The sequence below is a fragment of the Pseudomonas sp. SGAir0191 genome, from assembly GCF_002812565.2.
GTDB lineage: Bacteria > Pseudomonadota > Gammaproteobacteria > Pseudomonadales > Pseudomonadaceae > Aquipseudomonas > Aquipseudomonas parafulva_B.
On record NZ_CP025035.2, the window covers coordinates 3,512,618 to 3,973,990 of the forward strand.

Below are 461,373 nucleotides of genomic sequence, written 5' to 3' on the forward strand. Positions count from 1 at the left end.
GAGCATAAACGCACTGGACAACGCCTTTGCCGACTATGACCCTGGCCAGGGTGACCCAACGATTCGCAACGGCAAACGCGGTGCACGTGCACTCAACTGCCGCATCGGCTACAACCCACTGGCTCAGCGCCCTGACACGCCTTCACTGGTCATGCTCTATCACGAGCTATGTCATGTCTGGAATTTCGTCACCGGCAGCGTTACGGACGAGCCGGAACGGCAGGCCGTTGGTCTAGAGGCGGGGCCACAAGGCTTCGACTACGACGACGATCCGGCCACCCCGCCAGACACCAGCAACCCCTTCCCCTTCAATGAAAATGCGCTGCGCTTCGAGCTTGGCTTGCCAGCCCGGCAGACCTATCCGTAGGCAGGATTGGTCACAGACTCCACTGGTTCGCCGGCCCGTTTGATACAGCTTCGGCTAGGCCTAAATAACTACCCCACCCAGCAAGGCCAGCAGGCTTAGCCTGAATGCTCTTGAACAGGAGATCATGCCCATGACTGCAGTAACCCAAACCTTTAATGTCGACGGCGGTGACAAAAGCGAGCCCTTGAGCGCCGGGGAAATGGACGAAGCGGTAGCCTATGATGCTACAGGCGGCGAAGAACGTCTGGGGTCTCGTGCCTATTATGAATACGAGGTGTATAAGCTCTATTCGGCTGACCAGTTCAACATCCAACGTAGGCTGATCGAGGCTTTTGACGACGACGTGAAGGTTGGTACCGTCGATGAGATCCAGGTCTGGCTCGATACGGCGAACGTTAGCCTGAGCCAAGAGTGCGGTCTGGATCTGGAAGTGGAAGGGGTGTTGCTGAGACTGAACAAGGCCACGCCCGATCAGCGTGTACACCTGCTGTTCATCGGCGAGGCGATTCCAGCGGGATTGGCCGATAACGCCGACGGCACACTGCGCGTGGATGCCAATGCCAGCGCTGATGCGCGGTTCGAAACCACTGCTATCGACCACCTGTATATTTACGGCACACCGCAGTTTCAGAATCGGGTGTATGAGCAGCTCGCACTGCTGTCGGGTTATCCTGAATTGAAGAAAACATTGGACGCTGCCCGCCAGGGCTATGCCAATGTGCCCGACATCGTGCTCATGCAATGCCACGCAGGCCCGGCGCAGCAGGGACCAGGCTTCGACCTGAGTCGAGTCATCCCGGCCAAATACGCCCATTTGCTGCCCGGTGATTACACCGCTGTCCTGTACGATCCCTACCAAGCCAAAGGCCTGGACAGCCTGACTGCACTTGCCAGGCTGCTGCAGGACGCATACGAAGCCTTTGCTCCGGATGTACTGGTACCGGCTCCAGGTACCGACATCTAGGGTTCAGGCCAAGTTTTCACCGCCATCAGGCACCACGATGATTCCCGCCCTGAGGCCATTACGCACCTTGGGGTTGGGGAAGATGATCCGTGCGCCCTCTTCTTCGATTACCCAGCGCACGCCGGCTAGGTCATCGGCCAGCAGGTAGCCTTTGTCCAGCGGGGAGAAATTCTGGATGTCGGCTGGCAGGTGCAAGCGGAAACCGTCGCTGTGCTTGATGACCTCACGCGCCACGCGAAACAACTGCACCCCCTCCAACGACCCGCCGTCATCGGGCTCGGTGGCCTGAAGGATGTGCACTAGCCGTGCTTCGAGCTTGTCCAGATTCACCGCGTCGTTCTGGCCAAAAGGGCGGGCCTTGCCCAGCTCAAGGGTAAAGGCCTCGGCATCGAGCTGCTCGTAGGTAAAGGCACTGAACGTGATCGAAGGCTTGCACTGCAACAGCACCGCCTCCATGCCCGCCGCAGCCAGGCGGGCCAGTTCACGCCGAGAATGGGTGCGCCCTTGCTTGAAGGGATACAGCGCGAACTGCTCGATCCTGGAGCCTCGAATGGCCGTGTGCAGGTCGTAGTGCAAGCGACTACGCCCAGGCTTGCTGAAAAAGACCCGCGCGAACTGTTCGAGCTCGGCAGCGCGCAACGCCTCCGGCCCGCTGGATTGCTCGTGGCGGCCATTGAACAGGCGGTTGATGTCCTGTTCGACGAACCGCTCACCTTTGACGATGGCCGCCGGGTTGCCGAACAGGAACAGCACCCGCGCCCGAGGCACGATGTCTCCACGTGCAACACCATGCAGCAGACGTTCGAGCAACTCGATCGGGGCGGTCTCGTTGCCGTGAATACCTGCAGACAGCAACAGGTCCAGGCCGCAGTCGTCAACGGCGCTGGGGCTCACTTCCAGGGCTCCCTGCCCCAGCCAGCGAAGGCGCACGCCCCTAGGCGTCACTTGGGTCTTCTCGGCCGGTTCATGGCCGGTGAGGGTCAGCTCAAGCAATTTGCCAAGGGCGAGCATGGCGGGCGTCCTCAGTGATGGTGGCCGCAGTCCGGACCGTGAACGTGATCGTCGTCTTCGCCCACGTCGGCCGGCTCCATTTCCAGCTGCAGGCTGACCAGGTTGGTCGCCAGGGGGCGCAGCAGCAGGTTGGCATATTCGGCGTCGCCCTCCTCCACATCCACCCCGATCAGCAGTTGGCCGCGGCCGTCCTGCTGGATCCATACTTCCTTGCCTTGCCACATCACGGCAAAGCGCGTGCACGAAGTTTCCAGCTGAGTGCCGTCTTCATCTTCCAGGATCAGGCGCAGGGCGTCGGTCATTGCAATTCTCTCTTCAAGGTTGGCGTTGGAACGGGTATACCGAGCCCAACTTGAGTATCTGGGTCAATTCGTCCAGTGCCGTACGGCACTCCTGCAGCAACAGAGGATCGGCCAGGTCAGCGTCGACCAGACGGTCACGGTAGTGCCGATCAACCCACTGCAGCAGTGTCTCGTACAACGGGGCGCTCATGATAACGCCTTGGTTCACCGCCGCCAGTTCCGTTTCGTTCAGGGCCACACGCAGGCGCAGACAAGCCGGCCCACCACCGTTTTGCATGCTCTGCTTGAGGTCGAACACCTGCACCTCCCGCACCGCCGTGCCCAGGCTGGTAAGCTGCTGCAGATACGTCCAGACCCGCTCGTTGTTGCGGCACTCTTCCGGCACCACCAGCAGCATCGACCCATCATCGCGGCTGAGCAGCTGGCTGTTGAACAGGTAGGAGCGCACGGCATCCTCTACCGAAACGGTGGCACGCGGCACGCAAATGGCCTGCAACTCACCGCCCTTGGCCGCCAGCTTGGCACGAAGCTCGGTGAGCACGGCCTCGATATCGAGAAACGCATCCTCATGGTAGAACAGCACCTCCCCATTGCCGACCGCGATGACATCGTTGTGAAACACACCCTGGTCGATCACCGCGGGGTTTTGCTGAGCATAGACCACCGCGTCGGCGCTGAGCCCGTGCAGGCGGGCCACGGCCTGGGACGCTTCGAGGGTTTGCCGGGCCGGGTATTTCTGAGGTGCCGGGTAGCGGCTGTCGAAAGCACTGCGGCCATAGACGAAGAACTCGACCCCAGCCTGCCCATAATCGCGGCAGAACCGCGTATGGTTCGCGGCGCCCTCATCGCCGAATTGGGCGACGCTCGGCAAGGCGGGATGGTGACTGAAATGGGCCTCGTCACCGAACATGGCTGCGAGCACGCGACTGGTAGTGGGGTGTTCGATACTGCGGTGGTATTTGCAGTTGAGGTTGGCAGCAGTGAAGTGCACTCGCCCATCGGCCGTATCGGCGCTGGGGCTGACCGTCGCGGCGTTGGCCACCCACATGCTCGACGCCGAGCAACTGGCAACCAGCAGCGGCATGGCCTCCCGTGCGGCGCGCTGGATCACCTGGGCATCGGTGCCGGCGAAGCCAAGCTGGCGCAGCGCGGCCACATCGGGGCGCTCCTGGGGCGCCAGTACTCCCTGCTTGAAGCCAAGGTCGGCCAGCGCCTTCATTTTCGCCAGCCCCTGGCGCGCCGCTTCGCGCGGGTTGGACCCTTGGTGGCTGTTGCTCTGGGAGGCCACGTTGCCGTAGGACAAACCACCGTAATTGTGGGTAGGCCCTACCAGGCCGTCAAAATTCACTTCGTATGCTTTCATCGGCAAGGCTCCGACCATCGTTATAGTGTGACGCCCGGCGCCAGGGTGGCCGGCAAGGTCAGGCTGGTGGCCTCCAGCGACGCGACGGGGTAGGCGCAGTAGTCGGCTGCGTAGTAGGCGCTTGCCCGGTGATTGCCACTGGCGCCCACCCCACCGAACGGCGCGCTGCTGGCTGCACCGGTGAGCTGGCGGTTCCAGTTGACGATGCCTGCGCGGCTGTGTAGCCAGAAATGCTCATAGCGGGCCTGGGAATCGCTGAGCAACCCGGCAGCCAGGCCATAACGGGTGTTGTTGGCTTCGGCGATGGCCGCCTCGAAATCGGGGTAGCGCAGCACCTGCAGCAGCGGCCCGAAAAACTCCTCGTCCTTACGCAGCGTCACGCCCGTGACATCGACGATACCCGGGGTCAGCAAGGCGGCATCATGCTGCGGCTGCGTCATCTCCAGCAGGCTGACGCCGCCCTTTGCAATCAGCTCAGCCTGGGCGGTCAGCAACGCCTGCGCCGCCTGCAGGGAAATCACCGACCCCATGAACGGGGCCGGTTGCTGATCGAAAGCGCCCACAGCCAGGGTACGGCTCACCTGGACCAGCCGTTCGAGCAACTGATCGCCCCATGGGCCCTGCGGCACCAGCAGACGGCGCGCGCAGGTGCAGCGCTGGCCCGCCGAAATGAAGGCCGACTGAACGATGGTATAGACCGCAGCGTCAAGGTCCTGGACTTCGTCCACTACCAACGCGTTGTTCCCGCCCATCTCCAAGGCCAGAATCTTGTCGGGGCGGCCGGCGAACTGCTGGTGCAGAAGGTGACCGGTACTACTGGAGCCAGTGAAGAACAATCCATCGATACCGGGGTCGGCGGCCAAGGCCACGCCCGTTTCACGGCCACCTTGCACCAAGTTCAACACCCCGGCGGGCAGGCCCGCGGCAATCCAGCAATTGACGGTCAGCTCGGCCACCTTGGGCGTCAGCTCACTGGGTTTGAACACCACGCAGTTTCCAGCCAGCAGCGCCGGGACGATATGCCCGTTCGGCAAATGACCGGGAAAGTTGTAAGGCCCGAATACCGCCACCACGCCGTGGGGCTTGTGGCGCAGCACCGCAGTCGCGTCAGCCAGGGGGCCGCTCTTCTCGCCGGTGCGCTCACGGTAGCTCTGCACCGAGATTGCCACCTTGTTGATCATGCTGGTCACTTCGGTAGCCGATTCCCACAAGGGCTTGCCGGTTTCCTCGCCAATGCAATAGGCCAGCGCGTCGGCATGCTGTTTTAGCTGCGCCGCAAACTGTTCCAGCACCTCGATGCGCGCCTGCAGGCTCAAGTGCGCCCAGGCAGGAAAAGCCTGGCGCGCAGCCTGTACGGCAGCCTGTACCTGGCCTGCATCAGCCCCCTGCCCTTGCCAGACGGTCGCCTGGCTCACCGGGTTGAGCGATGCCAGGGGCTCGCCGCGCCCTGCTACCCAGTTACCGCCGATGTAATGCGTGGTCATTTACTGGCCCTCCCGGGCGGCCGACAGGGGCACGGCCCGCACGTTGTCGCCTGCACCCATGCGCAGGCGCTTGGCCGTCAGCGGGTCGACCACCAACGTACCCGCCGCCAGCCGAGCCGGGGCGGCCGTGATGCGGCAGTCGTCGCGCTTACGGTTGTGGATGATGAATGGCGTGGCATCCTCACCAGGCGTACCGATGGCCAGTACCAATGTCTGGCTGTCGCGTACCGCGCGGATGCGGGCCGTATCGCATTCGATGGCAGGCCCGGCGTCGAAGATGTCCACGTACCCCTGATAAGTGAAGCCTTCCTGTTTGAGCATGGCCAATGCCGGCTCGGTGTCGGCATGCACCCGGCCGATCACGCTGCGCGCCGCTTCGGACAGGAAGCAGGTGTAAAGCGGGAACCTGGGCATCAGCTCGGCGATGAACGACTTGTTGCCCACCCCCGTCAAGTAGTCGGCCTGGCTGAATTCCATCTTGAAGAAATGGCGGCCCAGGCTCTCCCAGAACGGCGAGCGCCCTTGGGCATCGGACATGCCACGCATCTCCGCCATGATCTTCTGGCCGAACAGCTCGGGAAACTCGGCGATGAACAGCATGCGCGCCCGGGACAGCAGCCGACCATTGAGCCCTGAGCGGTAGTCATGGCGCAGGAACAGCGAGCACAGCTCGGAATTGCCGGTCAGGTCGTTGGCCAGGAACAGCGTGGGGATCTCGCGGTAGATCTTCAATTCCTGGGACGCACTGACGGTAAGCCCGACGCGGTAGTTGTACCAGGGCTCGCGCAGGCCTACGGCGCCAGCGATGGCACTGATGCCCACGACCAGCCCTTCGTCGTTTTCCAGCACGAAGAGGTAGTCGGTATCACCGCGCTCGGCTTCACCGCGAAAGCTCTTTTCCGCCCACCCGACGCGATGCTCCAGGCGTTCCTCGTTGGCAGGCAGCGTGGTCAGCCCCGTGGTGCCGGTGCTGCGTGCCAATTCGATCAACGCAGGCAGGTCGCTACTGCGTACAGGACGAACGATCATGCTATCTCCTTGTGCGGCGGCATCAACCGGCGCGAAACTCTGCTAATCCTGCAAGATGGCGGGCGGCGCTCAGGCCGCGACCAGCCGCACACTGGCACCCTCGCCCACCCCCAGGGCGTCGGCCACCTCCTGGCTCAGGCTGACGGGCTTGCCAGGTACCCAGTCCAGTTCCACCAGCACGGCACGGTAATCTTGCAGCTGGCCGTTGCAGACCAGGTACGGCCGTGTGCCGCGGGCCGCAACCGGCTCGATCTTCACGGGCGCCACGCGGCTTTGCGCAATCGAACGAATACCCGAGGTACGGGCATGCAGGGTCGGACCGCCATCGAAGATGTCGATGTAGTGCTCGGTTTCGAAGCCTTCGCGCATGAGGATGTCGAAGGTGATCTGTGCCCGCGGATGCACCTGGCCCATGGCTTCCTGCGCAGCGTCTGGCAGCAAGGGCACATAGATGGGGTAATGGGGCATCAGCTCGGCCAGGAACGTGCGGCTCTTGAGGCCGCACAGGCGCTCGGCATCGGCATAGCTCAAGTCGAAGAAGTTGCGCCCGATGGCGTCCCAGAAGGGCGACTCGCCCTGCTCGTCGCTAAAACCGACGATTTCCGTCACAACCGACTCGGCAAAACGCTCGGGATGCGATGCCATGAACAACAGGCGACCCCGTGAATTGAGCTCGGCCCACCCACTGCCCACAAGCTCGGGCAGCACGTAGAAACTGGTCAGCAAGCTGTTGCCGGTCAGGTCGTGACACAGCGACAGGACGTGAATCTTGTTGTGGATCTTCAGTTCCCGCGAGGCGTGGACGAACGTTTCGTTGCGAAAACTGTAGAAAGGCTCGGAATACCCTGCCGAGGCGACTATGGCCGAGCAGCCAGCCAGCTTGCCGGTCTCGCTGTCTTCGAGCACGAAGAAGTAGCGCTCCTCGCCATTGAAGCTGACCTCGGCGGCGAAGGAGGTCTCGGAGGCGGCGATCTTGTCGCCCAGCCGAGCGCTGTCGTCCGGCAACGAGGTGACACCAATGGGGCTGTCCGCAGCCATTCGCTGCACTTCGTTCAGATCAGCCATTTGCGCCGGGCGCATCACCAGCATGGTGTCACTCCTTGGAAAACGCGCTGCCAATGGCGGCGCGTGAAAAAGGCAGGCGCCAGGCGCCTGCGTTGGAATCCGGGCTCACCGGCCGGTGTTGCACCGGCGCGGCGCCAACCCTGCGAGCCGGCTCAGCCTTGGGTCAAGGTGATCACGGCACGTTCGAAGCGCTGCAGGCCTTCGTCGATGTCGGCATCCTCGACCACCAGGCTAGGTGCGAAACGCACCACGTCAGGCCCTGCCTGCAACACCATGACGCCTTCCTTCTCAGCGGCGTTGAGCACGTCCTTGGCCTTGCCCTGCCAGGCCTCGGAAAGCACACAACCGATCAGCAGGCCCACGCCGCGCACATGGCTGAACAGCCCATTGTCGCGGCCGATCTGCTCCAGACGAGACTTGAAACGCTCATGCTTGGCCTTGATGCCTGCCAGGGTCTGCGGGGTGTTGATCACGTCCAGCACGGCGCAGGCCACCGCGCAGCCCAGGGGGTTGCCGCCATAGGTCGTACCGTGGGTGCCGACAGCCAGGTGCTTGGCCAAGTCATGGGTGGTGAGCATGGCGCCGATGGGGAAGCCGCCGCCCAGGCTCTTGGCGCTGGTCAGGATGTCGGGCGTCACGCCATAGTGCTGGTAGGCATACAGCGACCCGGTACGACCGACACCGGTCTGCACCTCGTCGAATATCAGCAGGGCATTGTGCTGGTCGCACAAGGCGCGCGCGCCTTCCAGGTAGGCCTTGTCAGCCGGCACCACACCACTTTCGCCCTGGATCGGCTCGATCACCACAGCGCAGGTCTTGTCGGAGATATGCGCTTTCAACGCTTCCAGGTCGTTGTAGGGCACGTGGCTGATACCCGTGATTTTCGGCCCGAAACCATCGGAATACTTTGGCTGGCCGCCCACACTCACGGTAAACAACGTGCGGCCGTGGAAGCTGTTGAGCGTTGCGATGATCTCGTGCTTTTCAGGGCCGAAGCGGTCGTGGGCTACACGGCGGGCCAACTTGAACGCCGCCTCGTTGGACTCGGCGCCAGAGTTGCAGAAGAACGCTCGATCAGCAAACGTGGCCTCAACCAGCTTGTGAGCCAGGCGCAGGGCCGGCTCGTTGGTGAAGACGTTGGATACATGCCACAGGGTATTGGCCTGATCGGTCAGTGCCTTGACCAAGGCCGGATGGCAGTGGCCCAAGGCATTGACGGCGATGCCACCGGCAAAGTCGATCAATTCACGGCCAGTCTGGTCCCAGACACGGGAGCCCTCGCCTCGCACAGGAATGAAGGCCGCCGGGGAGTAATTGGGGACCATGACCTGATCGAAATCGGCACGTAGCACCGGGGCTTGCTCAACGGACATCTGAGTCTCCTGAAGAGGATCGCTGACCTGGAAGTGGCGAGCGATGGGGGGATTGTAAGGAACGATCAGCGCGTGGCCTTGCGGCCAAGCGACAACTTGTTACAGCGCAAAACCGGCATTCGGGCGTGCTTTCGGCAATGCGACAAACACTGTCGCAATCGCGCAGTGTACGGCAGAGACGCAGCTGGGTGAACGGGCGTTCACCAGGTTATGCAGCACGAGCGTGCTGGCACGTCGACTAACCTTTTTCAGCCGGCGCGGAGCTCAGTTCGAACGGGCTGCTGCTGCGTCGCTGATTGCGGTCTTCACGGGGGGTGGCGCCAAAGAAGTTGCGGTAGGCACTGGAGAAATGCGGGCCGGAGGAGAAGCCGCACGACAGGCCTATCTGGATGATGGACTTGCTGGTCTGCATCAGCATCTGCCGTGCCTTGTTCAAGCGCAGCTCCAGGTAATACTGGCTCGGCACTCGGCTCAGGTACTGCTTGAAGATGCGCTCGAGCTGTCGCCGTGACACGCAGACATGTTGGGCAATTTCATCGGTGGTCAGCGGCTCCTCGATGTTGGCCTCCATCAACAGCACCGCCTGGGTGAGCTTGGGGTGGCTCGAGCCCAGCCGGTTCTGCAGCGGGATGCGCTGGCGCTCACCGCCCTCGCGAATACGCTCGACCACCAGTTCCTCGGACACCGCGCCTGCCAGCTCCGCGCCATGGTCACGGGCCAGCACTGCCAGCAACAGGTCGGTGACCGCCATACCGCCGCAGGCCGTCAGGCGATCACGGTCCCAGTCGAATAGATGACTAGTGGCGATGACCTTGGGGAAGCGCTCGGCAAAATCGTCCTGCCAGCGCCAATGCACGGCTGCGCGGTAGCCGTCGAGCAGGCCAAGCATGGCCAGTGGGTAGACCCCGGCAGACAGCCCGCCAATCATGCAGCCGCTGCGGGCCAATTGCTTGAGCGCCGTCGACAGGGCGGCCCCGATGTTGCCCGGCGCCTCATCGGCCATCAAAAACAGCTTGTGGCACCCTTCCAGGCGCCCGTTCCAAGGTTCGCCGGGCATACGCCAGCTGCCTTCGACCGGGGCTTCGGCCTGCAGGAACAGGGTTTCGTAAACCACGTCGGGATGGACCCGCTGCGCCACCTGCAGGACTTCTTCGGCCAGCGCCAGGGTCAGTGGCCGGGTGCTGGGCCAGATGAGAAAACCAATTCGCTGGGTGGTCATAGGGTAAGGTCCGAAACCTGAGATCGTTCGATTCGATGCGCCGGGTCAGGCTGCGCGTGACACGCAGCATGCCCTATCGTGGTGCAAAAAAGCAGCTTTTACTTCAGGCTGCCGGACAGGAACTGCTTCAGGCGTTCCGAACGCGGGTTGGCCAGCACCTCACGGGGACAGCCAGTCTCTTCGACCAGGCCCTTGTGCAGGAACACCAACTGGTTGGACACCTCGCGGGCAAAACCCATTTCGTGGGTCACCACCACCATGGTCCGGCCTTCCTGGGCCAGTGCCTGCATCACCTTGAGCACATCGCCGACCAGTTCAGGGTCCAGGGCCGAGGTCGGTTCGTCGAACAGCATGACCTCAGGCTCAACGGCCAGGGCCCGTGCGATGGCCACACGCTGCTGCTCGCCGCCGGACATGTGCCCCGGGAAAGCATCCTTGCGGTGGGCGACCCCGACCTTCTCAAGGTAATGCTCGGCCTTCTCCAGGGCCTCCTTGCGATTGACCCCCAACACATGCACCGGCGCCTCGATGATGTTCTCCAGCGCCGTCATGTGCGACCACAGGTTGAAATGCTGGAACACCATCGCCAGGCGCGAGCGCATGCGTTGCAGCTGGCGCGCATCGGCTGCCTTGAGTGCGCCATCCTTGCCGGGGGTCAGTTTTAGCTCTTCGTTATTGAGCAATATCTTGCCTGCATGGGGCTGCTCCAGCAGGTTGATGCAGCGCAGGAAGGTGGACTTGCCCGACCCACTGGAGCCGATGATGCTGATGACGTCGCCTGCCTTGGCCGCCAGGGAAACGCCCTTGAGGACCTCATGGCTGCCGTAGCGCTTGTGCAGGTCTTGGACTTGGAGTTTGTACATGCTGTCGATTCTCACAGAGCGGTCAGTGCTTGCGCGGCGCCAGGTAGCCGAGCCAGCGGCGTTCGGCCATCTTGAACAGGCGCACCAGGATGAAGGTCAGGCACAGGTAGAACACGCCCGCCGTGATGTAGGCCTCGAAAGGCAGGTAGTACTGGGCATTGACCGTGCGCGCGGCACCGGTGATGTCGATCAGGGTCACGATCGACGCCAGGCTGGTGGTTTGCAGCATCATGATCACTTCATTGCTGTATTGCGGCAGCGCACGGCGCAGCGCAGACGGCAGCAGGATGCGTCGGTACATCTTCATGCGCGACATGCCCATGGCCTTGGCCGCCTCGATCTCGCCATGGGGCGTGGCTTTGAGGCTGCCGGCAACGATCTCGGCGGTATAGGCGCTGGTGTTGATGGCAAAGGCCAGGCACGCGCAGAAGGTTGCGCTGGACAACAAGGGCCAGAACACGCTGGCCCTGACGGCCTCGAACTGCGCCAGACCGTAGTAGATCAGGAACAACTGCACCAGCATGGGCGTGCCACGAATGACGTAGGTGTAAAGCCAGGCCGGCAGGTTGACCCACGGGCGCTTTGACACGCGCATCAAGCCCAGCGGAATGGCCGCCAGCAAGCCGAAGAACAACGAGACTGCCAGCAGCTTGAGGGTGGTGAGCAGGCCGTCGAAATACATCGGCAACGCTTCCCAGACCACGTTGTAGTCGAAGATCATAATTCGGTCACCTTGACACCCACCGAGTAGCGGCGCTCCAGATACTTCAGCGCCAGCAACGAGACGCTGGTCAGCACCAGGTACAAGGCGGCCACTGCCAGGAAGAAGGTGAAGGGTTCACGGGTGGCATCGGCCGCCTGCTTGGCCTTGAACATCATGTCCTGCAGGCCGACCACCGAAATCAACGCCGTGGCCTTGGTCAGCACCAGCCAATTGTTGGTAAAGCCTGGAATCGCCAGGCGAATCATTTGCGGCACCTGGATGCGGAAGAACACCTGCCGGGCATTCATGCCATAGGCGACCCCCGCCTCGGCCTGGCCCTTTGGAATGCCCAGGAATGCACCCCGGAACGTTTCCGAAAGGTAGGCGCCGAAAATGAAGCCCAGCGTACCGATACCTGCCAGCAGCGGGTTCAGGTCGATATAGTCTTCGTAGCCCACCAGCGGCGCCACGCGGTTGATGATGTCCTGCCCGCCATAGAAGATCAGCAGGATCAGTACCAGATCCGGTATGCCGCGAATGACCGTGGAATACAGGTCGCCCAGCCAGGCCAGCCAGCGCACGGGCGACAAGCGCAGCGCCACGCCGATCAGGCCGAGCACGATGGCCAGGGCCATCGACGAAAGGGCAAGCTGTAGCGTCAGCCACGCCCCATCGAGGATGACTGCCCCGTAGCCTTTCAACATGTTGAGGTCCTCGACCTAGAGAATGAAAAATGGTGCAAACCTCAGCGCTTCTGCTGTTTGCACCATTGCACAGCGATTGACGGCTGACTCAGTTCGCGTCTGGGCCGTAGATGTCGAAGTTGAAGTATTTCTTCTCGATCTCTTTGTACTTGCCATTGGCACGGATGGCATCGATGGCCGCATTGATGCGATCGACGTTGGCCTTGTCACCCTTGCGCACGGCAATGCCGACACCGTCACCGAAGTACTTCACGTCGGTGAAAGCAGGGCCTACGAACGCGAAGCCCTTGCCGGCATCGGTCTTGAGGAAGCCATCTTCCAACAGCGTGGCGTCGGCCACGGTGCCGTCCAGGCGACCAGCCGCCACGTCCAGGTAGATTTCGTTCTGCGTGCCGTATGGCACCACGGTGGCGCCTTTGGGCGCGAGCACTTCCTTGGCGAAGCGATCGTGGATCGAGCCACGCTGCACGCCAATCTTCTTGCCCTTGAGCTCATCGAGGCTGTCGGTGACCGCGGTACCTTCCTTCATCACCAGACGCGCCGGGGTGAGGTAGTAACGCTTGGTGAAGTCCACCGACTTCTTGCGGTCCTCGGTGATGGACATCGAAGACAGGATGGCGTCGATCTTGCGCACTTTCAGCGCAGGAATCAGGCCGTCGAACTCCTGCTCGACCCAGGTGCACTTGGCCTTCATCTCTTCGCACAGGGCGTTGCCGATGTCGTAGTCGAAGCCGGCGATGCTGCCATCGGGCTGCTTGAAGGCAAAAGGAGGGTAAGCCGCTTCGATACCGATTTTCAGCGGTTTTTCATCGGCCTGCGATACCAGGGAAAACACGGACAGCGCCAGGGCGCCAAGCAGTGCGAGCTTCTTCATCAGGTAACTCCATCGGTACGGGGCAATACAAGGCAGGTAACAGCTGCCCGATATGCGAATGGTTACAACGCGAGCCGCGCAGGGTTCGACCAAGGTCGCAGACCACGAGCGAGTGAATGGCATTTTAACGACAGCCCGGTAGTCGAAATTTCTTCAAAGCGACAACTACTTACAGAAGCGCCTGAAACCGCTGCGGGCGATGTTGACAGCCAATGCAGAATATGCAAAAGCGCAAGAAATTGAACCCATGAATCTAGCAAATCCTGGGCCTATTATTGGCAAACCCTTGTGGGACGGCAAGTGTAGCGTGATGGAGCGTTCTACAAGACAGCCAAAATGCCCCTAAACAGCGCCAAGTGTTTCCAGGCGCCCCGCCATAGCGCATTGCTGGTGACAAAAAGTAACCGATCACTGCCGGGTAACAGGCCCAGCGGTCTATAAAGCAAAAACCCCGCCGGTTAACCCGGCGGGGCCTGTGCTGGACGCTGGCGCACTGTCGGCGCGCCCAAAATCAGCTTGCCATCAAGCTTGAATCTCGGACCGCGCGCAGTGCCGTCAGGCCGTGGCCAGGCTCATGGCCTTGTGCGTGTCGATCAGGTGCTGCACGACACCTGGGTCTGCCAAGGTCGAGATGTCCCCCAGCGCGTCGTACTCGGCGGTTGCAATCTTGCGCAGGATGCGGCGCATGATCTTGCCCGAACGGGTCTTTGGCAATCCCGGTGCCCACTGAATCACATCCGGCGAGGCGATCGGGCCGATTTCCTTGCGCACCCAGTTCTTCAGTTCAAGGCGCAGTTGCTCGCTTGGCTCGACGCCAGCATTGAGGGTGACGTAGACATAGATACCCTGGCCCTTGATGTCGTGCGGCACGCCCACCACCGCGGCCTCGGCCACCTTGGCGTGCGCCACCATGGCACTTTCGATCTCGGCGGTGCCCATGCGGTGGCCCGAGACGTTCAGCACGTCATCCACGCGGCCGGTGATCCAGTAGTAGCCATCCTCGTCGCGGCGGGCGCCGTCACCGGTGAAGTACATGCCCCGGAAAGTCTTGAAGTAGGTATCGACAAACCGGTCATGGTCACCGTACAACGAGCGCGACTGGCCTGGCCATGAATCGAGGATCACCAGGTTGCCCTCGGTCGCGCCTTCGATCAGGTTGCCCAGGTTGTCCACCAGAGCCGGTACCACGCCAAAGAACGGGCGCGTGGCCGAGCCTGGCTTGAGCGCCGTCGCACCTGGCAATGGGCTGATGAGGATGCCGCCGGTTTCGGTCTGCCACCAGGTATCGACGATCGGGCAACGCTCCTTGCCCACAGTCTTGTAGTACCAGTTCCAGGCTTCGGGGTTGATCGGCTCGCCCACAGAGCCCAGCAGGCGCAGGCTGGAACCGTCGGCGCCGTCTACCGCCGCCTGCCCTTCGGCCATCATGGCGCGGATGGCGGTGGGTGCGGTGTAGAGGATGTTGACTTTGTGCTTGTCGACGATCTTGGACACGCGGGTGATATCCGGGTAGTTCGGCACACCTTCGAACAATACGGTGGTGGCGCCGTTGGCGAGCGGGCCGTAGACGATGTAGCTGTGGCCCGTAACCCAGCCGACGTCGGCGGTGCACCAGTACACCTCGCCCGGGCGGTAGTCGAACACGCGCTCATGGGTCAGCGCCGCGTATACCAGGTAGCCACCGGTGGTGTGCAGCACGCCCTTGGGCTTGCCGGTCGAGCCGGAGGTGTAGAGGATGAACAGGGCTTCCTCAGCCCCCATTTCCTTCGGCGCGCAGTGGCTGGAAGCCACTTTCATCAGGTCTTCGTACCAGATGTCGCGGTGCTGGTGCCAGGCAATGTCGCCGCCGGTGCGCTTGCAGACGATGATCTTCTGCACGCTGCTGGTTTCAGGGTTGGTCAGTGCCAGGTCGACATTGGCCTTGAGCGGTGTACGGCGACCGCCGCGCACGCCTTCGTCAGCAGTGATCACCACCTTGGACTTGCAATCGATGATGCGCCCTGCCAGGGCCTCGGGCGAGAACCCACCGAATACGACCGAATGGATTGCACCGATACGGGCGCATGCCAGCATGGCGACCACAGCCTCGGGAATCATCGGCATGTAGATGGTGACCACATCGCCGCGGTGCACGTCTTGCCCGCGCAAGGCGTTGGCGAACTTGCACACTTGCTCGTGCAGTTCGCGGTAGGTGATGTTGCGGTGCTCGGAGGGGTCGTCGCCTTCCCAGATAATGGCCAGTTGATCGCCACGCTCTTCCAGGTGACGGTCCAGGCAGTTGGAGGAAACGTTCAGAGTGCCATCGGCAAACCATTTGATGTCCACGTGGTGGTCATCGAAGGAAGTCTGCTTGACCTTGGTGAAGGGCTTGATCCAGTCGATGCGCTGGGCCTGCTCACGCCAGAAGCCGTCCGGGTTGATCACCGACTGCTGGTACATGGCCTTGTAGGTGGCCTCGTCTGTCAGGGTAGTGGCCGCGATCTCGGGACGAACGGGATACAGTGGAGCCGCACTCATCGTGTTTACCTCGGTGTAATAGTTGTTTTTGTATGGGACCGATGTAACTGTACCAGAGCGATAACCGCCATTCGACGTTGGTAGTAATTTGCCAGTCGATCGGGTCGTAACCGCTCAGGCGCGGGCATTGTGCTGCCCTGCAAGGTGCAGGCCTGGTGGATTATTACCAATTTCACCAATAGACTTTATCAAAAGCCCCACTGTTTCAGCCTGGGTCACAGTTCTAGAATTGATCTCGCCAGCAACGGCAAGAAGATTGACAACCTGTAACCGCCCCCACGAAGGCAACTGTCAATTCTCTGCAAACTTGATCAATACCTTAACGGTTGTCGTAGTGCTTCATGCACGGCGCGCACCGTCACGACCTTAAATAGGCAGATAAAACATGAAAGCTTTAATGGTAGTACTGCTGGGCAGTCTGTGCGGGACGGCCATGGCCGACGAAGCCCAGGCCGCCGAACAGGCACCGGTTGAACAGTACAGTTACTCGCAACACCTGGACATCGACCACGTCATTTCCATGAGTGAAATCCCCAATGTCTGCGGCGTAGTGCCCGCTCGCATGACCTACGCCGACTCGCAGGGCCACACCCACGTGCTGGAATACCGCGTGATGGGCAATGGCTGCTCCAACGGGTGACAGCGCGGCGACCAAGGGGGCCGAATGACCCCCTTCGCAGCCATCTGCACACAACTAACAGCAGCAAGTTAAAGCGACAGGAGTCTACGCTGAGCACTGTCCAATCAGTGCCCCGACGATTTGCCCAGTGAATAGTCTTTTAACTTATTGGCAATGGTCGTATGCGATACACCCAAGCGTTTGCCCAATGCACGGCTACTTGGAAACTCTTTAAGCAAACTTTCCAATACGGCTTTTTCAAAACGCCCGACAATATCGGACAATGCACCGTCCAGTGAAAAATCCCCCAAGGGCTGTCGCACGCCATAATCGGGTAACCGCACATGCTCAGTCTTGACCACACCGTTTTCACATAACGACACCGCCTGGAATACCACGTTTTCCAACTGCCGAACGTTACCGGGCCAATCATAGCTGGCCAACTTTTGCATCGCCCCTTGCGCCAGGCGAGGCATGGCGCATCCGATCTGCCGACTGGCCTGATCGAGAAAATACTGCACCAGCCCATCGAGCCCATCCATGCATTCGCGCAAGGGCGGAATGTGCAACGACAGCACGTTGAGCCGGTGGTACAAGTCCTGGCGGAATTCGCCCCGGGCGCAGAGCTCGGACAGGTCCACCTGCGTGGCGCAGATCACCCGTACATCCAGATAGACCTCTTCGTCACTGCCAACACGGCGAAAACATCCGTCCTGCAAGAACCGCAACAACTTCACCTGAAGCCGCGGGCTCATTTCAGCCACGCCATCGAGAAACAGCGTGCCGCCGGCCGTCAGCTCCAGCAGACCCAGCTTGCCTTCGGCGCGGGCGCCCTCGAAGGCGCCCGGCCCGTAGCCGAACAGCTCGGTCTCGGCCATCGACTCAGGCAGGCCGGCACAGTTGAGCGCCATCAGCGGCGATTGCCCACGCGGGCTCGCCAGGTGGCACGCCCTGGCCAGAAGCTCCTTGCCGGTGCCGGTCTCCCCTTCGATCAACAGCGGCGCATCCAGCGGCGCCATTCGCCTTGCTTCACGGACAACGGCAGCCATCAGGCGTGAGCTCTGGAAAATGCTGTCGAACCCCCGCAACTCCTGCTTGCGCACATTGTAGATACGTTCACCGATGCGATCGGCGCGGTGCAGGGTGAGCACGGCGCCAGCCAACGCTTCGCTGTCATCGTGCTCGGACTGCAACGGCGCGATGTCGGCCAGGAACACATGGCCCTTAACCTGTACCCGCAGACCGTTGATACGCGACTTGTTGCTGCGCACCAGTTCCGGCAAGTCGAAGTCGTCCACGTAGCGAGCCAGTGGCAGGCCGGGCACTTCGTCGACCCGCACCCCCAGCAATTGGGCCGCCGACCGGTTTGCCGCCACGATGCTGCCACCCATGTCGATCGAGAGCACGGGAAACTCCAGCGCCCCAAGCAGCGCATTGAGCTCCATGTGCCGGCGCTCGCTGGGCATCAGCCCCACGCGCTTGACGCCGAACACGCCCGTGATGGCCTCGAACTTGGGGCGCAGGGCCTGGAACTGGAGGTTGATGAGGTTCGGGCAGTGCAGGTAGATGGCGTTGCCATGGTCACCCCCTACTTCGCCCCGCAAGACGTTGATGCCGTAGTCGACCAACAGGTTGAGGATGTCGCGCAGAATCCCGATACGGTTCTGGCAGTGCACTTTGATACGCATAAGGGATACGCCTGGCAAAAACTTCCCGCCTGAGCGGAAAACTTGTAAAGAAATTCTTACGAAATGACCGCTGATGATCATTGCAGGAACTTGATGTTGGGGCAATCCAGGGGTTTTGTAAAATTATCCTTACAAAATAGCGTGCCCGCCTGGGCCCCATCCCTCCATGAGTAGATGTGCACTGTGCAATAACGGGTTATTTCTGATGCCTACCTGTACATAACGACAAGAGCTGACCAGGAGACCTCCATGAAGCACACCCACTATGTGGCACGCGAGCCTGATGCGCAGGGGTTCATCGATTACCCGCAGCAGGAGCATGGCGTGTGGAACACGTTGATCACCCGCCAACTGAAGGTGATCGAAGGGCGTGCCTGTCAGGAATACCTCGACGGTATCGAGCAGTTGAAGCTGCCTCATGACCGCATTCCGCAGCTAGGTGAGATCAACAAGGTGCTGGGGGCAACCACCGGCTGGCAGGTCGCACGGGTTCCGGCATTGATTCCGTTCCAGACCTTCTTCGAGCTGCTTGCCAGCAAGCGCTTCCCGGTGGCAACGTTCATTCGCACGCCCGAAGAACTGGACTACCTCCAGGAACCGGACATCTTTCACGAAATCTTCGGCCACTGCCCGCTGCTGACCAACCCCTGGTTTGCCGAATTCACCCATACCTACGGCAAGCTGGGCCTGGCCGCCACCAAGGAACAGCGCGTCTATCTGGCGCGCCTGTACTGGATGACCATCGAATTCGGCCTGATGGACACACCCAACGGCCGCAAGATCTACGGCGGTGGCATTCTGTCCTCGCCCAAGGAGACGGTCTACAGCCTGTCAGGCGAACCCGAGCATCAGGCCTTCGACCCCATCGAGGCCATGCGCACCCCTTATCGAATCGACATCCTGCAGCCGGTGTACTTCGTGCTGCCAGAGCTCAAGCGCCTGTTCGACCTTGCTCACGAAGACATCATGGGCATGGTCGCGCAAGCCCAGCAGCTAGGCTTGCACGCGCCGAAGTTTCCACCCAAGGTTGCCGCTTGAACGCTGCTTGCCACTCACAACGCCACATGGATAAGAACGTATGAATGCCTTGAACCAAGCCCACTGCGAAGCCTGCCGCGCCGATGCACCAAAAGTCAGCGAGCAGGAGCTGGCCGAGCTGATTCGCGAAATTCCGGACTGGAACATCGAAGTGCGTGACGGCCACATGGAGCTTGAGCGCGTATTTTTGTTCAAGAATTTCAAGCATGCCCTGGCGTTTACCAACGCCGTCGGGGAAATTGCCGAGGCCGAAGGGCATCACCCGGGGTTGCTGACCGAGTGGGGCAAGGTGACCGTCACCTGGTGGAGCCACTCGATCAAAGGCCTGCACCGTAACGACTTCATCATGTGCGCACGCACCGACAAAGTGGCCGAGACGGCCGAAGGGCGCAAGTAAACTGCCCAAGGCTTCAGTCGCGGGGCTCACACGGGCGTGGCCGTCGGTCACGCCTTTTTATGCAGCCAGAATAGCCTTGAGCCTGCGGCATGACCTGAGTTGATCGATCCGCTGGGCTAACCGGGCGTAGGAAAAAAGCCAAACTGTCATCCAGACTTGTGTATCCTGCCCCAGCTTCTTGAAGCTTCACACGCGCCTGGCGCAGCCTTTTCACTCACACTTGCGAGGAACGACGAGATGCATGAGATCCCGAATCTTCCCTTCCCAAGCCTGAACCCAGAAGAGCCCACCGTTACCGCCCATGCCGACTCGGCACCTGCCCGCGAGCAGGAAGGTGACGATCAGACCAGCGCTGATCAGGACTAGACCGCGCACACTGGCTGTGTGAAAACGGCTGATCTGACGCCTTGCGCTTCAGCACGTTTTCACACCGCACGGTCGAGCAAGTCTCCCTTCAGCCCCTGGCGAATTGCAACACCACTTCCAATGGATGACGCATCGGCCGCCCGGCCATGCGCTTGACCTGGCTGCGGCAGGAATAACCGGTCGCCAATGGCTCCCCCTCCTTATCCAGTTTCAGCGCCCAGGACTGTTCGAAGATGTTCTTTGAGGTCTGCTGATTGCGCGCCTCGTGCCCATAGGTACCTGACATGCCGCAGCAGCCGGTGGGCTCGGTGATCAGCTTGAGCCCCATGCGTTCGAACACCTGCTCCCACTGCCGGGTACTGGCAGGGGCGTTGGTCTTCTCGGTGCAATGGGCCATCAGCCGGAAGGTGGACGTGCACCCTGCCGCTTGCTCGGGCAGTGCGCCCAGCAGCCATTCCTGAGGCAACAGCACAGTGGGGCACCCCTCGAGCCCAGGCACTTTCAGGTATTCCTGGCGATAGACGAGGGTCATGGCCGGATCCAGCCCGACCAACGGTACGCCGCAGTCAGCCAACGCCTTGAGCTGGGCGGCATTGCGCACGGCGGCCTTGGCGAAGGCACCCAGAAAGCCCTGAACATGCAGTGGCTTGCCATTGGCACTGTACGGTGCCAAGTAAACCTTGTGGCCCAGGCGATGCGCCAGATCGATGAATGCCGACAGCAACGGCGTCTCGAAGTAACGGGTGAAGGCATCTTGCACCAGCACGATGCTGCGCTCGCGTTGGGCAGGCGTCAGTTCGCGCAGCGCCGGCACCGTGGCCATGCTCACGCCACAGCGGGTCAGGGTCGCCTGGAAGTTGAAACGGCTGATCAACGGGCTATCGACCATGCCTACCTGCTCGGCCAGCAGGCGGCTGACCCATTTCGAGCCCATCACCGCGTTGTACAGACCAGGCGCATGGGCCAGATAGGGGATGGTGAACTCCAGCGAGCCGATCAAGTAGTCACGCAGAGGGCGCTGGTACCGGGTGTGGTACAGCTCGAGAAAACGCGAGCGAAAATCAGGTACGTTGACCTTGATCGGGCACTGCCCTGCGCAGGACTTGCAGGCCAGGCAGCCAGCCATTGCGTCATAAACTTCATGGGAAAAGTCAGCCTGCCCCTGGCGCCGCGCCCGCTCGTTGCGCAACCGCGCAGGCAGCCCTTTGATCCATGAAACCGGCTTGCGCGCCACCTCCAATACATCCACACCCGCATCACCCTGCAGGCGCAACCACTCGCGCATGAGCGAAGCCCGCCCTTTGGGCGAGTGCCGACGTTCACGAGTCGCCTTCCACGACGGGCACATGGCGTCGTTCGGGTCGTAGTTGTAGCAGGCACCGTTGCCGTTGCAATGCACGGCGCTGCCATAGGCCTGCCAGACCCGCTCATCGATGGTGCGGTCCAACTCGCCGCGCAAGGTCACGCCATCGACCTTGGTCAGGCCCTCGCTGGCACCGGGCGGTGTGCAGATCTTGCCGGGGTTGAGCTGGTTGTGCGGGTCGAACGCGCCTTTGAGGCGCTGCAGTGCCGGGTACAGCTCGCCAAAGTACTCGGGCACGTACTCAGATCGCAGGCCCTTGCCATGCTCGCCCCACAACAAACCGCCGTAGCGACGGGTCAACGCAGCCACCGCATCGGAGACAGGCTTGACCAAGGCCGCCTGGGCCGGGTCCTTCATGTCCAGCGCGGGGCGCACATGCAGCACGCCAGCATCGACGTGGCCGAACATGCCGTACGCCAACCCGTAGCCGTCGAGCAAGGCACGGAACTCGGCGATGTAGTCGGCGAGTTTTTCCGGTGGCACCGCCGTATCCTCGACGAAGGGCTGCGGCCGCACCTCGCCTTCGACATTGCCCAGCAAGCCGACCGAGCGCTTGCGCATGGCGTAGACGCGGGACACCGCCTCAGCGCCCTCGGCCAGCGTATGGCCGAGACGCTCGACGCTGGTGTCGGCGCGCAAGTGATCGATGAAGGCCTGAACCTTGGCGTTGACCTCGATGGGGTCATCACCGCAGAACTCGACCAGGTTGATGCCCAGCGTGGGGCGCTCGGGGTCGGCCGGGAAATACTCGGCGACGCTGTGCCAGACGATGTCCTTCATCGCCAGCCCGAGCACTTTGGAATCGACGGTCTCGATGGACAGCGGCCGCTGCGCCATCAAGGCATTGGCATCGCGCAGCGCGTCCATGAAGCTTGCGTACCGTACGTTCACCAGGACGGCGTACTTGGGAATCGGCAGCACGTTGAGCTTGGCCTCGACCACATACCCCAGCGACCCCTCGGCGCCGCACAGCACACTGTTGAGGTTGAAGCGGCCCTGCTCGTCGCGCAGGTGCGCCAGGTCGTAGCCGGTCAGGCAGCGATTGAGCGGGGGAAAGGTGGTGCGGATGAGTTCAGCCTGGGTATCGCAGATATCCAGGGCCGTGCGGTACACCTGACCCACGCGACCGGGCGCCGTACACGCAGCCTGCAGCGCCTCTTCGTCGAGCGGCAGGCTGTGCAGGCGTTCCCCCCCGAGCAGGATGCTGTGCAGCTCAAGCACATGGTCGCGCGTTTTGCCATAGGTGCAACTGCCCTGCCCGCTGGCGTCGGTGTTGATCATGCCACCCACGGTCGCCCGGTTCGACGTGGACAGTTCAGGCGCGAAGAACAAGCCATGGGGTTTGAGGGCGGCGTTGAGCTGGTCCTTGACCACACCCGCCTGCACCCGCACCCAACGCTGCTCGGCATTGATTTCAAGAATGCCGTTCATGTGCCGCGACAGGTCCACGACCACGCCATCGGTCAACGACTGGCCATTGGTGCCCGTGCCGCCGCCGCGCGGGGTCAGTTTGATCGACTGGAAACGCGGCTCGCCCATCAGCGTGGCGACCCGCGCCACGTCATCGGCGTCCAGGGGGAACACCGCGGCCTGCGGCAGACGCTGGTAGATGGAGTTGTCGGTGGCCAGGACCGTTCGGGTACCGTAGTCGGCGCTGATCTGGCCACGGAAACCACTGTCACGCAGGGATTGGAGAAATGCCGGGTAGTCGGCGTCAGGTGCAACGGTAGGCAGCTGGGCGATCATCGATGGACGGCCTCGGAATAGGGCTGATTCACGGGAAAGATGTCGTGGCGGCATGGGTGGCGCCGGCAACAGTGACGTATGTGGCAATGTTCCTGTAGTTTTGCGCCAGGGGCAAACGGATAATCCTGCCGCTATCGATGACTTTAATGAATGAATTACCGCCACCTGACCCCGTCCATGTCCCTGCTGCTGGCCTTCGAGGCGGCCGCCAGGCACCAGAGCTACACCCGCGCCGCCACTGAACTGTCGCTGACCCAGAGCGCGGTCAGCCGGCAGGTTCAGGCGCTGGAACAGCAACTGGGCCTTACCCTGTTTCGCCGCGAGGGTCGCCAGGTACGGTTGACGGACGTCGGCCGGCTGTACCAGCGCGAGCTCAGCGAAGCACTGGGCCGCATTCGGGGCGCGACCCTCCAGGCGCTGGCCTACCAGTCCGGGGTCGGCACACTGCGCCTGGCCACCCTGCCCACCTTTGGCTCCAAATGGCTGTTGCCGCGCCTGAACGACTTCTACAAGGCGCACCCTGGCATGCTCGTGCACTTGCATTCAAGGATCGAAGCCATCGACTTCGATACCAGCGAGATCGACGCCGCCATTGGCGTGGCCAGCCGTGACCTGCCGGGGCTGATCAGCCATCGCCTGCATGCCGAGGAGCTGCTGGTGATTCTCCCGGCGCAGGCCGCCAACGAACAACCGCACTGGAGCCCCACTCGCATCAGCGAGCAGTTGCTGTTGAACGTGGCCAACAACCCCCATGCCTGGGGTGAATGGTTCTCGCACCACGGCCTGCCCCACCGAAGCATGCGCCTGGGCCCCAGCTTCGAGTTGACCTCGCATCTGATTCAGGCCGTGCAGGCGGGGATTGGGGTGGGCCTGGTGCCCCGCGTGCTCGTGGAAGACGAGCTGGCCAAAGGAGCGCTGTACAGCCCAGGCCTGGCATTCGCCAGTCAGCGCAGTTATTACCTGATCTATCCACCGCGTAACGAGGCGCTACCTTCGCTGCGGGCGTTCAGGGCGTGGCTGCTGGAACAGATCTGACACGCAGAAAAGAAACAACCCGAAGCGGTCAACGCTTCGGGTTTTGGATGCGGCTGTACGAGGCTTATTTGGCGGTGCTGCCAATGGCCTCAGGGACAACGCCCTTGCGTCGTGACTTGATGACATAAGCGACGAACATGCAGAGCAACCAGACCGGAATGGCGTAGACGGAAACCTGGATACCCGGAATCTGCAGCATGATGCCCAGGATCAGGACCACGAACGCCAGCACCACATAGTTGCCATAGGGGTACCACAGCGCCTTGAACAGGGGTTTCTGGCCCGTGCGGTTGAGGTGCTGGCGGAACTTGAGGTGCGAGTAGCTGATCATGGCCCAGTTGATCACCAGGGTGGCCACGACCAGCGACATCAGCAGCTCCAGCGCGCTGGAAGGCATCAGGTAGTTGAGCAGCACGGCGATCAGGGTCACGGCCGCCGACACCAGAATCGAACGCACCGGTACGCCACGCTTGTCGACCTTGGCCAGGGCAGCCGGCGCATCGCCCTGCTCGGCCATGCCCAGCAACATGCGGGCATTGCAGTAGGTGCCGCTGTTGTACACCGACAAGGCCGCGGTCAGGACCACGAAGTTCAGCAGGTTGGCGGCCACATCGCTGCCCAGCAACGAGAAGACCTGCACGAACGGGCTGCTGCCGTAGCTGCCGCCGGAGGCATCGATGCTGGCGACCAAGGTGTCCCATGGCGTGAGCGACAACAGGATCACCAACGCGCCGACGTAGAAGATCAGGATACGGTAGATGACCTGGTTGATGGCCTTGGGGATCACGGTCTTGGGCTTGTCAGCTTCTGCGGCCGTGAAGCCGAGCATCTCCAGCCCCCCGAACGAGAACATGATGAACGCCAAGGCCATCACCAAGCCACTGACCCCATGGGGGAAGAAGCCACCGTGCGACCACAGGTTGGCCACGGTCGCGTCAGGCCCGCCGCTGCCGCTGGTCAGCAGGTAGGCACCCAGGCCGATCATGCTGACAATGGCCACCACCTTGATGATGGCAAACCAGAACTCGGCCTCGCCGAAGAACTTCACGTTCATCAGGTTGATGGCGTTGATCAGCACGAAGAAGGCAGCGGCTGTCACCCAGGTAGGGATTTCCGGCCACCAGTAGTGCACGTACTTGCCCACGGCAGACAGTTCGGACATGCCCACCAGGATGTACAGCACCCAGCAGTTCCAGCCCGACAGGAAGCCGGCAAAGCCCCCCCAGTAGGTATGGGCGAAATGGCTGAACGATCCGGCCACGGGCTCCTCGACGATCATTTCGCCCAACTGGCGCATGATCATGAAAGCGATGAAGCCACAGATCGCGTAGCCCAGGATCATCGAGGGCCCGGCGGATTTCATCACGCCAGCCGAACCCAGGAACAGGCCGGTACCGATGGCGCCACCCAGGGCGATCAACTGAATATGGCGGTTCTTCAGGCCCCGCTTGAGCTCGCCTGAATGCTTGTCGTGTCCACTCATGAACGAAGTCACCTGCATTGTTTTTATCTGTGACGGAATCGGACCCACCGCGCTCGTGGCGCAGCGGAATGGGCAAGGTGGTCACCTTGTTTCCTGAGGGTGAAACTGCGCGGTCGAGTCAACCGGGCGGGGTCAGGAGTGCGCGGTACGCAAGGGGGTCACAGGTAAAACGCGGCGCACTGTATAACCCTGCGAGCGCGCAGGCGTCAACGCGTTGCGTGGTTTCCGGCGGAAAAAACGCAGCGTTCCTGGGGTAATGGCCTTTGTGGGCGAGGTGATCGGCGTACATGGCGCCTCCAATTGTTGTTTTATCAACCGGCTCTGCGGCGGGCTGTTGCACGGGGCAATGAGGGCTATAACACCCTGGGGCGGGGGTTTAGGCAAGACAGGGATGTGACCGACGGCGCAACCGAGCACCCATGCTCCGGCAAGCTTTCTTTACGCCCGGGGAAGTTTTCCGATTTGCTGCGAGAATTGGCCGATGCTTGTAAAAAAATCCTTACAACCTGGAAACCTAAATTGCCAAACTAACGAAATCGCTTTTCGCACAATGGGTTACGGTCGCTCCATGAACTGCGTAAGCAGCCAAACTGCGCCGTATGGCTGTTTGCATCTCGGCACGCACGCAGTTCAGGCAGCTGGATACACATAAGGGCCGCTTCGCACCCATCGTCGGCCAACTGACTTCTGCTCAGCGCGTGTCACTCGCCTACTGCAGAAGCCGGCTGGCAATGAGCTGCGCAGCAGCCCCAATGTGTTCAGCGTCGGTACACAGGCAAGGGCCGACAAGTGGCCCCGAATGCCTCAGCCGCGCGGCTTGCCGCGACCACGGCCAGCTGGCTTGTCACCCTCGGGCTTGGCCGGGCGCTTGCGCATTTCGCTCGGGCGCTCGGCCACTGCGCTGCCACGGTTGCCTTTGCGCGGCGACTCTTCGCGCGCCGGGCGTGCTGGCCGCTCGCCGGCCGCTGCGCCGTCCTGGGCTGGGCGCAGGCTACGCACGCGCTCACCACGGCCCAGGGGGCGGGACGATTTGCGCTGCAGGCGCTCCATCTTGTCCTTGGCCTTGAGCTTCATGGCCGGCAACGCCACGGGCTGCAAGCCCACCTCGGCCGCCAGGATGTCAATTTCACCCTGGGTCATTTCACGCCAGCGGCCCATGGGCAAGTCCGAGTTGAGGAACACCGGGCCAAAGCGCACACGCTTCAGGCGGCTGACCACCATGCCCTGCGACTCCCACAGGCGACGCACCTCACGGTTACGGCCTTCCATCACCACGCAGTGGTACCAGTGGTTGAAGCCTTCGCCGCCTGGTGCCTTCTGGATGTCGGTGAACTTGGCCGGGCCGTCCTCGAGCATGACACCCGCCTTCAGGCGCTCGAGCATCTCGTCGTCCACTTCCCCACGTACGCGCACGGCGTATTCGCGGTCCATTTCGTACGACGGGTGCATCAGGCGGTTGGCCAGTTCACCGTCGGTGGTGAACAGCAGCAGACCGGTGGTGTTGATGTCCAGACGGCCGATGTTGATCCAGCGACCTTCCTTGGGGCGTGGCAGGCGATCGAACACGGTCGGGCGACCTTCCGGGTCGTCGCGGGTGCAGATCTCGCCATCGGGCTTGTTGTACATGATCACCCGGCGCGTCGCCTCGGCCGCCTCTTCACGCTTGATCAGCTTGCCGTCCACAGCAATGGCGTCATGCAGGTCGACGCGCTGGCCAAGGGTGGCTGCAACGCCGTTGACCTTGATGCGGCCCTGGCTGATCCAGGCCTCGACGTCACGGCGCGAGCCCACGCCAATGCGCGCGAGGACTTTCTGCAGCTTCTCGCCAACAGGTGGGGTGATCTGGGTATCTTGCAGGTCTTGCTCACTCATCTGGGCACCTCCCGGTGTAGGAATGAAAACAGGTTTCTGGCAACGAACGCGCCAAAAGGCCGCGCATCATACGTGGTTCGCCGCATGAATGCATGGCAGGGTAGAAGCTTTTACACCCCTTGCCACGACTTTCTGCCAGGCGGGCCCTGGCCACAGCAGATGGCGTTGAGGCGTTCAGGCCTGCTCGTTCCGCTCCCCCTCCAGCGAAGCTTCGGCACCAGGGTCGTGCTGGAGCACGTCGTCGAAGTCGGTCTTGAGGCCCTGCTCCATGGCGTCGAGCTCCACGAGCAGGCTGCGAAAGCTGGTCTCGTTCTTAACCGGCTCAGCCTCTTCGTCCTCGCCCAGGCTGGCGTCGGCCAGGGCCTGCAGGTGCGCCGGTACCGGGGCGTCGTCCGGGTCGAGCAAGGGCTCGGGCTCCATTTCGCGCAATTGCGCCAACGCGGGAAGCTCATCCAGGCTGCGCAGGTTGAAATGATCCAGAAACGCCTTGGTCGTGGCGAACAGGGCCGGCCGACCGGGCACTTCCCGGTGGCCCACCACCCGTATCCACTCGCGCTCGATCAACGTCTTGACGATGTTACTGTTGACCGCCACGCCACGCACGTCCTCGATTTCGCCACGGGTGATGGGCTGGCGATAGGCGATCAGCGCCAGGGTCTCGAGCAGCGCCCGGGAGTAGCGCTGCGGGCGCTCTTCCCACAGCCGGCCAACCCAAGGCGCGTAATCCTCGCGAATCTGAAGTCGATAGCCATTGGCCACCTCTTTGAGCTCGAACGCACGACCGGCGCACGACTTGCCCAGCACCTCGAGTGCGCGCTTGAATGTCTTCGGCTCGGGCCGCTCGGGCTCCTCGAACAGCTCGTACAAGCGTTCAAGCGTCTGCGGCTTGCCAGAGGCAAGCAGGAAGGCTTCGATCAGCGGAGCCAGGTCGCGGGGGTCATTCAGGTTCATGGGCGTCTTCAGCAGGAGCAGGGCGTAACCGCACATGGATGGCGGCAAAGGCTTCATTTTGCACCAGTTCGACGAGGCTTTCCTTTACCAGTTCCAACACAGCCATGAACGTGACCACCACCCCCAGCTTGCCTTCATCGGGGGCGAACAGATCGATGAAGGCCACGAAACCTCCGTCCTTCAAGCGCTCCAGCACCTGCCCCATGCGCTCTCGGGTCGAAAGGGTTTCTCGGCTGATCTGGTGGCTTTCGAACAGGTCGTTGCGGCGCATCACTTCGGCCATGGATGCCAGCAGCTCCGGCAGGCTGACCTGCGGCAACAGTTTACGTACCTTTGCCTGGGGCGCTTCCAGGCACGGCACGACCAGGTCACGGCCGACCCTGGGCAACCCGTCCAGGCCCTCGGCGGCGGCCTTGAAGCGTTCATACTCCTGCAGGCGTCGGATCAGCTCGGCGCGCGGGTCGCCCTCCTCCTCCTCGACCGTGACGCTGCGCGGCAGCAGCATGCGCGACTTGATTTCAGCCAGCATGGCGGCCATCACCAAGTATTCGGCAGCCAGCTCAAGGCGCACGGTTTTCATCAACTCGACGTAGCCCATGTACTGGCGCGTGATTTCTGCCACCGGGATATCGAGGATGTCGATGTTCTGCTTGCGAATCAGGTACAGCAGCAGGTCCAGCGGCCCTTCGAACGCTTCGAGAATGACCTCCAGGGCATCGGGAGGTATGTACAAGTCCAGCGGCAGCTCGGTCACGGCCTCGCCGTAGACCAACGCCAGCTGCAGCTGGCCTGGCAGCTCGGCCGCTGCCTGAGCTAACGGCTCGGAGGTCACGCGCTGACCAAGAACGGAGTAGGGTCGCCGCAGCCCTCTCGAATCAGCTCGGGCTCCTCGCCTGACAGGTCGATGATGGTCGACGCCTTGAGGTCACCGTAGCCGCCATCGATCACCAGATCGACATGGTGTTCCAGGCGCTGGCGGATTTCGTAGGGATCGGTCATGGGTTCGGCGTCGCCAGGCAGGATCAGGCTCACGCTCATCAAGGGTTCACCCAGCTCGGCAAGCAGTGCAAGGGTGATGGCATGGTCCGGCACGCGCAAGCCGATGGTGCGGCGTTTTTCATGCAACAACAGGCGCGGCACTTCGCGGGTGCCGTTGAGAATGAAGGTGTACGGCCCCGGCACATGGGCCTTGAGCAGCCGGAAGGTGCCGGTATCGACCTTGGCATACAAGCCCAGCTGCGACATGTCGCAGCACATGAGGGTGAAGTTGTGGGTCTTGTCCAACCCACGCAAACGGCGCACCCGTTCGATGGCTGACTTGTCACCGATCTGGCAACCCAGTGCATAGGCCGAGTCGGTCGGGTAGACCACTACCCCACCCTTGCGAATGATCTCAACCGCCTGGCGTATCAGCCGCGGCTGTGGGTTTTCCGGGTGAATCTGGAAAAATTGGCTCACATCGTCGTCCTGTTCAAACCGGCAATGGCTGTTCATGGCTGAAACGGTGCCACACAGGTGGCAGGTCCTCGGGCAAAGGCCGATAGGCACCGATTTCGCCCCAGGTGCCGGGGCCATGGAAGTCACTGCCAGCACTTGCCAGCAGCCCGAACTCACGGGTGAGGATGGACAAGGTGCCCACCTGCTCGGCCGGCATCATCCCATTGACCACTTCAAGCGCCTGCCCGCCTGCCTGAATATAGTCGGCAATCAGGCGCCTGCGCTTGCTGCGCGTCAGCTCGTAATGCATGGGATGCGCCAGGCTCACCCATGCATTGGACTGGCGCAGGGTGGCAACGGTTTCCTCCAGTGATGGCCAATGTTGCTTGACGTCACCGAGCTTGCCGGCACCGAGCCACTTGCGAAAGGCCTCGCCCCGGTCTTTGACGTGGCCGGCACGCACCAGATAATCGGCAAAGTGTGGCCGGGCCGGGGCATTGCCACTGTCACCGAGCGCCTGCTGGATTTGCCGGGCACCTTCCAGCGCCCCGGGCATGCCCTTGGCCGCCAGGCGCCTGTCGATTTCCTCGGCACGCAACCAGCGGCCGCGGTGCAGGGCCCCGATCGCTGCCAGCAAGGGCGGAGCGTCCACGGGAAAGTTGTAACCGAGTATATGAATGGTTGCGCCGCCCCAGGTGCAGGACAGCTCGACGCCGCTGACCCATTGCATGCCGTGCTCGCGGCAGGCTTGGCGGGCCTCGGCCAGGCCTTCGAGGGTATCGTGGTCGGTGAGCGCCAGCGTACGCACCCCGTGCTCGAAGGCCCGGGCGACCAAGGCCGAAGGCGACAAGGCGCCATCGGAGGCCGTGCTGTGACAGTGCAGATCAACATTCATGGAGTAGCGCTTTCGCTGGATTCGATGTTTGTTATTATGCCGTCACATCCCGGTTCTGGCTGCCATTGTGAAACAATTCATCGATTTCATCCCGCTGCTGCTGTTCTTCATCGTCTACAAACTGGATCCACGGCCTGTCGAGCTGGCCGGACACAGCTTCGAATTCGGTGGTATCTACAGTGCCACTGCCATGCTGATAATCAGCTCGCTGGTGGTATACGGCGCGTTGTTCCTGCGCCAGCGCAAGCTTGAGAAAGGCCAGTGGCTGACGCTGGTCGCCTGCCTGGTGTTTGGCGGCCTGACCCTGGCCTTTCACAGCGAAACCTTCCTCAAATGGAAGGCGCCCGTGGTGAACTGGCTGTTCGCCCTGGCCTTCGCCGGTAGCCACTTCATAGGCGACCGGGTACTGATCAAGCGCATCATGGGCCACGCGCTGACCTTGCCCGATGCCATCTGGGCCCGCTTGAACCTCGCCTGGATCGCATTCTTCCTGTTCTGCGGCGCCGCCAACCTGTTCGTCGCCTTCACCTTCCCGGCGTTCTGGGTCGACTTCAAGGTGTTCGGCAGCCTGGGCATGACCGTGCTGTTCCTGGTGGCCCAAGGGCTGTACCTGTCGCGCCATCTGCAAGATACCTCCTCTGCCTCCAAACCCAAGGACTGACATGCTCTACGCCATCATTGCCAGCGACGTCGCCAACTCCCTGGAAAAACGCCTGGCTGCACGCCCGGCCCACATCGAGCGCCTCCAGCAGCTCAAGGCGCAAGGCCGCGTGGTACTGGCCGGGCCACACCCGGCCATCGACAGCAACGACCCAGGCCAGGCCGGCTTCAGCGGCAGCCTGATCGTGGCCGAGTTCGATTCCCTGAGCGCCGCCCAAGCCTGGGCCGATGCCGATCCGTACATCGCCGCAGGCGTCTACGACCAGGTCGTGGTCAAGCCCTTCAAGCAAGTGCTGCCTTGAAACACCTCGCCTAGAAGGCGTGCTCGGCATCGCCAGTTGGCAGCAGACCTCAAGACTGGGGTATCTTTGCGGCTGGCGGACCAACGCGTCGCCGCCAATGGTTGAATTGAGTGAGTCATGAGCGAGCTGTTACTGATTGATGACGACCAGGAGCTGTGCGAGCTGCTCAGCAGCTGGCTGACCCAGGAAGGGTTCACCGTGCGGGCCTGCCACGATGGCCAGGCTGCACGCCAGGCCTTGGCCGACCGTGCGCCATCGGCCGTGGTACTGGATGTGATGCTGCCCGACGGTAGCGGGCTTGAGCTGCTCAAGCGCCTGCGCAGTGAGCATGCCGACCTGCCCGTGGTGATGCTGTCGGCCCGCGGCGAGCCGCTGGACCGTATCCTGGGCCTTGAACTGGGCGCCGACGACTACCTGGCAAAGCCGTGCGACCCGCGCGAGCTGACCGCGCGCCTGCGCGCCGTGTTGCGCCGCAGCCATCCAGCCCCTGCCACCAGCCAACTGGAACTGGGCGACCTGGTCTATAGCCCTGCCCGCGGGGTGGCCAGCATCGACGGTCGCGAACTGACCCTGACCCTCTCTGAAAGCCGTATTCTCGAAGCATTGCTGCGCCAACCGGGCGAGCCTCTGGACAAACAGGAGCTGGCGCAGATCGGTCTTGGCCGGCGGTTGACGCTCTACGACCGCAGCCTGGATATGCACGTGAGCAATCTGCGCAAGAAGATCGGCCCGCACGCCGACGGTCGCCCCCGCATCATCGCCCTGCGCAGCCGCGGCTACTACTACTGTCTGTAGTCGCTTGCGCCAGGCTGATTCCAGGAAAGGGAGTTGGCCTTTACGTTCCCTTTACCGTGCCCTGACCGCGCTTGACGATCATCTCCCTAGACTGTGCTCATCCGGTGATCACCGGCCCTTGACAGGAGAGACACCATGCGCAAGACCCTTACCGCCCTGCTGTTCGCCGCCGCACTGCCTACCGTCGCCATGGCCATGCCTGACGGCGGCCCGCGCCATGACGGCCCGCACCATCGCGGTGGCCCAGCCTTCCACGAGCTGGACCTGAGCCGCGAACAGCGCGATCAGATCGGCAAGCTGATGGGCGATCAGATGAAGCAGCGCCACGACATCACCGAGCGTTACCTTGGCAAGCTGCCAGCGGCCGATCAGAAAGCCATGAAGCAAGAGATGCAGGCCAGCCGAGATAAGACCGACGCAGCGGTACGCAACCTGCTCAAGCCAGAGCAGCAGAAGAAGTTCGACGAACTGCAAAAGGAACGCGCCGCCAAGAAGGCGGAGTGGCAGGAGTTCCAGGCCTGGAAAGCTGAAAAAGCCGGCAAGTCCCAGTAAGCTCCAGTGTCAGCGCCCGCCGTGCCCCAGGTTCGCCTGGTGCACGGCGGGCTTTCATCGTTTGGGGAGGTCTACGTGCGTTCACTGTTCTGGCGCATCCTGGCCAGCTTCTGGCTGGCCATCGCCCTGGTGGCAGGGCTATCGATACTGCTGGCGCACACGCTCAACCAGGACGCCTGGATTCTAAGCCGTCATCCGGGGCTGAACACGCTAGCCAGCCAATGGGCCAGGCACTACGAGCAGGAAGGCCCCGGCGCAGCGCAGCATTTTCTCGAAAGACGCAAGGCGCGCTACAAGATCGACGTGCAGGTACTGGACGACAGTGGCGACGCGGTGGTGCCAGGCACTTTCCCCCGGCGCGCGGCTGCACTCGAAGCCAGGCAGCACAACGATGACCGGCGCCTGCCATGGCGCCGTCTGACCGAGGAGTACACCAGCCCCAAGAGCAATGCGTCCTACCTGCTGATCTATCGCATCCCCCACCCCGCCCTCGATGCCTGGCATCGCGAGAGCCTGCTCTGGCCGCTGAGTGCACTGGGCATCGCCCTGGTGGTGCTGACCCTGTTCAGCCTGTTCGTGACACTGTCCATCACCCGCCCCCTGAGCCGCTTGCGTGGCGCGGTGCATGACCTGGGGCAGAGTACCTACCAGCAGAACAGCCTGGCGCAACTGGCCGGCCGACGCGACGAATTCGGGGTCCTGGCCAAAGATTTCAACAAGATGGGCGCTCGCTTGCAGAGCACCATCGCCAGCCAACGCCAGTTGCTGCGCGATGTGTCCCACGAGCTGCGTTCTCCACTGGCCCGGCTGCGCATCGCCTTGGCCCTGGCTGAACGTGCCGAGCCGCAGCAGCGTCAGGCCCTGTGGCCGCGCCTGACCCGCGAATGCGACCGCCTGGAAGACCTGATCAGTGAGATCTTGACCTTGGCGCGCGTGGACGCCGACCAGGCCCATGCCGAAACGGTCGATCTCAACGCGCTGCTGGGCAGCGTGCGCAAGGACGCGCAACTGACGGCCCCTGAGCATGATGTACGCCTTGAAGCGCAACCCGGGCTGACCCTGCAGGGTTGGCCAACCCTGATCGAGCGTGCGGTGGACAACCTGCTGCGCAATGCCCTGCGCTTTACCCCGGCGGGTCAACCTGTGGAGCTGAGCGCGTGGCGCGAGGGCGACGTGCTCCGGGTGTGCGTACGTGACCGGGGCCCCGGCGTGGCAGCTGCGCACCTGGCTCAACTGGGCGAGCCGTTTTTCCGGGCGCCGGGACAACACGCTCCGGGACACGGCCTTGGGCTGGCGATTGCACGCAAGGCGGCAGAGCGCCATGGCGGCCGACTGATACTGGCCAACCATCCACAAGGCGGTTTCGTCGCGACGCTGGAGCTGCCGGTGGCGGAAGCGCCTGGCAGCTAACGCCACTGCGCAGGTCTGCGCAATGGCCAACGGCTTGGGTCAAACGCGGCGGGGGTCAGTCGCCCCAGGCGCTGACGAAGTCGGCAGTGGCGAGCACAGGCGCCGTGCGAGGCTCGGTCAAGGGCGTACCCACATACAGGAAGCCAAGCAGCTCCTCGTTGTCTGCCAAGCCCAGGCCTGCATGGACATGGGCATCGAAGGCCAGGTCCCCGGTGCGCCATACGGCACCCACGCCCTGGGCGTGCGCGGCAATCAGTATGCCGTGGGCCGCGCACCCTGCCGCCAGTTGCTGCTCAAGCACCGGGACCTTGGGGTGCTGCTTGTGCAACCGGGCAATGACCACGATCAGCAAGGGCGCGCGTAGCGGCATGGCGCGGGCCTTGCTCAACGCAGCCTCACTGGCATCGCCGCGCTTTTGGACTGCGCTGGCGAACAGCTCACCCAACCGCTCGCGTGCCGGTCCTTCGATAGTCAGAAAGCGCCAAGGGCGTAGTTGACCGTGGTCCGGGGCGCGCAGCGCAGCCTGGAACAAGGCCTCACGCTGGGCATCGTTGGGCGCAGGGTCGGTCAGGCGCGGGACCGAAACCCGGTTGAGCAATGCGTCGAGAGCCTCCATCGGCTACCCTCCTGGAACATGAATGTGCGGCCATTCTCAAGGGGCCGACGCCAGGCTGCAAGCACGACCTCATCCAGGGCCTGCAGCATGAAGATGCAGCTTGACCTTGAGCCTTTGCGCCCCACAGGTAGAATGGCGCCCTTCCGTTTCGAGCCCGAGCAGAACACATGGCGTTGCCGACCCTAAGGATCATTGGTTTCATCATCGGCATCTTCCTCATCACGCTCGCCGTGGGCATGGCTGTCCCCATGGCCACCCTGGTGATCTTCGAACACACCCGCGACCTGCCGTCCTTTCTCTGGTCGAGCCTGATCACCTTCGTGGCGGGCCTGCTGCTGGTGGTGCCCGGCAGGCCGGAACACGTGCACCTGCGTCCACGCGACATGTACCTGCTGACGGTGTGCTCCTGGGTGGTGGTGTGCGTGTTCGCTGCCCTGCCCTTTCTGCTTACGCAGCACATCAGCTACACCGATGCGTTTTTCGAAAGCATGTCGGGCATTACCGCCACCGGCGCTACCGTACTCAGCGGCCTGGACAGCATGTCGCCCGGCATCCTGATGTGGCGCTCGATGCTGCACTGGCTGGGCGGTATTGGCTTCATCGCCATGGCGGTGGCCATTCTTCCCCTGCTGCGCATCGGTGGCATGAGGCTGTTCCAGACCGAATCCTCGGACCGCTCCGAGAAAGTGATGCCGCGCTCGCACATGGTCGCCAAGTCTATCGTCGGGGTCTATGTTGGCTTTTCCATCTTCGGTGCCCTGGCGTTCTGGTGGGCCGGCATGAGCCCGTTCGATGCGATCAACCATGCCATGTCGGCGATTTCCACCGGCGGTTTTTCAACCTCCGACCAGTCCCTGGCCAAGTGGGACATGCCCGCCGTGCACTGGGTGGCCGTGGTTGTGATGATCCTCGGCAGCCTGCCGTTCACCCTGTACGTGGCCACGTTGCGCGGCAACCGCGGGGCCCTGATCCGCGATCAACAGGTGCAGGGCTTGCTGGGCATGCTGGTGGCGACCTGGGTGATCCTGGGCACCTGGTACTGGTACACCACCAACCTGCACTGGCTCGATGCCTTGCGGCACGTCGCGCTGAACGTGACCTCGGTCGTGACCACCACAGGCTTTGCGTTGGGTGACTACAGTCTGTGGGGCAACTTTTCGTTGATGCTGTTCTTCTACCTGGGGTTCGTGGGCGGGTGTTCCGGTTCGACGGCCGGCGGTATCAAGATCTTCCGCTTCCAGGTGGCCTATATCCTGCTCAAGGCCAACCTCAACCAATTGATCCACCCCCGGGCGGTGATCAAGCAGAAGTACAACGGGCACCGCCTCGACGAAGAAATCGTACGCTCGATCCTCACGTTTTCCTTCTTCTTCGCCATCACCATCTGCGTGATGGCGTTGCTGCTGTCACTGCTGGGGGTCGACTGGATGACCGCCCTGACCGGCGCGGCCGGGACGGTGTCCGGCGTGGGCCCGGGCCTTGGCGAAGTGATCGGGCCGTCGGGTAACTACGCCAAGCTGCCCGACGCCGCCAAGTGGATCCTGGCCGGCGGCATGCTGCTGGGCCGGCTGGAAATCATCACCGTGCTGGTGTTGTGCATGCCGGCTTTCTGGCGTCACTGACTCCGTCGATATCGGTGCCCAGGCGAGCCCGGTACTCGCTGGGCGTGACGCCAAACCAACGGCGAAAGGCCCGGTAGAAGTTGCTAGGGTCGGCAAAGCCAAGCAGGTAGGCGGTTTCCAGCAGGGTCATGTTGGGCTGGGCCAAGTACTGTTCGGCCAGTTCGCGCCGGGTATCGTCGAGCAACGCCTGGAAGCTGGTGCCCTCATCCTGCAACCGGCGCTGCAAGGTGCGCTGGGACAGGTGCAGCGCCTGTGCCAGGGTTTCACGCTTGGGCTCGCCCTGGGGCAGGATGCGGCACAGCACCTGGCGCACCCGGTGGGTCACGCGGGTCTCCGAGAAGCGTGCCAGGTATTCACCGGCGAACCGGTCGTGCAATACGGCCATGGCTTCGTTGGCTGTGGGCAGTGGCGCCTCCATGTCAGCCCGCTCGAACACCAGGGCATCATGGGGCGCATTGAAGATCAGTGGGGAATGAAAGGCCACTTTGTAGGGTTCCAGGTGCTTGGGCGGCGGCCCCTGTATCAGCACCCGTCGCGGCTGGACCGGCCGGCCGCTGAGCCATTTGCACAGCGACAGGGCGCAGGCCAGCGACGCCTCGGCACTGTGCCGGGTGGGCGGCAGGTGATCGCCATGCACGGTCAGGATCAGCGAATAGCCTTCGGGGGTGAGGATAAAGCTCAAGTCAGAGCTCTCGGCGATGATGCGCTGGTAACGCACCAGCCGTGCGAAGCCTTCGGCCAGCGTGCGGCTGGACATCAGCGCGTAGCCCACCACATGAAAGGATGCCGGCCTGACCACGCGCGCCATGTTCAGGCCGATTGCTTCATTGCCCGACAGCTCAACTGCCAGTTGCCAAAGTCGGGTCATGGCGTCCTGCGGGAAGCGCGCATCGGGATCGTCCAGAGCAGCGAAATCCAGCCCCAGCTGCTTGAACATGGCCTGGCAATCGAGCCCTTCGAGCTCCAGCGCCTTGACGATCCCAGATGCCCAGCTGGCGGAGGTGGTTCTTTCGCTCATGGCACGCTTCTTATGCTGACCGCTCCTGCGGTGAACCCCAAGGATACTCAATTGGCGCCTATTGTCACTGGTACGCCTCGTCTGTGACTCTAGACTCGAATCAGGCTCCACGCCGTGTCGATCATTTCCAGTCAATCTTCCGGGGCAGTGTCATGGACCGAACAGCGCAATTCCGAACCTTCGCCGAGTTCTATCCCTACTACCTCGGTGAGCACAGCAACCCCACGTGCCGCCGCCTGCACTTCGTGGGCACCAGCCTGGTCATTGCCCTGCTGGCCTACGCCATCGGCAGCGGCAAGTGGATGCTGCTGCTGGCGGTGCCCGTGGTCGGCTACGGCCTGGCCTGGGTAGGGCATTACTTTTTCGAGAAGAATCGGCCTGCGACCTTCACCTATCCCTTCTATAGCCTGCTGGGCGACTTCGCGATGTTCAGGGACGTGCTGCTGGGCAAGGTGCGCCTCTGACGCCAAGGCGCCGGCCTGCAGTATCGACACGGCCGGGGCGGTTAGCGATCGTTGTGACCCAGGTCGCGCTGTGGATCGATCTGATCGCGTACGCGTTGCTTGAGCACTTTTGCTTCAGGGAAGCCGCCATCGGCTTTGCGCTCCCACACCTGCACGCCATCGCAGGTGATGCGAAAGACGCCACCGGTGCCCGGCTGCAAGGCCACCTGCCCCAGGTCCTGGCCAAACGTACTGAGTAGCTCCTGGGCCAGCCAGCCGGCACGCAGCAGCCACTGGCACTGGGTGCAATAGGTAATGACGATGTCAGGCTTTGGTTCGGTCATGGTGATGCGCCTCGCAAACGGTGGATCAGGGCTTTTCCAGGTTGCTCAGAATCTTGGCATGGACCCGCATGCAGACCTCAAGGTCCGCTTCATCGACGCCTGTAAAAAGCTCGATGCGTAGCTGATTGGCAATGGTCTCGATCTGCTCGATCAGGGGCTTGGCTGGGGGGCACAGCAGGATCTTCTTGGCCCGCCGGTCTTCGACAACGGCCTGGCGACGCACCAGCCCCTGCCCTTCGAGACTATCGAGCAAACGCGCCAGGGTCGGGCCCTCCACGCCGACGCTCTGCGCCAGTTCGCGTTGGGTGGGCGCTTCCTCGAACCGTGCCAGGTGCAGCAGCACCAGCCATCGCGCCTGTGACAGATTGAGGCCGGCCAGACGGCGATCAAGCTCGGCGCGCCAACCACGGGACATCTGGGCAAGCTGCATGCCGAAGCGGTGTTGATTGTCAGTCAGGGGCATAAAGCGACTCGTCGAAAAGTTCTAATTGTTAGGCAGCTAATCATGCGCGGCCCGACGAGGCAAGCCGTCGGGATGCGCTGCTGCAGGGTAAATGTGCGCTGGCGTGACACGGATCAGCAAACCGCTCGGGCCGAGCCGGTAGCGCGCACTGTCACAGCTCGAACTCAGCCGCCAAGACGGCACGCACGCAGTGCAGGACGCCGTCTGGCACACGCGATCCGAACAACGGCGCAATGGTGGAAACGGGTGGCAATTCGCCTTCGCCGTCGAGGAAGGCATCCTGGATCTCCGACAGAAGATCTTCCGGCAGGTCCAGCGCCTGTTCGAGGTTGAGCTCCTGACGCCCCAAGGCCTCAGCCAGCAGGCTGTAGACGTTCTTTTCAGTGCAGTCGAGCTGACCGGCGATCTGCGCCGGCGTCATGCCGGCGCGGGCCAGGCTGACCAGTTCATGGCGCAAGTCCAGTACCACCTTCGGCGCCTCGGGGGTGCCGCCGCTGCCATTGAGCACTTCCAGGAATGCCTGCCCGTAGCGTTCCAGCTTGCGGGCGCCGACACCGCTGACCTGCGCCATGTCGCTCAGGGTCACCGGCTGGCTGCGCAACATCTCGAGCAGGGTGGAGTCCGGGAAGATGACGTAAGGCGGGACGCGATGCTCTTCGGCAAGCTTGCGGCGCAAGGTGCGCAGCGCTTCCCACAATTCGCGTTCTTCTGCACGCACCAACTGGCTCGCCGGGCTGCCGCCGCCAGAAGACGAGGCCTTGGCTACGGTTTGCGGTTTCAGGTCACGGCGCAGTTGCAACGTGACTTCGCCGCGCAGCAGCGGGCGGCAGCTGTCCGACAGGCGCAGGCCGCCGTAGCCTTCCAGGTCGATGTCGACCAGACCACGGGCTACCAGTTGGCGGAACAGCGAGCGCCAGTCGGCCTCAGCCAGCGCCTTTCCGACGCCGAACACCGACAGCTTGTCATGACCGAAATTGGTCACTTTCTCGGTGCTTTTGCCCAGCAGCACGTCCACCAGATGCCCCACGCCATAACGCTGGCCGGTGCGAAACACCGCTGACAATGCCTGGCGGGCGGGCTCGGTGGCATCCCACGTCTGCACGTTGTCGACACAGTTGTCGCAGTGCCCGCAGGGTTGCTCCAGCGTCTCATCGAAGTACGCCAGCAAGGTCTGGCGTCGGCAGCGTGTCTCCTCGCACAAGGCAAGCATTGCGTCGAGCTTGTGCTGCTCGATGCGCTTGTGGCGCTCGTCACCCTCGGAGTTCTGCAGCATCTGCTTGAGCATGACCATGTCCTGCAAGCCGTACGCCATCCAGGCGTCCGAAGGCAGGCCGTCACGACCGGCACGACCGGTTTCCTGATAGTAGGCTTCCAGCGACTTTGGCAGGTCCAGGTGCGCGACGAAACGCACGTTGGGCTTGTCGATGCCCATGCCAAAGGCGATGGTCGCGACCATGATCAGCCCTTCTTCGTTGAGGAACCGATGCTGGTTGGCCGAGCGCGTCTCAGCCGGCAGGCCGGCGTGGTAAGGCAGCGCGGGGAAGCCCTGGTCGCAGAGAAACGCAGCGGTTTCGTCGACTTTCTTGCGCGACAGGCAATAGACGATGCCTGCGTTCCCACGGCGTTCGCCCAGGAACGCCATGAGCTGCTTGCGGGGCGCTTCCTTGGGGACGATGCGGTAGAAGATGTTCGGCCGGTCGAAGCTCGAGAGGAAGCGCTCGGCCCCTTGCAGGTGCAGGCGCTGGACGATTTCTTCCCGGGTGCGCATGTCTGCGGTCGCGGTGAGCGCAATGCGTGGCACATGCGGGAACAGCTCGGCCAGTTGGCCCAGTTGCAAGTATTCGGGGCGAAAATCGTGGCCCCACTGGGACACGCAGTGGGCTTCGTCGATGGCGAACAGCGAAATGTCCAGGTCGCGCAGAAAATCGAGCATGCGCGGTTGCACCAGGCGCTCTGGCGCCAGGTAGAGCATCTTCACCTCGCCGCGGCGCAGGCGCCCAGCCAGTTCCCGTTGTTGCTCGGCATTGAGCGTGGAGTTCAGGGCAGCGGCCGACACCCCCAGTTCATCGAGCGTGGCGACCTGGTCGTCCATCAGTGCGATCAACGGCGACACCACCACGGTCAGGCCTGGGCGCAGCAACCCTGGTACCTGGAAACACAGCGACTTACCGCCACCTGTGGGCATCAGCACCAGGGCATCGCCACCATTGGCTACGCATTCGATGATCGCTGCCTGGCGCCCTCGGAAGCTGTCGTAGCCGAAGATGTCCTTGAGAACGCGCTGAGCCTGTTCGAGCATGTGCAACTCCAAAAACGCCGTACCACCCCGCTACAGGCTGGACGAAAAACCCGCGCCGCACACGCCGAATGCGTAAGCGGTTTTTGCCAAGGGCCCGACAACGGTGGGCCCTTGGCTGGAAACCGCCAAGTATACCGCACCCGCTCCCTGCACTGGCACCGTTGCGATGGGCGTGTCTTTGCCCCGCTGACGCTGCAAGGTGCTAGAATTCGATATCGTTTATTCCCAAGGTAGCCCCGTAATGTCCTTCGCCGAGCAACTGACCCGCCTGCAAGCCTTCCTCGACGCCGACGAGCTGCACGAAGAAGCGCTGGACTATGTCGCCGCCCACGGCTACCTCACTGCCTTGTCGATCAACGCCGAAGAGGTGCCCGAGCGCGAATGGATCGACGCCTTGTTCGCCGAAGAACCGCACTACGCCAGCGAGGCCCAGCGCGTCGAGATCGAGGCCACGCTGGTTGCCCTCAAAGGCCATATCGCGCGCCAGTTGGCAAGTGATGACGAGTTCGAGCTGCCCTGCGACCTGGATCTGGGCGATGACCCTGACGACTCCGACCTGCGCGGCTGGTGCATCGGCTTCATGGAAGGGGTCTTCCTGCGCGAGGAAGCCTGGTTCGAGAATGCCGAAGAGGAAGTGAGCGAAATGCTGCTGCCGATCATGGTCGGTTCGGGCCTGTTCGACGAGCAGCCTGAATTTGCCGACATCGCCAGCAATGCCAGCCTTCAGGACGACATGATCGTGCAGATTCCCGAGGCCCTGACCGCGCTGTTCCTGTTGTTGCATGCCCCAGAAGAGAAACCGGCCCTGCTCAAGCCCCGTCACCACTAAGCCGGGCATGCGCTACCTGCTGCTGGCCATCGGCTGGGTGAGCGTGGCACTGGGCGTGGTTGGCATCTTCCTGCCGGTGCTGCCGACCACGCCGTTTCTCCTGCTGGCAGCGGCGTGTTTTGCCCGCAGCTCGCCACGCTTTCACGACTGGTTGGTCAACCACCCTCGCCTAGGGCCCTGGATCCGGGGCTACCTAGGCGGCGAGGGTATGCCCCTCAAAGCCAAGGCCTATGCCATAGGCCTGATGTGGTTGAGCATCGCCGTTTCCTGCTATCTGGTTCCGTTTCCCTGGGCACGGCTGTTCATGTTGGCCAGTGCGGTAGGTGTAACGTTCTACATTCTTCGGCAAAAAACCTACACACCGCCTAAGTGACAATAATTTGTCGCCAAATATCAATTTGGCCTGCCCCACCAGGTTTTTATTTAGATACGTTCTGGAACCGCCTACAGCCGCCACTTGGCGCCCCCTGGACAGCGCGGTTTGGTATCTGATTCAGCAGCTCCCCTTTCCAGCGTTAGACAATTAATGTCGAACATGGAGCGTTGATATGAACAAATCTTCTTACTGATTCCAGTGAATGTACTTAGCTGTGGGCTTAAAAACCTGCAACACTATACGGCATCGGAATATAGTCATTTTTTTGGCGATTTGTAGGAAAACCCAGGATCAGGGAGAGGTACCCATGCGTCTTTTGAACCCCATCACCAGTGCGTTGCTGTTGGCTCTGGCAAGTGCTCACGTGCAGGCGATGTCGATCACCGAAGCTGTCCAAAGCGCTGTGGACTACCACCCCCAGGTCAGCTCGAACCGCAACAGCAAGTTGTCTGCCGATGAAGATGTGAAGTTCGCCCGCGGCGGCTACTACCCATCCGTCGACCTGGTAGCGGGCTACGGTCGCCAGCGCTCGGACAACGCCAACACGCGTGCCGAAGGCCGTCATAACAAGGAAACCCTCAACTATTCCCAGGCCGACCTGCGTCTGCGGCAGATGATCTTCGATGGGTTCAACACCTCCAGCGAAGTGGGCCGCACCCAAGCGGTCTCCACCTCCCGTGCGTACTACACCCAGGCGGTGGCTCAGGACGTTGCCTTGCGCGCCATCGAGGTGTACCTGGAAGTGCTCAAGCGCCGCGAACTGGTAAGCCTGGCCAAGAACAACCTGCAAGCCCACCTGCGGGTGAACGACCAGATCGGCCTGCGCAACGAACGGGGTGTCGGCAGTACAGCTGACCTGGACCAGTCCCGTGCTCGTCGCGCCCTGGCGGAGAACAACCTCGATACCGCCGAGGTGGACCTGGCCGATGCCGAAGCCAACTTCTTCAGCGTCGTGGGCCGTGTGCCGGATGAGCTGGAAGATCCGCAAGCGGTCGCCGTGCAAATGCCAGCAACGCTGGAAGAAGCACGCGAAGGCATGCGCCAGAACAACCCTTACATCAAGTCGGCCCAGGCGGACGTGAACGCTGCCGAAGAGCAGTACAAGGTTGCCAAGTCCACCTTCTACCCGCGCTTTGATGCCATTCTGGCTACCGGTGCCAACAACAACACCGGCGGTGAAAAAGGCCACAGCAACAACGACTGGCAGGCAGGCGTGGAGATGAACTACAACCTGTTCCGCGGTGGCAGCGACAAGGCCCGCCTGAACTCCGACGCGCACAAGATCAACCAGGCCATGGACATTCGCAACAATGCACTGCGCGAGCTGACCGAAAACCTGAGTCTGGCCTGGAACGCCCTGAACAACGCCAGCAAGCAGCTGCCTACCGCGCGCGAGTACGCCGACACCACCAAACGGGTGCGCGCCGCCTACCAGGACCAGTTCGGTCTGGGCCAACGTACCCTGCTGGACGTGCTCGACAGTGAAAACGAGCTGTACAACGCGGACCGTCGCTACACCGAGGTGCGCTACACCGAAGCCTATTCCCGCTACCGGGTACTGGCCACCATGGGCGAGCTGTTGAGCAAGCAGCGCATCTCGCTACCGCCTGACGCCTACGCAGCCACCGAAGTGCGCACCGAAGCCCATCTGCCCGAGATGCGCTGACCAGACCGGGGCGTCGCTCAGGGCGCCCCTGTATCCTTGTGATGATTGCGCTGGTAGGTGTCTGCACCCATGGCTTGGATCTGCCTTTCGATCAGGGCCTCGAACGGCGCCAGCATAGCGTCGAAGCTGGCCGGTTGTTCCAGCACGTTCAAGGCCTGCACCACCGCCTCGATGGTCGATAGCGCGCCCGCCTCGGGCGCCTTGCGCAGTCGATAGCGTGATGGCGTCACATTCCCCAAGGTGACCTTCGGCAGAACCGCCAACAGTGGGTTGAGGTACATCAGCTTGCGCGCCTTGCGCCAGGTACCGTCCGGCACGACCAGCAACAACGGTGTGTCGTCGGTCTGCGTGTAAGGCCCGAGCGCTTGCGCCCCCTCGCCCGGAAACAACACCACTGGCCGGTAACCCGGCATTGCCAGCCATTGGTCCAGGTCGTTGAATACTTCACCCACGTGCAGCTGGGCATTGATCAAGCCTAGCGCTGCCAGGCGAGCCGTGTTCAGCGCGTGGGACGCTTCGCTTGGGTGCTGCAACAGCAACACGCGGGTCCTGCTGCCGATCGCAGGTATCAAGGCGCAGAGGCAATGGTCGAGGGGGCGCAGGCAGCGCTCGCAGCGGGGTCTGGACATGAGGTCTCCTTGGCCGCGCAGTGTGCCACAGAACCGCAGATCAAAACCGGCACGCCTTCAGCCCAAAGCGAGCCCAGCGCAGGTGTGGGCGATCAGCGATTGAAGCGCTCGGCCAGGCCATAGAGGTAGTCGGCCATGCGTTCGAGGTCTTGGCTGATCTGCGCGCCTTGCCGTGCCTGCCCGGCGCTTTGATCGCACAACTGGGCGATGCGCGTGATCTGCTGGTTGATGTCTTCAGCCACATGGCTTTGCTGTTCGGAAGCAGCAGCCATCTGTTGGCTCATGCCTGTGATCCTGCTGACCGCCTGGGCGATGCCGACCAGCGCGTTCTGCACGGCCTCAACGCTTTGCCTGCTGTCGCGCGCGATGCGCTCGCCGTGGCCGGCGGAACTCACTGCCCGCTCGGTGCCCGCGCGCAGGGTGGCGATGATCTGATGAATTTCCTCGGTCGAAGTGCGGGTGCGCTGTGCCAGCGAACGGACCTCGTCGGCCACCACGGCAAACCCCCGCCCCTGCTCCCCCGCACGGGCCGCTTCGATGGCAGCGTTAAGTGCCAGTAGGTTGGTCTGCTCGGCAATGGCTGTGATCACATCGACCACGCTGCCGATGGACTGGGTCTGCTGGGCGAGTGCGTTGACGGCCTGGCCAATATCACTGACCGCATCGCTCATGCTGTCCATCGCATGCAGGCTCTGCTGGGCCAGCTCACTGCCGCGCTGAGCCAATTGATCGGCGTCGCCGGCGGCATGGGCTGTGCTCTGGACGTTCTGCGTGACCTGCTGGATGGTTGCCGCCATCTCGGCGATGGCAGTGGCGGACTGATCCGTTTCACTGCGTTGACGGTCAAGCATCGAGGCCTGTGTGTCTGACAGTTTGGAGGATTGTGAAGCCCGGTCCTTTACCCCCACGCCTGCATCCTCAAGCCGGGTCAAGGCGGTTTGCAAGCGGGCTTCTTCACTCAGAATGGCCAGATCCATTTGCCCATGCAGCCCGGGGCTGGCGCTATAGGTCAGCGCCACCAGCGGGCTGGTGAAGGCCTTGGGGTGTGCAGCCAACGTGCGCTGTATGGCTTGGCTGTGCTGGCGCTCGATGGCGTACCAGGCCAGCAGCAGGCTGGTCATCAATACCGCCAGTGCAGCGTAGGCCGGCAGGCTGGCGTAGGCGAACGCCGATAGCGCTCCGGCGGCGGCAAGCGGCCAGCCAGTCCCCAGGCGTTGGCCCACACGTGCTACCCACGGCAACGGCGCACGGTCACTGCGCAGGCGGGCATACAGGCGCTCGGCACGGGCGATCTGCGCGCGGCTGGGCACTGAACGCACTGACTCGTAACCACTGACGCGGCCTTGTTCGTAGATGGGCGTGACGTAGGCACTGACCCAGTAATAGTCACCGTTCTTTGCTCGGTTTTTGACGATACCCATCCAGGGCTTGCCCTGCTTGATGGTGTCCCACATATGGCCAAACACCGCGGCGGGCATGTCCGGATGACGTACCAAATTGTGGGGCTGACCTACCAGTTCGTCATAAGTGAAGCCACTGATGGCCACGAACGCTTCGTTGCAGTAGGTGATTCGGCTATCGAGATCGGTGGTCGAGATCAGGCGCTGGTCACCGGGGAAGGTTCTTTCATGCTCGGTGACGGGCAAGTTCGTGCGCATCTTCGGCGATCCTTGCAGGATGAAAATGGGAGAAAAGTAGGCGCAAGGTTGATATGTAGCAGAGCGCTTTCAAATAGGAGGCCGTAGCCGCAGGAAATTATTGCATCCTGACGAAATACATCAACGCAATGTTTACGCCAGTGTCGCAGCAGGCTGAAACAGGTCGCAAAGCGCGGGGATGAGTGGGCGAAAAGGGGATATTACTGAGGGAGAAGCAGGGCTCGATCAGTACTGCCGAAGGCTGCTATGAACAGCCAGAGCCCTAGAGCGGGTGCGCCAAGGAACAAGAACGCCTAATTAGAACAAAGAAGCCGCTCTGCCCCGAAAGGTAGAGCGGCCTTCGCTCGTTCAGCGGCGGCGTGGCTGACGGGGGCGCTGCTTTTCATCAGTCGGGATGGGCACCGGCTGCAATGGCGGCGGAATCAAACCCAAGGCAACCCCGAGGTCGTGGAGCCAGTTGTACAGTGCTTTATTCATAATGCCCCCTTTACGGGTAAGCCTAACGGCGAATCAGTTTGGCGCTGCCTTATACAGATCATAGCCGCATGTATGGGCTGACGCCTACGTCTGATCTTACAGATGGGGGTGATTGTGACGCCGATCAAGCCGCTTGGGGGATTTCCTGGCACCGTCAATCGTTTCCCTATGTTACTGCTAGGTTCTGGCCTTACCCTACCCATTTGCGCAGTTGCTGCCGTACCCAGGGTTCGGCACTTACCAGAACCACGCCCACGAGCACCAGCATAGCGCCAAGCACGAAGTTCACGGTCAGCGGTTCGCCCAGGATCAACACCCCGAAGGTGACGCCGAACAGGGGCGTGATGAATGAAAACACAGCCAGGTTCGATGCCAGGTACTTGCGCAGCAGCCAGAACCAGGTCAGGTAACTGATGAACGAGACGATTACGCCCTGGAACAACACGCTCCCAATCGCCAGCGGCGTCATGACCACATCGCCGGCCTGCCCCGTGATCAGCCCAATGAGCAGTAAGCCGACAAAACCTACGGCTAGCTGATAGAACAGGGTAAGGGTTGCCGGTGCCTCGGAAAGCCGCGACCCTCTGACCACGACCGTGGTCGCGCCCCATGCCAAGCCGGCGAGTACCCCGAAGGCATCCCCCAGCAAGGTGCGCCCGTCCATGTCGGCCCATGAGGTCCCACCCACAAAGGCCAGCGCAATGCCCGCGAACGCCAGCAGTATGCCTAGCCATTGCAACAGTCTCAGCCGTTCGCTGGGCAGCATGAAATGAAGGCCAAGGGCGGTGAAGATGGGCGCTGTGTACAGGAACACCGACATGTGAGCGGCCGTGGTCAGCTTGAGTCCTTCGGCGATGAACAGAAACTCGAGTCCGAACAATCCGCCCGCCAACACACCTGCTCGCCAAGTCCCCCCCACCTGTTTCCAGTCGCCGCGCCACAGTACCATCAGCCCGACCAGCACCGCAGCGATGCAGTTGCGCAGGGTTGCCTGCATCACTGGGGCAATGTCCACGGCGGCCGTTTTGATCAGCACCTGCTGGCTGCCCCAGATCAGGCAAAGCACCACCATGACCTGAAACGCAAAGGCATCGGGGTTCTTGCGGGCCACGCTCATCGGCGGACCTCGAGACGGTGCAAAGGCATGCGCAGTGATTCACCTGAAAAAAGGGACACGGGATTATCAATTCACGCATGCCTCGCTGGCCAGCTTTAAATGGCACCACCGGCAATCTGCGCCTTGGACGAGACGTGTTCAAAGGTGCTTTCATCCAGCGCATCGTCCTGATCATCCAGCACTTGCCGCGGGTGTTCGAAGCCTGGAATGCTGCTGTCGATCAGGCTCATCAGGCGCAACCCTCGCTCGGTCAGCACGAAGTTCTCGCCGTTACCACCCTCCTCTTCCGGGCGGCTTTGAATATAGCCTCGCTCCAGAAGCAGCTTCTCGTATTCGCAGGCCTGGCTTTTGAGGCGATCCAGGTCAGCGACGGGTTCACCCTTGGCCGCCAGGTCAGCGGCGTGCGCTTCGGCATAAGGGCGGGGTTTGAAGTTCTGCCCACTGCCGTTCTGCACTTCATGCAACAAGCGTTCGATCAGGTCCCAGTTGTAGATGGTACGCATGCGATTACCTCTTGGTGTGCGTCGAGGATGTACACAGGCTTGGGACCTTCCAAGTCCGCGCACGTTCCGCGCAAATGGCCTGGAGGTCACGTGCTTTAGCTGCAATAAGCCACACCGACCCCTGGCCACTTGTCCCTGATCGTGAACCAATCGGCTCGCCGCGCCTCAACCGTCCATCAACCATGCCGGAGGAGCAAAGGATGAAACCACTGCTGCGTATCACTTGCCTGGTCACACTGTGCAGCGCGTTGCCCGCCTGGGCATGCACGCCCGAAGAAGCGACGCAAAAACGCGAGGAACTGGCTGGGCTGGTGGCTCAACTGACCGAACAGAACCCGGCGAAGGCCAAGGAAATAAACGAGGAACTGCAAGGCATGCAATTGGGCACCGCCAGCAAGGACTTGCCGGACAAGTGTCAGTTGATCGACACGCGTATCAAGGAATTGAAAGCGGCCGAAAAAAAGGCAGGATGACGCCAGGACGGTAGCTGCCAGGGCGGCGCTGAGCGCTGCCCTGGCACAGGCACCCGGCATTACTCGGCCGACGGCTTGCGCTTCTTCAACGGTGCGAGTCCATCGGAGCTGGTCAACGGTGCGTTGGCCCTTGGCTTGGCCGTAGGCTTGCGCTTGGCACTGGCCTTCTTGTCGCCACCTTTCTTGTCCGTCTTCTTCTTTTTGGTGCTGGCAGCTTTGCCAGACGCCTTGACTTTCTTGGGCCCGCTGTAGGTGCCTTTGACTTCCTTGATGACCCGGCGCTCGAACTGCTGCTTGAGGTAGCGCTCGATGCTGGACATCAGGTTCCAGTCGTTATGGGTGATCAGCGAGATCGCCAGGCCTTCGCCCCCGGCGCGCCCGGTACGACCCACACGGTGCACGTATTCATCGCCGCTGCGTGGCATGTCGAAGTTGATGACCAGGTCCAGGCCGTCGATGTCCAGGCCGCGCGCGGCCACGTCGGTGGCGACCAGCACCTTGGAGCTGCCCTGCTTGAAGCGCTCGATGGCCAGCTTGCGGTCTTTCTGGTCCTTCTCGCCATGCAGCACGAATGCCTTGACGTCCTTGGCGACCAGGTGGCCATAGATACGGTCAGCCATGGCGCGGGTATTGGAGAAGATGATCGCCTTGTCGAAGGTTTCGTTGGCCAGCAGCCATTGCACGATCTGCTCTTTGTGCTGGTCATGGTCGGCCGTGATGATCTGCTGGCGGGTGCCCTCGGCCAGCTGCGATACGCTGTTGAGCATCAGGTGCTCAGGGTTTTTCAGGACCTTGCCGATCATGTCGCGCAACGCCGCGCCGCCGGTAGTGGCCGAGAACAACAGGGTCTGCTCGCGGTTTTCGCATTCCTTGCACAGGCGTTCCATGTCCTCGGCAAAGCCCATGTCGAGCATGCGGTCGGCTTCGTCCAGAATCAGCACCTGGACGTGGGACAGGTCGAGGTTGCCGGCGTTGAGCTGCTCGAGCAAACGGCCCGGCGTGCCGATCAGCACGTCCGGCACCTTGCGCAGCATGGCGGCCTGTTCCTTGAAGTCTTCGCCGCCGGTCACAAGGCCCGACTTGATGTAAGTGAACTGCGAGAACAGCTGCACCTGCTTGAGGGTCTGCTGTGCCAGCTCACGGGTGGGCAGCAGGATCAGCGCGCGAATCTCCACACGGCGCTCGCGCAGATCGACCAGACGATTGAGCAGCGGCAGAACGAACGCCGCCGTCTTGCCACTGCCGGTCTGCGCGGTGACACGCAGGTCCCGCCCTTGCAGCGCCAGGGGAATGGCGGCGGCCTGCACCGGGGTAGGCTCGACGAAGTTAAGCTCGGCCACGGCTTTGAGCAGGCGTTCGTGCAAGGCGAATTGGGAGAACACGGAGGTAACCTCAGGCAAGTACGGAAATCAGCTGCATAGGGTAACGTTTTCTAGCGATTTAGCCGAATTTCTTTTGGCATGGGCCTGCCCATCCGCGTTCTAATAACGCCTCGTTTGGCAACAAGACTGTAAGCAAGCCCATGGACATCCAACGCTTCTGGCGCGACTCCCTCGACCTGTGGGGTACCCTCGACCAGCACCCCATGCTGCACGCCGCTATCGGCCTGGCCGTACTGCTGGTGATATCGCTGATTCTAGGGCGCCTGGCGCGCTTTCTGGTGCTGCACGGCGCTCGCCTGCTGGCACGCCAGCCTGCCCTGAAATGGCTCGACGACCTGCGGCACAACAAGGTTTTCCACCGCCTGGCGCAGACCACGCCGTCGCTGGTCCTGCAGTTCGGGCTCAAGCTGGTGCCAGAGCTGTCCGACACCGCGCAGCACTTTCTGGGCAACCTGGCGTTGGCTTTCACGCTGCTGTTCATGACCATGGCCCTGTCGTGCCTGCTCGATGCCCTGCTCGACATCTATGCCCGTACCGAGCACGCCCGCACACGCTCCATCAAGGGCTATGTGCAACTGGCCAAGATGATGCTGTGGATCTTCGCGGCCATCGTCATCGTCGCCACCCTTATCGACCGTTCACCGTTGCTACTGCTGTCAGGCCTGGGCGCGATGTCAGCCGTGCTGCTGTTGGTGTACAAGGACACGCTCTTGTCATTCGTGGCCAGCGTGCAGCTGACCAGCAACGACATGCTGCACGTCGGCGACTGGATCGAAATGCCCCAGGTCGGCGCCGATGGCGATGTGGTGGACATTACCCTGCACACGGTCAAGGTGCAGAACTTCGACAAGACCATCGTCTCCATCCCCACTTGGCGACTGATGAGCGAATCGTTCCGCAACTACCGGGGCATGCAGCAGTCGGGCGGCCGACGCATCAAGCGCAGCCTGTTCATCGACGCGGCCGGAGTCCGTTTCCTGACCCGTGAAGAGGAGCAGCGTCTGAGTCAGGTACGCTTGCTGGGTGACTACTTGGCCGGCAAACGTCAGGAACTGCAAAGCTGGAACGAAGCCTTGGGGCCGGTGGCGGAACTCTCGGCCAACCGGCGCAAGCTGACCAACATCGGCACCTTCCGCGCCTTCGCATTGGCCTACCTGAGAAACCACCCGGACGTACACGCGAACATGACCTGCATGGTCCGCCAGATGCAGACCACGGCAGAAGGCGTGCCGCTGGAGATCTACTGCTTCACCACCACCACGGTGTGGGCCGAGTACGAGCGCATTCAGGGGGATATCTTCGATTACCTGCTGGCGGTGCTGCCGGAGTTTGGGTTGAGCTTGTATCAGCAGCCCAGTGGCAACGATATGCGCGTTGGCCTGGCCGGGCATGTTGCGCCCGTACAGGCGCCGATGTCGCGGCGGGTTGAGGAAATGAGCGAGGCTTGAGGAGGGAGGCTGAGCTCAAGGCTCGCAAGCCCCTCGAACCAGCCCCGTGCTCTTCGGTCTGATGACCTTGATACCCTACGTCATCAACACGCACTCACACGGATGTACCCTATGACCGAGCAAATCATCTACCCGGCCGACGACAACAGCCCTGCCCTTCAAACCGCCATCGCCAATGCGCAGGCCACGTTCAAGTTCTTCTGGCGCGAGCTCTCCTGGGAGGCGCGCCGGATTATCAAGGGCCTGGACATGGCCGCCGTGAAGATGGCCTTTCCGGTCCACGGTGATGACCCAGAACTGCCAACCGTGGAGAACATGTGGCTCAGCGAGGTGGCGTTCGACGGCGTCTCGATCAGCGGCGTGCTGCTCAACGAACCGGAATGGGCCACGGGCTTCGATGCATCGCAGCGGGTGACGCTGCCGTTTTCGGCGCTCACCGACTGGATGTACGTGTCTGCCGGCGAGGTCTATGGAGGCTTCACCATCGATGCAATGCGCAGCGAGATGCCCGCAGCCGAACGTGCTGAACACGATGCGGCCTGGGGCCTGGAATTTGGTGAGCCCGGCTTCGTGGCGCTCGTACCGGCGCCCAAAGGGCAATCCCAGGTGTTGCTCTCGCGGGCTCTGGATACGCCGGCTGACGCACAAGCGCTCAAGCAGCTGGAAGAGGCTGACCATCCCATGGCCGTGAACATGGTGGCGCAGGTGCACGATGCACTGGTGCAACACCCTGCCATGGTCACCGATCCCGATGAGGGCGGTTGGTTGCTGCTGCACCGCGAGACGTTGGCGGGCAACTACCCGGTGGTGAGTGCTCTGCTTGAGCACGGGGCCGACACCTCGGCGCTCAACCCGTTGGGGCAAACGCCGTTGCAATTGGCCGAGCAGGCAGGATGGCCGCGACTGGTGCGACTGTTGCGCGGGGAAGAGGCACCGCTGGCAGCGCCGCAAGCCCCTGCCCAGCAGGCGCGATTCGCCGAACCTGACGAGGCGCAGACGCACACCCGGCCACACGCCCAGGCGCAGCCACGGGAACACAGCCGGTCCCGCTGGATGATCGTGGCTGGCGTGGTAATCGTGGTGGTCGTGATCTGGCTGCTGGTGCGCTAGCGACCTGCCCGACGGTCTAGCAGCGGTGTCGTTGAGGCGTTCTGGGCCAGCGCTTCACCTCGCGTTCTGGGCCCGGCCAGCGTCTTGCTGAACGCGACCCGAATCTGTAAACGTTTGAACCGCTCATTCATTGCGCATACCCCAATGCGTACAGCAGCGCCGTCAAGGTGAGCAGCGAGACTACCGTTGACCAGAGAATGGTCCTGGATATCAACCCCGCATCCCGGTTGTAGTACTCCGCCAGCATGAACGGCCCAGTGCCGGTGGGCAGCGCGGCCAGCAGCACGGCCGAGGCGGCCCACATCTCGGGCAGGTGAAACACCTTGTAGGCCAGGACCCAAGTCAGCGCCGGCTGGCCGACCAATTTCAACACTACCAGCGGCCAGGGGCTGGCCTGTGCGCGCGGCTGTTTCTCTGCCAGAAATGCTCCGAGCGACACCAATGCACAGGGCGTGGTGGCCAATGCGAGCATGTCGAGCAAGTGCATCACCGGTTCGGCCAGCCCCAGCCCGGTCATGGCCCACGCTGCACCTGCCAGCGGCGCGACGACCAGCGGGTTCTTGGCCAGCGCCCTGAGCACCAGACCCACGGCGCGGCCCACCTCGGGCTCATCCTGCAAGCCGATCTCGATCAGCATCAGCGACAGGGCAAATACCAGGCAGACCACGATCAACGACGAAATCAGCGCTGGCTGCAAGCCAGGCTGACCGAACAGCAGCAGGCACAAGGGAATGCCGATGTAGCCGGTATTGGCGTAGCCGGCACTCAGCCCATCGATGCTCGACGCCACTAATCCATGGCCGCCACGCAGCCGCCACAGCAGGGTAATCGCAAACATCGCCAGCGCCCCGGCGCCAAATGCGGCGATGAACCCAGGGTGCCAGATTTCGGCCCAGGTGGCCGTGGCGGTGACCTTGAACAGCAAGGCCGGCAGGCACAACCAGACCACCATCTTGTTGATTTCGGCCGCCGCCTTGTCGCCCAATTTGTTGGTGCGGCGGCACAGGTAGCCGACGATGATCAAGGCGAAGATCGGTGCAACAATCACGAAAACGGTATGCATGTCAGGCTTTGCCGGGCATCGGGGCCTGTGCCCGTCCACTGAAACGACTCAACCATACCGACCCCAGAATAATGGCACCGCCTGCCAGCAGCCGTCCAAGCGGTTCATGCTGGTTCCAGATCAGCAGGTTGAGCAGCAGCCCCACTGGTACGTGCAGGTTGTTCATGACGGCAAGTGTGCCACCCGATACCAGGCAAGCTCCCTTGTTCCACCAGTACAGGCCCAGCGCCGTGGGGCACAGCCCCAGAAACACCAAGACGCCCCATTGCACCGAGGTGCTGGGCAGGTGTGCGCTGTTGCCGAACAACACAAACGCAGGTAGGACCACCAACAACGCCCCCAGGTAGAAATAGCCGAACCGCGCATAGTGCGGCAGGTCGCTGGGGAACCGGGCAACCAGATGCCGATACAACACCTGGCCCGCGGCATACGTGAAGTTGGCCAACTGCAGCAACAGGAAGCCCATGAAAAATTCGCCACTGATGCTGTCGAAGCGAATCACTGCCGCTCCGGCCACAGCCACCAGCGCTGCCACCAGCGCCCATGGGTTGAACCGCCGATTCATGGCGTCTTCGATCAGAGTCACGTGCAGCGGTGTAAGAATGGTGAACAGCAACACCTCAGGTACGCTGAGCACACGAAAGCTCAAGTAAAGGCACACGTAGGTGATGCCGTACTGCAAGGCGCCTATCAGCAGCATCGAGCGTACAAAGCGCGGTTCTACTTGCCGCCAACGGGTCAACGGCAGAAAGACCAAGCCCGCCAGCACCACGCGGGCAAGCACGGCAAAATAACTGTCGACGTGACCGGCCAGATACTCGCCTATCAAGCTGAAAGAGAACGCCTGGATAAGCGCGACGATGATCAGATAGCCCATGGTTGTCTCTCGAAAATCAAGGTCGGGACCTTAGCGGGTTGAGGCAAGCGAGTTCAACCACGAAAAACGTAGGGTCACACCCCAAGCAGGCGTAGATAACGCCCATAAAAAAGGGCGACCCGAGGGTCGCCCTTTCTACCGATCAAACAGAACTCAGTTCTGCTTGGCCATTGCTTCGCGCAGCAGCGCAGCCATGGTGGTATCGGCAGCCGCTTCCGGAGCGTTTTTCAGGCTCTGGATGGCTTCACGCTCTTCAGCGTCGTCCTTGGACTTGATCGACAGGCTGATGACACGCGATTTGCGGTCAACGCTGATGATCTTGGCTTCGATCTCTTCGCCTTCCTTCAGAACGTTACGCGCGTCTTCAACGCGGTCACGGCTGATTTCGGAAGCTTTCAGAGTGGCTTCGATGTCGTCGGCCAGGGTGACGATGGCACCTTTGGCGTCAACTTCTTTCACGATGCCCTTGACGATAGCGCCCTTGTCATTGACAGCAACGAAGTTGGAGAACGGATCGTCTTCCAGCTGCTTGATGCCCAGGGAGATGCGCTCGCGCTCTGGATCAACCGACAGGATGACGGTTTCCAGCTCGTCGCCCTTCTTGAAACGACGTACGGCTTCTTCGCCGGTTTCGTTCCAGGAGATGTCGGACAGGTGAACCAGACCGTCGATGCCGCCGTCCAGACCGATGAAGATACCGAAGTCGGTGATCGACTTGATGGTACCGGTGATCTTGTCACCCTTGTTGAACTGGCCGGAGAAGTCTTCCCATGGGTTGGACTTGCACTGCTTGATGCCCAGGGAGATACGACGACGCTCTTCGTCGATGTCCAGAACCATGACTTCCACTTCGTCGCCAACCTGAACGACTTTCGACGGGTGGATGTTCTTGTTGGTCCAGTCCATTTCAGAAACGTGTACCAGACCTTCAACGCCTTCTTCCAGCTCAGCGAAGCAGCCGTAGTCGGTCAGGTTGGTTACGCGAGCCTGTACGCGAGTACCTTCTGGGTAACGGGCAGTGATAGCTACCCACGGATCTTCGCCCATCTGCTTCAGACCCAGCGAAACGCGGTTGCGCTCGCGGTCGAACTTCAGAACGCGTACGTCGACTTCGTCGCCAACGTTAACGATTTCCGATGGGTGCTTGATACGCTTCCAAGCCATGTCGGTGATGTGCAGCAGGCCGTCGATACCGCCCAGGTCCACGAATGCGCCGTAGTCGGTGAGGTTCTTGACGATACCTTTGACTTGCTGGCCTTCCTGCAGGGTTTCCAGCAGGGCTTCGCGCTCGGCGGAGTTCTCGGCTTCCAGCACGCTGCGACGGGAAACGACAACGTTGTTGCGCTTCTGGTCGAGCTTGATGACCTTGAATTCCAGCTCTTTGCCTTCCAGGTGGGTGGTGTCGCGCACTGGGCGGACATCAACCAGGGAGCCCGGCAGGAACGCACGGATGCCGTTAACGTCGACAGTGAAGCCGCCCTTAACCTTACCGTTGATAACGCCCTTGACCACTTCTTCGGCGGCGAAAGCTGCTTCCAGAACAATCCAGCACTCGGCGCGCTTGGCTTTTTCACGGGACAGCTTGGTTTCGCCAAAGCCGTCTTCGACCGCGTCCAGCGCAACGTGCACTTCGTCACCGACCTTGATGGTCAGCTCGCCAGCTTCGTTGTAGAACTGCTCGAGCGGGATGACGCCCTCGGACTTCAGGCCAGCGTGTACGGTAACCCAGTCGCCGTCGATGTCGACAACGATACCGGTGATGATCGCACCCGGCTGAAGATTGAGGGTTTTCAGGCTTTCTTCAAAGAGTTCTGCAAAGCTTTCGCTCATTTTAATTCCTGTAGATTCGGGCGAAACAGACGCCCATCGCCACATTCCAGACAATGTGGGTTTCGTTTAGATAAAGGAAGGCGGGCAGGACGTTGACTGGTGCCCCTGCCTGCCTTCCTGGTTATCAGAGGAGATCGCGCAAGGCGAGCTCGCTCCTGATACGTTGCAACACCTGCTCGATGGACAACTCGGTTGAGTCCAACTGAATGGCGTCGGCCGCAGGTTTTAGCGGGGCCACTGCACGTTGGGTGTCGCGCTCGTCACGCGCACGAATCTCATCCAGCAGACTCGACAGACTAACATCTTCACCCTTGCCCTTCAACTGAAGGTAACGGCGGCGGGCACGTTCCTCGGCACTGGCGGTCAGAAACACTTTCAGCGGCGCGTCCGGAAACACCACCGTGCCCATGTCACGACCGTCGGCGATCAGGCCTGGCGCCTCGCGAAAGGCGCGCTGGCGCACCAGCAGTGCATCACGCACCGCAGGCAGCGAAGCGACCATCGAAGCGCCGGCACCGACGGTTTCGGTGCGGATCACGTTGCTGACATCCTCACCCTCGAGAATGATCTGCTGCAGTTTACCGGGCTCGGCGGCAATGAATTGCACATCCAGATGGGCGGCAAGTTGGGTCAGCAGTTCCTCATTGGTCAGGTCCACGCCGTGGTTGCTGGCATTGAAGGCCAGCAGACGGTACAGCGCGCCCGAATCCAGCAGCCGCCAACCCAGCTCGCGTGCCATCAGACCGGCCACGGTCCCCTTGCCGGAACCACTGGGTCCATCAATGGTGATGACCGGCGTCAAGGTGCTCACGACTTGCCCTCTTCGGCCACGCGGATGCCAACCTCAGCGCACAGCGACAGGAAGTTGGGGAACGAGGTGGCGACGTTGGCGCAGTCATGGATACGAATCGGCGCGCTGGCGCGCAGCGATGCCACGCTGAAGGCCATGGCAATGCGGTGGTCACCGTGCCCATGCACCTCACCACCACCCAGTTGCCCGCCGTCGATGATGATGCCATCGGGAGTGGGCTCACACTGGATGCCCAGGGTCATCAAGCCGTCGGCCATCACCTGGATGCGATCGGACTCTTTCACCCGCAATTCTTCGGCACCGCGCAACACGGTACGCCCTTCAGCGCAGGCAGCGGCAACGAACAGCACGGGGAACTCATCGATGGCCAGCGGCACCAGCTCTTCAGGGATATCGATGCCCTTGAGCTTGGCACCGCGCACGCGCAGGTCGGCCACCGGCTCACCACCGACTTCACGCTGGTTTTCCAGGGTGATATCGCCACCCATCAGGCGCAGGATGTCGATGACGCCAGTACGGGTCGGGTTGATGCCGACATGTTCGAGCACCAGCTCCGAACCCTCGGCAATGGACGCCGCCACCAGGAAGAACGCTGCCGACGAAATGTCCGCAGGCACTTCGATGCGAGTCGCGGTCAGCTTGCCGCCAGCTTGCAGCGAAGCGACCGGGCCGTTTGTTTCGACCGAATAACCGAAGCCGCGCAGCATGCGCTCGGTGTGGTCACGGGTCGGCGCAGGCTCGGTGACGGTGGTCTTGCCTTCGGCGTACAGGCCAGCCAGCAGCAGGCAGGATTTGACCTGGGCACTGGCCATCGGCAGGGTGTAGGTCAGCGCCTTGAGTTTGCTGCCGCCACGAATGGTCAGCGGCGGACGGCCGTCCGGACCGGTCTCGACCACAGCCCCCATTTCGCGCAGCGGGTTGGCCACCCGGTTCATCGGGCGCTTGGAAAGCGAGGCGTCGCCGGTCATGGTGACGTCGAACGACTGGCCGGCCAGCAGGCCCGACAGCAGGCGCATCGAGGTACCGGAGTTGCCCACGTACAGCGGGCCAGGCGGTGGCTTAAGGCCGTGCAGGCCGACGCCATGGATGGTCACGCGGCCCTGATGAGGGCCTTCGATGACCACGCCCATGTCGCGAAAAGCCTGCAAGGTCGCCAGGGCATCCTCACCTTCGAGGAAACCCTCGACCTCGGTGGTGCCTTCGGCCAGCGAGCCGAGCATGATCGAGCGATGGGAAATCGACTTGTCGCCCGGTACGCGGATTCGCCCATTCAGGCGGCCACCGGGTTGGGCCAGGAAAATCAGATCGTTGGCGTTCATAGCGTCCACATAGGCCCGGCGGGCCAGGATTTTACTGAAATGCTCGCGGGCAAACCGAGCGCGGGTGAAAACACCCAGCAGCTGGTGCCCGTCCCCTTCAGCGATCGCGTCGCGCAGGGCGTCGAGATCACTGCGATATGTATCGAGTGTGCGCAGGACAGCGTCGCGGTTGGCGAGAAAAATGTCATGCCACATGGTCGGGTCGCTACCGGCGATTCTCGTGAAATCGCGAAAACCTCCCGCAGCGTACCGGAAGATGTCCAGGTTTTCATTGCGCTTGGCCAGCGAATCGACCAGCCCGAAGGCCAGCAGATGTGGCAAGTGGCTGGTCGCGGCCAGCACTTCGTCATGGCGCTCGACCGGCATGTGCTCAACGTCAGCCTCCAGCGTACGCCACAGGCGATCGACCAGGGCCAGCGCTGCAGGGTCGGTTTCGGCCAGCGGCGTGAGGATGACCTTGTGCCGACGGAACAGGCTGGCGTTGGACGCCTCCACCCCGCTCTGCTCGGAGCCAGCGATGGGGTGGCCAGGCACGAAGCGCGACAAGCGCTCGCCAAGCACCGAACGCGCTTCGCGCACGACGTTGCCCTTGGCACTGCCAACGTCCGTGATCACGGCCTCACCCAGATCGAGCCGGGCCAGGCGCGCCAGAACTTTCTCCATGGCCAGAATTGGCACGGCCAGTTGGATCACATCGGCGCCAAGGCAGGCCGTGGCCAGGTCCTCTTCGCAGCGGTCGACCACGCCCAGGGCAACGGCCTGCTTGCGCGACGGCGCATCGAGGTCGACGCCGACCACTTCGCGGCACAGGCCGCTTTCACGCAGGCCTTTGGCGAACGAGCCACCGATCAGACCGAGGCCGACCACCACCAGGCGGTCGATGATCGGGGCGGGTTTGGTGTTTGCTGCTTTTACCACTGGTATGAACCCTGTACGAAAATCGAGGCAGTCCATGAGGACTTACGGGGCCGTGCACCGACCCGGAAGGTTGCGCGTCAAAGCACCGCCTTCGGATAAGACCCCAGCACTTTCAGCGCCACCGCCTCCTGGCTGATCTGCTCTAGCACCGCCTTGATCAGCGGATCGCGATGATGGCCGACGAAGTCGATGAAGAACACATAGGTCCACTTGCCACTGCGCGAAGGCCGGGTCTCGATGCGGGTCAGGTCGATACCGTTCTGGTGGAACGGCACCAACAGCTCGTGCAGCGCACCGGGCTTGTTGCTCATCGAGACGATGATCGACGTCTTGTCGTCCCCGGTGGGCGGCACTTCCTGGTTGCCGATCATCAGGAACCGCGTGGCGTTGTCCGGACGGTCCTCGATTTTCTCGGCAAGACGGGTCAGGCCGTACAGGTTGGCCGCCATGTCGCCGGCGATGGCCGCCGAGTTCCACTCACCCTTGACGCGCTTGGCAGCCTCGGCATTGCTCGACACCGCCACACGCTCGACGTTGGGGTAATGGGCATCGAGCCACTTGCGGCACTGGGCCAGGGACTGGGCATGAGAGTAGATGCGGCTGATGCTGTCGGTCTTGGTGTTCTCACCCACCAGCAGATGGTGGTGAATACGCAGCTCCACTTCGCCACATATCACCATGTCGTGCTCGAGGAAGCTGTCCAGGGTGTGGCTGACTGCGCCTTCGGTGGAGTTTTCCACCGGCACCACGCCAAAGTTCACAGCCCCGGCCGCCACTTCACGGAACACCTCGTCGATGGCCGCCATCGGGCGACTGACCACGGCATGACCGAAATGCTTCATGGCGGCGGCCTGGGTGAAGGTACCTTCAGGGCCCAGGTAAGCGATCTTGAGCGGTTCTTCCAGTGCCAGGCACGAGGACATGATTTCGCGGAACAGCCGCGCCATTTCCTCGTTGTCCAGCGGACCCTTGTTGCGCTCCATCACGCGCTTGAGCACGGCTGCCTCGCGCTCGGGACGATAGAACACCGGCGCCTCGCCCTCGGCCAGCGACGCGGTCTTGACCTTGGCCACTTCCTGGGCGCAGCGAGCACGCTCGCTGATCAGCTCAAGAATCCTTTCGTCGAGGCTGTCGATGCGCACACGCAGCGCCTGCAGTTCATGCTCGGACATCAACCGTGCTCCTTCTCGAATTCAGCCATGTAGGCGACCAGGGCTTCGACCGCATCCAGACCCAGGGCGTTGTAGATGGATGCACGCATGCCTCCAACCGACCGGTGCCCCTTGAGGTTGAGCAAGCCACGGGCCTCGGCACCGGCCAGGAAGGCCTTGTCCAGGCGTTCGTCGGCCAGGCGGAACGGCACGTTCATCCACGACCGGGCATTGACGCTGATCGGGTTGCTGTAGAACGCGCTGGCATTGATGAACCCGTACAGCAGGTCTTTCTTGGCACGGTTGCGCTGTTCCATGGCGTCCACACCGCCCTGCTCCTTCAACCACTCGAAGACCAGGCCCGAGAGGTACCAGGCGTAAGTCGCAGGCGTGTTGTACATCGAGCCATTGTCTGCCGAGACCTTGTAATCGAGCATGGTCGGGCAACTGCTGCGGGCATGGCCCAGCAGGTCTTCCCGCACGATCACCACCACCAGCCCGCTGGGGCCGATGTTCTTCTGGGCACCTGCGTAGATCAGGCCGAACTGCGACACGTCGATGGGGCGCGAGAGAATGTCGGAGGACATGTCCACCACCAGCGGCACATCGCCGGTCTGTGGCACCCAGTCGAACTGCAGGCCACCGATGGTCTCGTTGGACGCATAGTGCACGTAGGCTGCGTTGGCGGTCAGGTTCCACTCGTTCTGGCCGGGGATGGCCAGGTAGTCGTAGGGCTTGGCGCTGGCAGCGACGTTGACGTTGCCGAAGCGGCGCGCTTCCTCGATGGCCTTTTTCGACCAGATCCCGGTCTCGATGTAGTCAGCGGTGCCGCCTTCTGGCAACAGGTTGAGCGGGATTTCGGCAAATTGCTGGCTGGCGCCGCCCTGCAGGAACAGCACCTTGTAATTGGAGGGGATGGACAGCAGGTCACGCAGGTCTTGCTCGGCCTTCTCGGCGATGGCCACGTAGTCGTCGCTGCGGTGGCTCATTTCCATGACCGACAGGCCCTTGCCGTGCCAGTCCAGCATCTCGGCCTGGGCGCGCTGCAGCACGGCATCAGGAAGCGCGGCAGGGCCTGCGCAGAAGTTAAAGGCTCGTTTGCTCACATCCACTCTCGCTCTGCCAAATAGAACAACATCGTAATTCGGTGGCCCAGGCCCGCTTGGGGCCTTTGCAGGCCAAATGCCTGGCTTGATCAGTCAAACGGGGCGACCTTGGTCGCCCCGTTCGGGTTCAGCGCACTTACTCTTGCGGGGCCTCTTCGGCGCCCGCCGCATCTTGCTCGTCAGGGGCCTGGGCCTCCACGCCCTCCTCGTCCAGCTCGATAAGCGCATCGAGCTCTTCCTCGGACGGCTCCTGGATACGCTCAAGGCCCACCAGCGTCTCGTCGGAGGCCAGCTTGATCAGCGTCACGCCCTGGGTGTTACGGCTCAGGCTGGACACCTCGCCGACCCGGGTACGCACCAATGTGCCTTGATCGGAAATCAGCATGATTTCCTCACCTTCCTGCACCTGGATGGCGCCGATCAGCAAACCGTTGCGCCCCTTGGTACCCATGGCGATCACGCCCTGGCCGCCACGGCCGCGACGGGGGAACTTGGACAGCGGGGTACGCTTGCCATAGCCACGCTCGGACGCGGTGAGGATCTGCGCGCCGGACTCCGGGATCAGCATCGAAATGATCTGCTGGCCCTTGCCCAGCTTCATGCCGCGCACGCCACGGGCGGTACGGCCCATTTCGCGCACCACGCTCTCGGCAAAGCGGATGACCTTGCCGGCGTCGGAGAACATCATGACTTCCTTGGCGCCATCGGTGATGGCCGCCGCGATCAGGGTGTCGCCTTCCTTGAGCTTCAGGGCGATCAGGCCGTTGGAGCGAGGACGGGCGAACTGGACCAGCGGCGTCTTCTTGACGGTGCCGGAGGCGGTGGCCATGAAGATGTAAGCGCCGGTAGGCTCTGCCGCCCACTCGGGGGTGTCGCCTTCTTCCTCGTCCACTTCCTCCACTTCGACCAGCTCGCCTTCGAGCACGGTGTCATCGGCGTCTTCGAGTTCTTCTTCGAGGTCGGCGTTCTGCTGCAAGGCTTCAAGATCGACCTGCAACATGGCGGTGATGCGCTCACCCTCTTCCAGCGGCAGCAGGTTGACCAGCGGGCGACCACGGGCAGCGCGGGACGCCTCGGGGATTTCGTAGGTCTTCTTCCAGTACACCTTGCCCTTGCTGGAGAACAGCAGCAGGGTAGCGTGGCTGTTGGCGACCAACAGGTGCTCGATGTAGTCCTCGTCCTTCACGCCGGTGGCCGACTTGCCCTTGCCGCCACGGCGCTGGGCCTGGTAGGCGGACAATGGCTGGGTCTTGGCATACCCGCCATGGGAAATGGTCACCACACGCTCTTCTTCCGGGATCATGTCGCCGTAGTTGAGGTCGTGGCTGGCATTGAGGATTTCGGTGCGACGGGCATCGCCGTACTCGGCGCGAATCGCTTCGAGCTCTTCGCGGATGACTTCCATCAGGCGCTCGGCGCTGTTGAGAATGCGGATCAGCTCACCGATCTGTTCCAGGATTTCCTGGTACTCGGCCAGCAGCTTCTCGTGCTCCAGGCCAGTCAGGCGGTGCAGCCGCAGGTCAAGGATGGCCTGGGCCTGTTCCGGCGAGAGGTAGTACTTGCCGTCGCGCAGGCCATACTGTTCAGGCAGGTCGGCCGGGCGGCACGACTCGGCGCCGGCACGTTCGACCATGACCTGCACGGCACTCGATTCCCAGGCGGTGGACACCAGGGCTTCCTTGGCCTCGGACGGCGTGGGCGAGGCCTTGATCATCGCGATGACCGGGTCGATGTTGGACAGCGCAACCGCCTGGCCTTCAAGGATGTGGCCGCGCTCACGCGCCTTGCGCAGTTCGAACACGGTGCGCCGGGTGACCACTTCGCGGCGGTGGCGCACGAAGGCTTCGAGCAGGTCCTTGAGGTTGAGCAGCCGCGGACGGCCATCGACCAGGGCGACGACGTTGATGCCGAACACGCTCTGCAGCTGGGTCTGCGAGTACAGGTTGTTGAGCACCACCTCCGGCACCTCGCCGCGACGCAGCTCGATGACGATGCGCATGCCGTCCTTGTCGGACTCGTCGCGCAGCTCGGTGATGCCCTCGATCTTCTTCTCTTTGACCAGTTCGGCGATCTTCTCGATCAGACGCGCCTTGTTCAACTGGTACGGCAGCTCGGTCACGACGATCTGCTGGCGACCGCCCACCTTGTCGATGTCTTCGACCTGGGAGCGGGCACGCATGTAGATGCGGCCACGGCCGGTGCGGTAGGCCTCGATAATGCCCTGGCGGCCGTTGATCAGGCCGGCGGTAGGGAAGTCAGGACCGGGGATGTGCTGCATCAGCTCATCGATGGTGACGTCCGGGTTATCGATCAGCGCCAGGCAGCCATCGATGACTTCGCCCAGGTTGTGCGGCGGAATGTTGGTGGCCATGCCCACGGCGATGCCGCTGGAACCGTTGACCAGCAGGTTGGGAATACGCGTCGGCATGACCGCCGGGATCTGCTCGGTGCCGTCGTAGTTGGGCACCCAGTCGACGGTTTCCTTGTGCAGGTCGGCCAGCAGCTCATGCGCCAGCTTGGCCATGCGCACTTCGGTGTATCGCATGGCCGCGGCGTTGTCGCCGTCCACCGAACCGAAGTTGCCCTGGCCGTCGACCAGCAGGTAGCGCAGCGAGAAGGGCTGGGCCATACGCACGATGGTGTCGTAGACCGCAGTGTCGCCGTGCGGGTGGTACTTACCGATCACGTCACCGACCACACGGGCGGATTTCTTGTACGGCTTGTTCCAGTCGTTGCCCAGTTCGCTCATCGCAAAGAGAACGCGGCGATGCACGGGCTTCAAGCCGTCACGCGCATCGGGCAGCGCTCGCCCGACAATCACGCTCATCGCGTAGTCGAGGTAAGACTGTCTCAGTTCGTCTTCGATATTGACCGGGAGGATTTCTTTGGCCAGTTCGCCCATGAGAAGCCTGATTCCTTTTTCTGGTGAAACTTCGCAGCGCCATCAAGGGCCGAACGAAGCTCGCCGCCGCAGTGCACTCGCCCGCGACGACTTACGACAAATCAATGAGTTGTGCCATGGATCTGCGCAATGAAGACCGCCGCACAGCGGGGTCTTGGAAACTGCCGGATATTACCACAACGGCAGGGGTAGTGGGAGATGCGGCAAGCGGCCAGCCGGGCCGCGAATTCATGCCCAGGCCGAGGGGCCCGCGCCGTGGTGCAAGGTAGCCGCGAGCACCACCAGGCCCGCTTTCGACAGCGTGCCCGGCAGGGGCGCCCAGGCATGGAAAAACGCCTGCCGAGGGCCACGTCCGGCAGTCGAGCGCAACGCAACTGCTGTGTCGCCCTTCAGTGCAAACGCTTGCGGCACATCATCTGCGCCAGCTTGGCCGTATCCGGGCGTTCGATGATGCCGCGCTCGGTCACGATCACATCGATCAGGTCCGCCGGGGTCACGTCGAAGACCGGGTTGAACACCTCCACCTGCGGCGCCACCCGAGTGCCGGCATAGTCGAGCAGTTCATCCGGTTCGCGCTCTTCAAGCGGGATGTCGTCGCCCGTTTCCAGGTTCAGGTCGATACTGCTGCTCGGGGCCACGACCATGAAGCGCACCCCATGGTGCATGGCGCTGACCGCCAGTTGGTAGGTACCGATCTTGCTGGCCACATCTCCATTGGCAGCGATGCAATCAGCGCCGACGACGACCCAAGTGATGCCCTTGGTCTTCATCAGGTGCGCCAGGGCCGAATCGGCGCACAGGGTGACCGGCAGGCCTTCGTTGGCCAGCTCCCAGGCCGTGAGCCGCGAACCCTGCAGCCACGGGCGAGTTTCCCCGGCGTAGACCCGCTCCACCATCCCTTCCAGAAAGCCTGCGCGAATCACACCCAGCGCCGTTCCGAAACCGCCGCTGGCCAAGGCCCCGGCATTGCCATAGGTCAGCAGCGTCTGGGCATTGCCCTGGTGCCGACGGATCAGCTCGGTGCCGTGTTGGGCCATGGTCAGATTGGCCTCGCGATCGCTTTCGTGAATGGCCAGCGCCTCGGCTTCCAGCGCACCCAGCACATCTTCGCCGGGACGCAGGCGTTGCAGGCGCTCGCGCATGCGGTTCAGGGCCCAGAACAGGTTGGCTGCGGTAGGGCGCGCCTCGGCCAGGAGCATGAAATCCTCTTCAAGGTCCATCTCCCAGTCGCCCCCTTCGGCCAGGCGCTCCTCGGCGGCCAGTACCAGCCCATACGCCGCCACAATGCCGATGGCCGATGCGCCACGCACGGCCATGTCGCGAATGGCGGTGGCCACCTGCGCGACAGTGTCGCAGGCCAGCCAGTGCTCCTGGGATGGCAGCAGGCGCTGGTCGAGCAGATGCAGAACGCCGCCCTGCCAGCGGATTCCGGTCACCTTCTCGGCCGCCAAAAGTTGCTCGCGCATCACCTCTCCCCGTCGTTCGCGTATCAAAAGCCGGCGATTATAGCGACCCGGCGCCCTGAGCGCTCGGGTATACTTCGGCCTTTTCGAGCGCAAGCTGCGCGCCGCAGACACCCGGCAGCACAAGCAAGGTTGGGCACAGAGCCGCTGGCCGAAGCACCACCAACGCCCGCTCTCTGGCGTGGGCCTGCCAGGCCACGCACAGAAAGCTGCCGCAAGCTCTGCGGGCAAAAGGCTCATGGCGTCTGACAAGACAAGCCTGACGCCGTGCGAACGCTTGGGCCAACGCTACCGTCTGTATGTCATGCACCTTGCAGCTTGCCACGTGAAGCTGATTCCCACGTTTCTGAGGACTGTTCAATGAGCAACGTCGACCGCGCTGAAATCGCCAAATTCGAAGCGCTGGCCCACCGCTGGTGGGACCGCGAGAGCGAGTTCAAGCCGCTGCACGATATCAACCCGCTGCGCGTCAACTGGATCGACGAGCGCGCCCACCTTGCTGGCAAGAACGTGCTGGACGTGGGTTGCGGCGGCGGCATCCTCAGCGAAGCCATGGCCCTGCGCGGCGCTTCGGTGACCGGCATCGACATGGGCGAGGCGCCCCTGGCCGTTGCCCGCCTGCATCAGCTGGAATCGGGTGTGGAGGTCGAATACCGTCAGGTCACGGCCGAGGCCCTGGCCGAAGAAATGCCCGGTGCCTTCGACGTGGTCACCTGTCTTGAGATGCTCGAGCACGTGCCTGACCCCTCATCGGTGATCCGCGCCTGCTACCGCATGGTCAAGCCAGGCGGCCAGGTGTTCTTCTCCACCATCAACCGCAACCCCAAGGCCTACCTGCTGGCCATCGTCGGCGCCGAGTACATCCTCAAGATGCTCCCGCGCGGCACCCACGACTTCAAGAAATTCATCCGCCCCTCCGAGCTGGGTGCCTGGAGCCGCGTCGCCGGCCTTGAGGTCAAGGACATCATCGGCCTGACCTACAACCCGCTGACCAAGCACTACAAGCTCAGCAGCGATGTGGACGTCAACTACATGATCCAGACCCTGCGCGAGGAATAAGCATGCGCCTGCGAGCGGTACTCTTCGACATGGACGGCACCTTGCTGGACACGGCGCCCGACTTCATCGCCATCTGCCAGGCCATGCTCACCGATCGAGGCCTGCCGGCCGTCGACGACGCGCTGATTCGGGGCGTGATCTCCGGGGGTGCGCGCGCCATGGTGGCCGCCACCTTCGCCATGGACCCGCAGGCCGAAGGTTTCGAAGCCTTGCGCCTGGAGTTCCTGGAGCGCTACCAGCGCGACTGCGCCGTGCATACCTGCCTGTTCGACGGCATGGCCGAGCTGCTGGAGGACATCGAGCGAGGCAAGCTGTTGTGGGGCGTGGTCACCAACAAGCCTGTGCGCTTCGCCGAGCCGATCATGCAGCGCCTGGGGCTGGCTGAACGCTCGGCCTTGCTGATCTGCCCGGATCATGTAAAGAACAGCAAGCCCGACCCCGAGCCGCTCATCCTGGCCTGCAAAACCTTGGCGCTGGACCCTGCCAGCGTGCTGTTCGTCGGTGACGATCTGCGCGATATCGAATCCGGCCGCGATGCCGGCACCCGCACCGCAGCGGTACGCTTCGGCTACATCCATCCCGAGGACAACCCCAACAACTGGGGTGCCGATGTGGTGGTGGACAGCCCGCAGGACCTGCGTAAAGTCATCGACAGCGCCCTCTGTGGTTGCTGATCACCGCTAACGCCTAAGGATCTGACATGTTCGAATACACTGCCCGCCCCGACCTGCTCAAAGGCCGGGTCATCCTGGTCACCGGTGCCGGGCGCGGCATCGGCGCCGCCGCGGCCAAGGCCTACGCTGCCCTGGGCGCCACGGTGCTGTTGCTCGGCAAGACCGAAGCGAACCTGAATGCGCTCTATGACGAGATCGAAGCGGCCGGGCACCCCCAGCCTGTGGTGATCCCGTTCAACCTGGAAACCGCCCTCGCCCATCAGTACGACGAGCTGGCGGTCATGATCGAGGAACAGTTCGGGCGCCTGGACGGGTTGCTCAACAACGCCTCGATCATCGGCCCACGCACGCCCATGGAGCAGTTGTCGGGCGACAACTTCATGCGCGTCATGCACATCAACGTCAATGCCACCTTCATGCTCACCAGCACCCTGCTGCCGCTGCTCAAGCAGTCCGAAGATGCTTCGGTGGTGTTTACCAGCAGCAGTGTCGGGCGCAAGGGCCGCGCTTATTGGGGCGCCTACGGCATCTCCAAGTTCGCCACCGAAGGCATGATGCAGACCCTGGCAGACGAGCTCGAAGGGGTGGCGCCGGTGCGCTCCAACAGCATCAACCCGGGCGCGACGCGTACGGCCATGCGCGCGCAGGCCTACCCGAGCGAGAACCCTCAGGACAACCCGCTGCCCGAGCAAATCATGCCGGTCTACCTCTACTTGATGGGGCCTGACAGCAAGGATGTGAACGGGCAGGCATTCAACGCCCAATGATGGGGTCGCCTACCTGACACAGCGTTGTGCATGTGCACTCGTCTCCCCGCCCATCGCCGAGGTGCCAGCGATGGGCGGGGCCTGCATCACGACAGCCGCGCAATCACCCCGCCGCCAACGCCGGGCTCGCCCGCTCGTGCTGGGTGGCTTCAAGCTGCATACACCGCTCCAGGAACAGGTACATGCAGTCATAGCTCTTGCAGATGGCTCGGCGCAACTCAGTGCGCAAGGCCATGCTCGGGTTCTCGCCTACCAGCGTACAGATGATCTCAAGCGCCTCCCACGGGTGGGTGTCGTCATACTGCGCGTGCATCTTCAGCCACTTCATGGCCCGCTTGCGCTGCTCTTCCGGGAAGCCCATCGCGTAGGTGTCGGTGGAACACACCACCGCCGACCACTCCCCGGTGGCCCCTTCGATGGCGTAGTTGGTGGCGGCCATGGCAATGGCCAGGTTTTCCGTGGCACACACACGCCAGCACCAATCGTTGAGGCCATTGAGCTCGGGCGGCACATCCTGGGCCTGCAGGTCGTGCAGGTGAATGCCGTGGGCGTGGGCCCAGTTCACCCAGTAGTCGGCATGGTTGAGCTCCACGCGGATATTGCGCATCAACCAGCGCCGCGCCATGTCCTCGCCTGGGTGCCGGCCATACCGGGTTTTGGTGAGGTTATGGGCCATGTACAACGAGAACTGCTCCACCACCGGCCAGCCACCGATCAGGTACTGGCGAATGGTCGCTTGCTTCAACTTGCCGTCACGCAGACGTCGATACACCTCATGGTCAACCACCCGCTGCTTGCTCTCATGGCAATCGGCAAGCAGTTGCTGGGCCCACTTGGGGTAACTGGCCGGGTCCATCAATGGCCCGATACGAACGAATGCATCAATCACTGTCTACTCCTTGTTCCTTGTGATTTCCAGCTAACTAACGAAACGTGCCAGGTGCCCGCTGCAACAGAGGCCGGGCGGCAATCCGTTGGCGATGCAGACTGTCACAGGTAAATACCTGGGGCCGCTCGATCAGATAGCCCTGGGCATAATCGACACCAATTTCCTGTAACGCTTGCTCGATCATGGGTGTTTCCACGAATTCTGCAATCGTGCGCTTGCCCATGACATGGCCGATATGGTTGATGACTTCGACCATGGCCCGATTGACCGGGTCGTCCAGCATGTCCTTGACGAAGCTGCCGTCGATCTTGAGAAAGTCGACGGGCAGATGCTTGAGGTAGGCGAACGATGACATGCCAGCACAGAAATCATCCAGTGAAAAACGACAACCCAGGCCTTTTAGCTCATTGATGAAGCGGATGGCGCTGCCCAGGTTGGCAATGGCGCTGGTTTCGGTGATCTCGAAGCAGATCATGCGCGGAGGAATAGCATATTCGGCGAACAGGCGCTGCAGGTACTCGAGGAACTTGTCATCGCCGATGCTGGCACCGGACAAGTTGATGGCGCAGGTCGATAGCGGCCCCTGGTGGCCTGCATCCAGGCATTGGCGGATGATGATGAAGACGTTGCGCACCACCCAGCGATCGAGCGCGGTAATCAACCCATAGCGTTCGGCGGCCGGGATGAAGCTATTGGGCAGTATGGTGCGCCCGCTTTCATCGTGCAGGCGCAACAGGATTTCGATGTGGCCAGGCCCCTCGAAGGCCTTCAACGGCGCGATTTCCTGGGCGTACAGACAGAACCGGTTCTCTTCCAGGGCCACGTGCAAGCGCTGAATCCAGGCCATCTCGCCAAAACGAATGGACAGCTCGCTGTCATCGGCGTGGTACACCTGCACCCGGTTGCGCCCCTTTTCCTTGGCCATGTAGCAGGCCATGTCAGCTGCCCGCAGCGACGCCTCGAGGGTGCCGGGAGCCTGGGCGATATGCACCAGGCCGATGCTGACGGTGGTCACGAACGGCCGCCCTTTCCACACGAAATGCAGGCTTTGGACCGTCTGGCGTAGCTGCTCGGCAATCCGCTCGGCCTGCTCGGACGGGCAGTTCTCAAGCAGCACGCCAAACTCATCGCCCCCTAGCCGCGCCAGGGTGTCGCCTTCACGCAGGCCCGATTGCAGCACGGCGCAGATGTGCCGAAGCAGCTCGTCTCCGGCGGCATGCCCACAGGTATCGTTGACCAGCTTGAACTGGTCCAGGTCCAGGAACATCAGCGAATGCCGCCCAGGCTGGCGCGCCAGCGCATTGAGCGCCTGCTCCAGTCGGTATTCGAACTCGCGACGGTTGGCCAGGCCGGTCAGTGCATCGTGCGTGGCCTGCCAGGAGAGGTTGGCGATGTACTGGCGCTCCTGGGTCATGTCGTGCAGCACCAGCACGATGCCATTGACCTGCCCGTCGTTGACAATGGACGAGCCCACCAGATTGATCGACACCGTACTGCCGTCCAGGCGCTGAATCAGCCGCGCATGTTCGGCGCCGCCTTTCAAACTGCCACTGAGCACCTGTTCCACCAGGCTGCGGCCCTCGTCCACATCGTGCTCGTCCACCAGGGTAAACAGTGCAGACAACGGCAGGCCCAGCGCCTGGCCGGCCTGCCAGTGGGTCAGTTGCTCGGCCGCCGGGTTCATGTAGCCGATCAAGCCCTCCACATCCGTGGTGATCACCGCATCACCAATAGCCTGCAGGGTGATCTGTGCCCGCTCTTTTTCCTCCTGCAGCGCGTTGGCAAACGCCTGGCGCTGGGCCAGCAGTTTGCTGGAGCGCCGCCAGGCGATGGTGATCAGGATCATCGCGGTCAGCAGGTTGGTGATCAGCAGTACCCGCAGCAAGACACGCGACCCCTCGCCCAGGGCATCGCTGAAGGCCTTGGCAGCCGGCGTCACCCCCTCGTTGATGGTGGCAATGCGGCTTTTCCAGGCACGGATCACCTGCTCATCGACCGGCCCGCTGGCGAAGCGCTGGTGCATCTCCCCGGCCAGCACGTTCAGCTTGGCCAGGTAATCGTCGCCGATGTCCCAGTAATTGATGGCTGTCTGCAGGTAGCTGACGGTGCGAAAGTGACGGTAGAACCAGATGATACGTTCCACGTCGTCAGGGTGGTTGCCACCTTGCAGGACGGCCTGACGGACCGCCTCCAGGTCCAGACTCGACTGATCCATGAGCTTGCGCGCGCGGTGATCGCCCTGGGGCACCACGATGGCCTGCTGATAGCGGCCATAGGTGGCTTCGTCGCGGGTGGTGGCGTACAGGTTGAGGTAGTAGATGGCGTCTTTTTGCGCTTTGGACCACAAGCTTTCGCCCGCCACGTAGGCACGCACGGCAGAAAGCGTGTAGAGGCTGAGACTACCAAGGGCGACTTGGAAAACCACCACGGCGATGAATGGCCAGGTGAGCCCGAGTAGCTTGGGCGCTTCTTGAGTGCGATGTCCCTTCATGGAGTCCCTGTCACAGAGCAGATAAGGCGCGAATCAACCCAGACAAAGCACAGCGTAGGCCATCTGCCATTAACGCGATGAAAATTTAGGGGCGTGATTTCAGTCAATGATAGCCGCCACGCCGGCTGCCTGCAGGGCGCCGTGTCTGGCTCGCCAGTTTGAGCGTGGCGCGGTGCTGGACACATTGTCGCAGACACCGCATGGAAACCGTCAATCAAGTCGTGACAGCTTAGCTTTTGATCCACTCAAGGTAAGTAACGCGGGGGCCGAGTTTGACCACCGCGCACGCCGCTGGCCACCCCCTCGTCAGAGTTCGAGGTCCAGCAGTGCCGCCCCCAGCGCCTTGCCATGGGCATCCAACGCCAGCGATCGGGTCACACCACCGCGCAGGATACCGGGCAGCACGAAGTTCAACGCCCCGAGCTGCGCCAACTCGTACCGGCGAACGGCGGGCCCTGCCGGGTCCAGAAGTTCGGCAAAGTGGGCCGTGACGCGCTCTACCGTGAGCCACTGGGACAGGCGCGGGTAGTCAGCCGAGTCGAAGACGATGACCGAGATGTTCGACGTGTCGCCCTTGTCGCCGGTACGGCTGTGGGCTATGTCCCGCAGTTTTGTCGGGGTACTCATGCCATCTCCTCCAGATGCACCTGCAAGGTCACCGCGTCCCTGGGCAGCAACAGCGAAGCCACCGCCACCACCTGACGCACCGACTTGCTCGCCCCACCGCCGCCATAGGGACCGTTGGTATAAAGGGTTTCCACCTCGTTGCCGATGCGCACCGCATCGCTTTTGGAGGCGCAGCGCGCCGCCACACGCAGCCGCACCTCCCAGGGTTCGCCCTGGGCGCGCTGGCCCAGGTCATCACCGTGCAGGGCACTGACGCCAATCAGCTCGCTGCGGATGTCGTCGCAGGCCACACCGGTCAGTTGCAGTCGCTTGCGTACGATGGCTTCGGCCAGGCGCCCGCGGGCTACTGCACCAGGGCCGCCATAGGACATCTGCCCTTCGCCGATCCAACCGTCGAGAAAACCCACCGACACCTTCAACGCCTCTGGGCGCGCGCGCCCATCGGCGCCCTGCACCAGGACCTCATCCTGGGCCAGGGCCTGAAACGCCACCTGGCTGAAATCAGCGGTCACATCGGGCGTAAGGTAAGCGGCCGGGTCATGCACTTCGTACAGCAGTTGCTCGGTGCAGGTAGCGGTATCGATGCGCCCGCCGGAACCGGCCACCTTGCTGATCACCGCATGGCCCGTTGCATCGATTTCGGCCAGTGGGAAGCCAAGGCGGTCGAGGTCGGGCACCTCCTTCACACCGGGATCGGCGAAGTAGCCGCCACTGATCTGACCTGCGCATTCGAGCAGGTGCCCAACCAGGGTGCCGCGCCCGAGCAACGTCCAGTCGTCCTCGCGCCAGCCGAACTCGAACAGCTGCGGCGCGAGAAACAGCGACGGATCGGCCACCCGGCCGGTAACCACAACGTCGGCATCGGCCTGCAAGGCCTGCACAATGCCTGCTGCGCCCACATAAGCGTTGGCTGAAATCAACCGGTCGCCGAGCTCAGCCAGGGTGGCGCCGTTGTCGAGGGTCTGTTCGGGCCGTTGCTGCAAGGTGGCGAGCACATCGTCGCCGGTCAGCGCCGCTACCTTGATACCAGGCATACCGAGTTCAGCCGCAATGCGGCGGATTTCACTGGCCGCGCCCAGTGGGTTGGCCGCCCCCATGTTGGTGATGATGCGCAGGCGCCGCCGCGTGCCGTCGGCCCCTGTGCCTACATAGGGCAGCACGCGGCGCATGCGCTCGCCGAGCAGGGGGTCGAAACCACCGTGCGGGTCGAGCAGCCGCGCTTGCTGCGCCAGGGCGATGGTGCGCTCGGCCAGGCACTCGAACACCAGGTAATCCAGTTCGCCCTGTTGCGCCAACTCGATGGCCGGCTCGATGCGGTCGCCCGAGTAGCCGGCGCCAGCGCCGATGCGTATGGTTTTCATCTAGAAAACTCCAATGACCAGGGCGGTCAAGGTCATCAGGACCGAGGCCGCGAACAGGAAAGGGATGGTAAAGCGTTGGTGATCGGCCAGTTCGATCTTGCACAGGCCGACCAGCAGGAAGGTCGCGGGGGTCAGTGGGCTGACCGGAAAGCCCGTGGTGTGCACACCCAGAAGCGAAGCCTGGGCCACTTGCATCGGGTCCACGCCCAAGGCCCTGCCCACCTCGGCGACCACCGGCATGATGCCGAAATAGAACGAATCCGGGTCGAAAAGCAGGCTCAAGGGCATGGACAGAAAGCCGACCACCGCAGGAATCAGTTGGCCGTGCCCTGCGGGAATCTGCCCCACCGCCACCTCGGCCATGGCCTTGAGCATGCCGGTGCCTTGCATGATGCCGGTGAAGACCCCAGCGGCCAGAAGAATGCTGGCCATGGTCAGGGCGGTCTTGGCATGGGCGTCGATGCGCGCCCGCTGCGCGTCCACGTTGGGGTAGTTCAGGCACAAGGCAAGCACGGTGCCGACCATGAACATCACCACCGGGTCCACCACCCCTGCGATCATGATCCCCATCACCACCAGGGTCAGCAGCAGGTTGGGCCAGAACAGGCGGGGCTTGCGCAGCTCGCGCTCGGCGTCAGTGAGCGTACGCTGATGCGGCGTGACGTCGAGTTGGTCGCGGCCCAGACCCAGGCGCCGTTCTTCGCGGCGCCCAAGCCAGTAGGCACAGGCGAAGACAAAGATCAGCCCGACGATCTGCACCGGAATCAGCGGCTGGAACAGGTCGGCCACCGGCACGTGCAGCGCTGCCGATGAGCGCAGCACCGGGCCGGTCCAGGGCAGGAAGTTGACCCCGGCCGCCATGGCCGTGACGCAGGCCAGAATGCGCTTGTCCATGCCAAGGCGCGTGTACAGCGGCAGCATCGCCGGAATGGTCACCAGGAAGGTCACTGCGCCCGAACCGTCCAGATGCACCAGCAAGGCCAGCAAGGCCGTGCCCATGACGATGCGCGTCGGGCGTGTGCCGACGCGCTTGAGGATGCGATCGATGATCGGGTCGAGCATGCCGGCGTCGGTCATGATGCCGAAGAACAAGATGGCAAAGACGAACATGCCCACGACCGGGGCGACGTTCTTGATGCCGGTGATGATGAAGGCGCTGGTTTGCAGGCCGAAGCCGCCGAGCAGCGCCGCGATGATGGGCAGGGCAATCAGGGCGACCAAGGGGGAGATGCGCTTGCTCATGATGCTCACGAGCATGCACAGGATAGTGGCGACACCGAGGGTGGCGAGCATGGGGTTTCCTCTTCGGCCTCTGGTTCGCAATTGCGAGAGAAGGCCCTGTTGTTGTTTTGCAAAAGTAATAACAACGGCGTTAGGCTCTGTGAATTGAAATATTCGGCAGGCCACGTTCGGAAAAACAAAATGAAAAATGCGGTCCAGCTCATCCGCGCGTTCCTGGCCGTGGCACAAACCGGCAACTTTTCCAAAGCGGCCGTGGCCTTGAACCTGTCGCCTTCGGCGCTCACCGTGCAGATTCGCCAACTCGAAGACTGGCTCGGGGTGACTTTGCTCGAACGCAGCCCGCGCCACGTTGGCCTGACCGCTGCCGGTCAGCATGCATTGCTGCCGATGGAAAAGTTGCTGCTCGACCTGGACAACATCGTCGAAGCGGCCCGCGACCATGCCACCTCCCGTCGGGGCGTACTGACCATCGCGGCCCTGCCCTCACTATGCTCGGGGCTGCTGCCAGGCGTGGTGCAGCGCTTTCGCGAACGCTTCCCCGGCATCGAGGTCCGGTTGCGCGACGTGGTAGCCCAGCGCATCGATACGCTGGTGCTGGAGCAAGAAGTGGATTTCGGCCTGGGTGTACAGGCGCGGCCTACCCAGGGGCTGGCGTTCAAGGCCCTGCTCGAAGATCGCCTGTGCCTGTACGTGCCGCACGACCACCCCTTGGCCAGGCGGACAGCGGTGACCCTGGCCGAAGCGGCGGCATACCCCATGCTGCTGACCGGACGGGACAGCAGCGTGCGCAACCTGGTCGAGCGGCTGTTCGCCGACGCGCGCCTGCCCCTGGCGGCAGGGCTTGAAGCCAATTACATGTCGACTGTGCTGGCCCTGGTGCGCCAGGGCCAGGGTGTTGCGTTGTTGCCCGAGTCGGCCGACGAGGGCCGTGACGAAGTGAGCAAGGTGGTGGTGGATCATCCGGGCGTGATACGAGAGATCGGCGTCATCACGCGGGCCGAACAGGTGATGGCGCCGGCCGGTGTGGAATTCCTGCGATTGCTCAAGCCTTAGTCTGGGTGTGAAAAGCTCGAGAACTCGGTTTGATGTTGTTCGTTTAGGGCCGCTACGCGGCCCATCGCGGCACAAGGGCCGCTCCTACACCCAATTCGGTAGCTTTCAAGTACGGTGCAAAGACAGTGGCTGCGCAGGTAGGGCTACACGATCTCGAGTGACACGGGACCCCTGCAGGAGCGGCCTCGCCGGGGCGCCGGACCGGCCGCGATGGGCCGCGCAGCGGCCCTAACGATCTTAAGTGAACCGCATTACGATACTCGGTGAGGTGGTGTTACAAGCAGCCCCGCCTGCCCGTCGTCTCCAGCCATTTCACACAGCCCTTAGATCTGCTGCAGGTGCCCATACAGTTTGGCGTACAACCCACCCTCGGCAATCAGCTGCTGATGGTCACCGTCCTCTGCCACATGACCGCCGTCGAACACCAGCACCCGGTCCGCCTGCTTCACCGCCGACAAGCGGTGGGCAATGATCAGTGTGGTGCGACCTTTGAGAAAACGCGCCAGCGCCTGGTGCAGGTTGTACTCGGTGGCAGCGTCCAGCGCAGAGGTGGCTTCGTCCAGGATGACCACCTTGGGCTCGGCCAGCACCATGCGTGCAATGGCCAGCCGTTGACGCTGGCCGCCGGACAGGTGTACACCCGAGCGCCCGACCACGCTGTCCAGCCCGTGAGGGAGCGCGGCGATGGTGGCGTCGAGCTGGGCGATCCGTAATGCCTGCCAACAGGCATCGTCGGTGCAGTCCCGGCCCATGGTCAGGTTGGCCCGCACGCTGTCGTTGAACAGCGACGGATGCTGCAACACCACCGCCACCTGCTCACGCAGGGTTTCCAGGCCGATTTCCTGCAGGGTGGCGCCACCGAAGCGAATGGTGCCTGCATCTGCGCTGTACAGCCCGAGCAGCAGCTGCACGAGCGTGCTCTTGCCGCCCCCGCTGGCGCCGACAATGGCCACCTTCTCACCGGGTGCGATGGCCAGGTTCAGGTTGTCCAGCACCGGTTCGTCGGCGTAGGCAAAGGACAGGTCCCGGACCTCGATGCCCACCGTGGCGTGCCCGGCGAAGGGGTCACTGGCCGCCGGGTACTGGGGCTCGTCGGCGCGTGCCAGCAGCTCATTGAGGCGATTGAGCGCACCGCCCGCGGCATAGTAGGCATATTGCAGGTTCAGCAACTGCTCGACCGGGCCGATCATGAACCAGAGGTAGCTGAAGACGGCAAGCATCTGACCGATCGACAGGTCCGAGAACAACACCGTCAACATGGCCGCTGCGCGGAAGATGTCGATGCCGAACTGGAACAGCAGCCCGCTGGCACGGCCGCTGGCGTCACTCTTCCACTGCGACTCCACGGCGTAGTCGCGCACCTCGCGGGCCTTGACGCCCAATCGACCGAGGAAATAGCCCTGGCGGTTGCTGGCGCGGACCTCCTGGATGGCATCGAGCGTTTCGGCCAGCGCCTGGGTGAAGCGTGCCGTGCTGTCGTTCTCGAGCTTCTTCAGGTGCTTGACCCGCTTGCCCAACTGCACCGTGAAGTAGATGACCAGCGGGTTGAACAACAGGATCAGCAGCGCCAGTTGCCAGTGCATCCACAGCAGGATGGCGGCCGTGCCGGTGAGGGTGAGCATGGCCACCAGAAAGCGACTTAGGGTCTCACCCACGAACTTGTCCAAGGTGTCCAGGTCGGTGACCAGATGCGTGGTGACCGTGCCGCTGCCCAGGTTCTCGTACTCTTTCAGGGAAATACGCTTGAGCCGTTCGATCAGGCGAATGCGTAGCCGGTAGACGATGTCCTTGGCCAAGCCGGCGAACAGCCTGGCCTGGATGACGTTGAACGCCAGTGCCGCCAGGCGCAGGCATAAGGTCAGGCATAACATCAGGCCGATATAGCCCGCTGCGACCTGCCAGCCAGACGGCAACAGCTGGTTCATCCACTTGAGCGCGGCATCGCCATGCCCAAGCAGCACTTCATCCACCAGCAGCGGCAGCAACAATGGAATCGGGACACTGCAACACGCTGCCAGCACGGCAATCAGGTTCGCCGTCCACAGCTGCTTTTTATGGTGCAGGGCAAGGCGACGGATTTCCGACCAGCTCAACCGGTCGGCCGAGCCCACCGGCTTAGACGGCGCCGGGTCGGGCGACCCGGGCACATCAAGCACTGGCGGCCTGCTGCAGCCAGCGGCCAAGCAACGGTTGCAGACGCTCAAGCGGCTGATAACCGTTGGTCAGCAAGGCCAGCTGACCATTGCGCTCAGCCAGCAAGGTCGGGAACCCTGCGATGCCCAAGCCCTGCGCCCAGGCGAAATCCGCCGCGGTCGCAGCGCGGGTTTCGACGCGGGTGAATACCTCGGCAAACAGCCCGCGCTCGAAACCCGCCTGCTCGGCCAGTTCCACCAGATGCGGGGCGGTGGTCACGTCATGAGCCCCTTCATAGAACGCAGACTGTATGGCTGCCAGCAGGGGCCAGAGGCGCTCGCCGTCCAGCTCGCGGGCCGCTACCAGTGCCCGGCAGGCCGGTTCAGTGTCGTAGACAAAGCCGTCGGGCATGGCGCCCTCGAACGTGAAAGGCTGCCCCGTTGTTTCGGCCACGGCCTGCCAATGCTCGAGAATGTACTTGCGGGTGGCGCCGTCCAGCGCGGCACTGCCACTGCGCAGCCCGCCGACTACCAGATGGGTCGGCACGCCCGCCTGATTTGCCTGATCGATCAGCTCACTGGCCACCGGGGCGAAGCCCCAGCACCATGAACACATCGGGTCCATCACGTAGATCAGGCGCGCAGACATGGATCAAGCCTCGGCTTTGTAGTTGTGGCCAATCGGGTGCGGCAGGTTGCGGGCCTTGGCCAGCTCGATCTGCTTCTGCCGGTCGATGGCGCTGCGGCGGGTCTTCTCGCTCAGCGAATCCCAGCAGTGCGGGCAGCTTACACCTGGCGAATAGTGCTCCGAGGTACGCTCCTGGGCATTGATCGGATGACGGCAGGCGTGGCACTGGTCGTATTCACCCTCGCTCAGGTCATGGCGAACCGTGACGCGGTTATCGAACACGAAGCAGTCGCCCTCCCACAGGCTTTGTTCCTCAGGTACCTCCTCGAAGTACTTCAGGATGCCACCCTTGAGATGATAGACCTCCTCGAACCCTTCACCGAGCATATAGCTGGACGCTTTTTCGCAACGAATGCCGCCGGTGCAGAACATGGCGACCTTCTTGTGGCGGGCTGGGTCGAAGTTGGCCTTGATGTAGTCGGGAAATTCGCGGAACGTCTCGGTCTTGGGGTCGATGGCCCCCTTGAACGTGCCGATGGCCACTTCGTAGTCGTTGCGCGTATCGACCAGCAGTACCTCGGGGTCGCTGATCAGCGCGTTCCAGTCCTTGGGCTCGACGTAGGTGCCCACCGCCTGGTTGGGATCGACCCCAGGCACGCCCAGGGTGACGATCTCTTTCTTGAGCTTGACCTTGGTACGGTAGAAGGGCTGCTCGTCGCAGTACGACTCCTTGTGGTCGATGTCCACCAGGCGCGGGTCGCTGCGCAGCCAGGCCAGCAGGCCGTCGATGCCTTCGCGGGTGGCTGACACGGTGCCGTTGATGCCTTCATGGGCCAAGAGCAAGGTACCTTTGACGTGGTTGTCGAGCATGGCCTTGAGCAGCGGCTCGCGCAGTTCGACGTAGTCTTGCAAGGTGACGAACTTGTACAGCGCCGCGACGACGATAGGGTGTGACATGAATCAGGTTCTCCAGGTGGTTGCCCTCGTAAGGGGCGGACCGGGCTACACAATGAACAAAGGGCCGCTGCACGCCCACCGCAGGCACGCCTGCCGCTTCAGGTGCCCGGTGCGTCAACGCAGTGGGTTTACCTGAAGCAGCTGGCGGACCTGCGATGGGCTGTGCAGCAGCCCCTTTTTGGGATGAAGCGGATTCTACCAGAACAACAGCAAGGTTTCAGTGCCCGCCGCCGGCGCATACAGGCGATGCCGGCGCACTGCCGACCTGCGCCCACTCATCGCCGGTATAGGTGTGAATGGCCAGCGCATGAATCTGGCTCATCAGCTCACCCATGGTCGCGTACACCTTCTGGTGCCGCTTGACGCTGTTCAGGCCTGCGAACACATCGCTCACGATCACCGCCTTGTAGTGGGTCTGCTGACCACGGCTGTGCATGTGGCTTTCATCGAGCACCTGCAGGTGCTGAGGCGTCAGGCTTGCCAGTTGCTGTTCGATACGCTGTTGCATGTTCATGGCCGTGCTCACTTCTTGGCTGGCGCGGCTGCCTTGCCATAGTTGGGGTCCAGCTGCTTGGTCATGTCTTCAAGCAGCTTGTTGACCACCGGCACCGCAGGTTCGAGGGTCTGCTGGGTCAGCTGAGCCGATTGCTGGGTGACCTTGGGCATCTCGCGCAGCACCTTGCGGCCAAGGGGCGACTCGTAGAACTTGACCAGGTCCTTGAGTTCTTGCTCGGTAAAGGTCTGGGTGTACAGGTCGACCATCTTGGGCTTGAGCTTGTTCCAGCCGATGGCGTTGTCCAGCGCGGCGTTGGCCTTGGCCTGGTAGCTTTCCAGTACGGGCTGCTTGGAGGCAGGCGCCTTGGTCTGGGCGAAGCGCTGGGCAAACATCTGCTGCACTTGCATGTACACCGGCGTGCCCAGTTTGTCGGCATTGGCCAGGGTCAGGAATTTCTCGGCAGCGGCGTTGTGGCTGGCGGTGGCGGCCAGGACCTGGCCACTGGCGCAAGCCAGGGCGACTGCAGCACAGAGGACGCGAAGACGGGTCATTGCATTTCCTTCAGGAGGGGGGAGGCGGTACCTCAGAGCGAGCATTCTGCGCCCGCCAGGGCGAGCTGCTCAAGTAGCACGACAGGCGATTGAACCGCCAGGTCGCATGAGGGCCTAAACTGCTGATTCTGACTGACAAGGGAGTGAATGCAGCATGAGCCGTATCGAAACAGACAGCCTTGGGCCGGTCGAAGTTCCTGAGCACGCCTACTGGGGCGCCCAGACCCAGCGCTCGTTGATCAACTTCGCCATCGGCCAGCAACGCATGCCGCTCGCCGTGCTGCATGCCCTGGCCCTGATCAAGAAAGCCGCTGCCCGCGTCAACGACCGCAACGGCGCCCTGCCCGCCGACATTGCCCGGCTGATCGAGCAGGCCGCCGACGAGGTCCTCGACGGCAAGCATGACGATCAATTCCCACTGGTAGTCTGGCAGACCGGCAGTGGCACGCAGAGCAACATGAACGTCAACGAGGTGATCGCAGGTCGCGCCAACGAACTGGCCGGCCAGGTGCGCGGCGGCAAGTCGCCGGTGCACCCCAACGATCACGTCAACCGCTCCCAGAGTTCCAACGACTGCTTCCCCACCGCCATGCACATCGCAGCCGCCCAGGCCGTGCACGAGCAACTGCTGCCGGCCATCGCCGAGCTGTCCTCGGGCCTGGCCGAGCTGTCGGCCCGGCACCATCGCCTGGTCAAGACCGGGCGTACGCACATGATGGATGCCACGCCGATCACCTTCGGCCAGGAAGTTTCGGCATTCGTGGCGCAGCTCGATTATGCCCAGCGCGCCATCCGCGCCAGCCTGCCGGCGGTGTATGAGCTGGCCCAGGGCGGCACGGCGGTGGGCACGGGCCTCAATGCGCCCCAGGGCTTCGCCGAAGCCATCGCTGCCGAGCTGGCTGCCCTGTCCGGGCTACCCTTCGTGACCGCGCCCAACAAGTTTGCAGCGCTGGCCGGGCACGAGCCGCTGACCAGCCTGGCTGGGGGGCTGAAAACCCTGGCGGTGGCCTTGATGAAGATCGCCAATGACCTGCGCCTGCTCGGGTCAGGCCCCCGTGCGGGATTGGCCGAGGTGCGCTTGCCCGCCAACGAGCCCGGCAGCTCGATCATGCCCGGCAAGGTCAACCCAACCCAGTGCGAGGCGCTGTCGATGCTGGCCTGCCAGGTGCTGGGCAACGACACCACCATCGGCTTTGCCGCCAGCCAGGGGCATCTGCAGCTGAACGTGTTCAAGCCGGTGATCATCCACAACCTGCTGCAGTCCATCGAATTGTTGGCAGACGGTTGCCGCAACTTCCAGGAGCATTGCGTGGCGGGCATCGAGCCAGATGCCGAGCAGATGGCCGCACACCTGGAGCGGGGGCTGATGCTGGTGACGGCACTGAACCCGCATATCGGGTACGACAAGGCTGCCGAGATTGCCAAGAAAGCCTATGGTGAGGGCAAGACCCTGCGTGAGGCAGCGCTTGAGCTGGACTACCTGACCAACGAGCAGTTCGATGAGTGGGTAAAGCCTGAAAACATGCTGGCGCCGGGTGGCAAGGGTTGAGGTGTTGGGGGGCTGCCTGCGTGGCCCCTTTTTTTGGCAACGCCAAGAAGGCTTGCGCATTTGATGTGCAAGCAACTGCGTTGCACCGCATCTGGGCCAGCTAAGTGTTACCCGCCCCCAACACCTAGGACACCTAGGACACTTGCGCCAGCCGGGCACGACGTGCCCGCCATCCCGCCACCAGCGAAGGCCCGAGCGCTACCAGCGCAGAGCCTGCCACCACGACCACGGCCCCTACATACCCCAACAGGTTGATCTGCTCGGCCTGCACATAATCAGGCCACGCCAGCGCAGCCAGTGCCACCGCCACGAACGTCACCAATGGCGTCAATGCCAGCGTCGCACTGACCCGGGAAGCCTCCCAATGCCCCAGGGCTTCGGCAAAGGCGCCATAGGCCACCAGCGTATTCAGGCAGCACGCCAGCAGCAGCCAGCCCTGTACGGGGCTCAGTTGCAAGACCTCCAGCGGCTGCACCCAAGGCGTCAGCAGCGCTGCGCAGCACAGGTAGATCACCATCATCACCTGCTGCGAATTCCACACCGTCAGCAACTGCTTCTGGCTCAAGGCGTAGAACACCCAGATACTGGTGGCCAGCACAATGGTGAGCACACCGGTGGTGTAGGCGCCAAGGGAGGTCAACAGCTCCTCCAGGCGCTGGTTGAAGAACAGCCCGAAGCCTGCCAGCAGGATCAACAGCCCCACCCCCTGCCCTACGCTGAATCGCTCGCGAAACACGAACACGCTGGCCACCAGCAGCAGCACCGGCCCCAGTTGCACCACCAGCTGCGCGGTACCAGGGCTGAGCAACTTCAAGCCGATCAGGTACAGCACGTAATTGCCCATCAAGCCCAACACCGCCACCCCAACCAGGCCCCTGCCCTTGGGCGTGAGCCGGCCGAACGACGGCAGGCGGCGGTTGGCCGTCAGCCAGGCGCACAGCAACCCACCGGACACCAGCAGGCGATACCAGGTCACCGTCAACGGGTCCATCACCTGCAACACCTGCTTGAGCTTGATCGGCAGGATGCCCCACAGCAATGCCGTCAGCAGGGCAAGCAGCAGGCCGTGAACCCAACGGCCGGAGGTGGTGTGCATGGTGTCCTCGATCAGATCCGTGGTGGGGGTGGCTGAATTCTACGGGGTTGCGCAGGTAAGCTGAGCAGCCCTGCCGGGAAAAGAATTCATCACGTCATTCTGTGGGGGCATGATGCGGGCAACACACCGGATCGCGGCTGTGCTGCCCAAGCCCACATTCATGTCAGGTGTACGAGCCCGGCCTACTTCTTGTGCTTGGCGAACGCCGCTTCCAGTGCTTCGTTGATGGTGCGCAGAACCTTGACCCGTGCCCAGCGCTTGTCGTTGGCTTCAACCAGCGTCCAGGGCGCGATCTCGCTGCTGGTGCGGTCGACCATATCGCCCACGGCCTGGCTGTAGTCGTCCCATTTGTCGCGGTTGCGCCAGTCGTCCTCGGTGATCTTGTAGCGCTTGAACGGGGTTTGCTCACGCTCCTCGAAGCGCTCGAGCTGGGTCTGCTGGTCGATGGCCAGCCAGAACTTGACCACCACTACGCCCGCATTCACCAGTTGCTCTTCGAAGTCGTTGATTTCGCCATAGGCGCGCATCCAGTCGACAGGGCTGCAGAACCCTTCGACCCGTTCCACCAGCACCCGGCCATACCAGGAACGGTCGAAGATGGTGAACTTGCCACGCGCGGGAATGTGCCGCCAGAAACGCCATAAGTAAGGCTGCCCGCGTTCTTCTTCGGTAGGCGCGGCAATGGGCACGATCCGGTACTGACGCGGATCCAGGGCAGCGGCCACGCGCCGGATCGCACCGCCCTTGCCGGCCGCATCATTACCTTCGAAGGCCGCTACCAAGGCATGACGGCGCATGTGCTTGTGACGCAGCAAACCGGCCAGGCGCGCCTGCTCGGTGACCAGTTGCTCCTGATAGTCCGCCTTGTCCAGACGCAAGCTCAGATCCAAGGCACCCAGCAGGCTACGCTGGTCGATGCTGCGTCCAAGCGGCGCGACATTGCCCACGTGCTTGCCCTTGGGGTTATTGGCCAGGGCCGCCTGCAAGCTGTCGAGCAGGATGCGCCCGACGGCCAGGCTGCGGTAATTGGGGTCAACTCCCTCGACGATGTGCCAAGGTGCGTAATCGCGGCTGGTGCGGCGCAACACACGTTCCCCGAAGCGCACGAAGCGGTCGTAGGTGTGTGACTGCTGCCAATCCAGCGGGCTGATCTTCCAGCTGTGCAAGGGGTCGTCCTTGAGGGATTTGAGCCGCGCCTTCATCTGCTTCTTGGAAAGGTGAAACCAGAACTTGATGATCAACGCGCCTTCATCGCACAGCATCTGTTCCAGGCGTTCGGCACCGTTGATGGCCTGGTCCAGGACCGCGTCCTTCAACACCCCATGCACGCGCCCCTGCAGCATCTGGCTGTACCAGTTGCCGAAAAACACCCCCATGCGCCCTTTGGGCGGCAAGGCGCGCCAGTAACGCCAGGCCGGTGGACGCGCCAGTTCCTCGTCGGTCTGCTGATCGAAGGTGAGCACATCGATCATGCGCGGGTCCATCCACTCGTTGAGCAGCTTGACCGTCTCTCCCTTGCCGGCCCCCTCCACGCCGTTGATCAGCACAATGACCGGAAAACGCGCTTGCTGCTTGAGCTCATACTGGGCCTCGAGCAGTGCCTGACGCAGGGCGGGTACCTCGGCGTCGTAGGTTTGCTTGTCGATGCTGTGACCAATTTCGGCAGATTCGAACATGCACGGGCTCCTTCAATGGATAGACAAGACTAGCGCAAAAGCCCACCTGGGTTGGGAGCTCGGGCTGCAAGAAAGCCCCAGTCATGCGACTATCGCCACTTCTTCAGTCGCTTGTCGCTGTGCACCTGCCATGACCGTAACTCCCCCGCTCCAGCACGCCCAGATCGACTGGGACGAACAGGGCCGCCCTCATTCGCGGCATTACGATGACGTGTACTTCGCCGTCAATGAAGGCATCGATGAAACCCGCCATGTGTTTCTCGGACAAACCCGCCTGGCTGAACGTTTCACTGCAATGGCGCCTGAGGCCTGCATGGTCATCGGCGAGACGGGCTTTGGCACCGGCATGAATTTCTACTGCGCCTGGCAACTGTTCGCGCAACACGCCCACGCAGATGCCCGGCTTCACTTCGTCAGCGTCGAGAAATTCCCCCTGGCCCGCGATGACCTGGCCCGTGCCATCAGTCTGTGGCCGGAGCTGGCCGCCTACAGCCAGCCTTTGCTGGCCCAATACGTGGCGGTGCATCCGGGGTATCAGCAATTCACCTTCGAAGGTGGACGCGTCACCCTCACCATGCTGATCGGTGATGTGCTCGAGCAATTGCCGGAGCTCGACGCCCAGGTCGACGTCTGGTTCCTCGATGGCTTTGCCCCTGCCAAGAACCCCGACATGTGGACCCCGGCACTGTTCGCGCAACTGGCGCGGCTGTCCCACCCCGGTACCGTGCTGGGTACGTTCACCACCACCGGCTGGGTACGCCGCAGCCTCGTGGAGGCGGGTTTTGCCATGAAGAAGGTGCCTGGCATCGGCAAGAAGTGGGAAGTGATGAGCGGGGTGTATGTGGGCCCGACCCCTGCCCCTACAGCGCCCTGGTATGCCCGCCCGCCGGCAGGTGATGGGCCGCGACAGGCCGTGGTGGTGGGTGCCGGGCTGGCCGGCAGCTGCACGGCGGCAAGCCTGGCCCGACGCGGCTGGCAGGTCACGGTACTGGAGCGGCATGGGTCAGCGGCGCAGGAAGCGTCCGGCAACCCGCAGGGGGTGCTGTACCTCAAGCTATCGGCGCACGGCACGGCGTTGTCCCGGATGATTCTCGCCGGTTTCGGTTACACCCGCCGTCAGCTTGAGCACCTTCAGCGCGGCGAGGACTGGGACGCCTGCGGCGTCCTGCAACTGGCCTTCGACGACAAGGAAGCGGCGCGCCAGGGCAAGCTGGTGCAGGCCTTCGGCCCCGGTCTTGTGCACGCATTGACCCAGGAGCAGGCCCAGGCCACCGCCGGCATCACCCTACCGGCAGGCGGGCTGTTCTATCCCGAAGGCGGTTGGGTGCATCCGCCCGCCCTGTGCCGCCAGCAGCTTGAGCATCCCAACATCCGCCTGGTCACGCACCAGGAGGTGCTGTCGCTGCACAAAGTCGCGGGGCGGTGGCAGGCCTGGGCCGGTGACCAGTTGCAGGCCGACGCGCCGGTGATGATCCTGGCCAGTGCTGCCGAGGTCAAACGGTTCGAACCGTGCGCCGGCTTGCCGCTCAAGCGTATTCGTGGCCAGGTCACCCGACTGCCCGCAACACCCCAAAGCCGGGCGCTGGGCACCGTGGTGTGCGCGCAAGGCTATGTGGCGCCCGCGCGATGCGGCGAGCACACCCTGGGCGCCAGCTTCGATTTCCACAGCACTGACCTGACCCCCACGGCGGCCGAACACGAGGGCAACCTGGCGCTGCTGGACGAAATTTCCCCTGACCTGTCCCACCGTCTTGGCGCGGCGGGGTTCGATGCGCAGGCGCTCGAAGGCCGCGCCGCTTTCCGCTGCACCAGCCCGGACTACCTGCCTATTGTCGGGCCTTTGGCCGACGACCACGCTTTTGCCCAGGCCTATGCAGCGCTTGCCCGGGACGCGCGACAAGTACCGCAGGTGGCGTGCCCTTGGCTTGAGGGCCTGTACGTCAATAGCGGCCACGGCTCGCGAGGCCTGATCACGGCGCCGCTCAGCGCAGAACTGGTGGCGGCCTGGGTCTGCGGCGAACCGCTGCCGGTACCGCGAACGGTCGCCGAAGCCTGCCACCCCAACCGCTTTGCACTGCGGCGCCTGATTCGCGGCAAATAACAGGTGCCTCGCCCAGGCGGGCGCCCTGCGACAATAGGGCGCAGCAGCGACATTTCATACCTGATCGCGAATGAGGCTTAATACGGGCCTTGATCGCCTGGGGGTCAGATGACCGTACGTGCACGCTCACTTGTGTGTTTGCTTGCAGGCATTGCCGTGCTGTTCAACCTGCTGGCGATGCCGCTCGATCGTGCCTTGCAATCCCCCAGCATCGACAGCCAATCGCTGATTCTGGGAAGCTTTTGCAGCCTGCACGGTGCGCAGAGCTTGCCCAAGTCACTGCTGGCCCAGCTCAAGGCCGACCTGCCGCAACTGGACGATCAGCCGCCAATCAAGCATCAGGCGGGTGACTGCTGCTGTGGCCATGCCGGGCATGCCTTGCTGGCCAGCGACTACTGTCGCCACCTGTTCCCCCGCTACTGGCCCGACGCACTGCTGCTCGGTGACAGCCACAAGCTGCCGTTGCCGCGTGAACAGTGGCCCAAGCTCAACCCCCGCGCCTCTCCCCTGGCCTGACCCGTCGTTGCTTACCCATTGCTGCCCCGCGACATGCGGTGCGCAGCGCTGCTCGACTGTCTTCAGGAAACACTTCATGTCTGCGTTTCGTCATACCGCACGCGCCGTCCTGCCCGTGCTCGCTGTTTACAGCCTCAGCCCTTTGTCATCGGCAGTTGCCGAAACACGCTCTGCCGAGAACTCGACGCTAACCCTCGGTGCGGTCAGCGTGACCAGCACCGAAAGCGGCCCGCTGGCCACCAGCAGCGTGCTCAGTTCGGTGGATATTCTAGGCGGTGATATCCTCGAAAAATTGCCAGTCGCCTACAGCTGGGAGCTGTTGCGCCGGGCACCGGGGGTGATGCTCACCGAGTTCAACCAAGGCACCACCTCGGGCAAACTGTCGTTTCGCGGCTTCAATGGCGAAGGCGAAGTGAATGCTGTCAAGTTGCTGATCGATGGCATCCCCAGCAACACCAATGACGGCAACATGCCCTTCATCGACGCGGTGTTCCCCCTGGACATCGACAGCATCGAAGTGGTGCGCGGCACCAGCGACCCGCGCTATGGGCTAAACAACATTGCCGGCAACGTCAACATCAACACCCGCACCGGCGGCAACTACAACAAAGCGCGCCTGCGCTACGGCAGCTTCAACACCCGCGAAGTGCAACTGGCCAAGGGCATCGAGACCGGCAATTGGACGCAGAATTACTTCTTCGCCCGTCAGCAGGTCGACGGTTACCGCGACCATGCCGACACCGAACGGTACAGTTTCGGCGGCAAGTGGTTCTATACCCATGACGATGGCAGCTACCGCCTTGGTCTGATCGCGCGTCACTACGAGTCCGAAGCCCAGGAAGCGGGATACTTGACCAAGGACGACGCCCGCCATCATCCGCGCATGACCAATGACTACAACGCCACGGACAAAGGCACGCGGCGAATGAACCAGGTCAGCGTGCACTTGGACACTGACCTGGCCGAGACCCTGTCCTGGTCGGCCAAGACCTACCTCAACACCTATGACGACCGTCGCTGGACCCAGTACTGGCGCAGCAGCTCACAGCAGGAGCGCGATACCTTTGAGGATCAGTACGGTGCCCTTACTTCGCTGACCTGGCGACCACACGTGCACTGGCTGAACGCCTTTGCGCTGGAAGGTGGCAGCGATGTGCAAAAGCAGCAGAACCGCAGCGAGCGCTATCGCACGGTGGGACGGGTGCGTCAGGCCCAGACCCGTGACCAGGACTTCGACTTCAACACAGTCGGTGCCTACGTACAGGCAGAGATCGAGCCATTGGAGTCGCTCAAGATCGTGCCGGCCTACCGGGTGGACAAGATCAGTGGTGACTTCACCAACAAGATGACCGGACAGGGCTACGACATCAACGACTACGGGCTGATCAAGCAGCCCAAGCTCAGCATTGTCTATTCGCCATGGAAGCTTGCCAGCGTTTACGCCAACTGGGGTCGCACCTTCCAGGTCGGTACCGGTGCGGCCGCGTACAAGGTGCCGCCGCGCAACGAGGACCTGTCCCCTTCGATCAATCAAGGCTGGGAAACCGGCGTCAAGTTCACCCCGGCCAGCTGGGTCGATGGCCGTGTGGCCTATTGGCGCCAGGACGCCTCTGGCGAAGTGAGCCGGCGCCTGAACGACCCGAGTGGGGAGTCGGACAATGTCGGTGAGACACGGCGCTGGGGCTACGACCTGCAGGTCAACCTGCACCCGGATGAACGCACCGAGGTATGGATGTCGTACTCCTGGCAGTACTCCAAGATCCTTGAGCCCAGCAGCGCATTACCAGGTAGCAAGGGCCAGGAAATCGATCACGTGCCACATCACCTGTGGAATACCGGCATCAGCTACCAGGCTACTCCAAAGCTGCAGCTCACTGCCTGGGCGAACGGGCAGAGCAACTACTACCTGGAGCGGGAGAACACCCAAGGTACCTATGGCGGCTACGTGCTGATGAACCTCGGGGCGACGTACAAACTCAGCGAAACCATAAGCGCGGACCTGCAGTTGAAGAACCTGACCAACCGTTACTACGAGTACGTCTGGTACGACCCAGATGGAGCAGATGCGTCACTGCACTCACCCGGCGACGGCCGTGCGCTGTATGCAGGGCTCACCCTGGACTTCTGATGCCGGGCACGGCAAGCACCCCAGGGTGGCTTGCCGTGTCGTCACCGCTTGAGCAACAGCATGAAGAACACCCCGCCCAGCGCTGCGGTAGCAATGCCGATCGGCAGGTCTTGCGGCGCGATGAGGGTGCGGGCGGCCACATCCACCCAAACCAGAAACACCCCACCCAGCAGCGCACTGACCGGCAACAACCGCCGATTGTCCGCCCCTACCAGCAGGCGCGCTACATGGGGCACCATAAGGCCCACGAAACCGATGGCGCCCGACAGCGAAACCAGCACCCCGGTCAACAAAGAGGTGCAGATGAACACCTCAAGCCGCAGGCGCCGGCCACAGAAGCCCAAGCTGATCGCGGTCTGCTCGCCACTCATCAATGCATTCAGGCCGCGCCCCATCACCTGTAGCGCACACAGCCCAAGCAGCACGCACAGTGCCGGCAACCAGATGACCTCCCAGCGGGCAGCCCCCAGCCCACCCAGCATCCAGAACACCACCGAAGCCGCCGCGTGCTGGTCACCGGTATAGAGCAGCAGGTTGACCACGGCCATCAGCACGAAGGACACCGCCACCCCCGCCAACAGCAAGCGATCGCTTTCCAGGCGCCCGCCGCGGCGCGCCACGCCGATCACCAGCAGCATGCTCCCTGTCGCCCCCACGAACGCAGCCAGCGGCAGGCTGAGTACACCGACAAAGTCCCCGACATACAGCATCACCAGCACCGCACCTAGCGCAGCGCCGGCGCTGACACCCAGCAGATGCGGGTCTGCCAATGGGTTTCGGGTCACGGACTGCAGGGCCGTACCCACCAGGGCAAGCCCTGCCCCAACCAGTGCGCCCAACAGTACACGCGGGGCACGGATGAGCCAGACGATGTGCGTCTGGCTCTTGCTGAGCGCAGGCCCCCAGTCGATGCCTATCTGTTGCGCGACGATCCCGATGACGTGGGTCAAGGGCACCGATGCCGGGCCAAATGCCAGCGACACGACCAAAGACGCCACCAACAGGATGACCAGCACCACGGTCAGCCAGCCATAACACGCCGGGCTGCGCGCCAAGGTCATGGTGCCCCCGCTGCGAACAGCTCGGGATGCAAGGCGCGGGCGATTTTCTCCACGGCTTCGACGTTCTCCACCGAGGGGGTGACCTGCAGGTAGGTCAGTGGCACGAAGCGCTGCTCGCGGATGGCCCGCAAGTCTTTCAACGCAGGCTGGTGCAACAGAAAATCACGTTTCTGCTGCCAGGTCCTGGGTCCGTAGTCGACGATCAGGATCACGTCAGGGTCGCGCTCTACCACGCTTTCCCAATTCACCTGGGTCCAGCTGGCGGCCACGTCGTCCATCACGTTCACACCACCGGCTGCGTCGATCAGTGCCTGCGGCATGCCCAGGCGCCCCGATGTCAGCGGGCGATCTTCGCCGCTGTCGTACAAGAAGACCCGTGGTCGGTGTTGCGCCTGCCCTGCCCACGCTTGCACCCCGGCGATCCGCTGGCGCATCTGCCCGATCAGCGCTTGGGCCTGGCGCTGGTGATCGAACATGCGCCCCAGGTTATCCAGGTCGCGATAGACATCATCGAAGCTCGCACGTTGGCCGGACATGACCCAAGCGCAGGACTCGCTCAACTCGTAGACCGGCACTCCAAAGGGCGCAAGCGTCGCGGGGGTGACCGCCCCTCCCACGTGCATGCCATAGTTCCAGCCGGCGAAGAACAGGTCGGCATCGACCGCCAGCAGCGTTTCAATGGAAGGATAACGGCTTGCCAGCTGTGGCACGCCCTCCAGTGCAGCGTCGATCCATGGGTCACGGTGTTTACTGCGGGTGAACCCTGTGTAGCCGATGATGCTGTCTCGCAGCCCCAGGTGCAGCAGCATGGCGGTCATGTTCACATCGTGCACCACCACCCGTTGGGGGGCCTTGCTGAACGTCACCAGGCGCTCGCAACTGCGCACGTTCAGCGGGTACTCGCTGGCCGTGGCAGGCAGCGCCAGCAGCAGCGTTATCAGGGCGATCAGAAAGCGAGCGTTCATGGTCGGGTTATCCAGGTAATGCGTGGGTAAGGGTGCAGCGGATGAAGGTCGACCAGCGCCTGGACACCAAACACCTCCTGGATCAGTTCGCAGGTCAGCACCTGCTGGGGCGTGCCGCTGACAAGGATGCGGCCAGCGTCGATGACGTACAGCCGGTCACAGAATGCCGCAGCCAGGTTGAGGTCGTGGAAGCTGGCCAGGGTGCTCAGCCCCAGGCTGCGCAAATGCTGCAGAAGCCCAAGTTGGTAACGCGGGTCGAGGTGGTTGGTCGGCTCGTCGAGAATCAGCAGCTCAGGGGCTTGCACCAGTGCCCGGGCCAGCAGCACGCGCTGCTTCTCGCCTCCGGATAGCGAAGCGAACGTACGCTCGGCATGACCTGCCAGCCCAACCAGCACAAGCGTATGAGCGACCCTTTGCCGGTCCTCGGGCGTGTCGCCATCAAACAGGGCCTTGTGCGGCGTGCGCCCCATGCTCACCACCTCGGCAACGCTCAATCCGAATTCGCCAGGAAACTCCTGGAGCACCACCGCGATACGCTGCGCACACCAGCGCGGGCTGCGTTGCCAGATATCGACACCGCTCACGCTGACCCTGCCTGCAGTGGGTTGCGTGGCGCGATAGGCGCAACGTAGCAGGCTGGTCTTGCCACTGCCGTTGGGGCCGACAAGCCCTACGCACTCACCGTCGTCCACATGCAGGTCCACGCCTTGCAGGATCTGGCGCACCCTGCGCCCCGCCTCGGGCACTGCCCAGTGCAGGCCTTCGATACTCAGTCGAGTCATCGGATTCACTCCAGCAAGCACCGGCCCGCAGGCCGGTGGGACGGATCAGAAACGGTAATCGGCCGTGACGAAGAAAGACCGTGGTTCACCCAGGTACCACTGCCGGCCGTTATTTTCGGTGGTGGTGGCGTACTGACGATCGAACAGGTTGTTGAGCTGCAGGCCCAAGGTCAGGTCCGGCTGCACGTGCCAGTCAACGTTGGCGTCGACCACGGTGTAGCTCGGTACCTGCACGGTATTGGCATTGTCCCCATAGCGGCTGTCGACATACCGCGCTCCAGCCCCGGCACTGAACAACCGACCAAAGTCTTTGCTCAACCACAGGTTGGCCGACCGCCGTGGCACATCGATCGGCCGGTTGCCGCTGTAGTCGCTGTTGCCACTGGCAAATTCGTCGTACTCGGCGCGGACCCAGGCGGCGTTGGCCGAAAGCTGCACACCGTAGGGCAGGCGCAACGCCAGGGTGGCCTCGATGCCGTCCGAAGATTGCTGGCCGACCTGTTGCTGGACGGTGGGGTTGAGTGGATCGGTACTCAGGAGTTTCTTCTTGACGATGTGGTACGCCGCCAGTGTCCACTCGCCACGGCCTTCAGGCAGCATCTGCTTTACACCGACCTCGGTCTGTTTGGCGGTACTCAGGTCCCAGCTTTGTTGCGCTGCACTGAGCGTCAGCAAGTTGCTCACACCTTCGGTGCTGGTGGCGTACTGACCATAGAGCGAGAGGTCCTCGGTCAGCGCGAACACCAGGCCCGCCCGCCAGTTGTCGCCACTCAGACTGCGATCGGTGCGGGTATCGGTGTCCAGATCGTCACGGTTCAGGTGCACCTGGTCATGCCGCACACCGGTGATCAACGACAGGCGCTGGGTCAGTTGCGTGCGGTTTTCGGTGAACAGGGAGAATTGCCGGGCCTGGTTCGCTTCGCGCGAGCGGTAGGGGTCGGTGCTGATGTAATCGCCGCCGCCCGAGCCCCATAGCGGCACGGTATCTGTGTAGGTGTTGCCAAAATCATGCTTGCGCACGAAGCGGATCGCGTTGTAGTCCGCGCCAACCACGGTCTGGCTGTCCAGGCCGAACAGGGTGTGCTGCAGGGTGAACGATTGGCGATCCCCAATCTGTTCCTGGGTCTGCTTGATGCTGATGAAATTGCTGCGCTGCACCTGGTCGCCCGGCAGCCAAGTGTAGCTTTCGGCATTTCGCCACCGGCGCTGGGCCTTGAGGAAATACAGCTGGTTATTGACGGTGAGGTTGTCGGTGATCACCCAGTCCGTGACCAATCGAGTGGACTGATCGTTGTAATGCACCTCGGCGTCGGCCACGTTGTAGTTGTGGTCACGAAGCGATTCACGGTAATGCCCATTGACCAGCGGCGTACCGAAATACTGTTGCGGGTCCTGGTCACCGTAGTCATGGCTGAGGGTGACGCTGAACTCGTCGCTCGGCTGCCAGCGCAATGAACCGCTGACAGCAACGCTGGCTGACTCACCACGGTCGACCCAGCCATTGCTGTCCAACTTGTTGAGGTTCAGGCGATAACTCAGGGTATCGGTCAGCGAACCGCCGCTGTCCAATGCCAACTGCCGACGATCATTGGAACCGTAGCCCAGGCGAACCTGGTTGCGAACCTCGCCGTCGAAGGGCTTTTTCGGCACCACGTTGATCACCGCACCGGTGGCGCCCTCTCCGTACAACACCGAAGCCGGGCCGCGCAGCACGTCGATGCGTTCTACTGACCAGGTGTTTACGGGAAACGTGACAGTGCCGGCGCCCACGTACAGGCGGGTGCCGTCATACAGTTGCATGGTCGAACTGTGCCCGGTGAAGCCACGGGCCGAAAGCGCAGTGCCGCCGTTGCCAGGCGTGCCGACGAAAGTGATGCCGGGGGTGCGGGTCACCGCGTCCTGCACCGTGGCGTTGTTGCGCCCGAGAATTTGCTCGGCGCTGATGCTGGTGACGCTGGCTGGCGTTTCCAAGGGCGTGAGGTTCAGGCGCGAACCGCTGGTACCAGGGGTGAGCAGGTCCACGGGAGGGTTCTGCTCGGCAGTGCCGGTGATGGCTGTGGCGGGCAATGCCAGCGCATGGACATCTTCGGCTGCCTGAATCGGGACGGCCATGCACACACAGGGCACCAGGCTCGCACCTAGCAACGCCCCTTGAGGGGTAAGAAAAACACAATAGCGGGACATATCTTTCCACTTGCAGGAGGAATGAAAGAATCCCGGAGGGAACAACGCATGGGGAACACGCAGGCGCACGCGCCCACGGAAACCGGCCTGCGCCCGCCCACCGCGGGTTTGCCAAACAAGGCTTCAGGCCGGTCTCCGGGCTCGCGAGGGTCATGATGCCGTCACCTTCCCATGCCGGTGGCACAGTGGTCTGTCGAAAGCATCGCTCGCATACCGTTGCGGGGGCAGCGCCGGACTGATCACCCTGGGGTGACGAACCGGCTTCCCGTTTCACCCCATGCACGGCGGCAGGGGGCACCTGAAACAGGCGCGCAGATGACCATCAAAATCGTTCCGGGTCAACATCTCGTGCCAATGGCCGTCATGGATTAATCGCCACCCAGCATCGACGAACGGCATTTCGATGATTCATACCGCCTGCTTGGCGAACTTCATCCGAGCCTGCGAAAGCGTGTTCAGGTGGGCGCAGCGCTGGGTTGGAGGGCAATTGATCGGTGCCAGAAATAGGGCCGGTGCTGGAGGACTTGGGCTACTAGAAACCCTCGAAAATCGCACCAAAACCAAGCGCACACGCAAAGTTTTATTGAACGATCGGGCCTTGTACGCCCTCGAAAAACCCAGACCGCTCACCGAGGCGCGTTCAGATGATGTGTTCGCGCCCAGTGGGACAGACGACCGTTCGGCGCTGTTCAGACGCCCCGAAGCGAGTCAAAAACGTTACTGGCTGGCAGCTTCGCGGATGCTTGGTATCAGGCACCGCAGGATGCACGACACGCGCCACACGTACGCAACCATGTGCCTGGTCGCCGGCATGAACCCGGCATTCATCGCCGCGCAACTCGGGCACAGCGTGCAGGTGCTGCTCTCCATGCGCCAGGTGGATCAACGCCCCAACGACTGGGCGCAGTTTGATCAGCCTAAGCCTGCGGGAAGCAGTACAAATGCGGTACGCGCGAAAAGCCAGTGACGCCATGAGTGCCGAAACTCAAAGGGTTTACGTTACATGTGCGGACTAGCTGGAGAATTGCGTTTCACCCCCCTCGGTCAAGCCCCTCGCCCAGCCGACCTGGCTGCCGTTGAGCGAATTACTCATCACCTGGCGCCACGTGGCCCGGATGCGTGGGGCTTTTACAGCCAGGGGCCAATTGCCCTCGGCCACCGTCGCCTGAAAATCATGGACCTGTCCGACGGCTCGGCCCAGCCCATGCAGGACAGCACCCTGGGCCTGTCACTGGCCTTCAACGGCGCCATCTACAACTTCCCCGAATTGCGCCAGGAGCTGCTGGACCTGGGCTATAGCTTCTGGTCCGACGGCGACACGGAAGTGCTGCTCAAGGGGTACCACGCCTGGGGCGAGGCCCTGCTGCCAAAGCTCAACGGCATGTTCGCCCTGGCTATCTGGGAGCGCGACAGCCAGCGCCTGTTCCTGGCCCGCGACCGCCTGGGCGTAAAGCCCCTGTACCTCTCGCGCAACGGCGAGCGCCTGCGCTTTGCATCGACCTTGCCGGCGCTGCTCAAAGGGGGCGACATCGACCCGATGCTCGACCCGGTGGCACTGAACCACTACCTGAATTTCCATGCCGTGGTCCCGGCGCCGCGCACGCTGCTGGCCAACGTGCAAAAGCTCGAACCCGGCACCTGGATGCGCATCGACCGCCACGGCGAAGTCGAGCGCAGCACCTGGTGGCAACTCCAGTACGGCCCTAACCCGGATGAGCGTGACCTGACCCTGGAGGATTGGACCACACGGGTCCTTGACGCCACCCGCGATGCGGTTGCCATTCGCCAGCGCGCTGCCGTCGACGTGGGCGTGCTGCTCTCCGGCGGTGTCGATTCCAGCCTGCTGGTTGGCCTGCTGCGCGAAGTGGGGGTGGACGACCTGTCGACCTTCTCCATCGGTTTCGAGGACGCAGGCGGCGAGCGCGGCGATGAATTCCAGTACTCGGACCTGATCGCCAAGCACTACGGTACCCGCCACCATCAACTGCGCATTGCCGAGCACGAGATCATCGATCAGTTGCCTGCGGCGTTCCGCGCCATGAGCGAGCCGATGGTCAGCCATGACTGCATCGCCTTCTACCTGCTATCGCGCGAAGTGGCCAAGCACTGCAAGGGCGTGCAGAGCGGCCAGGGGGCCGACGAGCTGTTTGCCGGCTACCACTGGTACCCGCAGGTCGATGGCGCCAACGATGCTTTCGCGGCGTACCGCGAAGCGTTCTTCGACCGCAGCCATGCCGAATACCGTGACACCGTGCAGCCGGCCTGGCAGCTGGAGAACGATGCGGCTGGCGACTTCGTCCGTGAACACTTCGCCCGCCCTGGCGCCGACGCGGCCGTAGACAAGGCTCTGCGTCTGGACAGCACGGTGATGCTGGTGGACGACCCGGTCAAGCGTGTGGACAACATGACCATGGCCTGGGGCCTGGAGGCCCGTACGCCGTTTCTGGACTACCGCCTGGCAGAACTGTCGGCTCGCATTCCGGCACGCTTCAAGCTGCCCGACGGCGGCAAGCAGGTGCTCAAGGAGGCGGCGCGCCGGGTGATTCCGCATGAAGTCATCGACCGCAAGAAGGGTTACTTCCCGGTGCCTGGCCTCAAGCACCTCGAAGGCGCCACCCTGGGTTGGGTACGCGACCTGCTGACCGACCCGAGCCAGGACCGCGGCCTGTTCAATCCGGCCATGATCGACCGTCTGCTGAGCAACCCGCACGGCCAGCTCACCCCCCTGCGCGGTTCCAAACTGTGGCAGTTGGCGGCGCTGAACCTGTGGCTGACCGAACAAGGACTCTGAACCCATGAAAGCCCACGAAACGGCCTATGGCCAGCGCCTGCTGCGCGGCCAGGCGCCCTCTTACGAGCGCCTGCAGGCACGCCTTGCGGGCGATGGCAGCGAGCCCCACGACCAGCCACGTGCCCTGCACTGTGGCTGGGGACGGCTACTGATCGGGCATACCTATGCCGACCCGGCCAAACTGGCCGAAGACCTGTTGGGCGAATGCCGCGGCGAACGCGACATTGCCCTTTACGTGGCGGCGCCCCAGCAGGTGCTGGCCCACGCGCCGCAGCAACTGTTCCTGGACCCCTCGGACACCCTGCGCCTGTGGTTTACCGACTATCGCCCGGCACAACGGGTATTTCGCGGCTTTCGCGTGCGTCGGGCGCAAAACCCCAGTGACTGGCAAGCCATCAACACGCTCTACCAGGCACGCGGCATGCTGCCCGTGGACCCTGAGCTGCTCACCCCGCGGCACCTGGGCGGACCGGTGTACTGGCTGGCCGAGGACGAAGACAGTGGCGCGATCATCGGCAGTGTCATGGGCTTGAACCATGCCAAGGCCTTCGACGACCCGGAACACGGCAGCAGCCTGTGGTGCCTGGCCGTAGACCCGCACTGCACCCGTCCTGGGGTGGGTGAAGTGCTGGTGCGCCACCTGATCGAGCACTTCATGAGCCGCGGCCTGGCCTACCTGGACCTGTCGGTGTTGCACGACAACCGCCAGGCCAAGCGCCTGTACGAAAAACTGGGCTTTCGCAACCTGCCCACGTTCGCCGTCAAGCGCAAGAACGTCATCAACGAGCGCCTGTTCCTGGGCCCTGGCCCACAGGCTGACCTCAACCCCTATGCGCGCATCATTGTCGATGAGGCCCTGCGCCGGGGTATCGAGGTGCAGGTGTGCGACGCCGCTGCCGGTCTGTTCACCCTGAGCCTGGGCGGTCGCCGCGTACGCTGCCGGGAGTCGCTCAGCGACCTGACCAGCGCCGTGACCATGACCTTGTGCCAGGACAAGCGCCTGACCCAACACGCCCTGCACAATGCAGGTCTGCTGGTGCCGGCGCAGCAACTGGCCGGTAACGCCGATGACAACCTGGCGTTCCTCGAGGACCACGGCGCGGTCGTGGTCAAACCCGTGGATGGCGAACAGGGCCAAGGCGTAGCGGTCAACCTCACGACCATCGAAGACGTCACGCGTGCGGTCGAACACGCTCGACAGTTCGACAGCCGCGTGCTGTTGGAAAGCTTCCATGCCGGGCATGACTTGCGCATCGTGGTCATCGGCTATGAAGTAGTCGCGGCCGCGATTCGCCACCCGGCGCAGGTGATGGGCGATGGTACGCACAGCATCCGCGCGCTGATCGATGCACAAAGCCGGCGGCGCCAGGCGGCCACTGGCGGCGAAAGCAAGATCCCAGTGGACGATGAGACCGAGCGCACGTTGGCCGCGGCCGGCTTTGGGTATGAGGATGTGTTGCCCGCGGGCCGCCAGCTGGCCGTGCGGCGCACCGCCAATCTGCACACCGGCGGCACGCTCGAAGATGTCACGGCACGCCTTCACCCTACCCTCGCCGATGCGGCCATCCGTGCAGCGCGGGCACTGGAGATACCCGTGGTGGGCCTCGATTTCATGGTCAAGGATGCCAGCGAACCCGACTACGTCATCATCGAGGCCAACGAGCGTGCAGGCCTGGCCAACCACGAGCCGCAACCGACGGCAGAACGCTTCATCGACCTGCTGTTCCCCCATAGCAGGCCGCTGGCCTGATGCACCCCTGCTTCGCTCGGACGGGAGCCCGGCGCCGGCGCCGCTCCCGCTCGACCGTGACGACCGGATCATCCAACGCTTTTTCAACCGACCGGAGGCCTGGACATGTCTGAACGACATCCCGAACCCGATCTCGAGTACCTCAAGCGCGTCTTGCTGGAAATGCTCGCCATCCCCAGCCCTACAGGCTTCACCGACACCATCGTGCGCTACGTGGCCGAGCGCCTGGACGAGCTGGGCATTCCCTACGAACTGACCCGACGCGGCACCATTCGCGCCACCCTCAAAGGGCGTCAAAGCTCCCCGGACCGCGCCGTCTCCGCGCACCTGGACACCATCGGCGCCAGCGTGCGCCAGGTGCAGGACAACGGTCGCCTGGCCCTGGCGCCGGTGGGCTGCTGGTCCAGCCGCTTCGCCGAAGGCAGCCGCGTCAGCGTGTTCACCGATGCAGGCGTATTTCGTGGCAGCGTGCTGCCACTGATGGCCAGCGGGCATGCCTTCAATACCGCCATCGACCAGATGCCCATCAGTTGGGATCATGTGGAAGTGCGCCTGGACGCCTACTGCGCCACCCGTGCCGATTGCGAGGCGCTGGGCATAGGGATCGGCGACTTCGTGGCCTTCGACCCGCTGCCCGAGTTCACCGACAGCGGTCATATCAGCGCGCGCCACCTGGACGACAAGGCCGGGGTCGCTGCCTTGCTGGCCGCCTTGAAAGCCGTGGTGGAAAGTGGCCGCCAGCCACTGATCGATTGCCACCCGCTGTTCACCATCACCGAAGAAACCGGCTCGGGAGCCGCCGGCGCCCTGCCCTGGGATGTCAGCGAGTTCGTCGGGATCGATATCGCCCCGGTCGCGCCCGGCCAGGCCTCCAGTGAGCACGCCGTCAGCGTGGCCATGCAGGATTCGTCCGGGCCGTACGACTACCACTTGTCCCGACACCTGCTCAAGCTCGCAGGCGAACAGGAATTGCCGGTACGCCGCGACCTGTTCCGCTACTACTTCAGTGATGCCCATTCGGCGGTGACTGCGGGCCATGACATCCGCACGGCGCTGGTCGCCTTCGGCTGCGATGCCACCCACGGTTATGAGCGCACGCACATCGACAGCCTGGCCGCGTTGAGCCAACTGTTGTCGGCCTACCTGTTGAGCCCGCCCGTATTTGCCAGCGACTCGCAGCCAGCCAATGCGTCACTTGAGCGCTTCAGTCATCAGCTCGAACACGATGCGCAGATGGAGAGCGACACGCGCGTGCCGGCGGTGGACAGCCTGGTCGGTCAGAAGACCTGACAGCAAGTGTGGGACCGCCTGGCGGGCGGTCCCTGCGCCATCGAAATCGCGTAGGATGCCTACAACTCATTCAGACACGTTACCCATGCTGATTCCCTACGAACACTTGCAAGCCGACACCCTCACCCGCCTGATCGAGGACTTCGTGACCCGCGACGGCACCGACAATGGTGATGACACGCCGTTGGAAACCCGTGTGCTGAGGGTCCGCCAGGCGCTGGCCAAGGGGCAGGCGTTCATCCTGTTCGACCCTGAAAGCCAGCAGTGCCAGCTGCTGGCCAAGCACGACGTGCCTCGCGAACTGCTGGAGTAAGGCACATGCGGGGCGACTCCAGGCGGCCTATGAAGCCTTGTGCGCCCGGCGCGCCCTGGCACATTGCGTTTCCTTGATGCGCCTGTAGACCTCGGCGCGGTGCACCGGCACCTCCCGGGGTGCATCGACACCGAAGCGCACCATCCCGTCCCGGGTCTCTACCACCATGATTCGGATGTCATCGCCGATCATGATGACCTCACCCACTTCGCGTCCTATTACCAACATGTTCCGGTTCTCCAGCGAAAGGGAAAACCGGAGCGTGCAGCTTAGCCATTTGGCTACTCAATACTTCCACCCTCATTCAGAAAGACCTGACACGGCTAGGTAACCGTTCTTACAGAGCCGCCCTACTCCTTAACGGGTTCGGGCCTTCGCACGCATCTTCACTGCCATGTCGGCCATTTCATCGTACAGCCGTTCAGGTGCCTGGCATTTCAACGCCCAGGCCTGGCGCCCCGCTTCGTGGGGCAGGATCAGAAACTGCCCGTCAGCCACCTGGTGGTAGATGCACTCGGCGATATCGCTGGCACTGATGGGCGAGCCTTCCAGCAACTTGCCGACCTGCGCTTTCATGGCCGGATCCGGCCCACGGAACGAGTCCAGCAGGTTGGTCTGGAAAAATGACGGGCAGACCACGTGCACACCCACCTCTAGTTGGCGCAGCTCCACCAGCAGGCTTTCCGAGAGCGCCAGCACTCCCGCCTTGGCGACGTTGTAATTGCTCATGCCTGGGCCCTGCATGAGCGCTGCCATGGAGGCGATGTTGACGATGCGCCCTTTGCTGCGCTCAAGCAGCGGCAGAAAAGCCTTGCAGCCCTTGACCACGCCCATGAGGTTTACCGAGATCTGCCAGTCCCAGTCTTCGAGCGACAACTCGGCGAAGAACCCGCCTGATGCCACCCCGGCGTTATTGACGATCACATCGATGCCGTCGAAGTGCTCCTCGCACGCCTGTGCCAGCGCGGTGAGCTGGCTGTAGTCGCGTACATCGCACCGTTGCACGAACCCGTCCCCGCCCGCGGCACGCACCATTTCAAGCGTCTGGCGCAGGCCAGCCTCGCTGATATCGGCCAACGCCAGGCGCCAGCCTTCGCGCGCCCAACGCAGGGCAATTTCGCGGCCCAGCCCGGAGCCTGCGCCAGTGATCATGATGCGCTTGTGCATGGCGACTGCCTTTTTTCAGAGGGTGTGGCCCCAGTCTAATCAAGCCGATGCCCAGGGCGGGTGCTTATCAGGCAAGTGAATGAGCGGCCATGAACCGCCCGCTGCGCACAAAGACGGGGCGATGGCCAACACGCCGATGGAATCTTTCACAAGCAGCGTCGGTCATTAATTACAAGAGGCCGGCAACCTGGGCCCTTGACCCTCAACCACGCAAGGACTCCTCCATGACCACGATTCTCATCATCATCCTGATCCTCCTGTTGATTGGCGGCTTGCCGGTGTTCCCGCACTCGCGCAGCTGGGGTTATGGCCCGTCCGGCATCGTCGGTGTGGTGCTGGTGATCTTGTTGGTGTTGTTGTTACTCGGCATGATCTAGTGAAGCAAAAAAAAACCGCGCCCAGGCGCGGTTTTTTCATGCCTGCGAATCAGTGCGATACCGCCCCTGAAGCGCCCAGGCCAGTCTGCGAGCGCACGAACTGCGGGAAGAACAGCGCCCGCTCGTTTTCGGCAGCGGTGGACTTGTCGGTGATCGAGAAAAACCAGATACCCACAAAGGCGATCAGCATCGAGAACAAGGCCGGGTACTCGTAAGGATAGATGGCTTTCTCGTGGCCAAGGATCTGCACCCAGATGGTCGGGCCGAGCACCATCAGCGTCACCGCGCTGATCAGGCCAAGCCAGCCGCCAATCATGGCACCACGGGTGGTCAGTTTCTTCCAGTACATCGAGAGCAGCAGTACGGGGAAGTTGCAGCTGGCCGCAATGGAGAAGGCCAGACCCACCATGAAGGCGATGTTCTGCTTCTCGAACAGGATGCCCAGGCCGATGGCCAGGACGCCCAGCGCAACAGTGGTGATCTTCGAGACGCGGATTTCGTCCTTGTCGTTGGCCTTGCCCTTGCGCCACACGCTGGCGTACAGGTCATGGGACACGGCCGAAGCGCCCGCCAGGGTCAGGCCCGCCACGACCGCCAGGATGGTGGCGAAGGCCACGGCGGAGATGAAGCCCAGGAACACACTCCCGCCAACGGCATTGGCCAAGTGCACGGCGGCCATGTTGTTACCGCCCAGCAAGGCGCCGGCTGCGTCCTTGAAGTCCGGGTTGGTGCTGACCAACAGGATCGCGCCGAAGCCGATGATGAAGGTCAGGATGTAGAAGTAGCCGATGAAACCGGTGGCGTAGAGCACGCTCTTGCGGGCTTCCTTGGCATCGCTGACGGTGAAGAAGCGCATCAGGATGTGTGGCAGGCCAGCCGTACCGAACATCAGGGCCAGGCCCAGCGAGAAGGCCGAGATGGGGTCCTTGACCAGACCGCCGGGGCTCATGATGGCCTCGCCCTTGGCATGCACCTTGATGGCTTCGGAGAACAGGGTGTTGAAGTCAAAGCCTACGTGCTTCATCACCATCAGCGCCATGAAGCTTGCACCCGACAGCAACAGCACCGCCTTGATGATCTGTACCCAGGTAGTGGCCAGCATGCCGCCGAACAGCACGTACAGGCACATCAGGATACCGACCAGGATCACGGCCACGTGGTAGTCCAGGCCGAACAGCAGTTCGATCAACTTGCCTGCACCTACCATCTGTGCGATCAGGTAGAAGGCCACCACCACCAGCGACCCTGAGGCGGACAGGGTGCGGATCTGCTTTTGCCCCAGGCGATAGGAGGCGACGTCGGCAAAGGTGTATTTGCCTAGGTTACGCAGGCGCTCGGCGATCAGGAAAAGGATGATCGGCCAACCTACCAGGAAGCCAATGGAGTAGATCAGGCCATCGTAGCCGGAGGTGAACACCAAGGCGGAAATACCCAGGAACGAGGCTGCCGACATGTAGTCGCCGGCAATGGCCAGGCCGTTCTGGAACCCGGTGATGCGACCACCGGCAGCGTAGTAGTCCGAGGCGGACTTGTTGCGCTTGGAAGCCCAGTAGGTGATGCCCAGGGTGAAGGCCACGAAGGCCACGAACATGGCGATGGCAGAAACGTTCAGCGGTTGTTTCTGCACCTCGCCGGTCAGGGCATCGGCAGCCCACACGGCGGGTGCAAAGACGCCGCAGGCCAGAACGGCCAGTGTCTTGGCATGACGAATCATTGTTGCGCCTCCTTCAGGATGGCCTTGTTCAGCTCATCGAATTCGCCGTTGGCACGGCGCACATAGATGGCGGTCAGGACAAATGCCGAGATGATCAGCCCGACGCCCAGGGGAATGCCCCAGGTGATCGATGAATCAGGGCTGATCTTGGCGCCCAGTATCTGGGGGCCATAGGCGATCAGAAGGATGAAAGCGCAATAGAGCCCGAGCATGATCGCCGAGAGTATCCAGGCGAACCGTTCGCGCTTGCTGACCAGCTCCTTGAAACGGGGGCTGTTTTGTATCGAGAGGTAAATGCTGTCGTTCATTGTTTTTGTCCTAGCAGCACAGAGAGGGAATGTAACCCACACCCTTACTTTATGCGGCTGTTGGACGGCAACCAGACGACCTTAGTCTTAGATGCAACGGTGTTTTACCGATTGCGTAACAACGCGGGCGACCAAGGCGGGTTTGGCAGGGTCTGCCAGTGAGCGCCATGGTGCTTGTAGGGAGTCACTAAAGCGTTGGGTTCCAGCTCCCCCGCAGGCAGGATCTGTGCCTAACCTCGTGCATAGAGAGCCTCCGGATCATTGCCCAGCACAGAGCGTACAGAGATGTCGATAAATCGGACTTCGCACTACGTTTGCTCCAAGGTTGTATGCGGCGAGGGGTGTGGTGGTCGGTGGGTTATTAGTAATCTGCTACGTGGCTTATACTGTGCCCATCGTTTGAATCCAACCACCTTGAACTTTCCATAACTGCAACTAAGCAATCTAGCAACTCCGAAGATCTTGCTAAGGCACTCTATGCCTCTGCTGTTGCTGTTGCTGTTGCTGTTGCTGTTGCTGTTGCTGTTGCTGTTGCTGTTGCTGTTGCTGTTGCTGTTGCTGTTGCTGTTGATCTTGATCTTGATCTTGATCTTGATCTTGATCTTGATCTTGATCTTGATCTTGATCTTCGCGACTTCAGAAGGCCGAACGCAGGGCTTGCGGAGGGAGGTGACAGGCATGGATGCCTGTCAAGCGCTGGGCCCCAGGATGGGGCCTACAGCGCGGTCCTCCCGGGAGCAAGACCGGAGTGAGGGAACCCCGAAGCGCAGCGTAGGGGCCGTATGAATGGAGCGCAGCGTTTTTTGGTTACTTTTTGTCGCGTTTGACAAAAAGTGACTCGCCGTAATGGCGAAAAGGTGATTAAGCGTCGCCATCGCAAATGGACTATGCTCTGTTTCAACACCCACACCAACGCAATCAAACTTAAAACTTAAAACTTAAGAGCGTGGGCGCACATAGCAAGTTGGTATTCATTGGCGCGGGTGGCGCGCAGTCACCTTTCCGCCCTTACGGCGGCTCACTTTTTGTCTTGTCAAAAAGTAAGCAAAAACCGCCTGCTCCTATCATCCGGCCCCTACGCTACGCTCCGGGGTTCCCTCGCTCCGGGCTTGCTCCCGGGAGGACCGCGCTGCAGGCCCCATCCTGGGGCCCAGCGCTTGACGGGCATCCATGCCCGTCACCTCCCTCCGCAAGCCCTGCGCTCGGCCTCCTGAAGTCGCGATCTACGGCGCCTGAAATACCGCGCGCTTAGAAGCAAAAGTCAAAGCAACGGCAACGGCAACGGCAACGGCAACGGCACGGCAATTATCATGAGTGCACAGCTATGAAGTTGACCAACGAACCCTCGACCCTAATTATTTGCAAGCCAATCAAATGTTTAGCCAGCCCCAATGTAAAGGTTGCCATTCACTACTTTAATCTCCCTCAAGCGGCATGTGAGTATCGAACGCATGACTCCCGCCCAGCCCAGCTCACCATCGTCCAACCGCCCTTCACCGTCGAAGCCCAGGACGCTGTGCGGCGAAAATCCGTTGGTGCATGTCATCCTCGCCTTTTGGGCATTGTGGCACTGCCGTCACGCGCGACCGCCCGACACCTCGCTTACGCCTGCATGACCTCACCCGGCCTGCATAGGGCCGTTTGACCCAGCCGGGCCGCCTGCACAGGCAGGGGCCTGAGCGTTCGCGAGCGAATGATTATGCACTTTGCACCTGTGGAGCAGGCCAGCCAGTTTCTGGCCGCCAACCCCGATATCGATCTGTTCGAACTGTTCATCCTCGACGCCAACGGCGTGCCCCGCGGCAAGCTGCTGCACCGTGATGAACTGCTGGCCGTGTACCAGACCGGCCGGCCATTACCCAGCACCATTCTCGGCCTGACCGTAAACGGCGACGACGTGGAAAACTCGGGCCTGGTCTGGGATGTCGGCGACATCGATTGCCGTGCCTACCCACTCGATGGCAGCCTGGTACGCCTGCACTGGCGCCGGGTGCCGACCGCAGCGCTGCAAGTGAGCATGCACCCACACCAAGGCCTGCCGGCCAGCGTGGCCGACCCGCGTCATGTATTGTTGCGCACCGTCGAAGCCCTGAAGGCCGACGGGTACCACCCCGTGATGGCCTGCGAGCTGGAGTTCTACCTGCTCGACCAGCAGCGCGATGCCCATGGCCATCCGCAACCGGCGCTCGACCAGGACGGCGGACGCCCTCGCAGCACTCAGGTGTACGGGCTGCGAGAGCTGGAGCAGATCGAGCCGTTCCTGGCAGACCTGTATGCGGCCTGCAAGGCACAGGGCATACCGGCGCGTACGGCCATTTCGGAATACGCCCCAGGCCAAGTGGAGATTACCCTCGAACACGGTGATGCCGTGCAAGCGATGGACCAGGCAGTACGCTACAAGCGCCTGGTCAAAGGCATCGCCCACGCCCATGGCATGCAGGCCTGCTTCATGGCCAAGCCCTTCGGCCACTTGGCCGGTACCGGTATGCACATGCACCTGAGCCTGGCCGACAGCGCCGGCCGTAACCTGTTCGCCAGCGAAGATCCGGCCGGCACACCGCTGCTGCGTTACGCAGTGGCCGGCATGTTGCAGCACCTGCACGCGTCGCTGCTGCTGTTTTGCCCCAACGCCAACTCCTTCCGCCGCTTCCAGGCCAATAGCTACGCGCCCCTGTCGCCCACCTGGGGCGTGGACAACCGCACGGTCAGCCTGCGGGTGCCGGGCGGGCCGGCCAATAGCCGGCATGTTGAGCACCGTATCTGCGGGGCCGACGCCAATCCGTACCTGGCTGCCGCCGCCATGTTGGCCGCCAGTCACAGCGGCATACGTGATCAGCTCGCCCCTGGCGCGCCGATTCAGGGCAATGGCTATGCCCAGGCGACCGAACACCTGCCAACTGACTGGCTCACCGCGCTGCAAGCCCTGGAGCAGTCGACCTGGGCCCGCGAAGCACTGGGCGATGCGTTTCTTGGCGTGTACCTGAAGGTCAAGCGCGCCGAATACCGGCAATTCATGGCCGAAGTCAGCGAACAGGACTGGCGTTGGTACCTGCACCAGGCCTGAGCCCCTCACAGAACAAGGATTACCCATGAACGCAGCAGTGAACAAAGGCCCGGCGCAACGTGCGCCGTCCTACTACACCGCCACCCTCAACGACCCCACCACTTACCCCCAGCTCAAGGGCACCGTGCAGGTGGACGTGGCAATCATCGGCGCGGGCTTCACCGGCTTGGCAACGGCCGTGGAACTGGCCGAACGCGGCCTGAAAGTCGCAGTGCTCGAAGCCAACCGGGTGGGCTGGGGCGCCAGCGGGCGCAATGGTGGTCAAGTGACCGGCAGCCTGTCGGGTGACGAAGCCATGCGCGCACAGATGCGCAAGCGGCTGGGCAGCGACGTGGATGATTTCATCTGGCACCTGCGCTGGCGGGGCCACCAGATCATCGAGCAACGGGTGGCCCGCTATGGCATCGACTGCGACCTCAAGCACGGTCACCTGCACGCGGCCATGAAACCCTCGCACCTGGACGAGCTACGGGCTTTCGAGGCCCAGGCACAGCGCCATGGCATGGGTGATCAGGTCGAGCTGCTCGACCGCCAGGCGATGGCCGAACACCTGCAAAGCCCCCTGTACTTGGGCGCCCTGAAGAACCGGCGCAACCTGCACCTGCACCCGCTGAACCTGTGCCTGGGCGAAGCCCGCGCCGCCCACAGCCTGGGCGCGCTGATCTTCGAGCAGACCGAAGTGCTGGAAATCGTGCACGGCCCTCGCCCTGCCGTGGTGACGGCCCATGGGCGTGTGGACGCGCGCCAGGTGATGCTGGCAGGCGATGTCTATCACAAGCTGGAAAAGCGCCAGCTCAAGGGCAAGATATTCCCGGCCATGGGCGGCATCGTCACCACGGCGCCATTGGGCGAGCTGGCAGCGCAAATCAACCCGCAGGACCTTGCCGTCTACGATTGCCGATTCGTGCTGGACTACTACCGCCCGACGGCCGACAAGCGGCTGCTGTTCGGCGGCGGCGCCAACTACTCAGGGCGCGACTCGCGGGACATCGAAGCCGAATTGCGCCCGTGCATCGAGCGTACCTTCCCTGCCTTGAAGGGCGTGCCCATCGCGTTCCAATGGAGCTGCGCCATGGGCATCGTGGTCAATCGCATACCCCAAGTGGGCAAGCTTTCGGACCATGTCTGGTACTGCCAGGGCTACTCCGGGCACGGCATCGCCACCAGCCACATCATGGGCGAAATCATGGCTCAAGCCATGACCGGCACCCTGGAGAAATTCGACACCTTCGCGCAGTGCAAGCATGTGCGTGTGCCGATGGGAGACGTGTTGGGCAACCCGCTCCTGGCAGCGGGCATGTGGTACTACCAGATGCTGGAAAAACTGCGCTGAAGCAAGGACCGCCCGCCCTGCGAGGCCTCGTCAAAAGGGGATGCAGGGCGGTGGCAGGCGGTGCGCGCCAGGTCAGGCGCTTTTCTTGAGGTTGAGCTTCTTGAGCTCTTCGTCGCGCAGTTCGCGACGCAGGATCTTGCCGACGTTGGTGGTCGGCAAGGTGTCGCGGAACTCGACCTGACGTGGCACCTTGTAACCGGTGAGGTTGGCGCGCATGTGCTCCATCACCTGCTCTTTGGTCACCGTCATGCCAGGTTTGACCACGACAAAGACCTTGATCAGCTCCCCGGATTTTTCATCCGGAATGCCGATGGCCGCACACTGCGATACGCCGGGCACCGCCGCCAGCACGTCTTCGAGTTCATTGGGGTAGACATTGAAGCCGGACACCAGAATCATGTCCTTCTTGCGGTCGACGATACGCATGTAGCCGTCAGGCTGAATCAGGGCGATGTCGCCAGTCTTGAGCCAGCCTTCGCTGTCGAGAATTTCGGCGGTGGCCTCCTCGCGCTGCCAGTAGCCCTTCATCACCTGAGGGCCCTTGACGCACAGTTCGCCCACTTCGCCCAAGGGCAACTCGTTGCCGGCGTCGTCGACAATCTTGCACAGCGTGGACGGCACCGGAATACCAATGGTGCCTACCTGGTTGGCCTGCGCGGGGTTCACGGCGGCCACCGGGCTGGTTTCGGTCATGCCATAGCCTTCGCAGATGGCGCAGCCCGTCACCGCACGCCAGCGCTCGGCAACGCTCAGTTGCAGCGCCATGCCGCCGGACAGGGTGATCTTCAAGGCCGAGAAGTCCAGAGCGCGGAACGCATCGCTGTTGCACAGCGCCACGAACAGTGTATTGAGGCCCACAAAGCCTGTGAACTTCCACTTGCCCAGTTCCTTGACCATGGCGGACAGGTCGCGGGGGTTGCTGATCAGCACGTTGTGGTTGCCGATCAGCATCATGGCCATGCAATGGAAGGTGAAGGCGTAGATGTGGTACAGCGGCAGCGGGGTGATGAGGATCTCGCACCCTTCCTGCAGGTTCGAACCCATCAGCGCCCGGCACTGCAGCATGTTGGCCACCAGGTTGCGGTGGGTCAGCATGGCGCCCTTGGCCACACCGGTGGTGCCGCCTGTGTATTGCAACACGGCCACATCATTGGCTTGCGGGTTGGCCTCGGTTACCGGCTGGCCCTTGCCCAGGGCCAGGGCATCGTTGAAGCGCACGGCGCTGGGCAGGTGATAGGCCGGCACCATCTTCTTGACGTACTTGACCACGCTGTTGATCAGCAGCCGCTTGAGCGCAGGCTGCAGGTCTGCCACTTCGGTGACGATGACGTGCTTGACCTGGGTCTTGGGCACTACCTTCTCGGCCAGGTGCGCCATGTTCGCCAGGCACACCAGCGCTTTGGCGCCGGAGTCCTTGAACTGGTGCTCCATTTCCCGGGCGGTGTACAGCGGGTTGGTGTTGACCACGATCAGGCCGGCGCGCATGGCGCCAAATACCGCCACCGGGTACTGCAGCACGTTGGGCAGTTGCACCGCGATGCGATCACCGGGCTTTAGGTCGGTATGCTGTTGCAACCAGGCGGCAAAGGCACCGGAAAGGGTATACAACTCACCGTAGGTCAGGGTCTTGCCCAGGTTGCTGAAGGCCGGTTTGTCGGCAAAGCGCTGGCAGGATTGCTTGAGTACCGCCTGGATGTTGGGGAATTCGTCGGGATCGATCTGCGCCGCGATACCGGCCGGATACTTGTCCTTCCAAAAATGGTCGATCATGCAAGCCCACTCCTTCAGCAACAGCGAAGTTCGTTTCACGCGTCGAGGCGTTTATTATTGATATGAGATGACGGCCTGATGCAAACCAGATCATCTGAAAGCGGGCCGAGAGTAGCAGCTTTGCCGAGGGTCTACTAGAGCCCAAAGCGGGCTTGACAGTCACAAAGGTGACTCAATGAATGCTTCGGGTCACGTTTAGAGTATTTGACTTAATGAGCCAGTTAGGCCACCGGGATGTGCCGTGCGCCAGGCCCTGGCGCACGGCACATCTTCCTTGTCGCGGGCTATCGATTTAGCTGGCGTCACGCAGTTCGCGCCGCAGGATCTTGCCCACCGGCGTCATCGGCAGCGCCTCGCGTAGCACGATCTGCTTGGGCACTTTGTAGCCGGTAAGGTTGGCCTTGCAATAGGCCTTGAGCTCCTCGACATCCACCCCCCCTTCGCGCGGCACCACGAACAACTTCACCGCTTCGCCGGAACGCTCGTCTGGCACGCCGATAGCGGCACAGTTGGCGACCTTGGGATGGCCCATGACCACCTCTTCGACTTCGTTGGGGTACACATTGAAGCCCGACACGATGATCATGTCCTTCTTGCGGTCGACGATACGGGTGAAACCGTCGGGGTCGATCACGGCAATGTCACCGGTTTTGAACCAGCCTTCGGCGTCCAGTGCCTCGGCCGTGGCCTCGGGTTGCTGCCAGTAGCCCTTCATGACCTGCGGGCCCTTGATGCACAGCTCGCCGGGTTCCCCCAGGGCCAGCTCGTTGCCGTCGGCATCGATCACCTTGAAGGCCGTGCCAACCACCGGGATGCCCACCGTGCCCAGCCGCGCCAGCGTGCCGTAGGGGTTGGTGCTGGCCACGGGGGACGTTTCGGTCAGGCCGTACCCTTCGACGATGCGGCAACCCGTCAGCTGTTCCCAGCGCTCGGCCGTGGCCTTGACCAGGGCAGTGCCGCCGGAGTTGGTGACCTTCAATGCAGCGAAATCGAGCTGGCGGAACCCGGGGTGGTCCATCAGCGCGACGAACAGGGTGTTGAGGCCCAGCAACGCAGAAAACCGCCACTTGCCCAGCTCCTTGATGAAGCCTGGTATGTCCCGCGGGTTGGTGATCAGCACGTTGTGGTTGCCGGTGACCATCATGCACATGCAGTTCGCGGTGAATGCATAGATGTGGTAGAGGGGCAACGGCGCGATCATCACCTCTTCGCCGTCCTTGAGCAGCTTCTGCCCGTCCGGCCCATGCTGGGAGAAACAGGCCAGCACCTGCAGCATGTTTGCCACCAGGTTACCGTGGGTGAGCATCGCGCCCTTGGCCAGCCCCGTCGTGCCGCCGGTGTACTGCAGCACGGCGATGTCACCCAGGCTCAAGGGCACAGGCGTGGGCACGCCATCACGGCCCTGGCGCAGTACCTGCTTGAACGACACGGCCTGGGGCAGCGCATAGGCTGGCACCATCTTCTTGAGCTTGTCGACCACGGTGTTGACCAGCCAGCCTTTGAGCGTAGGCAGCATGTCGCCCATCTTCGCCTCGATCAGGTACTCGATACCGGTATCGGGCAGGACCGTCTGCACACGCTTGCCGAACAGGTTCATGTACACCAGGGCCCGGGCGCCGCTGTCCTTGAACTGGTGGCGCATTTCGCGCTCGGTGTAAAGCGGGTTGGTGTTGACCACGATCAGCCCGGCGCGCATGGCGCCGAACACGGCGATGGGGTACTGGAGCACGTTGGGCATTTGCACCGCGATGCGGTCGCCCGGCTTGAGGTCGGTCTGTTGCTGCAGCCAGCAGGCGAAGGCGGCCGACAGACGATCAAGGTCGGCGTAGGTCAAGGTCACGCCCAAATTGCTGAAGGCCGGGCGATCGGCAAAGCGCTTGCAGGAGCGTTCGAACACCTCGACCACTGACGCGTAGGCCTGCATGTCCAGGGTGGAGGGCACGCCCGCCGGGCGCTTGTCATTCCAGAAGTCGGCTTGCATTTATTGTTGTTCCTCTGCCGGGACCTGCACTGCGTCCTGTAGTCCAAGTGCCTGCGCGCTGACTATGCACAGGCGTTGGTTCGACGTTAGCAGGTAAGCCAGGCACGGCCCAGTCGTCAGCGCCTGCCATTAACATTGTGAATCTTATTTGTGCCCTTCCTGCAATTTGCTCGACTGTGGGTACACTGACGTGGGCGCAAAATGTGATCCGGCCCCCCCCGGCAAGCGTCTCACCCGTCTGGCCGACGCCCTGCGCGCGACCGGCATCCGACCTGTACTGCTTAAGGAAGCCCTGATGTCCCAGCTCAGCAACACGCCCTACGAAGCCCTAGAAGTCGGCCAGAAAGCCGAATACACGAAGTTGGTCGAGGAGCGCGACATCCAGCTGTTCGCCGCCATGTCCGGCGATCACAACCCGGTGCACCTGGACGCCGAGTTCGCGGCCAAGAGCATGTTCCGCGAGCGCATTGCCCATGGCATGTTCAGCGGCGCGTTGATCAGTGCGGCGGTGGCCTGCACGCTCCCAGGCCCTGGCACCATCTACCTGGGCCAGCAGATGAGCTTCCAGAAGCCGGTCAAGATCGGCGACACCCTGACGGTGCGCTTGGAAATCCTGGAAAAATTGCCCAAGTTCAAAGTGCGTATCGCCACCAACGTGTACAACCAGAACGACGAACTGGTCGTGGCAGGTGAAGCCGAGATCCTGGCACCACGCAAGCAGCAGACCGTGGAACTGGTTTCCCCGCCGAACTTCGTGGCCAACTGAGCACCGTCGTGCCCTCACGGCCGCCTGTGCACTGCACCCGGCTTTCAGCCCCGGAACAGCGGTTGCTCGACCACTTCTATCGCCAACAGGGTTCACGCATGCGCGCCCCTGCGCAGGGCAAGCTCTGGGTGGCCAGGTCGCCAGGCATCATTGCTGGTTTGTCTCTGAGCGAGGTGGAGAGTGGTCAGTGGCTGACGGGGCTGTTCGTGGCGCCTGATCGGCGCTCGGAAGGCGTGGGTATGCAGTTGGTCGCAAAGGCTCTGGAGAACGCCTGTGGCAGTACGTGGTTGTTCTGCCATCCAACGCTTGCCAACTACTATGCACGCCAGGGGTTTGCGCCGGCTGGTGAGCTACCCCAGTCGCTGCGTGACAAGCTCCAGCGCTATCAGCGCAGCAAGGCCCTGATAGCGCTGGAGCGCACTGCTTATTCGGAGCAGTTTAGCGCGAGGTAGGTTCAATCCCCGCCGCGTCGTCAGCGCTGGGGCGCTCCTGGCCCAGCACCTTGGGCTTTTCGTCGTCGCGGGTGCCATCGAAGTCTTTTTCGCCTGGGTCCTTGCCCTCGGCCGACATGTGTTCAATCACCGCATTCATCTCCGCGCCCAGCAACAGCACGGCAGCCGAGATGTAGAAGTACAGCAGCAGCACGATGATTGCCCCGATGCTGCCATACATGGCGTTGTAGTCTGCAAACGTCTTCACGTAATAGGCAAAGCCCAGCGACGCGATGATCCACACTACGACCGCCAGCACCGAGCCCGGGGTAATGAAGCGGAATTTCTGCTCCACATCAGGCATGACGTAGTAGATAACCGCGACCGCGACCATCAGCAGAATCACGATCACCGGCCAGCGAAGGATGGTCCACAGGGTGACGATGAACTCTTCCATGCCGATTTGCGCCGCGATCCACTCCATGACCTGCGGGCCCAGCACCATCAGCGCCGCAGCCGCCAACAGCATGCCTGCCAACCCAATGGTGTACAGCACCGACAGCGGGATGCGCTTCCAGACCGGGCGACCTTCCGGTACGTCGTAGGCCGCGTTCATGGCGCTCATCATCAACCGCACGCCGGCTGAGGCCGTCCACAGGGCAATGACGATACCCACCGACAGCAAGCCACCCTTGGACTGCTGCAGTTGGTCGATAACGGGGTTGACCTGCTCAAGGGCCTGGGGTGGCAAGACCAGCTCCGACTGCAAGCGCAGCCAGGAGAAGAAGTCCGGCAGGTGCAGGAAACCGATCAGGGCAATGAGAAACAACAGGAAGGGGAACAACGAGAAAAGGGCCTGGTAGGCCAATGCCGAAGCATAGGTGGACATTTCGTCATCGAGGAATTCGTTGACGGTGCGCACCAGTACGCGGTGCAAGGGTAAGCCCTGCAAGGCGGAAAAAATCATAGCGTCTCCTTTCGCCGCTTGATCGATCTGACGTTCAGTCTAATGGACCCTGCGCTTGGGGTGCTGCTCCCGGTAATCATGCAACGGCTTTAAATAATTCTGCCTGTTACCGCCCCCTGCTTCGAAGCGCAGAGGACGGCTCGGCAGGCGTGAATCATTACTTGGTCAGGTCGTCGACCTTGTTTTTCACGTCGCCTTTGACCTGTTGGCCTTCGCCCTTGATTTCCTGGGCCTTGCCTTCGCCTTTGAGTTTTTCGTTATCAGTGAGGTTGCCAACACCTTGCTTGATGTTGCCCATTGCCTCGTTGGCCATACCTTTAATTTTGTCTCCAGTACCGCTCATGGCAAAACTCCTGTGATGTAGCACGCGTATCGTGCCGACAGAAGGTTGACCCAGCCGCTTGCACAGGAGTTTCAAGAAATTTGCGTCAACAAGCCAAACGGTTACAAACGGTCGAAATGCAGTCCCGTAAGGCTCCGTTGCGAGCCTCAAACCTTGCCCGGCAAGGTGCCACCCCTCACAATGCGGCGTTTGAAGGCTTCGACCCGCAGGAACCTGCATGAAACTCGACAAACCCGCTGCCATCGCCCGCCGCAACAGCACGTTGGCGCGCCCGGTACTGACCAGTGCCAACACGCTGTTCGCCATACTCGACCCCAAGCGCAACCTGTGGTGGTTCGAGGTCCCGGTGGCCTTGCTCCGCAAGGGCCAGCCCGATTGGGTCAACCTGCTGTTGCACACCCCGCTGACCGATGAACTCCAGCACCTGAAGGTGCCGGTCAACTTCCTGCGGGCTCACCAAGAACAGATGGAAGTGCGCAACCCCGGCAAGCGTCGCTCCACCATCAGCCTGGCCCTTAGCGCTGACCGCGACTCACTGTTGCGCGACACTCGCCCCGGAGGCGATCAGCTGGACTTCAACACCTTCGTGCAGGGCTGATCAGGCTTTCTCGATCCGGTCGTCATGGATGACGATGCGGCCTTGCTTGAACAGCCCGCCGATGGCCTTCTTGAAATTGCCCTTGCTGACATTGAACAGCTTGCTGATCAATGCAGGGTCGCTCTTGTCGGAAACCGGCAGCACCCCACCCTCGGCGTCCAGGCGCGTCATGATCTGCTCCTGCAAGCTGTCGGACAGCGCAGCGCCTACTGGCTGCAGGCTGAGCGACACTTTGCCGTCAGCCCGCACTTCCTTGATGTAACCCTGCTCGTGCATGCCTGAGCGCAGGAACTTGAACACCTCGTTCTTGTGGATCAAGCCCCAGTGACGGTTGTTGATGATGGCCTTGAAACCCATCGGCGTTTCGCCGGCCACCAGCAGTTCCACCGGCTGCCCAGGCTTGTAGTCGGCAGGCGTGGTGTCGAGGTAGCGGTCCAGGCGCGAGGTGGCGGTGATGCGGCGGGTGCGCTTGTCCAGGTACACGTGCACCACGCAGTAGTCACCGATCTTCAGCGGCCGTGCCTCTTCGGAATACGGCATCAGCAGGTCCTTGGGCAGACCCCAGTCCAGGAAGATACCCGCACCATTGATGTCCTTGACCTTGAGGCTGGCGAACTCGCCCACCTGCACCTTGGGCTTCTCGGTGGTGGCGATCAGCTGGTCTTCGCTGTCGAGGTAGATGAACACGTTCAGCCAGTCATCGACTTCAGTCTCGGCACCCTTGGGAATGTAACGGGACGGCAGCAGGATTTCCCCGTCGGCACCGCCGTCCAGGTACAGGCCGAAGTCCACGTGCTTAACAATTTGCAAACTGTTGTAACGCCCAAGCAGAGCCATTTTCGAACATCCTCAAGTCAAGGCGGCTATTTTCCGGATAGACCTGCCCTGGTGTCAAAGCCTGCGGTCGGTTCATCGCCATCCAGGCCTCCACGCGCCATCCGGTGGAACCGCAGGTGTTGTGCTGCGTCTACCCATTGGCTGCCACTGCAAGGACCCGCACATGCCTGCACGCCTGCTCAAAGTCCTGTCGATCTGCCTGGGTTTCGCCCTGCTGCTGGGTGCTTGCAGCCGCATCGACCTGGCCTATCGCAACCTCGATCGCCTGGTGCCCTGGTCGCTTGGCGACTACCTGGACATGAACCGTGAGCAGAAAACCCTGCTCGATGATCGCCTCCGGCAGCACCTGGCATGGCATTGCCAGACGCAACTGCCCGGCTACCTCGACTGGCTGGACCGCCTGCGCACCATGGTGGCCGATAACCAGGTCACCGACCAGGCGCTGCAGCAGCGCACCGAGGAGGCCCGCGAGGCAATTGGCCGGGTCGCGGCCGAAATCACGCCGTCGGCCACCGAGTTGCTGCAAGGCATGAGCGATGCGCAGGTGGCCGAGATGCGCGATGCATTTCGTGACGATATTGCCCAGCGGCGCAAGGAATATGTCGACACCCCCCTGCCCCGCCAGATCAGCGAGCGCGCCGAGCGCATGGAAAAGCGCCTCAAGCCCTGGTTCGGCGAGCTGACCGAGGTCCAGAAGCAACGGGTCGGCGCCTGGTCCCGCGCCTTGGGTGACCAGAACAGCGAATGGATACGCAATAGGGCCCATTGGCAGCAACAACTGCTGGTGGCGGTGGAACAACGCCACGAGCCAGGCTTCCCGGAACGGGTCGCGACCTTGCTGCAGAACAAGGAAAGCCTGTGGACAGCCGACTATCGCCAAGCCTTCCAGAACACCGAACGGCAAGCCCGCAGTCTGGTGGTGGACCTGGTGCAGCAGAGCACCCCCGCTCAACGCCAGGTGCTGCTGGAGCGGCTGACCAAGGTGCGCAGCGACTTCAGCGCCTTGAAGTGCCTGCGCGGGGCTTGAACAGACCACGCCAGGGCACTGGCTGAACTTCATTGGGCAAGAAAGCGCAAGAATCCACCGGCCTGCTGACGTACACTCGCGCCCCTGCCAAGCCCCTGGAGACTTTCGTGAGCCCCACCGCCCTAGCCCGCCTGCTAACCCTTGCTGCCGTATGGGGCGCGAGCTTTCTGTTCATGCGCATCATTGCCCCTGTACTGGGCACCGTGCCGACGGCCTTCTTGCGTGTCTCCATCGCCTGCCTGGGCTTGATCGCACTGCTCGGCGCTGCGCGCATACGCTGGGATTTCCAAGGGAAACTAGGCGCCTGCCTGGTGCTGGGCATGATCAACTCGGGCATTCCGGCCACCTTTTATTCTGTGGCAGCCCAGGTGCTGCCAGCCGGTTATTCGGCCATCTTCAATGCCACGACGCCCTTGATGGGCGTGCTGATCGGCATGTTGTTCTTCAAGGAACCCATGACGTTGGCCAAGTTGTGCGGCATTTTCCTGGGCCTGTTCGGCGTGGGCATCCTGAGCGGTGCGGGGCCTGTAGCCCTTGATGCAGCCCTGCTGCAAGGTGCCCTGGCGTGCCTGGCGGCCACGACCTGCTATGGCTTTGCCGGTTACCTGGCCCGCCGCTGGGTGAGCGGCCTGGACAGCCGCCTGTCGGCCCTGGGCAGCATGCTCGGCGCGACCCTGCTGCTTACCCCGTTGTTCGCTTGGAGCGCCCTAACCCAGCCACCTGCCAGCTGGGGCGGCTGGCAGGTCTGGGGCTCACTGGTGGGGCTTGGCCTGTTGTGCACGGCGTTCGCCTACATCCTGTACTTCCGCCTGCTGGCCGAAATCGGCCCGGTCAAGGCCAGTACGGTGACCTTCATGATCCCCGTGTTCGGGGTGCTGTGGGGGGCCTGGCTGCTGAATGAGCCGTTGTCGATGGCCCACCTGTACGGCGGCCTGCTGATCGGCGTGGCCCTGTGGCTGGTGCTGCGCCCCGCACGGCGCCGAGGCGCTGCATGAACGGCGTGTACAGGAAAGTGCTGTTCCCGCTGCAGCAGGACGCCAATGGCTATCCGCCTGCATCGGTGGAAGGGCTATGGGCCAGGGCCGTCGAAGATGGTTACGTGATCGACAACATCCCGTTCCATGTCTACGGCATCGCCCCAGGTGACGTGATCTGCACCCATGAAGACGCTGGCCAACACTGGTTTGCCCAGTTGCTGCGCAGCAGTGGCAGCTCGGTGTTCCGGGTTCGGGTCAAGCCGCCCGAGACACTGGAGCAGGTAAGCGAAGCCCTGGTCGAGTTCGGGTGCACCTGTGAAAGCGAACCTGCGGTGAAGATGCTGGCGGTCGCCGTCCCACCAGCACGAACGCTCGACACCCTGCTGTATTACCTGATCACCCAGCGTGAAGCGGGTTTCCTGGACTTCGAGGAAGGGGTGCTGCGCCACTGCGTCGCCCAAGAATTTCGCCAGGGGTAAAGGGCAACTGCCTTGCAGGCGCCCCACCCTGTCGAGGGCGCCGTCAGAACAACCAGCGGTACAGCAGATAGGCTACGACGACGGCCAGTATCGGTCGCAACACGCGGTAAGCCTTGGGGTTGGCACGCTTGAACTGCTTGACGCGCGTGCTCAGCTTGTTGCTGAACCGCTTGCTCCAGGCGTAGGCCTGGTTGATCCCGCCCACGCGTTCATCGTCTGTATTCTGCGGTGCAGTGGCGCGGCCCAGAAATGCGCTGACCTTGCGGTTGACGCGGGTCATGAACGGGCTGTTCAGGGGACGCTCCACGTCGCAGAACAGAATCACCCGGGTCACGTCGGTCTCGTTCTTGACCCAGTGCACGTAGGTCTCGTCGAACATCACGTCCTGGCCGTCACGCCAGGCATAGGGTTGGCCGTCCACATAAATGCGGCAGGCATCGGAGTTGGGCGTGGAGAGACCCAGGTGATAGCGCAGGGAACCTGCAAACGGATCACGGTGCGGGTTCAGGTGGCTGCCGCCGGGCAGCAGGGCGAACATCGCCCCTTTGACGTTGGGGATGCTGCTGACCAGCTCGACGGTTCGCGGGCACAGGGCTTCGGCAGACGGCAGGGGTTTGTCGTACCACTTCAGGTAGAAGCGCTTCCAGCCTTTCTTGAAGAACGAACCGAAACCGGCGTCGTTGTCCTTTTCGGCTGCGCGGATATAACCCTCGTCGAACAGGCGCATGGCCTCCTCGCGGATTTCCTGCCAGTTGTCCTTGAGCACGTCCAGCTCCGGGAAGCGTTGCCGGTCCAGGTACGGCTTGGACGGCACGCCCGAAAACAGGTACATCAACGCATTGTAGGGGGCGAACAGCGCCGAATGGTTGACGAACTGGCGCAACACCGGCAGGCGGGCCTTGCCGCGCAGGTGGACAAACAGCACGCTGCCGAAGAACACCAGCAGCACACCTGCCTTGGCGAGGAAGGAAACGGTCATGCAACACTCCTAGGGCGGGACACAGGCCAGCGCTGCCTGTTCCGGGGGAAAATCATCCGGGCATCATAAACCTATCGCGCCCAGGCACAAACCACCTGGGCGCAACGATACGGATGAAGATTGTGCAATCAAGCCCGTTACCAGGTATTGCTTCGGATCACCGCCTAGGCAGGTTACTGCTGGGTTTCCTGCTCGCTGAACAGGTCGCTGAACAGCATGCTGGACAAGTAACGCTCGCCTGAGTCAGGCAGAATCACCACGAGGGTCTTGCCCTGCATTTCCGGCTTTTCTGCAAGGCGCACGGCAGCGGCCATCGCGGCACCGCAGGAAATACCACACAGGATGCCTTCTTCCTGCATCAGACGGATAGCCATGGCCTTGGCTTCGTCGTCGCCCACCGTCATGACCTGGTCGACGATCGACAGGTCGAGGTTCTTCGGCACGAAGCCCGCGCCGATGCCTTGGATCTTGTGCGGCGTGGGCGTCAGCGCCTCGCCTGCCAGGGTCTGGGTGATCAGCGGCGAGGAAATGGGCTCGACCGCCACCGAGGTGATCGCCTTGCCCTGGGTGTGCTTGATATAGCGCGAGATACCGGTGATGGTGCCGCCAGTGCCGACACCGGCAACCACCACATCCACGGCGCCATCGGTATCGTTCCAGATCTCCGGGCCTGTGGTCTTTTCGTGGATGGCCGGGTTGGCAGGGTTTTCGAACTGCCCGGGCATGAAGTACTGCTCGGGGTTGGAGGCGACGATTTCGTTGGCTTTCTCGATGGCGCCCTTCATGCCCTTGGCAGGTTCGGTGAGCACCAGTTCGGCGCCAAGGGCCTTGAGCACCTTGCGCCGCTCCAGGCTCATGGAGGCCGGCATGGTCAGCATGAGCTTGTAGCCCCGGGCGGCAGCGACGAAGGCAAGGCCAATACCGGTGTTGCCCGAGGTGGGTTCGACGATGGTCATGCCGGGCTTGAGCTTGCCGCTGCTCTCGGCGTCCCAGACCATGTTCGCGCCGATGCGGCATTTGACCGAATACCCTGGGTTGCGCCCTTCGATCTTGGCCAGGATGGTCACACCGCGTGGCGCGAGGCGGTTGATCTGCACCAGGGGCGTGTTGCCGATGGAGTGGGCGTTGTCTGCGTATATACGGCTCATGGCAGGGTCCTTGGCATGATGAAGACACGGAAAGACCCCAAGGGTAAGCCCCGGCCCCAAGGCCCGTAAAGCCTGTTCGAACTCCGGCGCAGACCCTGCGGTCAACCACACACCTTGCCCTGGAGAACTGCCATGAGAGCCCGCTATCGCTGGCCGCTGATCGCCCTTGGCAGCCTCATCGTGCTGCTGGTGGCCTTGCAGCTCGCCCTGCCCTATCTGGTGCGCGACTACCTCAATGAAAAACTGGCCGACATGGGCGACTACCGGGGGCAGGTCAGCGATGTGGATCTGGCTTGGTGGCGCGGCGCCTATACCGTCAACGGGCTGAAGATCGTCAAGACCACGGGCAAGGTGCCGGTGCCTTTTCTCAACGCCCCCGTGATCGACATCTCGGTCAGCTGGCATTCGCTGTGGTACGACCGCGCCGTGGTGGCCGAAGTGGCTTTCCTGCGCCCGGAGCTGAATTTTGTCGATGGCGGCGACAAGCAAAATTCCCAAACCGGTCAGGGCACTGACTGGCGTCAGCAACTGGACAAGCTGCTGCCCATCACGCTCAACGAGGTGGTGATCGATGACGGGGTGTTGACCTTCCGCAACTTCAGCTCCAAGCCCCCGGTCACGCTCAAGGCGACGCAGTTGCAGGCCAGCATTCGCAACCTCACCAACATCCGTGACGAAGCCGGCCGGCGCGACGCCAGCTTCGAAGCCCGTGCCCTGGTCGCAGGCGATGCCAAGGTCGAGAGCCGTGCCACCTTCGACCCGTTCAGCGATTTCGACGACTTTGAGTTCCGCCTGCGTGCCACCGGCATCGAGCTGCGCAGACTCAACGACTTTGCCAGTGCTTATGGCAAGTTCGACTTCAAAGCTGGCCATGGCGATGTGGTCATCGAGGCCGAGGCCACCAATGGCCGCCTAAACGGCTACATCAAGCCCCTGCTGCGCGACGTCGAAGTATTCGATTGGCAACAGGACGTGGAGGACAAGGACAAGGGCCTGTTCCGCTCGGTCTGGGAGGCGCTGGTGGGGGCCACCGAAACCGTGCTCAAGAACCAGCCGAAAAACCAGTTCGCCACGCGCGTTGAGCTCAGTGGCAGCGTGCGCAGGCAGAACATCAGTGCGTTCGAGGCCTTCCTGCAGATCCTGCGCAATGGATTCGTGCAGGCGTTCAGTGCGCGCTATGAACGCAGCGCGCCGGATTCCGACTAAGGCGCAGTGACGAGACATTCGGGGACTGAATACGCGGTCTGCGTTTTCAGTCGTCGTACCCCCGCGTTATAGTCGGGCCCACCATCACACCCTGTGTTGGCCACCTGAGCGCCAGCCTGCCGCCCACACCAAGGGCGGCTGACAGGCTGGCTGCACATCGGCCCGCAAGCCCAAGCAGAGGAAAGACCCCATGAAGTTCGAAGGTACGGGTGACTATGTCGCCACGGACGACCTGAAACTGGCCGTCAATGCGGCCATCACCCTCGAGCGCCCGCTGTTGGTCAAGGGTGAGCCTGGTACCGGCAAGACCATGCTGGCTGAGCAGTTGGCAGCTTCGTTCGGGGCGCGCCTGATTACCTGGCACATCAAGTCCACAACCAAGGCTCACCAGGGCTTGTACGAATACGATGCCGTCAGCCGCCTGCGCGACTCCCAGCTGGGTGTGGACAAGGTCCACGACGTACGCAACTACCTGAAGAAAGGCAAGCTGTGGGAGGCCTTCGAGGCCCAGGAGCGGGTGATCCTGCTGATCGACGAGATCGACAAGGCCGATATCGAATTCCCCAACGACCTGTTGCAGGAACTCGACAAGATGGAGTTCTACGTCTATGAAATCGACGAGACCATCAAGGCCAGGCAGCGCCCGATCATCATCATCACGTCCAATAACGAAAAGGAGCTGCCGGACGCTTTCCTGCGCCGCTGCTTCTTCCACTACATCGCCTTCCCCGACCGGGCCACGCTGCAACGCATCGTGGATGTGCACTACCCCAACATCAGCCAGTCGCTGGTCAGCGAGGCGCTGGACGTGTTCTTCGACGTGCGCAAGGTACCGGGCCTGAAGAAAAAGCCTTCAACGTCCGAACTGGTCGACTGGCTGAAGCTGCTGATGGCCGACAATATTGGCGAAGCGGTACTGCGCGAGCGCGACCCGACCAAGGCCATCCCTCCGCTGGCCGGGGCGCTGGTGAAAAATGAGCAGGATGTGCAGCTGCTCGAGCGCCTGGCCTTCATGAGCCGGCGCGGCAACCGCTGAGGGAGCCGGGGCCATGTTGCTCAACCTGTTCAACGAAATGCGCGCGGCGAAGGTGCCGGTGTCGGTGCGCGAACTGCTCGACCTGCACCATGCCTTGCAACGGAACGTGGTGTTCGCCGACATGGACGAATTCTACTACCTGGCCCGCGCCATCCTGGTGAAGGACGAACGCCATTTCGACAAGTTCGACCGGGCCTTCGCCGCTTACTTCAAGGGCCTGGAGAACCTGGATCGACACATCGAGGCGTTGATCCCCGAGGACTGGCTGCGCAAGGAATTCGAGCGCTCGTTGACCTCTGAGGAGCGCGCGCAGATCCAGTCACTGGGTGGGCTGGACAAGCTGATCGAGGCGTTCAAGCAGCGCCTGCAGGAGCAAAAGGAGCGCCACGCAGGCGGCAACAAGTGGATTGGCACCGGTGGCACCAGCCCGTTCGGCTCGGGTGGGTACAACCCCGAAGGTATCCGCGTGGGCGATGCTGGCGAGCGCCAGGGCAAGGCGGTGAAGGTCTGGGACCAGCGCGAGTACAAGAACCTGGACGATCAGGTGGAGCTGGGTACGCGCAACATCAAGCTGGCCCTGCGGCGCCTGCGCAAGTTCGCCCGCCAAGGCGCTGCCGAAGAGCTGGACATCGATGGCACTATCGACCATACCGCACGCGATGCGGGGCTGCTGAACATCCAGATGCGCCCGGAGCGGCGCAACACGGTGAAATTGCTGCTGCTGTTCGACATCGGTGGCTCGATGGATGCCCATGTCAGGGTCTGCGAGGAGCTGTTCTCGGCCTGCAAGACCGAGTTCAAGCACATGGAGTACTACTACTTTCACAACTGCGTGTATGAGACGGTCTGGAAGAACAACCTGCGGCGCACGTCGGAGCGCTATTCCACGTTCGACCTGCTGCACAAGTACGGCGAGGACTACAAGGTCGTGTTCGTCGGAGACGCGGCCATGGCCCCTTACGAAATCACCCAGCCGGGCGGCAGCGTGGAGCATTGGAACGAGGAAGCCGGGTATGTCTGGATGCAGCGCATCATGGCCAAGTTCCGCAAGGTCATCTGGATCAACCCATACCCCCGCCAGGCCTGGGGCTACACCGCTTCTACCCAGCTGGTGCGTGAACTGATCGAGGACCGGATGTATCCACTGACCTTGCAGGGGTTGGAGGATGGGATGCGGTATCTGTCGAAGTAAAGCCGCAAAGTCATGCCCCTTGTAAGAGCGGCCTCGCCGGGGCGCCGGACCGGCCGCGATGGGCTACGCAGCAGCCCCAAGATTTCAGCTTCGCAGCGCATATTGTCAGGGCCGCGCTGCGGCCCATCGCGGCACGAGGCCGCTCCTACACTGACCGCGTAACGTCTGAGTCAGTGGCTTCACAGGGCTTTGCAGGAGCAACTGTCTGACACCGCCCCTGAAGGCTAGCCGATTTCCGGGTAGGAGCGGCCTGGTGCCGCGATGGGCCGCAGCGCGGCCCCGGCAATATGCGCTGCGAAGCTGAAATCCTGGGCTGCTGCGCAGCCCATCGCGGCCGGTCCGGCGCCCCGGCGAGGCCGCTCCCACCTTGACCCTGTATCGACTGGGATAGCGGGGCTTGGACTTTCGCAAAAGCAACTGCTTAGTATTGCCCCCGAAGGCTAGCCGATTTCCGGGATCGGCCTCGCCGGGGCGCCGGACCGGCCGCGATGGGCCGCGCAGCGGCCCCAGGATTTCAGCTTCGCAGTCCAGATCGCTGAGGCCGGTCCGGCGCCCCGGCAAGGCCGCTCAACAACACTTGCCAGCGTTCCAGATACGCCTGCTGCTCCCGCCATGCCTGCTCCTGCATTACCGGCCGCAATCGCACCGTCGCCCCTGGCATGCACTGTGCCAGTTGTGCCAGTGCCAGGGGCGTCAGCGCCCCCAGGCGGGGATAACCGCCGATGGTCTGGCGATCATTGAGCAACACGATCGGCTGCCCATCGGGCGGGACCTGGACGGCGCCAAGGGGAATGCCTTCGGAGATCATGGCCGGGCCTTGATAAACCAGAGGCGGGCCAAGCAGGCGGATGCCCATGCGGTCGGCACGGGTGTCCAGCGTCCAGTCGCAGTTGAAGGCATCGAACAGACTAAGGCCAGCAAAGTCGCCGATCTGCGCGCCAATCACCAGGTCCAAGGTGGGCTTGGCCACATACTCAGGACGCAGGTGACCAGGCACTTCGCGGATCGGTGTGGCTGTACCGGCAAAACTCAAGCATTGGCCTTCACGCAACACGCCGCCCTGGCCATCGACCCCGCCCAGCCCCTCGCGCACGACCGTGGCACAACTGCCCATCACAGGCTCGGCATCGAAACCGCCCGGTGCGGCCAGATAAGCGCGAGCGCCCTGCCGAGGTTGCCTGAGGGTAAGGCGCTGCCCCTTCGTCAGGGTGAAACTGCGCCAAGGGGCCAAGTAGTGCTCGTCGATGTGCGCGTCCAGGTCGGCCCCGGCCAGCGCCAGTACGCAATCATGCTGCGCCACCACGCTGAATCCACCCAAGGCAACCTCTACGACGGGAGCCTGCAGAGCGTTGCCCAGCAACCCGTTGGCCCAGTGCATCGCGACCCAATCCAAAGCGCCGCCCTGGGTGACCCCAAGGTGCCGCACGCCAAATCGGCCTGCATCCTGTAGCGCACACAGCGGTGTGCTGGCCTCGACTCGCAAATGCTTCATGCCTGTGCCTCCTCATCACCGCCCAACGCCAGAAACGCCTGCCGCGTCACCGAAACGAAGCGGACGCGGTCGCCCGGTTGCAGCAGGCTGTAGCCGTGCCGCTCACGGTCGAACAACCGCACCGGCGTACGCCCGATCAGGTTCCAACCACCGGGGGAAGCGGCCGGGTACGCAGCGGTCTGGCGCTCGGCAATGCCGACACTGCCCGCTGCCACCTGCTTGCGCGGGGTGCTTAGCCTCGGGGTGGCCAGCCGTTCGTCCACCAGCCCCATGAACGCGAAACCCGGCGCGAATCCCAGGGCGAACACCGGGTAGTCACGTTCACTGTGCAAGCGCACGACCTCAGCCTCGCTCAGGCCTGCCCGGCGGGCCAGCACGGGCAACTCAGGGCCGACGCTGGCGTGGTACCACACCGGTATTTCGTGCAGGTAGCCGGTGTTCTCAGTGCCAGGTTGCAGCCCTTCAAGGGCTTGCACGATCAGGCAGCGTGCATCGGCCGGCGGCAGGTCGAAATGCACCATGAGGGTGGTGTAGGACGGCACCAGGTCGCGCAAGTGCGCACCAAAAGCCGCTTGCAAGCGCTGACTGGCGGCAAGCACCCAGGGCATGTTGGCTTCCTCGATACGCTCGAACAGGCGCACCATCAGGCAATCGATGCCGACCACTTCGATGCGTGGGGTCATGCTGATCTGATCCCATCGAGTGCCTGGCGGATCTGCCGAACTGCCGTCACAGAGCTGTCGTTGTCCCCATGCACGCAGAGCGTTTGGGCTTTGAGCAGCAGTCCAGTGCCATCACTGGCCAGCAGTGCTTTGCCGCGGGCCAGCTTTACGGCTTGCTCGACCACTTGCGCCGGGTCGTGGTGCACGGCGCCCGGCAGGCGTCGCGACACCAGGTGGCCGCTGGCGGTGTAGGCCCGATCGGCAAACGCCTCGAACCAGAGCGGTACGCCGATTTCAGTACCCAGCGCCTGGGCCGCCCCATTGTCGGCCGTGGCCATGAGCATCAGCGGCAGGCCACTGTCATAGGCCGCCACGGCCTCCAGCACCGTGCGCAGGATCAATGGGTCGGCCATCATGTCGTTGTACAACGCACCGTGGGGTTTTACATAGGCGACGCGTGTGCCCTGCGCCTTGCAGATGCCATCGAGCGCGCCGATCTGGTAGTGCAGCAGGTCACGGATTTCTTCGGCACTGCACGCCAGGCTGCGCCGGCCGAAGCCGACCAGGTCCGGGTAGGCCGGGTGTGCGCCAATGGTTACCCCGTGTTCCAGCGCCAGCGCCACGGTGCGGCGCATGATGCCGGGGTCACCGGCGTGGTAGCCGCAGGCAATGTTGGCACAGTCGATGTAGGGCATGACCTCGGCATCCAGGCCCATGCGCCAGCTGCCGAAGCTTTCGCCCATGTCGCAGTTGAGTAACAGGCGTTGCACCACGGTGTACCCCTTGTCGTTATTCATGTTCCTACCTTAGCGCGCCTGCAATTGTTTGCCGCGTGTTTCTGGCAGGCTTAGCGCTGCCACGATCACCACGCCATAGGACACGGCCGAGAACAAGCCGATACCCAGGCCCAGCGGCACCTGCTGCCCCAGCATACCAATCAGCAGCGGGAACAGCGCCGCGACGATCTTGCCGACGTTGTAGCAAAAGCCCTGCCCCGAGCCGCGCACCCGCGTGGGAAACAGCTCGGTCAGAAAGGCCCCCATGCCGCTGAAGATGCCCGAGGCGAAAAAGCCCAGCGGGAAGCCCAACCACAGCATCACCCCATCACTGACGGGCATTTGCGTGTACAGCAGCACGATGACGAACGAGCCTACGGCGAACAGGATGAAATTCTTTTTGCGCCCTAGCAGGTCGGACAGGTAGGCGCTGATCACGTAACCCACGTAGGAGCCTACGATCACCATCGCCAGGTAGCCGCCGGTACCCAGCACGCTCAGCCCGCGTTCGTTCTTCAGAAACGTGGGCAGCCAGGCGGTGATTGCGTAGTAGCCGCCCAGTGCGCCAGTGGTCAGCAGCGAGGCGCGCACGGTGGTCCAGACCAGACCGGGGGCGAAGATTTCGTAGAAGTGCGATGGCGCCTCGATGTCTTCGGCTGCCTTGGCCTGGCGGTAGACCTCCGGGTCTTTCACCAGCCGCCGAACGAAGATCACGAACACGGCCGGCACCAGCCCCAGTAAAAATAGCGCTCGCCAGGCCTGCTCCTGCGGCAACCAAGTGAAGAGCAGCGCGTATAGGATGGCCGTCAGCCCCCAACCAATGGCCCAGCCTGACTGCACCATGCCCACTGCCTTGCCGCGGTCTTGGGCACGGATAACCTCGCCGATGAGCACCGCGCCTGCCGTCCACTCACCGCCGAAGCCAAAGCCCATGAGGGTCCTGGCGATCAGCAGTTGCTCGTAGTTCTGGGCAAAGCCGCAGAGGAAGGTGAAGAAGGCGAACCACAGCACCGTCAGTTGCAGGGTGCGGACCCGGCCGATGCGGTCGGAGAGAATGCCGGCCACCCAGCCACCGATGGCCGAAGCGACCAGGGTACTGGTGTGGATCAGCCCGGCCTCGGTGGTGGTGATGCCCCATAGCATGATCAGCGTGGGGATGACGAAGCTCAGCATCTGCGTGTCCATGCCGTCCAGGCCATAGCCGATCTTGCAGCTCCAGAAGGTGCGCCGTTGTTGCTGATCGATGTCGCGGTACCAGGCAAAAGGCCCGGAGGAGGATGGGGAACTGACCTGCTGCTGCGTGCCGGTGGGGTTCATGGATGCCTCGGCTTGTTGGTATTGTTTTATGGGGCGACAGCAAAGGTCGCGGCCTGGGCTTCATGTTCAGAGCACGCGGCGCTGACGTCCAACGAGAAAAACCCTGGGTCTGGAACAAGAAAAACTGATCATGAACCTTCGCTTTCTCGAAACGTTCGTCTGGGTCGCTCGTCTCAAGAGCTTCCGCCTGACCGCGCAGAAGCTGTTCACCACCCAGGCGTCGGTGTCCAGCCGTATCGCGGCGCTCGAGGCCGACCTTGGCGTCAAGCTGCTGTTGCGCGACTCGCGCGGGGTCAGCCTGACTCCGGAAGGCAGCAAGGTGCTGGAACATGCCGAGCGCATGCTGGAAACCGCCAAGGCGCTCAAACAGTCGCTGGACAGCGACCGGGCCAAGGTCGGGCGTATTCGTCTCGGGGTGATGGACACGGTCATTCATACCTGGATGAGCGCGCTGGTGGCCGAATTGACCGAGCGCTATCCGCAGGTGGAAATCGAACTCATCGCCGACACGGCGCTGAACCTGCGCGAACAACTGCACAAGGGTTTTTTGGACGTTATCGTGCAAACAGACTTACTGCGCGAGCCCTCGATCCGCAGCCTGGATCTGGCGCGCTACCCGATGGGCTGGATAGTCGCGGCAGGCTCGCACCTGCACAGGGACTACACGTCACTGATCGAGTTGGGGCGCGAGCGCATCGTGACCTTCTCGAAGAATTCACGGCCGCATCAGGAAGTGCTGGCCTTGTTGCAAGGTGCCGGGGCGCAAACGCCGCGGCTGAACTGCGTCAATTCGGTAGCGGCTATTACCCGCTTGTTGCGCGACGGTTTTGGCATTGGGGCCTTGCCGCCTGCCCTGGTAGAGGCCGAACTGAACCAGGGTGACCTGGTGCTGCTGGCTGGGCTTGAGCCCCCGCCGAGCCTGGAGCTGGTGGTGGCCTGGCAGACCGGGGTGGCGTTGGTGGAGGAAGTGGTTGGGGTTTGTCGGCAGGTACTGGAGCGCTATGCACAGGATGTGGGCGGGCAACGGATCGTGCTGGTGCCGGGGACTATGGGCTGAGGGTTTGTAGCCCGATCTGGAATGGGACCAGCCCAGGACCGGATGGGAGCGTAGCGCACTCCCGCTCAAGCAGGGTGTCAGGACTTCATCTAACGCCAACTCTCTTTCACCGCCCCACGTCGCCCACCCAGTATCAGCCGACCTATCCCCAACAACAGGCTTTCAACCACGAACGCCAGCACGAACCCGGCACCGACGCCCCAGCCGATGGCCTCAGGCGCCAGCAGAATCTGATAGCCGTAGCCGTTGAGCGTTTCTTCTCGCAGCCGCGGGTCGGCTTGCACCAGGACGTGCCAGGTACGCTGCGCCCATGAACCTTGCAGCGCTTGCCATTCGTCTTCAAGCAGCTGGTTGCGAATCATCAGGCTTTCGATGCTGTTGGCGTCACTGAGAAAGACCGGGTCGTCACTGCTGCGGTAGTGTCGCAACAAGGCTTGCAGATCGCCGTTGAAAAAGCGCTCGGCTGTCTGGCGGAAGCCGTCCAGCGCCTCGCGTGATTCAAACAGGTGCGCCTCCACGCGCTGGCTGTAATCCTTGACCAGCCCCGGGACCTGGATGCCGGCCAATAGCCCGAAGGTGAACAGCAGCAACCGCAGGTAACTTCTGAACATGCAGCATCCTTAGCTTTGTCCGTGCGCGGTGCACTCGCCGTGCCGCCACAGGGCCCACTGACCTGGCGCGTAGCGGTTCCAGGTTTCGTTCTCGGTCAAGGCCTCGGTGGCGATCACCGTGACTACGTCGTTGGGGGTGGTTTGGGTATGGAAATCGACGATCAGGTCGACATCCTTCAGCCGTGCCGCGCCAAACGGCGCGCGACGGGTAATGTGGACCAGCTTCGTCGAACAGAAGCAGAACAGCCAGTCACCATCGCTGAGCATGCAGTTGAACACGCCGCGGGCGCGATAACCGGCACAGGCTTCGACCAGCACCGGCAGTAACTGTTCCACTGGCACCGGCTCCGGGAAGGCGCCGCGGATGCGATTGAGCAGGTCACAGAAGGCCGCCTCGCTGTCGGTATCGCCAATAGGCTGGTAAAAGCTCGTGGAGCCGGTGAAATCACCCAGCTGGCCGTTGTGGGCAAAGCACCAGTTGCGCCCCCACATCTCGCGCATGAAGGGGTGGGTGTTGGCCAGGCAGACCTTGCCCACATTGGCCTGGCGGATGTGGCCGATCACTACTTCGCTCTTGATCGGGTAGCGCCTTACCAGGTTGGCCACCTCGGACTCGCTGCTGGCGGCGGGGTCCTGGAACAGGCGCAGGCCGCGCCCTTCGTAGAAGCCGATGCCCCAGCCGTCACGGTGCGGGCCAGTGCGACCGCCGCGCTGTATCAGGCCGGTGAAGCTGAAGACGATGTCGGTGGGGACGTTGGCACTCATGCCCAGCAGTTCGCACATGGCGGTGTCTCCGTTTACAGGCGGGGCTCGACCCGGCCGGCGCCAGCAGGCAGCACAGGCGGGTCGTCACGGTAACGATCGCTACGCTCGGCGGCCAAGGGCTCCCCCGGCGCCAGCGCCTGCGCTTCGGCGGCCTCGCGCTGGGCGGCGGCTTCGGCCCGCAGGCGGCGCTCGCGGGCGCGTTTCTCCAGCGGCCAACGCACTAGCACGAACAGGAAATACAGCACGAAGGCGATCATGCCGTACATGGCGAAGTCCGACACTGCGCGCCAGGCGTTGTTACCCACCTTGAAGGCGACATCCAGCACCGTGATGGCAATGGCCGGGGCGAAGCTGTCCTTGACCGGGTCGACCACGGTCGGCGTAAACAGCAGCACCGCCAGCACGACGCGCAGCGGTTCGCGCAGCCAGCGCCACATCCAGCCGGTGAGCTTGAAGCCCACCAGAAGGCAGCCCAGGGCGGCCACGGCGTAGAGGCCCCAGGCCAGGGTGTAGTCGTTCTCGATCATGGTAATCGTGCAAGCCAGGCAAAGAGGTGCCTATGATAAACACATTTCCTGGCGCACACAGTGTTTGCCTGTACCGGTGCGCCGCCGAAGCTGCCGGTAACGCCCCTCAAGAACCGAGAGAAATTCCGATGCCAAGCACCCACTTGCCGCCCCTGGCCAGAGCCGACGATGCGACCGACCCCTACGCGTGGTTGCAACAGCGTGACGATCCCCAGGTACTGGCTTACCTCGAAGCGGAAAACACCTATCAGCAAGCCTGTCTGGCCGATCAGGCCCCCTTGCGCGAACAGTTGTTCGAGGAGATTAAAGGCCGCATCCAGGAAACCGATCTGTCCCTGCCATCGCCGTGGGGGCCCTACCTGTACTACACCCGCACCACCGCAGGCGACGAATACCCCCGCCATTATCGCTGCCCACGCCCTGCCGATGATTCCAACACGGTCGATGAAGGCCAGGAGCAACTGTTGCTCGACCCAAACGCCCTGGCAGGCGGCGGCTTTCTTTCGCTGGGGGCGTTCAACGTCAGTCCCGACCATCGCCTGTTGGCCTATAGCCTGGACACCAGCGGCGACGAAATCTACACCTTGTACGTCAAGGATCTGGCCACGGGCGATGTGACGACCCTGCCCTTCGACGACTGCGATGGCAGCCTGACCTGGGCCAATGACAGCCGTACGCTGTTCTTCGCCGAACTCGACGATACCCACCGCCCTTGGCGGCTGTACCGGCATACGTTGGGTCAGGACGCTGCCCAGCGGGTATTCGAGGAGCCCGATGGCCGGTTCTTCCTGCACTGTTACCGCACCAGCTCCGAACGCCAGTTGGTGCTGCTGCTCAACAGCAAGACCACCAGCGAAGCCTGGGTGCTGGACGCGGCCACGCCGCAAGCGCCGTTCACCTGCCTGGCACCGCGCGTGGAAGGCCATGAGTACTTCCCTGATCACGGCCTGCTCGATGGGCAGTGGCGATGGTTCATTCGCACCAACCAGGACGGTATCAACTTCGCCCTGTATCACGCCCCGGTCGAGCCCGTGCCAAGCCGTGCCCAGTGGCAACGGCTGGTCGCCCATCGCGATGACATCATGCTCGAAGGGCTGAGCCTCAATGCCAGCGCATTGACCCTGAGCCTGCGTGATGGCGGGTTGCCGATCATCGAAGTGCGCCCACAGGGTCTGTCGCCCTACCGGGTGGATTTACCCGACGCGGCCTACAGCCTGTACGTGCAGGACAGCCTGGAATTCGACAGCCCTCGGGTACGCTTGCGCTACGAAGCGCTGAACCGGCCGGCCCAGGTACGTCAGCTGGCGCTGGCCACTGGCGCGCAGGAGGTGCTCAAGCAGACGCCGGTGCTGGGGCCCTTTGATGCCGACGCCTATGTCAGCGAGCGCCTGTGGGCCACCGCGGCAGACGGTACCCAAGTGCCGATCAGCCTGGTGCGACGGCGCCAGGATGTGGGTCGCACCACACCGCTCTACCTATACGGGTACGGCGCCTATGGCGAGAGCCTGGACCCATGGTTCTCCCATGCGCGGCTGAGCCTGCTGGAACGTGGTGTAGCGTTTGCCATCGCCCATGTGCGCGGCGGCGGCGAGCTGGGCGAGGCCTGGTACCGTGCCGGCAAGCAGGAACACAAGCACAATTCCTTCAGCGATTTCATCGCGTGCGCCGAACACCTGATCAACGCAGGCGTGACATCCTCTGCAACCCTGGCCATCAGTGGGGGCAGTGCCGGCGGGCTGCTGATCGGCGCCGTGTTGAACCTGCGTCCCGAGCTGTTTCGCTGCGCCATCGCCGAGGTGCCCTTCGTGGATGTGCTCAACACCATGCTCGACCCTGAGCTGCCGTTGACGGTGACCGAGTATGACGAATGGGGCAATCCCGCGGAGCCTGAGGTGTACGAGCGCATCAAGGCCTATGCGCCGTATGAGAACGTGAAAGCCCAGCCCTACCCGGCCATGCTGGTGGTGGCAGGCTACAACGACAGCCGGGTGCAGTACTGGGAAGCGGCCAAGTGGGTCGCCCGCCTGCGTACGCGCAAGACCGATGACAACCTGCTGCTGCTCAAGACCGAGATGGGTGCCGGGCATGGGGGTATGAGCGGGCGCTACCAGGGGTTGAAGGACGTGGCCTTGGAGTATGGGTTTGTGCTGGGTGAGCTGGGGGTTGTCTGAGGCGCCGGGCTGTTTTGTGCGCGCAGCGGCCCCAGCGATCTGAGTTCATGCATGACGGCAAGCCGCAAAGCGAGGTGTGGACAGCCGCCTTCGATCACTCCTGATCCCGCCCCGGCTTCTCTAGATCCTGCCGCAACCCTGGCAGTGGCTGGTCCTTGGGCGGGCCGGGCACTGGCATTGGCGGTAGCAAGGGTGCCCCTTGGGAAGTGCCGGTGGCTTTGGGCGGGCTGCTTGGGGTGATCTGCGGATACGGCGTGGGGGTGGGTGTACCCGGCGCACCGGGTACAGGCGTGGTCAACCGCGGCGGCGTGCTGGCAGCGTGAGCCGCAGGCACGCCCGCCACCAAGACCACGGCGAGAATCGCAGCAAGCATCGGCAACCTCCTGTTCAGAATCTTCCTACAGGCTACGCCCATATGACATTTTTCGCCTGTGCGCCGATCATGCAGCCGCGCTAGACTCGACGGCATAACCGTCATTTGCCTGATCAGAACGAAGGAAACACCATGACCTCCTCTACTTCCGCCGCCACTGCGCGCCTGGACCGCATCCTCGCCGATGCCAAGCGCGACAAGGAAATGGGCTACCGCGACAAGGCCCTGAGGATGTACCCGCACGTGTGCGGGCGTTGTGCACGCGAGTTCGCCGGCAAGCGCCTGAGTGAGCTTACCGTGCACCACCGTGACCACAACCACGACAACAACCCCCAGGACGGCTCCAACTGGGAGCTGCTGTGCTTGTACTGCCATGACAACGAACACTCGCGCTACACCGATCAGCAATACTTCAGCGAAGGCTCCACCAGCACCCCGAGCATTGCCAAGGCTACCCACAACCCGTTCGCGGCACTGGCAGGCATGCTGAAGAAGGACTGACCAGCAGCCCCCCACCATGACCGGGCAACCCGTATAATCGCGTCTTTTTTGCGAAGGGCCCCGGTTCGTGGCTAACAAACGATACAGTTGCATCGGCCTGTTCAACCCCAAGTCGGCCGAAAACGTAGGCTCGGTAATGCGTGCGGCTGGCTGCTACGGGGTCAACTCGGTGTTCTATACCGGCAAGCGCTACGAGCGCGCGCGGGACTTCGTGACCGACACCAAGCGCGTGCACTACGACATTCCACTGATCGGCATCGATGACCTGCAACGCATCATCCCGCTGGGCTGTACCCCGGTGGCCGTGGAACTGGTCGAAGGCGCCCGCCCCCTGCCCGACTACACCCACCCGGACCGCGCCATCTACATCTTCGGCCCCGAAGACGGCAGCCTCAGCCCTGAGGTAAGGGCCTGGTGCGAGGAAACCATCTACATTCCCACCACCGGCTGCATGAACCTGGCGGCCACGGTGAACGTGGTGCTGTACGACCGTCTGGCCAAGGGCCTGAACACCCGCTCGGGCCCAAAATTCAAGTGATGGGTGCGCTGTCATGACCGCCAGGAGGTTCGCTTGGCACATTGACTGAACGCCGCCCGCCGCAGGCAGGTCAGCTGCTTACACATCACCAAGAGGGCTTACCAATGCTTGATAATCACTCTGATGCACCGTTGCAGGAAAAGAACGTCCATGGCATCGAACGCGCCACGTCCTTGGCCGGGGGTGCCTTGCTGGTAGGCAAAGGGCTGAGCCAGGGCGGTATCGTAGGGCTGTTCAAGGTGGCCGTAGGGGGCCTGGCGCTGGTGCGCGGCTTCACTGGGCATTGCGCCACCAAGGCATGGTTGCAGCATCATCGCGATCAGTACAACCAGCTGAAATCGGACCTCAAGCGTACTGGGGACGAGCTGACTGCACTGAAGGACAGTGCCAAAGCGGCGACCGAAGGGGTGACGGTGACCGGCAAGGATCCTGTCGCTGGGGTGTGATGCCCTGGACAGTGTTATGGCCTTGCCGTGGCGGCGCTGCGGCAAGGCTATACATGACGGCTGCGGTTTGGTTGACGTAGTAGTAACACGTTCGATTTGGGAGCGCCCGGGGCGACGGGTCTTCGGCCAGGGCCTGCGCCAGAGGCTCACGCATTCAGCTTCGCAGCACATATTGCCGGGGCCGCTTCGCGCCCCATCGCGGCACGAGGACCGCTCCTACAGGTTTATTACGCGGTAATACTGTAGGAGCGGTCCTCGTGCCGCGACGGGCTGCGCAGCAGCCCCAAAATCTGAGATTCCATACTGCTGAAACCGCTTTACGGATCCGATGACCTTCAAAAACTGCGCAAAACGCGGTTCCCACCGGGCATTGTGTAGCGCATCAATGCAGTACCTTGCTCTGCAACGCCTCCGACCGACGTCCGAGTACGTTTTCGCTGATCTGCACGAAGTCCTCGAGGCTGACGCTGGGCAGTCGCATCAGCCCGCGCGCCACGTCGTCGAGCGATTGCCGGGCCTGGGTATGAATACGGATCTCCTTGTCCAGTGCCTGCAACAGCATCACCCCTCGCGCCACCTGGGCAGGCGTCGCCTGGTGCCCCTTGAGGTGCTTGACGCTTGCGCCCTGTTTGCTCAAGCGCGCCTGCCAGGCCTGATAACGATCATCACTCATGCCGCCCGATCGGCGCAGCAGCTCGGTGGCGTAGTAGTCGGTCAAGCTCTCGATCAACCAGTCATTGCCGTCACGCCCACGCAGCTGAGTGAACAACTGGACCACTTCGCGCAGCAGCGGGCTGCTGCCGCTCTCGCTGACCATGGCCTGGCCACTGTGCAGGTAGAGCGAGCCGTGGGCTGCCATCGCCCCGCGCCACATGTGATCGCGTGCGCCCACCACCAGCAGTTTGGGCGGGTTTCTCGGGAAGGTGGCCTGCAGTTGCGGCCAGATGTAGGTCAGCAAGGTCAGGTTGTCCAACCGGCGCATCCCTTCCCCAACCGGCGCCGCCACCGTCACGTCGGTTTCGCCCAGGCGCGCACGGCGGCTCCCCAGGTTGCCAGCCAGTATCCAGCCCGTGGGGCGGTCGAACAGGCGTGAGACGTTGTCGATGCGGAACTTGTCCTTGCCAATACGTGGCCAGGCGGTCTCGACGCTTTTCCAGCCTTCGGGCAGGTCGAATGCCAGGCGGGCGACCAACTCGGTGCCGTCCTGCTGGTCCAGCCGTCCGGGTGGGACCAGTTGGTCGCCCATGAACAGTGCCCAGTGCGCTGTCATGCGGGTGTTGTACACCCCAGGCCCGTGGAGCTGGTTCAACTGCACGCGGTAGCTCAGGCTGGTCTTGCCGGGCGCTGGCTGCCATACCCCGCGCTGGCCGCGAAGCTGCCAGTGGCCATCTGCCTGGAAGCCGCTGTAGGCCCCCGCCTTGCCCAGGTCGAAGTCCAAACTGCGCACAGCACTGCCATCGGCCAGCGTAAGGCGCACTTCGGCCTGCCCGGTCGCAGGCAACAGCCGAACCTGATAGTCAAGATCGACTTTCTTCGCCCAGGCCGGTGCCCCCGCCATCAACCCCAACACGGCCACCAGCACACTCAAACGGCTACGCATACCGACACTCCTTGTTCACCAGCGGGTAAAGCGCCTGGTTAGCTGGCGCGAAAGATCAGGTGGTCTTCCCAGTCGTCCTCGTGCACGTCACGCTCGCTGAGCATGCGCCCTGCCTGGGAGATGCGCTGCTCATGCACTTGCTGACGGTCACCGCATACCAGGTGGTGCCAGACCGGCAAGTCCTTGCCTTCGCTGACCAGGCGGTAACCGCAAGTCGCTGGCAACCAACGAAACTGGTCAGCCTTGCCCGGGGTGAGCTGAATGCAGTCGGGCACCTGGGCGAAGCGATTGGGATAGTCGCTGCACTGGCAAGTGTCGAGGTCCAGCAACTTGCAGGCGATGCGGGTGTAGTAGACGCTGTTGTCGTCCTCGTCCTCGAGCTTTTGCAAGCAGCACAGCCCGCAGCCGTCGCACAGCGACTCCCATTCCTGCGGGTTGAGTTGCTCTAGGGTCTTGTGCCGCCAGAACGGGGCGTTATCAGCGATCATGACGCGATTTCCTGCAAGGGATCAGCAGCGCGTGTCCGACATCGGGCCCGAGGCAGACAGCGCCTGAAACGGTTCGTTAAGGCGTGCAGCATGGAGCTGGCAGCCGTGGCGGCGCCAGTCTAGGGCCTGGCATGCAGCAATACCAGACCGCTTGTCAGCCGTGCTCGAACTCAGGCCCATAGCAGGGTGATACGCCTGAAGGGCACCCCGAGGGCGCCACCTGCGGGCAGCGCGCTCTGATACAGGCCGGTCGATCAATACCCGCGATCGAAGTTCACCTCGCCACGCAGCGCCTGGTCGGCTTCGAACGCCTGCAGGTTGTCGAGGAACAACCGCACCATGGCCGCAGGCGTGGTGGGCGCTGCGCTGTGTCCGGTCAGCAACAGGCCCCAGGCGGTCCAGAATGGATGCTGCCTGGGCAGAGGTTCCTGGCGGCATACGTCGATCACCGCCCCGGCCAGGTGCCCCTCCTTCAGCGCCTCCACCAGGTCGGCGTCGACGACGGCCACACCGCGCCCGGCATTGATGAACAACGCAGTGGGCTGGAAACGCCGGAACATCGCTGCGTCAAAGATATCGTGCGTGGCCGGCGTGTCGGGCAGCAGGTTCAGCACATAGTCGACCTCGCCCACCAGGCGCGCGAGATCGTCCAGGGCTGCTACCTCGGCGAATGGCGGCTGTTCACGGGCCTGGCTGGCCACACCGTACAGCACCACCCCGAACGGGCGCAGGAACTCGGCCACGGCCTGGCCGATATCGCCGGTGCCGACGATCAATACCTTGCGGCCCTGCAGCGAGCAACCAGGGCGCTCATCCCAGCGCCGCTCCACCTGGCTGACCAGGCGCGACAGGACGTGCCGTTCATGGCCCAGCATGTAGGTGAGCATGTATTCGGCCATGACCTGGCCGAAAATGCCCACAGCGCGGGTCAGGCGATACGCGCGGGGCAGCCCCGTGGCCAGCAGGGGCGTGATGCCGGCCCAGGTCGACTGCATCCAGTGGGGGCGATGCCCCTGGCGCAACAAGCTGGCCAGCAGGTCGGGCTGGCCGAGCCAGACTGGGCACTGCGGCGCCAGCCGGGCCAGTTGCGCGGAGTCGTCGCTGGTCAGGACTTCAAGGTGCGGTGCCGCCTGGTGCAACAGGTCGGCGTAGCGGGCGTGGTCATGCTCGGCAATCAGTACGCGCATGATCAGGCGGGATCGTTTCGGTGCAGCAACTCGTCGGGCAGGTGCTCGATGTACTCGTCATCCGGCGGCGGCATCTGCAGGTGATAACCCTGATTGTCGAGGTTCTCCAGCACCTTGGTGATGTCTTCGCGGGCCAGCTTGCGTTCGGGGCTGAGCACTAGGTCGAAGGCGTGCTGGGGCGTGCCGAAGAACGGCAGCAAGCCTTCGGGTACGCGTTGCAAGCCATCGGCCTTGAGCACGTACAGGTACATTTCGTTCTTGCGGGGGCTCTTGTAGATCGAGCAGATGCGTTTCATTGAGGGTCTCCGGCACCGGCCAGGCTGTCCAGCAGTGCCTGGCCCATCCGCTCACGGCGCCAGCCGCGCAGCGAATCGGGCAAGGTGTAGGGGCCGTTGGGGTAACCGCTTTTAAGCAGGGCCTCGAGGGTTTTCTTGCGCAGCATCAGCTCGGGCGCGATGCCCAGCCGTTGCCCTTCGGCCTGACCGACGGCGCGCAGTTGCTTGAGAATGCCCGAGGCTTCGATCGGCAGCGGCTCAGGCAATGGCTCGGGCCATTGTTCGGCCGGAAGGCTAGCGGCGTGCTTGATCAGTTGCAGCAAGGTTTCGCCATCCTGGCGCAAGGTGCGCGGGTGCATGTCGTCGATGCGGGCCAAGGCCGCCAGGTTGGTCGGCTGGCTCTTGGCGATGGGCCACAGCGCATGCTCCTTGAGGATGCGGTTGCGCGGAACGTCACGCAGGCGGGCCTCCCGCTCGCGCCAGGCGCACAGGGCGCGCAGCACCGCCAACTGCTGGGGCGACAGCTTCCACGCCAGCTTGACCTCACGGTACAGGCTGTCGGGCTGCACCTCGCGGCGCAACTGGGCCACCAGTTCAGCACCGTCTTCCAACACCCAGGCGTACTTGTCGTCGGACAGGCGCGCACGCAAGGCGCTGAACAGCTCGGCCAGGTGCACGGCGTCCTCGGCGGCATAGCTGACCTGGGTCTCGGAAAGTGGGCGTTGCAACCAGTCGGAGCGGGTCTCGCCTTTGGGCAGATCGATGCCCAGCACCTCCTGTACCAGCCGCGAATAGCCCATGGAGAAGCCAAGGTTGAGGTAGCCGGCGGCCAGCTGGGTGTCAAACAGCGGCTGAGGCAGCTTGCCGGTCAGGCGCAGCAGCACCTCCAGGTCCTCGCTGCAGGCATGCAGCACCTTGACCACGTTACGGTCTTCGATCAGCTCGGCCAGCGGCTGCCAGTTGGCGATCAACAGCGGGTCGATCAGGAACGCGCACTTGCCATCGCCAATCTGGATCAGCCCTGCCTTGGGGTAGAAGGTATCGACGCGCATGAATTCGGTATCGACCGCGACAAACGGCAATTGGCGCCAGTCGCGGCAGTGTTCGGCCAGGCTCAGGTCGTCACGGATCCAGTGAATTTCGATGGCCACAAGGCTCTCCCACTAACATTGGCGCGCAGTATATACGGCGCGGGCACTGCTGGTGAAACCCGGGCCATCCTTGATGTCGATCAATGGTGCAATTTCACGGACTGTGCAACCAGGCCGGCGCCCTGCTCCAGGGATTGTCCACCCGACTGCGCGTTGACGGCGTTCGCCAGGCAGCCCACCCTCGCCTGCTCAGCGCCTGGCGGTGAGCCAGGGCCGGCAGCTGGCGAACAGGTCCAGGGATCGCTCGTACACCTGGGTATGAACCTGCAACAACCCCAGCATCGAGTGGAACAGGTTGTCCTGGGACAAGGGCGCATCGTTCAACTTGGCCAGGCAACCGGTATCGACACCGAAGTCCTGCTGATAGCTGTCGGAAAACCAGGCCAGCAGCGGTACATGCTTTTGCTGTTCCGGGGCGATGGCGTACGGCGTCCCGTGCAGGAACAGGTTGTACTCGCCCAGCGATTCGCCATGGTCGGACAGGTAGATCATGGCCGTATCGACCTTGTCCTGCCGGCTGCGCAGGGTGTCGATCAGGCTGGCCAGGACCCGGTCGGTGTAGGCCAGGGTATTGTCGTAGCCATTGATGATCTGCGCCTGGCTGCACTGGTCCAGGGCATTGCTCTGGCACACCGGGGCAAAGCGCTGCTCGGCCTTGGGGTAGCGTTTGAAGTAGTCGGGGCCGTGGCTGCCCATCTGGTGCAGCACCAGCACGGTGTCCTTGTCCAAGTGGTCGATCAGCTCGCCCAGCCCCTGCAGCAGGATTTCGTCGTGGCACTCGCCTTCGCCGCAGAACTGCGGGTCCTTGAGCTTGCTCACGTTGATGAACTGCACGCGGTCGCAGGTGCCCTTGCACCCGGACTGATTGTCGCGCCACTGCACGTCCAGGCCCGCCCGCTTGAGAATATCGAGCAGCCCTTCGCGATTCTTGGCGATGCGCGCATCGTAGGCTTTGCGGGGCATGCCGGAAAACATGCAGGGTACCGACACAGCCGTTTCAGTGCCGCAGGAATGAACGTCCGAGAACGCCAGCAACCCTTGCTCGGCGGCAAGCCTGGGGGTGGTATCGCGGTTGTAGCCCAGCACGCCGAAGTGATCGGCGCGCGCGCTTTCACCCACCACCAGCACCGTCAGGGACTTGCGCTGATGGTGCTGCCAGTCCGGGGTGCGGGCGGCATCTTCGCCATAGTGGGCAAAGGGGCGTGCACTGGTGACCACGCGCTCGCTCACGTACGCCATGGAGGCACCGACGATATTGCTGGGGGTCAGCATCAGGCGCAGTTCGTGGTGATTGCGAAACAGCGACGACAGGCCCTGATAATTGGCCAACCCTACCGAGCCCAGGCCCACCACGCAGGCCGCCGTGACCACCAGCTTGCCGAACAGCTCACGCTGCCACGGCCGATACACCACCGGCGCTCGCCACAGCAGCACCGAGGGCAATACCCCGAGGCCAAGCATGTACAAGCCGAACTTCAGCGACAGCAGGTCGCGCACTTCTGCCACGTTGGTTTCGGCGATGTTGGCGAACATGCCCGCATCGATCAGCACCCCATAGCGGTTCATGAAATACGCCACCGCCGCACCACTGACGAACAGCAGCACCAGCAAAGGCTTGAGTACATAGCGGAAAGCAATGAGGGTCAGGATGAGGTTGAAGGCGAACAACATCAGCACCGCAAATGCCAGGGTCAACCACAGGCCGGGCAAACCGGGGGGCACTACCTGTTCCAGGTGCTCCCAAAGGAAGACATTCAAGCCGATCAACAGGTACAGGCTGGCCAGCAGCGTGACCCATTCGGTGCGCAGGGGTTTGATGTTGAGCATTCAGGTTCGCAACCAAGAGAAGTGACCACCAGCGCCGGATGGCACTGGGAGCAAGCTGGGCGAACTCTAGAAACCGAGCCATCAATTTTCTGTGAAAAATAACGTAACAATTTAGTTAAAGCGCTGATTTCGACGCGTACCCGTCAGTCGTTCAGCAGGGGTTCAGGTTTAGCAGCCTCCCTCGCCGGGACAAACGCGGCTATCCTCAGAGGTCAGGACCTTAACCAATCCCCTGACAGAGGTGAAGAAATGCCTGTTCCGCACGATCTGCTCGCTGACTTGCACGTTACCGCTGACGCATTCCAGGCACTCATTGACAAGGACCAGACGCTGCATGGCTTGCACAAGGAGTACAACGCCAAGGACAAGGAAGTGGTCGCCGCCGAGAAGAACGGCACCAACGACGAGGCCGTTACGCGCTTGCGCCGCGAGCGGCTGCTGATCAAGGACAAGATCGAGCGCATCATCCACCCGCCCAAATAATCACCGGCCTCTTTGCAAGCGCCAGCCCGTCATCGCCTCGCATGACGGGCTGGCGCTGAACCGCACGCCACTACAGCCCTGCCATCACTGTCCGGCCAAAGCGCCCAGCGCCGTTTCCAGGTCATCGATCAAATCGGCGACCGCCTCGATGCCCACCGACAGGCGCAACAGGTTCTCACTGATGCCCATTGCCCCTTTCTGCTCGGGGCTCATCGAGCAGTGGGACATGGTCCAGGAATGGTTGATCATGCTTTCGACCCCACCCAGCGAGTCGGCCAGCACGAAAATCTGCAGCGCTTCGACCAGCCGATTGAGCGCCGCCCGATCACCCTTGACCTTCATGGCAACCACCGCCCCGCCGCTGCGCATCTGACGCTTGCACAGTTCATGCTGCGGGTGGCTTTGCAACCCTGGGTAGTACACCTGCTCGACCTGCGGGTGGCCTTCGAGCCTGCGGGCCACTTCCAGCGCGTTGGCACACTGGCGCTCCATGCGCACGTCCAGGGTCTTGAGGCCGCGCAACGCCAGGTAGCAATCGAACGGCCCTTGCACCGCGCCGATGGCCATGCTGATGCGGCGCAGCTGTCGGTGCAGGTCTTCGCTGGCCGCCACCACCACCCCACCGGTGAGATCGGAATGGCCACCGATGTACTTGCTGGCCGAGTGCATGACCAGGTCCACGCCCAGGGTGATCGGGCGCTGGTTCCACGGTGAGCAGAAGGTATTGTCGATGCAGGTCAGGATGCCCCGGGTGCGGGCAAGGTCGCAGACGGCCTTGATGTCGACCAGGTGCAGCAACGGGTTGGTCGGTGATTCGATCCAGATCAGCCGGGTTTCGGGCTTGATGGCAGCAGCCACGGCATCGAGGTCGTTGAGGTCGACGTACGTGGTGGTCAGGCCGGACGTGCGGCTGCGGTAGTCCTCCAGAATTCGGAAGGTGCCGCCGTATACACCGTTCATCACCACCACATGGGCGTCCTTGGGCAGCAGTTCGAGCACGGTGGCCGTGGCATTCACCCCTGACGCACAGGCCACCGCCCCTACGCCTTCCTCCAGGGCTGCAACACAGGTCTCGTAGGCGTGGCGGGTGGGGTTGCCTACGCGGCTGTAGGAGTAGTCCGGCGTGTCGTCCAGGCCGCGCTTGATGAACGAACTGGCCGTGACGATGGCTGGAAAAATGGCATTGTCGGCGACTTCGAACTGCTCGCCGGCATGAATGGTTCGGGTGGCGAAATGGCGCGGCTTGTCGGACATGGTCGGGCTCGTTGGCAGAGGTAAGGTTGCCACTATCGCACAACGCAAAAGCCCTGACCTTGGGGTACCCTGTGAAAACTTCTTCGCCACGGCCCATGCATTCTATGGACAGCTTCGACCGACACATTCTGACCCTCTTGCAGCGCGATGCCGCGCTCTCGCTCAAGGCCTTGGCCGAGGCCGTCAACCTGTCCACCACCCCTTGCTGGAAGCGGGTCAAGCGCCTGGAAGACGAAGGCTATATCGTCGGTCGTGTGGCCCTGCTGGATCCTGGCCTGCTAGGGCTGGGCCTGACCGTGTTCGTGCAGGTCAAGACCCAGCGCCATGACAGTGCATGGCTGGAGCAGTTCGCCGCCACGGTCACGGCGTTCGAGGAGGTGATGGAGTGCTACCGCATGTCCGGCGACTGGGACTACATGCTGCGGGTGGTGGTGGGCGATATCGCGGCGTATGACCGGTTCTACAAGAAGCTGATTACCAGCACCGATGGGTTGTCCAACATTACCTCGAGCTTTGCCATGGAGCAGATGAAGTACACCACGGCCTTTCCAGTGAACCGCGGTTGACGCGGGTTTGCACGGGCAGCCCTGTTGCACACTGAGGCTCAGTCGGTCGCCAGGGCCGCTGCAATGCGATTATCCGCCCTGGCCTTCTCGACCTTGATCGCCACGAACTTGGAGGTCGGGGTGTAGGTCCCTTCACCATAACTTTCCAGCGGCACCAGGGGGTTGGTTTCCGGGTAATAGGCGGCAGCCTGCCCCTGCGGCACGTCATAGGCCACCAGACGAAAACCCGACACCCGTCGCTCGACGCCGTCGTCCCAGAGCGACACCAGGTCGACGTGTTCACCGGGCTCGAAGCCCATGCGCCGAATGTCGGCCTCGTTGACGAACACCACTTCGCGTAGCCCGAACACACCGCGGTAACGGTCATCCAGGCCATAGAGGGTGGTGTTGTACTGGTCATGGGAGCGCAGGGTTTGCAGGATCAGGTCCGGTTTGTCGCCACGGGCCAGCACCTGGGCGTTGACCAGTTCAGCGGGTAGCACATTGGGGCTGAATTGCGCCTTGCCGGTGGCCGTGCGCCAGGTGCGGTCGGCAGCGTGGTTACCCAGGTGGAAGCCCCCGGGTTGCTGCAGGCGTTCGTTGAAATGTTCGAAGCCTGGAATCACGTCGGCAATCAGGCTGCGGATATGGGCGTAATCGGCCACGGCGTGCTCCCAATCGATGGGGTGCTTGCCCAGGGTGGCCTGGGCCATGCCGGCAATGATCCAGGGTTCGGAGCGCATGTGGGGCGAACGTGGCCGTAGCTGGCCGTGGGAGATGTGCACCATGCTGAAGGTGTCTTCGACTGTTACACCTTGCGGCCCGCTGGCCTGCAGGTCGATTTCGGTGCGGCCCAGGCAGGGCAGGATCAAGGCATCGCCACCGGTCACCAGGTGCGAGCGGTTGAGTTTGGTGGAAATCTGCACGGTCAGTGCGCAGTTGCGCAGGGCGGCATGGGTGCGTGCGGTGTCTGGGGTGGCCTGGGCAAAATTGCCCCCAAGGCCGATGAACACCTTCGCCCGACCTTCTTCCATGGCCTTGATCGCCAGTACGGCGTTGTGCCCGTGGGTGCGCGGCACCTGGAACTCAAAGCGAGCTTGCAAGGCATCGAGCAAGGCGGTCTTGGGCTTCTCGTCGATGCCCATGGTCCGGTCACCCTGCACGTTGCTGTGCCCGCGCACCGGCGAGAGCCCCGCGCCGGGTTTGCCGACATTGCCACGCAGCAATTGCAGGTTGACGATTTCCTGGACGATGGCCACCGAATGGCGATGCTGGGTAACGCCCATGGCCCAGCACATGATCACGCGCTCGGCCTTGCGGTACATGCGCGCGGCCTGTTCGATCTCGGCCTGGGTCAGCCCGGACTGCGCCACGAGGGCCGGCCAGGGTGTGGCATCCAAGGTCTGCAGGTAGGCCTCGATGCCGCTGGTGTGCTCGGCGATGAACGCATGATCGAACACCGCAGGTTCGCCCTTGGCCTTGGCTTCACGCTCCCACTGCAGCAGGTACTTGGCGATGCCGCGCATGACCGCCATGTCCCCGCCCAGTGCCGGGCGGAAGTAGGCGGTATTGGTGGGCTCGGAGCCGTTGCTGAGCATCTCCAGGGGGTGCTGAGGGTGCTGGAAGCGCTCAAGGCCCCGCTCCTTGAGGGGGTTGAAACATACCACCTGGGCACCGCGCTTCACGGCTTCGCGCAGCGGTTCGAGCATGCGCGGGTGGTTGGTGCCAGGGTTCTGGCCAATGACGAAGATGGCGTCGGCCAGCTCCAGGTCGTGAAAGACCACGGTGCCTTTGCCTACGCCCAGGGTCTGCGCCATCCCGACGCCGCTGGCCTCGTGGCACATGTTCGAGCAGTCCGGGAAGTTGTTGGTGCCGTAGGCGCGCACGAACAACTGATAAAGGAAGGCCGCTTCGTTGCTGGCCCGGCCCGAGGTATAGAACTCGGCCTGATCGGGAGATTCCAGGGCGTGCAGGTGCTTGGCGATCAGCGCAAAGGCCTCTGCCCAGCTCGTCTCGACATAGTGGTCGGTGGTCGCGTCATAGCGCATGGGATGAGTCAGGCGGCCCTGGAACTCGAGCCAGTAATCGGTCTGATCGGCCAGGGCACTGACGCTGTAGCGGGCAAAGAAGGCCGGATCGACCGAGCGCCCGGTGGCCTCCCAATTGACGGCCTTGGCGCCGTTCTCGCAAAACTTGACCGTGTCGTTTTCCGGCGACTCGCCCCAGGCGCAACCGGGGCAGTCGAAGCCGCCATTCTGGTTGGTCTTGAGCATGGCGCGCAAATTCTTGAAGGCGTTGTCACTGCCCAGCCAGCTCTTGGTCACGCTCTTGAGCGCGCCCCAGCCGGCAGCGGCGCCTTTGTAGTCGCGGATATGTGGGTTCTGGCTCATGGGTGAAATCCTCGCCCTGCTATGGCTTTTGTCCAGCCTATGAAGCCTTGTGCAGAGCCGTCCAATCGAAAGATCCTACGAGGTGATAAGCGCCTTCGATGACCCCCGTAAACGCGAGGGCTGAGCAGTGATAGAGAGCATTTATCGGTCAGTCGGCCAAAGCCATTTGACGGCTCGGCCCGCCAGGCGCTAGCTTGGAGGCCATTCCCCCTGATTCGAGCGCGTACGTGGAACAGAGCAGCCGGGCACTGATCGACGGCTTCAACCGGAAAATCGACTACCTGCGGATGTCGGTCACAGACCGCTGCGACTTCCGTTGCGTGTACTGCATGGCCGAGGACATGCAGTTTCTGCCCCGTCAGCAGATCCTGAGCCTTGAAGAGCTGTTCCAGGTGGCCGAGCGTTTCGTGGCGCTGGGCACCCGCAAGATTCGCCTGACCGGGGGCGAGCCGCTGGTACGCCAGGGCATCGTCGACCTGTGCGGGCGCATCGCTGCCCTGCCAGGGCTGCGCGAGTTGTGCCTGACCAGCAACGGCTCGCAGTTGGGGCGCCTGGCGCAACCGCTCTTCGATGCGGGGGTGACGCGGCTGAACATCAGCCTCGACAGCCTGGATGCCGACCGTTTCAAGCAACTGACCCGTACCGGCGACCTGCACCAGGTAATCGCCGGCATCGACGCGGCACGTAAAGCCGGTTTTCGCCGCACCAAGCTCAACTGCGTGGTACTGAAGGGCCGCAATGACCATGAGCTGGTCGACCTGGTGCACTTTGCGATCGATCGCGAACTGGACATCACCTTCATCGAGGAAATGCCGCTGGGGGAGATCAGCGAGCACGCCCGTGGAGAGTCGTTTTTCTCCAGCGACGAGGTACTCGCAAGGCTGGCCGAGCAGTTCAGCCTGATCGAGTCGACCGAGTCTTCCCAGGGCCCTGCGCGGTACTGGCGCCTGGCCGATGCCCCGCACACCCGGGTGGGGTTCATTTCGCCCCACAGCCACAATTTCTGCGCCACCTGCAACCGCGTACGCCTCACCGTAGAAGGTCGCTTGTTGCTGTGCCTGGGCAATGAGCACTCGGTCGACCTCAAGCATGTGCTGCGGGCCCATCCCGGCAACGCTGAACGGCTGGAAAAAGCCATTCGCGACTCGTTGCACCTCAAGCCGTACCGCCATCACTTCGAGGTGGGCGGCGACGTTCAAATCCTGCGCTTCATGAACATGACCGGCGGCTGATCAGCCGTCTCTGGATTGCCATGATCGTTAATCCCACCCAGGGTGTGCTGCGAGTGCTGTTCACCCTCAAAGGGTCGATCATCAAGCAGATCGCCCTGCGCTGCCTGATGGTCACCTTGCTTGCGGCGGTCATCGTCCTGGTGGAACGGCATTACCCGGCATTCTTCTATCCGGTCAGCGCTACACCGTTCACACTGCTCGGCTTGTCGCTGTCGATCTTCATGAGCTTTCGCAACAACGCGTGTTATGACCGTTGGTGGGAGGGGCGCAAGGCCTGGGGCAGGTTGATCGTCGAGATTCGGTCGTTCACTCGCGAAAGCGTGGTGATCGCCGATGCCGCGCTGCGCGCCGACATGCTGCGCAGCCTGTGCGGGTTCGCCCATGGGCTCAATGCCAGGCTGCGAGACGAGGACGACCTGGCCGCCGCGCGGCCCTGGCTGGGGAACGCCGAGGCGATCAGCCCCCACAACGTGTGTAACGGCATCCTCCTGCACCTGGGCGAACAGTGTTCGCGGTTGACCGAGCAGCAGGGCCTGTCCGAGTGGCGCTACAACCTCTTGGCGCAGCGGTTGGCGGGGCTTGGGGAGGTTCAGGCCACCTGCGAGCGGATCAAGGGGACACCGTTGCCCTTCCCCTATACCTTGCTGCTGCATCGCACCATCTACATCTTCTGCCTGTTGCTGCCTTTCGCCCTGGCCGAACCGCTAGGCTGGCTGGCGCCGCTGTTCACGACCATCGTTGGGTATACCTTCTTTGGGCTCGACGCCATTGGCAACGAGTTGGAAGACCCGTTCGGCCGCGACGAGAACGACCTGCCTACCGATGCCATGGTGCGAACGGTAGAGCGTGATGTGTTGGCCGCCCTGGGGCAGACGCCGCTACCGCCAGCGCTGTTGCCGGTGGGGTATGTGTTGAGTTGAAGGCGCTGCGAAGCTCAAAGGAAGCGGTCACCCACAATCGCTGAGACAGGTGCACGTGTTGAGATTCGCGGCAGTCAGGCTACCGAAGCCAGGCTTGCCTTGGCCTGGTTCAGGCCCTTTTCATGGAAATCTCCGCTCATGTTCAGGCCTTCGGCATGAATGAACGTCACGTCGTGAATGCCAATGAAGCCCAGCACCTGCCGCAGGTAGGGTTCCTGATGGTCGCTTCCAGCCCCTGCATGGATGCCGCCGCGTGCGGTCAGTACAATGGCACGCTTGCCGTTCAACAGGCCCTGGGGGCCGGTGGGCGTGTATTTGAAGGTGATGCCGGCGCGCAGTACATGGTCCAGCCAGGCCTTGAGGGTACTTGGGATGGTGAAGTTGTACATGGGCGCTGCCAACACCAGCACATCGGCTGCCAGCAACTCGTCGGTCAGCACGTTGGAGCGGGCCAGGGCTTGGTGCTGGGCAGCACTGCGCTGGTCTTCAGGGTTCATCCAGCCGCCGAGCAGGTCGGCGTCCAGGTGCGGCACCGGGTTGGCCGCCACGTCACGCACCGTAATCTGGTCGGACGGGTGGGCGGCGCGCCACTGCGCAGTGAAGTCCTGGGTCAGTTGGCGGGAAATCGAATCCTGCTGGCGTGCACTGCTTTCGACGATCAGAACATGGGACATGACGGCCTCCATCGGGCTGGGGTAGATGCGATGGAGGAAGGTTAACGCTTGACCTATCGATGAAAAAGCGTAAATAGTCGGTACGATTTATCGATTAATTAGTTTATTCAACTGCGCATTTTACGCTGATGCGCAACTTGATGATCTGCCGGTTGAACTTGGCGGTAACATCGGCGCGCTTGCCGGCCGGTACATTTACCCGGCGCACCCGCGGGGCTTCAGGGCCGTTGCGAAAGGTCACCTTGCAGGCGGCGGGCACCTGGCCGTAGTTCTCAAGGGTAATCGCCCCTAGGTCATAGGCCGTGTCATAGGCCGTGGCGTCCACCTTCACCCCGTCCATGTGTTTCTCCATGTCGATGGGATAGGCAAAAGCGGTCACCGGCAGGCATAGCAGCAATGCCGCACAATATTTCTTCATGGGGCGTTCTCCTTGTGTAGAGCGCAGCTTAGGCCAATAGGAGCAGGACATGAAAGCGCCACGCGTGACGCTGGATCAATGGCGGACCTTGCAAGCTGTAGTCGATCATGGCGGGTTTGCCCAAGCTGCCGAGGTGCTGCACCGCTCGCAATCGTCGGTCAGTTACACCGTGGCGCGCATGCAGGAACAGCTGGGTGTACCGTTGCTACGCATCGACGGCCGCAAGGCGGTGCTGACCGAGGCAGGCAGTGTGCTGCTGCGCCGCTCGCGGCACCTGGTCAAGCAGGCCAGTCAACTCGAGGACCTGGCGCACCACATGGAACAGGGGTGGGAAGCCGAGGTGCGCCTTGTGGTCGATGCGGCCTACCCCAGCGCGCGCCTGGTGCGTGCCCTGGCCGCCTTCATGCCGCAAAGCCGCGGCTGCCGCGTGCGCCTGCGCGAGGAAGTGCTGTCCGGGGTCGAGGAAGTGATGCTCGACGGCATCGCCGACCTTGCCATCAGCAGCTACAACATTGGCGGCTACCTGGGCGCGGAGTTGAGCGCCGTGGAATTCGTGGCCGTGGCCCACCCTGATCACAGCCTGCACCGGCTGGGACGCGAACTGACTTTCCAGGACCTTGAAAGCCAGTTGCAGGTGGTGATTCGAGATTCAGGCCGCTCTCAGCCACGCGATGTGGGCTGGCTTGGCGCCGAACAGCGCTGGACGGTCGGCAGCCTGGGCACGGCTGCCACCTTCGTCAGCAGCGGGCTGGGCTTTGCGTGGTTGCCGCGGCACATGATCGAGCGCGAGCTGCGTGACGGTGTGCTCAAACCCCTGCCGCTGGACCAGGGCGGTAGCCGCCATCCACTGTTCTATCTTTACGCGAGCAAGGAGAAGTCCCTGGGCCCGGCCACGCAGATCCTCATCGACCTGCTGCGCAACTTCGACACGGCACCGTTGGATGTGCCCTTCGCAGCCCCGGCCCAAGTGCAAGTGTGATAGTCAGGGCTGGCTGCGAACGCGGGCCCCGGCTGGCTGTCCGAGCTGGGTGTCAAACCTCGCGATCAGGCCCTGACACAATTTCAAACGCTGCACCTGTGCCCGGCCTACTACCTGTACTGGCAGCCGTCGAAAAATCACGGCACGCTATTACTCCTTGTACATTGCGATGTATCCACCGTACCGGCGGCCCTCGAATGCAGCCGCCTCCACTTTGAAGGACCTTTGCGCCCATGCTGAAAAAATTGCTGCTTACCGCCTGTTCCGTCGCGTTCGCCACCAGCGTCATGGCATCCGACAAGACGCCGCACGTTGTGCTGGACACCAGCTTCGGCCAGGTGGAAATCGAGCTCAATGCCGAGAAGGCACCCGTCAGCACCAAGAACTTCCTGCAGTACGTGGACAGCGGCTTCTACAACAACACCATCTTCCATCGAGTGATCCCGGGCTTCATGGTGCAAGGCGGCGGCTTCACCGAGCAGATGGTACAGAAGGACACCAAGGATCCGATCCGCAACGAAGCCAGCAATGGCTTGCAAAACACCCGCGGCACCCTGGCCATGGCCCGCACCTCGAACCCGAATTCGGCCACCAGCCAGTTCTTCATCAACGTGGCCGACAACGATTTCCTCAACCCAGGCCGTGACGCGGGTTATGCCGTGTTCGGCAAGGTGACCAAAGGCATGGAAGTGGTCGACCAGATCGTCAATTCGCCCACCACCGTCAAGAAAGGCATGCGTGACGTGCCCGCCGACCCTGTGTTCATCAAATCGGCTAAACGCATCGATTGATCGCGGGTCTCACAGGGACGTGACCCGATTACCGGTCGGTTGAACAGGAGTTTCAACGCTGATGCTGTACCGTCGTTTCGAGCAACTGATCGACATCTTCCGTGACGCCCCCAGCGAAGCGCCGCCCAGCGGCGTGTGGGCGTTCTATTTCTATTATCTGCGCCAGGTCTGGCCAAGCTTTCTGGCTTTGCTGGTGGTTGGCCTGATCGCTTCGTTGATCGAAGTGGCCATGTTCAGCTTCCTGAGCCGCATCATCGACCTGGCCCAAGGCACGCCCAGCGCCAGTATTTTCAGCGAGCACAGCGGCGAGTTGATCTGGATGCTGGTGGTGGTGCTGTTGCTGCGTCCGTTGTTCTTCGGGCTGCATGACCTGCTGGTGCATCAGGCCATCAACCCAGGCATGACCAGCATGATCCGCTGGCAGAACCACAGCTATGTGCTCAAGCAAAGCCTGAACTTCTTCCAAAGCGACTTCGCCGGGCGCATCGCCCAGCGCATCATGCAGACCGGCAACTCGCTGCGCGACTCGGCGGTGCAGGCGGTGGATGCGTTATGGCATGTGCTGATCTACGCCATCACGTCGCTGGTGTTGTTTGCCGAGGCTGATTGGCGGTTGATGTTGCCCCTGGTGATCTGGATCGTGTGCTTCATTGCCGCCTTGGCGTATTTCGTGCCACGTGTAAAAGCGCGCTCGGTGGTGTCGTCCGATGCCCGCTCCAAGCTGATGGGCCGCATCGTCGATGGCTATACCAACATTGCCACGCTCAAGCTGTTTGCCCACACCGATCACGAACAGCAGTATGCCCGCGAGGCTATCAGCGAGCAGACCGAGAAAACCCAGCTGGCTTCGCGGGTGATCACCAGCATGGACGTGGTCATCACCACGTTGAACGGCTTGCTGGTGGTCGGCACCACCGGGCTTGCCCTGTGGCTGTGGAGCCAGTCGCTGATCACGGTGGGGGCCATTGCCTTGGCGACTGGTTTGGTCATCCGCATCGTGAACATGTCGGGGTGGATCATGTGGGTGGTCAACGGCATTTTCGAGAACATTGGCATGGTGCAGGATGGCCTGCAGACCATAGCCCAGCCCGTCACCGTCACCGACCGCCCTGCTGCCCCGGCCTTGAAGGTTACCCAGGGCGCCGTGCGGTTCGAGAGCGTGCGCTTTCACTATGGTGAAGCGAGGAATGTGATCGAGGGGCTGAACCTGGCGATTCGGCCCGGGGAAAAGATCGGCCTGATCGGACCGTCTGGTGCCGGGAAGTCGACCTTGGTGAATTTGCTGTTGCGTCTGTACGACGTGCAAGGTGGGCAGATTCTGATCGATGACCAAGACATTGCGCAGGTGAGCCAGGCAAGCCTGCGTGCGCAGATCGGCATGATCACCCAGGACACCTCGTTGCTGCACCGCTCGATCCGCGAGAACCTGCTGTACGGCCGCCCGGATGCGACTGACGCCCAGTTGCAGGAAGCAGTGCGCCGCGCCCGGGCTGATGAGTTCATCCCGCACCTGTCGGACGCCCAGGGCCGTACCGGTCTAGATGCGCATGTAGGTGAGCGTGGAGTAAAGCTGTCCGGCGGCCAGCGCCAGCGCATCGCGATTGCCCGGGTGCTGCTGAAGAATGCGCCGATTCTGATCATGGACGAGGCCACGTCCGCGCTGGATTCGGAGGTGGAGGCGGCGATCCAGGAGAGCCTGGAAACGCTGATGCAGGGCAAGACCGTGATCGCCATCGCCCACCGGCTGTCCACCATTGCCCGCATGGACCGGCTGGTGGTGCTGGACAAGGGCCGGGTCGTGGAGGTGGGTAGCCATACTGAGTTGCTGGAGCAGCGGGGGCTGTATGCGCGGCTTTGGCAGCATCAGACAGGTGGGTTTGTGGGGGTTGATTAGGTGAGGTCCAGGCTTTGAGGGTTCAGGCTTTATGAAGGGGATCAAATCCAGGCGTCTGGTCAAAAGCCGGGGCCGCAAAGCGGCCCCAACGATACCAAGGCAATTCCGAAAGCCAGCCTCTCTGGAATGACTCTGCGTCACACCCCGTAAAACTGTCCCGCCACTCCCCGCACCTCGCCCAGCTACCCTTGCAGTCTTCATCCACCAAGGAGCTACCCATGGAAGGCCGCGGCACTCACCGTTTACGTCTAGGCAGGTTCTCCGAGCCCGGGCGGTTATACCTACTAACCACCGCCACCCGAAACCGTACCCCACTTTTCACACACCTGCACTACGCCAGGGCCGTGATCCAGCAGCTGCAACTCACTGCTGCGCAACGACAGTGCCAGAGCCTCGCCTGGGTACTGATGCCCAATCACTTGCACTGGCTTATCACGCTAGGCCCCTGCAGCCTCGACGAGCTGATGCGTGAATTCAAATCACGCAGCAGTTGCGCGCTTTACATACGAGGCGCCGAGCACCAGCGAATCTGGCAACCTGGCTTCCATGACCGCGCCCTTCGCCGTGACGAACAGGTGCGCAGCGTCGCTCGCTACATCATCGCCAATCCAATCCGCGCCGGCCTGGTAACGCGAGCGAGCGATTACCCGTATTGGGACTGTGTCTGGCTCAATGGCCCTCTTCCCGGCGATAAGGCAACATCTCCCGTGCCTGGGCGGCATACGCCATTACCCCTTCACGCTCCTGAAGCAGAAAATCGGCCACCGCCGTGCGTAACCCGGGATGCAGCAGGTAATGCCACGAGCGCGTGATTACCGGCTCGAACCCGCGAATCAACTTGTGCTCACCCTGGGCGCCAGCATCGAAACGTTGCAGCCCTTGGGCTATGGCGAAGTCCATGCCTTGATAGAAACACGTCTCGAAATGCAGGCGATCGAACTCGGCCAGGCAGCCCCAGTAACGGCCAAACAGACTGTCCCCACCTACCAGGCTCAGCGCCATTGCCACGTCCCGCCCGGCCTGGCGCGCCATTACCACGCGCAGGGCGTGGGGCATGCGCTCGGCCAGCAAGCTGAAGAACTCCCGCGTCAGGTAAGGCGCCCGGCCGCGCACGGCGTAGGTGTTGGCGTAACACAGGTAGACGAAATCCCACTGGGCTTGGTCCAGCTCGTCACCCCGGTACCAGCGAAAATCAATCCCCTGCCCCGCTACCTGCTCACGCTCCTTGCGCATCTGCTTGCGCTTGCGGGAGCTGAGGGTGTCGAGAAAATCCTGGAAATCGCGGTAGCCGCGGTTCTGCCAGTGAAACTGGCAACCCAGGCGCTCCATCCAACCCGGCAGGCGCGCCAACTGTTCGTCCAGCGCAGGCTCGGTGAAGTTGATGTGGGCGCCAGACAGGCCGGCTTTGCTCAGGTACTCGGGCAAGGCCTGCAGTAACAAGTGCCCGGCTACCGCATCGGCCGTCAGCAAGCGCGGACCACTGACCGGGCTGAACGGCACGGCCCCCAGCAGCTTGGGATAGTAGGCGATGCCAGCCCGTTCACAGGCGTGCGCCCAACCATGGTCGAAGACGTACTCACCGTACGAATGCCACTTGCGGTAACCCGGCAGCAGCGCTTGCACCTTGCCCTCGTGCTCGATCACCAGATGTTCGGCCGCCCACCCGTTGTTGCGCGCGACACTGCCGCTGTCTTCCATCGCACTGAGAAAGGCATGGCTGAGAAACGGCTGGCCTTCGGGCACCAGGGCGTCCCAGGTGGCGGCTGGCATATCACGCAAATGAGCAAGGCTATACAGACTGGTCACAGGGTCGGCTCGCGGCATCAAGGCCCCCAGTATCACCAAGCTGGGCGCCGGACTCAAATGACGATCGCCCCGCAGCCTTCACTTCACAGCAGTGACATCATTGCGACATTAATCTGTCACTCGCCCCCGCAATACTTGCGCCTGTTTTCCGGAACCACAGAACCTGTCTATTCAGGCCCTTCCGGAGACATGCCAACACAGGGGCGGGCGCTCGGCGTCCCCCATCTTATTCAGTAGGGAGAACCGTATGCGTCTTGTTTCTACACTTACCGGAGCAAGCCTGACCGGCATGGTGCTGGCCATGAGCACCACTCCGGCCAGTGCGGCCGTCGACGCCAAGCTGCTCGAAATGCTCCGCGCCAATGGCTCGATCAACCAGGCGCAATACAGCGAGCTGCAGGCTGACCTGGCCCAGGAAAACAAGGAAAAGGCCGCTCAGAAGGCCCAGTCCGAGCGCATGAGTTCGTTCGAGCAAAAAGTGGCCTGGGCGGCCAAGACTCAGATCAAAGGCGACGTGCGCCTGCGTTATGAAGACGTCAACGTGGACAACCCGATTTCCCGCAGCGGCAACCAGGACCGGGAGCGTGTGCGTGCCCGTGTCGGTTTCTACAGCGAGATCAACCCGCAAGTGGACGCCGGGGTGCGGGTCGCCACCGGCAGCAGCGCCGATGCGCGCTCGACCAACCAGAGCCTGGACAACTACTTCGAGAAGAAATCGTTGTGGGTGGACCTGGCCTACCTCGACTGGCACCCCACCGCCGTGCCGAACCTGCACCTGATCGGCGGCAAGATGATGCAGCCCTGGGTGAGCATGGGCGACATCATCTGGGACAGCGACATCAACCCCGAAGGCGTAGCCGCCACCTACAAGACCAACCTGGGCCCTGCCGAGGTGTTCGGCAGCATCGGCCACTACAACCTCAAGGACAACGTCGACGGCGACGGCGTGCAGTTCAAGCACGATGCACAGCTCTACGCGGCGCAGTTGGGGACCAAGTTCAACGCAGCCGACACCGTCAAGGTCACGGTGGGCGGCAGCGTGTACGGCTACGATAACGACAAGTCGTCTGCCGCGCTGCGCTCGCTGGGCAACACCACCAACGAATTCAACCTGGTCGAAGGCTTTGGCCAGGTGGACTTCACCGGCTTTGCCATCCCGCTGTCGGCCTATGGCCAATTCGTGAAGAACACCGAGAGCACCGATGGGCAGGACAAGGCCTGGCTGGCGGGTCTGAAGAGCAAGATCGGGGCCTGGAGCCTGGACTACAACTACCGCGACGTGCAGCGTAATGGCGTCGTGAGCCTGTTCACCGACTCGGACTTCGGCAACGGTTTCACTGGCTCGCGCGGTCACAAGTTCAAAGTTGGCTACGAGATCGACAAGAACTTCGCACTCGGTGCGGCCTATATGATGGCCAAGACCGACTACTCCAACCTGCCCAACAGCAACGCCGATGTGGATACGCTGCAGGTAGACCTGGAAGCCAAGTTCTAAGCAACGCCACCGCGCAAACGGCCGTCCCCATCCGGCCGTTTGCGCTTTTAGGCGGGCATCGCCAGTCTTGCCGGCTTAGCGTTTGCGCAAAATCACGCTGCCGATCGAATACCCCGCGCCAAACGAGCTGAGCACACCCAGCGCCCCTTGTGGCAGGTCATCCTGATACAGGTGCAAGGCAATGACCGAGCCTGCCGAGCTGGTGTTGGCGTAGCGGTCCAGGATCACCGGCGCTTCCTGTTCACTCACTTCACGCCCCAGCAGCTTCTTGACGATCAGGTGGTTCATGCTGAGGTTGGCCTGGTGCAGCCAGAAGCGCGCCACATCGCTGGGTTGAAGGCCGTTTTCCTGCAAGTGCTCGCCCACCAGCTCCGCCACTTTCGGGCACACCTCGCGGAACACCTTGCGGCCTTCCTGGATGAACAGCTTGTCTGCGGCGCCTTCGCCCTCCTCCGCCGCGCGGTTGAGGAAACCGAAGTTGTTGCGAATGTTGTTGGAGAACTCGGTCCACAGCTTGCTGCTGACCACGTCGAACTGGTGCGCCGATGTGGCGTGATCGGCGCGTTCGAGCAGTACCGCGGTCGCCGCATCGCCAAAGATGAAGTGGCTGTCACGGTCGCGGAAGTTCAGGTGGCCGGTGCACACTTCAGGGTTGACCATGAGCACGGCCCGCGCCTGCCCCAGCGCCACGCTGTTGGCGGCGGTCTGAATGCCGAAGGTAGCGGACGAACACGCCACGTTCATGTCGAAGGCAAACCCCTGGATGCCCAGCGCCTGCTGCACTTCGATGGCAATGGCCGGGTAAGGGCGCTGCAAGTTGGAACAGGCGACGATGACCCCGTCCACGTCGGCAGCGCTGCGGCCAGCGCGCTCCAGCGCCTGGCGCGCCGCCGCCACGGCCATTTCGCACAGCACCGACGGCTCGTCGTTGGAGCGCTCTGGCAGGCGCGGTTTCATGCGCTGCGGGTCGAGGATGCCGGCCTTGTCCATGACGAAGCGGCTCTTGATACCCGAGGCCTTTTCGATGAACGCCGCATCGGACAGCGGTGCGGCTTCGACCTCGCCACGCTCGATGGCCTGGGCGTTGTCCTGGTTGAACTGCTGCGACCAGGTGTTGAAGGAGGCTACGAGTTCTTCGTTGGAGATGCTCTGGGCCGGGGTGTACAGGCCGGTGCCGCTGATCACGACATTATGCACGGTCGTTCCTCTGTTCTTGGGCCATCGCCACCCGGCGCTGGCTGGAAATACACTGATTTAGTGGCACTTTAGTACTAACTTTGCGACGAGGGCAGAGCCCACGCTTGACGGTAGCCCACCTCATGAATGCCATCACCCTGTAGGCGGTGAGTATGCAGGCGAAGCAGGGCTATGCGCAGTGGGCCGCCAAGCGGCCCGAAATTGTCTCAATAGTGCCACAACTGTGTGAGTTTAGCCTTCCACCTGGCTCCACTGCTTGCTCAATCGCTTATCGGAAATCGGCACCTTGGTGCCCAGCTGCTGGGCGAACAGCGACACGCGGTATTCCTCCAGCCACCAGCGGTACAGGGCCAGCTGCTCGTCGCGCTTGCCTTCCTGGGCATGCTTGTCGGCACGGGCCTTGTACTGCGCCCACAAGTTGGCCAGTTCGCCACTCCATACCCGGTCCTTCTGCACCTGCGAACCCAGCTTCTCCAGGCGCAGCTCGATGGCCTTGAGGTAGCGTGGCAGCTCCTTGAACCACAGCGCCGGCGTTTCACGCACAAAGCCCGGGTACACCAGGTTGCCCAACTGCTGCTTGATATCGTTCAGGGCCACGGCCTGGCTCAGGTCGATCTTGCCCTTGAAGCGTTTCTGCAACCCGTGCCACAGCTTCAGCACCTCGAGGGTCTGCCGCGCCAGGCGCTCGGCATGCTCGGCCCAGCTGCCCCGCTTGCGTTCGGCCAGCGCCGCCAGGGCCGCGCCTTCACGGGGCAGCACCGGCTCACCGTCCAGAATGCAACTGTCCAGGCTGGCCAGCAGAATGTCTTCGACCAGCGCGTCGACCCGGCCCATGTCGCGGTACAGCAGCCCCAGTTCGGTCAGCCCAGGCAGCTTGCCACGCAGGAACTTGGCGGGCTCGGCCAGCTGTTGCAGCAGCAGGCGCTGCAAGGCGCGGCGGTGCTGGAAGTCGGCTTCGGCCTGGGTCGAGAAGCGGCCTTCACGCACCGTGCCATTGTCCTCGACCAGTGCCGGGTAAACCGTCATCGACAGCCCCGCGATCTTTTGCTGTGCCGTGGGTTTCACTTCGCTGAAGGCCTTGGCCTGCACCGGCTGCTCGCTTTTGGCATCGCGTGGCACTGCCAGCGCTGCCTGGCTGGCGGCGGCGAACCGCGCGGTCAGCTCAGCCAGGTCACGCCCTTCGCCCAGGAATTTGCCTTGCCCGTCGACCACTTCGATGTTCATGCGCAGGTGGCCTTCGACCAGGCTGACCGATTCGTCCCAGGCCTCGTCGGGCACCCGCGCACCGGTCATGCGCAGCAGTTCATGGCCCAGGGCCTGGGGCAACGCGCCTTGGCCGAAGGTCATGCGGGCCAAGGCAGCCTTGACGAAGTCCGGCACCGGCACGAAGTTCTTGCGCAGGGCCTTGGGCAAGTTGCGAACCAGCGCCACGCACTTGGCTTCGAGCAAGCCGGGCACCAGCCACTCCAGGCGCTCGCCTGGCAGGCTCGGCAACAGGGGTGCCGGCACCCGAACGGTCACACCGTCACGGGGGTGATTGGGCTCGAAGTGGTAGGTCAAGGGCAGGCGCAGTTCGCCCACCTGCAAGCTGTCGGGGTACTGCGCGGCAGTCACCTCGCTGGCCTCGCGTGCCAGCACGTCTTCCTCGCGCATGATCAGCAGGTTGGGGTCTTTCTGGCTGCCCATGCGGTACCAGCTGTCGAAAGTGGCCGTCTGGTGGATCTCGGCCGGCAGGCGCGCTTCGTAGAACGCATAGAGCGTTTCTTCGTCGGCCAGGATGTCGCGACGGCGGGCCTTGGCCTCGAGGGCGTCGAGCGCTTCGAGCAGGCGCTTGTTGGCCGTCAGGCACTTGGCCCGCGACTGGATCTCACCACCCACCAGGGCCTCACGAATAAACAGCTCGCGGGAGGTGGCCGGGTCGATGGGGCCAAAATGCACCGGCCTGCGGCCGACCAGGATCAACCCATACAGGGTGATCTGCTCATAGGCCACGACCTGCCCGCGCTTCTTCTCCCAATGGGGCTCGAAGTGGTTCTTCTTGATCAGGTGGCCGGCCAGCGGCTCGATCCAGTCCGGCTCGATACGCGCGACCACGCGGGCATAGAGCTTGGTGGTTTCCACCAGCTCGGCTGCCATGACCCACTGCGGGCGCTTGCGCCCGATACCCGATGACGGATGCACCCAGAACCTGCGCTGCCGTGCGCCCTGGTAATCGCCGTCTTCGGTCTTGTGGCCGATCTGGCTGAGCAGGCCGCTGAGCACGGCTTTGTGCAGCTTGGGGTAGTCGCACGGTTCCTTGTTGACCGTCAGTTGCAGCTCGCGGCAGATCAGCGCCAACTGGCGATGGGCGTCGCGCCACTCACGCAGGCGCAGGTAATTGAGGAACTGCTTGCGGCACCAGTTGCGCAAGGGGTTGGCCGTCAACGCCTGGCGCTGCTCCTCGAAACCTCGCCACAGGTTGACCAGTGCGGCGAAGTCCGAATCCACGTCCTTCCACTGCGCGTGGGCCTGGTCGGCGGCCTGCTGGCGCTCAGGGGGGCGTTCGCGTGGGTCCTGCACCGATAGGGCGCTGGTGACGATCAGCACTTCCTGCAGGCTGCCCAGGCGCGCGCCTTCGAGCAGCATGCGGCCCAGGCGCGGGTCGATGGGCAGCCGAGCCAGCTGACGCCCGACCGGGGTCAGCTGATTTTCACGGTTGACCGCCGAGAGCTCTTGCAGCAGGTTGAAGCCGTCGCTGATCGCCTTGCCGTCTGGCGGCTCGATGAACGGGAACGCGTCGATGGCGCCCAGGCGCAGGTGCAGCATTTGCAGGATGACGGCCGCCAGGTTGGTGCGCAGGATCTCGGGGTCGGTGAAAGCCGGTCGGCTGTTGAAGTCTTCTTCGCTGTACAGACGCACGCAGATGCCCGGCTCCACCCGTCCACAGCGGCCCTTGCGCTGGTTGGCGCTGGCCTGGGACACGGCTTCGATGGGCAGGCGCTGCACCTTGGCGCGGTAGCTGTAGCGGCTGATGCGCGCCGTGCCGGTATCGATCACATAGCGGATGCCGGGGACCGTCAGCGATGTTTCGGCCACGTTGGTGGCCAGCACCACGCGCCGCCCGGCATGGGGCTGGAAGATCCGCTGCTGCTCGGCCGGCGACAGGCGCGCGTACAAGGGCAAGATTTCGGTATGGCGCAACTGCGCCTTGCGCAGAATCTCGGCGGCGTCGCGAATTTCGCGCTCACCGGGCAGGAAGATCAGCACATCGCCCGGGCCCTTGCCCTGGCCGCGCTCGTGCTGGGCCAATTCGTCGAGGGTGGCAAGGATAGCCTGATCGACGGTGAGGTCGTCCTCGATCGGGTTGCCTTCCTCGTCCTGTTCGCTGGTCAGCGGGCGATACCAGGTTTCCACGGGGAAGGTACGGCCGGACACCTCGATGATGGGCGCATTGTCGAAATGCTTGGAAAACCGCTCCAGGTCGATGGTGGCCGAGGTGATGATGAGCTTGAGGTCGGGCCGCCGGTGCAACAGGGTCTTGAGGTAGCCGAGCAGGAAGTCGATGTTCAGGCTGCGTTCGTGGGCTTCGTCGACGATGATGGTGTCGTAGCGTTCCAGGAAGCGGTCGTGCTGGGTTTCGGCCAGCAGGATGCCGTCGGTCATGAGTTTGACCAGTGTGTTGGCATCGCTCTGGTCTTCGAAGCGCACTTGATAACCCACCAGGCCGCCCAGCGGAGTGCCCAGTTCCTCAGCCACCCGGGCGGCGACACTGCGCGCGGCGATCCGGCGTGGCTGGGTGTGGGCGATCAGGCCATGGCTGCCGCGGCCCAGTTCCAGGCAGATCTTGGGTAACTGGGTGGTCTTGCCCGAGCCGGTTTCGCCAGCGATGACCAGCACCTGGTGTTCGGCCAGGGCTTTTTTGATCTCGTCGCGCTTGGCGGCGATGGGCAGGCTGTCGTCGTAGCGCACCAATGGCACGCTCTGCTGGCGGGCGGTGACCTGGGCGCAGGACGCCTGCACCCGCTCTGCCCACTGCGCCAGCTTTGCCTCGTCGGGGCGCTTGCGCAGTTCATGCAACTGGCGCCGCAGACGGTGGCGGTCGGCGATCATGGCGTGGTCGAGGTTTCGCAGCAGTTTGTCGATGGCGTGGTCAGTCATTGGGCTTTTCGGTGATGCAGGTGGGCCTGCGGTGTAATCGGCATTCGAAAGAGGTGTGATTGTCGCAGATTTGGTTATTGCTTGCTGGGGGTGCTTGAAAGGTTGGGCTGGCGGGTCGGTTTGAGGGTTCAGTTTCTCTCGGCGGGGCTGGAGCTGGCGGGTGCGCAGGTGATGGGCGGCGACTTGGGTGGGGGCAGGGATTTGCGAACTGGCTGAGGTCGCCTGAACCGCTTTGCGCCCGTCGCGGCGAGGGTGTCAGTGTTTTTGTGTGCGGGCCGGTAGCGGCCTGTCGTCAGGCAGGCCCTCATTTTCATCACGTTGGCCGGGTGAGCCGACCCCCGAACAAAACCGCTCGAACGCTTAAGGCTCGAACGGCTTTATTTCAGGGATCACCGCACAGGCAATTTACTTGCCCGTCCACTCCTTCACTCGCTCTGGGTGCTTGGCCACCCAGTCCTTGGCGGCCGCTTCGGGCTTGGCGCCTTCCTGGATAGCCAGCATCACCTCGCCGATCTCATCCTTGGACTGCCAGCTGAACTTCTTCAGGAACTCGGCCACTTCCGGGGCCTTGGTGGCCAGCTCCTTGCTGCCGATGCTGTTGACGGTCTCAGCAGCGCCATACACGCCTTTGGGGTCTTCGAGGAACTTGAGTTTCCATTTGGCGAACATCCAGTGCGGGACCCAGCCAGTCACGGCGATGGACTGCTGCTTGGCGTAGGCACGGCCCAGCTCGGCGGTCATCGCAGCACCGGAACTTGCCTGCAGCTTGTAGCCGGTCAGGTCGTAGTCCTTGATCGCCTGATCGGTCTTGATCATGACACCGGAACCCGCATCGATGCCGACGATTTTCTGCTTGAACGAGGAATCGGTCTTCAGGTCAGCGATGCTCACCGCCTTGACGTACTCAGGCACGATCAGGCCAATCTTGGCATCCTTGAAGTTCGCGCCGTAGTCGACCACGTTGTCCTTGTTCTTGGCCCAGTACTCACCATGGGTCACCGGCAGCCATGCCGACAGCATGGCATCGAGCTTACCGGTGGCCACGCCCTGCCACATGATGCCCGTGGCCACGGCTTGCAGCTTCACATCGTAGCCAAGCTTCTGCTTGATCACCTCGGCGGCCACGTTGGTGGTAGCCACACTGTCTGCCCACCCATCCACGTAACCAATGCTGACTTCTTTGGCCATGGCCTGTGCGCCGCTCAAGGCCAGTGCCAGGGCGGTACCCACGCCCAGGAAACGACGCATTTTTGTTGAAGTAGCCATCAAAGCATTCCCTCGTCAGGTCTCGGAGATTCCATCATCTGCCTGCAACCAAGCCAGACCTGATCCAAGTACGACGCCCAGGCGCTCATACGCGACAGCACTGTGCCATTAGCGGCAGCGGCATGGACCTGCCTGCGCGATCCTTGCATGCCAAAGGTTTGGCGCCGGGCTACTATTGGCCCTTTTGCCCCCGACGATGGACCGCCCGATGCCCAGTTCCCCCCGCCTGCTGACATGTCTATATACCCTTGCCTGCCTGATCGGTCTGCTCGGGCTCGGTGGGCTCTGGTACGGGCTGGGCAGACCGGTGAACCTGCCCGACGCCGCCAATGCCACGCACAAGCTGCAGTGCGCATCCTATACCCCGTTCGACAAGGACCAGTCGCCCTACGACCAACCCATGCAACTACGCCCGGCGCGCATGGACGCCGACCTGGCCCTGCTCGCTGAGCGATTCCAGTGCATCCGCACCTATTCCATGAGCGGTCTTGAGGCTATCCCGGCGTTGGCGCGCAAGCATGGCCTGAAGGTGATGCTCGGGGCCTGGGTCAATGCCCACCCGGCCGATACCGACCGGGAAGTCGCGCTGCTGGTCGCCGCCGCCAACGCCAACCCCGATGTGGTCAGCGCCGTCATCGTGGGCAACGAGACCTTGCTGCGCAAGGAAGTCACCGGCAAACGACTGGCCGAGTTGATTGCGCGGGTCAAGCGTCAGGTAAGCGTGCCGGTTACCTATGCCGATGTGTGGGAGTTCTGGCTGCAGCACCCTGAGATCGCGCCTGAAGTGGACTTTCTCACCATTCACTTGCTGCCGTATTGGGAAGACGAGCCACGGGGCATCGACGATGCGCTGGCCCATGTCGCCGACATACGCCGGCAGTTCGGCGAGCGCTTCGCGCCCAAGGACATCCTGATCGGTGAAACCGGCTGGCCCAGCGAAGGCCGACAGCGTGAAACCGCCCTGCCCAGCCGGGTCAACGAGGCGCGCTTCATTCGCGGCTTCGTCGCCATGGCCGAGCACAATGGCTGGCGCTATAACCTGATCGAAGCTTTCGACCAGCCCTGGAAGCGCGCCAACGAAGGTGCCGTGGGGGGGTATTGGGGCCTATACGATGCCGATCGGCAGGACAAGGGCATCCTCGAAGGGCCCGTCAGCAACTTGCCCGACTGGCCCACTTGGTGGCTGGGGTGTGCGGCGCTGGCAGCGCTGATGCTGTGCATGGCCGGGCGACCCCGCACACGCACAGGCGCGTGGGCCATGCCGCTGCTGGCCATGTTCGGTGCAGCGTGCCTGGGCCTGTGGGGCGAGTTGATGCGCAGCCACGCCCGTTTCGCCCCGGAGTGGGTGTGGGCAGGGCTGTTGGCGGGGTTGAACGTGCTGGTACTGGCCCGGGCACTGCTGCATCTGGCCCAGCCGCCAGGCATGCGTGGGCGCTGGTCTGACTGGCTGCAAAAGCGGGCCGGCGGGTTGCTGCTGCTGGCCGGCTTTGCAGGCGCCGTGAGCACATTGGCAATGGTGTTCGACCCCCGCTACCGCAGTTTTCCCAGCGCAGCGTTGGCCTTGCCAGCCCTAGTGTTCGTGCTGTGGCCCGTGCTGACACGGCGACGGGAGGCTACCTTGCTGGCAGGTATCATCGGCCTTGGCATACTGCCGCAGCTATTCATCGAAGGGCTGAACAGCGGACAGGCCTGGCGCTGGGCAGCCGTGAGCGCGCTGATGACTGCTGCCCTGTGGCGCAGCCTGAGGCTCGGCCGCGCCTGATACCTCTTTCCGTCAGCGTCACGGAGCGCCCCCTGGCGGGCGCTCATTTACCTGACCAGACGCAGCCCCGCCAGCACCAATGCGAATACAGCGATGCTCGCGGTGTACAGCACCAATGCTGGCACTGCGAATAACAGGGCAATGCCGGCCAGCCATTTACCAGTCCGTCCCTTTAGCAGCCAGCCAAGCACTGCCAGGGCCAGCCCGGCCCAGGCCAGGACCTGGTGGTGAATACCCAACCCCAGCAATGCCCGAACCTCGCACTGCCAATAGGCTGCTGACTGAGTGCACAACCCTACCCACTGCCCGTCCTCCATCAGCCCGTAGCGCACGCCATAGCTGGCAGCGAGCCAGAGCCCGACGAACATCAGCAGTAATGCGCCAGGTAACGTGCGACCCATTCATTTCTCCACGGTGATTGATCGAAAAAATCCATGATCGTCTACGCCACGGTCTAAGGCAAAATACCTCGCCTGCCTCGACGTTCAGATAACAGGCACACCAAAGGCCATCACGCCCGGCAACTTTGCCACGGCCATCGTGGTCTTAGCTTGCACACGCGCCACCTTGCGTTCTTTTGGGGGATTACATGCTTCGTTCTTTGCGCCTCGCTGCCGTTCTTGGCAGCCTGCTCATGGCTGTGGCCGCTTCTGCGCGGGATATCGACGCCGCGAGCTATGGCTACCCCCTGACCAACCCGTTCGAGGCGACCATCGCCACGACGCCGCCGGACCAGCGCCCGATGCTGCCCAGCGATGACGAGATCGACCAGTCCGACTACAGCCTCACCTTGCGCCCCGAGCGTGAATTCACGCTGCCGGACAACTTCTGGGCGGTCAAGAAACTCAAGTACCGCATGGCCCAACAGGACCACGCCGCCCCGTTGATCTTCATCATTGCCGGCACCGGTGCGTCCTACAGCAGCAGCATCAACGAATACCTTAAAAAGCTGTACTACAAGGCCGGCTTCCACGTGGTGCAGCTGTCCTCGCCCACCAGCTACGATTTCATCAGCGCAGCGTCGCGCTTCGCCACACCCGGCATCAGCCAGGATGACGCCGAAGACATGTACCGGGTGATGCAATCGGTCCGCGCCCAGCACCCTCGCCTGCCCGTGACCGAGTTCTACCTGACCGGCTATAGCCTGGGCGCCCTCGATGCGGCCTTCGTCAGCCACCTGGATGAAACCAGGCGCAGCTTCAACTTCAAGCGTGTGCTGCTGCTCAACCCACCCGTGAACCTCTACACCTCGATCAACAACCTGGACAAGCTGGTGCAGACCCAGGTCAAGGGGATCGACCGGAGCACCACGTTCTATGAGCTGATGCTGGAAAAACTCACGCGCTACTTCCAGGAAAAGGGCTTCATCGACCTCAACGAAGCGCTCTTGTACGATTTCCAGCAGTCGCGCCAGCACTTGTCCAACGAACAGATGGCCATGCTCATCGGCACCTCGTTCCGTTTCTCGGCCGCCGATATCGCCTTCACTTCCGACCTGATCAACCGTCGCGGCCTGATCATCCCACCGAAGGTGAAGATCACCGAAGGCACGAGCCTGACGCCCTACTTCAAGCGTGCCTTGCAGTGCGATTTCGATTGCTACATGACCGAACAGGTCATCCCGATGTGGCGTGCCCGCACCGGTGGGGGCACCATCCTGGAGCTGACCAATCAGGTGAGCCTGTACGCGCTGGCCGACTACTTGCAAAACAGCCCCAAAATCGCGGTGATGCACAATGCCGACGACGTCATTCTCGGCCCAGGCGATATCGGGTTCCTGCGCAAGGTGTTCGGTGATCGCCTGACCCTTTATCCCCATGGTGGCCATTGCGGCAACATCAACTACCGCGTCAACAGTGACGCCATGCTGGAGTTCTTCCGTGGTTAACAAACTGCTCTTTGCCACGGCCCTGCTTGCCGCAGGCCATACCCTGGCCGCCGAGACCGCACCCAGAGCCAGCGTCGTCGAGGCTGATCCGCAGGTGATCGGCACCGCCCCGCTGGCCCCGGAAGCCGACGGCTTCCTCGACCCGTTGCGCGAGTTGAAATTCAACCCGGGCCTGGACCAACGTGAATTCGAGCGCTCTACCCTCGAAGCGCTAAACGTCTACGACCCGCTCGAGTCGATGAATCGCCGCATCTATCATTTCAACTACCGCCTGGACCAATGGGTGCTGCTACCGCTGGTCAATGGCTACCAGTACGTCACCCCGCGTTTTCTGCGCAGTGGGGTGACCAACTTCTTCAACAACCTGGGGGACGTGCCCAACCTGTTCAACAGCGTCCTGCAGCTCAAGGCCAAACGCTCGGCCGAGATCACGGCACGGCTGATGTTCAACACGATCATCGGGGTAGGCGGTTTGTGGGACCCGGCGACCAAGATGGGCCTGCCGCGCCAGAGCGAGGATTTCGGCCAGACCCTGGGCTTCTATGGCGTGCCGGCAGGCCCTTACCTGATGCTGCCGCTGTTGGGCCCTTCGAACCTGCGCGACACCGCTGGGCTGGTGGTGGATTATTCCGGCGAGCAGGCGATCAATTACCTGGACATGGCCAAGGTCAGCCGCGAGCATCCAGAATTCTTCGGCCTGCGGGTCATCGACAAGCGCTACACCACCAACTTCCGCTACGGGCAGATGAACTCACCGTTCGAGTATGAAAAGGTGCGCTACGTCTATACCCAGTCGCGCAAGCTGCAGATCGCCGAGTAATCTGGCAGCGCCACTGCCGTCACGGCAGCGGCGCGGCCGCTTTCAACGCCTTTTCTTTTCGTACAGCCTTGGGGCCCCGTCCGGTCGGGACTTGAACCGGCGGTGGGCCCACAGGTACTGCTCGGGGCATTCGCGCAGCACCTGCTCTACCCACTGGTTGATCCGCAGGCAGTCAGCCTCTTCGCTCTCACCGGGGAAATCGCTCAACGGGGGATGAATCACCAACCGATAGCCGCTGCCATCTTCGAGTCGCTTCTGCGTGAACGGAATGACCTGGGCGCGGCCCAAGCGCGCAAACTTGGTGGTGGCCGTGACCGTGGCTGCCGGGATCCCGAACAAGGGCACGAACAGGCTTTGCTTGGCGCCGTAGTCCTGGTCGGGCGCGTACCAGATCGCGCGGCCGGCGCGCAGCAGCTTGAGCATGCCCCTGACATCCTCGCGCTCCACGGCCAGTGAGTCCAGGTTGTGCCGTTCGCGTCCGCTGCGCTGGATGAAATCGAACAGGGCATTGCCATGCTCGCGGTACATGCCGTCGATGGTGTGACGCTGGCCGAGCAAGGCCGCGCCGATTTCCAGGGTAGTGAAGTGCACCGCCATCAGGATCGCCCCCTGCCCCGCCTGCTGGGCGGCCTGCAAGTGCTCGAGCCCCTCGACATGCGCCAGGCGCGCCAACCGCGCCTTGGGCCACCACCAGCTCATGGCCATTTCGAAGAAGGCGATGCCGGTCGAGGCGAAGTTGGCCTTGAGCAGGCGCTGCCGTTCGTCCGCCGACCGTTCGGGGAAGCACAGTTCCAGGTTGCGCGCGGCGATACGCCTGCGCTCACCGGCAAAGCGGTACATGATCGCGCCTAACGCCGCACCCAGTTTGAGCAGTACACGGTAGGGCAACTGCACCACCAGCCACAGCAGCCCCAGACCCAGCCACAGGCCCCAGAACTTGGGATGAAGGAAATAGGGACGAAAACGCGGGCGATCCATTGAAGCTTCCAGCAAGACATGGGCCGCGCATTCTACAACGGATCGGCTCATGTTGCGGGCAACCGGTCTTATCGTTATAAGTCAGGGCACTTTTTCCGCAACAAGCCGTCTATGCAGACCATGAGCCCAAACCACACCTCCGACACCCCCTCCGTGTTCCAGCTCAAGGGCAGCATGCTTGCCATTACCGTTCTGGAACTGGCGCGCAATGACCTTGAAGCCCTTGATCGCCAGTTGGCGGCCAAAGTGGCCCAGGCGCCGAACTTCTTCAGCAATACGCCGTTGGTGCTGGCGCTGGACAAGCTGCCGGCCGGCGAAGGTGCGATCGACCTGCCTGGCTTGATGCGCATTTGCCGCCACCATGGCCTGCGGACCCTGGCCATCCGCGCCAACCGCATCGAAGACATAGCCGCGGCCATCGCCATCGATCTGCCGGTGCTGCCCCCGTCCGGCGCCCGCGAGCGGCCACTGGAACCCGAGCCCGAGGCCAAGAAGCCCGAGCCGGCCCCTGCCCCGCCACCGGTGCTCGAACCCGAGGTACGCGCCACGCGCATCATCACCGCCCCGGTACGTGGTGGCCAGCAGATCTACGCCCAAGGGGGGGACCTTGTGGTCACCGCTTCGGTCAGCCCGGGTGCGGAACTTCTTGCCGATGGCAACATCCATGTGTACGGCGCCATGCGCGGCCGTGCCCTGGCAGGTATCAAGGGTAATACCAAGGCGCGTATCTTCTGCCAGCAGATGACCGCTGAAATGGTCTCCATTGCCGGCCAGTACAAAGTGTGCGAGGACTTGCGCCGCGATCCGTTATGGGGCGCTGGCGTACAAGTCAGCCTGTCTGGCGACGTGTTGAACATCACCCGTCTTTAACGGATACTTGCCAGCATTTTTAGAGCAACTTTTTTATCGTTGCCGTTATTTCAGTTATTTGCAGGGACTTGCGTCCCGATCATTTTAGGGGTGAAACACCTTGGCCAAGATTCTCGTGGTTACTTCCGGCAAAGGGGGTGTGGGCAAGACCACCACCAGCGCCGCCATCGGTACCGGCCTCGCACTGCGTGGCCACAAGACGGTCATCGTCGACTTCGACGTGGGCCTGCGTAACCTCGACCTGATCATGGGCTGCGAACGCCGTGTGGTTTATGACTTCGTCAACGTGGTCAATGGCGAAGCCAACCTGCAACAAGCCTTGATCAAGGACAAGCGCCTGGAAAACCTGTACGTGCTGGCGGCCAGCCAGACCCGTGACAAGGACGCCCTCACCCAGCAAGGCGTCGAGAAGGTCCTGATGGACCTGAAGGAGCAGTTCGAATACGTGATCTGCGACTCGCCGGCCGGTATCGAGAAAGGTGCCCACCTGGCCATGTACTTCGCCGACGAGGCCATCGTGGTCACCAACCCCGAAGTGTCTTCGGTTCGTGACTCCGACCGCATGCTCGGCATTCTGTCGAGCAAGTCGCGCCGCTCGGAAAACGGCGAAGAGCCGATCAAGGAGCACCTGTTGATCACCCGCTACCATCCCGAGCGCGTCGTCAAGGGCGAAATGCTGAGCGTGGCCGACGTGGAAGAGATTCTCTCGATCAAGCTCAAGGGCGTGATTCCCGAATCGCAGGCGGTGCTCAAGGCATCCAACCAGGGTATCCCGGTCATTCTCGATGACCAGAGCGATGCCGGCCAGGCGTACAGTGACGCAGTCGACCGCCTGCTGGGCAAAGAGAAGCCGATGCGCTTCATCGATGTACAGAAGAAGGGATTCTTCGAGCGCATTTTCGGGAGCAAATAAACCATGAACCTTTTTGACTTCTTTCGTGGCAGACAGAAACAGACCAGCGCGTCGGTGGCGAAAGAGCGTCTACAGATCATCGTGGCGCACGAGCGCGGACAACGCAGCGAACCGGACTATCTGCCCGAGTTGCAGAAGGAACTGCTGGAAGTGATTCGCAAGTATGTGAACATCGGCAATGACGATGTGCACATCGAGCTGGAAAACCAGGGCAGCTGCTCCATTCTTGAGCTGAACATCACCCTGCCGGATCGCTGATCCGGCAGAGAGCCGGGGCTGCGCTGCAGCCATTCGCGGCACGAGGCCGCTCCGACAAGGGATCGCACTCCCCTGTCGGAGCGGCCTTGCCGCATATGGGGTGCAGCACCGCCCCGCTTTTTCTCCTGATTCAACAGAGACCACGCAATGCCGCTGTCGACCATTCAGATCCTTCACGAAGACGCCGCCATCCTGGTGATCAACAAGCCGACGCTGCTGCTGTCGGTCCCTGGCCGGGCTGAAGACAACAAGGATTGCCTGATCACCCGTCTCCAGGAAAACGGCTATCCCGACGCGCTGATCGTGCATCGTCTGGACTGGGAGACGTCGGGCATCATCCTGCTGGCCCGTGATGCCGACAGCCACCGCGAGCTGTCGCGCCAGTTCCATGACCGGGAAACCGAGAAGGCCTACACCGCCCTGTGCTGGGGGCAGCCGGCACTGGACAGCGGCAGCATCGACCTGCCACTGCGGTATGACCCACCCACCAAGCCACGCCACGTTGTGGACCATGAACAAGGTAAGCATGCGCTGACGTTCTGGCGGGTGGTGGAACGTTGCGGCGAGTACTGCCGTGTGGAGCTGACACCGATCACAGGGCGCTCGCATCAACTGCGTGTGCACATGTTATCGATCGGCCACCCACTGCTGGGTGATCGGCTGTATGCCAACCCTCAGGCCTTGGCCGCCCACGAGCGGCTGTGCCTGCATGCATCGATGCTCAGCTTCACCCACCCGGTGTCCGGTGAGCGCCTCAAATTCGAGTGCCCGGCGCCGTTTTGATCGGGCATGGCTGTGTCTTCGCAGTCCATCAGAGCTGCCGGCGCTGCCCTGACCAGCTGTGTTGCGGGCTGAGGCGTGTGGCCGGTGTGCGGCCTGTAGCCATCCAGCCAAGTGCGCAACCCACAGCCCGACACCGCTCGGCGACTCAATACGCTAAACTCGCGCCACTGCTGTCTGGAGTGAACTATGCGCGATGTACTCAATGCAGGCCTGATCGATTTTCTCAAGGCCTCCCCTACTCCCTTCCACGCCACCGCCAGCCTGGCCCTGCGCCTGGAGGCCGCTGGTTACCAGCGCCTGGACGAGCGCGAGAGCTGGTCCGTCGTGTCAGGCGGGCGCTATTACGTCACCCGTAACGATTCCTCGATCATCGCGATCAAGATGGGCAGGCAGGCACCGCTGCTCAACGGCATCCGCATGGTCGGCGCCCACACCGACAGCCCCTGCCTGCGGGTCAAGCCGCAACCGGAACTGCAGCGCCAGGGCTTCTTGCAGCTGGGCGTGGAGGTGTATGGCGGGGCCCTGCTCGCGCCGTGGTTCGACCGCGACCTGTCGCTGGCGGGCCGGGTCACCTACCGCCGTGACGGCAAGGTGGAAAGCCAGCTTGTCGACTTCAAGCTGCCGATCGCGGTCATCCCCAACCTGGCCATCCACCTCAACCGTACCGCCAACGATGGCTGGCATATCAACCCGCAGACCGAACTGCCACCGATCCTGGCGCAAGTGGCCGGTGACGAGCGCATCGACTTTCGCGCCCTGCTGACCGAACAACTGGCGCGCGAGCACCAACTCAACGCCGACGTGGTGCTGGACTACGAGCTGAGCTTCTACGATACCCAGGACGCCGCGCAGATCGGGCTCAATGGCGACTTCATTGCCGGTGCCCGCCTGGACAACCTGCTGTCGTGCTACGCCGGGCTGCAAGCCCTGCTGGCCGCCGACAGCGATGAAACCTGCATCCTGGTGTGCAACGACCACGAGGAAGTCGGCAGCAGCTCGGCCTGCGGCGCAGACGGGCCGATGCTCGAGCAGACCTTGCAGCGCCTGTTGCCCGACGGCGACGCCTACGTGCGCACCATCCAGCGCTCGTTGATGGTTTCGGCCGACAATGCCCATGGCGTGCACCCGAACTATGCCGACAAGCACGACGGCAACCATGGCCCGAAACTCAACGCAGGGCCGGTGATCAAGGTGAACAACAACCAGCGCTACGCCACCAACAGCGAAACCGCCGGCTTCTTCCGCCACTTGTGCATGGCCGAGGAAGTACCGGTGCAGAGCTTCGTGGTACGCAGCGACATGGGTTGCGGCTCGACCATCGGGCCCATTGCGGCCAGCCACCTTGGCGTGCGGACGGTCGACATCGGGCTGCCGACCTTTGCCATGCACTCCATTCGCGAGCTGTGCGGTAGCCATGACCTGGCGCACCTGGTGAAGGTCCTGACAGCGTTCTACCGCAGTCACGACCTGCCTTGAGCCACGCAGAGCGCCGGGGTGCTACACACCCGGCGCCAACAGACCGCACTGCTGCACATGGCCGACACGTTCGCCTCAGGCAGGCCGGGCCGGGGGTTAGCGACTATGCTAATGGCATGTCTCACTGCAAAGGACTGTCGCCATGTCACCCTTCCTGGCCCTGCTGATTCCCGTCTGCGCATCCCTGCTGCTGCTCACCCTCGGGTTCGGCCTGCGCGAGCGCGATGTTGGCGTGCTGATGATGTGGGCAGGCACCCTGGGCATCTTCGGCCTGACCTGCTGGAAGATCCTGGAGAAACTGCCGTCATAAACCTCTACACTCGGGCAATCGTTTGACCTGAGGTAGATCTGCCCGTGCCTGCCCTTCTGCGTTACCTGCTAGTCCTGCTGTTGCTGTCCACCGGCCCTGTACACGCAGCAGGCCTGCCCGGCCTTCTAGGTTCCAGTGCCCCCGCCCAGCCCGAGGCTTCCGAGCCGCTGGGCAAATCCCTGGACGAGGTGATCAAGAGCCTTGAGAACGACCAGCAGCGTGCCAAGCTCCTGGCCGACTTGAAAAAGCTGCGCGACGCCACGCAGAAGTCACAACCGAGCGTTGAGCAAGGCGTGCTCGGCTTGATCGGTGGCGCCCTGCACGATTTCGAAAAGCAGTTCACCGGCGAGGCCAACCCGTTCCAGCGCTGGGGCATGGAAATCGACCAGGCCCAGGAAGAACTGGCGGCCTTGATGGTGCCGGTTCACCAATGGCCCGCGATCCTGTTCGGCTTTGCAGCAGTGATTGCGGTGTGGAGCGTGCTGGCATTCGCCTTCAACTGGGTGGGCCATCGGGTTCGCCTGCGGTTCGGCCTGAGCGAAGAACTGCCCCAACATCCCCGCACCTGGGACCTGGTCCGCTTCGCCCTGCGCAAGCTGGGCCCGTGGTTGGTTGCGCTGGTGTTCACGGTGTACCTGAGCTTCGTACTGCCCCCGTCGCTGGGTAAATCGCTGGCCATGGTGCTGGCGTATGCCCTGGTGGTGGGCACCTGCTTCTCGGCCATCTGCGTGATCGCGTTTTCCCTGCTGGACGGCCCACACCGCCACCGGGCATTGCACATCCTGCGCCACCGTGCATTCCGGCCCCTGTGGCTGATCGGCAGCTTTGCCGCCTTCGGCGAGGCCATGAGCGACCCGCGCCTCACCGCTGCGCTGGGCATACACTTGGCTCATGGGGTGGCCACCTTGGCCAACGTCGTCGCCGCGGTGTGCACTGGCCTGTTCATCCTGCGTTTTCGCCGGCCCATCGCCCACCTGATCCGCAACCAACCCTTGTCGCGCCGCCTGACGCGACGAACCCTGAGCGACACCATCGAGATCCTGGGCAGTTTCTGGTTCATTCCGGCGCTGATTCTGGTGGCCATCTCCCTGTTCGCCACTTTCGTCTCGGCCGGTGACACCAGCACGGCACTTCGCCAGTCACTGATGTGCACGGTGCTGGTCGTGGTGTGCATGGTGCTCAATGGCCTGGTGCGCCGCCACGCAGCCAACCCCAAGCGCGCCGGCAAACGCCATGCGGTGTATGCCGAGCGGCTGCGCAATTTTGGCTACTTGCTGGTGCACCTGTTCATCTGGCTGGTGTTCATCGAACTGGGTCTTCGGGTATGGGGGCTGTCGATGATCAGCTTCGCCGAAGGCGACGGGCATGACATCAGCCTGCGCCTGATGGGCCTGGCAGGCACGCTGATCGTCGCCTGGCTGGTGTGGATCCTGGCCGACACGGCGGTACACCATGCGCTGGTCCGCTCGCGCCGCGGCATGGCCAACGCCCGGGCGCAGACCATGATGCCGTTGATCCGCAACGTGATGTTCGTGTTCATCTTCATCATCGCGGTGATCGTGGCCCTGGCCAACATGGGCATGAACGTGACGCCGCTGCTGGCCGGTGCCGGTGTCATCGGCCTGGCGATCGGCTTTGGTGCCCAGTCACTGGTGGCCGACCTGATCACCGGGCTGTTCATCATCATCGAGGACTCCCTGGCCATCGACGACTACGTGGATGTCGGCGGCCACCTGGGCACTGTAGAAGGCCTGACCATCCGCACCGTGCGCCTGCGGGACATCGATGGCATCGTGCATACCATTCCATTCAGCGAAATCAAGAGCATCAAGAACTACTCCCGCGAATTCGGCTACGCGATCTTCCGCGTGGCGATCCCCTACAACATGAACATCGACCAGGCGATCACGCTGGTGCGCGAGGTCGGTCAGAAGCTGCGCAGCGATCCGCTGATGCGGCGCAACATCTGGTCGCCACTGGAGCTGCAAGGGGTGGAGAGCTTCGAGTCGGGGTCAGCAGTGTTGCGCGCCCGCTTCAAGACGGCGCCGATCAAGCAGTGGGAAGTGTCGCGGGCCTTCAACCTGGCACTCAAGCGCCAGCTCGACGAAGCCGGCCTGGACCTGGCAACGCCCAGGCTTTCGGTGCAAGTCGTAACGGCCGGCGCAGGCGCCCTGACACAAGCCGAGGCGTCCAGTTGAAATCGATTGGCCACGGATCGTATCCGCGTCGGCGCCTCCGAGAGGCCGCCCGGCTAGCCTGCCTGTGCCCTGATGCAGATGGCGTCATGGCGCCAGTATTCCAGGTCGCAGTCGATCAGTTGCCCATGCTGGTTGCTGTTGACCCGGGTGATCTGCAGCCCCGGGCTGCCCGCTGACACCCTCAACGCTCCGGCCGCCTGCACGGGCAATGCGGTGGGCAGGATCTCGAAGCACACCTGCCCGTAGTGCAGACCGTACTGCCGCTCATAGATTTCGGTCAATGACTGCGCCAGGTCGTGTTCGAGGATGGCCGGGAAGTAACGCGGGTTGAGGTAGTGCTCGGCGTACAGCACCGCCCTGCCGTCGATACGCCTGAGCCTGCAGATCCGCACCACACTGGACAACGCCGGCAGTTGCAGCCGCGCGCAGATGGCCGCCGAAGCCGGCTGCAGCCGAGCCGAGAGCAGCTCGGTACTGGCGGCTCGCCCCTGCTCACGCACCATTGCATGGAAGTGGCTGCGCGCGATGAGGTCATAGCTCAAGCGCTCGGGGGCCACGAACCAGCCCCGCCGCTCTTCGCGATAGATCAAGCCCCTTGCCTCCAACTGCACCAACGCCTCGCGCAGGGTGATGCGCGTGGTGGCGAAGAGTTCGCTGAGCCGGCGCTCGGCGGGCAGCTTGCCGCCCGGCGCCAACAGGCCGTGCTCGATCTGCTCCTCAAGAGCGTTACAGATGGCTGTTACCGCGCGCGGTGGCATTGGCTGCATCAAAGGTTACCTATCTGGACTAGGCCAGCCCCATGACAGGGCACCGGGCACTGGGTGCAAGCCTAAGCAGGGCTGATGAACATCCCGTGACAAGCCTGCCCGGCTAGCGCTGCCAGAAACGGGCCAGACCTTGTGAGGCCCGGCTCCCAGGTGGTCTACGCTGTACTGCCAGAAGCCGCGATCAGGCAGCAGGACCTGGGGCTACATCAAATTGTCACGCTACCGGCCTACCTTGGCTCAAGGTTTGCTGACCTAGACCAAGGCTGCAGACAACGGCTTCATACATAACAGCGTTCGGTCGATGCACCCACCCAAGGAGCTACGGATGAAAAAGTTGTTCATGGCGTCACTGCTCGGTTCGGCAATCGCGTTCTGCACGTCGGCCATGGCCGCCGATGACCTCAAGGCACTGGAGGATGCCGCCCGCAAGGAAGGCACGGTCAATAGCGTGGGCATGCCCGATGCCTGGGCCAACTGGAAGGACACCTGGCAGGACCTGGCCAGCAAGTACGGGCTCAAGCACAGCGACACCGACATGACTTCGGCCCAGGAAATCGCCAAGTTCGAGGCGGAAAAAGACAATGCCAGTGCCGACATCGGCGACGTGGGCGCAGCGTTTGGGCCCATTGCCATTGCCAAGGGCGTAAGCCAGCCGTACAAGCCAAGCACCTGGGACCAGGTGCCAGCGTGGGCCAAGGACAAGGATGGCCATTGGGCGCTGGCCTACACCGGCACCATCGCGTTCATCATCAACAAGGACCTGGTCAAAGAATCAGAGCGGCCCAAGACCTGGCACGACCTGGAACGCGGCAAGTACAAGGTGGCCATCGGTGATGTCGGCACCGCCGCCCAGGCCGCCAACGGCGTGCTGGCCGCCGCCATCGCCTACAAGGGCGATGAGAGCAACGTGGCCCCAGGCCTGCAACTGTTCACCAAGCTGGCCCAGCAAAAACGCCTGTCCCTGGCCAACCCGACCATCCAGACCCTGGAAAAGGGCGAGGTGGAAGTGGGCGTGGTCTGGGACTTCAATGGCTTGAGCTACCGCGATCAGATCGACCCCAAGCGCTTTGAAGTGCTGATCCCATCGGACGGCTCGATCACCTCGGGCTACACCACCATCATCAACAAGTACGCCAAGCACCCCAATGCAGCGAAACTGACGCGTGAATACATCTTCAGCGATGCCGGGCAGATCAACCTGGCCAAGGGGCACGCACGCCCGATTCGCGCCGAGCACCTGAAGTTGCCGGAGGATGTGCAGGCCAAATTGCTGCCCAACGAGCAATACGCGCCTGCGCAGCCGATCAAGAACGCCGAAGCGTGGGAAGCGACCTCCAAGAAGCTGCCGCAGATGTGGCAAGAGCAGGTAATCATCGAAATGGAATGAAGCAGGCAGACTGGCCTGCCAACTGCCACGCGGGTCGTCCTGCCTGCGTGGCAGCCCTAGCGAGCCGGCGTCGCGCCAGCAGTAACCCCCTGGCGCGGCGCGGCGCACTGCAAGCGCCCTCTCCCCGATGTTTTTGCGGAGTCATCAATGAGCCACAACGTCATCCTGGTGCTGTTGGACGGGCTGAACTATCAGGTTGCCCACCACGCCATGGGCCATTTGCACGCCTATGTCGAGGCCGACCGCGCCGCGCTTTACCGCATGGAGTGCGAACTGCCGTCGCTGTCCCGCCCGCTGTACGAGTGCATTCTCACAGGTGTTCCCCCTATCGACAGCGGCATCGTGCATAACAACGTCAACCGGCTTTCCAACCAGCGCAGCGTGTTCCACTACGCCCGCGAGGCCAACCTGGGCACGGCAGCCGCGGCCTATCACTGGATGAGCGAGCTGTACAACCGCTCGCCTTTCGACCCCCAGCGTGACCGGCACACCCACGCCCCCAAGTTGCCCATCCAGCATGGGCTGTTCTACTGGGACGATCGCTACCCCGATTCACACCTGCTGGCCGACGGCGAATACCTGCGCCGGCGTCATGCGCCCAATTTTCTGCTGGTGCACCCGATGAGCATCGACGATGTGGGCCACCACCATGGGCTGGACAGCAGCCAATACCGCAACGCTGCCCGCAGCGCAGACATCCTGCTGGCCGACTACCTGCCCAAGTGGCTCGACGAGGGCTACCAGGTGCTGGTGACCGCCGACCATGGCATGAACAACGACCGCTCGCACAACGGCCTGCTGGCCGAAGAGCGCGAAGTGCCCTTGTTCGTGTTCGGCGCAGCCTTCAGCCTCGACCCTTCGGCCAAGCCGCTGCAGACCGACCTGTGCGGGACCATCTGCGAGTTGCTCGGCGCCGCTCACGACAAATCGGTCTGCCGGGAGTTGCTCAAATGAGCCAGTCGCCCCGTGGTCGGTACCTGGCATTGTTGTGCCTGGTGCCCTTCGCTGTCGTTTTCGTGGTCTTCCAGATTGCCCCGCTGGCCTGGGTGGCGCTGAGCAGCCTGCAGTCGGAGGCAGGTTGGGGCATGGACAATTTCAGCAAGGTGTTCGCCTCCAAGTTCTACCTGCAAGCCCTGCAACGCAGCCTGGAGATCAGCTTCTGGTCCAGCCTGTTCGGCATCATCATCGCGACCCTGGGCGCCTATTCGCTACGTCAGGTGGACTCACGGCTGCGCGACTTCGTCAGCGCCTTTGCCAACATGACCAGCAATTTTGCCGGCGTGCCGCTGGCGTTCGCGTTCATCATCCTGCTCGGTTTCAACGGCGCATTGACCCTGTTGCTCAAGCAGATGGGCCTGCTGGAAGACTTCAGCATCTACTCCAAGAGCGGGCTGATCCTGGTTTACACCTATTTCCAGATCCCACTGGGTGTCCTGCTGCTGTACCCGGCCTTCGACGCGCTGCGCGAAGACTGGCGCGAGTCGGCTGCGCTGCTGGGCGCCAACCACTGGCAGTTCTGGCGGCACATCGGGCTGCCGGTGCTAGCCCCGGCGCTGCTGGGCACCTTCGTCATCCTGCTGGCCAACGCCCTGGGCGCCTATGCCACGGTCTATGCCCTGACCACCGGCAACTTCAACGTACTGCCCATTCGCATCGCGGGCCTGGTGGCCGGCGACATCAGCCTCGATCCGAACCTTGCCAGTGCCCTGGCGATGGTGCTGGTCGGGCTGATGACAGTGGTCACCGTGGTGCATCAATGGTTGTTGAAAAGGAGCTACCATGCGCGCTGATTCCCGTAGCGGCGGCTGGTACCACCGCGCCGTGGTCTACCTGCTGTTTCTCATTCTGCTGATGCCACTGGCCGGCACCCTGCTCTACTCCCTGGCCACCAGTTGGTCGGCCACTCTACTACCTAGCGGCCTGACCCTGAAGTGGTACGTGGCGTTGTGGAGCGAGCCGCGCTTTCTGGCAGCGTTCGGCCAGTCGTTGCTGGTGTGCGTTGGTGCATTGCTGCTATCGGTGGTGCTGATCCTGCCGCTGCTGTTCGTGGTGCATTATCACTTCCCCCGGCTCGACGCGTTGATGAATGTCCTGATCCTGCTGCCGTTTGCCGTGCCACCTGTGGTGTCGTCGGTGGGGTTGCTGCAACTGTATGGCAGTGGGCCGATGGCCATGGTGGGGACACCGTGGATCCTGATCGGCTGCTACTTCACCATTGCCCTGCCCTTCATGTACCGGGCCATCACCAACAACCTGCAGGCCATCAACCTGCGCGACCTGATGGACGCGGCGCAATTGCTGGGCGCCAGCACCTGGCAGGCGGCTTTGCTGGTGGTACTTCCCAACCTGCGCAAAGGCCTGATGGTGGCCCTGTTGCTGTCGTTCTCGTTCCTGTTCGGGGAGTTCGTGTTCGCCAACCTGCTGGTGGGCACGCGCTACGAAACCCTGCAGGTCTACCTCAACAACATGCGCAACAGCAGCGGCCACTTCAACAGTGCGCTGGTGATTTCCTATTTCGCCTTCGTGCTGATTTTGACGTGGGTCGCCAACCGCCTGAACAAGGACAAGACCTGAGATGAGCTACGTCAGCGTACGCAACCTGCAGAAAAGCTACGCCGGTAACCCGGTATTCAGCCAGATCGATTGCCAGATCGAACGGGGCGAGTTCATCACCCTGCTCGGCCCTTCAGGGTGCGGCAAGTCCACGCTGCTGCGCTGTATCGCCGGGCTCACGCCGGTCGACAGCGGGCAGATCCTGCTCGACGGCATTGACATCGTGCCGCAGAGCCCGCAAAAGCGCGGCATCGGTATGGTGTTCCAGAGTTATGCGCTGTTTCCCAACATGACGGTGGAGCAGAACGTTGCCTTCGGGCTGCGCATGCAGAAGGTCAGAGGTGATGAGAGCCAAACAAGGGTGCGCGAGGCATTGCAGCTGGTGGAATTGAATGACTTCGCCGCACGTTACCCTCATCAATTGTCTGGCGGGCAATGCCAGCGCGTCGCCCTGGCCCGCTCCCTGGTCACCCGGCCCCGACTGCTGTTGCTCGACGAGCCGCTTTCGGCACTCGATGCGCGCATTCGCAAACACCTGCGTGAGCAGATTCGCGCCATCCAGAGGGAACTGGGCTTGACCACGATCTTCGTTACCCATGACCAGGAAGAAGCCTTGACGCTGTCGGACCGCATCTTCCTGATGAATCAGGGCCGTATCGTGCAAAGCGGCGATGCAGAGACCCTCTACACGGCCCCGGTGGACCTGTTTGCCGCCGGCTTCATCGGCAATTACAACCTGCTCGATGCCGACAGTGCCAGCCGCCTGTTGCAGCGCCCTGTCTCCGGGCGCCTGGCCATACGCCCCGAATCCATCACGCTGGGCCTGCACGGCGAACTCGACGCCCAGGTGCGCAGTCACAGCCTGCTGGGCAACGTGATACGTTATCGGGTGCAGGTGCGTGAGGTAGAGCTGGTGGTGGATGTGCTCAACCGCTCGCCGGCCGACCTGCATGCCGATGGGCAGCGGGTCAGCGTATCGATAGACCCCAGTGCGCTACGGGAAGTGGCTTAAGGAGATGCATGTATGGCGCTAGCCATTTTCGATCTGGACGAAACCCTGATCCACGGCGACTGCGCGTCACTGTGGAGCGAACACATGGCACGGCTGGGATGGGTGGATGGCGAGACGTTCTTGCGCCGTGACCACGCGCTGATGGAGGCCTACGGCAAAGGCGAACTGGCGATGGAAGACTACATGGCGTTCAGCCTGGAGCCGATTGCCGGGCGGACCCTGGAAGAAGTCGCACACCTGGTCGAGCCGTGGGTGGAAGAGGTCATCGAACCGATCATTTTCGGCGATGCCTGCCGCTGCATTGCCGAGCATCGCAAGCGCGGGGACCGGGTGCTGATCATCTCGGCGTCAGGCGTACACCTGGTTGGGCCGATTGCTGCGCGCCTGGGCGTGGACGAATACCTGGCCATCGATCTGGACGCCCACAACGGCGTCTATACCGGCCGGACCCACGGCGTACTCACTTACCGGGAAGGCAAGATCACCCGCTTGCTGGCCTGGCTGGACCAGGAGCAGGAGAACCTGGAGGGCGCGAGCTTCTATTCGGACTCGCGCAATGACCTGCCCCTGTTGCTGAAGGTGGATCACCCTTGTGCCGTGAACCCGGACCCGGTGTTGCGCGAGCATGCGCAAGCTCACGGTTGGCCCATCTTGAGCTGGCACTGAACCCGCGCTCGCTGTTCAGTGCCAAACACTTGCCCTGCCTCCCCTCAAGCCTGCGCTCAGGCAGGCCCAAGGGCCCATCAGGGCGCCATGACGCCAGTGCGCGAGTAGGCAACGGGTCCGGCACTAGGCCAGGCTTGGGTCGATGATCATGACCAGCTTGCCGGACACCTGGTTGGTCTCGAGTTCGGCGTAGGCTGCCTGGGCGAACTCCACCGGATAGGTATCGACCAACTGCGGTGACAACCGGCCTTCGGCGAACAGCGGCCAGACTTGCTGGCGCAAGTCACTCAACAGTTCGGCCTTGAACGCATCGTCACGGTTGCGCAAGGTCGAACCTGTAATCTGCGCCCGCTTGGCCATGACCTGGGCAAGATCCAGTTCGAACTTGCGTCCACCCATCACGCCAATGATCACCCAGCGCCCGTCGCGGGCCAGCAGCTTGAGGTTGAGCTCGCCATAGCTGGCGCCGACCGGGTCGAGAATCACATTGAATGGGCCGATGGCTTCCAGGTCATCGAGGTTCTGGTTGCGCACAACGCCCCCTGCCGCGCCCAAGGCCTGGCAATACGCCAGTCGCTCGGCTGAACCGACGCTGACCCACACGCTGTTGCCGAACGCTTTGCACAGCTGAATGGCAGCCGACCCCACGCCGCTGGCACCGGCGTGCACCAGCACCTTCTCGCCGGCCTTGACGCCGCCCAACTGGAAGATGTTCAGCCACGCCGTGGCGTAGACTTCCGGCAGGGCCGCCGCTTCATGCAGGCTGAGCCCTTCGGGCACGGGCAGCACGTGCCGCGCATCAACGATCACTTCCTCGGCCATGGCACCGCTGGCCAGCAGTGCGCACACCCTGTCGCCTACCTGCCAGGCTGTCCCGGCCCCCACTTCTGCGATCACGCCGGCACATTCCAGGCCCATGTAGGGGCTGGCGCCGGGCGGCGGCGGATAGAGCCCTTTCATCTGCAGCAAATCGGCACGGTTCAACCCCGCAGCCGCGACCCGGATGCGTACTTGTCCTGCATCACACGCAGGACGTTCGGCTTCGACCCAGGTGACATGTCCGTCAACGCCTTGCAATGCCTTCACAGTGCCTCCATAGTTGAATCATATGACCGAGCCTGGGCACCCGTGCCCAGGCTTTTTGCAGTATGCGCCCGGTTTTATGGAACCGGCGAACGGAAAAGACGGCCTACTATGCGTGATCAATTGCCCCCACGTCGAATCAGCATGAAGCATTTCCTACCTAGCACCGCCCTGGCACTGATGATCGGCCTTGGCAGCCTTACGCTCGGCGGCAATGCGGCGGCCGCCAACAAATGGGATAGCCTGCAACCGGACCGCGACGAAATCGTCGCCAGCCTCAACGTGGTGGAGCTGCTCAAGCGCCATCACTACAGCAAGCCGCCGTTGGATGACGCCCGTTCGGTCATCATCTACGACAGCTACATCAAGCTGTTGGACCCGGCACGCAGCTATTTCACCGCCGCCGACATCGCCGAGTTCGACAAGTGGAAGACGCAATTCGACGACTTCCTCAAAAGCGGCAACCTCGACCCTGGCTTCACCATCTACAAGCGCTACCTGGACCGGGTCAAGCAGCGCCTGGACTTCGCCTTGGCCGAGCTCAACAAGGGCGTGGACAAGATCGACTTCACCGTCAATGAGACCTTGCTGATCGACCGCAAGGACGCGCCTTGGCTCAAGGACCAGGCTGCCCTGGACGAGTTGTGGCGTAAACGCGTCAAGGACGAGGTGCTGCGCCAGAAGATCGCTGGCAAAGAGCCCAAGCAGATTCAGGAAACCCTGATCAAGCGCTACAAGAATCAGCTGGCACGTCTGGATCAGACCCGGGCTGAAGACATCTTCCAGGCGTACATCAATACCTTTGCCCAGTCGTACGATCCGCACACCAACTACCTGTCGCCTGACAACGCCGAAAACTTCGACATCAACATGAGCCTGTCGCTTGAAGGGATCGGCGCGGTACTGCAAAGCGACAACGATCAGGTCAAAATCGTGCGCCTGGTGCCCGCCGGTCCTGCGGCCAAGACCAAGCAGGTCGCGCCGGCTGACAAGATTATCGGCGTGGCCCAGGGCAACAAGGAAATGGTCGACGTCGTCGGCTGGCGCCTGGACGAAGTGGTCAAACTGATTCGCGGCCCCAAGGGCTCGGTGGTACGCCTGGAAATCATCCCGGCGAGCAACGCCCCCAGCGACCAGACCAGCAAGATCGTGTCGATCACGCGTGAAGCGGTCAAGCTTGAAGAGCAGGCGGCCAAGAAGTCCGTGCTCAAGCTCAAGCAGGACGGGCGTGACTACAAACTCGGCATCATCGAGATCCCGGCGTTCTACCTGGACTTCAAGGCCTACCGCGCAGGTGACCCGGAGTACAAGAGCACCACGCGCGACGTGAAGAAGCTGCTGACCGAGCTGCAAAAAGAGAAAGTCGACGGCGTGGTCATCGATTTGCGCAACAACGGCGGTGGCTCGCTGCAGGAAGCGACCGAGCTCACCAGCCTGTTCATCGAAAAAGGCCCCACTGTACTGGTACGCAACAGCGATGGCCGTGTCGATGTGCTTGAAGATGAAAACCCTGGTGCCTTCTACAAGGGGCCGCTGGCGTTGCTGGTCAACCGCTTGTCCGCCTCGGCATCGGAGATTTTCGCCGGCGCCATGCAGGATTATCACCGCGCGTTGATCATTGGCGGCCAGACCTTCGGCAAGGGCACCGTGCAGACCATCCAGCCACTCAACCATGGCGAGCTCAAGCTGACCCTGGCCAAGTTCTACCGCGTTTCCGGGCAGAGCACCCAGCACCAGGGTGTATTGCCGGACATCGACTACCCGTCGATCATCGACACCAAGGAAATCGGCGAAAGCGCCCTGCCCGAAGCGATGCCGTGGGACACCATCCGTCCGGTCGTCAAGCCTGCGGTCGACCCCTTCAAGCCTTACCTGGCCCAGCTCAAGGCTCAACACCAGGCGCGCAGCGACAAGGATGCCGAGTTCATCTACATCCGCGACCGTCTGGCATTGACCCAGAAACTGATGACCGAGAAGACCGTCAGCCTCAACGAGCAGGCACGCCGGGCGCGCCACGATGAAGTCGAGGCCAAGCAGCTGGCCCTGGAAAACATCCGCCGCAAGGCCAAGGGTGAAGAACCGCTCAAGGAGCTGAAAAAAGAAGACGAGGATGCACTGCCGGCCGAGGATGAAAACACCAAGCCGGAAGACGACGCCTACCTGTCGGAAACCGGGCGCATCCTGATCGATTACCTCAGCGCCAGCACCAAGGTGGCTAAAAAGTAGCGCCAGACCCTGGGGAGGGACGAATCATTCGCCACCCTCCCTGATGTGTAATCAAAAGCCGGGCTCATTGATGCCCGGCTTTTCTTTTGGGTCATTGATAGGAGCGGCTGGCCAATGACTGGATGGCACAGCGCCGATGAACGCGCGCTGTGCCTGGTCAGGCGGGGTCGGGGTACGTGTATTCGAATACGCGCGCGACCTCAGAGGCATGCCAGGACGCGGCCTCCATGCCATCGACAGGCCCTGTGAAGCGCCCCAGCCGCTCCACGCACTCAAAGAAGCCCGTGCGCGGCAAACGGCTGGCACCCTGGCTGATCACCAGTGAACTGCGCAGGGGTTGTTCGGCACGCGCATCCAGCACCGCCAGGTACTCAAGCGCCGCGGTCAGGGTCTGCATGGCAGGGCTTGGCAGTTGCAGGCGTTCGATGAGCGCTCGGTAGGTCAGCAAATGACGTTGGCGTCGGGCCAGATCCAGCTCGCCCAGCAGGTTGTCCCAATGCTGGCGGCTGATCCTGACCTGACTCATGAAGCCTCGCTCCAGCCAGGCACACCCAGGTGCCAAGCCAGCGCACGGCGAATGGCGGCGTCGGGCTGCCGCTCACCCGATTCGATCATCGCCAGGTAGGCCGGGCTGACGCCCACATTGCGGGCCAGGTGCTCGGCGGCGATACCCTTGTCCCGGCGTATGGCCCCAACCTCGGCAAAGGCAGGCAGGGCGGCGTGCGAGTCGTTTTCTTGCACAGGTGCAGATGCCGGAGTATTCGCTGGGGCCTGCCCTGCCGCTTTGAGCAGCGCCTGGTAGTCTTCCCACGCTACGACGGCATACTCGGGTTGACCGTCCCGGCTGATGACCTGAATATCCATTGCAAAACCCCTTCGAGAGGATTACTGGAGGTAATCCATTGGCGTGTTTCATGTGCCAATTATATGACCAAGTTCAGGATCTTTGCAGTCGAGCCCTTCCAGGGGACCCCTGTGTCACTCACGCCTCAAGGGATTTCACGCTCCAGACGCAGGTCTTCGGGGGTAGCTGGAAGACGCTCTACCACCTGCAGCCGCTCTGGGGACTGGCTGTCTCGCCAGGCCTTGAAGCGCTCCAGTTCATCGGAAACGGTCTTGAGCACCCACCCCAGCACGGCGATGTCATCCAGAAAGCCTACGCCCAGCAACCAGTCAGGGATGGCATCGATGGGGCTTACGAAATAAAGCAGGCCGGCAACGATCGTAATCAATGCCTTGCGGTTGATCGCCCGGTATTCGCCACGCCACCAGGCCAGACACAGGGCCTGCATCAACTTCACGTCTTCGCGCAGCTTGCCCAAGCGTGGCCCTTTACGGGCCACGGCGAACAGCAGCGCTGGCAAGCGCCCACGACTGAGCAGGCGCTCGGCCAGGGGCAGGAAGCGCGCGAAATTCCAAGGTGCATTCATGGTGCCTCCAGACGGAAAAGGTTATCCACATTTATTGTGGATAACCTTGTGAACAGGGGGACGTTTCCGAGCCCGTTGGCCCATAAACAAGGCGCCGGACAAGATCGGGCATTTTTTACACAGCAGTTACAGATCACTGCGCAGGTCCGCCCCAGGACCGTGATTTCAGACGCAGCTTACAATGGGTGCCTGTCCTTGTTCGGACAGTGTGTGCCGGGGCAGGTTCGAATGGGGTATGCCTGAACACGTAGGTACTGCAAGGCAGCCTCGCCACCGGTTCAGTACGGCTCTGAGTGTCATCAGGTACCCGTGCAGGAGGATTACGCTGTACCCGTGTAGGATCGGCCCTGCCGGGACGCCGAATCGGTGGCGCAGGATCTCTAGGATCTGGCTTCGCCACACAAACCATTGGGGCCGCAAAGCGGCCCCAATGGTTTTGAGTGAGCCGAACTCTCCGTGAGGACGGCGCGCTCGTTTCAACCGAAATACCGCTTACTTAGCAGGTGCTTCAGCCGGTGCCTCGGCCTCAGGCTCACCGCCTTGCAGCTGCGCGGGGTCCTTGATCGCGATCAGTTCCAGGTCGAACACCAGAACCGAATTGGCCGGAATCAATGGGCTCGGGCTCTGGGCGCCGTACGCCAGGTCAGCAGGGATGAACAACTTGTACTTCTCGCCAACGTGCATCAATTGCAAGGCTTCGACCCAACCTGGGATCACGCCACTGACCGGCAGGTCGATCGGGCTGCCACGCTCGACGGAGCTGTCGAAGACCTTGCCGTCGATCAACTTACCTTCATAGTGAACGGTCACTACGTCGGTTGGCTTGGGCTGCGGGCCATCGGCCTTCTTGATCACCTCGTATTGCAGGCCCGAGGCGGTGGTCACCACGCCTTGCTTCTTGCCGTTTTCCTCGAGGAATTTCTTGCCCGCAGTGGCCGCCTCTTCGCTGGCCTTGGCCAGGCGCTCTTCGGCACGCTTTTGCAAGGCAGTGAAGGCTTCTACCAGCTCTTCGTCCTTCAGGCGCTGCTCTTTCTTGCCAACGGCATCCTCGATACCCAGCGCTACCGCCTTGGAATCAAGGTCATCCATGCCTTCTTGTGCCAGGCTCTTGCCCATGTTCAGGCCAATGCCGTAGGAAGCTTTCTGCGCAGGCGTTTTCAGTTCGGGGCTGCTGGCCTGCTGATCACAACCAGCCAGTACCAGGCCTACCAGGGCAACCGCAGCCGCCAAACGATGCTGTTTCATGCTAATTCCTTGTTCATGCGCCATAAGGGCAATCAGGGTAGAGGCCGCGAGCTTAGCAGGCGGCCCTCACCAATGGCTACCGGCATAGGAGCGGGTTTGAGTAAGTAAGTTCAGCAAGTGAATCGTTATTCATCAACCAGGCAACGGCCATGTGCCATGACCTGGAAGATCCCCCTTTCGTGCGCCTCATGTCGTGCCGAAAACAGCAGGTGGCGACAGGGAAATCATCCACGCCCAAGTGTCGCACTCGTGCTCGAGGCTGGCATGTGGGTATGCCGTGGGTCTATGCTCTGAGGCATTCTAGCTGGAGTGATTGCTCGCGTTTATGTCCAAGGTCATCATCAAATCCCCCGCCGAGCTCGACCTGATGCGCCGCGCGGGTCAACTGCTTGCACAGGTGTTCGCCGAACTCGACAGGTTCATACGTCCAGGCGTCACCACCCTGCAGATCAATGACCACGCCGAAGACTTCATCGTCCAGACCTTGAGGGCCAGGCCGGCAAGCAAAGGCCAGTACGGCTTCCCCTTTGCGCTCAACACCTCGGTCGATCATGTCGTGTGCCATGGCATGCCTGACGCCCATGAAGTCCTTGAAGAAGGTTCGATCGTCAACGTCGACATCACGCTGGAGCAAGGCGGTTACATCGCTGACTCTTCGAAGATGTATGCCATTGGGCAGATCGATGATGAAGCCCGGCGCCTGGTCGACACCACCTACGCGGCGCTGTGGAAAGGCATCGAGCAAGTGCGACCCGGCGCGACCCTGGGTGACATTGGCCACGCCGTACAGGCTCATGCCGAGGCCGCAGGTTACAGCGTGGTCCGTGAGTATTGTGGCCATGGGATTGGCCAGCAGATGCATGAAGCGCCGGAGGTGCTGCATGTGGGTCAGCGCGGCATGGGCATGAGGCTCAAGCCAGGCATGGTGTTCACCATCGAGCCCATGATCAACCAGGGCGGGCGTGGCACCCGCACGCTCAAGGATGGCTGGAGCGTGGTGACCCGTGACGGCAGCCTGTCAGCACAATGGGAGCACACGGTGGCCGTGACGGACGAAGGTTTCGAGGTACTGACCCTGCGGGCCGAAGAGCGCCAAGGCCTGAATGGCCAGGCTGCGCGAGCCTGAACAGCGTCTACAGAGACTGAACTGCAGGCATAAAAAAAGCGACCCTAAGGTCGCTTTTCTCGTTGCTTCAGGGTGTTCAGTGGGCCCTTGAAGCTGAATATGGCGCAGCGGACGGGACTCGAACCCGCGACCCCCGGCGTGACAGGCCGGTATTCTAACCGACTGAACTACCGCTGCGCTATACATCGAGTGGTGGGTGATGACGGGATCGAACCGCCGACCCTCTGCTTGTAAGGCAGATGCTCTCCCGGCTGAGCTAATCACCCATGTCTCTCGGTGTGGCGCGCATTCTACGGACAACTTTCAATGCTGGCAAGCACTTATCGCTTTTTTTATGCCCTGCAGTTCGCGCCGAATTCAAGGCATAAAAAAAGCGACCCTAAGGTCGCTTTCTCGTTGCTTCAGGGTGTTCAGTGGGCCCTTGAAGCTGAATATGGCGCAGCGGACGGGACTCGAACCCGCGACCCCCGGCGTGACAGGCCGGTATTCTAACCGACTGAACTACCGCTGCGCTATACATCGAGTGGTGGGTGATGACGGGATCGAACCGCCGACCCTCTGCTTGTAAGGCAGATGCTCTCCCGGCTGAGCTAATCACCCTTCGTCTCGGTGTGGGGCGCATTCTACGGACGGTCCTGCCCCCTGGCAAGCACTTTCTTTCACTTTATTTCGAAAAAAGTACAGATCTTTCAACAACCTAGCGCAGCGGCCCGATTTCGTTCGGTTTGTGCACTGCTAGCCCTCTGACAGGGTTGGCCTTCCGGGGCTGGTAGGAGAATAATGCCCGCCTTATGCATTAATGAGAGACTCCCCCGATGTGGTTCAAGAACCTGCTGACCTACCGCCTGACCCAGGACGTCCCCTTCGAGCCTGAAGCCCTGGAGGCTGCCCTGGCCAGCAAGCCAGCCCGTCCGTGCGCCAGCCAGGAGCTGACCACCTACGGTTTCGTCGCCCCGTTCGGCAAGGGCGAAGATGCGCCGCTGGTCCATGTCAGCGGTGATTACCTGCTGATCGCCGCCCGCAAGGAAGAACGTATTCTGCCCAGCAGCGTGGTCAATGACGCGGTCAAGGAAAAGGTCGAGGAGATCGAGACCGAACAGATGCGCAAGGTCTACAAGAAGGAGCGTGACCAGATCAAGGACGAGATCATTCAGGCCTTCCTGCCCCGCGCCTTCATTCGCCGCTCCATGATCTTTGCTGCCATTGCCCCGCGCCTTGGGGTGATTCTGGTCAACTCGGCCAGCGCCAAGCGCGCCGAAGACCTGCTGTCCACCCTGCGTGAAGTGATGGGCTCGCTGCCCGTGCGGCCGGCCACCGTCAAGATCGCCCCGGTGGCCACCATGACCGACTGGGTCAAGTCCCAGAAGGCCGCCGAAGGCTTCTACGTGCTGGACGAATGCGAGCTGCGCGACACGGCCGAAGATGGCGGCATCGTGCGCTGCAAGCGCCAGGACCTGACCGGCGAGGAAATCCAGCTGCACCTGAGCACCGGCAAGGTGGTGACCCAGCTCGCCCTGGCCTGGCAGGACAAGCTGTCGTTCGTACTGGACGACAAGATGGTCATCAAGCGCCTGAAATTCGAGGAACTGCTGCAGGAGCAGGCCGAGCAGGATGGCGGTGACGAGGCCGCGCAGCAGTTCGACGCCAGCTTCCAGCTGATGATGATGACATTTGCAGAGTTCCTGCCCGTGCTCTTCGAAGCCCTGGGCGGCGAAGAGATCCCGCAAGGGGTGTGAGCCCGCTGAGGGTTGGCAGTACCCATGATGCGTGAGGGCGGCACCGTTGCCGCACCTCATCCCCTGCCTGCAGCGCAAATGCCCGGGCATGCAGTCGAACTGGAGATCACCCCATGCGCGCCCTCGCCACCTTGAGTCGATTCGTCGGCAACACCTTTGCATTGTGGGTATTGGTGTTCGCCGTGCTGGCCTTCCTGCAACCGCAATGGTTCATTGGGTTGAAGGTGGCCATCGTGCCCTTGCTGGGGCTGGTGATGTTCGGGATGGGCCTTACGCTCAAGCTCGACGACTTCGCCGCCCTCGCCCGCCAACCCTGGCGGGTCATGCTGGGGGTGGTCGCGCATTTCGTGATCATGCCGGGCATGGCCTGGCTGCTGTGCCAGTTGTTCCAGCTACCGCCGCAAATTGCCGTGGGCGTGATCCTGGTCGGCTGCTGCCCGAGCGGCACGGCTTCGAACGTGATGGTGTGGCTGTCGCGCGGCGACCTGGCGCTGGCCGTGGCCATCGCTGGCGTCACCACGCTGCTGGCGCCACTGCTGACGCCTGCGCTGATCTGGTTCCTGGCCTCGGCCTGGCTTCCGGTGTCCTTCATGGACATGTTCTGGTCGATCCTGCAACTGGTCATGCTCCCGATCGTGCTCGGCGTGCTGGCCCAGCGCCTGCTGGGTGAGCGTGTGCAGGCTGCGGTTCAGATCCTGCCACTGGTGTCGGTGGTGAGCATCGTGCTGATCGTGTGCGCCGTGGTGGCCGCCAGCCAGGCGAAGATCGCCGAGTCGGGGCTCCTGATCATGGCGGTTGTCATCTTGCACAACAGCTTCGGTTATTTGCTGGGGTACATCACCGGCAAGCTGTGCAAACTGCCCTTGGCCCAGCGCAAGTCGCTGGCGCTGGAGGTGGGCATGCAAAACTCCGGGTTGGGGGCAGCCCTTGCCGCTGCGCACTTTTCGCCCCTGGCCGCCGTGCCCAGCGCATTGTTCAGCGTTTGGCACAATATTTCCGGGGCGCTGCTTTCCACCTGGTTCCGACGTCTGGAGGACACCCCTTCCGACGGCGAGGACGCAAAACGCGTCAGACACTGACAGGCGATTGGCCTGCAGGCTTGCCCGCAAGACCCTAGATGTGCACCATGGGCTTACGGTGAGGACGACCTCACGACGCCCAGCGTGATCACCCAGGGGACGGCCCCATCACTTGCAACGATGGAGACGCATCATGTCCTGGATCATCCTGTTCTTCGCCGGCCTGTTCGAGGTCGGCTGGGCCGTTGGCCTCAAATATACTGACGGCTTCAGCAAGCCACTGCCCACCGCGCTCACGGTTGCCGCCATGGCCGTCAGCCTCGGTCTGTTGGGCCTGGCGATGAAAGAGCTGCCGCTGGGCACGGCCTATGCCATCTGGACCGGCGTCGGCGCCGTGGGCACCGTGATCGCCGGCATCATCCTGTTCGGTGAGTCCATGGCGCTGGTTCGACTGGTCAGCGTGGCGCTGATCGTGTGCGGCCTGGTTGGCCTCAAGGTCAGCGCCAGCTGATACCGGTCAGCTGGCCAGGCGCGCTCAGCGGTTGCCTGCGCGCAGGCCAATGACCTGCTCGCGCAGCCGCTCCGGCAGCGCCTCCTGTGCAGGGATGGCGCTGCCTGCCACGACAGTCACCCGGGACCACATTCTTCTGAAAAACCCTTTGGCCGGGTCGCGACTGAAGAAACTGCCCCATAGCCCTTGCAGCGCCAGGGGAATCACTGGCACGGGCGTCTGTTCAAGAATATGGCTCAGGCCGCCCTTGAACACGTCGATCTCACCGTCCCCTGTCAATTTGCCCTCGGGAAAGATGCACACAAGCTCGCCGTCAGCCAGGTAACGGGCAATGCGAGCGAAGGCGCGCTCGTACGTCGCCAGGTCCTCGCTACGCCCGGCAATGGGTATGGCGCCCGCGGTGCGAAACACGAAGTTCAGCACGGGCAGGTTGTAGATCTTGTAGTACATGACGAAACGAATAGGACGGCGTATCGCGCCAGCGAGCAACAGGGCATCGACGAACGACACGTGGTTGCACACCAGCAATGCCGCGCCTTCATCGGGAATGTGCTGCAACCCTTGGTGCTTGACGCGGTACATCGAGTGACTGAGCAGCCAGATGAGAAACCGCATGGTGAATTCGGGCACGATGCTGAATATGTAGGCGTTGACGGCGATGTTCAGCAGCGAGACGACCAAAAACAGCTGGGGAATGTCCAGCCCAGCCACGCCCAGCAAAACCATGGTCAACAGGGCCGACACCACCATGAACAATGCATTGAGGATGTTGTTGGCAGCGATCACCCGCGCGCGCTCGTCCACGGCCGTGCGTGACTGAATCAACGCGTACAGCGGCACGATATAGAACCCGCCGAACACCCCGAGCCCGACGATGGACAGCAGAATCCACCACGCTTGGTGCAGGCCCAGCAGGTCGAGCCAGTCATGGGCGCTGGCGGCGCTCGGCACATCCCCGGAATGCCACCACCACAGCAGGCCGAACACGGTCAGGCCGAAGGAGCCGAACGGCACCAGGCCGATTTCCACCTTGCGCCCGCTCAGGCGCTCACACAACAAGGAACCCAGGGCGATGCCCACCGAGAACAGCGTCAGCACCAAGGTGACCACGGTGCCATCGCCGTGCAGCCAGTCTTTGGCGTAGGCCGGGATCTGGGTCAGGTAAATAGCACCGACGAACCAGAACCAGGAGTTGCCGACGATCGAGCGCGATACCGCAGGCGGCTGGGCAAGACCCATGCGCAGGATGGTCCACGACTGCCTGAAGATGTTCCAGTCCAGCTTCATGTGCGGTGAGGCAGCAGCGGCGCGGGGAATCCAGCGGCTGGCCAGGTAGCCCAGTACAGCAGTGCCCACTACGCCCCCGGCTACCACCGTGGCGTAGTTTTCGGCTGACATCATTACCCCGGCGCCGATGGTGCCGGCGAGGATGGCCAGGAAGGTGCCCGTCTCTACCAGCCCATTGCCGCCGACCAGCTCTTGCTCGCGCAGCGCCTGGGGCAGGATCGAGTACTTCACCGGCCCGAACAGCGCCGAATGGGTACCCATGCCGAACAAGGCCACCAGCATGAGGGCCAGGTGATTGGTCGCAAACCCCAGCGCGCCGACCGACATGATGCCGATCTCCGCCAGCTTGATCACCCGAATGAGCGCGTCCTTGGGAAACTTCTCCCCGAACTGCCCACCCAGCGCCGAGAAAAGAAAGAACGGCAGGATGAACAGCAAGGCACACAGATTGACCCAGATGGACCGGTCACCGTCCCCTAGGCTCAGCTTGAACAGGATGGCCAGGATCAGCGACTGCTTGAACAGGTTGTCGTTGAACGCACCGAGCGACTGGGTAATGAAAAAAGGCAGGAAGCGCCGTTTGCCGAGCAAGGTGAATTGCGAGGAATGACTCATCGTCCTTGGTCCTGGATTGAGGTTCAGCCGTGATGGCAGTCAGCGGATGACCAGGGTTAGGCCCGCGCCGACAGCGGTAGCCTGCCTCGGTACACGCAGGCAAGCAAGGACTGTGACGAGCAGGCCAGCCGCCCTTGGAGCGGCAGCGCCTCAACGCCCCGTCGCCGGGCTGTTTGCCAAGGGCGCTGGTCGATGATGCCTTGCTTGGCTCAAGCGAAGCCAAACAGCGTTCTGGCCGTATCGACCAGCAGTGCCTGACGCAACTGAGCCGAGCACCCCAGTGCCTCGAATTGCTCAAGGGCCTGGCCAAAACTCATCGCTCTTTCATGCTGCGTATGCGGCCAGTCGCTGCCCCACATCAGGCGCTCGGCCCCATAATGCGCTTCCAGCGCGCCCAGCGCCTGGCGGGCGAACAGCACGTTCTGCTCGGGCGAGCCTTCCAGACGGTAGATACCGGAAACCTTCACCCAGACATTACCCTGCCCGCCCAGGGTCAGCAGCTCGGCGAAACCCGCTTGCCCCAGCCCGTTGCGCGCATCGGGCCTTCCCAGGTGGTCGATGACGATATCCAGCCCATACGGTTGCAGCGCCCGCACCAGGGTGGGAATGTCCTCCAGGTGTCGATGCAGCTCGACGTGCCAGCCCAGCTCGGCCATGCATTCGAAGCGATGGCGCCACTGCGGGGCCGCAAGGTCCGGCAGCGGTTGCCCCAGGAGGTTCAGGCGCACGCCTCTGACCCCTAGCTGGTCCATCCGGGTGAGGGTTTGGCGGGCAGCGTCCGGCTCAAGCATCACCACCCCCCGCAGGCGCCCTTGAGCGGCCTGCAGAGCGCTCAGCAGATAGCCATTGTCGGTACCCAGGAAACTGGGCTGTACCAGAACGCCGTGACTGAAACCGTGCGCCTGCAACTGGCTGAGATAGTCAGCCAACGGCGCATCGTACGCGGGGGCATAACGGCGCTCGCGCGCCAGTGTCAGCCCTTGGCTGAACACGTGGGCATGGCTGTCGATGGCAATAACGGAGCAAGTAGGGTCGTGAGGCATGTCTTTGATCTATAGGTCAGGTTACTGGGCGGCCACACCGGGCGCTTGCAGAGCAGGTTCGAGGTTGCGGCCGCGCGTTTCTGGCAGGCACAGCGCGGCGATCACCGCCACGCCGTAGGCGATGCCGGCATCGATGCCGATGGCGGTACCCAGCGACATGGATTCGCTCATGTGTCCAACCAGGAACGGGAAGACAGCCGAGAGCACACGGCCGAAGTTGTAGCAGAAGCCCACCCCTGCTCCGCGCACGTCGGCAGGGTACAGCTCGTTGAAGAAGGCGCCGAGGCTTGCCGGAATACCGGCTGCGAAGAAACCCAACGGGAAACCCAGGAACAGCATCTGGGTGTTGCTCAACGGGAAGAAGACATAGGCCTGAACCGTCAGCACGCAGCACAGCGCAAACAGCAGGATGTTGCGACGCCTGCCGATGCGATCGATCAGCAGCCCGCTGACGACACAGCCACACCAGAACGCGAAGATGATCACCGCCAGGTAGCCACCGGAATTGAGCACCGACAGGTTGCGTTCGGTCTTGAGGAAGGTCGGCAGCCAGGTCATCACCGCGTGGTAGCCACCATGCGCCCCGAGGCCCAGCAAGCCGCCCAGCAGCGTGACACGCAGCAGTTCAGGGCGAAAGATCCCGGCCATCGAGGCGAAGAAGCCCTGGGGAATGGCGTTCTGTTTCTGCAGGCGTTGAAAGCTGTCCGGTTCTGGCACGTTGCGACGCACCCAGATGATCAGCAACGACGGCAACAGGCCAACGAAGAACATCACACGCCAGGCGAATTCCTGCGGCACCAGCGAATAGATCAAGGTGAACAACGCCACCGCCAGGCCCCAGCCTACCGCCCAGGCGCTTTGCACCGTGCCCATGACCTTGCCGCGGTACTTGGGGTTGATGGTCTCGGCCATCAGCACGGCCCCGGCCGCCCACTCCCCACCAATGCCAAAGCCTTGCATGGCCTTGACGAACAGCAGTGGATAGAACCCTGTCACGAAAGCCGAGAGGAACGTGAAGCAGGAGAACCACAGGATCATCCATTGCAACGTGCGCACACGGCCGTACCGATCCGACAGGGTTCCGCCAAGCCAACCGCCGATCGCGGAGGTCACCAGGGTCAGGCCGCTGATCAGGCCCGCATCGCCTTTGGACAGCGAGAAAGCCGCGATCAGCGCGGGAATGGCCAGGCCGAACATCTGCACTTCCAGCGCATCGAGCGACCAGCCCCCAAAACAGGCCCAGAAGGTCTTGCGTTCGCGCGATGTTATTTGGCGGTACCAGCTGAACATGATTTTTATCCTTTTAATGGTGAGGGGTACGCTGGGTTGCATGCAGCGCAGGCAACCGAGCAGGCGAAGCCACTGCGCCCGGGTGACGGGGCGCAGGCAGGTAAAAAAAAGGTTGAAACGGCGCGGTCAGCGAATATCGATGCGGTAACGGAAGTGCTGCGCGTGCCCTCGCGACCGGCGCCACTCCAGGGGCTTACCGGCGTAGTCACGGGCCAGCCGCTCGATCACCACGATCGGGCTGCCGGCCGGTACCTGCAGAAGGCGCCCGTGTACTTGATCCACGGCCTCGGCAGTCAGGGTCTCTTCGGCAGCTGCGACCACTTGCCCACACACCTGTTCGTAGATCGGGTAAAGCAACGGGCCCTTGCTATCCAGATCGGTCTCCAGCAGTAACTTAAACGGCTGGCGGGGCAGCCAGATGTCCTCGGCCAGCACGGGCTGGGCGTCGAGCAGACGAAGGCGCTGCAAGTGGATCACATCGGCTGCGGGGGCCAGGCCCAAGGCCTGGGCCACGGCAGACGGGGCCGCCACGACGTTCATTCCCAGGATGCGACTCATCGGCACGACACGCTCGCCGTTGACCGCCTCGAAGCGGAAGAAGCGAAACAGCGAGGATTGGAACTGTGGACGGCGGATGAAGGTGCCTCGCCCCTGCTGGCGCTCAAGCACGCCTTCGGCCACCAGCGCATCGATGGCCTTGCGCACGGTGCCTACCGACAGATCGAATTCGGTCGCCAGCGCAGCCTCGGTGGGAATCGCTTCACCAGGGTGCCAGCGATTGTTGGCAATCTGGGCTACCAGATGGTCGCGTAGCTGTTGGTAGCGTGGCAGTCGTGTGTCGCTGGCGAGTGGAAGCATGGGCGTGTTCTCGTCTTGTTATATAGACATCTATATGAATTTTTCGGAAGTATTTGCTTCGCGGCATCACCTGTCAATCCTCCATCGGTCAACTGGCCTCGCCCGAGCCTGCAATTGGGGGCGTCATGCTGCGACCACGTGCCACTGCGACCATCGTCTGCGCTGACGGCGCGCCACCTGTCGTGCCAGACTGGCTGACCGGGCCTCGTTATCCATTAAGCGTCGGAGTCACCATGTCGTTGTCCAGCGGGCTGATCGCCGCGGTCGCCCTGGCCTATATGGCCGTCATGTTCGCCATCGCCTTCTATGGCGACCGGCGCAGCACCCCATTGCCGCCCAAATTGCGTGCCTGGGTGTACAGCCTGTCGCTGGCGGTGTATTGCACCAGCTGGACGTTCTTCGGCGCGGTCGGACAAGCGGCCGAGCAGCTGTGGGCATTCCTGCCGATCTACCTGGGGCCGGTATTGCTCCTGGTCTTCGCACCCTGGGTGGTGCAGAAGATGGTGCTGATCAGCAAACAGCAGAACATCACTTCCATCGCCGACTTCATCGCCGCCCGCTACGGCAAGTCCCAGACGCTGGCCGTGGTGGTGGCCCTGATCTGCCTGGTGGGGGTGCTGCCCTACATCGCCTTGCAGCTCAAGGGCATCGTACTGGGCGTCAACCTGTTGATCGGCGCCAGTGCAGATGCCACCGGCACACGCGTGCAGGACACAGCGCTGGTGGTGTCGCTGGTCCTGGCGCTGTTCGCCATCGTCTTCGGCACGCGCAGCCTGGACGTCACCGAGCACCACCGGGGCATGGTGCTGGCGATCGCGTTCGAGTCGTTGATCAAGCTGCTGGCGTTTCTGGCCGTGGGGATCTTCGTCGTCTTCAACCTCTACGATGGGTTCGATGACCTGTTCACCCAGGCGCGCCAGTCCATCGAACTGCACGATTACTGGACGGAGACCATCAACTGGCCGTCGATGGTGGTCCAGACGGCCGTTGCCATGATGGCCATCATCTGCCTGCCACGGCAGTTTCATGTGACCGTTGTGGAAAACATCGAGCCGCAGGACATGCGCCTGGCACGCTGGGTGTTCCCGATTTACCTGGCCCTGGCCGCCCTGTTCGTGGTGCCCATCGCCCTGGCGGGGCAGATGCTGCTGCCGGGTACGGTGATATCGGACTCATTCGTGATCAGCCTGCCCCTGGCCGAGGCACACCCCAGCCTGGCGCTGCTGGCATTCATAGGTGGCGCGTCAGCTGCTACCGGCATGGTCATCGTCGAAGCGGTAGCGCTGTCGACCATGGTTTCCAACGACATGCTGCTGCCCTGGTTGCTGCGTCGCAACAACGCCGAGCGACCATTCGAGGTGTTCCGGCACTGGATGCTTTCGGTTCGGCGGGTCACCATCGTGGTCATCCTGCTGCTGGCGTACGTCAGTTACCGCCTGCTGGGCTCCACGGCCAGCCTGGCGACCATCGGCCAGATCGCGTTCGCCGCCGTGACCCAATTGACGCCCGCCATGCTCGGCGCGCTGTACTGGAAGCAGGCCAACCGCCGGGGCGTGTTTGCAGGCCTGGCGGCGGGTATCTTCCTGTGGTTCTACACCCTGGTGCTGCCCATCGCCGCCCACAGCCTGGGCTGGTCGCTGCAGGTGTTTCCAGGGTTGGCGTGGTTGCATGGCAACCCGTTGAATCTGCCGATCAGCCCGCTGACCCAAGGCGTGGTACTGTCGCTTGCCGGCAATTTCACCCTGTTTGCCTGGGTCTCGCTGCTGTCGCGTACCCGCGTGTCCGAGCACTGGCAAGCGGGCCGCTTCATTGGCCAGCAGACCAGCGCCCGCCCCAGCAGCAAGCCGTTGCTGGCGGTGCAGATCGACGACCTGCTGACCCTGGCGTCGCGTTTCGTGGGTGAGGAGCGCGCGCGGCAGAGCTTCATTCGGTTCGCCTATCGCCAGGGCAAGGGCTTCAACCCCAACCAGAACGCCGACGGTGACTGGATCGAACACACCGAGCGGTTGTTGGCCGGTGTTCTGGGCAGTTCGTCTACCCGTGCAGTGGTCAAGGCAGCCATCGAGGGCCGCGACATGCAGCTCGAAGACGTGGTGCGCATTGCCGATGAAGCGAGCGAGGTGCTGCAGTTCAACCGGGCATTGCTGCAGGGCGCCATCGAGAACATCAACCAGGGCATCAGTGTGGTCGACCAGAACCTGCACCTGGTGGCCTGGAACCGGCGTTACCTTGAGCTGTTCAATTACCCGGACGGGCTGATCAGCGTAGGACGGCCCATTGCCGACATCATTCGCTATAACGCTGAGCGCGGCCTGTGCGGCCCAGGGGAAGCCCAGGTGCACGTGGCCCGGCGTCTGCACTGGATGCGCCAGGGCCGGGCTCACTCGTCCGAGCGGCTGTTCCCCAATGGGCGCGTGATCGAGTTGATCGGCAACCCGATGCCAGGTGGCGGTTTCGTCATGAGCTTTACCGACATCACGCCGTTTCGCGAAGCCGAGCAAGCGCTGCGCCACGCCAACGAAAGCCTTGAGCAACGCGTGGCAGAGCGCACCTACGAGCTGTCGCAACTGAACCAGGCGCTGACCGAAGCCAAGAGCCATGCCGAAGCGGTCAGCCAGTCCAAGACCCGCTTCCTGGCTGCGGTCAGCCACGACCTGATGCAGCCGCTCAACGCCGCCAGGCTGTTTTCCGCGGCCTTGTCGCAGCAAGCCGAAGGCATGACCGAGGAAGCCCGGCAACTGGTCCAGCACATGGACAGTTCACTGCGCTCGGCCGAGGAGCTGATCAGCGACCTGCTGGACATCTCGCGCCTGGAAAACGGCAAGATCACCCCCGACGCCAAGCCGTTTGCCCTGAACGAGCTGTTCGACACCCTTGGGGCGGAATTCAAGGTATTGGCTGCCGAGAAAGGCCTGGCGTTTCGCCTGCGCGGTAGCCGCCTGCGGGTCAACAGTGACATCAAACTGCTGCGCCGTGTGCTGCAGAACTTCCTCACCAACGCCCTGCGCTATGGCAAGAGCCCGATCCTGCTGGGTGCACGCCGCCAGGGCGAGCGCCTGTGGCTGGAAGTCTGGGACAGGGGGCCCGGCATCGCCGACGACAAGCTGCACGTGATCTTCCAGGAGTTCAAACGCCTGGACAGCCATCAGACCCGCGCCGAAAAAGGCCTGGGCCTGGGCCTGGCGATCGCTGACGGACTGTGCCGGGTCCTGGGCCACACACTGGAGGTACGTTCCTGGCCAGGCAAGGGGACTGTGTTCCGTGTAAGCGTGCCGATCTCTCAACAACCAGCCCCCGTCACTTCGGCGGTAGAGCAGCGCAGCGAGCCGCTGGCCGGGCTGCAGGTGCTGTGCGTCGACAACGAAGACAGCATCCTGATTGGCATGAACAGCCTGCTCAGCCGCTGGGGCTGCCAGGTGTGGACCGCACGCAGCCGCAGCGAGTGCGAGGCGCTGCTGGCCGAGGGCATGCGTCCGCACCTGGCCCTGGTGGACTACCACCTGGATGAAGGCGACACCGGCACGCGCTTGATGGGCTGGCTACGCACTCGATTGGGCGAACCGGTGTCTGGGGTGGTCATCAGCGCCGACGGCAGCAAGGAAACCGTCGCACTGGTGCATGCCGCAGGCTTGGACTACCTGCCCAAACCGGTGAAGCCCGCTGCCTTGCGGGCCCTGCTCAACCGTCATCTGAGCCTGGTGCAGTAAGCGCCTGGTCGGGCACTTCATCGGCGAAGGCGCGTTCGAGCAAGTCGGGCGCCAGGCTTTTGCTGGCCCGGGCGCCGAGCAGCTTGAGCTGCTCGCTGCGACTGACCAGGTTGCCGCGCCCTTCGCACAGTTTGTTACGGGCTGCCGCGTAGGCCTTGTCCACCTGTTGCAGGCGGCTGCCCAGTTCATCCAGGTCCTGGATAAACAGCACGAACTTGTCGTACAGCCACCCGGCACGTTCGGCGATTTCCCGGGCGTTCTGGCCTTGGCGTTCCTGCTTCCACAAACTGTCTATCACCCGCAGCGTGGCCAGCAAGGTGGTGGGGCTGACGATGACGATTTGCCGGTCGAAGGCTTCCTGGAACAGGTTGGGCTCGGCCTGCAACGCCGCCGAGAACGCGGCCTCGATGGGCACGAACAGCAGCACGAAGTCCAGGCTGTGCAGGCCTTCGAGACGGCTGTAGTCCTTGCTCGACAGGCCCTTGACGTGACTGCGCAAGGACTGGACGTGCTGCTTGAGCGCCGCCTCGTCGTTGCCTGACACGAACTGCTGATAGGCCGTCAGGCTCACCTTGGCATCGACCACCACCTGTTTGTTGCCCGGCAACATGATCAGCACATCGGGCTGGAAGCGCTCACCGTCAGCGCTCTTGAGGCTGACCTGCGTCTGGTACTCCCTGCCCTTTTCGAGCCCTGCGTGTTCGAGCACGCGCTCCAGGATCAGCTCGCCCCAGTTACCCTGGGTTTTCTGCCCCTTGAGCGCCTGGGTGAGGTTGGTCGCTTCATCGGACAGGCGCAGGTTCAGTTGCTGCAGGCGCTCGAGCTCCTTGCCCAGCGAAAAGCGCTCGCGGGCTTCCTGCTGGTAGCTTTCCTCGACACGTTTTTCGAACGCCTGGATGCGCTCCTTCAACGGATCGAGCAGTTGGCCAAGGTGCTGCTGGCTGGTCTGGGCAAAGCGCTGTTCGCGCTCATCGAAGATCTTGGTGGCCATGTCGGCAAACTGGGCACGCAGGGTATCGCGGGCCTCCTGCAGGTCCTCGAGACGCTGCTGGTGGCTTTCCTGCTGCTCTCGCAGCTCGGCTTCCAGGCGTGCGGCCTGAGACTCCAGGCGGCGCTGCTCTGCCTCGCGGGTAGCGCGCTCCAGGTTCCAGGCGTGGGCGGCGTCGCGGGCATTGTCCCGCTCGATCTGCAGCAGCTCCAGCTCTCGGCCCTGGGCTGCCAGCTGCGTCTGCTTGAGGGTATTGGCTTCGCTGAGGTCACTGACTTCATCACGACTGGCATCGAGTTGCGCCTGCAAACCGGCCTGGGCCAGCTGCGCTGCGTTCAGACGCTCTTCAAGCAAGGCACGCTCGCCATGCCGTGCCGCATGCCGACGCTGAAGCTGCATGACCCACACCAGGCACGGCACCGCGCCCACCACCAAGCCCAGCAGAATGCTGGCCAGATCCACTGTCATGGCTACCCCGGTCACTGTCTGGCAAATTCGCTGAAGCTTAACAGCCTGACCGGCAGGTTGCCCGCGGCGTTGTCACATGCAGGAGTGATCAGCGCCCGAACCACTGACGCAGCAAACGACGGGCCTCCTGGGACCCGTTCCCGGCCGCCAACTCCAGCCAGCTGCGGGCCTGCTCGGGCGCAGAAGCCCGGCACGCTCGGGCATACTCCACCTGGGCGCGACAATCGCCTGCGCGTGCGGCCTGACGGAGCAGGTCATGGCCGATACGCCGATCACGGGCGCTGCCGCAGTCGCGGCAAAGCATCTGTCCCAGGCGGCTTTGAGCCACCACCACACCCTCGCGCGCTGGGCGCTTGAGCAACCGCCCAGCTAGGTGCTTGACCTGTGGTTTGTCACCCAAACGCGAACTGTCGAGTAGCCACAGGGCAACTTTGAGCGTGAACCGTCCAGGGCGCTGTGCAGACGAGGGCATGGGGCTGGCGAGTTGTTTGCTGCGAGACTTCATGAGCGGCAGGTCAGGCAAATCGAAAAGCGCGCCACTCTACCGGTTTTTGACGTGCTGGCCTAATGCCGAGGACTTTTTTTATAAAAATTTCATGTGATTGTTTCTTGACGTTTGCAAGACGATGGATGGTCATGCGAACTGGTCTGATTTTTGGCAAGACCCGAGACGGTTTGGCGCCAACCCCGCACTAGAGCAAGCGGCGACGACAATCCACAGTTCCTGTGGATAAGTCGGTGGACAACACCCTATTCCCCCCCGCCAAGCCCCGAATTACGGGGGCTGCTGTCAAACTGACGATTTTTTCACCAACCAAAAATAGTGTTTTTTTTCATTGACTTAACTGGCCAGTCAAGTCATTGGCGACTGGAGCGGAAGGTAGGACGCGTTTGATACAAATCATCCTTTCGGTGTGAACAAGCCCCGGCCGGGCATCCGTTCGTGTGTCAGGCAGGCGTTCTGGGCATCCTCTAAGCGTGCTCTACCCCCTTCCCACCGGCAAAATTAAGGGCCATACTGCTCGGCTACCCAAGCGCTTCCAGGGCTTGCCTTCATTAAAAGGTTCAGGTAGGATGCGCCTCGTTAGTACCAAGCTGAAAGTCAATTCTGGCCAACAATGTCCTTGCAGATCCGCTTTCCCAACAGCGCGCTGCTGAAACCAGGACCGGCCCTTTCGATGACTCGCCCGCAGCCGATATGCTGCCGCGACATCCATCACGAGACTAATTGATCAGGATCCCGCGCGAAGGCCCAGAACCTTGGCCCCGTGTGCTGCCTGTCCTCTGAAGTACCTACCAGTCAGCCCAAGCGCCCACTTTTGATTGCGCTCCTTTTGGCTGCTTTGTTCCAGCAGGTTCTCTCGTCCCTTAATAAAGACGTCACTGGAACGTTTCTATGATGCACGGATCTACTCCCCGTGTTTAATGCAGGAACCTCCAACAATATGCAAACTCAACATCAAATCCAGGCTGCAATCGGTACCCTTTCCCAAGCGTTCTCGCCGCTGAAATGCTTGCTCGTTGCACCACGCAAGGGCAGCTTCAGCTTTACGCTGGTGGACGAACACGGTATCGCCTGCCACACCGAACGTCTGTACCACGAGCAGTACAGCCGCAGCGAACCGCTGCAGGCCGTTATCGCCCGTACCCGCCAGTCACTCACCGCGTGAGCGGTGAATGCTGCGGCATTCACCTGTCAGATACACCCCCTCCCCGCTTGCCTGTACAAATCCAGCGTAATTGCCTTCGGGTATATCGCTCGGGTTGTCAGGCAGCAATCGATTTAAAAACAGCCCTTTACACCATCCTTATCACACTACACTTCAACTCGAGCGGTGCACGCCGCTTCCGGCGGGCCTGACCGTTCATCCAGCTGCCAAGCGCCTGCGCCCGTCGGTCTCTTACTGCTCGGGGGCACCATGGGTATTGCGGCCAAAGAATTACGTCAGCATGTCATCAGGCCCACACTGATCTACCTTGACCGCCACTGCGTCAGCGCCGAAATGTTGTTACTCGGCATTGCTGCCTGCCAGTCGGCACTGGGGTCGGCGCTGCACGGTAGACGTGGGCATGGTCTCTTTCGCATAGATGACCAGCGTCATCGGACGCTCTGGGACGATTACCTGGCACGCGATCCTGACTTGGCCAGCCGTGTACGCGGCCTGGCCAGCCAGCATGCCTTCCTGGGCGGACCCGACCTGGAACTTACCGTGAACCTGCGCTACGCCACCGCCATTGCCTGGCTACTTGTCGAAGCCCAGGTTGTGACCTTGCCTGCAGTGGACGACCGGATAGGCCAGGCGCGCATCTGGCGTCAGATTTTCAACCCCCAGGGTCGCTTGCGAGACTTCACAGAAGCCTGGCAAGCCTGCGTGGATCAGAAACTGCCAGTGGCTTCTTGAGACGGTTCTTACAGACTCAACTGAGAAAAGGAATTTTAGTCGGATTGTCCTACAAAACCGCTCTATCTCCTGCGATTGCGCCTATAGCGCGGCGCGTGATTTGTTGGTAGCTTTTCGCCTCGGAGATCCCAAGGAGTTCTAATAATGAAAAAAGTAATGCTCAAAACCTCCCTTGGCGTTGCTGTTGCGCTCGCTTCGAGCCAGCTGTTCGCCAGCGGCTTCGCGTTGAACGAACAAAGCGTCAGCAGCATGGGGACAGGTTTCGCGGGACGTTCCTCTTCTGCCGAGGATGCCAGCACCGTATACGGCAACCCGGCCGGCATGTCCCGCCTCAAGCGCCAGCAGGTCACCGTCGGTGGCGCAGCGGTCATCGCCAAAACCGATATCTCGGGGCCTGGCAGCAACCTTGGGGGGGAAACTGACGGTGACATGGTACCGGTGGTCGGCGTACCCATGGGTTACTACGTCAAGCCCATCGACGATCACTGGACCGTCGGCTTCGGTGTCTACGTGCCATTCGGTCTGGTCACCGACTACGGCAGTGACGACGCGGCGCGTTATTGGGGCAAGAAAAGCCACGTGGAAGTGGTGACATTCCAGCCTACCGTCAGCTACGCCTTCAATGACAAGGTGTCGATCGGCTTCGGCCCGACCTTCAACCGGATCAAGGGCGAACTGGGTTCCAACCTGATCAACCCGGCCACTCCCGGGCGCAACGACGGTGAAGTCAAGATCAAAGGCGACGACACGGCGGTCGGCTACAACATCGGCCTGATGGTGCAAGCCACCGACCGCACGCGCATCGGCCTGACCTATCACTCCATGGTCGATTACAAGCTCGAGGGCAAGACCAAGGTCAACACCCCGCTGATCGGACCTTTCAGCGGCAGCAAGTTCGATGCCTCGCTCAAGATCAAGACGCCGGAGTCGGTGGACCTTTCGGTCACTCATGAGCTCGACGATCAGTGGACGCTGTACGCCGGCAGCACCTGGACGCGCTGGAGCCGTCTGAAGGACATCACTGTACAGAACGATGTCCCGCGCCCATTGATCGGCTCAGCCTTCCAGACCATTTCGGAAGAACAGAACTGGCATGACACCTGGGCCCACGCTGTGGGTGCGTCGTACAAGGTCAACAAGGAGTGGGTGCTGCGTACCGGCTTCACCGTCGACCAGTCGCCGACCAACAACCAGGACCGCTCGCCGCGCATCCCCACAGGCGATCGCAAGATCTTCAGCCTGGGCGCCGGCTGGAGCCCGAGCGAGGACATGACCATCGACGTGGCGTATTCCTACCTGTGGGAAGAGGACACCAAGGTCAATCAGGTCAGCGCCACCAAGGGCGCCTACCGTGCCAAGTACGAGAACAGCGCGCACGGTGTAGGGGCATCCCTCACTTACCGCTTCTGATCGTTCCCGCTACTGGAAAACCGCCCTCGTGGCGGTTTTTTCATGTTGGCACTTGCCAATCTTCGCCAAGACGGTCGCGCAGGTAATGCATGAAGGCGTGTACCTTGCTCGTGAGTGCGAAGCGATCGGCCACGCAGAGATAAACGTCCATGGGTTCTGTCTGCGCATACGCCTGTCCGTCAGGGCTGTATTCGAACAGCGGCACCAGGGCACCGCAAGCCAGGTGCGGACGTGCAATGAACGCTGCCAGGCGAGTGATACCGCCGTCATGCACCGCCATCTGCGTGAGCGCATCGATGTCGTCGCAGATGAGCACGTCGCCGAATTCGGGCTCCAGGCGCTGCCCATCACGCATGAACCCCCAACGCAACAGACGGCCATCGACCGGGTAGCGAAACACCAGACAACGGTGGTTGCGCAGGGCCTCTGGCGTTTGCGGTACACCGGCACTGGCCAGATACCCTGGCGCTGCACAGCAGACGAAAGGAATGCGGGCGATGTGCTTGGCGACCAGGTGCTCGTCCAGCTGGGGCGTGATGCGCAGGCTGACATCGATACCTTCACGTGCGTGGTCAACTTTTCTATCGCTCATGACCAACTCGATCGAGATACGCGGGTACAGCTCGCTGAACGCAGGTATCAGAGGCGCCAGGACGTGACGACCGAACGCGGAGGTCGAAGCGATGCACAGACGACCTTGGGGCTCGGTTTCAGGCGTCATCACTGCTTGCTCAGCGCGCGCCAGGTCACGCTCTATCAGCCTGACATGCTTGTAGTACTGGGTGCCGGCGGGAGTCAGCGTCATGCGCCGCGTTGTGCGGGTCAGCAGGCGGACCTGCAGGTGTCCTTCAAGACGCGCCAGGTTCTGACTCACGGCGGCTGGGCTGATGCCCAGGCTGCGGGCGCCCGCAGCAATACTTCCCGCTTCGACGACCTTGATGAAGCTGCGGATGGCGTTGAGCAGGTCCATGCTATGCCCTTGGGATTCGTAAGTTTTGCTTTATAAAGGACTAAGGCGCAGCGGTCTACTGGGGGAGCGCCGTGTGTTGATAGGGTAACGCCTCAATCGGACTCCAGGAGGTCGCATGACTGATGCCACTCAAAGCCGTCGCCGCAGACTGCATGTGAATGCCACGCCGTATGTGTTTGCCTTTTACATGTCGGCCATCATGGCGTTGCTGATGTGTTTCGTGATTACGGCAGCTCACGCCGGAATTGATCAGGATTATATAAGCAACGTGCTGAAAGCCTATCGATTGGCAATGCCGGTAGCCTTTGTTTGCGTGTTGATTGTAAGACCGATTGTGGGAAGGCTGGTTGCGATGACCGTGCATGCGGGTTGAATCGTGATGCAGCTGCCATTGTGGATAGATAGATTGATCATCAGCAATTACTACCCAGGGCGCTCTAGCGAATAAACCCCCGCTATAACTAACGCCAATTGCTCTTGCTCTTGCTCTTGCTCTTGCTCTTGCTCTTGCTCTTGCTCTTGCTCTTGCTCTTGCTCTTGCTCTTGCTCTTGCTCTTGCTCTTGCTCTTGCTCTTGCTCTTGATCTTGATCTTGATCTTGATCTTGATCTTGATCTTGGTCTTGATCTTGATCTTGATCTTGATCTTGATCTTGATCTTGATTTTCGCGACTTCAGAAGGCCGAACGCAGGTCTTGCGGAGGGAGGTGACGGGCATGGATGCCCGTCAAGCGCTGGGCCCCAGGATGGGGCCTACAGCGCGGTCCTCCCGGGAGCAAGACCGGAGTGAGGGAACCCCGAAGCGCAGCGTAGGGGCCGTATGAATGGAGCGCAGCGTTTTTTGGTTACTTTTTGTCGCGTTTGACAAAAAGTGACTCGCCGTTGAACTGACCCCCAAAAGTTGGACAGTGAGCGCTATGGGGCCAGCGCGTGGGTCCGAAATTGTATCGGACTCAGGCCATTAAGTCTGAGGCTGATGCGTTTTTGGTTGTAGTAAGCGATGTAATCATCAAGTCCTGAAGCCAACTGCTCGACATTTTCAAACGACTCCAGGTAAAAATATTCGCTCTTGAGTGTGCCGAAAAAGCTTTCCATTGCGGCGTTGTCTAGGCAGTTGCCCTTACGCGACATACTCTGCTCAATGTTCTTCTCGGCCAGCATATGCCGGTAAGTGGGCTGCCTGTACTGCCATCCTTGATCGGAGTGCAATATCGGTTTATCACCTGGATTCAGCCGCTCAAAGGCTTGCTCAAGCATTGCCGAGACCATCTTGAACTCCGGGCGCCGGTTAATCTGATAAGCGAGGATTTCGCCGTTATACAGGTCCATCAACGGCGAAAGAAACAGCTTCTGCCCCTTCACTTTGAACTCTGTCACGTCGGTTGCCCATTTCTGATTAGGGGCTCCTGCCTTGAATTCTCGCCTGAGCAGATCAGGCGCAACCAGTCCCTCTGAGCCTCGGTACGAGCGATATTTCTTCGCCCTGACCAGCGACTGGAGACCCATCAGCTGCATCAGTCGCTGCACCTTCTTGTGATTAATCATCCGACCGTTGTGCTTGAGGGTCTCAGTGATCCGGCGATAGCCATACCGTCCTTTATGCTCGTGATAGACGTTGTTGATACTCTCTTTCAAAGCTGCATGCTTGTCAGTCAACAACACCTTGCTTTGGTAATAAAAGGTACTACGTGCAAGCCCGGCAGCACGTAACAGCAGAGCGAGTCGATGCCCGTGCCTCAATCCCTGGACAGCCTTCGTTTTCTCGCCTGCGCAGTGCGAGGGTCCGCTTGGATCAAGGCATCGAGCTTTTTTAGATAAGCATTCTCCGCACGCAGATATTCCAGCTCTTCGAGCATTTGCTCGGGTGTCAGGTCGCTATCCGAAGCGGTAGGAGGACTTGCGCTGGTTTTTTTCGATGGCTTACGGGGCATGCTCAACTCTCGGGTATGATGCGGATGAAGTGCTTCAACTCCGCCTTGATCATACAACCTTTTCCACTGCCTGATGCTACTTGGACCACGAATATCAAACTGGATGCAGGCTTGCTGGGCAGACAATCCTTCTTGCTCAATGCACTGCAAAACCTTCAATTTGAACTGGGCATCGTAGCGGCTGTACTTGGCACTTAAACCGGCTGCGCCGTGTTTTTCATAGCCCTTTACCCACCGACGTAGCATCGATGGACTGAGGTCATGCTTTAGCGCCACTTCATGAATGCTAGGAGCAGAAAGGCACTCTTCGATGAGTGCCTGTTTGAGCGCCAGGTTGTATTTCGTCATGGAACACCCTCCGGTGAGATAGGTGTCCAACATTCGGGGGTCAGTTCACGTAAGGGCGAAAAGGTGATTAAGCGTCGCCATCGCCAATGGACTATGCTCTCTTTCAATACCCACGCCAATGCAATCAAGCTCCAAACTTCAAACTTCAAAGCGTGGGCACATATAGCAAGTTGGTATTCATTGGCGCGGGTGGCGCACAGTCACCTTTCCGCCCTTACGGCGGCTCACTTTTTGTCTTGTCAAAAAGTAAGCAAAAACCGCCTGCTCCTATCATCCGGCCCCTACGCTACGCTCCGGGGTTCCCTCGCTCCGGGCTTGCTCCCAGGAGGACCGCGCTGCAGGCCCCATCCTGGGGCCCAGCGCTTGACAGGCATCCATGCCTGTCACCTCCCTCCGCAAGCCCTGCGCTCGGCCTCCTGAAGTCGCGATCTGCGGCGCCTGAACTACCGTGCGCTTAGAATCAAGGGCAAGAGCAAGAGCAAGAGCAAGAGCAAGAGCAAAACAGCGCATTACTCTAGAACTGATATTCCAGCAGATTCCAAACTTTAAAGCCACACACAACCCCTGCAGGCGCGGCCCATCGCGGCACAAGGCCACTCCAATCGACTGTAGGCGATTGGCTAAGAACCCTTATGACCTTTCATATATTCATCAGCCACAGATCACTACAGTTCAATGACTCGAAGCCACCGCAATCGAACTGAGATCAATACTTGAGCGCACCAAAAGATCAAGGCTGCGAAGCGATAGCCTTCTCAATCGCTGCCTTAAACTCGGCATCATCCGGTTTCGTCAAACTCGAAAAACTACCAATCACCTTGCCCTGACGATCAATCACATACTTGTAGAAATTCCACTTGGGCGCACTGCTCTGCCTGGCCAACTCCGCAAACATCGGAATCGCATCCTTGCCCCGCACCGCCTGTTCCTTGGTCATGGTGAACGTCACGCCATAATTCGCATAACACACCTTCGCCGTCTTCTCGCTGTCCGCATCCTCCTGCTTGAAGTCGTTCGAAGGCACGCCCAGCATCTCCAGCCCACGGCCATGGTACTGTTTGTACACCGCCTCAAGCCCCTCGAACTGCGGCGCAAACCCGCAATAACTGGCCGTGTTGATCACCACCAACGGCTTACCGGCAAACCGCTCGCACAACGCGACCTCACCCTTGCCCCGCAACTCCGGCAGCGTGTCCTGCAACACGGCCGGGCATTCGGCCGCCCAGCTGGACGCGCTGGCCATCAACGCTAATACCGGCACCACCATCCACTTCACGCTCATGACATCCCGCTCCTGCTCGATCAACCTTGAACTGGCAGCGTAGCGGCTAACAGACGCCCATGCCCAATTGCATGAGCGCCATGCCGCCCTCGTGCCACCCCCACCAGGCCAGCATCAGCACCAAAAGCGCCACCAGCGCGAGAGCCATACGGATCAATACTGGGTTCATGCCGCCGTTACCTGCAAGCGTGCCACAGGCCGTTCACGGACCGGCCAGTTGAGCGCCGCAGCCAAGACACTCAGCAGGATCGCGATCTGCCAGACCAGGTCATAGCTGCCAGTGCGGTCATACACGACGCCACCCAGCCAACCGCCCAGGAACGCCCCGAGCTGGTGGAACAGGAACACGATACCGCCAAGCATCGACAAGTTGCGCACGCCGAAGACCGTGGCGACGGTGCCGTTGGTGAGCGGCACCGTGGACAGCCACAACAGGCCCATCGCAATACCGAACAGGTACGCGCTGAATGCACTCACCGGCGCCCAGAGAAACAGCACGATGACGACCGCACGCAGCAGGTAGAGCCCAGTCAGCAAGCGTGGCTTGGACAGGCGCCCGCCCAGCCAGCCGGCCGTGAACGTGCCCACGATATTGAACAAACCCACCAGGGCCAGCACCGTGGTGCCCGTGGTGGCCGGCAGATGCTGGTCCACCAGGTACGCCGGCAGGTGCACCCCGATGAACACCACCTGAAAGCCGCACACGAAAAAGCCCAGCGCCAGCAGCCAGAAACCGGCGTGCCCACACGCCTCACGCAGCGCCTCGCCCAGCGTCTGCTCGTTGCCGTAAGAGGGCAAGGGACGGTCGCGCAACAGGCCTACCAACGGCACGATGAAGGCCACCAGCAGGCCCAGCACCAGCAAAGCCGCCGACCAGCCGAGCCATTGGATCAGGCCGAGGGTGCCGGGCAGCATGGCGAACTGACCGAACGAACCGGCGGCGCTGGCAATGCCCATGGCCATGCTGCGCTTTTCAGGCGGCACGGCCCGGCCGACGACGCCCAGGATGACCGAAAAGGACGTTCCCGACAGGCCAATGCCGATCAACAGGCCGGCGCTCAATGACAACGACCAGGCAGAGTCGGCCATGCCCATCATCGCCAGGCCCACCGCATACAGCACGCCGCCAACCATCACCACCCGCGAGGCGCCAAGGCGATCGGCCAACGCCCCGGCAAAGGGCTGGGCCAGGCCCCAGATCAGGTTCTGCAAGGCGATGGCGAAGGCAAAGACGCCGCGCCCCCAGCCAAAATCGGCGCTCATCGGTGCCAGGAACAGGCCAAAGCCGTGCCTGACGCCAAGTGACAGCGCAAGGATCAGCGCCGCCCCAGTCAACACCCATCCACTGGTTCGCCATACAGACGTCATTGTTATTGTCTCCAGCCCATCGCAAGGTCGTCAGGTGCTGCCGTTGATGAAACCTGGCACTGCAAGGCCATCCACCGCCACGTACGCCAAGTCATCAAGGAAGCATTTGGTTACAGCATGAACGCTGAAGCTGACTGACAGCAAGCAGGACGTCAGCGCAGGTCGTCATTGATCTGTCGCCAGTCGCTTGCGGATGGGTTCGAACGCGGGGGTCGCTTGCCGCGGCAGCGGGTCGGCCAACCCCTGGTCGATCGCCTGCCAGTAGCGCCAGGGCACTTTGGCGGTGCCCAATTCGTAGTCCATCCCGTCCCAGCTGTCTTCGCGGAAACTGTAGAACGCCCAGTGCAAGCGGTACTGATCGAGCACGCCCAGTACGTCCTCCAGGTACTGGCGGCAGCCTGACAGGCGGCGCATGCAGCCAAATTCGCCCACCACCAGGCGGGAACGGGGCACGTTCATGGTATCGGCCCAGTTCAGCGGGGCTTGCAGGTACTGCGCCACGCGCTGGCCGTCCCATTGCTGAAGCTGGCCGGCGAAGGGCACCGCCCCTGGATAGGCCAGCGGCTGTCGGCGGGTCATGTTGGGCGCACTGGTCGCTGCATAGGGTTCGTACATGTGCACGCTGTAGAGCACCCTGTCATCGGGCAGCGGCGCGGGCCAATAGGTGAAGGCATCGGCGGCGGCATACCAGCCCGAATCCACCATGATCGGCGTTACCGCATCCTCCTCGCGTATGGCCGCCGTCAACTGCCGGTACAGCGCCGGCAAATCACGCGCACTGCCTTGCTCGCGCGCATACCAGCGTTGTATGCGCTCCGGGCTGGCATGTTCGGGCAGATCGCTGCGCTTTTCCGGTGCGGGCTCGTTCACCAGGTTGTACGCAGCGACCGCAGGATGATCCTTCAACGCACGGGCGACGTCGCGCCAAAAGGCTGCGGCCTGCGCCCAGTAGGTCTTGTCCTGCCACAGCCGGTCGTCGAAGGTGCCGTTATTGTTCTGCGACCAGCGCATGCCCGGCAATGATAACGGTGCGATCACCACTTTGAGGCCGGCTCGATGGGCCCGATCCAACACCGACCGCAGGGTAGCCAGGTCGCTGGCGGGCAAACCGTGGTAGCCATCGGCATTACCCAGTAGAAAGTCCCTCTGCGCAGGTCGCCATTTGTCATAGGACACCCGAACCCAGGTCGCGCCATAAGCCCGGAGGGCATCAAAGTAGGCCTGGTCAGGGGGCAATCGATTGAAGCTGTTGCCCCCATGCCGGGGTTGGTCCCAGAACGCCATGAGGTCGGCTGCCTGGGCGGCAGGTGGAGTGAAGCCCAGCAGGGCCAGGAAGAGCAGCCAATAATGCATCACACACGCCTTTTGGAAACAAGCGCCTGAGGGTAATGCATCCGGTGAAGGCGTTTTACAGGATTAGTTTGCCGGCTTTTTTTCAGATGATCTTTGCAGAAGGCGCCTTCAGAGTCGTCCTACATAATTGGATAAATCCCAGACCACGCTGCCCCGATTGGCTCACGGGATCACGACAAGGCCCAGCAGAACGGTGAGCTCAAGCAGCTCCAGCAGTGCACCTGCGGTATCGCCCGTGGTACCGCCCAGGCGATTGCACATCAGCCTGCGCAAGGCGACGAACACGACCGCCGTCAGCACCATTGCCCAGCCAGCCAATGTCAGGCCCAGGCCGGCACAGATCAACAGTACCCACCCTGCTGCGCGGCGGGGCATGTGCTCGGCCAGTGCCTGGCCCAACCCGCCAGGCCGCACATAGGGGGTACACAGGAATAGCCCCAGCAGCGCTGCTCGACCGATGACCGGTGCCAGCACCAGTTGCAGGCCAGCTCCCTGCTCGATCAGTGCCCACAAGGCGCAGAACTTGAGCAGCAGCACCAAAACCAGCGTCACCACCGCTGCCGGCCCGCTGCGCGGGTCTTTCATGATCTGCAGCGTGCGTTCGCGATCACCAAACCCGCCTAGCCAGGCGTCTGCGCTATCTGCCAGGCCGTCCAGGTGCAGCGCGCCACTGAGCAGCACCCAGAGGCTCAGCAGCAAGGCGGCATGCAGCGGCGCCGCAACGCCTGCGAGACAGTGGCTGGCCAGCCATAGCAGGAGACCGAACAGCAGCCCGACCAAGGGGTAGTACAACAACGAGCGGCCTACCTGGCGTGGCGTTGGCATGCCGGGCAAGGTGACAGGCAGGCTGCTTAGAAACTGCAGGGCAATCCAGAATGGCAGCATGCTAACCCCCCTCAACCAGCTGGCCATCCTCGCCGACTTGCAAGCGCACCAATGCGCCATGGCCGACTTCCACTTGCAACAGCTGCGCCCTGGGCAGGCCACGGGCGCGGGCCAACAGCAGCCGCATGACACCACCATGGGTGACCAGCAGTACGCGCTTGCCAGCATGCTGGCGGTACAACCCCTCGATGGCCGTCAGGACGCGCTGCGCAAACGCCTGGACCGGCTCGCCATTGGGCGGCGTATAGCCGTAGGGATCAGCCCAGAACTGCCCAAGCGCCTGGGCGTCGTGTTCCATGATCTGCAACGCCGTGCGCCCTTCCCAATCGCCGAAATGCAGTTCTTGCAATGCAGGCTCGCGCTGCACGGGCAGGCCCAGCCTGGCGCCCAGCTCATCGGCAAATCGGCCACAGCGCTGCAATGGCGAACTGACCAATGCCTGCCAAGGCCCTGCGTCGGCCACGGCGGCGCGCATTTGAGCCCAGCCCTTTTCGGTCAGGGCGTCATCGAGGCTGCCACGCAGACCACCTTGCTCGGTTTCCCCGTGGCGCAGCAGGTCGAGCCTCATGCCGGACGGTCCGCCACGGCAGCCTCGGCAAAGGTCGCCATTTGCCCGTGTAGCGCGCAGGCCAGCCGCAGCAACGGCACGGCCAGCGCGGCACCACTGCCCTCACCCAGGCGCAGCCCCAGAGCCAGCAAAGGCTCGGCCTGCAAGGCGCTCAGCACTGTCTGGTGGCCGGGCTCCGCACCCTGGTGGGCAAACAACAGCCAAGCGCGGCACTGGGGGTTGAGGCGCACGGCCACCAAGGCCGCCACCGTGCAGATGAACCCGTCCACCAGCACCGCCACACCCGCCTGGGCACACGCCAGGTAAGCGCCGGCCAGCGCCGCCAGCTCGAAGCCCCCCACGCAGCCCAATGCACGCAGCGGTTCATCGGCCGCCAGGCGGTACAAGGCCAGAGCCCGCTCGATGACGTGCGCTTTGTGCTGCACGCCGGCACTGTCCAACCCAGTGCCTGGCCCGCTCAGCGTGGCTGGCGGACAGGCGAGCAGTACGCTGGCCAGCGCTGCCGCTGCGGTGGTGTTGCCGATACCCATTTCACCGCCGATGAACAGCTGTGCGCCGTGGGTCGCCGCCCGCAGCGCGCTGTCACGACCTGCCTGCAGGGCGGCCTGCAATTGTGCCTCGCTCAGGGCGGGCTCTCGGGCGAAATTGGCCGTGCCGGGGCCAAGGTGCACGTGGCGAACGCCCGGCAGTGCGAGCGTCGGGTCGACCGTGCCGAGGTCGACCACCTCCAAGGTGGCGTGCAGTTGGCGCGCCAGCACACTGATGGCGGCACCCCCGCCGACGAAATTGCGCAACATCTGGCCTGTCACGGCCTGAGGATACGCCGAGACGCCCTCCTCGACCACGCCGTGGTCGCCGGCGAACAGGCTGATCGCAACGTGCTCGAGCACCGGCCGTTCGCAGCCCTGCAGGCCTGCCAGCTGAATGGCGAGCGTTTCGAGCTGGCCGAGCGAACCGGCAGGCTTGGTCAATTGTTGCTGCCGCTCGCGTGCTGCGGCCATGGCCGCACCGTCGATGGGCTGGCAGGGCATCTGCCACCAGACAGGGTTCATGATGCAGGTCCTTTGAGCGTGAGTGGGAGGCCAGCGACCGTGAGGATCACCTGCTGGCAACGTTCGGCCACCGCCTGGTGCACGACACCGGCCAAATCGACGTAACGTCGCGTCAACTCACCCATGGGCACCACACCCAGGCCAGTCTCGTTACTGACCAGGATGATGTGGCCGGGCAGGTGTTCAAGGCAGCCCAACAGGGCATCACGTTCCTCGGCCAACCGGCGCGGGTCATCCAGCATCAGCAGGTTGGTCAGCCACAGCGTCAGGCAGTCCACCAGCAGGCAGCGGTCAGCAGCAGCTTCGGCCTTTAGTACAGCAGCCAGGGCCAAGGGTTCTTCGATCAACCCCCACTCCACGGGCCGGCGCTGGCGGTGCAGCTGCACCCGCTCATCGAGTTCGCCGTCCAGCGGCTGACTGGTGGCGATATAGGTCACAGGCAGGCCGCAGTCGGCTGCCCGCTGCTCGGCCAGGCGGCTCTTGCCAGACCGGGCTCCGCCGATCACGAACGTACGCACGTCAGGGTACTCCACACAATTGGCGCAGGCGCTGGGTGTCCAGGTGCTTGTCCACCAGGTCAGCCAGGCGTTCGATGTCGCGCTCGCGCAACGCCTCGTAGTCGATCAGTTGCACGTCTTCAAGCCCAGCCCAGCGCAGCAGGGCCGCGCAGGAGGCGCTGCCTTCGAACAACCCGTGCAGGTAAGTGGCCAACACCTGGCCGTCCGTGCTGATGGCACCCTCGCAGCGACCGTCGGCCAGGCGTATCGCCGGGTGCGCCAGCGCAGGTCCAGTGGTGACACCGGCATGGATCTCGTAGCCGGTCACGGGCGATGCGTCCAGGTGCAAGGTCCCGGAGACATTGCGCAACTGCTTGTCGGCTTCCAGCACCGTGGTGTAGTCCAGCAGACCGAGGCCGGGACTGGAGCCTGCAGCGCCCTCCAGGCCCAGCGGATCGTGCACCTCGCGCCCAAGCATCTGCAGGCCGCCGCAGATACCGATCACCTTGCCGCCATAACGCAGATGGCGTTCGATGGCCCTGTCCCAGCCACGCGCGCGCAATTGAGCAAGGTCGCCACGTACGCTCTTGGAACCCGGCAGGATGATCAGGTCCGCTGGCGGCACCGGCTGACCAGGGCCAATGAACTGCAGGTCGACCTGCGGGTGCAGGCGCAGCGGGTCGAAGTCAGTGTGGTTGCTGATGCGTGGCAGCACCGGCACGATCACCTTGAGCACGCGCTGCTGCTTTTCGCTCTGGCGCCGGTCGATGCCGTCCTCGGCTTCAAGGTGCAGGTCGGTGACGTACGGCAGCACGCCTAGCACGGGTTTGCCGGTGCGCTGCTCCAGCCAGTCGAGCCCAGGTTGCAACAAAGCGATGTCGCCCCTGAAACGGTTGATGACAAACCCTTTGACCCGCGCCTGCTCGCTGGGCGACAGCAGTTCGAGGGTACCGACCAAGTGGGCGAACACGCCCCCGCGGTTGATGTCGGCGACCAGGATCACCGGGCAGTCCACGGCTTCGGCAAACCCCATGTTGGCAATGTCGCCGGCCCGCAGGTTGATCTCCGCCGGCGACCCTGCGCCCTCCACCATGACCACTGGCCAGCCCTGGCTCAGGCGCTGGTGCGAGACCAGCACGGCCTGCATGGCGATGGCCTTGTAATCGTGGTAGGCAACCGCGTTCATGCTGGTCACCGCACGGCCATGGATGATCACCTGGGCGCCTGTGTCGCTGTTGGGTTTGAGCAGCACCGGGTTCATGTCGGTATGCGGCGCCAGGCGACAGGCCTGGGCCTGCACCGCCTGGGCCCGGCCAATCTCGCCACCGTCGGCGGTCACGGCGCTGTTGAGTGCCATGTTCTGCGGCTTGAATGGCACCACGCCGATGCCCTGGCGCAGCAGCCAGCGGCACAGGGCAGTCACCAGGGTGCTCTTGCCGGCATCGGAGGTGGTGCCTTGCACCATCAGGGTCGTCATGTAAGGTCCTTGGGGTAGGCACTCAGGGCCTGGGCCAATCGTCGTTCGTCTGCTTGGCTTGGCGGTAAGCCGAAACGCAAGGCCGCCGGGCGCTCGAACAGGCGCACCAGCACCCCGTGTCGGGCAAGGTGATCGTGCAATCGCGCGGCATGCTCGCACCGCACGTACTGGAACAGGTCACAGCCGCCGGCGGGCGCCAGCCCGGCATGGGTGAGCAAAGCCGCCAAGCGTTCGCTGGCGTCTGCACAGCGCTGGCGCTGCAGCTGCTGCATGGCCTGGTCGGTCAGGCTGGCCTGGGCCAGCACCCGGCTGGGACCATTGATGGTCCACGGGCCGAGCAGCTCGGCCAGGCGCAGCAGCAAGCTGTGCTCTGCGGCCACGAAGCCCAGGCGCACACCGGCCAGGCCGAAGAACTTGCCGAACGAGCGCAGCACGATCAAACCTGGGCGCTCGGCACTTTCCATCACGCTGTTTCCGGGGCTGTTGTCCATGAAGGCTTCATCGACCACCAGCCAACCACCGCGCGCTGCCAGGCGCTGATGCCATCCCAGCAGCGTGGGCGCAGGCACGACACGGCCGGTGGGGTTGTTCGGGTTGACCAAGACCAGAACGTCGAGGTCGTCGAGCGCCTCGTCGACCTGATGCTCATCGAGCTCGAGCAACGCGTGTCCAACGCGCTGCCAGGCATAGGGATGCTCGGCATAACAGGGCGTCAGCACCCCGACCCGGCTCGGGCTGCGCAACAGCGGCAGGGCCTGGATGGCAGCCTGTGAGCCCGCTACGGGTAGCAGTCGCGTGGCGCCGTAGTAGCTACACGCCGCCTGTTCGAGGCCATCGTCTGTTTCCGGTAGCCGTGCCCAGGCTTCGAGGGGGATCGGCGGTATCGGGAAGGACCAGGGCGCAATGCCGCTGGACAGGTCCAGCCACTGCTCGCGGGCGATGCCGTACTGCCGAACCGCGCGCAGCAGCCGGCCTCCATGTTCAAGCATTCAGATAAGCTCCCAGACAGAACACCAACAGCCACAGCCATACCCCACGCTGCACCAGCGTCCAACCGCCCTCGATGGCATCGGGGCTGGCCGGTGGGCCGTCGCCCAGGCGCGGGCGGTCGTGCAGCTGGCCGTGGTACACCGCCGGCCCGCCCAATTCAACACCCAGGGCCCCTGCCCCGGCCGCCATGACCGGGCCGGCGTTGGGGCTGTCCCACAGTGGCCCCTGGCGCCGCCAGCAGGCCAGCGCCAGACGGGTTTTGCCCAGCACCGCATAGGTGAGCGCGACCAGGCGCGCCGGCACGTAGTTGAGTAGGTCATCGATGCGCGCCGCGCACCAGCCGAAGCGCTCGAAGCGCTCGTTGCGATAGCCCCACATGGCATCGAGGGTGTTGCTCAGCCGATAAAGCACCACCCCTGGCGCCCCGGCCACAGCAAACCAGAACAAGGCGGCGAACACGGCATCGCTGCCGTTTTCCAGCACCGACTCAGTGGCTGCCCGCGCCACCGCCGTCTCGTCCAGCTCACGGGTTTCACGGCTGACCAGATACCCCACCCGCCGCCGTGCTTCTTCCAGATCCCCCTGGCGCAGGGCCGTGGTCACCGGCAGCACATGTTCGCCCAGGCTGCGCAGCCCCAGGGCGCAGTACAACGCCAGCACATCGACCAGCCAGCCGATCACAGGCAGCCAGGAGAACATGAGGGCCAGCAAGGTCAGGGGCACCACGGCCAGGAACCAGGCGCTCACGCCATGACTGCGCCAACCACGCCCGCCGGCATTGAAGCGCCGCTCAAGGCTGCTGGCCATGTTGCCGAACGCAACCAGCGGATGGCGCCGTCGCGGCTCGCCGAACAATGCATCCAGGGCCACACCGGCCACGGTCAGCAACGCCACGCTCATGCACCTTCTCCCCAACGGTTTTCAAACAGCATCTGGTGCAACGGCCGTTCCTCGGCCCAGTTCTGCAGGACCAGCATGGGTGCAGGGTAGAATGCCGCCACCGGCCCCAGGCACAGCACGGCCACGGGTTTGGCGCCGCTGGGCATGCCAAGCAACGCTGCCAGCGCCTTGGGATCGAACAGCGATACCCAGCCCATGCCCAGCCCTTCGGCACGGGCGGCCAGCCAGAGGTTCTGGATGGCGCAGGCGAGCGAGGCCAGGTCCATCTCAGGCAGCGTTCGGCGCCCGAAAATGTGGGGCTCACGGTTGTCCATCAAGGCGGCGACCCACAGTTCGGCACAATCGTTGATGCCCTCTACCTTGAGCTTCATGAATTCGTCCGAGCGCTCGCCCAGCGCCTGTGCAGTCAACGCCCGCTCGGCCTCCACCAGTGCCTGGATGCGCCCACGCAAGGCCCGCTCGGTGATGCGGATGAACCGCCATGGCTGCATCAAGCCCACGCTCGGTGCCTGGTGGGCTGCGCTGAGTAACCGTGTCATGACCTGCGGCGCCACCTCGCCTTGAACGAAATGGCGCATGTCGCGCCGCTCGCCGATGGCGCGATAGACCGCGGCACGCTCCTGGTCGCTGAAGGCATGCTCGCTCATGGGCAAAGCAGCGCTGCGGCCGCCTCCGGGTTGGAGGGGAAGTAGAAGTGCACGTAGGACGCGGTCAAGCGGCCCAGGCGATAGACGGCTTCGTTGCCGGGCCCGCCGTTGGGGCTCAACCCACGTGCCAGCGGCTCGAGCGCAGTGCTGGTCAGGGAGTGGTGGTAGGTATGGCCGCGCAGTATGCCCTCGGGCAGCTCGACCGCTTGCAGGGCCAGGGCCGCCAGGCGCTTTTGCATGGTCGCTTCACCCGGCAGCAACCCGAGCAACTCGACCCTGTCCCCGGCCACGTCGGTCAGCGCGTCGAGCAGATACAGCATGCCGCCGCATTCGGCGAGCAGTGGCTTGCCCTGGGCGTGATGGGCGCGGATGGCCTGGCACATTGAGGTATTGCGCGCCAGGGCATGATGGTGCAACTCGGGGTAACCGCCGGGCAGGTACAGGCTGTCCACTTCGGGGAGCTGCGCATCATGCAGTGGGGAGAAGAACTGCACCTGTGCGCCTAGACGGCGCAACAGGTCCAGATTGGCGCCATAGAGGAAGGCAAAAGCTTCGTCGCGGGCAACACCGATACGCACCCCCGCCAAGGTAGCCTGGGCGGGTAGCGGATCGGCCGGCTCGAAGGTGACGGCCGGTGGCAACGCGGCATCGCAGCTGGCGCCCAATGCCTGGGCAGCAGCGTCCAGACGTGCGTCCAGGTCGTTCAACTCGCTGGCCTGCACCAACCCCAGGTGACGGCTGGGCAGTTCGATGCCGCGCTCGCGGGACAAGCCGCCATACCAACGCAGGCCCTCCGTCAGGCTGCCTTCGAGCAGTTGCGCATGACGCAGGCTGCCCACCCGGTTGGCCAACACCCCGGCAAACGGCAGGTCCGGCTGATAACGCGCCAGGCCCAGGGCCAGCGCGCCAAAGGTCTGGGCCATGGCCGTACCATCGATCACCGCCAGCACCGGCACACCGAAGTGACGCGCCAGGTCGGCGCTCGAAGGGGTGCCATCGAACAGCCCCATCACCCCTTCGATGAGGATCAGGTCGGCTTCACCTGCCGCCTCCCAGAGCAGCCGGCGGCTTTCCTCGACACCGATCATCCACAGGTCGAGCTGGCGAACGGGTGCACCGCTGGCACGTTCGAGAATCATGGGGTCAAGAAAGTCAGGCCCGCATTTGAACACCCGCACCTTGCGGCCCAGATTGCGGTGCAGGCGCGCCAGCGCGGCAGTGACCGTGGTCTTGCCTTGACCAGAGGCCGGTGCGGCAATCAGAACGGCGGGGCAATGGCGGGCCTGGCTCACAGCTCGACGCCCTTCTGGGCACGGATACCGGCCTGGAACGCGTGCTTGAGCATGCCCATTTCGGTCACGGTGTCGGCCAGCTCGACCATTTCAGGCTTGGCCGCGCGACCGGTGACGATGACGTGCTGCATGGGAGGGCGGGCCTGGATGTCCGACAGCACCTGGTCCAGATCAAGGTAGCCGTGCTTGAGCGCGATGTTGAGCTCGTCGAGCACCACGAACTGCACCGCAGGATCCTGCAGCAGTTGCCGGGAGACGGCCCACGCCGCTTCTGCCGCCGCAATGTCACGCTGGCGGTCCTGCGTCTCCCACGTGAAGCCCTCGCCCATCACATGGTAGCGCACCTGTTCGGGAAAGCGCCTGAAGAACAGCTCTTCGCCGGTGCTGTTGCGGCCCTTGATGAACTGCACCACGCCGCACTGCATGCCGTGGCCCAGGGCCCGGGCCAGCATGCCGAAGGCCGAGCTGCTCTTGCCCTTGCCATTGCCGGTGAGCACCAGCAGCAGGCCGCATTCGTTAGGGGAGTTGGCAATGCGCTCGTCAATGACCGCTTTCTTGCGCTGCATCCGTGCCAGATGGCGTTCGTCGCGCTCGGTGGCGTCGCTCATGGGAAGTTCTCCGCTGGCTGACACCACGATCGAGCGCCGTGTCAGGGAATGGGCAGGCAAACGGAGCGCGCGCAGGGGCATTGGCCAAAGCCAGAGTGCACCGCGCATCACCCTCCGTGATGCCGTTGGCAGTATCAGGCCGGTCTCCGGGCTCGTGAGCGGGCCACTGGCCCTGACCTGCGCGCCTTCCCAGGTATCGTACCCAGTGGCCCTGCGCGGCCGTCTCTCACCTACCGTTGCGGGGGCAGCGCCGGAATCGCACCCTGCGGGCGCTCACCGACTTCCCAGTTTCACCCTGGCCAGGCGTGGCTGGCGGGGCACCTGAAACACGCGCGAAGGTTAGAGGGTTGCACCCGGAGCGTCAATCGACGCGGCTCGCCTGGCGGCACAGCAGCGATCGCCGAGCCGCCGATGCAGCCCCTGCCGCCTGTGCGAATGAACCCGCGGCATTCCCTACCCTCTGAATCAATAGAACCTGCCGAGGACGCCGACCATGAACCGCGTGGCACTGCCTGTTGCACTTCTTGTAAGCCTGGGCTTGAGTGGCTGCGGCGAAAGGGCGCGTTATACGGTGGCCGACGGCAGCGGCCCCGCACCGCAGCTGCCCTCACCTGCCAAGACCCTGCTACCGACGGTGAACATCGCGCCAGCCGTCGGCTGGCCTGCCGAGCGCATGCCTCAAGCTGCACCCGGGTTGCAGGTCTCGCGCTTTGCCGGTGACCTCGACCATCCGCGCTGGCTCTACGTACTGCCCAATGGCGATGTGCTGGTGGCAGAAACCAACGCACCTGCCAAACCCGAAGACGCCAAGGGTATTCGCGGATGGGCCATGAAGCGGGTCATGGCACGCGCGGGGGCCGCCGTGCCCAGCCCTGATCGCATTACCCTGTTGCGCGACGCGGACCAGGACGGCGTTGCGGAAATCCGCCATACCTTTGCCGAAGGGCTGAACTCACCCTTTGGCATGGCGCTGGTAGGCACCGATTTTTACGTGGCCGATACGGATAAACTGCTGCGTTTCCACTACCAGCCCGGTGCACGCCAGGTAACCGGTCCGGCAGAGGTGGTCACCTCACTGCCAGCCGGCCCGTTGAATCACCACTGGACCAAGAATGTCATCGCAAGCCCCGATGGACGGCGCCTCTATGTCACCGTGGGCTCGAACAGCAACGTGGGTGAAAACGGCCTCGATCAGGAGCAGGGGCGCGCCGCGATCTGGGAGATCGACCCCAGCACCGGCAAGCACCGCCTGTTCGCCACCGGCCTGCGCAACCCCAACGGGCTTGCCTGGGAGCCTCACAGTGGCGCGCTCTGGACCGCAGTCAACGAACGTGACGAAATCGGCAGCGACCTGGTACCGGATTACATCACTTCGGTACAAGCAGGTGGATTCTATGGTTGGCCCTATAGCTACTATGGCCAGCACGTGGATGAGCGCGTGCAGCCCCAGGACCCTGCCAAGGTCGCCCAGGCACAGGTACCCGACTACGCCGTGGGGCCGCATACCGCTTCACTGGGGTTGGCCTTCGCCGGGCCGTGTGTGTTGCCGGCGCGTTTTGGGGCAGGTGCATTGATTGGCCAGCATGGGTCCTGGAACCGCAAGCCCCACAGCGGCTACAAGGTGATATTCGTACCCTTCGACGCCTCGGGAAAGCCGTCGGGCAAGCCCATGGACGTGCTCGATGGGTTCCTGAATGAAAGCGGCCAAGCCATGGGCCGCCCCGTGGGGGTTGCCCTGGATGGCCACGGGGCCGTGCTGGTAGCTGACGATGTGGGCAATACCATCTGGCGCGTCAGCAAAGCTCGGTGATCGGGCTCAGGGGTTCTGTGCCAGGTGCCCTTGTGGGATGACCCGCTTGGCCTGCAGGTAGGCCTTGGCCCAGTAGCTGTTTGACAGATAGTCCAACCGCACCGTACCGCCGGTGCGGGGCGCATGCACGAAGCGCCCGTCCCCTACATAAATGCCAGCATGGCTCACCTGCGAACCGCCACTGGTCGCGAAGAACACCAGGTCACCGGACTGCAAGGACTTCACATCCACAGTAGGCGCACGCATGCCGATCATCTCCCGCGTGGAGCGCGGCAGGCTGATGCCGGCGGCATCGCGGTAGACGTACTTGATCAGACCACTGCAGTCGAAACCCGAATCGGGCGTATTGCCGCCCCAGCGGTAGGGCGTGCCAACCAAACCAATGGCGCGAATCAGTACGTCATCGGCAGTGGGCGAGAAGCTGGGTTGGCTATAGGTAACCTGAGGCTGCACGACCCTTGTAGGGGCAGGTGCCTGGGGTTGGCTCGAGCAGGCCGCCAGTAAGGCTGCCAGGGAAATGAAAGCGAAGCGCGCCATCGTTGTCATGGCCAAAACATCCTGTATGGGAACGCTGGGCCGCAGCGGGATAGAGTTGAGAAATTAGATTAGACGCTTTCTGTAAATACGCACGGCGTCGAGCTTTTTTGCAAAGCAGCGACGCCGTGGTTAGGACACATCAGATTGCCATTAGTTGCGCGCGATATGGGTCGGCGCCATGGCCAAGGCACGTTTGGCCTCAAGGAAGGTCTTGCTCCAGTAACGGTCACCGAGGCTATCGATGCGCACACCGCCGCTACGACGGCTGCTGGAGTGGATGAACTGGTTGTCGCCCAGGTAGATCCCGGCATGGCTGACACGGCCACGGCCGTTGGTACTGAAGAACAGCAGGTCGCCTGGCTTGAGTTTGTTGCGCGCGACCTTCGGCGCATCGACGTTGATCATCTCGCGAGTAGAACGCGGCAAGGTCATGCCTGCCTCCTCGCGGAACAGGTAGCCGATGAAGCCGCTGCAATCGAAGCCGGACTGTTCCGAGGTACCGCCAAAGCGATAGCGGGTGCCGATCAACGACATGCCGCGCTCCAGAATGCTGTCGGCAAGCACTGGCAACTGATAGGGCTTGCTGCTGGAGAAGACCTCCAGTTCATCGTCGGTAGCCACTTCCTGGGGTTCGCCAAACACTGGCGAAGACGAGGCCTTGGCCTTGATCGCCGGCTGTACGGCGACCGGGGTGTGATCCTGGGGCTGGGATACCGGGCCTTGGGCCGCACAGCCAAAAAGCAGGGTCACGAGTGCGAGTGGCACGAGGGGTGCGAAGCGCTTGAGCATGGGCACAACCGTGTCTGTAATCCTTTAGTGGGGTGGAACTATGCCCACTATAAGTTCCATTTGCAAATTTTATCGAAAAAGATGTGACTTTTCCGTGGGATGGCTCTGGCCCCGTGTTTCCAGGGGCTTACCAGCCGAGGGTTTCCTTCAGGAAAGGAATGGTGAGTTTGCGCTGGGCTTGCAGGGAAGCCTGATCGAGCCGTTCCAGCAGATCGAACAGCGCACTCATGCTGCGCGCGCCCCGGGTGAGGATGAAGTGACCCACTTCGTCGGTCAGGTGCAGGCCGCGCCTGGATGCCCGCAATTGCAAGGCACGTAGCTTGTCTTCGTCAGACAGGCCGCGCATCTGGAACACCAGGGCAAGGGTGAGACGGGATTTCAGGTCAGGCAGCTTGACCGGCAATTCCCGCGGGGAAGCGGAGGCTGCCAGTAGCAGTCGACGGCCGCTGTCGCGCAGGCGGTTGAACAGGTGGAACATGGCCTCCTCCCAGTCCGGCTTGCCGGCAATGACATGCAGGTCATCGATGCACACCAGCTCGTACTGGGCCAGGTAGTCCAGAAGACCGGTACCGCGCTCGAGCAGCTGCGCCAACGGCAGGTAGACGGCAGGCTCGCCCCGCTGCTGGAAGCGATGGGTGGCCGCTTGCAGCAGGTGCGTGCGGCCCACGCCTTGTTTGCCCCACAGATAGATGAGGCTCTCGGTCCAGCCGGCGTCGGCTTCGCAAAGCCGCTCGACATACCCCAACGCAGCGGCATTGGCGCCCGGATAGTAGTTGATGAAGGTGGCGTCGTCGCGCAGGCGCACACCCAGGGGCAACTGGATCGGTGGTTTCATGCTCGCGGGCGGTCGACAGGACCGCTGGGGGCCTTTTGTGGACAATCGGCAAAGTCTATACCTGCCAAGCGGGGTGCACAATGACGCCGCTGCAGAGTCCAAGCAAAATCAATGGGTTGCACTATTGCCGCAGCAACCGAGGCTCACCTGCCGCCCTGTCACGGCTGGTCGGGTGCAGGAGGATCGAGGTGGACGGGGGCCGGCGCATCCCCTGCATACATGTCCGACTCCTTGTACAAGCCGTGAACGTGGCGCAGCAGCACCATGATGACCGCCGCCACCGGAAGCGCGAGCAGCACGCCTGTGAAACCGAACAGCTCTCCGCCGGCCAGGATGGCGAAGATCACCGCCACAGGGTGCAAACCGATCCGGTCGCCTACCAACAGAGGTGTCAGCACCATGCCCTCCAGTGCCTGACCGACCATGAAGACCGCGACGATGCCGAGCATGGGATACAGATCGCCACCGAACTGGAACAGCCCTGCCACCAGCGCCGCACCGATGCCAATGATGAAGCCCATGTACGGGACGATGGCCGCCAGGCCTGCCAGCATGCCGATCAACAACCCCAGTTCAAGCCCCACCAGCATCAAGCCTGCCGAATAGATGATGCCCAACGCGACCATCACCAGCAGTTGCCCACGCACGAACGCCCCGAGCACCTCATGGCACTCGCTGGCCAGCCCAACGATTTGTGGCTCGCTCTGGCGCGGCAACAAGCTGCGCAACTTGGCCATCATCAAGTCCCAGTCACGCAACAGGTAGAACCCGACCACGGGGATCAGCACCATGTTGGCCACCCAGGCCATCAGCGCCAGGCTGGAGGCCGTTGCCTGGGACAAGAGCATGCTCACGATATCGGTGGTTTGCCCCATGTGCGCGCCGATGGCCGCCTTGATCTTGTCGAATTTCCAGAACCCGTCGGCAAGGCCCAGACGCCCCTGCACCCATGGCAAGGCGACATGTTCGAGCCAGTCAAGCATCTGCGGCGCCAGCGCGTACAGGCGCACCAACTGCTTGGCCAACATGGGGATGAGCACGAGCAACAGTGCAAGCATCAGCAGCGTGAACAGCGCGAACACCACCACTACGCCCCAGGTCCGCGACAAACCCAGGCGCTCCAGGCGATCGACCAGCGGGTCGGCCAGGTACGCCAGCAGAATGCCGACCAGAAACGGCGTAAGAATATTGTGCAGGCTATAGAGCAGGGCGATGGCGATCAATGCCACGCCCAGCCAGATCCAACGACGCGTGTCAGTCATGAACGACCCTCTTACCAACTAAAGCGCAAGCCATCGAACGGTTCGGTGGCGGCCGCAGGCGACACCGATGTCCCGTCTGGGGACGTACCCAAAGGCCCAGGGGTCACCTGCGGCGCAGGTGCCTGCTCGGCTGGGACTTCCCTGAGCTTGGCCAATGCCAGCTGAGCCCGGAGTTGTTCGCGGCTGGCGGTGACCGAATAGGTCAGCACGTCACCGTCGACCCGCTTCAACTGGGCGCCGTAGGGCTCCAGCACCCGGGCCAGCTCAGCGTAGCGCGGCAGGTTCATGCCCTGGACCTGCATCTGGACCTGACCACTGGCCCCGGGACGCGTTACGTAGCGCGGTGCCAGCCGCGTGCTCACGGCAAGCATCACGGCGTCGGCCAGCGCTGCCGGGTCCGCCCCTTCGGCACTGCCCTGCTCGCGCCCATCGCCCAGCCACAATTGCCATTTGCCTTGCCATGTGCCGTCGACCTCCTGGGCGTGCACGGCCAACACGGCATCGGCGCCGTAGCGCTGGGAGACCTCACGCAGCGGCCCGGGATCCTTGGCTTCGATATGCTTGGCGTCGGCCACCAGTTGCTCCTGCAGATCGGCCAGCGGCAGACGCAGCGGCAAGCCCCGGTGGCGGGCCGCGCGCCGCAACGGCTGAGCGCTAGGCTGGCCGTCCCCTACCAGGCTAGTGCCGTCAACACTCTCGACGAGCCACCAACCCAGAATCGACGGGCGATTGCTGCCCCACAGACTGAGGCCCGCCTTGCGCAGGGCACGTTCGGTGCTGCCGGGGTCGAACTCGACCCGGACGGTTTCGGGTGGGCCAGCGTCGCTGCCCACCTGGTTGACGATCGGTTGCGGATCCTTGCGCAATGCGGCCAGCGCCGGGCTCTGCACGGCCTTGGGGTCGCCGGTCAGGCGCAGCACCAGGGTGTCGAAGGCCTGGCTGGTCGCCGCCGCACGCGCCTCGGCGCCCTGCCCGGCCACTGGCTCGCGGACCTGATAAAGGCCGGGGACGTTCTCGGCCTGGGCCGCGCCTGCGATCAACCACAGACATCCCATGACCGAAGTAGTGAACAAGCGCATCGTTGTGTCCTTGTGCTCTGGAACGGCGAGTTTCAAGCTTCAGCACTCATACCTCAAGCGGCACGGTTAAAGGTAGCACCGGCAAGGCCAGGCTTCTGGCGATCTTGCACCGGCGACAGCCCTAAATTCACCTGCCCGTCGGCCGGAGGATGGCCGCTGCCCGGCAACCCTGATAAAATCGCGCGCCTTCACAGACCACTGATGTCACGGTTAGCCGCTGCATGGCTGCCGGCCCTTGCCGTCAGGGTCGTTTTTACGAATCCCTCCCTCCTAAAGGCCTGGATCAATGAGCAAGCAACCCTCCCTGAGCTACAAGGACGCCGGTGTAGACATCGACGCCGGCGAAGCACTGGTCGAACGCATCAAGGGCGTGGCAAAACGCACCGCACGCCCTGAAGTCATGGGTGGCCTGGGCGGCTTCGGCGCCCTTTGCGAGATCCCGGCTGGCTACAAGCAGCCGGTGCTGGTCTCCGGCACCGACGGCGTGGGCACCAAGCTGCGCCTGGCGCTGAACCTGAACAAGCACGACAGCATCGGCCAGGACCTGGTCGCCATGTGCGTGAACGACCTGGTGGTCTGCGGTGCCGAGCCGCTGTTCTTCCTGGACTACTACGCCACCGGCAAGCTTAACGTGGACGTGGCGGCTACCGTGGTCACCGGTATCGGCGCAGGTTGCGAACTGGCAGGCTGCTCGCTGGTCGGCGGCGAAACGGCCGAGATGCCGGGCATGTACGAAGGTGAAGACTACGACCTGGCAGGCTTCTGCGTAGGCGTGGTGGAGAAGGCCGAGATCATCGACGGCTCGCGCGTGGCCACCGGCGATGCGCTCATCGCCCTGCCATCCTCGGGCCCGCACTCCAACGGTTACTCGCTGATCCGCAAGATCCTCGAAGTCTCGGGCACAGACGTCGAAAGCACCCAGCTCGACGGCCAGCCGCTGACCGAACTGCTGATGGCGCCAACGCGCATCTACGTCAAGCCGCTGCTGCAACTGATCAAGAACACCGGCGCGGTCAAAGCCATGGCCCACATCACCGGTGGCGGCCTGCTGGACAATATCCCGCGCGTACTGCCGGCCAATGCCCAGGCAGTCATCGACGTGGCCAGCTGGAAGCGCCCAGCCGTCTTCGATTTCCTGCAGGAAAAGGGCAACGTCGACGAGCATGAAATGCACCGCGTGCTCAACTGCGGCGTGGGCATGGTGATCTGCGTAGGCCAGGACCAGGTCGAAACCGCCCTGAACGAACTGCGCAACGCTGGCGAACAGCCTTGGGTCATCGGCCACATTACCGAAGCCGCAGAGGGCGCTGCCCAGGTCGAGCTGCAGAACCTCAAGGCACACTGATGCCGAGCAAGCCCTGCAATGTGGTGGTATTGCTGTCGGGTTCCGGCAGCAACCTGCAAGCGCTGATCGACAGCTGCGCCATCCCGGACAGCGCCGTGCGCATCGGCGCGGTCATCTCCAACCGCGCCGATGCCTACGGGCTGCAGCGTGCAGCCGCTGCCGGTATCGAAACCGCGGTCCTTGACCATACCGGCTTCGAGGGCCGCGAAGCCTTCGATGCGGCCCTGGTGGCCTGTATCGATGGGTTCGCTCCGGACCTGGTGGTGCTGGCGGGTTTCATGCGTATCCTCAGTGGCGACTTCGTGCGCCACTACCAAGGTCGCCTGCTCAACATCCACCCTTCGCTGCTGCCTCGCTACAAAGGGTTGCACACCCATAGACGCGCCCTGGAAGCAGGGGATGTCGAGCACGGGTGCAGTGTTCACTTTGTCACCGAGGAACTCGATGGGGGCCCGTTGGTCGTACAGGCTGTCGTGCCGGTGGCACCCGATGACACGGTCCAAAGCCTGGCTCAGCGGGTTCACGCACAGGAACACGTCATCTACCCAATGGCTGTTCACTGGTTCGCCAACGGCCGCTTGCGTCTTGGCGAACAAGGTGCATTACTGGATGGCCAGCCCCTGTCGGCCAGCGGTCATTTGATTCGATCCTAGGAGATACTATGCGTCGTGCCCTGCTCTTGGCTCTTGCCGTGCTTGCCCTGCCCCTCCAGGCAGCAGACCTGAAGCCGTTCTCGGCCAGCTACACCGCCGACTGGAAGCAACTGCCCATGAGCGGTACCGCCGAACGTAACCTGGTCAAGAATGCCGATGGTACCTGGGACCTTAACTTCAAGGCGTCGATGATGATCGCCAGCCTGACCGAGCAAAGCTCGCTGCGCCTGGATAACGACACCTTGCTGCCGCAGCGTTACCACTTCGAGCGCGGCGGTCTTGGCAAGGCCAAAAAGGTCGACCTGAACTTCGACTGGGCTGCCAAGAAAGTGACCGGCAGCGATCGTGGCGATGCGATCACCCTGCCGCTCAACCGTGGGGTGCTCGACAAGTCGTCCTATCAGCTGGCGCTGCAGCACGATGTCGCCGCTGGCAAGAAGAGCATGACCTACCAGGTGGTCGATGGTGACGAGATCGACACCTATGACTTCCGCGTACTGGGTACTGAGAAAGTCACCACCAAGACCGGCCAGGTGGATGCCGTCAAGGTCGAACGTGTGCGTGATCCAAGCCAGAGCAAGCGCATCACCGAGCTGTGGTTTGCCAAGAACTGGGACTACTTGCTCGTGCAATTGCGCCAAGTGGAAACCGATGGCAAGGAATACGTGATCGTCCTGCAGGACGGCACGGTCGATGGCAAGCCGGTTAAAGGTAACTGACACTCAAGCTTGTCGGCGTTGAGCCATAACGCAACACCAAGCCCCGCACCGTGCGGTAACGCTGTTCACTTAGGGCCGCTCCGCGGCCCATCGCGGCACAAGGCCGCTCCTACAATGCACTGTGAGCCCCCCCCAAACTCGGGCATCACGCGGTCAGTGTAGGAGCGGCCTTGTGCCGCGATGGGCCGTGAAGCAGCCCTAGCGATCTTAAGTAAACAACGTTACGCCCCGTGCGGGGCTTTTATTTGGCCGGGCATAAAGCAGTCGGGCCTAGGCATGCCATGGCTACATGAAACTTGTTTCATGGCCGTTTTATTTACTTAGGCTGCTAACAAACTCTATAAATAAGGCGTGCGACAGACTGTCGCACCCAACCAGAAAAAGTGGAGTTTAACGATGACAGTTCAAGTGACCGAACGCGACGAATCGAAAATGTCCCACGAAGGCCTGGCCGCAGGCGTGCGGATCTGGGATGTGCACCAGCAGGGCCAGTTGGTCGGGATGTTCCACAACGAACACGAGGCGCAACAGTACCGTGTCGAACTGGAAGACCTGGAAAAGCAGCGCACCACACAGTGACAGCGATCTTTAGAAACCGTGACGTGAATACCCGTCATGGCGCCAGGGGCCGCCTTGCGGCCCATCGCCGCACAATGCGGCCCTGACCACCCGGTGGACGTTCAGACAGGGCCTTGCAGCATTACCACATCAGATCGTCAGGGATCTTGTACGCCGCATACGGATCGTCGTCGTCGGCTTCCTCGACATGGGTATTGAGCAGCAATACCCGGCCCGGGTCGCGTTCCTGGATCTTGACGGCCGCCTCGCGGGGAATGACCTCATAGCCGCCCCCGTAGGACACCACCGCCAGCGCACCATTGCTCAGTTTGCTGCGCATCAGGGCATTGACCGCGATACGCTTGACCTTCTTGTCGTCGACGAAGTTGTAGTAATCCTCGGTCGTGAGCTTGGGCAGGCGGGTCGCTTCGATCAGTTGCTTGATCTGCGCGGCGCGTGCCTTCTTCTCGGCTTTTTCCTGCTGTTCACGGTTGAGCGCCTGGTCACGCTTGGCCTTTTCGGCCATGGCTTCCTTGGCCAGCCGCTGCTGGGTATCGTCCACCTCGACCTGGCCTTTGTGCTCCAGGCGCTTCTGTTTCTTTTCAGCCTTGTTGGCCTGAGAAACCTGTTTTTGGTTGACCAGCCCGGCTTTGAGCAATTGGTCGCGAAGGGAAAGGCTCATGAATGTTCACTCACTTATGCAACAGCTCAGCCGCAGCTGGGCAGGTTCTTTTCCTGACGCTTGGCTTCACCCCAAAGGGTGTCCAGCGCATCAAGGTTACAGTCTTCAATGGCAGTGCCGCTGTCACGCAACGCCTGCTCGATAAAGCGAAAACGTCGCTCGAACTTACGATTGGCGCGGCGCAAGGCGTTTTCGGGGTCATGCTTCAAGTGACGCGCCAGGTTGACTACCGCGAACAGCAAGTCACCGACTTCATCTTCCAGCGCATCGTTGTCCCCGTCGGCCATGGCCTGCAACACTTCGTCGAGTTCCTCACGCACCTTGTCCACAACCGGCAAGGCCTCGGGCCAGTCGAACCCGACGGTGGCCGCGCGCTTTTGCAGTTTGGCCGCCCGGGACAAGGCAGGCAATGCCGTTGGGACATCGTCGAGCAATGACAGCTGTTCTGGACGACTTTTCTGCGCCCGCTCCTGCGCCTTGATTTCTTCCCAGCGTGACTTGACCTGCTCATCGCTCAGGCTGGGCGTCTCCAGCGGCGCATACAGGTCCCCGGTCGGAAAGACATGGGGGTGTCGACGAATGAGCTTGCGGGTGATGCCGTCCACCACGCCGTCGAACGCGAAACGGCCTTCCTCCCGGGCAAGTTGGCTGTAGTAGACCACCTGGAACAGCAGATCGCCCAGCTCGCCTTGCAAGTCCTCGAAATCGCCGCGCTCGATGGTGTCCGCCACCTCGTAAGCTTCTTCGAGGGTGTGTGGGACGATGCTGGCATAGTCCTGCTTCAGGTCCCAAGGGCAGCCGTAGTGCGGGTCGCGCAAGCGGGCCATGAGGTGGAGCAGGTCCTGGAGGGTGTAGGTCATTCAGGCAAGTCCTTGACGGTCGGGCTTGGCGGGCAAACCGGCCCCTGAGGGGGCGGGATGCCCGCGAATCGTGCACGCGGGATTCAGGGCGTACGATTACGCCGTGTCTCGATGATGTTCGGCAACTGCGAGATACGCCCCAGCAAGCGCCCAAGGGCATCCAAACCGGGGATCTCGATGGTCAGCGACATCAGCGCCGTGTTGTCTTCCTTGTTCGAGCGGGTATTGACCGCCAGCACGTTGATCTTCTCGTTGAGCAGCACCTGCGACACATCGCGCAGCAAACCGGGGCGATCATAGGCACGGATGACGATATCGACCGGGTAAGTCTGTACCGGAATCGGCCCCCAGCTGACCTGGATCATGCGCTCCGGCTCTTTGCCGGCCAGCTGCAACACCGAGGCGCAATCCTGGCGGTGGATGCTCACACCGCGACCCTGGGTGATGTAGCCGACGATGGCATCGCCAGGCAACGGCTGGCAGCAACCGGCCATCTGCGTCAGCAGGTTGCCCACGCCCTGGATCTGAATGTCGCCACGCTTGCCCCCACGCGGCCCGCTGGGCTTGCGCGGTACCAGCTCGATCTGCTCGATGCGCTCAGGCTCGAGCAACTGTTGCGCCGCATTGACCAGATGCGCCAGACGCAGGTCCCCAGCGCCCAAGGACGCAAACATGTCCTCGGCCGTCTTGACGTTGGTCTTCTCGGCCAGGCGCTCGAAGTCGACCTGCGGCAGGCCCAGCCGGCTGAGCTCGCGTTCGAGCAGCGTCTTGCCGGCGGCAACGTTCTGGTCGCGCGCCTGCAGCTTGAACCAGTGCACGATCTTGGCCCGCGCGCGCGAAGTGGTGACATAGCCCAGGTTCGAGTTCAGCCAGTCACGGCTCGGGTTACCGTGCTTGCTGGTAATGATTTCGACCTGCTCGCCGGTCTGCAGGCTGTAGTTGAGCGGCACGATGCGCCCGTTGATCTTGGCGCCCCGGCAATTGTGGCCGATCTCGGTGTGCACCCGATAGGCGAAGTCCAGGGGCGTCGCCCCTTTTGGCAGGTCGATGGCGTGACCGTCCGGGGTGAACACGTACACCCGGTCGGGCTCGATGTCGACCCGCAGTTGCTCGGCCAGGCCCCCGATGTCGCCCAGCTCTTCATGCCACTCCAGCACTTGGCGCAGCCAGGAAATCTTTTCTTCGTAGTGGTTCGAGCTGGGCTTGACGTCGGTGCCCTTGTATCGCCAGTGGGCGCAGACGCCAAGCTCCGCTTCCTCGTGCATGCCGTGGGTGCGGATTTGCACTTCCAGCACCTTGCCCTCCGGGCCGATTACCGCCGTGTGCAGGGAGCGGTAGCCGTTTTCCTTGGGGTTGGCGATGTAGTCGTCGAATTCCTTGGGGATGTGACGCCACAAGGTGTGCACGATACCCAGGGCGGTGTAGCAGTCGCGTATCTCGGGGACCAGCACCCGCACGGCGCGCACGTCGTAGATCTGGCTGAATTCCAGGCCCTTGCGCTGCATCTTGCGCCAGATCGAGTAGATGTGCTTGGCGCGGCCACTGATGTCCGCCTTCACCCCGGTGGCCAGCAGTTCGTTCTGCAACTGGTTCATGACATCGCTGATAAAGCGTTCACGGTCCAGGCGACGCTCGTGCAACAGCTTGGCGATCTGCTTGTACTGTTCGGGCTCAAGGTAGCGGAACGAAAGGTCTTCCAGTTCCCACTTGATATGCCCGATACCCAGACGGTGGGCCAGGGGGGCATAGATGTCGAACACTTCCCGCGCCACCCGCAGGCGTTTCTCGTCATCAGCGGCCTTGACCGCTCGAATGGCACAGGTGCGTTCGGCCAGCTTGATCAACGCCACGCGAACGTCGTCGACCATCGCCACCAGCATCTTGCGCAGGTTCTCGACCTGCGCCTGAGAACCGAGTACCAGCGACTGGCGGGGGCTGAGACTGGCACTGATCGCAGCCATGCGCAGCACGCCATCGATCAACTTGGACACGACCGGCCCGAAGCGCTGGCTGACTTCGGCCAGGGTGACCTTGCCTTCTCGCACAGCGCGGTAGATGACCGCCGCTACCAGGGAATCCTGGTCGAGCTTGAGGTCCGCGAGAATCTCGGCAATCTCAAGACCTGCCTGATAGCTCGACGTACCATCGGCCCAGGAATGCTTGGCCGGGTTGCCCTTCTTCTCGACTTCCTGGGCAAACTCGCAGGCCTCTTTGAGCGCTGCGCGGTCGAGCGCCGAATCGACGCTGACCACATGGTCCAACCACGCTTCGAGATTGATACTGCCGTCGGTATTGACCGGCTGGTGCACTCTCACCTGTACCATCTTTGTTTTACCTTTCCATACAGCGCACCCTGCGGGTGCACTGGCAATCACCGCACGGCTGCCATTCCCTGGAAGCCGCACCAAGGGGCCAGCTGGCTAGCCCACTTCGAATAACGCCATGGCTTCGACATGCGCCGTTTGAGGAAACATGTCGAGAATCCCGGCCCTTGTTAACCGGTACCCCTGCCCGACCAGCACCTGGGCGTCTCGCGCCAGCGTGGCCGGGTTGCACGATACATAGACCAGCCGCTTGGCCCCAAGACGGGCGATGCCCTGCACCACCTCCCATGCACCGTCGCGCGGTGGGTCCAAGAGTACCGCAGAAAAGCCCTCGGCGGCCCATTCCATGCCCGTCAACGGCTGCGATAAATCGGCCTGAAAAAACTGCGCGTTATGCACATCGTTGCTGCGGGCATTGGCCGCCGCCCGATCGACCATGGCCTGCACGCCTTCTACCGCCACCACCTCACGGGCATGCCGTGCCAGCGGCAAGGCAAAATTGCCCAGGCCGCAGAACAGGTCCAGTACCCGCTCTTCAGGCTGCGGAGCGAGCCAGGCCAAGGCCTGCTCGATCATGGCGGTATTGACCTGGGCGTTGACCTGCACGAAGTCGCCGGGGCGCCAGGCCAGCTGCAGCTGCCAGGGCGCCAGGTCGAAACCCAGCGGCCCGGTGGCATTCACCGGCTGCGGCTCGCCTTCACCCTGCAGCCACAACTGCGCGCTGGCCTCGGCGCAGAACGCCTGCAAGCGTGCAACATCTTCGGCCGGCAACGGCGCGACATGACGCACCAGCACCGCCTCGGCCGTGCCGCTGAACAACTCCACATGGCCCAGGGCCTGGGGCTTGGCCAACGAGCGCAGCACCGTGGGCAAGTGACGCAGGATCGACTGCAAGGGCTGTACCAGCACCAGGCAATCATCGATGGCAACGATGTCCTGACTGGCCTGCGCCCTGAAACCGACTGCCAACTGGCGGGTCTTGGGGTCCCAGCGCACGGCCACACGGGCGCGGCGACGGTAGCCGAAAGCGGCCCCGGTCAAGGGCGCGGCCCATTGCTCGGGCTGCACACCGGCCACCCGTTGCAGTTGCTCGGCCAGGGTGCGCTGCTTGAGCGCTAGCTGAGCCTCATGGGGCAGGTGTTGAAGGTTGCACCCCCCGCACTGGCCGTAGTATTTGCAAGGGGCTTCGCGGCGCTCGGGACTGGCCTGGAGCACCCGTTCAAGCCGCGCTTCGACGACTTTGCCACGGGCATTGAGCACCCTCGACTCGACCTCTTCGCCTGCCAGGGCGCCAGTGACGAACCAGGTGCGCCCTTCATGAAACGCAATGCCGCGACCGTCCCCTGACAGGCGCTCGATGACCAGGCGTTGCTTCTTGCCCACGGGAACCTGGGGGCTACGATTGCCACCGGCTGGCTGAAAGCGCAGGCCGCTGTTGGTTTTCTTCTTGGACATTTAGCTCGGATCGAACAGGCCAGTGGACAGGTAACGGTCGCCGCGGTCGCAGATGATGGCCACCAAGGTGGCATTTTCCACTTCCTGGGACAGGCGCAGCATGGCGGCGACTGCACCACCGGAAGACACGCCGCAGAAAATGCCCTCTTCACGGGCAAGCCTGCGCATGGTCTGTTCGGCCTCGTCCTGGGACATGTCGACAATGCGATCGACCCGGGCTGCGTCGAAAATTTTTGGCAGGTATTGCTGGGGCCAGCGGCGAATACCCGGAATGGCCGCGCCTTCCATCGGCTGCAAGCCGACGATCTGCACCGCCGGATTCTGCTCCTTGAGGTACTGCGAGCACCCCATGATGGTCCCGGTGGTGCCCATGGAACTGATGAAGTGGGTAACGCGCCCCTGGGTCTGCTGCCAGATTTCCGGGCCGGTGCTGGTGTAGTGCGCCATCGGGTTGTCACCGTTGGCGAATTGGTCGAGCACCACGCCACGGCCATCGGCTTCCAGCTGCTGAGCCAGATCGCGTGCCCCTTCCATGCCCTCTTCCTTGGTCACCAGGATCAGCTCGGCGCCGTAGGCTGCCATCGCCGCCTTGCGTTCGGCCGTGGAGTTGTCGGGCATGATCAGGATCATCTTGTAACCCTTGATTGCCGCTGCCATGGCCAACGCGATGCCGGTGTTGCCGGAGGTGGCTTCGATCAGCGTATCGCCAGGCTTGATCTGGCCGCGCGATTCGGCACGGGCGATCATCGACAGCGCGGGACGATCCTTGACCGAGCCGGCAGGATTGTTGCCCTCGAGCTTGAGCAGCAAGGTATTGCTGGTCTGGCCAGCCAGGCGCTGCAGGCGAACCAGGGGCGTATTGCCGACGCAATCGGCGATGGTTGGATACTGCAAGGTCATGGTGTCTTTCACAATCCGGACGGCGGGGGCGCCCATCATACCGGCAAACCCCGCTTCGCCATATCACGCAATCTGTGGTGCATATAGCTACAGGCTATAAAGCCTGTGAAATGCCTTGCCCATGCACGGCGCCACATGCCACCTCGGGTGCTGCACCTGCGTACGGACTTAACGCGTGCAATGGCTGGCGAGGGGGAGTAACGTCCCCGCTTGGCCGCCTTGCAGGGCGGCATCCAGGCACATTGACAGGAGGCGAGTGTGCTCGATCGTTTGGGAATTCGCAGCCGCGTGCTGTTGCTGGCGCTGCTGCCAGCCGGGTTGATGGCAGTGGTGCTGGGCAGCTACTTCACCTGGCTGCAACAGAGCGACCTGCGCACGCAACTGCTGCAACGGGGCAAGATGCTGGCCGAGCAGCTGGCGCCGCTGGCAGCCCCGGCCATGGCCCGCAAGGCGCCTGCACAACTGGAGCGCATTGCCGCGCAAACCCTCGAACAGGCCGACGTACGCGCGGTCGCCTTCCTGACACCGGACCGTAGTCGGCTGGCCCATGCCGGCCCGAGCATGCTCAACCAACCGCCCAGCGGCGGCAGCGGTACCCAGTTGCTGCAACGCAGTGGCAACGACGCCACTCGCTACCTGATGCCGGTGTTCGGCCACCACCGTGACCTGGCCACCGATGCCGTGCCTGCCGAAGCCGAACGCCTGCTGGGCTGGGTGGAAATCGAGCTGTCCCATGACGGCACCTTGCTGCGCGGCTACCGCAACCTGTTCACCACGCTGCTTCTGATCCTGGCCTGCCTGGTGGTCAGCGGGCTGCTGGCCCTGCGCATGAGCCGTGCCATCAACACGCCGATCGAGCGCATCAAGCATGCGGTCAACCAGCTCAAGGACGGTCACCTCGAGGAGCGCCTGCCGGCCATGGGCAGTCACGAGCTGGACGAACTGGCCCGCGGCATCAACCGCATGGCCGAGACCCTGCACAGTGCCCACGAAGAGCTGCAGCACAGCATCGACCAGGCCACCGAGGATGTCCGGCAGAACCTGGAAACCATCGAAATCCAGAACATCGAGCTGGACATGGCCCGCAAGGAAGCCTTGGAAGCCAGCCGCATCAAGTCGGAATTTTTGGCCAACATGAGCCATGAAATCCGCACGCCGCTCAACGGCATTCTGGGCTTTACCCACCTGCTGCAGAAAAGCGAGCTGATGCCCCGCCAGGTGGACTACCTGAACACCATCGAGAAGTCAGCCGACAATTTGCTCGGGATCATCAACGAGATCCTCGATTTCTCCAAGATAGAAGCAGGCAAGCTGGTGCTCGACAGCATCCCCTTCAACCTGCGCGACCTGATCCAGGACACCCTGACCATCCTGGCACCGGCCGCCCATGCCAAGCAGCTTGAGCTGCTGTGCCTGATCTACCGCGATACGCCCTCCTCGCTGATCGGTGACCCGTTGCGCCTCAAGCAGATCCTCACCAACCTGGTCAGCAACGCGATCAAGTTCACCCGCGAAGGCACCATCGTCGTGCGCGCCATGCTCGAAGACGAGCACGAGGACAGCGCCCAGTTGCGCATCAGTGTCCAGGACACCGGCATTGGCCTGTCGCCTCAAGATGTACGCACGCTGTTCCAGGCCTTCAGTCAGGCTGACAACTCCCTGGCCCGCCAGCCAGGCGGCACCGGCCTGGGGCTGGTGATCTCCAAGCGTCTGATCGAGCAGATGGGCGGCGAGATCGGCGTCGATAGTACCCCTGGCGAAGGTTCGCAGTTCTGGATCAGCCTCAACCTGCCCAAGGCGCACGACGATGCCGAGGAGCTGCCTCTGCAGCCCTTGCTCGGCCGTCGCGCCGCCATCGTCGATGGCCATGCACTGGCGCGGCAGGCCCTGGAGCACCAGTTGCAGGACTGCGGCCTGAGCGTCTGTGTCTTTACCTCCTACGAGCAACTGGTGCAGGCGGTGCAAGCTGCCAGCCAGGCGGGGCAGCCTTTCGACTTCGCCGTGCTGGGCGCCAACGTAGGCTCCCTGGCACCCGAACAGCTGGGTCAGTATTACCAGCACCTGGAGCGGCATCATTGCCAGTGCGTGGTGCTGTGCCCCACGACCGAGCAGGCGCTCTATCACCCTTACCTGTCCAATGGCCACGGCCAACTGCTGTCCAAGCCATCGTGCACGCGCAAGCTGCGCCGCCTGCTGCTGGAAATGGTCCAGCCCCGCCGGTTGCAGGGCGAGGTCAGCGCCATGGTGGGCCAGCAGCGCCAGCCCAAGGTGCTGTGCGTGGATGACAACGCGGCCAACCTCTTGCTGGTGCAGACTCTGCTGGAGGACCTGGGCGCCCGGGTGACGGCTGTCGACAATGGTTACGCGGCGGTACAGGCCGTGCAGAGCGAATCGTTCGACCTGGTACTGATGGACGTGCAGATGCCCGGCATGGACGGACGCGCCTGCACCGAGCAAATTCGCCGCTGGGAAAACACCCAGAGCGGCAACCCGTTGCCAATCGTTGCACTGACCGCCCACGCAATGGCCAATGAAAAACGCGCCTTGCTCCATGGCGGCATGGACGACTACCTGACCAAGCCGATCAGCGAGCGGCAACTGGCACAGGTGGTGATGAAGTGGACTGGGCTGAGCCTTGGCTTGTCGCCGCAGATGCCGGCGAGCCTGCCCACTGGGCCTGACGAGTTGAAGGTGCTCGACCATGACGAAGGCCTGCGCCTGGCGGCAGGCAAAGCCGATCTGGCCGCCGACATGCTGAGCATGTTGCTGGCCTCGCTGGAAGATGACCGCGCCGCTATTCGGGATGCACGTGAAGCGCATGACCGTCGTACGCTCATCGAGCAGGTGCACCGGCTCAACGGCGCTTCTCGCTATTGCGGCGTGCCTCAGCTGCGTGCCGCGTGCCAACGCAGCGAGACCCTGCTCAAGCAGGACAGCCCCTTGGCTGGGGAGGCGCTCGATGAACTGGACAACGCGATCAGCCGGCTGGCAGCCGAGGCCAGGCTGAGTATTTGAGGGCAGCCGCCCTTTCCACTGACCCAGTGCCTATGCACAAGGAGCCACCATGCGCGCCCTGCTGTTCAGCAGTCAGCACTATGACCAGGAGAGTTTCACCCAGGCCGCCGTGGGCGGCGGCGTGGCACTGCATTTTCAGTCCGCGCGTCTTACGGCCGATACCGCGCCGCTGGCCCAGGGCTACGAGGTCGTCTGCGCGTTCATCAACGACGAGCTCGACGCGGCGGTGCTGCAATGCCTGGCGCGCGGTGGTACGCGCCTGGTGGCCTTGCGTTCAGCTGGGTACAACCATGTCGACCTGGCTGCGGCCCAGCGGCTGGGAATAGATGTGGTGCGGGTACCGGCCTATTCGCCCCAAGCCGTGGCCGAGCACGCCGTGGCGCTGATACTGGCGCTCAATCGGCGCTTGCACCGGGCCTACAATCGCACGCGTGAAGGCGATTTCACCTTGCACGGGCTGACCGGTTTCGACTTGCATGGCAAGACCGTCGGGGTCGTCGGCACTGGCCAGATCGGCGCGGCCTTCGCGCGTATCATGGCTGGCTTCGGCTGCCAACTACTGGCCTACGACCCCTGCCCCGACCCGCAGCTCGAGGCCTTGGGCACGCGCTACATGAGTTTGCCAGCGTTGCTGAGCCAGGCACGCATCATCAGCCTGCACTGCCCGTTGACGCCAGGTACCCGGCACCTGATCAATGCCCAGAGCCTGGCGCACCTGCAACCTGGCGCCATGCTCGTCAACACAGGGCGTGGGGCGCTGGTCGATACGCCGGCACTGCTCGATGCGCTCAAGAGCGGCCAGCTGGGCTACCTGGGCCTGGACGTTTACGAAGAAGAAGCCAAAGTATTCTTCGAAGACCGCTCGGACCTGCCCCTGCAGGACGATGTGCTGGCCCGCCTGCTGACATTCCCGAATGTGATCGTCACGGCCCATCAAGCGTTCCTCACCCATGAGGCCTTGCAGGCCATTGCCCAGACGACGCTTGAGAACATTGCCTGCTGGGCGGCAGGCAGGGCGCAGAACCTGGTGACCGGTTAATGCTAGGATACGCGGCATTTAGGGAGGACCCATGGTCGAGCACGATTTTCGTTACACCCTCTTCAACCCGCAGCACACGCTGATCGAGTGCCGAGCCCTGGTGCCCGGCCGTTACCAGGTCACAGGCAACGGTGGCTCGATGCACAAGGGCGACACCCTGCTGGTCACCCTCAAGGGCAGCAAGGACTTGGCCATGCGCCTGACCGTGGACAGCGTCCGCCACCTGATCAACCCGCGCGGACAGTGGGTTGCCGTGGCCAACGGGCCGGTCTTCCACGAACTGGAGATCCTGGCCTGGCAAGTGGCATGCGACAGCTGCGATGCGGTACTGGACTTCGAATTTGCGGTCGATGCCAAGCTGGGCAAGGCAGCGCGTCAGCCTGCAGCCAGCGCCCGCATCGCCGAACTGGGCTGGGCAAGCCAGGACGCCCGGCACCTCTGCCCCCGTTGCCAGGAGCCTGCACAATGAAAAACCTGCTTACCAGCGCACTGATCGCCACCGGCCTGCTTGGCTGCGCGACCGCCCCTTCGGACCTGCAGCAAGACCGCAGCTACGTACTGGAGTGGATCGGCGAGCGCCCCCTGATCGACAACAGCCACTTGAGCATGACCTTGGGCAGCGACGGGCGCGCCTATGGCAATGCCGGCTGCAATCACTGGTTCGCGGCCTACACCCTCGATGGCGAGCGCTTGAGTTTTGGTAGCGTCGGCAGCACCCGCAAGCTGTGTGCACCGGCTTTGATGGAACAGGAAAAACGCTTCCTGCAGGCCCTTGGCAAAGTCACCCGCTGGGACCTGGCGCCGGATCAGCAATTGCGCTTGTGGCCCACCGACGGCAAGCCGCTGCGCCTGTGGCCTGAAGAGGGCTGAGCGGGCGGGCTGTTGCCCACGGGGCCTGGCTTGACAGGTCAGCGCCCCGTTCGCTCAGGCCGTGCCAGCGTCACCCCTGTTTCAGGGCCTTGATCTTGGCCTTCAAGCCTTCGAGCGTCTGCTCACCGAGCAACTGCTCACGCACCTTGCCCTTGTCATCAATGATGTAGGTCACCGGCAGCGCCTCGCTGCGGGGCAGGTCATAGCGCTCGGCGGGGTCCTGGGCCAGCACGGTGAAATCGATGCCCAACGTATCGGCCGCCTGCTTGAGGTCCGCGCCTTGCAGGCCATCGAAATTCACCCCCACCACCTTGATGCCCTCAGCGGCCCATTGCTTGGCAGCCGCATTGAGCTCGGGAATTTCGGTACGGCACGGCCCGCACCACTCCGCCCAGTAGTTGAGCACCAGCCAGTGCCCGTCTACCTGTTCGGCCTTTACCGTGTTGCCGTGCTGGTCCACGCCATAATCGGCACCGCAACCACCGAGCAACAGGCTCGCGGTGATGGCCATTACTGCTGCCAGACGCCTTGCCATGGGTCAATCCTTCTCGAGTTTTAGAGCAAATGGGTCAGTCGCTGCGGTTAGAATACCGGTCACACCTTGCTGGATGCGACCCCACATGACTGACCTGACGCTCTATCATAACCCGCGCTGCTCCAAATCCCGCGGCGCGCTGGAACTGCTCGAGGCCCGCGGCCTGGCGCCTACCGTGGTGCGCTACCTGGAAACGCCCCCCGATGTCGACACGCTCAAGGTGCTGCTGGACAAGCTGGGCATCCCGCCCCGTCAACTGTTGCGTACGGGCGAGGACGACTACGCTCAACTCAATCTGGCCGATCCGACACTCAGCGACGCCCAGCTGATCGACGCCATGGCGACCCATCCCAAGCTGATCGAGCGGCCAATCCTGGTAGCCGGCGACAAGGCCGTGATCGGCCGCCCACCCGAAAATATCCTGGAGATCCTGCCGTGAGCGAACCCTATATCCTGGTGCTCTACTACAGCCGCCATGGCTCGACCAGCGAGATGGCCCGGCACATCGCCCGTGGCATCGAACTGGGCGGCATGGAAGCACGCCTGCGCACCGTACCGGCCGTGTCCAGCGAATGCGAGACGGTTGCGCCCGACGTGCCGGTCAGTGGCGCGCCTTACGCCACCCTCGACGACCTGCGCCACTGCTCGGGGCTGGCCCTGGGCAGCCCTACCCGCTTCGGCAACATGGCCGCTGCGCTCAAGTACTTCCTGGACGGTACCAGTCCCTTGTGGCTGGGCGGCGAGCTGGTGGGCAAGCCCGCCGGTGTGTTCACCTCCACCGCGAGCCTGCACGGTGGTCAGGAGAGCACCCTGCTGTCGATGATGCTGCCCCTGCTGCACCACGGCATGCTGGTACTGGGCCTGCCCTACAGCGAGTCAGCCCTGATCGAGACCCGTGGCGGCGGCACACCCTACGGGGCGAGCCACCACGCCGGCGCCGATGGCAAGCGCGGCCTCGATGAGCACGAAATCGCTTTGTGCCGCGCCCTGGGGCAGCGCCTGGCAACCACGGCCAAAGCCTTGGAGACCACGCGTGGCTAAGGCGCGAAAACCGCTGCCTGCGCAGGCATGGCTAGCACCTCGTGTACGGGTGACCCGGGCGCTGAGCTTGGCGTTCGTGCTGGGCTTGATCGTGCTGCTGGTGGTGAACAACCTGTGGTTCGCCAATCTGCATGGCGCGCGGGTGAGCGTGATCCTGGCCATCGAACTGCTGCCACTGCTGCTGGTACTGCCAGGCATGGTCAGCGCCAGCGCCCGCGCGCATGCCTGGGCCTGTTTCGTGGTCAACATCTACTTCATCAAGGGGGTGGTGGCTGCGTTCGATCCTGCGCGGGCTCTGTTTGGCTGGCTTGAGCTGTTGGTCAGCCTGGGGCTGTTCACGGCCGCGCTGCTGTATGTGCGCTGGAAGTTCCAGTACCAAAGGCGCCTGGCCGGCGAAGGCAACTGATGGGGGCCCCGCCCCCGCCGGCTCAGTGATTGACGGTATGGGCCAGCATGACCGACAGCTGGCACAACGGTCGGCCGCTTTGTTCGTGCCACTGGTTGAAGGCGTCCTGCACTAGGGCCAGGTCGCGCTGGCTGGTGGGCTTCTTGTCGATGACCTTTTGAGCGATCAGCGCTGCCGCCATATCGTCGGTCGGCACGAAGGTGTCCTTGCCGACCATGCGCAGGAAACGCGGCGCGGACAAACCGCCCAACTGATTACCGTGCTTGGTCAGGTATTTCCATAAACCCACGATATCGGTTACTGGCCAATCGGCGATGAAGTTCCCGAAGCTGCCCCACTGCTTTTCGATATCCAGCACCATCTGGGCGTTGCGTGGCACGCTCTTGAGCTTGCCCAGGTGCCGGATGATGCGGGTGTCCTGCATCAGCCGCTCAAGGTGCTCGGCACTCATCAGCACGACCTTTTCCGGGTCGAAGCCGAAGAACACCTGCTCGAACGCCGGCCACTTGGCGTCCACCAGGCTGTGCTTGAGCCCGGCGCGAAATACGCGCAGGGCAAGGGTCGACAAGTAGCGATCAGCGCTGGTCGCCCGTAGCTGCTCCGGACTGCGGGGTTGCGGCAGGGCCGCCTCCAGGGCGCGGGCAGAGCCGAAGCGGTTCAGGCAGAACTCGTGCAGCCACTGATAGTCACGCATGGGTCAGATGTTCACCACGTCAAGAAAGCGCGGGGTGGCGTTTTCATCGATCGTCAGGCTGGTGAAATCGAAGAGGTTGCGGTCGGCCAGCTGCGACGGCGCGACATTCTGCAAAGCGCGGAAGATGCTTTCTGTCCGGCCTGGGTGCTTGCGCTCCCATTCGACCAGCATGTCCTTGACCACCTGACGCTGCAGGTTCTCCTGCGAGCCGCACAGGTTGCAGGGGATGATCGGGAACGCCTTCATGTCCGAGTACGCCTGGATATCCTTCTCGCTGCAGTAGGCCAGCGGACGGATCACCACGTTACGGCCGTCATCGGCGCGCAGTTTTGGCGGCATGCCTTTGAGGGCACCGTTGAAGAACATGTTGAGGAAGAATGTTTCGACGATGTCGTCACGGTGATGACCCAGGGCCATCTTGGTGGCACCGATTTCATCAGCGAAGGTGTACAAGGTGCCGCGACGCAGGCGCGAGCAGAGCGAGCAGGTGGTCTTGCCTTCCGGGACCAGCTCCTTGACCACCGAGTAGGTGTCCTTTTCTACGATGTGGTACTCGACGCCCAGTTCCTTGAGGTAGGCCGGCAGCACGTGCTCCGGAAAGCCTGGCTGCTTCTGGTCCATGTTCACCGCCACGATCTGGAACGAGATCGGCGCCACCTTCTGCAGGTGCAACAGAACATCGAGCATGGTGTAGCTGTCCTTGCCGCCGGACAGGCAGACCATGACCTTGTCGCCATCCTCGATCATGTTGTAGTCGGTGATGGCTTCGCCAGCGAGACGACGCAGGCGTTTTTGCAATTTGTTCTGGTTGACCGAAAGGGTGCCCATAGCGCTTGAATCCGCGAGGTGTGACAAAAGCCGGCTATTTTACGCACAATTGCAGCAGGGCTGTAGGCATTCCGACAAAGACTTCAGGGCGATCACGCTCAAATAACCCGCCGTGTGACCAATGGCTGGGTGAGTGCACTACCGCTGCGGCATAATGGCCGCCAGAGGATTCATTGCCCCATGCCCGAACTGCTCATCCAACGCGTCGAAATCTGCTATCAGCAGGCCGAGCGCTTTTTTGATCGCGCCTTCCCCCGCCCGCAGGTCAGTTTCAAGCTGCGCGGGCAAAAAGCCGGGGTGGCCCACCTGCACGAAAACAAGCTGCGTTTCAACCTGCAGCTATACCGCGAGAACCACGAAGACTTCCTGCGCCAGACTGTAGCGCACGAGGTCGCCCACCTGGTCGCTCACCAGGTCTTCGGCGAAGGTATCCAGGCCCACGGCCAGGAGTGGCAGTTGATCATGCGCGGCGTCTACGAACTGCCGCCGGCGCGCTGCCACAACTACGCCGTCAAGCGCCGCGCGGTGACCCGCTACCTCTACCGCTGCCCCTGTCCGCAAAGTGAGTTTGCGTTCACGGCGCAGCGGCACGCATTGGTGGGCCAAGGCCGGCGGTACCTGTGCAAACGTTGCAGGCAACTGCTGGTCTACAGCGGCCAGACGCGGGTCGAATAGCGGGCTTGGTCACGAAACAGGCAAAAAAAACGATCCGTTGACGTGGGGTCAACGGATCGTCTGGTCATGCTGGGCGCGTCTTTATTTCTCGACGAACGCCCGCTCGATCAGGTAATCGCCCGGCTCGCGCATGCGTGGGGAGATTTTCAGGCCGAAGCTGTCCAGCACTTCGCTGGTCTCATCGAGCATGCTCGGGCTGCCGCAAATCATCGCGCGGTCATCCTGCGGGTTGATCGGCGGCAGGCCGATATCGCTGAACAACTTGCCGCTGCGCATCAGGTCAGTCAGGCGGCCCTGGTTCTCGAAAGGCTCGCGGGTGACGGTCGGGTAATAGATCAGCTTTTCGCGTACGGCTTCGCCGAAGAATTCGTTCTGCGGCAGGTGCTCGGTGATGAACTCGCGGTAAGCCACTTCGTTCACGTAGCGCACGCCGTGGACCAGGATCACCTTCTCGAAACGCTCGTAGGTTTCCGGGTCCTGGATCACACTCATGAACGGCGCCAGGCCAGTACCGGTGCTGAGCAGGTACAAGTGCTTGCCGGGGTTGAGGTCGTCGAGCACCAGCGTACCGGTAGGCTTCTTGCTGATGATGATCTCATCGCCTTCCTTCAGGTGCTGCAGCTGCGAGGTCAGCGGGCCGTCGGGCACCTTGATGCTGAAGAACTCCAGGTGTTCTTCCCAGTTCGGCGAAGCGATGGAGTAGGCGCGCATGAGCGGACGGCCGGAGTCCTGCTGCAGGCCGATCATCACGAACTGACCGTTCTCGAAGCGCAGCCCCGGATCACGGGTGCACTTGAAGCTGAACAGCGTGTCGTTCCAGTGGTGCACACTGAGGACACGTTCGTGGTTCATGTTGCTCATCTAATGGGGCTCCTGAAGAAAGTCGCAGCGCGCACAAGGCGCAGAGTTGCGCGATAGTTTAGGGGCAGCGACAATATCTGTTAACTGGATTATCAAGATATGTGTTATCGGTTATATCGATATGCGATTCACACTACGTCAACTTCAGGTCTTCGTGGCCGTCGCCCAGCACCAGAGCGTTTCACGCGCTGCAAGCGTGCTTGCGCTGTCGCAATCGGCTGCCAGCACCTCCATCACCGAGCTTGAACGCCAGAGCAGCTGCCAGTTGTTCGACCGGGCGGGCAAGCGCCTGAGCCTCAACGCCTTGGGTCATCAGTTGCTGCCACAAGCCGTGGCACTCCTGGACCAGGCCAAGGAAATCGAGGACCTGCTCAACGGCAAATCAGGGTTCGGCTCCCTCGTGGTGGGCGCCACGCTCACCATTGGCAACTACCTGGCAACCCTTCTGATCGGCAGCTTCATGCAGCGGCACCCCGAAAGCCAGGTGAAGCTGCACGTACAAAATACTGTGCATATCGTGCAACAGGTGGCACACCACGAAATTGACCTGGGTCTGATCGAAGGTGATTGCAATCATCCGGACCTTGAGGTGCAGCCTTGGGTGGCGGATGAACTGGTAGTGTTCTGCGCCCCCCAACATGCACTGGCCAAGCAGGGCCGCGCCGACATCGCCACGCTGGCCCGTGAGGCGTGGATCCTGCGCGAGCAAGGCTCGGGCACGCGCCTGACGTTCGACCAGGCCATGCGCCACCACCGCGCACAGCTGGACATCCGCCTGGAACTGGAGCACACCGAGGCCATCAAGCGCGCCGTGGAATCGGGCCTGGGCATCGGATGCATCTCACGCCTGGCCCTGCGCGATGCCTTTCGCCGTGGCAGCCTGGTGGCAGTGGAAACACCCGAGCTGGACTTGATGCGCCAGTTCTACTTCATCTGGCACAAGCAGAAATACCAGACCTCGGCGATGCGCGAGTTTCTGGAACTCTGTCGCCACTTCACCGCTGGCGTCACGCGCAGCGACGAGATCGTGCTGCCGCCTATAGCCTGAGCCGTGCAGGCGCAGCGCCCCGCGTTGTAGCCTTACAGAAGGATCACGCCCCACACGATCGCAACCATGCACAACGACACCAACTGGGCAGCGCTGCCCATGTCCTTGGCGTTCTTGGACAAAGGGTGGCGTTCGAGGGAAATGCGATCGATCGCCGCCTCTACCGCCGAATTGAACAGCTCGACAATCAGCCCAAGCAGGCACACCGCGATCATGATCGCCCGCTCCGCACGGCTTACCGGCAACCAGAAGGCAACAGGCACCAGCACGATGTTGAGCAGTACCAGCTGGCGGAATGCAGCCTCGCCCTTGAAGGCGGCGCGCAGCCCGTCCAGGGAATAGCCCGCGGCGTTGAGGATTCGTTTCAGACCAGTCTGGCCCTTGAAAGGTGATGGCGTCATGGGGTTCGCTTAGCTACGAAAGGGCCGGCAGACTAGGCTGGCAAGGGTCAAAAAAGCGTGAAGGCCTGGGTAATCAGGTGCTGGCAACCGATTCAAGTTGTTGCAGCAACAAAGCGGCCTGGGTGCGCGTGCGCACGCCCAGCTTGCGGAAAATGGCCGTCACATGGGCCTTGATGGTGGCTTCGGACACACTCAGCTCGTAGGCGATCTGCTTGTTCAGCAAGCCCTCGCAGACCATCGTCAGTACCCGGAACTGCTGCGGCGTCAGGCTGGCGAGCCCTTCGCTGGCAGCCCTCGCTTCAGCAGGCACATCGACCTTCTCGAACGCCTGTGGTGGCCACCACACTTCGCCATCGAGCACTTTGCGCACCGCATCCTGAATCACTTCGAGGGTGCTCGACTTGGGAATGAACCCGCTGGCGCCGAACTCGCGGGACTTGACCACGACCGCAGCCTCCTCCTGCGCCGAGACCATCACCACCGGTATCTGCGGGTACTGCCCGCGCAGCAGGACCAAGCCGGAAAAACCGTAGGCACCTGGCATGTTCAGGTCGAGCAGCACCAGGTCCCAGTCTGCCTTTTCGCTCAGGCGGTTCTCCAGCTCTGCAATACTTGCCACTTCCACCAGACGCACGTCCGGGCCCATGCCCAGGGTGACGGCCTGGCGCAGTGCACCGCGAAACAGCGGGTGGTCATCGGCAATCAGGATTTCGTATGTGGCCATCGATCTAAGGATCCTGTTCTGTACCAGGGGCCCGTCGGCACGGGCGCACTGGCGGGAATCGGCGCCAAGGATGCCGAGCGGCGAAGGCATAGGTCAAGCCAGCCTGCCAGTCGCTCAATCCGCCTTGGCGGCATCCCGGTCATTATGAACCAAAGCCGGTAGGCTGCCCCTTGGACTATAGGAAGGTATGCAGGCGCTGGTGAACAGCATCCTGTTCATCCAGGGGCAGGCGGCGTTTGCCACTGAGGTAGTGCAAGCTGAAGACGTCCAAGTAGGCGTCCAGCGCCTGTGAGGCGAGGTGATCCCCGGCCAGGTCCAGGCACATGGCGGCCACTTCCGCCGTACAGAAATGGTCATCGCGCCGCGAGCGGCGCAGCCGGTAGCGTGACATCTGCTCGGGCTGCAGGCTCAACACCGGAAAACGCTCCAGGTAGGGGCTTTTGCGAAACATCTTGCGCGCTTCGGTCCAGGTGGCGTCGAGCAGGATGAACAGTGGCCGCTTGCCAGGCGAGCGCACCACGTCCGTCACGACGCGCTCCGGCGCCACGAATTCACCCGGGAACACGATGTACGGCTGCCATTGCGGGTCATCCAGCAACGCCAACAAGCCCTCGTCCACCGAGGTGCGCAGCCAGCCAAAGGCGGATGTGTCTTCGATCAGGTCAGCGATGAGCCAGCCGGTATTGGTTGGCTTCAACGGCTCGGTATCGTGCATCAAAAGGCAGATGCCCGACTCGGCACTGACGTTGGGTTTCCAGTCACACAGGCAATGCGTGGCAATGACCCGGCAACCTGGGCAACGCTCGGCCCGGGAGCCGCGTGCGATGAAGGGTTTGTTGCTGCGCGCCAGGCGTTCGGCGCGCAGCCGCGCGACGGCATGGCTCATGCCGGCACGCATTGCAGAAAAAAGGTGGCAGTCACTGCAGTGGCTCGATTGAAAACGGCTGGCAGTTTACCAGAATGCCGGCCATTTGCTGTGCAGACGACCGGAGCGCCCCTATACTCGCGATTTCAAGCGCCACGCGGGCGGCAGCGATGAGGGAACGCCGTCTGCCTACGCCTGTCCAAGCGCCAGTCACCGAACCAGGAGAGATCCATGCTGCGCCTTATCGCCCCCGCCCTGAGCTTGTTGCTCGCACTGCCACTTGCAGCCCAGGCGGCTTCCAAGCAGGACTATGACCTGAACACGATGCTGCAGAAGGTTGCCAAGGAAAGCAGCGTTGGTACACCCCGCGCCATCAACGAAGACATTCTCGACCAAGGCTATACGGTCGAAGGCAAGGCCCTGATCAACCACCTCAGCGTACGCGCTGACCATGCTGCGCGCATGCAGGCCAACCCTGAGCAGGTGCGCAGCCAATTGGGCGACAGCGTTTGCCGCAACACCGGGTTCCGCAACCTGATGTCCAAAGGCGCAGTGATGGTGTACCGCTTCACGGTCTACAAGACCAATCAGCCGTTGATGGATCAGGCCTTCGACAGCGCTAGCTGCGTTGCCGGTAACAAGAAGAAGTAAAGTTTCGAATACCGCTCAAGCCCCGTCCGGGCGCCCCTCCATGCGCCCGACACCCTCATACGGGCTGGGCGTGACCCGTGCTATAGGGCTAGATTGATAAGGAGCAGAAGGAGAAGTTGCATGCCCTATCAATCGAATGAACTGCTTTCCAGCCACTTCCGCGATCATGAGATCGACCTGAGCTACATCGACGCCCAACTCGAACGCGTAGCCCCCGATAGCCCCAACCTGCCCCTCTATCGCGACATGATGCTGACGATCCTGCGCATGGCCCACGACGACGCCGACCGCTGGAGCACCAAGATCACCCTGCAAGCGCTGCGCGAACTCGACCAGTCCTTTCGCGCACTGCGTCGCCACAAACACCGCCGTAAGGTCACTGTGTTCGGCTCGGCGCGTACGCCGCTGGAGCACCCCATGTATGCCCTGGCCCGTGAGCTGGGTGCTGCGCTGGCCCGCTCGGACCTGATGGTCATCACCGGTGGCGGCGGCGGTATCATGGCCGCCGCCCATGAAGGCTCCGGCGCCGACAACAGCCTTGGCTTCAACATCACCCTGCCCTTCGAACAACATGCCAACCCAACCATAGAAGGCACCGACAAGCTGCTGTCGTTTCACTTCTTCTTCATTCGCAAGCTGTTCTTCGTCAAGGAAGCGGACGCGCTGGTGTTGTGCCCCGGAGGGTTCGGTACGCTCGATGAAGCACTGGAAGTGCTGACGCTTATCCAGACGGGTAAGAGCCCCCTGGTACCGGTGGTACTGCTGGACTCACCGCAGGGTACCTTCTGGCAGGACTGCCTGGCGTTCATTCGCCACCAGCTGCAGGACAATCGCTACATCCTGCCAGGCGACCTTAAGCTGCTGCGCCTGGTGCACAGTGCCGAGGAAGCTGTTGAGGAAATCAATCGGTTCTACCAAAACTACCACTCCAGCCGCTGGCTGAAACGCCAGTTCGTCCTGCGCATGCACCGGCCACTCGCACCCGAAGCGTTGCAGGCGATTGACGAGCAATTTGCCGATCTCTGCCTAAGCGGCAGCTTCGAGCAAACGCCTGACAGCAACGTCGAAAACGAAACCGGGGATTTTGGGCATCTGACACGCCTGTGCTTCGCTTTTACCGGCCGCGATCAAGGCCGACTGCGAGAGCTGGTGGACTTCATCAATCTGCCGCAACATTGGGCTGTTGCGCCGTCAGCCTGCCATGAACAGCACTTGCCGGACCTCTCTTAGGCGCAGGCAGTGGGTTCAATCGTCCCAGCCTCGCCCGCTGAGCAGCTTTCCAATCATATCCATGGGAAAACCACGATAAGCGAGAAAGCGCATTTGCTGCGCACGCGCCTTGGGATCCTCAGGGCGTTGCCCGGCATATTTGCGCTGCCATACCTCATACAGGCGCTCGCCCCAGTCGATATCACTTTCGCGAAGCGCTGCATCGATATCACCACGCGCCAAGCCGCGCTGCCCGAGTTCCTCACGGATTCGGGCAGGGCCATAACCAGAATTGGATCGATAACGAATGAAGCTTTCCAGATAGCGAGCTTCACTCAGCAAACCTTCTTCGCTCAGCCGATCAAGCTCATGCTCGATCAGCGTCTGCAAAGCCCCGCGCTGAAGTAACTTGCGGGTCAATTCCACGCGACCATGCTCACGTCGCGCAAGCAGGTCCATGGCTGCCCGCCGAATGGCGACGGGGGTGTCGAGTACGGCAGGCATGTTCAGCTAAGGTCGCGTGATCAATAGCCAGCTTCGGCTTCGGCCACGTCACCCGCATCGGCCTGTGCGGCCGCAGCCTTGGCAGCAGCGGCTACGGCACCGGCATTGAGCAGTTTGTCGCGGATCTGCTTCTCGATCTCGCTACCGATAGCGGGATTCTCGTGCAGGTACTTGGCAGCATTCGCCTTGCCCTGACCAATCTTGTTGCCTTGGTAGCTGTACCAGGCACCTGACTTCTCGACCAGGCCCTGAGAGACGCCCAAGTCGATGATCTCACCGTTACGGTAGATACCTTTGCCGTACAGAATCTGGAATTCCGCTTGACGGAACGGTGGCGCCACCTTGTTCTTGACGATCTTGACGCGGGTTTCGCTACCCACCACCTCGTCGCCTTCCTTGACTGCACCGGTGCGACGGATATCCAGGCGAACCGAGGCATAGAACTTCAATGCGTTACCGCCAGTGGTGGTTTCTGGGCTACCGAACATCACGCCGATCTTCATACGGATCTGGTTGATGAAGATGACCAGGCAGTTGGCGTTCTTGATGTTACCGGTGATCTTGCGCAATGCCTGGGACATCAGGCGAGCCTGCAGGCCCACATGCATGTCACCCATTTCGCCTTCGATTTCAGCCTTGGGTACCAGGGCAGCCACGGAGTCGACAATGATGACGTCGACGGCGTTGGACCGTACCAGCATGTCGGTGATTTCCAGCGCCTGCTCACCCGTGTCGGGCTGCGAAACCAGCAGGTCGTCCACGTTGACGCCCAGCTTGCCGGCGTACTCGGGGTCAAGGGCGTGCTCGGCATCGACGAACGCACAGGTGGCGCCACTTTTCTGGGCTTCGGCGATGACCGAGAGCGTGAGCGTGGTTTTACCTGACGATTCCGGGCCGTAGATTTCGACGATACGGCCTTTCGGCAGACCGCCAATACCCAGCGCGATGTCCAGCCCCAGGGAGCCGGTAGAAATGGAAGGGATGGCCTGGCGCTCATGGTCGCCCATGCGCATGACGGCGCCCTTACCGAATTGACGTTCGATTTGACCCAGGGCCGCAGCCAAGGCGCGCTTCTTGTTGTCGTCCATTGAAATCCTCACGTGTTCGACTTGGCCCTGATGGCCGGATAACTGTATAAGTAGCCAGTATTATTCCACAGGCGAGCGTCCGAGCAAACCCCCGATTTCGATTTAACCGGTGCCAAGCTGTAACAAGCCTTCTAAGGCGGCGACGATGGTTTGGTGCCGCACGCCCTCGCGGTCGCCTTCGAACTGACGACGCACGCTGACGACCCGCTGCCCATCGCCCCAAGCCAGCCACACGGTACCCACGGGCTTGTCAGCCGAACCGCCGCCAGGGCCGGCCACCCCGCTGACTGCTACGGCGAAGCGGGCGCCGCTGGCCTGCTGCGCGCCCGCGACCATGGCCTCGACCACCTCCTGGCTTACCGCGCCCACGTGCTTGAACAGCGCCTCGGGCACCCCGAGCTGACGCGTCTTCTGCCGGTTGGAATAGGTCACGTAGCCGGCTTCGAACCAGGCCGAGCTGCCGGCGATCCGGGTAATGGCCTCGGCAATGCCGCCGCCGGTACAGGATTCGGCAGTGCTCACCTGTGCCCCCAGGCGCTGCAGGTGGTCACCCAGGCGAGTGGCGAGTGTGGTAATCGGGTCCATACGACGGCTCCTTGAAGACTGGCCACTACCCTATCACCCCAATAGAGAGGCTGGCCCGGCAAACGTTCAGGTTTTCCAAGCTCCTGCTGCAGCGCCCAAGGTGGACATGCGTGGCGTTCGGCGCCTGCATCGCACCGAAAAAGCCTGTACCATTACCGGTTTACCCTCGCCAACCAGATCACCCGCTGTAGGCCGACCATGTCCGATCTCTCCGCACATACCCCAATGATGCAGCAGTACTGGAAGCTGAAAAACCAGCATCCTGACCAGCTGATGTTCTATCGCATGGGCGACTTCTACGAGATCTTCTATGAAGATGCGAAAAAGGCCGCCAGCCTGCTGGACATCACCCTGACCGCGCGCGGTCAGTCCGCCGGCCAGTCCATCCCCATGTGCGGGGTGCCGTTTCACTCCCTCGAGGGTTACCTGGCCAAGCTGGTCAAGCTGGGCGAATCGGTGGTCATCTGCGAGCAGATCGGCGACCCGGCCACCAGCAAGGGGCCGGTCGAGCGCCAAGTAGTGCGCATCATCACGCCAGGGACCGTCAGCGACGAGGCATTGCTCGATGAACGCCGCGACAACCTGATCGCAGCGCTGCTGGGCGACGAACGTCTGTTTGGCCTGGCCGTGCTTGACATCACCAGCGGTCACTTTGGCGTGCAGGAGATCAAAGGCTGGGAAACCCTGCTGGCCGAACTGGACCGCCTCAACCCGGTCGAGCTGCTCATCCCGGATGACTGGCCACGCGACCTGCCTGCCGAGAAACGCCCCGGCGCGCGTCGCCGAGCGCCTTGGGACTTTGACCGCGACTCGGCGCGCAAGGCGCTCTGCCAACAATTTGCCACCAAGGACCTCAAGGGCTTTGGCTGTGACAAGCTGACCCTGGCCATCGGCGCCGCCGGCTGCCTGCTGGCCTATGCCAAGGAAACCCAGCGCACGGCGTTGCCGCACCTGCGCAGCCTGCGTCACGAGCGCCTGGACGACACGGTCATTCTCGACGGCGCCAGCCGCCGCAACCTGGAGCTAGACATCAATCTGGCAGGCGGGCGCGACAATACCCTGCAATCAGTCGTCGATCGTTGCCAGACCGCCATGGCCAGCCGCCTGTTGAGCCGCTGGCTGAACCGCCCGCTGCGCGACCTCAAGGTCATACAGGCCCGCCAAGATTCGATCCGCTGCCTGCTCGACAGCTACCGGTTCGAAAAGCTGCAGCCCCAGCTCAAGGAAATCGGCGACATCGAGCGCATCCTGGCCCGTATCGGCCTGCGCAATGCCCGCCCACGCGACCTGGCGCGCCTGCGTGACGCACTAGGTGCCTTGCCCGAGCTGCAGAATGCCATGACCGAGCTTGAGGCGCCGCACCTGGCACGCCTGGCCGCGATCACCGGTACCTACCCGGAGCTGGCCAGCCTGCTGGAGCGTGCGGTGGTCGACAACCCGCCAGCCGTAATCCGTGACGGTGGCGTGCTCAAGGCCGGCTATGACAACGAGCTCGACGAGCTGCTGGCCATCAGCGAGAACGCTGGCCAGTTCCTGATCGACCTCGAGGCACGTGAGAAGGCACGTACCGGCCTTGCCAACCTCAAGGTCGGCTACAACCGTGTGCATGGCTATTTCATCGAGCTGCCTTCCAAGCAGGCCGAACAGGCACCGGTCGACTATATCCGCCGGCAGACCCTCAAGGGCGCCGAGCGCTTCATCACCCCGGAACTCAAGGCGTTCGAGGACAAGGCGCTGTCGGCCAAGAGCCGCGCCCTGGCCCGGGAAAAGATGCTCTACGACGCGCTGCTCGAGACCCTGATCAGCCACTTGGCGCCACTGCAGGACAGTGCCGCCGCCCTGGCTGAACTGGACGTGCTCAGCAACCTGGCAGAGCGGGCTCTTAATCTGGACCTGAACTGCCCACGTTTCGTCGACGAACCTTGCCTGCGCATCGAGCAGGGGCGTCACCCCGTGGTCGAGCAGGTGCTCACCACGCCGTTCGTGGCCAACGACCTGGGCCTGGACGACAGCACCCGGATGCTGATCATCACCGGGCCGAATATGGGTGGTAAGTCCACGTACATGCGCCAGACCGCACTGATCGTGCTAATGGCGCATATCGGCAGCTTCGTGCCAGCGGCGCGCTGCGAGCTGTCGGTGGTCGACCGCATCTTCACCCGCATCGGCTCCAGCGACGACCTGGCAGGGGGGCGCTCCACCTTCATGGTGGAAATGAGCGAAACCGCCAATATCCTGCACAACGCAACCGACCGCAGCCTGGTGCTGATGGACGAAGTAGGCCGCGGCACCAGCACCTTCGATGGCCTGTCGTTGGCCTGGGCAGCAGCCGAACGCCTGGCGCGCCTGCGGGCCTACACCTTGTTCGCTACCCACTACTTCGAACTGACCGTGTTGCCCGACAGCGAGCCGCTGGTGGCCAACGTGCACCTCAATGCAACGGAGCACAACGACCGCATCGTATTCCTGCACCACGTGCTGCCAGGCCCTGCGAGCCAGAGCTATGGCCTGGCGGTCGCGCAACTGGCAGGTGTACCGGCGGTGGTCATCCAGCGCGCCCGGGAGCACCTGTCGCGCCTTGAAACCACCAGCCTGCCACACGACTCGAATCAGGTCCCGAAAGCGCAGGATGCACCGCAAGTGCCGCACCAGAGCGACTTGTTCGCCAGCCTGCCCCACCCGGCGATCGAGAAGCTGGGCAAGCTGCAGCTCGATGACATGACACCGCGCCAAGCTATCGAAATGCTATATCAACTAAAGAACCTGTTATAACGGCAGCCATGACAAGCTGGTAGAATCCGCCGCGGTTTGCTGGTACTGCACGGTTATTAGCCTGGCCTGCAGCCAAAACCCGCAAACCGCGCGGCCCGAGAGGAAGGGCCGCCGCCGTCGCCTGAGGAGAGAACTAGAAATGACCTTCGTCGTCACCGACAACTGCATCAAATGCAAATACACCGACTGCGTGGAAGTCTGTCCGGTGGACTGCTTCTACGAAGGCCCGAACTTCCTGGTCATCCACCCGGATGAGTGCATCGACTGTGCACTGTGCGAACCAGAGTGCCCGGCACAAGCCATTTTCTCGGAAGACGAAGTGCCATCGGGCATGGAGAACTTCATCGAGTTGAACGCCGAACTGGCTGAGATCTGGCCCAACATCACCGAGCGCAAGGATGCACTTCCTGATGCTGAGGAGTGGGACGGCAAGCCAGGCAAGATTGCCGACTTGCAGCGCTAACGTCGCGTGAACAAACGAAAAGGCCCGCAAGGGCCTTTTTGCTGTAGCGCGAAAGACCAGTGATGCAGATGTGACCGCCGCCACGCTGGCTTCTGATACAGCCGTTCCCAAGCGCTGTGCAGTAAGCGCTTGGATCAAAGGCCTCAGAACCCAAAAAAAAGGCAAAAAAAAGGGGCGGTTCGACCCGCCCACATTTTTTCCGTAGTCCCTGCTTGTCCTGTACATCGTCCTGATGAAATCGCTTCTTGCGATGTCCTTGGCTCTCTTCCTGAGCGCCTGTGCGTGTCCCTGTGCACAGTTCGAATACTAGCGACCTGAGCGGGATGTGCAACGAGTCCTCCTCACAGAATGTTGCGGCCTACAAACTTTCACACATCTAAATACTTCAATATTTTCAATGAGTTAAGAAGCTATTGCTTTTGAAAACGACATTGGTTTACTGCTACACCCTTCAAAAGCTTACGTAACGAGTAAGCAAATGCTTACAGGTCGAACTGCCACTGTGATCACAGTGCTGAATGCGCCTGTGAAACTGCAAACCGGTACGAACGCCTCTGACCGCGCAAAGCTCGTCGATAGCATGATTCTTCAAACCCCAGACGCAAAAACGCCCCTGTTTATTGGGGCGTTTCTGAACGCAGCGCAAAACCCGGGACTAACGAAAAAGCGACTCGCTGGATAGGCCGTTCTTTTCCAGAATCTCACGCAGCCGCTTGAGCCCCTCTACCTGTATCTGCCGCACCCGCTCGCGGGTCAGGCCGATCTCCAGACCGACGTCCTCCAACGTACTGCTTTCGTGCCCACGCAAGCCGAACCGGCGCACCACCACTTCACGTTGCTTGTCGGTCAGTTCACCCAACCACTGATCGATGCTCTGCGACAGGTCATCGTCCTGCAGCAGCTCGAACGGGTCTGTGGGTCGATCATCCGTCAGGGTGTCGAGCAGCGTCTTGTCCGAGTCAGGGCCCAGGGACACGTCCACGGAGGAAACCCGCTCGTTGAGACCCAGCATGCGCTTGACCTCGGCAACCGGCTTCTCGAGCAAGGCGGCGATCTCTTCGGGCGAAGGCTCGTGGTCCAGCTTCTGGGTCAGCTCGCGCGCCGCGCGCAAGTAAACGTTGAGTTCCTTGACCACATGGATGGGCAGGCGAATGGTGCGGGTCTGGTTCATGATCGCCCGCTCGATGGTCTGCCGAATCCACCAGGTGGCGTAGGTCGAGAAACGAAAGCCCCGCTCAGGGTCGAACTTCTCCACCGCGCGAATCAGCCCCAGGTTGCCTTCCTCGATCAGATCGAGCAACGACAACCCTCGGTTCACGTAGCGGCGCGCGATTTTCACCACCAGGCGCAGATTGCTTTCGATCATGCGCTTGCGGCCAGCGGGGTCGCCCTTTTGCGACAAGCGCGCAAAGTGCACTTCTTCTTCCGGCGAAAGCAAGGGCGAAAAGCCGATTTCGTTGAGGTACAACTGAGTCGCATCAAGCGCCCGGCTGTAATCGATATACTTGTGTTGTTTAAGCGAAGAGCCTGATTTGGCCCTGGTCCGAACCGAAGGTACAGCAGGTTCGTCTGACACCACATCCGTTTCCAAAACGATGCCCGTCTCCATGAGGAGGACGTCATCGTCGATGTCAAACTCCGGCGCTTCTTTGCTGAGAGCCATTGTTATAGTCCTTTGCTGAGTTCGAACTCAGACTCGAGCGGCGCCTGTCTCCCTGGCAGCGCTTGAGCCTGTCCCCTCCATGTCAGCGGAACAGACTGGAAACAACAATCAACGGCGTGGCAGGAACTGGAGAGGATCGACGGGTTTGCCCTGGCGGCGAATTTCGAAATGCAACTTCACCCGATCTGTGCCTGTAGACCCCATTTCAGCAATCGACTGCCCTGCCTTGACCTGCTGCCCCTCCCGTACCAAGAGCCTGCGGTTGTGGCCGTAGGCACTGACATAGGTATCGCTGTGCTTGATGATGATCAGCTCGCCGTAGCCCCTCAAACCACTCCCGGCGTACACCACTGATCCACTGGCCGCAGCAAAAACAGGCTGTCCCAAATCACCGGCGATATCAATGCCTTTATTCAAACTACCGTTTGAAGCGAATTTGCCGATCAAAACCCCGTTCGCCGGCCAGGTCCAGCCACCGGCCGCACGCTCGGCCGCAGGCACGGTAGCGATCACCGGCGTGCTCGCCGAGCTGGATGTGGTGACGGTCTTGGTGGTCGTGGCAGGGGTAGATGCCGTGGCACCTACAGGACGGCGGGTGACCGTGGTCCGGCTGGACGAGGACGGGCTGGCCACCACGGTGGTGCTGCCCGAGGCCCCGCTGCTGAAGCGAATCGGCTGGCCAGGGCGAATGGTATACGGCGGGGCGATACCGTTGCGTGCCGCCAGCTCCTTGTAGTCCCAACCGTAGCGAAACGCGATGGAGAACAGCGTGTCGCCTGGCTTGACCACATACTGACCGGAGGTCACGGTCGGCCGTTTGGGCGCGCTGCTGTTGCGGTCGACGACACGCGCACTGTTGCTGCCAGAGCTCGAACACCCCACCAGCAGTGTGCCCATGGCCAGTACCAGCACCAAGAGCCTGAGACCCGAGCTGTCCTTGCGCTGCCGAAAGACTGTGTGACCCACCCGCGCTCCCCTCATGGTGCCGAAAACGTTTCAAGACAAGAATGCAATATTGTTGCAATTATAACGAAGCTCGCCGGTCTTGGCAGGCGGCTGCAACACACTCGCGCAACGTGTGTGCACCGCCAGATAGACAGGTCGATCCTGCAAGAATTCGACGCAGGTGCAAAAATAGCCCGTCGATGCCCCGATGAATCAGGCCACCGGCCCATTGAGCAGGGGCACGAAGCGTACCGCTCCGAGTACGCGGCGTGAGAACCCATGTTCTTCTCGTACGATGAGCATCAACTGCTGCACCTCACCAGGTGATCCCACTGGAATCACCATCCGCCCACCCGGCGCCAGTTGATCGAGCAGCGCCTGGGGCACTTCCGGCGCAACGGCGGTGACGATGATGCCATTGTAGGGGGCCAGTGCCGGCCACCCTTCACAACCATCGCCCCAACGAAACACCACGTTGCGCAGGTTCAGCTCCACCAGGCGTTCCTTGGCCCGGTCCTGCAGAACCTTGATGCGCTCGACCGAGAATACCCGCTCGACCAATTGCGCCAGCACGGCGGTCTGGTAGCCCGAGCCCGTGCCGATCTCCAGCACCTTATCCAGCGGGCCCGCCTCCAGCAGCAATTCGCTCATGTGCGCCACCATGAACGGTTGCGAAATGGTCTGGTTGTGGCCGATGGGCAGCGCGGTATCTTCATAGGCCCGATGGGCCAGTGCCTCGTCCACGAACAGGTGGCGTGGCGTGCGGCGTATCACATCGAGCACCTGGGGGCTGGACACGCCCTCCTCGCACAGCCGCTGGATCAGGCGCTCGCGGGTGCGTTGGGACGTCATGCCGATGCCCCGACGCAACATATCGTCCTCACGCATCAAAGCAAGCCCTCCAGCCAGCCATCGAGCTGCTCGAAGGCGTCGTTGAAGGTTCGGTCAAGCTGCAACGGGGTGATGGAAACATAGCCTTGCATCACCGCATGGAAGTCAGTACCCGGACCGCCGTCCTCGGCATCACCGGCAACTGCGATCCAGTAGCCTTCCTTGCCACGCGGGTTGACCACCTTGGTGGGTGCCGCAGCCCGCGCCCGATGACCCAGTCGCGTCAGCTGGATGCCACGAATGCGCTCGAGCGGCAGGTTGGGTATGTTGACATTGAGGACGGTACGCGGCGGCAGCGCCAGGCGCGACTGTGCCTCGACCAGACGGCGGGCGATATGGGCCGCGGCCGGCAGGTTGTCCGGTTGGCGCGAAAGCAGCGAGAACGCGAGCGACGTACCGCCCAGGAAGCGCCCCTCCAGCGCTGCGGCCACCGTGCCCGAGTACAGCACGTCATCGCCCAGGTTGGCCCCCAGGTTGATGCCCGACACGACCATGTCCGGCGTGTACGGCAACAGACCGTTCAGCCCCAGGTGCACGCAGTCGGTCGGCGTACCATTGAGGCTGATGAAGCCGTTGGCCAGCGTCTGCGGGTGCAGCGGCCGATCCAACGTCAGCGAGCTGCCGGCGCCGCTCTTGTCTTGGTCAGGTGCAATGACCGTGCACTGCGCGTAATCGGCAAGCGCAGCGTGCAGCGCGGCGATGCCTGGTGCGGTCACACCGTCGTCGTTCGAAATCAGAATACGCATGGGCTGTCCGTCTGCCCTGCCGACACCAGATCCACCACCTCGCGCACCACGACGGTGGCGAAGCATCCGGCCGGAAGGACGAATTCCAGTTGCAGGATATCAGGCTCGGGATAATGCCACGTAAGGCCAGTAATAGGGAGCCGCAGAATACGCCGTTCGTGATCCATGCCCGCCTTTGCCAACCACTGGCACAGCGCGGGCTGGGCGGCACCGACCGAATTCTCCAACGCCCCGGTTCGACCGCCGGCTGGCGAATCACCCTCGCCCCACAGAGGGCCTGTAGGGTGCAGGTCGAGAACGGCCAGGCGAGGATCGGCGCATTCGGCCTCAGCAGCGGGGAAAAAACTGCGGCTGTTGGTGAACGCCAGCAGATCGCCCACTTGCGCACGGGCCCAGCTGCCATCGTTTACCCGTGCGGCCAGCACCTGGTTGAACAGGTAGCTGCGACCGGCTGAAAGCAGGCGCGAACGAACGTTACGTTGCTCAGGCAAGGCCTGGCGCTCGGCCCAACCCAGGGCGTCATGCACGTTGCCGCCGGCATGCCCGAAGCGCTGGGTACCGAAGTAATTGGGCACACCGTTCGCCTTGAGCTGGGCCAGGCGCGCATCGACAGCCTGATGATCGGCTGCCAGTTGGGTCAGGCGCAGCGTGAAGCCGTTGGACGAATGCGCGCCGCGCTGCAATTTACGCTGGTGGCGCATCTGCTTGAGCACGCGCAGATTGGCATCCTCAGCCCGCGACAGGTCTGGGTCGGCCTTGCCCGGCAAATGCAGGCTGAACCACTGGCGGGTCAAGGCCTGGCGGTCCTTGAGCCCGGCGTAGCTGATGGCGCGCGCAGGCACGCCGGCGGCCCTGGCCAGGCGGCGGGCCGCTTCCTCGGTATTGAGCTCACGCTTTTCCACCCATAGCCACAGGTGCTCGCCTTGGCCAGACAGCGGGATATCAAGCACTTCGTCAACCTGAAAATCTTCGGCAACGGCCTTGAGCACAGCCGTGCCCAGGGCTTGCCCCGATGCCCGTGGGCCCAACAGATCCAATTCGGTCATGCCGGCAGCAACAGGGCAACCGCGTGAACGGCGATCCCCTCCTCACGCCCGGCGAAGCCCAGCTTCTCGGTCGTCGTGGCCTTGACGTTGACTTGGTCGAGGCCCACCGCGAGGTCGTCGGCGATGCGCTGGCGCATGACCTCGATGTGGGGTGCCATCTTCGGCGCCTGGGCAATGATGGTCGCGTCGACGTTGCCCACTTGCCAGCCCTTGGCCCGAACGACATCCAGCACATGACGCAGCAGCACGCGGCTGTCGGCGCCCTTGAATTGCGGATCGGTGTCGGGGAAGTGCTTGCCGATATCACCCAGCGCGGCGGCGCCAAGCAATGCATCGCTCAGGGCATGCAGCAGCACGTCACCATCGGAATGGGCCAGCAGGCCGAACTTGTGGGGGATACGCACCCCGCCCAGGGTAATGAAATCACCGTCGCAGAACCGGTGCACATCGTAGCCGTGGCCAATACGCATAAGAAAACGCCCTGAATGAGTCAGGGCGTGATTCTACCTGCATTTGCCACGCCAAGGTGCAGAGCCGGCGAACGTCGCCGGCTGGCTGCCCTACGGCTACACCCGTCCCAGGGCTACCGCGTGGTGGCGCAGGTGCTCCTCGATGAAGCTGGCGATGAAGTAGTAGCTGTGATCGTAGCCAGGCTGCAGGCGCAGGGTCAGCTCATGCCCGCCTTTGCGCGCCGCTTGCTCCAGGGCCTCAGGCTTGAGCTGCTTTTCGAGGAAGTCGTCGCGATCGCCCTGGTCCACCAGCAACGGGGGGCACTGCCCCGACGGGGTTTCGGCCAGCAACACGCTGGCATCCCACTCACGCCAACGCGCGCGCTCTTCACCCAGGTAGCGGCTGAAGGCCTTTTCGCCCCAAGGGCAATCCATCGGGTTGCAGATCGGCGAAAACGCCGACACCGAGCGATAGCGGCCGGGGTTGCGCAATGCGCAGACCAGGGCGCCGTGCCCGCCCATGGAGTGTCCACTGATGCTGCGCTCGCCCGAGGCGGGGAAATGCGCCTCGATCAGGGCTGGCAGTTCCTGCACCACATAATCATGCATGCGGTAGTGCTGGGCCCAGGGTTGCTGCGTGGCGTTGAGGTAGAAGCCAGCACCCAGACCAAAGTCCCAGGCACCATCAGGATCGCCGGGTACCTGCTCGCCGCGAGGGCTGGTGTCGGGCGCCACGATGATCAGCCCCAGCTCTGCGGCCAGGCGCTGGGCGCCGGCCTTCTGCATGAAGTTCTCGTCGTTGCAGGTCAAGCCGCTAAGCCAGTACAGCACCGGCAGCTTCTCGCCCTGCTCGGCCTGAGGTGGCAGGTAGACGGCGAAGACCATGTCGCAACCCAGCACCTTGGAGGTGTGGCGGTAACGCTTGTGCCAGCCGCCGAAGCTCTTCTGGCAGGAGATGTTGTCCAGAGTCATGGCAAGCCTCAGAAGTGGATGACGCTGCGAATGCTCTTGCCTTCGTGCATCAGGTCGAAGGCCTTGTTGATGTCCTCCAGGCCCATGGTGTGGGTGATGAAGGTATCCAGCGGAATCTCGCCCTTTTCGGACATTTCCACGTAGCTCGGCAATTCGCTGCGGCCACGCACGCCGCCGAAGGCCGAACCGCGCCAGACGCGCCCGGTGACCAATTGGAACGGCCGGGTGGCGATTTCCTGACCGGCGCCGGCGACACCGATGATCACCGACTCGCCCCAGCCCTTGTGGCAGCACTCCAGGGCGGCACGCATCAGTTGCACGTTGCCGATGCACTCGAAGGAGAAGTCCACGCCGCCGTCGGTCAGGTCGACGATCACTTCCTGGATCGGGCGATCGTACTCCTTGGGGTTGATGCAATCGGTAGCGCCCAGTTGGCGAGCGATTTCGAACTTGGCCGGGTTGATGTCGATGGCGATGATGCGCGAGGCCTTGGCCTTGACCGCACCGATGATGGCCGAGAGGCCAATGCCGCCCAGCCCGAAGACGGCGACAGTATCACCCGGTTGTACCTTGGCGGTGTTCAGCACTGCGCCAATACCCGTGGTCACGCCGCAGCCCAGCAGGCAGACCTTCTCCAGCGGCGCCTCTTTCTGGATCTTGGCCACCGAAATTTCCGGCAACACGGTGTATTCGGAGAAGGTCGAGGTGCCCATGTAGTGGAACAACTGCTGACCTTTGTAGGAGAAACGCGTGGTGCCGTCGGGCATCAGGCCCTTGCCTTGGGTGGCGCGGATGGCCTGACACAGGTTGGTCTTGCCGGACAGGCAGAATTTGCACTTGCCACACTCAGGGGTATACAGCGGAATCACATGGTCACCCACCGCCACCGAGGTCACGCCCTCGCCCACGGCTTCGACGATCGCGCCGCCTTCGTGGCCGAGGATCGACGGGAAGATGCCTTCCGGGTCAGCACCGGACAAGGTATAGGCATCGGTGTGGCACACGCCGCTGGCGACCACGCGCAGCAACACCTCGCCCGCCTTGGGCATGGCCACATCGACTTCGACAATTTCCAAGGGTTTCTTGGCTTCGAAAGCTACGGCAGCGCGGGACTTGATCATCGCAGGGTCTCCAGATAGATAAACGAAATCGGCAGACAGTGTATTTCACCTGCATTTGTTGAATAATCGGGTGAAAGACAAAACATTATTGCTGTGCAGGGATAATCATGAATAACCGCTGGGAGGGCATCGATGAATTCGTCGCCGTGGCCGAATCGGGTCAGTTCACGGCGGCGGCTGAACGGCTGGGCGTGTCCTCTTCCCATGTAAGCCGGCAGATAGCGCGCCTGGAAGAACGTGTACAGACGCGCTTGCTGTATCGCAGCACACGGAAGGTCACCCTCAGCGAGGCCGGCCAGACGTTCCTGCAGCACTGCCAGCGCTTGCAGGACGGACGCGAGGAAGCGCTGCGGGCGATGGGCGATCTGGCCAGCGAGCCCAAGGGACTGCTGCGCATGACGTGCGCCGTGGCCTATGGCGAGCGCTTCATCGTGCCCTTGGTCACCCGTTTCATGGCGTTGTACCCGCAGTTGAGGGTGGACGTCGAACTGAGCAACCAGACCCTGGACCTGCTGCACGAAGGCATGGACCTGGCCATCCGCCTCGGTCGCCTGGCCGACTCGCGCCTGATCGCGACGCGTCTGGCACCCCGGCGCATGTACGTGTGCGCCTCGCCAGGCTACCTGGCGCGCTACGGCAGGCCGCACAGCCTGTCGGAACTGGCCAGGCACAACTGTCTGATAGGCAGTTCCGATGTGTGGGCGTTGCAAATGGAGGGGCGTGAAATCAGCCAGCGCGTTCAGGGCAACTGGCGGTGCAACAGCGGCCAGGCGGTGCTGGACGCGGCGCTTCAGGGCATCGGCTTATGCCAATTGCCAGATTACTACGTGCTCGAACACCTGCACAGCGGTGCTTTGGTCCCGCTGCTGCAAGCCCACCAACCTCCCAATACGGCGGTGTGGGCCTTGTACCCGCAGCAGCGGCACCTGTCGCCCAAAGTGCGGCGCCTGGTGGACTATCTGAAAGAGGGCCTGGCAGGTCTGCCGGAGTATCGGGCATGACCGGCGCTCAGCCACAATGGCGGGCGCTGGCAGCCTGATTCAATCACTGGCGAGGTGAACGGCCCAGGTCAACGTCTCCCACTCCAGCGCTGGCGCAGCCACTCCAGGTCTTCAGGGCGCGTAACCTTGAGGTTGTCACTGCGGCCCTCGATCAGCCGTGGCGATTGACCGGACCATTCGATGGCCGAAGCCTCATCGGTCACCACCACATCCGACACCAGGCACTCGGCCAGTGCCCGATGCAGCGCCCCCAAACGGAACATCTGCGGTGTATAGGCCTGCCAAATGGTGCTGCGGTCAACCGTGGCGCTGACGCGCCCGTGGCCGTCGGCCCTTTTGAGCGTGTCACGGGCAGGTACGGCCAACAGGCCGCCCACTGGATCATCTGCCAATTCAGCCAGCAGCTTGTCCAGGTCACTGCGTGCCAGGTTGGGCCGCGCCGCGTCGTGCACCAACACCCAGTCATCATCCTCCGCGCCCTGGGCATGCAACAGCAACAAGGCATTGAGCACCGAGTCAGCACGCTCGCGCCCTCCGGCAGCCCGGCGGATGCGCGGGTCGCTGGCGCACCGAAGGCCGGGCCAGTACGGGTCGTGTTCAGCGATGCTGACCACGACCCCCTTGAGGGAGGGGTGGCCGAGAAAACACGCCAGGCTGTGCTCGATGATGGTCTGCCCTGCCAGCTCCAGGTATTGCTTGGGACGATCTGCAGCCATGCGAGCGCCCACACCCGCTGCAGGGATCACGGCCCAGAAGGCCGGCAAGCGCTCACTCATTTCTGGGGCAACTGAAAGAGGGTTTCGCCTTCCTTGACCATGCCGAGCTCGTGGCGGGCACGCTCTTCGACGGTTTCCATGCCTTTTTTCAACTCCAGCACTTCGGCGTCGAGCACACGGTTACGCTCCAGCAGCCGCTCGTTCTCGGCATGCTGCTCGTCAATCTGCTGCTTGAGCTCGGCCACCTGCGCCAGGCTGCCATTGCCTACCCACAAACGGTATTGCAGGCCGCCCAGCAGCAGAAGCAGGACCAGGAACAACCAATAAGGACTGCGCATCAAGATATCCAGGTTGAAAGACCCTGTTGGTTCAGGGTCTCAGATAGCACGAAGCCTGGCCGAGGCCAGGCTTCTCAGACAGAAACCCGATGGAACGTAGGAAGTTACGGTACGAACGTTCCTACAGCTCCGGCTGCTGTCTTTTTACCATCTCTTGCTTAGCCGCGAAACTCGGTACGGCCACGGTAAACCGCCTTGGCACCCAGTTGCTCTTCGATACGCAGCAGTTGGTTGTACTTGGACACGCGGTCGGAGCGGCACAGCGAGCCCGTCTTGATCTGACCGGCCGCAGTACCCACGGCCAGGTCGGCGATGGTGGAATCTTCGGTTTCACCCGAGCGGTGGGAGATCACGGCCGTGTAACCGGCGGCCTTGGCCATCTGGATGGCTTCCAGGGTCTCGGTCAGCGAGCCGATCTGATTGAACTTGATCAGGATCGAGTTACCGATGCCCTTCTCGATGCCTTCCTTGAGGATCTTGGTGTTGGTCACGAACAGGTCGTCACCGACCAGTTGCACCCTCTCGCCGATCTTGTCGGTGAGGATTTTCCAGCCAGCCCAGTCGGACTCGTCCAGGCCATCTTCGATCGAAATGATCGGGAAGCGCTCGGTCAGGCCCTTGAGGTAGTCGGCAAAGCCTTCGGCGTCGAACGACTTGCCTTCGCCGGACAGGTTGTACTTGCCGTCTTCATAGAACTCGGAGGCGGCGCAGTCCAGGGCCAGGGTCACGTCGGTGCCCAGTTTGTAGCCGGCTTTCTCGACGGCTTCGGCGATGGCGCCCAGGGCGTCTTCGTTGGAGGCCAGGTTAGGGGCGAAGCCCCCTTCGTCACCGACGGCAGTGTTCAGGCCACGGGCCTTGAGCACGGCCTTGAGGTGATGGAAGATCTCGGTCCCCATGCGCAGGCCGTCGGAGAAGGTCTTGGCACCCACCGGCTGGACCATGAACTCCTGAATATCGACGTTGTTGTCGGCATGCTCGCCACCGTTGATGATGTTCATCATCGGTACCGGCATCGAGTACTGGCCTGGAGTGCCGTTAAGGTTGGCAATGTGGGCGTACAGGGGCAGGTCCTGATCCTGGGCAGCCGCTTTGGCAGCCGCCAGGGACACGGCCAGGATCGCGTTGGCGCCCAGCTTGGCCTTGTTCTCGGTACCGTCCAGCTCGATCATGGCGTGGTCCAGGGCCTTCTGGTCGGAAGGATCCTTGCCCAGCAGCAGGTCGCGGATCGGGCCATTGATGTTGGCGACAGCCTTCAGCACACCCTTGCCCAGGTAACGGCTCTTGTCGCCATCACGCAGCTCCAGCGCTTCGCGCGAGCCGGTGGAAGCACCGGACGGCGCGCACGCGCTGCCGATGATGCCGTTGTCGAGCAGTACATCGGCTTCCACGGTGGGGTTGCCACGCGAATCGAGAACTTCACGACCTTTGATGTCGACGATTTTTGCCATTGTTGTAAGCACTCCAGAATTGACGAAAACAACGCAGCTTAGAAAATTCTTGCCGTTCACCGGACGAGGATGCTGTGGCAGGCCCGGCGAAGGGAGCCCCTGACCGAGTGGTCAGGGGTGAATCGGACGGTACTTTACCCGAGAAAAGTGCTTTACGCGGTTTCTACCGTCGGAAAACTTTTCACCAGGTCATCCAGTTGCTTGAGCTGAGCCAGGAATGGCTCCAGCTTGTCCAGGCGCAGGGCACACGGGCCGTCGCACTTGGCGTTGTCCGGATCGGGGTGAGCTTCGAGGAACAGCCCTGCCAGCCCCTGGCTCATGCCAGCCTTGGCCAGGTCGGTCACCTGAGCGCGGCGCCCGCCAGCGGAGTCGGCACGACCACCCGGCATCTGCAGGGCATGGGTCACGTCGAAGAACACCGGGTATTCGAACTGCTTCATGACACCGAAGCCGAGCATGTCCACGACCAGGTTGTTGTAACCGAAGCTCGAACCACGCTCGCACAGGATCAACTGGTCATTACCGGCTTCTTCGCACTTGGTCAGGATGTGTTTCATCTCCTGGGGTGCGAGGAACTGGGCCTTCTTGATATTGATCACCGCGCCGGTCTTTGCCATCGCCACCACCAGGTCGGTCTGGCGCGACAGGAAAGCCGGCAACTGGATGATGTCGCAGACCTTGGCTACCGGCTCGGCCTGGTAAGGCTCGTGCACATCGGTAATCACCGGCACGTTGAAGGTACGCTTGATCTCCTCGAAGATCTTCAGGCCTTCTTCCATGCCAGGGCCGCGGTAGGAGGTGACCGAGGACCGGTTGGCCTTGTCGAAGCTGGCCTTGAACACATACGGGATACCGAGCTTTTCGGTAACCCGCACGTACTCTTCGCACACCTCCATGGCCAGGTCGCGGGATTCCAGAACGTTCATGCCACCGAACAGGACGAATGGCCTGTCGTTGGCGATATCGATGTGACCGACGCGGATGATCTTCTGGGGCATGGATCAGGCCTTGTTCTTCTGGGCGAGCGCCGCCTTGACGAAGCCACTGAACAGCGGGTGGCCATCGCGTGGGGTGGAGGTGAACTCCGGGTGGAACTGGCAGGCGACAAACCAGGGGTGGTCCTTGGACTCCACCACCTCGACCAGGGCACCGTCTTCGGAACGACCGGAAACCACCAGGCCCGCGTCCACCAGTTGCGGCAGCAGGTTGTTGTTCACTTCGTAGCGGTGACGGTGGCGCTCGGTGATGATGTCCTTGCCATAGCACGCATGCACGTTGGAACCTGCAGCCAGCTGGCAGTCCTGGGCGCCCAGGCGCATGGTGCCACCCAGGTCGGACGCCTCGCTGCGGGTTTCGACCGCGCCGGTGGCATCTGCCCACTCGGTGATCAGGCCGACGACCGGGTGGCCGCTGTCGCGATCAAACTCGGTGGAGTTGGCGTCGCTCCAGCCCATCACGTTACGGGCGAACTCGATGACGGCCACTTGCATGCCCAGGCAGATACCCAGGTACGGCACCTTGTTCTCACGGGCGTATTGCACCGCCGTGATCTTGCCTTCGACACCGCGCAGACCGAACCCACCGGGGACCAGAATGGCATCGGCGCCTTCGAGCAGGCTGGTACCCTGGTTCTCGATGTCTTCGGAATCGATGTAGCGCAGGTTGACCTTGGTGCGGTTGGTGATGCCCGCGTGGCTCATCGCTTCGATCAGCGACTTGTACGCATCGAGCAGCTCCATGTACTTGCCGACCATGGCGATGGTGACTTCATGCTCCGGGTTGAGCTTGGCGTCGACCACCTTGTCCCACTCGGACAGGTCGGCACCCGTGCACTGCAGGCCGAAACGCTCGACGACGAAGTCGTCCAGGCCCTGGGCATGCAAGACACCTGGAATCTTGTAAATGGTGTCGACGTCTTCCAGCGAAATCACCGCACGCTCTTCAACGTTGGTGAACAAGGCGATCTTGCGGCGCGAGGATGCATCGACAGGATGATCGGAGCGGCAGATCAGCACGTCAGGCTGCAGGCCGATGGAGCGCAGTTCCTTGACCGAGTGCTGGGTCGGCTTGGTCTTGGTTTCACCGGCGGTGGCGATGTAAGGCACCAGCGTCAGGTGCATCAGCATCGCGCGCTTGGAGCCTACTTCCACGCGCAGCTGGCGAATGGCTTCGAGGAACGGCTGGGACTCGATGTCACCCACGGTGCCGCCGATCTCGACCAGGGCCACATCGGCATCGCCTGCACCCTTGATGATGCGGCGCTTGATTTCATCGGTGATGTGCGGGATGACCTGGATGGTCGCGCCCAGGTAGTCACCACGGCGTTCCTTGCGCAGCACGTGCTCGTAGACGCGGCCGGTGGTGAAGTTGTTGTTCTGGGTCATGGTGGTGCGGATGAACCGCTCATAGTGGCCCAGGTCCAGGTCGGTTTCGGCGCCGTCCTGGGTGACGAATACTTCACCGTGCTGGAACGGGCTCATGGTGCCTGGGTCGACGTTGATGTACGGATCCAGCTTGAGCATGGTGACCTTCAGGCCCCGCGCCTCCAGGATGGCCGCCAGGGAAGCCGAGGCAATGCCTTTCCCCAATGAAGAAACAACACCGCCCGTGACGAATATGTAGCGCGTCATGAAAAACCCTAGAAGTCTGCGTTAAAGCGGCCAGCGCCGCCGGAGATAGCGAAGGAGGGCAAACGCCCCCGATCACCTGCGTCAATCACAGTGCATCTCGAAAAACTGCCGCGTGTGTACAGACCAGGGGTAACCCTGGCAGGGCGCTCGCTCGTCATTTCTAAGAATCAGCCCAGCAAAAAACTGCTTGGTAATCGGCAACTCCTGTGTTTTCGCGGAACCCACAGAAGCTGTATCAAGAAGGGAGGGTAGTCTACCCGAATGTACCCACTAGCTCAAACCTTGCGCGCTGGTCGGCAACTGCCAGTGCAGGCAGTAATCGCCCTGGGCCAGACCGGGCAGGTTGGCCACCGCCAGCAGCCGCTCGCCTTGGTAGAGCAGCGGCAGGCGCAGGCGCAGAAAATGCGGCACGTGCAGTTCATTGAGCAAGCGCTTGAGATCACGTCGCCCGCGCCCTGGGATATCCAGCCATTCACCGCCCTGACGGTAGCCGATACGCAGGCCCGTCAGCGCGCCTGCGCCAACAAGTCGCACGCTACCGTTGCCAGGCAAGGCCAACGGCTGATCGGCGTTTTCCCACTCCATGGCCTTACAGGGCGTTTGCAACCAGTCGCCGCTCAGCCACCAGATGCGCCCCTGGCTGCGCACCAGTTGGCCATCGGCCAGTTGCCATACGGGGCAGGCATCGCCGGCGGCGTCGCGCAGGTCCGCCCAGCCGGCCCAGTGGCGCGTGTCGGGCAACCGGGTTCGGTGGCTGAGCCAATACTGCAACGCATTGCGCTGGCGGGCAGGTGAAAGCGCGAGCAGGCCGGCCAGGTCCAGCGAATCGAGCCCAGGCCAAGCAGCAGGAGCGCCCTGGCGCACAGGCGCCAGATCGTTCTCGGCCAGCTCGTCCAGCAGGCTCAGGGCTTCGCCCAGGTGTTCGGCGGCACGGGCCAGGTTCTGCCCGGCTTGCGGCCAGCGCTGCCCAAGGGACGGCAAGACCTCCCTGCGCAGATAGTTGCGGGCAAACCGTGTATCGGCATTCGAAGGGTCCTCGACCCAGCCCAACGCATGCGCCTGAGCATAGCTTTGCAACTGTTGCCGGGAACAACCAAGCAACGGCCTGACCAGCCTGCCCTGCCCTAGCGCCCGCTCCCTCGGCATCGCCGCAAGGCCACGCAACCCCGCGCCCCGCAGCAGACGAAACAGCAGCGTTTCAGCCTGATCGTCGCGGTGCTGGCCGGTGAACAGCATGTCACCTGCCGCCAATACATCCTCGAACGCGGCGTAACGGGCTTGACGGGCAGCCTGCTCCAGGCTCGCGCCTGGGGCGACGTCGACCTCGATGACCTGCAGCTCGACACCCAGGTCATAGCAGAGACGCTGGCAATGGTCAGGCCACGCCTGCGCGACGGGTTGCAGGCCATGATTGATGTGAATCGCGCGTAGCGGCGGTGCAGGATGGCTACGGGCGTAGGCGGCGAGCCAATGCAGCAGGACGGTGGAATCGAGGCCGCCAGAGAGGGCGACGTACCAGGTGCGGGCGCAAAGCCAGGGGGCGAGATCAATCATCGAAGCTTCGATCAACCTGGGGACAGATGCCGGTGAGCCTGGAATACAGGCTCACCAAGGGGACCGACAGACGGCCCCAAGGGCGATCAGACGCCGTAGCTCATCAGGCGATCATAACGGCGCGCCAACAGTGCGTCGTGGTCCAAGCCGCTGAGCATGTCCAGCTGCTCCACCAGCTCGGCGCGGATGCTTTCGGACATGGCGGCAGGATCACGGTGAGCGCCACCCAGTGGCTCCGGGATGACCTTGTCGACGATGTCCAGGCTCTTGAGGCGCTCAGCCGTGATGCCCATGGCCTCGGCGGCATCGGCAGCCTTGTCGGCCGTCTTCCACAGGATCGAAGCGCAGCCTTCGGGCGAAATGACCGAGTAGGTGGAGTACTGCAGCATGTTCAGCTGGTCGCACACGCCAATGGCCAGCGCGCCGCCCGACCCGCCTTCACCGATTACCGTGGCGATGATGGGCGTCTTCAGGCGCGCCATCACGCGCAGGTTCCAGGCGATGGCCTCGCTCTGGTTACGTTCCTCGGCATCGATGCCTGGATAGGCACCCGGCGTGTCGATGAAGGTCAGGATCGGCATGCGGAAACGCTCGGCCATTTCCATCAGGCGGCACGCCTTGCGGTAGCCCTCGGGGCGGGGCATGCCGAAGTTGCGGCGAACCTTTTCCCGCACTTCGCGGCCCTTCTGGTGCCCGATGACCATGACTGGCTTGCCGTCCAGGCGTGCGGTACCGCCAACGATGGCGGCATCGTCGGAGAAGTGGCGATCGCCGTGCAGTTCTTCGAATTCGGTGAAGATGTGCTGCAGGTAGTCCAGGGTGTAGGGACGACGCGGGTGACGTGCCAGGCGAGCGATCTGCCAGCTGGTCAGGTTGCCGAAGATGCTTTCGGTCAGGGTATTGCTCTTGTCTTGCAGACGGGCAATTTCATCGCTGATGTTCAGCGAATTGTCGTTGCCTACCAGGCGCAGGCCTTCGATCTTGGCTTGCAGGTCGGCAATCGGCTGTTCGAAGTCGAGAAAGTTCGGGTTCATAGTCATCCGTCTTGGGTCTACGGCCAGGCGGCCGGCCGGTTGATCCGTTTGGCGCCATACCTTAAGGGATCAGGCGCCTTCAGGTCGAGATTAAATGTTGAGCGGCTCAACGGTATTGCAAAAAGACGTTCTCACGTCCGAACTGGTCACGCAGGGTCTGAATCAGCCCGTCTGCGGGGTCGATGGCCCACTGGTCGCCAAATTGCAGCATCGCCTTGGCATCGCTGCCGGTGTATTCCAGCGTGATCGGGCAGGCGCCGCGGTGACGAGTGATCAGCTCACCCAGCCACTTGAGGCGATCGCCCTTGAGCGCCTCGTGGGCGACCTTCAGGCGCAGGCTCTCGGCCAGCTTGGTGCGGGCATCCTCCAAGGTCATCACCTGCTTGACCCGCAGCCGCAGGCCACCCGAGAAATCGTCGTTGCTGACCTCACCTTCGACCACCACCATCGCATCGTTCTGCAACAGTGATTGGGCCGTGATATAGGCATCGGCAAACAGCGAGGCCTCGATACGCCCAGACCTGTCGTCCAAGGTGACGAACCCCATCTTGTCGCCCTTTTTGTTCTTCATGACCCGCAGGGCGATGATCATGCCGGCAATGGTCTGGGTTTCGCGCGACGGCTTGAGGTCGATGATGCGCTGGCGCGCGAAGCGGCGGATTTCAGTCTCGTATTCATCGATCGGGTGGCCGGTGAGGTAAAGGCCCAACGTGTCCTTCTCGCCCTTGAGCCGCTCCTTGAGTGTCAGTGGCCGCGCCTTGCGGTAACTGGCATACACGTCGGCGTCCGGTTCGTCGAACATGCCCCCGAACAGGTCGATGTGGCCGCTATCGGCCGTGCGGGCCGTCTGCTCGGCCGCCTTGATGGCATCGCCCAGTGCGGCCAGCAGGATGGCCCGATTGATGTCGATGTGGGCGTGGTAGGCCTTGATCTCGTCGTGAAAGTGCGGGCCGAGCCGGTCCAGCGCGCCACTGCGCACCAGCGCATCGAGGGTGCGCTTGTTGACGCGCTTGAGGTCGATGCGCTCGCAGAAGTCATACAGATCCTTGAACGGGCCGCCCTCGGCACGGGCCTCGACGATCGCCTCCACAGGCCCCTCGCCTACGCCCTTGATCGCGCCTAGGCCATAGACGATGCGGCCATCGTCGTTGACGGTGAACTTGAAGTCCGAGAAGTTCACATCTGGCGCATCCAGACGCAACTTCATGGTGCGCACTTCCTCGACCAGCACCACCACCTTGTCGGTGTTGTGCATGTCCGCCGACAGCACCGCCGCCATGAACGGTGCCGGGTGGTGGGTCTTGAGCCAGGCCGTCTGATAGGACACCAGGCCATAGGCCGCCGAATGAGATTTGTTGAAGCCGTAGCCTGCGAACTTCTCTACCAGGTCGAAGATGTTGCCTGCAAGATCCCCATCGATTCCATTGTTGGCACAGCCTTCGATGAAACCGCCACGCTGCTTGGCCATTTCCTCGGGCTTTTTCTTGCCCATCGCCCGGCGCAGCATGTCGGCGCCGCCCAGGGTGTAACCGGCCATGACCTGGGCAATCTGCATCACCTGTTCCTGATACAGGATGATGCCGTAGGTCGGCGCCAGCACCGGCTGCAAGCCTTCGTACTGATAGTCCGGATGCGGGTAGGCCAGCTCGGCACGGCCGTGCTTGCGGTTGATGAAGTCGTCCACCATCCCCGACTGCAGCGGGCCGGGACGGAACAATGCCACCAAGGCGATGAGGTCTTCGAGGCAGTCGGGCTTGAGCTTCTTGATCAGCTCTTTCATGCCGCGCGACTCGAGCTGGAACACCGCCGTGGTTTCGGCCTTCTGCAACAGTTCGTAGGTCTTGCGGTCATCGAGCGGGATGAAGTCGATGTTCAGGTCGGGCAGGTCTTTCTTGGCCTGCTCACGGTTGATGATCTCCATCGCCCACTTGATGATGGTCAGGGTGCGCAGGCCGAGGAAGTCGAACTTCACAAGGCCCGCCGCCTCCACGTCGTCCTTGTCGAACTGGGTGATCAGGCCGCCGCCCTCTTCGTCGCAGGCGATGGGCGAGAAATCGGTGAGCTTGGTCGGCGCGATGACCACGCCACCGGCATGCTTGCCGGTACCGCGCGTGACGCCTTCGAGCTTCAGGGCCATGTCCCAGATTTCACGAGCGTCTTCGTCACCCTTGAGAAAATCGCGCAGGATTTCTTCCTGCTCGTAGGCCTTCTCCAGGGTCATGCCCACTTCGAACGGAATCATCTTCGACAGACGATCGGCCAGGCCGTAGGACTTGCCTTGCACGCGCGCCACGTCGCGCACCACGGCCTTGGCCGCCATGGTGCCGAAGGTGATGATCTGGCTCACGGCATTACGCCCGTAGGCCTCTGCCACGTAGTCGATCACCCGGTCCCGACCGTCCATGCAGAAGTCGACGTCGAAGTCGGGCATGGACACCCGTTCAGGGTTCAGGAAGCGCTCGAACAGCAGGTCGTAGGCCAGTGGGTCGAGGTCGGTGATCTTGAGCACGTAGGCCACCAGCGAACCTGCACCCGACCCCCGGCCAGGCCCCACCGGTACGCCATTGTTCTTGGCCCACTTGATGAAGTCCATCACGATCAGGAAGTAGCCGGGGAAGCCCATCTGGATGATGATATCCAGCTCGAACTTGAGGCGGTCCAGGTACACCTGGCGCTTTTGCTCGTAGTCGGGCGTGGTCTCTTTCGGCCACAGCACCGCCAGGCGTTCTTCCAGCCCTTCGTGGGACACGTGCCGCAGGTAATCATCGATCCCCATGCCATTGGGCGTCGGGAAGTCGGGCAGGAAGTACTTGCCCAGTTGCACCTGGATATTGCAGCGCTTGGCGATTTCGACGGTGTTGGCCAGGGCGTCCGGCAGGTCGCTGAACAGCTCGGCCATCTCCTCGGCCGACTTGAGGTATTGCTGGTCGCTGTACAGGCGCGGGCGACGCGGATCGTCCAGTGTCCAGCCTTCACCGATGCACACCCGGGTCTCGTGGGCGTCAAAATCGGTCTGCTTGATGAAACGCACATCGTTGGTGGCCACCATCGGCGCACCCAGCCGATCGGCCAGGGCCACGGCGGCATGCACGTACTCTTCGTCCCTGGGGCGACTGGTGCGCTGGACTTCGACATAAAAGCGCTCGGGGAACATGGCCATCCAGTCCTCCAGCAGCGCTTGCGCCTCCTCGCTGCGCCCCCCCAGCAACGCCATGCCGATGTCACCTTCCTTGCCCGCCGACAGCGCGATCAGACCTTCACTGGCCGCTGCAATCCAGTCACGCTGGATGATGACCAGGCCATTGCGCTGGCCCTCGGTCCAGCCCCGGGAGAGCAGCTCGGTCAGGTTACGGTAACCCTGGGGGTTCATGGCCAGGAAGCAGATGCGCGACAGTGGCGCCTGTGCATCTTCGCCGGCCAACCACAGGTCCGCACCACAGATCGGCTTGATGCCCGCCCCCATGGCCGCCTTGTAGAACTTCACCAGCGAGCACATGTTGCTCTGGTCAGTGATCGCCACCGCAGGCATGTTCATCCCGGCCAGCGCCTTGGCCAGCGGTTTGATCCGGACCAGACCGTCGACCAGCGAGAATTCGGAGTGGACGCGCAGGTGAACGAAGGAAACCGACATGAATGATCCTGTAGCAGTGCTAAACGACAAGGGCGCGATTGTAGCTCAATTGGGCAGGGGTTTTGGGCGCCGGTTGCCGCCGTGCGACGGCAGGGCTACCTGAGCGGGTGCAGGGTAAGTCGCACGGCCCGGCCACGCAGGGCCTGGAGCACCCTGGGTACGGAACGGCGGGTATCAGATCAACGAGGCTGTCACAGCCTCACGCTCACCCCAGGCGGCACGCACGGGCGCAAACGATCGACGATGAATGGGTGTGGGTCCGAGCCGTGCCAGCGCCTCCAGGTGCACCGGCGTCGGGTAGCCTTTGTGCGCGCCCATGCCGTAGCCGGGGTAGATCAGGTCGAAGGCGCCCATCTCGCGATCCCGCGTGACCTTGGCCAGGATCGAAGCGGCCGCGATCGCAGGCACTTTGGCGTCCCCCTGCACGACCGACGCCGATGGTACCGACAGCTGCGGGCAGCGATTGCCGTCGATCAAGGCCATGTTCGGGGTGATGTGCAAACCTTCCACCGCGCGCTGCATGGCCAACATGGTGGCATGCAGGATGTTGAGGCGATCGATTTCCTCGACCGCGGCGCGGGCAATGAAAAAGCTCAGGGCCTTGTCGCAAATTTCATCGAACAAGGCTTCGCGGCGCGCCTGGGTCAGCTTCTTCGAGTCGTTGAGCCCAAGGATTGGGCGTGCCGGATCCAGGATCACGGCAGCCGTCACCACGTCACCACACAGGGGGCCGCGGCCCACTTCGTCGACGCCGGCGACCAGGTCTTCGACCAGATTGAAATCCAGACCGAACTGCATGTCAGCGTTTCTCCAGCAGGGCCAGCACAGCGTCGGCGGCCTGGTTGGAGGCATCCCGGCGCAAGGTGCGGTGAATCTCGTCGAACGAGTCGGTTTGTCCGGTGCCGTCGCGCAGCAAGGGCAGCAGCGCATCGACCAGCGCTTCGCTGGTCGCGGCGTCTTGCAGCAACTCAGGCACCAGCGCACGGCGCGCCAGCAGGTTGGGCAAGGACACGTAGGGGCTTTTGACCAGCCGCTTGAGTATCCAGTAGGTCAGCGGCGCCAGGCGATAGGCAACCACCATGGGCCGCTTGAACAGCAGCGCTTCCAGGGTGGCCGTACCCGATGCGATCAGAACGGCGTCACAGGCGGCCAGTGCCTCGTGCGAGCGGCCATCAAGCAGGGTCAACGGCAAGTCGCGCCCCTCGAGCATCTGCTCCAGTTGCGCGCGGCGGGCGTCGTTGGCACAAGGCAGCACGAAGCGCACACCGGGCACTTGCTGCTGCAGACGTTGCGCCGCATCCAGGAACAGCGCACCCAGGCGCCCGACTTCGCCCCCACGACTGCCGGGCATCAGGGCGACCACCGGGCCATCGCCCAGCCCCAGGGCGGCGCGCGCTGCGGGCCGATCCGCCTGCAGGGCAATGGTATCGGCCAGGGGGTGGCCTACGAATCGCACCGGCACGCCCTGTTCTTCATAGAAGCGGGCCTCGAACGGCAACAGTGTCAGCATCAGGTCGCAGCCCTGACGGATTTTCAACACACGCTTCTGCCGCCATGCCCACACTGATGGGCTGACGTAATGGACGGTCTTGATCCCCGCCTGGCGCAGCTTGAGTTCGATCTCCAGGGTAAAGTCGGGCGCATCGATACCGATGAACACGTCCGGCTTCTGCTCGATCAGGGTCTGGACCAGCAGCTTGCGACGCTTGAGCAATTCACGCAGGCGACCAAGCACCTCGACCAGCCCCATGACGGCCAAGCGCTCCATGGGGAAGTAGGATTGCAGGCCTTCGGCTTCCATGAGCGGGCCACCGACCCCGATGAAGCGCACATCGGGATGGCGCGCCCTCAAGGCGCGCATCAAGCCGGAACCGAGAATGTCGCCGCTGGCTTCACCCGCGACCAGGGCTACGCAGAGCTGGGCCATGTCAGCGAGTGATGCCGCGGGCCGAACTCACGATCGACTGGCGGAACAGCTCGACCTCCGGATGCTGCGCTGCCGGCGCTTCGAGTTCGCGCAATGCATCCTCCACCGTCAGGCCCTGGCGGTAGACGATCTTGTAGCAACGACGCAGCACATGGATTACTTCGTCGCTGAAACCACGGCGGCGCATGCCTTCGAAGTTCATGCTGCGCGCTTCGGCGGGGCTGCCGAAAACGGTGACGAACGCGGGTACGTCCTTGCCGATGGCCGTGCCCATGCCGGAAAACGCATGGGCACCGATGTGGCAATACTGGTGCACCAGGGTGAACCCGGACAGGATCGCCCAGTCGCCCACATGCACATGGCCCGCCAGCGCGGTGTTGTTGACCAGGATGCAGTGGCTGCCGATCACGCTGTCATGGCCAATGTGGGCATAGGCCATGATCAGGTTATGGTCGCCGACGGTGGTTTCGGCGCGATCCTGCACGGTACCGCGATGGATCGTGACGCCTTCACGGATAACGTTGTGATCGCCGATCACAAGGCGAGTCGGCTCACCCTTGTACTTGAGGTCCGGGGTGTCTTCGCCAATCGAGGAAAACTGGAAGATACGGTTGTGCTTGCCGATCCGGGTCGGCCCCTTGAGCACAACGTGTGGGCCGATGACGGTGCCCTCCCCGACTTCGACATCGGGGCCAACGATCGACCAAGGGCCCACCTCGACGCCTTCGGCCAGCTTGGCCGAAGGGTCGATGATGGCCCGAGGATCAATCGAATTCATAGGGAGCGTTCCGCACAGGTGATTTCGGCCGAGCATACTGCCTTGCCGTCGACCAGGGCACGGCATTCGAACTTCCAGATCATGCTCTTGCGGCTCAGGAACTTCGCTTCCAGCACCAGCTGGTCACCCGGCAGCACCGGCTGACGGAAACGCAGCTTGTCGGAGCCGACGAAGTAGTACAAGGTGCCGTCGGCAGGTTTGGCATCGAGCATCTTGAAACCGAGAATGCCGGCCGCCTGGGCCATGGCTTCGATGATCAGGACGCCGGGCATGATGGGGTGCGCCGGGAAGTGGCCGTTGAAGAACGGCTCGTTGATGCTGACATTCTTGTAGGCACGAATGCTCTGGGCCTCGTAATCCAGATCCGTCACGCGGTCCACCAACAGGAACGGGTAACGGTGAGGCAGGTATTCGCGAATCTCGTTGATGTCCATCATTTCGGGGGGGAAGCCTGTATAAGAATAGGGAGCGCAGGTGCTGACCACACGCTCCTTTTGCAATCCAAAGAGGAGCCAGCTAGCGACTGTTCACTCTTGCTCAGGAAATGGTATCAGCCTTCTGATGTCGGCTGCCCACCTGAGGTCACGGTATCGATGCGTTTTTCCAGCTGCTGGAGACGCTTGGCCATGTCGTCCAGGTGGCGGATGCGCGCGGCGCTCTTGCGCCAGTCAGCCAGAGGCTGCATGGCAGTACCGGAAGAATAGCCACCCGGCTCGGTGATCGAGCGGGTCACCATGGTCATCCCGGACACGAAAACGTTGTCGCAGACATCGATGTGACCGACCATGCCCACGCCACCGGCGATGGTGCAATGCTTGCCGATACGCGTGCTGCCGGAGATACCCACGCATGCGGCCATGGCCGTATGCTCCCCGATCTGCACGTTGTGGGCAATCTGGATCTGGTTGTCGAGCTTGACGCCGTCGGCGATGCAGGTGTCGGACAGCGCGCCACGGTCCACGGCCGTGTTCACACCGATCTCCACATCGTCACCAATGCTCACACCGCCAATCTGGGCAATCTTGCGCCACACGCCTTTTTCGTTGGCAAAGCCAAAGCCTTCACCACCGATCACTGCGCCGGACTGGATAACCACTCGCTTGCCAATGGTGACATCGTGATACAGCGTGACCCGCGGCGCCAGCCAGCCCCCTTCGCCGATCACGCAGCGGGCACCGATGAAGCAATGGGCGCCGATGGTGACATGGGCGCCAATGCGCGCACCGCTTTCAACGACTGCGAAAGGCCCGATACTGGCCGTCGCATCCACCTGGGCATCCCCGGCCACCACGGCGCTGGGGTGAATCCCCGCCACAGCCTTGGGTTTGGGGTCGAAGAGGTGGGAAATGCGGGCATACGCCAGGTAGGGGTCGGCAACGATCAGGGCATGACCGGCGAACGCCTCGGCATCGGCCGCCTTGAGCAGCACGGCAGCCGCCTGGCTCTCGTCCAGGTACTTGCGGTACTGCGGGTTGGCAAGAAAGCTCAACTGACCCGGCCCGGCCTCCTGCAAGGTGGCAAGGCCTGTGATCTGCAGCGTCTCGGGACCCTTGAGGGTGGCCCCGAGGGTCTCGGCCAGTTGGCCAAGCGTCATGGTCACGGTCATATCAACGGGCTTGGTTCATACGCTCGATAACCTGGCGGGTGATGTCGTACTGAGGCTTGACATCGATGACCGCACCGCGCTCGAGCACCAGGTCGTAACCGCCCTTCTTGATCACTTCCTCGACAGCGCCGTCCAGCTTGGGCTTGAGCTGCTTGAGCATGTCACGGTCGGCAACGGCCTTGGCTTCGTTCAGCTCCTTGGACTGGAACTGGAAGTCGCGGGCCTTCTGCTTGAACTCGAGCTCCAGGCGCTCACGCTCCTGCTGCTGCATCTTGTCGCCGCCCTTGATCAGGCGATCCTGGATGCCCTTGGCGCTGCTTTCCAGGCCCTTGAGCTTGGTCAGCTGAGGGCCGAACTTCTTTTCGGCATCCACGGCGTACTTCTTGGCGGCATCGGACTCGAGCAGTGCCATCTGATAGTTCAGAACGGCAACCTTCATTTCGGCGAAAGCCGGGGTGGCGACCAGCGCCGCGGCCACTACGGCCATTTGGGTCAACTTGCGCACGATGAACTCCTGGATAAACCGTTGTCGTTAAGCAAGGGCCGACCTTAGAAGGTCTGGCCCAGAGAGAATTGGAACACCTGGGTGTCTGCCTCGTCCGGCTTCTTGATCGGCATCGCCAGGCTGAAGCTCAACGGGCCCAAGGCCGTGATCCACGTCACGCCAAGACCGACCGAACTGGCCATGTCGGAGAAGCCGACCTTAGCGCAGTCCGGTTTTTTACCGCAGTTGGTGTCGAACACGTTACCCACGTCCCAGAAGACCGAGGTACGCAGGGACCGCTGGTCCTTGACGAACGGCAGCGGGAACAGCAACTCGACGCCGCCCTGGACCAGGACGTTGCCACCGAATGGAAGCGGGTCTTGGTCAGGGTCTTCGATAGTGCCGTTCACCGGATTGTTTTTACTTGGGGTACTGCGTGGCCCCAGGGTGCTGTCCTTGAAGCCGCGAACGGAGTTGAAGCCACCCGCGTAGTAGTTCTCATAGAACGGCAGGCCGGAGGTACCACCGAAGCCGTCACCGTAACCCAGTTCAGTGTGCAGACGCAGGGTGTAGTTCTGGCTGAGTGGCTTGAACAGCTGGCCACGGTAGTCCAGCTTGTAGAACGACAAGTCGCTGCCTGGAATTGTGGTTTCAAGGCTCAGGCTCTGCGAGTGACCACGTGTTGCCAGCACCCCTTTGTTCAACGTCGATTCGGACCAGCCGATCGAGGCTTTGAAGTTGGTGAAGTTCTCGCCTTCCTTGTTGATGAAATCGAAGATCTCGTCAACGGTGTACTTACCCGTCTTCAGCTTGTCCTGCTGCACACTCAACCCATAGGTCAGGCGCGACGTCTCGCTGATCGGGTAACCCAGGCTCACACCGGCACCCAGGCTGTCCACCGCATAGCTCGCCACGTCGACGTCGAGGTCGTCGTAGTCGGTGCTGCGGTAGAAGGCGTTGTAACCCAGGCTCACGCCATCGGCAGTGAAGTAGGGATCAACGAAGCCGAAGTTGTATCGCGACTGGTACTCGGACCGGGTCAGGCCAACGGACACCTTGTTACCGGTACCCAGGAAGTTGCTCTGGCTGATCGAGCCACCCAGGATCAGGCCCGCGCTCTGGGCAAAGCCGACGCTGGCGGTGATCGAACCGGAGGCCTGCTCTTCGACGCTGTAGTTCACGTCGACCTGGTCGTCGGTACCCGGTACCGGTGGGGTCTCGACGTTCACGTCCTTGAAGAAGCCCAGGCGCTCAAGGCGGGTCTTGGATTGGTCGATCAGGTAGGTCGATGCCCAGCCGCCTTCCATCTGACGCATTTCGCGGCGCAGCACTTCGTCTTCGGTCTTGGTGTTGCCGCGGTAGTTGATGCGGTTGACGTAGGCACGCTTGCCCGGATCGACCACGAACATGATGTCCACGGTGTGATCCTGGTCGTTTGGCTGAGGCACGCCGTTGACGTTGGCGAAGGTATAGCCTTCGTTACCCAGGCGACGGGTGATCAGCTCGGACGTGCTGGTCATCACCTTGCGCGAGAACACCTGGCCTGGCTGCACCAGCAGCAGCGACTTGACCTGGTCTTCCGGCACCTTGAGGTCACCGGAGAGCTTCACGTCACGGACGGTGTACTTCTCGCCTTCGTTGATGTTGACGGTGATGTAGACGTGTTTCTTGTCAGGCGTGATGGACACCTGGGTGGACGCGATGTCCATGTTGATGTAGCCGCGGTCCAGGTAGTAGGAACGCAGACGTTCCAGGTCACCGGACAGTTTTTCACGGGCATACTTGTCGTCGTTCTTGAAGAAGGACAACCAGTTAGTCGTCTTGAGCTCGAACAGCTGCCCCAGGGTGTCGTCATCGAACACGTTGTTGCCAACGATGTTGATGTGCTGGATGGCAGCGACGGTGCCCTCGTTGATCTTGATCTTCAGGGCCACACGGTTGCGCGGCTGCGGCACCACCTCGGCGTCGACCTCGGCCGAGTAACGGCCCTGGGCCACGTACTGGCGCTGCAGCTCGTTACGCACGCCTTCGAGGGTGGCACGCTGGAAGATCTCGCCTTCGGCCAGGCCCGATTGCTTCAGGCCCTTCATCAGGTCTTCGGTACTGATCGCCTTGTTGCCTTCGATCTCGATGCTCGACACCGACGGGCGCTCGACCACATTGATGATCAGCACGTTGCCATCACGGTTCAGCTCGATGTCCTGGAAGAACCCGGTCTTGAACAGCGAGCGGGTCGACTCCACCAGGCGCCGGTCATCGGCCTGGTCGCCCACGTTGAGGGGCAAGGCACCAAAGACGCTGCCCGCGGAAACCCGCTGCAGGCCGTTGACGCGGATATCGGAGATGGTGAAGGACTCGGCGTGAACTTCAGCGATCATCAGTGCGGAGAGCACCGCAGTTAGCAACAGACGTTTCATGAAGTCCTTTTATTCCAACTGGCAATAAACAACCTGCCGTCATGAACGACAGGTTTCGCAATTGAGCGAAGCTTTTATAGTCGACCCAGATCGTTGATCAGGGCGAGCAGCATCACCCCCAAGACCAAACTGATACCGATCTGGACCCCCCAACCTTGTACCCGATCAGACAACGGACGACCGCGCGCCCATTCAACCAGGTAGAACAGCAAGTGCCCCCCATCCAGTACCGGGATGGGCAGCAGGTTAAGAACCCCCAGGCTTATGCTCAGGTAGGCCAGGAAATTCAGGAAATCCCCCACGCCGGACTGGGCTGAAGCGCCCGCCACTTTAGCAATGGTTATCGGTCCACTCAAGTTTTTTACCGAGAGCTCACCGAACAGCATTTTCTTCAGTGACTGGAGCGTGAGCACGCTCATGTTCCAGGTGCGCGACAGGCCTTCACCTACCGCCTCCACCGGCCCATAGCTGACTTCGCGCAGCATCGAGGCCGGCCATTGACCGCCCTTGACGCCCGCTCCCAGGTAGCCTGCAGCGGCCTCACCCTCGCCCTTCGCACCCAGCGTCACCGGTATGTCCAGCGGCGCACCGTCACGCTCCAGACGCACCACCACCTGGGCGCCGGGCCGCGCGCGCACGCTATCGACCACCTGCTGCCATTCGCTCACCGACTGGCCGCCGATGCCTAGCAACCGGTCACCGGTTTTCAAGCCAGCAGCCGCAGCCGGCCCCTTGGGGTCGATCTCGGCCAGCACCGGCACGATGGCCGGGCGCCAGGGTTCAAGGCCCAGCGAGCGAATCGGATCAGGCTCATCGGCGCCTTTCAACCACTGGTCGAGTTTCACCTGGCGCTGTTGCTCGGCACTGCTGCCCTCATCGCGCACACCGATGTTCAGCGTGCCACTCTCACCCAGGCGGCGCACCAACTGCAGGTTGACTGCCGACCAGCCGTTGGTCGGCTTGCCGTCCACCGAGACGATCTCCTGGCCGGCCGTCAGCCCTGCAGCCGCCGCCAGGCTACCCGTCTCGACGGTGCCGATGACCGGCCGGATCTGCTGGCTGCCCAGCATTGCCAATACCCAGAAGAAGAAGATGGCCAGCAGGAAGTTGGCGACCGGCCCGGCGGCAACGATCGCGATGCGCTGGCCGACCGGCTTGCGATTGAACGATTGGTCCACCAGCGCAGGGGGCACATCGCCTTCGCGCTCGTCGAGCATCTTCACGTAGCCGCCCAGCGGAATGGCTGCGATGACGAACTCGGTGCCCTGACGATCATGCCAGCGCACCAGCGGCGTACCGAAGCCCACCGAGAAACGCAGCACTTTCACGCCACAGCGACGCGCCACCCAGAAGTGGCCGAACTCGTGGAAGGTGACCAGCACACCCAAGGCGACGAGCGTACCAATGATCATGTAGAGCGCTGTCATGTCCATCTCCGAATGATGAGCAATGGGTCAGTGGGGGTGCTGTTGTCGATAACCGGGCCAGCCCGCCTCAGCGACCGTTGCGGTGCAGCCAGGCCCAGGCCAGCTCGCGCGCTCGCTGGTCGGCGGCAAACACTGCCTCCAGTGAAGTCAGCGGCACCACGGGCTCCTGGTCCAGTACCTGTTCGATCATACTCGCGATCTCCGGGAAGCGGATACGGCCCTGGAGGAACGTCTGCACCGCCACTTCGTTGGCCGCATTGAGCACGGCAGGGGCGCTGTTGCCCACCTGCGCCGCCTGTCGCGCCAGGCGCAGGCAGGGGAAACGCTGTTCATCGGGCGCCTCGAAATCCAGGCGAGCAATGCTGAACAGGTCCAGCGGGGCCACCCCTGAATCGATTCGCTCCGGCCAGGCCAGCGCATTGGCGATGGGGGTACGCATGTCCGGGTTACCCAACTGCGCCAGCACCGAACCGTCGACGTAATCGACCAGCGAGTGGATCACGCTTTGCGGGTGCACCACCACCTCGACCAGGCTTGGCGGCGCATCGAACAGCCAGCAGGCCTCGATCAGCTCCAGGCCCTTGTTCATCATGCTCGCCGAGTCGACGGAAATCTTGCGCCCCATCGACCAGTTCGGGTGAGCACACGCTTGTTCGGGCGTGACGTCCAACAAGGCCTCGGTCGATGTCTGACGGAACGGCCCACCCGACGCCGTCAGCAGAATGCGGCGCACCCCCACAGCGCTCAACCCGCGCGCGTAGTCGCTGGGCATGCACTGGAAGATGGCGTTGTGCTCGCTATCGATGGGCAGCAACACCGCGCCCGACTGGCGCACGGCGTCCATGAACAGGGCGCCGGACATGACCAGCGCTTCCTTGTTGGCCAGCAGCACTTTCTTGCCGGCCTGCACGGCCGCCAGGGTTGGCCGCAAGCCTGCCGCGCCGACGATGGCGGCCATGACCGCATCCACTTCACTGGCACAGGCTACCTGGCACAACCCGGCCTCGCCTTCGAGCACTTCGGTAGCGCACCCTGCCGCCGTCAGGCCCGCACGCAGGCGTCCCGCCGCCTCAGCGCTCGGCACCACGGCATAGGCCGGGCGATGCCGCACGCACAGGGCCAACAGCTCCTCGATGCGCGTGTAGCCGGTCAAGGCGAAGGCCTGATAGCGCTCAGGATGGCGAGCGATCACGTCCAGGGTGCTCAGGCCGATGGAGCCGGTCGCCCCAAGTACGGTAATGCGTTGCACCTGACTCACATCACACCCCATTCGGCCGCCCACAACAGCACGGCGAACAATGGAATGGCCGCCGTCAGGCTGTCGATGCGGTCGAGCACGCCACCGTGGCCGGGTAGCAGGTTGCTGCTGTCCTTGATGCCCGAGCGGCGCTTGAACATGCTTTCGGTCAGGTCTCCGATCACCGAGGCCATCACCACCAGTGCAGCGCCTGCCAGGCCGAGCAGTAGCTGACCGAAGCTCCAGTCACGACTGATACCCACCACCAGGGTGATCACCAGGCTGACCGCCAACCCGCCGTAGACGCCTTCCCAGCTCTTCCCAGGGCTGACCTGCGGCGCCAGCTTGCGCTTGCCGAAGGCCCTGCCGGAAAAGTACGCACCGATGTCGGCCGCCCAGACCAAAGCCATGACCGACAGGATCAGCCAGTTACCCAGCGGCCAGTGCTTGAGCAGCACCAGGCCTTGCCAAGCCGGCAGCAACACCAGCAGGCCTATCAACAGCCGGCAGGCGGCACTGGCCCACAGTTCGCTGGTGCGCGGGTAGGTCAGCACCAGCCAGGTGGCCAGCCCCCACCAGATGACGGCCGCCCCAAGCACCCAGGGGGCCAGTTCCGGGAGGATGTACAGCAGCATCAATGCCCCAGCGACGACCAGGGCATAGGCGACACGCAAGGGCTGAGCCATCAACCCCGCCAAACGCGCCCACTCCCAGGCGCCGAGCGTAACCACCAGGCCGATGAACAGGGCGAAGTTGCCCCCCTCGAGCAGGAAGAACCCGCCCAGCGCTATCGGCAACAGGATCAGCGCGGTAATGATGCGTTGTTTAAGCATTAAGCACGCGCTCCAGCCTCGACCTGCTCGCTGGTCTTACCAAAGCGGCGCTGGCGCGAAGCGAAATCAGCCAATGCACTGCGCATGGCTTCGTGTTTGAAGTCCGGCCAGTAAAGGTCGGAGAAATACAGCTCGGCGTAGGCCAGTTGCCACAACAGGAAATTGCTGATGCGATGCTCGCCACCGGTACGGATGCACAAGTCCGGCAAGGGCTGCTCGCCGGTCGCAAGGCACGTCTGCAACAACCCCGGGGTGATGTCATCGGGGCGCAAATGGCCAGCCTGGACTTCACGCGCCAGCCGCTGCGCGGCCTGGGCGATGTCCCACTGCCCACCGTAGTTGGCGGCGATCTGCAGGATGAAGCGGCTATTGCCTGCAGTCAGCGCCTCGGCTTCGCGCATGGCAGCCTGCAGTTCCGGGTGAAAACGGGAGCGGTCGCCGATGATGCGCAGGCTGATGTTGTTGTCGTTCAAGCGACGCGCCTCGCGGCGCAGCGCCGAGAAAAACAACTCCATCAACGCACCGACCTCATCGGCAGGGCGCTGCCAGTTCTCACTGGAGAAGGCAAAGAGGGTCAGCACTTCGACGCCGGCCTCGGCGCAGACTTCGATGACTGCACGCACGGCATCGACACCCGCCTTGTGACCGGCAACGCCAGGCAACAAGCGCCGTTTCGCCCAGCGGTTGTTGCCGTCCATGATGATCGCGACGTGACGCGGCACCGAGGGAGGCACCGCTGGCTTGGTCTTTTCCATTAAAAAAACCTGGCCTTAGACGGCCATCAGGTCCTTTTCCTTGGCTTTGAAGGCTGCATCCACCTCGGCGACGAACTTGTCCGTCAGCTTCTGGATGTCATCGGCGGCGCGGCGTTCTTCGTCTTCGCTGATGGACTTGTCCTTGGTCAGCTTCTTCAAGTCCGCCAGGGCATCACGACGCACGTTGCGCACGGCGACCTTGGCGTCCTCGGCAACGCCGCTGGCCTGCTTGGTGTAGCCCTTGCGGGTTTCTTCGGTCAGGGCAGGCATCGGCACACGGATGGTGGTGCCGGCGCTCGATGGGTTGAGCCCGAGGTCGGAGGTCAGGATGGCCTTCTCGATGGCAGCGCTCAGGTTTTTGTCGTGAGCGACGATCTTCAGGGTGCGCGCGTCCTCGACGCTGATCGCAGCGACCTGGTTCAGCGGCATCTCGCTACCCCAGGCAGTGACCTTGACGCTGTCCAGAATGCTTGGGTGCGCGCGACCAGTGCGGATGGCCGCCAGGTTGCGGCCCAGGGCCTCGATGGACTTGGTCATGCGCTCCTGCGCGTCTTTCTTGATGTCGTTGATCATGCTTGGCCTTCCTCGATCAGAGTGCCTTCAGCGCCGCCCACCACGATGTTCAGCAGGGCGCCTGGCTTGTTCATGTTGAATACCCGCAATGGCATGCCGTGGTCACGGCACAGGCAGATTGCGGTCAAGTCCATCACGCCGAGCTTACGATCCAGGACCTCGTCATAGGTCAGGCGATCGAACTTCTCGGCATGCGGGTCCTTGAATGGATCGGCAGTGTACACACCATCGACCTTGGTCGCCTTGAGCACCACGTCGGCATCGATTTCGATGGCCCGCAGGCAGGCTGCCGAGTCGGTGGTAAAGAACGGGTTGCCGGTACCGGCGGAGAAAATTACCACATCCCCGGAGTTGAGGTGGCGAATCGCTTTGCGACGGTCATAGTGATCGGTGACGCCCACCATGGAGATGGCCGACATGACCAGTGCCGGGATATTCGAGCGCTCCAGCGCATCGCGCATGGCCAGTGCGTTCATCACGGTGGCCAGCATCCCCATGTGGTCGCCGGTGACGCGATCCATGCCGGCGGCGCTCAGTGCGGCCCCTCGGAACAGGTTGCCACCACCGATGACCAGGCCGACCTGCACACCGATACCGACCAGCTGCCCGACTTCCAGGGCCATGCGATCGAGCACCTTCGGGTCGATCCCGAAGTCTTCGGAGCCCATCAGGGCCTCGCCGCTAAGTTTGAGCAAAATGCGTTTATAGCGAGGTTGGCGACCACTCACCTGCTGAGCCATTGCGAGTCTCTCCTGCGGCGTACTGTAGAAAATTCGTGCGGGCTGTTCGCAGCCTGCTAACTGTAGCGTGGCACCGTTTCGGCGCCAGCGGCGGCAGCGTTGTGTAAACGCCTCGCCGCTTTGACAAAGAGGCTGCGCGCGTGAGCGGGCAGCCTCTTTGGGGCGACAGACGGGGCTGTCTTACTGCTTGGCAGCAGCAACCTGTGCGGCAACTTCAGCAGCGAAGTCGTCGACTGGCTTCTCGATGCCTTCGCCAACCTTGAAGTAGGTGAAGGAAACGATTTCAGCACCGGCTTTCTTGGCCAGTTCGCCGACCTTGACTTCCGGGTTCATGACGAACGCCTGCTCTTTGAGCGAGGCTTCAGCCTTGAACTTGGTGATGCGGCCGTTGATCATGTTTTCAACGATGTTTTCCGGCTTGCCGGCGATCTTGTCGGCGTTCAGCTGCAGGAAGACACCCTTCTCGCGCTCGATGGCTTCGGCGGAGATTTCCGACGAGTCCAGGAACTCGGGGTTGGACGCTGCAACGTGCATGGCGATGTTCTTGGCCAGCTCGACGTCACCGCCTTTCAGGACAACGACAGCACCGATCTTGTTGCCGTGCAGGTAGGCGCCGACTACGTCGCCTTCCACGCGCACCAGGCGACGGATGTTGACGTTTTCGCCGCACTTGGCGACCAGGGCTTCACGGGCAGCTTCACGCGAGGCGATCAGCGGAGCGGCGTCGGTCAGCTTCTGGGCGAAGGCTTCTTCCAGGCTTTCGGCGACGAAGTTCTTGAAGTCGTCTTGCAGGGCCAGGAAGTCGGTCTGCGAGTTCACTTCCAGCAGTACGGCGGCCTTGCCGTCGGTCTTGACGGCGATCGCGCCTTCGGCAGCCACGTTGCCAGCCTTCTTGGCGGCCTTGATGGCGCCCGAGGCACGCATGTCGTCAATGGCTTTTTCGATGTCGCCGCCAGCCTTTTCCAGGGCTTTCTTGCAATCCATCATGCCTTCGCCGGTACGCTCGCGCAGTTCTTTGACCAGCGCTGCAGTAATTGCTGCCATTTCAAAATCCTCTTGGAAAGTTTTTCAACCATTCCACCCGTTTGTGACGGGCGTTCAATTCTGCTAATCCGCTGTCTGTGCCTGCATGCCCATGGAAGGGATGGCTGTCGACAGCAGGATTTCAAGGTGGCAAAAAGGGGGCATAGCCCCCTTTTCGCGTGCCAAGTCGACGCTAGCGTCTATTACTCGGCAGCAGGTGCAGCCGCTTCTTCAGCGTAGACTTCGGTGCCGCCAGCAACATTGTTGCGGCCACGGATGACAGCGTCAGCCATGGAAGTCATGTACAGCTCGATAGCGCGAATGGCGTCATCGTTACCTGGGATGATGTAGTCAACACCTTCCGGGCTGCTGTTGGTATCGACAACACCAATGACCGGGATACCCAGTTTGTTGGCTTCGGTGATCGCGATGCGCTCGTGATCAACGTCGATGACGAACAGAGCGTCAGGCAGACCACCCATGTCCTTGATGCCGCCCAGGCTGCGGTCCAGTTTTTCCAGATCGCGGGAGCGCATCAGGGCTTCTTTCTTGGTCAGCTTGGCAAAGGTGCCATCTTCGGCCTGAGTTTCCAGGTCGCGCAGACGCTTGATCGAAGCACGGATGGTCTTGTAGTTGGTCAGCATGCCGCCCAACCAACGGTGGTCAACGTACGGCGAACCGCAGCGAGCAGCTTGCTCGGCGACGATCTTGCCGGCGGAACGCTTGGTGCCGACGAACAGGATCTTGTTCTTGCCCTGGGCCAGGCGCTCTACGAACGACAGAGCGTCGTTGAACATCGGCAGGGTTTTTTCCAGGTTGACGATGTGGATCTTGTTGCGCGCACCGAAAATGTACTTGCCCATTTTCGGGTTCCAGTAACGGGTCTGGTGGCCGAAGTGCACACCGGCCTTCAGCATATCGCGCATGTTGACTTGGGACATGATAGTTCCTTGATAAGTCGGGTTGGGCCTCCACGTATCCCAATGACCAACCCGCGAACCCTGAAGTTCGGGGCACCCAGGCCATCGTGTCGACACGTGTGTGGGTTTGGATGCAGACGGAGCTGGCTCCGAAAGCGGCGCATGTTATACCACAGGCTGCGCGTAAACAAAACACGAAACTCACCCCCCAACCGCCGGACGGCAGGGCATGGTCGCCAGCGCACGGCCAAGGCGGTTGGAGGTATGCCTTTGCAAGGGCTGCGTGCCGCTACGAGCCCGCACCTCTGATAGAATGACGCCTTTCCCGATTTGAACGCGCCGCCTGCGGCGCCGAGTAGAGAGCCTGTAATGACCGTCACCATCAAGACTGCAGAAGACATCGAGAAGATGCGCATCGCTGGCCGCCTGGCGGCCGACGTGCTGGAAATGATCGAGGAGCATGTCAAGCCCGGTGTCACCACCGAAGAGCTCGATCGCCTGTGCCACGACTACATCGTCAACGTCCAGCAGGCCATCCCGGCGCCGCTCAACTACAAGGGCTACCCAAAGTCGATCTGCACGTCCATCAACCACGTGGTCTGTCACGGTATCCCCAATGACAAGCCCCTGAAAAATGGCGATACCCTGAACATCGACATCACGGTGATCAAGGACGGCTACCACGGCGACACCAGCCGCATGTTCCACGTCGGCACCGTGCCGGTATGGGCCGAGCGCCTGTCCCAGGTCACCCAGGAATGCCTGTACAAGGCCATCGAGCTGGTCAAGCCGGGCTGCCGCCTGGGCGACATCGGCGAAGTCATCCAGAAGCACGCCGAGAAGAACGGCTTCTCGGTGGTGCGCGAGTTCTGCGGTCATGGCATCGGCAAGGTGTTCCACGAAGAGCCGCAGATCCTGCATTACGGCCGCGCCGGCACTGGCATGGAACTCAAGGAAGGCATGACCTTCACCATCGAGCCGATGATCAACCAGGGCAAGGCCGACACCAAGGTGCTGGGCGATGGCTGGACCGCGATCACCAAGGACCGCAAGCTCTCGGCGCAGTGGGAGCATACCCTGGTGGTCACGGCGACCGGGTACGAGATCTTCACCCTGCGCAAGGACGACACCATCGCCCGCACTTCGGCCTGAGCCACCCTAGCAGCCTTCGATGACAGGAACCTGACCCCATGCCCCAGCTCGACCCCGAACTGTTCGACCGTGGTCAGTTCCAGGCGGAACTGGCACTCAAGGCCAGCCCCATACCCGCCTTCAAGAAGGCCATTCGCCAGGCGGGCGAGGTGCTGGACAGACGCTTTCGCGCAGGCCACGCCATCCGCCCACTGATCCAGGCCCGGGCCTGGCTGGTGGACAACGTCCTGCAGCAGGCCTGGAACCAGTTCGACTGGGGCGAGCAGGGCGGCATTTCCCTGGTGGCGGTCGGCGGCTACGGGCGTGGTGAGCTTCACCCGCACTCGGACATCGACCTGCTCATCCTGCTGGGTGATGCCGAGCATGAGCGGTATCGCGACGCCATCGAGCGCTTTCTGACCCTGCTGTGGGACATCGGCCTGGAGGTCGGCCAGAGCGTGCGCACCGTCGACGAGTGTGCCGAACAGGCCCGCGCCGACCTCACCATCATCACCAACATGATGGAGAGCCGCACCATCGCCGGCCCGGAAGCCCTGCGCCAGCGCATGCTCGAGGTCACCAGCACGGCGCACATGTGGCCGAGCCGCGAGTTCTTCCTGGCCAAGCGCGCCGAGCTGCAGGCGCGTCACCACAAGTACAACGACACCGAGTACAACCTCGAGCCCAACGTCAAGGGTTCGCCTGGCGGGCTGCGGGACATCCAGACCGTGCTGTGGGTGGCGCGCCGCCAGTACGGCACCCTGAACCTGCATGCCCTGGCCGGCGAAGGCTTCCTGCTGGAAAGCGAGAACGCGCTCCTGGCCTCCTCCCAGGACTTCCTGTGGCGGGTGCGTTACGCCCTGCACATGCTCGCCGGCCGTGCCGAGGACCGCCTGCTGTTCGACCACCAGCGCAGCATCGCCGCCCTGCTGGGCTACAGCGACGAAAACCCCAAGCGTGCCATTGAGCAGTTCATGCAGCAGTACTACCGGGTGGTGATGAGCATCAGCCAGTTGTGCGACCTGATCATCCAGCATTTCGAGGAGGTCATTCTCGCCGACGACGACAGCGGCACCACCCAACCGCTCAATGCGCGCTTCCGCCTGCATGACGGCTACATCGAGGCCGTGCGCCCGAACGTGTTCAAGCGCACGCCGTTCGCCATGCTGGAAATGTTCGTGCTGATGGCCCAGCACCCGGAAATCAAGGGTGTGCGTGCCGATACGGTACGCCTGCTGCGCGAGCACCGGCATCTGATCGACGAGACCTTCCGCAACGATATTCGCAACACCAGTTTGTTCATCGAACTGTTCAAGTGTGAAATCGGTATTCATCGCAACCTGCGGCGCATGAACCGGTACGGCATCCTCGGGCGCTACCTGCCGGAGTTCGGGCTGATTGTCGGGCAAATGCAGCATGACCTGTTCCACATCTATACCGTCGATGCCCACACCCTCAACCTGATCAAGCACCTGCGCAAGTTGCAGTACACGCCGGTGTCGGAGAAATTCCCGCTGGCCAGCAAGCTCATGGGCCGCTTGCCCAAGCCTGAGCTGATCTACCTGGCCGGCCTCTACCACGACATTGGCAAGGGCCGTCAGGGCGATCATTCCGAGCTCGGCGCGGTCGATGCCCTCAAGTTCTGCGAGCGCCACCAGCTCCCTGCCTGGGACAGCCGGTTGATCGCCTGGCTGGTGCAGAACCACCTGGTCATGTCCACCACCGCCCAGCGCAAGGATTTGTCCGACCCGCAGGTGATCAACGACTTCGCCCTGCACGTAGGGGACGAAACGCGGCTGGACTACCTCTATGTGCTGACAGTGGCGGATATCAACGCTACCAACCCCACCTTGTGGAATTCATGGCGAGCCAGCCTCTTGCGCCAGTTGTACACCGAGACCAAGCGTGCTCTGCGCCGTGGGCTTGAAAACCCGCTAGATCGTGAGGAGCAGATTCGCCAGACCCAGTCCTCGGCACTGGACACGCTGGTGCGCGAAGGCACTGACCCGGATGACGTGGAGCAGTTGTGGTCTCAGCTGGGGGATGATTACTTCCTCAAGCACACCGCCTCCGACGTGGCCTGGCACACCGACGCCATCCTGCAACAGCCGGCTGACGGCGGCCCGCTGGTGTTGATCAAGGAAACCACCCAGCGCGAATTCGAAGGCGGGACCCAGATCTTCATCTATGCCCCTGACCAGCACGATTTCTTCGCCGTGACGGTGGCGGCCATGTCGCAGTTGAACCTGAACATCCACGACGCCCGCATCATCACCTCCAGTAGCCAGTTCACCCTGGACACCTACATCGTGCTGGATAACGACGGCGGTGCGATCGGCGACAACCCGCAGCGGGTCAGGCAGATTCGCGACGGCCTGACCGAGGCCCTGCGCAACCCCGAGGACTACCCCACGATCATCCAGCGTCGGGTGCCGCGCCAACTCAAGCACTTCGACTTCCCGCCGCAGGTGACCATCCTCAACGACGCCCAGCGCCCGGTGACCATTCTCGAAATCACCGCTCCCGACCGGCCGGGCCTGCTGGCGCGGCTGGGGCGCATCTTTCTGGAGTTCGACCTGTCGTTGCAGAACGCCAAGATTGCCACCTTGGGCGAGCGGGTGGAGGACGTGTTCTTCATCACCGATGCCGACAACCAGCCACTGTCCGACCCGCAACTGTGCAGCCGCCTGCAGGAAGCCATCGTGCAACAACTGCAAGCAGGGCAGGCCAGTGCCAGCCCTGCCCGCGTGACCTTTTGACGACATGATTGACGAGACCTTGCGCCAATGAATCCTGCCTTGAGCCAGCTTCAGCCCTACCCTTTCGAAAAGCTTCGTGCCCTGTTGGGTAGCGTTACACCCGCTGCTGACAAGCGCGCCATTGCCCTGTCGATCGGCGAGCCCAAGCACGCCTCGCCCCCCTTCGTGGCCCAGGCGATGGCAGACAACCTCGACAAGCTGGCGGTATACCCCAGCACCCTGGGCCTGCCTGCCTTGCGCCAGGCCATCGGGCAGTGGTGCGAGCGACGCTTTGGCGTGCCGGCTGGCTGGCTGGATGCCGAACGTCATATCCTGCCCGTGAACGGCACCCGCGAAGCGCTGTTCGCCTTTACCCAGGCGGTGGTCGACCGTGATGCCGATGGCCTGGTGTTGAGCCCCAACCCGTTCTACCAGATCTATGAAGGGGCTGCGCTGCTGGCCGGCGCCACCCCGCATTACCTGCCCTGCCTGGAAAGCAACGGTTTCAACCCCGACTTCGACGCGGTGCCCGACCACGTCTGGGCCCGTTGCCAGATCCTGTTCCTGTGCTCACCCGGCAACCCCACCGGCGCCCTGGTGCCGATGGACACCTTGAAAAAGCTGATCGCGCTGGCCGATGCACACGACTTCGTGATCGCCGCCGACGAATGCTACAGCGAGTTGTATTTCGATGAAGATGCACCGCCCCCGGGGCTGCTGACGGCCTGCGCGGAGCTGGGACGTCGCGATTTCAAGCGCTGCGTGGTGTTCCACAGCCTGTCCAAGCGTTCGAACCTGCCGGGTCTGCGCTCGGGCTTCGTCGCCGGCGATGCCGACATCATCAAGCCGTTCCTGCTGTACCGCACCTACCATGGCTGCGCCATGCCGGTGCAGACACAGTTGGCCAGCATCGCCGCCTGGGAGGACGAGGCGCATGTGCGCGCCAACCGCGACCAGTACCGCGCCAAGTACGACGCCGTGCTGGCCATCCTTGAACCGGTACTGGACGTGCAACGCCCGGACGGCAGTTTCTACCTGTGGGCCAAGGTACCGGGTAGCGATGTCGACTTCACGCGCGATCTGTTCGAGGCCGAGCACGTGACCGTGGTACCAGGCTCGTACCTGTCCCGTGAAGTGGATGAGGTAAATCCCGGCGCCGGACGCGTGCGCATGGCACTGGTCGCCCCACTGTCCGAATGCATCGAGGCAGCCGAGCGAATTCGCGCGTTCATGCACGCGCGCTGAAGCCTTTTACGCGAGACGGGGCCAGCTCACTTGACCTGGCCCAGGTTAGCCTCGCTCATGTCCAACTCGCCCAGCACATGCCGCACCACCTCGTCACCGAGCAGGTGCTGGCGGTGCAGGTTGTACAGCTCCAGGCGCTGGGCCCGCAGCGCACGCAAGCGCAGACGGCGCTCGAGCAGGTCCATCTGCTCGGCCAGGGCCCTGGCCTCTTCACTGTCGTTGTGCCGGTCCAGCTGATCGCGATACTCGGCCATCAGCCGAGCTTTCAACTCCGTGGCCAGTGTGGCCTGGGCGGCATCCTGCGGGGCGTTGGCATCGACCACCTCCTCGGCCTCCAAGGCGTGAATCGCAGCCTCAGCGGTGCGTCGCCAGGCCTCATGTACCTCTTGCTGCATGCGTTCGTCAGGGCTTTTGGTCACGCCGCGCAGCAAAAGCGGCAATGCGACACAGGCACTGATCAACGACAGCAGGATGACACCGGCGGCAATGAAGATCAGCAGATCGCGTTCTGGAAACGCCTTGCCCGCCCCAATCAGCAACGGGATCGACATCACACCTGCCAGGGTGACAGCCCCTCGCACACCGCCCAGCGTGAGCAGCCAGCACGAGCGCGCGGTGGGCAACATCACCAGCGCAGGCTTGCCCCGCCAGCGGCGCAAAACCCCCACCAGGCGCCAGATGCTCTGCACCCAGATGAACCGCAGCAAGATCAGCGTCGCGAAGATGGCGACCACGTCCAGGCAGCGCCAGGCCAGGGTCGGCCACAGCGTGGTTTCATGACTGACCACCGCCTTGACGATGTCGGGCAGTTGCAAGCCCAGCAGCAGGAAAATCAAGCCGTTGAACGCGAACTCCAGCAGCGACCACACGCTGCGATTGAGCAGGCGGGTGCTGGTCTGGCGTGGCAGCAGGTCGAGCCAACTCTGCATCATGCCAGCGGCCACTGCCGAGAGGATGCCCGATACCCCGAGGCGCTCGGCCAGCACATAGGCCGCGAACGGCAGCAGCAGCATGAACACCACATGGGTAGCCGGGTCGTCCCAGCCGCGGCCGATCATCCAGGCACGCAGGCGGCCGACCAGCCAACTCAGCGCCACCCCCACGGCCAGGCCGCCGAGCGCTACCAGTGCGAAGCTGAAGCTGGCGTCGGTCAGTGAAAACACACCGGTAATGGCGGCAGCCAGGGCGAACTTGAATGTGACCAGGCCCGAAGCATCGTTCATCAACGCCTCACCCTGGAGCATGTGCATCAACGGCGTAGGCAGGCGGTCCTGGGTAATGGCCGAAACGGCCACCGCGTCGGTCGGCGACAGTACGGCTGCCAACGCGAACGCCACCGGCAACGGGATGCTCGGCAGCAGCCAGTGGATGAAATAGCCCGCACCGACCACGGTGAACAGCACCAACCCCACCGCCAGGGCCACCACCGGGCCTCGAATGCGCCACAATTCGCGCTTGGGAATGCGCCAGCCATCGGCGAACAACAGCGGCGGCAAAAACAGGAACAAAAACAGCTCGGGGTTCAGGGCGACATGCAGCCCGAGTGTCGGCCAGGCCAGCAAAGCGCCAGCTGCGATCTGTACCAGTGGCAGAGGCAGGGGAATGAGGCGGCCGACCAATTTCGACACGCTGACCAGCATCAGCAGGATAAGGACGGTATAGGCGGACTGCATCCAGTGGGTCTTCCTTCTTCAGACGGCCCCGTGCACGAGGACAAAACGTAAACCTGGATCAGCATGGTAACGGGTGACAAGCTTGCCTGGCCGCTGCACCAAGGTCGCAGGTGGCGAACTAATGTGTAACATGAAGATACACCTGACACCCAAGGGTTCAGCCGGGGTTGGGCAATGACCGGTGATTGGGTGCAATTGGGCGCACGTTCCTGCCTAGGCAGAGCGGCAGCAGGATTATGCAGCAGCCACCCCGCCCGTTCGGGTCAACCGCCCGTGGCGCCGTGCGAAGGGTTATCGCATAATCGCGCGACTGACATTCGGAAATGGAGAGATTGGGGCGACACGTATCCCCGATGCACACAATGACCTACACGCTCTACGGCATCAAAGCCTGCGACACCATGAAAAAGGCTCGTACCTGGCTCGACGACCAGGCCATCGCCTACGAATTCCATGACTACAAGACTCAAGGCATCGACCGTGACAGCCTGAACCGCTGGTGCGACGAGCACGGCTGGGGAACCATCCTCAACCGCGCCGGCACCACGTTCCGCAAGCTGGACGACGCCAGCAAAGCCGATCTCGACCAGGCCAAGGCCGTCGAGCTCATGCTGGCCCAGCCTTCGATGATCAAGCGCCCGGTACTCGACCTGGGTACGCGCACGCTGGTGGGTTTCAAGCCCGACCTGTACGCCGCAGCCCTGGCCTGAATCCTTACCCCATTTAGTACGAGGTAACTACATGTCCAATTCCCTGTTCAGCCTGGCCTTCGGTGTCGGCTCCCAGAACCGCCAGGGCGCCTGGCTGGAAGTGTTCTACGCACAGCCCCTGATCGACCCGAGCCCCGAGTTGGTTGCTGCCATCGCACCGATCCTTGGCTATGAAGGTGGCAACCAGGCCATCACCTTCAGCAACGCCCAGGCCGCGCAACTGGCCGACGCCGTCAGAAGCGTCGATGCCGCTCAAGCCGCCCTGCTCACGCGTCTGGCAGAAAGCCACAAACCGTTGGTAGCCACCCTGCTGGCCGAAGACGCCGCCCTGGCCTCCACGCCCGAGGCGTACCTCAAACTGCACCTGCTGTCCCATCGCCTGGTCAAGCCGCACGGCGTGAGCCTGGCCGGTATCTTCCCCCTGCTGCCAAACGTGGCCTGGACCAACATCGGTGCCGTGGACCTGGCCGAGCTCGCCGAGCTGCAACTCGAAGCGCGCCTGCGTGGTGAGCTGCTGGAAGTGTTCTCGGTGGACAAGTTCCCGAAGATGACCGACTACGTGGTCCCGGCCGGCGTGCGCATCGCCGACACTGCACGGGTACGCCTGGGCGCCTACATCGGCGAAGGCACCACCATCATGCACGAAGGCTTCGTCAACTTTAACGCCGGCACCGAAGGCCCAGGCATGATCGAAGGGCGTGTTTCGGCCGGTGTCTTCGTCGGCAAGGGTTCGGACCTCGGTGGCGGCTGCTCGACCATGGGTACCCTGTCCGGCGGCGGCAACATCGTCATCAAGGTGGGCGAAGGCTGCCTGATCGGTGCCAACGCCGGTATCGGCATTCCGCTGGGAGACCGCAATACCGTCGAAGCGGGTCTGTATATCACCGCCGGGACCAAGGTGAACCTGCTGGATGAGCACAACGAACTGGTCAAGGTCGTCAAGGCACGCGACCTGGCTGGCCAGGCCGACCTGTTGTTCCGCCGCAATTCGCTCAATGGCGCCGTCGAGTGCAAGACCCACAAGTCAGCCATCGAGCTGAACGAAGCCTTGCACGCACACAACTGAAAACCCCATCGGGTGTGAAGTGTTAAGATCGGGTCTGGCGCCTCCACGCCAGACCCGATTTTCATTCCAGGCCCCGCGAATATGTTCCAGCCCTCCCCCTGGCGTGCCGATTTTCCTGCCATCGACGCCCTGCAAAGCCAGCACCAGACCTACCTGGACAGCGCCGCCACCGCCCAGAAACCCCAGGCGCTGCTCGACGCCCTGGGCCATTACTATGGCAGCGGGGCGGCCAATGTCCACCGTGCCCAGCACCTGCCTGGCGCAAGAGCGACCGAGGCCTTCGAAGCCAGTCGCGACAAAGTTGCCCGCTGGTTGAATGTCGGGCAGACCGGACAGATCGTGTTCACCCACGGCGCCACGGCTGCGCTGAACCTGCTGGCCTATGGCCTGGAGTCTCGCTTCGAGGCCGGCGACGAGATCGCCATCAGCGCCCTTGAACACCATGCCAACTTGCTGCCCTGGCAGCAGCTGGCACACCGGCGCAACCTGCGCCTGGTGATATTGCCGGTCGATACGCGCGGCTTCATTGACCTGGAGCGAGCGTTGCAGATGATCGGGCCACGCACTCGTGTGCTCGCCGTCAGCCAGCTGTCCAACGTGCTGGGCACCTGGCAGCCGCTGCCGGCCCTGCTCGCCCATGCCCGCGCACAGGGTGCACTGACGGTGGTGGACGGCGCCCAGGGTGTGGTGCATGGGCGTCAGGACGTGCAGCAACTGGGGTGCGACTTCTATGTGTTCTCCAGCCACAAGCTGTACGGGCCGGACGGGGTGGGCGTGCTGTACGGGCGCAATCAGGCGCTGGGCCTGCTGCGCCATTGGCAGTTTGGCGGGGAGATGGTGCAACTGGCCGAGTACCAGCGCGCGAGCTTCAGGCCGGCGCCACTGGGCCTGGAAGCCGGCACCCCGCCCATCGCCGGGGTGATCGGCCTTGGCGCTACGCTCGATTACCTCGCGGGCCTGGACACGGCGGCGGTGCTGGCTCACGAGGCCGGCTTGCATGCCCGGCTGATCGAGGGCCTCACGCAACGCGAAGGCATTCGCCTGCTAGGCCTGCCGCAGTGCGCGTTGGCCAGCTTTGTCGTGGAAGGCGTGCACAACGCCGACATCGCGCACCTGCTCACCGAGCAGGGCATCGCCGTGCGGGCAGGCCATCACTGTGCGATGCCACTGCTCCAGGGGTTGGGCCTGGACGGGGCGATCCGCGTGTCGCTGGGCCTTTACAACGATCAGGCCGACCTGCAACGTTTCTTCGAGGCGCTGGACCAGGCGCTGGAGCTGCTGCGATGACCTTGCCGGCCCAAGCCCATCAGGCACTGGAGGCCTTTGCGCAGAGCAAGGGCTGGGAACAGCGTGCGCGGCTGTTGATGCAGTGGGGGGAACGGCTGGAACCGCTGGCCGAAGCCGAGAAAACCGAAGCCAATCGCGTGCACGGGTGCGAAAGCCTGGTCTGGCTGGTGGCCGATGCCGTGGACGGCCACTGGCAATTCAAGGCCAGCAGCGATGCACGCCTGCTGCGCGGTCTGCTGGCGCTGCTGCTGGTGAGGGTGCAGGGCTTGAACAGTGAGGCGCTGCTGGCGCTGGACGTACAGGACTGGTTCGGGCAACTGGGCCTTGAGCGCCAGTTGTCGCCCTCACGCAGCAACGGCTTGCATGCCGTGGTGCAGCGCATGGCGGTGCTGGCATCGGGGCGGTGATGCCAGCGCGAACTCACGCCGGCCTGACACGCTCCGAAGGCCGCCTGGCACCCGCTACCAGCTTCTCCACAGCTTTACTGGCGGCCACCATGCCGAAGGTGGCCGTCACCATCATCACCGCGCCAAAGCCGCCGGAGCAGTCCAGCCGCACGCCCTCACCCACAAAACTCTTCTGCAGGCACACGCTGCCATCCCCCTTGGGATAACGCAGCTGCTCACTGGAAAACACACAGGGCACGCCATAGTTACGGCTGACATTGCGCGAGAAGTTGTAGTCGCGGCGCAGGGTCGAGCGCACCCGTGAGGCCAGCGGGTCGTTGAAGGTCTTGTTCAAGTCCGCGATCTGGATCTGGGTCGGATCGATCTGGCCACCTGCACCACCGGTGGTGACGATGCCGATCTTGCGCCGCCGGCACCAGGCGATCAGGGCTGCCTTGGCCATCACGCTGTCGATGCAGTCCACCACGTAGTCGAACTGTTCAGTGATGTACTCGGCCATGGTCTCGCGGGTGACGAAATCGGCCACTGCATGCACCTTGCACGCCGGGTTGATGGCCCGCAGGCGCTCGGCCATTACCTCGACCTTGGGCCGGCCCACCTGCCCTTCCAGCGCGTGGGCCTGACGGTTGGTATTGCTCACGCACACATCGTCCAGGTCGAACAAGGTGACCTCACCCACCCCCGAGCGGGCCAGGGCTTCGGCCACCCATGAGCCCACCCCGCCAATCCCGACGATGCCAACATGGGCCTGTTGCAGGCGCTGCAAGCCCTGGTCGCCATACAGGCGGGCCACCCCTGCAAACCGTGGATCTTCTGTGCTCATGTCAGTACCTCAAAAAACCGGCGCGCATTATAGGCCAGCCAGGCCATGACCTGCACGGTTAGGAAAGACACCTTAACCCTGCTTTAATGTCGTAACACTTCGACACTTATGGACGACAATGTCTTCACGTAAATTCGGCCTGAACCTGGTAGTGGTCCTGGCCATCGCGGCGCTGTTCACCGGTTTCTGGGCGCTGATCAATCGCCCGGTATCGGCACCGGCCTGGCCCGAACAGATCTCCGGCTTTTCCTATTCGCCGTTTCGCCTGGGTGAAAGCCCGCAGAAGGGTCAGTACCCGGACGACAACGAGATGCGTCAGGACCTGGAGCAGATGAGCAAGCTCACCGACAGCATCCGTATCTACACCGTCGAAGGCACTCAGGCGCACATACCCAAGCTGGCCGAGGAATTCGGCTTGCGGGTCACGGTGGGCATCTGGATCAGCCCGGACCTGGAGCGCAACGAGCGCGAGATCGCCACAGCCATCGAACTGGCCAACACCTCGCGCAGCGTGGTACGGGTGGTGGTCGGCAACGAGGCGTTGTTCCGCGAGGAAGTGACGACGGAAAACCTCATCCGGTACCTGGACCGTGTACGTGCAGCCGTGAAAGTGCCTGTGACCACCAGCGAGCAGTGGCACATCTGGAAACAGAACCCGCAGCTGGCCAAGCACGTGGACCTGATCGCCGCCCACATCCTGCCCTATTGGGAATTCGTGCCCATGAAAGACTCGGTCGAGTTCGTCCTCGACCGTGCCCGCGAGTTGAAACACCAGTTCCCCCGCAAGCCGCTGCTGCTCTCGGAAGTGGGCTGGCCAAGCAATGGCCGGATGCGCGGCGGTGCCGATGCCACCCAGGCCGACCAGGCGATTTACCTGCGCACCTTGGTCAATACGCTCAATCGACGTGGCTTCAACTATTTTGTGATCGAAGCTTACGACCAACCCTGGAAAGCCAGTGATGAAGGCTCGGTCGGGGCCTACTGGGGTGTGTTCAACGCCGAACGCCAGCAGAAATTCAACTTCGAAGGCCCCGTGGTCGCCATTCCCCAATGGCGAGCCCTGGCAGTGGCCTCGGTGGTGCTGGCGATGATCGCATTGATGGTGCTGTTCATCGATGGCTCGGCCCTGCGTCAGCGTGGACGCACCTTCCTGACCTTCATCACCTTCCTGTGCGGGTCGGTGCTGGTGTGGATCGCCTACGACTACAGCCAGCAGTACAGCACCTGGTTCAGCCTTACGGTCGGCGTGCTCCTGGCCCTCGGCGCACTGGGCGTGTTCATCGTGCTGCTGACCGAAGCCCACGAGCTGGCCGAAGCGGTATGGACTCACAAGCGGCGGCGCGAATTCCTGCCGGTGCACGGCGACAGCGCCTACCGACCGAAAGTGTCAGTGCATGTGCCGTGCTACAACGAACCGCCGGAAATGGTCAAACAGACCCTCGATGCCCTGGCTGCGCTGGATTATCCAGATTACGAAGTGCTGGTCATCGACAACAACACCAAGGACCCGGCCGTGTGGGAGCCGCTCAAGGCCCATTGTGAACAGCTCGGCGAGCGCTTCCGGTTCTTCCACGTCGCCCCCCTGGCTGGTTTCAAGGGCGGCGCGCTCAACTACCTGCTCCCGCTCACGGCCAAGGATGCTGAAGTGATCGCGGTGATCGACTCGGACTACTGTGTAGACCGCAACTGGCTCAAGCACATGGTGCCGCATTTCGCCGATCCGAAGATCGCCGTGGTGCAGTCGCCGCAGGACTACCGCGACCAGCACGAGAGCGCCTTCAAGAAGCTGTGCTACAGCGAGTACAAGGGCTTCTTCCACATCGGCATGGTCACCCGCAATGACCGCGATGCGATCATCCAGCACGGCACCATGACCATGACCCGGCGCAGCGTGCTGGACGAACTGGGCTGGGCCGAGTGGTGCATTTGCGAGGATGCCGAACTGGGCCTGCGGGTGTTCGAGAAGGGCCTGTCGGCGGCCTACGCCCACAACAGCTATGGCAAGGGCCTGATGCCTGACACCTTCATCGACTTCAAGAAACAGCGCTTCCGCTGGGCCTATGGCGCCATCCAGATCATCAAGCACCACGCCGCGGCCCTGCTGCGCGGCAAAGGCAGCGAATTGACCCGGGGCCAGCGTTACCACTTCCTGGCCGGCTGGCTGCCGTGGATTGCCGACGGCATGAACATCTTCTTCACGGTGGGGGCCTTGTTGTGGTCTGCCGCCATGATCATCGTGCCGCACCGGGTGGACCCGCCGCTGATGATCTTCGCCATCCCGCCGCTGGCGCTGTTCTTCTTCAAGGTCGGCAAGATCGTGTTCCTGTATCGCCGCGCCGTGGGGGTCAACCTCAAGGACGCCCTGGCCGCTGCGCTGGCCGGGTTGGCGTTGTCGCACACCATCGCCAAGGCCGTGCTGTACGGGTTCTTTACCAGCAGCATGCCGTTCATCCGCACACCGAAGCATGCCGACAGCCATGGCTTGCTGGTGGCGATTTCCGAAGCGCGGGAAGAACTGTTCATCATGTTGCTGTTGTGGGGCGCTGCAGCCGGAATCTATCTGGTGCAGGGCTTGCCGAGCTCGGACATGCGCTTCTGGGTCGCCATGCTGTTGGTGCAATCGCTGCCCTACCTGGCCGCGTTGGTGATGGCGCTTCTATCATCACTGCCCAAGCCTGAAGAGAAGGCCGCAGATAAGGCTGCCGAGACACACTAGGCTCCAGGGCGTGCAGGCCGACCTGCCGGCCATCACCGGCAAGCCGGCTTGCACACAACGCGCGTTGTTCGGATGCGTGCAGGACCGGTGGGTGCCGGCTTGCCGGCGATTGGGCCGTGAAGCCCGGCATCATTTGATATAAGATAACGCCCCTCAGTTTTCCCGCCTTGCCTTGCCCCGGAGTTCCCCATGACGGCCCCTGCCGAGCTCTCGCCTACTCTTCTACTGGCCTGCGACCTGATCCGTCGTCCCTCGGTCACCCCCGTCGACGCCGATTGCCAGGCGCAGATGATGCAGCGCCTGGGCGCCGTGGGCTTCGAGCTCGAACCGATGCGCATCGAGGACGTCGACAATTTCTGGGCCACTCACGGCACCCAGCCAGGCCCGGTGTTGTGCTTTGCCGGTCACACCGATGTAGTGCCCACCGGCCCCGTCCAGCAGTGGCAACACGAGCCGTTCCAGGCGTTGATCGATGCCGACGGCATGCTCTGTGGCCGTGGCGCGGCCGACATGAAGGGCAGCCTGGCGTGCATGGTGGTGGCCAGCGAGCGCTTCGTGCGCGACTACCCCGAGCACCGGGGCCAGGTCGCCTTCCTGATCACCAGTGACGAGGAAGGCCCGGCCCATCATGGCACCAAGGCCGTGGTCGAGCGCCTCAAGGCGCGCAACCAGCGCCTTGACTGGTGCATTGTCGGCGAGCCCTCCAGCACCACCGTGCTGGGCGATGTGGTCAAGAATGGCCGTCGTGGCTCGCTCGGCGCCACGCTGACTGTGCGCGGCAAGCAGGGCCACGTTGCCTACCCGCACCTGGCGCGCAACCCGATCCACCTGGCCGCGCCAGCGCTGGCGGAACTGGCAGCCGAACATTGGGACCAGGGGAACGCCTTTTTCCCCCCGACCAGCTTCCAGATTTCCAATCTCAATGCCGGGACCGGTGCAACCAACGTGGTGCCCGGCGAACTGACAGCGCTGTTCAACTTCCGCTTCTCCACCGAATCCACCGTAGAGGACCTGAAGGCTCGGGTCTCGGCCATCCTGGACAAGCATGAACTGGATTGGTCGGTGGAGTGGGCGTTGTCCGGCCTGCCGTTCCTGACCGAGCCAGGCGAGCTGCTCGATGCGGTTTCGGCCAGCATCAAGGGCGTCACCGGCCGCGAGACCCAACCCTCCACCAGCGGCGGCACCTCCGATGGCCGCTTCATTGCCACCATGGGCACCCAAGTGGTCGAGCTTGGCCCGGTCAATGCCACTATCCACCAGGTCGACGAGCGCATCCTGGCCAGCGACCTGGACCTGCTGACCGAAATCTATTACCAGACCCTGGTACGGTTGCTCGCCTGATGCTGACCTGCCCTCTCTGCCAGGCTGCCCTCAGCCCGCTCGACAACGGCGTGGTGTGCCCGGCCGGCCACCGCTTCGATCGCGCGCGCCAGGGGTACCTGAACCTGCTGCCGGTGCAGCACAAGAACAGTCGCGACCCAGGTGACAACCAAGCCATGGTCGAGGCACGCCGTCATTTTCTGGACGCTGGCCATTACGCACCTGTGGCCGGACGGCTGGCGCAGTTGGCGGCCGAGCGCCAGCCCGGCGCGTGGCTGGACATCGGTTGCGGCGAAGGCTACTACACCGCGCAATTGGCCCAGGCACTGCCTGATGCCAATGGCTACGCCCTGGACATCTCCCGTGAGGCGGTCAAGCGTGCCTGCCGCCGCGCACCAGGCGTCACCTGGATGGTAGCCAGCATGGCGCGCGTACCGTTGACCGATGCCAGCTGCCAGTTCGTCGCCAGCGTCTTCAGCCCGCTGGATTGGGCCGAAGCCAGCCGGGTGCTGAGCCCAGGCGGCGGCCTGATGCGCGTAGGCCCTACCAGCGGCCACCTGATGGAGCTGCGCGAAGTACTCTACGACCAGGTGCGCCCCTATGCTGACGACAAGCACCTGGCCCTGGTGCCCCAAGGCATGTACCACGCCCATGGCGAGGTCCTGGAATTTCGCCTGAGCCTGGCCGAACCTCAAGCTCGTGCTGCGTTGCTCGCCATGACCCCGCACGGCTGGCGCGCCAGTGCAGAGCGTCGGGCGCAAGTGATCGAGCAACCGGAACCATTCGAGGTCACCGTCTCCATGCGTTTTGACTATTTCGTGCGCCAAGCATGAGCACACTCGGAGGTGTTATGCGCCAACCTGATATCGAGATTTACCTCAAGGACGCCGAAGTCGACCACAAGCAGATTGCAGCCTGGCTGACCCAGGCCATCGGCCCGTGCACCGAATGGAAGCAGAAAGGCCAGACCTACAAGTGCCAGGCCGGTAACATTCCGGTCACTTGGTTACCCAAGGCTGTAGGGAAATGGAACAGCCTGTACCTGGAAAGCGACCAGACGCCCTGGGCCGACGATATCGCCTGTGGCCGCGATGCCCACGCAGCCCTGGGTGTGGAAGTACGCTGTGCACCCGGCGGCTGGGTAGAGGAAGACGGCGAGGAGGATGCTGACCGCTGGGTGCGTATCAGTGCCGACGGTGAAGAGGAAATTACCTGGCGTACGTCGCCCTGACGGTCGTCCCTGAAGCTGCAAGCACAGCCTGCTTGCAGCTTCAGACTGGAGCCTGGCCCCTTAGAGACCCACGACATCCTCGGCCTGCAGGCCTTTCTGGCCCTGCACGCAGGCATACTCGACCTGTTGGCCCTCGACCAGGCTGCGATGCCCCTCACCCCGGATGGCCCGGTAGTGGACGAAGACATCCGCGCCCCCTTCCCGTTGAATGAAGCCATAGCCCTTGGCATCGTTGAACCACTTCACGTTCCCAGTCTCACGAGACGACATCTGCACTACTCCGGATTTTTATTGTGAAAATCGCCTTGCAGACACGAGACAATCGCCCCGAATCAGCGCCGCGTGCGTAAATCTCCTGCAAGCGGCAGGCCTGAACGGTGCTGGCGCATAAAAAATTTGAAGACCGGCGAGGTGCACGGCAAGCTAGGCGCAACGCGAACGACTGGCCTGTATGGCCAACCGCGCAGCGATCGCTGCGCCCAGCATTCCTCACCGTCAACCAGGGCCCCTCTTCATGACCCGTTCCCCCCTGCACCGCTTGGTATTCGGTGTTCTGCGCCGATTGTTGTACCTGTGGGTGCGCTCCGAAACCATCAATCAGTCGGCCCTGACCCTCAAGCTCGACCGCAGTCGCCCTGTTTTCTATGCCTTGCCTTCGCCTGCGCTCACGGACCTGGCGGTGCTCGACCACGAATGCACCAAGGCAGGGCTGCCACGCCCGGTACTGCCAGTAGTCGTCGGCCCCCTGCACGAGGCGGCTGCATTCTTCTATCTCACCCCCGATCCGGACTGGCTGGGGCGCCATGACAAAAGCGGCGCCCCGCCTACCCTGGAGCGTCTGGTAGAGGTGCTCGGCCAGCATGCCGAGGAAGATGCGCAGATCATTCCAGTCAGCGTGTTCTGGGGACAGTCGCCTGACAGCGAGTCGAGCCCGTGGAAGCTGCTGTTCGCCGACAGCTGGGCGGTGACTGGGCGCTTGCGCCGCTTGCTGACCGTAATGATCCTGGGGCGCAAGACCCGGGTGCAGTTCTCCACCCCGATCCACCTGCGCGAACTGGTGCAGCACAACAAGGGCCATGCCCGCACCGTGCGCATGGTCCAGCGCCTGATGCGCGTGCATTTGCGCAACCTCAAGACAGCGGTCATCGGGCCGGACATCTCCCACCGACGCAACCTGGTCAAAGGCTTGATCCATGCGCCGTTAGTGCGCCAGGCCATCGCCGAGCACGCCGAGCGCGAGCACGTGCCCCAAGCCAAGGCCGAGGCACAGGCCCGCCACTACGGCAATGAAATCGCCTCGGACTACACCTACACGGCCATTCGCTTCCTCGAAGTGGTGCTCAGCTGGTTCTGGCACAAGATCTACGACGGCATCAAGGTCAACCACATCGAGCAGGTGCAGGGCATCGCCCCGGGCCACGAGGTGATCTACGTCCCTTGCCACCGCAGCCACATCGACTACCTGCTGCTGTCGTACCTGCTGTTCAAGAATGGCCTGACACCCCCGCATGTGGCGGCCGGCATCAACCTGAACATGCCCGTGGTGGGCAACCTGCTGCGCCGCGGTGGCGCCTTCTTCATGCGCCGCTCGTTCAAGGGCAACCCGCTCTACACCGCCGTGTTCAACGAATATCTGCACACGCTGTACACCAAAGGCTTCCCGGTGGAGTACTTCGTCGAGGGTGGCCGTTCACGTACCGGGCGCATGCTGCAGCCACGCACGGGAATGCTGGCCATCACCCTGCGCAGCTTCCTGCGTTCCTCGCGCACGCCAATCGTGTTCGTGCCTGTCTACATTGGTTACGAGCGCGTCTTCGAAGGGCGCACCTACCTGGGTGAGTTGCGCGGGGCGAGCAAGAAGAAAGAATCCATTTTCGATATTTTCAAAGTGCTGGGTGCGCTCAAGCAACGCTTTGGCCAGGTCTACGTCAACTTCGGCGAACCTATCCGCCTGGCCGGTTTTCTCGACCAGCAGCAACCTGGCTGGCGGGACCAGGACCACGGGCCACAGTACCGCCCGGCTTGGCTCAGCGAAACCACGACGCGCCTGGGCGATACCGTGGCCAGGCACTTGAACGGCGCAGCGGCCATCAACCCGGTCAACCTGGTGGCGCTGGCCCTGCTCTCCACCAGCAAGCTGGCCCTGGACGAACGTGCGCTGGTGCGCGTGCTCGACCTGTACCTGGCGTTGATGCGCCAGGTGCCCTACTCCGCCCATACCACATTGCCCGAAGGCGACGGTCAGGCCTTGATCGAGCATGTGCGCGGCATGGACCTGGTGGCAGAGCAGAAGGACGCGCTTGGGCGCATTCTGTACCTGGACGAAAACAACGCGGTACTGATGACCTATTACCGCAACAATGTCCTGCACATCTTTGCCCTGCCGGCCCTGCTGGCAAGCTTCTTCCTCAGTAGCTCACGCATGAGCCGCGCGTTGCTAGGCCAGTATGTCCATGCCTTGTACCCCTACCTGCAGGCAGAGCTGTTCCTGCGCTGGGAACCTGAGCAGCTCGACGAGGTGATCGACCAATGGCTGGACGCCCTGGTGGAGCAAGGCTTGCTTCGCCAGGACAATGACATCTTCGTCCGTGCCGCGCCCAGTTCTCGTCAGTTCGTGCTGCTGACCCTACTGGCCCGCAGCATCACCCAGACCCTGCAGCGCTTCTACATGGCGACTTCGCTGCTGCTCAACAGCGGCCAAGGTACCCTGAGCGCCGAAGCGCTCGAAGCACTGTGCGTGATGATGGCCCAGCGCCTTTCTATTTTGCATGGTCTGAACGCACCGGAATTTTTTGACAAAAGCCTGTTCCGCCACTTTATCCAGACGCTGATCGACCAAGGTGTGCTGCGGGTGAATGCACACGGCAAATTGAGCTACAGCAACAAGCTAGGCGGTTTGGCCGAAGGCGTGGCCAAGCGCGTGCTGTCGGCCGAGCTGCGCTTGTCGATCCGCCAGGTTGCCCTGCACCGGGATGACGGCCTGGCAACAGCGACCCTATGACCCCTTTTCTGATTACAAGGACACTGCCATGACCCGTTCCTCACTGCGTCTGACCACCCTGTGCGCCGGGCTGCTGCTGTCGGCCAGCGCCTTTGCCCTGTCGCTTGGCGACCTCAGCCAAAAGGACGCCACCGGTGGCCTGAAAGACGCACTGACCCAAGGCGCGCAACTGGCCGTCAAGCAGCTAAGCACGCCGGGCGGCTTCAGCAACAACCCGGACGTGCGTATCGAGCTGCCCGGCAACCTGGGCAAGGCGGCCAAGGCCATGAAAATGTTCGGCAAAGGCGAGCAGGTGGACGCGCTCGAAGCCGGCATGAACAAGGCCGCCGAAGCGGCTGTGCCGCAGGCCCAGGCCATTCTCGTCAACGCCGTGAGAAACATGACCGTGACCGATGCCAAGGGCATCCTTGGCGGCGGTCAGGATTCGGCGACCCAGTACCTGAACAAAAGCAGCCGCGAGCAGATCCGTGCCAAATTCCTGCCGATCGTCAAGCAAGCGACCGACCAGGTCGGCGTGGCCCAGCAGTACAACGCCTTTGCCGCACAGGCCAAAGGCCTGGGGCTGATCAAGAATGACGCCAACATCGAAAGCTACGTGACGGAAAAGGCCATGGACGGTTTGTTCGAGATGATCGCCAAACAGGAGCAGAGCATTCGGCAGAACCCTGCCCAGGCCGCCACGAGCCTGGCCAAGAAAGTGTTTGGCGCACTCTGATCGCACCCTGCAAGGGGCTCCTTCGTGAAGTGCGCCCCTTTTACATCGAAGCAACAAAGCCGCTAGTCGCTCTCCCTGACCTTGAACCAAGCGGCATACAACGCCGGGAGAAACAACAGGGTCAGGGCGGTAGCGACGATCAGCCCGCCCATGATCGCCACGGCCATTGGCCCGTAGAACACGCTGCGCGACAACGGGATCATGGCCAGCACAGCCGCCAAGGCGGTCAGCACGATGGGCCGGAAACGGCGCACCGTGGCCTCGACGATGGCCTGCCAGCGCCCCAGCCCAGAGGCGATATCCTGCTCGATCTGGTCTACCAGAATGACCGAATTGCGCATGATCATGCCTGCCAGGGCGATGGTCCCCAGCATGGCGACGAACCCGAATGGCTGGTTGAACACCAGCAGGAACAGGGTCACGCCAATCAGGCCCAGCGGCGCCGTCATAAAGACCATGATCGTGCGCGAGAAACTGCGCAGCTGAATCATCAGCAGGCTCAACACGACCACGATGAACAACGGCATGCCGGCATTCACCGATCTCTGCCCCCGCTCGGCATCTTCCACCGTGCCGCCCACCTCCAGCAGGTAACCATCGGGCAACGTGGCCCGGATGCCCTGCAAGGTAGGCTGTACCTGCTCGACCACCGTGGCCGGCTGCACCTTGTCATAGATATCGGCGCGCACGGTCACCGTCGGCAAACGGTCGCGGTGCCAGATGATGCCTTCCTCGAAGCCGTAGGCCAGCGTGGCCACCTGTGACAGGGCCACGCTACGCCCGTTGTCCGTGGGCAGCGACAAGCTTGCAAGCTGGCTGAGGTCGTTGCGTTCCTGTGAGGTGCCTCGCAGCAGGATTTCGATCAGTTCATCGTCTTCTCGGTACTGGCTGACTGCGGTGCCCGTCAGCGAGCTTTGCAGGAAACTGGACAACTGGCGGGTGCTGACGCCCAAGGCGCGGGCGCGGTCCTGATCGATTTCCACGAACACGGCTTTGCTGGGTTCTTCCCAGTCCAGGTGCACGTTGACCACATGGGGGTTCTCCCGCACCTTTTCTGCCACTTCCCGGGCCAGGGCGCGGGCCTGTTCGATATGCTCGCCTGTCACCCGAAACTGCACGGGGTAGCCCACCGGTGGACCGTTCTCCAGCCGAGTGATGCGCGCGCGCAGATCAGGGAACTGCTGCTCGACCGTGTTGATCAACCAACTGCGCAAGTTTTCGCGTGCCTGCATGGAGTCGGCCAGCACCACGAATTGGGCGAAGCTGGCGGCAGGCAGTTGCTGATCCAGGGGCAGATAAAAGCGCGGCGACCCTGAGCCGACATAGGCGACGTAGTTGACGATGCCCTGTTGCTGCTTGAGCAACTGCTCCAGTTGCCGGACTTTCTCGCCCGTGTTGACCAGCGATGCGCCTTCGGCAAGTTTGAGGTCGACCATCAGCTCAGGACGCCCAGAGGCCGGGAAGAACTGCTGCGGCACGAAGCGAAACAGGAACACGCTGCCCACGAACACGGCGATGGTCAGCACGATGACGGTCTTGCGGCGCCGTACGCACCATGTCACCACGCGGCGCACGCGCTGGTAGAAGGGCGTGGCATACGGGTCCGGTGCAGCGCCGCCGTTACCGTGGCGAGCGGCGTGTCGCTTGGCCAGGTCCGGCAGCAACCGCTCGCCCAGGTAGGGTACGAAGAGCACGGCGGCCACCCAGGAGGTGAGCAACGCAATGGTCACCACCTGGAAGATCGAACGTGTGTACTCCCCGGTGCTGGAGGCAGCCGTGGCAATGGGTAGAAACCCGGCTGCAGTGATCAGGGTGCCGGTCAGCATGGGGAAGGCCGTGCTGCTCCAGGCATAGCTTGCCGCTTTGAGGCGGTCGAAGCCCTGTTCCATCTTGATCGCCATCATCTCCACGGCAATGATCGCATCATCGACCAGCAACCCCAGGGCGAGCACCAGCGCACCTAGCGAGATCTTGTGCAGGCCGATGCCAAAGTAGTACATGGCGGCGAAGGTCATGGCCAGCACCAGGGGGATGGCCAGGGCCACCACCAACCCCGTGCGCAGGCCCAGCGAAAAGAAACTGACCAACAGGACGATCACCAGCGCCTCGCACAGCACCTGGACGAATTCACCAACCCCTGCCTTCACCGCAGCGGGCTGGTCGGACACCTTGTGCAGCGACATGCCGGCCGGCAAGCCGCGGGCCAGGCGCTCGAATTCCGTTTCCAGGGCCTTGCCAAGGGTCAGGATGTCCCCCCCGTCCCTCATCGACACCGCCAGGCCGATGGCATCTTCGCCCATGAAGCGCATTCGTGGCGCAGGCGGATCGTTGTAGCCCCGGTACACGTGCGCCACATCGCCCAGGCGAAACGTGCGCTCCCCCACGCGCAGCGGCAACTGGCGAATCTGCTCGACACTGTCGAACCGCCCACTGACCCGCAGTTGCACACGCTCGCTGGGCGTTTCGAAGAACCCGGCCGTGCTTACCGCATTCTGCTCCTGCAACGCCTGCTGCACCGCCTGCAAGGGGATGCCTAGGGTGGCCAGCTTGACGTTGGACAGCTCGATCCAGATCTTCTCGTCCTGCAAACCGATCAGCTCGACCTTGCCCACATCCTTGACCCGCTGCAGCTGGATCTGAATACGGTCTGCATAGTCCTTGAGCACCGCGTAGTCGAAACCCGGCCCTGTCAGCGCATAGATGTTGCCGAACGTGGTGCCGAATTCATCGTTGAAGAACGGGCCCTGCACCTCGGGCGGGAGGGTGTGGCGGATGTCGGCGACCTTCTTGCGTATCTGGTACCACAATGTCGGGATATCGGCTGAGTGCAAGGAATCGCGGGCCATGAAGGTCACCTGCGATTCACCCGGGCGCGAGAACGAGACGATTTTTTCGTACTCGCCGGTTTCCATGAGCTTTTTCTCGATACGCTCTGTGACCTGGCGCGACACTTCCTCAGCGGTGGCCCCGGGCCATAAGGTGCGGATGACCATGGCCTTGAAGGTGAAGGGCGGGTCTTCGCTCTGACCCAGCTTGGTGTAGGACAGCGCACCAACGCCTGCGAGCACTATCATCAGGAACAGCACGATCTGGCGGTTGCGCAGCGCCCCGGCAGAGAGGTTGAAACCCATCGTGAGTTACTCCTTGCCCTTCAGGACGACGGCACGGTTGGCGCGGTCCACGGGTCGCACCTGCTGGCCTTCGCGCAGTACATGGCCGCCGGCTGCCACCACCCAGTCGTCAGCCGTAAGCCCCGCGAGCACAGGCACGCGGTCAGTACCGTAGGCGCCAAGCTGCACCTTGACCCGCTGCACACGGTGCTCGCCAGTGACCCGCCAGACGTACGCCTGGCCGGCTTCAGCCGTGACGGCCGACAGGGGAACCGACAGCGCCGCCTGGCCTGGATGGGCGATGAACACCCTGGCGCTCTGACCCAGGGTTGCCGGCACGTCGGCGGAGGTAAAGGCAACCCGAGCCGCGTAGGTTCTGGAGCGAGGATCAGCGGCCGGCGACAGCTCGCGGATCCGCCCTTCGAAGCGCTGCCCTGGGTGCGACCACAGCTCCACGGTGACAGGCTGGCCCACGGCGAAGCGGGCGTATTGCTGCTCGGGAACGGCGATGGCCACTTCGCGCTCGCCGTCAGCTGCCAAGGTGAGTACCGTCTGCCCCGCAGCGACGACTTGACCGACTTCGACCTGGCGCCTGGCTATCACCCCTGCCTGGGGCGCACGCAACACCGCGTAGTCTGCCTGGTTGCCGGCCACATCGAACTCGGCCTTGGCCTGCTTGAGCCGAGCGACTCCAGCGCGGTAGAGATTTTCGGCGTTGTCGTACTGCGAGTGGCTGATCATCTGCTTGTCGAGCAATTTCTGGTAACGGTCACGCTCGGTGCGCACCAGCGCCAGGTTGGCCTCGGCACCGGCTACTTGCGCGCGGTTAGCCTCCAACTGAAGGCGCACATCCTGCGGGTCCAGTTCGGCCAGCGGCTGGTTGAGCTTGACCCGTTGCCCTTCTTCGACGAGCCGCTTGCTGACCTTGCCACCGATGCGAAAAGCCAGTTCCGGTTCCAGTCGCGCCCTGACCTCGCCTGGGTAATTATCCGCCAACGCCTCGGCTAGCTGCGGTTGAACCACCAATGCGGGGCGAACCACCGCAGGTGAGGCGGGTTCCTGATTACACGCCGTGAGCATCAAGAAGACCACGGGCAGGGCAAGGCTGAGGGCACGGTGCAACATCGGGAATCCCTTCGCAAAATGCTGATCTAATATTTGAACTGGCCGGTATAGTAAGTCAGCCGTCAGAGCGCGGGAAGAGCGCGGCAAGGTTTTTTTGGAGCGTTTTCACGGTATTGCGGTCAAGGACAGCGAGCCCAGCTCAAGCCGTATAAGATAGGCAACCTTTAAGGTAGATGCAGATCCCAATGCCCAATGACGTCTCCAGCGGCCCAGGTCGCCCTAAGGACCTTGCCAAGCGCCAGGCCATTCTCGAAGCGGCCAAGTCGTTGTTTCTGAGCCTGGGTTACGCAAGCACCAGCATGGATGCGGTCGCGGCAGCAGCAGGTGTATCGAAGCTTACGGTGTACAGCCACTTCACCGACAAGCAGACGCTCTTCTGCTCGGCGGTCATGGCCACGTGTCAGTTGCAGTTGCCCGATCAGCTGTTCGAATACCCTGAGCACGCGCCGATAGAAGAAGTGCTGTTGACTATCGCCCGCGGTTTCCAGGCCCTCATCAGCAGTGACGAAGCCGTCAAGCTCACCCGCCTGATCATGACCCAGGGCAATTGCGATCCCAGCTTTGGCGAATATTTCTATGAGGCAGGGCCCAAGCGGGTGCTGGCGGGGATGGAAGCGCTGCTGCGCGGGGCGCATGAGCGCGGTTTGCTGCGTATCGACAACCCGCTGCGTGCGGCGGAGCACTTCTTCTGCCTGGTCAAGGGGGCACCGGATTACCGGTTATTGCTGGGGTGCGCAGCGCCGCTGGAGGGGGATGAGGCCGAGGTGCATGTACGCGAGGTGGTGGGGGTATTCTTGCGGGCATTCAAACCCTGAGGCGTAAACGGGCCTTTGTGTGCGGCCTTGTGTCGCGAAAAGGCGGCCCTAGCAATATTCGCGACAACGCTGGAATCACGGGCTGTCTTGCAGCCCTTTCGCGACACAAGGCCGCTCCTGCGCCGACCACGCTCGCCAATTGGCCAGAGCCTGTTTAACCAACACGCCCATGACTACCTAGCATTGTTGCCAGTAGTCAACCCTGAAATTCTTCAGCAAGCTCGTATCGTCTACGACTATGAGCACACCCCTATGAAAGCGCGAACACTGAAGATCTTTTACAAAGGCAATAAGCTTTCGACTTTGTATACAGGCAGTACTCACCAGACAGTGCTCAGCGCCAATAGCCAGAACCTATGCGAAACGACAAGCCTACCTTCGCAAGCGAGCCTCCTGGCTACAGACGCACAATCGTCAACCGTCAACATTGTCTCAGAAAGCCAGACGACCATTAACTACGGCCCCTACGGCAATGACAGTAGCCCGCCTGACAGTCCCTTGTTATCTCGATTCACAGGCCAGAGTTGGTTACCCGCCGCCATAGGCTACTTGCTGGGTAATGGTCACCGCCTGTTCAATCCAGAGCTGATGCGCTTTTACAGTGTGGACAGCTTGTCACCATTTGGAAAAGGGGGAATCAATGCTTACGCCTACTGCAGCAATGACCCGGTTAACCGGTCGGACCCAAGTGGCCGATATACTTCGTTCTTCAAGTGGCGAAAAGGCGGATACTCGTATCAAAAGCTTTCACCCAAGCTATACACCCCCAACTCCAGCTTGTCCGCTAACGAACACATGGCGCTCGGCAAATCGCTAAAGAAACGCCTATCAGGTGCACGCACTATGCTGGGTGATGCGACCGATCGGGGGCGCACAGAGAAGATCCAGCACGCAAATCATATTATCGAGAGGCTTGATAAGGAAAAAATGCTATACGACATGTATTCGGCTACACGCTCGTCAAAATGGCGATATACGCGGAACGAGGTGGCCGTCAGCCTGGCTCTGGTCCCAGACTCCCAAACCCCGCCTGCAGGTCCAAGTCCAAGTCCAAGTCCAAGTCCAAGTCCAAGTCCAAGTCCAAGTCCAAGTCCAAGTCCAAGTCCAAGTCCAAGTCCAAGTCCAAGTCCAAGTCCAAGTCCAAGTCCAAGTCCAAGTCCAAGTCGCCGACCTTCCGTCGACTCCCAAGTTAGTCTCGCATTCTATGAGGAAAACGAGGATGCAATTATGGATGCACTACGGGAAGATCTCCGCAGACTTCGGGGATGATCACACTGGCCGATACATTTCCTTTTAAGCTTTCAACGCCTTCTTGGGGTAAATGTCATACCGGCTCGACTTGCCCTCCAGGCTATGGCTCGGCTTCGGCCCGTCGATGATCGGTGCCTTGCGCGGGCGCTTCACCACCACCCGGTGGCTGGCCAGCGCCAGGGCAGCTTCAAGCAGGGCCGGGGCATCCAGGTCATCACCCACCAAGGGCCGGAACACGCGCATTTCCTTTTTCACCAGAGCGCTCTTGTCGCGGTGCGGGAACATCGGGTCGAGGTAGATGACCTGTGGTGCCTCGCCTTCCCAGGCGCGCATACGCTCGATGGCGTTGCCGGTCAGCAGGCGCATGCGCCCGACAATCGGGCCCACCTCTTCATCCGCACGGGCGCGCGCCAGGCCATCCTCCAGCAACGCGGCGATCAGCGGCTGGCGCTCGATCAGGGTCATCTGGCAGCCCAGGCTGGCCAGCACGAACGCATCCTTGCCCAGCCCCGCCGTGGCATCCAGCACCTGCGGCCGTATGCCTTGGGCGATGCCCACCGCCTTGGCGATCATCTGCCCGTTGCCACCGCCAAACTGGCGCCGGTGCGCGGCCTGGCCTTCGACGAAGTCGACCCGCACCGGCCCCGGTGCCTGTGGGCCCAGTTGCTGGATCTGCAAGCCGTCGGCGCCGATCTGCACGGCGAAGCCGGCGCTCTCGTCCTGTAGCGGCAGGCCTAGGCGTTCAGCCCAACCCTTGGCCTGCTCCGCATACTCAGCCGACATCGCCTCGACCCTGATACCCGCGCCTTGCTCTTCCATCGTCTACACCTAAAAATCAAACCAAGCCTTAATGAATCAGCAGCCACGGCCGATACAGGCAATATCCCGCTATTCTGCCAGAGCACAACGCGCGCGACTGCCATGTCAGAAATTCTTCCTATCGGCTTGACCTACCTGTCGCCTGTCGACAACTACAGTCAGCACAATACCCAGGCACTGGGGGGCGTCAGCCACCTGTGGCAGGATTTCTTCGCCCGGGCAATGGCCGAGCAGCCTGAAACGCCCGTCGACAGCGTCAGCCAGTCATTCGTGCAGTACGACCAGGACAGCGGAGAACCTGTTGGCGGCGCGCGTGCCTTGGCGCTGATCGACGCACAACGCGCCTGCCCGGTGCAAGACACGGTGGTCGCGCCGCCCGAGCCGTTGTTCCTGCCCAAGGCCGAACTGGAGGCCAACCTGCTGCCGCCTGCCCCTGAGCCGTTCGGTGCGCTGGAAATGATCGAGCAGCAGCGTCAGCTCGATATCGACAACAGTTGGGTTCGGCCCGTGGTCGCCCGCCAGGGCCAACCGGTCGCCGAGCCGGGTCCCGGCCCTGCGCCACGGCCGCTGTTCCTGCCGATCGCCGAATTCGACAGCACCCTGCTGGACCCGGCCCCCGAACCGTTCGATGAGCCGACCCTGGCACGCCAGCAGCACGACCTGGCCTTCGACATGCACTGGGCGCGCCCAGTGGTGTTGAACAATGTGCGCGCCTACGCCTGAGGCTAACGGCACACCTGCCAACGACCCATGTCCACGTGAAAGTGATCGCGGTGCGCGGCGTTGTACTCCGGCCCCAGAACCGTGCTGAAGTGCTCGCACGCTGCCTGACGTACCTCACGCAGGAACACTGCCTTGTCCCCGCTCCCCTGCCAGTCGCGCGCCAGGACAATACGTTGGCCGTCGCGCAGACGAAACCCGGCAATGTCCAGAGCGTTGGCGCTGGCATGCTGGCTCAAGCGCCCTGCCTTGCGGTTGTAGACGTTGCGGCAGGCAAAGCTGCCCAGGTGATCGACCTGCACCACCGGCTGGCCCAGCACGCGCTGAGCCACCGGCTGCAGGCCATGGCGCTCGAACAAGGCGTAGGCGACCGCCAGCGGGCAACTGGCCAGGAAACTGCTGCTCAGGCGGGCCTGGCCACCCTCGATACGCCAGACATTGCTCAGCGGGCATTTGGCCGAAGCGGGGCTGTCAGCCTGCGCCCGGTAGCGCAGTTGACTGCTCTGAAGCGCCTGCTGGCAGAGCGCCGGGTCGTCGCGCAAGCGCTTGAGCTTGAAGCCAGTGAGCCAGTTGGGCGGCTGGCTGACGTCCAAGGGGGCCAGCGGGTTCCACTGCGCAGGCGGGCGCCAGCCCAGGTGCCACGCCTGAACGGCCGCCAGCACCAGTACGCCCAGAAGCGCCAGAATGACCTTCATCTGCGACGGAACAGGTCGTTGAGCTGGTCGAACGGCAAGGCCTCTTCGGCGTAGCCGAAAGTACCCTGCTCACGGATTTCCTGCGCAGCACGCTGCAAGGCGCCAAAGGCCACACGCGCCATCGACGAACCCACGCTGATGCGCCGTACACCCAGGTCCTGAAGCTGGTTGACGCACAACGGCACCCCCGCCATGCCCATCAGCACGTTCACCGGGCGCGGGGCCAGCGCCTGCACCACTGCCCGCACTTCCTCGGCCGTACGCAGGCCAGGGGCGTAGAGCACGTCGGCGCCCGCCTCGGCGAACGCTTGCAGGCGCTCGATGGTGTCGTCCAGGTCCTGGCGACCGTGCAGCAGGTTTTCCGCGCGCGCGCACAAAGTGAAGGGAAACGGTAGGCTGCGCGCCGCCTGCACGGCAGCACGGACACGCTCCACCGCAAGGCCCCGTTCATAGATGGGCGTCGCGGCGCGGCCACTGGCGTCCTCGATGGAGCCACCGACCAGCCCCGCCTCTGCAGCGCGCAGGATGGCCTGGGCGCAATCCTCGGGCGAATCCCCGAAGCCGTTCTCAAGGTCCGCAGCGACCGGCAACGCGGTGGCGTCGACGATTTCGCCTGCGTTGTCCAGCACGTCATCGAGGCTCAGCGCCCCTTCGGCATCCGGCCGCCCCAGGCTGAAGGCAAGCCCGGCGCTGGTGCTGGCCAAGGCCTCGAAACCCAGGCTGGCCAGCAGCTTGGCTGAACCTGCGTCCCAGGGGTTGGGCATGACAAAGACGCCATCGCGTTGATGCAAGGCCTTGAAGGCTTCGGCTCGCAGGGTTTGCACATCCATGATCAAGCACTCCGGCAGTCGGCAAGAAATCAAAGTAGACCCAGCTGTTCGACCTCCGGCGCTCGCGGCAATTCCGGCAGTGCGGCCAGCCCGGGCAGGCGCTGCATGAGCCGCTGGTGGAAACGTTGCGCCAACGCGGCCGCCAGGCGGTTGTCAGCCGTATGCAAGAAGATGTACGGGCTGCGCCCCTCCTCGATCCATGCGGCCAGCTTGTCCACCCAAGGGGTCAGGAAGGGTTCGTTGTATTCAAGCGCCGGATGGCCGATGAAGCGCACCTGCGGATGCTGAGTGAAAGCAGCTGGTCGTGGTGGAACATTGGGTTTCTTGGACTGGGCGTGCACGATGGCAGGGTCCGTGGAAGTACAGCTGAACAACGCTCTCGGGTCGAGACATACCCGCTCGACGCCCAACTTGGCCAGCAGCCGGTTGAGCGCGCGTTCTTCCTCGCCTTTGGCGAAGAACGCCGGGTGACGCACTTCCACCGCCACGCTCACGCCCACCTGCTCCAGAAACTGGCTCAGCTCTTCCAGTCGCCCCGGCCCGTACGAAGCGGGCAACTGCAGCCAGTAAGGAGACACGCGTGCCCCGAGCGGCGCCATCAGGCGAATGAAGTCAAAGGCAGGTTCGAGATGGTCGCGCAGGTCGCCACCGTGGCTGATGTCGCGGGGGAACTTGGCCGTGAAGCGAAAATGCGCCGGCATCGTTGTCGCCCACCGGGCCACCGTGGCAGGTGATGGCCTGGCATAGAACGTGGTGTTGCCTTCGACGGCATTGAATACCTGGCTGTACAGCCCAAGCATCTGCGCGGCGCTGGCGTCAGCAGGGTACAGGTACTCACGCCAGGCGTTTTCGCTCCACGACGGGCAACCAATGAAATAGGGGATGGACGGCAGGCTCATCCGTCAAATGTACAGGTCGAGCCCCAGTACTTCCATGTCCCAGTCAGTAAAGCCTGCTGTGCTCAGGTAACTGGCAAGGGCCGAGGCGGTGCGCCGGTCACGGGCGCGGGGGAACACCATGTCTTGCTGACGGGCTGGCAGCGTGCTGGCACGGCGACGAGCAGCAGGCTCCTGAGGTGCCATGGCAGCCTCTTCTACCAGTTCGACATCATCGGCCACGTCATCATGCACGGACGCCTTACGCGGCGTACGCTTGATCGGAAAGGACTGTGATGAGAAACCGTCGACACGCATGGCATGAGCACCCGGGACCAATGATGGCAATTTAGCAGCATTGATGGCCCGCCGCTAACGCTCGATTGAGAACTTGACCACACTTTGTGCAAAAGGTTGTAGCACTATCGAGAGCGCCCGACGAACAGCCTCACTGTTTTTTGGGCGTGGCCACGTTGTCACGCAGGTAGATCGGCTGCGCCTGCTCGGCTGCGATGGCCTCACCCCGATCCCAGGCAAAGCGGGCCAGGCTCAGTACATCAAGGGCGCTGGGCAAGGCAGAGGGGTCGCTTGCGCCAACAGTGACCGCCAGGCGCTCGGCATAGCCCCAGCCCGTGCCTGCCCCAAACCAGGGTCCTTGTGCCCCGGCTGGCAACGCCACGCGTTCAGGTGGCAGTACCGCTTCATCGCCTTGCAGGCGCATTTCCCCCGCTACGGCCTGATAGCAGCCCCAGTACACCTCGTCCATACGCGCGTCGATGGCGGCGGCCACTTGCTGGGCACCCTGTTGACGCAATGCGCCCTGGGCCAGCGCGGCGAGGTTGGACACCGGCAATACGGGCCGCTCCAGGGCGAAAGCCAGCCCTTGTACCACGCCGATGGCAATGCGCACGCCAGTGAACGCACCCGGGCCACGGCCGAACGCAATGGCATCGACCGTGCCCAGGGCGACGCCGGATTCGGCCAGCAGCTGCTTGATCATCGGCAGCAACTTCTGGGCATGCATGCGCGGGATCACCTCGTGGTGGCTGGTTACCTCGCCGTTATGCAGCAGTGCAACGGAACAGGCTTCGGTAGCGGTATCCAGGGCCAACAAGGTGGTCATCGAACAGGTATCCAGGTGTGAGTGGAAAAAAGCGGGAGTATAGAGCAGCGGCGCCTTCGTGTCCCAAACCCCCTCCGTGTGGGCCGCCAGGGATACCACAGCATCGCACGAGGCCAAAAACGACGACGGCCCGCAAGCGGGCCGTCGTTCAATGACCACGTGCCGATCAGCTCAGCGCGGCCAGCACCTTGGCAGTGATCGCCTCCACCGAGCCCACACCTTCGATGTGGCTGTACTTGGGCTTGCCACCGTTGGCAGCCGACAGCTTCTGGTAGAAGTCCACCAGTGGCTTGGTCTGGCTGTGGTAGACCGACAGGCGATGGCGAACGGTTTCTTCCTTGTCGTCATCGCGCTGGATCAGGTCTTCGCCGGTGGCATCGTCCTTGCCTTCGACCTTCGGCGGGTTGTACTGGATATGGTAGGTACGGCCCGAGGCCAGGTGCACACGGCGGCCTGCCATGCGGCCAACGATTTCTTCGTCGTCCACGGCGATCTCGACCACGGCATCGATATCCACGCCTGCAGCGACCATGGCCTCTGCCTGCGGGATGGTGCGCGGGAACCCGTCAAACAGGCAACCGTTGGCGCAATCAGGCTGGGCGATGCGCTCTTTGACCAAGCTGATGATCAACTCGTCGGAGACCAGCTGGCCGGCATCCATGACTTTTTTCAGCTCAAGGCCCAGGGGCGTGCCGGCCTTGACCGCAGCACGCAGCATGTCACCGGTGGAGATCTGTGGAATACCGAACTTTTCGGTGATGAACTTTGCCTGAGTACCTTTACCGGCCCCGGGAGCTCCCAGCAGAATTACGCGCATCTTGTGCTCCTCAAATTTTTGTATGCAATTCAATGGATTCGGCAACCAGGGCCAAGTCCGGAAATTCGGTATGACCATGAATCGGTCAGAAGGCTGCTCAAGATACACAGCGCCTGCCAGCCCGACAAGCGTCCCAAAGTTGCATGAATGCACCACTTCAGGTCGAGCGGGCAAGTGGTTGCGCCCAGCGCAACCCCCGTACCGTAGCTGTTCGGTGCCCCCCTGCGCCGTTCTGGAGCAGACCTGCCCCCTCCCCTCAACCGGTGTTGCGCAGCCCTGCGGCAATACCGGCGATGGTCACCAGCAATGCCTGCTCCAGCGGGCTGTCCAGAGCGGCCTGGCGGTTACGCGAACGGGCCAGCAGTTCTGCCTGTAGCCGATGCAGCGGGTCCAGGTACGTGTTGCGCAGGCGGATGAATTCCAGGGTTTCAGGGCTATGCGCCAGTAGCACCTGCTGCCCAGTCAGGTTCAGCACCACCTGGCACGACTGCGACAATAGGTCGCGCAGCTGCGCACCTAAAGGCAGCAGGTGCGGTTGCACCAGACGTTGGTCGTAGGCCTCTGCAATTTGTGCATCGGCTTTGGCCAGGACCATCTCCAGCATGTCGATGCGCGTGCGGAAAAACGGCCACTGCTCGCGCATCTGCGCAAGCAACGGGCCCTGCCCGGCGGCCAGCGCATTGTTCAGTGCCGTTTCCCAACCCAGCCAGGCTGGCAGCATCAGTCGGGTCTGGGTCCAGCCGAAGATCCAGGGTATGGCGCGCAGGCTTTCGATACCGCCGGCACGTCGCTTGGCCGGGCGACTGCCCAACGGCAGGCGCCCCAACTCCTGCTCGGGGGTCGACTGGCGGAAGTACTCGACGAAATCCGGGTGCTCACGCACCACGTCGCGGTAAGCCTTGACCCCATCGGCAGCCATCTGGTCCATGAGGTCGCGCCACGCCGGCTGCGGGGGCGGCGGTGGCAGCAGCGTGGCTTCGAGCACGGCGGCCAGGTAGAGGTTGAGGTTCTGCTCGGCTATGCCGGGCAAGCCAAACTTGAAGCGGATCATCTCCCCTTGTTCGGTGGTGCGGAATCGCCCCGCGACCGAACCCGGAGGTTGCGACAAAATGGCGGCGTGAGCCGGGCCGCCGCCGCGCCCCACCGTACCGCCCCGGCCGTGGAACAGCAACAACTCGACCTGGTGCTCGGCGCAAATGCGCACCAGGCTTTCCTGCGCGCGGTATTGGGCCCAGGCAGCGGCCGTGGTGCCCGCATCCTTGGCCGAGTCGGAGTAGCCGATCATGACCTCCTGAGGGCCGTGCAGCCCGGCGCGATAACTGGGCAGCGCCAACAGCCGCTGCATCACAGGGCCCGCGTTATCCAGGTCGGCCAGGGTTTCGAACAGCGGCACCACCCGCATCGGGCGGGCCAGACCGGTTTCCTTGAGCAGCAATTGCACCGCCAGCACGTCCGACGCGGCACCTGCCATCGAAATCACATACGAGCCCAGCGAGGCGCCTGGCGCAGCGGCGATCTCCCGGCAGGTGGCCAGAACCTCGGCCGTCTCGTCCCGAGGCTCGAAGTGGGCTGGCAGCAGTGGCCTGCGGTTGGTCAACTCCTGTTGCAGGAAGCCGATACGCCGTTCCTCATCCCAGTCGGCATACCGGCCCATGCCCAGGTACTCGGTGATTTCGCTCAACGCATCACGGTGGCGCGCGGCATCCTGGCGCACGTCCAGCCTGACCAGGAACAGGCCGAAGGTCACGGCCCGGCGCAGGCAGTCCAGCAGCGGGCCATCGGCAATGATGCCCATGCCGCAGTCATGCAGCGACTGGTGACACAACTGCAACGGTGCAACCAGCTCGCGGTTGTCTACCAGCACGTCAGGCCCAGGCGGTACGTTGGCAGACAGTGCCGAATGCGCCCAACTGCGTGTTGCCCGCAAGCGGTCGCGTAGTTGCTTGAGCAACGCACGGTAAGGCTCCGGACTGTCGCCCACGTGCTCGCGCAAGGCAGCGCTGGCCTGTTGCATGGAAAGCTCAGCCGCCAGGGTATCGATGTCGCGCAGGAACAGGTCCGCTGCCATCCAGCGCGCCAGCAGCAGGACTTCTCGGGTGACCTTGGCGGTAACATTGGGATTGCCGTCCCGGTCGCCGCCCATCCACGAAGCGAAGCGGATGGGGGCTGCCGTCAGTGGCAGACGCTGGCCGGTCGCCTCGTGCAAGGCGTGATCGACTTTGCGCAGGTGGTTGGGGATGGCCTGCCACAACGAGTGCTCGATCACGGCGAAGCCCCACTTGGCCTCGTCCACGGGGGTGGGGCGCGTGCGGCGGATCTCTTCGGTATGCCAGGCCTCGGCAATGAGACGGCGCAAGCGCTCGCGGATTTGCGCGGTTTCGGCAGGCGTCAGGTCGCGATGATCCTGGGCGGCCAGTTGGGCGGCGATGGCGTCGTACTTCTGGATCAGGGTACGTCGCGAGACTTCGGTAGGGTGCGCGGTGAGCACCAGCTGGATATCCAGGTCACCCAGCTGCTGCGCCAGGGCCTGATCGTCATGGCCGGCCTGCTTGAGGCGGGCCAGCAGCTCAGGCAGCACGCGCGCCTCGAAGGGCTCGGGCTGATCGGCATCGCGACGCCGTATCAGCTGGTATTGCTCGGCCATGTTGGCCAGGTTGAGGAACTGGTTGAACGCCCTGGCCACCGGCAACAGTTCATCATCATCCAGGTCACCCAGGGTCGAACTGAGTTCTTCGCCTGCGCTGCGTCGATCAGCTTTCGCACTGTGGCGTATGTCCTCGATCTTCTGCAAAAACTCATCGCCATATTGGTGACGAACAGTCTCGCCTAGCAGCTCTCCCAGCACATGGACATCTTCACGCAAACGCACATCGATATCGGTCATTGGCCCTCTCCGTGGCGCAGCTCGAGCGCCTGGCATGCCTTGTTAGGCTCATCGCGCCGCCTGTGAGGCCGCGACCTTGTGCCAGAGTGCCAAGAGCAAGGCGGCGATGGCAAGCCATGCGCAGCCAAAGCAAACTAATGTTGATGGTCACCACTCTCATGCCTTGCATGCCCTAGCAGGCGCTAACAGAGGTCATCATGAAAATTCGTGAACTCGCCCAGCACTGGGAACAGAACGCGGCCGGCACCCTCAGCCGTACCGAACATGTGTTGCACCTTGATCTGGAGTCCGAAGCGCGCCTTGCGGCACTTATCGACATGTACCCCAAGCGCACCGCCGAAGCGCTGCTTGGCGAATTGGTCGGTGCGGCGCTGGAGGAGCTGGAGGCAAGCTTCCCCTACGTGCAGGGGCATCAGGTTATCGCCACCGATGAGGAAGGCGATCCCCTGTACGAGGACGTAGGGCCCACACCTCGTTTTCTCGCCCTTTCACGTCAGCATCTGCATGCCCTGAATGAACCTGAGAACGATGAGAAATGATCGTCGCTCGGCCACGATTTCGGTTGCCGATCAGGACCAAAACCGCTTGGGCAGGCAAAAGTTCCGCTGGATATCAGCTGACCGATTAGTCAGAAAGAGTTACTCGTAATCTGGACTTTTTACTGAACTATTCGAAAATTCTTCCAGTCGGAGCCAATAGCCATCACGCTAAAACCCTGCACACCGGTACTTGTGCGTTATTGAGCTCAAGCGCATGAAAACGGTCCGGGGAATGAGCGATGGACTGCTACGGACATCGTCATTATCAGGAGTGATCCAATGGAGCTGACCACCATGAAAACCCGCACTGTCAAACCTTCATCCACTTACGTGCGCGGGTTCAAGCTGGCCGCGCTGGCCCTGGGCAGTAGCCTGGTCCTGGCTGGCTGTGCAGGCAACCCGCCCACCGAACAGTACGCCGTGACCCAGTCCGCCGTGAACTCTGCCGTCAGCGCAGGCGGCACCGAGTACGCTGCTGTCGAAATGAAAGCCGCTCAGGACAAGTTCAAGCAGGCCGAAATCGCCATGCATGACAAGAAGTACGACGAAGCCAAGCGTCTGGCCGAACAGGCCGAATGGGACGCGCGTCTCGCCGAACGTAAGGCCCAGGCGGCCAAGGCCCAGAAGGCCGTGCAGGACGCCCGTCAAGGCGCCCAGGACGTACGTGAGGAAGGCCTGCGCAGCGCTCAGTGAGCCCTGCCCTGTCTCCCTTAGCCTTCGCACTCGATCAAAGGATGAACACTATGCGCAAACACGTCATGATTCCCGCCCTCCTGGCCCTGAGCGTCGGTCTCGCTGCCTGCTCGCACGACCCGAACGCCAACCTGGAAGCGGCTCGTACCAACTTCTCCTCCCTGCAGAGCGATCCGCAGGCCAGCAAAGTGGCTGCCCTTGAAACCAAGGATGCCCAGGACTGGCTGAACAAGGCCGACAAGGCCTACATGGACCGTGAAGACGAGCAGAAGGTCGACCAACTGGCCTACCTGACCAACCAGCGCGTTGAAGTGGCCAAGCAGACCATCGCCCTGCGCACCGCCGAAGGCGACCTGAAAAACGCCGCCGCGCTGCGCGCACAGGCCAAGCTGGACGCCCGTGACGCCCAGATCGCCAAGCTGCAGCAGAGCCTGAACGCCAAGCAGACCGAACGCGGCACCCTGGTGACCTTCGGCGACGTGCTGTTCGACTTCAACAAGGCTGAGCTCAAGAGCAATGCCTACCCGAACATCACCAAGCTGGCTCAGTTCCTTCAGGAAAACCCTGAGCGCAAGGTGATCGTCGAGGGTTACACCGACAGCGTCGGCTCGGCCAGCTACAACCAGTCCCTGTCCGAGCGTCGCGCCGGCAGCGTGCGCATGGCACTGGTCCGCGCAGGCGTAGACCCAGCTCGCATCGTTGCCCAAGGCTACGGCAAGGAGTATCCGGTAGCAGATAACTCCAGCAACTCGGGCCGCGCCCAAAACCGTCGCGTGGAAGTGACCATCTCCAACGACAACCAGCCTGTTGCACCGCGTTCTTCGATGAAGTAACGCCGCACGGCAGGACGAAGAACCCCGCGCTGGAGCGTCCCTCCAGCGCGGGGTTCTTTTTTGGTGCTACCGGTTAGCCACGAAGACCTATCGCACCTGCTGCGGCGTGTCTGCGCCCACACAGCGCACGGCGCGCTTACGGCTGTCGACCAGCACGCCACTGAGGCCTTTTTGCTGGGTGTCGAACAGGACCAGCACACCCTCGGCGCATTGGGCCACCTGCGCTGCCGGCTCCAATGACACCTTGTAGTCTTCGCCCGGTACCGTCTTGAGCATGGTGAAGTCTTGCAGCAACAAGGCATCCTCAGGCTTGGCGAAGTGCAGGTAACCGTAGTACCACAGGGCCCCCACCGTCACGATGATGCTGCCGACTCCCGTCAGGATCAGCGGTATGGCGTTGCGTTCTTCGCTCATTGCGGGTTCTTCTCGTCATAGGTATTGGGCACTTCGGCAAGCCGCCGCAGGCCGGTGAAATGGCTGGGATCATCCAGAAAACGCAGCATCACTTCGCGCCAGGTGGGGTCGGCGAACGTCTGCACGTGCCCACCTCGGGTCAACTGCAGCACTCGAGGCGGCGGCGCCTGCTGATACAGGCGGATGACATTGTTCATCGGCACCAGGTCATCATCGATGCTATGGAAAAAGAGCTTGGGCGGGCTGGTCAGCTGCCCGACGGACTCGATGGCGCTATCGGCATCGGGCACCAGCCAGGACAAGGGCACCTGAAGTGGCCAGGTCATCCACGAGGTACTCAAGGCGTACTGGCCCACCGCTCGGTAGCTGGCAGGAACGCCGTCGAACACCAGAGCGCTGAAGCGTTCGCGCTGCTCGGGATGGGCCGCCAGGTAGTGGATGGCCATGGCACCGCCCAGACTCTGCCCCAGCAACACCAGAGGCTTGCCCTTGACCTGCGGGGACTGATCGAGCCAGGCCATGGCGGCAGCGATATCCTGATAGACCTCAGGTAGCCGCGGCTTGCCCTCGGACAGTCCGTAGCCTCGGTAGTCGATCATCAACACCTGGTAACCTTGCTCCGGCAACCAGTAGCTGCCGCCCAGGTGACCGGGCAGATTGCCCCCATTGCCGTGCAGGTGCAGCACCGTGCCCTTGACCGCCACACCTTGCTTGGCCGGCAGCCACCAGGCGTGCAGGCGCACACCGTCGGCGGCAACCAGGGTGACATCGCTGTAGGCGAGCCTGGCCCGCTCAGGCGTGAACGCCTGGCCTCGCTCAGGGTAGAACAGCAAGCCGCTGCACCCGCCCAGCAGCACCAGCAGCATGCCTGCCGTCAGCAGGCGCAGCCCGTTAAAGGATGTTCGCGTAGTCGGTTTCAATACGGTCCAGGCTCAGGTGGTTGAGGAAGTTGGAAAAGCACATCCAGGCCGACAAGGCGTTCAGGTCGCGGAATTGCTCAGGCAGGTACTTGGGCGGCTCCACCAGGCCCTCCTCGACGAGCTGGCGCAGGGTGCGCATGTCTTCGAGGGTGGTCTTGCCGCAGAACAGCAGTGGTATCTGCTCCAGCTTGCCCTTCTTCACGGCCAACTGAATGTAGTTGTAAACCATGATGAAGCCCTTGAGGTAGGACAAGTCCTTGGTAAATGGCAAGCCATTGGGCACCGACCCACGGAATACCCGGCTGGCATTGCTGTAGCTCTGCCCCATGTCGAAGCCCTGTTCCTGGAAGAACTGGTACACCTGCATGAAGTCCGCACCGTCCTCGACCATGTGTATGGCGCGGGTCCGGTTGGTCAGTTTGCGCAGGCGGCTGGGGTAGGACGCGAAAGCGATGACTTCCATCAGGATGGCCAGGCCTTCCTGGGTCACCGTCGAGGAAGGCGGGCCCTTGGCCAGGAACGTACAGATGGGCTGGTTCAGGCCGTTGAGTGTGGTGCCCACATGCACCAGCCCCTCGTGGACTTCCAAGGCCCGTACATCACGCGCGTTGAACATGGCATCGGCACGCACCTTGATGTAGTCGGCACCGGCGGCGGCATCGGCCACGATGCCGTCGGACTCGAACACGCGGATGGTCCCTTCGGCTTCGCCGAACACCTTGTTCAACCGGCACTGGAGAATATCCACCGCTTGCTTGGCCGTCAGGTTCTTCGGCTCGTCCTTGAGGTCGCCGCGCCCATTGATGTTGTTCAGGTAGTCCGACAGCATCAGGCCAAGGTCGGCCAGGGTCGGGTCACCGGCATGGAAAACGTCGGAGGCAGCGCCGTACAGCTCCTGGGAAATCAGACCGAAATCTTCCGTGCCCCTGGCCTCGAGCATGCGCACTACCATGCGGTACTCGCGGCACATGCGTTTCATGATCTGCCCCACGGGGCTGAACTGGCCAAGCTGGCGGATGATGTCACGCTCGATGGCCTGGAACTCCGCTTTCACTGCGCTGGAGTCGAACCCAAGTGAGCGCGCCTGATAATAGGCGCGGTCCACGGCAGGCGGCACCTTGCCCTTGGCCTCGAAGAAGCCGCGGCGGATGCCATCGTCCCACTTGACTGCATCGAGCACGCGAATCGGCGTTTGCGCGGCCACGATACGGTCGGACAGGGCGCGAATGGTTTGCTGGTACTCGTCCACAAAGAAATCCTTATCGGCCGTCAGGCCAAGCCATGTCCGCTCGTGTCGGGCCACTCAGGTGTCGAGCAGCCTGGGTGGGCGCGCGCCGTTGACGCACCCGCGAATCACCCGAGACCTGCCCTGTCACTTGCCAGCGCGTTTGAAACGCACCGCCTCCACGAACAGGTCCGAATTCGCGGGGTCGTTGAGGTAGGCCAGGACTCGCTCTGGCGGGCTGTCCACCAGCACACCCTCGCCGTTGTCCTGCGCCACTTCGGTGCTGTGCCCGCTCAATTCCTTGCTGCCCAAGGCCTGCTGCACTTGCTGTACATCGAGGTTATAGACCACCAGCTCCTTGCCATCGACGATATCGAAACCACCGATCACGTAGTTGCCCCCCAGTTCTCCCGGCACCCGCGCCGACAGGTACCAGCGATTACCCTGCTGGGCCACGTTGAACACATAGGTTTGAGCAGATTTGCCCTTGGGTGTAGCTACCGCCTTGTAGGCCCCTGCGTCGGCACGCGTGATGACCAGCTTCAGCGGCTCGCCCCAGGCGTCCTTGGTGGTCCAGCTGCCCACAAGCCCCCTGGGTGCCGAGGACTTGCCTGGCAGCGGTTCGGAAAACGTCACCAGACAACCGCCCAGCATCAGGAATGACAGCGTCAACAGCACCACACGCCAGGCTTTCATCAGGTTTTCTTCCTCGAAAAGGTCGGGCTCAATCCAACGCCAGCACCAACTGCAGGTATCGGGTAAGCATTGCCAGCATCGGCCCATCGGCCTGCGCCTCGGCGTGCTTGAGCAGGCCCTGATATTCCATCTGCTCGATAATCGCCGTCAACATCTGTGCATCCTGTTCCGGCTGCCGCGAGCCAACGACTTGCAGCAGCTGGCGCGTACCGTGCAGCAGAATCTGCTCGTGGGCACACACCAGCTCGGCCAGGCGCGGGCACAACAGCGCTTCCTGGCGAAACGCCTGCTCGGCCATCATGAAATCGCGGCGGGTGAGCAGTTGGCGCTGCACATAATCGGCCATCATACGCGCCACTTCATCGGCCAGTTTTGCCCGTGCCTGGGGACTGCCGTCGCCCTGGGCCAGCAGTTGGCGCAGCACCGCTTCGGTGTTGAGCCAGAGCTTGGCCATGTAGGCGGCGCTGCGCTCGACGTACTGGGCGAACGTGTCGGTGAGCAGGTCCTCGATATCCTTGAAGTAGTAGGTGGTGGCCGACAGCGGTACCCCTGCCTCTGCGGCGACGGCACGGTGTCGCACGCCCCGAACGCCATCGCGCACCACGATGCGCATGGCGGCGTCCAGAATCAGTTGGCGGCGCTGTTCGCTGCCTTGTCGGGCCGTCTTGCGACCCTGGTAACGCACGCTTTCGGCAACGGCGGTGGCGATGCCGGCAGCCCCTTGTTGAGCCATGGCGGTTGTCATGGAGTACCTCATGTACGGTGTCTGGTCGGAGCATGCCCGTTCGCGTCCGATCTGGCCCCAGGCATTGGAATCGTAGATTCACTTGGCAAGGGATTGAATCGCGAGCGGGTCGGTGATGACAACATAAAGCTTCGGGCAAGAAAAAGCCGCCTGAAAAGGCGGCTTTTTCGACTTCACTCAGGCCTGCGGGCGCATGTGCGGGAACAGGATCACATCGCGGATCGATGGCGAGTTGGTCAGCAGCATCACCAGGCGGTCGATGCCGATGCCCTCGCCCGCCGTTGGCGGCATGCCATATTCCAGCGCGCGCACGAAGTCGGCGTCGTAGTGCATGGCCTCGTCGTCACCGGCATCCTTCTCGGCCACCTGGGCCAGGAAGCGCTCGGCCTGGTCTTCGGCATCGTTGAGCTCGGAGTAGGCGTTGGCAATTTCGCGCCCGCCGATGAACAGTTCGAAACGGTCGGTCACCGCAGGGTTCTCGTCGTTGCGACGGGCCAGCGGCGAAACCTCGAACGGGTACTCGGTAATGAAGTGCGGCTGCTCCAGCTTGTGCTCGACCAGCTCTTCGAAAATCATCACCTGCAGCTTGCCCAGGCCTTCATGGCCCAGCACCTTGGCCCCTGCCTTGCGGGCGATGTCGCGGGCGCGGTCGACATCCTGCAGGTCGGCAGCGGTCAGCTCGGGGTTGTACTTGAGGATCGAGTCGAACACCGACAGGCGCACGAACGGCTCGCCGAAGTGGAACACCTTGTCGCCGTACGGCACATCGGTAGAGCCCAGCACCAGCTGCGCCAGCTCGCGGAACAGTTCCTCGGTGAGGTCCATGTTGTCGCGGTAGTCGGCGTAGGCCTGGTAGAACTCGAGCATGGTGAACTCAGGGTTGTGGCGCGTCGAAACCCCCTCGTTGCGGAAATTGCGGTTGATTTCGAAGACCTTCTCGAAGCCACCGACGACCAGACGCTTGAGGTACAGCTCAGGCGCGATACGCAGGAACATGGCCATGTCCAGGGCATTGTGGTGGGTTTCGAACGGCTTGGCCGCTGCGCCGCCCGGGATGGTCTGCAACATCGGCGTCTCGACTTCGAGGAAGTCGCGTTCGATGAGGAACTTGCGAATGTGCGAGATGACCTGCGAGCGCACGCGGAAGGTGTGGCGTGTTTCTTCGTTGACCATCAGGTCGACGTAGCGCTGGCGGTAGCGCTGCTCGGTGTCGGTCAGGCCGTGGTGCTTGTCGGGCAGCGGGCGCAGCGACTTGGTCAGCAGGCGCACCTGGGTCATCTCGACGTACAGGTCACCCTTGCCCGAGCGGGCCAGGGTACCCTCGGCGCTGATGATGTCGCCCAGGTCCCAGGTCTTGACCGCAGCCAGGGTTTCTTCGGGCAGGGTCTTGCGGTTGACATAGACCTGGATACGGCCGGTCATGTCCTGGATGACCATGAACGAGCCACGGTTGAGCATGATGCGGCCCGCTACCTTGACCGGGATCGCGGCTGCTTCCAGCTCTTCCTTGGTCTTGTCCGCGTACTGTTTCTGCAGGTCGTTGCAGTAGCTGTCGCGACGGAAGTCGTTGGGGAAGGCATTGCCCTTGGCGCGTTCTGCGGCAAGCTTTTCCTTGCGCAGGGCGATCAGGGCGTTCTCTTCCTGTTGCAGGTCTTGCGATTCGGTCTTCAGGTCGCTCATGTCGTCTTTGTTTCCATCAGGTATTCGTTGCCCTTGGCGGGCAGGGCGCGCGCTACCGGCAAGGGGCCGGTGGCGCGGCGATAGGGTGTGGCTTACAGCCCCTGCTTGAGGCTCGCTTCCAGGTACTGGTCAAGGTCACCGTCCAGCACTTTCTGGCAATCGCTGCGTTCCACGCCGGTACGCAGGTCCTTGATGCGCGAGTCGTCCAGCACGTAGGAGCGGATCTGGTGGCCCCAGCCAATGTCCGACTTGCTGTCTTCCAGCGCCTGCGAGGCCGCATTGCGTTTCTGCATTTCCAGCTCGTACAACTTGGCCCGCAGCATTTTCATGGCGGTGTCCTTGTTGGCATGCTGGGAGCGTTCGTTCTGGCACGCCACCACGGTGTTGGTCGGCACGTGGGTGATACGCACTGCCGAGTCGGTGGTGTTGACGTGCTGGCCACCGGCGCCCGAGGAGCGGTAGGTATCGATACGCAGGTCCGATGGGTTGATCTCGATTTCGACCTTGTCGTCAATTTCGGGCGAGACGAACACGGCCGAGAACGAGGTGTGGCGGCGGGCACCAGAGTCGAACGGGCTCTTGCGCACCAGGCGGTGCACGCCGATCTCGGTGCGCAGCCAGCCGAAGGCGTACTCGCCCTTGATGTGCACGGTGGCGCCCTTGATGCCAGCCACTTCGCCCTCCGAGAGTTCGATGATGGTAGCGTCGAAGCCACGCTTGTCGGCCCAGCGCAGGTACATGCGCAACAGGATGTTGGCCCAGTCCTGCGCCTCGGTCCCGCCGGAGCCGGCCTGGATGTCGAGGTAGGCGTTGTTCATGTCCATCTCGCCGCTGAACATGCGACGGAACTCGAGCTGGGCCAGGTGTTCTTCCAGGCCTTGCAGTTCGGTCACGACGTCGCCGACAGCGCCTTCGTCGCCCTCTTCCACGGCCATGTCCAGCAGGTCCTTGCAGTCAGCCAACCCGTTGGACAGTTTGTCCAGGGTCTCGACGACCTGCGCCAGCATGGACCGCTCACGGCCCAGGGCCTGGGCGTACTCAGGCTTGTTCCAGACGTTGGGGTCTTCCAGCTCGCGATTGACTTCGATCAGGCGGTCATGCTTGAGATCGTAGTCAAAGATACCCCCGAATGGACTGGGAGCGGTCGGAGAGGTCCTTGATGGTGTTCAGGATCGGTTGGATTTCCATGGGCAGGCTACTCGTGCGAATTCGGTGAAAAGCCTGCGAGTATAACCGAGTCGGCCGCGTGGCGGCAGACCCGCCTGACAGTCGTCGACGACCAGACGCCGGGTGCAGCCAGCCGAGAAAGGTGCACCCCTGCCCCGGCTTGCTAGGCGACACCCACCTGGTTGCGGCCACCGTTCTTGGCCTGGTACAGCCCCTTGTCCGCCGCCGAGATCAATTGCCGGCAGTGGCTGCCGATGGGCGGAACCTGCGTGGCCAGGCCCACGCTGACGGTCAGGTGCGACCCGGCAGACGGTGCCATGTGCTCGATCGCCAGGCCCAGCACGCTCTGGCGCAGTTTCTCGGCGACCAGCCTGGCGCCACCTGGGGAGGTGTTGGGCAACACCAGGGCAAACTCCTCGCCGCCATAGCGGGCCGGAAGGTCGCTGGGCCGCGAGCACGAGCCACGGATGGCCTCTGCCACGCGCCGTAGCGCTTCGTCACCGGCCAGGTGGCCAAAGGTATCGTTGTAGGCCTTGAAATAATCGACGTCGATCATCAACAACGACAACTGTTGCTGCTCGCGCATCGCCCGTCGCCACTCAAGCTCCAGGTACTCATCGAAATGGCGTCGATTGGACAGCCCAGTCAAGCCATCGGAGTTCATCAGCCGTTGCAGCATCAGGTTCGAATCGAGCAACTGCTGCTGGCTGACCCGCAGGGCGCGGTAAGCCTCGTCGCGCTGCAGCAAGGTGAGGTAGGAGCGCGAGTGATAGCGAATGCGCGCCACCAGCTCGATGTTATCGGGCAGTTTGACCAGGTAATCGTTGGCCCCGGCCGCGAACGCGGCGCTCTTGACCAGCGGGTCTTCCTTGGTCGACAGCACGATGATCGGGATGTCCTGGGTGGCCGGGTTGCTGCGGTACTCACGCACCAGCGTCAGGCCATCGAGCCCAGGCATGATCAGGTCCTGCAGAATTACCGTGGGCTTGATGCGCATGGCCTGCTGCACCGCTTGGTGCGGGTCGGCGCAAAAATGAAAATCGATGTTGTCTTCATCGGCCAGGCCCCGCCGCACGGCTTCGCCGATCATGGCCTGATCGTCTACCAGCAGCACCATCGCCGAGTTTTCATCGGCGGCGGCGAACCCTTCGATGGGGAGCTCATTCATGGCTGGTCACCTGAACACGGCCGGCCAGGCGGCATGATTCGTTACACTTCGTCATTGTGCAAAAACTTCCGTCAGACGCCCGGCTATGCCTTCAAGCGGGCGGATTTCCACTGCGGCATCGATCGCCGCAGCAGCCTTGGGCATGCCATAGACAGCACTGCTGGCCTGGTCCTGGGCAATGGTCAGAAAACCCCGTTGGCGCATCATCTTGAGCCCCTGTGCTCCGTCGCGCCCCATGCCGGTGAGCAGCACCCCCACTGCCTCGCCTGACCAGTAGCGCACCACGCTTTCGAAGAAGACGTCGATCGAAGGGCGGTAGATTTCATTGACCGGTTCGGCAGTGTAGGCCAGTTGCCCGTTCTGTAGCAGACGCAAATGGTGGTTGGTTCCGGCCAACAGCACCTGGCCAGGTTGCGGTGGCTCCCCTTCGCGTGCCAGGCGCACTGGCAGCCCGGCTGCACTGCTGAGCCATTCGGCCATGCCGGCGGCAAAGACCTGATCCACATGCTGAACCAGCACGATCGCAGCCGGAAACCCTGCTGGCACCCCTTTGAGCAGTACCTCCAGGGCCGCCGGGCCACCTGCTGATGAACCGATAGCCACCAACCCTCGTCGCTGGCTTGCTTCACGCAGCGGTGCGGCAACCGGCCTGGGCGTCGGCGGGCGCTGCTGGCCAATCAGCCAGCTGATGTTGAGAATCTTGCGCAGCAATGGCGCGGCGGCTTCACGGGCGTCGCCAGCGCCCAGCGTCGGTGTATCGACCACATCCAGTGCGCCATGCCCCATGGCTTCGAATACCCGGTGCACATTCTGCTTGCGATCGACCGTGACGATGACGATGGCGCACGGGGTATCGGCCATGATCCGGCGAGTCGCTTCCACGCCATCCATCACCGGCATGATCAAGTCCATCAGGATCAGGTCCGGCTGCCGTTCCTGGCAGCGTTGCACGGCTTCGGCACCGTTGCTGGCTACCCACACCACTTCATGGGCAGGTTCCAGCGCAACGGCGCGGCGCAAGGCCTCCACTGCCAAGGGCATGTCATTGACGATGGCGATCTTCATCCGTGAGCACCTCCGATCAGTTCGACTACAGCATCGAGCAACGCATCGTCGTGGAAACTGGCTTTAGCCAAATAGTAGTCGGCCCCGGCATCCAGGCCACGCCGTCGGTCTTCCTCCCGATCCTTGTAGGAAACCACCATGACAGGCAGCGATTGCAGGCGCTGGTCACGGCGCACCAGGGTGACCAATTCAATGCCGTCCATGCGCGGCATGTCGATGTCGGTGATCAGCAAGTCGAAATCGTCGCCGCGCAGGGCATTCCAGCCATCCATGCCATCGACCGCCACCGCGACGTCGTAACCGCGATTGCCCAGCAGCTTGCGCTGCAGCTCGCGCACCGTCAGCGAGTCGTCGACGACCAGTACGCGTTTGCGCGCCAGACCAGAGACGCCGGCACCGCCGCGCTCGACGCGCTCGAGCGTGCCGGTGCTGAGCAGTTTGTCGACCGAGCGCAGAATGTCCTCCACATCGACGATCAGCACCACCGAACCGTCGTCCAGCAGCGCCCCTGAAGAAATGTCCTGCACTTTGCCCAGACGCGGGTCGAGCGGCATCACCACCAGCACCCGCTCGCCGATCAGGCGCTCGACGGCCACGCCATACAAGCGCTCGCGCTCGCGAATGACCACAACCCGCAGGCTGTCCTGGTCGGTTTGCCCGGCCGGCCGGTGCAGCAACTGGCTGGCCGCTACAAGACCGATGTGCTGGCCGTCATGCCAGAAATGCTGCCGCCCTTCAATCTGCACAATGTCGTTGGCGTTCACCGCCAGAGTGTGTTCGATATGCGCCAGCGGGAAGGCATAGGCTTCCCCGCCGACTTCCACGACCAGGCTGCGCACGACCGACAAGGTCTGCGGTACCTGCAGGTGGAAGCGGCACCCCAGCCCGGGCGTCTGGGTCAGTTCGATCGCCCCGCGCAATTCGCGAATCATGTGCTGCACGGCGTCAAGCCCTACACCCCGCCCGGACACTTCGGTCACCGTGTCCCGCAGGCTGAAGCCTGGCAGGAAGAGGAACGTGAGCAATTCATCGTCACTCATGCGCGCGACGGTTTCGGCTGGAGACAGGGCACGCTCGACGATGCTGGCACGCAGGCGATCCAGGTCCACACCGGCACCGTCGTCCATCAGCTCAAGGCTCAGCATCCCGGCATGGTGCGAGACGCGCAGGCGGATCAGCCCTTCTTCGGGCTTGCCCGCCAACAGCCGCCTGTCTGGCAGTTCGATGCCATGATCGACCGCGTTACGCAGCAAGTGGGTCAGCGGAGCCTCGAGCTTTTCCAGCACGTCACGGTCGACCTGGGTTTTCTCGCCTTCGATGACCAGGCGCACCGGTTTGCCCAGGGCGCGCCCCAGGTCGCGCACCATGCGGCTCTGCCCGGCCAGCACATCGGCAAACGGGCGCATGCGGCAGGCCAGGGCGGTGTCGTAGAGCAGTTGCGCGCGCTGGCTGGCCTGCCAGCCGAATTCGTCCAGATCGGCCGCTTGCTGACGCAGGATCTGCTGGGTCTCGGCCAACAAGCGTTGAGTCTGGGCCAAGGCTTCGAGTACCTCGTTACCCTGGCCGCTGTCTTCGAGTTGCAGGCGCAAGCCATCGAGCGCCTGCATGCCCTGGCCATGCATGCGCTTGAGGCGCTGCAAGGTGGCCAGGTAAGGCTTGAGACGCTGGGTTTCCACCAGGGATTTGCTGGACAGGTCGAGCAGGCTGTTGAGCCTGTCGGCGGTCACTCGCAGTACCCGCTCGCCCCCTTCGACCGTGCGCTTGCCGGCCTTGCGACGTGGGGCGGGCTCAACATCGGCCGTCGGCTCAGACGCCGGTGCAGGCGGCGCGGTCGGTGTCTGGCTCGCAACTGGCGGTGGCGCCATCGGTGGACGGGCCTGCGCGGGGGCGGCAGGTGCAGCGCCCGGCCTCCCAGGCTCCAATACGGCGGCCATCAGCACCAGGAAGCCAGGCACATCGTCCTGGGCGGCCGTGTCGCTGGGCGTTGCAATGCGCATCAACAGGTCGGTGCCCTGCAGCAGCGCGTCGATATGCTCAGCGCTCAGGCGCAGGCGGCCTTCCTGGGCCGCCACCAGGCAGTCCTCCATTACGTGCGCAACGCTGACACCGGCATCCACGCCAACGATGCGTGCAGCCCCTTTAAGGGAATGGGCTGCGCGCATGCAGGCTTCCAGCTGGTCGGCCTGGGTAGGGTTGCGCTCCAGGGCCAGAAGCCCGGCGCTGAGCACCTGCGTCTGGGCCTCGGCTTCAAGGCTGAACAGTTCGAGCAACGAGGCGTCGCGCATTTGCTCAGGGGTCATGACAGGCTCCGCTGTACGGCAGACAACAGCTGTTGCTCATCCAGCACACGCACGCTGCGCCCGCGCCATTGCAGCACCGCTGCCGTGAAGCGCATGGCGTCGTGAGCAAGGTCCGTGGGCCGATCAAGCCGGTGGATACCGTCGATTTCCTCGACGGCCATGACCACCGGGCCACCCTCGGCTGCCAGGATCAGCATGCGTGGCAAGCCCCGATTGTTGCGCTGTTCAGTCGCACCGCCAGGGGTACCCAGCAGCTCCTGCAGCGACAGGCACGGCACCAGGGCACCCCGCACGTTGGCAACGCCCAACAGCACGCGCGAGCGCTGATGGGGTAGCGAATGCACGGCCTGCAAGGGCGCGATTTCGGCCAGGCATGCCGTAGGCAACGCCAGCCACTCCTCCCCCAGGCGGAACAACAGCATCGAGCGCCCTGTACAGGCCTGCTCGACCGCTTCCAGGTCCGGCTGTGCGTCGGTGTCCTGCACCAGTGCGTAGCGGTCCAGCAGACGCGTGGCCGCGGCGGCGTACACCTCGCAGTTGCGACAATGGACATGACGCTCAAGCAGCGGGCATTGCTTGTTGCCATGCACGCCGATGCGATTCCAGCAGTCATCGATGCGCACATCGGTTTCGGCGAGCAGGTCGGTCACAGCCTCATCGTTCATCGGTCGGCCTCCCGACCCGCACGCATGGCACGGCTTTGCAGACGCTGGGCCCCGGCCTGGTCACCCTGGGCCTGCAACAGCGCGGCCAGGTGAACGAGCGCTTCGGGGTGCTGCGGCTCAAGGTACAGCGCCTTGCGGTAGTGAACCTGTGCTTGTTGCAAATCACCTTCGGTGTCGCTGAGCAGACCCAACCAATAGTACACCTGGGCCGACGGTGGGTACTGGCGCAGGTAACGCTGGCAGGCATCACGCGCCTGCTGGCTGTTGCCGGCATTGGCATGCTCGGCAATGCTTGCCAGCAATTCGCGGGCACCGAGCCCGGTAGCTTCGACGGCCTGCCGGTCAGGCACAGGCCCAAGAGACCCGCGCATGCGTGGCAAGGGGACATTGGTCGGCCGGTAGCCGGTCAACGGCTTGATGGGTTCGCGTTGAATCGGCACGGCCGGCGCCGGTCGTTGCTGAGCCATATCGTCTTGGCGCACATAGGCGAAAGACTGGGCAATGCCCACCGGACGCATACCAAGGCGAGCCAGCAGGCTGCCTTCGGCGGGCCCGATGAACAGCACGCCTTGGGGGTGAAGCAGGCGCTTGAGGGTTTCGAACACCCGTTGCTGGGTGGGCACATCGAAATAGATCAGCAGGTTGCGGCAGAACACGAAGTCGTAGAGGCCCTCCCGGCTGGCCAATGCCGGATCAAGGACATTGCCGACGTGCAGGGTCACTTGCTGGCGCACACGGTCATGCACACGATGGCCCTCGTCGATGGCATCGAAGTACCGTTCGCGAAAACCCAGGTCGTCGCCACGAAACGCGTTGCGCCCGTAAAGACCCTGGCTGGCCTTGGCCACAGAGGCAGGGCTGATGTCCATACCGTCGATCAGGAAGGATGCCGGGGCGATGCCGGCATCGAGCAGCGCCATCGCCAGCGAATAGGGCTCCTCCCCTGTCGAACAAGGCAGGCTGAGCAAGCGCAGAGGGCGAGCGGCGGCCAATTCGGCCAGGCGTTTGTGCGCAAGGCTTGCCAGGGCAGTGAAGGACTCGCGGTAGCGGAAGAACCATGTCTCCGGCACGATGACCGCTTCGATCAGCGCCTGTTGCTCGGCCGGCGATTGCTGCAGGCGCAGCCAGTAGTCGTCCAGACCGCTGGCACCCAGCGCCGCGCTGCGCTGACGCAGGGCACGCTCGACCATCGATGCGCCCACCGACTCGACGTCCAAACCTATGCGCTCACGCAGAAAATGAAAGAAATGCCGCTCGTTCATGCGCAGGTCCCGCCCTGTGCGTCAGGGTACAGCACACGGTGCACGGCCTCGGGCAACACCTGGTCGACCTCGATGCGCTGCACCAGCCCCTGGGCATCCTGGCGGACCGGCCCCAGGTAAGGTGCGGGGTCATTGTCCACGCCATAGGGTTTGAATTCATCAGCACGGCAGCGCAGGGTTTCGGTGGCGTGCTCCAGAATCAGGCCCAGTTGCAGTGCGCTGCGATAGCGCACCAGCACCAGGCGGGTACTGGTACGTTGCAGCGCCGGCCGCCCTATGCACAAGGCAGCCAAGTCCACCACCGGCACCAACTGGCCACGGTGGGCAAGAATGCCCGCCACCCAATGCGGCGCTTGCAGCACGGGCTTGAGAGGCTGACGGGGCAGCACCTTGATTACCTCCTGCACGGACAGGGCAAAACGCTGGTCACCCAGGTGAAACTGCAGGTACAGCGCGCCGTTGTCGTGGCCTGCCGGCACGGCGCGCGGTTGCATGTCGATCATCGTCTTCAGACTTTGAAGCGCGACACGCCGCCGCGCAGACCGGCGGCGACCTGGCTCAGCTCGTCGATGGCAAAACTGGCCTGGCGCAGCGACTCCACAGTCTGGGTACTGGCGTCGCTCAGTTGCGCCAGCGCCTGGTTGATCTGCTCGGCACCGGTGGCCTGGGCCTGCATGCCCTCGTTGACCATCAGTACCCGCGGCGCCAGTGCCTGGACCTGATGGATGATCTGGCTCAGTTGCTCACCGACCTGCTGAACCTCGAACATGCCGCGGCGCACCTCTTCGGAAAACTTGTCCATGCCCATGACCCCGGCCGACACGGCCGACTGGATCTCACGCACCATCTGCTCGATGTCATAGGTCGCCACCGCCGTCTGGTCGGCCAGGCGGCGCACTTCGGTGGCCACTACGGCGAAACCGCGGCCATATTCCCCGGCCTTCTCGGCTTCGATGGCCGCGTTGAGCGACAGCAGGTTGGTCTGGTCGGCCACCTTGACGATGGTGACGACCATCTGGGTGATGTTGCTGGCCTTCTCGTTGAGGATGCCCAGCTTGGCGTTGACCAGGTCGGCCGCACCCATGACCTGGTGCATGGTTTCTTCCATGCGCGCCAGCCCCTGCTGGCCGGAGCCGGCCAGGCTCGACGCCTGATCGGCGGCCGAGGTGACTTCGGTCATGGTGCGCACCAGGTCGCGGGACGTGGCGGCGATTTCACGCGACGTGGCACCGATTTCGGTCGTGGTCGCAGCCGTCTCGGTGGCGGTAGCCTGCTGCTGCTTGGAGGTGGCCGCGATTTCCGTCACCGAGGTGGTGACCTGCACCGACGAGCGCTGCGCCTGTGCCACAAGATTTGCCAGGGCCTCGGCCATTTCATTGAAACCGCCCTGAACCGCACCGAACTCGTCCTGGCGGTCCAGGTTCAGGCGCATGCTCAGGTCACCCGAGCGAAGCCTGTCCAGCGCAGTCACGATGAGGCTCATGGGCGAGGTAATGGCGCGCAGCAGTAGCAGGCCACAGATACCGGCAGCCACGATGGCCAGCAACAGCGACACGACCATGCTGCCCTTGGCCGTGTTCACCGCGCTGACGATTTCCCGGGTGGCGGCGTCGGCGGCCAAGCGATTCTGTTCGATCACCTCGTTCAGGTGCTTGCGCCCTTCGACCCAAGTGGGGGTCAGCACTTGGGCGATCAAGCGCTGGGCTTCGGCATAATTGCGTTCGCGATACGCATCGAGCACCTGATTGACGTTCTGCATGTAGGCTTGTTCGAGCTTCACGAAGGCGTCGAAGCGGGCCTGGTCCTCGCCATCGCGAATGGTGGTCTGGTAACTGGCCATGTGTTGCTTGAGCCGGTCTTCGAAACTCTTGAAGAGTTCGATGTCGGCTGAGCTGATCTGGCGCCGGTCAGAAAGCCCGACCAACTGCTGGCTGGTGACGTAACTGTCCACCCATGCGCTGCGGATCATCGAGCTGTAGTAGACGCCCGGAATGCTGTCGGCCCCAACTTCCTGCTCGGCAGATTCGATGGTCACCAGGCGTGAATAGGCCGCCACGATCATCAGCAGCATGATGGCGATGATCACGGCGAAACTTGCCAGGATCCGTTGGCGCAACGTCCAGTTCTTCACATTCAGCCCTCAGGGATTCACTACGAGCAGGAAAAATCGCCGAAGTATAGCCCAGGCGTCCTACAGAATTGCGCGTCAAATTCTGACAGAACGCCCCACCACCGCAGTGATCCTCCCGATTGGGCCAAGCTGCACGCGCGGCTTATCCCTGCCGCGCCTGCTTTTCCAGCTCCTCGCGCAACCCCTGGGCCAACCCCAGCTGGCGCGCCAGTTTGTCCAGGTAAGCACGCTCCATGTAGTTTTCCTGATCGACCATCATCACGCTGGCCAGGTACATCTCGGCAGCGATTTCCGGTGTCTGGGCGGCCCGGGCCACCTCGGCCGGGTCCAGCGGCTTGTCGAGCTCCGCATGCAGCCACTGCTTCACTTCACGGTCACCGTCCAGGCGGGTGAACTCACCCTCGATCAGCGCACGCTCGCGCTCATCCACATGACCGTCCGCCTTGGCCGCAGCGACCAGTGCGCGCAGCACCGCCTGGCTGTGCTGCTCCACTTGGGCCGCATGTACGCGGTCCACCGTCTGCGGCTCTGGTGTAGGGGCCTGTTGGTTGGCCTGCTGGGCCTGCCAGTTGCCATAGGCCTTGTAGGCAAGCACGCCAAGCGCGGCCAGGCCCCCGTAGGTGAGCGCCTTGCCGCCAAACTTGCGGGCTTTCTTGCTGCCGAGCAACACGCCCAGCGCACCGCCGCCAAGCAGGCCGCCACCTGCGCCTGACAGCAACCCGCCGAGCCCGCCGGCGCCTGTACCCGTCTTGGCCCCGCCCGCCTGCTTCTCTAGCAGTTGCTGGCCGGATTTGAGCAATTGATCAAGCAAACCCCGGGTATTCATCATGCGCATCTCCACATCAGGGAAGTCAGCAGCCAGAGTAAGACTTGCCCCACATCACGCCACAGAGGATTTGCTTCCAGATGTTGCATCGTCGCAGGCCGGCGGCGGCTTGCCGGTGCCTAGAGGCCCGCCGCCGGCATCCAGGGCCTCTTAGTCACGCAGGTCCGATTCGTGAATGGGGCTCGACCGGCTGGTGGCCCGCTGATATTGCGCCGGCCAGGTGGCCTGGTGGCCACCCAGGTCGTCGTCTGCATGCAGCGGCCAGTACGGGTCGCGCAGCAGCTCTCGGGCGAGGAAAATCAGGTCGGCCTGGCCTGTGCGCAGAATGTGCTCGGCCTGGGCCGGCTCGGTGATCATGCCCACGGTACCCGTGGCCATTTCCGACTCCTTGCGCACGCGCTCGGCAAAGCGGGTCTGGTAGCCAGGGCCGGTCGGGATCTCGGCATTGCTGGACGTACCGCCCGAAGACACATCAATCAGGTCCACCCCAAGCATACGCAGGCGTCGGGCCAGCTCGACGGTTTCGTCCGGGTTCCAACCATCTTCGACCCAGTCGGTGGCCGACACCCGCACGAACAATGGCAACTCGGCCGGCCAGACCGCACGAACCGCTTCGACCACCTGCAAGGTCAGGCGGATGCGGTTGTCGAAACAGCTGCCGTATTCATCCTGACGCTGATTGCTAAGCGGCGACAGGAACTGGTGCAGCAGGTAACCGTGGGCCGCGTGCACTTCGACCACTTTGAAACCCGCCTCCAGCGCGCGCTTGGCCGAGGCGACAAAAGCCTGCACCACGTCCTGGATCTGCGCATGGGTCAGCTCACTGGGCACGGTGTGTTCAGGATCGAACGCAATCTTCGACGGCCCCACCGGCTGCCAGCCGCCCTCCTCCAACGTGACGCTGCCATGCTTGCCCAGCCACGGGCGGTAGGTACTGGCCTTGCGCCCGGCATGGGCGAGCTGGATACCCGGGATTGACCCTTGGGCGGTGATGAAACGGGTGATGCGCTGCAAGGGGGCGATCTGCGCGTCGTCCCACAGGCCGAGGTCTTCAGCGGTGATGCGACCGTCGGCCGTGACTGCCACGGCCTCGGTGACGACCAGGCCCGCCCCGCCGACGGCACGGCTGCCCAGATGCACCAGGTGCCAGTCGTTGGCCAGGCCATCGACCGAGGAATACTGGCACATCGGTGATACGGCGATGCGGTTCGGCAGGGTCAGCTGACGCAGGGTGTAAGGCTCGAGCAGCATGCTCATGAGGGCACCTCCCAATGGCTGCAAAGAGATCCGGTCCGGGCAGTCAATCACGCATCCCTGGCCCGGTAACGGTCTGTGTTCAGACTAGACCAGATTGGGTAGGGGGAAGGTTCCATGGGGTTTGGCCGCGATGCCCTAGGCGTTGCGTAAAAAGCCTTGATACGCGGTGAGGCTGCGTTGAATACAGCCTGACCTCTTTTCGAATTTTTTTCACACAGATCCTGGCTCAGCGCGGCTCCATGTGGGCGATCATCAGTTGCACGCTTTCATTGCCGCGAAACTCGTTCACATCCAGCTTGTAGGCCAGCTCCACCCAGCGCACGGTCGGGTTGGGCCAAACCTCGCGGTCGATACCGAAGGCGATGCCGTCCAGGCGCACCGTGCCGCACTCACTCTTGAGCACGACTTTCAAATGACGCTCACCCACCACGCGTTGTTCGACCAGCTGGAACACGCCGTGGAACAGCGGCTCCGGAAAATGCTGCCCCCAAGGCCCGGCTTGGCGCAGCGCCTTGGCTAGGTCCAGGTGGAATTCTTCCACCGCCAGGCTGCCATCGGACAGCAGCCGCCCGGTGAGGTCGTCCTCGCCCAGCTGACGGCGGACCTCCTGGTCGAAAGCCTCGGCGAACGCGGGGTAGTTGGCTTCGGGCAAGGACAGCCCTGCCGCCATGGCATGACCACCGAACTTGCTGATCAGCTGTGGATGGCGCGCGGCCACCGCATCGAGCGCATCGCGGATGTGAAACCCCGGCACTGAGCGCGCAGAGCCCTTGAGCATGCCGTCGCCGGCATCGGCGAAGGCGATGGTCGGGCGGTGATAGCGTTCCTTGAGGCGAGAGGCGAGGATGCCAATGACGCCCTGGTGCCACTCTGCATCGAACAGGCACAGGCCATAGGGCATCGACTCGACCGGCAAGTCCCGCAACTGGGCCAGCGCCTCGCGCTGCATGCCCTGCTCGATAGACTTGCGGTCCTGGTTCAGGCCGTCCAATTGCTGGGCCATGTCCAACGCCAGGGCAGGATCCTCGCAAAGCAGGCACTCGATACCCAGGCTCATGTCGTCCAGGCGCCCGGCGGCGTTCAGCCGCGGGCCCAGAATGAAACCCAGGTCGGTGGAGGTGATGCGCCGGTGGTCGCGCTTGGCCACCTCCAGAATCGCCTTGAGGCCAGGCCGGGCGCGTCCGGCACGAATGCGCTCCAGACCCTGATGCACCAGGATGCGATTGTTGGCGTCCAGCGGCACCACGTCGGCAACACTGCCCAGGGCAACCAGGTCCAGCAGTTCGCCAATGTTCGGCTGCGGCTGGGTGTCGTAGCGGCCCAGGCTGCGCAAGCGCGCGCGCAGGGCCATGAGGACGTAGAAAATCACCCCGACCCCTGCCAGCGACTTGCTCGGAAACGGGCAGCCTGGCTGGTTGGGGTTGATGATGGCATCGGCGTCCGGCAGCGCCTCGCCGGGCAGGTGGTGGTCGGTCACCAGCACCTTGAGGCCAGCCGCCTTCGCCGCCGCGACGCCGTCGACGCTGGAGATCCCGTTGTCTACCGTGACCAGCAGCTGTGGTTGGCGCTGCAATGCCACTTCGACGATTTCCGGCGTGAGGCCGTATCCGTACTCGAAGCGGTTGGGCACCAGGTAGTCCACGTGGGCCGCACCGAGCAGGCGCAAACCCAGCACGCCGACGGTACTGGCCGTGGCGCCATCGGCATCGAAGTCACCGACGATCAGAATGCGCTGGCCTTGGTCGATGGCCTGCAGCAGCAGGTCGACGCCCGCGTCGATGCCTTTGAGCTGCTGGTAGGGCAGCAGGCGCGCCAGGCTTTTGTCCAGTTCGGCCTCGCTTTGCACGCCACGGGCGGCGTACAGGCGCGTCAGCAAGGGTGGCAGGTTGCCAAGAAACGGCAGGGTCGGGGGCAGCGGGCGGGGTTCGATACGCATGGGAAGGTTCAGCCACGCTCCCCCAGCAGCCACTGCAATTGCACTTCGTGCTGGCCACGGTCATCGGTCACGAACACCGTGCCTTCGCTGATCATCACATCCCATTTGATGCTGCGGGGCATGTCGGTGGCCAGGGTTTCGAGCACCTCCTGGGGCACGGCCGCGATGCTGAGGTTCTTGAGGTTCTTCACCGCGCTCACCACCTTGCCTTCCCACACCCGCAGGCTACCGTAGGCCAGCAGGCTGGTGCGTTCGGTACGGCGCGAGCACCAGGTCAGGCGATCGGCATCTGGCTGGCCTACTTCGATCCAATGCAGCACACGGTCGTCCAGGCTTTTTTCCCACAGCGCCGGCTCATCGACGTCCGACAGCCCACGACCGAATGTCAGGTTTTCGTTGTACCACAGCGCATAGGCCAACAGACGAACCGCCATACGCTCCTCGGTTTCCGAAGGGTGCCGCGCGATGGTCTGCTTGACGTTCTCGTACACATTGCGGTCGAGGTCGGTCAGGTTCAGTTCGAATTTGTAGGTGGTGGACGGCTGGGCCATGGTCGGGGTGCTTCTTGCCTGAAGAAAAGTCGCACAGTCTAACCGATCCAGTCCCCGGTTGCGCCGCGGCAGTATCTGCCGCATCGCAGCTGTGATAAAAACACCGCTCTTTACAGCTGCCACGGATGCCCCATGTCGACGTCAAGCAAACCCCTCGCCGGCCTTAAAGTGGTCGAGCTCGGCACCTTGATCGCCGGGCCATTCGCGGCGCGCATCTGCGCCGAATTCGGCGCCGAGGTGGTCAAGGTGGAATCGCCCGACGGCGGCGACCCGTTGCGCAAGTGGCGCAAACTTTACGAGGGCACCTCGCTGTGGTGGTTCGTGCAGGCGCGCAACAAGCGCTCGCTTACCCTCAATCTCAAGCACCCCGACGGGCGCGAGGTCCTGCGCAAGCTGCTTGCCGAGGCGGATATCCTGATCGAAAACTTCCGTCCGGGCGTGCTCGAAAAGCTTGGCTTTGGCTGGGACGTGCTGCATGCGCTCAACCCGCGGCTGGTCATGGTGCGTCTATCAGGCTTCGGTCAGACCGGGCCGATGAAGGAGCAGCCGGGCTTCGGCGCAGTGGGCGAGTCCATGGGTGGTTTGCGCTACATCACGGGGTTCGAGGATCGCCCGCCCGTGCGCACCGGTATTTCCATCGGCGACTCCATCGCAGCGTTGTGGGCGGTGATCGGCGCACTGATGGCCCTGCGTCATCGCGAGGTCAACGGGGGGCTTGGCCAGGTGGTCGACGTGGCGCTGTACGAGGCCATCTTCGCCATGATGGAGAGCATGGTGCCGGAGTTCGACGTCTTCGGTTTCATCCGCGAGCGCACGGGCAATATCATGCCGGGCATCACGCCCTCCTCCATCCATACCAGCGCGGACCGCAAGCATGTGCAGATCGGCGCCAATGGCGATGCGATCTTCAAGCGTCTGATGGTGGCTCTCGGCCGTAGCGACCTGGCGGAGGACCCGAGCCTGGCCACCAATGACGGGCGAGACCTGCGCCGCGATGAGCTGTACGGGGTCATCGATCGCTGGGCCAACGGATTGCCGCTGGAACAGCTGATGCAGGCCCTGACCGCAGCCCAGGTGCCGGCCAGCCGCATCTACTCGGCTGAAGACATGTTCAGCGACCCTCAGTACCTGGCGCGCGAGATGTTCCTGCAGGCGCGCCTGCCCGATGGCAAGGCGTTCCGCATGCCGGGCATCGTCCCCAAGCTGTCCGGCACCCCGGGCTCTGCCGACTGGGTCGGGCCGGCACTGGGCGAACACACCGACGAGCTGCTGGGCCAGCTGGGCTATGATGCGGCCGCCATCGCTGCCCTGCGCCAGGCGGGCGCTGTCTGAGCCTGTCGCTATCCCATTGCCTGCGCCCCGCCAGGTTGGCATGGACGGGCGCCGTACTGGCTGCACTGCTCAGCGTGCCCTCAAGCGCTCAGGAGCGGCTGCTGTGGCTGGTGCGTGATCTGCCACCGTTCAGCGTATCCGACGGCCCGGAAAAAGGTCATGGGGTGATCGACCAGCTGTTACCGCAGCTGATCCAGCAGATGCCCGAATATGCGCACAGCATCGTGCGGGTCAATCGTGCGCGTGGCTTGCAGATGCTGCAGGACAGCAGCAGCCTGACCTGTGACCCGATGCTGCTATGGACCGCCGAGCGCGCCCGCTATGTAAGCTTTTCCATCCCGTTGCTGGGCGTGCAAACCAGCGGCCTGGTCGTGCGCAAGCAGAACCACGCCTTGGTGGCGCCCCACCTCGACGGTGATGAGGTCGATCTTCAAGGCCTGCTGAGCGACCCATCGCTACGCCTCGGTGTAGTGGCAGAGCGCAGTTATGGGGCTGTGATCGACGATACGCTGAGCAACTTGCCAGATGCCGCCGTCAGCCGGCACTACGGCACCCAGGCCACCGCCAACCTGCTGCAGATGCAACGCTTGGGCCGACTGCGCCTGGTGCTCGGCTACTGGCCGGAAGTTCGCTATCTGATCCAGCAACAAGGCGGATCGCCGGCTGACTACCAATTTCACCCGGTTCAGGGTGTGAAACCCTACCAATTCCTGCATGTGGGCTGCTCGGCCAGCCCGCAGGGACAAGACGCCATGGCCCGCATCGATCAGGTCTTGACCCAGCTGCGCCAGACGGTGCTACCAAAACTCTATGCGCATTGGCTCGACCCCGCCCAGCGGGCGGACTACCTCGAACACAGCCGAGCCTTCTTCACCGACCACGCGGCGGCACACCCCGAACGCCCTGAACAGGACGAGCGCCACGCCGCTGGGTCGATCGACCTTCCAAACCCTCAACCCAGATAAAAAGAAACCCCGGACGCTGGGGAAGAACGTCCGGGGTCAAGCGAAAGCCCTTGGGCTTCCAGCGACAGCAGTGGCCATGCGGGAGCAAAGCAGTGGCCGGCTGTACTGATCAATCTGATGACTCGCTCAGGCAAAGGTTCCCTGAGGTTGCTGACGCTGCTGCAACGCAGCAATCACGCAAGGCTGCAGCCGCCCTTCGGCGATCTGCAGATCACGGTGCAGACCATCGACCATATCCACCAGCAGGCGTTGCTCCTGCAATTGACGCTCGCTAACCGTACGTTGCAATACCACCCTGGCCAGGTGGTCGTGGACGGTCAACTGCCGGTTACCGTGGCTATCGGCCAGACCCAAGTGCGCCTGGTAAGGGGTGAGGGCTTGGTTGAGCAGTCTGCAGATTCGTTCCATCCGGATTACTCGCTTGCTTGATGAGTTGTAAGGAGCAGACCTGCAAGCGAAGCGGAAAGTTCTAACCTTCCATGCTGTTCAATGCGCCGTCAGTGCTTCCATGAGCTGCGACCTTTCACGTTCGGACGGGCTGGGCAGTATTTGCAACGCCCTTTGCAGGGCTGGGGAAGACAGTGGCCATGGCAACTCCGCGATGACGTGCAAGCCAAAACTGCGGGCCTGTTCAGCCAGGTTGCGCCGCCGGGCGCCTGCCTGGCCTACGAACAGCACCGGGCAGGTGGGCGGTAACCGCTTGAGCATCGCAGTCCCCGTGCGGGTGGGCATGGCATGGTCGAAGATCAATAAATCCGGGGAGAATGCGCTCGAAAGGCATGCGTCGAGCTCGGCCTTGTCCTGACAGATCCGCACCTGGAACACGCCCTGGGCATTGAGGGCCTGGTGCAGAAGGATCTGGTGGGACGGGCGCACGTGATGAATCAGTACATGGGGCTGTTGCATGAGCCGCTCCTGCTGGGAGGACCGGCTAATCTAGGCGCGAAGACGATCGGCCAGAATAGGATTTTTCTGAATTGAACCATTGAAACCGCTGAGGCTCCGGATCGGTCCGACCCGGAGCCTGCAAGGTCAGAGCGGCTTGCCGCGATTGCCGTGCTGGCTGACGAAGCTTTGTACTGCCTTGAGGTCATTGGGCAATACGGTGCAACGCTCTTCGCGGCTGAACAGGTCGCTCATGTGCACGGGCAATTCAAGCGCCTTGCCAACGCCTGCCTGCTCGACCGCTTCAGGGAACTTGACCGGGTGTGCGGTACCCAGCACGACCATGGGCGTATCCAGGCTACGGCGGCACTCGCGACCGGCTTTGACGCCGATGGCCGTGTGCGGGTCCAGCACCTCGCCGGTCGCCTCAAACACCTCGGCGATGGTCTGGCAGGTCTGTTCATCGGTGACGGCCAACGAATCGAAGAGCTTGCGTGCCTCGGTCCAGCGGTCCTGTTCGACGCTAAAGCCGCCGCCCTGGCGGAAGTTGGCCATCAACTCGGCGATCGATGCACCGTTGCGACCGTGCAGATCGAACAGCAGACGCTCGAAGTTGGACGAGACCATGATGTCCATCGACGGCGACAGGGTGGCGTGCAACTGCTCCTTGACGTACTGGTTGCCGCTCATGAAGCGGTGCAGGATGTCGTTGCGGTTGGTGGCCACCACCAGTTGGCTGATCGGCAGGCCCATGTTGCGTGCCAGGTAGCCTGCGAAGATATCGCCGAAGTTGCCGGTTGGCACCGAGAAGGCCACCGAACGGGCCGGGCCGCCCAACTGCAGGGCGGCATGGAAGTAGTAGACGATCTGGGCCATGATCCGCGCCCAGTTGATCGAGTTGACGGCCACCAGGCGGGTGCCCTTGAGGAACGACTGGTCGGCGAAGCTCGCCTTGACCATTTCCTGGCAGTCATCGAAGTTGCCTTTGATGGCGATGTTATGGATGTTCTCGCCGAAGATCGTCGTCATCTGCCGACGCTGCACCTCCGAGACCCGCTGGTGCGGGTGCAGGATAAAGATGTCGACGTTGTCGCACCGACGGCAGCCCTCGATGGCGGCGGAACCGGTGTCGCCGCTGGTGGCACCAATGATCACCACGCGCTCGTTGCGTTTGACCAGCACATTGTCGAGCAAGCGTCCAAGCAATTGCAGAGCGAAATCCTTGAATGCCAGGGTTGGCCCGTGGAACAGCTCAAGCACCCACTCGTTACTGTCGAGCTGACGCAGCGGGGCAACGGCAGCGTGGGCGAATTCGCCGTAGGTTTCTTCGAGGATCTTCTTGAAGTCGGCATCGGCGATGCTGCCCTCGACGAACGGGCGCATGACTCGGAATGCCAGCTCGTGGTACGGCAGGCCCGCCCAGGATGCGATTTCTTCCTGGGTAAAACGTGGCAGGTTTTCCGGGACGTACAGGCCACCGTCGGTAGCCAGGCCGGCGAGCAATACGTCTTCGAAGTTCAGGGCCGGTGCCTGGCCGCGGGTACTGATATAGCGCATGGGACAAACCTTTGGTTTGAGCGGCAAGCCTCGTTTGCCCGCAGCAGGAAAGGGCCGGTGGCCTCGAACCTGGGCGGCACGCCTTGGCTTGCCGTGACTATAGGGTGTTCTAAAGCCCCTACGCTGCATCTAGCTGCAGCGTCGAGGGTGTCGCTGGGGCTCTGTGCAACAAGCCCTGGTACTTGGTCACGCAGGTATGCAAACAGCCTTGCCGGACGCTCGTCACAAGGCTGTTCAGGCCAACCCTAGTTGAGCTGCTCGACGCGAATGCGCACGACCTGGCCCACCACATCCTGCAGGGCCTCGAGGGCGACGATGGCGTCGTTGATGCCCTGCTCCACCACGCGGTGGGTCAACAGGATCATCGGCACCAGGCCGTCTTGCTCTTCGGCTTCCTTTTGCATGATCGATTCGATGTTGATGCCGCGCTCGGACAGAATGCTCGCCACCTGGGCCAGCACACCTGGGTGGTCCTTGGCCTGGATACGCAGGTAATAAGCGCTCTCGCAGGCTTCGATTGGCAGGATCGGGTGCGCCGACAGCGAATCGGGCTGGAACGCCAAATGGGGCACGCGGTTTTCCGGGTCAGAGGTCATGGCACGGACCACATCCACCAGGTCGCCTACCACCGAGGAAGCGGTCGGTTCCATTCCTGCGCCTGCGCCGTAGTACAACGTCGAGCCGGCGGCGTCGCCGTTGACCATCACGGCATTCATCACCCCATTGACGTTGGCGATCAGGCGGTCAGCCGGAATCAGCGTCGGATGCACGCGCAACTCGATACCTTCGGCGGTACGGCGTGCCATGCCCAGGTGCTTGATGCGGTAGCCCAAGGCTTCGGCGTAGTTCACGTCGGCCGTGGTCAGCTGGGTGATGCCTTCGGTATAGGCTTTGTCGAATTGCAGCGGAATGCCGAACGCGATCGATGCCAGGATGGTCAGCTTGTGTGCCGCGTCGATCCCTTCGACGTCGAATGTCGGATCGGCCTCGGCGTAGCCAAGCGCCTGGGCTTCGGCCAGCACATCCGGGAAGGCGCGACCTTTCTCGCGCATTTCGGTGAGGATGAAGTTGCCAGTACCGTTGATGATCCCCGCCAGCCAGTTGATACGGTTAGCCGACAGGCCCTCGCGAATGGCCTTGATCACCGGAATGCCACCGGCCACCGCCGCTTCGAAGGCGACGATCACGCCCTTTTCACGGGCTCTGGCGAAGATTTCGTTGCCATGCACGGCGATCAACGCCTTGTTGGCGGTGACCACGTGCTTGCCGTTTTCGATGGCCTTGAGCACCAGGTCGCGGGCTACGGTGTAGCCGCCAATGAGCTCGATGACGATATCGATCTCGGGGTTGCTCGCGACTTCGAACACATCAGCGGTAATGGGGGTACCGGTAATCTGGCAGTTCGGGTTCTGCGAGCGCATGGCGATCTGGGCCACTTCAATACCGCGCCCGGCACGGCGGGCAATCTCCTCGGCGTTGCGCTGAAGTACATTGAAGGTTCCGCCACCGACGGTCCCCAACCCACAGATGCCTACTTTGACCGGTTTCACTGTGAACTCCCCATTGAACGGCCGACACCTTTGCCGACCGTGAAACATGCCGTCACCCCATGACGACGGCGTATTGAACTGTATTACTTGGCAAGCGCCAGCTTGGCGACCTGCGGTGCAGGCTGGTAACCCGGAATCACCTGGCCGTTTTCGAGCACGATGGCCGGCGTACCGTTGACGCCGATCGACTGCCCCAACTGGAACTGCTTGCTGACCGGGTTGGTGCACTTGGCTGCCTTGATTTCATCACCCTCGACCATTTTGTCCATGGCCTTGCGGCGGTCGCTGGAGCACCACACTGCCTGCAATTGCTGGTCGCCGGCCGAGCCCAGGCCTTGACGCGGGAAGGCGACGTAACGCACTTCGATACCACGGCGGTTGAGTTCGGGCACTTCGGCATGCAGCTTGTGGCAGTACGGGCACGTGGTGTCGGTAAAGACGGTGATGTGGGACTTGGTTTCGCCCTTGGCCGGGTACACCACCATCTCACCTGCCGGAATGCCGTTGATGAGCTTGGCAATGCCCAGGCGTTCGGCTTTCTCGGTCAGGTTGACGGGCTTGCCGTCCTGGATCTGGAACAGATAACCCTGCATCACGAACTGGCCATCGGCGCTGGCGTACAACACGCGCCCGCCTTGCAGCTTGACTTCGTACAGGCCGCTGACCGGGCTGCTGGCCACGCTTTCAACGGGCACTTCCAAGGACAGGTTCTGCAATGACTTGCGAATGGCCTGCTCTGCGCCGACGGGTGTATCGGGCGCCGCAGCCACGGCAAAGGTGCTGGCCAGCGCCAAGGCGGCGGCGGCGAAAAACGGGGTCACGCGCATGGATACTCCTGAGGGCGGACAGGGGCCGCAGAGCGTCACCTGAGCAAAACGACGAGGTGACTGGGCGGCCCTTGGTGCTAACCGCCCAAGCCTACCACATCACGCCTGGCTTGAAGCCGCCGCAGACTGTCGGTTGGCCGAACATGAAAAACATTCATCCGCGCGGATGGTGCTCGGCGTGCAGTTGCTGCAACCGTGCCTTTGCCACGTGGGTGTAGATCTGCGTGGTCGACAAGTCGCTGTGGCCCAGCAACAGCTGCACCACGCGAAGGTCCGCACCGTGGTTGAGCAGGTGCGTGGCGAACGCGTGTCGCAGGGTATGCGGCGACAAGGCTTTGTCGATGCCCGCCACCTGGGCATGGTGCTTGATGCGATGCCAGAAGGTCTGCCGCGTCATCTGCTCGCCGCGCAGGCTGGGGAACAGCACGTCACTGGGGCGGCCGTTGAGCAACTCGGCACGGCCGTTACGCAGGTAGCGCTCCAGCCACACCACCGCCTCCTCGCCCATGGGCACCAGCCGCTCCTTGCTCCCTTTGCCCATCACCCTGAGTACGCCTTGGCGCAGATTGACCTGATCGAGCGTGAGGCTGACCAGCTCGGTCACGCGCAGGCCGCAGGCATACAGCACTTCGAGCATGGCGCGGTCACGCTGGCCGATGGCCTCGCCAAGCTCCGGGGCTTGCAACAAGGCTTCCACGTCGGCCTCGGACAGCGATTTGGGTAACGGCTTGCCCAGTTGGGGCATGTCCACCTGGAGTGTTGGGTCGATGGCAATGAGCTTTTCGCGCAGCAGGTAGCGGAAGAAACCGCGTAGCCCGGACAGGAATCGCGCGGTCGAGCGCGGCTTGTAGCCTTGGTCCAGGCGCCAGGCCAGGTGGTCGAGAATCAGTTCGCGGCCCGCCTCTGGGAGGTTGACCGCGTGTGCCTGGAGCCAGCCGTTGAACAGGGCCAGGTCGCTGCGATATGAGGTGCGGGTATTGTCGGACAATCCCTTTTCGAGCCACAGGGCGTCCAGGAATTGGTCGATGAGCGGGTGGTCCAGGGCGGGCATGCTGGGAGCTGTTGGCGGCTTTGGGGGGCGTAGTGTTTCATAGCGGTTGGCGGATTGTCTGTAGCTGGGTGGGCTGCCCTGGATTGCTTATCGAGGCTCGTGAGTTTTTATGGGGCGCGGCGGTGAAGGGCTGGGTGGTGGGTTCAGGTATTCGCTGTGATCGGCTGAACACCTGATTGCCTGGGCGCTGGGACGCTGGGACGAGGGTGTGGGCGCGTATGGCAAGTTGGTATTCGTTGGCGAGGGTGGCGCACAGTCACCTTTCCGCCCTTACGGCGGCTCACTTTTTGTCTTGTCAAAAAGTGAGCAAAAACCGCCTGCTCCCATCATCCGGCCCCTGCGCTGCGCTCCGGGGTTCCCTCGCTCCGGGCTTGCTCCCGGGAGGACCGCGCTGCAGGCCCCATCCTGGGGCCCAGCGCTTGACGGGCATCCATGCCCGTCACCTCCCTCCGCAAGCCCTGCGCTCGGCCTCCTGAAGTCGCGATCTGTGGCGCCTGGACTACCGCGCGCTTAGAAGCAAAAGCAACGGCAACGGCAACGGCAACGGCAACGGCAACGGCAACGGCAACGGCAACGGCGTGAAGGCTAGCGAATTTCGTGTAGGAGCGGCCTAGTGCCGCGATGGGCCGCGCAGCGGCCCCAGCTTTTTTTGGGGGGCAATTTAAGTGCTGGGGCCGCTACGCGGCTCATCGCGGCTGGAACGGCGCTGCGGCTAGGCCGCTACAAGGGTTTCGATGTTTCCAGCACCGGCACCGGACGCTTGTCTTCGTCGATGGCAACGAAGCTGAAGACGCCGTGAATCGCCCGCTCTCGGCCATCGAGGTACATGTTTTCGACGAAGACATCCACCTGTACCTGCAAGCTGGTGTTGCCTACCTTGATTACCGTACCCACCAGCTCGACGATCGAGCCCGCCGGGATCGGGTGCTTGAAGTCGATGCGATCGGTGGAAACGGTCACCAATGGCAAGCGGCAGAAACGCGTGGCCGCGATGAAGGACACTTCGTCCATCCACGCCAGGGCCGTGCCACCGAACAAGGTGTTGTGATGGTTGGTGGTGTTGGGGAACACCGCCTTGGTCACGCGGGTGACCGAAAGCTCGGTGCGGCGCTGGATTTCCTGGTCTCGGGTGGTCATGGCTGTCACCTTTACGAAGTTCAAAACGCAAAAAAGCAGCCCGAAGGCTGCTTCTTTCTCGCTAGGCGACCTGGGCCGCCGGGCAAACTGTACTCAGGACAGTTTTTCCTTGATGCGAGCGGCTTTGCCGGACAGATCGCGCAGGTAGTACAGCTTGGCTTTACGCACGTCACCACGACGTTTCACAGCCAGGCTGTCGATCTGTGGGCTGAAGGTCTGGAAGGTACGCTCTACACCAACGCCGCTGGAGATCTTGCGCACGGTGAAGGCGCTGTTCAGACCACGGTTGCGCTTGGCGATAACGACGCCTTCGAACGCCTGCAGACGGGAACGCTCACCTTCCTTCACTTTAACCTGGACGACAACGGTGTCGCCGGGTGCGAAGGTCGGGATTTCCTTGCTCATCTGCTCGGCTTCGAGCTGCTGGATGATCTTGTTGGTCATGCTGTGCTCCTAAGATGGATCGTGATCCACCATCGATACGTTTAACTATCGTCCCGCTCGCGGAGGTATTCCTCGAGCAGCTTCTTCTCTTCTCCAGAAAGCGAGCGACTTTCCAGAAGATCGGCGCGTCGTTCGAAGGTCCTACCAAGGGACTGCTTCATTCTCCAACGCCGGATGTGTGCATGGTTGCCACTGAGCAACACGTCGGGAACACGCTGATCCGCATACACCTCAGGTCGGGTGTAGTGCGGGCAATCAAGCAGACCATCGGTGAAAGAGTCTTCCTCCGCCGAGTCCACATGCCCTAAAGCTCCGGGCAGCAGCCGTGTAACCGCATCGATCAGTACCATGGCCGGTAGCTCGCCACCAGAAAGCACATAGTCGCCAATCGACCACTCCTCATCGACATGAGCTTCAATGAAACGCTCGTCGATGCCTTCATAACGACCGGCGATCAGGATCAATGATTCCTGTTCGGCCAGGCCTTTGACCGCCTGCTGAGTCAGCTTGCGGCCTTGTGGCGAGAGGTAGATCACCTTCGCCGCAGCTCCGGTTGCCTGCCTGGCGTTGACCAGGGCATCTTCCAGAGGCTTGATTTTCATCACCATGCCAGGACCACCGCCAAACGGCCGATCATCTACCGTATGGTGACGATCTGTGGTGTAGTCCCGCGGGTTCCAGCACGTTACCTGAAGCAACCCCTGTTTCACCGCGCGGCTGGTAATGCCGTACTCCGTGATGGCCGAAAACATCTCGGGGAACAACGTGATGACGTCTACGCGAAGGTTACCCATCGGTTAGAAGTCCGCGTCCCACTCAACCCGCATCACGCCTGCATCCAGGTCGATATCGAGCACGCATTGCGCCGTGTAGGGCAACAAACGCTCGCGATCATCCAAGCTGCCTGCACACGGCTTGACCACCATTACATCGTTCGCACCGGTCTCCAACAGGTGATCGACCTTGCCGAACAGGTGTTCGTCCTGGTTGATGACCTTCAGACCTACCAACTGGTACCAGTAGTACTCATCGGCGGCCAGGTTGGGCAAAAGGCTCCGCGCAATGCAGATTTCGTAACCGCTCAGAAGACGGGCTTCGTCACGATCCTCGAGACCTTTCAGTTTCACGACCAGGCCCTTTTGGGAGCCACGACCGCTGACCAGCTCGACCTGCTTTACCTTGCCTTCGTGCCGAAGCGTCCAGCTTGGATAATCCAACAGGTTTTCAATCGGATCGGTAAAGGAATACACCTTCACCTCGCCGCGAACGCCGTGAACCGAAAAAATCTTGCCAACGACGATGAGATCGTCAGCCTTTTCTGGCGTCGCGTTCATATTGCTCAGGCGGCAGCCTTGGCAGCGTCCTTCAGCAGCTGAGCAACACGCTCAGACGGCTGTGCGCCCTGGCTCAGCCAGTAGGTGACGCGCTCTTGGTTGACCGACAGCTTGACTTCGGCGCCAGCAGCGATCGGGTTGAAGAAACCTACGCGCTCAACGAAACGGCCGTCACGGGCGTTACGCGAGTTGGTCACGGTCAGGTGGTAGAAAGGGCGCTTTTTCGAGCCGCCACGGGCCAGACGAATGGTTACCATGTGAACATCGTTCCTATAGTCGGTGCTGCAGTTGGTACTGCAAATCTGAATGCCAAATAGGCACACGGGTGCCCAAAAGGCCGCATATTCTCAAGGAATACACGGACATTTGCAAATGACTTTTTCGGTCGGCACTTGCCCGCCCGTCCAGACTTGCTGCGTAAGCCGCGAAAATCGCGACCGTTGTCCCGCTTGCGCGGGGTGAGGGGCCGGCCCAAAAATGACCTGCCCCGGAAAACTTCACAGCTTGGGCATGCCACCGCCCGGCAGCATGCCGCCGAGCCCTCGCATCATCTTGGCCATGCCGCCCTTGCTGGAGAATTTCTTCATCATTTTCTGCATCTGCTTGTGCTGCTTGATCAGCCGGCCGATGTCCTGCACCTGAGTGCCGGAACCCAAGGCGATGCGGCGTTTGCGCGAGCCGCTGATCAGGTCGGGATCGCGACGCTCGGCCGGGGTCATGGAGTTGATGATCGCCTCCATCTGCTTGAATTGCTTCTCGGCGGCGCCCTGGGCATTGCCCATCTGCGACAGGTTAACGCCGCCAATGCTCGGCAGCTTGTCCATCAGCCCGCCCAGGCCGCCCATGTTCTTCATCTGCTGAAGCTGGTCACGGAAGTCCTCGAGGTCGAAGCCCTTGCCTTTCTTCAGCTTCTTGGCGAGTTTGTCGGCTTTGGCCTTGTCGATGGTCTGCTCGGCCTGCTCGATCAGGCTGAGCACGTCGCCCATGCCCAGGATGCGCGAGGCCACCCGGTCGGGGTGGAACGGTTCGAGCGCTTCGCTCTTCTCGCCCATGCCGATGAACTTGATCGGCTTGCCGGTGATGGCGCGCACCGACAGCGCCGCACCGCCACGCGCATCACCATCGACCTTGGTCAGCACAACGCCGGTCAACGGCAGGGCTTCGCCGAACGCCTTGGCGGTGTTGGCGGCGTCCTGGCCGGTCATGGCATCGACCACGAACAGCGTTTCGATGGGCTTGACCGCGGCGTGCAGGGCCTTGATCTCATCCATCATGTCGGCGTCGATGTGCAGACGGCCTGCGGTATCGACGATCACCACATCGATGAACTTGAGCTTGGCTTCGCGGATGGCGGCTTCGGCGATGGCGACCGGCTTCTGGCTGATGTCGGACGGGAAGAAGGTGACGCCGATGTCGTTGGCCAGGGTCTCGAGCTGCTTGATAGCCGCCGGACGATAGACGTCGGCAGACACCACCATCACGCTCTTTTTCTTGCGCTCTTTAAGGAAGCGCGCCAGCTTGCCGGCGGTGGTGGTCTTGCCCGCACCTTGCAGGCCGGCCATCAGCACCACGGCAGGCGGGGCGGCATTGAGCGCCAGATCTTCGTTGGCCGCACCCATCAGGCTTTCGAGTTCGGCCTGGACGATCTTGACGAAGGCCTGGCCTGGGGTGAGGCTGCGCGACACTTCGGTGCCGACGGCACGTTCCTTGACGCTGTTGACGAAATCCTTCACCACCGGCAGGGCAACGTCGGCCTCGAGCAGGGCCATGCGCACTTCGCGCAGCGTGTCCTTGATGTTGTCTTCGGTCAGCTTGGCCTTGCCGGTGACATGGCGCAGCGTCTGTGACAGGCGGTCGGTCAGGTTTTCGAACATGATGATCCTTTCTGGCCCAGTAAAAGCCGAGGTTGTCAGGCGCCCGCGGGGAAATGCACACCCGCCAGGCACAGCAAGGCGGCGATTATAGCGAAGTGAAGCGACCGCGCACACCTTAAGCGGCACTCGCCGGTCGCGACGGGGTTTGCCCGGTGCCTGCACCGCCGCCGCCTTGCGCGCCCGTCAGTCTTCCTAGAGCGGCGCGGTTTATGCCAAACTCCGTCTCTTTAAGGCTCGCCCACCAGGACTTATGGTCTCCTCTCCCAGCCTCATCCCCAACCTGATTGCCGCTGCGCTCTACATCGTTGCGGCCATCTACCAGGGTTCATCCCTGGCCAAGGGCCGCAAGATCGACAAACGGCTCCCCGGCCTGTTGGGCACCATTGCGGTGATCGCCCAGGGCGGTGCGCTGTTCTTTCAGCTGATCACCCCGCTTGGCCTGAGCCTGGATTTCTTCAGTGCCGCCAGCCTGATCGCCGTGGCCGTCATCGCCCTGACCTTGCTGGCATGCCTGCGCATCCCTGTGGAGAACCTGCTGGTGCTGTTGTTCCCGCTCGGTGCGGTCACCGCGCTGCTGGCCCAGTTCGCGCCGCCCGGCACCGTGCCGCTGATCGATGAGGAACCGGGCATCCTTGCTCACATCCTTCTGTCGATCCTGGCCTACGGCCTGTTCACCATCGCCGTGTTCCAATCCTTGCTGTTGCTGGTGCAGGACCATCAACTCAAGCACAAGCACCCCTCTGGCCTGATTCGAAACTTCCCGCCACTGCAAACCATGGAAAGCCTGCTGTTCGGCTTCCTCTGGGCAGGCTGGTGCCTGCTGTCCCTGTCGCTGGTGTCCGGCTGGCTGTTCCTCGACAACCTGTTCGCCCAGCACCTGGTGCACAAGACGTTGCTGGCTTGCGTGGCCTGGGTCGTGTTCAGCGTATTGTTGTGGGGGCGTACCCGCCTGGGTTGGCGGGGCCACAAGGCCATCCGCTGGACCCTGGCAGGCTTCTGCCTGCTGATGCTGGCCTATTTCGGCAGCAAGCTGGTTCGCGAATTCATTCTGCACATCTGACGGCCTTTCATGAACATCCTGCCGTACGCACCGCTTCTCGGCACCTCGGCAATTGCCCTGCTGTGGTCTGCACTGCTCACCGCCATCGAGACCGCACGCCTGCACACGATGGTGTCGGGCGGCGAGAAGGACAGCCAACCCAAGCTTTCGGGCCCTGCCCTGGTCCTGGGCGCCAGCCTGGGCAAATGGCTGGTACTGGCGCTGGCCTGCCTGATCGGGCTGCGTCACGGTGGTGACACTGGCCTGTGGCAGGCAGGCCTGGCTGCCGCTGCTGCTCTGTTGGTGTTCGCCGAGTACCTGCCTCGTCGCCTGGCCAGACGCAACCCACAGGTCTTCGTCAGCCTGGGTGCGCTGCTCAAGCCTCCACTGGTACTGCTGCAACCGCTGGCCGGTATACTCGACGGCTGCGCCAAGCTGTTGCTGCGCCCCCTGCGCAAGCAGCCCGCCGCAGTCGCCCTGCACCCCGAGCAAGCCGACGATTTCGAGGACGACGAGCACCCGGAAACCCCACGACGGGGGTTGCTCGACGGCATCCAGTCCCTGGACAAGATCACCGTCAACGACATTCTGGTGCCGCGCAACGAGGTCGATGGCATCAACCTCGACGAGCCGATCGAGCGCATCATCGAGCAACTGATCGTCAGCCGTCATACCCGCTTGCCGGTGTACCACAGCGACATCAACCAGGTCGAAGCCATCCTCAACACCAAGCTGATCAGCCACTTGTTGCCCCAGGCCGCGCTGACGCTCGAAGCTCTGCGCCAGGCGTGCTACGAGCCCTATTTCGTGCCCGAAAGCACGCCCTTGAACCTGCAGTTGCTCAACTTCCACAAGCAGCAGCGGCGCCTGGGCGTGGTGGTGGATGAGTACGGTGAAGTACTGGGGATCGTCACCTTGGAGGACATCCTCGAGGAAATCGTCGGCGAGTTCGAAGATGACCAGAGCCTGAGCAACCCCCATGTCCACAAGCAGCCTGACGGTACCTATGTCATCGATGGCACGGCCTCGCTGCGGGAGATCAACCGTAGCCTGGGCTGGCACCTGCCGTGCGATGGCGGGCCTAAGACCCTTAACGGCCTGGTGACCGAAGCGCTGGAAAGCATCCCGGAAAGTGCGGTGTGCCTGAAAATCGGCCGCTATCGCCTGGAAATCCTTGAAACCGAAGACAATTGCGCCAGCAAGGTACTGGTATGGACGGCAACCCGATAGCTATACTCGGGCAACGCTTACCCAGCCCTGCCGTCCCGCCTGCTACCCGCACTCGGCGCTCCACGGTCAGTCCGCTTCGCTGAAACGCTCTGTGGTCCTGCTTCACCACCCTGAGCAGTGTCCGCCCGCCCCTATCCCCTTGGGCTATCGTCAGCCAGGCGAACACAACAACAATCGCGCCAGCGCCATGGGAACCATTGTTCGGGCGGCTGCAATCGGTGTGTCCGTTGCAGGCCGACAGAGCACCGTGGCGTTGCCCCAGACCGCCAGGGACCTTCAATGACAACCAGCACCTACGCCGGCGCACCTGCCGCGCCGGTCAACTCGCCCGCGCGGGTTGCCACTGCCAGCTTCATCGGCACCGCCATCGAGTTCTACGATTTCTATGTCTACGCCACGGCGGCCGCCCTGGTCATCGGGCCGGTGTTCTTCCCGTCCGGGTCCGGCACTGCCCAGATGCTGGCGGCCTTCCTGACATTTGGCATCGCCTTTCTGGCCAGGCCACTGGGCTCTGCGCTGTTCGGACACTTCGGCGACCGCATCGGACGCAAGTCCACGTTGGTTGCCTCGCTGCTGTTGATGGGTGTCTCCACCACCGCCATCGGCGTTTTACCTGGGTATGACAGCATTGGCGTGTGGGCACCGATCATCCTTTGCCTGTTGCGCTTTGGCCAAGGGCTGGGACTGGGCGGCGAATGGGGCGGTGCTGCCCTGCTGGCCACCGAAAATGCGCCCCACGGTAAACGGGCGTGGTTCGGCATGTTCCCGCAACTGGGCCCTTCGATCGGGTTTCTGGCGGCCAATGGCCTGTTCCTTACCTTGGCACTGACGCTCAGCGACGAACAGTTCCGCCAGTGGGGCTGGCGCATACCGTTTCTGCTCAGCGCCGCCCTGGTTCTGGTGGGGCTGTATGTGCGCCTGAAGCTTGAGGAAAGCCCGGTGTTCGCCAAGGCGGTGGCCCGCCAGGAGCGCGTGAAGCTGCCGGTGGTGGACCTGTTCGCCAGGCATTGGCGCCCGACCCTGCTGGGTGCCGCAGCCATGGTGGTGTGCTACGCGCTGTTCTACATTTCCACCGTCTTTTCCTTGAGCTACGGCGTAAGCACGCTGGGCTACAGCCGTGAAACGTTCCTGGGGCTGCTGTGCTTTGCGGTGGTGTTCATGGCCTTGGCGACGCCGCTGTCGGCCTGGCTCAGCGATCGCTACGGACGCAAGCCTGTGCTGATCGTCGGCGGCCTGCTGGCCGTGGCGTCAGGTTTTACCATGGAACCGCTGCTGACCTCGGGCTCGACCACCGGCGTGGCACTGTTCCTGGCCATCGAGTTGTTCCTGATGGGCGTGACCTTCGCGCCAATGGGCGCCTTGCTGCCAGAGCTGTTCCCGACCCATGTGCGTTATACCGGCGCTTCGGCAGCCTATAACCTGGGCGGTATTGTCGGCGCATCGGCAGCGCCGTTCTTCGCTCAGAAGCTGGTGAGCATGGGCGGCCTGAGCTGGGTGGGCGGGTATGTCTCGGCGGCGGCCGTGATCAGCCTGGTCGCCGTACTGTGCCTGAAGGAGACGCGCAATACCGAGCTTTAGGACGCTCAGCGACTTCATAGCAGGACTGTCGGGGCCGCCTGAGCGGCCCCGACGGGTCTATCAGAACTCTACTTCCACGGCCTGGGCCGCACGGGTCGCCTTGGCGCGCGCCGCTTCGATGGATTCGTCACGGGCCAGGCAAACGCCCATACGACGAGTGCCGCTGATCTCAGGCTTGCCGAACAAGCGAATAGCGGTATCCGGTTCGCTCAGCGCAGCGCCGAGATTGGCGAAGGCGGTCTGCTGTGAGTGCCCCTGCGGCAGGATAACGGCCGAAGCACTAGGACCGAACTGACGCACCACCGGGATTGGCAACCCGAGAATGGCGCGGCCATGCAGGGCGAACTGCGACAGGTCCTGGGAGATCAGGGTAACAAGGCCGGTGTCGTGCGGGCGTGGCGACACTTCGCTGAACCAGACCTGATCGCCCTTGACGAACAACTCCACACCGAACAGCCCACGCCCGCCCAGGGCATCGGTGACCGCCTTGGCCACCCGCTGCGACTCGGCCAGCGCCTTGGGGGTCATGGTCTGCGGCTGCCAGGACTCCTGGTAGTCGCCTTTTTCCTGACGGTGCCCAACCGGTTCGAGGAAAGTGGTGCCCCCGACATGACGCACGGTCAGCAGGGTGATCTCGTAATCGAAATCGATGAAACCTTCGACAATCACCCGCCCCTTGCCGGCGCGCCCACCTTCCTGTGCGTAGGCCCACGCGCTCTGCAGGTCGGCATCGCTGCGCAGCAGGCTCTGCCCCTTGCCGGACGAGCTCATCACCGGCTTGACCACGCAAGGGTAGCCGACATCGGCGACAGCCACGGCATAGTCTTCGTAGGTGTCGGCAAAGTGGTAGGGCGAGGTGGGCAGGTCCAGTTCTTCGGCAGCCAGACGACGAATGCCTTCACGGTTCATGGTCAGTTGCGTGGCGCGTGCAGTGGGCACCACGTTGAAACCTTCGCTTTCCAGCTCCACCAGCGTGGCGGTGGCGATGGCTTCGATTTCCGGCACGATGTAGTGCGGCTTCTCGGCCTCGATGACAGCGCGCAGCGCCATCCCATCGAGCATGTTGACCACGTGGCTGCGGTGGGCAACCTGCATGGCCGGCGCGTCGGCGTAGCGGTCAACGGCAATCACTTCCACGCCCAGGCGCTGGAGCTCGATCACCACTTCCTTGCCCAACTCGCCACAGCCACAGAGCAGTACACGGGTCGCGGTGGGCGACAGGGGGGTTCCGATACGGGTCATTTCAGGTCCTCGAAGGCATCCGGGGCCGCGCCTGGCTCGGCACCACCCGCTGAAAAAGGACCGCTATTCTACACCATCAGCCCGCCACGGCAGCCCGTCGGGCGCGAAATGCCATGGCCAGCCAGACGGCCGTGACGCCGGCGAACTTCGACGCCATGGCGGTGCCGATCACCATCGGAGTGAGCGCACCGATCATGCCGAAGAAGATGAACGTATCGACCGGAATGCTCAATGCCGAGCTCAACCACAGCCGGTCGCGCAGGGGCCGCCGGGTGACGCTGAAGACCAGCCAATCGATCAGCTCGGAGACGAAGAACGCCGTGGCGCTGGCCAGGGCGATGGCGGGCTCGGAGGTGACGTAGGACAGCACCAGAGCCGCCAGCATGGCCACCAGCGCCCCATGCCCGAAGCGGGTCTGCACCATGTCGCGCAGGATGAAGACCAGGCCACCCCAGGCGGACCAGATGACGTCCAGGTGCGGGGCGCTGGAGAAGGCGTAGTTGATCAGCACGACACTGCTGATATAGGCAATCAGAAAGAGCATGGCGGGTAGTCTTTGGGCAAGCGGCACAGATTACCGTCGCCCGCCCTGGGAGGCAACCGCAGTACCGCTAGAGCACCAGCCCGGCTTCGGTAGCGCGCTCATGGCAACGCCTGAGCACACCGCGTCGCTCATCATTGCTCATACGGCCCCATTGGCCTATCTCTGCCACGCTGCGCTGGCAGCCGGTACAGATATCCTGCTCATCAAGGGCACAGATGTTGACGCAGGGGGACGCCACCGGGCGCTCGTTTACCTCACTCATCGTCGGGCACCAGCTCCTTGCCGTAGCGCTGGGCGTTATGAACATAGTGCGCCGCGCTGGCCTCGAGCATGCGCTTCTGTTGCTCGGTCAGCTCGCGCACGACCTTGCCGGGCGAACCCATGACCAGCGAACCATCGGGAATCTCCTTGCCCTCGGCGATCAGGGCATTGGCGCCGATGATGCAGTGCTTGCCGATACGGGCACCATTGAGCACGACCGCGTTGATGCCGATCAGGCTGTAGTCGCCCACCGTGCAGCCATGAAGCATGGCGTTATGCCCAACGGTCACGCCTTTACCCAAGGTCAGGGGCGAGCCCATGTCGGTATGCATCACGGTGCCATCCTGCACGTTGCTGCCTTCACCGATGTCGATCAGCTCGTTGTCACCACGCAGCACAGCGCCAAACCAGACGCTGGCATGGGCCTGGAGACGGACATTGCCGATGAGCGTGGCGTTGGGTGCAGCCCAACTGGTGGGATGAGTCTCGACCCGCAGGTCGCCCAGGCGATATTTCATGGTTGCTCCTCAGACTGGGATGCCGATGGCAGGGTGGGCCCTGCTCGTTTGTCGGTAGGACGCTCAGGGGGACGGTGCAGGGAGATACCGGCGTCGAACAACAGGTTGACCAGTTCGACGATCATGATCGCCGACAGCCCCCAGATCTTGTATTCGCCGTAGCGGTAACTGGGCACATACCAGCTGCGGCCCTGGTAATCGATGCGGTGGGTATGGTCGCGAGGGTCCTGGCGGAAGAACTCCAGGGGAACGGTGAATACCGCCGCGATCTCGGCATCGTTGGGGCGGTATTCGACGAAGTCGGGAATGACGCCGACGTAGGGCGTGACCTTCAGGCCATGCAGGGATATCAGGGGGCTGAGCGGGCCAAGAACCTCTACCAGCCCTGGTGGCAGGCCAATTTCTTCTTCAGCCTCGCGCAGGGCGGTGAAGACCAGGTTCGGGTCTTCGGGATCGCGCCGTCCACCCGGGAAGGCGACTTCGCCACCATGGGTCGAAAGCCCCTTGGCGCGCAAGGTCAGCACAAGCTCAGGCACTTCGCTGCGGGTAATGGGCAAGAGTACCGCCGCTTCCGGGAACCGCCGATCCGATTCCAGGGTTGCAGGTTGGTGGTTGCTCATTCGGCGAAGTAGCTCGTCCAGCATCGCGCTCACTCGTATCCAAGGCCTGCCCTGCATGATGCACGAAAGCCGTCAGCCACCCAACCCCTGCTGCTTGCGGCGGCCGAGCCACCACGCCAAGATAGGCCACGACAAAAGGAAGCCTCCATGAATTTCTGCAGTGCGTGCGGCCAGCCGGTCATCGAGCAGATCCCCCAGGGCGACACACGGTTGCGGTACGTTTGCCCCGCGTGCCACACCATCCACTACCAGAATCCCAACGTGGTAGCCGGCGTGCTGCCTACCCATGGCAGCCAGGTGCTGCTGTGCCGCCGCGCCATTGAACCGCGCCGTGGTTTCTGGACATTGCCTGCCGGCTTCATGGAAAACGGCGAGACGCTCGACCAGGCCGCCCGTCGCGAGACCGTCGAAGAAGCCTGCGCGCGTGTAGGCTCGATGACGTTGTACCAGCTGTTCGACCTGCCGCACATCAACCAGGTACATGTCTTCTTCCGCGCCGAGCTGGCGGACCTTGCGTTTGCAGTCGGGGTCGAGAGCCTGGAAGTGCGGCTGTTCGAAGAGCATGAGATCCCCTGGGACGCCCTGGCTTTCCGGACCGTGGCACGGACATTAGAATGCTACTATCGCGACCGAATCGAGCAGCAGTTCCCCATAGGCCATGAATACCTGCCGCCGATGAACGTATCGACCACACCCCGTTAGGGTTCACGAAATGCCGCCCGGTGGTGACCATCGTCGAGTGCCTTTCGCATAACCCGGTACAGAGCCTTCAGGATATTGCTACATGCGCTGGTTGCTTGCCCTCCTCTGCCTTGGCGTTGCCTCGATGTCCCAGGCGGCCTACACCGAAACCATCATCCGCAAACCGGTCTCGGCAGTGCAGGCGGGTTCGCCTGCGCAACCGGCGGTGCAGCCTCAGGTCGACAAGGTACTGGTCATCAAGTCCGAACGTCGCCTGCAACTGATCAGCCGCGGCGAGCCGATCAAGACCTACCGCATTTCCCTGGGCAAGCAACCCAAGGGCCCCAAGCAGCGCGAAGGCGACAAGAAGACTCCGGAAGGCTTCTACTGGCTGGACTGGCGCAAGCAGAGCGAGCGCTTCAACCTGGCCATGCACATCGACTACCCCAACGTCAGCGATGCGGCCCGGGCCAGCCAGGCAGGCGTGAAGGCCGGCAGCATGATCATGATCCACGGCACGCCAATCAATGACGAATACCCCGAGTGGTATTTCCATACCCTGGACTGGACAGATGGCTGCATCGCCATGCGTAACCGCGACATGCAGGAAGTCTGGAGCCTGGTGCGCGATGGCACGATGATCGAGATTCGGCCCTGATCTAGCGCAATTCATCTGTTTTTGTAGGAAAGAGCCCACCCGTTCGCTGGAACCTGCCTGACATTGTCTTAGGCACGGGATGGCATCCAGGGAAATGCCACGGCTTTTAGCATCCACGCAATCGAGTACGAAGTCCGTACCGCATTGCTGGGATGCTCAAGTGCACTGTCCTATCCCCCTCAAGCGCCAGTTGTTGGCTGTCTGCTTTATCCTGTTGGTGCTCGCCTGCGGTGAGGCGAGGGCCGACGTTGCCAGCTGGCAATTACGCAACCATCAGCTGGACCTGCAACACCAGCAACAGCAACGCCGCCTGGAACGCTGGCAGGACAAGGCCGACACGACGTCGCCCTCCCAGGCTCCCGTCGCCGCACCCACTCAGGCGCGCTGCTGGAAGGTCGCAGGTGTCGAGGTCGCCGGCAATCGGCACTTGGACGACGCTGCCCTGGCCACCACCGTGCGCCTGAACGTCATGCCGTGCATGGGCGTTGCCCAGATCAACACGCTGCTCAAGGCCATCACCGAGCAGTACGTGCAGGCCGGCTATCCGACCAGCCGGCCTTACCTGCGCCAGCTGCCCCAGGACGGGCACCCGTTGCAAATCGTGCTGGTCGAGGGCTTCGTCGAATCCATCGAGTTGGCTGGCCCCGAGCTGCCCCTGTCCTTGTCCGGTGCTTTTCCAGACCTGTTGGGGCACCCGCTGTACCTGCCAGACGTCGAGCAGGGGCTCGATCAGCTCAACCGCCTGCGTGCCTTCGACATGGGCGTGGACCTGTTGCCAGGGCAAATGCAGGGTGGCACGCGCGTCGTGGTCCAACCGCGCCGGGCAGACGGACGCTGGCATTTCGATACGCGGTTCGACAACCGGGGCAGCGATTTTACCGGGCGCCACCGGCTGACGGCAGGCATCGGTGTGGACAGCCCGCTGCAGCTCAATGACGACCTGCGCTTGTCACTGACGCATACGGTGCTGGGTGGCCCGGGCCGCAGCCAGGGTATCTCGCTGTACTACAGCATCCCCTACGGCCGCTGGACCTTTGCCCTGAGTGCAAGCGAACTGCGCTACCAGGCCCCGCTGCCCAGCGGCAGGCTGAGCGCAGATGGCCGGAGCCGTTATCAAGGGCTGAGCGCCGAGCGCGTGCTGTGGCGTGGCCAGAGCGGGATGCTCAGCGCCTCACTGCGGCTCGACCGCAAGGCGTTGGTCAATCGCAACGCCGGGGCGGTCATCGTGCAGCAGAGCCCTACCCTCACATCCGTTGAAGCCGGGCTGAACCTGCTGTGGCTGCAACATGGCCTGTGGAACGGCTACCTGGGTGTGGCCCAGGGCGTGCCAATGCTCGGCGCCGACCGCAAACCCTTGGGCGTACAGCGCTTGCGGCCCGACTTCAGGAAATACCGCGCCAGCCTGCTCTACATCGGCCAAGGCCCGGCGAGCCAGCCGTGGCGCTGGCAGAGCGAACTCAACGGGCAGTACAGCCAGGATGCACTGCCGGCCGTTGAGCAAATGCTGGTCAGCGACGATTCGGCGGTACGCGGGTTCCGCTTGCAGACCTATTCCGGCGCCACCAGCGCGGTGTGGCGAAACACAGTCAGCTCCCCCCTGCCCCAAACGTGGGGCGCACCGCTGCACGTGCGCCCCTACATCGGCCTTGACCTGGGCTGGACCCGCACCGCTGCTGGCTCACCGTCGCAGCGCCTGGCCGGTGCGGCAGCCGGCCTGGAATTTAGCCTGCCAGGCAGCCGACTGCGCCTGGACTACCAGCGCGCGCTATACGCCAGCGACCACCCAGGCCGGCCCAATGAGCCTGGTTTCTGGGTGCTGGACTGGTCGATGACCCTTTGATTCACCCACAACAATGAGAAAAACCATGAAGACATCCTCGCCCCCTCTTTGCATCCAGCCCGATACCTTGCGCTGGGCCATCTTTCTGATCGTGCTCGGCTCTACCAGCGCATTGGCCGAAGGCGGCCTGGACGCCGTCAACGGCCCTGGTGGCACCCCGCTCATCAACAACGGCCACGGTGTCCCGGTGATCGAGATCGTCCCGCCCGATGCCAACGGCCTCTCGCACAACCAGTTCAACCAGTACAACGTCGACCGTGCAGGCCTGGTGCTGAACAACGCTACCCAGGCTGGGCAATCGCAGCTGGCCGGTGCCCTGGCCGCCAATCCTCAGTTCCAGGGGCAGGCAGCGTCGACCATCCTCAACGAAGTGGTCAGCCGCAGTGCCTCACTGATCCAGGGCCCCCAGGAAATATTCGGCCGTGCTGCCGATTACATCCTGGCCAACCCCAACGGCATCACCCTCAACGGCGGCAGCTTCATCAACACCACGCGTGCAGGCTTTCTGGTAGGCACCCCAGAGTTCGAGCAGCAGCAGCTCAAGTACCTCAATACCCTCGACGCCAGCGGCACCCTGCAGGTGCTGGACGGCGGCCAGAGCAATGCCGACGGCGCCCTCGCGTTGATTGCGCCGCGCATCGACAGCCAAGGCCTGCTGGCGGCCGCAACCACCCTGGACATCACCGCTGGCCGCAACCGGATCGATCACGCTAGCGGCGCGGTGGTCGAGCACCGTGCCGCCACGCCGGCCAGCATCGACGCCAGCCTGTTCGGTGCCATGCAGGCGGGGCGCATCCGCGTGGTGAGCACTGCCGAAGGTGCGGGTGTGCGGGTACGAGCACCCCTGGTCAGTGCCACGGATGGCATCGAAATGGCGTCGGCGGGCAACTTGGACGTGCTGGGTACGGCGGCCACCCCAACCGTCCTGCACAGCGGGCAAGGCCCCTTGAAGCTCGATGCACAGGGCGATCTGGTACTGCGCACCGTAGAGGCCAAAGCACCCCGCATCGAAGCCCGGGCGGGTCAGGCCCTGACCCTCGATGCCCAGGCCCTTGAGCGGGTCAAACATGACAACGAGCAATGGAGCAAGAAGTTCCTGTTCGTCACGCGCGAAACCTACGACCGCGACACCACGACCACCGACACCCAGCAGCACGGCACCCGCCTGGAGGCCGACGACAGCATCGTGCTTACCTCCGGCGGCGACATGCGCATGACCGCCGCCACCTTGCAAGCGGGCAATGGGCTGAATCTGGACAGCGGGGGCAACCTGGACATCCTGGCGGGTATCGACAGCCAGGCCATCCAGGAAAAGATCCGTCACCGCAAGGACCTGTGGCGCGGTGACAGCGACACGGACACTTTCACCGAGCACGCCCAGGGCAGCATGCTCACCGCAGGGCAGATGCAGGTGCAGACGGCCGGCAACCTGAACGTGCAGGGCAGCACCCTACACAGCCGCGGCGACCTGGCCATCACGGCCAAGGAGGGCATGATCACCACGACGCAGCTGCAGGAGCAGGGTACGCGCCGTGATTATCGCGGTGACCTGGTGTCCGGTACGTTCTTCGGCGATCACAAGGGCAACGAGAAAAAGGGCCGCAACCTGGCAGGCAGCACCCTCACCAGCGATGGCATCCTGACCGTCACAGCCGACAAGCTCACCGTCAAAGGCAGCACGGTGGTAGGCCAGCAGGATGCGACGCTGCACAGCCAGCAAGGCTCGCTGGCCGTGGAGGCGGACAAGGGCACCAGCACCCGGACCGACCATGCACGCGACAGCAAGCTGTTCGGCCTGATTACCAGCGACAGCCGCAGCACTGAGCGCAACGAAGCGGTGCTGGTCAGCGAGGTGGGGGCGCAGAGCAACCTGCGCCTGGTCAGTGCCGAGGATTTGCGTATCGAGGGCGCCAATGTCAGCGCTGGCGCTCATCTTGGCCTCGAAGCCAAGGGCAATGTGGCAATCACTGGCGCGCAGGCGACCGAGCAACGCGAGGTTCGAAACCAGCAGCGCACCCTCACCGCCAGCGCCGGGCAGACCAAGGAGGCCGACGGCGACAAGCCCGGTTCTCGCCAGTACAAGGCCAGCGTGGGCTATGACGTTGTCACCCGCACTGGCCAGGAGCAGAAGATCGAAAACGTGGGTAGCCAGCTCAAGGGGGCTTTGGTGAGTGTCAAATCCGATGCCGATGTGCAGGTCACCGGCTCCACCATCAACGCCCTGGCCGGGGACCTGGACATCGACGCCCGCAAGGTGACCTTGGGCACCACTCAGGCTACCCACGAAACCATCACTACCACCACCCAGAGTGGTGGCGGCCTCACGGTGACTGGCGGGATCGACCGGCTAGGTAGCCAGTTCGATGGCCACCACCAGCGTGGCGTACAGACCAACCGTGAGCAGAAGGTGCAGCGCACCGAACTGCAGGCAAGCGGCAACGTACGGTTGCGTAGCGACAAGCTGGTGACCGAGGCTGCGCGGGTAAACGCCGGCGAAACGTTGCAGGTTACCGCCACCCATATGGAGAACCGTGCGGTGCAGGACACCTCCGAGCAAACCCAACGCCAGGATGACTGGTCTGCCAGCCTCGGCGGGAGCCTGGAATACCGTGATCTCACCCGGCCCATCGAGCGTCTGGTGCTAGGTGAAGAAGCTGCTCGCTTTCAGCAGGCCTCGCCCGAAGACGCGATGGTGGCGCCCAGCGTAGGCGCCGACATGACCGTCGAGCACCTCAAGCGCCTGGAAAACCAGCGCCGTGGCTTTGCCCAGGTCAGCGAACTGTCCGGTGCCAGCGTGCAGGTCAAGGTCGATACCCTCAAGGATCAGGGCACTGCCTGGCGAGCCAATGCCGGCACGCTCGACATTCAGGCGCAGCACCATGACATGCAGGCTGCGGCCAATACCGAGCAGCAGCGCGAGCAGCGCCTGGCCGTTGGTGCAGACGCTCGGCTTGACACCACTACTGGTCAAGACCTGAACGTGCGCGCGGCCGGCAACGGCGGCTCCCTGGATCGCCAGAGCACTGTCAGTACGGCTGTGGCGGGCTCCCTGCACGGCCAGCAGGGCATCAAGGTGCAGCTGGGCAGCGATGGTCGTTATGAAGGCGCGCGCATCGATGGAGGCGACGGCGATGTGCGCATCCACAGCGAGGGTACGCTGGAACTGGCCCAAGCTACTGACCGTGAAGCGCGCCAATCCAGCCAGCTGGACGGCAACGCTTGGGTCAAGGTAGGCAACCGTCCCGGCAGTACCGGCATCGATGGGCGCGGCTATCTGGACCATGCGCGCAACGATCAAGCCACCAGCACAGCTCAGGTGGCGCAGATCGACAGCAAGGGCCAGGTGGTGTTGACCAGCCGTGGCGACCTGACGCTCGAAGGCACGCGCATCGGTAGCCGCGAAGCCCCGACGGGCGATATCACGCTGCACAGCGATGGCCAGTTGCAGGTCAAGGCGGCTACCTCCACACAAGAGGCCAGTGGCGCGAAGCTGGGCGGTGGCCTGGAGTTGGCCGCCAAGACCGGCACCACGCAAGGCGGCGGCGTAGGCGGCCACTTTGGCAATGGCAAGCAGCAAGAGAACGCGCGCCAGGCCATCGACGCGCAGTTTGCCAGCAACGGTCGCCTCAGCGTGACCAGCAGCGCACGCGACGCGCAGGCCCTGCAGGTCCAGGGGCTGCAAGCCAGCGCCAAGGAAATCGTGCTCGATGCCATGAACGGCGGCATGCGGCTTGAAGCCTCGTCGAACCAGGAACTGCGCAATAACCTCGACATCACCGCCGGTGCCGGTTTCAACGCCAGCAGTGGCGCACTGGACACGCGGGGCCTGCATGGCCGTCTGAAGGTGGACATGGACAAGCGCGACAACCTCACCTGGAACGCCGGCAACCTGCGTGCCGAGCGCATCGCGCTGCACAGCGGCGGCGATGCCAGCCTCGAAGGCGTCAGCCTGGACGCCGCGCGGATCGAAGGTGCCATAGAGGGCGATCTGCGTGTGGCCAGCCTGATGGACCGCGTCAATAACCTCAGCGTCAAGGGTGATGCCAGGCTCAGTCAGGAAAAGAACCCACAAGGCTATGTCAACGCTGCTACATCGCTGGCCGGGCCGCTAGGCGGCAAAGTCGGCGAAAAAGCCGGCCCTGCCCTGAGCAAGGCTGATCCGGGCTTCTCCCCTACCCTGCGACTTGAGGTGGTCCACGAGCAACGCGACAGTGTCGCCCAACAGGCCACGCTCAAAGGCAGCGAGGGCATCGCCTTGCAGGTTGGCGGCAACGCCCAGTTGGTCGGCGCCCGCCTGCAATCGGCCAGGGGCGAGGTCAAGCTGGACGCCAACTCGATCAAGCAGCAAACCCTCAGCGGCAGCGACTACCGGCGGGCTGTTTCGATCGATGCGTCCAATTCCCCTGTGGACCTGGGCACCGCCATTGCCGAAATTGCCAAGGGCAAAGGGGCTGCAGAGGGTGAAAACGCCCTGGATCTCGGGCTGATCCGCACCAGTGGGCATAACCGCAACGAGCAGTGGGCATCGAGCCTGGGCGCCAAGCGCGACTGAGCAACCTTGGCAGAGCGCCCCTTTGCGGGGCCTCTTCAAATGCGCCACAGGGTTGCAACGTCCGCTCATGGTTCTGCAAACCAAACGTCACAATCGCCCACTAGAGTGCGGTCTGAACTCTGCAACGCAAGGACATGTGATGAGTCGTGACACCGGCGACAATTTGGACCGCAACCCCAGCACCAACACGGCCATGGCCACCGTCATGGACATTTACCTGAGCCGACGCAGTGTGATGCGCGGCGGCCTGGCCGCCGCCGTCACCCTGATCGCCGGCACCAGCCTGGGCGGTTGTTTCAACGGTGCTGATACCCGCAGACCCGCCGGCCCTGGCGGGCCGGTCACCGGCAACGCTGCCAGGTCAGGGTTGGCGCTGGGCTTCGACTCGATCCCTGGGTCACGCACCGATGCGTGCACCCTTGCCAAGGGCTACCGCGCACACGTGCTGGCCCCCTGGGGAACACCGCTTAACCGGGACGCCGCGCCCTGGAAGCCGGACGGCAGCAATACCTCTGTCGACCAGGCCAACGCCATGGGCATGCACCATGACGGCATGCATTACTTCCCCATCGATGGCAGCTCGGATGATGGCTTGCTGGCCATCAACTTCGAGTACATCGACCCTGCAGCCTTGCACCCGGCTGGCCCGACCACTGATGTCAACGGCAAGCGCCCGGTCGAGGAAGTGCGAAAAGAAATCAACGCCCATGGGGCTGGCGTGGTGCGCCTGAAGAAAGTCAGCGGCCGCTGGCAGGTAGTCGACAACGACCCGCTGAACCGCCGCTTCACCACGGCTTCGCGCATGGAAATCACCGGCCCGCTGCGCGGCACCGACCACGTCAAGACCAAGTACTCCACCGCCGGTACTCACTGCCGCGGTACCAACAACAACTGCGGCAACGGTTACACCCCGTGGGGCACCTACCTGACCTGTGAAGAGAACTGGCCGGGCATCTTCGTCAACAAGGGCACCCGCCCCGAAGACCAGCGCCGCATTGGCGTGGGCACCTCCAACGGCCAGTACAAGTGGGAAAGCGCAGCCGGTGACAGCACCGAAGAGGCCGACGAGTTCGCCCGTTTCGACGTGACCATCAAGGGCGCCAGCGCCACCGACGACTACCGCAACGAAGCCAGCACCTACGGCTACATCGTCGAGATCGACCCGTACAACAGCAGCACCCTGGCCACCAAACGCACCGCGCTGGGCCGCTTCCGCCACGAGGGCTGCGCCCCAGGCCTGCCGGTCGCGGGCAAGCCGCTGGTGTGGTACATGGGTGACGACTCGAACAACGAGTACCTGTACAAGTGGGTGTCAACCGCCGTGTGGGATGCCGCCGACGCCAACCCGGCCGACCGCCTCGCTACCGGAGCCAAGTATCTTGACCAGGGCAAGCTCTACGTGGCCCGCTTCAACGCCGATGGCACGGGTGTATGGCTACTGCTGGACGTGGCCACCGCCACCACGGGGGGCAGCACCCTGGGCGCGCTGTATGGTGACCTGCCGGGCATCATCCTCAACACCCGTGGCGCTGGCGATGCCGTAGGCGCGACGCCGATGGACCGCCCGGAATGGACGACGGTCAACCCGCTGAACGGCGACGTCTACCTGACCCTGACCAACAACAGTGCACGTACCCCGGAAAAGGTCGATGCGGCCAACCCACGCGGCCCGAACCGCCACGGCCACATTATTCGCTGGCACGACAGCGACGACCAGTTGAGCTTCAACTGGGACATCTTCGTGTTCGGCGCAAACGCCGCCGGTACTGCCGACATCAACCGTTCCGGCCTGACCGAACTGAACCAGTTCGCCAGCCCCGACGGCATGAGTTTCGATAGCCGCGGCGTGTTGTGGTTCGAGACTGACAACGGCGAGAGCACCCTTACCGACTACACCAACGACCAACTGCTGGCGGTGATTCCTACCGACCTGGTGGACGCCACCGGCAAGCAGGTGCCGGTGAACGCGCAAAACCAGGTGGACCTGCGCCGCTTCTTCGTTGGGCCGAATGAATGCGAGGTGACCGGGATTACCTTTACGCCGGACAACAAGACGCTGTTCGTGAACATTCAGCACCCGGGGAACTGGCCGTATACCGACAAGGCTACCGATGCTACGCCGGCTGGGGCCAAGGTAAGGCCGCGGGCTTCGACGGTGGTGATTCAGCGGATTGATGGCGGGGAAATCGGCACCGTTTGACAGATAGGTGTGCGGGGCCGCTGTGCGGCCCAATTGCCGGCGAGGCAGCGCTCATAGAAAACCACACATCACTAACTGATTTCGCAGGGCCCCTGTGGGAGCGGGCCAGCCCGCGAACACCGACACAGCCGATGCCATATACACCGCGTTGGATTCTTCGCGAGCGCCTCCCTTTCACTTCCCCTCGAAACTGCAGTCCCATTGGAAGCAGTCAAACCACCTGATAAATCTGCTAGTAGACGTAGGCGAGCCAGTAGTAAATCATCCAGTCACATACTTCGCCACGGGCTACGTATATGCGTTCGACAGTGCTCCCGACAAAAAAGAAAAAATTTTTCTTCCAAGGCCCTAAACTGGCTTGCGAAGTAAGTGACAGCCCACGTCGCCTGCTCTGGGCCAATGGCATTGCATTAGCAGAATCAGATGCAATAACAACAAGCAGTCAACTCTTGCAATCTGACAATTCGAACACCGCATTGCGCGGTATTCCTGCAGGCACTCAACAGAACTTTTCACCCTATGGTTTTCTGCACGCAGCCCCATCAACACATCTTGTTACGTTCAGCGGGCAGCGGCTCGATACGATGCTGGACTGTTATGTTCTCGGCAATGGACGCCGGCTCTACAGTAGCAGATCAAGGCGATTTCTCCAGGCTGACACTATGTCTCCATTCGGTAAAGGCGGGCCTAACAGCTACTGCTATTGCCAGAACGATCCCATCAACCGGCATGACCCTAGTGGAAAAATGTGGGAATGGATCAAGCGCGGAGTAAATTGGCTTGTTGGTCAGCGTCCAACTATTTCTGTGGATAGAGCACAGCTACGTATCGGCGGCGAACACACTCAGAGCCCAAATTTAACACTTATCCTGCATAGAGCCGGGCACACACCAGCACCGGACTCATATCATGTATCTGTAGATATCGGTGACGTCGAGTTTGTCGCAGGTGTTGGCAATAGGATTATTAACAGTGCCGAAGTACTAGAACCCCTATCCAGCCTAATAATTAACCGCGCAGAAAATGCAGCCATTGCAGCCGCAGTTAATCTTTCAACGTATCAAGCGACGAACACACTTACTCTCGGCATTGCCGCCCAGCTGGCAACCCATAGTTTCCTTGAAAGAAGACTTATCAGAGACACTATCGCGGAGGTTCGAGGTATACCTATTCAACCTGACCCTAATGACTATATCCGTCACTAAACTTAATTTTACAATCCAGTGGCGCTGTCAAGCAGATTAGCGCAGTGACGCAGTCTTGGGACGCGCTTCGTCCAAGAACGCATCGCTCAGCAAAAACAGTTCCGCGACAGTTCGAGTGAAATCATACTGCTTCCCTGGTAGCAGCCAGCGACAAGCGAATGCCGATGAATACGCAGAACCAGGTGGACCTGCGCCGCTTCTTGGTCGGGCCGAATGATTGCGAGGTGACCGGGATTGCCTTTACCCCGGACAACAAGACGCTGTTCGTCAACATTCAGCACCCGGGGAACTGGCCATATACCGACAAGGCTACAGATGCTACCCCGGCTGCGGCCAAGGTGAGGCCGCGGGCTTCGACGGTGGTGATTCAGCGCAATGATGGCGGGGGTATCGGGACTGCCTGATCGTCCAGCGTACAGGAGCCGCTTTGCGGCCCATTCGCGGCACAAGGCTCCTGCAGGGGGTACGCTATCTCTTGTAGAAGCAACTGTCTTTGCTCAAACCTTACCAGGCCATCGGCTCGCGGCTGCGCACCCGCACCTGCTACGCCGGCACCCGGGAAACCGCCCAATCACCGACCAACCATTTCATCAGAAGTGGAACCAGCTGAGTACGGAAACACCAAGTTGACCGCGGATTTGGTCTGCGCGCGCTCTGATATTGGACATGTCTCGCTCATAACTCATACGTAGTTCGGTGCCTTCTGCCAAATATGAAAGATTCTGACTAAAGTTTTGCTCGTGCCGATTCAGGTCAATAAGTTGCTGATACAGGGACTCTGCCTGAGCGAGGTCAAGTGGCTGTAGTCCCACAACTTCATGGCGGGGCGGAGTTCGAGCCCCGTTGGCCAATGGCAGCTGTTGATCTGTACTACCCGCTGGTGCAAGACGGTTAGCCAGATACTGTGTACCCTGCTGAGCCATAGGGTTTCTAAGTGTTTGCGTAACAGGTTGTGTCGGTATATGGGCTTGTGTTTGTTGCCGCTGTTGTAGTCTGGCACGCAGTGCCCCCACACGCTGTTCTGCAGTCTGCCGCTGAGCCCGTTGTGTCTCTGCCCTTCGTGATTGCTGCAATAGCTTTTGCGGTACTTTACGCAGACCACTTAGATCCGCGTGACCACTTGGATCCAACCCCATGACTGGATCTCCTGAGCAGTAGCCATAAGCATTTGGTCCGCCAGCACCAAAAGGACTCCAGCCATCAGGTGAAAGAAATCGCCTCAGTGCTGGGCTGTAAGCCCGATAACCATTGCCTAGCAGGTAGGTGCCGGAACAGCAGTTTTCTCGCTCACCATTGTAGCCAAGCATGACTGCCGAGCTAGCTCGGTTTTGGTGGTACCCGTAAGGGCAATAGGCACGCAGAGCTACTGACACAGGGTTTTGCCTCGCGAGACGGTGAGCTGAAGTTTTGCTCTTTCCGAGGCCAGGCGCAACTAGCAAGATTATCAGTACACGCTGCTGGTTTCAGCGAACGATCAAAGGTTCTGGACTAGCCGGGTTTTTTCCTGGCTATCTTCTTCCTCGCCTTCTCCTCGTCTAGCTCCTCGAGCTTTTTCAGATAGGCGTTCTCCGCTTCGAGCTGGGCTAGCCTTCTCAGCAACTGCTCACGAGTGAGTTGCTCAGTAGGCGTGGATGAAACGTCTTCAGACTTGCGGGGTGCTTTAGGCATCGCGGTAAGCACTGGCTTTTTACGGGGCGGTCGGGGTTGATGTCCGCCACTGTAATACTGTTCCTCCCAACTGCGAACCAGTGTGGAATTGCCGAGGTTGTAAAGCGCTGACGTGGCACGCAACGAAAGGTCTTCGCGCCATTTTTGATGAAGAACGGCGAGTTTGAACTCGGCGCTGTAATGGCGGCCGGTTTTCTCCAGACTGGCCTGACCGTGCGTACGGTAGGCCATGACCCAGCGACGAAGGAGCGTCGGATCCATTTGGAACTGCGCAGCAACATGGCGAAAGCCATAGCCGCGATCAAGAAAGGCCTGAATGACTGACAGCTTGAACTGCTTTGAATACTTGCGCATAAAAACCCCAAAAGTGGACGGGTGTCCAACATTTGGGGCGCAGCTCAAATACCTGTGGGAGCGAGCGTGTCGAGGCGTCGAACCGCCGCGAGTACCCTTGATACGGTCTAGAACTCGGCGAGCCGCCAAACCTCATAGGCTGGCGTCTCGTACGGGTGGCTTTGCCTGAGCGCTGCGACGACCTGGACAACCAGGTCGTCAGCCACCACCAGCTCCACCTTCCACTCTTCCACCACCTCGACCTGACCGGTTTGCCCGAGATACGGCTGGCTGCCGTCCAACGGACGAAACTGGCCCTGGCCCAAGGTCTGCCAGGCGCAGTGGTCATAATCACCCATGTGCCCACCACCCGCGGCGAACACAGCAGCCTTGACCACCTCAACGTGGCTGGCAGGAACGAAGAAGGCGAGCTTGTACACGCCTTAGTTCACCCACACCCGCGCATTACGGAACATGCGCATCAACGCCGCATCTTCCTGCCACTCATCCGGGCGCCACGAGTTCTGCACGGCACGGAACACACGCTCCGGGTGCGGCATCATGATGGTCACGCGGCCGTCGCGGCTGGTGAGCCCGGTGATACCGCGAGGCGAGCCGTTGGGGTTGGCCGGGTAGGCCTCGGTGACCTTGCCGTGGTTGTCCACGTAACGCAGCGCCACGCAACCGGACACATCGGCCTCCAGCAAGGCCTCTTCACTGGCGAACTCGGCATGGCCCTCGCCGTGGGCGATGGCGATCGGCATGCGCGAACCGGCCATGCCCTGCAGGAAGATCGAGTTGGACTTCTGCACCTCGACCATGGCCACCCGCGCCTCGAACTGCTCGGAGCGGTTACGCACGAAGTGCGGCCAGTACTCGGTGCCCGGAATCAGCTCGTGCAGATTGGACATCATCTGGCAACCGTTGCACACGCCCAGGGCGAAGCTGTCGTTGCGCTCGAAGAACGCCTGGAAGGCATCACGCGCACGGCTGTTGAACAGGGCTGACTTGGCCCAGCCCTCGCCGGCACCCAACACGTCGCCGTAGGAGAAACCGCCACAGGCGACCAGGCCCTTGAAGGCCTCGAAGTCGACACGGCCCGCGAGGATGTCGCTCATGTGCACGTCGATGGCGGCGAAGCCGGCGCGGTCGAAGGCAGCTGCCATCTCGACCTGGCCGTTGACGCCCTGCTCACGCAGGATGGCCACTTGCGGACGCACGCCCTTCTTGATGTAAGGCGCGGCGATGTCGTCGTTGACGTCGAAGCCCAGCTTGACCGACAGGCCCGGGTTGTTTTCCTCGAGCAGCAGGTCGAATTCCTGGTCGGCACAGTCAGCGTTGTCGCGCAGGCGCTGGATCTGGTAGCTGGTTTCGGCCCACTGGCGCTGCAGCATGCGACGGTCGTCGTCGAACAGCACTTCGCCGTTCAGGCTGATGGACACTTCGGCGTTATTGACCGGCTTGCCGATCACCGCGACGCACTCTTCGCCCAGGCCAGCGGCGCTGAACTGTGCCAGCACGTCCGGAGTAGCATCCTGGCGAACCTGGATGACCGCACCCAGCTCTTCGTTGAAGAGGATGGCCGGCACGTCCTTGCGGTTGTCGGTTAGCGGGTCGAGTTGCAGGTCGAGGCCACAGTGGCCGGCGAAGGCCATTTCCACCACGGTGGTCAGCAAGCCGCCGTCGGAACGGTCGTGGTAGGCCAACAGATGACCGTCGGCATTCAGGCCCTGGATCACGGCGAAGAAGGCCTTGAGGTCTTCGGCGTCGTCCACGTCCGGTGCCTGGGCTGCGATCTTGCCGTAGGTCTGGGCCAGGATCGAGGCGCCCATGCGGTTTTTACCGCGGCCCAGGTCGATCAGGATGAGGTCGGTCTCGCCCTTGTCCATGCGCAGTTGCGGGGTCAGGGTCTTGCGGATGTCAGTGACCGGGGCGAAGCCTGTGATGATCAGCGACATCGGCGAGGTGACGCTCTTCTCGACGCCCTCTTCGCTCCACTTGGTCTTCATCGACATCGAGTCTTTGCCGACCGGGATGGTGATGCCCAGCTCAGGGCACAGCTCCATGCCGACAGCCTTGACGGTGTCGTACAGGCGCGCGTCTTCACCTGGGTGGCCGGCAGCGGACATCCAGTTGGCCGACAGCTTGATGTCGGACAGCTTGTCGATGTGCGAAGCGGCCAGGTTGGTGATGGTTTCGCCGATGGCCATGCGCCCGGATGCCGGGGCATCCAGCAGTGCCAGCGGAGTTCGCTCGCCCATGGCCATGGCTTCGCCGGTGTAGACATCGAAGCTGGTGGCGGTGACGGCGCAGTCGGCCACCGGTACCTGCCAAGGGCCGACCATCTGGTCGCGGGCGACCAGGCCGGTGATGGTGCGGTCGCCGATGGTGATCAGGAAGCTCTTGCTGGCCACGGCCGGGTGGCTCAGCACGCGCTGTACAGCGGTGTCCAGGTCCAGCTCGCTCGGGTCGAAATCATCGCCCAGCTCGGCTTCGCGGGTGACCGAGCGGTGCATGCGTGGCGGCTTGCCCAGCAACACGTCGAGCGGCATGTCGACCGGAGTGTTGTCGAAGTGGCTGTCGGTGACGGTCAGGTGCTGTTCTTCGGTGGCTTCGCCGACCACGGCGAACGGGCAGCGCTCACGCTCGCAGATGGCCTTGAAGCGCTCGAAGTCGACAGCGCTGACGGCCAGCACGTAACGCTCCTGCGATTCGTTGCTCCAGATTTCGTGCGGGGCCATGCCCGGCTCGTCGTTGGGCACATTGCGCAGCTCGAAGCGACCACCGCGGCCACCGTCGTTGACCAGTTCCGGGAAGGCGTTGGAGATGCCGCCGGCGCCGACGTCGTGGATGAAGGCGATCGGGTTGGCGTCGCCCAGCTGCCAGCAGCGGTCGATGACTTCCTGGCAACGGCGCTCCATCTCCGGGTTTTCGCGCTGTACCGAGGCGAAGTCCAGGTCAGCCGAGCTGGCACCGGTGGCTACCGACGAGGCAGCGCCGCCGCCCAGGCCGATCAGCATGGCCGGGCCGCCGAGCACGATCAGCTTGGCGCCGACGGTGATCTCGCCCTTCTGCACGTGGTCTTCACGGATGTTGCCCATGCCGCCGGCGAGCATGATCGGCTTGTGGTAGCCGCGCACTTCTTCACCGTGCGGGGTGTTGATGCTCTGCTCGAAGGTACGGAAGTAACCGGTCAGGGCCGGGCGACCGAATTCGTTGTTGAACGCGGCGCCGCCCAGCGGGCCTTCGATCATGATGTCGAGGGCGTCTACGATGCGCTCAGGCTTGCCGTAGGCCTGCTCCCAGGGCTGCTCGAAGCCTGGGATGCGCAGGTTGGACACGGTGAAGCCGGTCAGGCCGGCCTTGGGCTTGGCGCCGCGGCCGGTGGCACCTTCGTCACGGATTTCGCCGCCCGAACCGGTCGAGGCGCCGGAGAAAGGTGCGATGGCGGTCGGGTGGTTGTGGGTTTCCACCTTCATCAGGATGTGTACCGGCTCCTGCACCGCACCGTACTGGCGGGTTTCAGGGTTCGGGAAGAAACGACCTGCAACGTTGCCGACGATGACCGAAGCGTTGTCCTTGTACGCCGACAGCACACCTTCGCTGTGCATCTGGTAGGTGTTCTTGATCATGCCGAACAGGCTCTTGTCCTGCGCCTGGCCGTCGATGTCCCAACTGGCGTTGAAGATCTTGTGGCGACAGTGCTCGGAGTTGGCCTGGGCGAACATCATCAGTTCGATGTCGTTGGGGTTGCGCTTGAGGCCCTGGAACGCGGTGACCAGGTAGTCCACTTCGTCCTCGGCCAGTGCCAGGCCCAGGTCGATGTTGGCCTGGGCCAGGGCGTCGCGGCCGCCGGCAAGGATGTCCACCGACGTCATGGGCCTTGGCTGGGCGTGGCTGAACATGTCGGCGGCCTGCTCCAGCTGGCCCAGCACGCGCTGGGTCATGCGGTCGTGCAACTGCGCCGACACCTGCTCGGCATCGGCGTCGCTGAGGTCACCGGCTACATAGTACGCAATGCCGCGTTCCAGGCGCTGGATCGACTGCAAGCCGCAGTTGTGGGCGATGTCGCTGGCCTTGCTGGCCCAGGGCGAAATAGTGCCCAGGCGCGGCACGACCAGGAACAGGCGACCGGCGGGCTCCTGCACCGGTACGCTCGGGCCGTACTTGAGCAGACGGCCCAGCACCTGCTGCTGGTCGGCGGTCAACTCGCCGTCGGTATCGGCAAAGTGGGCAAATTCGGCATACAAACCAGTAACAGCGGGGACTTTCTGGCTCAGTTGCTCGAGTAACTTACCGTGGCGAAAGGCAGAAAGGGCAGGAGCGCCGCGCAGGATCAACATCGTCGGGACAGCCTCAGAAGGGGTGTGCTTGGAGGCCGTGCATTCTAGCCTAATTCGTTGGCTTGCGGCACCCGCTGTAGCGCAGGGCTGCCGGGCGGCGGAACCGGACCTGCGGGTCAAAATTTCCGGGGGTTCATGCACCTTGCCCAGATGCTGATACAGCCCCACAGGCAACCTCCGTCCAGGCTTTGCACAATGAGGTCCGAGTGCTCTGTTACAGGGCTTGCCCCATCAAACGGGCTTGGCACACAACGCTGGACGGCACGATCAGACAGCAAACGCCTGAAAAGCGCTATCAGACAAGCTAACCGTTGTCGAGATATGGCACGGCCAGTCCTTTGCGTATACTGCAACCTATGTTCACCCACACTGCTTTGCGCCAGCGTTGCGCCAGATGGCTTTTCGCAACCGGACTCTTTCTGCTGCTTGGTGGCTGCGTTGAAAAACCCAGTACCCTCGAGCGCGTGAAGGAGGACGGCGTGCTGCGCGTGATCACCCGCAACAGCCCGGCCACTTATTTCCAGGATCGCAACGGTGAGACCGGCTTCGAGTACGAACTGGTCAAGCATTTTGCCGACGACCTGGGCGTGAAGCTGGAAATCGAGACCGCCGACAACCTCGACGAGCTGTTCGACGACCTTGGCAAGCCGTCCGGCCCGGTGCTGGCAGCCGCCGGCCTTGTCAGCAGCGAACGGCGCCAGGCCCAGGCGAAGTTTTCACACCCCTACCTGGAGGTGACGCCTCAGGTCATCTACCGCAATGGCCGCTCGCGCCCGACCAACGCCCAAGGTCTGGTCGGCAAGAAGATCATGGTGCTCAAGGGCAGCAGCCACGCCGATCAACTGGCCGAGCTGAAAAAACAGTACCCGGGCCTGCAATACGAAGAATCCGATGCCGTGGAAGTGGTGGACTTGCTGCGCATGGTCGACGAGGGGCAGATCGACCTCACCCTGGTGGATTCCAACGAACTGGCCATGAACCAGGTGTACTTCCCCAACGTGCGCGTGGCCTTCGACCTGGGCGAGTCCCGCGACCAGCGCTGGGCTGTCGCCGCAGGCGAGGACAACAGCTTGTTGAACGAGGTGAACGAATTCCTCGACAAGTCCCAGAAGAACGGCACCCTGCAGCGTCTGAAGGACCGTTATTACGGGCATGTCGATGTACTGGGCTATGTGGGCGCCTACACCTTCGCCCAGCACCTGCAGCAACGTTTGCCCAAGTACGAGAAGCATTTCAAGAGCTATGCCAAGGTCGAGCAGGTGGACTGGCGCCTGTTGGCCGCCATCGGCTACCAGGAGTCCATGTGGCAGCCGGAAGTCACCTCCAAGACCGGCGTGCGCGGCCTGATGATGCTGACCCAGCGCACCGCACAGGCCATGGGCGTCTCCAACCGCCTGGACCCCAAGCAAAGCATCAAGGGTGGCGCCAAGTACTTCATGAAGATCAAGGCCGAGCTGGACGACAGCATCCAGGAGCCCGACCGCACCTGGTTCGCGCTGGCCGCCTACAACGTCGGCAGCGGCCACCTGGAAGACGCGCGCACCCTGGCCAAGCGCGAGAAGCTCAACCCCAACAAGTGGCTGGATGTGAAGAAGATGCTGCCGCGCCTGGCGCAGAAGCAATGGTACCGCCAGACCAAGTACGGCTATGCACGGGGCGGCGAACCGGTGCACTTTGTCGCCAACATCCGCCGCTACTACGACATTCTCACCTGGGTTACCCAGCCTCAGCTCGAAGGCCAGGTGGCAGAGGGCAACCTGCATGTCCCGGGTGTGAACAAGGCTAAACCGGCAGAGCAGTCACCGCCGCTGTAGCCGGTCACGTCACGGCTTGGACCGGCGAGCCCTGAAGAAGTCACTGAGCACTTGCCCGCACGCCTCGGCCATCACGCCACCCTCCACCAGCACACGGTGGTTCAGAAAGCCCTGCCCGAAGAACTGGCCCTGGCTCTGCACGATCCCCGCCTTGGGTTCCAGTGCGCCGAAAACCACGCGCATCACCCGCGCATGCACGATCAACCCGGCGCACATGCTGCACGGCTCCAGGGTCACGTACAGCGTGCTGCCAGGCAGGCGGTAGTTGCCGACCGCGCGAGCTGCGGCGCGGATCGCCACCATCTCGGCATGGGCACTGGGGTCGCTGTCGGTGATCGGGCGGTTGAAGCCCTGGCCGATGACCTGGCCGTCCTGCACCAGCACGGCGCCCACCGGTACTTCCCCCAGCTGTGCGCCCTCGGCGGCCAATGCCAACGCCATGCGCATGTAGGTCTGGTCGTGGCTGCGGTCGATGATCTGCGGTCGCATCAGACCACCGCGATCGCGGCCATCAGGCCGGTTTCCATGTGGTCGATGACGTGGCAGTGGAACATCCAGGTGCCTGGGTTATCGGCGACCAGCGCAACCTGGGCGCGCTCGTTCTTGCCCAGCAGGTAGGTGTCGGTGAACCACGGCTCCTTGATGTCATGCCGGTTGGAACCAATCACTTTGAAGCTCATGCCGTGCAAGTGGATGGGGTGCTGGTACTGGGTCATGTTCTTCAATTCGAAAATGTAGCTCTTGCCCTGGGTCAGCGTTGCGATAGGGCGATCGGCGCAGGTCTTGTCGGTGATGTCCCAGGCCTGGCCGTTGATCTGCCACAGGCTCGGCGGCTTGCCCTGGTCGGTGCCGACCGACACTTTACCTGCCCACTCGAAGTTGAAGTTGAGCTTCTCGGCGTTTTCCAGGTCCGGCTCGGCGATGGGGTTGGGCGGCAGCGCCGCCGGCCAGTCGCTGGGCGCATCCGGGTTGGCCACCGCGCGCAGGGTGCCCAGCCGCACGAAGCCATCGCGCAGGGAAATCTCTTCACCGGCGTTGGGGATGCGGATCGCCAGGCAAATGCGCATGCCAGGCCCCAGCCAGTAGTCATCTTCCAATGGCCGGGGGGTGACGGGGTTGCCATCGAGCGCGTAGATCCGCGCTTCGCAGTTGCCCTTGAGGTTGATGCGGTACGTCCAGGTGTTGTCCAGGTTCAGCAAGCGCACGCGCACCACCTGCCCTGCCGGTAGCTCGGTCACGGCATCGGCCTGACCGTTGATGGTGATCAGCCGCCCTGCGGTGCCATTGCGCGCCGCCTCGCGCGGGATGCTGAACGGCATCCAGCCCCCCTGCTCGTCCACATGCCAGGTCTTGAGGTTGAGCGTGCGCTCATGCTTGAAACCGGTAGGTTCGCGCTCCTCGACGATCAGCGGGCCAACCAGGCCCCGGCCCAGCTCCTCGGAGCTGCTGACATGGGGGTGGTACCAGTAGCTGCCAGCATCGGGCACCCGGAACTTGTAGTCGAAATACTCCCCTGGCTTGACCGGCAACTGCGACACATACGGCACGCCATCCATTTCCAGCGGCAGGCGGATGCCATGCCAGTGGATGGTGGTTTCGATCGGCAGGTGGTTGATGAAGCGCACGCGCAACCAGGTGCCCTGCCGCACGCGCAGCTCGGTCCCCGGGGCACTGGGCCCGAACGCCCAGGCTTCGGTTGTATGTCCAGGGACCAGTTCGACGTCCAGCGGCGCTGCGATCAGCTCGTAGTCATGGCCGGCATTGTCATCTTCGACCTTGCCCAGCCAGTACCGCGCGGCGCCCCCCGCGCCCAGGCCAACCACAACCAGGCCGGTCAGGCCCTTGAGCATTTGTCGACGGGTGAAGGACATCGCAGCGGGTACCTCGTGTTCGGCACAAACAGTTCACCAGCGGGCGCTGATGAGGAAGGGCGAATACGATACACCTGCGAATGGGAAAGATTAAGTGAATGATCGCCCGATGTGCCCTGAAGCGCTCAATCGGCTTGCGCGTGCGGCGCTTTGCACAGTTGGCCGAACCAGTGACGTTCCTCGAAGCCCGGCGCCCGGGTAGCGGCGCACAGCAGCGGCGGGTCGGGCACCACATTCAATGCGTGCAGGCGGGAAGCGGCTGCAGGGTGAGTGTCGAACGGGTGCGCCAGGACAGCACTAAGCACCTCGTCACCGACCTGCAACGGGTGACGCTCGAGGTAGCCAGGCAAGGCTCGGTCGACGCCTTGCCCACCACACGTCGCCAGCACCGTATCGACCGCAGGCTGCAGCGCAATGATGCGCAGCAGGGTCTGTGCGAACAGCCGTTGCCCGCCGACTGCAGCACCTGCCTGGTCCGCCAGCAGCTCCTGCGACCGCCCCCAATGCAGCACCGCACGCTGGAAATGGTGCAGGAACTGCCAGGCCATCCACAGCGTTGGGCGCTGCGTCCATGGCGCGGGCTCGTCGTGGCCGACCAGTGCCGAGAAATGGGCAAGCATCATGCTGAACTGTGCGTTGGTCTGGCTCGCGCGTTCGGTGTCCTGATGCCGGAAATGACCCAGTTCGTGTCCAATGACCGCGCCAGCTTCCGCCTGGCTGAGCATGCCCAGGTAAGGCAGCGGCAAGTACAGCGTGCGCCCGGTCAGCGGCAAGCCGGCAGGCTGAAGCAGAATCGGCACGCTGGTGACGAAAAAGCCCTGGTCGAGCCCGACCACGATGTTGTCGGGGACCGGTGCCTGAAGCTGCGCCGCCAGGCCTTCGACCCAGCGCCATACGCCGGGTGCACTGTCCCGATCAAGCGCCCTGCCCAGAAAGGATGTGCTCTGATCGAGCACCAGCGGCCAGCGTCGATGCAACCGCCTGGCCAGTTGCAGGCAGACCAGCACGCACGAGGCCAGCGGCAGCACGATGAACAGCACCGTCAACCCACCCTCCGCCACCCGGCTGGTCGCAACGCTCAGCTCGTACAGCAAGGCCAGGCTCAACGCAGCAGCCAGCAAGCCCAGATGCAGTACTAGCCACTTGCCCAGGGCACGCCAACGCTGGGTCATGTGCCGCTGCAAGAACTCAATTGAGCGCAGCGCCCGCCAGGCGTCCAGCCTGAGCCTGAGCCATGCCCCGACCGCAGTCAGCAAGGCCAGAACCGCCAGCAGCCCGCTCGTGACGGCCAGGACCTTGCGCAGAGACTGCCCGCCAAGGCCCGCCTCATAACGGTCAAGCTCACGTTGAAGCCGCTCACGTCGGTCTGCTTGGGGGATGTAGGGGTTACGTTCGGCCTTGGGCAGGGCCTGCAAAAGCGTGTCGCTTGGCGCATCTAGCCACTGGCGTATCGCCTGTGCCTGCGCCTGGGCCACCTCGACGCGCCAGAGTTGCACCTGGCTCCACCCCAGCACCAGCAGCGGCAACAACAGCAGGGTCAAGCCCCAGCCTACGCGCCTGAAGAGCCGTATGGCCCCGTTGCTCATGGCGCAGCCCGCCGCAAGGCATCGCCTTGACGAGCCACGGCCGGGAACAACTGTGCCAAGGTGCGCCTGGCCTGTGCTGCCTGCAGGTAGGGGTAGAGTACGTCCACCAGCTCTGCCAGCGCGAGCCTGCGCCCCGCCCGGGTGAAGTTGCAGGCCCACACCTTGAGCCGCAGGCCACCGGCGATCAGTTGAGCATCAGGTGCTGCGAGCGCCTTGAAACCTGGGGCCTTGAGGACAGGCGCGGCGCCGAACGCGGCGAGGCTGAATACCAGGTGCGTACTGAGCCGCCGCTGTTCGACATCGAAGCCTTCGAACGCTTCCCATGGCACTGGGGCCAAGGCGTTGGCGAAAGCGACCGTGTCACGGGTCACCGCCAGTGCGCACCGTCCATGGCGCTGGTACAGCGCCCAGGCACTGACCAGGGCCACCAGCCCGATGCCGACCAGCCCTGCGCCGAATGCCCACAGCAGCACCTTCACTGTGCTGGCGGTCTGCGGACCGAAGAGCATAGGCAGGCTCGCGAGCCAGCCACCGAGCCCAATCGCCACCAACCCGATGACTGCACACGAAAGTGTCTTGCCCAGCGAGTGTTCATGCAGCTCGAACGACTCATCGGGGCCGACGGCATTTACCTGCAGGTAGGTCAGGTCGGCATTGGCGCCGGTATTATCCATTGGCCTGCAGCAGCTCAAGCTGACGCTGGGCATGGGCGGCATCGCAGTAGGCCGTCAGTACGGCCAGCACTTCTTCGTTGGACAGCTTGCGCCCGTTTTGCGCAAGCCCCGCCGACATGATGCGAACCTGGGGGCGCGGCTTTTTCAGCACCATGGCCTGGTTACCGAAGAACTGCAGCTTCACCACTCGGTGGGTAGGCAGTACGGCATCGCTGCTCATCTCCAGCGTCTGCACCATCACCAGCCCTTCATCCTTGACCGAGATATCCTGCACCTGCGCCAAGTCCACCGGCGCGTCCAACGTGTCGACGAACAGTTGTCGGCGCGTCAGGCGCATGAACACCTGGGTACCGGCGTTGCGGTGCTGCCAGGTCACGGCAGCGGCGATGAGCACAATGAAGGCGGTGGCCACGATCGGCCCAGTGCGCTGCATGCTGATGCCGATTCCGAACAGAATCAGGGCACCGACCAGCAATACTGGCCCCCACACGCGATAACGACGAGAGTTGGTGAACTCGCTCTGCTCCGGCACACGTTCAATCACTTGCCGAAGCTCGGCAATGACATGCTCGCGCTGGGCCGTGCGCGACTGGTCGTAGTCATTGCCCAGCGACCCGGACAAGTCGGCCAATGGATCGGTATGTTCACTCATGATCGATACCCCTCGGTTATTTCTTGGCAGCCAGGTAATCGGTGAGGAACGCCTCGGCATTGCCTTGGTGCGACAGACCTTCCGAGTAGCCGACCTGACGCGGCTGCGCCTCGCCCGGCAGGTACAGCTCACCTCCCCACATGCCCTGGATGATCAGCACGACGAATTTCTTGCCGTCGACGTCGGTCCAGTAGCGGGTATCCTTGGCGGTTTTCTCGACGTGCATTTTCTGGATGCGCATATCCCAGTCGTGATCGACGCCTTCCACCTGCACCAATGCCTCGTTGGCGGCGCGATCGCCGATGCGCAGCGTCCACACCTTGGCCCCTTCAGTGCCCAGGTAGGCGACGACGTTCTTGGCTACGTCCGGGCGGTCTTCGGCCTGGGCCTGACCGATACACAGGGTGAACGCGGCAACCAGCAAGGCGGCCCATTTCCGATAAGCGAACATGATTTTGTTTCCTGATCTGCAACAAAACGCGTATTGAAGGACTCAATAGGCAGGCTGCCAACCCAGTTGCCCGTTCATCACAACAAACAGCGGGTTGGTCACAACGACTGTTGTCGAAAATGTGCGCGCGTTACCATTTCCGGCCGACGCTGCCCCACCGAGAAACCGAGTCTGCATGCAATCGCTAACCCCCTACCTGGATACCGCCTTCTGTTTCGACAGCCCTGGCTCCCTCGCCCAGGCAGGCGTGCTGGATGCGCGTGCCGCCCATGTCATGGGCAGTGCCACGGGGCATTATCGGGCACAGACCGTGCGCCAGGGCCTGCAGTACTTCGATTGCCACCTGCACTTTCCAGAGCCCCTGCGCATCGACAAGGTGCTGCCCGAGAGCCTGTGCATCGTGCAGGTGTTCGACGGCGCCTGGCGGCACAAGGTCGATGGCAGGCTGAACCAGTACGATACCGGTCGGCTGCACGTGCTTGGCCTGAGCGAGAGCCTTGAAGCCCAGGACCAGTTGCCGGTCGACAGCCATGCGCGCATGGCCGGCGTGCGCATTGCCGGTGACGCATTGCGCGAGCTGGCCCAGGACGATCCGCAGTTTCATCCGTTGCTGGCATTGCTGGCCGATGGCATGCACTTCGACCAGTTGCCCCAGTGTCCCTCGCTCAGCCGCCTGTTCCAGCAGCTCTATCGCTCACCCTACAGCGGTAGCTTGCGCCGCCTGCACTATGAAAGCCTGAGCCTGGGGATCGTACTGGAGCTGGCCAGCCATCTGTCAGGCCAGGCCCTGACACCTGAGCCGCAGCAAGACGGTGGCCGCCGTGACCTGGCCCTGGAAACGCGTCGGCTGCTGGACACCAGCCCCACTGCCCCGCCGTCCGTCGCCGCCCTGGCCAAGCAGCTGAAGGTGAGCGAGACCACCCTGCGCCGAGCCTTCAGCCAGCAGTTTGGCTGTTCGATCCTGCAGTACATTCGCCAACAGCGCCTTGAGCTTGCGCGCATCCTGGTACTGGAGCGCAAATGGCAGATTTCGCAGATCGCCTATCACGTCGGCTATGCCAACCCGGCGAACTTCTGCCATGCCTACAAGGCCTATTTCGGGCACACCCCCGGCACGGAATGACCGGCGCTGCTCACCGTGGCGTTGCCAGGCGGGAACGAAATCAAAGTGCCACCAGTCTGAACGATTGCAGCAACCAGAGGCTCGGCCGATACGGTCCGTGAGAGCAGCGTTCTGTCCTGCTCGGTTCGAGCTGAAAAAGGCAATCCGTTCGGTTATTTATCTGGTTGTATTTTCAGAGCGTCGCCTGATGAAAAAAACACTGCTCGGCGTGCGAGCTTTGATGTCCGTACCCAAGGACAACCCCGACCTGGTCAAGGCGCAATACATCGCGCTGTCGCGCCAGCTGCCCATGATGTACTTCATCCTGCTGATCAACACGCTGATGCTGGCGGGCACCCACTTCACGGTGGCGCCGCGCTGGCTGGTGGTGTACTGCCCGATGATCATGACGTTGTTCGGCCTGGTCCGAGGCGTGGAGTGGATACGTACCCGCAGGCGCGTGCGCAGCCCGGCCCAGATGATCACGGCACTCAAGCGCACCAACACGCTTGCACCCTTCGTTGCCGTTGCCTTCACGGCCTGGTCGCTGGCGCTGTTCCCCTATGGCGACAGCTACACCCAGGCGCATGTCGCTTTCTACATGGCCATCACCGTGATCGGCTGCATTTTCTGCATGATGCACCTGTTGCCAGCGGCCTTGGCCACTACCGCCGTGGTCAACACGGCGTTCGTGGTGTTTTTCGCCTCCACTTCCATCATCACGTTCATTGCCACCGCGCTTGATGTACTGCTGGTATCGATCGCCATGCTGGTCATCCTCAAGGCGCAATACACCGATTTCACCCGGCTGGTGAACATGCAGGCGCAGACGGCCAGGCTCAGTGAGGAAAACCTGCAACTGGCAAACCTGGATAGCCTGACCGGGCTTGCCAATCGCCGGCAGTTCTTCTCCCGCCTCGACACGCTATTGACCCATACCGGCGAGCAGGACACTCGCCTGGCGGTGGGGCTGATAGACCTGGATGGCTTCAAGCCAGTCAACGACCTGTATGGCCACAGTGTGGGCGACAGGCTGCTGTATCAGGTCGGTCAGCGCCTCACCGGGATGCTCGACCACGGTGTGCATCTGAGCCGGCTGGGGGGCGACGAGTTCGGCCTGATCATCACCCAGGCCCTGGATGACGAGCAGCTACGCGCCTTTGGCGAGAAGCTCTGCACGCGCATGCGCGAGCCGTTCGTACTGGTGGACATCCCCATTCAGATCAGTGCGTCGCTGGGCATCGCCACCTTTCCAGATCAGGCTTCGTCAGCCACGCAAGCGTACGAATATGCCGACTACGCGCTGTATCAGAGCAAGCGTCATCGCCCTGGCACGGCGTGCCTGTTCAGCGCTGCCCATCGCCAGCAACTCAATCGACAAGGGCTGACCGAGCAGGCCCTGCGCAGGGCGGACCTGGATCGCGAGTTTCACATGGTGTTCCAACCCATCGTGGATGTCCGCAGCGAGCGAACCGTTGCGTTCGAGGCACTGGCGCGCTGGGAAAGCCCAGAATTGGGTAATGTGCCACCCAGTGACTTCATCCCGATCGCCGAGCGCATCGGCATGGTCAATCGTCTCACCCTGCCTCTGCTGACCAAGGCACTGGACACGGCTGCCAGTTGGCCAGCAGGCATGCGCCTGTCCTTCAACCTCTCCACCCATGACTGTGGCTCGGAAGAGGCCGCCCAGCAGATCGTCGAGCTGATCAAGAGCAGCCGGTTCGACCCCACGTGCCTGGACCTGGAAATCACCGAAACCGCGGCCATTCAGGACCTGCCGCAGGCCCAGCGCGCCATCAGCCGCCTGCGTGAGCTGGGCTGCGGCATTTCCCTGGACGACTTTGGCACCGGTTACTCCAGCCTCAGCCAGATCCATGCGTTGTCGCTGACCAAGCTGAAGGTGGACCGCACCTTCGTTACCGGCATCCAGCTCAACCCGGCCAGCTTGAAAATCGTCAAGTCGCTGATTGCGCTGTGCCAGGACATGCAACTGGAATGCATCGTCGAGGGCGTGGAAACCGCAGCAGAACTCAGCACCCTGAAAACCCTGGGCTGCACCTGGGCACAAGGCTACCTGTTCTCCAAGCCCATGCGCCCCAACGCGATCGGGGCGTGGCTTGAGGCCGAGCAATTGGCCAGGGTGCAGGCGATCTGACTGGCCGCGTTTTCGGCCGTGACAGCCTGCCGGTGTAACCGCGCTTCTCGCCTTGATCAACCTGCACTGACAGAACCGCTTGGCGAGCTGTGCAACGCCGCCAACCGCTCCTGCATGAACGCCAGCAGGGCTCGCACCCGCGCCGTCACTGAATGGCGGTGGCTGTAGGCCGCCAGCAACTGCAAGGGTGCCGGGCACAGGTCCAGCACCACCTCCTGCAACCGGCCAGCCGTCAGATCGTCCTGGCAGGGATGAGCCGCCACAATCGCAAAGCCTATCCCCTGCCGCGCGCCTGCCACGGCCAACTCACCGCTGTTGACGCGGTAACGGCTGCGCACCGGCACCTTGACGGTTTCGCCCCTGGCGCCTTGAAACTGCCAGGGCTGACCTCCGAGCGCGCTGAGCGTAGTGATGCAAGGCAGCGACTTCAACGCTCGGACGTGCTGCGGGATACCCGTGCGCGCGAGCAGAGACGGGGCAGCGACCACAATGCTCGGCAAGCAGGCGAGCTGGCAGGTGATGAACTCACTGTCGTCCTGGCGGCCACGGTGAAAGAGGATGCACAGGTCCACGTCCTCACGCAGCACTTGCAGCCCAGTCACCCGGGTATCGCACTCAAGCTCGATGCCAGGGTGCAGGCTGCAGAATTCGGCCAGGATGGGCGCCAATAGCCTCGGGGCCTCACCCGGCATGCACAGCTTGAGTGGCCCCCGCAGCTCGCGCTGTACAGCACCGAGTTCTTCCTGGGTGCAGCGCAAGGCGTCGAGCAAGGGCTTGGCTCGCGCGTACAACAGCCGCCCCGCTTCGGTCATGCGCAGATGCCGGGTGCTGCGCTCAAGCAGGCGCGTACCGAGCTGTCGCTCCAGTGAAGCGACATGGCGACTGACATTCGAAGACGGCATGGCCAACACACGCGAGGCGCCAACGAAGCTCTGCTCATCCACCACTGCTGCATAGACACGGACTGCATTCAGATCCAGTTCATTGCGCACTGACTATCCCACCTGAGGTATGAAAACGTCCCATTTTTGCACGCTAGTGATCTGGGAAGGGGAAATCTACGATGCTCCTTTGCCCCAGGCGTCCAGTGACCTGGCGCGGGGCAGCGGATGAACAAGGAGGGCTGGAACGTGGACATTGCGATAGTGGGTGCCGGCATTGCAGGGCTGAGCGCAGCGTTGGCGTTGCGCAAGCAGGGCTTCAGCCCGCGGGTCTTTGAGCGTCGTAGGGTGCCAGCAGCCGGAGGCGCCGGCGTGACGCTTTGGCCCAATGCCAGCTTCGTGCTGGAGCAGCTCGGCGTGTTGCAGGACATCCAGGCCGTTGGCGGCAGGCCCCTTGCCATGCGCCGGTACGATGCAGCCGGCAATGCGTTGGGAGGCCTGGACATCGAATTGCTGGACCGAACCATGGGCTACCCCACCGTTGCGGTGCTGCGCCGGGATTTGCAGGACGTGTTGCTCGCCCATGCACGACGGATGGGGATTGCAGTCGAATTCGGGCACCAGGCAATGGCCATCGACCTGGATGCCCAAGGCAAGGCGATGGCCCGCTTCGACACTGGTACACGCATCTGCCCGGACGTGCTGATCGGTGCAGACGGGCGCATGGCCTCGGTGACGCGCCAGTTCGTCGCGGGTGACAACACCCCGCGCTATCAAGGGTTCGTGAACTGGATCGGTGTGGCACAAGGGTCGGGGGCGCTGGTGGACGATGTGTCGATCCAGGATTACTGGGGAACGGGGCAGCGCTTTGGTGCGGTGGCAGTTCGACCGGACCTGGTGTATTGGGCCGCAGCGCAAGCATGCCCGTTGAACGAAGGGGCTGGCCAAGCCGATGATCGGGCGCAGGTCGAGCACAGGTTCGCCCAATGGCCCGAGCCCGTTTCACGCATCATTCGGGCAACCCCCGAACAGGCCATCCGGCGCATCGCGGTCCACGACCTGGAACCGCTGCACACGTGGAGCCGCGCGAACGTGCTGTTGATCGGCGACGCTGCGCATGCGCCATTGCCCACCTCCGGGCAAGGCGCTTGCCAGGCCCTGGAAGACGCCTGGCACCTGGCTCGCTGCCTGGCCGTTGCCGGCAACGAACCCACCGAGGCTTTTGAGGTATTTACCACGATGCGCGCCCCTAAAACCGCACGGCTTTCGGAACAGGGCCGGGGCTTTGCGCGTGCCTTGTTCGCGACGGACGCCGAGACGTGTCGGTTGCGTGATGCGAGGGTCAGTGCGTGCGACCCAGCGCGGGACGTGCAGGTATTGGCTGCGGGGTGGGCGCAGGGTTTGCCGATGGCAGGAGCGATGCTCAATACGCCATGGACGGAAGACGGCCGAGACAGCGTTTATCGTTTGAGAGGATGACGATGCTTCATGCACATCAGGAGGTGGGCGCGGATTTGGCTGATTCCCCCTCGATTCATCGCCTTTTTGTCGCCATCGGTCGTCCGCTCATGCGAAACATGATGTAGCACCTCAACTATCGGGCTGGGCTGCCGTAATCATTGAGAGCCAACCTAAATTTTGTGGAGCTTCAGCATGTCGCTACTTCCCAATCGCATCTCCGGGCGCATGACCCTGGGAATCCTGACGTTGCTGGCACTCACCGCCTTGGCGATCTATTCGGTCATGACCCTGGGCGGCAAACCTGAGTTGGTGGCAGCCGGCACCGAGGCGGCCGAACAGTCGGCCAGCGCCATCACCCGCCAGCTGGCCATGCAGGTGAACCGCATCGAGGGCACCGCAACGGCCATGGCGCACCTGGCCGAGACCCTGCCCCACGATGAAAACCTGATCAAGGCCAACCTGCCCAATGTGATCGACAGCCAAGGCGATACCGCCATCGCAGGCGGCGGGCTGTGGCCAGAGCCCAACGGCTTCGTTGCCGGTACCGAACGCCGCAGTTTCTTCTGGGCACGCAACGCCAGCAACGGCTTGGATTACTCGGACGAGTACAACGCTGCGCAAACGGCGCCGTATCAGGCTGAGTCGTGGTACACCGGCGCCAAAGCCGCGCCCTTGGGTCGCTGTGTCTGGTCGGACGGGTACCAGGACCCGGTCAGCGGCGTAGCCATGACGACCTGCAGCGTGCCCTACCACGCCCAGGGCGCATTTGCCGGGGTCGCCACCATTGACCTGAAGCTCGACGGTCTTGCCGCCTTCCTCAAGGCCAACGGCAATGTCACCGGTGGCTACGCCTTTGCGGTGGACGCGTCCGGTAATTTGCTGTTCTTCCCCGATGCAAAAAGCGCCAAGGGCTTGCCGACCATTACTGGCCTGAGCCAGGAACAACCGTGGTTCAAGCCAGTGGCCGCTAGCCTGGCGAGCAAGCCGGCTGGTACCACCACCCTCTACCTGGATAACGATGCGCGCCTCGATGGGCCGGCCTACGTCACCTTGGCCACCATGGAAGGTACTGGCTGGCGTATTGGCCTGGTCACCCCCGAGGCCCGTGTGGTCGGCCTGGCAAACAAGCTCACTGGCCAGATCCTGCTGTTCCTGCTGCCATTGCTGGCCATTTTGTTGGGGCTGGCATGGCTGGCTGGCAAACGGCTGCTCACCCAGATCGAGGAAACCACCGCGCAAATCGAGAGCCTGGGGCAAGGCGGCCAGGCAGGCGCTCAACTGGAGGTCATGGGCAATGACGAACTGGGCGCGCTGCGCACGGCCGTCAATCAGTACGCAGGCTCTCTGCAGGCCATGCTCCGTCACATTGCCGAGGAGTCGGTGTCACTGGAAGAGCGAGCCAACGAGCTGGCGCAACTGTCCACCGGCCTGGCCGATCGGGCCGAGGCGCAACGGGTGGACAACACCTTGCTCGCCACCGCCATCACCGAAATGTCGGCCAGCGCCAATGAGGTCGCGCGCAACACCACGGACTGCTCGGACACAGCCCGCAGTTCATTGGTCGAAGCGCAGAAGAGTCAGGACCAGGTCAACCGCAACGGTGAATCCATCGAAAGCCTGGCGACCGACATCTCGGGCGCGGCCACAGCGATCACCCAGCTGGGCGAAGACATCGAGCGTGTAGGCGGCGTGCTGGAGGTGATCAAGTCGATCTCCCAGCAGACCAACCTCTTGGCGCTCAACGCTGCCATCGAGGCCGCACGCGCTGGCGAACAAGGTCGCGGCTTTGCGGTGGTAGCCGATGAGGTGCGCACGCTTGCCGGCCGCACGCAGACGTCTGCCAACGAAATCCAGGAAATGATCACTCAGTTACGCGAGGCATCGAACGCTGCCGTCACCACCATGCAGAACGGCGCGCAGCGCACCCGCGAGTCGGTGCAGCAAGCCGTGGGCGTGGCCACTACCCTGGGCACCACAGTGGGCAGTTTCGACGACATCGTCCAGCGCGCCCAGCAGATCGCCGTCGCCGCCCAGGAGCAGAGCCACGTGACACAGGAAATCAACGAGCTGGCGGTACGGATCCATGCGGCCAGCGAGGAAGGTGCCCGGGATGCAAGTGCGCTCAGGGAATTGGGCAAGGGGATGCAGTCGATTTCGGCGCGGCTGGGTGGGTTGAGTCGCGGCGGTCGTTAAGACGTGGGGCCTGACAGCCAAGCATTGAGAGAAGCCTGTTATCCAATGCAAATGGGGCCGCTAAGCGGCCCCCGCTTGGCAAAAGGCACGCAGCTGTGTCGGTTACTTGCCTACACGACAAATCGCTGGGTCTGCTGGTGCAGACGATTAGCCATCTGCGCCAAATCGCGACTGGCGGCAAGGCTCTGCTCGGCGCCGCTGACTACTTCCGCGATGCTGTCATTGAGTTGACTTACGTTCTGGCTTATCTCATTGGCAACAGACGTTTGCTCCTCTGTCGCCGTCGATATCTGCTCATTACCTGAGGCTATGCTTTCAACTGCACTTATGATGGAAACCAGGGCTTGCCCTGCATCTCCCGCGCGTTGAACACACTCTTGAACATGTTCGCGCGATTGCTGCATCACTCCCACAGCTGCACGTGCCCCACCTTGCAAGGTGTCGATTAGCTCCCTGATGGACTCAGTTGCAGTCTGTGTATTACTGGCCAAGCCACGGACCTCATCGGCGACGACCGCAAACCCGCGGCCAGCCTCGCCGGCCCGCGCTGCTTCAATAGCAGCGTTCAGAGCCAGCAGATTAGTCTGGGCCGCGATGGCTTGAATAACTCCCAAGACCTTACTGATCTCGTCACTTTGGGCATGCAGGCTGTTGATCACCTCACCCGCCTCTGCAACAGACAACGAAACACCTTGGACAGAGTCGACGCTTGCCTGCACCAACACACCGCCTTCCCGAGCTTGTCGATTGGCGTTTGCAGCGCTACTCGCGGCAGAGAGTGCGTTATTCGCCACTTCCTGAACCGCCATGCTCATCTCGTGCACGGCAGTCGCCACCATGTTCGTTTGGTCCCCCTGCAGGGTTGCTGTTCTACTGACCTGGGCGCTGACCGCGCTCATTTCCTCGGAGGCGCTAGACAGCTGTGTGGCGGTTGCGGACAACTCAAGGATCAGAGCCTGTTGATGCTCGATCAAGGCGTTGAATGCGAGCGCTGTTTGCGCAACTTCGTCTCGGCCGGCCACGCTAGCTCGCAGGGTAAGGTTCGATGTCTGTTGAACCGCAGTGATGAGACTCCGCAGCCCTGACAGGGGTCGAATAATGGAGAGGCTAATTATCGTCGCAGCGAGCAAAAGGCCAACGAGCGCGACGGCTCCGATGATCATGAATGTCTTCACAACAGCGCGATATTGTAAATCAGAGGCAGTAAAAAGCTTCTGGCCTTCGCTCAGTTGTAGGTCGATCAGCTTGGACAGCTGGTTCCCCAGCGGGTCGAAGGCTCCATACAAGGTGGCACTGAACAGCTTGGCGTCCATATCGCGTAGTTTCCCGTCATCCACAGCTGCCAGTAACTGTCGGGAAGTCCCGCGCACGCCAACCAGCAAAGCATCGACTTTGCTTGCAATCATTCTTTCTTGGTCTGTCAGGCTGGTCGCCCGATATTCGCCCCAAGCCCGATCGCCCTCAAGCGAAGCTGCATCAAACTGCTGGTGCAAGCCGGTCTGATCAATCAAACCAGACCGGTATTTATGAAACGCATCGACCATCGTGACCGCATAGCTATCCGATACAGCTTTTAATTGGCTGACAGGCTTCATCCTATCCAGGAACAGATGCTCCAAATTGGTATTGATGCGCTGCGCATTGATCAAGGCAATGATGATGACAGCCCCAAGTACCAAAAGAGGAACGACAACGAGCAAAGCCAGGCGACTGCGAATAGTGACGTTGGTAAGCATAGGACTTTCTCAAATAGAGCGTGTCTGGCTGGAGCATCCACTCCGACCTGAACCACGGCTCCAGGTTATAAGCTCAGCGTTCGCACGCATGAGCCATTCGAAAGCGTCCCTGCACCGGATCGCGCACTTCCCACTTCTCTTAGACGGCGGGCACTCCATGTCCTGAAAAACATGGGGGATAATCGATTGAGAAGGCGCTAACTGCTATCGACACGCCGGAAAAAAACTTAAAGCAAATCCCAAAAAACTACTGTGCGAGCAGCTGCTTCCCCCTTTCTCCGCAAACCCTGGTCGGTCGGGCAGCTCGAAAATGCAATGCACGCTGCGCTGTCCCTTTGAGTATATTGGTCGCTTTGTAGGCCGTTGGTCGCTTGGATCATGCTAAAAACCTGGCAGATGATGTATTTTGCTCACGTTTTTGCGGCTACATTCCGCCTGCTCTGTCAAGCGCATCGGTGCAGTGCTATAGGAAAGAACGAGGGAATGGTGGGGCGGTTTCCCAGCAACCTCGCGTGTTGAGGAATGCGCGTTCTGAGGTTGACCACTGTTTCGACGAGTCATCGCTTCTGGGTGTCGCGGTGGAATTGTCGACCAACGTGTTATACGTCTTCATGCCATCCAGCCATGCTCCTTTGGCGAAGGCAATCGAGGCTGAAGCCTGTGATCCACCTATTTTTGATGGTTGGCTTTTGAAGCAAATGTCCACCGGCTATCATCCCGCACGACCGCCTATCAGGCGCCGTCAGCGTGACGGGCAGGTCGTTGAAAAGCATGTGTTTGATATTGCCGTAACCAAGGACGGCAATAATTAAAGCCTGCCTACTCTGGCATGGCGACTCCCAGCCGCTGAACATTTAACCGGGCCAATCGTCCGGGAGTATTGGTGCGTGTGAATCAGAATTTGAAACACCTATCTCGTGAAGAGCTTGAAGCGGAAGTCCAGCAACTTCGTGCTGCAGCAGATGAGTCAGTTGCGATCTCAGCAGAGCCATTCGTCCATCGAGATCCTGTCATTGCTGTGCAGCCGCAGAGCGCGGCCCGTCAGCGCGCTGTGTTCGAGAGTGCCGTTGACTTCGCGATCATCCTGACCGATCCGTTGGGCATGATCACGGATTGGAATACTGCGGCGAGCCATGTGTTGGGCTGGAATGCAGATGAGATGTGTGGCCAGCCCGCAGAGCGTATTTTCACGCCTGAAGATAGGCATGCTGGCCGGGTGGAGTACGAAATGCAGCAGTCTTTGCGAGAAGGGCGTGCATCTGACGAGCGCTGGCATGTACGCAAGGACGGACAGAAAATCTGGGCGTCAGGCGAGATGATGCCGCTCTTTGCAGAGAACAATGCGCACCTGGGGTTTATGAAGATTCTGCGCGACCGAACGCGTGAGCACCTGGCGGGCCGAGCGATGGAGGAAGCCAAGGAGCGCTACCGCCTCGCCGCCAAGGCGACTAACGACGCGATTTGGGACTGGGATTTGGTGGCCAATCACGTCCTATGGAACGACGCACTCGAACAAGCCTACGGGCATTCACTTGCCACCATACAGACCAATGGCGAATGGTGGATGGCGCAGATACACCCAGACGATCAGGCGCGCATTTACACGTCGATTCACGCTGTCATCGATGGCAATGATACTGCTTGGACGGATGAGTATCGGTTTCAACGCGAGGACGGCACGTATGCGGAAGTGCTCGATAGAGGGCACGTGATTCGTAACGCACAGGGCAAGGCTGTGCGCATGATCGGGGCCATGCTCGACCTGACGCAGAGTCGCTCGGCAGCCACAGCTCTACGCAAGAGCGAAGAGCGAATCAGGACGATCGTGGAAACCATCGAGACCGCGTTTGCCATCGTTGAGGTCAAGTTCGACGAGGCTGATCGGCCGGTGGACTACCGGTTCATCGAGGTTAATCCGGCCTTCGAACGCGAGGCCGGCGTCAACCTGCGCGGTAGATGGGTCACCGAGTATGCCCCTGATCTGGAGCAGTTCTGGTTCGACACCTATGGCGGGGTCGCGAAAACACGAGAGCCCGCAACATTCGAAAATTATGCAGAAGCGTTCGAGCGATGGTTCGATGTGCGCGCAGTTCCGGTAGGCGATCCTGCGGAGCGTCAGATCGGTATCTTCTTCAATGACGTCACCGCCCGACGCAATGCTCAGGATCGTTTGCGAATCAGTGAGGCCTTGGCTCGCGAAAACATCGAACGCGTGCAGCTCGCCCTTGCTGCAGGGGCGATTATTGGCACCTGGCATTGGGACATCCCGAACGATCGCTTTACCGTCGATAACGCGTTTGCTGATGCCTCTGGCCTCGATCCTGCGTTGGGTCGAAGTGGACTGTCCCTCGCGCAAGTCAGCGCTACGGTTCACCCCGATGATCGTGAGGGGCTGATCGTGGCCATCAACGATGCCATTACCCGCGCCGGCTCCTACGCTCATCAGTATCGGGTGCAACGCACGGACGGCAAGTATTACTGGATCGAGGCCAATGGCCGTGTTGACTGTGCCGAAGACGGCACGCCGCAAAGCTTCCCTGGCGTTCTGATCGATGTCGAGGAGCGCCGTACACTGGAAGCCGAACGTGATCGTGCTACGACAGCACTGCGAGCGCTCAACGAGACCCTGGAGCAACGGGTCGCGGAGCGCACCGCCGAGTTGATGCAGACTGAAGAGAAACTGCGCCAGTCCCAGAAGATGGAGGCGGTCGGCCAACTCACAGGGGGGCTTGCACACGACTTCAACAACCTGCTCACTGGGATATCAGGCTCTCTGGAGCTTATGGGCGTGAGAATGGCTCAAGGGCGAATCAACGACCTGGAAAAGTACATGGTAGCGGCCCAGGGCGCGGCCAAGCGCGCATCGGCGCTGACACATCGTTTGCTTGCGTTTTCTCGGCGGCAAACCCTGGATCCTAGGCCAACCGATATCAATGCATTGATGCTGGGCATGACCGATCTAATCCAGCGCACGGTAGGGCCGAGCATCACCGTCGAGACCGTTGGGGCCACTGGACTTTGGTCAGCACGAGTCGACGCCAGCCAGCTGGAAAACGCGCTTCTGAATCTGTGCATCAACGCGCGTGATGCCATGCCAGACGGCGGTCGGATCACCATCGAGACGGCCAATCGTTGGATGGATCGTAACGCCGCCCGCTCCCATGACTTGGAGGAAGGGCAATACCTGTCCATTTGCGTGACCGACACCGGTACGGGCATGACTTCGGACGTGATCGCTAAAGCCTTCGATCCATTCTTTACCACCAAGCCCATTGGCCATGGCACCGGGCTGGGCCTGTCTATGATCTACGGGTTTGCCAAACAGTCAGGTGGGCAAGCGCGCATCTATTCGGACGTTGGCTTGGGGACGACGCTATGCATCTATCTGCCGCGTTATCTGGGCGATGCTGTAATCGAGATTGAAGACCATTGCCACCAAGACGAACAGCATGCTCGGTCGGGCGAGACGATCCTCGTGGTCGACGATGAGCCAACCGTTCGTATGCTTCTCACCGAGGTTCTCGGTGAACTCGGGTGCACGGTGATTGAGGCTGCGGACAGTATTGCCGGCCTCAAGGTGCTGCGTTCTGACGTGCATATCGACTTGCTGATTACAGATGTAGGCCTGCCGGGTGGCTTGAATGGTCGGCAGATGGCTGATGCTGGGCGTGAAGTTCGTCCTGGCCTGAACACGTTATTCATCACGGGATATGCAGAGAACGCGGTCCTTGGCAACGGCTACCTTGAGGCGGGCATGCAGGTGCTGACCAAGCCGTTTTCTGTCGACACCCTGACCTTACGTGTCCGAGAGTTGTTGGGGAATTCGAGTCATTTGGCTGTGTGAAAACCCGATTCCTTGGCTTGGCCAACAACAGGGCGCAACTGACCACGCTGTTTGCCCTGTCGAATCCGTGGAGGGTGCGCCGGCAATTAGGTGTGCTCGTGAGGGCGGATAACCAAGGCTATGCCTTGGTTATCCGATACTTAGCGGCTGAGAAACGGGCGTTTCGGCATCCTCTAAGCCGTCCATTCAAGCTGATGGGCAACTTGTTCGGCGTTTGCTTCAAGGACGCGGGATCATTCCCACTCAATCGTCGCCGGCGGCTTGCTCGACACGTCGTAGGTCACCCGCGAGATACCGTCGATCTCGTTGATGATGCGGCCACTGACGGTTTCCAGCAGTTCGTAAGGCAGATGAGCCCAGCGAGCGGTCATGAAGTCCACGGTCTCGACGGCACGCAGGGCCACGACCCATGCATAGCGACGGCCGTCGCCCACGACGCCAACCGACTTGACCGGCTGGAACACCACGAAGGCCTGGCTGGTCTTGTGGTACCAATCAGCCTTGCGCAGTTCTTCGATGAAGATGTGGTCCGCGCGACGCAGAATGTCGGCGTACTCTTTCTTCACTTCACCCAGGATGCGCACACCTAGGCCCGGGCCTGGGAACGGGTGGCGGTAGACCATGTCGTAGGGCAGGCCGAGCTCCAGACCGATCTTGCGCACTTCGTCCTTGAACAGCTCACGCAGCGGTTCGACCAGCTTGAGGTTCATTTCCTCCGGCAGGCCACCCACGTTGTGGTGGGACTTGATCACGTGGGCCTTGCCGCTCTTGGCGCCGGCCGATTCGATCACGTCCGGGTAGATGGTGCCCTGGGCGAGGAACTGGATGTTCGGCAGCTTGCTGGCCTCGGCATCGAAGATGTCGATAAAGGTGCGGCCGATGATCTTGCGCTTCTTCTCCGGGTCGGCTTCGCCGGCCAGGTTGTCGAGGAACTGCTTTTCAGCGTCGGCACGGATCACCTTGACGCCCATGTTCTCCTTGAACATGGCCATCACCTGGTCACCCTCGTGCAGGCGCAGCAGGCCGTTGTCGACGAACACGCAGGTCAGCTGGTCGCCGATGGCGCGGTGCAAGAGGGCCGCGACCACCGAGCTGTCCACGCCGCCGGAGAGGCCCAGCAGGACGTTGGCCGAACCCACTTGCTCACGCACCTGGGCGATGGCGTCCTCGACGATGTTGGACGGGGTCCACAGGGCTTCACAGCCGCAGATGTCCTGCACGAAACGGGACAGGATGCGACCGCCTTGCTTGGTGTGGGTCACTTCCGGGTGGAACTGCACGCCGTAGTAGCCGCGGGTGTCATCGAACATGCCGGCGATCGGGCAGCTCGGGGTGCTGGCCAGTACGTGGAAACCGGTCGGCAGCTGGGTGACCTTGTCACCGTGGCTCATCCACACGTCCAGGCCCAGTACGCCGTCAGCGTCGATATGGTCCTCGATGCCGTCGAGCAGGCGGCTCTTGCCGACCACGTCAACGCGGGCATATCCGAACTCACGCAGGTCCGACCCTTCGACCTTGCCGCCCATCTGTTCGGACATGGTCTGCATGCCGTAGCAGATGCCCAGCACAGGCACATTCAGGTCGAACACGGCCTGGGGTGCACGGGGGCTGTTGGCTTCGTGAACCGACTCGGGGCCACCGGCGAGGATGATGCCGCGCGGGTTGAATTCGCGGATCGCTTCATCGTCCATGTCGAACGGGTGCAGTTCGCAGTACACGCCGATCTCGCGCACGCGGCGGGCGATCAGCTGGGTGTACTGGGAGCCGAAATCGAGGATGAGGATCCGGTGAGCGTGAATATCGAGGGCCATGGGGAATCTCTGATTCAGCTGCGAGCTTGAAGCTGCAAGCTGCAAGTTGATCGGGGAAAACGCAGTGGCTGCGCGAACGCAGCCACCGTCTGGAGCTTACCGCTGAGCTATCAGCCAACCCGGTAGTTGGGGGCTTCTTTGGTGATCTGCACGTCGTGAACGTGGGATTCGGCCATACCGGCGCCCGTAATTCGCACGAACTCCGGCTTGGTGCGCATCTCGTCGATGGTGGCACTGCCGGTGTAGCCCATGGACGAACGCAGGCCGCCCATCAGCTGGTGAATGATCGCAGCCAGTGCGCCTTTGTACGGCACACGGCCTTCGATACCTTCGGGTACCAGCTTCTCGGCACCGGCCGAGGAGTCCTGGAAGTAACGGTCGGAGGAGCCTTGCGACTGCGCCATGGCGCCCAGCGAACCCATGCCACGGTAGGCCTTGTAGGAGCGGCCCTGGAACAGTTCGACTTCGCCCGGGGCTTCTTCGGTACCGGCGAACATCGAACCCATCATCACGCAACTGGCACCGGCGACGATGGCCTTGGACAGATCACCAGAGAAGCGGATACCGCCGTCGGCAATCAGTGGCACACCGGTGCCTTCCAGGGCAGCGGCGACGTTGGCGATGGCGCTGATCTGCGGCACGCCGACGCCGGCTACGATACGGGTGGTGCAGATCGAGCCAGGGCCGATACCGACCTTGACCGCATCAGCGCCCGCCTCGGCCAAGGCCTTGGCAGCAGCGCCGGTGGCGATGTTGCCGCCAATCACCTGCACCTGCGGGTAGGTTTGCTTGACCCAGCGCACGCGCTCGATCACGCCTTTGGAGTGCCCGTGAGCGGTGTCGACCACGACCACGTCAACGCCAGCGGCTACCAGGGCGGCAACACGCTCGCCGGTGTCCTTGCCGGTGCCGACTGCAGCGCCAACGCGCAGACGACCCTGGTCGTCCTTGCTGGCCAGTGGGTAGGCCTTGGCCTTCTCGATGTCCTTGACGGTCATCATACCCTTGAGGCTGAAGTGCTCGTCGACGATCAGCACTTTCTCGAGACGGTGCTTGTGCAGCAGCTCGCGCACCTCGTTCTTGTCCGCGCCCTCGCGGACGGTGACCAGGCGTTCCTTGGGCGTCATCACTTCGCGGACCTTGGCGTCCAGGCGGCTTTCGAAGCGCACGTCGCGGGAGGTCACGATACCGACCAGGTCACCGTTTTCCAGCACGGGCACGCCGGAAATGTTGTTCAGGCGCGTCAGGTCGAACAGGTCGCGCACGGTGGCGTCGGCCTCGATGGTGATCGGGTCCTTGACCACGCCAGCCTCGAACTTCTTGACCTTGCGCACTTCGCCGGCCTGCTGCTCGATGGTCATGTTCTTGTGGATGATGCCGATGCCGCCTTCCTGGGCCATGGCGATGGCCAGGCGCGCTTCGGTGACGGTGTCCATGGCAGCGGAGACCAGCGGGATGTTCAGCTCGATGCCACGGGTCAAACGGGTCTTGAGACTGACTTCATTGGGCAGTACCTCGGAATAACCAGGTACAAGGAGAATATCGTCGAAGGTCAGGGCTTCTTGGCTGATACGCAACATCGCGGGGGCTCCCGGGCGGGAAAAATGGAAGCGCGCCATTATACTCATGCGTGCCCTGCCACTCAATGTAAATCAAGCCTGAAGTTACAAGTGGCCGTTGCCGCCCTGCGCACCACGGCCCTGCCCCGCCCTCGTCAGGCGAGCCGGACCTGCACCACGGCCACCGGTTGGTCCAGCCAGTCGGCGAAGCTGTCGATGAAGGCCTGGGTGAACCCGGCATCGCCCCAGTTGTTGAAGATGAAGCCCAGGTTGGAGAAGGCGCAGGGTTGCAGGAACAAAAAACCGTTGATGTCGTCTTCGAACCCGCACAGCGGGCAGGTGAAATTGTCACTGACCCCGGGCATCCACTCTTCCAGGCTGTCGAACAACGGCTCGCCCACTTCGCGCCGGCACTGCGGGCAGCCCGCCTCTTCCTTGAAGCCTTCGGTGGGCGTATAGATGCAGCGCTTGAGCATCACCTCAAGGCCGTTGACCGGCGCATCGAAGGGCAGTTTTTCGGGGTGCAGCGCCACCTGGCGGGCACCTGGCCCAATGGCATGGGCCATACGGTTGCCGGTACGCCCGCAGGTGGTCAGCTGCTCTTGCACGATCTTTTCGCGGACCAGCCAGCGCAGGATGGCGCGGGCGCGGGCCTCGTGCACCGGGACGGTGGACTGCCTGGGAACGATGATGCTTTGGGTATTCATGAGCGGACAAGCCTTGGATCGGGTAGTCAGCCAATTCTACCCCCTGCTCAAGCGCTCATATAGCGAGCGATGAGCGCCAGGCCGCTGGCCAACACCAACCAGGTGACCAACCGGACGAAGGCCTCGCGTGACAGCCTGTGCGTGAGCCTGCGCCCAGCCCACAGGCCGATGACCATCACCGGCAGCAGGCAGGCCGCCATCAGCAGCAGTTGTCGATCGGCGTAGACACCGGCGACAAGGAACAGCGTCAGGCGCACCAAGGTGCTGCAACTGATCAACGCGCTCTGGGTGGCGCGCACCTGCTCCTTGTCGGGCAGGCGGGCGCTCAGGTAAAGCGCGTAGAGAAACCCGCCGCTGCCGAACAAGGCCCCGAACAACCCGCCCACGGTGCCCATCGGTGCCGCCCACCACCCGGCAAGCGACGCCGGGCGTACCTTCAGCGCCAGGCTATAGAGGGCATAGGCCGTGATGAACAGGCCCATCAGCAGCATCAGCAGGTCCGACTTGAGCTGCAGCAGGAACGCAACGCCCAGGGTGCACCCCAGCGCCATGAACGGCAGCAGGCGCAGCAGTTCGCCCCGTACCACATCGCGCCGTGAGGGCAAAAGGTTGCCGAACGCCGCCACGAAATCGAGTAACACCAGCAAGGGAATGATCTGCGACAGCGGCATGAAATGGATCAGCACCGGGCCTGCCACCAACGCCGTGCCGAAGCCGGCGATGCCGAACACCACGTAGGCCGCCGCGGTACCCAACACGATGGGTAGCCAGTCAAGCCCCGAGAAGGGTATAGCGAGGTCAGCGAGCATTGGCGCATTGTCCTTGAAGGTTCAGCGCACCATAACCAAACCCGCGCCATCCCGGCTAATATGCAATCTCGCCCTGATCCATCTCGAAATGGCATCGCTCATGATCTCGACCCGCCAGCTGCGTTACTTCGTGGAAATCGCCGAATGTGGCAGCTTCAGCGCCGCCGCCGAACGACTGTATGTCGCCCAGTCCGCCCTCAGTCGCCAGGTGCGCGAGCTCGAACTGCAGCTGGACACCGCGTTGTTCGAGCGCACGGCCAGGTTGCCTCGCCTGACCGATGCGGGCCGGGCGTTCCTGCCGCGCGCGCGCAACCTGCTGCTGGACCTGGACAAGGCTGGCGAGCTGGCCCGAGCCGTCGGCCAGGGCCTGTGCGGCAGCCTGAACATCAGCCACTCCAGCACGGTGCCGCTGACCGGTCGGCTGCTCGAGCACCTGGGTGATTACCTGCGGACAAACCCTGATGTGAGCATGGAGATCGCCCAGTTGTCCTCCGAAGGGCAGCTTGCAGCACTGGCCGAAGGTCGCCTGGACATCGGGCTGCTGAGGCTGCCGGTGCTGCGCCAGCACGATGGGTTGAGCATCGAGCCGTTGTTCGAAGAGCCCCTGCTGTTGGCGCTCGCCCCTACCCATGAACTGGCGGGGCGTGATTGCATTGCCTTGGCGGAGCTTTCCAGCCAGCCGTTCATCTCCATTCCCCACCACCAACGCGGTGGCCTGAGCTACCTGTCTGCCGAGCTGTGCATGGCGGCGGGGTTCTTTCCCCGGCCTGCGCGGGTGGTGTCGCGCAAGACCACCCAGTTGCAGCTGATCCAGGCGGGGTTCGGGGTGGCCTTGCTGCCACGCTGCATGCAGGACATCGCCCCTCCGGCGCTGCGGTTCATCCCGCTGACGGACCCCGGCTGCGTCAGCACCGTCGCCATCGCCCACCGCCGCGATGCCGGGCCACTGGTGAGTCAGTTCATCGAGCACATGACCTGCGCAGCGTCGGCAATCGGTACGCCAGGGCAGGCACCGGCGACCCAGGCCAGCTCCTGATCGACCGGGCACGACACCCGGCCCCCTCATCCTTTATAGTGCCTTCCCATGATCAAAGACCCTTTCGAACGCCTCGGCCTTGACCGTGATGTGCTCACCGTCAGCCAACTCAATGGCCGCGCCCGGGTGCTGCTGGAAGACGTGTTCCGCAGCGTATGGGTGGAGGGCGAGATTTCCAACCTGGCCCGGCCGGCCTCCGGCCACATGTACTTCACCCTCAAGGACAGCGGTGCCCAGGTGCGCTGCGCCCTCTTCAGGCAGAGCGCCACGCGGGTGCGCCAGGCGCTGCGTGACGGCCTGGCGGTACGGGTGCGCGGCAAGGTGTCCCTGTTCGAAGGCCGTGGCGACTACCAGCTGATCCTCGATACCGTGGAGCCTGCCGGCGATGGTGCGCTGCGCCTGGCCTTCGAGGCGCTCAAGGAAAAGCTTGGCGCCGAGGGCCTGTTCAGCACCGACAGCAAGCGAGCGCTGCCTGCGCACCCCCAGCGTATCGGCATCATCACCTCCCCGACCGGGGCCGTGATCCGCGACATCATCAGTGTGTTCGCCCGCCGTGCGCCCCAGGTGGAGTTGAACCTGATCCCCACTGCCGTGCAGGGCCGCGAAGCCATCGCCCAGATCGTGCGGGCCATTCGCCTGGCCGACAGCCGCGGTTTCGACGCCTTGATACTGGCCCGCGGCGGCGGTTCACTGGAAGACCTGTGGTGCTTCAACGAGGAAGCCGTGGCGCGTGCCGTGGCCGCGTGCAAGACGCCGATCGTGAGCGCCGTGGGCCATGAAACGGACGTGTCGATCAGCGACTTCGTGGCCGACGTGCGGGCCCCTACCCCGTCTGCTGCGGCCGAGCTGCTTGCGCCCGACAACAGCGGCCTGCAGCATCGCCTGGACGGCCTGCAACGGCGCCTGACCCTGCGCATGCAGAACCGGTTGGTGCATGATCGCCTGCGCCTGGAGTCCCTGATTCGCCGCCTGCGCCATCCGGGCGAGCGCCTGCGTCAGCAGGCTCAGCGCCTGGATGACCTGGACATGCGCCTGCGCCGTGCCTTCCTGCATAACCTCAATCAACGCCGCGAGCGCCTGGTGCGCCTGGAGACGCGTCTGGCTGCGCAACATCCCGGGCGTACTCTGGCTTTGCTGGGCCAGCGCCTGGACAGCCTGGCCGAGCGACTGCCCCGGGCCATGCGTGACGTGCTCAAGGACCGGCGCCAGCGCTTCCAGGCCCAGTTGCAGACACTGCAGATCGTCAGCCCGCTGGCGACGCTGGCGCGCGGCTACAGCATCCTGCTCGACGAACAAGGCCAGGCCATCCGCAGCGCCGAACAGACGCGCAACGGCCAGCGCCTGACTGCACGCCTGAACGAAGGCGAGCTGCAGGTGCGGGTCGAAGACAATCACCTGACTCCGGTCACGCTCTCACTTCTGGACTGACACATGCCCCGCTTGCTCGCGTCACTGCTCGCCCTCGCCTTCACCGTCCTGAGCGCCACAGCCCAGGCCAGCTACATCACGCGCACGCTGAACAAACCGGTGCCTGGCGGCGTTGCCGTGGTCGACCTGGGGCCGGCAGCCAGTGCTCCCAGCGCACGCTTCGGTGGCAAGCCCGTGCTGGTGGTCAAGGAACAGGACAACTGGCTGGCCATCGTTGGCATCCCCCTGACCCAGAAGCCTGGGCAGGCGGTGGTGCAGCAAGGCAGCCGAAGCCTGCCTTTCACCGTGGGGCACAAGCAGTACCCCGAACAGCGCATCACCTTGAAGAACACCCGCCAGGTTAACCCCAATCCGGCCGACCTCAAGCGCATCGATCGCGAACTGGCCGAGCAGATCAAGGCCTACCGCAGCTTCAGCCCGGCATTGCCGAGCAACCTGATCCTCGACAAGCCGGTCAACGGGCCGCTGTCGAGCAAGTTCGGCGTGCGCCGGTTCTTCAATGGCGAGGAACGCAACCCCCATGCGGGGCTGGATTTTGCCGTACCGGCGGGGACGCCGATCAAGACACCTGCCAACGGCAAGGTGATTCTGGTGGGCGATTACTTCTTCAATGGCCGCACGGTGTTCGTCGATCACGGGCAGGGCTTTATCAGCATGTTCTGCCATATGTCCCGTATCGACGTGCAGAACGGGCAGTCGCTGCGCCGTGGTGATGTGGTCGGGCGCGTGGGCTCAACGGGGCGCGCTACCGGGCCGCACATGCACTGGAACGTCAGCTTGAACGATGCGCGTGTTGACCCGGCGATCTTCATCGGTGCCTTTCAGCCCTGAGGCAGGGTTGACACTTCGTTGAGTGACGTTTGAGCCGCCCCGCAATACGGGCGGCGCTTGCCACAACGCAGGGCCCAGGAGGCCCTCACGCGACTGACACACCATTGCGCCAAAGAAAAATACCGCGCAACAAAACCTAAGTATTTTACTGGTATCAACAAGTAGATCTCGCCATATCACTTTTTTTAAGCATTCCTCTCAATTTTTTTTTCAACGCTTGCCAACCCACAGTCCACTGGTTAGGGTTGAGGCCATGAAAACCTTCAGCACCCTCATCTTGCTCCGACAACATCGCAGCCTCTGCCTGGTCAGCGCTCGACTACCAGGCTGAATCGCGTCGCCTCGCCCCCACCTCGTTACTGCTCGGCAGGCCCGATCTCGGCCGCACATAAAAGGATTGCTTCCATGACCATGCTCAAAGACCCGTCGAAGAAATACCGCGCCTTCCCTACCATCGATCTGCCTGACCGTACCTGGCCGTCCAAGACCATTACCGAGGCGCCGATCTGGTGCAGCTCGGACCTGCGTGACGGCAACCAGTCGCTGATCGAGCCGATGGATGCGCAGAAGAAGCTGCGGTTCTGGAAGACCTTGGTGCAAGTGGGCGTGAAGGAAATCGAAGCCTCCTTCCCTTCGGCCTCGCAAACCGACTTCGACTTTGTCCGCACCTTGATCGAAGACGGTCATATTCCAGAGGACACCACCATCCAGGTGCTGACCCAGGCGCGTGAAGACCTGATCGCCCGGACCTTCGAGTCCCTGCGCGGGGCCAAGAAGGCCATCGTTCACCTGTACAACGCCACCTGCCCGGCCTTCCGCCGCATCGTCTTCAACCAGGACAAGCAGGGCGTCAAGGACATCGCGGTCAATGCAGCCAAGCTGTTCGTCAAATACGCCGCACAGCAGCCCGACACGCACTGGACATTCCAGTACTCGCCCGAAACCTTCAGCGCTACCGAGATGGAATTCGCCAAGGAAGTGTGCGATGCGGTCATCGAGGTATGGAACCCCACGCCCGAGCACAAGATCATCCTTAACCTGCCGGCCACCGTCGAAGTCGCCACGCCCAACGTGTATGCCGACCAGATCGAGTGGTTCTGCCGCAACATCAATCGCCGTGACAGCGTGATCATCAGCCTGCACTGCCACAACGACCGGGGAACCGGCATCGCCGCGACCGAGCTGGGCCTGATGGCCGGCGCCGACCGTGCCGAGGGCTGCCTGTTCGGCAATGGTGAGCGTACTGGTAACGTCGACCTGGTGACCCTGGCCTTGAACCTGTACACCCAGGGCATCGACCCGGGCCTGGATTTCTCCGACATCGACGGTGTGCGCAAGGTCGTCGAAGAATGCAATCAGCTGCCGGTGCACCCGCGCCACCCGTACGTAGGTGACTTGGTGCACACAGCCTTCTCCGGCTCGCACCAGGATGCCATTCGCAAGGGCCTGGCCAAGCAGCAGGAAGGCGAGTTGTGGGAAGTGCCGTACCTGCCGATCGACCCGGCCGACATCGGCCGCAGCTACGAGGCCGTGATTCGCGTCAACAGCCAGTCCGGCAAAGGCGGCATCACCTACCTGCTCGAGCAGGAATACGGCATCAGCCTGCCGCGCCGCATGCAAATCGAATTCAGCCAGGTCGTACAGGGCGAAACCGACCGCCTGGGCCTGGAAATGACTGCCCAGCAGATCTACAGCTTGCTGCACAAGGAATACCTGCAAGCCAACGCACCGTATGCGCTGGTCAGCCATCGCCTGCAGGAAGAAAACGGTCACAGTGCCGTGGAAGTGGAAGTAGCCGGCGAAGGCGAGACCACGCTGCACTGGCGCGGCAAGGGCAATGGCGCCCTGGAAGCCCTGGTGGCCGGCCTGCCGGTTGCCGTCGAAATCATGGACTACAACGAGCACGCCATCGGCGCGGGCACCAACGCCAAGGCAGCGGCCTATATCGAACTGCGTGTAGCCGGCGGGCGTCCTGTGCATGGTGTGGGCATCGATGAAAACATCACCACAGCCAGCTTCAAAGCCCTGTTCAGTGCGTTGAACCGTTCGCTGAGCCAGCAAGAGGCCAAGGCGGCCTGAGTACCGTTAGGGAGAAAGCGGCCTCTTTAGCTGATGCTGTTGACTTGAGATTGTTGGGGCCGCCTTGCGGCCCATCGCGGCGCGAGGCCGCTCCCACAAATGACTGAGCTGCGCCCCAAATGTTGGACAGTTGGTTAGCCTATCTCAGCCTGAGTCCTGTAAGCCACAGGGCTCAGGCCGTTGAGCTTCATTTTGATTCGATCATGGTTGTAATAATGGATGTATTCATCCAACCCCGCCTTAAGCTCAGCCACGCTTGCGAAGCGCTCACGGTGGAAGTACTCCGATTTGAGCGTCCCAAAAAAGCTTTCCATCGCCGCGTTGTCCAGGCAGTTGCCCTTGCGTGACATGCTCTGTTCAAGCCCTGCTTCTTTCAACCGCTTGCAGTAGTCAGGGTATCGATAATGCCAGCCTTGATCTGAGTGCAAGAGCGGCCGGCTGTTAGCTGGTAGCCTATTGATTGCTGTCTCCAACATTTCGCCTACCAAGGTAAATCGGGGTCGGGAGTCGGTACGATAAGCAACGATCTCGCCGTTATAAAGATCCATGATCGGAGAAAGGTATAGCTTCTCACCTGCCACTTTGAACTCGGTAACATCCGTTACCCACTTTTGATTTGGCTGGTCTGCGCGGAAGTCGCGCTTAAGGATGTTGGGGGCGGCTTCGCCCATTAGCCCCCGATAAGATTTGTACTTCTTGGGGCGCACTGTACATTTCAGGTCCAGTTCGGCCATCAGACGGCGTACCTTCTTACTGTTAACCGATTGCCCTTCGCTACGCAGCGTAGAGGTGACTCGCCGATACCCGTAGCGGCCGCGGTGCTGGTGGCTGATGTCTTGTATCAACGTTTTGAGCGAGGCACACCGATCCCCAGCCTCGAGCACGCCGAGCTGGTAATAATAAGTGCTGCGCGACAAATGAGCTGCTTTGAGCAGCCAGGCAAGCGGGTAAAGCTTACGTAGCGCCGCGACTAGCCGGGTTTTTTCCTGGCTATCTTCTTCTTCGCCTTCTCCTCGTCTAGCTCCTCGAGCTTTTTTAGATAGGCGTTCTCCGCTTCGAGCTGGGCTAGCTTTGTCAGCAACTGCTCACGAGTGAGTTGCTCAGTAGGCGTGGATGAAACGTCTTCAGACTTGCGGGGTGCTTTAGGCATCGCGGTAATCACTGGCTTCTTACGGGGCGGTCGGGGTTGATGTCCGCCACTGTAATACTGTTCCTCCCAACTGCGAACCAGTGTGGAATTGCCAAGGTTGTAAAGCGCTGACGTGGCACGCAACGAAAGGTCTTCGCGCCATTTATGATGAAGAACGGCGAGCTTGAACTCGGCGCTGTAATGGCGGCCTGTTTTCTCCAGACTGGCCTGACCGTGCGTACGGTAGGCCACGACCCAGCGACGAAGGAGCGTCGGATCCATTTGGAACTGTGCGGCAACATGGCGAAAGCCATACCCGCGATCAAGAAAGGCCTGAATGGCTGACAGCTTGAACTGCTTCGAATACCTGCGCATAAAAACCCCAAAAGTGGACGGATGTCCAACATTTGGGGCGCAGCTCAGACCGCGTAAGGCCTGGGCTGACAGGCTCAGGCAGTGTGGGAGCGGCCTCGTGCCGCGATGGGCCGCAAAGCGGCCCCAACGACCTAAGGGCGCGCTTACCCTTCGTGTACGCGTACATAACCCGCAAACGCCAATCACCAGGCAAAAAAATGGGCGCCGACCAAGCGCCCAAAAAGCCGTAAAGCACACAACGAAATTCAGTGACCGTCCACCAGCGCCATGGCCTCGGCACTGCAGGCCTCGATGCGGGCCCAGTCGCCATTCTTGATCCAGCTGCTGTCGAGCATCCAGGTGCCCCCCACACACATCACATTGGCCAGTGCCATGTAGTTGCGCACGTTGGCCGGGTTGACGCCGCCGGTGGGGCAGAAACGGATGTCGCCGAACGGGCCAGCAAACGCTTTGATCGCCGCCACGCCTCCGCTGATCTCGGCGGGGAACAGCTTGAAACGGCGGTAGCCCAGCGCGTAGCCCATCATGATTTCGGACGGAGTACTGATACCCGGCAGCAAGGGGATCTCGCTCTCCACGCCCGCTTGCAGCACATCCTGGGTGATGCCGGGTGTGACGACGAACTGGGCGCCTGCGGCCTCGACGGCTGCGAACATGGTGCGATCGAGCACTGTCCCGGCGCCTACGCACAGCTCGGGACGCTGCTCACGCAGCACTTCGATGGCCTTCAGGCCATGCTGTGAACGCAGGGTCACTTCCAGCGTGCGGATGCCGCCGGCCGCCAGGGCGTCGGCCAGGGGCAGGATGTCCTGTTCGCGGGCGATGGTGATCACCGGCAGGATTCGCGCCGCTTCGCAGATGGCGTCGACCCGGGCGGCCTTGTCGGCCATCGAGAGCTTGGGCTGTGGACGTTCGAGGGTGATCATTGCTGTGGATCCTTGGCTCATGGGCACCAGTAGATGTCCAGGGGTGCGTGAAGAAAAGCGCGAATGGGCATTTCGGCGAGGTCGTCATCCGCCAGCGCGGCGCGCAGGGTAGCGAGTTTGCCTGGCCCTTGCACGGACAATGCGGTGAACCCTGCGGTGGCCAACAGCGCTCGGGTCATGGAAAGGCGCTGATGGGGAACGGTAGGCGCCATTAGCGGTAGGCAACGGCGAGGCGTGTTCGGATCCAGGCCCTCGGCAAGGTTAGGACTGGCTGGGAACAGCGAGGCCGTGTGGCCATCGTCACCCATGCCCAGTACCAGCACGTCGATGGGCGGCAGATCGGCCAGGGCGCGGTCAGCCTTTTCGGCGGCCTCTTCCAGCGAAGGCGCCTGCTGGTACAACCCGATGAAACGCGCCTTGGCGGCCTGCCCTTTGAGCAGATGCCGGGCCAACAGGCCGGCATTGCTGTCGACGTGCTCCACCGGCACCCAGCGCTCATCGGCAAGACTGACCGTTACCTTGCTCCAGTTCAGGTCCTGCTTGGCCAGTTGCTCGAGAAAAGGCACCGGGCTGCGCCCACCGGACAGCACGACGCAGGCCTGGCCTTTATCGTCGATGGCTGCACGCAGGCGCTCACTCACATCCTTGGCCAACGTGCCAGCCAACGTGCTGGCGTCGGGCAGTTGATGCACCTCGGTGCTCGCCGGAAATTGCAATTCGGACAATGCTTCAGATGTCGCCATACCAGGCCCTCCCATCGCGGGTGATCAATGCAATCGAGCTCATTGGCCCCCAGCTGCCCGCAGCATAAGGCTTTGGGGCGTCGCCCGTGTTGCGCCAACCGGCAATCAGCTGGTCACACCACTTCCAGGCGTACTCGATTTCGTCCTTGCGCACGAACAGGTTCTGGTTGCCCCGCATCACTTCGAGCAGCAAGCGTTCATAGGCATCCGGAATCCGCGCGCTACGCCAGGCGTCGGAAAAATTCAGTTGCAGCGGGCCACTGCGCAGTTGCATGCCCTTGTCCAGGCCTTGCTCCTTGGTCATCACGCGCAAGGAGATTCCTTCGTCCGGCTGCAGGCGAATGATCAGCTTGTTGCCCACTTGCAGACGCTGTTCCGGGGCAAAGATGTAGTGCGGCGTTTCCTTGAAGTGAATGACGATCTGCGACAGCTTTTGCGGCATGCGCTTGCCGGTGCGCAAGTAGAAAGGCACACCCGACCAGCGCCAGTTGCGGATGTCGGCGCGCAGGGCGACGAAGGTCTCGGTGTCGCTCTGGCTATTGGCATTGTCTTCTTCAAGGTAACCCGGAACCGGCTTGCCATCGCTGTAGCCGGCAATGTACTGCCCGCGCACCACCCGCGTGCTCAGCCCGTCTCCGGTGATCGGGGCCAGCGCCTTGAGTACCTTGACCTTCTCGTCGCGGATGGCGTCGGCCGACAGCTCGCTCGGCGGGTCCATGGCAATCAGGCACAGCAACTGCAACAGGTGGTTCTGGATCATGTCGCGCAACTGACCGGCCTTGTCGAAGTAGCCCCAGCGACCCTCGATACCCACCTTCTCCGCCACCGTGATTTCCACGTGGGAGATGGAGTTCTGGTTCCATTGGGTTTCGAACAGGCTGTTGGCAAAGCGCAGGGCGATCAGGTTCTGCACCGTCTCCTTGCCCAGGTAGTGGTCGATGCGATAGACGCGGCTTTCGGGAAAGAATCGCGCCACGGCATCGTTGACCCGGCGTGAAGACTCGAGGTCGTGACCGATCGGCTTTTCCAGCACCACACGGGTGCGCTCGCTCAGGCCCACCTTGTCCAGGTTTTCGCTGATGGCACCATACACGGCGGCGGCCGTGGCGAAATAGGCGATCAGGGGGTGCCCGTCGGGCACTTGCGCGGCCAGTGCCTGGTAGCCTTCTGGCTGCAGAAAATCCAGGTGCTGGTAATCGAGCCTTGCCAGGAAGCGCTCGAGGGCCGCGGCCTCGATGTCAGCCTCGGGCACATGCTTGCGCAAGTGGGCCTCGATGCTATTCAGGTGCTCCTGGGCACTGCCGGCCTCCCGCGCCAGCGCCAGCAGGCGCGTCTGTGCGTGCAATAGCCCGGCGCGGTCGAGCTGGTAGAGCGCAGGGAACAGCTTGCGCAAGGCCAGGTCGCCCAGGGCGCCAAACAGGGCAAATGTGCAAGGTTCGACACTGATTGCAGCCATGATGTTGGTTCTTTCCTAAAGTTGATTTAGAAATACCGTTTTCAGTTAGGGTTTTCAAGGACAAATGTAGTAAAAACCATAACATTATTCGGATGTATGACAGACAAGTGGTGCGCAACCGGTGCCACCAGTACGATAGACGACCCTGCAAACAGGCCTGCTGCTCCCTCAGCCGGCTGTCTTCCCGACCCAAGGACACCCCATGGACCGCGTGAGAAACCTCCTGGAACAAATCCAGGGACGCCTCGACGAGCTGAACAAGGCCGAACGCAAAGTCGCCGAAGTCATCCTGCTCAACCCGCAACAAGCCACACGCTTCAGCATCGCGGCGCTGGCCCAGGCGGCCAAGGTCAGCGAACCGACCGTCAACCGCTTCTGCCGCTCCTTCGGCGTGAGCGGTTACCCGGAGCTGAAACTGCAACTGGCGCAAAGCCTGGCCAGCGGCGCTGCCTATGTGAGCCGCGCGGTGGAGGCCGACGACGATCCGGCGGCCTACACCCAGAAGATCTTCGCCAGCGCCATCGCCTCGCTCGACAGTGCCTGCCAGCAGCTCGATCCCCAGCAGGTCAGCCGTGCGGTCGACATGATGATCCAGGCCCGCCAGATTCACTTCTTTGGCCTGGGCGCCTCTGCACCGGTGGCGCTGGATGCCCAGCACAAGTTCTTCCGCTTCAACCTGGCCGTGTCGGCGCACGCCGACGTACTGATGCAACGGATGCTGGCGTCGGTGGCCCATACCGGCGACCTGTTCGTGATCATTTCCTACACCGGGCGTACACGCGAGCTGGTGGAAGTAGCCCGCCTGGCCAGGGAAAACGGCGCCTCGGTGCTGGGCCTGACAGCGGCCGGGTCGCCGCTGGCCAATGCCTGCAGCCTTAGCCTGCACATTCCTCTGCCCGAAGACACCGATATCTACATGCCGATGACCTCGCGCATCATCCAACTGACCGTGCTCGATGTGCTGGCGACCGGCATGACCCTGCGCCGGGGTGTGGATTTCCAGCCACACCTGCGCAAGATCAAGGAAAGCCTCAACGCCAGTCGCTACCCCATCGAGGACGACGAACTCAGCTGAGCCGGTGCGCCTGCAGACTCAGATGCGCGCGCTGCCCCGGTGCCAGGCTCAAGCCGTCGTCGCTGCCGCTGGCGGCCTCCACACACACGAAACGCTGGCACTCGCGCCCGGTAACCCCCAATAAGGGCCGGCTGCCGGGGTGCCACACGACCGTATCGTCGCTGTCGCCGGTGTCGATACACAGCTGGCGCTGCCAGGCCGGATCATGCAATTGCACACCGGGAATGCCCGGATAGACCCGCTGGCAGCCGCCCTTGGGCTTGAGCGCCCCTTCCTGGCGGCATGCCTGACGGTTGAGGTGGTCGTACCCCTCGATGTCTTCGAGGCCGGACAGCGCTACCTCCGAGACGTCACTGATGCGCCAGTAGGCCAACAAGGCGTGACTCAACTGGCACGGTTCGCTGTCCTGGTGCTCGGTGCTCAGGCTCAACTCCATGCGGCTGCCCAGTCGCGCCTCCAGGTCGACCTGCCAGTCGCACAGTTCCAGGCGCCACTTGAGCACCACGCCCTGCGCGTCTTCATGGCTGTCCATCAGCTTCCAGTCCAGCAGGCGGGCCCAACCATGGGCAGGCCACAGGTCTTCGCTGGGATGGCGCCCGTACCAGGGCCAGCAGACCGGCACGCCGCCGCGAATGGCGCCCACCTGTGGCCATTGTTCGGCGCACCACAGCCAGGGCCGCTCACCTGTGGGTTGGAAATGCAGCAACTGCGCGCCCTGGCGACTGAACGCCGCCTGGCACAGGGGGTGATCGATGATCAGCACATCGCGCTGCTGGTAGCGCTCCCATTCGAACGTCGGCCGGGGCCGCCGTGCGGCGAAGAAGCGATGGAGCGGATGCTCAGGCATGGTGCAGGGCTCTTGTTGTTTGAGGTAGCGCTGTCTTGGCCTGTCCACGGCAACCACTGCAGGTCAGTGATTGCCGGGCGCCAAACGGGATTGGCGTAAATTTACAACAAATGGGCTTAGAAAGACGACTGAATCTTCAAGCCCGCCACCAGGGCATTGTCCACTTCATCCACGCCGCCGGGGCTCTTGATGTACTGAAGGTTCGGCCGCACGGTGAGCCAATTGGTGACGTGGAAACCATAGTACAGCTCGGCGTTGTACTCGGTACGTTGCAGCGGGACGAAGCCTGGGTTGTCGTAGTCGTTGATACCGCTCATGTCGTTGAGCTGGCGCGCACGCTTGCGCACATCGTCGTTGACGTGGATGCGGGCGATGCCGAAACCGATGTCGTCCTTGGGCCGGGCGTCGAAGGCACCTTTGTAGACCATGCCCACCTGCTGGTAGTTGTCCACCACGTTGGTGGCCTTGTCGTGCACCGTGAAGTTGGCGAACAGGCTCAGCCCACGGTTGACGTCGCCTGCCTGGGCCGTGACCTGCTGTTGCGCCACCACCCACCAGCCATGCTTGCTGGAGTGAGACTTGAAGCCCGAACCACTGAGCCCCTGGGCGTTGCCGTTGACGTCCTTGTATACATCCTCGGCATCGGCGGTGCTGTAGTAGTAGCCCAGGCGGTATTCGCCCGGCAGGCCGTTGAGCTTCGGCGTCCAGACCATTTCCACCGGCAGGATCGCGCCCTTGGTGCCGCTGCCGCTCAGCTTGAAGCCATTGCCGGTTTCCAGGTTGGACGGGTTCTGCTCATAGGCACCGACTTGTACATAGAATTCGGGGGTGACATTGTACTTGACCCGCGTTGCCCACTGGCTGACGGGCCAGTTGTACCAGATGCCACCCACCCAGTTACCCACTTGCGAGCCGCAGAACGCCAGGTTCTGGAAGTCGCAGGGGAAACTGTTGAAGTCCTCGCCCGGCCCGAAGCGGCCGAATTTCACGTCCAGCGCGCCGTCGAAATACTTCTGCTTGAACCACATCTGGGTCAGGCGCCAGGTCTGGCCACGCCCCCACACTTCCTGCACCGAACTGAACTGCCCGGCGCGTGGGTCGCTGATGCGGTCGTTGGACAGGTTGCGACCGCTTCGCTCGGTAATGGCCAGTTTGAATTCGGCATCGTGCCAGCCGAAGATCTTCTGCAGGTCCAGGTGCGCGCCCAGGGCGAACTGGTCGCTGTAGCGGGCGGTCTTGTCGTGGTTGTAGCCACCCTTAAGGTTGCCGGCCACTTCGCCGACATAATCGACGGTGAAGTCGTAGCCTTTTTCCAGCAGCTCGGTGCGGGTACCGCCCCAGTCACCGGTCATCCATTTCGACTCGCTGGAGAAAGCTTCGGCAGCCTGCAGGCCACTGCTGGCGGCCATCGCCAGCGGCGCAAGCAACGCCAGTGAGCCCCAGGTGGTAGTACGATTGCGCTGTTCCATTGCGTTGCGTCCTCTTTTTCTTATTGATGGTGTAGACGGTTCATCGGCCACCGAGGGCGGCCATGTTGTCCTTGACGGTAGAGGCAGTAGGGTTTGCATGCAGGCGCTCGCCGCTCTGGGCGTCGAACAGCAGCACCCGCGCCGGGTCCAATTGCAGGGCCAGGGTGTCACCCACCTGGCAGGCCACGTCAGGGGCCAGTCGGCAGCACACTTTGGTCTGGTTGAGGGTCACGAACACCAGCATGTCCGGACCAGTGGGCTCGGTGACCTGTACCTGGGCGCGAATGCTTGGCCCGCCGTTGCCGCCCTCAGCGCCCAGGGCAATCTGCTCGGGACGAATGCCCAGGACGATTTCGCGCCCTTCCAGGCCCAGGTCGGCGCCGGGCAGGGGGAGCTCGCAGCGTGCCTGGCCACTGTCGAGCACTGCATGCAGCTGACCGCCCTGGGCAACCAGCCGCGCCGGCACGAAGTTCATGGGCGGCGAGCCGATGAAGCTTGCGACGAACTGGTTGGCCGGGTCGTTGTAGATCTGCTGTGGCGTACCGAACTGCTGGATGATGCCGTCCTTCATGACCGCCACCTTGTCACCCAGGGTCATGGCCTCGATCTGGTCATGGGTGACGTAGACAGTGGTGGTTTTCAGGCGCTGGTGCATCAGTTTCATTTCGGTCCGCATCTCGACCCGCAGTTTGGCATCGAGGTTGGACAAGGGTTCATCGAACAGGTAGATCTTCGGTCGGCGCGCGAGCGCCCTGCCCATGGCCACGCGCTGCTGCTGACCGCCAGACAGCTGCGCCGGCTTGCGCGCCAGCAGGTGCTCGATCTGCAGCAGCTTAGCCACCCGCGCCACCTCCTCGTCGATGGCGGCCTGGGGCATCTTGCGGATTTTCAGGCCAAATTCGATGTTCTCGCGCACGGTCATGGTCGGGTACAGCGCATAGGACTGGAACACCATGGCGATGTCACGGTCCTTGGGGCTCATGCCGCTGACGTCCTGCTGGTCGATCAGAATAGCGCCGCCGGTGATCTGCTCGAGGCCAGCGATGCAGTTCATCAATGTCGACTTGCCGCAGCCCGAAGGGCCGACCAGGATCAGGAACTCACCGTCCTTGATCGACAGCTGGATGTCCTTGAGGGTATCCGGCAGCCCGGCACCGTAGGTTTTGTTCACGTTGCGAAGTTCGAGCGTTGCCATGACTTACCCCTTTACCGCGCCGGCTGTGAGCCCGCGCACGAAATATTTGCCTGCCACTACGTACACCAGCAGGGTCGGCAGGCCAGCGATCATCGCAGCGGCCATGTCGACGTTGTATTCCTTGGCCCCGGTGCTGGTATTGACCAGGTTGTTCAAGGCCACCGTGATCGGTTGCGAGTCGCCACTGGAGAACACCACGCCAAACAGGAAGTCGTTCCAGATCTGGGTGAACTGCCAGATCAGGCAGACCATGATGATCGGCGTGGACATCGGCAGGATGATGCGCCGGAAGATGGTGAAGAACCCTGCCCCATCAAGCCGTGCAGCCTTGACCAGGGCATCGGGGATGCTGACGTAGAAGTTGCGAAAGAACAGTGTGGTGAAGGCCAGGCCGTAGACCACATGCACCAGCACAAGGCCAGTGGTGGTACTGGCCAGCCCCAGCTTGCCCAGGGTGAACGAGGCCGGCAGCAGCACCGTCTGGAAAGGCAGGAAGCAGCCGAACAACAGCAGACCGAAGAACAGCTGCGAGCCACGAAAGCGCCACATCGACAGCACGTAGCCATTGAGCGCGCCAATGGCGGTGGAAACCAGCACCGCAGGCACGGTGATCAGAATCGAGTTCCAGAAGTAGCCGCTGACGGTGCCCCAGGCCTTGACCCAGCCAATGGCGGTGATCGCTGTCGGCCAGCTGAGCAGGTTGCCGGTACTGATGTCCTCGGGGGTCTTGAGGCTGGTCAGCAGCATGACCACCAGTGGCACCAGGTACAGCACCACGGCGATCAGCAGCACGGCATGAATGGCAAGCCGGCTGGGGCTGAGCGCGGGTTTGTCGACAGGGCTATGCATGGCGTTTGCTCCGCAGCTCCGAATACAGGTAAGGCACCAGGATGGCCAGGATCGCCCCCAGCATGAGGATGGCACTGGCCGAGCCCATGCCCATTTGCCCTCGGCTGAAGGTAAAGGCATACATGAACATCGCCGGCAGGTCGGACGAGTAGCCAGGCCCGCCTGCCGTCATCGCGGCGACCAGGTCGAAGCTCTTGATGGCAATGTGCGAAAGGATCATCACCGAGCTGAAGAACACCGGGCGCAAGCTGGGCAGCACCACGCGCCAGTAGATGCGCGGCAGGCTGGCACCGTCGATCTGGGCGGCGCGGATGATCGATGGATCGACGCCCCGCAGGCCGGCGAGGAACATCGCCATGATGAACCCCGATGCTTGCCACACCGCCGCGATCACCAGGCAGTACACCACCCGGTCCGGGTCCAGCAGCCAGTCCAGGCGAAAGCCCTCCCAGCCCCAGTCACGCAGCAGTTTGTCCAGCCCCATGCCTGGGTTGAGCAGCCACTTCCAGGCCGTGCCGGTCACGATCATCGACAGGGCCATGGGATACAGGTAGATGGTGCGGATGAACCCCTCGCGACGAATGCGCTGGTCCAGCAGCACCGCCAGCAACACGCCGATCGCCAGGCTGATGGCGATGAACAGCCCGCCGAACACCAGCAGGTTCTTGCTCGCCACCCACCAGCGGTCGTTGTCGAACAAACGCATGTACTGCGCCAGCCCCGCCCATTTGTAGGTGGGCAGGAACGTGGACGTGGTGAAGGACAGCACGAAGGTCCAGAGGATGTAGCCGTAGAAGCCCACCAGCACGATGAACATGCTCGGCGCCAGCACCAGCTTGGGCAGCCAGCGCTGTAGCGCATCCATGGGAGAGGCCCGCAGACGGGCGGTGGTAGTGGTCATGGTTCACCTCGAAGGCGCTGCTGCGCATGGCGCGCGGCAGCGACTGTCTTGCTCAGGTTAGAAGGTCGCTTGGGCGCTGCGTGGCGCCGTGTCGCGTGGCTGCGCGAGTTTGACGCAGCCACAATTCGAAGGCCCCCGAAGCCTGCGTTTCACGCAGGGCCCGATGGCGCAGCGCCCCGTCAGGCACGCCCGGCACCGGGCCGCACTAGCCCGCCCGTGGGCTACTTGGCTGCTCGGATGGCGGCTGCCAGCTTCTTCGCAGCGTCAGCCGGATCGGCCTTGGGGTCGTTGATGTAGTTGGTCACCACATCGAAGAAAGCGCCCTGCACGGCCAGCGTCGTGGCCATATTGTGCGCCATGCTCGGTTGCAGGCCGCCGGTCTTGGCGTCGGCGAGGAAGTCCTTGGCCGAGGTCTGGGCACACGCATCGAACCCATACTTGCCCATGTCGGCGAGCATGTCGTTGCGCACCGGGATCGAGCCCTTGTTGGTGCTGAACACCTTCTGGAACTCCTCACCCAGCACCTTGCGGGCGATATCCTGCTGGCCGGCAGCAGTGCCCTCATTGCTCTGCTTGAACACCACCAGCGAATCGATGTTGTACAGGAAGGCCTTCTCGGTGCCGGGGAACGGCACGCACTGGTAGTCCTTGCCGGCGGTTTTCTTGGCCAAGGTCCATTCGCTCTTGGCCCAGTCGCCCATGATCTGCATGCCGGCCTTGCCGTTGATGACCTTGGCAGCTTCCAGGTTCCAGTCCTGGCCTTTGCCATCAGGGTCCATGTACGTGGCGACCCGCTTGAGTTCGGTCAGGGCCTTGATCATGTCCGGGCCGGTCAGGGCGTCGTTGTCCAGGTCGACCAGGGCTTTCTTGTAACCGTCGACACCCATCACCGACAGCACGACGCTTTCAAAGACCGTGCTGTCCTGCCACGGCTGGCCACCGTGGGCGAGCGGGATGATGCCTGCGGCCTTGAGCTTGTCGGCAGCGGCATAGAACTCATCGAGGGTGGCGGGTGCCTTGTCGATGCCGGCCTTCTTGAAGGCTTCAGGGTTGATCCACAGCCAGTTGGTACGGTGGATGTTGACGGGAACGGCTACATAGTCGCCGTCGTACTTCACGGTGTCGGCGACTTTCTTGTCCAGCAGTGCATCCCACTTTTCCTGCTTGGCCACCTCCTTGAGCACGTCGCTGTCGAGCAGGCCGGTCGCGGCCCAGTCCTGGATGTCGGGGCCCTTGATCTGCGCGACGCCTGGCGGATTGCCAGCCACCGCTCGGCTTTTGAGCACGGTCATGGCGGTAGCGCCGCCACCGCCGGCCACGGCACCGTCCTTCCAGGTGAAACCGTCTTTCTCGACCTGGGCCTTGAGCACATCGACGGCCGCTTTTTCACCACCGGACGTCCACCAGTGCACCACTTCGACGGTGCCCTTGGCATCGGCAGCGTGCGCAGTCAGGGGGAACAGGGAAGCCAGGGAGATCGCGGCAGCGAGACGAAGGTAGGAAGTCATTTCTACACCTTATTGTTGTTATGCCGTGCAAGTCGTGCGCTTGCGTTGCATGGAGTCTAAACAGCGTGCGCGCACCGCCAGGTAACGAAGCGATGCGCGAATGTCATCGTTTGGTTACATTCAAGGCCACACCGGTCGCCAGGCTGCGTGCCAAGGGCAGGCCGGGTAGCACCAGGGCCTGGTAGGCATGGTACAGGTCGGGCTTGCCGGGCCAGATCGTGCCGGCTGGACGGTTGTCGACATCGAGTTCGTGGTGCCAGCTGCCGCCTGCAAGGTCGATGAAATGCTCGGATATGAAGTCCCAGCAGCGCCGGTACCACTGCTCGAAGCGCGCCTGCCCCGTGCGCTGCAACAGGGCCGCTGCGCATGCGCAGGCTTCAGCGTGAACCCAGTGCAGCCGCGCGCGAACCCGCGGCCGGTCATCCCAGCCAAGGGTGTAGACGAGGCCAGGCTGGCCATCAACGCCCCATGCCTGTTCGCAGGCGGTGTCGAACAGGGTGCGGGCACTGTCGACCAGCCAGGGCGGGGACGCGTGCCCGCAGCGGGCCAGGCTGGCCTCCAGGTGAAGCAAAAGCCTCGCCCACTCGAAGGCATGCCCTGGCGTGGTGCCATAGGGGCGAAAGTGGTCGGCCGGGTGTGCTTGGTTGTAATCCTTGAGCGGCTGCCAGGCAACGTCGAAGTGTTCCACCACTCGGTAGCCGTTGGCAGCGGCGTGGGTATGGATGATGCGCTCGGCAATGCGCAGGGCGCGTTGCAGCCACACAGGGTTGCCGGTTACATCGGCCAGGGCCAGGAACGCCTCGGTCGCGTGCATGTTGCTGTTGGCGCCGCGGTAGGGCTCAGGCGTCTGCCAGGTGCGATCATAGGCTTCGCGAAGCGCACCTTCCCCTTCGCTCCAGAAATGCCGCTCGATGACATCGATGGCGTCGGTCAGCAATGCCTCGGCGCCCTCGATGCCCGCCACCACGGCAGAGCTGGCCGCCAGGGCGACGAACGCATGCAGATACGCCGCCTTGCCGCTGGCCCCGTGGCCGTCCGCCTGGGCAAACCAGCCGCCGTAGCGCGCATCGCGCAGAGGGCCGCGCAGGGCAGTCACACCGTGGGTAGCCAGCCCCAGACAGCCCGGTAGGCCCTGAAGGTGAGCCAGGGCAAAACAGTGGGTCATACGGGCAGTGGTCAGGGTCTGGGCGCTTGCATCATCGGCAAGCCTGCCTGCCGCATCCAGGTCACCAAACCCTTCTGCGAGCCTTGCAGCCTTGGCGAAGGTCAGCAACCGCTGCCCCTCGGCCAGGCGCCATGCAGTGTGCCCAGGCGCTTGGAGCCAGGACACCTGTGAAGAAAGATCATTGTTCATCGCCAGCGAGGTCCTTGCCAGTCGTGTGCCGATTCTAGCCAGCCAGGCCACGGGGGATGTCACGAACGCGGGTATGATTGTCACGTGACTGTGACGTTCGACCATCTGCGCGCAGTTGTACGTTCAACGCGTGCAGGTGTGTCAATCCACGCCCCGTGGCAGGTACAAGGTTACCCGCAAGCCGCCTTCGCGCAGGTTGAGCAGGCTGACCTCGCCGCCGTGGCTGTGGGCGATATTGCGGGCAATGCCCAACCCCAGCCCGTAGCCTTGCTGATGACCAGCCAGCCGCACATGGGGTTCGAACACCTGCTCCATCTGCTGTTGCGGCACCCCCGGCCCCTGATCATCGACCTGCAGCACGAAGCCTGCCGCACCGTCGATGATGCGCAGCCGCGCCCGCTCGCCGTACTTGATGGCGTTGTCGATCAGGTTGCCGATGCAGCGCCGCAATGCCAGCGGCTTGCCTGGATACGGCGCCAGGGCATGCCCTTCGAGGGTGATTCGACCGTCTCGCAGGTACGGCTCAGCCAGCAGTTCGAGGATCTGATTGAGGTCCACCGGCTCGATGTTCTCGTGAATGTCGGTGTCCTTCACGCATTGCAGCGCGCCCTTTACCAGCAGCTCCAGTTCGTCCAGGTCCTGGCTGAACTTGGCTTGCAGGTGTTCGTCTTCAAGCAGCTCGACACGCAGGCGAAGCCGGGTGATGGGCGTGCGCAGATCATGGGAGATGGCGCTGAACAGTTGGCTACGCTCGGTGAGGTAACGGCTGATGCGTTCGCGCATGCTGTTGAAGGCCCGGCCCACCTCCACCACCTCGCTGCCGCCGCCTTCGGCCACTGGCGCTACATCGGCGCCCAGTGACAGCTCGCGCGCTGCACGGGCCAGGCGCTTGAGCGGCCAGCTTTGCCAATGCACCAGCAGCCCGATGAACAGCAACAACAACGCCGTGGTCAGGACGATGAAGCCGATCTGCTGACGCGGCAGACGCTCGGCTTCCAGGCTGGTGTAGGGCTCGGGCAACAACGAGGCGATGTACAGCCATTCGCCTTCGGCCAGACGAATCTGGGTGACCAGCACCGGCGGGTTGAGCGGTTCGAGGGTGAGTGAGTAATGCGCCCATGACCTTGGCAACTCGTCGAGCTTGAGCCCACTGTTGAAGATGCGCAGTTCATCGGGGTCGACGAATTCGACGGAGATGTCCATCTGCGGCCCGAGACGCTCATGCAGCACCTGCTGGAACACCTCCACCACGGCCTGCTTGCGCGGCGTGACAGGCAGTACCTGCATATCCAACGGCTTGGCGTTCAGGGAAACGAAAAACCGCGTGCCCCCCATGCTGCGCAACTGGTCGAGCACCATCGGCCGGTAAGCCACGGGCAGTGAACGAAAGTAACTGACGCTGGCGCTCATGGAGTGGGCCAGGCTGCTGGCACTGGCACGCAGCCCTTGCAACTGGCTGGCGCGCAGCTGGGCCACCCAGATGATGCTCGACAATCCTTGCGCCAGCAGAACCACCAGCAAGGTCAGCAGCAGCATGCGCCCCAGCAGCGAGCGTGGCAGCAGGCGCCAGCGCCGCTCAGGGTGCAGTGCAGACATGGGTCGCCAGCAGGTAGCCGCTGCCGCGCACGGTGCGGATCAGCCGGGGTGGCTTTTCGGTGTCGCGCAAGCGCTGGCGCAGACGGCTGACGGCCATGTCCACGATGCGGTCCAGTGGCATCGGCTCTCGCCCTCGGGTGGCGTTGCCGATGGTATCGCGGTCGAGAATCTGCTGGGGGTGGTCCAGGAACAGCTTGAGCAGCGCAAAGTCCGCACCTGAGAGAATCACCTCCTCTCCATCGCGGTGGAACAGGCGATGGCTGACCGTGTCAAGCCGCCAGTCGTCGAATGCCAGCACCGCCCCGCCCGGCGCTGCCTGCCCGAACTCGGCGCGGCGCAGCAAGGCTTTGATGCGGGCCTGCAGCTCGCGCGGGCTGAACGGTTTGCCGAGGTAGTCATCGGCGCCCAGCTCAAGGCCGATGACCCGATCGGTCTCGTCCGAGCTTGCCGTCAACATGATGATCGGCACCCGCGCCTGGCGCGGGTGCTGGCGTACCCAGCGACACAGGCTGAAACCGTCCTCGTCCGGCAGCATGACGTCCAGGATCACCAGGTCACACGCTGTGGTGTCCAGGGCATGACGAAACCCGGCGCCATCGGCCTGGGCATTGACCTGAAAGCCCGAACGACTGAGATAGGTTTGCAACAATTCGCGAATTTCCTGATCGTCGTCAACCATCAGGATGGATTTGCCGGCAGTGCTCAAGGGTATGTCCTTTTGTGCTGGCGGGTCTTGTTGCCCGCTGACCTGTGTCGCCTTGCAGGGTGCCCAGGCGGTTAACCTTGATCCAGGGCTTGCTGCAAGGCCACACCAGCGCCCAGCAGCCCGGAAAACTCGGCCGTCACCAGCCACACGGGCACGCCTTCGAAGTAACCGCTCATGCAGCCTTTGTCGCCGAAGCTGGCGGTGAAACCGCTGCGCAGGAACAGCTCGGCAAAACGCGGGATCACGCCGCCGACGATATATACCCCACCGCGCGCGCCCAGGGTAAGCACGTTGTTGCCCGCCACCCGCCCCAGGAACCGGCAGAACTGCTCGATCACCGCTCGCGCCCGCGGCTCGCCGCCCAGGGCTGCATCGGTGATCTGCGCCGGTGAAGTGTGCCGCGGGTTTTCGCCATCCAGGGCGCAGATGGCCTGGTACAGGCGCACCAGCCCGCCGCCGCTGAGCACTGTCTCGGCACTGACGTGGCCGATCTGGCCATGGATGTATTGGTGGATCGCCGCCTCTCGGGCATTGCCCACGGGCAGATCGACGTGCCCGCCCTCGCCTGGCAAGGCATGCCAGTGCTTGCCCCCCAGGCGCAACAACGAGCCGACACCCAGGCCTGTACCCGGGCCGATGACCAGCGCCGGGCGCAACGGATCGGCCTGCCCTGGGCATACTTCCCGAAACTCACCTTCGCGCAGGCGGGTCATGCCAAGGGCCATGGCGGTGAAATCGTTGATCAGCAACAGGTGTCCGATCTGTAACCGCTGGCAAAAGGCGGTCCGGCTCAGGCGCCAGTGGTTGTTGGTGAAGCGAAAGTCATCGCCATCGACCGGGCCGGCTACGGCCAGGCAAGCGGCGGCTACACCACCACGGGGGATGGCCAAGGCTTCTAGATACGCCTCGATGGCCTGTTCGGGGCTTGTGTAGTCCTCGGTGGCGAAAACCTTCACCTCGTGCAGCTGGTTGTCACGCCATAACGCAAAACGGGCATTGGTGCCGCCGATGTCGCCAACCAGCAGGTCATTCATTTCAGGTTCTCCAGGGCAGAGGTAAAGGCGCTGGCGCCCTGCTCTGCCGGGCTGAACGCCATGCGCATGAAACCGAAGAGCTCGCGTCCGCAACCCAGGTCATTGCCCTGGGGCGCGGTCGCCAGGTCACGCTGGGCCAGCTCGTCGGCCGGTACCATCACCCGCAACGTACCTTCAGCGCCATCGACCCGCACGATATCACCATCGCGCAGCCGTGCCAGCGGGCCGCCATCATAGGCTTCGGGGCACACGTGAATGGCGGCGGGTATCTTGCCCGATGCACCGGACATGCGCCCATCGGTCACCAGGGCTACCTTGTAACCGCGATCCTGCAACACGCCAAGGAATGGGGTGAGTTTGTGCAGTTCAGGCATGCCGTTGCAGCGCGGGCCCTGGAAGCGCACCACCGCGACGAAGTCCCGCTCCAGCTCGCCTGCCTTGAAGGCATCGGCCAATGACTGCTGATCGTGGAAGATGCGCGCCGGCGCCTCGACCACACGGTGCTCCGGTGCCACGGCGGAGACTTTCATCACGCCACGCCCCAGGTTGCCCTCCATCACCCGCAATCCGCCTTCGCCGGAGAATGGCCGCGCCACGGGCCGCAGGATGCTTTCGTCCAGGCTCTGCTGCGGCCCTTCGCGCCAGACCAGCTTGCCGTCCTCCAGGAACGGCTCCTGGGTATAACGACGCAGGCCGGGGCCGGCGACGGTGTTGACGTCCTCGTGCAGCAAGCCGGCATCGAGCAGCTCGCGGAACAGGAAGGCCATGCCGCCAGCGGCCTGGAAGTGGTTGATGTCGGCCTTGCCGTTGGGGTAGACGTGGGACAGGGTCGGCACGACTTCGGACAGATCGGCCATGTCCTGCCAGGTCAGCTGGATACCGGCGGCCTGGGCGATGGCCGGAATGTGCAGGGTGTGGTTGGTGGATCCACCCGTGGCATGCAGGGCCACGATCGAGTTGACCAGCGCCTTCTCGTCGACGATTTCGCCCAGGGGCATGAAGGTGCCGCTGGCTTTGGTCATGCGCGTGACCTGCTGGGCCGCCTCGGCGGTCAGTGCGTCGCGCAGCGGCGTGTAGGGGTTGACGAAGGAGGCACCCGGCAGGTGCAGCCCCATCACTTCCATCACCAGCTGGTTGGTGTTGGCCGTGCCGTAGAAGGTGCAGGTGCCAGGGCCGTGGTAGGACTGCATTTCCGATTCCAGCAGCTCCTCGCGGCTGGCCTTGCCTTCGGCGTAACGCTGGCGCACATCGGCTTTCTGCTTGTTGGAAATACCCGAGACCATCGGCCCGCCCGGTACGAACACCGTGGGCAAGTGACCAAAGCGCAAGGCCCCCATCATCAGGCCCGGCACGATCTTGTCGCAGATGCCCAGCATCAGGGCCGCATCGAACATGTTGTGGGACAACGCCACGGCAGTGGACATGGCGATCACTTCACGGCTGGCGATGGCCAGTTCCATGCCCGGCTCGCCCTGGGTGACGCCATCGCACATGGCCGGCACACCGCCAGCGAACTGGCCCACCGAGCCGACTTCGCGCAAGGCACGCTTGATCTGTTCGGGAAAATGCAGGTAGGGCTGATGGGCCGACAGCATGTCGTTGTAGGCCGAGACGATGGCCACGTTGGCCGCGTTCATCAAACGCAGGGTCTGTTTGTCCTCGCTGCCGCAACCGGCCACGCCATGGGCGAAGTTGGCGCATTGCAGGCTGGCACGCATCGGGCCCTCGCTGGCGGCCCCGCGGATCAGCTGCAGGTAGCGTTCGCGGGTGGCGCGACTACGCTCGACCAGCCGTTGGGTGACCTCAAGGATGCGCGGGTGCATGTACTGGACTCCAGGCTAATTGTAAGGGCGGTTTACCAAGTGACCGTGCCCTGCCGATTGCCGCCTAGGCTCAAAGGGACAGGCGCGCACTGCTTCGGAAGGCTGACGATCGAACCGCTCGTTGTAGGTTTAAACAAAATACTGCCACTAAAAAGGCTTGTTTTCTATCTGCAACTGAATAATCTTGTAATTCCAACAACAAAACCGTTTCAGTGAAGCACCTTTGTGCCACAGGTTTGACTCGGACTGCCAGAGGTATCGCCATGACCCTTCGCATCGCCATCAACGGATTCGGCCGCATCGGGCGCAATGTCCTGCGCGCACTCTATACCCAGGGCTACCGCCAGGACATGCAGGTCGTCGCCATCAACGACCTGGGCGACAGCACCATGAACGCCCATCTGCTCAAGTACGACAGCGTGCACGGCACCTTCGAGGCCAGCGTCGAAGCCGACCACGAAAGCCTCACCGTCAACGGCGACCGCATCGCGGTCAGCGCCATTCGCAACCCGGCTGGACTGCCCTGGAAAGCCCTGGCGATCGATGTGGTCTTCGAATGTACGGGGCTGTTCACCGAGCGCGACAAGGCTGCTGCGCACATCGCCGCCGGCGCAGGCAAGGTGATCGTCTCGGCGCCAGCCAAGGGCGCTGATGCCACCGTGGTGTATGGCGTCAACCACGACGTGCTGCGCGCCTCGCACCAGGTCATCTCCAACGCTTCCTGCACCACCAACTGCCTGGCGCCCATTGCCCAGGTGCTGCACCGCGAGTTCGGTATCGAGCAAGGCCTGATGACCACCATCCACGCCTACACCAACGACCAGGTGCTGACCGACGTGTATCACAGCGACCCTTATCGCGCCCGTTCGGCCACCCAATCGATGATCCCGAGCAAGACCGGCGCCGCCGAGGCCGTGGGCCTGGTATTGCCGGAACTGGCTGGCAAGCTCACTGGCATGGCCGTGCGGGTACCGGTGATCAACGTTTCGCTGGTGGACCTCACCGTCAACCTCAAGCGCGAAGCCACGGCCGAACAGGTCAACCAGCTGTTCCTGGAGGCCAGCAAGCATTCGCGGGTACTGGGCTACAACGCCCTGCCCCTGGTCTCGTGCGACTTCAACCACAACCCGCTGTCGTCGATCTTCGATGCCAATCACACGCGGGCCAATGGGCGCATGCTCAAGGTGCTGGCCTGGTACGACAACGAGTGGGGCTTCTCCAACCGCATGCTGGACAACTGCCTGGCGCTCTGCGGCGCGCAGTAACGGCTGTGCCAGCACGCGCTGGCCACTGGAATGGGCCACACGGCTGGTACTCAATGCTGGGGTATATAGCCCGTATCGTCGTAGCCGCTTCGCGGCTTCGGCGAGACCCGCGGCGCCGTTACGATTTGCCTACATAGTGCAGCTTGACCTCAAGCAGGGATGATAAGCATTATCATTGGCCGCTTGTCAGGTCAGGTCGCTCCGTGAGTCAGTCCCGGTTCAATTCCGTATTCCTCAGCCAGAGGCCCATCTTGCTGCGCACGCTCCAGCGTATGGTCGGCAACCCTTGTACCGCCGAAGACCTGCTCCAGGAAACCTACCTGCGCGTCTCACGCGCACTGGGCGAGCGTTCGGTCCAGCACATCGAACCTTTCGTCTTTCAGACCGCGCGCAATCTTGCGCTCGACCATTTGCGTGCCCGCCGCGTACAGGCCCGAACCCTGGTCGAAGACGTCTCTGACGAGGTGGTAAACAATGTCGCCGTGCCCGCCAGCAGCAACGAAGAGGCTGCGCATGCCGAGCACCTGCTCCGTCACCTGAGCGAAAGCCTGAAGCAACTGACCCAGCGCCAGCAAAGGATCTTCACGCTAAGCCGGCTGCACGGCGCCACCTATCTTGAAATCGCCCAGCAGCTGGGGGTTTCTGCGAGCACGGTGCAAAAGGAACTGAAGTTGATCATGGGTATCTGCCTGGGTGTTGCCCAGCGCCTGGACGACTGACGGGCCGCCGCGATGAGGCCTGCTTGCCACATCACGCCAGCGCCCTGATCATCTGCGCACGCCCGCTCAAGGATTCACCGTGACCGACAGCCCCGAACATCCTCCATCACCTGCCACGCCTGATGCGCGTCGTCGCGCCACGGACGAGGCCTTGGCGTGGCTGGTGCGTCTTGAAACCGCCGAGCCTGCCGACCACCTTGCCTTCGAAACCTGGCTGCACGCCAATCCTGAGAATGCTGAAGCGTTCGTGCAGGCCGAGGCCTTGTGGAACGGCGCAGCGCTCAAGCAGGCCGCTGCACAGCTGCAGGGCCACCCACCACGCCCTCGCGCCGGTCGTCTGCGTCGCCATTGGAAACCGCTGGCCACCGCCGCCGCGCTGCTGGTAGGCCTGTTCATGTTCGGCAACGTGCCAGTGCGCCTGCAAGCTGATCACCTGACGGTCGTGGGTGAACGTCACCGGGTGGAACTGCAGGACGATGCCCGGGTGCTGCTCAATACCCAATCAGCGTTAGCCAGCGAGCGCGGCGACGGGCAACAGGTCGCCCGCCTGCTGCAAGGCGAGGCATACTTCCAGGTCCCCAAGGGCGCGCCGGCCCCGCTTGAGGTGCAGGCCGGCCCACTGCGCGCCCAGGCACGCGACACTGATTTTGCCGTCCGCCTGCTCGATGGCCAAGCTTGGGTCAAGGTGCAGCGCGGCGACGTCGACGTACAAGGAGGTCGCGATCAGCGTATCCGTTTGCAGGCCGGCGAGAGTATTCGCGTCGGGCCCGACGGGTTCGGTGCACGCAGGCAACTGGACATGCGCAAGGACCTGGCCTGGGTCGATGGGCGCCTGGTCTTCGAAAACTGCCCCTTGAGCCAGGTGCTGGCCGAGCTGCGCCGCTATTACCCCGGGTGGATCATCAATCGCAATGAGCGGCTGGAGAAGATCGCCGTCACCGGCAACTACCGCCTCGACCAGCCGCTTGAGGCGCTACGTGCGTTGGCCCACATCACCTCGGCACAACTGCATGAGTATCCGGCGCTGGTCATCCTGAACTAAGGCGCCTGCCCACGCGCGGCAGCGCGCCACACGCCCAGCTGGGCGCAGGCGATTTATTTTTACGCGATAGCCCCCCCCTGTCCGTCTCGTCATAGCCAATGCAATTGATTCTTGTTCAATCAAGAACGCACACCCTATGAACAGTTCGCGCGTCAGGGAGCGCTTTCGATGCCCACCAGTCCTATCCGTTCGACCCTACGTCCCCGCCTGAAGGGGCAACTGTCCCTGTTATCACTCGCCTTGCTCACCACAGGCGCCTACTCCCTCCCCACGCTGGCGGCCGAGCCAGCGTCGGTGAGCACCTCGCGCGTGGGCGCTTACCATTTCGGCATCGCCCAACAGCCGCTGGTATCGGCCATCAATGCCTTCAGCCAGGTCACGGGCTGGCAGGTAGGCTTCGACGCCCGCCTGGCCGAAGGGGTCGCCTCCCCCGGCATACAAGGTGCACTGCCCCCGGAGCAGGCACTCAAACGCCTGCTACAGGGCACTGGCCTGGCCCCGCGCACCATCAGCCGCGGCAACGTGGTGCTCGAGCGCCAGTCAGGTCGCGAGGCCATAGCCCTGCAACAGGTGACCGTCAGCGCTACCCGCAGCGCCCAGGACGTGAGCCAGGTCCCCAGCACGGTCAGCGTGCAGACCCGAGAACAACTCGACCGGCAGAACGTCAACACCCTCCAGGACCTGGTGCGCTACGAGCCGGGTGTCTCGGTGGCGGGGACCGGGCAGCGTAGCGGCCTGAACGGCTACAACATTCGCGGCATCGACGGCGAACGGATACTCACCCAAATCGACGGTGTGGCCATCCCGGACAGCTTCTTCTACGGGCCCTACGCCCAGACCCAGCGCAATTACGTCGACCCGGAAATCATCAAGCGTGTGGAAATCCTGCGCGGCCCAGCCTCGGTGCTCTACGGCAGCAATGCCATCGGCGGTGCGGTGAGCTATTTCACCCTTGATCCTGAAGACATCATCAAGCCCGGCCGAGACGCTGGCGCACGACTGAAAACCGGCTACAGCTCAGCCGATGACAGTTGGCTGACGTCCGCCACCGTGGCTGGTCGTGAGGGCAGCCTGGACGGTCTGCTGCACCTGAGCCAGCGCAACGGTCACGAAACCCAGAGCCATGCCGATCACGGCGGCGTGGGCCTTGCACGCACCCGCGCCAACCCGGTGGATGCGCGCACCACCAACGTGCTGGCCAAGCTGGGCTGGGACTACGCCGACGACGCCCGGCTGGGCGTGACCTACGAACGCTTCAAGGACGACCGCGACCAGAACCTGCTCAGCGCCGTAGGCGGGCCGTTCATCCCGGGTATTGGTGCCATGAATTCGTACCGCATGCGCCAGGGCAACGACACCATCACCCGCGAGCGCTTCGGCCTGAACCACCGTTTCGGCCTGGACAGCCTTTTCGCGGACGAGGTCAAGTGGAGCCTGAACTACCAGATCGCCAAGACCGATCAGCGCACCGACGAGCTGTACGTCGCTTCGGGGCGTCAGGTACTGCGCGACCGCCAGACCACCTACAAGGATCGCCAGTGGATCTTCGATGCCCAGCTGGAGAAGGCCTTCAGCCTAGGCCAGACCGATCACTCGCTGACCTATGGCACCACCCTCAAGCACCAGAACGTCACCGGGGCGCGCAGCGGTACTGGCACGTGCGTGAACATCGGCGGCACTTGCCGGGGTATCGGCCAGGACAGCCCGCGCGACGGCCAGGCGCTGGTCAGCGACTTCCCGGACCCGACCGTCAATACCTACAGTCTGTTCGTTCAGGACGAGGTTCGCTGGGGCAACTGGACGTTCCTGCCAGGTGCGCGCTACGACTACACACGCATGGCGCCTCACTTTACCGACGCCTTCCTGCGCGGGCTTGACGCCAGCGGTACGGCCCCGGCTTTCCAGGATGATTCGGACAAGAAGTGGCACCGCGTGTCGCCCAAGCTGGGGGTGACCTATGCCTTCAACGACCACTACACCGGATACGCGCAATACGCCCAGGGCTTCCGCACGCCCACGGCCAAGTCCATGTACGGCAAGTTCGTGAACCTGGAGCAAGGCTACCGCGTGGAGGGTAACCCTGGCCTGCTGCCTGAGCGCAGCAAGGGCCTGGAAACCGGCCTGCGCGGCCGCTTCGACGCGGGCAGCTTCGATGTGGCGGTCTACTACAACAAGTACCGCGACTTCATTGACGAAGACGCCGTGCAGAGCGCCAACCTCGAACAGACATTCCAGGCCAACAACATCAAGCGCGCGACCATCAAAGGTGCCGAGGTAAGAGGCCAGCTGGAACTCGACCGGTTTGGCGCGCCAGCGGGGCTGTATGCACAAGGCTCCCTGGCGTACACCTACGGCCGCAACGACGACAGCGGCCAGCCGCTCAACACCGTCAACCCGCTCAAGGGCGTCGTGGGCCTGGGCTACACGCAGGGCGACATGGGTGGGCTGCTGAGCTGGACGCTGGTCAAGCGCAAGACGCGGGTCGACGACAGCACCTTCTATTCGCCCGATGGCTCGGCGTCGAAGTTCCGCACGCCCGGCTATGGCGTACTGGACCTGACCGGCTTCTACAACGTCACCGATGACATCACTGTGAACGCCGGCCTGTACAACCTCACCGACAAGAAATACTGGCAGTGGGACTCGGTGCGCAGCTACGACGGCCAAGGGGAGGCCGCGGTGACCCAGCCGGCCAACATCGACCGCCTGAGCATGCCGGGCCGTAACTTCGCCATCAACGTGGTGTGGGATATCTGAGGCGCTGGCGCAGCTGGGGCCGGCCGGGCCGCTGTGCACCCGGCTTGGCTTCCAGCACCCACGCCTGCTACTGCAGGGCTTTTTACGCCCCTGCCCCTGTTGATTCGTCTTGTATTGAAACGCTTCGCTTTCCAAGGACTGCATCATGAACAACCGCACTTCTTCGCGTACCCAACGCCTGAACCTGGTGACCCAGGCGCCCCATGCCGCACTCGACGCCCTGGTCAAATCCCATGCGCCATTCGATAGCCGCGAAAGTTTTGCCCGCTTCGTGGTTGCCCAGTACCTGTTCCAGGCCGAACTGCAGCCGCTTTACAACGACCCGCAATTGATCGCCCTCCTACCCGACCTTGCCGAGCGTTGTCGAGCCCGTCAGGCGCGTCAGGACCTGGCGGACCTGGACATGCAGGCGCCTGCCGAGCTACCGGGGGCGGTGCAACGTCCAAGCATGGCAGAGGCATTAGGCTGGATCTTCGTGTCCGAAGGCTCCAAACTGGGCGCCGCGTTTCTGATCAAGCGGGCCGCGGCGCTGGGCTTGTCGGAGACCTTCGGCGCCCGTCACCTGGGCGAGCCCGCTGGTGGGCGCGCCGAAGGCTGGAAGCAGTTCACGCGAACACTCGATGGCCTGATACTGTCAGCTGAAGAAGAGGCGGCTGCCGAACACGGCGCCGTCGCAGCGTTCGAGCGCTTCACCGTCTTGCTCAAACAGGCCTATGCCATGAATGCCGAGCAGGCTTGAAACACTTTCAAAGGCCCTCTGACCGGGGCCGTTCGTTCTAGCAGTGAGCCCATGACCCAACCTGCCCGCTCCAAAATTGCCCGTCTGCTGTATGCGATCCTGGCTTACGCAAGCCTGGGGGTAGGCCTGGTCGCCATTGTCATTCCGGGCTTGCCGACCACCGAATTCATCCTGTTGTCGGCGTGGGCGGCCACGCGAAGCTCGCCTCGCCTGTCCGCCTGGCTGGAAAGCCACCGGTTGTTCGGCCCTATCCTGTACAACTGGCGCAACGGCAAGGTCATCCAGCGGCGGGCGAAGGTCAGTGCGACGGTCAGCATGTTGCTCTGCGCGGTTTTGATGCTGGTGTTTCTTGAGCATCACTGGCCGGTATTCCTGGCCATTGCCGGTATGAGCCTGGGCAACCTGTGGATCTGGTCGCGACCGGAACGGCCGTTCACAGCCGGCTCACAGGCTCAGCAACCCTGACCAGAGGGCATAGCCTGCCAGCGCCGCACCCGATAGCACGGCGGCGAAGAGCAGCTTCTCTGTCAGCGTGAAAAGCTTAAGCCCTTGTTCATGTTTGGCCCGGGCAAACAGGATCACCCCCGGTGCGTACAATAGCGCCGAGAGCAGCAGGTACTTCAGGCCACCGGCATACAGCAGCCAGACGGCGTACACCACCGCGAGCGCGGCCACAAGCAGGTCCTTGCGCCGCTGGGCCGGTTGGCCTTCGTAAGTATCCCCCCGCACGGCCAGCGACATGGCGTACGCGGCGGACCACAGGTACGGCGCCAGAATCATGGACGAGGCCAGGTAGATCAGGCTGGTATAGGTACCGGCGGACACCAGCGTGATCAGTAAAAAACCCTGGATCATGCCGTTGGTCAGCCACAGTGCATTGGCAGGTACCTGGTTGGCGTTCTCCTGGGCAAGGAAACGGGGCATGGTCTGGTCGCGCGCCGTGGCGTAGAGAATCTCGGCACACAGCAGCGCCCACGACAGCAACGCCCCCAGCAACGACACCGCCAGCCCCAGGCTGATCAGCAACGCGCCCCAAGGGCCGACGATGTGGGCCAGGACCGCCGCCAGCGAAGGGTTCTGCAAGCCGGCCAGCTCCGGTTGCGTCATGACCCCTAGGGAGAGGACGTTGACCAGTACCAGCAGTGCCAGCACACCCACGAAGCCGATGACCGTGGCCCTGCCCACGTCGGCCCGCCGTCGAGCCCTGCCTGAGTACACACTGGCGCCTTCGATACCGATGAAGACGAACACCGTTACCAGCATCATGTTGCGCACTTGCTCGAGCACGCTGCCGAACGCCGGATTGCCCAGCCCCCAGATGTCCTGGGTGAAGATATCCAGGCGAAAAGCGCAGGCCGCGATGACGACGAACAGCACCAGCGGCACCACTTTGGCCACTGTGGTCACCAGGTTGATGAACGCCGCCTCGCGAATCCCGCGCAATACCAGAAAATGCACCGCCCACAGCAACACCGAGGCACATCCGATGGCCACTGGGGTATTGCCTTCACCGAACACCGGGAAATAGAACCCAAGGGTGCTGAACAACAGCACGAAATAGCCGACGTTCCCCAGCCAGGCACTGATCCAGTAGCCCCACGCCGAGGAAAACCCCATGTAGTCGCCGAACCCAGCCTTGGCATAGGCATACACGCCTGAATCCAGTTCGGGCTTGCGGTTGGCCAGCGTCTGGAAGACGAAGGCCAGGGCCAGCATGCCCACGGCAGTGATCCCCCAGCCAATCAGCACCGCCCCGGCCTGGGCACGGGCCGCCATGTTCTGGGGCAAGGAAAAAATGCCGCCACCGATCATCGAACCCACGACCAGCGCCACCAATGCCCCTAGACGTAGTTTCTGTCCTTGTTCGCCCATAGGTCTCCAAATATTTCCTGACAGTCGTGCAGTTGTAACAAGACGCTGTTTATTAATACAGGCTGACCTCAGTTACAGCCGTACTTTCATTTAGCCACTAAGCCATTAACGTCTAAGCGGGCGGTTGTTAAGAACTCCAGAGTGCCAACCGGTTCACACTATTTCGATAAAAGCATAAATACCGGTAAAAAATTTGCGCTCTGCCCAGAAGCGACTAGTTTCAACCTTCGCAGGCTAGAGGGATGAAGCGTAGCAAGACATGGAGGTGCCAGCGTACAAGGCCTGCAGCCATGGCAGTCGGCAATCTCCAGGAGTTCGGTAAGGTAATTCAACGGCCTTACCTTGCAATGCACTGATCCATATCAGCGTATGGCCACGGCATCAGATTTAATCTGGGGCCAACTTCCTCCTGGCAGGAGTTGTTAAATGTCTGATTCTCCCGCAAAACTAAAACTCGGTGCGTTAGTTGCGCTGGTCGTCGGCTCGATGATCGGTGGCGGCATCTTTTCCCTTCCGCAGAACATGGCCGCCAGCGCCGGCGTAGGCGCAGTGTTGATTGGCTGGGCTATCACCGCCGTGGGCATGCTGACCCTGGCCTTCGTATTCCAGACGCTGGCCAACCGCAAGCCTGACCTGGACGGCGGGGTCTATGCGTATGCCAAGGCCGGTTTCGGCGATTACATGGGCTTTTCCTCGGCCTGGGGCTACTGGATCAGTGCCTGGCTGGGGAACGTCGGCTATTTCGTGCTGTTGTTCAGCACCCTGGGCTACTTCTTCCCAGTGTTTGGCGAGGGCAACACGCCGGCCGCGATCATCGGCGCCTCGATCCTGCTGTGGGCAGTGCATTTTCTGGTGCTGCGAGGCATCCGTGAAGCGGCGTTCATCAACCTGGTTACCACGGTGGCCAAGGTGGTGCCCCTGGTATTGTTCGCGCTGATCTGCCTGTTCGCCTTCCGGCTGGACATCTTCACCGCCGATATATGGGGCATCGGTACACCTGAACTGGGCGGCGTGATGAATCAGGTGCGCAACATGATGCTGGTGACGGTGTGGGTGTTCATCGGCATCGAAGGCGCGAGCATCTTCTCATCCCGTGCGGAAAAACGCTCCGATGTAGGCAAGGCCACCGTCATCGGCTTCATCACCGTGCTGTTGTTCCTGGTGCTGGTCAATGTGCTGTCGCTGGGCATCATGACCCAGCCTGAACTGGCAGGATTGCAGAACCCCTCGATGGCGGCCGTGCTCGAGCACGTGGTCGGTCACTGGGGCGCCGTGCTGATCAGCGTCGGCCTGATCATCTCACTGCTCGGTGCGCTGCTGTCCTGGGTGCTGTTGTGCGCCGAGATCATGTTCGCCGCTGCCAAGGACCACACCATGCCGGCCTTCCTGCGCCGCGAGAACGCCAACCAGGTGCCTGCCAACGCCTTGTGGCTGACCAACGCCATGGTGCAGATCTTCCTGGTGATCACGCTGTTCTCCAACAGTACCTACCTGTCGCTGATCTACCTGGCCACTTCGATGATCCTGGTGCCCTACCTGTGGTCGGCGGCCTACGCCGTGTTGCTGGCGGTGCGCAGTGAAACCTACCAACAGGCGCTGGCCGAACGCCGCAAGGACCTGTTCATCGGCAGCGTCGCCCTGCTCTATGCCATCTGGCTGCTGTATGCCGGCGGAGTGAAATACCTGCTGCTCTCGGCGCTGCTGTATGCCCCTGGCGCCATCCTGTTTGCAAAGGCCAAGCGTGAAGTGGGCCAACCCGTCTTCACCCCCGTGGAAAAACTGATTTTCGCAGCCGTGGTCATCGGTGCCCTGGTGGCAGCCTTCGGCCTGTACGACGGCTTCCTGACGCTGTGATCCCTCTTCGACTCAATGGAGGATTGAAACCATGTCCGCTGAAAAACAGAAATACGGTGTGCATTCCGAAGCCGGCAAGCTGCGCAAGGTCATGGTGTGCGCGCCGGGCCTTGCGCACAAGCGCCTGACCCCGACCAACTGCGACGAGCTGTTGTTTGACGATGTGATCTGGGTGGATCAGGCCAAGCGTGACCACTTCGATTTCGTTACCAAGATGCGCGAGCGGGGTGTCGATGTGCTGGAAATGCACAACCTGCTGACCGACATCGTGCAGCAACCCGAAGCGCTCAAATGGATACTGGACCGCAAGATCACCCCCGACACCGTCGGGGTAGGCCTGACCAATGAGGTGCGCAGTTGGCTCGAAGGCATGGAGCCGCGTCATCTGGCTGAATTTTTGATTGGCGGTGTGGCTGGCCAGGATCTGCCGCAAAGCGAAGGCGCCGAAGTGGTCAAGATGTACAACGACTACCTGGGCCATTCGAGTTTCATCCTGCCACCGTTGCCCAATACCCAATTCACCCGCGACACCACCTGCTGGATCTACGGGGGCGTCACGCTCAACCCCATGTACTGGCCGGCACGGCGCCAGGAAACGCTGCTCACCACCGCCATCTACACGTTCCACCCGCAGTTCACAGGCGCCGACTTCCAGGTCTGGTACGGGGACCCGGACAAGGACCATGGTCAGTCCACCCTCGAAGGTGGTGATGTCATGCCCATCGGCAACGGCATCGTGCTGATCGGCATGGGCGAGCGTACCTCTCGCCAGGCCATCGGCCAGTTGGCGCAGAGCCTGTTCGCCAAGGGCGCCGTGCACAAGGTCATCGTCGCCGGCTTGCCCAAGTCCCGCGCCGCCATGCACCTGGACACCGTGTTCAGCTTCTGCGACCGCGACCTGGTCACGGTCTTCCCCGAGGTGGTCAGCGAGATCGTACCGTTCATCATCCAGCCCGACGAAAGCCGGCCCTATGGCATGGACGTGCGCCGCGAGCACAAGTCGTTCATCGAGGTTGTGGGCGAACAGCTGGGTGTGCGCCTGCGGGTGGTCGAAACCGGTGGCAACAGCTTTGCCGCCGAACGCGAGCAATGGGATGACGGCAACAACGTGGTGGCGCTGGAGCCAGGCGTGGTCATTGGTTACGACCGCAACACCTACACCAATACCTTGCTGCGCAAGGCCGGGGTAGAAGTGATCACCATCAGTGCTGGCGAACTGGGCCGCGGCCGCGGCGGTGGCCACTGCATGACCTGCCCTATCGTTCGCGACCCCATCGATTACTGACGTCCATCAACCAAGCCGCCCCTACCCGGTAGCGGCCCGGCGTTCACCACACCCAGGAGAAAAGTCATGGCGTTCAACATTCACAACCGCAACCTGCTCAGCCTGGAACACCACAGCACCCGTGAGCTGCGTTACCTGCTGGACCTGTCCCGCGACCTCAAACGGGCCAAGTACACCGGCACCGAACAGCAGCACCTCAAGGGCAACAACATTGCGCTGATCTTTGAAAAAACCTCCACGCGTACCCGTTGTGCTTTCGAAGTGGCCGCTTACGACCAAGGCGCCAACGTCACCTACATCGACCCGAACTCCTCGCAGATCGGCCACAAGGAAAGCATGAAGGACACCGCTCGCGTGCTCGGGCGCATGTACGACGCAATCGAATACCGCGGCTTCAAGCAGGAAATCGTCGAAGAACTGGCCAAGTATGCCGGCGTGCCAGTATTCAATGGCCTGACGGATGAATATCACCCTACCCAGATGATTGCCGACGTGTTGACCATGCGCGAACACAGCGACAAGCCGCTGCATGACATCAGCTACGCCTACCTGGGCGATGCGCGCAACAACATGGGCAACTCGCTGCTGTTGATCGGCGCCAAGCTGGGCATGGACGTGCGCATCGCTGCGCCCAAGGACCTCTGGCCCCACGATGACCTGGCGCAACGTTGCAAGCAGTACGCCGAGCAAAGCGGTGCCCGCATCACCCTCACCGAAGATGCCAAGGCCGCCGTCAAGGGCGTGGACTTCATTCATACCGACGTGTGGGTATCGATGGGCGAACCCATCGAAGCCTGGGGCGAACGCATCAAGCTGCTCAAGCCCTACCAGGTCAACGCCGAGCTGATGAAGGCCAGCGGCAACCCCAGGACCAAGTTCATGCACTGCCTGCCGGCGTTTCACAACTGCGAGACCAAGGTGGGCAAGCAGATCGCCGAGCAGTACCCGGACCTCACTAACGGCATCGAAGTGACCGATGACGTGTTCGAGTCCCCGGCCTGCATTGCGTTCGAGCAAGCGGAAAACCGCATGCACACGATCAAGGCGATCCTGGTGTCGACACTGGCCGATCTGTAGATCGCCGCCTGCTTTGGCATTGCGGCTGTTAGCGGGCCGCATTAGCCGTCCTGCAGCCGCTCACGACTTTCGATAAAGGACATTCTCCATGCGTATCGTTGTTGCACTAGGCGGCAATGCCCTGCTGCGCCGTGGCGAGCCCATGACCGCGCAAAACCAGCGCGCCAACATTCGTACCGCTGCCGAGCAGATTGCCAAGATCCACCCCGGTAACGAGCTGGTAATCGCCCATGGCAATGGCCCGCAAGTGGGCCTGCTGGCCTTGCAAGGGCTGTCGTACAAGCCCGACGAGGCCTATCCGCTGGACGTGTTGGGCGCCGAAACCGAGGGCATGATCGGCTACATGATCGAGCAGGAACTGGGCAACCTGCTGGACGTCGGCGTGCCGTTTGCCACCCTGCTGACCCAGGTCGAAGTGGACGCCGAGGACCCTGCGTTCAAGGACCCGAGCAAGTTCATCGGCCCGGTCTACAGCAAGGATGAAGCCCAGCGCCTGGCCGCTGAAAAGGGCTGGGTGGTCAAGCCTGACGGGGACAAATATCGCCGGGTGGTGGCAAGCCCCAGGCCCAAACGCATCTTCGAAATCCGCCCTATCAAATGGCTGCTCGAAAAGGGCAGCATCGTGATCTGTGCCGGCGGCGGCGGCATCCCGACCCTCTACGATGAACACCGTAAGCTCAAGGGTATCGAGGCGGTGATCGACAAGGACCTGTGCTCTGCACTGCTGGCCGAACAGCTCGAGGCCGACCTGCTGATCATTGCCACCGATGTGGAGGCGGCGTACATCGATTTTGGCAAGCCGACCCAACGCGCCATCGCCCAGGCCCACCCTGACGAGCTGGACACGCTAGGTTTCGCGGCAGGTTCGATGGGGCCCAAGGTGCAAGCGGCCTGCGACTTTGCCCGGCACACGGGCAAGGTGGCGGTGATCAGCTCGCTGGCCAATATCGAGCGCATCGTGAGCGGTACCGCCGGCACGCGGGTTTCGACCGCTGCCCCTGGGATCAGCTACCGTTGAATACCGTCGGCGGGCCATGTGCCCGCCCAATCTCATACAGGAGAGCCCATGGCCAAATATGAACCCGGTCACGTCCACATCGAGCGCACTGCGCTCAACAGCAGTGACCACAGCTATGACCTCAAGGTGGACTACGAGGCCTTTACCGACCCCCGTGAGGGCAGGGGCATTCAGTTCCGCATGAGGGGCAGTATCGAGGGCAAGCCTGTCGACGAGGCTTTCTTTCTGCCCAAGGATCAGGTGCTGCCCAGTTTTCTGATGCAACTGAGTCGCCGCGCCCAGGCTTACCTGGCCCCACCGAAGAAATTCGAAAGCCTGGCTTCACCCCACAGGATCTACGACTGGATGTTCGAGGACATCCGCGCCAAGCTGGACGTGAAGTCCGGTGACCCCATCAAGCCTGAGCATCTGGAGTAGGACGCGACCCGTCACGAGCAGGATCCGCTTGAGGCATACTAGCGCCCTACCCGGCCATTTCGTATTGCCCCATGCGTATCCATGTCAGCTTCATCGACCGCGTCGGCATCACTCAGGAAGTCCTGGCGCTGCTCGGTGCGCGCAACCTCAACCTCGATGCCGTGGAGATGGTGCCGCCGAACGTCTACATCGACGCACCGACCCTCAGCCCCGCCGTGCTGGAAGAGCTGCATGACGCCTTGTTCGACGTACAGGGTGTGAAGGCAGTGGAGGTGGTCGATATCCTGCCGGGGCAACGTCGTCACCTGCAGCTCGATGCACTGCTGGCCGCCATGAGCGACCCGGTGCTGGCGGTGGACAGGGCCGGCAAGGTGTTGCTGGCCAACCCTGCGCTGGTGGCGCTGTGTGGTCGGGAGTCGGCCGGGCGCTGCGTAGGCGAGTTGTTTGGCGACCCGGGCCTGCTGCAAGCGTTGCTCGACAGCAACTTTCACCTGCCCATGCGCGAAATGCAGCTCAATGGCCAGAGCCTGCTGCTCGACGCCATGCCAATCACCCATACCGGCGGCCTGCTGACCCTTTACCCGCCCACGCGATTGGGTGAGCGGCTATCGGCCCTGCGCCATGACCATGCCGAGGGTTTCGACGCCCTGCTGGGCGAATCACCCGCCATCCGTACCCTGAAGGCCCGTGCCTTGCGCGTGGCCACACTGGATGCACCGCTGTTGGTGCATGGCGAGACCGGCACCGGCAAGGAACTGGTGGCCCGCGCCTGCCACGCGATCAGCAGCCGTCACGCGGCCCCCTTTCTGGCCCTGAACTGCGCCGCCTTGCCTGAAAGCCTGGCCGAGAGCGAACTGTTCGGTTATGCACCAGGCGCCTTCACTGGCGCTCAGCGCGGCGGCAAGCCAGGGCTGATGGAGCTGGCCAACCAGGGCACGGTGTTTCTCGATGAGATCGGCGAGATGTCCCCCTACCTGCAAGCCAAGCTGCTGCGTTTTCTCAGTGACGGGAGTTTCCGCCGCGTGGGGGGGGACCGGGAAGTGAAGGTCAACGTGCGTATCATCAGCGCGACCCACCGTAACCTGGAGCAGATGGTGGCCGAGGGCACGTTCCGCGAGGACCTGTTCTACCGCCTCAACGTGCTGAACCTGCAGGTTCCCCCCCTGCGTGACCGCGGCCAGGACATCCTGATGCTCGCGCACTTCTTCATGCAGCAGGCCTGCACACAGATCCAGCGGCCTGCCTGCAGGCTCACCCCCGCCACCCACAGCGCCATGCTGGCTAACCCTTGGCCGGGCAATGTGCGGCAATTGCAGAACGTGATCTTTCGCGCCGCCGCTATCTGCGAAAGCAACCTGGTGGACATCGGCGATTTGGACATCGCGGGCACGTCTGTCAGTCGCACCCATGAGGGCGACGTGGCCAGCCTGGAACAGGCGGTGGGTGATTTCGAGCGTGAACTGTTGCAACGGCTGTATACCAGCTACCCCTCGACCCGGTTGCTGGCGGCCCGGCTGCAGACCTCACATACCGCCATTGCCCAACGCCTGCGCAAATACGGAATTCCTGGAAAAACCTGAGGTTGACGACAATTCCCTCTGTTTTAGCAGACTTTTCCTAGGCGTTCCCCGGATACGTCTTTCCTCACGCCTCGTAGAATGGCGCCAGTGCAATCCTGCCTGTCACCCCGCCAGACCGCCCCAGAGCGGTCAGCGGTCCGTTATGGATTCAACGAGAGTATCTGATGTTCGAACTCGATTTTTACGGCACGCTGGTGGCCGCTTCCCTGGTGCTGCTGCTAGGTCGCGGTCTGGTCGCACGCATAGGTTTTCTGCGTGCCTACAACATCCCTGAACCGGTCGCCGGCGGCCTGGTGGTCGCGATTGCCCTGCTGGTGCTGCGCACCTTCGATGTGCAAGTTCACTTCGACACCTCCCTGCAGACACCTTTGATGCTGGCATTCTTCGCCACCATCGGCCTGAACGCCGATTTTGCCAGCCTGAAAAAAGGTGGGCGTGCGGTGGTCGTGTTCCTGGCGGTGGTGACCGGCCTGCTGGTGGTGCAGAACGCCCTGGGCATCGGTCTGGCCACGGCGCTGGGGTTAGACCCGCTGATGGGCCTGCTGGCCGGCTCGATCACCCTGTCGGGAGGCCATGGCACCGGTGCTGCGTGGGGCGCCACCTTCACTGAAAAGTTCGGCCTGGCCTCGGCCTCGGAGCTGGCATTGGCCTCCGCCACGTTCGGGCTGGTCTTGGGCGGCTTGATTGGCGGTCCCGTGGCCCGCCTACTGATCAAGCGGGTCGCGACCCCTGGCTTGGCTAACAACACGCCTCAATTGCCCTCAGGCTTCGAGCAGCCGGAGAAAGAACGCCTGATCACCTCGTTTTCCGTGATCGAGACGCTTGCTCTGATTGCAGTAAGCCTGTTGACCGGTACCGTGCTAAATGAGCTGCTCAAGGGCACCGCCTTCGAGTTGCCAAACTTCGTCTGCGTATTGTTCGTGGGCGTACTGCTGCGCAATGGCCTGTCAGCCTTCGGCTTTTATCAGGTGTTCGAGCGGGAAGTGTCGGTACTGGGCAATGTGAGCCTGTCGTTGTTTCTGGCCATTGCGTTGATGTCGTTGAAACTGTGGGACCTGGCTGCACTGGCACTGCCGTTCTTCGTGCTGCTGGCGGCGCAGACCCTGCTGATGGCGCTGTTTGCCATCTTCATCACCTTCCGGGTCATGGGCCGCACCTACGACGCGGCTGTCCTGTCCGCCGGCCACTGCGGCTTCGGGCTGGGTGCAACGCCTACCGCAATCGCGAACATGCAGGCGGTGACCCAACGGTTCGGGCCTTCGCACGTGGCATTTCTGGTGGTGCCGATGGTGGGGGCGTTCTTCATTGACTTGATCAATGTGGTGGTGATCAAGGTGTATCTGGCGCTGCCGTTTTTTCAGTAATGAAGCCGTGATGGCGTTGCCGAACCGGTAAGCTGAAAGACTCCCGCACGATGAGCTGCGGGAGTCGTCTGTTTTGGGCTCAAGATGGCTAGAAACCTGGAAGCCCCTGTTCAGCGTGCCACCGTTTCACCTCGTCAACTACCGCTGAGGATGGAGGCAGGCCAGTTAGCCGTAACTAATTCAATACACTGTAATTGAATCGTTACAAATGCGGTGATGACGTAAATCACGGCGATCACAACCACCACAAAAATAAAGCGCGACTTAATGTAACGATTTCACTCCAAAAGCCGCTTACGCCACTTCGAGTCCTCACTCCAGGAAGCTGATATAGCTGGCCTGTGCACAGTTGGCCACGTTATTGCTTACTGAAAACCCACCAGAGCGCGAACCTAATCGTGCCACCCGGTCCACGAGGATTTTTCATGAGCGAGTTGCGTTTCACCGACGACCACGAATGGCTGCGTGTAGAAGCCGATGGCAGCGTCACCGTAGGGATCACCGCCTATGCCCAGAATGCACTGGGCGATGTGGTGTTCGTGCAGCTGCCGGAGCTGCAGCACTATGACAAAGGCAGCGAAGCGTCCACCGTCGAGTCGGTCAAGGCTGCCAGCGGCGTCTACATGCCGCTGGCCGGCGAAGTGATTGAGGTCAATGCCCAGCTTGAAGATAGCCCCGAGCTGGTCAACGAGGACCCGCTGGGCGAAGGCTGGTTCTTCCGCTTCAAGCCTGCCGACGCCAGCGCTGTGAGCGCCCTGCTCGACCAGGGTGCCTACGACCGCCTGCTCAACGCCAACGACGACGCCTGAGGAACCACGCCATGACTATCAACCTCGGCACTGCCAATGAGTTCATTGCCCGTCACATCGGGCCACGCAGCGAAGACGAGCAGGCCATGCTCGACACCCTGGGCTTCGATTCACTGGAGGCCATGACCGACGCCGTCATCCCCGCCAGCATCAAGGGCACCAGCGTGCTGGGCACGGACGATGGGCACAGCGAAGCGGATGCGCTCGCCGCCCTGAAGGCCATCGCCGGCAAGAACCAGCTTTTCAAAAGTTACATAGGCCAGGGTTACTACAACACCCACACGCCCGCGCCCATCCTGCGCAATCTGCTGGAAAACCCGGCCTGGTACACCGCGTACACGCCCTACCAGCCAGAAATTTCCCAGGGCCGGCTGGAAGCCTTGCTCAATTTCCAGACCCTGATCAGCGACCTCACAGGGTTACCGATCGCCAATGCTTCGCTGCTCGATGAAGCCACGGCGGCTGCCGAAGCCATGACGTTCTGCAAGCGCCTGTCGAAGAACAAGGCCAGCAACCGCTTCTTCGCCTCGATGCATTGCCACCCGCAGACCCTCGATGTACTGCGTACCCGCGCAGAGCCCTTGGGCATCGAGGTGGTGGTAGGCGACGAGCAGGCGCTCGATGATGCCAGCCCATTCTTCGGCGCCTTGCTGCAGTACCCCGCCAGCACCGGTGGTATCTTCGATTACCGGGAAGTGGTGCAGCGGTTCCATCACGCCAATGCGTTGGTGGCCGTGGCGGCAGACCTGCTGGCCTTGACCCTGTTGACCCCACCTGGCGAGTTCGAGGCCGACGTGGCCATCGGCAGCGCCCAGCGCTTTGGTGTGCCCCTGGGCTTCGGCGGGCCGCATGCGGCCTACTTCGCGACCCGCGATGCCTTCAAGCGCGACATGCCAGGGCGCCTGGTCGGCGTATCGATCGACCGGTTCGGCAAGACGGCCCTGCGCTTGGCCATGCAGACACGTGAGCAGCACATTCGCCGCGAAAAGGCCACCAGCAACATCTGCACCGCCCAGGTGCTGCTTGCCAACATTGCCAGCATGTTCGCCGTCTATCACGGCCCTGAAGGCCTCAAGCGCATTGCACAACGTACCCACAGCTTGACCGCCATCCTGGCACAGGGCCTGCGGGCGATGGCTGTGACAGTGGTGAACGACATAGCATTCGACACTCTGACCCTGGCCACTGGCGATGCCACCCTCAGCCTGCACGAGAAAGCCCGCGCCCAAGGCATCAACCTGCGCCAGGTCGACGCCGGCCATGTAGGCGTATCGCTGGACGAAACCACCACCCCGGCCGATGTACAGGCGCTGTGGCAGCTGTTTGGCGAGGGTCAAACGCAGCCTGACTTCCAGGCGCTGGCCGCCAGCAGCGGTGCACTGCTGCCCGAGGCCTTGCTGCGTCGTACGACGTTCCTCGAACACTCCGTGTTCAACCGCTACCACAGCGAAACGGAGTTGATGCGCTACCTGCGCAAGCTGGCCGACAAGGACCTGGCCCTGGACCGCAGCATGATCCCACTGGGCTCGTGCACCATGAAGCTCAACGCTGCCAGCGAAATGATCCCGGTCACCTGGGCAGAATTCGGCAACCTGCACCCCTTCGCCCCAGCGCAGCAAAGCCAGGGCTACTTGCAATTGACGTCGGAGTTGGAGGCCATGCTCTGCGCAGCCACGGGCTACGATGCCGTCTCGCTGCAACCCAACGCCGGTTCTCAGGGCGAGTACGCGGGCCTATTGGCGATCCGCGCCTATCACCGCAGCCGTAACGAAGGGCATCGCGACATCTGCCTGATCCCTTCTTCAGCCCATGGCACCAACCCGGCAACGGCCAACATGGCCGGCATGCAGGTGGTGGTCACGGCCTGCGACGCGCGCGGCAACGTTGACGTCGCCGACCTGCGTGCCAAGGCCATCGAGCACCGCGAACGCCTGGCGGCGCTGATGATCACCTACCCGTCCACCCATGGGGTGTTCGAGGAAGCGATCGGCGAGATTTGCGCCATCGTCCACGACAACGGCGGCCAGGTTTACATCGACGGCGCCAACATGAACGCCATGGTCGGCCTGTGCGCGCCGGGCAAGTTCGGGGGCGATGTGTCGCACCTGAACCTGCACAAGACCTTCTGCATTCCCCATGGCGGCGGTGGGCCGGGCGTAGGACCGATCGGCGTGAAATCGCACCTGGCGCCCTTCCTGCCGGGCCATGCCGCCCTGGGCACTGCCGAAGGCGCGGTATGCGCCGCACCCTTCGGCAGCGCCAGCATCCTGCCGATCACCTGGATGTACATTCGCATGATGGGGGGCGCGGGGCTCAAGCGGGCTTCGCAGATGGCCATCCTCAATGCCAACTACATCGCTCGCCGCCTGGAGGAGCACTACCCGGTGCTGTACACCGGCAGCAATGGCCTGGTCGCCCATGAGTGCATCCTGGACCTGCGCCCGCTCAAGGACAGCAGTGGCATCAGCGTCGACGACGTGGCCAAGCGCCTGATCGACTACGGGTTCCATGCCCCGACCATGTCGTTCCCGGTGGCAGGCACACTGATGATCGAGCCGACCGAAAGCGAATCACGGGAAGAGCTGGACAGGTTCTGCGAAGCCATGATCCAGATCCGCGAGGAAATCCGCGCGGTAGAGGACGGCACGCTGGACAAGGACGACAACCCGCTCAAGAACGCGCCGCACACCGCAGCGGAACTGGTGGGCGAATGGGCCCATGGTTACTCCCGCGAACAAGCGGTCTACCCGCTGCCTGGCCTGGTGCAAAGCAAGTACTGGCCGCCTGTGAGCCGGGTCGACAACGTCTTTGGCGACCGCAATCTGGTCTGTGCCTGCCCGTCGATCGAAAGCTACCAGGACGCCTGACAGCGCCGGATCGTGAGTGTGTCATTCGCCTGGCGGTCAATGTCCCCGGACATTGACCGAAACCCATGCAAGGAGTCATCGATGTCCGAAACACTGCTCAAAACCCCACTGCATGCCCTGCACCTGGAACTGGGTGCGCGCATGGTGCCCTTCGCGGGCTACGACATGCCGGTGCAGTACCCTCTGGGCGTGCTCAAAGAGCACCTGCACACCCGTGAACAAGCCGGGTTGTTCGACGTCTCGCACATGGGGCAAGTTCTGCTCAAGGGTCGCGACGCTGCCAGTGCCCTGGAAACGCTGGTGCCGGTCGACATCATCGACCTGCCCGTTGGCATGCAGCGCTATGCCATGTTCACCAACGAACACGGGGGCATCCTCGACGACCTGATGGTCGCCAATCTGGGTGACGAAACACTGCTGCTGGTGGTGAACGCCGCCTGCAAGGATCAGGACCTGGCGCACCTGCAGCGGCATATCGGCCAACGTTGCGAGGTCCAGCCGCTGTTCGACCAGCGTGCCCTGCTCGCCTTGCAAGGGCCGGCAGCGGTCAAGGTCCTGCAGCGTCTGGCGCATGAAGTGGCTGACATGACGTTCATGCAGGTGCGTCCTGTCACGTTACTGGGCCATCCGTGCTGGGTCAGTCGGTCGGGTTACACCGGGGAGGATGGTTATGAAATCTCCGTGCCGGTGGCGGGCGCAGAGACGCTCGCCAGGGAGCTGCTCAAGCAGCCAGAGGTCCAGCCGATCGGGCTAGGGGCCCGTGACTCGTTGCGCCTGGAAGCTGGCCTGTGCCTGTATGGCCATGACATGAGCGGCGACACCTCGCCCGTGCAAGCCAACCTGGTGTGGGCAATGTCCAAGCCACGCCGGGCCGATGGTGCCCGTGCCGGAGGCTTTCCGGGCGCGCAGGCCATCTTCGGCCAGCAACGTGAGGGTGTAAAACGCAAGCGCGTTGGTTTGCTGCCCCAGGAACGTACACCTGTGCGCGAAGGCGCCGAGATTGTCGATGCAGAAGGTACCCCGGTCGGCACCATCTGCAGTGGCGGCTTTGGGCCCACACTCAGCGCCCCTGTGGCGATGGGGTATGTCGACACCGAACATGCCGCCCTGGACACGCTTTTATATGCCCTTGTGCGCGGTAAGAAGGTGGCCTTGAAAGTCAGTAAAACGCCGTTCGTAGCGCCCCGTTACTATCGCGGTTAAGGCAGCTTCATCGACGACTTGGCAGTGCTCGGTATCTTCGTTTACGAACGTGGCGCGCGCCACTGCGAACATGGCGCCAGGCCAGGCGCCATGCACTTTCGGCGATTTGACCAAGGGTTGTAAAACAGTCACTTTTACACCCGCTGCAAGGCTTGTTTTTCGCTCGGCAGTTGGCGTAGAGTCAGTGCACTGTGTTTGCATGGGTCGCAACAGTTCGTGACCTGGGCCAGTAGCCGCAATCTGCTACAACCCGTTCGACGTCTCTTACTTTCCTGCAACCCAGCCCAGTACTCTTTTGCTTGTTTGAAAGCGAAAGAAAACTGTCATCCAAACCTAAGTTTCATAGGAAATAAGACCATGTCTCAGCGTCAGAACGGTACCGTCAAGTGGTTCAATGACGAAAAAGGTTACGGCTTCATCACCCCAGAAAGCGGTGCTGATCTGTTCGTGCACTTCCGCGCCATCGAAGGCAACGGCTTCAAGAGCCTGAAAGAAGGCC

412 protein-coding genes, 4 tRNA genes, 9 pseudogenes and 2 riboswitches (2 of these 427 only partly in view) are annotated in these 461,373 nt (G+C 62.6%); of the genes and pseudogenes, 167 read left to right on the plus strand and 258 right to left on the minus strand.

The genetic code is table 11. The features are described from left to right. Positions 1–367, plus strand: partial view of a M91 family zinc metallopeptidase gene (locus tag CWR53_RS15675; protein WP_100852013.1) — the end only. Its footprint begins 821 nt before the window's first position; the window shows 367 of its 1,188 coding nt (coding positions 822–1,188); the start codon falls outside the window, past its left edge; its stop codon occupies positions 365–367. Positions 368–497: 130 nt separating this feature from the next. Then, complete coding sequence (locus CWR53_RS15680) at positions 498–1,331, plus strand: hypothetical protein (RefSeq protein ID WP_058605572.1); 834 nt, start codon at positions 498–500, stop codon at positions 1,329–1,331. Positions 1,332–1,334: 3 nt separating this feature from the next. Here CWR53_RS15680 and astE read toward each other — a convergent pair whose 3' ends face one another. The 13 genes from astE to acs form a co-directional block, all read right to left on the minus strand. Continuing rightward, entirely contained in the window at positions 1,335–2,342 is a 1,008-nt protein-coding gene (gene astE / locus CWR53_RS15685; protein ID WP_100852014.1) for a succinylglutamate desuccinylase, read from the minus strand. A gap of 11 nt (positions 2,343–2,353) precedes the next feature. Further along, positions 2,354–2,644 (minus strand): type IIA topoisomerase (DNA gyrase/topo II, topoisomerase IV), A subunit, encoded by a 291-nt coding sequence (locus CWR53_RS15690; RefSeq protein WP_023533754.1) that lies wholly within the window; start codon positions 2,642–2,644, stop codon positions 2,354–2,356. Between the two features lie 13 nt (positions 2,645–2,657). Further along, on the minus strand, positions 2,658–4,007 hold the full coding sequence (gene astB / locus CWR53_RS15695) for an N-succinylarginine dihydrolase (protein WP_100852015.1): 1,350 nt from the start codon (positions 4,005–4,007) through the stop codon (positions 2,658–2,660). A 20-nt stretch (positions 4,008–4,027) separates the two neighbouring features. Next, the gene (astD, locus tag CWR53_RS15700; protein ID WP_100852016.1) at positions 4,028–5,491 is read right to left on the minus strand and encodes a succinylglutamate-semialdehyde dehydrogenase; all 1,464 of its coding nucleotides are present in this window, start codon (positions 5,489–5,491) and stop codon (positions 4,028–4,030) included. Next, positions 5,492–6,520: an arginine N-succinyltransferase gene (gene astA, locus CWR53_RS15705; RefSeq protein ID WP_023533743.1), complete on the minus strand. Its 1,029-nt coding sequence runs from the start codon at positions 6,518–6,520 to the stop codon at positions 5,492–5,494. A 69-nt stretch (positions 6,521–6,589) separates the two neighbouring features. After that, positions 6,590–7,609 (minus strand): arginine/ornithine succinyltransferase subunit alpha, encoded by a 1,020-nt coding sequence (gene aruF / locus CWR53_RS15710; RefSeq protein WP_023533801.1) that lies wholly within the window; start codon positions 7,607–7,609, stop codon positions 6,590–6,592. Between the two features lie 128 nt (positions 7,610–7,737). Beyond that, positions 7,738–8,958, minus strand: a complete 1,221-nt coding sequence (locus CWR53_RS15715) for an aspartate aminotransferase family protein (RefSeq protein WP_058605576.1) — start codon at positions 8,956–8,958, stop codon at positions 7,738–7,740. A gap of 238 nt (positions 8,959–9,196) precedes the next feature. After that, on the minus strand, positions 9,197–10,177 hold the full coding sequence (gene argR, locus CWR53_RS15725; RefSeq protein ID WP_058605577.1) for a transcriptional regulator ArgR: 981 nt from the start codon (positions 10,175–10,177) through the stop codon (positions 9,197–9,199). 98 nt (positions 10,178–10,275) lie between these two features. After that, complete coding sequence (locus CWR53_RS15730) at positions 10,276–11,040, minus strand: ABC transporter ATP-binding protein (protein WP_023533832.1); 765 nt, start codon at positions 11,038–11,040, stop codon at positions 10,276–10,278. A gap of 22 nt (positions 11,041–11,062) precedes the next feature. After that, positions 11,063–11,761, minus strand: a complete 699-nt coding sequence (locus CWR53_RS15735) for an ABC transporter permease (protein WP_023533799.1) — start codon at positions 11,759–11,761, stop codon at positions 11,063–11,065. After that, positions 11,758–12,447, minus strand: coding sequence for an ABC transporter permease (locus CWR53_RS15740; RefSeq protein WP_058637609.1), 690 nt, complete (start codon positions 12,445–12,447; stop codon positions 11,758–11,760). The genes CWR53_RS15735 and CWR53_RS15740 overlap by 4 nt, the downstream gene beginning before the upstream one ends. A gap of 88 nt (positions 12,448–12,535) precedes the next feature. Next, positions 12,536–13,321: an ABC transporter substrate-binding protein gene (locus CWR53_RS15745; RefSeq protein ID WP_027915913.1), complete on the minus strand. Its 786-nt coding sequence runs from the start codon at positions 13,319–13,321 to the stop codon at positions 12,536–12,538. Between the two features lie 555 nt (positions 13,322–13,876). Next, entirely contained in the window at positions 13,877–15,838 is a 1,962-nt protein-coding gene (gene acs, locus CWR53_RS15750) for an acetate--CoA ligase (RefSeq protein WP_058605578.1), read from the minus strand. 385 nt (positions 15,839–16,223) lie between these two features. Between acs and CWR53_RS15755 the strand changes: the two genes are divergently transcribed. Beyond that, complete coding sequence (locus CWR53_RS15755; RefSeq protein WP_027915912.1) at positions 16,224–16,478, plus strand: DUF2790 domain-containing protein; 255 nt, start codon at positions 16,224–16,226, stop codon at positions 16,476–16,478. Positions 16,479–16,582: 104 nt separating this feature from the next. On the opposite strand, the gene CWR53_RS15760 is transcribed toward CWR53_RS15755, so the two are convergent. Continuing rightward, a complete protein-coding gene (locus CWR53_RS15760) occupies positions 16,583–18,145 on the minus strand; it encodes a sigma-54-dependent transcriptional regulator (protein ID WP_058605579.1) in 1,563 nt (520 codons plus the stop codon). A gap of 249 nt (positions 18,146–18,394) precedes the next feature. Here CWR53_RS15760 and phhA point away from each other — a divergent pair, with 249 nt between their 5' ends. The 3 genes from phhA (at position 18,395) to CWR53_RS23265 (ending at position 19,946) form a co-directional block, all read left to right on the plus strand. Then, positions 18,395–19,183 (plus strand): phenylalanine 4-monooxygenase, encoded by a 789-nt coding sequence (gene phhA, locus CWR53_RS15765; RefSeq protein WP_058605580.1) that lies wholly within the window; start codon positions 18,395–18,397, stop codon positions 19,181–19,183. 40 nt (positions 19,184–19,223) lie between these two features. Then, a complete protein-coding gene (locus CWR53_RS15770; protein WP_023533765.1) occupies positions 19,224–19,580 on the plus strand; it encodes a 4a-hydroxytetrahydrobiopterin dehydratase in 357 nt (118 codons plus the stop codon). Positions 19,581–19,817: 237 nt separating this feature from the next. After that, a complete protein-coding gene (locus CWR53_RS23265; protein ID WP_255212317.1) occupies positions 19,818–19,946 on the plus strand; it encodes a hypothetical protein in 129 nt (42 codons plus the stop codon). Positions 19,947–20,034: 88 nt separating this feature from the next. Here CWR53_RS23265 and CWR53_RS15775 read toward each other — a convergent pair whose 3' ends face one another. Then, the gene (locus CWR53_RS15775; protein WP_100852017.1) at positions 20,035–23,055 is read right to left on the minus strand and encodes an FAD-binding and (Fe-S)-binding domain-containing protein; all 3,021 of its coding nucleotides are present in this window, start codon (positions 23,053–23,055) and stop codon (positions 20,035–20,037) included. 150 nt (positions 23,056–23,205) lie between these two features. On the opposite strand from CWR53_RS15775, the gene CWR53_RS15780 reads away from it, so the two are divergent. Next, positions 23,206–24,090, plus strand: coding sequence for a LysR substrate-binding domain-containing protein (locus CWR53_RS15780; protein ID WP_058605582.1), 885 nt, complete (start codon positions 23,206–23,208; stop codon positions 24,088–24,090). A gap of 64 nt (positions 24,091–24,154) precedes the next feature. On the opposite strand, the gene CWR53_RS15785 is transcribed toward CWR53_RS15780, so the two are convergent. From CWR53_RS15785 to CWR53_RS15810, 6 genes are all read right to left on the minus strand, one after another. Beyond that, entirely contained in the window at positions 24,155–25,573 is a 1,419-nt protein-coding gene (locus CWR53_RS15785) for an amino acid permease (protein ID WP_058605640.1), read from the minus strand. A gap of 804 nt (positions 25,574–26,377) precedes the next feature. Beyond that, positions 26,378–27,445, minus strand: a complete 1,068-nt coding sequence (rluB, locus tag CWR53_RS15790; RefSeq protein ID WP_058605583.1) for a 23S rRNA pseudouridine(2605) synthase RluB — start codon at positions 27,443–27,445, stop codon at positions 26,378–26,380. A 174-nt stretch (positions 27,446–27,619) separates the two neighbouring features. Beyond that, positions 27,620–28,396, minus strand: a complete 777-nt coding sequence (gene scpB, locus CWR53_RS15795) for an SMC-Scp complex subunit ScpB (RefSeq protein WP_100852663.1) — start codon at positions 28,394–28,396, stop codon at positions 27,620–27,622. Next, positions 28,383–29,108, minus strand: a complete 726-nt coding sequence (locus tag CWR53_RS15800; RefSeq protein WP_181405494.1) for a ScpA family protein — start codon at positions 29,106–29,108, stop codon at positions 28,383–28,385. Before CWR53_RS15800 ends, scpB begins: the two co-directional genes overlap by 14 nt. 116 nt (positions 29,109–29,224) lie before the next feature. Next, positions 29,225–29,854 (minus strand): L-threonylcarbamoyladenylate synthase, encoded by a 630-nt coding sequence (locus tag CWR53_RS15805; protein ID WP_058605642.1) that lies wholly within the window; start codon positions 29,852–29,854, stop codon positions 29,225–29,227. A gap of 13 nt (positions 29,855–29,867) precedes the next feature. After that, entirely contained in the window at positions 29,868–30,728 is an 861-nt protein-coding gene (locus CWR53_RS15810) for a PHP domain-containing protein (RefSeq protein ID WP_100852018.1), read from the minus strand. Between the two features lie 67 nt (positions 30,729–30,795). Between CWR53_RS15810 and CWR53_RS15815 the strand changes: the two genes are divergently transcribed. The 5 genes from CWR53_RS15815 (at position 30,796) to CWR53_RS15835 (ending at position 34,447) form a co-directional block, all read left to right on the plus strand. Next, the gene (locus CWR53_RS15815; RefSeq protein WP_027915901.1) at positions 30,796–31,389 is read left to right on the plus strand and encodes a septation protein A; all 594 of its coding nucleotides are present in this window, start codon (positions 30,796–30,798) and stop codon (positions 31,387–31,389) included. Between the two features lies 1 nt (position 31,390). Then, positions 31,391–31,690, plus strand: coding sequence for a YciI family protein (locus tag CWR53_RS15820; protein WP_058605586.1), 300 nt, complete (start codon positions 31,391–31,393; stop codon positions 31,688–31,690). Positions 31,691–31,807: 117 nt separating this feature from the next. Beyond that, positions 31,808–32,485, plus strand: a complete 678-nt coding sequence (locus tag CWR53_RS15825) for a response regulator transcription factor (RefSeq protein WP_078478907.1) — start codon at positions 31,808–31,810, stop codon at positions 32,483–32,485. A 135-nt stretch (positions 32,486–32,620) separates the two neighbouring features. Next, positions 32,621–33,037, plus strand: coding sequence for a Spy/CpxP family protein refolding chaperone (locus CWR53_RS15830; RefSeq protein WP_058605588.1), 417 nt, complete (start codon positions 32,621–32,623; stop codon positions 33,035–33,037). A gap of 75 nt (positions 33,038–33,112) precedes the next feature. Beyond that, complete coding sequence (locus CWR53_RS15835) at positions 33,113–34,447, plus strand: HAMP domain-containing sensor histidine kinase (RefSeq protein ID WP_058605643.1); 1,335 nt, start codon at positions 33,113–33,115, stop codon at positions 34,445–34,447. Between the two features lie 55 nt (positions 34,448–34,502). Here CWR53_RS15835 and CWR53_RS15840 read toward each other — a convergent pair whose 3' ends face one another. Beyond that, a complete protein-coding gene (locus CWR53_RS15840; RefSeq protein ID WP_058637600.1) occupies positions 34,503–35,063 on the minus strand; it encodes a nitroreductase family protein in 561 nt (186 codons plus the stop codon). 167 nt (positions 35,064–35,230) lie between these two features. On the opposite strand from CWR53_RS15840, the gene CWR53_RS15845 reads away from it, so the two are divergent. Then, a complete protein-coding gene (locus CWR53_RS15845; protein WP_058605590.1) occupies positions 35,231–36,685 on the plus strand; it encodes a TrkH family potassium uptake protein in 1,455 nt (484 codons plus the stop codon). Here CWR53_RS15845 and CWR53_RS15850 read toward each other — a convergent pair. After that, on the minus strand, positions 36,642–37,703 hold the full coding sequence (locus CWR53_RS15850; RefSeq protein WP_058605591.1) for an AraC family transcriptional regulator: 1,062 nt from the start codon (positions 37,701–37,703) through the stop codon (positions 36,642–36,644). The two genes, CWR53_RS15845 and CWR53_RS15850, sit on opposite strands and share 44 nt — an antisense overlap. A gap of 152 nt (positions 37,704–37,855) precedes the next feature. On the opposite strand from CWR53_RS15850, the gene CWR53_RS15855 reads away from it, so the two are divergent. Further along, positions 37,856–38,167 (plus strand): DUF962 domain-containing protein, encoded by a 312-nt coding sequence (locus CWR53_RS15855; RefSeq protein WP_058605592.1) that lies wholly within the window; start codon positions 37,856–37,858, stop codon positions 38,165–38,167. 41 nt (positions 38,168–38,208) lie between these two features. Here CWR53_RS15855 and CWR53_RS15860 read toward each other — a convergent pair whose 3' ends face one another. The 3 genes from CWR53_RS15860 to recQ all read right to left on the minus strand — a co-directional run bounded on the left by CWR53_RS15860 (position 38,209) and on the right by recQ (position 41,252). Further along, positions 38,209–38,490, minus strand: a complete 282-nt coding sequence (locus CWR53_RS15860) for a SelT/SelW/SelH family protein (RefSeq protein WP_058605593.1) — start codon at positions 38,488–38,490, stop codon at positions 38,209–38,211. Between the two features lie 25 nt (positions 38,491–38,515). Further along, a complete protein-coding gene (locus CWR53_RS15865; RefSeq protein ID WP_058605594.1) occupies positions 38,516–38,953 on the minus strand; it encodes a MarR family transcriptional regulator in 438 nt (145 codons plus the stop codon). 151 nt (positions 38,954–39,104) lie between these two features. Next, a complete protein-coding gene (gene recQ, locus CWR53_RS15870; protein WP_100852019.1) occupies positions 39,105–41,252 on the minus strand; it encodes a DNA helicase RecQ in 2,148 nt (715 codons plus the stop codon). 241 nt (positions 41,253–41,493) lie between these two features. On the opposite strand from recQ, the gene CWR53_RS15880 reads away from it, so the two are divergent. From CWR53_RS15880 to CWR53_RS15890, 3 genes are all read left to right on the plus strand, one after another. After that, positions 41,494–42,081: a UPF0149 family protein gene (locus tag CWR53_RS15880; RefSeq protein WP_027915890.1), complete on the plus strand. Its 588-nt coding sequence runs from the start codon at positions 41,494–41,496 to the stop codon at positions 42,079–42,081. Positions 42,082–42,088: 7 nt separating this feature from the next. Next, positions 42,089–42,454: a YbaN family protein gene (locus CWR53_RS15885; protein WP_100852020.1), complete on the plus strand. Its 366-nt coding sequence runs from the start codon at positions 42,089–42,091 to the stop codon at positions 42,452–42,454. Between the two features lie 310 nt (positions 42,455–42,764). Beyond that, the gene (locus CWR53_RS15890; protein WP_023533803.1) at positions 42,765–44,123 is read left to right on the plus strand and encodes a TolC family outer membrane protein; all 1,359 of its coding nucleotides are present in this window, start codon (positions 42,765–42,767) and stop codon (positions 44,121–44,123) included. A gap of 17 nt (positions 44,124–44,140) precedes the next feature. Here the strand turns inward: CWR53_RS15890 and CWR53_RS15895 are convergent, their stop codons facing one another. The 6 genes and pseudogenes from CWR53_RS15895 to CWR53_RS15910 all read right to left on the minus strand — a co-directional run bounded on the left by CWR53_RS15895 (position 44,141) and on the right by CWR53_RS15910 (position 48,507). Next, entirely contained in the window at positions 44,141–44,752 is a 612-nt protein-coding gene (locus CWR53_RS15895) for a tRNA-uridine aminocarboxypropyltransferase (protein WP_100852021.1), read from the minus strand. A gap of 92 nt (positions 44,753–44,844) precedes the next feature. Continuing rightward, a pseudogene (locus CWR53_RS23560) lies at positions 44,845–45,819 on the minus strand (methyl-accepting chemotaxis protein); the annotation flags it as partial. Positions 45,820–46,128: 309 nt separating this feature from the next. Continuing rightward, positions 46,129–46,410 (minus strand): annotated as a pseudogene (locus CWR53_RS23565) (PAS domain-containing protein); the annotation flags it as partial. A gap of 348 nt (positions 46,411–46,758) precedes the next feature. Further along, on the minus strand, positions 46,759–46,887 hold the full coding sequence (locus CWR53_RS23355; protein ID WP_023533827.1) for a PA1414 family protein: 129 nt from the start codon (positions 46,885–46,887) through the stop codon (positions 46,759–46,761). Between the two features lie 190 nt (positions 46,888–47,077). Continuing rightward, on the minus strand, positions 47,078–48,004 hold the full coding sequence (locus CWR53_RS15905) for a DMT family transporter (RefSeq protein ID WP_100852023.1): 927 nt from the start codon (positions 48,002–48,004) through the stop codon (positions 47,078–47,080). A 95-nt stretch (positions 48,005–48,099) separates the two neighbouring features. After that, on the minus strand, positions 48,100–48,507 hold the full coding sequence (locus tag CWR53_RS15910; RefSeq protein WP_100852024.1) for a transcriptional regulator: 408 nt from the start codon (positions 48,505–48,507) through the stop codon (positions 48,100–48,102). Positions 48,508–48,707: 200 nt separating this feature from the next. On the opposite strand from CWR53_RS15910, the gene CWR53_RS15915 reads away from it, so the two are divergent. After that, positions 48,708–48,980 carry a hypothetical protein gene (locus tag CWR53_RS15915; protein ID WP_027915883.1) on the plus strand — a complete coding sequence of 91 codons (273 nt, stop codon included), beginning with the start codon at positions 48,708–48,710 and terminating at the stop codon, positions 48,978–48,980. Positions 48,981–49,039: 59 nt separating this feature from the next. On the opposite strand, the gene CWR53_RS15920 is transcribed toward CWR53_RS15915, so the two are convergent. Further along, a complete protein-coding gene (locus CWR53_RS15920; RefSeq protein WP_100852025.1) occupies positions 49,040–50,362 on the minus strand; it encodes a DEAD/DEAH box helicase in 1,323 nt (440 codons plus the stop codon). Positions 50,363–50,502: 140 nt separating this feature from the next. Between CWR53_RS15920 and CWR53_RS15925 the strand changes: the two genes are divergently transcribed. Both CWR53_RS15925 and CWR53_RS15930 read left to right on the plus strand, forming a co-directional pair. Further along, on the plus strand, positions 50,503–51,810 hold the full coding sequence (locus tag CWR53_RS15925; protein WP_100852026.1) for a mechanosensitive ion channel family protein: 1,308 nt from the start codon (positions 50,503–50,505) through the stop codon (positions 51,808–51,810). Between the two features lie 111 nt (positions 51,811–51,921). Continuing rightward, a complete protein-coding gene (locus CWR53_RS15930; protein ID WP_100852027.1) occupies positions 51,922–52,920 on the plus strand; it encodes a DUF2314 domain-containing protein in 999 nt (332 codons plus the stop codon). A gap of 127 nt (positions 52,921–53,047) precedes the next feature. Here the strand turns inward: CWR53_RS15930 and CWR53_RS15935 are convergent, their stop codons facing one another. The 9 genes from CWR53_RS15935 to mtnA form a co-directional block, all read right to left on the minus strand. Further along, a complete protein-coding gene (locus CWR53_RS15935; RefSeq protein ID WP_100852028.1) occupies positions 53,048–53,983 on the minus strand; it encodes an AEC family transporter in 936 nt (311 codons plus the stop codon). Position 53,984: 1 nt separating this feature from the next. Further along, the gene (locus tag CWR53_RS15940; RefSeq protein WP_058605605.1) at positions 53,985–54,860 is read right to left on the minus strand and encodes a carboxylate/amino acid/amine transporter; all 876 of its coding nucleotides are present in this window, start codon (positions 54,858–54,860) and stop codon (positions 53,985–53,987) included. 153 nt (positions 54,861–55,013) lie between these two features. After that, positions 55,014–56,690, minus strand: coding sequence for a 30S ribosomal protein S1 (gene rpsA, locus CWR53_RS15945; RefSeq protein WP_003252673.1), 1,677 nt, complete (start codon positions 56,688–56,690; stop codon positions 55,014–55,016). Positions 56,691–56,814: 124 nt separating this feature from the next. After that, positions 56,815–57,501, minus strand: coding sequence for a (d)CMP kinase (gene cmk / locus CWR53_RS15950; RefSeq protein WP_058637582.1), 687 nt, complete (start codon positions 57,499–57,501; stop codon positions 56,815–56,817). Further along, a complete protein-coding gene (locus CWR53_RS15955; RefSeq protein WP_100852029.1) occupies positions 57,498–59,738 on the minus strand; it encodes a bifunctional prephenate dehydrogenase/3-phosphoshikimate 1-carboxyvinyltransferase in 2,241 nt (746 codons plus the stop codon). Before CWR53_RS15955 ends, cmk begins: the two co-directional genes overlap by 4 nt. 77 nt (positions 59,739–59,815) lie before the next feature. Next, positions 59,816–60,910 (minus strand): prephenate dehydratase, encoded by a 1,095-nt coding sequence (pheA, locus tag CWR53_RS15960; RefSeq protein WP_058605607.1) that lies wholly within the window; start codon positions 60,908–60,910, stop codon positions 59,816–59,818. Then, positions 60,910–61,995: a 3-phosphoserine/phosphohydroxythreonine transaminase gene (serC, locus tag CWR53_RS15965; RefSeq protein ID WP_100852664.1), complete on the minus strand. Its 1,086-nt coding sequence runs from the start codon at positions 61,993–61,995 to the stop codon at positions 60,910–60,912. Before serC ends, pheA begins: the two co-directional genes overlap by 1 nt. 136 nt (positions 61,996–62,131) lie before the next feature. Beyond that, positions 62,132–64,897: a DNA gyrase subunit A gene (gyrA, locus tag CWR53_RS15970; RefSeq protein WP_058605608.1), complete on the minus strand. Its 2,766-nt coding sequence runs from the start codon at positions 64,895–64,897 to the stop codon at positions 62,132–62,134. 389 nt (positions 64,898–65,286) lie between these two features. Beyond that, the gene (gene mtnA, locus CWR53_RS15975) at positions 65,287–66,363 is read right to left on the minus strand and encodes an S-methyl-5-thioribose-1-phosphate isomerase (protein WP_058605609.1); all 1,077 of its coding nucleotides are present in this window, start codon (positions 66,361–66,363) and stop codon (positions 65,287–65,289) included. 357 nt (positions 66,364–66,720) lie between these two features. Here mtnA and ubiG point away from each other — a divergent pair, with 357 nt between their 5' ends. The 3 genes from ubiG to CWR53_RS15990 are packed head-to-tail and all read left to right on the plus strand — an operon-like array spanning position 66,721 to position 68,860. Next, positions 66,721–67,419, plus strand: coding sequence for a bifunctional 2-polyprenyl-6-hydroxyphenol methylase/3-demethylubiquinol 3-O-methyltransferase UbiG (gene ubiG / locus CWR53_RS15980; protein WP_058605610.1), 699 nt, complete (start codon positions 66,721–66,723; stop codon positions 67,417–67,419). Positions 67,420–67,421: 2 nt separating this feature from the next. After that, positions 67,422–68,093, plus strand: a complete 672-nt coding sequence (gene mupP / locus CWR53_RS15985) for an N-acetylmuramic acid 6-phosphate phosphatase MupP (RefSeq protein ID WP_100852030.1) — start codon at positions 67,422–67,424, stop codon at positions 68,091–68,093. Positions 68,094–68,119: 26 nt separating this feature from the next. After that, on the plus strand, positions 68,120–68,860 hold the full coding sequence (locus tag CWR53_RS15990; RefSeq protein ID WP_023533782.1) for a YciK family oxidoreductase: 741 nt from the start codon (positions 68,120–68,122) through the stop codon (positions 68,858–68,860). A gap of 103 nt (positions 68,861–68,963) precedes the next feature. Here the strand turns inward: CWR53_RS15990 and CWR53_RS15995 are convergent, their stop codons facing one another. The 5 genes from CWR53_RS15995 to CWR53_RS16015 form a co-directional block, all read right to left on the minus strand. Further along, a complete protein-coding gene (locus CWR53_RS15995; RefSeq protein WP_058605612.1) occupies positions 68,964–69,749 on the minus strand; it encodes a TenA family transcriptional regulator in 786 nt (261 codons plus the stop codon). A 34-nt stretch (positions 69,750–69,783) separates the two neighbouring features. After that, positions 69,784–72,240: an EAL domain-containing protein gene (locus CWR53_RS16000; RefSeq protein ID WP_058605613.1), complete on the minus strand. Its 2,457-nt coding sequence runs from the start codon at positions 72,238–72,240 to the stop codon at positions 69,784–69,786. Between the two features lie 306 nt (positions 72,241–72,546). Further along, positions 72,547–72,867 carry a hypothetical protein gene (locus CWR53_RS16005; protein WP_100852031.1) on the minus strand — a complete coding sequence of 107 codons (321 nt, stop codon included), beginning with the start codon at positions 72,865–72,867 and terminating at the stop codon, positions 72,547–72,549. Continuing rightward, positions 72,864–74,228 (minus strand): acyclic terpene utilization AtuA family protein, encoded by a 1,365-nt coding sequence (locus CWR53_RS16010; protein ID WP_100852032.1) that lies wholly within the window; start codon positions 74,226–74,228, stop codon positions 72,864–72,866. The genes CWR53_RS16005 and CWR53_RS16010 overlap by 4 nt, the downstream gene beginning before the upstream one ends. Then, complete coding sequence (locus tag CWR53_RS16015) at positions 74,229–75,521, minus strand: CitMHS family transporter (RefSeq protein ID WP_058637572.1); 1,293 nt, start codon at positions 75,519–75,521, stop codon at positions 74,229–74,231. Positions 75,522–75,650: 129 nt separating this feature from the next. On the opposite strand from CWR53_RS16015, the gene CWR53_RS16020 reads away from it, so the two are divergent. Next, the gene (locus CWR53_RS16020) at positions 75,651–76,523 is read left to right on the plus strand and encodes a LysR family transcriptional regulator (RefSeq protein WP_100852033.1); all 873 of its coding nucleotides are present in this window, start codon (positions 75,651–75,653) and stop codon (positions 76,521–76,523) included. A 323-nt stretch (positions 76,524–76,846) separates the two neighbouring features. Here CWR53_RS16020 and CWR53_RS16025 read toward each other — a convergent pair whose 3' ends face one another. The 5 genes from CWR53_RS16025 to CWR53_RS16045 form a co-directional block, all read right to left on the minus strand. Next, positions 76,847–78,679, minus strand: a complete 1,833-nt coding sequence (locus tag CWR53_RS16025) for an ABC transporter ATP-binding protein (protein ID WP_100852034.1) — start codon at positions 78,677–78,679, stop codon at positions 76,847–76,849. Continuing rightward, positions 78,672–79,304 (minus strand): DsbA family protein, encoded by a 633-nt coding sequence (locus tag CWR53_RS16030; protein WP_100852035.1) that lies wholly within the window; start codon positions 79,302–79,304, stop codon positions 78,672–78,674. Before CWR53_RS16030 ends, CWR53_RS16025 begins: the two co-directional genes overlap by 8 nt. 3 nt (positions 79,305–79,307) lie before the next feature. Further along, a complete protein-coding gene (locus tag CWR53_RS16035; protein WP_058605620.1) occupies positions 79,308–80,240 on the minus strand; it encodes a rhodanese-related sulfurtransferase in 933 nt (310 codons plus the stop codon). A 217-nt stretch (positions 80,241–80,457) separates the two neighbouring features. Then, on the minus strand, positions 80,458–80,754 hold the full coding sequence (locus CWR53_RS16040) for a BolA family transcriptional regulator (protein WP_058605621.1): 297 nt from the start codon (positions 80,752–80,754) through the stop codon (positions 80,458–80,460). 8 nt (positions 80,755–80,762) lie between these two features. Further along, positions 80,763–81,287: a DUF2059 domain-containing protein gene (locus CWR53_RS16045; protein ID WP_058605622.1), complete on the minus strand. Its 525-nt coding sequence runs from the start codon at positions 81,285–81,287 to the stop codon at positions 80,763–80,765. A 154-nt stretch (positions 81,288–81,441) separates the two neighbouring features. Between CWR53_RS16045 and CWR53_RS16050 the strand changes: the two genes are divergently transcribed. Further along, the gene (locus CWR53_RS16050; RefSeq protein WP_058605623.1) at positions 81,442–82,836 is read left to right on the plus strand and encodes a class II fumarate hydratase; all 1,395 of its coding nucleotides are present in this window, start codon (positions 81,442–81,444) and stop codon (positions 82,834–82,836) included. Positions 82,837–82,969: 133 nt separating this feature from the next. Here CWR53_RS16050 and CWR53_RS16055 read toward each other — a convergent pair whose 3' ends face one another. Then, positions 82,970–83,932 (minus strand): DMT family transporter, encoded by a 963-nt coding sequence (locus tag CWR53_RS16055; protein ID WP_100852036.1) that lies wholly within the window; start codon positions 83,930–83,932, stop codon positions 82,970–82,972. 182 nt (positions 83,933–84,114) lie between these two features. Continuing rightward, complete coding sequence (gene pap, locus CWR53_RS16060) at positions 84,115–85,608, minus strand: polyphosphate:AMP phosphotransferase (protein ID WP_100852037.1); 1,494 nt, start codon at positions 85,606–85,608, stop codon at positions 84,115–84,117. A gap of 130 nt (positions 85,609–85,738) precedes the next feature. Here pap and mnmC point away from each other — a divergent pair, with 130 nt between their 5' ends. From mnmC to CWR53_RS16075, 3 genes are all read left to right on the plus strand, one after another. Continuing rightward, a complete protein-coding gene (mnmC, locus tag CWR53_RS16065) occupies positions 85,739–87,709 on the plus strand; it encodes a bifunctional tRNA (5-methylaminomethyl-2-thiouridine)(34)-methyltransferase MnmD/FAD-dependent 5-carboxymethylaminomethyl-2-thiouridine(34) oxidoreductase MnmC (RefSeq protein WP_100852038.1) in 1,971 nt (656 codons plus the stop codon). A 108-nt stretch (positions 87,710–87,817) separates the two neighbouring features. Beyond that, complete coding sequence (locus CWR53_RS16070; protein WP_058605627.1) at positions 87,818–88,225, plus strand: DUF2946 family protein; 408 nt, start codon at positions 87,818–87,820, stop codon at positions 88,223–88,225. A gap of 76 nt (positions 88,226–88,301) precedes the next feature. Continuing rightward, a complete protein-coding gene (locus tag CWR53_RS16075; RefSeq protein ID WP_100852039.1) occupies positions 88,302–90,353 on the plus strand; it encodes a TonB-dependent receptor in 2,052 nt (683 codons plus the stop codon). 41 nt (positions 90,354–90,394) lie between these two features. On the opposite strand, the gene CWR53_RS16080 is transcribed toward CWR53_RS16075, so the two are convergent. Genes CWR53_RS16080 through CWR53_RS16095 form a run of 4 tightly spaced genes read right to left on the minus strand, consistent with a single transcriptional unit; the run spans position 90,395 to position 95,345 of the window. Further along, entirely contained in the window at positions 90,395–91,414 is a 1,020-nt protein-coding gene (locus CWR53_RS16080) for an iron ABC transporter permease (protein ID WP_100852040.1), read from the minus strand. Further along, positions 91,411–92,379, minus strand: a complete 969-nt coding sequence (locus tag CWR53_RS16085; protein ID WP_100852041.1) for an ABC transporter substrate-binding protein — start codon at positions 92,377–92,379, stop codon at positions 91,411–91,413. The genes CWR53_RS16080 and CWR53_RS16085 overlap by 4 nt, the downstream gene beginning before the upstream one ends. Beyond that, positions 92,376–93,161 (minus strand): ABC transporter ATP-binding protein, encoded by a 786-nt coding sequence (locus tag CWR53_RS16090; RefSeq protein ID WP_100852042.1) that lies wholly within the window; start codon positions 93,159–93,161, stop codon positions 92,376–92,378. The genes CWR53_RS16085 and CWR53_RS16090 overlap by 4 nt, the downstream gene beginning before the upstream one ends. A gap of 45 nt (positions 93,162–93,206) precedes the next feature. Then, a complete protein-coding gene (locus CWR53_RS16095) occupies positions 93,207–95,345 on the minus strand; it encodes a TonB-dependent siderophore receptor (protein ID WP_100852043.1) in 2,139 nt (712 codons plus the stop codon). Between the two features lie 108 nt (positions 95,346–95,453). Then, a riboswitch (cobalamin riboswitch) is annotated at positions 95,454–95,662 on the minus strand. A gap of 86 nt (positions 95,663–95,748) precedes the next feature. Here CWR53_RS16095 and CWR53_RS16100 point away from each other — a divergent pair. From CWR53_RS16100 to CWR53_RS16120, 5 genes are all read left to right on the plus strand, one after another. Next, on the plus strand, positions 95,749–96,312 hold the full coding sequence (locus tag CWR53_RS16100) for a tyrosine-type recombinase/integrase (protein ID WP_100852044.1): 564 nt from the start codon (positions 95,749–95,751) through the stop codon (positions 96,310–96,312). Between the two features lie 36 nt (positions 96,313–96,348). Continuing rightward, entirely contained in the window at positions 96,349–98,136 is a 1,788-nt protein-coding gene (locus tag CWR53_RS16105; protein WP_058605634.1) for an N-acetylglutaminylglutamine amidotransferase, read from the plus strand. A gap of 4 nt (positions 98,137–98,140) precedes the next feature. Then, positions 98,141–99,886: an N-acetylglutaminylglutamine synthetase gene (gene ngg, locus CWR53_RS16110; RefSeq protein WP_058605635.1), complete on the plus strand. Its 1,746-nt coding sequence runs from the start codon at positions 98,141–98,143 to the stop codon at positions 99,884–99,886. Between the two features lie 105 nt (positions 99,887–99,991). Continuing rightward, positions 99,992–101,176, plus strand: coding sequence for an osmoprotectant NAGGN system M42 family peptidase (locus CWR53_RS16115; RefSeq protein ID WP_058605636.1), 1,185 nt, complete (start codon positions 99,992–99,994; stop codon positions 101,174–101,176). 85 nt (positions 101,177–101,261) lie between these two features. Then, positions 101,262–101,489 (plus strand): YheU family protein, encoded by a 228-nt coding sequence (locus CWR53_RS16120; RefSeq protein WP_023533767.1) that lies wholly within the window; start codon positions 101,262–101,264, stop codon positions 101,487–101,489. Positions 101,490–101,516: 27 nt separating this feature from the next. Here CWR53_RS16120 and csrA read toward each other — a convergent pair whose 3' ends face one another. Beyond that, a complete protein-coding gene (gene csrA, locus CWR53_RS16125; protein WP_058605637.1) occupies positions 101,517–101,717 on the minus strand; it encodes a carbon storage regulator CsrA in 201 nt (66 codons plus the stop codon). A gap of 129 nt (positions 101,718–101,846) precedes the next feature. Then, positions 101,847–102,656 carry an SDR family oxidoreductase gene (locus CWR53_RS16130; RefSeq protein WP_058637554.1) on the minus strand — a complete coding sequence of 270 codons (810 nt, stop codon included), beginning with the start codon at positions 102,654–102,656 and terminating at the stop codon, positions 101,847–101,849. Positions 102,657–102,880: 224 nt separating this feature from the next. Between CWR53_RS16130 and CWR53_RS16135 the strand changes: the two genes are divergently transcribed. After that, positions 102,881–103,033 (plus strand): DUF3309 family protein, encoded by a 153-nt coding sequence (locus CWR53_RS16135; RefSeq protein WP_012271016.1) that lies wholly within the window; start codon positions 102,881–102,883, stop codon positions 103,031–103,033. A gap of 49 nt (positions 103,034–103,082) precedes the next feature. Here CWR53_RS16135 and CWR53_RS16140 read toward each other — a convergent pair whose 3' ends face one another. Together CWR53_RS16140 and CWR53_RS16145 are read right to left on the minus strand one after the other, a co-directional pair. Then, positions 103,083–104,747, minus strand: a complete 1,665-nt coding sequence (locus CWR53_RS16140; protein WP_027915845.1) for a cation acetate symporter — start codon at positions 104,745–104,747, stop codon at positions 103,083–103,085. Then, entirely contained in the window at positions 104,744–105,055 is a 312-nt protein-coding gene (locus CWR53_RS16145; protein ID WP_058605639.1) for a DUF485 domain-containing protein, read from the minus strand. Before CWR53_RS16145 ends, CWR53_RS16140 begins: the two co-directional genes overlap by 4 nt. 1,699 nt (positions 105,056–106,754) lie before the next feature. Between CWR53_RS16145 and CWR53_RS16160 the strand changes: the two genes are divergently transcribed. Together CWR53_RS16160 and CWR53_RS16165 are read left to right on the plus strand one after the other, a co-directional pair. Continuing rightward, positions 106,755–108,119 (plus strand): glutamine synthetase family protein, encoded by a 1,365-nt coding sequence (locus tag CWR53_RS16160; protein WP_100852665.1) that lies wholly within the window; start codon positions 106,755–106,757, stop codon positions 108,117–108,119. Between the two features lie 25 nt (positions 108,120–108,144). Next, positions 108,145–109,452: an FAD-binding oxidoreductase gene (locus CWR53_RS16165; RefSeq protein ID WP_100852045.1), complete on the plus strand. Its 1,308-nt coding sequence runs from the start codon at positions 108,145–108,147 to the stop codon at positions 109,450–109,452. A 72-nt stretch (positions 109,453–109,524) separates the two neighbouring features. Here CWR53_RS16165 and fadD1 read toward each other — a convergent pair whose 3' ends face one another. Then, complete coding sequence (gene fadD1 / locus CWR53_RS16170; protein ID WP_100852046.1) at positions 109,525–111,222, minus strand: long-chain-fatty-acid--CoA ligase FadD1; 1,698 nt, start codon at positions 111,220–111,222, stop codon at positions 109,525–109,527. A 292-nt stretch (positions 111,223–111,514) separates the two neighbouring features. Further along, positions 111,515–113,203: a long-chain-fatty-acid--CoA ligase FadD2 gene (gene fadD2 / locus CWR53_RS16175; RefSeq protein ID WP_058604230.1), complete on the minus strand. Its 1,689-nt coding sequence runs from the start codon at positions 113,201–113,203 to the stop codon at positions 111,515–111,517. A 295-nt stretch (positions 113,204–113,498) separates the two neighbouring features. Here fadD2 and CWR53_RS16180 point away from each other — a divergent pair, with 295 nt between their 5' ends. Beyond that, positions 113,499–113,969, plus strand: a complete 471-nt coding sequence (locus CWR53_RS16180) for a MaoC family dehydratase (RefSeq protein WP_100852047.1) — start codon at positions 113,499–113,501, stop codon at positions 113,967–113,969. 62 nt (positions 113,970–114,031) lie between these two features. Next, the gene (locus tag CWR53_RS16185) at positions 114,032–114,421 is read left to right on the plus strand and encodes a GNAT family N-acetyltransferase (protein ID WP_258313247.1); all 390 of its coding nucleotides are present in this window, start codon (positions 114,032–114,034) and stop codon (positions 114,419–114,421) included. Here CWR53_RS16185 and CWR53_RS16190 read toward each other — a convergent pair. Together CWR53_RS16190 and CWR53_RS16195 are read right to left on the minus strand one after the other, a co-directional pair. Beyond that, entirely contained in the window at positions 114,408–115,367 is a 960-nt protein-coding gene (locus CWR53_RS16190) for a YihY/virulence factor BrkB family protein (RefSeq protein WP_100852048.1), read from the minus strand. The genes CWR53_RS16185 and CWR53_RS16190 overlap by 14 nt on opposite strands. A 157-nt stretch (positions 115,368–115,524) precedes the next feature. Then, positions 115,525–115,710 carry a CsbD family protein gene (locus tag CWR53_RS16195; RefSeq protein ID WP_049695592.1) on the minus strand — a complete coding sequence of 62 codons (186 nt, stop codon included), beginning with the start codon at positions 115,708–115,710 and terminating at the stop codon, positions 115,525–115,527. A gap of 217 nt (positions 115,711–115,927) precedes the next feature. On the opposite strand from CWR53_RS16195, the gene CWR53_RS16200 reads away from it, so the two are divergent. Beyond that, positions 115,928–116,308 (plus strand): hypothetical protein, encoded by a 381-nt coding sequence (locus tag CWR53_RS16200; RefSeq protein ID WP_058604226.1) that lies wholly within the window; start codon positions 115,928–115,930, stop codon positions 116,306–116,308. On the opposite strand, the gene CWR53_RS16205 is transcribed toward CWR53_RS16200, so the two are convergent. Then, the gene (locus CWR53_RS16205) at positions 116,309–117,145 is read right to left on the minus strand and encodes a S1 RNA-binding domain-containing protein (protein WP_100852049.1); all 837 of its coding nucleotides are present in this window, start codon (positions 117,143–117,145) and stop codon (positions 116,309–116,311) included. Positions 117,146–117,308: 163 nt separating this feature from the next. On the opposite strand from CWR53_RS16205, the gene CWR53_RS16210 reads away from it, so the two are divergent. The 3 genes from CWR53_RS16210 to CWR53_RS16220 all read left to right on the plus strand — a co-directional run bounded on the left by CWR53_RS16210 (position 117,309) and on the right by CWR53_RS16220 (position 119,628). After that, positions 117,309–118,172, plus strand: coding sequence for a DUF6279 family lipoprotein (locus tag CWR53_RS16210; RefSeq protein ID WP_100852050.1), 864 nt, complete (start codon positions 117,309–117,311; stop codon positions 118,170–118,172). A gap of 107 nt (positions 118,173–118,279) precedes the next feature. Next, complete coding sequence (locus tag CWR53_RS16215; RefSeq protein ID WP_058604236.1) at positions 118,280–119,167, plus strand: DMT family transporter; 888 nt, start codon at positions 118,280–118,282, stop codon at positions 119,165–119,167. Beyond that, positions 119,164–119,628, plus strand: coding sequence for a DUF4265 domain-containing protein (locus CWR53_RS16220; RefSeq protein ID WP_058604223.1), 465 nt, complete (start codon positions 119,164–119,166; stop codon positions 119,626–119,628). The genes CWR53_RS16215 and CWR53_RS16220 overlap by 4 nt, the downstream gene beginning before the upstream one ends. 43 nt (positions 119,629–119,671) lie before the next feature. Here CWR53_RS16220 and CWR53_RS16225 read toward each other — a convergent pair whose 3' ends face one another. Together CWR53_RS16225 and cysK are read right to left on the minus strand one after the other, a co-directional pair. Continuing rightward, complete coding sequence (locus tag CWR53_RS16225) at positions 119,672–120,607, minus strand: aspartyl/asparaginyl beta-hydroxylase domain-containing protein (protein WP_078478934.1); 936 nt, start codon at positions 120,605–120,607, stop codon at positions 119,672–119,674. Positions 120,608–120,780: 173 nt separating this feature from the next. Beyond that, positions 120,781–121,755 (minus strand): cysteine synthase A, encoded by a 975-nt coding sequence (gene cysK, locus CWR53_RS16230; RefSeq protein WP_058604221.1) that lies wholly within the window; start codon positions 121,753–121,755, stop codon positions 120,781–120,783. A 132-nt stretch (positions 121,756–121,887) separates the two neighbouring features. Between cysK and CWR53_RS16235 the strand changes: the two genes are divergently transcribed. From CWR53_RS16235 to CWR53_RS16245, 3 genes are all read left to right on the plus strand, one after another. After that, positions 121,888–122,961: a DUF748 domain-containing protein gene (locus CWR53_RS16235; protein ID WP_058638064.1), complete on the plus strand. Its 1,074-nt coding sequence runs from the start codon at positions 121,888–121,890 to the stop codon at positions 122,959–122,961. A 190-nt stretch (positions 122,962–123,151) separates the two neighbouring features. After that, positions 123,152–123,997: a MoxR family ATPase gene (locus tag CWR53_RS16240; protein WP_023534935.1), complete on the plus strand. Its 846-nt coding sequence runs from the start codon at positions 123,152–123,154 to the stop codon at positions 123,995–123,997. A 13-nt stretch (positions 123,998–124,010) separates the two neighbouring features. Beyond that, a complete protein-coding gene (locus tag CWR53_RS16245) occupies positions 124,011–125,189 on the plus strand; it encodes a VWA domain-containing protein (RefSeq protein WP_058604219.1) in 1,179 nt (392 codons plus the stop codon). 580 nt (positions 125,190–125,769) lie between these two features. Here the strand turns inward: CWR53_RS16245 and CWR53_RS16250 are convergent. The 4 genes and pseudogenes from CWR53_RS16250 to CWR53_RS16265 all read right to left on the minus strand — a co-directional run. Continuing rightward, positions 125,770–126,681 (minus strand): annotated as a pseudogene (locus CWR53_RS16250) (biotin-dependent carboxyltransferase family protein); the annotation flags it as partial. Next, positions 126,678–127,364: a 5-oxoprolinase subunit PxpB gene (gene pxpB / locus CWR53_RS16255; protein ID WP_100852051.1), complete on the minus strand. Its 687-nt coding sequence runs from the start codon at positions 127,362–127,364 to the stop codon at positions 126,678–126,680. The pseudogene CWR53_RS16250 and the gene pxpB, both read right to left, overlap by 4 nt. Next, a complete protein-coding gene (locus CWR53_RS16260) occupies positions 127,361–128,113 on the minus strand; it encodes a 5-oxoprolinase subunit PxpA (RefSeq protein WP_375335500.1) in 753 nt (250 codons plus the stop codon). Before CWR53_RS16260 ends, pxpB begins: the two co-directional genes overlap by 4 nt. A 36-nt stretch (positions 128,114–128,149) precedes the next feature. After that, positions 128,150–129,436 (minus strand): MFS transporter, encoded by a 1,287-nt coding sequence (locus CWR53_RS16265; RefSeq protein ID WP_100852053.1) that lies wholly within the window; start codon positions 129,434–129,436, stop codon positions 128,150–128,152. A gap of 130 nt (positions 129,437–129,566) precedes the next feature. Here CWR53_RS16265 and CWR53_RS16270 point away from each other — a divergent pair, with 130 nt between their 5' ends. Continuing rightward, on the plus strand, positions 129,567–130,493 hold the full coding sequence (locus CWR53_RS16270; protein ID WP_058638058.1) for a LysR family transcriptional regulator: 927 nt from the start codon (positions 129,567–129,569) through the stop codon (positions 130,491–130,493). 89 nt (positions 130,494–130,582) lie between these two features. On the opposite strand, the gene CWR53_RS16275 is transcribed toward CWR53_RS16270, so the two are convergent. The 3 genes from CWR53_RS16275 to CWR53_RS16285 are packed head-to-tail and all read right to left on the minus strand — an operon-like array spanning position 130,583 to position 132,396. Beyond that, positions 130,583–131,104, minus strand: a complete 522-nt coding sequence (locus CWR53_RS16275) for a DUF2937 family protein (RefSeq protein ID WP_058604214.1) — start codon at positions 131,102–131,104, stop codon at positions 130,583–130,585. A gap of 9 nt (positions 131,105–131,113) precedes the next feature. Further along, a complete protein-coding gene (locus CWR53_RS16280) occupies positions 131,114–131,887 on the minus strand; it encodes a class II glutamine amidotransferase (RefSeq protein ID WP_023534887.1) in 774 nt (257 codons plus the stop codon). 14 nt (positions 131,888–131,901) lie between these two features. Further along, positions 131,902–132,396 carry a hypothetical protein gene (locus tag CWR53_RS16285; protein ID WP_058604213.1) on the minus strand — a complete coding sequence of 165 codons (495 nt, stop codon included), beginning with the start codon at positions 132,394–132,396 and terminating at the stop codon, positions 131,902–131,904. Between the two features lie 128 nt (positions 132,397–132,524). Between CWR53_RS16285 and CWR53_RS16290 the strand changes: the two genes are divergently transcribed. Further along, on the plus strand, positions 132,525–134,567 hold the full coding sequence (locus tag CWR53_RS16290; RefSeq protein WP_100852054.1) for a S9 family peptidase: 2,043 nt from the start codon (positions 132,525–132,527) through the stop codon (positions 134,565–134,567). A gap of 94 nt (positions 134,568–134,661) precedes the next feature. On the opposite strand, the gene CWR53_RS16295 is transcribed toward CWR53_RS16290, so the two are convergent. Continuing rightward, positions 134,662–134,940 (minus strand): hypothetical protein, encoded by a 279-nt coding sequence (locus tag CWR53_RS16295; protein ID WP_058638055.1) that lies wholly within the window; start codon positions 134,938–134,940, stop codon positions 134,662–134,664. Between the two features lie 132 nt (positions 134,941–135,072). Between CWR53_RS16295 and CWR53_RS16300 the strand changes: the two genes are divergently transcribed. From CWR53_RS16300 to CWR53_RS16310, 3 genes are all read left to right on the plus strand, one after another. Beyond that, positions 135,073–135,441 carry a YajD family HNH nuclease gene (locus tag CWR53_RS16300; RefSeq protein WP_023534919.1) on the plus strand — a complete coding sequence of 123 codons (369 nt, stop codon included), beginning with the start codon at positions 135,073–135,075 and terminating at the stop codon, positions 135,439–135,441. Positions 135,442–135,508: 67 nt separating this feature from the next. After that, positions 135,509–135,979, plus strand: a complete 471-nt coding sequence (locus CWR53_RS16305) for an RNA methyltransferase (RefSeq protein WP_033728691.1) — start codon at positions 135,509–135,511, stop codon at positions 135,977–135,979. Between the two features lie 104 nt (positions 135,980–136,083). After that, a complete protein-coding gene (locus CWR53_RS16310) occupies positions 136,084–136,425 on the plus strand; it encodes a DUF2892 domain-containing protein (RefSeq protein WP_058604211.1) in 342 nt (113 codons plus the stop codon). A 382-nt stretch (positions 136,426–136,807) separates the two neighbouring features. On the opposite strand, the gene CWR53_RS16315 is transcribed toward CWR53_RS16310, so the two are convergent. From CWR53_RS16315 to CWR53_RS16340, 6 genes are all read right to left on the minus strand, one after another. Then, complete coding sequence (locus CWR53_RS16315) at positions 136,808–138,025, minus strand: hypothetical protein (RefSeq protein ID WP_100852055.1); 1,218 nt, start codon at positions 138,023–138,025, stop codon at positions 136,808–136,810. Between the two features lie 38 nt (positions 138,026–138,063). Beyond that, positions 138,064–138,513 (minus strand): YcgN family cysteine cluster protein, encoded by a 450-nt coding sequence (locus CWR53_RS16320; RefSeq protein WP_100852056.1) that lies wholly within the window; start codon positions 138,511–138,513, stop codon positions 138,064–138,066. Positions 138,514–138,767: 254 nt separating this feature from the next. Then, positions 138,768–139,700: a D-2-hydroxyacid dehydrogenase gene (locus CWR53_RS16325; protein ID WP_078478943.1), complete on the minus strand. Its 933-nt coding sequence runs from the start codon at positions 139,698–139,700 to the stop codon at positions 138,768–138,770. A 2-nt stretch (positions 139,701–139,702) separates the two neighbouring features. Further along, entirely contained in the window at positions 139,703–139,996 is a 294-nt protein-coding gene (locus CWR53_RS16330; RefSeq protein ID WP_023534892.1) for a YcgL domain-containing protein, read from the minus strand. Beyond that, the gene (gene rnd / locus CWR53_RS16335; RefSeq protein ID WP_100852057.1) at positions 139,993–141,126 is read right to left on the minus strand and encodes a ribonuclease D; all 1,134 of its coding nucleotides are present in this window, start codon (positions 141,124–141,126) and stop codon (positions 139,993–139,995) included. Before rnd ends, CWR53_RS16330 begins: the two co-directional genes overlap by 4 nt. Before the next feature lie 189 nt (positions 141,127–141,315). Next, complete coding sequence (locus CWR53_RS16340) at positions 141,316–142,953, minus strand: phosphoethanolamine transferase (protein ID WP_100852058.1); 1,638 nt, start codon at positions 142,951–142,953, stop codon at positions 141,316–141,318. Positions 142,954–143,202: 249 nt separating this feature from the next. Between CWR53_RS16340 and CWR53_RS16345 the strand changes: the two genes are divergently transcribed. Next, the gene (locus CWR53_RS16345) at positions 143,203–143,436 is read left to right on the plus strand and encodes a YdcH family protein (RefSeq protein ID WP_058604205.1); all 234 of its coding nucleotides are present in this window, start codon (positions 143,203–143,205) and stop codon (positions 143,434–143,436) included. A gap of 84 nt (positions 143,437–143,520) precedes the next feature. On the opposite strand, the gene CWR53_RS16350 is transcribed toward CWR53_RS16345, so the two are convergent. After that, positions 143,521–144,690, minus strand: a complete 1,170-nt coding sequence (locus tag CWR53_RS16350) for a PLP-dependent aspartate aminotransferase family protein (protein ID WP_058604204.1) — start codon at positions 144,688–144,690, stop codon at positions 143,521–143,523. A gap of 104 nt (positions 144,691–144,794) precedes the next feature. On the opposite strand from CWR53_RS16350, the gene CWR53_RS16355 reads away from it, so the two are divergent. Next, positions 144,795–145,256: an Lrp/AsnC family transcriptional regulator gene (locus tag CWR53_RS16355; protein WP_023534914.1), complete on the plus strand. Its 462-nt coding sequence runs from the start codon at positions 144,795–144,797 to the stop codon at positions 145,254–145,256. Between the two features lie 38 nt (positions 145,257–145,294). Here the strand turns inward: CWR53_RS16355 and CWR53_RS16360 are convergent, their stop codons facing one another. Further along, complete coding sequence (locus tag CWR53_RS16360) at positions 145,295–147,625, minus strand: FdhF/YdeP family oxidoreductase (RefSeq protein WP_100852059.1); 2,331 nt, start codon at positions 147,623–147,625, stop codon at positions 145,295–145,297. Positions 147,626–147,852: 227 nt separating this feature from the next. On the opposite strand from CWR53_RS16360, the gene moaA reads away from it, so the two are divergent. Then, complete coding sequence (gene moaA / locus CWR53_RS16365; protein ID WP_100852667.1) at positions 147,853–148,857, plus strand: GTP 3',8-cyclase MoaA; 1,005 nt, start codon at positions 147,853–147,855, stop codon at positions 148,855–148,857. A gap of 20 nt (positions 148,858–148,877) precedes the next feature. After that, positions 148,878–149,777, plus strand: a complete 900-nt coding sequence (locus tag CWR53_RS16370; protein WP_058604202.1) for a bestrophin family protein — start codon at positions 148,878–148,880, stop codon at positions 149,775–149,777. Positions 149,778–149,851: 74 nt separating this feature from the next. Here CWR53_RS16370 and CWR53_RS16375 read toward each other — a convergent pair whose 3' ends face one another. After that, positions 149,852–150,451 (minus strand): FMN-dependent NADH-azoreductase, encoded by a 600-nt coding sequence (locus tag CWR53_RS16375; protein ID WP_058638045.1) that lies wholly within the window; start codon positions 150,449–150,451, stop codon positions 149,852–149,854. A 103-nt stretch (positions 150,452–150,554) separates the two neighbouring features. Continuing rightward, the gene (locus tag CWR53_RS16380; RefSeq protein WP_058604200.1) at positions 150,555–150,869 is read right to left on the minus strand and encodes a hypothetical protein; all 315 of its coding nucleotides are present in this window, start codon (positions 150,867–150,869) and stop codon (positions 150,555–150,557) included. 49 nt (positions 150,870–150,918) lie between these two features. On the opposite strand from CWR53_RS16380, the gene CWR53_RS16385 reads away from it, so the two are divergent. The 4 genes and pseudogenes from CWR53_RS16385 to CWR53_RS16400 form a co-directional block, all read left to right on the plus strand. Continuing rightward, positions 150,919–151,848, plus strand: coding sequence for a LysR family transcriptional regulator (locus tag CWR53_RS16385; RefSeq protein WP_100852060.1), 930 nt, complete (start codon positions 150,919–150,921; stop codon positions 151,846–151,848). Between the two features lie 233 nt (positions 151,849–152,081). Continuing rightward, positions 152,082–152,639: a peptidylprolyl isomerase gene (locus CWR53_RS16390; protein ID WP_023534925.1), complete on the plus strand. Its 558-nt coding sequence runs from the start codon at positions 152,082–152,084 to the stop codon at positions 152,637–152,639. Positions 152,640–152,700: 61 nt separating this feature from the next. Next, positions 152,701–154,533, plus strand: a complete 1,833-nt coding sequence (locus CWR53_RS16395; protein ID WP_100852061.1) for an ABC transporter ATP-binding protein — start codon at positions 152,701–152,703, stop codon at positions 154,531–154,533. A 218-nt stretch (positions 154,534–154,751) separates the two neighbouring features. After that, positions 154,752–155,204, plus strand: a pseudogene (locus CWR53_RS16400) (transposase); the annotation flags it as partial. Here the strand turns inward: CWR53_RS16400 and CWR53_RS16405 are convergent. Next, complete coding sequence (locus CWR53_RS16405) at positions 155,203–156,357, minus strand: GNAT family N-acetyltransferase (protein WP_100852062.1); 1,155 nt, start codon at positions 156,355–156,357, stop codon at positions 155,203–155,205. The pseudogene CWR53_RS16400 and the gene CWR53_RS16405 overlap by 2 nt on opposite strands. A 229-nt stretch (positions 156,358–156,586) precedes the next feature. Here CWR53_RS16405 and CWR53_RS16410 point away from each other — a divergent pair, with 229 nt between their 5' ends. After that, positions 156,587–157,834 carry a putative porin gene (locus tag CWR53_RS16410; protein WP_058604196.1) on the plus strand — a complete coding sequence of 416 codons (1,248 nt, stop codon included), beginning with the start codon at positions 156,587–156,589 and terminating at the stop codon, positions 157,832–157,834. A gap of 75 nt (positions 157,835–157,909) precedes the next feature. Here CWR53_RS16410 and CWR53_RS16415 read toward each other — a convergent pair whose 3' ends face one another. The 3 genes from CWR53_RS16415 to CWR53_RS16425 all read right to left on the minus strand — a co-directional run bounded on the left by CWR53_RS16415 (position 157,910) and on the right by CWR53_RS16425 (position 164,434). Beyond that, a complete protein-coding gene (locus tag CWR53_RS16415; protein WP_058604195.1) occupies positions 157,910–159,031 on the minus strand; it encodes a beta-ketoacyl-ACP synthase III in 1,122 nt (373 codons plus the stop codon). 231 nt (positions 159,032–159,262) lie between these two features. Then, positions 159,263–163,168, minus strand: a complete 3,906-nt coding sequence (gene hrpA / locus CWR53_RS16420; RefSeq protein WP_100852063.1) for an ATP-dependent RNA helicase HrpA — start codon at positions 163,166–163,168, stop codon at positions 159,263–159,265. Between the two features lie 405 nt (positions 163,169–163,573). Next, the gene (locus tag CWR53_RS16425) at positions 163,574–164,434 is read right to left on the minus strand and encodes a glycine betaine ABC transporter substrate-binding protein (protein ID WP_058604193.1); all 861 of its coding nucleotides are present in this window, start codon (positions 164,432–164,434) and stop codon (positions 163,574–163,576) included. Positions 164,435–164,630: 196 nt separating this feature from the next. Here CWR53_RS16425 and CWR53_RS16430 point away from each other — a divergent pair, with 196 nt between their 5' ends. Beyond that, entirely contained in the window at positions 164,631–166,196 is a 1,566-nt protein-coding gene (locus CWR53_RS16430) for a beta (1-6) glucans synthase (RefSeq protein ID WP_100852064.1), read from the plus strand. 47 nt (positions 166,197–166,243) lie between these two features. Here the strand turns inward: CWR53_RS16430 and CWR53_RS16435 are convergent, their stop codons facing one another. Further along, positions 166,244–166,597 carry a hypothetical protein gene (locus CWR53_RS16435; protein ID WP_100852065.1) on the minus strand — a complete coding sequence of 118 codons (354 nt, stop codon included), beginning with the start codon at positions 166,595–166,597 and terminating at the stop codon, positions 166,244–166,246. A gap of 188 nt (positions 166,598–166,785) precedes the next feature. On the opposite strand from CWR53_RS16435, the gene CWR53_RS16440 reads away from it, so the two are divergent. Next, positions 166,786–168,084, plus strand: coding sequence for a serine/threonine protein kinase (locus CWR53_RS16440; RefSeq protein WP_058604190.1), 1,299 nt, complete (start codon positions 166,786–166,788; stop codon positions 168,082–168,084). Continuing rightward, complete coding sequence (locus tag CWR53_RS16445; protein WP_058604189.1) at positions 168,077–168,904, plus strand: VacJ family lipoprotein; 828 nt, start codon at positions 168,077–168,079, stop codon at positions 168,902–168,904. Before CWR53_RS16440 ends, CWR53_RS16445 begins: the two co-directional genes overlap by 8 nt. A gap of 42 nt (positions 168,905–168,946) precedes the next feature. Here the strand turns inward: CWR53_RS16445 and CWR53_RS16450 are convergent, their stop codons facing one another. Beyond that, positions 168,947–169,882 (minus strand): lipid A biosynthesis lauroyl acyltransferase, encoded by a 936-nt coding sequence (locus CWR53_RS16450; protein ID WP_058604188.1) that lies wholly within the window; start codon positions 169,880–169,882, stop codon positions 168,947–168,949. Positions 169,883–169,993: 111 nt separating this feature from the next. On the opposite strand from CWR53_RS16450, the gene minC reads away from it, so the two are divergent. The 7 genes from minC to CWR53_RS16480 all read left to right on the plus strand — a co-directional run bounded on the left by minC (position 169,994) and on the right by CWR53_RS16480 (position 176,690). Then, positions 169,994–170,752: a septum site-determining protein MinC gene (gene minC, locus CWR53_RS16455; RefSeq protein WP_058604187.1), complete on the plus strand. Its 759-nt coding sequence runs from the start codon at positions 169,994–169,996 to the stop codon at positions 170,750–170,752. A gap of 100 nt (positions 170,753–170,852) precedes the next feature. Beyond that, on the plus strand, positions 170,853–171,665 hold the full coding sequence (gene minD, locus CWR53_RS16460; protein WP_100852066.1) for a septum site-determining protein MinD: 813 nt from the start codon (positions 170,853–170,855) through the stop codon (positions 171,663–171,665). Positions 171,666–171,668: 3 nt separating this feature from the next. Next, positions 171,669–171,923, plus strand: coding sequence for a cell division topological specificity factor MinE (minE, locus tag CWR53_RS16465; protein WP_009682849.1), 255 nt, complete (start codon positions 171,669–171,671; stop codon positions 171,921–171,923). A gap of 147 nt (positions 171,924–172,070) precedes the next feature. Next, on the plus strand, positions 172,071–172,706 hold the full coding sequence (locus CWR53_RS16470) for an RluA family pseudouridine synthase (RefSeq protein WP_100852067.1): 636 nt from the start codon (positions 172,071–172,073) through the stop codon (positions 172,704–172,706). Positions 172,707–172,892: 186 nt separating this feature from the next. Next, a complete protein-coding gene (locus CWR53_RS16475) occupies positions 172,893–174,182 on the plus strand; it encodes a M18 family aminopeptidase (RefSeq protein WP_058604185.1) in 1,290 nt (429 codons plus the stop codon). A gap of 142 nt (positions 174,183–174,324) precedes the next feature. After that, entirely contained in the window at positions 174,325–174,492 is a 168-nt protein-coding gene (locus CWR53_RS23025) for a hypothetical protein (protein WP_167339350.1), read from the plus strand. A 44-nt stretch (positions 174,493–174,536) separates the two neighbouring features. Beyond that, complete coding sequence (locus CWR53_RS16480) at positions 174,537–176,690, plus strand: mechanosensitive ion channel family protein (RefSeq protein WP_100852068.1); 2,154 nt, start codon at positions 174,537–174,539, stop codon at positions 176,688–176,690. Between the two features lie 53 nt (positions 176,691–176,743). Here CWR53_RS16480 and CWR53_RS16485 read toward each other — a convergent pair whose 3' ends face one another. Next, positions 176,744–177,457, minus strand: coding sequence for a UTRA domain-containing protein (locus CWR53_RS16485; protein WP_100852069.1), 714 nt, complete (start codon positions 177,455–177,457; stop codon positions 176,744–176,746). A gap of 325 nt (positions 177,458–177,782) precedes the next feature. Between CWR53_RS16485 and CWR53_RS16490 the strand changes: the two genes are divergently transcribed. The 6 genes from CWR53_RS16490 to CWR53_RS16515 all read left to right on the plus strand — a co-directional run bounded on the left by CWR53_RS16490 (position 177,783) and on the right by CWR53_RS16515 (position 183,075). Next, a complete protein-coding gene (locus CWR53_RS16490) occupies positions 177,783–178,844 on the plus strand; it encodes an ABC transporter substrate-binding protein (RefSeq protein WP_100852070.1) in 1,062 nt (353 codons plus the stop codon). A 147-nt stretch (positions 178,845–178,991) separates the two neighbouring features. Further along, positions 178,992–179,798, plus strand: a complete 807-nt coding sequence (locus tag CWR53_RS16495) for an alkaline phosphatase family protein (RefSeq protein ID WP_058604181.1) — start codon at positions 178,992–178,994, stop codon at positions 179,796–179,798. Then, the gene (locus CWR53_RS16500) at positions 179,795–180,634 is read left to right on the plus strand and encodes an ABC transporter permease subunit (RefSeq protein WP_058604180.1); all 840 of its coding nucleotides are present in this window, start codon (positions 179,795–179,797) and stop codon (positions 180,632–180,634) included. The genes CWR53_RS16495 and CWR53_RS16500 overlap by 4 nt, the downstream gene beginning before the upstream one ends. Beyond that, on the plus strand, positions 180,624–181,418 hold the full coding sequence (locus CWR53_RS16505; protein WP_058604179.1) for an ABC transporter permease: 795 nt from the start codon (positions 180,624–180,626) through the stop codon (positions 181,416–181,418). Before CWR53_RS16500 ends, CWR53_RS16505 begins: the two co-directional genes overlap by 11 nt. A 1-nt stretch (position 181,419) precedes the next feature. Further along, positions 181,420–182,409 carry an ABC transporter ATP-binding protein gene (locus CWR53_RS16510; protein ID WP_100852071.1) on the plus strand — a complete coding sequence of 330 codons (990 nt, stop codon included), beginning with the start codon at positions 181,420–181,422 and terminating at the stop codon, positions 182,407–182,409. A 12-nt stretch (positions 182,410–182,421) separates the two neighbouring features. Next, positions 182,422–183,075, plus strand: coding sequence for an HAD family phosphatase (locus CWR53_RS16515; RefSeq protein WP_058604177.1), 654 nt, complete (start codon positions 182,422–182,424; stop codon positions 183,073–183,075). A 123-nt stretch (positions 183,076–183,198) separates the two neighbouring features. Here CWR53_RS16515 and CWR53_RS16520 read toward each other — a convergent pair whose 3' ends face one another. Then, positions 183,199–184,161 (minus strand): NAD(P)H-quinone oxidoreductase, encoded by a 963-nt coding sequence (locus CWR53_RS16520; protein WP_078478957.1) that lies wholly within the window; start codon positions 184,159–184,161, stop codon positions 183,199–183,201. A 141-nt stretch (positions 184,162–184,302) separates the two neighbouring features. Between CWR53_RS16520 and CWR53_RS16525 the strand changes: the two genes are divergently transcribed. Further along, positions 184,303–186,384 carry a carboxy terminal-processing peptidase gene (locus CWR53_RS16525; protein ID WP_178102743.1) on the plus strand — a complete coding sequence of 694 codons (2,082 nt, stop codon included), beginning with the start codon at positions 184,303–184,305 and terminating at the stop codon, positions 186,382–186,384. A gap of 157 nt (positions 186,385–186,541) precedes the next feature. Here CWR53_RS16525 and CWR53_RS16530 read toward each other — a convergent pair whose 3' ends face one another. The 4 genes from CWR53_RS16530 to CWR53_RS16545 all read right to left on the minus strand — a co-directional run bounded on the left by CWR53_RS16530 (position 186,542) and on the right by CWR53_RS16545 (position 189,059). After that, on the minus strand, positions 186,542–186,910 hold the full coding sequence (locus tag CWR53_RS16530) for a hypothetical protein (protein ID WP_027915781.1): 369 nt from the start codon (positions 186,908–186,910) through the stop codon (positions 186,542–186,544). After that, positions 186,907–187,248: a helix-turn-helix domain-containing protein gene (locus CWR53_RS16535; RefSeq protein WP_058604174.1), complete on the minus strand. Its 342-nt coding sequence runs from the start codon at positions 187,246–187,248 to the stop codon at positions 186,907–186,909. Before CWR53_RS16535 ends, CWR53_RS16530 begins: the two co-directional genes overlap by 4 nt. A 125-nt stretch (positions 187,249–187,373) precedes the next feature. After that, entirely contained in the window at positions 187,374–187,814 is a 441-nt protein-coding gene (locus CWR53_RS16540; RefSeq protein WP_058604173.1) for a YkvA family protein, read from the minus strand. A gap of 492 nt (positions 187,815–188,306) precedes the next feature. Further along, complete coding sequence (locus CWR53_RS16545; protein ID WP_078478959.1) at positions 188,307–189,059, minus strand: FKBP-type peptidyl-prolyl cis-trans isomerase; 753 nt, start codon at positions 189,057–189,059, stop codon at positions 188,307–188,309. A 325-nt stretch (positions 189,060–189,384) separates the two neighbouring features. Here CWR53_RS16545 and map (CWR53_RS16550) point away from each other — a divergent pair, with 325 nt between their 5' ends. Further along, entirely contained in the window at positions 189,385–190,185 is an 801-nt protein-coding gene (gene map, locus CWR53_RS16550) for a type I methionyl aminopeptidase (RefSeq protein ID WP_058604171.1), read from the plus strand. 100 nt (positions 190,186–190,285) lie between these two features. Here the strand turns inward: map (CWR53_RS16550) and CWR53_RS16555 are convergent. The 4 genes from CWR53_RS16555 to CWR53_RS16570 all read right to left on the minus strand — a co-directional run bounded on the left by CWR53_RS16555 (position 190,286) and on the right by CWR53_RS16570 (position 190,785). Continuing rightward, a tRNA-Asp gene (locus CWR53_RS16555) sits at positions 190,286–190,362 on the minus strand. Between the two features lie 13 nt (positions 190,363–190,375). Continuing rightward, positions 190,376–190,451 (minus strand) — tRNA-Val (locus CWR53_RS16560). A gap of 168 nt (positions 190,452–190,619) precedes the next feature. Then, positions 190,620–190,696: transfer RNA gene (locus CWR53_RS16565), tRNA-Asp, on the minus strand. Positions 190,697–190,709: 13 nt separating this feature from the next. Next, positions 190,710–190,785, minus strand: a tRNA-Val gene (locus CWR53_RS16570). 215 nt (positions 190,786–191,000) lie between these two features. Here CWR53_RS16570 and rdgC point away from each other — a divergent pair. From rdgC to sugE, 3 genes are all read left to right on the plus strand, one after another. Then, positions 191,001–191,921: a recombination-associated protein RdgC gene (gene rdgC / locus CWR53_RS16575; RefSeq protein ID WP_023533890.1), complete on the plus strand. Its 921-nt coding sequence runs from the start codon at positions 191,001–191,003 to the stop codon at positions 191,919–191,921. 113 nt (positions 191,922–192,034) lie between these two features. After that, a complete protein-coding gene (locus CWR53_RS16580; protein ID WP_058604170.1) occupies positions 192,035–193,000 on the plus strand; it encodes a bile acid:sodium symporter family protein in 966 nt (321 codons plus the stop codon). Between the two features lie 133 nt (positions 193,001–193,133). Next, positions 193,134–193,451: a quaternary ammonium compound efflux SMR transporter SugE gene (gene sugE, locus CWR53_RS16585; RefSeq protein ID WP_058604169.1), complete on the plus strand. Its 318-nt coding sequence runs from the start codon at positions 193,134–193,136 to the stop codon at positions 193,449–193,451. Between the two features lie 24 nt (positions 193,452–193,475). On the opposite strand, the gene CWR53_RS16590 is transcribed toward sugE, so the two are convergent. From CWR53_RS16590 to CWR53_RS16605, 4 genes are all read right to left on the minus strand, one after another. After that, positions 193,476–195,353, minus strand: coding sequence for an MFS transporter (locus CWR53_RS16590; protein ID WP_058638026.1), 1,878 nt, complete (start codon positions 195,351–195,353; stop codon positions 193,476–193,478). Between the two features lie 209 nt (positions 195,354–195,562). Then, positions 195,563–196,396, minus strand: coding sequence for an amidohydrolase (locus CWR53_RS16595; protein ID WP_100852072.1), 834 nt, complete (start codon positions 196,394–196,396; stop codon positions 195,563–195,565). A 21-nt stretch (positions 196,397–196,417) separates the two neighbouring features. Continuing rightward, a complete protein-coding gene (locus CWR53_RS16600; RefSeq protein ID WP_100852073.1) occupies positions 196,418–197,686 on the minus strand; it encodes an MFS transporter in 1,269 nt (422 codons plus the stop codon). A gap of 126 nt (positions 197,687–197,812) precedes the next feature. After that, positions 197,813–198,544, minus strand: a complete 732-nt coding sequence (locus tag CWR53_RS16605; RefSeq protein WP_058604165.1) for a GntR family transcriptional regulator — start codon at positions 198,542–198,544, stop codon at positions 197,813–197,815. Positions 198,545–198,777: 233 nt separating this feature from the next. Here CWR53_RS16605 and CWR53_RS16610 point away from each other — a divergent pair, with 233 nt between their 5' ends. Further along, entirely contained in the window at positions 198,778–202,251 is a 3,474-nt protein-coding gene (locus CWR53_RS16610; protein ID WP_100852074.1) for a PAS domain-containing hybrid sensor histidine kinase/response regulator, read from the plus strand. Here the strand turns inward: CWR53_RS16610 and rmuC are convergent. Together rmuC and CWR53_RS16620 are read right to left on the minus strand one after the other, a co-directional pair. After that, entirely contained in the window at positions 202,223–203,593 is a 1,371-nt protein-coding gene (gene rmuC, locus CWR53_RS16615) for a DNA recombination protein RmuC (protein ID WP_167339090.1), read from the minus strand. The genes CWR53_RS16610 and rmuC overlap by 29 nt on opposite strands. 202 nt (positions 203,594–203,795) lie before the next feature. After that, positions 203,796–204,212: a sel1 repeat family protein gene (locus CWR53_RS16620; RefSeq protein ID WP_058604162.1), complete on the minus strand. Its 417-nt coding sequence runs from the start codon at positions 204,210–204,212 to the stop codon at positions 203,796–203,798. A 940-nt stretch (positions 204,213–205,152) separates the two neighbouring features. Here CWR53_RS16620 and CWR53_RS16625 point away from each other — a divergent pair. The 3 genes from CWR53_RS16625 to CWR53_RS16635 all read left to right on the plus strand — a co-directional run bounded on the left by CWR53_RS16625 (position 205,153) and on the right by CWR53_RS16635 (position 207,519). Continuing rightward, positions 205,153–205,377 (plus strand): hypothetical protein, encoded by a 225-nt coding sequence (locus CWR53_RS16625; protein ID WP_027915766.1) that lies wholly within the window; start codon positions 205,153–205,155, stop codon positions 205,375–205,377. A gap of 249 nt (positions 205,378–205,626) precedes the next feature. Further along, the gene (locus CWR53_RS16630) at positions 205,627–206,109 is read left to right on the plus strand and encodes a hypothetical protein (RefSeq protein WP_058604161.1); all 483 of its coding nucleotides are present in this window, start codon (positions 205,627–205,629) and stop codon (positions 206,107–206,109) included. 144 nt (positions 206,110–206,253) lie between these two features. Next, positions 206,254–207,519: an OmpP1/FadL family transporter gene (locus CWR53_RS16635; protein WP_058604160.1), complete on the plus strand. Its 1,266-nt coding sequence runs from the start codon at positions 206,254–206,256 to the stop codon at positions 207,517–207,519. Between the two features lie 40 nt (positions 207,520–207,559). Here CWR53_RS16635 and CWR53_RS16640 read toward each other — a convergent pair whose 3' ends face one another. Then, complete coding sequence (locus CWR53_RS16640; RefSeq protein ID WP_058604159.1) at positions 207,560–208,489, minus strand: LysR family transcriptional regulator; 930 nt, start codon at positions 208,487–208,489, stop codon at positions 207,560–207,562. Positions 208,490–208,604: 115 nt separating this feature from the next. Between CWR53_RS16640 and CWR53_RS16645 the strand changes: the two genes are divergently transcribed. Continuing rightward, positions 208,605–208,862: a DUF2798 domain-containing protein gene (locus tag CWR53_RS16645; RefSeq protein WP_100852076.1), complete on the plus strand. Its 258-nt coding sequence runs from the start codon at positions 208,605–208,607 to the stop codon at positions 208,860–208,862. A gap of 88 nt (positions 208,863–208,950) precedes the next feature. Here CWR53_RS16645 and CWR53_RS23030 read toward each other — a convergent pair whose 3' ends face one another. The 16 genes from CWR53_RS23030 to cobO form a co-directional block, all read right to left on the minus strand. After that, positions 208,951–209,205: a hypothetical protein gene (locus CWR53_RS23030; protein WP_181405437.1), complete on the minus strand. Its 255-nt coding sequence runs from the start codon at positions 209,203–209,205 to the stop codon at positions 208,951–208,953. A gap of 197 nt (positions 209,206–209,402) precedes the next feature. Further along, positions 209,403–210,766, minus strand: a protein-coding gene (locus CWR53_RS16655) for an IS3 family transposase (RefSeq protein ID WP_100850704.1) whose coding sequence is annotated in 2 segments (ribosomal slippage) — positions 209,403–210,301 and positions 210,301–210,766 — 1,365 coding nt in all. Because the reading frame shifts where the segments join, the coding sequence is not laid out codon by codon here. Between the two features lie 730 nt (positions 210,767–211,496). Next, the gene (locus CWR53_RS16665) at positions 211,497–212,048 is read right to left on the minus strand and encodes a glutathione peroxidase (protein ID WP_100852077.1); all 552 of its coding nucleotides are present in this window, start codon (positions 212,046–212,048) and stop codon (positions 211,497–211,499) included. Positions 212,049–212,094: 46 nt separating this feature from the next. Beyond that, positions 212,095–212,217 carry a hypothetical protein gene (locus tag CWR53_RS23270; protein WP_258313162.1) on the minus strand — a complete coding sequence of 41 codons (123 nt, stop codon included), beginning with the start codon at positions 212,215–212,217 and terminating at the stop codon, positions 212,095–212,097. Further along, a complete protein-coding gene (locus CWR53_RS16670; RefSeq protein ID WP_058605365.1) occupies positions 212,214–213,416 on the minus strand; it encodes an MFS transporter in 1,203 nt (400 codons plus the stop codon). Before CWR53_RS16670 ends, CWR53_RS23270 begins: the two co-directional genes overlap by 4 nt. Before the next feature lie 165 nt (positions 213,417–213,581). Continuing rightward, positions 213,582–214,700: a glycoside hydrolase family 5 protein gene (locus CWR53_RS16675; RefSeq protein ID WP_258313249.1), complete on the minus strand. Its 1,119-nt coding sequence runs from the start codon at positions 214,698–214,700 to the stop codon at positions 213,582–213,584. 231 nt (positions 214,701–214,931) lie between these two features. After that, positions 214,932–215,654 (minus strand): adenosylcobinamide-GDP ribazoletransferase, encoded by a 723-nt coding sequence (locus CWR53_RS16680; protein ID WP_100852079.1) that lies wholly within the window; start codon positions 215,652–215,654, stop codon positions 214,932–214,934. Between the two features lies 1 nt (position 215,655). Beyond that, positions 215,656–216,222, minus strand: a complete 567-nt coding sequence (gene cobC / locus CWR53_RS16685) for an alpha-ribazole phosphatase family protein (RefSeq protein ID WP_058605362.1) — start codon at positions 216,220–216,222, stop codon at positions 215,656–215,658. After that, the gene (cobT, locus tag CWR53_RS16690; RefSeq protein ID WP_100852080.1) at positions 216,219–217,274 is read right to left on the minus strand and encodes a nicotinate-nucleotide--dimethylbenzimidazole phosphoribosyltransferase; all 1,056 of its coding nucleotides are present in this window, start codon (positions 217,272–217,274) and stop codon (positions 216,219–216,221) included. The genes cobC and cobT overlap by 4 nt, the downstream gene beginning before the upstream one ends. Then, positions 217,271–217,792 (minus strand): bifunctional adenosylcobinamide kinase/adenosylcobinamide-phosphate guanylyltransferase, encoded by a 522-nt coding sequence (gene cobU, locus CWR53_RS16695; RefSeq protein WP_058605360.1) that lies wholly within the window; start codon positions 217,790–217,792, stop codon positions 217,271–217,273. Before cobU ends, cobT begins: the two co-directional genes overlap by 4 nt. 1 nt (position 217,793) lies before the next feature. After that, positions 217,794–219,248, minus strand: a complete 1,455-nt coding sequence (locus CWR53_RS16700; RefSeq protein ID WP_100852081.1) for a cobyric acid synthase — start codon at positions 219,246–219,248, stop codon at positions 217,794–217,796. After that, positions 219,245–220,237: a threonine-phosphate decarboxylase CobD gene (cobD, locus tag CWR53_RS16705; RefSeq protein ID WP_100852082.1), complete on the minus strand. Its 993-nt coding sequence runs from the start codon at positions 220,235–220,237 to the stop codon at positions 219,245–219,247. Before cobD ends, CWR53_RS16700 begins: the two co-directional genes overlap by 4 nt. After that, the gene (cbiB, locus tag CWR53_RS16710; RefSeq protein ID WP_100852083.1) at positions 220,230–221,138 is read right to left on the minus strand and encodes an adenosylcobinamide-phosphate synthase CbiB; all 909 of its coding nucleotides are present in this window, start codon (positions 221,136–221,138) and stop codon (positions 220,230–220,232) included. Before cbiB ends, cobD begins: the two co-directional genes overlap by 8 nt. Next, on the minus strand, positions 221,135–221,791 hold the full coding sequence (gene bluB / locus CWR53_RS16715) for a 5,6-dimethylbenzimidazole synthase (protein WP_181405438.1): 657 nt from the start codon (positions 221,789–221,791) through the stop codon (positions 221,135–221,137). Before bluB ends, cbiB begins: the two co-directional genes overlap by 4 nt. Next, positions 221,782–223,077 carry a cobyrinate a,c-diamide synthase gene (locus CWR53_RS16720; RefSeq protein WP_100852085.1) on the minus strand — a complete coding sequence of 432 codons (1,296 nt, stop codon included), beginning with the start codon at positions 223,075–223,077 and terminating at the stop codon, positions 221,782–221,784. The genes bluB and CWR53_RS16720 overlap by 10 nt, the downstream gene beginning before the upstream one ends. Next, a complete protein-coding gene (gene cobO, locus CWR53_RS16725) occupies positions 223,074–223,685 on the minus strand; it encodes a cob(I)yrinic acid a,c-diamide adenosyltransferase (RefSeq protein WP_027913925.1) in 612 nt (203 codons plus the stop codon). Before cobO ends, CWR53_RS16720 begins: the two co-directional genes overlap by 4 nt. 119 nt (positions 223,686–223,804) lie before the next feature. Further along, a riboswitch (cobalamin riboswitch) is annotated at positions 223,805–224,025 on the minus strand. A gap of 153 nt (positions 224,026–224,178) precedes the next feature. Here cobO and CWR53_RS16730 point away from each other — a divergent pair. Then, on the plus strand, positions 224,179–225,495 hold the full coding sequence (locus CWR53_RS16730; protein ID WP_100852086.1) for a sorbosone dehydrogenase family protein: 1,317 nt from the start codon (positions 224,179–224,181) through the stop codon (positions 225,493–225,495). 6 nt (positions 225,496–225,501) lie between these two features. Here CWR53_RS16730 and CWR53_RS16735 read toward each other — a convergent pair whose 3' ends face one another. From CWR53_RS16735 to CWR53_RS16755, 5 genes are all read right to left on the minus strand, one after another. Beyond that, a complete protein-coding gene (locus CWR53_RS16735) occupies positions 225,502–226,041 on the minus strand; it encodes a C40 family peptidase (protein ID WP_058605353.1) in 540 nt (179 codons plus the stop codon). A 141-nt stretch (positions 226,042–226,182) separates the two neighbouring features. Then, the gene (locus CWR53_RS16740; protein WP_028686867.1) at positions 226,183–226,821 is read right to left on the minus strand and encodes a C40 family peptidase; all 639 of its coding nucleotides are present in this window, start codon (positions 226,819–226,821) and stop codon (positions 226,183–226,185) included. A gap of 127 nt (positions 226,822–226,948) precedes the next feature. Continuing rightward, complete coding sequence (gene hda / locus CWR53_RS16745; protein WP_027913921.1) at positions 226,949–227,656, minus strand: DnaA regulatory inactivator Hda; 708 nt, start codon at positions 227,654–227,656, stop codon at positions 226,949–226,951. A 158-nt stretch (positions 227,657–227,814) separates the two neighbouring features. Continuing rightward, positions 227,815–228,918 (minus strand): AI-2E family transporter, encoded by a 1,104-nt coding sequence (locus CWR53_RS16750; RefSeq protein WP_100852087.1) that lies wholly within the window; start codon positions 228,916–228,918, stop codon positions 227,815–227,817. An 11-nt stretch (positions 228,919–228,929) separates the two neighbouring features. Next, entirely contained in the window at positions 228,930–229,997 is a 1,068-nt protein-coding gene (locus CWR53_RS16755; RefSeq protein WP_100852088.1) for a DUF2066 domain-containing protein, read from the minus strand. A gap of 286 nt (positions 229,998–230,283) precedes the next feature. On the opposite strand from CWR53_RS16755, the gene purM reads away from it, so the two are divergent. From purM to CWR53_RS16775, 4 genes are all read left to right on the plus strand, one after another. Then, on the plus strand, positions 230,284–231,342 hold the full coding sequence (gene purM, locus CWR53_RS16760; protein ID WP_058605350.1) for a phosphoribosylformylglycinamidine cyclo-ligase: 1,059 nt from the start codon (positions 230,284–230,286) through the stop codon (positions 231,340–231,342). Further along, positions 231,342–231,995, plus strand: a complete 654-nt coding sequence (gene purN, locus CWR53_RS16765; protein ID WP_058605349.1) for a phosphoribosylglycinamide formyltransferase — start codon at positions 231,342–231,344, stop codon at positions 231,993–231,995. Before purM ends, purN begins: the two co-directional genes overlap by 1 nt. Before the next feature lie 8 nt (positions 231,996–232,003). After that, on the plus strand, positions 232,004–232,714 hold the full coding sequence (locus CWR53_RS16770; protein ID WP_100852089.1) for a DUF3108 domain-containing protein: 711 nt from the start codon (positions 232,004–232,006) through the stop codon (positions 232,712–232,714). Between the two features lie 396 nt (positions 232,715–233,110). Next, on the plus strand, positions 233,111–233,293 hold the full coding sequence (locus CWR53_RS16775; RefSeq protein WP_023534042.1) for a hypothetical protein: 183 nt from the start codon (positions 233,111–233,113) through the stop codon (positions 233,291–233,293). 121 nt (positions 233,294–233,414) lie between these two features. On the opposite strand, the gene CWR53_RS16780 is transcribed toward CWR53_RS16775, so the two are convergent. The 5 genes from CWR53_RS16780 to cysM form a co-directional block, all read right to left on the minus strand. Continuing rightward, complete coding sequence (locus CWR53_RS16780; RefSeq protein ID WP_058605347.1) at positions 233,415–233,954, minus strand: DUF2058 domain-containing protein; 540 nt, start codon at positions 233,952–233,954, stop codon at positions 233,415–233,417. 26 nt (positions 233,955–233,980) lie between these two features. After that, complete coding sequence (gene mazG, locus CWR53_RS16785) at positions 233,981–234,814, minus strand: nucleoside triphosphate pyrophosphohydrolase (protein ID WP_058605346.1); 834 nt, start codon at positions 234,812–234,814, stop codon at positions 233,981–233,983. An 83-nt stretch (positions 234,815–234,897) separates the two neighbouring features. Continuing rightward, entirely contained in the window at positions 234,898–237,138 is a 2,241-nt protein-coding gene (gene relA / locus CWR53_RS16790) for a GTP diphosphokinase (protein WP_100852090.1), read from the minus strand. Positions 237,139–237,234: 96 nt separating this feature from the next. Next, a complete protein-coding gene (gene rlmD / locus CWR53_RS16795; RefSeq protein ID WP_058605344.1) occupies positions 237,235–238,593 on the minus strand; it encodes a 23S rRNA (uracil(1939)-C(5))-methyltransferase RlmD in 1,359 nt (452 codons plus the stop codon). Further along, positions 238,594–239,493 carry a cysteine synthase CysM gene (gene cysM / locus CWR53_RS16800; RefSeq protein ID WP_058605367.1) on the minus strand — a complete coding sequence of 300 codons (900 nt, stop codon included), beginning with the start codon at positions 239,491–239,493 and terminating at the stop codon, positions 238,594–238,596. A gap of 258 nt (positions 239,494–239,751) precedes the next feature. On the opposite strand from cysM, the gene CWR53_RS16805 reads away from it, so the two are divergent. The 4 genes from CWR53_RS16805 to CWR53_RS16820 are packed head-to-tail and all read left to right on the plus strand — an operon-like array spanning position 239,752 to position 244,417. Then, on the plus strand, positions 239,752–242,508 hold the full coding sequence (locus CWR53_RS16805; RefSeq protein WP_058605343.1) for a response regulator: 2,757 nt from the start codon (positions 239,752–239,754) through the stop codon (positions 242,506–242,508). A 49-nt stretch (positions 242,509–242,557) separates the two neighbouring features. Next, complete coding sequence (locus CWR53_RS16810) at positions 242,558–243,547, plus strand: 2-hydroxyacid dehydrogenase (RefSeq protein WP_058605342.1); 990 nt, start codon at positions 242,558–242,560, stop codon at positions 243,545–243,547. Positions 243,548–243,578: 31 nt separating this feature from the next. Then, the gene (locus CWR53_RS16815) at positions 243,579–244,016 is read left to right on the plus strand and encodes a hypothetical protein (RefSeq protein WP_078478972.1); all 438 of its coding nucleotides are present in this window, start codon (positions 243,579–243,581) and stop codon (positions 244,014–244,016) included. Then, on the plus strand, positions 244,013–244,417 hold the full coding sequence (locus CWR53_RS16820; protein ID WP_058605340.1) for an META domain-containing protein: 405 nt from the start codon (positions 244,013–244,015) through the stop codon (positions 244,415–244,417). Before CWR53_RS16815 ends, CWR53_RS16820 begins: the two co-directional genes overlap by 4 nt. A 70-nt stretch (positions 244,418–244,487) precedes the next feature. Here CWR53_RS16820 and CWR53_RS16825 read toward each other — a convergent pair whose 3' ends face one another. Next, the gene (locus CWR53_RS16825) at positions 244,488–244,952 is read right to left on the minus strand and encodes a TlpA disulfide reductase family protein (RefSeq protein WP_058605339.1); all 465 of its coding nucleotides are present in this window, start codon (positions 244,950–244,952) and stop codon (positions 244,488–244,490) included. Positions 244,953–245,037: 85 nt separating this feature from the next. Between CWR53_RS16825 and arsC the strand changes: the two genes are divergently transcribed. The 3 genes from arsC to CWR53_RS16840 are packed head-to-tail and all read left to right on the plus strand — an operon-like array spanning position 245,038 to position 246,399. Beyond that, on the plus strand, positions 245,038–245,391 hold the full coding sequence (gene arsC, locus CWR53_RS16830; protein WP_058605338.1) for an arsenate reductase (glutaredoxin): 354 nt from the start codon (positions 245,038–245,040) through the stop codon (positions 245,389–245,391). Then, on the plus strand, positions 245,388–245,993 hold the full coding sequence (gene wrbA, locus CWR53_RS16835; RefSeq protein ID WP_058605337.1) for an NAD(P)H:quinone oxidoreductase: 606 nt from the start codon (positions 245,388–245,390) through the stop codon (positions 245,991–245,993). Before arsC ends, wrbA begins: the two co-directional genes overlap by 4 nt. Next, entirely contained in the window at positions 245,986–246,399 is a 414-nt protein-coding gene (locus tag CWR53_RS16840; protein WP_058605336.1) for a DUF2069 domain-containing protein, read from the plus strand. Before wrbA ends, CWR53_RS16840 begins: the two co-directional genes overlap by 8 nt. Positions 246,400–246,421: 22 nt before the next feature. Here CWR53_RS16840 and CWR53_RS16845 read toward each other — a convergent pair whose 3' ends face one another. Together CWR53_RS16845 and ttcA are read right to left on the minus strand one after the other, a co-directional pair. Next, on the minus strand, positions 246,422–247,093 hold the full coding sequence (locus CWR53_RS16845; protein ID WP_058605335.1) for a DNA-3-methyladenine glycosylase I: 672 nt from the start codon (positions 247,091–247,093) through the stop codon (positions 246,422–246,424). 3 nt (positions 247,094–247,096) lie between these two features. Then, positions 247,097–247,921, minus strand: coding sequence for a tRNA 2-thiocytidine(32) synthetase TtcA (gene ttcA, locus CWR53_RS16850; RefSeq protein ID WP_023534071.1), 825 nt, complete (start codon positions 247,919–247,921; stop codon positions 247,097–247,099). 180 nt (positions 247,922–248,101) lie between these two features. Between ttcA and CWR53_RS16855 the strand changes: the two genes are divergently transcribed. After that, complete coding sequence (locus tag CWR53_RS16855; protein WP_058605334.1) at positions 248,102–248,596, plus strand: SprT family zinc-dependent metalloprotease; 495 nt, start codon at positions 248,102–248,104, stop codon at positions 248,594–248,596. 81 nt (positions 248,597–248,677) lie between these two features. On the opposite strand, the gene fpr is transcribed toward CWR53_RS16855, so the two are convergent. Continuing rightward, on the minus strand, positions 248,678–249,457 hold the full coding sequence (gene fpr, locus CWR53_RS16860) for a ferredoxin-NADP reductase (protein ID WP_028635022.1): 780 nt from the start codon (positions 249,455–249,457) through the stop codon (positions 248,678–248,680). Between the two features lie 121 nt (positions 249,458–249,578). Between fpr and CWR53_RS16865 the strand changes: the two genes are divergently transcribed. Beyond that, complete coding sequence (locus tag CWR53_RS16865; RefSeq protein WP_058639504.1) at positions 249,579–250,505, plus strand: LysR family transcriptional regulator; 927 nt, start codon at positions 249,579–249,581, stop codon at positions 250,503–250,505. Positions 250,506–250,537: 32 nt separating this feature from the next. Here the strand turns inward: CWR53_RS16865 and CWR53_RS16870 are convergent, their stop codons facing one another. From CWR53_RS16870 to CWR53_RS16880, 3 genes are all read right to left on the minus strand, one after another. Next, entirely contained in the window at positions 250,538–250,906 is a 369-nt protein-coding gene (locus CWR53_RS16870; protein WP_058605332.1) for a diacylglycerol kinase, read from the minus strand. A 73-nt stretch (positions 250,907–250,979) separates the two neighbouring features. After that, entirely contained in the window at positions 250,980–251,630 is a 651-nt protein-coding gene (erdR, locus tag CWR53_RS16875) for a response regulator transcription factor ErdR (RefSeq protein WP_058605331.1), read from the minus strand. Positions 251,631–251,805: 175 nt separating this feature from the next. Further along, positions 251,806–252,516 (minus strand): tRNA-uridine aminocarboxypropyltransferase, encoded by a 711-nt coding sequence (locus tag CWR53_RS16880; protein WP_058605330.1) that lies wholly within the window; start codon positions 252,514–252,516, stop codon positions 251,806–251,808. 210 nt (positions 252,517–252,726) lie between these two features. Here CWR53_RS16880 and CWR53_RS16885 point away from each other — a divergent pair, with 210 nt between their 5' ends. Both CWR53_RS16885 and CWR53_RS16890 read left to right on the plus strand, forming a co-directional pair. After that, positions 252,727–253,146 carry a quorum-sensing-regulated virulence factor family protein gene (locus CWR53_RS16885; RefSeq protein WP_058605329.1) on the plus strand — a complete coding sequence of 140 codons (420 nt, stop codon included), beginning with the start codon at positions 252,727–252,729 and terminating at the stop codon, positions 253,144–253,146. 120 nt (positions 253,147–253,266) lie between these two features. Continuing rightward, complete coding sequence (locus CWR53_RS16890; RefSeq protein ID WP_100852091.1) at positions 253,267–254,376, plus strand: TIGR00730 family Rossman fold protein; 1,110 nt, start codon at positions 253,267–253,269, stop codon at positions 254,374–254,376. Positions 254,377–254,391: 15 nt separating this feature from the next. Here the strand turns inward: CWR53_RS16890 and recX are convergent, their stop codons facing one another. The 3 genes from recX to CWR53_RS16905 form a co-directional block, all read right to left on the minus strand. After that, entirely contained in the window at positions 254,392–254,859 is a 468-nt protein-coding gene (recX, locus tag CWR53_RS16895; protein WP_058605327.1) for a recombination regulator RecX, read from the minus strand. Between the two features lie 20 nt (positions 254,860–254,879). Beyond that, positions 254,880–255,947 carry a recombinase RecA gene (recA, locus tag CWR53_RS16900; RefSeq protein ID WP_023534161.1) on the minus strand — a complete coding sequence of 356 codons (1,068 nt, stop codon included), beginning with the start codon at positions 255,945–255,947 and terminating at the stop codon, positions 254,880–254,882. A 102-nt stretch (positions 255,948–256,049) separates the two neighbouring features. Then, entirely contained in the window at positions 256,050–256,532 is a 483-nt protein-coding gene (locus CWR53_RS16905) for a CinA family protein (protein ID WP_058605326.1), read from the minus strand. Positions 256,533–256,730: 198 nt separating this feature from the next. On the opposite strand from CWR53_RS16905, the gene mutS reads away from it, so the two are divergent. Beyond that, positions 256,731–259,304 carry a DNA mismatch repair protein MutS gene (gene mutS / locus CWR53_RS16910; protein WP_058605325.1) on the plus strand — a complete coding sequence of 858 codons (2,574 nt, stop codon included), beginning with the start codon at positions 256,731–256,733 and terminating at the stop codon, positions 259,302–259,304. A 139-nt stretch (positions 259,305–259,443) separates the two neighbouring features. Next, positions 259,444–259,767: a ferredoxin FdxA gene (fdxA, locus tag CWR53_RS16915; RefSeq protein ID WP_023534129.1), complete on the plus strand. Its 324-nt coding sequence runs from the start codon at positions 259,444–259,446 to the stop codon at positions 259,765–259,767. Between the two features lie 655 nt (positions 259,768–260,422). Here the strand turns inward: fdxA and rpoS are convergent. The 8 genes from rpoS to CWR53_RS16955 form a co-directional block, all read right to left on the minus strand. Continuing rightward, positions 260,423–261,430, minus strand: a complete 1,008-nt coding sequence (rpoS, locus tag CWR53_RS16920) for an RNA polymerase sigma factor RpoS (RefSeq protein ID WP_023534146.1) — start codon at positions 261,428–261,430, stop codon at positions 260,423–260,425. A 108-nt stretch (positions 261,431–261,538) separates the two neighbouring features. Continuing rightward, entirely contained in the window at positions 261,539–262,396 is an 858-nt protein-coding gene (locus CWR53_RS16925) for a peptidoglycan DD-metalloendopeptidase family protein (protein ID WP_058605324.1), read from the minus strand. A gap of 192 nt (positions 262,397–262,588) precedes the next feature. Beyond that, positions 262,589–263,227: a protein-L-isoaspartate(D-aspartate) O-methyltransferase gene (locus CWR53_RS16930; RefSeq protein WP_167339267.1), complete on the minus strand. Its 639-nt coding sequence runs from the start codon at positions 263,225–263,227 to the stop codon at positions 262,589–262,591. 35 nt (positions 263,228–263,262) lie between these two features. Further along, entirely contained in the window at positions 263,263–264,012 is a 750-nt protein-coding gene (gene surE, locus CWR53_RS16935) for a 5'/3'-nucleotidase SurE (RefSeq protein WP_058605322.1), read from the minus strand. After that, positions 264,000–265,058, minus strand: a complete 1,059-nt coding sequence (truD, locus tag CWR53_RS16940) for a tRNA pseudouridine(13) synthase TruD (RefSeq protein ID WP_058605321.1) — start codon at positions 265,056–265,058, stop codon at positions 264,000–264,002. Before truD ends, surE begins: the two co-directional genes overlap by 13 nt. Beyond that, positions 265,055–265,528, minus strand: a complete 474-nt coding sequence (ispF, locus tag CWR53_RS16945) for a 2-C-methyl-D-erythritol 2,4-cyclodiphosphate synthase (RefSeq protein WP_058605320.1) — start codon at positions 265,526–265,528, stop codon at positions 265,055–265,057. The genes truD and ispF overlap by 4 nt, the downstream gene beginning before the upstream one ends. A 96-nt stretch (positions 265,529–265,624) precedes the next feature. After that, positions 265,625–266,479 (minus strand): S-formylglutathione hydrolase, encoded by an 855-nt coding sequence (gene fghA, locus CWR53_RS16950; protein WP_058639509.1) that lies wholly within the window; start codon positions 266,477–266,479, stop codon positions 265,625–265,627. A gap of 8 nt (positions 266,480–266,487) precedes the next feature. Next, entirely contained in the window at positions 266,488–267,600 is a 1,113-nt protein-coding gene (locus CWR53_RS16955) for an S-(hydroxymethyl)glutathione dehydrogenase/class III alcohol dehydrogenase (RefSeq protein ID WP_023534027.1), read from the minus strand. 107 nt (positions 267,601–267,707) lie between these two features. On the opposite strand from CWR53_RS16955, the gene CWR53_RS16960 reads away from it, so the two are divergent. After that, positions 267,708–268,601 carry a LysR substrate-binding domain-containing protein gene (locus CWR53_RS16960; RefSeq protein ID WP_100852093.1) on the plus strand — a complete coding sequence of 298 codons (894 nt, stop codon included), beginning with the start codon at positions 267,708–267,710 and terminating at the stop codon, positions 268,599–268,601. 68 nt (positions 268,602–268,669) lie between these two features. On the opposite strand, the gene ispD is transcribed toward CWR53_RS16960, so the two are convergent. The 23 genes from ispD to rpsB form a co-directional block, all read right to left on the minus strand. Continuing rightward, positions 268,670–269,377 (minus strand): 2-C-methyl-D-erythritol 4-phosphate cytidylyltransferase, encoded by a 708-nt coding sequence (gene ispD, locus CWR53_RS16965; protein WP_100852094.1) that lies wholly within the window; start codon positions 269,375–269,377, stop codon positions 268,670–268,672. Continuing rightward, complete coding sequence (gene ftsB / locus CWR53_RS16970; protein WP_023534037.1) at positions 269,374–269,655, minus strand: cell division protein FtsB; 282 nt, start codon at positions 269,653–269,655, stop codon at positions 269,374–269,376. Before ftsB ends, ispD begins: the two co-directional genes overlap by 4 nt. Before the next feature lie 158 nt (positions 269,656–269,813). After that, entirely contained in the window at positions 269,814–271,103 is a 1,290-nt protein-coding gene (eno, locus tag CWR53_RS16975) for a phosphopyruvate hydratase (protein ID WP_100852095.1), read from the minus strand. A gap of 152 nt (positions 271,104–271,255) precedes the next feature. Beyond that, positions 271,256–272,101 (minus strand): 3-deoxy-8-phosphooctulonate synthase, encoded by an 846-nt coding sequence (gene kdsA / locus CWR53_RS16980; RefSeq protein WP_100852096.1) that lies wholly within the window; start codon positions 272,099–272,101, stop codon positions 271,256–271,258. A gap of 3 nt (positions 272,102–272,104) precedes the next feature. Then, entirely contained in the window at positions 272,105–273,733 is a 1,629-nt protein-coding gene (locus tag CWR53_RS16985) for a CTP synthase (RefSeq protein ID WP_058605313.1), read from the minus strand. A gap of 270 nt (positions 273,734–274,003) precedes the next feature. After that, positions 274,004–275,287 (minus strand): tRNA lysidine(34) synthetase TilS, encoded by a 1,284-nt coding sequence (gene tilS, locus CWR53_RS16990; protein WP_100852097.1) that lies wholly within the window; start codon positions 275,285–275,287, stop codon positions 274,004–274,006. Between the two features lie 86 nt (positions 275,288–275,373). After that, a complete protein-coding gene (locus CWR53_RS16995; protein WP_058605311.1) occupies positions 275,374–276,321 on the minus strand; it encodes an acetyl-CoA carboxylase carboxyltransferase subunit alpha in 948 nt (315 codons plus the stop codon). Between the two features lie 106 nt (positions 276,322–276,427). After that, positions 276,428–279,952 (minus strand): DNA polymerase III subunit alpha, encoded by a 3,525-nt coding sequence (dnaE, locus tag CWR53_RS17000; protein WP_100852098.1) that lies wholly within the window; start codon positions 279,950–279,952, stop codon positions 276,428–276,430. A 174-nt stretch (positions 279,953–280,126) separates the two neighbouring features. Next, a complete protein-coding gene (gene rnhB, locus CWR53_RS17005) occupies positions 280,127–280,750 on the minus strand; it encodes a ribonuclease HII (protein ID WP_058603716.1) in 624 nt (207 codons plus the stop codon). A 1-nt stretch (position 280,751) separates the two neighbouring features. Then, positions 280,752–281,879 (minus strand): lipid-A-disaccharide synthase, encoded by a 1,128-nt coding sequence (gene lpxB, locus CWR53_RS17010; protein WP_100852099.1) that lies wholly within the window; start codon positions 281,877–281,879, stop codon positions 280,752–280,754. A 1-nt stretch (position 281,880) separates the two neighbouring features. Further along, the gene (gene lpxA, locus CWR53_RS17015) at positions 281,881–282,657 is read right to left on the minus strand and encodes an acyl-ACP--UDP-N-acetylglucosamine O-acyltransferase (RefSeq protein ID WP_100852100.1); all 777 of its coding nucleotides are present in this window, start codon (positions 282,655–282,657) and stop codon (positions 281,881–281,883) included. Continuing rightward, on the minus strand, positions 282,654–283,094 hold the full coding sequence (gene fabZ / locus CWR53_RS17020; RefSeq protein WP_023534097.1) for a 3-hydroxyacyl-ACP dehydratase FabZ: 441 nt from the start codon (positions 283,092–283,094) through the stop codon (positions 282,654–282,656). Before fabZ ends, lpxA begins: the two co-directional genes overlap by 4 nt. Before the next feature lie 113 nt (positions 283,095–283,207). Further along, positions 283,208–284,263, minus strand: a complete 1,056-nt coding sequence (gene lpxD, locus CWR53_RS17025) for a UDP-3-O-(3-hydroxymyristoyl)glucosamine N-acyltransferase (RefSeq protein ID WP_100852101.1) — start codon at positions 284,261–284,263, stop codon at positions 283,208–283,210. A gap of 1 nt (position 284,264) precedes the next feature. Then, positions 284,265–284,768, minus strand: a complete 504-nt coding sequence (locus tag CWR53_RS17030) for an OmpH family outer membrane protein (protein ID WP_023534153.1) — start codon at positions 284,766–284,768, stop codon at positions 284,265–284,267. A 44-nt stretch (positions 284,769–284,812) separates the two neighbouring features. Then, complete coding sequence (bamA, locus tag CWR53_RS17035; protein ID WP_100852102.1) at positions 284,813–287,164, minus strand: outer membrane protein assembly factor BamA; 2,352 nt, start codon at positions 287,162–287,164, stop codon at positions 284,813–284,815. 74 nt (positions 287,165–287,238) lie between these two features. Continuing rightward, on the minus strand, positions 287,239–288,591 hold the full coding sequence (gene rseP, locus CWR53_RS17040) for an RIP metalloprotease RseP (RefSeq protein WP_100852668.1): 1,353 nt from the start codon (positions 288,589–288,591) through the stop codon (positions 287,239–287,241). Between the two features lie 67 nt (positions 288,592–288,658). Next, positions 288,659–289,849 (minus strand): 1-deoxy-D-xylulose-5-phosphate reductoisomerase, encoded by a 1,191-nt coding sequence (gene ispC / locus CWR53_RS17045; RefSeq protein ID WP_058603720.1) that lies wholly within the window; start codon positions 289,847–289,849, stop codon positions 288,659–288,661. Next, on the minus strand, positions 289,846–290,661 hold the full coding sequence (locus CWR53_RS17050) for a phosphatidate cytidylyltransferase (protein WP_058603721.1): 816 nt from the start codon (positions 290,659–290,661) through the stop codon (positions 289,846–289,848). Before CWR53_RS17050 ends, ispC begins: the two co-directional genes overlap by 4 nt. Next, the gene (uppS, locus tag CWR53_RS17055; protein ID WP_027913873.1) at positions 290,661–291,416 is read right to left on the minus strand and encodes a polyprenyl diphosphate synthase; all 756 of its coding nucleotides are present in this window, start codon (positions 291,414–291,416) and stop codon (positions 290,661–290,663) included. Before uppS ends, CWR53_RS17050 begins: the two co-directional genes overlap by 1 nt. A 15-nt stretch (positions 291,417–291,431) precedes the next feature. Beyond that, on the minus strand, positions 291,432–291,989 hold the full coding sequence (gene frr, locus CWR53_RS17060; protein ID WP_023534036.1) for a ribosome recycling factor: 558 nt from the start codon (positions 291,987–291,989) through the stop codon (positions 291,432–291,434). Then, positions 291,986–292,729, minus strand: a complete 744-nt coding sequence (gene pyrH, locus CWR53_RS17065; RefSeq protein WP_023534028.1) for a UMP kinase — start codon at positions 292,727–292,729, stop codon at positions 291,986–291,988. The genes frr and pyrH overlap by 4 nt, the downstream gene beginning before the upstream one ends. A 180-nt stretch (positions 292,730–292,909) precedes the next feature. After that, positions 292,910–293,773, minus strand: a complete 864-nt coding sequence (tsf, locus tag CWR53_RS17070; RefSeq protein WP_058603722.1) for a translation elongation factor Ts — start codon at positions 293,771–293,773, stop codon at positions 292,910–292,912. A 182-nt stretch (positions 293,774–293,955) separates the two neighbouring features. Then, entirely contained in the window at positions 293,956–294,693 is a 738-nt protein-coding gene (gene rpsB, locus CWR53_RS17075) for a 30S ribosomal protein S2 (RefSeq protein WP_003252287.1), read from the minus strand. A 348-nt stretch (positions 294,694–295,041) separates the two neighbouring features. On the opposite strand from rpsB, the gene map (CWR53_RS17080) reads away from it, so the two are divergent. Genes map (CWR53_RS17080) through dapC form a run of 3 tightly spaced genes read left to right on the plus strand, consistent with a single transcriptional unit; the run spans position 295,042 to position 299,786 of the window. Further along, positions 295,042–295,824, plus strand: a complete 783-nt coding sequence (gene map, locus CWR53_RS17080; RefSeq protein WP_028686887.1) for a type I methionyl aminopeptidase — start codon at positions 295,042–295,044, stop codon at positions 295,822–295,824. A 38-nt stretch (positions 295,825–295,862) separates the two neighbouring features. Further along, positions 295,863–298,562, plus strand: a complete 2,700-nt coding sequence (locus CWR53_RS17085) for a [protein-PII] uridylyltransferase (RefSeq protein WP_058603723.1) — start codon at positions 295,863–295,865, stop codon at positions 298,560–298,562. Positions 298,563–298,589: 27 nt separating this feature from the next. Continuing rightward, positions 298,590–299,786, plus strand: coding sequence for a succinyldiaminopimelate transaminase (dapC, locus tag CWR53_RS17090; RefSeq protein WP_100852103.1), 1,197 nt, complete (start codon positions 298,590–298,592; stop codon positions 299,784–299,786). A 26-nt stretch (positions 299,787–299,812) separates the two neighbouring features. Here the strand turns inward: dapC and CWR53_RS17095 are convergent, their stop codons facing one another. After that, on the minus strand, positions 299,813–301,459 hold the full coding sequence (locus CWR53_RS17095; RefSeq protein WP_100852104.1) for a Na+/H+ antiporter: 1,647 nt from the start codon (positions 301,457–301,459) through the stop codon (positions 299,813–299,815). A gap of 362 nt (positions 301,460–301,821) precedes the next feature. Between CWR53_RS17095 and CWR53_RS17100 the strand changes: the two genes are divergently transcribed. The 4 genes from CWR53_RS17100 to CWR53_RS17115 all read left to right on the plus strand — a co-directional run bounded on the left by CWR53_RS17100 (position 301,822) and on the right by CWR53_RS17115 (position 304,929). After that, a complete protein-coding gene (locus tag CWR53_RS17100) occupies positions 301,822–302,169 on the plus strand; it encodes an ArsC family reductase (protein ID WP_181405495.1) in 348 nt (115 codons plus the stop codon). A gap of 31 nt (positions 302,170–302,200) precedes the next feature. Continuing rightward, positions 302,201–303,235 carry a 2,3,4,5-tetrahydropyridine-2,6-dicarboxylate N-succinyltransferase gene (gene dapD / locus CWR53_RS17105; RefSeq protein ID WP_027913866.1) on the plus strand — a complete coding sequence of 345 codons (1,035 nt, stop codon included), beginning with the start codon at positions 302,201–302,203 and terminating at the stop codon, positions 303,233–303,235. A gap of 81 nt (positions 303,236–303,316) precedes the next feature. Next, the gene (locus tag CWR53_RS17110) at positions 303,317–304,522 is read left to right on the plus strand and encodes an aminotransferase class V-fold PLP-dependent enzyme (protein WP_100852106.1); all 1,206 of its coding nucleotides are present in this window, start codon (positions 303,317–303,319) and stop codon (positions 304,520–304,522) included. Then, complete coding sequence (locus tag CWR53_RS17115; protein ID WP_058639528.1) at positions 304,519–304,929, plus strand: SufE family protein; 411 nt, start codon at positions 304,519–304,521, stop codon at positions 304,927–304,929. The genes CWR53_RS17110 and CWR53_RS17115 overlap by 4 nt, the downstream gene beginning before the upstream one ends. Positions 304,930–304,942: 13 nt before the next feature. On the opposite strand, the gene tcdA is transcribed toward CWR53_RS17115, so the two are convergent. After that, on the minus strand, positions 304,943–305,752 hold the full coding sequence (gene tcdA, locus CWR53_RS17120) for a tRNA cyclic N6-threonylcarbamoyladenosine(37) synthase TcdA (RefSeq protein WP_058639529.1): 810 nt from the start codon (positions 305,750–305,752) through the stop codon (positions 304,943–304,945). Positions 305,753–305,870: 118 nt separating this feature from the next. Between tcdA and CWR53_RS17125 the strand changes: the two genes are divergently transcribed. The 4 genes from CWR53_RS17125 (at position 305,871) to CWR53_RS17140 (ending at position 311,019) form a co-directional block, all read left to right on the plus strand. After that, positions 305,871–308,468, plus strand: coding sequence for a glycosyltransferase (locus CWR53_RS17125; protein WP_058603730.1), 2,598 nt, complete (start codon positions 305,871–305,873; stop codon positions 308,466–308,468). A 189-nt stretch (positions 308,469–308,657) separates the two neighbouring features. Next, positions 308,658–309,809 (plus strand): succinyl-diaminopimelate desuccinylase, encoded by a 1,152-nt coding sequence (dapE, locus tag CWR53_RS17130; protein WP_100852107.1) that lies wholly within the window; start codon positions 308,658–308,660, stop codon positions 309,807–309,809. Then, on the plus strand, positions 309,809–310,621 hold the full coding sequence (locus CWR53_RS17135; protein WP_100852108.1) for a putative RNA methyltransferase: 813 nt from the start codon (positions 309,809–309,811) through the stop codon (positions 310,619–310,621). Before dapE ends, CWR53_RS17135 begins: the two co-directional genes overlap by 1 nt. 17 nt (positions 310,622–310,638) lie before the next feature. Further along, positions 310,639–311,019: a hypothetical protein gene (locus tag CWR53_RS17140; RefSeq protein ID WP_023534045.1), complete on the plus strand. Its 381-nt coding sequence runs from the start codon at positions 310,639–310,641 to the stop codon at positions 311,017–311,019. Between the two features lie 60 nt (positions 311,020–311,079). On the opposite strand, the gene CWR53_RS17145 is transcribed toward CWR53_RS17140, so the two are convergent. Then, the gene (locus CWR53_RS17145; protein WP_023534051.1) at positions 311,080–311,289 is read right to left on the minus strand and encodes a cold-shock protein; all 210 of its coding nucleotides are present in this window, start codon (positions 311,287–311,289) and stop codon (positions 311,080–311,082) included. A 244-nt stretch (positions 311,290–311,533) separates the two neighbouring features. On the opposite strand from CWR53_RS17145, the gene plsB reads away from it, so the two are divergent. Together plsB and CWR53_RS17155 are read left to right on the plus strand one after the other, a co-directional pair. Next, the gene (gene plsB, locus CWR53_RS17150) at positions 311,534–314,020 is read left to right on the plus strand and encodes a glycerol-3-phosphate 1-O-acyltransferase PlsB (protein WP_100852669.1); all 2,487 of its coding nucleotides are present in this window, start codon (positions 311,534–311,536) and stop codon (positions 314,018–314,020) included. Between the two features lie 28 nt (positions 314,021–314,048). Next, a complete protein-coding gene (locus CWR53_RS17155) occupies positions 314,049–314,735 on the plus strand; it encodes a DUF4197 domain-containing protein (protein ID WP_058603734.1) in 687 nt (228 codons plus the stop codon). Positions 314,736–314,797: 62 nt separating this feature from the next. Here the strand turns inward: CWR53_RS17155 and CWR53_RS17160 are convergent, their stop codons facing one another. Beyond that, the gene (locus CWR53_RS17160; RefSeq protein ID WP_100852109.1) at positions 314,798–317,866 is read right to left on the minus strand and encodes an efflux RND transporter permease subunit; all 3,069 of its coding nucleotides are present in this window, start codon (positions 317,864–317,866) and stop codon (positions 314,798–314,800) included. A gap of 6 nt (positions 317,867–317,872) precedes the next feature. Then, complete coding sequence (locus CWR53_RS17165; protein WP_100852110.1) at positions 317,873–318,970, minus strand: efflux RND transporter periplasmic adaptor subunit; 1,098 nt, start codon at positions 318,968–318,970, stop codon at positions 317,873–317,875. 173 nt (positions 318,971–319,143) lie between these two features. Between CWR53_RS17165 and CWR53_RS17170 the strand changes: the two genes are divergently transcribed. From CWR53_RS17170 to CWR53_RS23280, 3 genes and pseudogenes are all read left to right on the plus strand, one after another. Next, positions 319,144–319,785, plus strand: a complete 642-nt coding sequence (locus CWR53_RS17170) for a TetR/AcrR family transcriptional regulator C-terminal domain-containing protein (RefSeq protein ID WP_058603737.1) — start codon at positions 319,144–319,146, stop codon at positions 319,783–319,785. Between the two features lie 252 nt (positions 319,786–320,037). Further along, a pseudogene (locus CWR53_RS23275) lies at positions 320,038–320,418 on the plus strand (RHS repeat-associated core domain-containing protein); the annotation flags it as partial. Between the two features lie 332 nt (positions 320,419–320,750). Further along, positions 320,751–320,978, plus strand: coding sequence for a hypothetical protein (locus tag CWR53_RS23280; RefSeq protein WP_258313258.1), 228 nt, complete (start codon positions 320,751–320,753; stop codon positions 320,976–320,978). A gap of 100 nt (positions 320,979–321,078) precedes the next feature. Here the strand turns inward: CWR53_RS23280 and CWR53_RS17180 are convergent, their stop codons facing one another. Beyond that, positions 321,079–321,855: a class I SAM-dependent methyltransferase gene (locus CWR53_RS17180; RefSeq protein WP_058603738.1), complete on the minus strand. Its 777-nt coding sequence runs from the start codon at positions 321,853–321,855 to the stop codon at positions 321,079–321,081. A gap of 102 nt (positions 321,856–321,957) precedes the next feature. Here CWR53_RS17180 and CWR53_RS17185 point away from each other — a divergent pair, with 102 nt between their 5' ends. Further along, positions 321,958–322,578 (plus strand): hypothetical protein, encoded by a 621-nt coding sequence (locus CWR53_RS17185; RefSeq protein WP_058603739.1) that lies wholly within the window; start codon positions 321,958–321,960, stop codon positions 322,576–322,578. A gap of 2 nt (positions 322,579–322,580) precedes the next feature. Here the strand turns inward: CWR53_RS17185 and CWR53_RS17190 are convergent, their stop codons facing one another. From CWR53_RS17190 to ppc, 7 genes are all read right to left on the minus strand, one after another. Beyond that, positions 322,581–323,270 carry an extensin family protein gene (locus CWR53_RS17190; protein WP_100852111.1) on the minus strand — a complete coding sequence of 230 codons (690 nt, stop codon included), beginning with the start codon at positions 323,268–323,270 and terminating at the stop codon, positions 322,581–322,583. Beyond that, positions 323,267–324,100, minus strand: a complete 834-nt coding sequence (locus CWR53_RS17195) for an oxaloacetate decarboxylase (RefSeq protein ID WP_100852112.1) — start codon at positions 324,098–324,100, stop codon at positions 323,267–323,269. Before CWR53_RS17195 ends, CWR53_RS17190 begins: the two co-directional genes overlap by 4 nt. Positions 324,101–324,129: 29 nt before the next feature. Then, positions 324,130–324,999, minus strand: coding sequence for a DUF72 domain-containing protein (locus tag CWR53_RS17200; RefSeq protein ID WP_100852113.1), 870 nt, complete (start codon positions 324,997–324,999; stop codon positions 324,130–324,132). Between the two features lie 3 nt (positions 325,000–325,002). Then, on the minus strand, positions 325,003–325,293 hold the full coding sequence (locus tag CWR53_RS17205) for a hypothetical protein (protein ID WP_058603743.1): 291 nt from the start codon (positions 325,291–325,293) through the stop codon (positions 325,003–325,005). Positions 325,294–325,423: 130 nt separating this feature from the next. Further along, positions 325,424–326,098: a tRNA (adenosine(37)-N6)-threonylcarbamoyltransferase complex dimerization subunit type 1 TsaB gene (tsaB, locus tag CWR53_RS17210; protein ID WP_100852114.1), complete on the minus strand. Its 675-nt coding sequence runs from the start codon at positions 326,096–326,098 to the stop codon at positions 325,424–325,426. Between the two features lie 166 nt (positions 326,099–326,264). After that, positions 326,265–326,915 (minus strand): adenylate kinase, encoded by a 651-nt coding sequence (adk, locus tag CWR53_RS17215; RefSeq protein ID WP_058603745.1) that lies wholly within the window; start codon positions 326,913–326,915, stop codon positions 326,265–326,267. Positions 326,916–327,171: 256 nt separating this feature from the next. Continuing rightward, positions 327,172–329,799, minus strand: coding sequence for a phosphoenolpyruvate carboxylase (gene ppc / locus CWR53_RS17220; protein WP_100852115.1), 2,628 nt, complete (start codon positions 329,797–329,799; stop codon positions 327,172–327,174). A 197-nt stretch (positions 329,800–329,996) separates the two neighbouring features. On the opposite strand from ppc, the gene CWR53_RS17225 reads away from it, so the two are divergent. The 3 genes from CWR53_RS17225 to CWR53_RS17235 all read left to right on the plus strand — a co-directional run bounded on the left by CWR53_RS17225 (position 329,997) and on the right by CWR53_RS17235 (position 331,864). Continuing rightward, complete coding sequence (locus CWR53_RS17225) at positions 329,997–330,338, plus strand: pilin assembly protein (RefSeq protein ID WP_100852116.1); 342 nt, start codon at positions 329,997–329,999, stop codon at positions 330,336–330,338. 279 nt (positions 330,339–330,617) lie between these two features. Then, a complete protein-coding gene (locus CWR53_RS17230) occupies positions 330,618–331,031 on the plus strand; it encodes a DUF4398 domain-containing protein (protein WP_023534068.1) in 414 nt (137 codons plus the stop codon). 50 nt (positions 331,032–331,081) lie between these two features. Further along, on the plus strand, positions 331,082–331,864 hold the full coding sequence (locus CWR53_RS17235) for an OmpA family protein (RefSeq protein ID WP_027913844.1): 783 nt from the start codon (positions 331,082–331,084) through the stop codon (positions 331,862–331,864). 87 nt (positions 331,865–331,951) lie between these two features. On the opposite strand, the gene CWR53_RS17240 is transcribed toward CWR53_RS17235, so the two are convergent. The 18 genes from CWR53_RS17240 to CWR53_RS17325 all read right to left on the minus strand — a co-directional run bounded on the left by CWR53_RS17240 (position 331,952) and on the right by CWR53_RS17325 (position 351,872). Beyond that, positions 331,952–332,278 carry a hypothetical protein gene (locus CWR53_RS17240; RefSeq protein WP_058639547.1) on the minus strand — a complete coding sequence of 109 codons (327 nt, stop codon included), beginning with the start codon at positions 332,276–332,278 and terminating at the stop codon, positions 331,952–331,954. Next, positions 332,275–333,198: an alpha/beta hydrolase gene (locus tag CWR53_RS17245; protein WP_100852117.1), complete on the minus strand. Its 924-nt coding sequence runs from the start codon at positions 333,196–333,198 to the stop codon at positions 332,275–332,277. The genes CWR53_RS17240 and CWR53_RS17245 overlap by 4 nt, the downstream gene beginning before the upstream one ends. Continuing rightward, entirely contained in the window at positions 333,170–334,447 is a 1,278-nt protein-coding gene (locus tag CWR53_RS17250; RefSeq protein ID WP_100852118.1) for a flavohemoglobin expression-modulating QEGLA motif protein, read from the minus strand. The genes CWR53_RS17245 and CWR53_RS17250 overlap by 29 nt, the downstream gene beginning before the upstream one ends. A 123-nt stretch (positions 334,448–334,570) precedes the next feature. Further along, positions 334,571–335,119, minus strand: coding sequence for a hypothetical protein (locus tag CWR53_RS17255; protein ID WP_058603751.1), 549 nt, complete (start codon positions 335,117–335,119; stop codon positions 334,571–334,573). 28 nt (positions 335,120–335,147) lie between these two features. Beyond that, positions 335,148–335,852, minus strand: coding sequence for a TetR/AcrR family transcriptional regulator (locus CWR53_RS17260; RefSeq protein ID WP_100852670.1), 705 nt, complete (start codon positions 335,850–335,852; stop codon positions 335,148–335,150). 189 nt (positions 335,853–336,041) lie between these two features. Beyond that, the gene (lysS, locus tag CWR53_RS17265; RefSeq protein ID WP_058639551.1) at positions 336,042–337,544 is read right to left on the minus strand and encodes a lysine--tRNA ligase; all 1,503 of its coding nucleotides are present in this window, start codon (positions 337,542–337,544) and stop codon (positions 336,042–336,044) included. 92 nt (positions 337,545–337,636) lie between these two features. Further along, a protein-coding gene (prfB, locus tag CWR53_RS17270; protein ID WP_100852119.1) for a peptide chain release factor 2 occupies positions 337,637–338,732 on the minus strand; the annotation gives its coding sequence in 2 pieces (ribosomal slippage) (positions 337,637–338,659 and positions 338,661–338,732; 1,095 coding nt in all). Positions 338,733–338,874: 142 nt separating this feature from the next. Then, positions 338,875–339,879 carry a PleD family two-component system response regulator gene (locus tag CWR53_RS17275; RefSeq protein ID WP_100852120.1) on the minus strand — a complete coding sequence of 335 codons (1,005 nt, stop codon included), beginning with the start codon at positions 339,877–339,879 and terminating at the stop codon, positions 338,875–338,877. A gap of 51 nt (positions 339,880–339,930) precedes the next feature. Beyond that, positions 339,931–340,944 (minus strand): chemotaxis response regulator protein-glutamate methylesterase, encoded by a 1,014-nt coding sequence (locus CWR53_RS17280; RefSeq protein WP_058639553.1) that lies wholly within the window; start codon positions 340,942–340,944, stop codon positions 339,931–339,933. Further along, positions 340,941–343,244, minus strand: a complete 2,304-nt coding sequence (locus CWR53_RS17285) for a hybrid sensor histidine kinase/response regulator (RefSeq protein ID WP_058603756.1) — start codon at positions 343,242–343,244, stop codon at positions 340,941–340,943. The genes CWR53_RS17280 and CWR53_RS17285 overlap by 4 nt, the downstream gene beginning before the upstream one ends. Then, positions 343,241–343,909, minus strand: coding sequence for a chemotaxis protein CheW (locus CWR53_RS17290; RefSeq protein WP_100852121.1), 669 nt, complete (start codon positions 343,907–343,909; stop codon positions 343,241–343,243). Before CWR53_RS17290 ends, CWR53_RS17285 begins: the two co-directional genes overlap by 4 nt. Continuing rightward, positions 343,906–345,171: a protein-glutamate O-methyltransferase CheR gene (locus CWR53_RS17295; protein ID WP_058639556.1), complete on the minus strand. Its 1,266-nt coding sequence runs from the start codon at positions 345,169–345,171 to the stop codon at positions 343,906–343,908. The genes CWR53_RS17290 and CWR53_RS17295 overlap by 4 nt, the downstream gene beginning before the upstream one ends. After that, positions 345,168–345,674, minus strand: a complete 507-nt coding sequence (locus tag CWR53_RS17300; RefSeq protein WP_058603759.1) for a chemotaxis protein CheW — start codon at positions 345,672–345,674, stop codon at positions 345,168–345,170. Before CWR53_RS17300 ends, CWR53_RS17295 begins: the two co-directional genes overlap by 4 nt. Before the next feature lie 5 nt (positions 345,675–345,679). Continuing rightward, a complete protein-coding gene (locus tag CWR53_RS17305) occupies positions 345,680–347,302 on the minus strand; it encodes a methyl-accepting chemotaxis protein (RefSeq protein ID WP_058603760.1) in 1,623 nt (540 codons plus the stop codon). Positions 347,303–347,444: 142 nt separating this feature from the next. After that, complete coding sequence (locus tag CWR53_RS17310) at positions 347,445–348,128, minus strand: tellurite resistance TerB family protein (protein WP_058603768.1); 684 nt, start codon at positions 348,126–348,128, stop codon at positions 347,445–347,447. 150 nt (positions 348,129–348,278) lie between these two features. Beyond that, positions 348,279–349,385 (minus strand): NADH:flavin oxidoreductase/NADH oxidase, encoded by a 1,107-nt coding sequence (locus CWR53_RS17315; RefSeq protein ID WP_100852122.1) that lies wholly within the window; start codon positions 349,383–349,385, stop codon positions 348,279–348,281. Positions 349,386–349,611: 226 nt separating this feature from the next. Beyond that, on the minus strand, positions 349,612–351,321 hold the full coding sequence (gene recJ / locus CWR53_RS17320) for a single-stranded-DNA-specific exonuclease RecJ (RefSeq protein ID WP_058603762.1): 1,710 nt from the start codon (positions 351,319–351,321) through the stop codon (positions 349,612–349,614). An 8-nt stretch (positions 351,322–351,329) separates the two neighbouring features. Beyond that, positions 351,330–351,872 (minus strand): YaeQ family protein, encoded by a 543-nt coding sequence (locus CWR53_RS17325; RefSeq protein ID WP_023534041.1) that lies wholly within the window; start codon positions 351,870–351,872, stop codon positions 351,330–351,332. A gap of 132 nt (positions 351,873–352,004) precedes the next feature. Between CWR53_RS17325 and CWR53_RS17330 the strand changes: the two genes are divergently transcribed. Together CWR53_RS17330 and CWR53_RS17335 are read left to right on the plus strand one after the other, a co-directional pair. Then, positions 352,005–353,204 carry a CaiB/BaiF CoA-transferase family protein gene (locus tag CWR53_RS17330; protein ID WP_100852123.1) on the plus strand — a complete coding sequence of 400 codons (1,200 nt, stop codon included), beginning with the start codon at positions 352,005–352,007 and terminating at the stop codon, positions 353,202–353,204. 2 nt (positions 353,205–353,206) lie between these two features. Continuing rightward, positions 353,207–354,169, plus strand: coding sequence for a TIGR02285 family protein (locus CWR53_RS17335; protein ID WP_375335501.1), 963 nt, complete (start codon positions 353,207–353,209; stop codon positions 354,167–354,169). Positions 354,170–354,295: 126 nt separating this feature from the next. On the opposite strand, the gene CWR53_RS17340 is transcribed toward CWR53_RS17335, so the two are convergent. The 12 genes from CWR53_RS17340 to ffh all read right to left on the minus strand — a co-directional run bounded on the left by CWR53_RS17340 (position 354,296) and on the right by ffh (position 364,828). After that, positions 354,296–354,577: a DUF3509 domain-containing protein gene (locus CWR53_RS17340; RefSeq protein WP_023534040.1), complete on the minus strand. Its 282-nt coding sequence runs from the start codon at positions 354,575–354,577 to the stop codon at positions 354,296–354,298. A gap of 78 nt (positions 354,578–354,655) precedes the next feature. Further along, on the minus strand, positions 354,656–355,075 hold the full coding sequence (locus CWR53_RS17345; RefSeq protein ID WP_100852124.1) for a response regulator: 420 nt from the start codon (positions 355,073–355,075) through the stop codon (positions 354,656–354,658). 126 nt (positions 355,076–355,201) lie between these two features. Continuing rightward, positions 355,202–356,611 (minus strand): threonine synthase, encoded by a 1,410-nt coding sequence (thrC, locus tag CWR53_RS17350; RefSeq protein ID WP_100852125.1) that lies wholly within the window; start codon positions 356,609–356,611, stop codon positions 355,202–355,204. 245 nt (positions 356,612–356,856) lie between these two features. Beyond that, positions 356,857–358,161, minus strand: a complete 1,305-nt coding sequence (locus tag CWR53_RS17355; RefSeq protein ID WP_023534107.1) for a homoserine dehydrogenase — start codon at positions 358,159–358,161, stop codon at positions 356,857–356,859. 83 nt (positions 358,162–358,244) lie between these two features. Further along, positions 358,245–358,988: a thioredoxin fold domain-containing protein gene (locus tag CWR53_RS17360; RefSeq protein ID WP_027913823.1), complete on the minus strand. Its 744-nt coding sequence runs from the start codon at positions 358,986–358,988 to the stop codon at positions 358,245–358,247. 154 nt (positions 358,989–359,142) lie between these two features. Next, positions 359,143–360,039 carry a site-specific tyrosine recombinase XerD gene (gene xerD, locus CWR53_RS17365; protein WP_100852126.1) on the minus strand — a complete coding sequence of 299 codons (897 nt, stop codon included), beginning with the start codon at positions 360,037–360,039 and terminating at the stop codon, positions 359,143–359,145. 720 nt (positions 360,040–360,759) lie between these two features. After that, a complete protein-coding gene (locus tag CWR53_RS17370) occupies positions 360,760–361,176 on the minus strand; it encodes an acyl-CoA thioesterase (RefSeq protein WP_058604495.1) in 417 nt (138 codons plus the stop codon). Between the two features lie 93 nt (positions 361,177–361,269). Next, complete coding sequence (gene rplS / locus CWR53_RS17375; protein ID WP_023533640.1) at positions 361,270–361,620, minus strand: 50S ribosomal protein L19; 351 nt, start codon at positions 361,618–361,620, stop codon at positions 361,270–361,272. A 41-nt stretch (positions 361,621–361,661) separates the two neighbouring features. Beyond that, entirely contained in the window at positions 361,662–362,414 is a 753-nt protein-coding gene (gene trmD, locus CWR53_RS17380; RefSeq protein ID WP_028634846.1) for a tRNA (guanosine(37)-N1)-methyltransferase TrmD, read from the minus strand. A gap of 3 nt (positions 362,415–362,417) precedes the next feature. Continuing rightward, positions 362,418–362,954: a ribosome maturation factor RimM gene (gene rimM, locus CWR53_RS17385; protein ID WP_027913820.1), complete on the minus strand. Its 537-nt coding sequence runs from the start codon at positions 362,952–362,954 to the stop codon at positions 362,418–362,420. 5 nt (positions 362,955–362,959) lie between these two features. Next, positions 362,960–363,211 (minus strand): 30S ribosomal protein S16, encoded by a 252-nt coding sequence (gene rpsP, locus CWR53_RS17390; protein ID WP_023533649.1) that lies wholly within the window; start codon positions 363,209–363,211, stop codon positions 362,960–362,962. A 240-nt stretch (positions 363,212–363,451) separates the two neighbouring features. Continuing rightward, positions 363,452–364,828, minus strand: a complete 1,377-nt coding sequence (gene ffh, locus CWR53_RS17395; protein ID WP_023533651.1) for a signal recognition particle protein — start codon at positions 364,826–364,828, stop codon at positions 363,452–363,454. 250 nt (positions 364,829–365,078) lie between these two features. Between ffh and CWR53_RS17400 the strand changes: the two genes are divergently transcribed. The 3 genes from CWR53_RS17400 to CWR53_RS17410 all read left to right on the plus strand — a co-directional run bounded on the left by CWR53_RS17400 (position 365,079) and on the right by CWR53_RS17410 (position 368,675). Next, positions 365,079–365,888: an inner membrane protein YpjD gene (locus CWR53_RS17400; protein ID WP_027913819.1), complete on the plus strand. Its 810-nt coding sequence runs from the start codon at positions 365,079–365,081 to the stop codon at positions 365,886–365,888. A 9-nt stretch (positions 365,889–365,897) separates the two neighbouring features. Continuing rightward, complete coding sequence (locus tag CWR53_RS17405; protein WP_100852127.1) at positions 365,898–367,097, plus strand: transporter associated domain-containing protein; 1,200 nt, start codon at positions 365,898–365,900, stop codon at positions 367,095–367,097. A 279-nt stretch (positions 367,098–367,376) separates the two neighbouring features. Further along, on the plus strand, positions 367,377–368,675 hold the full coding sequence (locus tag CWR53_RS17410) for an MFS transporter (RefSeq protein WP_100852128.1): 1,299 nt from the start codon (positions 367,377–367,379) through the stop codon (positions 368,673–368,675). Positions 368,676–368,735: 60 nt separating this feature from the next. Here CWR53_RS17410 and purT read toward each other — a convergent pair whose 3' ends face one another. From purT to CWR53_RS17435, 5 genes are all read right to left on the minus strand, one after another. Then, complete coding sequence (gene purT, locus CWR53_RS17415) at positions 368,736–369,917, minus strand: formate-dependent phosphoribosylglycinamide formyltransferase (protein WP_100852129.1); 1,182 nt, start codon at positions 369,915–369,917, stop codon at positions 368,736–368,738. A gap of 76 nt (positions 369,918–369,993) precedes the next feature. Beyond that, entirely contained in the window at positions 369,994–370,461 is a 468-nt protein-coding gene (locus CWR53_RS17420) for a VUT family protein (RefSeq protein ID WP_023533643.1), read from the minus strand. Positions 370,462–370,528: 67 nt separating this feature from the next. After that, on the minus strand, positions 370,529–370,723 hold the full coding sequence (locus CWR53_RS17425) for a DUF1289 domain-containing protein (RefSeq protein WP_058604490.1): 195 nt from the start codon (positions 370,721–370,723) through the stop codon (positions 370,529–370,531). After that, positions 370,716–371,240, minus strand: a complete 525-nt coding sequence (locus tag CWR53_RS17430; RefSeq protein ID WP_058604489.1) for a gamma carbonic anhydrase family protein — start codon at positions 371,238–371,240, stop codon at positions 370,716–370,718. The genes CWR53_RS17425 and CWR53_RS17430 overlap by 8 nt, the downstream gene beginning before the upstream one ends. Next, on the minus strand, positions 371,237–371,893 hold the full coding sequence (locus tag CWR53_RS17435; RefSeq protein ID WP_258313163.1) for a CoA pyrophosphatase: 657 nt from the start codon (positions 371,891–371,893) through the stop codon (positions 371,237–371,239). Before CWR53_RS17435 ends, CWR53_RS17430 begins: the two co-directional genes overlap by 4 nt. A gap of 114 nt (positions 371,894–372,007) precedes the next feature. Between CWR53_RS17435 and CWR53_RS17440 the strand changes: the two genes are divergently transcribed. The 7 genes and pseudogenes from CWR53_RS17440 to CWR53_RS17470 form a co-directional block, all read left to right on the plus strand. Beyond that, positions 372,008–372,562 (plus strand): NUDIX hydrolase, encoded by a 555-nt coding sequence (locus CWR53_RS17440; RefSeq protein ID WP_058604487.1) that lies wholly within the window; start codon positions 372,008–372,010, stop codon positions 372,560–372,562. Between the two features lie 82 nt (positions 372,563–372,644). Next, positions 372,645–373,199, plus strand: coding sequence for a murein L,D-transpeptidase family protein (locus CWR53_RS17445; RefSeq protein WP_058604486.1), 555 nt, complete (start codon positions 372,645–372,647; stop codon positions 373,197–373,199). A 190-nt stretch (positions 373,200–373,389) separates the two neighbouring features. After that, positions 373,390–375,039 carry a ShlB/FhaC/HecB family hemolysin secretion/activation protein gene (locus tag CWR53_RS17450; RefSeq protein ID WP_258313251.1) on the plus strand — a complete coding sequence of 550 codons (1,650 nt, stop codon included), beginning with the start codon at positions 373,390–373,392 and terminating at the stop codon, positions 375,037–375,039. Positions 375,040–375,064: 25 nt separating this feature from the next. Next, on the plus strand, positions 375,065–379,591 hold the full coding sequence (locus CWR53_RS17455; RefSeq protein WP_100852131.1) for a hemagglutinin repeat-containing protein: 4,527 nt from the start codon (positions 375,065–375,067) through the stop codon (positions 379,589–379,591). Positions 379,592–379,730: 139 nt separating this feature from the next. Continuing rightward, positions 379,731–381,791, plus strand: coding sequence for a PhoX family phosphatase (locus CWR53_RS17460; protein ID WP_100852132.1), 2,061 nt, complete (start codon positions 379,731–379,733; stop codon positions 381,789–381,791). A gap of 296 nt (positions 381,792–382,087) precedes the next feature. Then, entirely contained in the window at positions 382,088–382,996 is a 909-nt protein-coding gene (locus CWR53_RS17465) for an RHS repeat-associated core domain-containing protein (RefSeq protein WP_100852133.1), read from the plus strand. Positions 382,997–383,130: 134 nt separating this feature from the next. Next, positions 383,131–383,400: pseudogene (locus CWR53_RS17470) on the plus strand (alkaline phosphatase PhoX); the annotation flags it as partial. 186 nt (positions 383,401–383,586) lie between these two features. Here CWR53_RS17470 and CWR53_RS23360 read toward each other — a convergent pair. The 4 genes from CWR53_RS23360 to purL all read right to left on the minus strand — a co-directional run bounded on the left by CWR53_RS23360 (position 383,587) and on the right by purL (position 389,340). After that, entirely contained in the window at positions 383,587–384,303 is a 717-nt protein-coding gene (locus CWR53_RS23360) for an RHS repeat-associated core domain-containing protein (RefSeq protein ID WP_100852134.1), read from the minus strand. 181 nt (positions 384,304–384,484) lie between these two features. Further along, complete coding sequence (locus CWR53_RS17480; protein ID WP_100852135.1) at positions 384,485–385,018, minus strand: helix-turn-helix domain-containing protein; 534 nt, start codon at positions 385,016–385,018, stop codon at positions 384,485–384,487. Between the two features lie 107 nt (positions 385,019–385,125). After that, a complete protein-coding gene (locus CWR53_RS17485) occupies positions 385,126–385,437 on the minus strand; it encodes a hypothetical protein (protein WP_058604480.1) in 312 nt (103 codons plus the stop codon). 3 nt (positions 385,438–385,440) lie between these two features. Beyond that, positions 385,441–389,340 carry a phosphoribosylformylglycinamidine synthase gene (purL, locus tag CWR53_RS17490; RefSeq protein ID WP_058604479.1) on the minus strand — a complete coding sequence of 1,300 codons (3,900 nt, stop codon included), beginning with the start codon at positions 389,338–389,340 and terminating at the stop codon, positions 385,441–385,443. Between the two features lie 356 nt (positions 389,341–389,696). On the opposite strand from purL, the gene mltF reads away from it, so the two are divergent. After that, positions 389,697–391,154: a membrane-bound lytic murein transglycosylase MltF gene (mltF, locus tag CWR53_RS17495; RefSeq protein ID WP_058604478.1), complete on the plus strand. Its 1,458-nt coding sequence runs from the start codon at positions 389,697–389,699 to the stop codon at positions 391,152–391,154. A 9-nt stretch (positions 391,155–391,163) separates the two neighbouring features. Here mltF and tadA read toward each other — a convergent pair whose 3' ends face one another. From tadA to CWR53_RS17525, 6 genes are all read right to left on the minus strand, one after another. Continuing rightward, positions 391,164–391,643 (minus strand): tRNA adenosine(34) deaminase TadA, encoded by a 480-nt coding sequence (tadA, locus tag CWR53_RS17500; protein ID WP_100852136.1) that lies wholly within the window; start codon positions 391,641–391,643, stop codon positions 391,164–391,166. After that, positions 391,643–393,025, minus strand: coding sequence for a multicopper oxidase family protein (locus tag CWR53_RS17505; protein ID WP_100852137.1), 1,383 nt, complete (start codon positions 393,023–393,025; stop codon positions 391,643–391,645). Before CWR53_RS17505 ends, tadA begins: the two co-directional genes overlap by 1 nt. 125 nt (positions 393,026–393,150) lie before the next feature. After that, complete coding sequence (locus tag CWR53_RS17510) at positions 393,151–394,611, minus strand: M48 family metallopeptidase (protein ID WP_100852138.1); 1,461 nt, start codon at positions 394,609–394,611, stop codon at positions 393,151–393,153. Further along, positions 394,608–395,285, minus strand: a complete 678-nt coding sequence (locus CWR53_RS17515; RefSeq protein WP_058604474.1) for a hypothetical protein — start codon at positions 395,283–395,285, stop codon at positions 394,608–394,610. The genes CWR53_RS17510 and CWR53_RS17515 overlap by 4 nt, the downstream gene beginning before the upstream one ends. Further along, positions 395,278–395,937: a hypothetical protein gene (locus tag CWR53_RS17520; protein WP_078479018.1), complete on the minus strand. Its 660-nt coding sequence runs from the start codon at positions 395,935–395,937 to the stop codon at positions 395,278–395,280. Before CWR53_RS17520 ends, CWR53_RS17515 begins: the two co-directional genes overlap by 8 nt. 16 nt (positions 395,938–395,953) lie before the next feature. After that, positions 395,954–396,388: a hypothetical protein gene (locus CWR53_RS17525; RefSeq protein ID WP_058604473.1), complete on the minus strand. Its 435-nt coding sequence runs from the start codon at positions 396,386–396,388 to the stop codon at positions 395,954–395,956. Between the two features lie 175 nt (positions 396,389–396,563). Between CWR53_RS17525 and CWR53_RS17530 the strand changes: the two genes are divergently transcribed. After that, on the plus strand, positions 396,564–397,511 hold the full coding sequence (locus tag CWR53_RS17530; RefSeq protein ID WP_058604472.1) for an AraC family transcriptional regulator: 948 nt from the start codon (positions 396,564–396,566) through the stop codon (positions 397,509–397,511). Between the two features lie 187 nt (positions 397,512–397,698). Then, positions 397,699–399,645 carry a bifunctional diguanylate cyclase/phosphodiesterase gene (locus CWR53_RS17535; protein ID WP_100852139.1) on the plus strand — a complete coding sequence of 649 codons (1,947 nt, stop codon included), beginning with the start codon at positions 397,699–397,701 and terminating at the stop codon, positions 399,643–399,645. Between the two features lie 56 nt (positions 399,646–399,701). Here the strand turns inward: CWR53_RS17535 and CWR53_RS17540 are convergent, their stop codons facing one another. Continuing rightward, positions 399,702–400,637: a LysR family transcriptional regulator gene (locus CWR53_RS17540; RefSeq protein ID WP_100852140.1), complete on the minus strand. Its 936-nt coding sequence runs from the start codon at positions 400,635–400,637 to the stop codon at positions 399,702–399,704. A gap of 138 nt (positions 400,638–400,775) precedes the next feature. On the opposite strand from CWR53_RS17540, the gene CWR53_RS17545 reads away from it, so the two are divergent. The 3 genes and pseudogenes from CWR53_RS17545 to CWR53_RS23575 all read left to right on the plus strand — a co-directional run bounded on the left by CWR53_RS17545 (position 400,776) and on the right by CWR53_RS23575 (position 404,180). Further along, positions 400,776–402,005 (plus strand): FAD-dependent oxidoreductase, encoded by a 1,230-nt coding sequence (locus tag CWR53_RS17545; protein WP_100852672.1) that lies wholly within the window; start codon positions 400,776–400,778, stop codon positions 402,003–402,005. A 264-nt stretch (positions 402,006–402,269) separates the two neighbouring features. Further along, positions 402,270–403,061 (plus strand): annotated as a pseudogene (locus CWR53_RS23570) (cache domain-containing protein); the annotation flags it as partial. Positions 403,062–403,478: 417 nt separating this feature from the next. Beyond that, on the plus strand, positions 403,479–404,180 hold the full coding sequence (locus CWR53_RS23575) for a methyl-accepting chemotaxis protein (protein ID WP_371921573.1): 702 nt from the start codon (positions 403,479–403,481) through the stop codon (positions 404,178–404,180). 110 nt (positions 404,181–404,290) lie between these two features. Here CWR53_RS23575 and CWR53_RS23580 read toward each other — a convergent pair whose 3' ends face one another. Both CWR53_RS23580 and CWR53_RS23585 read right to left on the minus strand, forming a co-directional pair. Further along, the gene (locus CWR53_RS23580; RefSeq protein WP_375335502.1) at positions 404,291–405,343 is read right to left on the minus strand and encodes a methyl-accepting chemotaxis protein; all 1,053 of its coding nucleotides are present in this window, start codon (positions 405,341–405,343) and stop codon (positions 404,291–404,293) included. 93 nt (positions 405,344–405,436) lie between these two features. Continuing rightward, a pseudogene (locus CWR53_RS23585) lies at positions 405,437–405,916 on the minus strand (MCP four helix bundle domain-containing protein); the annotation flags it as partial. Positions 405,917–406,287: 371 nt separating this feature from the next. On the opposite strand from CWR53_RS23585, the gene CWR53_RS17560 reads away from it, so the two are divergent. The 3 genes and pseudogenes from CWR53_RS17560 to CWR53_RS17570 form a co-directional block, all read left to right on the plus strand. Further along, complete coding sequence (locus tag CWR53_RS17560; RefSeq protein ID WP_138031833.1) at positions 406,288–406,728, plus strand: hypothetical protein; 441 nt, start codon at positions 406,288–406,290, stop codon at positions 406,726–406,728. Between the two features lie 164 nt (positions 406,729–406,892). Further along, positions 406,893–409,760, plus strand: a complete 2,868-nt coding sequence (locus CWR53_RS17565) for a PAS domain-containing protein (protein ID WP_258313252.1) — start codon at positions 406,893–406,895, stop codon at positions 409,758–409,760. Next, positions 409,748–409,849: pseudogene (locus CWR53_RS17570) on the plus strand (IS5/IS1182 family transposase); the annotation flags it as partial. The gene CWR53_RS17565 and the pseudogene CWR53_RS17570, both read left to right, overlap by 13 nt. Positions 409,850–409,993: 144 nt before the next feature. On the opposite strand, the gene guaA reads toward CWR53_RS17570, so the two are convergent. From guaA to CWR53_RS17590, 4 genes are all read right to left on the minus strand, one after another. Next, a complete protein-coding gene (gene guaA / locus CWR53_RS17575; RefSeq protein WP_058604467.1) occupies positions 409,994–411,571 on the minus strand; it encodes a glutamine-hydrolyzing GMP synthase in 1,578 nt (525 codons plus the stop codon). A 110-nt stretch (positions 411,572–411,681) separates the two neighbouring features. After that, on the minus strand, positions 411,682–413,151 hold the full coding sequence (gene guaB, locus CWR53_RS17580) for an IMP dehydrogenase (RefSeq protein ID WP_058604466.1): 1,470 nt from the start codon (positions 413,149–413,151) through the stop codon (positions 411,682–411,684). 134 nt (positions 413,152–413,285) lie between these two features. Further along, a complete protein-coding gene (locus CWR53_RS17585; protein WP_100852145.1) occupies positions 413,286–413,837 on the minus strand; it encodes a sugar ABC transporter ATPase in 552 nt (183 codons plus the stop codon). Between the two features lie 47 nt (positions 413,838–413,884). Further along, positions 413,885–414,646, minus strand: a complete 762-nt coding sequence (locus tag CWR53_RS17590) for a sulfite exporter TauE/SafE family protein (protein WP_058604464.1) — start codon at positions 414,644–414,646, stop codon at positions 413,885–413,887. 100 nt (positions 414,647–414,746) lie between these two features. On the opposite strand from CWR53_RS17590, the gene CWR53_RS17595 reads away from it, so the two are divergent. From CWR53_RS17595 to leuA, 4 genes are all read left to right on the plus strand, one after another. Then, positions 414,747–415,682, plus strand: coding sequence for a LysR family transcriptional regulator (locus CWR53_RS17595; RefSeq protein WP_100852146.1), 936 nt, complete (start codon positions 414,747–414,749; stop codon positions 415,680–415,682). Between the two features lie 48 nt (positions 415,683–415,730). Continuing rightward, positions 415,731–417,110: an exodeoxyribonuclease VII large subunit gene (gene xseA, locus CWR53_RS17600; RefSeq protein WP_058638594.1), complete on the plus strand. Its 1,380-nt coding sequence runs from the start codon at positions 415,731–415,733 to the stop codon at positions 417,108–417,110. Positions 417,111–417,113: 3 nt separating this feature from the next. Beyond that, the gene (locus CWR53_RS17605) at positions 417,114–417,941 is read left to right on the plus strand and encodes a M23 family metallopeptidase (RefSeq protein WP_100852147.1); all 828 of its coding nucleotides are present in this window, start codon (positions 417,114–417,116) and stop codon (positions 417,939–417,941) included. A 405-nt stretch (positions 417,942–418,346) separates the two neighbouring features. After that, positions 418,347–420,020, plus strand: coding sequence for a 2-isopropylmalate synthase (gene leuA, locus CWR53_RS17615; RefSeq protein ID WP_058604461.1), 1,674 nt, complete (start codon positions 418,347–418,349; stop codon positions 420,018–420,020). Between the two features lie 134 nt (positions 420,021–420,154). Here the strand turns inward: leuA and CWR53_RS17620 are convergent. The 4 genes from CWR53_RS17620 to zwf form a co-directional block, all read right to left on the minus strand. After that, positions 420,155–421,524 (minus strand): IS3 family transposase gene (locus tag CWR53_RS17620; protein ID WP_375335470.1). Its coding sequence is split into 2 segments (ribosomal slippage): positions 420,155–421,042 and positions 421,045–421,524, totalling 1,368 coding nucleotides; the frame shifts between segments, so codons are not numbered across the junction. A gap of 245 nt (positions 421,525–421,769) precedes the next feature. Further along, positions 421,770–422,450, minus strand: a complete 681-nt coding sequence (locus CWR53_RS17625) for a bifunctional 4-hydroxy-2-oxoglutarate aldolase/2-dehydro-3-deoxy-phosphogluconate aldolase (protein WP_058637547.1) — start codon at positions 422,448–422,450, stop codon at positions 421,770–421,772. Positions 422,451–422,467: 17 nt separating this feature from the next. Then, a complete protein-coding gene (pgl, locus tag CWR53_RS17630) occupies positions 422,468–423,208 on the minus strand; it encodes a 6-phosphogluconolactonase (RefSeq protein WP_100852148.1) in 741 nt (246 codons plus the stop codon). Next, positions 423,180–424,649: a glucose-6-phosphate dehydrogenase gene (gene zwf, locus CWR53_RS17635; protein ID WP_058637545.1), complete on the minus strand. Its 1,470-nt coding sequence runs from the start codon at positions 424,647–424,649 to the stop codon at positions 423,180–423,182. The genes pgl and zwf overlap by 29 nt, the downstream gene beginning before the upstream one ends. Before the next feature lie 211 nt (positions 424,650–424,860). Between zwf and hexR the strand changes: the two genes are divergently transcribed. Continuing rightward, positions 424,861–425,724 (plus strand): DNA-binding transcriptional regulator HexR, encoded by an 864-nt coding sequence (gene hexR, locus CWR53_RS17640; RefSeq protein ID WP_178091267.1) that lies wholly within the window; start codon positions 424,861–424,863, stop codon positions 425,722–425,724. Here hexR and CWR53_RS17645 read toward each other — a convergent pair. From CWR53_RS17645 to edd, 11 genes are all read right to left on the minus strand, one after another. Next, positions 425,717–426,571 carry a D-hexose-6-phosphate mutarotase gene (locus tag CWR53_RS17645; protein WP_100852149.1) on the minus strand — a complete coding sequence of 285 codons (855 nt, stop codon included), beginning with the start codon at positions 426,569–426,571 and terminating at the stop codon, positions 425,717–425,719. The genes hexR and CWR53_RS17645 overlap by 8 nt on opposite strands. A 116-nt stretch (positions 426,572–426,687) precedes the next feature. Next, positions 426,688–427,980, minus strand: coding sequence for a carbohydrate porin (locus CWR53_RS17650; protein ID WP_230375235.1), 1,293 nt, complete (start codon positions 427,978–427,980; stop codon positions 426,688–426,690). A 100-nt stretch (positions 427,981–428,080) separates the two neighbouring features. Beyond that, a complete protein-coding gene (locus CWR53_RS17655; protein WP_058604455.1) occupies positions 428,081–429,235 on the minus strand; it encodes an ABC transporter ATP-binding protein in 1,155 nt (384 codons plus the stop codon). Between the two features lie 3 nt (positions 429,236–429,238). Then, positions 429,239–430,084 (minus strand): carbohydrate ABC transporter permease, encoded by an 846-nt coding sequence (locus CWR53_RS17660; RefSeq protein ID WP_100852150.1) that lies wholly within the window; start codon positions 430,082–430,084, stop codon positions 429,239–429,241. Next, complete coding sequence (locus tag CWR53_RS17665) at positions 430,077–430,985, minus strand: carbohydrate ABC transporter permease (RefSeq protein WP_058637542.1); 909 nt, start codon at positions 430,983–430,985, stop codon at positions 430,077–430,079. Before CWR53_RS17665 ends, CWR53_RS17660 begins: the two co-directional genes overlap by 8 nt. Positions 430,986–431,206: 221 nt before the next feature. Continuing rightward, entirely contained in the window at positions 431,207–432,493 is a 1,287-nt protein-coding gene (locus CWR53_RS17670) for an ABC transporter substrate-binding protein (protein ID WP_100852151.1), read from the minus strand. A 103-nt stretch (positions 432,494–432,596) separates the two neighbouring features. Further along, positions 432,597–433,847, minus strand: coding sequence for an AGE family epimerase/isomerase (locus CWR53_RS17675; RefSeq protein ID WP_100852152.1), 1,251 nt, complete (start codon positions 433,845–433,847; stop codon positions 432,597–432,599). 141 nt (positions 433,848–433,988) lie between these two features. Continuing rightward, positions 433,989–435,443 (minus strand): ATP-binding protein, encoded by a 1,455-nt coding sequence (locus CWR53_RS17680; RefSeq protein WP_100852153.1) that lies wholly within the window; start codon positions 435,441–435,443, stop codon positions 433,989–433,991. Then, positions 435,424–436,149, minus strand: coding sequence for a two-component system response regulator GltR (gltR, locus tag CWR53_RS17685; RefSeq protein WP_058604449.1), 726 nt, complete (start codon positions 436,147–436,149; stop codon positions 435,424–435,426). The genes CWR53_RS17680 and gltR overlap by 20 nt, the downstream gene beginning before the upstream one ends. Before the next feature lie 71 nt (positions 436,150–436,220). Beyond that, positions 436,221–437,183, minus strand: coding sequence for a glucokinase (locus CWR53_RS17690; RefSeq protein ID WP_100852154.1), 963 nt, complete (start codon positions 437,181–437,183; stop codon positions 436,221–436,223). Then, complete coding sequence (gene edd, locus CWR53_RS17695; RefSeq protein ID WP_100852155.1) at positions 437,180–439,006, minus strand: phosphogluconate dehydratase; 1,827 nt, start codon at positions 439,004–439,006, stop codon at positions 437,180–437,182. Before edd ends, CWR53_RS17690 begins: the two co-directional genes overlap by 4 nt. 263 nt (positions 439,007–439,269) lie before the next feature. On the opposite strand from edd, the gene gap reads away from it, so the two are divergent. From gap to CWR53_RS17725, 6 genes are all read left to right on the plus strand, one after another. Continuing rightward, positions 439,270–440,271, plus strand: coding sequence for a type I glyceraldehyde-3-phosphate dehydrogenase (gene gap / locus CWR53_RS17700; RefSeq protein ID WP_058604446.1), 1,002 nt, complete (start codon positions 439,270–439,272; stop codon positions 440,269–440,271). Positions 440,272–440,474: 203 nt separating this feature from the next. Further along, a complete protein-coding gene (locus CWR53_RS17705; RefSeq protein ID WP_058604445.1) occupies positions 440,475–440,990 on the plus strand; it encodes an RNA polymerase sigma factor in 516 nt (171 codons plus the stop codon). A gap of 79 nt (positions 440,991–441,069) precedes the next feature. After that, entirely contained in the window at positions 441,070–442,032 is a 963-nt protein-coding gene (locus tag CWR53_RS17710; RefSeq protein WP_100852156.1) for a FecR domain-containing protein, read from the plus strand. Between the two features lie 168 nt (positions 442,033–442,200). Then, the gene (locus tag CWR53_RS17715) at positions 442,201–444,789 is read left to right on the plus strand and encodes a TonB-dependent receptor (RefSeq protein ID WP_100852157.1); all 2,589 of its coding nucleotides are present in this window, start codon (positions 442,201–442,203) and stop codon (positions 444,787–444,789) included. Positions 444,790–444,934: 145 nt separating this feature from the next. Beyond that, entirely contained in the window at positions 444,935–445,528 is a 594-nt protein-coding gene (locus CWR53_RS17720) for a biliverdin-producing heme oxygenase (RefSeq protein WP_100852158.1), read from the plus strand. Positions 445,529–445,579: 51 nt separating this feature from the next. After that, positions 445,580–445,993: a YbaN family protein gene (locus CWR53_RS17725; protein WP_058604441.1), complete on the plus strand. Its 414-nt coding sequence runs from the start codon at positions 445,580–445,582 to the stop codon at positions 445,991–445,993. On the opposite strand, the gene arcD (CWR53_RS17730) is transcribed toward CWR53_RS17725, so the two are convergent. Continuing rightward, entirely contained in the window at positions 445,973–447,400 is a 1,428-nt protein-coding gene (arcD, locus tag CWR53_RS17730) for an arginine-ornithine antiporter (RefSeq protein ID WP_100852159.1), read from the minus strand. The two genes, CWR53_RS17725 and arcD (CWR53_RS17730), sit on opposite strands and share 21 nt — an antisense overlap. 426 nt (positions 447,401–447,826) lie before the next feature. On the opposite strand from arcD (CWR53_RS17730), the gene arcD (CWR53_RS17735) reads away from it, so the two are divergent. The 11 genes from arcD (CWR53_RS17735) to CWR53_RS17785 all read left to right on the plus strand — a co-directional run. Continuing rightward, the gene (gene arcD / locus CWR53_RS17735; RefSeq protein ID WP_100852160.1) at positions 447,827–449,254 is read left to right on the plus strand and encodes an arginine-ornithine antiporter; all 1,428 of its coding nucleotides are present in this window, start codon (positions 447,827–447,829) and stop codon (positions 449,252–449,254) included. Between the two features lie 31 nt (positions 449,255–449,285). Next, complete coding sequence (arcA, locus tag CWR53_RS17740; RefSeq protein ID WP_058604438.1) at positions 449,286–450,539, plus strand: arginine deiminase; 1,254 nt, start codon at positions 449,286–449,288, stop codon at positions 450,537–450,539. A 66-nt stretch (positions 450,540–450,605) separates the two neighbouring features. Further along, the gene (locus CWR53_RS17745) at positions 450,606–451,616 is read left to right on the plus strand and encodes an ornithine carbamoyltransferase (protein WP_100852161.1); all 1,011 of its coding nucleotides are present in this window, start codon (positions 450,606–450,608) and stop codon (positions 451,614–451,616) included. Positions 451,617–451,704: 88 nt separating this feature from the next. Further along, positions 451,705–452,634, plus strand: a complete 930-nt coding sequence (arcC, locus tag CWR53_RS17750; protein ID WP_100852162.1) for a carbamate kinase — start codon at positions 451,705–451,707, stop codon at positions 452,632–452,634. 48 nt (positions 452,635–452,682) lie between these two features. Beyond that, entirely contained in the window at positions 452,683–453,051 is a 369-nt protein-coding gene (locus CWR53_RS17755; RefSeq protein WP_058604435.1) for a DUF5064 family protein, read from the plus strand. Positions 453,052–453,122: 71 nt separating this feature from the next. Continuing rightward, on the plus strand, positions 453,123–454,631 hold the full coding sequence (locus CWR53_RS17760) for a sigma-54-dependent transcriptional regulator (protein WP_058604434.1): 1,509 nt from the start codon (positions 453,123–453,125) through the stop codon (positions 454,629–454,631). A gap of 164 nt (positions 454,632–454,795) precedes the next feature. Then, positions 454,796–455,995, plus strand: coding sequence for a sodium/glutamate symporter (gene gltS / locus CWR53_RS17765; protein ID WP_100852163.1), 1,200 nt, complete (start codon positions 454,796–454,798; stop codon positions 455,993–455,995). A 425-nt stretch (positions 455,996–456,420) separates the two neighbouring features. Beyond that, positions 456,421–456,804: a glycine cleavage system protein GcvH gene (gene gcvH / locus CWR53_RS17770; protein WP_100852164.1), complete on the plus strand. Its 384-nt coding sequence runs from the start codon at positions 456,421–456,423 to the stop codon at positions 456,802–456,804. Positions 456,805–456,815: 11 nt separating this feature from the next. Beyond that, positions 456,816–459,671, plus strand: a complete 2,856-nt coding sequence (gene gcvP / locus CWR53_RS17775; RefSeq protein ID WP_100852165.1) for an aminomethyl-transferring glycine dehydrogenase — start codon at positions 456,816–456,818, stop codon at positions 459,669–459,671. Between the two features lie 81 nt (positions 459,672–459,752). After that, the gene (gcvT, locus tag CWR53_RS17780; protein WP_058604430.1) at positions 459,753–460,874 is read left to right on the plus strand and encodes a glycine cleavage system aminomethyltransferase GcvT; all 1,122 of its coding nucleotides are present in this window, start codon (positions 459,753–459,755) and stop codon (positions 460,872–460,874) included. Positions 460,875–461,231: 357 nt separating this feature from the next. Next, on the plus strand, positions 461,232–461,373 hold the 5' portion of the coding sequence (locus CWR53_RS17785) for a cold-shock protein (protein ID WP_023533319.1). 71 nt of this gene lie beyond the right edge of the window; only the first 142 of its 213 coding nucleotides appear in the window; it begins with the start codon at positions 461,232–461,234; the stop codon falls past the right edge of the window.

Bases quoted from the DNA above. Each gene is read 5' to 3' on its own strand.
- CWR53_RS17185 (WP_058603739.1), top strand. From the start codon at position 321,958: ATGTCAGAAATTCTTCCTATCGGCTTGACCTACCTGTCGCCTGTCGAC.
- CWR53_RS17665 (WP_058637542.1), bottom strand. From the start codon at position 430,985: ATGACCACTACCACCGCCCGTCTGCGGGCCTCTCCCATGGATGCGCTA.
- CWR53_RS15840 (WP_058637600.1), bottom strand. From the start codon at position 35,063: ATGGAGGCTCTCGACGCATTGCTCAACCGGGTTTCGGTCCCGCGCCTG.
- scpB (WP_100852663.1), bottom strand. From the start codon at position 28,396: ATGAACCTGAATGACCCCCGCGACCTGGCTCCGCTGATCGAAGCCTTC.
- CWR53_RS17290 (WP_100852121.1), bottom strand. From the start codon at position 343,909: ATGAACGATGAGGCTGTGACCGACCTGCTCGCCGAAACCGATGTGCGC.
- trmD (WP_028634846.1), bottom strand. From the start codon at position 362,414: ATGGGTAACCTTCGCGTAGACGTCATCACGTTGTTCCCCGAGATGTTT.
- CWR53_RS15905 (WP_100852023.1), bottom strand. From the start codon at position 48,004: ATGAGCGTGGCCCGCAAGAACCCCGATGCCTTTGCGTTTCAGGTCATG.
- CWR53_RS17655 (WP_058604455.1), bottom strand. From the start codon at position 429,235: ATGGCAACGCTCGAACTTCGCAACGTGAACAAAACCTACGGTGCCGGG.
- CWR53_RS17455 (WP_100852131.1), top strand. From the start codon at position 375,065: ATGAAGACATCCTCGCCCCCTCTTTGCATCCAGCCCGATACCTTGCGC.
- CWR53_RS15690 (WP_023533754.1), bottom strand. From the start codon at position 2,644: ATGACCGACGCCCTGCGCCTGATCCTGGAAGATGAAGACGGCACTCAG.
- CWR53_RS17360 (WP_027913823.1), bottom strand. From the start codon at position 358,988: ATGCGCGTGACCCCGTTTTTCGCCGCCGCCGCCTTGGCGCTGGCCAGC.
- guaB (WP_058604466.1), bottom strand. From the start codon at position 413,151: ATGTTGCGTATCAGCCAAGAAGCCCTGACCTTCGACGATATTCTCCTT.
- pxpB (WP_100852051.1), bottom strand. From the start codon at position 127,364: ATGACCCCACGCATCGAAGTGGTCGGCATCGATTGCCTGATGGTGCGC.
- mnmC (WP_100852038.1), top strand. From the start codon at position 85,739: ATGACCGTAACTCCCCCGCTCCAGCACGCCCAGATCGACTGGGACGAA.
- CWR53_RS17260 (WP_100852670.1), bottom strand. From the start codon at position 335,852: ATGGCTCAACAAGGGGCTGCCGGCATCGCCACCGCCGTTGCCGAAAGC.
- CWR53_RS16340 (WP_100852058.1), bottom strand. From the start codon at position 142,953: ATGCTCAACATCAAACCCCTGCGCACCGAATGGGTCACGCTGCTGGCC.
- CWR53_RS17720 (WP_100852158.1), top strand. From the start codon at position 444,935: ATGAACAACCGCACTTCTTCGCGTACCCAACGCCTGAACCTGGTGACC.
- CWR53_RS16355 (WP_023534914.1), top strand. From the start codon at position 144,795: ATGGACAGCTTCGACCGACACATTCTGACCCTCTTGCAGCGCGATGCC.
- tcdA (WP_058639529.1), bottom strand. From the start codon at position 305,752: ATGAGCACAGAAGATCCACGGTTTGCAGGGGTGGCCCGCCTGTATGGC.
- CWR53_RS16030 (WP_100852035.1), bottom strand. From the start codon at position 79,304: ATGTCTGCGCGCCTGATCTACGTGATGGACCCGATGTGTTCATGGTGC.
- rpsB (WP_003252287.1), bottom strand. From the start codon at position 294,693: ATGTCCCAAGTCAACATGCGCGATATGCTGAAGGCCGGTGTGCACTTC.
- dnaE (WP_100852098.1), bottom strand. From the start codon at position 279,952: ATGTCGGTTTCCTTCGTTCACCTGCGCGTCCACTCCGAATTCTCGCTG.
- CWR53_RS16085 (WP_100852041.1), bottom strand. From the start codon at position 92,379: ATGAACGCTCGCTTTCTGATCGCCCTGATAACGCTGCTGCTGGCGCTG.
- CWR53_RS16430 (WP_100852064.1), top strand. From the start codon at position 164,631: ATGGACCGCCCGATGCCCAGTTCCCCCCGCCTGCTGACATGTCTATAT.
- CWR53_RS16410 (WP_058604196.1), top strand. From the start codon at position 156,587: ATGCGTCTTGTTTCTACACTTACCGGAGCAAGCCTGACCGGCATGGTG.
- CWR53_RS16295 (WP_058638055.1), bottom strand. From the start codon at position 134,940: ATGCTTGCTGCGATTCTCGCCGTGGTCTTGGTGGCGGGCGTGCCTGCG.
- CWR53_RS16345 (WP_058604205.1), top strand. From the start codon at position 143,203: ATGCCTGTTCCGCACGATCTGCTCGCTGACTTGCACGTTACCGCTGAC.
- CWR53_RS15830 (WP_058605588.1), top strand. From the start codon at position 32,621: ATGCGCAAGACCCTTACCGCCCTGCTGTTCGCCGCCGCACTGCCTACC.
- cobC (WP_058605362.1), bottom strand. From the start codon at position 216,222: ATGAGGCTCGACCTGCTGCGCCACGGGGAAACCGAGCAAGGTGGTCTG.
- pap (WP_100852037.1), bottom strand. From the start codon at position 85,608: ATGTTCGAATCTGCCGAAATTGGTCACAGCATCGACAAGCAAACCTAC.
- CWR53_RS16995 (WP_058605311.1), bottom strand. From the start codon at position 276,321: ATGAACCCGAACTTTCTCGACTTCGAACAGCCGATTGCCGACCTGCAA.
- CWR53_RS17445 (WP_058604486.1), top strand. From the start codon at position 372,645: ATGCGCTGGTTGCTTGCCCTCCTCTGCCTTGGCGTTGCCTCGATGTCC.
- CWR53_RS16815 (WP_078478972.1), top strand. From the start codon at position 243,579: ATGGTCGAGCACGATTTTCGTTACACCCTCTTCAACCCGCAGCACACG.
- leuA (WP_058604461.1), top strand. From the start codon at position 418,347: ATGACCATGCTCAAAGACCCGTCGAAGAAATACCGCGCCTTCCCTACC.
- CWR53_RS16225 (WP_078478934.1), bottom strand. From the start codon at position 120,607: ATGACCGTTTCCTTCCTCGCCAAGGCAGGTGTGCTGCTGGTGTTCTTC.
- CWR53_RS15845 (WP_058605590.1), top strand. From the start codon at position 35,231: ATGGCGTTGCCGACCCTAAGGATCATTGGTTTCATCATCGGCATCTTC.
- CWR53_RS16320 (WP_100852056.1), bottom strand. From the start codon at position 138,513: ATGATCGCTGATAACGCCCCGTTCTGGCGGCACAAGACCCTAGAGCAA.
- mazG (WP_058605346.1), bottom strand. From the start codon at position 234,814: ATGACCTACACCCTCCAGGACCTGCTCCACCTCATGGCCCGCTTGCGC.
- CWR53_RS16245 (WP_058604219.1), top strand. From the start codon at position 124,011: ATGTTGCTCAACCTGTTCAACGAAATGCGCGCGGCGAAGGTGCCGGTG.
- cobO (WP_027913925.1), bottom strand. From the start codon at position 223,685: ATGAGCGACGCCACCGAGCGCGACGAACGCCATCTGGCACGGATGCAG.
- arsC (WP_058605338.1), top strand. From the start codon at position 245,038: ATGACTGACCTGACGCTCTATCATAACCCGCGCTGCTCCAAATCCCGC.
- CWR53_RS17590 (WP_058604464.1), bottom strand. From the start codon at position 414,646: ATGCTCGCTGACCTCGCTATACCCTTCTCGGGGCTTGACTGGCTACCC.
- CWR53_RS16545 (WP_078478959.1), bottom strand. From the start codon at position 189,059: ATGAAACAGCATCGTTTGGCGGCTGCGGTTGCCCTGGTAGGCCTGGTA.
- CWR53_RS16300 (WP_023534919.1), top strand. From the start codon at position 135,073: ATGACCTCCTCTACTTCCGCCGCCACTGCGCGCCTGGACCGCATCCTC.
- recQ (WP_100852019.1), bottom strand. From the start codon at position 41,252: ATGCTCGAACAGGCTCAGCGCGTTCTCAAGGACATCTTCGGCTACGAC.
- CWR53_RS16000 (WP_058605613.1), bottom strand. From the start codon at position 72,240: ATGAAGGGACATCGCACTCAAGAAGCGCCCAAGCTACTCGGGCTCACC.
- CWR53_RS16525 (WP_178102743.1), top strand. From the start codon at position 184,303: ATGAAGCATTTCCTACCTAGCACCGCCCTGGCACTGATGATCGGCCTT.
- CWR53_RS16120 (WP_023533767.1), top strand. From the start codon at position 101,262: ATGCTGATTCCCTACGAACACTTGCAAGCCGACACCCTCACCCGCCTG.
- CWR53_RS16730 (WP_100852086.1), top strand. From the start codon at position 224,179: ATGAACCGCGTGGCACTGCCTGTTGCACTTCTTGTAAGCCTGGGCTTG.
- cysK (WP_058604221.1), bottom strand. From the start codon at position 121,755: ATGAGCCGTATATACGCAGACAACGCCCACTCCATCGGCAACACGCCC.
- CWR53_RS17420 (WP_023533643.1), bottom strand. From the start codon at position 370,461: ATGCTCTTTCTGATTGCCTATATCAGCAGTGTCGTGCTGATCAACTAC.
- CWR53_RS17160 (WP_100852109.1), bottom strand. From the start codon at position 317,866: ATGGGTTTCAACCTCTCTGCCGGGGCGCTGCGCAACCGCCAGATCGTG.
- rluB (WP_058605583.1), bottom strand. From the start codon at position 27,445: ATGAGTGAGCAAGACCTGCAAGATACCCAGATCACCCCACCTGTTGGC.
- hrpA (WP_100852063.1), bottom strand. From the start codon at position 163,168: ATGACTGACCACGCCATCGACAAACTGCTGCGAAACCTCGACCACGCC.
- CWR53_RS16485 (WP_100852069.1), bottom strand. From the start codon at position 177,457: ATGCAGCCAATGCCACCGCGCGCGGTAACAGCCATCTGTAACGCTCTT.
- CWR53_RS17425 (WP_058604490.1), bottom strand. From the start codon at position 370,723: ATGAGTGAGGTAAACGAGCGCCCGGTGGCGTCCCCCTGCGTCAACATC.
- astA (WP_023533743.1), bottom strand. From the start codon at position 6,520: ATGATCGTTCGTCCTGTACGCAGTAGCGACCTGCCTGCGTTGATCGAA.
- CWR53_RS16755 (WP_100852088.1), bottom strand. From the start codon at position 229,997: ATGCGCTTGTTCACTACTTCGGTCATGGGATGTCTGTGGTTGATCGCA.
- map (WP_028686887.1), top strand. From the start codon at position 295,042: ATGACCGTCACCATCAAGACTGCAGAAGACATCGAGAAGATGCGCATC.
- CWR53_RS16820 (WP_058605340.1), top strand. From the start codon at position 244,013: ATGAAAAACCTGCTTACCAGCGCACTGATCGCCACCGGCCTGCTTGGC.
- CWR53_RS16040 (WP_058605621.1), bottom strand. From the start codon at position 80,754: ATGAACATGCAACAGCGTATCGAACAGCAACTGGCAAGCCTGACGCCT.
- CWR53_RS16205 (WP_100852049.1), bottom strand. From the start codon at position 117,145: ATGGCTCTGCTTGGGCGTTACAACAGTTTGCAAATTGTTAAGCACGTG.
- recA (WP_023534161.1), bottom strand. From the start codon at position 255,947: ATGGACGACAACAAGAAGCGCGCCTTGGCTGCGGCCCTGGGTCAAATC.
- CWR53_RS16610 (WP_100852074.1), top strand. From the start codon at position 198,778: ATGTCGTTGTCCAGCGGGCTGATCGCCGCGGTCGCCCTGGCCTATATG.
- lpxB (WP_100852099.1), bottom strand. From the start codon at position 281,879: ATGGCCCAGCTCTGCGTAGCCCTGGTCGCGGGTGAAGCCAGCGGCGAC.
- CWR53_RS17110 (WP_100852106.1), top strand. From the start codon at position 303,317: ATGTTCCAGCCCTCCCCCTGGCGTGCCGATTTTCCTGCCATCGACGCC.
- plsB (WP_100852669.1), top strand. From the start codon at position 311,534: ATGACCCGTTCCCCCCTGCACCGCTTGGTATTCGGTGTTCTGCGCCGA.
- rlmD (WP_058605344.1), bottom strand. From the start codon at position 238,593: ATGTCCAAGAAGAAAACCAACAGCGGCCTGCGCTTTCAGCCAGCCGGT.
- CWR53_RS15780 (WP_058605582.1), top strand. From the start codon at position 23,206: ATGAATTACCGCCACCTGACCCCGTCCATGTCCCTGCTGCTGGCCTTC.
- CWR53_RS16285 (WP_058604213.1), bottom strand. From the start codon at position 132,396: ATGATCGAGAACGACTACACCCTGGCCTGGGGCCTCTACGCCGTGGCC.
- CWR53_RS16200 (WP_058604226.1), top strand. From the start codon at position 115,928: ATGAAACTCGACAAACCCGCTGCCATCGCCCGCCGCAACAGCACGTTG.
- CWR53_RS16735 (WP_058605353.1), bottom strand. From the start codon at position 226,041: ATGACAACGATGGCGCGCTTCGCTTTCATTTCCCTGGCAGCCTTACTG.
- truD (WP_058605321.1), bottom strand. From the start codon at position 265,058: ATGACCGAATTGGATCTGTTGGGCCCACGGGCATCGGGGCAAGCCCTG.
- CWR53_RS16370 (WP_058604202.1), top strand. From the start codon at position 148,878: ATGATCGTTAATCCCACCCAGGGTGTGCTGCGAGTGCTGTTCACCCTC.
- CWR53_RS17280 (WP_058639553.1), bottom strand. From the start codon at position 340,944: ATGAAGATCGCCATCGTCAATGACATGCCCTTGGCAGTGGAGGCCTTG.
- CWR53_RS15775 (WP_100852017.1), bottom strand. From the start codon at position 23,055: ATGATCGCCCAGCTGCCTACCGTTGCACCTGACGCCGACTACCCGGCA.
- CWR53_RS17200 (WP_100852113.1), bottom strand. From the start codon at position 324,999: ATGAGCCTGCCGTCCATCCCCTATTTCATTGGTTGCCCGTCGTGGAGC.
- ispD (WP_100852094.1), bottom strand. From the start codon at position 269,377: ATGAGTGAGCGCTTGCCGGCCTTCTGGGCCGTGATCCCTGCAGCGGGT.
- CWR53_RS16490 (WP_100852070.1), top strand. From the start codon at position 177,783: ATGAAAAAGTTGTTCATGGCGTCACTGCTCGGTTCGGCAATCGCGTTC.
- cobT (WP_100852080.1), bottom strand. From the start codon at position 217,274: ATGAACCCTGTCTGGTGGCAGATGCCCTGCCAGCCCATCGACGGTGCG.
- ispF (WP_058605320.1), bottom strand. From the start codon at position 265,528: ATGCGTATTGGCCACGGCTACGATGTGCACCGGTTCTGCGACGGTGAT.
- CWR53_RS15785 (WP_058605640.1), bottom strand. From the start codon at position 25,573: ATGAGTGGACACGACAAGCATTCAGGCGAGCTCAAGCGGGGCCTGAAG.
- CWR53_RS16140 (WP_027915845.1), bottom strand. From the start codon at position 104,747: ATGATTCGTCATGCCAAGACACTGGCCGTTCTGGCCTGCGGCGTCTTT.
- gap (WP_058604446.1), top strand. From the start codon at position 439,270: ATGACCCTTCGCATCGCCATCAACGGATTCGGCCGCATCGGGCGCAAT.
- CWR53_RS17515 (WP_058604474.1), bottom strand. From the start codon at position 395,285: ATGGATAATACCGGCGCCAATGCCGACCTGACCTACCTGCAGGTAAAT.
- CWR53_RS16390 (WP_023534925.1), top strand. From the start codon at position 152,082: ATGCTGAAAAAATTGCTGCTTACCGCCTGTTCCGTCGCGTTCGCCACC.
- CWR53_RS17205 (WP_058603743.1), bottom strand. From the start codon at position 325,293: ATGCGTGTCGACGGTTTCTCATCACAGTCCTTTCCGATCAAGCGTACG.
- CWR53_RS17095 (WP_100852104.1), bottom strand. From the start codon at position 301,459: ATGCAGTCCGCCTATACCGTCCTTATCCTGCTGATGCTGGTCAGCGTG.
- CWR53_RS16665 (WP_100852077.1), bottom strand. From the start codon at position 212,048: ATGAGCGTGAAGTGGATGGTGGTGCCGGTATTAGCGTTGATGGCCAGC.
- CWR53_RS23580 (WP_375335502.1), bottom strand. From the start codon at position 405,343: ATGATCATCGGAGCCGTCGCGCTCGTTGGCCTTTTGCTCGCTGCGACG.
- CWR53_RS15880 (WP_027915890.1), top strand. From the start codon at position 41,494: ATGTCCTTCGCCGAGCAACTGACCCGCCTGCAAGCCTTCCTCGACGCC.
- CWR53_RS16680 (WP_100852079.1), bottom strand. From the start codon at position 215,654: ATGCTGCCATTCTGGATTGCCCTGCAGTTTCTAAGCAGCCTGCCTGTC.
- CWR53_RS16600 (WP_100852073.1), bottom strand. From the start codon at position 197,686: ATGTTCAGCTGGTACCGCCAAATAACATCGCGCGAACGCAAGACCTTC.
- CWR53_RS17535 (WP_100852139.1), top strand. From the start codon at position 397,699: ATGAAAAAAACACTGCTCGGCGTGCGAGCTTTGATGTCCGTACCCAAG.
- CWR53_RS16985 (WP_058605313.1), bottom strand. From the start codon at position 273,733: ATGACGCGCTACATATTCGTCACGGGCGGTGTTGTTTCTTCATTGGGG.
- CWR53_RS16425 (WP_058604193.1), bottom strand. From the start codon at position 164,434: ATGGCTACTTCAACAAAAATGCGTCGTTTCCTGGGCGTGGGTACCGCC.
- CWR53_RS17745 (WP_100852161.1), top strand. From the start codon at position 450,606: ATGGCGTTCAACATTCACAACCGCAACCTGCTCAGCCTGGAACACCAC.
- ubiG (WP_058605610.1), top strand. From the start codon at position 66,721: ATGAGCAACGTCGACCGCGCTGAAATCGCCAAATTCGAAGCGCTGGCC.
- CWR53_RS15860 (WP_058605593.1), bottom strand. From the start codon at position 38,490: ATGACCGAACCAAAGCCTGACATCGTCATTACCTATTGCACCCAGTGC.
- ppc (WP_100852115.1), bottom strand. From the start codon at position 329,799: ATGACCGATATCGATGTGCGTTTGCGTGAAGATGTCCATGTGCTGGGA.
- rplS (WP_023533640.1), bottom strand. From the start codon at position 361,620: ATGACCAACAAGATCATCCAGCAGCTCGAAGCCGAGCAGATGAGCAAG.
- CWR53_RS17235 (WP_027913844.1), top strand. From the start codon at position 331,082: ATGCGCAAACACGTCATGATTCCCGCCCTCCTGGCCCTGAGCGTCGGT.
- CWR53_RS23360 (WP_100852134.1), bottom strand. From the start codon at position 384,303: ATGCTTGGCTACAATGGTGAGCGAGAAAACTGCTGTTCCGGCACCTAC.
- cbiB (WP_100852083.1), bottom strand. From the start codon at position 221,138: ATGAGCGTGGCGTTGCTGACCGTGGCCGGTGTGGCCCTGGATGCATTG.
- CWR53_RS17585 (WP_100852145.1), bottom strand. From the start codon at position 413,837: ATGAATACCCAAAGCATCATCGTTCCCAGGCAGTCCACCGTCCCGGTG.
- CWR53_RS17465 (WP_100852133.1), top strand. From the start codon at position 382,088: ATGCGTTCGACAGTGCTCCCGACAAAAAAGAAAAAATTTTTCTTCCAA.
- recX (WP_058605327.1), bottom strand. From the start codon at position 254,859: ATGCCTGCCGTACTCGACACCCCCGTCGCCATTCGGCGGGCAGCCATG.
- CWR53_RS16090 (WP_100852042.1), bottom strand. From the start codon at position 93,161: ATGACTCGACTGAGTATCGAAGGCCTGCACTGGGCAGTGCCCGAGGCG.
- CWR53_RS17760 (WP_058604434.1), top strand. From the start codon at position 453,123: ATGCGTATCCATGTCAGCTTCATCGACCGCGTCGGCATCACTCAGGAA.
- CWR53_RS23265 (WP_255212317.1), top strand. From the start codon at position 19,818: ATGCATGAGATCCCGAATCTTCCCTTCCCAAGCCTGAACCCAGAAGAG.
- zwf (WP_058637545.1), bottom strand. From the start codon at position 424,649: ATGGCTGCAATCAGTGTCGAACCTTGCACATTTGCCCTGTTTGGCGCC.
- CWR53_RS16505 (WP_058604179.1), top strand. From the start codon at position 180,624: ATGCGCGCTGATTCCCGTAGCGGCGGCTGGTACCACCGCGCCGTGGTC.
- CWR53_RS16330 (WP_023534892.1), bottom strand. From the start codon at position 139,996: ATGAAACGCATCTGCTCGATCTACAAGAGCCCCCGCAAGAACGAAATG.
- CWR53_RS16515 (WP_058604177.1), top strand. From the start codon at position 182,422: ATGGCGCTAGCCATTTTCGATCTGGACGAAACCCTGATCCACGGCGAC.
- CWR53_RS17345 (WP_100852124.1), bottom strand. From the start codon at position 355,075: ATGCAACAGCCCCATGTACTGATTCATCACGTGCGCCCGTCCCACCAG.
- surE (WP_058605322.1), bottom strand. From the start codon at position 264,012: ATGCGTATTCTGATTTCGAACGACGACGGTGTGACCGCACCAGGCATC.
- CWR53_RS16195 (WP_049695592.1), bottom strand. From the start codon at position 115,710: ATGAGCGGTACTGGAGACAAAATTAAAGGTATGGCCAACGAGGCAATG.
- CWR53_RS16530 (WP_027915781.1), bottom strand. From the start codon at position 186,910: ATGAGTCAGGTCAGGATCAGCCGCCAGCATTGGGACAACCTGCTGGGC.
- acs (WP_058605578.1), bottom strand. From the start codon at position 15,838: ATGAGTGCGGCTCCACTGTATCCCGTTCGTCCCGAGATCGCGGCCACT.
- CWR53_RS17310 (WP_058603768.1), bottom strand. From the start codon at position 348,128: ATGAATACCCGGGGTTTGCTTGATCAATTGCTCAAATCCGGCCAGCAA.
- kdsA (WP_100852096.1), bottom strand. From the start codon at position 272,101: ATGCCCCAGAAGATCATCCGCGTCGGTCACATCGATATCGCCAACGAC.
- CWR53_RS15680 (WP_058605572.1), top strand. From the start codon at position 498: ATGACTGCAGTAACCCAAACCTTTAATGTCGACGGCGGTGACAAAAGC.
- CWR53_RS16135 (WP_012271016.1), top strand. From the start codon at position 102,881: ATGACCACGATTCTCATCATCATCCTGATCCTCCTGTTGATTGGCGGC.
- CWR53_RS17135 (WP_100852108.1), top strand. From the start codon at position 309,809: ATGCTGACCTGCCCTCTCTGCCAGGCTGCCCTCAGCCCGCTCGACAAC.
- CWR53_RS17530 (WP_058604472.1), top strand. From the start codon at position 396,564: ATGCAATCGCTAACCCCCTACCTGGATACCGCCTTCTGTTTCGACAGC.
- CWR53_RS16500 (WP_058604180.1), top strand. From the start codon at position 179,795: ATGAGCCAGTCGCCCCGTGGTCGGTACCTGGCATTGTTGTGCCTGGTG.
- CWR53_RS17680 (WP_100852153.1), bottom strand. From the start codon at position 435,443: ATGTCTGCACTGCACCCTGAGCGGCGCTGGCGCCTGCTGCCACGCTCG.
- phhA (WP_058605580.1), top strand. From the start codon at position 18,395: ATGAAGCACACCCACTATGTGGCACGCGAGCCTGATGCGCAGGGGTTC.
- rpsA (WP_003252673.1), bottom strand. From the start codon at position 56,690: ATGAGCGAAAGCTTTGCAGAACTCTTTGAAGAAAGCCTGAAAACCCTC.
- CWR53_RS16780 (WP_058605347.1), bottom strand. From the start codon at position 233,954: ATGAGCCTTTCCCTTCGCGACCAATTGCTCAAAGCCGGGCTGGTCAAC.
- CWR53_RS16960 (WP_100852093.1), top strand. From the start codon at position 267,708: ATGAATAACCGCTGGGAGGGCATCGATGAATTCGTCGCCGTGGCCGAA.
- CWR53_RS17520 (WP_078479018.1), bottom strand. From the start codon at position 395,937: ATGAGTGAACATACCGATCCATTGGCCGACTTGTCCGGGTCGCTGGGC.
- bamA (WP_100852102.1), bottom strand. From the start codon at position 287,164: ATGAAACGTCTGTTGCTAACTGCGGTGCTCTCCGCACTGATGATCGCT.
- CWR53_RS16275 (WP_058604214.1), bottom strand. From the start codon at position 131,104: ATGTTCAGAAGTTACCTGCGGTTGCTGCTGTTCACCTTCGGGCTATTG.
- CWR53_RS16930 (WP_167339267.1), bottom strand. From the start codon at position 263,227: ATGACGTCCCAACGCACCCGCGAGCGCCTGATCCAGCGGCTGTGCGAG.
- arcC (WP_100852162.1), top strand. From the start codon at position 451,705: ATGCGTATCGTTGTTGCACTAGGCGGCAATGCCCTGCTGCGCCGTGGC.
- CWR53_RS16265 (WP_100852053.1), bottom strand. From the start codon at position 129,436: ATGAACCCCACCGGCACGCAGCAGCAGGTCAGTTCCCCATCCTCCTCC.
- CWR53_RS17155 (WP_058603734.1), top strand. From the start codon at position 314,049: ATGACCCGTTCCTCACTGCGTCTGACCACCCTGTGCGCCGGGCTGCTG.
- CWR53_RS15935 (WP_100852028.1), bottom strand. From the start codon at position 53,983: ATGCATACCGTTTTCGTGATTGTTGCACCGATCTTCGCCTTGATCATC.
- argR (WP_058605577.1), bottom strand. From the start codon at position 10,177: ATGACCACCCAGCGAATTGGTTTTCTCATCTGGCCCAGCACCCGGCCA.
- CWR53_RS15745 (WP_027915913.1), bottom strand. From the start codon at position 13,321: ATGAAGAAGCTCGCACTGCTTGGCGCCCTGGCGCTGTCCGTGTTTTCC.
- CWR53_RS16190 (WP_100852048.1), bottom strand. From the start codon at position 115,367: ATGATTTTTTCCGCCTTGCAGGGCTTACCCTTGCACCGCGTACTGGTG.
- CWR53_RS17230 (WP_023534068.1), top strand. From the start codon at position 330,618: ATGGAGCTGACCACCATGAAAACCCGCACTGTCAAACCTTCATCCACT.
- astE (WP_100852014.1), bottom strand. From the start codon at position 2,342: ATGCTCGCCCTTGGCAAATTGCTTGAGCTGACCCTCACCGGCCATGAA.
- CWR53_RS16440 (WP_058604190.1), top strand. From the start codon at position 166,786: ATGCTTCGTTCTTTGCGCCTCGCTGCCGTTCTTGGCAGCCTGCTCATG.
- CWR53_RS16580 (WP_058604170.1), top strand. From the start codon at position 192,035: ATGCGCGCCCTCGCCACCTTGAGTCGATTCGTCGGCAACACCTTTGCA.
- dapD (WP_027913866.1), top strand. From the start codon at position 302,201: ATGTCCAATTCCCTGTTCAGCCTGGCCTTCGGTGTCGGCTCCCAGAAC.
- aruF (WP_023533801.1), bottom strand. From the start codon at position 7,609: ATGCTGGTGATGCGCCCGGCGCAAATGGCTGATCTGAACGAAGTGCAG.
- lpxD (WP_100852101.1), bottom strand. From the start codon at position 284,263: ATGACCGTGACCATGACGCTTGGCCAACTGGCCGAGACCCTCGGGGCC.
- CWR53_RS16470 (WP_100852067.1), top strand. From the start codon at position 172,071: ATGCCGCTGTCGACCATTCAGATCCTTCACGAAGACGCCGCCATCCTG.
- CWR53_RS15855 (WP_058605592.1), top strand. From the start codon at position 37,856: ATGGACCGAACAGCGCAATTCCGAACCTTCGCCGAGTTCTATCCCTAC.
- ngg (WP_058605635.1), top strand. From the start codon at position 98,141: ATGAAAGCCCACGAAACGGCCTATGGCCAGCGCCTGCTGCGCGGCCAG.
- CWR53_RS16675 (WP_258313249.1), bottom strand. From the start codon at position 214,700: ATGGCGTTCTGGGACCAACCCCGGCATGGGGGCAACAGCTTCAATCGA.
- gcvH (WP_100852164.1), top strand. From the start codon at position 456,421: ATGAGCGAGTTGCGTTTCACCGACGACCACGAATGGCTGCGTGTAGAA.
- CWR53_RS16855 (WP_058605334.1), top strand. From the start codon at position 248,102: ATGCCCGAACTGCTCATCCAACGCGTCGAAATCTGCTATCAGCAGGCC.
- map (WP_058604171.1), top strand. From the start codon at position 189,385: ATGTCCAAGGTCATCATCAAATCCCCCGCCGAGCTCGACCTGATGCGC.
- CWR53_RS17240 (WP_058639547.1), bottom strand. From the start codon at position 332,278: ATGAGCGAAGAACGCAACGCCATACCGCTGATCCTGACGGGAGTCGGC.
- mupP (WP_100852030.1), top strand. From the start codon at position 67,422: ATGCGCCTGCGAGCGGTACTCTTCGACATGGACGGCACCTTGCTGGAC.
- tadA (WP_100852136.1), bottom strand. From the start codon at position 391,643: ATGCGACCGCAGATCATCGACCGCAGCCACGACCAGACCTACATGCGC.
- CWR53_RS17715 (WP_100852157.1), top strand. From the start codon at position 442,201: ATGCCCACCAGTCCTATCCGTTCGACCCTACGTCCCCGCCTGAAGGGG.
- CWR53_RS15940 (WP_058605605.1), bottom strand. From the start codon at position 54,860: ATGGGCTATCTGATCATCGTCGCGCTTATCCAGGCGTTCTCTTTCAGC.
- pyrH (WP_023534028.1), bottom strand. From the start codon at position 292,729: ATGGCTCAGCAGGTGAGTGGTCGCCAACCTCGCTATAAACGCATTTTG.
- CWR53_RS16405 (WP_100852062.1), bottom strand. From the start codon at position 156,357: ATGCCGCGAGCCGACCCTGTGACCAGTCTGTATAGCCTTGCTCATTTG.
- CWR53_RS16100 (WP_100852044.1), top strand. From the start codon at position 95,749: ATGATTCATACCGCCTGCTTGGCGAACTTCATCCGAGCCTGCGAAAGC.
- CWR53_RS16825 (WP_058605339.1), bottom strand. From the start codon at position 244,952: ATGGCAAGGCGTCTGGCAGCAGTAATGGCCATCACCGCGAGCCTGTTG.
- CWR53_RS17145 (WP_023534051.1), bottom strand. From the start codon at position 311,289: ATGTCGTCTCGTGAGACTGGGAACGTGAAGTGGTTCAACGATGCCAAG.
- CWR53_RS17430 (WP_058604489.1), bottom strand. From the start codon at position 371,240: ATGAAATATCGCCTGGGCGACCTGCGGGTCGAGACTCATCCCACCAGT.
- rdgC (WP_023533890.1), top strand. From the start codon at position 191,001: ATGTGGTTCAAGAACCTGCTGACCTACCGCCTGACCCAGGACGTCCCC.
- ffh (WP_023533651.1), bottom strand. From the start codon at position 364,828: ATGTTCGAAAACCTGACCGACCGCCTGTCACAGACGCTGCGCCATGTC.
- CWR53_RS17595 (WP_100852146.1), top strand. From the start codon at position 414,747: ATGATCTCGACCCGCCAGCTGCGTTACTTCGTGGAAATCGCCGAATGT.
- tsf (WP_058603722.1), bottom strand. From the start codon at position 293,773: ATGGCAGCAATTACTGCAGCGCTGGTCAAAGAACTGCGCGAGCGTACC.
- CWR53_RS17255 (WP_058603751.1), bottom strand. From the start codon at position 335,119: ATGAAAGCCTGGCGTGTGGTGCTGTTGACGCTGTCATTCCTGATGCTG.
- CWR53_RS23280 (WP_258313258.1), top strand. From the start codon at position 320,751: ATGGCGATATACGCGGAACGAGGTGGCCGTCAGCCTGGCTCTGGTCCC.
- CWR53_RS17670 (WP_100852151.1), bottom strand. From the start codon at position 432,493: ATGACTTCCTACCTTCGTCTCGCTGCCGCGATCTCCCTGGCTTCCCTG.
- CWR53_RS16435 (WP_100852065.1), bottom strand. From the start codon at position 166,597: ATGGGTCGCACGTTACCTGGCGCATTACTGCTGATGTTCGTCGGGCTC.
- uppS (WP_027913873.1), bottom strand. From the start codon at position 291,416: ATGGAAAAGACCAAGCCAGCGGTGCCTCCCTCGGTGCCGCGTCACGTC.
- CWR53_RS17085 (WP_058603723.1), top strand. From the start codon at position 295,863: ATGCCCCAGCTCGACCCCGAACTGTTCGACCGTGGTCAGTTCCAGGCG.
- CWR53_RS17125 (WP_058603730.1), top strand. From the start codon at position 305,871: ATGTCTTCACGTAAATTCGGCCTGAACCTGGTAGTGGTCCTGGCCATC.
- CWR53_RS16270 (WP_058638058.1), top strand. From the start codon at position 129,567: ATGAACCTTCGCTTTCTCGAAACGTTCGTCTGGGTCGCTCGTCTCAAG.
- CWR53_RS16145 (WP_058605639.1), bottom strand. From the start codon at position 105,055: ATGAACGACAGCATTTACCTCTCGATACAAAACAGCCCCCGTTTCAAG.
- CWR53_RS16375 (WP_058638045.1), bottom strand. From the start codon at position 150,451: ATGTCCCATGTTCTGATCGTCGAAAGCAGTGCACGCCAGCAGGATTCG.
- CWR53_RS16865 (WP_058639504.1), top strand. From the start codon at position 249,579: ATGCGATTCACACTACGTCAACTTCAGGTCTTCGTGGCCGTCGCCCAG.
- mltF (WP_058604478.1), top strand. From the start codon at position 389,697: ATGTTCACCCACACTGCTTTGCGCCAGCGTTGCGCCAGATGGCTTTTC.
- CWR53_RS16070 (WP_058605627.1), top strand. From the start codon at position 87,818: ATGACCGTACGTGCACGCTCACTTGTGTGTTTGCTTGCAGGCATTGCC.
- CWR53_RS23030 (WP_181405437.1), bottom strand. From the start codon at position 209,205: ATGCCCGTCACCTCCCTCCGCAAGACCTGCGTTCGGCCTTCTGAAGTC.
- CWR53_RS15890 (WP_023533803.1), top strand. From the start codon at position 42,765: ATGCGTCTTTTGAACCCCATCACCAGTGCGTTGCTGTTGGCTCTGGCA.
- CWR53_RS16015 (WP_058637572.1), bottom strand. From the start codon at position 75,521: ATGCTCGCCACCCTCGGTGTCGCCACTATCCTGTGCATGCTCGTGAGC.
- ftsB (WP_023534037.1), bottom strand. From the start codon at position 269,655: ATGCGCAGTCCTTATTGGTTGTTCCTGGTCCTGCTTCTGCTGCTGGGC.
- CWR53_RS17400 (WP_027913819.1), top strand. From the start codon at position 365,079: ATGGTCTCCTCTCCCAGCCTCATCCCCAACCTGATTGCCGCTGCGCTC.
- CWR53_RS17285 (WP_058603756.1), bottom strand. From the start codon at position 343,244: ATGACCCCTGAGCAAATGCGCGACGCCTCGTTGCTCGAACTGTTCAGC.
- CWR53_RS17340 (WP_023534040.1), bottom strand. From the start codon at position 354,577: ATGGAACGAATCTGCAGACTGCTCAACCAAGCCCTCACCCCTTACCAG.
- CWR53_RS15850 (WP_058605591.1), bottom strand. From the start codon at position 37,703: ATGAGCGAAAGAACCACCTCCGCCAGCTGGGCATCTGGGATCGTCAAG.
- CWR53_RS16290 (WP_100852054.1), top strand. From the start codon at position 132,525: ATGCCAAGCACCCACTTGCCGCCCCTGGCCAGAGCCGACGATGCGACC.
- CWR53_RS16880 (WP_058605330.1), bottom strand. From the start codon at position 252,516: ATGAGCCATGCCGTCGCGCGGCTGCGCGCCGAACGCCTGGCGCGCAGC.
- CWR53_RS15810 (WP_100852018.1), bottom strand. From the start codon at position 30,728: ATGAATGTTGATCTGCACTGTCACAGCACGGCCTCCGATGGCGCCTTG.
- purT (WP_100852129.1), bottom strand. From the start codon at position 369,917: ATGACCCGTATCGGAACCCCCCTGTCGCCCACCGCGACCCGTGTACTG.
- CWR53_RS17315 (WP_100852122.1), bottom strand. From the start codon at position 349,385: ATGAGCATGCTGCTCGAGCCTTACACCCTGCGTCAGCTGACCCTGCCG.
- cysM (WP_058605367.1), bottom strand. From the start codon at position 239,493: ATGACCTTGCAGTATCCAACCATCGCCGATTGCGTCGGCAATACGCCC.
- csrA (WP_058605637.1), bottom strand. From the start codon at position 101,717: ATGTTGGTAATAGGACGCGAAGTGGGTGAGGTCATCATGATCGGCGAT.
- CWR53_RS16315 (WP_100852055.1), bottom strand. From the start codon at position 138,025: ATGCGTAGCCGTTTGAGTGTGCTGGTGGCCGTGTTGGGGTTGATGGCG.
- CWR53_RS15865 (WP_058605594.1), bottom strand. From the start codon at position 38,953: ATGCCCCTGACTGACAATCAACACCGCTTCGGCATGCAGCTTGCCCAG.
- CWR53_RS17405 (WP_100852127.1), top strand. From the start codon at position 365,898: ATGAACATCCTGCCGTACGCACCGCTTCTCGGCACCTCGGCAATTGCC.
- mtnA (WP_058605609.1), bottom strand. From the start codon at position 66,363: ATGCGCGAGCAACTTTTGGCGGCCGAGAAGGTGACCGGAATCCGCTGG.
- CWR53_RS17505 (WP_100852137.1), bottom strand. From the start codon at position 393,025: ATGTCCTTCACCCGTCGACAAATGCTCAAGGGCCTGACCGGCCTGGTT.
- CWR53_RS16310 (WP_058604211.1), top strand. From the start codon at position 136,084: ATGCTTGATAATCACTCTGATGCACCGTTGCAGGAAAAGAACGTCCAT.
- fghA (WP_058639509.1), bottom strand. From the start codon at position 266,479: ATGACTCTGGACAACATCTCCTGCCAGAAGAGCTTCGGCGGCTGGCAC.
- gyrA (WP_058605608.1), bottom strand. From the start codon at position 64,897: ATGGGCGAACTGGCCAAAGAAATCCTCCCGGTCAATATCGAAGACGAA.
- CWR53_RS16775 (WP_023534042.1), top strand. From the start codon at position 233,111: ATGACAGTTCAAGTGACCGAACGCGACGAATCGAAAATGTCCCACGAA.
- dapE (WP_100852107.1), top strand. From the start codon at position 308,658: ATGACGGCCCCTGCCGAGCTCTCGCCTACTCTTCTACTGGCCTGCGAC.
- CWR53_RS16495 (WP_058604181.1), top strand. From the start codon at position 178,992: ATGAGCCACAACGTCATCCTGGTGCTGTTGGACGGGCTGAACTATCAG.
- CWR53_RS15760 (WP_058605579.1), bottom strand. From the start codon at position 18,145: ATGCGTATCAAAGTGCACTGCCAGAACCGTATCGGGATTCTGCGCGAC.
- CWR53_RS16080 (WP_100852040.1), bottom strand. From the start codon at position 91,414: ATGACCTTGGCGCGCAGCCCGGCGTGTTATGGCTGGCTGACCGTGGTG.
- purN (WP_058605349.1), top strand. From the start codon at position 231,342: ATGCCGAGCAAGCCCTGCAATGTGGTGGTATTGCTGTCGGGTTCCGGC.
- CWR53_RS17225 (WP_100852116.1), top strand. From the start codon at position 329,997: ATGAAAATTCGTGAACTCGCCCAGCACTGGGAACAGAACGCGGCCGGC.
- cobD (WP_100852082.1), bottom strand. From the start codon at position 220,237: ATGCTTGAACATGGAGGCCGGCTGCTGCGCGCGGTTCGGCAGTACGGC.
- CWR53_RS16620 (WP_058604162.1), bottom strand. From the start codon at position 204,212: ATGAAGTCTCGCAGCAAACAACTCGCCAGCCCCATGCCCTCGTCTGCA.
- CWR53_RS16635 (WP_058604160.1), top strand. From the start codon at position 206,254: ATGAAAAAAGTAATGCTCAAAACCTCCCTTGGCGTTGCTGTTGCGCTC.
- arcA (WP_058604438.1), top strand. From the start codon at position 449,286: ATGTCCGCTGAAAAACAGAAATACGGTGTGCATTCCGAAGCCGGCAAG.
- purL (WP_058604479.1), bottom strand. From the start codon at position 389,340: ATGTTGATCCTGCGCGGCGCTCCTGCCCTTTCTGCCTTTCGCCACGGT.
- CWR53_RS16115 (WP_058605636.1), top strand. From the start codon at position 99,992: ATGTCTGAACGACATCCCGAACCCGATCTCGAGTACCTCAAGCGCGTC.
- CWR53_RS16625 (WP_027915766.1), top strand. From the start codon at position 205,153: ATGCAAACTCAACATCAAATCCAGGCTGCAATCGGTACCCTTTCCCAA.
- CWR53_RS16700 (WP_100852081.1), bottom strand. From the start codon at position 219,248: ATGACGACCCTGATGGTGCAAGGCACCACCTCCGATGCCGGCAAGAGC.
- xerD (WP_100852126.1), bottom strand. From the start codon at position 360,039: ATGCCCGCCCTGGACCACCCGCTCATCGACCAATTCCTGGACGCCCTG.
- CWR53_RS16325 (WP_078478943.1), bottom strand. From the start codon at position 139,700: ATGCGCGTACTGATTGCCGAGCATGACCACGCCCGCTACGCCGACCTG.
- CWR53_RS16020 (WP_100852033.1), top strand. From the start codon at position 75,651: ATGAAAAATGCGGTCCAGCTCATCCGCGCGTTCCTGGCCGTGGCACAA.
- CWR53_RS16075 (WP_100852039.1), top strand. From the start codon at position 88,302: ATGTCTGCGTTTCGTCATACCGCACGCGCCGTCCTGCCCGTGCTCGCT.
- CWR53_RS16385 (WP_100852060.1), top strand. From the start codon at position 150,919: ATGAAAGCGCCACGCGTGACGCTGGATCAATGGCGGACCTTGCAAGCT.
- CWR53_RS17050 (WP_058603721.1), bottom strand. From the start codon at position 290,661: ATGCTTAAACAACGCATCATTACCGCGCTGATCCTGTTGCCGATAGCG.
- CWR53_RS17275 (WP_100852120.1), bottom strand. From the start codon at position 339,879: ATGAATGAGCTCCCCATCGAAGGGTTCGCCGCCGCCGATGAAAACTCG.
- CWR53_RS17325 (WP_023534041.1), bottom strand. From the start codon at position 351,872: ATGGCCCAGCCGTCCACCACCTACAAATTCGAACTGAACCTGACCGAC.
- CWR53_RS16905 (WP_058605326.1), bottom strand. From the start codon at position 256,532: ATGGACCCGATTACCACACTCGCCACTCGCCTGGGTGACCACCTGCAG.
- CWR53_RS17645 (WP_100852149.1), bottom strand. From the start codon at position 426,571: ATGCCTGAGCATCCGCTCCATCGCTTCTTCGCCGCACGGCGGCCCCGG.
- CWR53_RS15915 (WP_027915883.1), top strand. From the start codon at position 48,708: ATGAAACCACTGCTGCGTATCACTTGCCTGGTCACACTGTGCAGCGCG.
- CWR53_RS15990 (WP_023533782.1), top strand. From the start codon at position 68,120: ATGTTCGAATACACTGCCCGCCCCGACCTGCTCAAAGGCCGGGTCATC.
- CWR53_RS15825 (WP_078478907.1), top strand. From the start codon at position 31,808: ATGAGCGAGCTGTTACTGATTGATGACGACCAGGAGCTGTGCGAGCTG.
- CWR53_RS15895 (WP_100852021.1), bottom strand. From the start codon at position 44,752: ATGTCCAGACCCCGCTGCGAGCGCTGCCTGCGCCCCCTCGACCATTGC.
- CWR53_RS15715 (WP_058605576.1), bottom strand. From the start codon at position 8,958: ATGTCCGTTGAGCAAGCCCCGGTGCTACGTGCCGATTTCGATCAGGTC.
- CWR53_RS16740 (WP_028686867.1), bottom strand. From the start codon at position 226,821: ATGCTCAAGCGCTTCGCACCCCTCGTGCCACTCGCACTCGTGACCCTG.
- CWR53_RS17605 (WP_100852147.1), top strand. From the start codon at position 417,114: ATGCCCCGCTTGCTCGCGTCACTGCTCGCCCTCGCCTTCACCGTCCTG.
- lysS (WP_058639551.1), bottom strand. From the start codon at position 337,544: ATGAGCGACCTGAAGACCGAATCGCAAGACCTGCAACAGGAAGAGAAC.
- CWR53_RS17480 (WP_100852135.1), bottom strand. From the start codon at position 385,018: ATGCGCAAGTATTCAAAGCAGTTCAAGCTGTCAGTCATTCAGGCCTTT.
- CWR53_RS23025 (WP_167339350.1), top strand. From the start codon at position 174,325: ATGTCACCCTTCCTGGCCCTGCTGATTCCCGTCTGCGCATCCCTGCTG.
- rpsP (WP_023533649.1), bottom strand. From the start codon at position 363,211: ATGGTAACCATTCGTCTGGCCCGTGGCGGCTCGAAAAAGCGCCCTTTC.
- CWR53_RS16605 (WP_058604165.1), bottom strand. From the start codon at position 198,544: ATGCTTCCACTCGCCAGCGACACACGACTGCCACGCTACCAACAGCTA.
- gcvP (WP_100852165.1), top strand. From the start codon at position 456,816: ATGACTATCAACCTCGGCACTGCCAATGAGTTCATTGCCCGTCACATC.
- frr (WP_023534036.1), bottom strand. From the start codon at position 291,989: ATGATCAACGACATCAAGAAAGACGCGCAGGAGCGCATGACCAAGTCC.
- relA (WP_100852090.1), bottom strand. From the start codon at position 237,138: ATGGTACAGGTGAGAGTGCACCAGCCGGTCAATACCGACGGCAGTATC.
- rimM (WP_027913820.1), bottom strand. From the start codon at position 362,954: ATGAACGCGACGCCAGAAAAGGCTGACGATCTCATCGTCGTTGGCAAG.
- CWR53_RS15730 (WP_023533832.1), bottom strand. From the start codon at position 11,040: ATGTACAAACTCCAAGTCCAAGACCTGCACAAGCGCTACGGCAGCCAT.
- rseP (WP_100852668.1), bottom strand. From the start codon at position 288,591: ATGACAGCGCTCTACATGATCATTGGTACGCTCGTCGCCTTGGGTGTG.
- pheA (WP_058605607.1), bottom strand. From the start codon at position 60,910: ATGTCCGAGCATGAACTGCAGGCGCTGCGTGTGCGCATCGACAGCCTC.
- mutS (WP_058605325.1), top strand. From the start codon at position 256,731: ATGTCCGATCTCTCCGCACATACCCCAATGATGCAGCAGTACTGGAAG.
- CWR53_RS17195 (WP_100852112.1), bottom strand. From the start codon at position 324,100: ATGGATGTGCAAACCCTGCGAGCCGAAGCCTTCAAGGCCTTGCATCAA.
- gltS (WP_100852163.1), top strand. From the start codon at position 454,796: ATGTTCGAACTCGATTTTTACGGCACGCTGGTGGCCGCTTCCCTGGTG.
- CWR53_RS16395 (WP_100852061.1), top strand. From the start codon at position 152,701: ATGCTGTACCGTCGTTTCGAGCAACTGATCGACATCTTCCGTGACGCC.
- guaA (WP_058604467.1), bottom strand. From the start codon at position 411,571: ATGGCCCTCGATATTCACGCTCACCGGATCCTCATCCTCGATTTCGGC.
- CWR53_RS15930 (WP_100852027.1), top strand. From the start codon at position 51,922: ATGACCGAGCAAATCATCTACCCGGCCGACGACAACAGCCCTGCCCTT.
- CWR53_RS16050 (WP_058605623.1), top strand. From the start codon at position 81,442: ATGAGCCGTATCGAAACAGACAGCCTTGGGCCGGTCGAAGTTCCTGAG.
- minC (WP_058604187.1), top strand. From the start codon at position 169,994: ATGCAGACCATGAGCCCAAACCACACCTCCGACACCCCCTCCGTGTTC.
- CWR53_RS16160 (WP_100852665.1), top strand. From the start codon at position 106,755: ATGCACTTTGCACCTGTGGAGCAGGCCAGCCAGTTTCTGGCCGCCAAC.
- CWR53_RS16535 (WP_058604174.1), bottom strand. From the start codon at position 187,248: ATGGATATTCAGGTCATCAGCCGGGACGGTCAACCCGAGTATGCCGTC.
- CWR53_RS16475 (WP_058604185.1), top strand. From the start codon at position 172,893: ATGCGCGATGTACTCAATGCAGGCCTGATCGATTTTCTCAAGGCCTCC.
- CWR53_RS23270 (WP_258313162.1), bottom strand. From the start codon at position 212,217: ATGAACCCAGTATTGATCCGTATGGCTCTCGCGCTGGTGGCGCTTTTG.
- xseA (WP_058638594.1), top strand. From the start codon at position 415,731: ATGATCAAAGACCCTTTCGAACGCCTCGGCCTTGACCGTGATGTGCTC.
- CWR53_RS15910 (WP_100852024.1), bottom strand. From the start codon at position 48,507: ATGCGTACCATCTACAACTGGGACCTGATCGAACGCTTGTTGCATGAA.
- CWR53_RS16595 (WP_100852072.1), bottom strand. From the start codon at position 196,396: ATGCCTCACGACCCTACTTGCTCCGTTATTGCCATCGACAGCCATGCC.
- edd (WP_100852155.1), bottom strand. From the start codon at position 439,006: ATGCACCCGCGCATCCTTGAGGTCACCCAACGGCTGGTCGAGCGTAGT.
- ttcA (WP_023534071.1), bottom strand. From the start codon at position 247,921: ATGGGCACCCTTTCGGTCAACCAGAACAAATTGCAAAAACGCCTGCGT.
- CWR53_RS15820 (WP_058605586.1), top strand. From the start codon at position 31,391: ATGCTCTACGCCATCATTGCCAGCGACGTCGCCAACTCCCTGGAAAAA.
- CWR53_RS16640 (WP_058604159.1), bottom strand. From the start codon at position 208,489: ATGGACCTGCTCAACGCCATCCGCAGCTTCATCAAGGTCGTCGAAGCG.
- CWR53_RS16350 (WP_058604204.1), bottom strand. From the start codon at position 144,690: ATGTCCGACAAGCCGCGCCATTTCGCCACCCGAACCATTCATGCCGGC.
- CWR53_RS17625 (WP_058637547.1), bottom strand. From the start codon at position 422,450: ATGATCACCCTCGAACGTCCACAGCCCAAGCTCTCGATGGCCGACAAG.
- CWR53_RS16055 (WP_100852036.1), bottom strand. From the start codon at position 83,932: ATGCACACCACCTCCGGCCGTTGGGTTCACGGCCTGCTGCTTGCCCTG.
- CWR53_RS17660 (WP_100852150.1), bottom strand. From the start codon at position 430,084: ATGCATAGCCCTGTCGACAAACCCGCGCTCAGCCCCAGCCGGCTTGCC.
- arcD (WP_100852159.1), bottom strand. From the start codon at position 447,400: ATGGGCGAACAAGGACAGAAACTACGTCTAGGGGCATTGGTGGCGCTG.
- CWR53_RS17460 (WP_100852132.1), top strand. From the start codon at position 379,731: ATGAGTCGTGACACCGGCGACAATTTGGACCGCAACCCCAGCACCAAC.
- CWR53_RS15735 (WP_023533799.1), bottom strand. From the start codon at position 11,761: ATGATCTTCGACTACAACGTGGTCTGGGAAGCGTTGCCGATGTATTTC.
- CWR53_RS15755 (WP_027915912.1), top strand. From the start codon at position 16,224: ATGAAAGCTTTAATGGTAGTACTGCTGGGCAGTCTGTGCGGGACGGCC.
- CWR53_RS17675 (WP_100852152.1), bottom strand. From the start codon at position 433,847: ATGAACAATGATCTTTCTTCACAGGTGTCCTGGCTCCAAGCGCCTGGG.
- CWR53_RS17100 (WP_181405495.1), top strand. From the start codon at position 301,822: ATGACCTACACGCTCTACGGCATCAAAGCCTGCGACACCATGAAAAAG.
- CWR53_RS16770 (WP_100852089.1), top strand. From the start codon at position 232,004: ATGCGTCGTGCCCTGCTCTTGGCTCTTGCCGTGCTTGCCCTGCCCCTC.
- CWR53_RS17755 (WP_058604435.1), top strand. From the start codon at position 452,683: ATGGCCAAATATGAACCCGGTCACGTCCACATCGAGCGCACTGCGCTC.
- CWR53_RS16130 (WP_058637554.1), bottom strand. From the start codon at position 102,656: ATGCACAAGCGCATCATGATCACTGGCGCAGGCTCCGGGCTGGGCCGC.
- fadD2 (WP_058604230.1), bottom strand. From the start codon at position 113,203: ATGCAAGCCGACTTCTGGAATGACAAGCGCCCGGCGGGCGTGCCCTCC.
- CWR53_RS17690 (WP_100852154.1), bottom strand. From the start codon at position 437,183: ATGAATGACCTGCTGGTTGGCGACATCGGCGGCACCAATGCCCGTTTT.
- CWR53_RS16890 (WP_100852091.1), top strand. From the start codon at position 253,267: ATGCCCTATCAATCGAATGAACTGCTTTCCAGCCACTTCCGCGATCAT.
- CWR53_RS17170 (WP_058603737.1), top strand. From the start codon at position 319,144: ATGCAGATCCCAATGCCCAATGACGTCTCCAGCGGCCCAGGTCGCCCT.
- thrC (WP_100852125.1), bottom strand. From the start codon at position 356,611: ATGCGCTATATCAGTACCCGCGGCCAGGCACCGGCCCTGAACTTCGAA.
- CWR53_RS16010 (WP_100852032.1), bottom strand. From the start codon at position 74,228: ATGAAAACCATACGCATCGGCGCTGGCGCCGGCTACTCGGGCGACCGC.
- fabZ (WP_023534097.1), bottom strand. From the start codon at position 283,094: ATGATGGACATCAACGAGATTCGCGAATACCTGCCTCACCGTTACCCG.
- fpr (WP_028635022.1), bottom strand. From the start codon at position 249,457: ATGAGCAACATGAACCACGAACGTGTCCTCAGTGTGCACCACTGGAAC.
- CWR53_RS16180 (WP_100852047.1), top strand. From the start codon at position 113,499: ATGTCCCAGCTCAGCAACACGCCCTACGAAGCCCTAGAAGTCGGCCAG.
- erdR (WP_058605331.1), bottom strand. From the start codon at position 251,630: ATGGCCACATACGAAATCCTGATTGCCGATGACCACCCGCTGTTTCGC.
- fadD1 (WP_100852046.1), bottom strand. From the start codon at position 111,222: ATGATCGACCATTTTTGGAAGGACAAGTATCCGGCCGGTATCGCGGCG.
- CWR53_RS16035 (WP_058605620.1), bottom strand. From the start codon at position 80,240: ATGTCACACCCTATCGTCGTCGCGGCGCTGTACAAGTTCGTCACCTTG.
- CWR53_RS16380 (WP_058604200.1), bottom strand. From the start codon at position 150,869: ATGAAGAAATATTGTGCGGCATTGCTGCTATGCCTGCCGGTGACCGCT.
- CWR53_RS17115 (WP_058639528.1), top strand. From the start codon at position 304,519: ATGACCTTGCCGGCCCAAGCCCATCAGGCACTGGAGGCCTTTGCGCAG.
- CWR53_RS16280 (WP_023534887.1), bottom strand. From the start codon at position 131,887: ATGTGCGAACTGCTGGGCATGAGTGCCAACGTCCCCACCGACATCGTC.
- CWR53_RS17180 (WP_058603738.1), bottom strand. From the start codon at position 321,855: ATGGAAGAGCAAGGCGCGGGTATCAGGGTCGAGGCGATGTCGGCTGAG.
- CWR53_RS23355 (WP_023533827.1), bottom strand. From the start codon at position 46,887: ATGAATAAAGCACTGTACAACTGGCTCCACGACCTCGGGGTTGCCTTG.
- CWR53_RS16240 (WP_023534935.1), top strand. From the start codon at position 123,152: ATGAAGTTCGAAGGTACGGGTGACTATGTCGCCACGGACGACCTGAAA.
- CWR53_RS17295 (WP_058639556.1), bottom strand. From the start codon at position 345,171: ATGAACGAGCGGCATTTCTTTCATTTTCTGCGTGAGCGCATAGGTTTG.
- CWR53_RS17370 (WP_058604495.1), bottom strand. From the start codon at position 361,176: ATGACCACCCGAGACCAGGAAATCCAGCGCCGCACCGAGCTTTCGGTC.
- gcvT (WP_058604430.1), top strand. From the start codon at position 459,753: ATGTCCGAAACACTGCTCAAAACCCCACTGCATGCCCTGCACCTGGAA.
- eno (WP_100852095.1), bottom strand. From the start codon at position 271,103: ATGGCAAAAATCGTCGACATCAAAGGTCGTGAAGTTCTCGATTCGCGT.
- CWR53_RS16360 (WP_100852059.1), bottom strand. From the start codon at position 147,625: ATGAGCCAGAACCCACATATCCGCGACTACAAAGGCGCCGCTGCCGGC.
- CWR53_RS15770 (WP_023533765.1), top strand. From the start codon at position 19,224: ATGAATGCCTTGAACCAAGCCCACTGCGAAGCCTGCCGCGCCGATGCA.
- CWR53_RS16510 (WP_100852071.1), top strand. From the start codon at position 181,420: ATGAGCTACGTCAGCGTACGCAACCTGCAGAAAAGCTACGCCGGTAAC.
- CWR53_RS16645 (WP_100852076.1), top strand. From the start codon at position 208,605: ATGACTGATGCCACTCAAAGCCGTCGCCGCAGACTGCATGTGAATGCC.
- CWR53_RS15885 (WP_100852020.1), top strand. From the start codon at position 42,089: ATGCGCTACCTGCTGCTGGCCATCGGCTGGGTGAGCGTGGCACTGGGC.
- CWR53_RS17510 (WP_100852138.1), bottom strand. From the start codon at position 394,611: ATGAGCAACGGGGCCATACGGCTCTTCAGGCGCGTAGGCTGGGGCTTG.
- CWR53_RS16630 (WP_058604161.1), top strand. From the start codon at position 205,627: ATGGGTATTGCGGCCAAAGAATTACGTCAGCATGTCATCAGGCCCACA.
- CWR53_RS15740 (WP_058637609.1), bottom strand. From the start codon at position 12,447: ATGTTGAAAGGCTACGGGGCAGTCATCCTCGATGGGGCGTGGCTGACG.
- purM (WP_058605350.1), top strand. From the start codon at position 230,284: ATGAGCAAGCAACCCTCCCTGAGCTACAAGGACGCCGGTGTAGACATC.
- CWR53_RS16235 (WP_058638064.1), top strand. From the start codon at position 121,888: ATGAGAGCCCGCTATCGCTGGCCGCTGATCGCCCTTGGCAGCCTCATC.
- CWR53_RS16750 (WP_100852087.1), bottom strand. From the start codon at position 228,918: ATGACTGACACGCGTCGTTGGATCTGGCTGGGCGTGGCATTGATCGCC.
- CWR53_RS16165 (WP_100852045.1), top strand. From the start codon at position 108,145: ATGAACGCAGCAGTGAACAAAGGCCCGGCGCAACGTGCGCCGTCCTAC.
- hda (WP_027913921.1), bottom strand. From the start codon at position 227,656: ATGAAACCACCGATCCAGTTGCCCCTGGGTGTGCGCCTGCGCGACGAC.
- sugE (WP_058604169.1), top strand. From the start codon at position 193,134: ATGTCCTGGATCATCCTGTTCTTCGCCGGCCTGTTCGAGGTCGGCTGG.
- CWR53_RS16845 (WP_058605335.1), bottom strand. From the start codon at position 247,093: ATGCGTGACTATCAGTGGCTGCACGAGTTCTGCCTGAACCGCTTCGGC.
- CWR53_RS16105 (WP_058605634.1), top strand. From the start codon at position 96,349: ATGTGCGGACTAGCTGGAGAATTGCGTTTCACCCCCCTCGGTCAAGCC.
- astB (WP_100852015.1), bottom strand. From the start codon at position 4,007: ATGAAAGCATACGAAGTGAATTTTGACGGCCTGGTAGGGCCTACCCAC.
- CWR53_RS16045 (WP_058605622.1), bottom strand. From the start codon at position 81,287: ATGACCCGTCTTCGCGTCCTCTGTGCTGCAGTCGCCCTGGCTTGCGCC.
- CWR53_RS17525 (WP_058604473.1), bottom strand. From the start codon at position 396,388: ATGTTCGCTTATCGGAAATGGGCCGCCTTGCTGGTTGCCGCGTTCACC.
- CWR53_RS16540 (WP_058604173.1), bottom strand. From the start codon at position 187,814: ATGAATGCACCTTGGAATTTCGCGCGCTTCCTGCCCCTGGCCGAGCGC.
- CWR53_RS16885 (WP_058605329.1), top strand. From the start codon at position 252,727: ATGCTGCGCCTTATCGCCCCCGCCCTGAGCTTGTTGCTCGCACTGCCA.
- CWR53_RS16870 (WP_058605332.1), bottom strand. From the start codon at position 250,906: ATGACGCCATCACCTTTCAAGGGCCAGACTGGTCTGAAACGAATCCTC.
- CWR53_RS16095 (WP_100852043.1), bottom strand. From the start codon at position 95,345: ATGTCCCGCTATTGTGTTTTTCTTACCCCTCAAGGGGCGTTGCTAGGT.
- CWR53_RS17725 (WP_058604441.1), top strand. From the start codon at position 445,580: ATGACCCAACCTGCCCGCTCCAAAATTGCCCGTCTGCTGTATGCGATC.
- tilS (WP_100852097.1), bottom strand. From the start codon at position 275,287: ATGATTGATCTCGCCCCCTGGCTTTGCGCCCGCACCTGGTACGTCGCC.
- CWR53_RS17140 (WP_023534045.1), top strand. From the start codon at position 310,639: ATGCGCCAACCTGATATCGAGATTTACCTCAAGGACGCCGAAGTCGAC.
- CWR53_RS17330 (WP_100852123.1), top strand. From the start codon at position 352,005: ATGTCGACGTCAAGCAAACCCCTCGCCGGCCTTAAAGTGGTCGAGCTC.
- CWR53_RS17165 (WP_100852110.1), bottom strand. From the start codon at position 318,970: ATGTTGCACCGTGCCCTCAGCCTTGCCCTGCCCGTGGTCTTCTTGATG.
- CWR53_RS17190 (WP_100852111.1), bottom strand. From the start codon at position 323,270: ATGAAGGTCATTCTGGCGCTTCTGGGCGTACTGGTGCTGGCGGCCGTT.
- pgl (WP_100852148.1), bottom strand. From the start codon at position 423,208: ATGGGAGGGCCTGGTATGGCGACATCTGAAGCATTGTCCGAATTGCAA.
- CWR53_RS17410 (WP_100852128.1), top strand. From the start codon at position 367,377: ATGACAACCAGCACCTACGCCGGCGCACCTGCCGCGCCGGTCAACTCG.
- recJ (WP_058603762.1), bottom strand. From the start codon at position 351,321: ATGCGTATCGAACCCCGCCCGCTGCCCCCGACCCTGCCGTTTCTTGGC.
- arcD (WP_100852160.1), top strand. From the start codon at position 447,827: ATGTCTGATTCTCCCGCAAAACTAAAACTCGGTGCGTTAGTTGCGCTG.
- lpxA (WP_100852100.1), bottom strand. From the start codon at position 282,657: ATGAATTCGATTGATCCTCGGGCCATCATCGACCCTTCGGCCAAGCTG.
- tsaB (WP_100852114.1), bottom strand. From the start codon at position 326,098: ATGACCACCTTGTTGGCCCTGGATACCGCTACCGAAGCCTGTTCCGTT.
- CWR53_RS17440 (WP_058604487.1), top strand. From the start codon at position 372,008: ATGAATTTCTGCAGTGCGTGCGGCCAGCCGGTCATCGAGCAGATCCCC.
- CWR53_RS16220 (WP_058604223.1), top strand. From the start codon at position 119,164: ATGAACGGCGTGTACAGGAAAGTGCTGTTCCCGCTGCAGCAGGACGCC.
- CWR53_RS16810 (WP_058605342.1), top strand. From the start codon at position 242,558: ATGCGCGCCCTGCTGTTCAGCAGTCAGCACTATGACCAGGAGAGTTTC.
- rpoS (WP_023534146.1), bottom strand. From the start codon at position 261,430: ATGGCTCTCAGCAAAGAAGCGCCGGAGTTTGACATCGACGATGACGTC.
- CWR53_RS17650 (WP_230375235.1), bottom strand. From the start codon at position 427,980: ATGGCCGCCAGCAGTGGCCTGCAGGCTGCCGAAGCTTTCTCCAGCGAG.
- dapC (WP_100852103.1), top strand. From the start codon at position 298,590: ATGAATCCTGCCTTGAGCCAGCTTCAGCCCTACCCTTTCGAAAAGCTT.
- fdxA (WP_023534129.1), top strand. From the start codon at position 259,444: ATGACCTTCGTCGTCACCGACAACTGCATCAAATGCAAATACACCGAC.
- CWR53_RS16670 (WP_058605365.1), bottom strand. From the start codon at position 213,416: ATGACGTCTGTATGGCGAACCAGTGGATGGGTGTTGACTGGGGCGGCG.
- CWR53_RS16955 (WP_023534027.1), bottom strand. From the start codon at position 267,600: ATGATCAAGTCCCGCGCTGCCGTAGCTTTCGAAGCCAAGAAACCCTTG.
- CWR53_RS16005 (WP_100852031.1), bottom strand. From the start codon at position 72,867: ATGAGTACCCCGACAAAACTGCGGGACATAGCCCACAGCCGTACCGGC.
- adk (WP_058603745.1), bottom strand. From the start codon at position 326,915: ATGCGCGTAATTCTGCTGGGAGCTCCCGGGGCCGGTAAAGGTACTCAG.
- astD (WP_100852016.1), bottom strand. From the start codon at position 5,491: ATGACCACGCATTACATCGGCGGTAACTGGGTAGCAGGGCGCGGCGAG.
- CWR53_RS15925 (WP_100852026.1), top strand. From the start codon at position 50,503: ATGGACATCCAACGCTTCTGGCGCGACTCCCTCGACCTGTGGGGTACC.
- CWR53_RS17300 (WP_058603759.1), bottom strand. From the start codon at position 345,674: ATGATCGACATGCAACCGCGCGCCGTGCCGGCAGGCCACGACAACGGC.
- CWR53_RS16590 (WP_058638026.1), bottom strand. From the start codon at position 195,353: ATGAGTCATTCCTCGCAATTCACCTTGCTCGGCAAACGGCGCTTCCTG.
- rnhB (WP_058603716.1), bottom strand. From the start codon at position 280,750: ATGCAGTTCGGTCTGGATTTCAATCTGGTCGAAGACCTGGTCGCCGGC.
- minE (WP_009682849.1), top strand. From the start codon at position 171,669: ATGAACCTTTTTGACTTCTTTCGTGGCAGACAGAAACAGACCAGCGCG.
- CWR53_RS16450 (WP_058604188.1), bottom strand. From the start codon at position 169,882: ATGGATCGCCCGCGTTTTCGTCCCTATTTCCTTCATCCCAAGTTCTGG.
- CWR53_RS16210 (WP_100852050.1), top strand. From the start codon at position 117,309: ATGCCTGCACGCCTGCTCAAAGTCCTGTCGATCTGCCTGGGTTTCGCC.
- CWR53_RS23575 (WP_371921573.1), top strand. From the start codon at position 403,479: ATGTCGGCCAGCGCCAATGAGGTCGCGCGCAACACCACGGACTGCTCG.